422 protein-coding genes, 7 tRNA genes, 1 other RNA gene, 4 pseudogenes and 2 riboswitches (1 of these 436 cut by a window edge) are annotated in these 461,373 nt (G+C 63.7%); of the genes and pseudogenes, 157 read left to right on the top strand and 277 right to left on the bottom strand.

Annotated features, from left to right (window positions below; translation table 11 throughout):
* The 12 genes in view from HMI59_RS11105 to HMI59_RS11050 are tightly spaced (at most 42 nt apart) and all read left to right on the top strand, a layout consistent with a single transcriptional unit that may run on beyond the window.
* On the top strand, window positions 1-1,486 hold the 3' portion of the coding sequence (locus HMI59_RS11105) for a sugar transferase (protein WP_166184301.1). Its footprint begins 188 nt before the window's first position; the window shows 1,486 of its 1,674 coding nt (coding positions 189-1,674); its start codon lies off the left edge, out of view; the stop codon is at window positions 1,484-1,486.
* 42 nt (window positions 1,487-1,528) lie between these two features.
* The gene (locus HMI59_RS11100) at window positions 1,529-2,638 is read left to right on the top strand and encodes a Gfo/Idh/MocA family protein (RefSeq protein ID WP_031215933.1); all 1,110 of its coding nucleotides are present in this window, start codon (window positions 1,529-1,531) and stop codon (window positions 2,636-2,638) included.
* The gene (locus tag HMI59_RS11095; RefSeq protein WP_193591349.1) at window positions 2,635-3,654 is read left to right on the top strand and encodes an NAD-dependent epimerase/dehydratase family protein; all 1,020 of its coding nucleotides are present in this window, start codon (window positions 2,635-2,637) and stop codon (window positions 3,652-3,654) included. Before HMI59_RS11100 ends, HMI59_RS11095 begins: the two co-directional genes overlap by 4 nt.
* Window positions 3,651-4,823 (top strand): DegT/DnrJ/EryC1/StrS aminotransferase family protein, encoded by a 1,173-nt coding sequence (locus tag HMI59_RS11090; protein ID WP_193591348.1) that lies wholly within the window; start codon window positions 3,651-3,653, stop codon window positions 4,821-4,823. The genes HMI59_RS11095 and HMI59_RS11090 overlap by 4 nt, the downstream gene beginning before the upstream one ends.
* Complete coding sequence (locus HMI59_RS11085; protein ID WP_021470469.1) at window positions 4,820-5,482, top strand: acetyltransferase; 663 nt, start codon at window positions 4,820-4,822, stop codon at window positions 5,480-5,482. Before HMI59_RS11090 ends, HMI59_RS11085 begins: the two co-directional genes overlap by 4 nt.
* The gene (locus HMI59_RS11080) at window positions 5,479-6,945 is read left to right on the top strand and encodes an oligosaccharide flippase family protein (RefSeq protein ID WP_227471351.1); all 1,467 of its coding nucleotides are present in this window, start codon (window positions 5,479-5,481) and stop codon (window positions 6,943-6,945) included. Before HMI59_RS11085 ends, HMI59_RS11080 begins: the two co-directional genes overlap by 4 nt.
* Window positions 6,942-8,252: a glycosyltransferase family 4 protein gene (locus HMI59_RS11075; protein WP_193591347.1), complete on the top strand. Its 1,311-nt coding sequence runs from the start codon at window positions 6,942-6,944 to the stop codon at window positions 8,250-8,252. Before HMI59_RS11080 ends, HMI59_RS11075 begins: the two co-directional genes overlap by 4 nt.
* A complete protein-coding gene (locus HMI59_RS11070) occupies window positions 8,249-9,415 on the top strand; it encodes a glycosyltransferase (protein ID WP_193591346.1) in 1,167 nt (388 codons plus the stop codon). Before HMI59_RS11075 ends, HMI59_RS11070 begins: the two co-directional genes overlap by 4 nt.
* Window positions 9,412-10,191: a hypothetical protein gene (locus tag HMI59_RS11065; RefSeq protein ID WP_193591345.1), complete on the top strand. Its 780-nt coding sequence runs from the start codon at window positions 9,412-9,414 to the stop codon at window positions 10,189-10,191. The genes HMI59_RS11070 and HMI59_RS11065 overlap by 4 nt, the downstream gene beginning before the upstream one ends.
* Window positions 10,192-10,193: 2 nt before the next feature.
* A complete protein-coding gene (locus HMI59_RS11060) occupies window positions 10,194-10,913 on the top strand; it encodes a hypothetical protein (protein WP_193591344.1) in 720 nt (239 codons plus the stop codon).
* Window positions 10,894-12,243, top strand: coding sequence for an O-antigen ligase (locus HMI59_RS11055; RefSeq protein ID WP_227471350.1), 1,350 nt, complete (start codon window positions 10,894-10,896; stop codon window positions 12,241-12,243). Before HMI59_RS11060 ends, HMI59_RS11055 begins: the two co-directional genes overlap by 20 nt.
* A complete protein-coding gene (locus HMI59_RS11050; RefSeq protein WP_193591343.1) occupies window positions 12,240-13,571 on the top strand; it encodes a hypothetical protein in 1,332 nt (443 codons plus the stop codon). The genes HMI59_RS11055 and HMI59_RS11050 overlap by 4 nt, the downstream gene beginning before the upstream one ends.
* Here the strand turns inward: HMI59_RS11050 and HMI59_RS11045 are convergent, their stop codons facing one another.
* Complete coding sequence (locus HMI59_RS11045; RefSeq protein ID WP_227471349.1) at window positions 13,572-16,319, bottom strand: WecB/TagA/CpsF family glycosyltransferase; 2,748 nt, start codon at window positions 16,317-16,319, stop codon at window positions 13,572-13,574.
* On the opposite strand from HMI59_RS11045, the gene HMI59_RS11040 reads away from it, so the two are divergent.
* The gene (locus HMI59_RS11040; RefSeq protein ID WP_193591342.1) at window positions 16,294-16,455 is read left to right on the top strand and encodes a hypothetical protein; all 162 of its coding nucleotides are present in this window, start codon (window positions 16,294-16,296) and stop codon (window positions 16,453-16,455) included. The genes HMI59_RS11045 and HMI59_RS11040 overlap by 26 nt on opposite strands.
* Before the next feature lie 67 nt (window positions 16,456-16,522).
* Here the strand turns inward: HMI59_RS11040 and HMI59_RS11035 are convergent, their stop codons facing one another.
* Together HMI59_RS11035 and rfbB are read right to left on the bottom strand one after the other, a co-directional pair.
* Window positions 16,523-17,944 (bottom strand): bifunctional dTDP-4-dehydrorhamnose 3,5-epimerase family protein/NAD(P)-dependent oxidoreductase, encoded by a 1,422-nt coding sequence (locus tag HMI59_RS11035; RefSeq protein WP_193591341.1) that lies wholly within the window; start codon window positions 17,942-17,944, stop codon window positions 16,523-16,525.
* A gap of 4 nt (window positions 17,945-17,948) precedes the next feature.
* Window positions 17,949-18,947, bottom strand: a complete 999-nt coding sequence (gene rfbB, locus HMI59_RS11030) for a dTDP-glucose 4,6-dehydratase (RefSeq protein ID WP_193591340.1) — start codon at window positions 18,945-18,947, stop codon at window positions 17,949-17,951.
* Window positions 18,948-19,000: 53 nt separating this feature from the next.
* Here rfbB and rfbA point away from each other — a divergent pair, with 53 nt between their 5' ends.
* Window positions 19,001-19,867, top strand: a complete 867-nt coding sequence (gene rfbA / locus HMI59_RS11025) for a glucose-1-phosphate thymidylyltransferase RfbA (protein ID WP_193591339.1) — start codon at window positions 19,001-19,003, stop codon at window positions 19,865-19,867.
* On the opposite strand, the gene HMI59_RS11020 is transcribed toward rfbA, so the two are convergent.
* On the bottom strand, window positions 19,864-20,790 hold the full coding sequence (locus tag HMI59_RS11020; RefSeq protein WP_021470482.1) for an aldo/keto reductase: 927 nt from the start codon (window positions 20,788-20,790) through the stop codon (window positions 19,864-19,866). The genes rfbA and HMI59_RS11020 overlap by 4 nt on opposite strands.
* A gap of 51 nt (window positions 20,791-20,841) precedes the next feature.
* Here HMI59_RS11020 and HMI59_RS11015 point away from each other — a divergent pair, with 51 nt between their 5' ends.
* A complete protein-coding gene (locus HMI59_RS11015; protein WP_193591338.1) occupies window positions 20,842-21,675 on the top strand; it encodes an undecaprenyl-diphosphate phosphatase in 834 nt (277 codons plus the stop codon).
* A gap of 15 nt (window positions 21,676-21,690) precedes the next feature.
* Window positions 21,691-22,974: a cysteine--1-D-myo-inosityl 2-amino-2-deoxy-alpha-D-glucopyranoside ligase gene (gene mshC / locus HMI59_RS11010; protein ID WP_193591337.1), complete on the top strand. Its 1,284-nt coding sequence runs from the start codon at window positions 21,691-21,693 to the stop codon at window positions 22,972-22,974.
* A gap of 69 nt (window positions 22,975-23,043) precedes the next feature.
* Here the strand turns inward: mshC and HMI59_RS11005 are convergent, their stop codons facing one another.
* On the bottom strand, window positions 23,044-23,949 hold the full coding sequence (locus tag HMI59_RS11005) for a PAC2 family protein (protein ID WP_193591336.1): 906 nt from the start codon (window positions 23,947-23,949) through the stop codon (window positions 23,044-23,046).
* A gap of 123 nt (window positions 23,950-24,072) precedes the next feature.
* Between HMI59_RS11005 and HMI59_RS11000 the strand changes: the two genes are divergently transcribed.
* The 18 genes from HMI59_RS11000 to HMI59_RS10920 all read left to right on the top strand — a co-directional run bounded on the left by HMI59_RS11000 (window position 24,073) and on the right by HMI59_RS10920 (window position 44,790).
* The gene (locus tag HMI59_RS11000; protein WP_193591335.1) at window positions 24,073-24,813 is read left to right on the top strand and encodes an HAD family phosphatase; all 741 of its coding nucleotides are present in this window, start codon (window positions 24,073-24,075) and stop codon (window positions 24,811-24,813) included.
* The gene (locus tag HMI59_RS10995) at window positions 24,810-25,976 is read left to right on the top strand and encodes a site-2 protease family protein (RefSeq protein ID WP_193591334.1); all 1,167 of its coding nucleotides are present in this window, start codon (window positions 24,810-24,812) and stop codon (window positions 25,974-25,976) included. The genes HMI59_RS11000 and HMI59_RS10995 overlap by 4 nt, the downstream gene beginning before the upstream one ends.
* Window positions 25,977-26,087: 111 nt before the next feature.
* On the top strand, window positions 26,088-27,134 hold the full coding sequence (locus HMI59_RS10990; RefSeq protein ID WP_021470488.1) for a tRNA (adenine-N1)-methyltransferase: 1,047 nt from the start codon (window positions 26,088-26,090) through the stop codon (window positions 27,132-27,134).
* Window positions 27,135-27,231: 97 nt separating this feature from the next.
* Entirely contained in the window at window positions 27,232-29,040 is a 1,809-nt protein-coding gene (arc, locus tag HMI59_RS10985; RefSeq protein ID WP_166184329.1) for a proteasome ATPase, read from the top strand.
* Between the two features lie 50 nt (window positions 29,041-29,090).
* Window positions 29,091-30,707 carry a depupylase/deamidase Dop gene (gene dop / locus HMI59_RS10980; protein WP_193593735.1) on the top strand — a complete coding sequence of 539 codons (1,617 nt, stop codon included), beginning with the start codon at window positions 29,091-29,093 and terminating at the stop codon, window positions 30,705-30,707.
* A gap of 115 nt (window positions 30,708-30,822) precedes the next feature.
* Window positions 30,823-31,026, top strand: coding sequence for a ubiquitin-like protein Pup (locus tag HMI59_RS10975; RefSeq protein ID WP_062096884.1), 204 nt, complete (start codon window positions 30,823-30,825; stop codon window positions 31,024-31,026).
* A gap of 76 nt (window positions 31,027-31,102) precedes the next feature.
* Window positions 31,103-31,912 carry a proteasome subunit beta gene (gene prcB, locus HMI59_RS10970; protein ID WP_193591333.1) on the top strand — a complete coding sequence of 270 codons (810 nt, stop codon included), beginning with the start codon at window positions 31,103-31,105 and terminating at the stop codon, window positions 31,910-31,912.
* A 1-nt stretch (window position 31,913) separates the two neighbouring features.
* Window positions 31,914-32,621 carry a proteasome subunit alpha gene (prcA, locus tag HMI59_RS10965; RefSeq protein WP_021470493.1) on the top strand — a complete coding sequence of 236 codons (708 nt, stop codon included), beginning with the start codon at window positions 31,914-31,916 and terminating at the stop codon, window positions 32,619-32,621.
* Window position 32,622: 1 nt separating this feature from the next.
* A complete protein-coding gene (gene pafA, locus HMI59_RS10960) occupies window positions 32,623-33,987 on the top strand; it encodes a Pup--protein ligase (protein WP_021470494.1) in 1,365 nt (454 codons plus the stop codon).
* A gap of 136 nt (window positions 33,988-34,123) precedes the next feature.
* A complete protein-coding gene (locus HMI59_RS10955; protein WP_193591332.1) occupies window positions 34,124-35,050 on the top strand; it encodes an FKBP-type peptidyl-prolyl cis-trans isomerase in 927 nt (308 codons plus the stop codon).
* Window positions 35,051-35,135: 85 nt separating this feature from the next.
* The gene (locus HMI59_RS10950; protein WP_021470496.1) at window positions 35,136-35,531 is read left to right on the top strand and encodes an FKBP-type peptidyl-prolyl cis-trans isomerase; all 396 of its coding nucleotides are present in this window, start codon (window positions 35,136-35,138) and stop codon (window positions 35,529-35,531) included.
* A 93-nt stretch (window positions 35,532-35,624) separates the two neighbouring features.
* On the top strand, window positions 35,625-37,646 hold the full coding sequence (locus tag HMI59_RS10945) for a YafY family protein (RefSeq protein ID WP_166184336.1): 2,022 nt from the start codon (window positions 35,625-35,627) through the stop codon (window positions 37,644-37,646).
* A 9-nt stretch (window positions 37,647-37,655) separates the two neighbouring features.
* The gene (locus HMI59_RS25670; protein WP_166184338.1) at window positions 37,656-38,018 is read left to right on the top strand and encodes a hypothetical protein; all 363 of its coding nucleotides are present in this window, start codon (window positions 37,656-37,658) and stop codon (window positions 38,016-38,018) included.
* 36 nt (window positions 38,019-38,054) lie between these two features.
* Window positions 38,055-38,324 (top strand): Sec-independent protein translocase subunit TatA, encoded by a 270-nt coding sequence (gene tatA, locus HMI59_RS10940; protein WP_021470499.1) that lies wholly within the window; start codon window positions 38,055-38,057, stop codon window positions 38,322-38,324.
* 6 nt (window positions 38,325-38,330) lie between these two features.
* Window positions 38,331-39,167, top strand: a complete 837-nt coding sequence (tatC, locus tag HMI59_RS10935; protein WP_043426327.1) for a twin-arginine translocase subunit TatC — start codon at window positions 38,331-38,333, stop codon at window positions 39,165-39,167.
* Window positions 39,168-39,191: 24 nt separating this feature from the next.
* Window positions 39,192-42,152 carry an RNA helicase gene (locus tag HMI59_RS10930; protein ID WP_193591331.1) on the top strand — a complete coding sequence of 987 codons (2,961 nt, stop codon included), beginning with the start codon at window positions 39,192-39,194 and terminating at the stop codon, window positions 42,150-42,152.
* Window positions 42,153-42,237: 85 nt separating this feature from the next.
* The gene (locus tag HMI59_RS10925) at window positions 42,238-43,887 is read left to right on the top strand and encodes an amidohydrolase (RefSeq protein ID WP_193591330.1); all 1,650 of its coding nucleotides are present in this window, start codon (window positions 42,238-42,240) and stop codon (window positions 43,885-43,887) included.
* A gap of 159 nt (window positions 43,888-44,046) precedes the next feature.
* The gene (locus HMI59_RS10920) at window positions 44,047-44,790 is read left to right on the top strand and encodes a polyprenol monophosphomannose synthase (protein ID WP_021470503.1); all 744 of its coding nucleotides are present in this window, start codon (window positions 44,047-44,049) and stop codon (window positions 44,788-44,790) included.
* 78 nt (window positions 44,791-44,868) lie between these two features.
* Here HMI59_RS10920 and HMI59_RS10915 read toward each other — a convergent pair whose 3' ends face one another.
* The 4 genes from HMI59_RS10915 to HMI59_RS10900 form a co-directional block, all read right to left on the bottom strand.
* Window positions 44,869-45,216, bottom strand: a complete 348-nt coding sequence (locus HMI59_RS10915; protein WP_021470504.1) for an RNA polymerase-binding protein RbpA — start codon at window positions 45,214-45,216, stop codon at window positions 44,869-44,871.
* Window positions 45,217-45,467: 251 nt separating this feature from the next.
* On the bottom strand, window positions 45,468-46,439 hold the full coding sequence (locus HMI59_RS10910) for an SPFH domain-containing protein (protein ID WP_166184343.1): 972 nt from the start codon (window positions 46,437-46,439) through the stop codon (window positions 45,468-45,470).
* An 82-nt stretch (window positions 46,440-46,521) separates the two neighbouring features.
* A complete protein-coding gene (locus HMI59_RS10905; protein WP_031215946.1) occupies window positions 46,522-46,983 on the bottom strand; it encodes an NfeD family protein in 462 nt (153 codons plus the stop codon).
* Window positions 46,984-47,063: 80 nt separating this feature from the next.
* Window positions 47,064-47,918, bottom strand: coding sequence for a methyltransferase domain-containing protein (locus HMI59_RS10900; protein ID WP_193591329.1), 855 nt, complete (start codon window positions 47,916-47,918; stop codon window positions 47,064-47,066).
* A gap of 68 nt (window positions 47,919-47,986) precedes the next feature.
* On the opposite strand from HMI59_RS10900, the gene HMI59_RS10895 reads away from it, so the two are divergent.
* Window positions 47,987-50,038 (top strand): S9 family peptidase, encoded by a 2,052-nt coding sequence (locus HMI59_RS10895; RefSeq protein WP_193591328.1) that lies wholly within the window; start codon window positions 47,987-47,989, stop codon window positions 50,036-50,038.
* Here HMI59_RS10895 and HMI59_RS10890 read toward each other — a convergent pair.
* On the bottom strand, window positions 50,035-50,757 hold the full coding sequence (locus tag HMI59_RS10890) for a peptide deformylase (protein WP_193591327.1): 723 nt from the start codon (window positions 50,755-50,757) through the stop codon (window positions 50,035-50,037). The two genes, HMI59_RS10895 and HMI59_RS10890, sit on opposite strands and share 4 nt — an antisense overlap.
* A gap of 38 nt (window positions 50,758-50,795) precedes the next feature.
* Between HMI59_RS10890 and HMI59_RS10885 the strand changes: the two genes are divergently transcribed.
* Window positions 50,796-51,209: a nuclear transport factor 2 family protein gene (locus tag HMI59_RS10885; RefSeq protein ID WP_166184351.1), complete on the top strand. Its 414-nt coding sequence runs from the start codon at window positions 50,796-50,798 to the stop codon at window positions 51,207-51,209.
* 45 nt (window positions 51,210-51,254) lie between these two features.
* Here the strand turns inward: HMI59_RS10885 and HMI59_RS10880 are convergent, their stop codons facing one another.
* The 3 genes from HMI59_RS10880 to HMI59_RS10870 are packed head-to-tail and all read right to left on the bottom strand — an operon-like array spanning window position 51,255 to window position 54,234.
* Window positions 51,255-52,394, bottom strand: a complete 1,140-nt coding sequence (locus HMI59_RS10880; RefSeq protein WP_193591326.1) for an NAD(P)/FAD-dependent oxidoreductase — start codon at window positions 52,392-52,394, stop codon at window positions 51,255-51,257.
* Window positions 52,391-53,101, bottom strand: a complete 711-nt coding sequence (locus HMI59_RS10875) for a class I SAM-dependent methyltransferase (protein ID WP_193591325.1) — start codon at window positions 53,099-53,101, stop codon at window positions 52,391-52,393. The genes HMI59_RS10880 and HMI59_RS10875 overlap by 4 nt, the downstream gene beginning before the upstream one ends.
* On the bottom strand, window positions 53,098-54,234 hold the full coding sequence (locus tag HMI59_RS10870) for a type III polyketide synthase (RefSeq protein WP_193591324.1): 1,137 nt from the start codon (window positions 54,232-54,234) through the stop codon (window positions 53,098-53,100). The genes HMI59_RS10875 and HMI59_RS10870 overlap by 4 nt, the downstream gene beginning before the upstream one ends.
* A gap of 215 nt (window positions 54,235-54,449) precedes the next feature.
* On the opposite strand from HMI59_RS10870, the gene HMI59_RS10865 reads away from it, so the two are divergent.
* Window positions 54,450-56,843 carry an excinuclease ABC subunit UvrA gene (locus tag HMI59_RS10865; protein WP_193591323.1) on the top strand — a complete coding sequence of 798 codons (2,394 nt, stop codon included), beginning with the start codon at window positions 54,450-54,452 and terminating at the stop codon, window positions 56,841-56,843.
* Between the two features lie 75 nt (window positions 56,844-56,918).
* Here the strand turns inward: HMI59_RS10865 and HMI59_RS10860 are convergent, their stop codons facing one another.
* A complete protein-coding gene (locus HMI59_RS10860; protein ID WP_166184359.1) occupies window positions 56,919-57,896 on the bottom strand; it encodes an aldo/keto reductase in 978 nt (325 codons plus the stop codon).
* Window positions 57,897-58,373: 477 nt separating this feature from the next.
* Between HMI59_RS10860 and HMI59_RS10855 the strand changes: the two genes are divergently transcribed.
* Genes HMI59_RS10855 through HMI59_RS10840 form a run of 4 tightly spaced genes read left to right on the top strand, consistent with a single transcriptional unit; the run spans window position 58,374 to window position 61,587 of the window.
* The gene (locus tag HMI59_RS10855; RefSeq protein ID WP_193591322.1) at window positions 58,374-59,480 is read left to right on the top strand and encodes a site-specific integrase; all 1,107 of its coding nucleotides are present in this window, start codon (window positions 58,374-58,376) and stop codon (window positions 59,478-59,480) included.
* Window positions 59,474-59,812 (top strand): helix-turn-helix transcriptional regulator, encoded by a 339-nt coding sequence (locus HMI59_RS10850; protein ID WP_227471348.1) that lies wholly within the window; start codon window positions 59,474-59,476, stop codon window positions 59,810-59,812. Before HMI59_RS10855 ends, HMI59_RS10850 begins: the two co-directional genes overlap by 7 nt.
* Complete coding sequence (locus tag HMI59_RS10845; protein WP_193591321.1) at window positions 59,802-61,364, top strand: recombinase XerD; 1,563 nt, start codon at window positions 59,802-59,804, stop codon at window positions 61,362-61,364. Before HMI59_RS10850 ends, HMI59_RS10845 begins: the two co-directional genes overlap by 11 nt.
* Window positions 61,357-61,587 carry a hypothetical protein gene (locus HMI59_RS10840; protein ID WP_193591320.1) on the top strand — a complete coding sequence of 77 codons (231 nt, stop codon included), beginning with the start codon at window positions 61,357-61,359 and terminating at the stop codon, window positions 61,585-61,587. The genes HMI59_RS10845 and HMI59_RS10840 overlap by 8 nt, the downstream gene beginning before the upstream one ends.
* 79 nt (window positions 61,588-61,666) lie before the next feature.
* Here HMI59_RS10840 and HMI59_RS25665 read toward each other — a convergent pair whose 3' ends face one another.
* Together HMI59_RS25665 and HMI59_RS26075 are read right to left on the bottom strand one after the other, a co-directional pair.
* Entirely contained in the window at window positions 61,667-61,942 is a 276-nt protein-coding gene (locus HMI59_RS25665) for a hypothetical protein (RefSeq protein ID WP_227471658.1), read from the bottom strand.
* Between the two features lie 90 nt (window positions 61,943-62,032).
* Window positions 62,033-62,275, bottom strand: a pseudogene (locus HMI59_RS26075) (DUF4304 domain-containing protein); the annotation flags it as partial.
* On the opposite strand from HMI59_RS26075, the gene HMI59_RS10830 reads away from it, so the two are divergent.
* Together HMI59_RS10830 and HMI59_RS10825 are read left to right on the top strand one after the other, a co-directional pair.
* Window positions 62,267-62,761: a hypothetical protein gene (locus tag HMI59_RS10830; RefSeq protein ID WP_193591318.1), complete on the top strand. Its 495-nt coding sequence runs from the start codon at window positions 62,267-62,269 to the stop codon at window positions 62,759-62,761. The pseudogene HMI59_RS26075 and the gene HMI59_RS10830 sit on opposite strands and share 9 nt — an antisense overlap.
* A 330-nt stretch (window positions 62,762-63,091) precedes the next feature.
* Window positions 63,092-63,289 carry a hypothetical protein gene (locus HMI59_RS10825; protein WP_031215957.1) on the top strand — a complete coding sequence of 66 codons (198 nt, stop codon included), beginning with the start codon at window positions 63,092-63,094 and terminating at the stop codon, window positions 63,287-63,289.
* Between the two features lie 72 nt (window positions 63,290-63,361).
* Here HMI59_RS10825 and HMI59_RS10820 read toward each other — a convergent pair whose 3' ends face one another.
* Window positions 63,362-63,685 carry a primase-like DNA-binding domain-containing protein gene (locus tag HMI59_RS10820; RefSeq protein WP_166184366.1) on the bottom strand — a complete coding sequence of 108 codons (324 nt, stop codon included), beginning with the start codon at window positions 63,683-63,685 and terminating at the stop codon, window positions 63,362-63,364.
* 200 nt (window positions 63,686-63,885) lie between these two features.
* Between HMI59_RS10820 and HMI59_RS10815 the strand changes: the two genes are divergently transcribed.
* A complete protein-coding gene (locus HMI59_RS10815; RefSeq protein WP_166184368.1) occupies window positions 63,886-64,716 on the top strand; it encodes a hypothetical protein in 831 nt (276 codons plus the stop codon).
* A 7-nt stretch (window positions 64,717-64,723) separates the two neighbouring features.
* Here the strand turns inward: HMI59_RS10815 and HMI59_RS10810 are convergent, their stop codons facing one another.
* A complete protein-coding gene (locus HMI59_RS10810) occupies window positions 64,724-65,149 on the bottom strand; it encodes a VOC family protein (protein ID WP_021470538.1) in 426 nt (141 codons plus the stop codon).
* Window positions 65,150-65,365: 216 nt separating this feature from the next.
* Between HMI59_RS10810 and HMI59_RS10805 the strand changes: the two genes are divergently transcribed.
* Window positions 65,366-65,755 carry a DUF3054 domain-containing protein gene (locus HMI59_RS10805; RefSeq protein WP_166184370.1) on the top strand — a complete coding sequence of 130 codons (390 nt, stop codon included), beginning with the start codon at window positions 65,366-65,368 and terminating at the stop codon, window positions 65,753-65,755.
* A 71-nt stretch (window positions 65,756-65,826) separates the two neighbouring features.
* Window positions 65,827-66,105 carry an Lrp/AsnC family transcriptional regulator gene (locus HMI59_RS10800; RefSeq protein ID WP_018777675.1) on the top strand — a complete coding sequence of 93 codons (279 nt, stop codon included), beginning with the start codon at window positions 65,827-65,829 and terminating at the stop codon, window positions 66,103-66,105.
* Window positions 66,106-66,111: 6 nt separating this feature from the next.
* Here the strand turns inward: HMI59_RS10800 and trpD are convergent, their stop codons facing one another.
* Window positions 66,112-67,176: an anthranilate phosphoribosyltransferase gene (gene trpD, locus HMI59_RS10795; RefSeq protein ID WP_166184372.1), complete on the bottom strand. Its 1,065-nt coding sequence runs from the start codon at window positions 67,174-67,176 to the stop codon at window positions 66,112-66,114.
* A gap of 148 nt (window positions 67,177-67,324) precedes the next feature.
* On the opposite strand from trpD, the gene HMI59_RS10790 reads away from it, so the two are divergent.
* The 4 genes from HMI59_RS10790 (at window position 67,325) to HMI59_RS10775 (ending at window position 71,659) form a co-directional block, all read left to right on the top strand.
* The gene (locus tag HMI59_RS10790; RefSeq protein ID WP_079941267.1) at window positions 67,325-67,963 is read left to right on the top strand and encodes a heme-copper oxidase subunit III; all 639 of its coding nucleotides are present in this window, start codon (window positions 67,325-67,327) and stop codon (window positions 67,961-67,963) included.
* 87 nt (window positions 67,964-68,050) lie between these two features.
* Window positions 68,051-68,839 carry a c-type cytochrome gene (locus HMI59_RS10785; RefSeq protein WP_166184373.1) on the top strand — a complete coding sequence of 263 codons (789 nt, stop codon included), beginning with the start codon at window positions 68,051-68,053 and terminating at the stop codon, window positions 68,837-68,839.
* A gap of 98 nt (window positions 68,840-68,937) precedes the next feature.
* On the top strand, window positions 68,938-70,008 hold the full coding sequence (locus HMI59_RS10780) for a ubiquinol-cytochrome c reductase iron-sulfur subunit (protein WP_193591317.1): 1,071 nt from the start codon (window positions 68,938-68,940) through the stop codon (window positions 70,006-70,008).
* Complete coding sequence (locus HMI59_RS10775) at window positions 69,986-71,659, top strand: ubiquinol-cytochrome c reductase cytochrome b subunit (RefSeq protein WP_021470544.1); 1,674 nt, start codon at window positions 69,986-69,988, stop codon at window positions 71,657-71,659. Before HMI59_RS10780 ends, HMI59_RS10775 begins: the two co-directional genes overlap by 23 nt.
* A gap of 86 nt (window positions 71,660-71,745) precedes the next feature.
* Here the strand turns inward: HMI59_RS10775 and HMI59_RS10770 are convergent, their stop codons facing one another.
* Complete coding sequence (locus HMI59_RS10770; RefSeq protein ID WP_166184375.1) at window positions 71,746-72,534, bottom strand: GntR family transcriptional regulator; 789 nt, start codon at window positions 72,532-72,534, stop codon at window positions 71,746-71,748.
* A gap of 174 nt (window positions 72,535-72,708) precedes the next feature.
* Between HMI59_RS10770 and HMI59_RS10765 the strand changes: the two genes are divergently transcribed.
* Complete coding sequence (locus HMI59_RS10765) at window positions 72,709-72,993, top strand: HPr family phosphocarrier protein (RefSeq protein ID WP_166184377.1); 285 nt, start codon at window positions 72,709-72,711, stop codon at window positions 72,991-72,993.
* 103 nt (window positions 72,994-73,096) lie between these two features.
* On the opposite strand, the gene HMI59_RS10760 is transcribed toward HMI59_RS10765, so the two are convergent.
* The 5 genes from HMI59_RS10760 to HMI59_RS10740 all read right to left on the bottom strand — a co-directional run bounded on the left by HMI59_RS10760 (window position 73,097) and on the right by HMI59_RS10740 (window position 78,337).
* Entirely contained in the window at window positions 73,097-73,498 is a 402-nt protein-coding gene (locus tag HMI59_RS10760; RefSeq protein ID WP_021470547.1) for a cytochrome c oxidase subunit 4, read from the bottom strand.
* A complete protein-coding gene (ctaD, locus tag HMI59_RS10755) occupies window positions 73,495-75,216 on the bottom strand; it encodes a cytochrome c oxidase subunit I (protein WP_021470548.1) in 1,722 nt (573 codons plus the stop codon). Before ctaD ends, HMI59_RS10760 begins: the two co-directional genes overlap by 4 nt.
* 9 nt (window positions 75,217-75,225) lie before the next feature.
* Window positions 75,226-76,098, bottom strand: coding sequence for a cytochrome c oxidase subunit II (gene coxB / locus HMI59_RS10750; protein ID WP_021470549.1), 873 nt, complete (start codon window positions 76,096-76,098; stop codon window positions 75,226-75,228).
* Between the two features lie 185 nt (window positions 76,099-76,283).
* Window positions 76,284-76,673 (bottom strand): iron-sulfur cluster assembly accessory protein, encoded by a 390-nt coding sequence (locus tag HMI59_RS10745; RefSeq protein ID WP_021470550.1) that lies wholly within the window; start codon window positions 76,671-76,673, stop codon window positions 76,284-76,286.
* 200 nt (window positions 76,674-76,873) lie between these two features.
* Window positions 76,874-78,337: a dipeptidase gene (locus HMI59_RS10740; protein WP_193593613.1), complete on the bottom strand. Its 1,464-nt coding sequence runs from the start codon at window positions 78,335-78,337 to the stop codon at window positions 76,874-76,876.
* 73 nt (window positions 78,338-78,410) lie between these two features.
* Between HMI59_RS10740 and HMI59_RS10735 the strand changes: the two genes are divergently transcribed.
* A complete protein-coding gene (locus HMI59_RS10735) occupies window positions 78,411-79,004 on the top strand; it encodes a DUF3043 domain-containing protein (RefSeq protein WP_021470552.1) in 594 nt (197 codons plus the stop codon).
* A gap of 111 nt (window positions 79,005-79,115) precedes the next feature.
* On the opposite strand, the gene HMI59_RS10730 is transcribed toward HMI59_RS10735, so the two are convergent.
* A complete protein-coding gene (locus HMI59_RS10730; protein WP_193593612.1) occupies window positions 79,116-80,195 on the bottom strand; it encodes a quinone-dependent dihydroorotate dehydrogenase in 1,080 nt (359 codons plus the stop codon).
* 66 nt (window positions 80,196-80,261) lie between these two features.
* Here HMI59_RS10730 and HMI59_RS10725 point away from each other — a divergent pair, with 66 nt between their 5' ends.
* The 3 genes from HMI59_RS10725 to HMI59_RS10715 are packed head-to-tail and all read left to right on the top strand — an operon-like array spanning window position 80,262 to window position 84,034.
* Complete coding sequence (locus HMI59_RS10725) at window positions 80,262-81,938, top strand: FAD-binding dehydrogenase (RefSeq protein WP_193593611.1); 1,677 nt, start codon at window positions 80,262-80,264, stop codon at window positions 81,936-81,938.
* 9 nt (window positions 81,939-81,947) lie between these two features.
* The gene (locus HMI59_RS10720) at window positions 81,948-82,964 is read left to right on the top strand and encodes an alpha/beta hydrolase (RefSeq protein WP_193593610.1); all 1,017 of its coding nucleotides are present in this window, start codon (window positions 81,948-81,950) and stop codon (window positions 82,962-82,964) included.
* Window positions 82,961-84,034, top strand: coding sequence for an alpha/beta hydrolase (locus HMI59_RS10715; RefSeq protein WP_166184386.1), 1,074 nt, complete (start codon window positions 82,961-82,963; stop codon window positions 84,032-84,034). Before HMI59_RS10720 ends, HMI59_RS10715 begins: the two co-directional genes overlap by 4 nt.
* A 61-nt stretch (window positions 84,035-84,095) precedes the next feature.
* Here HMI59_RS10715 and HMI59_RS10710 read toward each other — a convergent pair whose 3' ends face one another.
* The 3 genes from HMI59_RS10710 to leuA all read right to left on the bottom strand — a co-directional run bounded on the left by HMI59_RS10710 (window position 84,096) and on the right by leuA (window position 87,500).
* Window positions 84,096-84,917: an isoprenyl transferase gene (locus HMI59_RS10710; protein ID WP_166184388.1), complete on the bottom strand. Its 822-nt coding sequence runs from the start codon at window positions 84,915-84,917 to the stop codon at window positions 84,096-84,098.
* A gap of 2 nt (window positions 84,918-84,919) precedes the next feature.
* Window positions 84,920-85,675 carry a DNA repair protein RecO gene (gene recO / locus HMI59_RS10705; RefSeq protein WP_193593609.1) on the bottom strand — a complete coding sequence of 252 codons (756 nt, stop codon included), beginning with the start codon at window positions 85,673-85,675 and terminating at the stop codon, window positions 84,920-84,922.
* An 85-nt stretch (window positions 85,676-85,760) separates the two neighbouring features.
* A complete protein-coding gene (gene leuA, locus HMI59_RS10700) occupies window positions 85,761-87,500 on the bottom strand; it encodes a 2-isopropylmalate synthase (protein WP_021470559.1) in 1,740 nt (579 codons plus the stop codon).
* A gap of 252 nt (window positions 87,501-87,752) precedes the next feature.
* On the opposite strand from leuA, the gene HMI59_RS10695 reads away from it, so the two are divergent.
* Entirely contained in the window at window positions 87,753-89,705 is a 1,953-nt protein-coding gene (locus HMI59_RS10695; protein WP_305082397.1) for a M13 family metallopeptidase, read from the top strand.
* 66 nt (window positions 89,706-89,771) lie between these two features.
* On the opposite strand, the gene HMI59_RS10690 is transcribed toward HMI59_RS10695, so the two are convergent.
* The 5 genes from HMI59_RS10690 to HMI59_RS10670 all read right to left on the bottom strand — a co-directional run bounded on the left by HMI59_RS10690 (window position 89,772) and on the right by HMI59_RS10670 (window position 95,261).
* Window positions 89,772-91,235 carry an LCP family protein gene (locus HMI59_RS10690; RefSeq protein WP_227471609.1) on the bottom strand — a complete coding sequence of 488 codons (1,464 nt, stop codon included), beginning with the start codon at window positions 91,233-91,235 and terminating at the stop codon, window positions 89,772-89,774.
* Window positions 91,236-91,431: 196 nt separating this feature from the next.
* Window positions 91,432-92,394 (bottom strand): GTPase Era, encoded by a 963-nt coding sequence (era, locus tag HMI59_RS10685; RefSeq protein ID WP_021470562.1) that lies wholly within the window; start codon window positions 92,392-92,394, stop codon window positions 91,432-91,434.
* Window positions 92,378-93,709, bottom strand: a complete 1,332-nt coding sequence (locus tag HMI59_RS10680) for a hemolysin family protein (protein WP_193593606.1) — start codon at window positions 93,707-93,709, stop codon at window positions 92,378-92,380. The genes era and HMI59_RS10680 overlap by 17 nt, the downstream gene beginning before the upstream one ends.
* Window positions 93,706-94,179 carry an rRNA maturation RNase YbeY gene (ybeY, locus tag HMI59_RS10675; protein WP_193593605.1) on the bottom strand — a complete coding sequence of 158 codons (474 nt, stop codon included), beginning with the start codon at window positions 94,177-94,179 and terminating at the stop codon, window positions 93,706-93,708. The genes HMI59_RS10680 and ybeY overlap by 4 nt, the downstream gene beginning before the upstream one ends.
* Window positions 94,176-95,261 carry a PhoH family protein gene (locus tag HMI59_RS10670; RefSeq protein ID WP_021470565.1) on the bottom strand — a complete coding sequence of 362 codons (1,086 nt, stop codon included), beginning with the start codon at window positions 95,259-95,261 and terminating at the stop codon, window positions 94,176-94,178. Before HMI59_RS10670 ends, ybeY begins: the two co-directional genes overlap by 4 nt.
* A 424-nt stretch (window positions 95,262-95,685) precedes the next feature.
* On the opposite strand from HMI59_RS10670, the gene HMI59_RS10665 reads away from it, so the two are divergent.
* Window positions 95,686-96,555 (top strand): GerMN domain-containing protein, encoded by an 870-nt coding sequence (locus HMI59_RS10665; RefSeq protein WP_193593604.1) that lies wholly within the window; start codon window positions 95,686-95,688, stop codon window positions 96,553-96,555.
* A gap of 36 nt (window positions 96,556-96,591) precedes the next feature.
* Here HMI59_RS10665 and HMI59_RS10660 read toward each other — a convergent pair whose 3' ends face one another.
* The 3 genes from HMI59_RS10660 to hrcA are packed head-to-tail and all read right to left on the bottom strand — an operon-like array spanning window position 96,592 to window position 99,555.
* On the bottom strand, window positions 96,592-97,368 hold the full coding sequence (locus tag HMI59_RS10660; protein WP_193593603.1) for a 16S rRNA (uracil(1498)-N(3))-methyltransferase: 777 nt from the start codon (window positions 97,366-97,368) through the stop codon (window positions 96,592-96,594).
* 2 nt (window positions 97,369-97,370) lie between these two features.
* The gene (gene dnaJ, locus HMI59_RS10655; protein WP_021470568.1) at window positions 97,371-98,498 is read right to left on the bottom strand and encodes a molecular chaperone DnaJ; all 1,128 of its coding nucleotides are present in this window, start codon (window positions 98,496-98,498) and stop codon (window positions 97,371-97,373) included.
* Window positions 98,499-98,547: 49 nt separating this feature from the next.
* On the bottom strand, window positions 98,548-99,555 hold the full coding sequence (hrcA, locus tag HMI59_RS10650; protein WP_193593602.1) for a heat-inducible transcriptional repressor HrcA: 1,008 nt from the start codon (window positions 99,553-99,555) through the stop codon (window positions 98,548-98,550).
* Between the two features lie 216 nt (window positions 99,556-99,771).
* Between hrcA and HMI59_RS10645 the strand changes: the two genes are divergently transcribed.
* The gene (locus HMI59_RS10645) at window positions 99,772-100,623 is read left to right on the top strand and encodes a DUF3097 domain-containing protein (RefSeq protein WP_193593733.1); all 852 of its coding nucleotides are present in this window, start codon (window positions 99,772-99,774) and stop codon (window positions 100,621-100,623) included.
* Between the two features lie 113 nt (window positions 100,624-100,736).
* Entirely contained in the window at window positions 100,737-101,150 is a 414-nt protein-coding gene (locus HMI59_RS10640; protein ID WP_021470571.1) for a DUF4870 domain-containing protein, read from the top strand.
* A 41-nt stretch (window positions 101,151-101,191) separates the two neighbouring features.
* On the opposite strand, the gene hemW is transcribed toward HMI59_RS10640, so the two are convergent.
* Entirely contained in the window at window positions 101,192-102,421 is a 1,230-nt protein-coding gene (hemW, locus tag HMI59_RS10635) for a radical SAM family heme chaperone HemW (RefSeq protein ID WP_193593601.1), read from the bottom strand.
* The gene (gene lepA, locus HMI59_RS10630; RefSeq protein WP_043426564.1) at window positions 102,422-104,275 is read right to left on the bottom strand and encodes a translation elongation factor 4; all 1,854 of its coding nucleotides are present in this window, start codon (window positions 104,273-104,275) and stop codon (window positions 102,422-102,424) included. It lies immediately after the preceding gene.
* 174 nt (window positions 104,276-104,449) lie between these two features.
* Between lepA and HMI59_RS10625 the strand changes: the two genes are divergently transcribed.
* Window positions 104,450-104,998: a type II toxin-antitoxin system PemK/MazF family toxin gene (locus tag HMI59_RS10625; protein ID WP_193593600.1), complete on the top strand. Its 549-nt coding sequence runs from the start codon at window positions 104,450-104,452 to the stop codon at window positions 104,996-104,998.
* A 167-nt stretch (window positions 104,999-105,165) separates the two neighbouring features.
* Window positions 105,166-105,426, top strand: coding sequence for a 30S ribosomal protein S20 (rpsT, locus tag HMI59_RS10620; RefSeq protein ID WP_021470575.1), 261 nt, complete (start codon window positions 105,166-105,168; stop codon window positions 105,424-105,426).
* A 105-nt stretch (window positions 105,427-105,531) separates the two neighbouring features.
* Here the strand turns inward: rpsT and holA are convergent, their stop codons facing one another.
* The 8 genes from holA to HMI59_RS10580 form a co-directional block, all read right to left on the bottom strand.
* On the bottom strand, window positions 105,532-106,566 hold the full coding sequence (holA, locus tag HMI59_RS10615) for a DNA polymerase III subunit delta (RefSeq protein WP_166184402.1): 1,035 nt from the start codon (window positions 106,564-106,566) through the stop codon (window positions 105,532-105,534).
* Complete coding sequence (locus HMI59_RS10610) at window positions 106,467-108,275, bottom strand: ComEC/Rec2 family competence protein (RefSeq protein ID WP_193593599.1); 1,809 nt, start codon at window positions 108,273-108,275, stop codon at window positions 106,467-106,469. Before HMI59_RS10610 ends, holA begins: the two co-directional genes overlap by 100 nt.
* Entirely contained in the window at window positions 108,268-109,146 is an 879-nt protein-coding gene (locus HMI59_RS10605; protein WP_193593598.1) for a ComEA family DNA-binding protein, read from the bottom strand. The genes HMI59_RS10610 and HMI59_RS10605 overlap by 8 nt, the downstream gene beginning before the upstream one ends.
* 64 nt (window positions 109,147-109,210) lie before the next feature.
* The gene (locus HMI59_RS10600; RefSeq protein ID WP_031215966.1) at window positions 109,211-110,194 is read right to left on the bottom strand and encodes a DegV family protein; all 984 of its coding nucleotides are present in this window, start codon (window positions 110,192-110,194) and stop codon (window positions 109,211-109,213) included.
* Between the two features lie 77 nt (window positions 110,195-110,271).
* Window positions 110,272-112,800 (bottom strand): leucine--tRNA ligase, encoded by a 2,529-nt coding sequence (gene leuS, locus HMI59_RS10595; protein WP_193593597.1) that lies wholly within the window; start codon window positions 112,798-112,800, stop codon window positions 110,272-110,274.
* Window positions 112,801-113,114: 314 nt separating this feature from the next.
* Window positions 113,115-114,629 (bottom strand): glycerol kinase GlpK, encoded by a 1,515-nt coding sequence (gene glpK, locus HMI59_RS10590; protein WP_021470581.1) that lies wholly within the window; start codon window positions 114,627-114,629, stop codon window positions 113,115-113,117.
* Window positions 114,630-114,691: 62 nt separating this feature from the next.
* Window positions 114,692-115,444 carry an MIP/aquaporin family protein gene (locus HMI59_RS10585; RefSeq protein ID WP_193593596.1) on the bottom strand — a complete coding sequence of 251 codons (753 nt, stop codon included), beginning with the start codon at window positions 115,442-115,444 and terminating at the stop codon, window positions 114,692-114,694.
* 92 nt (window positions 115,445-115,536) lie between these two features.
* A complete protein-coding gene (locus HMI59_RS10580; RefSeq protein ID WP_193593595.1) occupies window positions 115,537-117,324 on the bottom strand; it encodes a glycerol-3-phosphate dehydrogenase/oxidase in 1,788 nt (595 codons plus the stop codon).
* A 120-nt stretch (window positions 117,325-117,444) separates the two neighbouring features.
* On the opposite strand from HMI59_RS10580, the gene HMI59_RS10575 reads away from it, so the two are divergent.
* The 5 genes from HMI59_RS10575 to map are packed head-to-tail and all read left to right on the top strand — an operon-like array spanning window position 117,445 to window position 122,163.
* The gene (locus HMI59_RS10575) at window positions 117,445-118,431 is read left to right on the top strand and encodes a sugar-binding transcriptional regulator (protein ID WP_193593594.1); all 987 of its coding nucleotides are present in this window, start codon (window positions 117,445-117,447) and stop codon (window positions 118,429-118,431) included.
* 10 nt (window positions 118,432-118,441) lie between these two features.
* Complete coding sequence (locus HMI59_RS10570; RefSeq protein WP_193593593.1) at window positions 118,442-119,323, top strand: aldo/keto reductase; 882 nt, start codon at window positions 118,442-118,444, stop codon at window positions 119,321-119,323.
* A 10-nt stretch (window positions 119,324-119,333) separates the two neighbouring features.
* The gene (locus HMI59_RS10565; RefSeq protein WP_193593592.1) at window positions 119,334-120,278 is read left to right on the top strand and encodes an alpha/beta fold hydrolase; all 945 of its coding nucleotides are present in this window, start codon (window positions 119,334-119,336) and stop codon (window positions 120,276-120,278) included.
* Complete coding sequence (locus HMI59_RS10560) at window positions 120,275-121,384, top strand: glycosyltransferase family 1 protein (protein WP_166184446.1); 1,110 nt, start codon at window positions 120,275-120,277, stop codon at window positions 121,382-121,384. The genes HMI59_RS10565 and HMI59_RS10560 overlap by 4 nt, the downstream gene beginning before the upstream one ends.
* Complete coding sequence (gene map, locus HMI59_RS10555; RefSeq protein ID WP_166184449.1) at window positions 121,381-122,163, top strand: type I methionyl aminopeptidase; 783 nt, start codon at window positions 121,381-121,383, stop codon at window positions 122,161-122,163. Before HMI59_RS10560 ends, map begins: the two co-directional genes overlap by 4 nt.
* 4 nt (window positions 122,164-122,167) lie before the next feature.
* Here map and HMI59_RS10550 read toward each other — a convergent pair whose 3' ends face one another.
* From HMI59_RS10550 to pyrR, 13 genes are all read right to left on the bottom strand, one after another.
* The gene (locus tag HMI59_RS10550; RefSeq protein WP_193593591.1) at window positions 122,168-124,321 is read right to left on the bottom strand and encodes a primosomal protein N'; all 2,154 of its coding nucleotides are present in this window, start codon (window positions 124,319-124,321) and stop codon (window positions 122,168-122,170) included.
* A gap of 169 nt (window positions 124,322-124,490) precedes the next feature.
* Complete coding sequence (gene metK / locus HMI59_RS10545) at window positions 124,491-125,720, bottom strand: methionine adenosyltransferase (RefSeq protein ID WP_021470590.1); 1,230 nt, start codon at window positions 125,718-125,720, stop codon at window positions 124,491-124,493.
* Between the two features lie 87 nt (window positions 125,721-125,807).
* Complete coding sequence (gene coaBC, locus HMI59_RS10540; RefSeq protein WP_193593590.1) at window positions 125,808-127,061, bottom strand: bifunctional phosphopantothenoylcysteine decarboxylase/phosphopantothenate--cysteine ligase CoaBC; 1,254 nt, start codon at window positions 127,059-127,061, stop codon at window positions 125,808-125,810.
* A gap of 30 nt (window positions 127,062-127,091) precedes the next feature.
* Window positions 127,092-127,352 carry a DNA-directed RNA polymerase subunit omega gene (rpoZ, locus tag HMI59_RS10535; protein WP_011774945.1) on the bottom strand — a complete coding sequence of 87 codons (261 nt, stop codon included), beginning with the start codon at window positions 127,350-127,352 and terminating at the stop codon, window positions 127,092-127,094.
* 39 nt (window positions 127,353-127,391) lie between these two features.
* A complete protein-coding gene (gmk, locus tag HMI59_RS10530; protein WP_021470592.1) occupies window positions 127,392-127,964 on the bottom strand; it encodes a guanylate kinase in 573 nt (190 codons plus the stop codon).
* A gap of 19 nt (window positions 127,965-127,983) precedes the next feature.
* Window positions 127,984-128,310 (bottom strand): integration host factor, actinobacterial type, encoded by a 327-nt coding sequence (gene mihF / locus HMI59_RS10525; RefSeq protein WP_021470593.1) that lies wholly within the window; start codon window positions 128,308-128,310, stop codon window positions 127,984-127,986.
* Window positions 128,311-128,380: 70 nt separating this feature from the next.
* Window positions 128,381-129,214: an orotidine-5'-phosphate decarboxylase gene (gene pyrF, locus HMI59_RS10520; protein WP_193593589.1), complete on the bottom strand. Its 834-nt coding sequence runs from the start codon at window positions 129,212-129,214 to the stop codon at window positions 128,381-128,383.
* On the bottom strand, window positions 129,207-132,515 hold the full coding sequence (carB, locus tag HMI59_RS10515; protein WP_193593588.1) for a carbamoyl-phosphate synthase large subunit: 3,309 nt from the start codon (window positions 132,513-132,515) through the stop codon (window positions 129,207-129,209). The genes pyrF and carB overlap by 8 nt, the downstream gene beginning before the upstream one ends.
* On the bottom strand, window positions 132,515-133,762 hold the full coding sequence (gene carA / locus HMI59_RS10510; RefSeq protein ID WP_031215971.1) for a glutamine-hydrolyzing carbamoyl-phosphate synthase small subunit: 1,248 nt from the start codon (window positions 133,760-133,762) through the stop codon (window positions 132,515-132,517). The genes carB and carA overlap by 1 nt, the downstream gene beginning before the upstream one ends.
* Window positions 133,743-134,264: a hypothetical protein gene (locus HMI59_RS10505; RefSeq protein ID WP_021470597.1), complete on the bottom strand. Its 522-nt coding sequence runs from the start codon at window positions 134,262-134,264 to the stop codon at window positions 133,743-133,745. Before HMI59_RS10505 ends, carA begins: the two co-directional genes overlap by 20 nt.
* Window positions 134,264-135,619 (bottom strand): dihydroorotase, encoded by a 1,356-nt coding sequence (locus tag HMI59_RS10500; RefSeq protein WP_193593587.1) that lies wholly within the window; start codon window positions 135,617-135,619, stop codon window positions 134,264-134,266. The genes HMI59_RS10505 and HMI59_RS10500 overlap by 1 nt, the downstream gene beginning before the upstream one ends.
* Entirely contained in the window at window positions 135,619-136,629 is a 1,011-nt protein-coding gene (locus HMI59_RS10495) for an aspartate carbamoyltransferase catalytic subunit (protein WP_193593586.1), read from the bottom strand. The genes HMI59_RS10500 and HMI59_RS10495 overlap by 1 nt, the downstream gene beginning before the upstream one ends.
* Window positions 136,626-137,210: a bifunctional pyr operon transcriptional regulator/uracil phosphoribosyltransferase PyrR gene (pyrR, locus tag HMI59_RS10490; protein ID WP_193593585.1), complete on the bottom strand. Its 585-nt coding sequence runs from the start codon at window positions 137,208-137,210 to the stop codon at window positions 136,626-136,628. Before pyrR ends, HMI59_RS10495 begins: the two co-directional genes overlap by 4 nt.
* Window positions 137,211-137,364: 154 nt before the next feature.
* Here pyrR and HMI59_RS10485 point away from each other — a divergent pair, with 154 nt between their 5' ends.
* Window positions 137,365-138,618 carry a PrsW family intramembrane metalloprotease gene (locus HMI59_RS10485; protein ID WP_193593584.1) on the top strand — a complete coding sequence of 418 codons (1,254 nt, stop codon included), beginning with the start codon at window positions 137,365-137,367 and terminating at the stop codon, window positions 138,616-138,618.
* Between the two features lie 83 nt (window positions 138,619-138,701).
* Here HMI59_RS10485 and nusB read toward each other — a convergent pair whose 3' ends face one another.
* The 14 genes from nusB to HMI59_RS10415 form a co-directional block, all read right to left on the bottom strand.
* Window positions 138,702-139,112, bottom strand: coding sequence for a transcription antitermination factor NusB (gene nusB / locus HMI59_RS10480; protein ID WP_021470602.1), 411 nt, complete (start codon window positions 139,110-139,112; stop codon window positions 138,702-138,704).
* Window positions 139,112-139,675: an elongation factor P gene (gene efp, locus HMI59_RS10475; protein ID WP_021470603.1), complete on the bottom strand. Its 564-nt coding sequence runs from the start codon at window positions 139,673-139,675 to the stop codon at window positions 139,112-139,114. The genes nusB and efp overlap by 1 nt, the downstream gene beginning before the upstream one ends.
* 164 nt (window positions 139,676-139,839) lie before the next feature.
* Window positions 139,840-140,361 (bottom strand): lipopolysaccharide assembly protein LapB, encoded by a 522-nt coding sequence (locus tag HMI59_RS10470; protein ID WP_021470604.1) that lies wholly within the window; start codon window positions 140,359-140,361, stop codon window positions 139,840-139,842.
* A complete protein-coding gene (gene aroB, locus HMI59_RS10465) occupies window positions 140,358-141,449 on the bottom strand; it encodes a 3-dehydroquinate synthase (protein WP_193593583.1) in 1,092 nt (363 codons plus the stop codon). Before aroB ends, HMI59_RS10470 begins: the two co-directional genes overlap by 4 nt.
* The gene (locus HMI59_RS10460; protein WP_225740021.1) at window positions 141,446-141,955 is read right to left on the bottom strand and encodes a shikimate kinase; all 510 of its coding nucleotides are present in this window, start codon (window positions 141,953-141,955) and stop codon (window positions 141,446-141,448) included. Before HMI59_RS10460 ends, aroB begins: the two co-directional genes overlap by 4 nt.
* 56 nt (window positions 141,956-142,011) lie before the next feature.
* Window positions 142,012-143,211: a chorismate synthase gene (gene aroC, locus HMI59_RS10455; protein WP_193593582.1), complete on the bottom strand. Its 1,200-nt coding sequence runs from the start codon at window positions 143,209-143,211 to the stop codon at window positions 142,012-142,014.
* A gap of 26 nt (window positions 143,212-143,237) precedes the next feature.
* Entirely contained in the window at window positions 143,238-144,092 is an 855-nt protein-coding gene (locus HMI59_RS10450; protein WP_166184548.1) for a shikimate dehydrogenase, read from the bottom strand.
* Window positions 144,089-145,843 carry an endolytic transglycosylase MltG gene (gene mltG, locus HMI59_RS10445; RefSeq protein ID WP_193593581.1) on the bottom strand — a complete coding sequence of 585 codons (1,755 nt, stop codon included), beginning with the start codon at window positions 145,841-145,843 and terminating at the stop codon, window positions 144,089-144,091. Before mltG ends, HMI59_RS10450 begins: the two co-directional genes overlap by 4 nt.
* Window positions 145,840-146,430 carry a Holliday junction resolvase RuvX gene (ruvX, locus tag HMI59_RS10440; protein WP_166184487.1) on the bottom strand — a complete coding sequence of 197 codons (591 nt, stop codon included), beginning with the start codon at window positions 146,428-146,430 and terminating at the stop codon, window positions 145,840-145,842. Before ruvX ends, mltG begins: the two co-directional genes overlap by 4 nt.
* Before the next feature lie 2 nt (window positions 146,431-146,432).
* On the bottom strand, window positions 146,433-149,111 hold the full coding sequence (alaS, locus tag HMI59_RS10435) for an alanine--tRNA ligase (RefSeq protein WP_166184488.1): 2,679 nt from the start codon (window positions 149,109-149,111) through the stop codon (window positions 146,433-146,435).
* Between the two features lie 113 nt (window positions 149,112-149,224).
* On the bottom strand, window positions 149,225-149,437 hold the full coding sequence (locus tag HMI59_RS10430) for a hypothetical protein (protein WP_166184551.1): 213 nt from the start codon (window positions 149,435-149,437) through the stop codon (window positions 149,225-149,227).
* Between the two features lie 67 nt (window positions 149,438-149,504).
* Window positions 149,505-149,879 (bottom strand): DUF948 domain-containing protein, encoded by a 375-nt coding sequence (locus HMI59_RS10425; RefSeq protein WP_166184491.1) that lies wholly within the window; start codon window positions 149,877-149,879, stop codon window positions 149,505-149,507.
* A gap of 173 nt (window positions 149,880-150,052) precedes the next feature.
* On the bottom strand, window positions 150,053-150,673 hold the full coding sequence (rpsD, locus tag HMI59_RS10420; RefSeq protein WP_021470614.1) for a 30S ribosomal protein S4: 621 nt from the start codon (window positions 150,671-150,673) through the stop codon (window positions 150,053-150,055).
* 213 nt (window positions 150,674-150,886) lie between these two features.
* Window positions 150,887-152,380: a replication-associated recombination protein A gene (locus tag HMI59_RS10415; protein WP_193593580.1), complete on the bottom strand. Its 1,494-nt coding sequence runs from the start codon at window positions 152,378-152,380 to the stop codon at window positions 150,887-150,889.
* 42 nt (window positions 152,381-152,422) lie between these two features.
* Between HMI59_RS10415 and HMI59_RS10410 the strand changes: the two genes are divergently transcribed.
* Window positions 152,423-153,103: an acVLRF1 family peptidyl-tRNA hydrolase gene (locus HMI59_RS10410; protein WP_227471608.1), complete on the top strand. Its 681-nt coding sequence runs from the start codon at window positions 152,423-152,425 to the stop codon at window positions 153,101-153,103.
* A 5-nt stretch (window positions 153,104-153,108) separates the two neighbouring features.
* Here HMI59_RS10410 and HMI59_RS10405 read toward each other — a convergent pair whose 3' ends face one another.
* The 3 genes from HMI59_RS10405 to hisS all read right to left on the bottom strand — a co-directional run bounded on the left by HMI59_RS10405 (window position 153,109) and on the right by hisS (window position 157,306).
* Window positions 153,109-153,939: a GNAT family N-acetyltransferase gene (locus HMI59_RS10405; RefSeq protein WP_193593579.1), complete on the bottom strand. Its 831-nt coding sequence runs from the start codon at window positions 153,937-153,939 to the stop codon at window positions 153,109-153,111.
* A gap of 134 nt (window positions 153,940-154,073) precedes the next feature.
* A complete protein-coding gene (gene aspS / locus HMI59_RS10400; protein WP_166184503.1) occupies window positions 154,074-155,855 on the bottom strand; it encodes an aspartate--tRNA ligase in 1,782 nt (593 codons plus the stop codon).
* Window positions 155,856-155,959: 104 nt separating this feature from the next.
* Window positions 155,960-157,306 (bottom strand): histidine--tRNA ligase, encoded by a 1,347-nt coding sequence (hisS, locus tag HMI59_RS10395; RefSeq protein ID WP_166184506.1) that lies wholly within the window; start codon window positions 157,304-157,306, stop codon window positions 155,960-155,962.
* A gap of 206 nt (window positions 157,307-157,512) precedes the next feature.
* Here hisS and HMI59_RS10390 point away from each other — a divergent pair, with 206 nt between their 5' ends.
* From HMI59_RS10390 to HMI59_RS10380, 3 genes are all read left to right on the top strand, one after another.
* A complete protein-coding gene (locus HMI59_RS10390) occupies window positions 157,513-158,307 on the top strand; it encodes a peptidylprolyl isomerase (RefSeq protein ID WP_179014204.1) in 795 nt (264 codons plus the stop codon).
* Window positions 158,308-158,373: 66 nt separating this feature from the next.
* A complete protein-coding gene (locus HMI59_RS10385) occupies window positions 158,374-159,864 on the top strand; it encodes a DUF349 domain-containing protein (protein ID WP_179014207.1) in 1,491 nt (496 codons plus the stop codon).
* Window positions 159,865-159,960: 96 nt separating this feature from the next.
* On the top strand, window positions 159,961-160,560 hold the full coding sequence (locus HMI59_RS10380; protein ID WP_193593578.1) for a hypothetical protein: 600 nt from the start codon (window positions 159,961-159,963) through the stop codon (window positions 160,558-160,560).
* Here HMI59_RS10380 and HMI59_RS10375 read toward each other — a convergent pair.
* From HMI59_RS10375 to pdxT, 9 genes are all read right to left on the bottom strand, one after another.
* Window positions 160,557-162,947, bottom strand: a complete 2,391-nt coding sequence (locus tag HMI59_RS10375; protein ID WP_031215976.1) for a bifunctional (p)ppGpp synthetase/guanosine-3',5'-bis(diphosphate) 3'-pyrophosphohydrolase — start codon at window positions 162,945-162,947, stop codon at window positions 160,557-160,559. The genes HMI59_RS10380 and HMI59_RS10375 overlap by 4 nt on opposite strands.
* 157 nt (window positions 162,948-163,104) lie before the next feature.
* Window positions 163,105-164,094, bottom strand: a complete 990-nt coding sequence (secF, locus tag HMI59_RS10370; RefSeq protein WP_021470624.1) for a protein translocase subunit SecF — start codon at window positions 164,092-164,094, stop codon at window positions 163,105-163,107.
* Window positions 164,094-165,863, bottom strand: coding sequence for a protein translocase subunit SecD (gene secD, locus HMI59_RS10365; protein ID WP_193593577.1), 1,770 nt, complete (start codon window positions 165,861-165,863; stop codon window positions 164,094-164,096). The genes secF and secD overlap by 1 nt, the downstream gene beginning before the upstream one ends.
* A 114-nt stretch (window positions 165,864-165,977) precedes the next feature.
* Window positions 165,978-166,361, bottom strand: a complete 384-nt coding sequence (gene yajC, locus HMI59_RS10360) for a preprotein translocase subunit YajC (protein WP_021470626.1) — start codon at window positions 166,359-166,361, stop codon at window positions 165,978-165,980.
* A 103-nt stretch (window positions 166,362-166,464) separates the two neighbouring features.
* Entirely contained in the window at window positions 166,465-167,541 is a 1,077-nt protein-coding gene (gene ruvB / locus HMI59_RS10355) for a Holliday junction branch migration DNA helicase RuvB (RefSeq protein ID WP_021470627.1), read from the bottom strand.
* Window positions 167,534-168,178: a Holliday junction branch migration protein RuvA gene (ruvA, locus tag HMI59_RS10350; RefSeq protein WP_021470628.1), complete on the bottom strand. Its 645-nt coding sequence runs from the start codon at window positions 168,176-168,178 to the stop codon at window positions 167,534-167,536. Before ruvA ends, ruvB begins: the two co-directional genes overlap by 8 nt.
* Before the next feature lie 61 nt (window positions 168,179-168,239).
* A complete protein-coding gene (gene ruvC / locus HMI59_RS10345) occupies window positions 168,240-168,815 on the bottom strand; it encodes a crossover junction endodeoxyribonuclease RuvC (protein ID WP_166187258.1) in 576 nt (191 codons plus the stop codon).
* Between the two features lie 64 nt (window positions 168,816-168,879).
* Complete coding sequence (locus HMI59_RS10340; protein ID WP_166187260.1) at window positions 168,880-169,635, bottom strand: YebC/PmpR family DNA-binding transcriptional regulator; 756 nt, start codon at window positions 169,633-169,635, stop codon at window positions 168,880-168,882.
* A gap of 3 nt (window positions 169,636-169,638) precedes the next feature.
* Entirely contained in the window at window positions 169,639-170,340 is a 702-nt protein-coding gene (gene pdxT / locus HMI59_RS10335) for a pyridoxal 5'-phosphate synthase glutaminase subunit PdxT (protein WP_193593576.1), read from the bottom strand.
* An 80-nt stretch (window positions 170,341-170,420) separates the two neighbouring features.
* Here pdxT and HMI59_RS10330 point away from each other — a divergent pair, with 80 nt between their 5' ends.
* Entirely contained in the window at window positions 170,421-171,740 is a 1,320-nt protein-coding gene (locus HMI59_RS10330; protein ID WP_062096939.1) for a Mur ligase family protein, read from the top strand.
* Complete coding sequence (locus HMI59_RS10325) at window positions 171,737-172,468, top strand: type 1 glutamine amidotransferase (protein ID WP_193593575.1); 732 nt, start codon at window positions 171,737-171,739, stop codon at window positions 172,466-172,468. The genes HMI59_RS10330 and HMI59_RS10325 overlap by 4 nt, the downstream gene beginning before the upstream one ends.
* A 16-nt stretch (window positions 172,469-172,484) precedes the next feature.
* Here HMI59_RS10325 and HMI59_RS10320 read toward each other — a convergent pair whose 3' ends face one another.
* Window positions 172,485-173,732, bottom strand: a complete 1,248-nt coding sequence (locus tag HMI59_RS10320; RefSeq protein WP_193593574.1) for a CapA family protein — start codon at window positions 173,730-173,732, stop codon at window positions 172,485-172,487.
* An 83-nt stretch (window positions 173,733-173,815) separates the two neighbouring features.
* Between HMI59_RS10320 and HMI59_RS10315 the strand changes: the two genes are divergently transcribed.
* Window positions 173,816-175,834 (top strand): M3 family metallopeptidase, encoded by a 2,019-nt coding sequence (locus HMI59_RS10315; protein ID WP_193593573.1) that lies wholly within the window; start codon window positions 173,816-173,818, stop codon window positions 175,832-175,834.
* 70 nt (window positions 175,835-175,904) lie between these two features.
* On the opposite strand, the gene pdxS is transcribed toward HMI59_RS10315, so the two are convergent.
* The 7 genes from pdxS to HMI59_RS10280 all read right to left on the bottom strand — a co-directional run bounded on the left by pdxS (window position 175,905) and on the right by HMI59_RS10280 (window position 185,485).
* Entirely contained in the window at window positions 175,905-176,831 is a 927-nt protein-coding gene (gene pdxS, locus HMI59_RS10310) for a pyridoxal 5'-phosphate synthase lyase subunit PdxS (RefSeq protein WP_031215979.1), read from the bottom strand.
* A 211-nt stretch (window positions 176,832-177,042) separates the two neighbouring features.
* Window positions 177,043-177,669, bottom strand: coding sequence for a phosphatidylinositol phosphate synthase (gene pgsA, locus HMI59_RS10305; RefSeq protein WP_021470637.1), 627 nt, complete (start codon window positions 177,667-177,669; stop codon window positions 177,043-177,045).
* Between the two features lie 4 nt (window positions 177,670-177,673).
* Entirely contained in the window at window positions 177,674-178,252 is a 579-nt protein-coding gene (locus tag HMI59_RS10300) for an HIT domain-containing protein (protein ID WP_166187269.1), read from the bottom strand.
* 19 nt (window positions 178,253-178,271) lie between these two features.
* Window positions 178,272-180,281, bottom strand: a complete 2,010-nt coding sequence (gene thrS, locus HMI59_RS10295) for a threonine--tRNA ligase (protein WP_193593572.1) — start codon at window positions 180,279-180,281, stop codon at window positions 178,272-178,274.
* 131 nt (window positions 180,282-180,412) lie between these two features.
* Entirely contained in the window at window positions 180,413-183,940 is a 3,528-nt protein-coding gene (locus tag HMI59_RS10290; protein WP_166187273.1) for a DNA polymerase III subunit alpha, read from the bottom strand.
* Window positions 183,941-183,943: 3 nt separating this feature from the next.
* Window positions 183,944-184,312, bottom strand: a complete 369-nt coding sequence (locus HMI59_RS10285; RefSeq protein ID WP_193593571.1) for a DUF6504 family protein — start codon at window positions 184,310-184,312, stop codon at window positions 183,944-183,946.
* Window positions 184,313-184,405: 93 nt separating this feature from the next.
* Window positions 184,406-185,485, bottom strand: coding sequence for an FAD-dependent monooxygenase (locus HMI59_RS10280; protein WP_370583581.1), 1,080 nt, complete (start codon window positions 185,483-185,485; stop codon window positions 184,406-184,408).
* Between the two features lie 58 nt (window positions 185,486-185,543).
* Between HMI59_RS10280 and HMI59_RS10275 the strand changes: the two genes are divergently transcribed.
* Together HMI59_RS10275 and HMI59_RS10270 are read left to right on the top strand one after the other, a co-directional pair.
* Window positions 185,544-186,083, top strand: coding sequence for a TetR/AcrR family transcriptional regulator (locus tag HMI59_RS10275; RefSeq protein WP_193593570.1), 540 nt, complete (start codon window positions 185,544-185,546; stop codon window positions 186,081-186,083).
* A gap of 46 nt (window positions 186,084-186,129) precedes the next feature.
* On the top strand, window positions 186,130-186,528 hold the full coding sequence (locus HMI59_RS10270) for a hypothetical protein (protein ID WP_193593569.1): 399 nt from the start codon (window positions 186,130-186,132) through the stop codon (window positions 186,526-186,528).
* Between the two features lie 11 nt (window positions 186,529-186,539).
* On the opposite strand, the gene HMI59_RS10265 is transcribed toward HMI59_RS10270, so the two are convergent.
* Window positions 186,540-187,286, bottom strand: a complete 747-nt coding sequence (locus tag HMI59_RS10265) for an SOS response-associated peptidase (protein WP_255527676.1) — start codon at window positions 187,284-187,286, stop codon at window positions 186,540-186,542.
* A 182-nt stretch (window positions 187,287-187,468) separates the two neighbouring features.
* Between HMI59_RS10265 and HMI59_RS10260 the strand changes: the two genes are divergently transcribed.
* From HMI59_RS10260 to HMI59_RS10250, 3 genes are all read left to right on the top strand, one after another.
* Window positions 187,469-187,726 (top strand): mycoredoxin, encoded by a 258-nt coding sequence (locus HMI59_RS10260; protein ID WP_193593567.1) that lies wholly within the window; start codon window positions 187,469-187,471, stop codon window positions 187,724-187,726.
* Window positions 187,727-187,894: 168 nt separating this feature from the next.
* Window positions 187,895-188,980 (top strand): S-(hydroxymethyl)mycothiol dehydrogenase, encoded by a 1,086-nt coding sequence (locus HMI59_RS10255; RefSeq protein WP_193593566.1) that lies wholly within the window; start codon window positions 187,895-187,897, stop codon window positions 188,978-188,980.
* Window positions 188,977-189,648, top strand: coding sequence for an MBL fold metallo-hydrolase (locus HMI59_RS10250; protein ID WP_193593565.1), 672 nt, complete (start codon window positions 188,977-188,979; stop codon window positions 189,646-189,648). The genes HMI59_RS10255 and HMI59_RS10250 overlap by 4 nt, the downstream gene beginning before the upstream one ends.
* 6 nt (window positions 189,649-189,654) lie before the next feature.
* Here the strand turns inward: HMI59_RS10250 and HMI59_RS10245 are convergent, their stop codons facing one another.
* The 3 genes from HMI59_RS10245 to HMI59_RS10235 form a co-directional block, all read right to left on the bottom strand.
* Window positions 189,655-191,982, bottom strand: a complete 2,328-nt coding sequence (locus HMI59_RS10245; RefSeq protein ID WP_193593564.1) for an FdhF/YdeP family oxidoreductase — start codon at window positions 191,980-191,982, stop codon at window positions 189,655-189,657.
* 61 nt (window positions 191,983-192,043) lie between these two features.
* A complete protein-coding gene (locus HMI59_RS10240; protein WP_193593563.1) occupies window positions 192,044-192,802 on the bottom strand; it encodes a lipoate--protein ligase family protein in 759 nt (252 codons plus the stop codon).
* Window positions 192,802-193,605 (bottom strand): thioesterase family protein, encoded by an 804-nt coding sequence (locus HMI59_RS10235; protein WP_193593562.1) that lies wholly within the window; start codon window positions 193,603-193,605, stop codon window positions 192,802-192,804. Before HMI59_RS10235 ends, HMI59_RS10240 begins: the two co-directional genes overlap by 1 nt.
* A gap of 132 nt (window positions 193,606-193,737) precedes the next feature.
* On the opposite strand from HMI59_RS10235, the gene HMI59_RS10230 reads away from it, so the two are divergent.
* On the top strand, window positions 193,738-194,724 hold the full coding sequence (locus tag HMI59_RS10230) for a hypothetical protein (protein WP_166187292.1): 987 nt from the start codon (window positions 193,738-193,740) through the stop codon (window positions 194,722-194,724).
* Here the strand turns inward: HMI59_RS10230 and HMI59_RS10225 are convergent.
* Window positions 194,721-196,232 (bottom strand): FAD-dependent oxidoreductase, encoded by a 1,512-nt coding sequence (locus HMI59_RS10225; RefSeq protein WP_193593561.1) that lies wholly within the window; start codon window positions 196,230-196,232, stop codon window positions 194,721-194,723. The two genes, HMI59_RS10230 and HMI59_RS10225, sit on opposite strands and share 4 nt — an antisense overlap.
* Before the next feature lie 102 nt (window positions 196,233-196,334).
* The gene (locus tag HMI59_RS10220) at window positions 196,335-196,826 is read right to left on the bottom strand and encodes a DNA alkylation repair protein (RefSeq protein ID WP_193593560.1); all 492 of its coding nucleotides are present in this window, start codon (window positions 196,824-196,826) and stop codon (window positions 196,335-196,337) included.
* 60 nt (window positions 196,827-196,886) lie between these two features.
* On the opposite strand from HMI59_RS10220, the gene HMI59_RS10215 reads away from it, so the two are divergent.
* On the top strand, window positions 196,887-197,978 hold the full coding sequence (locus HMI59_RS10215; protein WP_193593559.1) for a YhcG family protein: 1,092 nt from the start codon (window positions 196,887-196,889) through the stop codon (window positions 197,976-197,978).
* A 40-nt stretch (window positions 197,979-198,018) separates the two neighbouring features.
* On the opposite strand, the gene HMI59_RS10210 is transcribed toward HMI59_RS10215, so the two are convergent.
* Window positions 198,019-198,513, bottom strand: a complete 495-nt coding sequence (locus HMI59_RS10210) for a hypothetical protein (RefSeq protein WP_193593558.1) — start codon at window positions 198,511-198,513, stop codon at window positions 198,019-198,021.
* A gap of 75 nt (window positions 198,514-198,588) precedes the next feature.
* On the opposite strand from HMI59_RS10210, the gene HMI59_RS10205 reads away from it, so the two are divergent.
* Window positions 198,589-199,926, top strand: a complete 1,338-nt coding sequence (locus HMI59_RS10205) for an HNH endonuclease signature motif containing protein (RefSeq protein WP_193593557.1) — start codon at window positions 198,589-198,591, stop codon at window positions 199,924-199,926.
* Here the strand turns inward: HMI59_RS10205 and HMI59_RS10200 are convergent.
* From HMI59_RS10200 to nrdH, 6 genes are all read right to left on the bottom strand, one after another.
* Window positions 199,895-200,236: a YciI family protein gene (locus tag HMI59_RS10200; protein WP_071416549.1), complete on the bottom strand. Its 342-nt coding sequence runs from the start codon at window positions 200,234-200,236 to the stop codon at window positions 199,895-199,897. The two genes, HMI59_RS10205 and HMI59_RS10200, sit on opposite strands and share 32 nt — an antisense overlap.
* Window positions 200,237-200,289: 53 nt before the next feature.
* Window positions 200,290-201,624 carry a hypothetical protein gene (locus HMI59_RS10195; RefSeq protein ID WP_193593556.1) on the bottom strand — a complete coding sequence of 445 codons (1,335 nt, stop codon included), beginning with the start codon at window positions 201,622-201,624 and terminating at the stop codon, window positions 200,290-200,292.
* Between the two features lie 665 nt (window positions 201,625-202,289).
* The gene (gene nrdF, locus HMI59_RS10190; protein WP_071416546.1) at window positions 202,290-203,264 is read right to left on the bottom strand and encodes a class 1b ribonucleoside-diphosphate reductase subunit beta; all 975 of its coding nucleotides are present in this window, start codon (window positions 203,262-203,264) and stop codon (window positions 202,290-202,292) included.
* A 639-nt stretch (window positions 203,265-203,903) separates the two neighbouring features.
* Window positions 203,904-206,045, bottom strand: coding sequence for a class 1b ribonucleoside-diphosphate reductase subunit alpha (gene nrdE, locus HMI59_RS10185; protein WP_255527675.1), 2,142 nt, complete (start codon window positions 206,043-206,045; stop codon window positions 203,904-203,906).
* Window positions 206,046-206,056: 11 nt separating this feature from the next.
* The gene (gene nrdI, locus HMI59_RS10180; RefSeq protein WP_021470661.1) at window positions 206,057-206,527 is read right to left on the bottom strand and encodes a class Ib ribonucleoside-diphosphate reductase assembly flavoprotein NrdI; all 471 of its coding nucleotides are present in this window, start codon (window positions 206,525-206,527) and stop codon (window positions 206,057-206,059) included.
* Between the two features lie 61 nt (window positions 206,528-206,588).
* Window positions 206,589-206,834 (bottom strand): glutaredoxin-like protein NrdH, encoded by a 246-nt coding sequence (gene nrdH / locus HMI59_RS10175; protein WP_031215987.1) that lies wholly within the window; start codon window positions 206,832-206,834, stop codon window positions 206,589-206,591.
* A 393-nt stretch (window positions 206,835-207,227) separates the two neighbouring features.
* Here nrdH and HMI59_RS10170 point away from each other — a divergent pair, with 393 nt between their 5' ends.
* Together HMI59_RS10170 and HMI59_RS10165 are read left to right on the top strand one after the other, a co-directional pair.
* The gene (locus tag HMI59_RS10170; protein WP_071416545.1) at window positions 207,228-208,193 is read left to right on the top strand and encodes a LysR family transcriptional regulator; all 966 of its coding nucleotides are present in this window, start codon (window positions 207,228-207,230) and stop codon (window positions 208,191-208,193) included.
* Between the two features lie 52 nt (window positions 208,194-208,245).
* Window positions 208,246-208,749: a DUF2004 domain-containing protein gene (locus HMI59_RS10165; RefSeq protein WP_021470664.1), complete on the top strand. Its 504-nt coding sequence runs from the start codon at window positions 208,246-208,248 to the stop codon at window positions 208,747-208,749.
* Window positions 208,750-208,772: 23 nt separating this feature from the next.
* Here HMI59_RS10165 and HMI59_RS10160 read toward each other — a convergent pair whose 3' ends face one another.
* From HMI59_RS10160 to HMI59_RS10130, 7 genes are all read right to left on the bottom strand, one after another.
* Window positions 208,773-209,762 (bottom strand): methylenetetrahydrofolate reductase, encoded by a 990-nt coding sequence (locus HMI59_RS10160; RefSeq protein WP_193593555.1) that lies wholly within the window; start codon window positions 209,760-209,762, stop codon window positions 208,773-208,775.
* 353 nt (window positions 209,763-210,115) lie between these two features.
* Entirely contained in the window at window positions 210,116-210,853 is a 738-nt protein-coding gene (locus tag HMI59_RS10155; RefSeq protein WP_193593554.1) for a hypothetical protein, read from the bottom strand.
* Complete coding sequence (locus HMI59_RS10150) at window positions 210,850-211,788, bottom strand: VWA domain-containing protein (RefSeq protein WP_227471607.1); 939 nt, start codon at window positions 211,786-211,788, stop codon at window positions 210,850-210,852. The genes HMI59_RS10155 and HMI59_RS10150 overlap by 4 nt, the downstream gene beginning before the upstream one ends.
* On the bottom strand, window positions 211,785-212,786 hold the full coding sequence (locus HMI59_RS10145; RefSeq protein ID WP_193593552.1) for a VWA domain-containing protein: 1,002 nt from the start codon (window positions 212,784-212,786) through the stop codon (window positions 211,785-211,787). The genes HMI59_RS10150 and HMI59_RS10145 overlap by 4 nt, the downstream gene beginning before the upstream one ends.
* On the bottom strand, window positions 212,777-213,232 hold the full coding sequence (locus HMI59_RS10140; protein WP_071416540.1) for a hypothetical protein: 456 nt from the start codon (window positions 213,230-213,232) through the stop codon (window positions 212,777-212,779). Before HMI59_RS10140 ends, HMI59_RS10145 begins: the two co-directional genes overlap by 10 nt.
* Complete coding sequence (locus HMI59_RS10135) at window positions 213,222-214,118, bottom strand: DUF58 domain-containing protein (RefSeq protein WP_193593551.1); 897 nt, start codon at window positions 214,116-214,118, stop codon at window positions 213,222-213,224. The genes HMI59_RS10140 and HMI59_RS10135 overlap by 11 nt, the downstream gene beginning before the upstream one ends.
* An 11-nt stretch (window positions 214,119-214,129) precedes the next feature.
* The gene (locus HMI59_RS10130; RefSeq protein ID WP_193593550.1) at window positions 214,130-215,137 is read right to left on the bottom strand and encodes a MoxR family ATPase; all 1,008 of its coding nucleotides are present in this window, start codon (window positions 215,135-215,137) and stop codon (window positions 214,130-214,132) included.
* Between the two features lie 151 nt (window positions 215,138-215,288).
* Between HMI59_RS10130 and HMI59_RS10125 the strand changes: the two genes are divergently transcribed.
* Window positions 215,289-215,492: a hypothetical protein gene (locus tag HMI59_RS10125; RefSeq protein ID WP_370583580.1), complete on the top strand. Its 204-nt coding sequence runs from the start codon at window positions 215,289-215,291 to the stop codon at window positions 215,490-215,492.
* 22 nt (window positions 215,493-215,514) lie between these two features.
* Here HMI59_RS10125 and HMI59_RS10120 read toward each other — a convergent pair whose 3' ends face one another.
* Entirely contained in the window at window positions 215,515-216,765 is a 1,251-nt protein-coding gene (locus HMI59_RS10120) for an ROK family transcriptional regulator (protein ID WP_227471606.1), read from the bottom strand.
* Window positions 216,766-216,945: 180 nt separating this feature from the next.
* Window positions 216,946-218,124, bottom strand: a complete 1,179-nt coding sequence (locus tag HMI59_RS10115; protein ID WP_227471605.1) for a class I SAM-dependent methyltransferase — start codon at window positions 218,122-218,124, stop codon at window positions 216,946-216,948.
* 193 nt (window positions 218,125-218,317) lie between these two features.
* On the opposite strand from HMI59_RS10115, the gene HMI59_RS10110 reads away from it, so the two are divergent.
* Window positions 218,318-218,695 carry a cupin domain-containing protein gene (locus HMI59_RS10110; protein WP_031215993.1) on the top strand — a complete coding sequence of 126 codons (378 nt, stop codon included), beginning with the start codon at window positions 218,318-218,320 and terminating at the stop codon, window positions 218,693-218,695.
* 69 nt (window positions 218,696-218,764) lie between these two features.
* Here HMI59_RS10110 and HMI59_RS10105 read toward each other — a convergent pair.
* Window positions 218,765-218,837 (bottom strand) — tRNA-Ala (locus HMI59_RS10105).
* Between the two features lie 216 nt (window positions 218,838-219,053).
* Between HMI59_RS10105 and HMI59_RS10100 the strand changes: the two genes are divergently transcribed.
* Window positions 219,054-219,638, top strand: a complete 585-nt coding sequence (locus HMI59_RS10100; protein ID WP_227471604.1) for a hypothetical protein — start codon at window positions 219,054-219,056, stop codon at window positions 219,636-219,638.
* 66 nt (window positions 219,639-219,704) lie between these two features.
* Here HMI59_RS10100 and HMI59_RS10095 read toward each other — a convergent pair.
* The 12 genes from HMI59_RS10095 to HMI59_RS10040 all read right to left on the bottom strand — a co-directional run bounded on the left by HMI59_RS10095 (window position 219,705) and on the right by HMI59_RS10040 (window position 233,203).
* Window positions 219,705-219,780: transfer RNA gene (locus HMI59_RS10095), tRNA-Ala, on the bottom strand.
* 113 nt (window positions 219,781-219,893) lie between these two features.
* Window positions 219,894-220,301, bottom strand: coding sequence for a ribosome silencing factor (rsfS, locus tag HMI59_RS10090; RefSeq protein ID WP_062096976.1), 408 nt, complete (start codon window positions 220,299-220,301; stop codon window positions 219,894-219,896).
* 60 nt (window positions 220,302-220,361) lie between these two features.
* The gene (locus tag HMI59_RS10085; RefSeq protein ID WP_193593549.1) at window positions 220,362-221,798 is read right to left on the bottom strand and encodes a hypothetical protein; all 1,437 of its coding nucleotides are present in this window, start codon (window positions 221,796-221,798) and stop codon (window positions 220,362-220,364) included.
* A 7-nt stretch (window positions 221,799-221,805) separates the two neighbouring features.
* Complete coding sequence (nadD, locus tag HMI59_RS10080) at window positions 221,806-222,429, bottom strand: nicotinate-nucleotide adenylyltransferase (RefSeq protein ID WP_205679774.1); 624 nt, start codon at window positions 222,427-222,429, stop codon at window positions 221,806-221,808.
* Window positions 222,430-222,484: 55 nt separating this feature from the next.
* Window positions 222,485-222,721, bottom strand: a complete 237-nt coding sequence (locus tag HMI59_RS10075; protein ID WP_021470679.1) for a hypothetical protein — start codon at window positions 222,719-222,721, stop codon at window positions 222,485-222,487.
* 82 nt (window positions 222,722-222,803) lie between these two features.
* Window positions 222,804-224,168: a glutamate-5-semialdehyde dehydrogenase gene (locus tag HMI59_RS10070; protein WP_193593548.1), complete on the bottom strand. Its 1,365-nt coding sequence runs from the start codon at window positions 224,166-224,168 to the stop codon at window positions 222,804-222,806.
* Window positions 224,165-225,343 carry a glutamate 5-kinase gene (proB, locus tag HMI59_RS10065; RefSeq protein WP_166185378.1) on the bottom strand — a complete coding sequence of 393 codons (1,179 nt, stop codon included), beginning with the start codon at window positions 225,341-225,343 and terminating at the stop codon, window positions 224,165-224,167. Before proB ends, HMI59_RS10070 begins: the two co-directional genes overlap by 4 nt.
* Complete coding sequence (gene obgE / locus HMI59_RS10060; RefSeq protein WP_021470682.1) at window positions 225,333-226,919, bottom strand: GTPase ObgE; 1,587 nt, start codon at window positions 226,917-226,919, stop codon at window positions 225,333-225,335. The genes proB and obgE overlap by 11 nt, the downstream gene beginning before the upstream one ends.
* Window positions 226,920-227,052: 133 nt before the next feature.
* Entirely contained in the window at window positions 227,053-227,316 is a 264-nt protein-coding gene (rpmA, locus tag HMI59_RS10055; RefSeq protein WP_021470683.1) for a 50S ribosomal protein L27, read from the bottom strand.
* A gap of 58 nt (window positions 227,317-227,374) precedes the next feature.
* Complete coding sequence (gene rplU, locus HMI59_RS10050; RefSeq protein ID WP_021470684.1) at window positions 227,375-227,683, bottom strand: 50S ribosomal protein L21; 309 nt, start codon at window positions 227,681-227,683, stop codon at window positions 227,375-227,377.
* A gap of 343 nt (window positions 227,684-228,026) precedes the next feature.
* The gene (thiD, locus tag HMI59_RS10045) at window positions 228,027-229,547 is read right to left on the bottom strand and encodes a bifunctional hydroxymethylpyrimidine kinase/phosphomethylpyrimidine kinase (protein WP_193593547.1); all 1,521 of its coding nucleotides are present in this window, start codon (window positions 229,545-229,547) and stop codon (window positions 228,027-228,029) included.
* A riboswitch (TPP riboswitch) is annotated at window positions 229,538-229,636 on the bottom strand. (Overlaps the previous gene by 10 nt.)
* A 150-nt stretch (window positions 229,637-229,786) precedes the next feature.
* Window positions 229,787-233,203, bottom strand: a complete 3,417-nt coding sequence (locus HMI59_RS10040; protein WP_193593546.1) for a ribonuclease E/G — start codon at window positions 233,201-233,203, stop codon at window positions 229,787-229,789.
* Window positions 233,204-233,679: 476 nt separating this feature from the next.
* Between HMI59_RS10040 and HMI59_RS10035 the strand changes: the two genes are divergently transcribed.
* A complete protein-coding gene (locus tag HMI59_RS10035) occupies window positions 233,680-234,351 on the top strand; it encodes a vitamin K epoxide reductase family protein (RefSeq protein WP_021470687.1) in 672 nt (223 codons plus the stop codon).
* A 93-nt stretch (window positions 234,352-234,444) separates the two neighbouring features.
* Here the strand turns inward: HMI59_RS10035 and ndk are convergent, their stop codons facing one another.
* From ndk to ileS, 4 genes are read right to left on the bottom strand one after another with little or no spacing between them, the layout of a single operon-like run.
* Window positions 234,445-234,861 (bottom strand): nucleoside-diphosphate kinase, encoded by a 417-nt coding sequence (gene ndk, locus HMI59_RS10030; protein ID WP_021470688.1) that lies wholly within the window; start codon window positions 234,859-234,861, stop codon window positions 234,445-234,447.
* Between the two features lie 41 nt (window positions 234,862-234,902).
* Window positions 234,903-235,355, bottom strand: a complete 453-nt coding sequence (locus HMI59_RS10025; protein WP_166185388.1) for a DUF4233 domain-containing protein — start codon at window positions 235,353-235,355, stop codon at window positions 234,903-234,905.
* 2 nt (window positions 235,356-235,357) lie between these two features.
* A complete protein-coding gene (locus HMI59_RS10020; protein ID WP_166185391.1) occupies window positions 235,358-236,719 on the bottom strand; it encodes a folylpolyglutamate synthase/dihydrofolate synthase family protein in 1,362 nt (453 codons plus the stop codon).
* A 3-nt stretch (window positions 236,720-236,722) separates the two neighbouring features.
* Window positions 236,723-240,022, bottom strand: a complete 3,300-nt coding sequence (gene ileS / locus HMI59_RS10015) for an isoleucine--tRNA ligase (protein ID WP_193593545.1) — start codon at window positions 240,020-240,022, stop codon at window positions 236,723-236,725.
* A gap of 327 nt (window positions 240,023-240,349) precedes the next feature.
* Here ileS and HMI59_RS10010 point away from each other — a divergent pair, with 327 nt between their 5' ends.
* Window positions 240,350-241,375 carry an endonuclease/exonuclease/phosphatase family protein gene (locus HMI59_RS10010; RefSeq protein ID WP_193593544.1) on the top strand — a complete coding sequence of 342 codons (1,026 nt, stop codon included), beginning with the start codon at window positions 240,350-240,352 and terminating at the stop codon, window positions 241,373-241,375.
* 15 nt (window positions 241,376-241,390) lie between these two features.
* Here the strand turns inward: HMI59_RS10010 and HMI59_RS10005 are convergent, their stop codons facing one another.
* On the bottom strand, window positions 241,391-242,158 hold the full coding sequence (locus HMI59_RS10005; protein ID WP_021470694.1) for an SDR family oxidoreductase: 768 nt from the start codon (window positions 242,156-242,158) through the stop codon (window positions 241,391-241,393).
* 73 nt (window positions 242,159-242,231) lie between these two features.
* On the opposite strand from HMI59_RS10005, the gene valS reads away from it, so the two are divergent.
* Together valS and HMI59_RS09995 are read left to right on the top strand one after the other, a co-directional pair.
* Complete coding sequence (valS, locus tag HMI59_RS10000; protein ID WP_193593543.1) at window positions 242,232-244,853, top strand: valine--tRNA ligase; 2,622 nt, start codon at window positions 242,232-242,234, stop codon at window positions 244,851-244,853.
* A 395-nt stretch (window positions 244,854-245,248) separates the two neighbouring features.
* Complete coding sequence (locus HMI59_RS09995; RefSeq protein ID WP_193593542.1) at window positions 245,249-246,124, top strand: Fpg/Nei family DNA glycosylase; 876 nt, start codon at window positions 245,249-245,251, stop codon at window positions 246,122-246,124.
* A 24-nt stretch (window positions 246,125-246,148) separates the two neighbouring features.
* On the opposite strand, the gene HMI59_RS09990 is transcribed toward HMI59_RS09995, so the two are convergent.
* From HMI59_RS09990 to HMI59_RS09965, 6 genes are all read right to left on the bottom strand, one after another.
* On the bottom strand, window positions 246,149-246,778 hold the full coding sequence (locus tag HMI59_RS09990) for a DsbA family protein (RefSeq protein WP_021470697.1): 630 nt from the start codon (window positions 246,776-246,778) through the stop codon (window positions 246,149-246,151).
* An 82-nt stretch (window positions 246,779-246,860) separates the two neighbouring features.
* Window positions 246,861-248,150, bottom strand: a complete 1,290-nt coding sequence (clpX, locus tag HMI59_RS09985; protein ID WP_021470698.1) for an ATP-dependent Clp protease ATP-binding subunit ClpX — start codon at window positions 248,148-248,150, stop codon at window positions 246,861-246,863.
* 182 nt (window positions 248,151-248,332) lie between these two features.
* Window positions 248,333-248,992 carry an ATP-dependent Clp protease proteolytic subunit gene (locus HMI59_RS09980; RefSeq protein WP_021470699.1) on the bottom strand — a complete coding sequence of 220 codons (660 nt, stop codon included), beginning with the start codon at window positions 248,990-248,992 and terminating at the stop codon, window positions 248,333-248,335.
* A 36-nt stretch (window positions 248,993-249,028) separates the two neighbouring features.
* Window positions 249,029-249,643 carry an ATP-dependent Clp protease proteolytic subunit gene (locus tag HMI59_RS09975; protein ID WP_021470700.1) on the bottom strand — a complete coding sequence of 205 codons (615 nt, stop codon included), beginning with the start codon at window positions 249,641-249,643 and terminating at the stop codon, window positions 249,029-249,031.
* A 220-nt stretch (window positions 249,644-249,863) separates the two neighbouring features.
* Window positions 249,864-251,240 (bottom strand): trigger factor, encoded by a 1,377-nt coding sequence (tig, locus tag HMI59_RS09970; protein ID WP_021470701.1) that lies wholly within the window; start codon window positions 251,238-251,240, stop codon window positions 249,864-249,866.
* 71 nt (window positions 251,241-251,311) lie between these two features.
* Window positions 251,312-251,386, bottom strand: a tRNA-Pro gene (locus tag HMI59_RS09965).
* Between the two features lie 126 nt (window positions 251,387-251,512).
* On the opposite strand from HMI59_RS09965, the gene HMI59_RS09960 reads away from it, so the two are divergent.
* Window positions 251,513-251,586: transfer RNA gene (locus HMI59_RS09960), tRNA-Gly, on the top strand.
* 88 nt (window positions 251,587-251,674) lie between these two features.
* Here the strand turns inward: HMI59_RS09960 and HMI59_RS09955 are convergent.
* From HMI59_RS09955 to HMI59_RS09945, 3 genes are all read right to left on the bottom strand, one after another.
* Window positions 251,675-252,562, bottom strand: coding sequence for an Fpg/Nei family DNA glycosylase (locus tag HMI59_RS09955; protein ID WP_193593541.1), 888 nt, complete (start codon window positions 252,560-252,562; stop codon window positions 251,675-251,677).
* Window positions 252,562-253,044, bottom strand: a complete 483-nt coding sequence (locus HMI59_RS09950; protein ID WP_166185410.1) for a ribose-5-phosphate isomerase — start codon at window positions 253,042-253,044, stop codon at window positions 252,562-252,564. Before HMI59_RS09950 ends, HMI59_RS09955 begins: the two co-directional genes overlap by 1 nt.
* A 103-nt stretch (window positions 253,045-253,147) precedes the next feature.
* A complete protein-coding gene (locus HMI59_RS09945) occupies window positions 253,148-254,143 on the bottom strand; it encodes a hypothetical protein (protein ID WP_193593540.1) in 996 nt (331 codons plus the stop codon).
* 154 nt (window positions 254,144-254,297) lie between these two features.
* Between HMI59_RS09945 and pepN the strand changes: the two genes are divergently transcribed.
* Together pepN and HMI59_RS09935 are read left to right on the top strand one after the other, a co-directional pair.
* On the top strand, window positions 254,298-256,859 hold the full coding sequence (gene pepN / locus HMI59_RS09940; RefSeq protein WP_193593539.1) for an aminopeptidase N: 2,562 nt from the start codon (window positions 254,298-254,300) through the stop codon (window positions 256,857-256,859).
* A gap of 48 nt (window positions 256,860-256,907) precedes the next feature.
* A complete protein-coding gene (locus HMI59_RS09935; RefSeq protein WP_193593538.1) occupies window positions 256,908-257,387 on the top strand; it encodes an OsmC family protein in 480 nt (159 codons plus the stop codon).
* Here the strand turns inward: HMI59_RS09935 and HMI59_RS09930 are convergent.
* Complete coding sequence (locus HMI59_RS09930; RefSeq protein ID WP_193593537.1) at window positions 257,384-258,391, bottom strand: NAD-dependent epimerase/dehydratase family protein; 1,008 nt, start codon at window positions 258,389-258,391, stop codon at window positions 257,384-257,386. The two genes, HMI59_RS09935 and HMI59_RS09930, sit on opposite strands and share 4 nt — an antisense overlap.
* 121 nt (window positions 258,392-258,512) lie before the next feature.
* On the opposite strand from HMI59_RS09930, the gene HMI59_RS09925 reads away from it, so the two are divergent.
* Both HMI59_RS09925 and HMI59_RS09920 read left to right on the top strand, forming a co-directional pair.
* Window positions 258,513-259,190, top strand: a complete 678-nt coding sequence (locus HMI59_RS09925) for a mechanosensitive ion channel family protein (protein ID WP_079941275.1) — start codon at window positions 258,513-258,515, stop codon at window positions 259,188-259,190.
* Window positions 259,191-259,242: 52 nt separating this feature from the next.
* Complete coding sequence (locus tag HMI59_RS09920; protein WP_082038915.1) at window positions 259,243-259,656, top strand: globin; 414 nt, start codon at window positions 259,243-259,245, stop codon at window positions 259,654-259,656.
* Window positions 259,657-259,698: 42 nt separating this feature from the next.
* On the opposite strand, the gene HMI59_RS09915 is transcribed toward HMI59_RS09920, so the two are convergent.
* On the bottom strand, window positions 259,699-260,370 hold the full coding sequence (locus HMI59_RS09915; RefSeq protein ID WP_166185423.1) for a hypothetical protein: 672 nt from the start codon (window positions 260,368-260,370) through the stop codon (window positions 259,699-259,701).
* Window positions 260,371-260,433: 63 nt separating this feature from the next.
* Between HMI59_RS09915 and HMI59_RS09910 the strand changes: the two genes are divergently transcribed.
* Window positions 260,434-261,339 (top strand): acyl-CoA thioesterase II, encoded by a 906-nt coding sequence (locus HMI59_RS09910; protein ID WP_193593536.1) that lies wholly within the window; start codon window positions 260,434-260,436, stop codon window positions 261,337-261,339.
* Between the two features lie 99 nt (window positions 261,340-261,438).
* On the opposite strand, the gene ettA is transcribed toward HMI59_RS09910, so the two are convergent.
* From ettA to HMI59_RS09895, 3 genes are all read right to left on the bottom strand, one after another.
* Window positions 261,439-263,121 (bottom strand): energy-dependent translational throttle protein EttA, encoded by a 1,683-nt coding sequence (gene ettA / locus HMI59_RS09905; RefSeq protein ID WP_031215996.1) that lies wholly within the window; start codon window positions 263,119-263,121, stop codon window positions 261,439-261,441.
* 76 nt (window positions 263,122-263,197) lie between these two features.
* The gene (locus HMI59_RS25655) at window positions 263,198-263,707 is read right to left on the bottom strand and encodes a hypothetical protein (protein ID WP_227471603.1); all 510 of its coding nucleotides are present in this window, start codon (window positions 263,705-263,707) and stop codon (window positions 263,198-263,200) included.
* A 66-nt stretch (window positions 263,708-263,773) separates the two neighbouring features.
* A tRNA-Arg gene (locus tag HMI59_RS09895) sits at window positions 263,774-263,849 on the bottom strand.
* 312 nt (window positions 263,850-264,161) lie between these two features.
* Here HMI59_RS09895 and HMI59_RS09890 point away from each other — a divergent pair.
* Together HMI59_RS09890 and HMI59_RS09885 are read left to right on the top strand one after the other, a co-directional pair.
* Window positions 264,162-264,632, top strand: coding sequence for a single-stranded DNA-binding protein (locus HMI59_RS09890; protein ID WP_227471627.1), 471 nt, complete (start codon window positions 264,162-264,164; stop codon window positions 264,630-264,632).
* Window positions 264,633-264,739: 107 nt separating this feature from the next.
* The gene (locus tag HMI59_RS09885) at window positions 264,740-265,426 is read left to right on the top strand and encodes a DNA alkylation repair protein (RefSeq protein WP_193593535.1); all 687 of its coding nucleotides are present in this window, start codon (window positions 264,740-264,742) and stop codon (window positions 265,424-265,426) included.
* 52 nt (window positions 265,427-265,478) lie between these two features.
* Here the strand turns inward: HMI59_RS09885 and mptB are convergent, their stop codons facing one another.
* A complete protein-coding gene (mptB, locus tag HMI59_RS09880) occupies window positions 265,479-267,035 on the bottom strand; it encodes a polyprenol phosphomannose-dependent alpha 1,6 mannosyltransferase MptB (protein WP_193593534.1) in 1,557 nt (518 codons plus the stop codon).
* 147 nt (window positions 267,036-267,182) lie between these two features.
* Between mptB and orn the strand changes: the two genes are divergently transcribed.
* The 4 genes from orn to HMI59_RS09860 all read left to right on the top strand — a co-directional run bounded on the left by orn (window position 267,183) and on the right by HMI59_RS09860 (window position 269,569).
* Entirely contained in the window at window positions 267,183-267,818 is a 636-nt protein-coding gene (gene orn / locus HMI59_RS09875) for an oligoribonuclease (RefSeq protein ID WP_079941272.1), read from the top strand.
* Between the two features lie 131 nt (window positions 267,819-267,949).
* A tRNA-His gene (locus HMI59_RS09870) sits at window positions 267,950-268,025 on the top strand.
* A 132-nt stretch (window positions 268,026-268,157) separates the two neighbouring features.
* A complete protein-coding gene (gene def, locus HMI59_RS09865) occupies window positions 268,158-268,730 on the top strand; it encodes a peptide deformylase (RefSeq protein ID WP_021470718.1) in 573 nt (190 codons plus the stop codon).
* 2 nt (window positions 268,731-268,732) lie between these two features.
* Window positions 268,733-269,569 (top strand): acyltransferase domain-containing protein, encoded by an 837-nt coding sequence (locus tag HMI59_RS09860; protein WP_193593533.1) that lies wholly within the window; start codon window positions 268,733-268,735, stop codon window positions 269,567-269,569.
* Window positions 269,570-269,597: 28 nt separating this feature from the next.
* Here the strand turns inward: HMI59_RS09860 and HMI59_RS09855 are convergent, their stop codons facing one another.
* From HMI59_RS09855 to rnpB, 4 genes are all read right to left on the bottom strand, one after another.
* Complete coding sequence (locus HMI59_RS09855; RefSeq protein WP_193593532.1) at window positions 269,598-270,398, bottom strand: HNH endonuclease family protein; 801 nt, start codon at window positions 270,396-270,398, stop codon at window positions 269,598-269,600.
* A 130-nt stretch (window positions 270,399-270,528) separates the two neighbouring features.
* Window positions 270,529-270,738 (bottom strand): hypothetical protein, encoded by a 210-nt coding sequence (locus HMI59_RS09850; RefSeq protein WP_062097005.1) that lies wholly within the window; start codon window positions 270,736-270,738, stop codon window positions 270,529-270,531.
* A gap of 72 nt (window positions 270,739-270,810) precedes the next feature.
* Window positions 270,811-272,298: a glyceraldehyde-3-phosphate dehydrogenase gene (locus HMI59_RS09845; RefSeq protein ID WP_193593531.1), complete on the bottom strand. Its 1,488-nt coding sequence runs from the start codon at window positions 272,296-272,298 to the stop codon at window positions 270,811-270,813.
* Window positions 272,299-272,612: 314 nt separating this feature from the next.
* An RNA gene (gene rnpB, locus HMI59_RS09840) (RNase P RNA component class A) lies at window positions 272,613-272,999 on the bottom strand.
* Between the two features lie 57 nt (window positions 273,000-273,056).
* Here rnpB and HMI59_RS09835 point away from each other — a divergent pair.
* Window positions 273,057-273,821, top strand: coding sequence for a YaaA family protein (locus HMI59_RS09835; protein ID WP_166185446.1), 765 nt, complete (start codon window positions 273,057-273,059; stop codon window positions 273,819-273,821).
* Between the two features lie 4 nt (window positions 273,822-273,825).
* Here the strand turns inward: HMI59_RS09835 and HMI59_RS09830 are convergent, their stop codons facing one another.
* Together HMI59_RS09830 and HMI59_RS09825 are read right to left on the bottom strand one after the other, a co-directional pair.
* Window positions 273,826-274,563, bottom strand: a complete 738-nt coding sequence (locus tag HMI59_RS09830; RefSeq protein WP_062097007.1) for a zinc ribbon domain-containing protein — start codon at window positions 274,561-274,563, stop codon at window positions 273,826-273,828.
* Window positions 274,564-274,618: 55 nt separating this feature from the next.
* Entirely contained in the window at window positions 274,619-275,530 is a 912-nt protein-coding gene (locus HMI59_RS09825) for a Nif3-like dinuclear metal center hexameric protein (protein WP_193593530.1), read from the bottom strand.
* A gap of 135 nt (window positions 275,531-275,665) precedes the next feature.
* Here HMI59_RS09825 and msrA point away from each other — a divergent pair, with 135 nt between their 5' ends.
* The 3 genes from msrA (at window position 275,666) to epsC (ending at window position 277,819) form a co-directional block, all read left to right on the top strand.
* Window positions 275,666-276,190, top strand: coding sequence for a peptide-methionine (S)-S-oxide reductase MsrA (msrA, locus tag HMI59_RS09820; RefSeq protein WP_021470726.1), 525 nt, complete (start codon window positions 275,666-275,668; stop codon window positions 276,188-276,190).
* A gap of 67 nt (window positions 276,191-276,257) precedes the next feature.
* Window positions 276,258-277,193, top strand: coding sequence for a cysteine synthase A (cysK, locus tag HMI59_RS09815; protein ID WP_021470727.1), 936 nt, complete (start codon window positions 276,258-276,260; stop codon window positions 277,191-277,193).
* 41 nt (window positions 277,194-277,234) lie between these two features.
* Window positions 277,235-277,819: a serine O-acetyltransferase EpsC gene (gene epsC / locus HMI59_RS09810; RefSeq protein ID WP_021470728.1), complete on the top strand. Its 585-nt coding sequence runs from the start codon at window positions 277,235-277,237 to the stop codon at window positions 277,817-277,819.
* Between the two features lie 166 nt (window positions 277,820-277,985).
* Here the strand turns inward: epsC and gndA are convergent, their stop codons facing one another.
* Window positions 277,986-279,422: an NADP-dependent phosphogluconate dehydrogenase gene (gene gndA, locus HMI59_RS09805; protein ID WP_021470729.1), complete on the bottom strand. Its 1,437-nt coding sequence runs from the start codon at window positions 279,420-279,422 to the stop codon at window positions 277,986-277,988.
* A gap of 248 nt (window positions 279,423-279,670) precedes the next feature.
* On the opposite strand from gndA, the gene HMI59_RS09800 reads away from it, so the two are divergent.
* The gene (locus HMI59_RS09800; RefSeq protein ID WP_193593529.1) at window positions 279,671-280,399 is read left to right on the top strand and encodes a FadR/GntR family transcriptional regulator; all 729 of its coding nucleotides are present in this window, start codon (window positions 279,671-279,673) and stop codon (window positions 280,397-280,399) included.
* Here the strand turns inward: HMI59_RS09800 and HMI59_RS09795 are convergent.
* The 3 genes from HMI59_RS09795 to HMI59_RS09785 form a co-directional block, all read right to left on the bottom strand.
* The gene (locus HMI59_RS09795; protein ID WP_193593528.1) at window positions 280,396-281,445 is read right to left on the bottom strand and encodes an L-idonate 5-dehydrogenase; all 1,050 of its coding nucleotides are present in this window, start codon (window positions 281,443-281,445) and stop codon (window positions 280,396-280,398) included. The genes HMI59_RS09800 and HMI59_RS09795 overlap by 4 nt on opposite strands.
* The gene (locus HMI59_RS09790) at window positions 281,445-282,215 is read right to left on the bottom strand and encodes an SDR family oxidoreductase (RefSeq protein WP_193593527.1); all 771 of its coding nucleotides are present in this window, start codon (window positions 282,213-282,215) and stop codon (window positions 281,445-281,447) included. The genes HMI59_RS09795 and HMI59_RS09790 overlap by 1 nt, the downstream gene beginning before the upstream one ends.
* A gap of 100 nt (window positions 282,216-282,315) precedes the next feature.
* Window positions 282,316-283,242, bottom strand: coding sequence for an NAD(P)-dependent oxidoreductase (locus HMI59_RS09785; RefSeq protein WP_193593526.1), 927 nt, complete (start codon window positions 283,240-283,242; stop codon window positions 282,316-282,318).
* 67 nt (window positions 283,243-283,309) lie between these two features.
* Between HMI59_RS09785 and HMI59_RS09780 the strand changes: the two genes are divergently transcribed.
* Entirely contained in the window at window positions 283,310-284,377 is a 1,068-nt protein-coding gene (locus HMI59_RS09780; protein WP_166185464.1) for a D-2-hydroxyacid dehydrogenase, read from the top strand.
* A 294-nt stretch (window positions 284,378-284,671) separates the two neighbouring features.
* Here HMI59_RS09780 and HMI59_RS09775 read toward each other — a convergent pair whose 3' ends face one another.
* The 7 genes from HMI59_RS09775 to HMI59_RS09745 all read right to left on the bottom strand — a co-directional run bounded on the left by HMI59_RS09775 (window position 284,672) and on the right by HMI59_RS09745 (window position 289,623).
* The gene (locus HMI59_RS09775) at window positions 284,672-286,030 is read right to left on the bottom strand and encodes an MFS transporter (protein WP_043427679.1); all 1,359 of its coding nucleotides are present in this window, start codon (window positions 286,028-286,030) and stop codon (window positions 284,672-284,674) included.
* A gap of 142 nt (window positions 286,031-286,172) precedes the next feature.
* Complete coding sequence (locus HMI59_RS09770; protein ID WP_021470736.1) at window positions 286,173-286,967, bottom strand: IclR family transcriptional regulator; 795 nt, start codon at window positions 286,965-286,967, stop codon at window positions 286,173-286,175.
* 252 nt (window positions 286,968-287,219) lie between these two features.
* The gene (locus tag HMI59_RS09765) at window positions 287,220-287,510 is read right to left on the bottom strand and encodes a hypothetical protein (protein WP_193593525.1); all 291 of its coding nucleotides are present in this window, start codon (window positions 287,508-287,510) and stop codon (window positions 287,220-287,222) included.
* A gap of 93 nt (window positions 287,511-287,603) precedes the next feature.
* Window positions 287,604-287,679: transfer RNA gene (locus tag HMI59_RS09760), tRNA-Val, on the bottom strand.
* Between the two features lie 54 nt (window positions 287,680-287,733).
* Entirely contained in the window at window positions 287,734-288,663 is a 930-nt protein-coding gene (locus HMI59_RS09755; protein ID WP_193593729.1) for an NAD-dependent protein deacetylase, read from the bottom strand.
* 49 nt (window positions 288,664-288,712) lie between these two features.
* Window positions 288,713-289,207 carry a peroxiredoxin gene (locus tag HMI59_RS09750; RefSeq protein ID WP_179014297.1) on the bottom strand — a complete coding sequence of 165 codons (495 nt, stop codon included), beginning with the start codon at window positions 289,205-289,207 and terminating at the stop codon, window positions 288,713-288,715.
* Window positions 289,204-289,623 (bottom strand): DUF3052 domain-containing protein, encoded by a 420-nt coding sequence (locus tag HMI59_RS09745; protein WP_021474829.1) that lies wholly within the window; start codon window positions 289,621-289,623, stop codon window positions 289,204-289,206. The genes HMI59_RS09750 and HMI59_RS09745 overlap by 4 nt, the downstream gene beginning before the upstream one ends.
* A gap of 383 nt (window positions 289,624-290,006) precedes the next feature.
* On the opposite strand from HMI59_RS09745, the gene aceE reads away from it, so the two are divergent.
* The 6 genes from aceE to HMI59_RS09715 all read left to right on the top strand — a co-directional run bounded on the left by aceE (window position 290,007) and on the right by HMI59_RS09715 (window position 298,029).
* Entirely contained in the window at window positions 290,007-292,784 is a 2,778-nt protein-coding gene (gene aceE / locus HMI59_RS09740) for a pyruvate dehydrogenase (acetyl-transferring), homodimeric type (protein ID WP_193593728.1), read from the top strand.
* 202 nt (window positions 292,785-292,986) lie between these two features.
* Complete coding sequence (locus HMI59_RS09735; protein ID WP_193593524.1) at window positions 292,987-294,231, top strand: CdaR family transcriptional regulator; 1,245 nt, start codon at window positions 292,987-292,989, stop codon at window positions 294,229-294,231.
* Window positions 294,232-294,319: 88 nt separating this feature from the next.
* Complete coding sequence (locus tag HMI59_RS09730; protein ID WP_021474395.1) at window positions 294,320-295,249, top strand: ACP S-malonyltransferase; 930 nt, start codon at window positions 294,320-294,322, stop codon at window positions 295,247-295,249.
* Window positions 295,246-296,307: a beta-ketoacyl-ACP synthase III gene (locus HMI59_RS09725; protein WP_193593523.1), complete on the top strand. Its 1,062-nt coding sequence runs from the start codon at window positions 295,246-295,248 to the stop codon at window positions 296,305-296,307. Before HMI59_RS09730 ends, HMI59_RS09725 begins: the two co-directional genes overlap by 4 nt.
* A gap of 107 nt (window positions 296,308-296,414) precedes the next feature.
* The gene (locus HMI59_RS09720; RefSeq protein WP_011692310.1) at window positions 296,415-296,660 is read left to right on the top strand and encodes an acyl carrier protein; all 246 of its coding nucleotides are present in this window, start codon (window positions 296,415-296,417) and stop codon (window positions 296,658-296,660) included.
* Window positions 296,661-296,793: 133 nt separating this feature from the next.
* Window positions 296,794-298,029 carry a beta-ketoacyl synthase gene (locus HMI59_RS09715; RefSeq protein WP_062097025.1) on the top strand — a complete coding sequence of 412 codons (1,236 nt, stop codon included), beginning with the start codon at window positions 296,794-296,796 and terminating at the stop codon, window positions 298,027-298,029.
* Window positions 298,030-298,128: 99 nt separating this feature from the next.
* Here HMI59_RS09715 and HMI59_RS09710 read toward each other — a convergent pair whose 3' ends face one another.
* The 17 genes from HMI59_RS09710 to HMI59_RS09630 form a co-directional block, all read right to left on the bottom strand.
* Entirely contained in the window at window positions 298,129-298,632 is a 504-nt protein-coding gene (locus HMI59_RS09710) for a DUF3145 domain-containing protein (protein ID WP_193593522.1), read from the bottom strand.
* Between the two features lie 290 nt (window positions 298,633-298,922).
* Window positions 298,923-299,849 (bottom strand): tyrosine recombinase XerC, encoded by a 927-nt coding sequence (locus HMI59_RS09705; RefSeq protein ID WP_193593521.1) that lies wholly within the window; start codon window positions 299,847-299,849, stop codon window positions 298,923-298,925.
* Between the two features lie 62 nt (window positions 299,850-299,911).
* Window positions 299,912-301,141: a DNA-processing protein DprA gene (gene dprA / locus HMI59_RS09700; protein WP_166185490.1), complete on the bottom strand. Its 1,230-nt coding sequence runs from the start codon at window positions 301,139-301,141 to the stop codon at window positions 299,912-299,914.
* Window positions 301,138-302,679, bottom strand: coding sequence for a YifB family Mg chelatase-like AAA ATPase (locus tag HMI59_RS09695; RefSeq protein WP_193593520.1), 1,542 nt, complete (start codon window positions 302,677-302,679; stop codon window positions 301,138-301,140). Before HMI59_RS09695 ends, dprA begins: the two co-directional genes overlap by 4 nt.
* Entirely contained in the window at window positions 302,679-303,044 is a 366-nt protein-coding gene (locus tag HMI59_RS09690) for a YraN family protein (RefSeq protein ID WP_170828544.1), read from the bottom strand. The genes HMI59_RS09695 and HMI59_RS09690 overlap by 1 nt, the downstream gene beginning before the upstream one ends.
* 107 nt (window positions 303,045-303,151) lie before the next feature.
* The gene (locus HMI59_RS09685; protein WP_021470793.1) at window positions 303,152-303,487 is read right to left on the bottom strand and encodes a DUF2469 domain-containing protein; all 336 of its coding nucleotides are present in this window, start codon (window positions 303,485-303,487) and stop codon (window positions 303,152-303,154) included.
* Window positions 303,488-303,554: 67 nt separating this feature from the next.
* Window positions 303,555-304,325: a ribonuclease HII gene (locus HMI59_RS09680; RefSeq protein ID WP_193593519.1), complete on the bottom strand. Its 771-nt coding sequence runs from the start codon at window positions 304,323-304,325 to the stop codon at window positions 303,555-303,557.
* Complete coding sequence (gene lepB, locus HMI59_RS09675; protein WP_193593518.1) at window positions 304,326-305,162, bottom strand: signal peptidase I; 837 nt, start codon at window positions 305,160-305,162, stop codon at window positions 304,326-304,328.
* On the bottom strand, window positions 305,163-305,837 hold the full coding sequence (gene lepB / locus HMI59_RS09670; protein WP_166183138.1) for a signal peptidase I: 675 nt from the start codon (window positions 305,835-305,837) through the stop codon (window positions 305,163-305,165).
* 82 nt (window positions 305,838-305,919) lie between these two features.
* Window positions 305,920-306,273 (bottom strand): 50S ribosomal protein L19, encoded by a 354-nt coding sequence (rplS, locus tag HMI59_RS09665; protein ID WP_014922079.1) that lies wholly within the window; start codon window positions 306,271-306,273, stop codon window positions 305,920-305,922.
* Between the two features lie 250 nt (window positions 306,274-306,523).
* Complete coding sequence (gene trmD / locus HMI59_RS09660; RefSeq protein ID WP_166183140.1) at window positions 306,524-307,327, bottom strand: tRNA (guanosine(37)-N1)-methyltransferase TrmD; 804 nt, start codon at window positions 307,325-307,327, stop codon at window positions 306,524-306,526.
* A complete protein-coding gene (rimM, locus tag HMI59_RS09655; RefSeq protein ID WP_193593517.1) occupies window positions 307,324-307,863 on the bottom strand; it encodes a ribosome maturation factor RimM in 540 nt (179 codons plus the stop codon). The genes trmD and rimM overlap by 4 nt, the downstream gene beginning before the upstream one ends.
* A 127-nt stretch (window positions 307,864-307,990) precedes the next feature.
* Window positions 307,991-308,233, bottom strand: coding sequence for an RNA-binding protein (locus HMI59_RS09650; protein ID WP_021470799.1), 243 nt, complete (start codon window positions 308,231-308,233; stop codon window positions 307,991-307,993).
* Window position 308,234: 1 nt separating this feature from the next.
* Window positions 308,235-308,645 (bottom strand): 30S ribosomal protein S16, encoded by a 411-nt coding sequence (rpsP, locus tag HMI59_RS09645; protein ID WP_031216024.1) that lies wholly within the window; start codon window positions 308,643-308,645, stop codon window positions 308,235-308,237.
* A gap of 190 nt (window positions 308,646-308,835) precedes the next feature.
* On the bottom strand, window positions 308,836-309,276 hold the full coding sequence (locus HMI59_RS09640) for a hypothetical protein (protein ID WP_166183141.1): 441 nt from the start codon (window positions 309,274-309,276) through the stop codon (window positions 308,836-308,838).
* Between the two features lie 120 nt (window positions 309,277-309,396).
* Window positions 309,397-310,269 (bottom strand): VOC family protein, encoded by an 873-nt coding sequence (locus HMI59_RS09635; RefSeq protein WP_193593516.1) that lies wholly within the window; start codon window positions 310,267-310,269, stop codon window positions 309,397-309,399.
* A 77-nt stretch (window positions 310,270-310,346) separates the two neighbouring features.
* Window positions 310,347-311,429, bottom strand: a complete 1,083-nt coding sequence (locus HMI59_RS09630) for an amidohydrolase family protein (RefSeq protein WP_193593515.1) — start codon at window positions 311,427-311,429, stop codon at window positions 310,347-310,349.
* 84 nt (window positions 311,430-311,513) lie between these two features.
* A riboswitch (TPP riboswitch) is annotated at window positions 311,514-311,622 on the top strand.
* Between HMI59_RS09630 and thiC the strand changes: the two genes are divergently transcribed.
* Window positions 311,617-313,449, top strand: coding sequence for a phosphomethylpyrimidine synthase ThiC (thiC, locus tag HMI59_RS09625; protein WP_193593514.1), 1,833 nt, complete (start codon window positions 311,617-311,619; stop codon window positions 313,447-313,449). (Overlaps the previous riboswitch by 6 nt.)
* Here the strand turns inward: thiC and HMI59_RS09620 are convergent.
* Both HMI59_RS09620 and ffh read right to left on the bottom strand, forming a co-directional pair.
* On the bottom strand, window positions 313,436-314,158 hold the full coding sequence (locus HMI59_RS09620; RefSeq protein ID WP_193593513.1) for an alpha/beta fold hydrolase: 723 nt from the start codon (window positions 314,156-314,158) through the stop codon (window positions 313,436-313,438). The two genes, thiC and HMI59_RS09620, sit on opposite strands and share 14 nt — an antisense overlap.
* Window positions 314,159-314,246: 88 nt before the next feature.
* Window positions 314,247-315,824 (bottom strand): signal recognition particle protein, encoded by a 1,578-nt coding sequence (gene ffh / locus HMI59_RS09615; protein WP_021470806.1) that lies wholly within the window; start codon window positions 315,822-315,824, stop codon window positions 314,247-314,249.
* 168 nt (window positions 315,825-315,992) lie between these two features.
* On the opposite strand from ffh, the gene HMI59_RS09610 reads away from it, so the two are divergent.
* Complete coding sequence (locus tag HMI59_RS09610; RefSeq protein WP_071416513.1) at window positions 315,993-317,411, top strand: glucose-6-phosphate dehydrogenase; 1,419 nt, start codon at window positions 315,993-315,995, stop codon at window positions 317,409-317,411.
* 106 nt (window positions 317,412-317,517) lie between these two features.
* Here HMI59_RS09610 and HMI59_RS09605 read toward each other — a convergent pair whose 3' ends face one another.
* The gene (locus tag HMI59_RS09605) at window positions 317,518-317,856 is read right to left on the bottom strand and encodes a P-II family nitrogen regulator (protein WP_017199639.1); all 339 of its coding nucleotides are present in this window, start codon (window positions 317,854-317,856) and stop codon (window positions 317,518-317,520) included.
* On the bottom strand, window positions 317,853-319,190 hold the full coding sequence (locus tag HMI59_RS09600; RefSeq protein ID WP_071416512.1) for an ammonium transporter: 1,338 nt from the start codon (window positions 319,188-319,190) through the stop codon (window positions 317,853-317,855). Before HMI59_RS09600 ends, HMI59_RS09605 begins: the two co-directional genes overlap by 4 nt.
* 247 nt (window positions 319,191-319,437) lie before the next feature.
* Here HMI59_RS09600 and HMI59_RS09595 point away from each other — a divergent pair, with 247 nt between their 5' ends.
* Entirely contained in the window at window positions 319,438-320,658 is a 1,221-nt protein-coding gene (locus HMI59_RS09595) for an MFS transporter (protein ID WP_071416511.1), read from the top strand.
* A gap of 60 nt (window positions 320,659-320,718) precedes the next feature.
* Here HMI59_RS09595 and ftsY read toward each other — a convergent pair whose 3' ends face one another.
* Both ftsY and smc read right to left on the bottom strand, forming a co-directional pair.
* Complete coding sequence (gene ftsY / locus HMI59_RS09590) at window positions 320,719-321,918, bottom strand: signal recognition particle-docking protein FtsY (RefSeq protein WP_166183153.1); 1,200 nt, start codon at window positions 321,916-321,918, stop codon at window positions 320,719-320,721.
* Window positions 321,919-321,938: 20 nt separating this feature from the next.
* A complete protein-coding gene (smc, locus tag HMI59_RS09585; RefSeq protein ID WP_193593512.1) occupies window positions 321,939-325,526 on the bottom strand; it encodes a chromosome segregation protein SMC in 3,588 nt (1,195 codons plus the stop codon).
* A gap of 350 nt (window positions 325,527-325,876) precedes the next feature.
* On the opposite strand from smc, the gene HMI59_RS09580 reads away from it, so the two are divergent.
* A complete protein-coding gene (locus tag HMI59_RS09580; protein ID WP_193593511.1) occupies window positions 325,877-330,748 on the top strand; it encodes a DUF4082 domain-containing protein in 4,872 nt (1,623 codons plus the stop codon).
* Between the two features lie 9 nt (window positions 330,749-330,757).
* Here HMI59_RS09580 and HMI59_RS09575 read toward each other — a convergent pair whose 3' ends face one another.
* From HMI59_RS09575 to HMI59_RS09505, 15 genes and pseudogenes are all read right to left on the bottom strand, one after another.
* The gene (locus HMI59_RS09575; protein WP_193593510.1) at window positions 330,758-331,786 is read right to left on the bottom strand and encodes a PD40 domain-containing protein; all 1,029 of its coding nucleotides are present in this window, start codon (window positions 331,784-331,786) and stop codon (window positions 330,758-330,760) included.
* Window positions 331,783-333,060, bottom strand: coding sequence for an MFS transporter (locus tag HMI59_RS09570; protein ID WP_193593509.1), 1,278 nt, complete (start codon window positions 333,058-333,060; stop codon window positions 331,783-331,785). The genes HMI59_RS09575 and HMI59_RS09570 overlap by 4 nt, the downstream gene beginning before the upstream one ends.
* An 8-nt stretch (window positions 333,061-333,068) precedes the next feature.
* Window positions 333,069-333,761: a hypothetical protein gene (locus HMI59_RS09565; protein ID WP_193593508.1), complete on the bottom strand. Its 693-nt coding sequence runs from the start codon at window positions 333,759-333,761 to the stop codon at window positions 333,069-333,071.
* A complete protein-coding gene (locus tag HMI59_RS09560; protein WP_166183161.1) occupies window positions 333,758-334,207 on the bottom strand; it encodes a phage holin family protein in 450 nt (149 codons plus the stop codon). Before HMI59_RS09560 ends, HMI59_RS09565 begins: the two co-directional genes overlap by 4 nt.
* Window positions 334,208-334,266: 59 nt before the next feature.
* A pseudogene (locus HMI59_RS25650) lies at window positions 334,267-334,431 on the bottom strand (DNA-formamidopyrimidine glycosylase); the annotation flags it as partial.
* Window positions 334,432-334,622: 191 nt separating this feature from the next.
* The gene (locus HMI59_RS09555; protein ID WP_193593507.1) at window positions 334,623-334,964 is read right to left on the bottom strand and encodes a hypothetical protein; all 342 of its coding nucleotides are present in this window, start codon (window positions 334,962-334,964) and stop codon (window positions 334,623-334,625) included.
* A gap of 589 nt (window positions 334,965-335,553) precedes the next feature.
* On the bottom strand, window positions 335,554-335,871 hold the full coding sequence (locus HMI59_RS09545; protein WP_193593505.1) for a hypothetical protein: 318 nt from the start codon (window positions 335,869-335,871) through the stop codon (window positions 335,554-335,556).
* A 61-nt stretch (window positions 335,872-335,932) separates the two neighbouring features.
* The gene (locus tag HMI59_RS09540) at window positions 335,933-336,175 is read right to left on the bottom strand and encodes a hypothetical protein (protein WP_193593504.1); all 243 of its coding nucleotides are present in this window, start codon (window positions 336,173-336,175) and stop codon (window positions 335,933-335,935) included.
* A gap of 764 nt (window positions 336,176-336,939) precedes the next feature.
* A complete protein-coding gene (locus HMI59_RS09535) occupies window positions 336,940-337,374 on the bottom strand; it encodes a PAS domain-containing protein (RefSeq protein ID WP_193593503.1) in 435 nt (144 codons plus the stop codon).
* Between the two features lie 435 nt (window positions 337,375-337,809).
* Entirely contained in the window at window positions 337,810-338,334 is a 525-nt protein-coding gene (locus HMI59_RS09530) for a helix-turn-helix domain-containing protein (protein ID WP_227471601.1), read from the bottom strand.
* A gap of 247 nt (window positions 338,335-338,581) precedes the next feature.
* Window positions 338,582-339,019, bottom strand: a complete 438-nt coding sequence (locus HMI59_RS09525; protein WP_227471600.1) for a RidA family protein — start codon at window positions 339,017-339,019, stop codon at window positions 338,582-338,584.
* A 428-nt stretch (window positions 339,020-339,447) separates the two neighbouring features.
* Window positions 339,448-339,804 (bottom strand): helix-turn-helix domain-containing protein, encoded by a 357-nt coding sequence (locus HMI59_RS09520; RefSeq protein ID WP_193593501.1) that lies wholly within the window; start codon window positions 339,802-339,804, stop codon window positions 339,448-339,450.
* A gap of 192 nt (window positions 339,805-339,996) precedes the next feature.
* Window positions 339,997-340,776 (bottom strand): MBL fold metallo-hydrolase, encoded by a 780-nt coding sequence (locus HMI59_RS09515; RefSeq protein WP_193593500.1) that lies wholly within the window; start codon window positions 340,774-340,776, stop codon window positions 339,997-339,999.
* A 32-nt stretch (window positions 340,777-340,808) separates the two neighbouring features.
* Complete coding sequence (locus HMI59_RS09510; protein ID WP_193593499.1) at window positions 340,809-341,231, bottom strand: PAS domain S-box protein; 423 nt, start codon at window positions 341,229-341,231, stop codon at window positions 340,809-340,811.
* 148 nt (window positions 341,232-341,379) lie between these two features.
* Window positions 341,380-341,907: an Lrp/AsnC family transcriptional regulator gene (locus tag HMI59_RS09505; RefSeq protein ID WP_227471599.1), complete on the bottom strand. Its 528-nt coding sequence runs from the start codon at window positions 341,905-341,907 to the stop codon at window positions 341,380-341,382.
* A gap of 92 nt (window positions 341,908-341,999) precedes the next feature.
* Between HMI59_RS09505 and ald the strand changes: the two genes are divergently transcribed.
* The 3 genes from ald (at window position 342,000) to HMI59_RS09490 (ending at window position 344,512) form a co-directional block, all read left to right on the top strand.
* Complete coding sequence (gene ald / locus HMI59_RS09500; protein WP_193593498.1) at window positions 342,000-343,115, top strand: alanine dehydrogenase; 1,116 nt, start codon at window positions 342,000-342,002, stop codon at window positions 343,113-343,115.
* 68 nt (window positions 343,116-343,183) lie between these two features.
* A complete protein-coding gene (locus HMI59_RS09495) occupies window positions 343,184-343,441 on the top strand; it encodes a hypothetical protein (protein WP_193593497.1) in 258 nt (85 codons plus the stop codon).
* 576 nt (window positions 343,442-344,017) lie between these two features.
* Window positions 344,018-344,512: an HtaA domain-containing protein gene (locus HMI59_RS09490; RefSeq protein WP_227471598.1), complete on the top strand. Its 495-nt coding sequence runs from the start codon at window positions 344,018-344,020 to the stop codon at window positions 344,510-344,512.
* A gap of 216 nt (window positions 344,513-344,728) precedes the next feature.
* Here HMI59_RS09490 and HMI59_RS09485 read toward each other — a convergent pair whose 3' ends face one another.
* The 10 genes from HMI59_RS09485 to HMI59_RS09440 form a co-directional block, all read right to left on the bottom strand.
* On the bottom strand, window positions 344,729-345,493 hold the full coding sequence (locus tag HMI59_RS09485) for a type 1 glutamine amidotransferase (RefSeq protein WP_193593496.1): 765 nt from the start codon (window positions 345,491-345,493) through the stop codon (window positions 344,729-344,731).
* A gap of 148 nt (window positions 345,494-345,641) precedes the next feature.
* Entirely contained in the window at window positions 345,642-347,426 is a 1,785-nt protein-coding gene (locus HMI59_RS09480; RefSeq protein ID WP_193593495.1) for a GAF domain-containing protein, read from the bottom strand.
* 4 nt (window positions 347,427-347,430) lie between these two features.
* Complete coding sequence (locus tag HMI59_RS09475; protein WP_227471597.1) at window positions 347,431-348,591, bottom strand: NAD(P)/FAD-dependent oxidoreductase; 1,161 nt, start codon at window positions 348,589-348,591, stop codon at window positions 347,431-347,433.
* Window positions 348,588-348,824, bottom strand: a complete 237-nt coding sequence (locus tag HMI59_RS09470; RefSeq protein WP_193593723.1) for a ferredoxin — start codon at window positions 348,822-348,824, stop codon at window positions 348,588-348,590. Before HMI59_RS09470 ends, HMI59_RS09475 begins: the two co-directional genes overlap by 4 nt.
* A 5-nt stretch (window positions 348,825-348,829) precedes the next feature.
* Window positions 348,830-350,023, bottom strand: a complete 1,194-nt coding sequence (locus tag HMI59_RS09465; protein ID WP_193593494.1) for a cytochrome P450 — start codon at window positions 350,021-350,023, stop codon at window positions 348,830-348,832.
* Window positions 350,020-350,760, bottom strand: a complete 741-nt coding sequence (locus HMI59_RS09460; protein ID WP_193593493.1) for a gamma-glutamyl-gamma-aminobutyrate hydrolase family protein — start codon at window positions 350,758-350,760, stop codon at window positions 350,020-350,022. The genes HMI59_RS09465 and HMI59_RS09460 overlap by 4 nt, the downstream gene beginning before the upstream one ends.
* Window position 350,761: 1 nt before the next feature.
* Window positions 350,762-351,535, bottom strand: coding sequence for an SDR family NAD(P)-dependent oxidoreductase (locus tag HMI59_RS09455; RefSeq protein WP_193593492.1), 774 nt, complete (start codon window positions 351,533-351,535; stop codon window positions 350,762-350,764).
* A gap of 66 nt (window positions 351,536-351,601) precedes the next feature.
* Window positions 351,602-353,047 carry a glutamine synthetase family protein gene (locus HMI59_RS09450; RefSeq protein ID WP_227471596.1) on the bottom strand — a complete coding sequence of 482 codons (1,446 nt, stop codon included), beginning with the start codon at window positions 353,045-353,047 and terminating at the stop codon, window positions 351,602-351,604.
* 224 nt (window positions 353,048-353,271) lie between these two features.
* On the bottom strand, window positions 353,272-354,978 hold the full coding sequence (locus HMI59_RS09445; protein ID WP_193593491.1) for a sulfite reductase flavoprotein subunit alpha: 1,707 nt from the start codon (window positions 354,976-354,978) through the stop codon (window positions 353,272-353,274).
* Window positions 354,968-356,341, bottom strand: coding sequence for an aldehyde dehydrogenase (locus HMI59_RS09440; RefSeq protein ID WP_193593490.1), 1,374 nt, complete (start codon window positions 356,339-356,341; stop codon window positions 354,968-354,970). Before HMI59_RS09440 ends, HMI59_RS09445 begins: the two co-directional genes overlap by 11 nt.
* Before the next feature lie 383 nt (window positions 356,342-356,724).
* Here HMI59_RS09440 and HMI59_RS09435 point away from each other — a divergent pair, with 383 nt between their 5' ends.
* The 5 genes from HMI59_RS09435 to HMI59_RS09415 all read left to right on the top strand — a co-directional run bounded on the left by HMI59_RS09435 (window position 356,725) and on the right by HMI59_RS09415 (window position 364,138).
* Window positions 356,725-358,239: an APC family permease gene (locus HMI59_RS09435; protein WP_193593489.1), complete on the top strand. Its 1,515-nt coding sequence runs from the start codon at window positions 356,725-356,727 to the stop codon at window positions 358,237-358,239.
* Between the two features lie 134 nt (window positions 358,240-358,373).
* Entirely contained in the window at window positions 358,374-359,747 is a 1,374-nt protein-coding gene (locus HMI59_RS09430) for an aspartate aminotransferase family protein (protein WP_193593488.1), read from the top strand.
* A 157-nt stretch (window positions 359,748-359,904) separates the two neighbouring features.
* Entirely contained in the window at window positions 359,905-361,020 is a 1,116-nt protein-coding gene (locus HMI59_RS09425; RefSeq protein WP_227471595.1) for a Zn-dependent alcohol dehydrogenase, read from the top strand.
* 207 nt (window positions 361,021-361,227) lie between these two features.
* Window positions 361,228-362,721 (top strand): aldehyde dehydrogenase, encoded by a 1,494-nt coding sequence (locus HMI59_RS09420; RefSeq protein WP_193593487.1) that lies wholly within the window; start codon window positions 361,228-361,230, stop codon window positions 362,719-362,721.
* A 145-nt stretch (window positions 362,722-362,866) separates the two neighbouring features.
* Window positions 362,867-364,138, top strand: coding sequence for a M20 family metallopeptidase (locus tag HMI59_RS09415; RefSeq protein ID WP_193593486.1), 1,272 nt, complete (start codon window positions 362,867-362,869; stop codon window positions 364,136-364,138).
* Window positions 364,139-365,924: 1,786 nt separating this feature from the next.
* Here HMI59_RS09415 and HMI59_RS09410 read toward each other — a convergent pair.
* From HMI59_RS09410 to HMI59_RS09380, 7 genes and pseudogenes are all read right to left on the bottom strand, one after another.
* On the bottom strand, window positions 365,925-366,245 hold the full coding sequence (locus tag HMI59_RS09410; protein ID WP_193593485.1) for a type II toxin-antitoxin system PemK/MazF family toxin: 321 nt from the start codon (window positions 366,243-366,245) through the stop codon (window positions 365,925-365,927).
* Window positions 366,242-366,544: a hypothetical protein gene (locus tag HMI59_RS09405; protein ID WP_193593484.1), complete on the bottom strand. Its 303-nt coding sequence runs from the start codon at window positions 366,542-366,544 to the stop codon at window positions 366,242-366,244. Before HMI59_RS09405 ends, HMI59_RS09410 begins: the two co-directional genes overlap by 4 nt.
* An 878-nt stretch (window positions 366,545-367,422) precedes the next feature.
* A pseudogene (locus HMI59_RS09400) lies at window positions 367,423-367,557 on the bottom strand (zinc finger domain-containing protein); the annotation flags it as partial.
* 287 nt (window positions 367,558-367,844) lie between these two features.
* Entirely contained in the window at window positions 367,845-368,054 is a 210-nt protein-coding gene (locus tag HMI59_RS09395) for a helix-turn-helix domain-containing protein (protein ID WP_193593483.1), read from the bottom strand.
* 2 nt (window positions 368,055-368,056) lie between these two features.
* Window positions 368,057-371,173 (bottom strand): type I restriction endonuclease subunit R, encoded by a 3,117-nt coding sequence (locus HMI59_RS09390; protein WP_193593482.1) that lies wholly within the window; start codon window positions 371,171-371,173, stop codon window positions 368,057-368,059.
* Window positions 371,170-372,336, bottom strand: coding sequence for a hypothetical protein (locus HMI59_RS09385; protein ID WP_227471594.1), 1,167 nt, complete (start codon window positions 372,334-372,336; stop codon window positions 371,170-371,172). Before HMI59_RS09385 ends, HMI59_RS09390 begins: the two co-directional genes overlap by 4 nt.
* A gap of 47 nt (window positions 372,337-372,383) precedes the next feature.
* A complete protein-coding gene (locus tag HMI59_RS09380; RefSeq protein ID WP_193593481.1) occupies window positions 372,384-374,330 on the bottom strand; it encodes a class I SAM-dependent DNA methyltransferase in 1,947 nt (648 codons plus the stop codon).
* 434 nt (window positions 374,331-374,764) lie between these two features.
* Between HMI59_RS09380 and HMI59_RS09375 the strand changes: the two genes are divergently transcribed.
* On the top strand, window positions 374,765-376,231 hold the full coding sequence (locus HMI59_RS09375; RefSeq protein ID WP_193593480.1) for a recombinase family protein: 1,467 nt from the start codon (window positions 374,765-374,767) through the stop codon (window positions 376,229-376,231).
* Window positions 376,232-376,299: 68 nt separating this feature from the next.
* A complete protein-coding gene (locus HMI59_RS09370; RefSeq protein ID WP_193593479.1) occupies window positions 376,300-377,013 on the top strand; it encodes a hypothetical protein in 714 nt (237 codons plus the stop codon).
* Window positions 377,014-377,053: 40 nt separating this feature from the next.
* Here the strand turns inward: HMI59_RS09370 and HMI59_RS09365 are convergent, their stop codons facing one another.
* Window positions 377,054-377,233 carry a hypothetical protein gene (locus tag HMI59_RS09365; RefSeq protein WP_193593478.1) on the bottom strand — a complete coding sequence of 60 codons (180 nt, stop codon included), beginning with the start codon at window positions 377,231-377,233 and terminating at the stop codon, window positions 377,054-377,056.
* 9 nt (window positions 377,234-377,242) lie between these two features.
* Entirely contained in the window at window positions 377,243-378,091 is an 849-nt protein-coding gene (locus tag HMI59_RS09360) for a hypothetical protein (protein WP_193593477.1), read from the bottom strand.
* Between the two features lie 216 nt (window positions 378,092-378,307).
* On the opposite strand from HMI59_RS09360, the gene HMI59_RS09355 reads away from it, so the two are divergent.
* Entirely contained in the window at window positions 378,308-379,480 is a 1,173-nt protein-coding gene (locus HMI59_RS09355) for a hypothetical protein (RefSeq protein WP_193593476.1), read from the top strand.
* Here the strand turns inward: HMI59_RS09355 and HMI59_RS09350 are convergent.
* Window positions 379,461-379,952: a helix-turn-helix domain-containing protein gene (locus HMI59_RS09350; protein WP_193593475.1), complete on the bottom strand. Its 492-nt coding sequence runs from the start codon at window positions 379,950-379,952 to the stop codon at window positions 379,461-379,463. The two genes, HMI59_RS09355 and HMI59_RS09350, sit on opposite strands and share 20 nt — an antisense overlap.
* Before the next feature lie 442 nt (window positions 379,953-380,394).
* Here HMI59_RS09350 and HMI59_RS09345 point away from each other — a divergent pair, with 442 nt between their 5' ends.
* The 14 genes from HMI59_RS09345 to HMI59_RS09280 all read left to right on the top strand — a co-directional run bounded on the left by HMI59_RS09345 (window position 380,395) and on the right by HMI59_RS09280 (window position 395,835).
* Complete coding sequence (locus HMI59_RS09345; RefSeq protein ID WP_193593474.1) at window positions 380,395-380,778, top strand: hypothetical protein; 384 nt, start codon at window positions 380,395-380,397, stop codon at window positions 380,776-380,778.
* Window positions 380,779-380,950: 172 nt separating this feature from the next.
* The gene (locus HMI59_RS09340) at window positions 380,951-382,252 is read left to right on the top strand and encodes a hypothetical protein (RefSeq protein ID WP_193593473.1); all 1,302 of its coding nucleotides are present in this window, start codon (window positions 380,951-380,953) and stop codon (window positions 382,250-382,252) included.
* Between the two features lie 58 nt (window positions 382,253-382,310).
* Entirely contained in the window at window positions 382,311-384,602 is a 2,292-nt protein-coding gene (locus tag HMI59_RS09335) for a phage tail tip lysozyme (protein WP_193593472.1), read from the top strand.
* 164 nt (window positions 384,603-384,766) lie between these two features.
* Entirely contained in the window at window positions 384,767-385,729 is a 963-nt protein-coding gene (locus tag HMI59_RS09330; RefSeq protein ID WP_193593471.1) for a hypothetical protein, read from the top strand.
* Window positions 385,729-386,451, top strand: a complete 723-nt coding sequence (locus HMI59_RS09325) for a hypothetical protein (protein ID WP_193593470.1) — start codon at window positions 385,729-385,731, stop codon at window positions 386,449-386,451. The genes HMI59_RS09330 and HMI59_RS09325 overlap by 1 nt, the downstream gene beginning before the upstream one ends.
* Before the next feature lie 73 nt (window positions 386,452-386,524).
* Window positions 386,525-387,331: a hypothetical protein gene (locus HMI59_RS09320; RefSeq protein WP_193593469.1), complete on the top strand. Its 807-nt coding sequence runs from the start codon at window positions 386,525-386,527 to the stop codon at window positions 387,329-387,331.
* The gene (locus HMI59_RS09315) at window positions 387,328-388,059 is read left to right on the top strand and encodes a hypothetical protein (RefSeq protein WP_193593468.1); all 732 of its coding nucleotides are present in this window, start codon (window positions 387,328-387,330) and stop codon (window positions 388,057-388,059) included. The genes HMI59_RS09320 and HMI59_RS09315 overlap by 4 nt, the downstream gene beginning before the upstream one ends.
* Window positions 388,060-388,112: 53 nt before the next feature.
* The gene (locus tag HMI59_RS09310) at window positions 388,113-388,649 is read left to right on the top strand and encodes a hypothetical protein (RefSeq protein ID WP_193593467.1); all 537 of its coding nucleotides are present in this window, start codon (window positions 388,113-388,115) and stop codon (window positions 388,647-388,649) included.
* Complete coding sequence (locus HMI59_RS09305) at window positions 388,649-389,665, top strand: hypothetical protein (RefSeq protein ID WP_193593466.1); 1,017 nt, start codon at window positions 388,649-388,651, stop codon at window positions 389,663-389,665. Before HMI59_RS09310 ends, HMI59_RS09305 begins: the two co-directional genes overlap by 1 nt.
* A gap of 94 nt (window positions 389,666-389,759) precedes the next feature.
* Window positions 389,760-392,036 carry a relaxase MobL gene (gene mobL, locus HMI59_RS09300; protein WP_193593465.1) on the top strand — a complete coding sequence of 759 codons (2,277 nt, stop codon included), beginning with the start codon at window positions 389,760-389,762 and terminating at the stop codon, window positions 392,034-392,036.
* Between the two features lie 159 nt (window positions 392,037-392,195).
* On the top strand, window positions 392,196-392,735 hold the full coding sequence (locus HMI59_RS09295) for a hypothetical protein (protein ID WP_193593464.1): 540 nt from the start codon (window positions 392,196-392,198) through the stop codon (window positions 392,733-392,735).
* Window positions 392,736-393,089: 354 nt separating this feature from the next.
* Window positions 393,090-393,617, top strand: a complete 528-nt coding sequence (locus HMI59_RS09290; RefSeq protein WP_193593463.1) for a hypothetical protein — start codon at window positions 393,090-393,092, stop codon at window positions 393,615-393,617.
* A gap of 25 nt (window positions 393,618-393,642) precedes the next feature.
* Window positions 393,643-393,915 carry a hypothetical protein gene (locus HMI59_RS09285; RefSeq protein ID WP_193593462.1) on the top strand — a complete coding sequence of 91 codons (273 nt, stop codon included), beginning with the start codon at window positions 393,643-393,645 and terminating at the stop codon, window positions 393,913-393,915.
* Window positions 393,916-394,068: 153 nt separating this feature from the next.
* Window positions 394,069-395,835, top strand: coding sequence for an AAA family ATPase (locus HMI59_RS09280; RefSeq protein WP_193593461.1), 1,767 nt, complete (start codon window positions 394,069-394,071; stop codon window positions 395,833-395,835).
* Window positions 395,836-395,917: 82 nt separating this feature from the next.
* Here the strand turns inward: HMI59_RS09280 and HMI59_RS09275 are convergent, their stop codons facing one another.
* On the bottom strand, window positions 395,918-397,723 hold the full coding sequence (locus HMI59_RS09275) for a DUF3883 domain-containing protein (protein WP_193593460.1): 1,806 nt from the start codon (window positions 397,721-397,723) through the stop codon (window positions 395,918-395,920).
* Entirely contained in the window at window positions 397,720-398,610 is an 891-nt protein-coding gene (locus HMI59_RS09270; RefSeq protein ID WP_193593459.1) for a hypothetical protein, read from the bottom strand. Before HMI59_RS09270 ends, HMI59_RS09275 begins: the two co-directional genes overlap by 4 nt.
* 365 nt (window positions 398,611-398,975) lie before the next feature.
* Here HMI59_RS09270 and HMI59_RS09265 point away from each other — a divergent pair, with 365 nt between their 5' ends.
* The 7 genes from HMI59_RS09265 to HMI59_RS09240 all read left to right on the top strand — a co-directional run bounded on the left by HMI59_RS09265 (window position 398,976) and on the right by HMI59_RS09240 (window position 413,689).
* Window positions 398,976-401,108: a hypothetical protein gene (locus HMI59_RS09265; RefSeq protein WP_193593458.1), complete on the top strand. Its 2,133-nt coding sequence runs from the start codon at window positions 398,976-398,978 to the stop codon at window positions 401,106-401,108.
* A 126-nt stretch (window positions 401,109-401,234) separates the two neighbouring features.
* Complete coding sequence (locus HMI59_RS09260; RefSeq protein WP_193593457.1) at window positions 401,235-405,329, top strand: type IV secretory system conjugative DNA transfer family protein; 4,095 nt, start codon at window positions 401,235-401,237, stop codon at window positions 405,327-405,329.
* 166 nt (window positions 405,330-405,495) lie between these two features.
* Window positions 405,496-409,566, top strand: coding sequence for a hypothetical protein (locus HMI59_RS09255; protein ID WP_227471593.1), 4,071 nt, complete (start codon window positions 405,496-405,498; stop codon window positions 409,564-409,566).
* Between the two features lie 93 nt (window positions 409,567-409,659).
* The gene (locus HMI59_RS25645; protein ID WP_227471592.1) at window positions 409,660-411,057 is read left to right on the top strand and encodes a hypothetical protein; all 1,398 of its coding nucleotides are present in this window, start codon (window positions 409,660-409,662) and stop codon (window positions 411,055-411,057) included.
* Between the two features lies 1 nt (window position 411,058).
* A complete protein-coding gene (locus tag HMI59_RS09250; RefSeq protein ID WP_193593456.1) occupies window positions 411,059-412,813 on the top strand; it encodes a hypothetical protein in 1,755 nt (584 codons plus the stop codon).
* 30 nt (window positions 412,814-412,843) lie between these two features.
* Window positions 412,844-413,209 (top strand): hypothetical protein, encoded by a 366-nt coding sequence (locus HMI59_RS09245; protein WP_193593455.1) that lies wholly within the window; start codon window positions 412,844-412,846, stop codon window positions 413,207-413,209.
* A 108-nt stretch (window positions 413,210-413,317) separates the two neighbouring features.
* Window positions 413,318-413,689, top strand: a complete 372-nt coding sequence (locus tag HMI59_RS09240) for an HU family DNA-binding protein (RefSeq protein WP_193593454.1) — start codon at window positions 413,318-413,320, stop codon at window positions 413,687-413,689.
* A 250-nt stretch (window positions 413,690-413,939) separates the two neighbouring features.
* On the opposite strand, the gene HMI59_RS09235 is transcribed toward HMI59_RS09240, so the two are convergent.
* A complete protein-coding gene (locus tag HMI59_RS09235; protein ID WP_193593453.1) occupies window positions 413,940-414,245 on the bottom strand; it encodes a hypothetical protein in 306 nt (101 codons plus the stop codon).
* Window positions 414,246-414,353: 108 nt separating this feature from the next.
* Between HMI59_RS09235 and HMI59_RS09230 the strand changes: the two genes are divergently transcribed.
* Both HMI59_RS09230 and HMI59_RS09225 read left to right on the top strand, forming a co-directional pair.
* Complete coding sequence (locus HMI59_RS09230; RefSeq protein WP_227471591.1) at window positions 414,354-415,400, top strand: ATP-dependent DNA ligase; 1,047 nt, start codon at window positions 414,354-414,356, stop codon at window positions 415,398-415,400.
* A 78-nt stretch (window positions 415,401-415,478) separates the two neighbouring features.
* A complete protein-coding gene (locus HMI59_RS09225) occupies window positions 415,479-416,006 on the top strand; it encodes a hypothetical protein (RefSeq protein WP_193593452.1) in 528 nt (175 codons plus the stop codon).
* A gap of 71 nt (window positions 416,007-416,077) precedes the next feature.
* On the opposite strand, the gene HMI59_RS09220 is transcribed toward HMI59_RS09225, so the two are convergent.
* The 17 genes from HMI59_RS09220 to HMI59_RS09140 form a co-directional block, all read right to left on the bottom strand.
* Window positions 416,078-416,335 carry a hypothetical protein gene (locus HMI59_RS09220; protein WP_193593451.1) on the bottom strand — a complete coding sequence of 86 codons (258 nt, stop codon included), beginning with the start codon at window positions 416,333-416,335 and terminating at the stop codon, window positions 416,078-416,080.
* Entirely contained in the window at window positions 416,332-416,673 is a 342-nt protein-coding gene (locus tag HMI59_RS09215) for a hypothetical protein (protein ID WP_193593450.1), read from the bottom strand. Before HMI59_RS09215 ends, HMI59_RS09220 begins: the two co-directional genes overlap by 4 nt.
* 54 nt (window positions 416,674-416,727) lie before the next feature.
* Window positions 416,728-417,105: a hypothetical protein gene (locus tag HMI59_RS09210; protein ID WP_193593449.1), complete on the bottom strand. Its 378-nt coding sequence runs from the start codon at window positions 417,103-417,105 to the stop codon at window positions 416,728-416,730.
* Between the two features lie 119 nt (window positions 417,106-417,224).
* Window positions 417,225-417,596, bottom strand: coding sequence for a hypothetical protein (locus HMI59_RS09205; RefSeq protein ID WP_193593448.1), 372 nt, complete (start codon window positions 417,594-417,596; stop codon window positions 417,225-417,227).
* Between the two features lie 156 nt (window positions 417,597-417,752).
* A complete protein-coding gene (locus HMI59_RS09200) occupies window positions 417,753-418,253 on the bottom strand; it encodes a hypothetical protein (RefSeq protein ID WP_193593447.1) in 501 nt (166 codons plus the stop codon).
* Window positions 418,254-418,281: 28 nt separating this feature from the next.
* The gene (locus tag HMI59_RS09195) at window positions 418,282-418,566 is read right to left on the bottom strand and encodes a hypothetical protein (RefSeq protein ID WP_193593446.1); all 285 of its coding nucleotides are present in this window, start codon (window positions 418,564-418,566) and stop codon (window positions 418,282-418,284) included.
* Window positions 418,563-418,826, bottom strand: a complete 264-nt coding sequence (locus tag HMI59_RS09190; protein WP_193593445.1) for a hypothetical protein — start codon at window positions 418,824-418,826, stop codon at window positions 418,563-418,565. Before HMI59_RS09190 ends, HMI59_RS09195 begins: the two co-directional genes overlap by 4 nt.
* A 2-nt stretch (window positions 418,827-418,828) precedes the next feature.
* Complete coding sequence (locus HMI59_RS09185) at window positions 418,829-419,530, bottom strand: hypothetical protein (RefSeq protein ID WP_193593444.1); 702 nt, start codon at window positions 419,528-419,530, stop codon at window positions 418,829-418,831.
* Between the two features lie 130 nt (window positions 419,531-419,660).
* Window positions 419,661-420,602, bottom strand: a complete 942-nt coding sequence (locus HMI59_RS09180; RefSeq protein WP_193593443.1) for a hypothetical protein — start codon at window positions 420,600-420,602, stop codon at window positions 419,661-419,663.
* A gap of 62 nt (window positions 420,603-420,664) precedes the next feature.
* Window positions 420,665-421,285, bottom strand: coding sequence for a hypothetical protein (locus tag HMI59_RS09175; RefSeq protein WP_193593442.1), 621 nt, complete (start codon window positions 421,283-421,285; stop codon window positions 420,665-420,667).
* Between the two features lie 107 nt (window positions 421,286-421,392).
* The gene (locus HMI59_RS09170) at window positions 421,393-424,182 is read right to left on the bottom strand and encodes an AAA family ATPase (RefSeq protein ID WP_193593441.1); all 2,790 of its coding nucleotides are present in this window, start codon (window positions 424,180-424,182) and stop codon (window positions 421,393-421,395) included.
* A 327-nt stretch (window positions 424,183-424,509) separates the two neighbouring features.
* Window positions 424,510-424,719 (bottom strand): hypothetical protein, encoded by a 210-nt coding sequence (locus HMI59_RS09165; RefSeq protein ID WP_193593440.1) that lies wholly within the window; start codon window positions 424,717-424,719, stop codon window positions 424,510-424,512.
* A 107-nt stretch (window positions 424,720-424,826) separates the two neighbouring features.
* Window positions 424,827-426,761, bottom strand: a complete 1,935-nt coding sequence (locus HMI59_RS09160) for an AAA family ATPase (RefSeq protein WP_193593439.1) — start codon at window positions 426,759-426,761, stop codon at window positions 424,827-424,829.
* 147 nt (window positions 426,762-426,908) lie between these two features.
* Window positions 426,909-428,600: a hypothetical protein gene (locus HMI59_RS09155; protein ID WP_193593438.1), complete on the bottom strand. Its 1,692-nt coding sequence runs from the start codon at window positions 428,598-428,600 to the stop codon at window positions 426,909-426,911.
* 103 nt (window positions 428,601-428,703) lie between these two features.
* Window positions 428,704-429,948, bottom strand: coding sequence for an AAA family ATPase (locus HMI59_RS09150; protein WP_193593437.1), 1,245 nt, complete (start codon window positions 429,946-429,948; stop codon window positions 428,704-428,706).
* A 219-nt stretch (window positions 429,949-430,167) separates the two neighbouring features.
* Window positions 430,168-431,247 carry a hypothetical protein gene (locus tag HMI59_RS09145; protein ID WP_227471590.1) on the bottom strand — a complete coding sequence of 360 codons (1,080 nt, stop codon included), beginning with the start codon at window positions 431,245-431,247 and terminating at the stop codon, window positions 430,168-430,170.
* 88 nt (window positions 431,248-431,335) lie between these two features.
* Entirely contained in the window at window positions 431,336-432,292 is a 957-nt protein-coding gene (locus HMI59_RS09140) for a hypothetical protein (protein ID WP_193593436.1), read from the bottom strand.
* A 170-nt stretch (window positions 432,293-432,462) separates the two neighbouring features.
* Between HMI59_RS09140 and HMI59_RS09135 the strand changes: the two genes are divergently transcribed.
* Window positions 432,463-433,020 (top strand): LysM peptidoglycan-binding domain-containing protein, encoded by a 558-nt coding sequence (locus tag HMI59_RS09135; RefSeq protein WP_227471589.1) that lies wholly within the window; start codon window positions 432,463-432,465, stop codon window positions 433,018-433,020.
* Window positions 433,021-433,091: 71 nt separating this feature from the next.
* On the opposite strand, the gene HMI59_RS09130 is transcribed toward HMI59_RS09135, so the two are convergent.
* From HMI59_RS09130 to HMI59_RS09100, 7 genes are all read right to left on the bottom strand, one after another.
* Window positions 433,092-433,433 carry a hypothetical protein gene (locus HMI59_RS09130; RefSeq protein WP_193593435.1) on the bottom strand — a complete coding sequence of 114 codons (342 nt, stop codon included), beginning with the start codon at window positions 433,431-433,433 and terminating at the stop codon, window positions 433,092-433,094.
* Window positions 433,426-433,722: a hypothetical protein gene (locus HMI59_RS09125; RefSeq protein ID WP_193593434.1), complete on the bottom strand. Its 297-nt coding sequence runs from the start codon at window positions 433,720-433,722 to the stop codon at window positions 433,426-433,428. The genes HMI59_RS09130 and HMI59_RS09125 overlap by 8 nt, the downstream gene beginning before the upstream one ends.
* 216 nt (window positions 433,723-433,938) lie before the next feature.
* The gene (locus tag HMI59_RS09120) at window positions 433,939-434,466 is read right to left on the bottom strand and encodes a hypothetical protein (protein ID WP_193593433.1); all 528 of its coding nucleotides are present in this window, start codon (window positions 434,464-434,466) and stop codon (window positions 433,939-433,941) included.
* 168 nt (window positions 434,467-434,634) lie between these two features.
* Window positions 434,635-435,042: a hypothetical protein gene (locus HMI59_RS09115; RefSeq protein ID WP_193593432.1), complete on the bottom strand. Its 408-nt coding sequence runs from the start codon at window positions 435,040-435,042 to the stop codon at window positions 434,635-434,637.
* Window positions 435,043-435,182: 140 nt separating this feature from the next.
* Window positions 435,183-435,821, bottom strand: a complete 639-nt coding sequence (locus HMI59_RS09110) for a hypothetical protein (RefSeq protein ID WP_193593431.1) — start codon at window positions 435,819-435,821, stop codon at window positions 435,183-435,185.
* Window positions 435,818-436,939, bottom strand: a complete 1,122-nt coding sequence (locus HMI59_RS09105; RefSeq protein WP_193593430.1) for a hypothetical protein — start codon at window positions 436,937-436,939, stop codon at window positions 435,818-435,820. The genes HMI59_RS09110 and HMI59_RS09105 overlap by 4 nt, the downstream gene beginning before the upstream one ends.
* On the bottom strand, window positions 436,939-437,496 hold the full coding sequence (locus tag HMI59_RS09100; RefSeq protein WP_193593429.1) for a hypothetical protein: 558 nt from the start codon (window positions 437,494-437,496) through the stop codon (window positions 436,939-436,941). The genes HMI59_RS09105 and HMI59_RS09100 overlap by 1 nt, the downstream gene beginning before the upstream one ends.
* 126 nt (window positions 437,497-437,622) lie before the next feature.
* On the opposite strand from HMI59_RS09100, the gene HMI59_RS09095 reads away from it, so the two are divergent.
* Window positions 437,623-438,312, top strand: coding sequence for an SDR family NAD(P)-dependent oxidoreductase (locus HMI59_RS09095; protein WP_193593428.1), 690 nt, complete (start codon window positions 437,623-437,625; stop codon window positions 438,310-438,312).
* Window positions 438,313-438,314: 2 nt separating this feature from the next.
* On the top strand, window positions 438,315-439,400 hold the full coding sequence (locus tag HMI59_RS09090; protein WP_193593427.1) for a hypothetical protein: 1,086 nt from the start codon (window positions 438,315-438,317) through the stop codon (window positions 439,398-439,400).
* On the opposite strand, the gene HMI59_RS09085 is transcribed toward HMI59_RS09090, so the two are convergent.
* The 26 genes and pseudogenes from HMI59_RS09085 to HMI59_RS08960 form a co-directional block, all read right to left on the bottom strand.
* Window positions 439,397-440,086 (bottom strand): bifunctional 2-polyprenyl-6-hydroxyphenol methylase/3-demethylubiquinol 3-O-methyltransferase UbiG, encoded by a 690-nt coding sequence (locus HMI59_RS09085; protein ID WP_193593426.1) that lies wholly within the window; start codon window positions 440,084-440,086, stop codon window positions 439,397-439,399. The genes HMI59_RS09090 and HMI59_RS09085 overlap by 4 nt on opposite strands.
* A 162-nt stretch (window positions 440,087-440,248) precedes the next feature.
* Complete coding sequence (locus HMI59_RS09080; RefSeq protein ID WP_193593425.1) at window positions 440,249-440,596, bottom strand: hypothetical protein; 348 nt, start codon at window positions 440,594-440,596, stop codon at window positions 440,249-440,251.
* 28 nt (window positions 440,597-440,624) lie between these two features.
* Window positions 440,625-440,957: a hypothetical protein gene (locus tag HMI59_RS09075; protein WP_193593424.1), complete on the bottom strand. Its 333-nt coding sequence runs from the start codon at window positions 440,955-440,957 to the stop codon at window positions 440,625-440,627.
* Between the two features lie 3 nt (window positions 440,958-440,960).
* Window positions 440,961-442,250, bottom strand: coding sequence for a replication-associated recombination protein A (locus HMI59_RS09070; protein ID WP_193593423.1), 1,290 nt, complete (start codon window positions 442,248-442,250; stop codon window positions 440,961-440,963).
* Between the two features lie 3 nt (window positions 442,251-442,253).
* Entirely contained in the window at window positions 442,254-442,706 is a 453-nt protein-coding gene (locus HMI59_RS09065) for a hypothetical protein (RefSeq protein WP_193593422.1), read from the bottom strand.
* Window positions 442,707-442,735: 29 nt separating this feature from the next.
* Entirely contained in the window at window positions 442,736-443,050 is a 315-nt protein-coding gene (locus HMI59_RS09060) for a hypothetical protein (RefSeq protein ID WP_193593421.1), read from the bottom strand.
* A 215-nt stretch (window positions 443,051-443,265) separates the two neighbouring features.
* Window positions 443,266-443,463 (bottom strand): annotated as a pseudogene (locus tag HMI59_RS25640) (WhiB family transcriptional regulator); the annotation flags it as partial.
* A gap of 216 nt (window positions 443,464-443,679) precedes the next feature.
* Window positions 443,680-444,129 (bottom strand): hypothetical protein, encoded by a 450-nt coding sequence (locus tag HMI59_RS09050; RefSeq protein ID WP_193593419.1) that lies wholly within the window; start codon window positions 444,127-444,129, stop codon window positions 443,680-443,682.
* A complete protein-coding gene (locus HMI59_RS09045) occupies window positions 444,129-444,470 on the bottom strand; it encodes a glutaredoxin family protein (protein WP_193593418.1) in 342 nt (113 codons plus the stop codon). Before HMI59_RS09045 ends, HMI59_RS09050 begins: the two co-directional genes overlap by 1 nt.
* 149 nt (window positions 444,471-444,619) lie before the next feature.
* Window positions 444,620-444,895, bottom strand: coding sequence for a hypothetical protein (locus tag HMI59_RS09040; RefSeq protein ID WP_193593417.1), 276 nt, complete (start codon window positions 444,893-444,895; stop codon window positions 444,620-444,622).
* 51 nt (window positions 444,896-444,946) lie between these two features.
* Window positions 444,947-445,141, bottom strand: a complete 195-nt coding sequence (locus tag HMI59_RS09035; RefSeq protein WP_193593416.1) for a hypothetical protein — start codon at window positions 445,139-445,141, stop codon at window positions 444,947-444,949.
* A complete protein-coding gene (locus HMI59_RS09030) occupies window positions 445,138-445,449 on the bottom strand; it encodes a hypothetical protein (protein ID WP_193593415.1) in 312 nt (103 codons plus the stop codon). The genes HMI59_RS09035 and HMI59_RS09030 overlap by 4 nt, the downstream gene beginning before the upstream one ends.
* A gap of 100 nt (window positions 445,450-445,549) precedes the next feature.
* Window positions 445,550-446,068, bottom strand: a complete 519-nt coding sequence (locus HMI59_RS09025) for a hypothetical protein (protein WP_069695034.1) — start codon at window positions 446,066-446,068, stop codon at window positions 445,550-445,552.
* Between the two features lie 89 nt (window positions 446,069-446,157).
* Entirely contained in the window at window positions 446,158-446,457 is a 300-nt protein-coding gene (locus HMI59_RS09020; RefSeq protein ID WP_069695035.1) for a hypothetical protein, read from the bottom strand.
* Window positions 446,454-446,627 carry a hypothetical protein gene (locus tag HMI59_RS09015; RefSeq protein ID WP_193593414.1) on the bottom strand — a complete coding sequence of 58 codons (174 nt, stop codon included), beginning with the start codon at window positions 446,625-446,627 and terminating at the stop codon, window positions 446,454-446,456. Before HMI59_RS09015 ends, HMI59_RS09020 begins: the two co-directional genes overlap by 4 nt.
* A 148-nt stretch (window positions 446,628-446,775) precedes the next feature.
* Window positions 446,776-448,644, bottom strand: coding sequence for a DEAD/DEAH box helicase (locus tag HMI59_RS09010; protein WP_193593413.1), 1,869 nt, complete (start codon window positions 448,642-448,644; stop codon window positions 446,776-446,778).
* 39 nt (window positions 448,645-448,683) lie between these two features.
* On the bottom strand, window positions 448,684-449,412 hold the full coding sequence (locus HMI59_RS09005) for a hypothetical protein (protein ID WP_193593412.1): 729 nt from the start codon (window positions 449,410-449,412) through the stop codon (window positions 448,684-448,686).
* Between the two features lie 98 nt (window positions 449,413-449,510).
* Entirely contained in the window at window positions 449,511-449,930 is a 420-nt protein-coding gene (locus HMI59_RS09000) for a dATP/dGTP diphosphohydrolase domain-containing protein (RefSeq protein ID WP_193593411.1), read from the bottom strand.
* The gene (locus HMI59_RS08995) at window positions 449,927-450,256 is read right to left on the bottom strand and encodes a VRR-NUC domain-containing protein (protein WP_193593410.1); all 330 of its coding nucleotides are present in this window, start codon (window positions 450,254-450,256) and stop codon (window positions 449,927-449,929) included. The genes HMI59_RS09000 and HMI59_RS08995 overlap by 4 nt, the downstream gene beginning before the upstream one ends.
* Before the next feature lie 6 nt (window positions 450,257-450,262).
* Window positions 450,263-450,712 (bottom strand): hypothetical protein, encoded by a 450-nt coding sequence (locus tag HMI59_RS08990; RefSeq protein ID WP_193593409.1) that lies wholly within the window; start codon window positions 450,710-450,712, stop codon window positions 450,263-450,265.
* 166 nt (window positions 450,713-450,878) lie between these two features.
* Complete coding sequence (locus HMI59_RS08985) at window positions 450,879-454,103, bottom strand: hypothetical protein (protein ID WP_193593408.1); 3,225 nt, start codon at window positions 454,101-454,103, stop codon at window positions 450,879-450,881.
* Window positions 454,104-454,173: 70 nt separating this feature from the next.
* On the bottom strand, window positions 454,174-454,407 hold the full coding sequence (locus tag HMI59_RS08980; protein ID WP_193593407.1) for a hypothetical protein: 234 nt from the start codon (window positions 454,405-454,407) through the stop codon (window positions 454,174-454,176).
* Between the two features lie 7 nt (window positions 454,408-454,414).
* Window positions 454,415-456,343: a phage/plasmid primase, P4 family gene (locus HMI59_RS08975; RefSeq protein WP_227471588.1), complete on the bottom strand. Its 1,929-nt coding sequence runs from the start codon at window positions 456,341-456,343 to the stop codon at window positions 454,415-454,417.
* Between the two features lie 1,109 nt (window positions 456,344-457,452).
* A complete protein-coding gene (locus HMI59_RS08970) occupies window positions 457,453-457,863 on the bottom strand; it encodes a hypothetical protein (protein WP_193593406.1) in 411 nt (136 codons plus the stop codon).
* 146 nt (window positions 457,864-458,009) lie between these two features.
* The gene (locus HMI59_RS08965; RefSeq protein WP_193593405.1) at window positions 458,010-458,858 is read right to left on the bottom strand and encodes a CPBP family intramembrane glutamic endopeptidase; all 849 of its coding nucleotides are present in this window, start codon (window positions 458,856-458,858) and stop codon (window positions 458,010-458,012) included.
* A gap of 19 nt (window positions 458,859-458,877) precedes the next feature.
* Window positions 458,878-460,803, bottom strand: a complete 1,926-nt coding sequence (locus HMI59_RS08960; RefSeq protein ID WP_193593404.1) for a DHH family phosphoesterase — start codon at window positions 460,801-460,803, stop codon at window positions 458,878-458,880.
* A 207-nt stretch (window positions 460,804-461,010) separates the two neighbouring features.
* On the opposite strand from HMI59_RS08960, the gene HMI59_RS08955 reads away from it, so the two are divergent.
* Window positions 461,011-461,346, top strand: coding sequence for an Lsr2 family protein (locus HMI59_RS08955; RefSeq protein ID WP_193593403.1), 336 nt, complete (start codon window positions 461,011-461,013; stop codon window positions 461,344-461,346).
* Window positions 461,347-461,373 lie beyond the last annotated feature (27 nt).

Genomic DNA, 461,373 nt, shown 5'->3' with positions numbered 1-461,373 from the left:
GGATGTCACCCCGGACCTCGTCCCGCCAGTCACCCACCGGATGACCATAGCTCCACCCCGTGACCGTGGTTCGTGGACCCGGATGCTGGTCAACACCCTTCGCTTCGCCGACAGCACGCTGGTATCCGCAGCGGTCTTTGCCGGTTACCTCATCAACACCGACCGACTCGCTCTCACCGCTGCAAGCCAGGGAAGCACCCGTCAAACTGTCCTGGCCCTGGTGATTGCCTTGGCGTGGATAGGGGCCCTTGAGGCCTACCGCACCCGGGACCCCAAGGTGCTGGGAATCGGTGCCGAAGAGTACAAACGCGTCATCTCCGCGAGCCTCAGGGTCTTCGGTTTCCTGGCCGTGGCGGCACTGGTGCTCAGAATCGAATCCGCGAGCACGTTCGTACTCGTTTCCCTGCCCCTGGGCGTCACCATGCTGTCGTTGAGCCGGTGGGCGTTCCGGCGCTGGCTGGGACGCCAAAAAGCGAGGGGCCTTTGCCTGTCCCGCGCCGTCGTCGTCGGCGAACCGGAGGACGTGCGCTACGTCATCAAGCAAATCAACCGCAGGGCCTGTGCGCCCTATGACATTGTTGGCGCGTGCCTTCCGGGAGCGCGTCGCGGGGCATCGCTGGTAGTGGACGCAGTGCGGGTGCCGGTCCTTTCCTCCATCTATGGCGTCGCGCACACCGTCCACCAGACCGGGGCAAATGCGGTCATCGTGGCCGGGCCGGTGCCGGGCGGAAACCAGTTCATCCGGGAACTTGGCTGGCGGCTCGAAGAAGATGCCGCCGAACTGGTCCTCGCGGCCACCCTGACCAACGTGGCCGGCCCAAGGATCCACTGGCGCCCGGTGGAAGGCCTGCCGCTGATGCACGTGGATATCCCGCACTATTCGGGGGGCAAGCACACCCTGAAGCGGCTCATGGATATTTGCATCGCCACGATGGCGCTCCTGGCGCTGGCACCGTTGCTTCTGGTCCTGGCGATGATCGTGAAAGCGGACAGCGCCGGCCCCGTGCTGTTCCGGCAGGAGCGGATCGGCAAGCGCGGCACAACCTTCAAGATGCTCAAGTTCCGTTCCATGGTGGTCAATGCCGAGGAACGGCTGGCTGAGCTCACGGCGCAGGACGAAGGGGCCGGGGTGCTGTTCAAACTCCGGAACGACCCCCGCATCACCAAGTGCGGGCGGTGGATGCGCAAGTACTCCCTGGATGAATTGCCGCAGTTCTGGAACGTCCTCACCGGTTCCATGAGCCTCGTAGGCCCGCGCCCGCCCCTGCTCCGCGAAGTGGACGGCTACGAACAACACACCCACCGCAGGCTGCTGATCAAGCCCGGCATCACAGGCTTATGGCAAATCAACGGCCGGTCCGACCTCCCCTGGGAAGAGGCGGTCCGGCTGGACCTCTACTACGTGGAGAACTGGTCCATCGCGGGCGACCTGATCATCATGTGGCGGACCTTCCGGGCGATGATGCGACCGTCCGGGGCCTACTGACACCCCCCTATCCGAGTCACCATCACAGAATCCGAGTGGAAAATGAGCATGAGAACCATTCCCTCAGGCCACCTGAACGGCCGCGCCCTGCTGCCCAAACTGCGGATCGCCGTCGTCGGAGCGGGCTACTGGGGACCCAATCTGGCCCGGAACCTCAAAGCCAGCCCCGACTGGGAACTCGTGGCGATCTGCGACCTGGACGTCGACCGGGGCCTGCGGCTGGCCGAGACGGTCGGCGGCGTGGCCGTCGTCGAGTCCCTGGATGAACTGCTGGACACTTACAACCTCGACGCCGTTGCCGTGGCAACACCGGCGCACACGCATCACGGCGTAGTGATGACGGCGCTGCGTGCGGGAAAGCATGTCCTGGTGGAGAAACCGCTCGCTGACAGCCGCAGCAAGGGCCTGGAAATGGTGGAAGAAGCCAGATCCCGCGGACTGGTGCTCATGGCAGACCACACGTACTGCTTCACCCCTGCGGTCCTGAAGATCCAGGAGCTCGTCTCCAGCGGGGCCTTGGGGGACATCCTCTACGTGGACTCCGTACGGATCAATTTGGGCCTGGTGCAACCTGATGTGAACGTATTTTGGGACCTGGCCCCGCATGATCTCTCCATCCTGGACTTTGTCCTGCCCGGCGGACTGCACCCCACGGAAATATCGGCCCACGGCGCAGACCCCCTCGGAACCGGCAGGGACTGCGTGGGACACCTGACCTTCGGCCTACCCAACGATGCGATGGTGCACATCCACGTGAACTGGCTCAGCCCCACCAAGATCCGCCAGATGATCATCGGCGGCTCCAAGCGGACACTGGTATGGGACGACCTGAACCCGCAGCAGCGGATCAGCGTTTACGATCGCGGGGTCAGCCTGGAACACCAGCCCCGCTCCACCGCGGACAAGAAGGCGAGCGCCATCTCCTACCGGCTGGGAGACACCTGGTCCCCGGCGCTGCAGGAACGTGAACCGCTCACCCAAGTGGTCGCTGAACTTGCCGCGTCCATCCGCAACCGGACAACACCACGCACCAGCGGCGAATCGGGGCTCAGGGTGCTGTCCGTGCTCGAAGCGGTAACCCGCAGCCTCGGCACCGACGGTCAGTCCGCCGTCGTGGCAGGTAACGACGCTTCCTTGCAGGTTTCCCAATGAATGCCCTGCTCGGCGCTACGGCGCTGGTGACCGGGGGAGCCGGGACCATCGGCTCCACCTTGGTGGACCAGTTGCTCGACGCCGGCGCTGCGCACGTGGACGTCCTCGACAACCTGGTTCGCGGGCGCCGGGCAAACCTTGACGACGCACTCGCCTCGGGCCGGGTCAGGCTGGTCGAGGGGGACCTGCGTGACCGGGATTTGGTGCACGATTTGACCAAGAATAAGGACGTGGTCTTCCATCAGGCCGCCATCCGCATCACCCAGTGCGCAGAGGAACCCCGGCTTGCGCTCGAAGTCCTGGTGGACGGCAGCTTCAACGTCTTCGAAGCCGCTGCCGAGCACAACGTGGGAAAGCTCATCGCCGCCTCAAGCGCCTCCGTGTACGGGATGGCCGAGGAATTCCCCACCCCCGAAAGGCACCACCACCACAACAACGACACCTTTTACGGAGCGGCGAAGTCCTTCAACGAAGGGATGGCACGCAGCTTCCGGGCGATGTCCGGCCTGGATTACGTGTTGTTGCGCTACTTCAACGTCTACGGACCCAGGATGGACGTCCACGGCCTGTACACCGAGGTGCTGGTCCGTTGGATGGAACGGATTGTTGACGGTATGCCGCCGCTCATCTTCGGCAGCGGTCAACAGACCATGGATTTCATCCACACGGCCGACGTAGCGCGGGCAAACGTCCTGGCAGCGGCGAGTGACGTCACCGAAGGGGTCTACAACGTGGCCAGCGGGACAGAAACGAGCCTGGCCGAACTGGCCCGGACGTTGCTGCGGGTCATGGAGTCGCCCCTTCATGTGGAGCACGGCCCCGAACGGGCGGTCAACGGCGTGGTCCGCCGGTTGGCAGATGTCACGACGGCGCGCCGGGACCTGGGTTTCGAGGCCGCAGTCGGGTTGGAGGACGGGCTGCGTTCCCTCGTCCAATGGTGGCGGCCCCTGCGGGAAGAGATCGCCGCGGCCCGGCACGTTGCCCGCCCCGACGCCGCACAGGCGGTGGCCCCATGACCACTTCCGGTATTGAGGCGGCGGTGGCACGCATCGATGTGATGAAACCGTGGCTCGGCGAAGAAGAAGCCCGGGCCGTCGCGGAAGTCATCGCCTCCGGATGGGTGGCACAGGGTCCCAAGGTGCGGGAGTTCGAAGAAGCGTTCGCCGGGGAACAGCATGTTGCGTGCGCGGTTGCCGTCTCAAGCTGCACTTCGGCGCTGCATCTTGCGCTCGCCGTAGCCGGGGTGGGACCGGGCCAGGACGTGGTGGTTCCCTCCTTCTCCTTCATCGCCACGGCCAACGCGCCGACGTACGTGGGCGCGCGTCCGGTGTTCGCCGACGTCGACCGCGTGACCGGTTGCGTGACGGCCGGGACAGTCGCCGCCGCCCTGACCCCTGAAACCCGGGCGGTCATCGCCGTGGACCAAGGCGGCGTTCCGGTGGACCTGGACCCCATCCGGGCGTTGTGCGACCCGCTGGGTATCACGGTGATCGAGGATGCGGCCTGCGCCATCGGCTCCCGGTACCGCGGGAGGCCGGTGGGGGCCGGTGCGGAGCTGGCTGCGTGGTCGTTCCATCCCCGCAAGATCCTGACCACGGGGGAAGGTGGCATGCTCTCCACCCCGAACGAAGAACTCGCCGGCCGGGCGCGGCGGCTGCGGGAACATGCCATGAGCGTCTCCGCGGCTGAACGGCACGCGAGCCTGCTCGCACCCGCGGAGGAATACCTCGAGATCGGTTACAACTACCGCATGACCGACCTCCAGGCCGCCGTCGGGCTGGTCCAGCTGGGGCGCCTGCACGCTGCGGTAGCCCGCCGTCGTCATCTTGCGGCGAACTACGCCGACGCGTTTGCCGACGTTGAGGGACTGAGGCTGGTGGGCGACCCCGGTTACGGCACCGGCAACTACCAGTCATGCTGGCTGGAGGTCGGTGACGCCTTCCCGCTGGGCCGCGATGACCTGATGGCGCACCTGGCAGGTGACGGGATCTCAGCCCGCCGCGGCATCATGGCCGCCCACCGGCAGCCCGCCTACTCCGCCCGGGACACCGGCAGCGCCACCCTGGACGCCACGGAATGGCTGACCGACCACACGCTGATCCTCCCGCTCTACCACCAGCTGACCCTGGGCGACCAGTTGCGGGTTATCGATTCCATTCTCAGGGCAGCGGGGCGGGGACGATGAGCGAGCTCCTCCTCATCGCCGCGAGCGGTCTGGCCCGCGAAGTGCTGGCGATGGTGCGCAGCAGTGGCCCGTTCGACATCATCGGCATCCTCGACGACGACGAGGACAAACTCGGGCGCGTGGTGGACGGCGCCCATGTGCTGGGACCGATCCGTGACGCTTTGAAGTTCCCGCATGCCAAACTCCTCGTCTGCATAGGCTCCGGAACCGGCCGCGAAAGCGTGGTGATGCGCCTGCGCGCCCTCGGATTGTCCGAAGACCGGTACGCCACGGCGATCGATACCTCGGTCCACGTTCCTGAAGGCTGCAAAATCGGGCACGGAAGCATCATCCTGGCCCACGTCACCATGACGGCGTCGGTGACCCTGGGAAACCATGTCGTGGCAATGCCCGGAGTGACTTTCACGCACGACGACGTGGTGGGCGACTTCGCCACCTTCGCCGCCGGCGTGTCACTTGGCGGGAATGTCCGCATCGGACGCGGAGCGTACATCGGGATGAACGCCAGTGTCCGCGAGCGCCGGTCCGTCGGTGCGGGGGCGACGATCGGCATGGGCGCCGCCGTCCTCAGTGATGTTCCCGACGAGGAGACCTGGGCCGGCGTGCCGGCACGGGTGATCCGGAGAGGCAACTTTCCGGCGCTGGAGGGGATCTTGTGACCCTTTCCAAGCAGTCCGCGACGCGGGGCCGGCCCACGCCATCAAAGGCGTTCGGGCTTGGTGTCATCAACGCGTTCGTGACCCGCTTGGGAACCATCGGCATTGGCATCGCCCTTGCCCGTTTGCTGGGTCCTGCTGAGTTCGGCACGTATGCGGTGGCCTTCGTGGCACTTATTGCCGTGTTGAGCTTCAACGAACTGGGCGTCAGCCTTGCCATAGTCCGTTGGCCCGGGGATCCGAAGGCCATCGCTGCAACGGTCACCACCATTTCCACGGGATGCAGTGTCATCCTTTTTGCCGCTACTTACTTTGCTGCACCGTACTTTGCCTCGGCAATGGGGAACCCCGCCGCCACTGACGTTGTGCGTGTCATGGCCGCCTGCATCGTCCTCAACGGCCTGGTGGCCACCCCTGCTGCCTTGCTGCAACGGTATTTCCGGCAAGGCCAACGCATGGCCGTGGACCAGGTCAACGTGTGGCTGGGGGCAGGGGTATCCCTTGCCTTGGTGATCGCCGGCATGGGCGCAATGAGCCTCGCCGTGGGGCGCGTGGCGGCAAGCGTCGTGTCGGGGATCCTGTTCGTGGCCTTCTCCCCGTTGCCTTTCCGTTTCGGGTTTTCCGCGAAATCAGCCAAGGAACTCCTCCTGTTCGGGCTGCCCCTGGCAGGTGCCAGCCTGGTGGCTTTCGGGGTGGGCTACGTGGACCAGTTCGTGGCCGGCAACATGCTCGGTTCGGTGACCCTGGGCCTGTACGTCATGGCGTTCAACATGGCGGGCTGGCCGGCGGCCCTCCTGTCGCAGCCCCTGCGCAGTGTCGCTCCGGCCACGTTCGCCAGGCTGCAGGACAGACCGGAGGACATGCGTGCCGCGTTGCTGTCCCTGCTGGGCGTCCTTTCGGCCGTGCTGCTTCCGGTCTGCGCGGTCATGATGGGATGCTCCGTGGCCCTGGTGACCTCCGTGTACGGGGATGCCTGGGCGCCGGCGGGCCTGGCCCTGGTGTGGTTGGCTCCGCTGGCTGCGCTGCGGATCATCCATGAACTGCTCTATGACTACTTGGTGGTCCTTGGTCTTTCGATGTCCATCTTCAACGTGCAGGCGGCAGCCCTGGTGGCCTTGATTCCAGCCCTCATCGCGGGCGCTGCATGGGGAGGAATGCCCGGGCTTGCCGCTGCACCCTTCGCGGTTGCCGTGGCGGTGACCACCCCGATGTACCTGCGCACCCTGCGGCGGGCAGGGGTGCGGACCAAGGACATGGCCGGACGCCTGGCACTTCCAGTGGGGGCCGCGGTCGTGACCGGAGCGGGGTCCTTCCTTGCCGCGCAGGAACTGCGCTCGCCGGTTGTGGCGGTCCTCGCCGGATCCGGAATCGGCTTGGTTGCGATCGTCGCCACCCTGGCCTTCAAGCGCGCCGAGCTGCGGGACGTGCGCCGTTGGGGCAGGGGACGTGAGGAGGCAATGGCATGAGGATCCTGATCTACCCCCACGACCTTGGGCTGGGCGGCAGCCAGCTTAACGCGATCGAACTTGGTGCCGCCGTTCAGGCTTTGGGACACGACGTGGTGCTGTTTGGCCAGCCGGGGGCTTTGGTGCGGCACGCGACGGAACTCGGCCTGGACTACGTGGAGGCGCCCCTGCCGGGCAAGCGTCCTTCTCCCCGTGTTGTCCGTGCCCTGGCAAAGACCGTCCGCGAGCGCAGGATCGAAGTGCTCCACGGTTACGAGTGGCCGCCCGCTTTGGAATGCCTGGCCGCCGCCAGGGTCATCCCGGGCACGACGGCCATGTGCACGGTCATGTCCATGGCGGTGGCGCCGTTCATTCCGTACACAATGCCCTTGGTGGTCGGCACGGAACAGATCCGCCAGGTGGAGACCGACGCCGGACGCCGCCGTGTGGCGCTCATGGAACCGCCGGTTGACACCTCCGTCAACAGTGTGGCAACAGTCAGTGCGGCAACTGTCAGTGCGGCAACAGTCAGTTCGGCAACTGTCAGCGGCGGCACCTTCCGCAGCCACTGGGGGTTGGGCGATGACGCTTTGGCCGTCGTGTGCGTTACGCGCTTGGCTCAGGAGCTGAAGCTGGAAGGAATACTGGCAGCGATGGAGTCTGTACGGGCTCTTTCCCGGGAGTGGCCCGTCCGGCTCATTATTGCGGGCTCGGGGCCGGCTGCCGAGACAGTGCACCACCTTGCCCGCCGCATCAACGACGACGCGGGCCGCCGCCTTGTGATCCTCACCGGTGAACTGGCCGATCCCCGCCCCGCGTACGCCGCCGCCGATGTGGTGTTGGGCATGGGGGGTTCGGCGCTGCGGGGGCTGGCGTTTGGAAAGCCGCTGGTAGTGCAGGGGGAGCAGGGCTTCTGGGAGCTCCTCACCCCGGAGACATTGCCGACGTTCCTCTGGCAAGGCTGGTATGGCTCGGGTCCGGGCACCACCGGGGAAGGCATTCCGGCCCTTACGGCTGTTCTGGCCCGCCTTTTCGACGACCCGGGCCTGCGACGGGCGTTGGGGTCGCTTGGGCGGAGTGTGGTTGAGGACAGGTTCTCCTTGAGCGGCGCCGCCGAACGCCAAGTGGAGTTGTACGGGCAGTTCACCGCCTCCCGCCCCGGGGCAGCCGAGGCCGTACGTGCGGAGGCGGTCGCTTTTGCACGGTACTGCTCCTACGTCGCCGGCAGGCGCTGGCAACGACTGACGGGCCGGGCCGCCACGGACGACTTCAATGCCCGGCCCGTCGCTGCCGCGCACATACCCGTTCCGGCGGTGTCCAGGCCATGACCGGGGCCATCATGTACATCTCCGGCGCCCGATGGGACGGCATCCCGGGAACGGACCGGCTGCTGGCAGAGGCGCTGGCTGAAGCCTCGCCCGTCCTGTGGGTTGACCAGCCTGTCTCGATAGCGCGGCATGCCGATGTCCGCCGCAGAACCCTGGCGAGCATCCGTGGCCGCACCGAATTGGTTCAGCCAGGACTCCGACGCCTGCGCTTACCCGCTTTGCCCGGTTTCAGCCGCCCGTTCATACGACGCAGCACCGAAGCAATCAGCCGTTGCTCCCTGCGGGCTCTGGCCTGGGACCACAACGGCCGCGTCAAAGGAGTCATCAACGCATCGCCCCTGGTCGTGTTTCCCCGCGAAATCCACGCACCAAGGGTCCTTCACGTAACGGACGACTGGCTGGGGTCCGCCACACTCCTCGGACTGGCGCCAGCGCATGTGGAACGCGTCCTGAGGGAGAACCTCGCCTTGGCCGACATCGTCACCGCCGTCTCTCCAGGTTTGGCGCACAAAATTCAGGCATTTTCCGGCCGGCAAGTGAATTTGCTTCCCAACGGCTGCAGGACACCCAAGGCACTGAAACACAGGGAAACGATGCCCGTCGCGGCCCTGGTAGGCCAGCTGAATGAGCGGTTGGACGCCCGCATACTCGAAGAACTCGGCGAATCGGGTCTTCCGCTGGTTGTATTAGGTCCCCGTACCGAAAAAGAAGCAGCGACCCGTCGCGCCATGGACCGCTTCCTATCCCGGCCAACCATCCAATGGCTCGGCCCGGTCGGTCCTGACGAAGTCAGTCATCTGCTCTCAACAGCCTGCGTTGGACTGACGCCTTATGCCGAATCCGAATTCAACGTCTCCAGCTTCCCCCTGAAGACCCTTGAATACTTGTCGTTCGGACTTCCCGTCGTCGCGACAGACCTGCCGGCCGCAAGGTGGCTAGGTAATCCGTACGTTTGCATCGCAGGTTCGCCAACAGAATTCGTCAACGGTGTCAGGGATGCCCTGCAGACTCCGCCTGCCCACCAGCAGCGGCTGCGCATCCAGTCAACAGCCCGATCCCACACCTGGTGTGTCCGGGCTGAACAGATGCTTGCCCTCATCGAGGGCCGGCAAACCACGGAACCGGGCACTTCGAGCGGTCCACATCAAGTTGGGAGCAGATGATGCAATTTCGTACCGTTCTAGCGAGCGTCGCGCGGCGGTGGTATGTCGTGGTTGCAGGCCTGCTGGTGACCGCCATGCTCTGCGTTGCCGTGCAAATGAACGCCCCGGACAAGTTCAAAGCCCAAGCCAGCCTGGTGCTGATGCCATCCAGCCAAAGCATCGGGGAAGCCGGAAACCCATACCTCTACCTTGGCGGCATGAGCGAAGCCCTGGACATCCTTATTCGGAAGCTATCCTCCCAGCCGGTCAAGGAGCGGGTCACGGCGAACTTCGGAACCGCCACCTACACCGTGGAACCAGACCGAGGTACCAACGGAGCCATCCTTGTCATCACCGCCAACGCAGACACGCCGGAACTCACCATGTCCTTTCTGAAAGCTGTCATGGACGAGGCCCCGCGCTCTCTCAACGAGATGCAAGAAGCACTCAACGTAGCTGCGCCGGCAAGGATCACCACCATGAGCCTCCTCGTGGACCGGCAAGCCACGCCAGAGGTGAAAGCCCGCACGCAGTTGGTCCTGATATCCGGCGCAGGAGGCGCAGCACTGACACTCCTCGTAGCAGTCCTCCTTGACGGACTGCTCCTCACCAGGAAACGCCGCAAGCAGGAGGTCCCAACAGACGAATCCACGCAGCCCAACGGTGCGGTGATCTTGGAGGCAATCAACATCGACGATGTCCTCAAAGGGACCACCGTCAGCACCACCGCCAAACAGCCAGCCGACGATGCCCGTAAGACCGACGGGGTCATGCCCCTGCCCTCCGGACCAAGCTAGCCATGACAGCGGCCACATTTCTGGGGATCCTCCTACGCCGTTGGTATTTGGTCGCCTTGGGCCTCGTCCTCGGAATAGCAGCACTAGGAGCCATCCGATCGTCCGAACCGGTCTTCTGGACCGAAGCTGACGTCACATTCCTTGCCCCGGAACGGGAACCGGCCTACTGGATCTCAGGCGGCAGCGCCATGACCCTGGTGGAGTTCGCAGACATGGTCAAACGACGCGTTAACCAGGACCAACAGGCCGTGGACCTTTCCCTGACAAATGGCACCCTCTACGGGGCCGGCGTCCAAAATGGTTTCTCCGTGACGCTGCCCAACAACGGAGGGCAATGGAATAAGACGTTTACACAACCGGTCCTGAAGGTCCAGGTAGTGGACTCCAGCGCCGAAGCAGTCAACAACGTACTGAACGACCTCCTGGATCGGATCAACAACGCCACCAAGGATCTCCAAGCCGAACAATCGGTAAAGGGAGACCTCATCACAACACAAACAACACCGTCGAAGTCCGAGGTCGTCTTCGGCGGCGGCACACCGGTCACCCGGCTCAAGGGGGCAGTGGTGTTGGAGGGCTTGTGCCTGGCCTTAACCAGTGTCGCTACCGTCTACGTGGACAGGCTGCTGCTGCGCCGCCGGGCGAGCCGGCACGCCAAGCATTCCGCCGGCCCCACGACTAAGAGCCGCCAGGAGATGTCCCATGACCTATCGCGCGCCTGAGACCATGACCCTCCCGGCCGCTCTCCCGGAACGAACGGAACGGCGCGACGTTTCCAGGTTCGTCATCGCTTACCTGCTGCTCACCTGCGCCTTCCCTTCGAACCTGACCATTTCCGCGTTGGGGTCGGTCGGCAAGCCCTCCACACTCTGTGGACTCCTGGCGCTCGCATGGTGGCTGCTTTACCAACTTCAGCGAACCAACCCCACCCGGGCCGGACGACAAATGGTCCGCACCGCCATGGCCGTCTTCCTCGGAGTGGCGCTCGCAAGCTATGCACTGGCTATGTTGCATGGTGTGCCGGCGCCGGAGACCAGTCCCGCTGACAGTGGCTTGATTCGCCTGGCTGGCTGGGCAGGCATCTTCCTCCTCGTCAATGACGGCATCGCCAGTCAGCAGACCCTGACAAAAGTACTGCGCGCTCTGGTCTGGGTGGGCAGCGGAACAGCCCTCCTCGGCCTTCTGCAGTTCGCCACAGGGTCATCGCTGGTGGACTGGATCAGCCTCCCGGGATTCAGCGCAGCCACGGAATTGACCGGAGTGCAGTCCAGGGGCGGATTCATCCGCGCCGCAGGCCTGGCCAGCCACCCGCTTGAGTACGGGGTGGTCCTCGTGACCACCCTTCCGGTCGCCATCTCACTCGCGGTCACTGACCGTGCCCGAAGCTGGCTTTTGCGCTGGCTCCCTCCGGCAGTCATCTCCTTCGCCGCAGTCATGTCGGTGTCCCGGTCGGCACTGGCTTCGTTTGCCGTAGCGGTCGCGGCACTGATCCCCGCCTGGCCCAAGAAGCTCCGCCGCGGTGCCATGGTCCTGGCCGTGGTCCTTGCCGCGGCCATGTACGTCCTTACCCCCGGGATGCTCGGAACCCTGCGCGGCTTGTTCACCGTGGGCACCGCAGACCCCAGCATCAGCTCCCGGACCAGTGCCTACACCACAGCATTTGGCATGTTGGCCAACAACCCTGTGATCGGACGGGGTTTCGGCACCTTCCTTCCGGATTACGTGATCGTGGACAACCAGTACCTCGGCATCCTCGTGGAGCTGGGATTCCTCGGCCTCTTCTCCTTCCTTGCCCTGATCGCTTGCGCACTCATCGCCGCTTGGCGGGCCCGGAGGCTGGCCGCCACTCCTGGTCCGCAGCAAACCGCCCAGGCTGTGCTGGCCTCCATAGCAGCCATCGCCGTAACGTACGCCTTCTTTGATGCGTTGTCCTTCACGATGTCGGCCAACCTGTTGTTCGTCATGCTGGGCATAGCCGGGGCTCAGTGGCGGCTGGCGCGAATGCCGCAAAGCATCCCGCCAACCACAAACCACACCGCCGACCGGGCATGAAGAAGAATGCAGCGGCAGCCCTCGGCGCTCTGGCGTTGCTGGGATTCCTGGGCGCAGTTGCTGTGAGCGATGCCGTGCCCATCTCTTTCCATGGCAACCAATCCGGCGAAACAGCCCAGCCACTGTTCACACCCAGCCACCCCGCCGGAACAACATTGCGCACCATCGACGGCGGAGCAGCGTTCTACGCCCAGTTCGCCAATCCGCTCCCCGTCAGTGAGGACTACTTCCCTGTGGGTGTTTGGTTCGAAAGCGCCCTCGAGAAGGATTACGTCGCAAAGGACGCCGCCGCCGGCCTGAACGTCTACGTGGTTCTCACGCCCGATTCGGATCTGGAACTTGTCCGAAACTCTCATATGTACGCCATACCGACCTTCCCGGCCGCCCGTGCATCAGGTTTCGCCCTGGGGGATGAGGTGGACATGTGGGCCGGAGGAGGAGATGCCATATGGACCGGAAAGTACCCGGGCGAGGGGCCTATCTGCGAGCCCGAACAGGCCAAGTGCGGCCACACCGTTCAACGTCGCCTCAATGCCGAAGCTCCTTCCGGAGTCATGAAGTATGCCAACTACGGCAAGGGCGTCACCTTTTGGCTGGGTGACGACCAAGCACGCAGCTTCATCAACGACTACCAAGACGTCGCATCAGCAGACAACTACTGGTTCACCGACCCCAACATCTGTGCGAAATCAGAAGGCGGAGCCCTCAACGGCCACCTCCGGGACCTCACCGAGGAAGAATGCCGCCTGGCCGCAAACTACGGATGGACGGTTGAACGTGTTCGCGAGCTGGCCGGCAAGGACTCACCAGTGTGGGCTTTCGTCGAAGTTGGACACCCATTTGAAGACGCCCCCTCGGCCGGAACCATCACCGGACCGCAAATACGTGCAGCCGTCTGGAGCAGCCTCATCCACGGCGCTCGCGGCATCGTGTACTTCAACCACAGCTTCGGCGGCACGTGCGTCACCCAACACGTCCTGCGCGACTGCCCGGGTGACGCCCGCCCGGCGGTGACCGCCGTGAACAGACAAATCAAGGAGCTCGCGCCCGTGTTCAATGCCCCCTTCCTTGATGGAGCGGTTACCAGCACCGGTCCCGTTGACCATGCCACCAAGCTCCACGACGGCAAGCTGTATATCCTCAGCGCCGCCAACAAGCACGCCGGCGGACAGGCCGAATTCCACACCTCCTGCGGCGGCAGCTCCGCCGTCGTTATCGATGAAAACCGGACGCTCTCCGTCACTGACGGCAAATTCACCGACACCTTTGCCGACGGCAACGCCGTCCACCTCTACCGCATCGAAGGCGGCGGAAGCTGCGGCTTCTAGCTAACGGCTGGTTTCGTCCCGCTCCCAAGCCACGGGCGGGCGGCCGGAGAAGAAAGCACGACGCCGGCCGGCACCGGCAAACGCCGCGTACACCACAGCATCAAGAACGCTGACAGGCCCCCGCACCGAGGCCGCCAACTGCCGCAACGTCCGGCGCATGGAAGCATCTCCGTCGTGTGCGTCCTGCTCAGCATTGCCCCGGTAAGTGCGCCGCAGAACCGCCATCAATCCGTCCACGGAGCGCGGCGTCCTCACCACCACAGGGTCTGTCCCCACCACAGCCTTCTCTTCAGGCAAAAACAACCGGTCAACGTAGTAGTCGTCACCGGTCAATGGGGGAAACTTTCCCAGACGCGCGTGCCCCGCCTCACTCAACGCATACGCCCCCGCGCCCCACATCGCCTCCGAATTTCCCCGGATCCTCAGCCGGGCCCGGTAGTAGGCCCGGACGGGCAAGGAGGCTCCCGCGGTGTCATATCGAAACGCAGGACGGGCAGCCAACAACCCCTCCCCGCCCAAAGCCGCGAAAACGGCAGCCACAGCCTCCGCACTTACCTCGATATCCGCATCCAGGTACAACCGGGGCCAACCCTGCACGACTTCATCGGCAGCATTCAAAGCCGCCGTTTTCGATGCCTGGCCAACGCGCAGCACCCGGACACCGGCAAATCGGGCCGCGATCTCCTCGGTCCCATCGGTACAGCCGTTGCAGGCGACAACAACCTCCACAGTGCCCCACCTCAAAACCCCGCGAAGAGACTCCAACGTACGCCCAATCACAGCGGCCTCGTTATGGGCCGGGATGACCACCGCGCCAGTGGCGGGCACGTGGTGAACACTGTCACCGGTGGTCGCATGGGGCAGGGAAGACCAACGGCGCCGGTTCAACAGCGCCAGCATCGCCTCACGGTGACCAGGCAAGCCCAGACGCGCCACTTCGCCGGCCACTACAGCCGCACGGAACAGCCCCGCTTTCCCGGCACCCACATGCTTCTGCACATAACGAACCCGATTGACCGCCATCAACGCCGCCAACTGCGCGGACGTACCCGACCCACCCCGTTCATGCCACATCCGGGCAGCGGGTTCGAACCAGATCGAAAAGCCGGCTCCACGAACACGATGGCAATAATCCGTTTCCTCCGAATACAGGAAAAACTGTTCATCCCAAGCACCCACAAGCCGAGCCGCACGCGCGTCGATCAGCAACGCAGCACCGGTAGCCCACTCAACGCAGTGTGCATACTTATAGCTCTCCGGTTCATAGTCCATTTCCGACAACCAGCCAGGCCGGCCGGCAAAATGGCTGCCGCAGACAGCGTCGCCCAGGGCCCGCAGGAGGGCGGGCTCGCGCCTGAGGGAGGGATAGACGCTGCCGTCATCATCCAACAGGACTGGCACCACCACGCCGGCACCGCATGCTTCCATGCGGCGGCGCAGTGCATGGACCGATCCCCGCTCCACCCGCAGGTCGGGGTTCAACACAAGGTACGAATCCGCCGGTCCGGCTTCCCGCAGGGCTGCATTGATACCGCCGGCGTAGCCCAGGTTTCCACCTGTCCCGTGGGCGATCACGTCCGGGAAAGCCGCCAATGCCGCCATCGTCCTGCCGTCCGGTGAATTGTCAGCTACAACCACTTTCATCGACTGGTCGGCGGTCTCGGCCCTGAGGCTGGTGATCAGTGGACCGACGTCGTCCGCGTTGTTGTAGGTCACCGCGATGACGGCAACGTCCGCGAATTCGCCCGCAGGCACAAATGAACCCGCGCTATGACTGACGGCGGCACTCTCATGCGGCGCACCGCTGAACGGTCGGTGGTCCAACGCGCCTGTTGTGCCGCTGTCCCGCCGAAGCCTCCAGTAGGCTTCCGGACCGTCAACAAGGTAGCGGCGGGCGAGCCTGCGGGGTTCCAACATCAGCCGCCACGCCCACTCCATGCCGTGGCCACTGACCCACGCAGGGGCGCGCTTGATATGACCGGCAAGGAAGTCCACCACTGCGCCAAAAGCGAGCAGGACTTTGGCCCCCGTCAGTGCACCGTACTGATGGATCCATAATTCCTGGCGTGGTTTGCCCAACCCGACCACCAGGATGTCGACCGAACTACCGGCAATCTCCATGGCAAGTTGGCGGGATGCCTCGTCGTTTGTGACAACCTCCCTGTCCGGCGCCCACCATCCGGCCACCGTCAGCCCGGGCCGCTCCACTGCGAACCGCTCCTTGATCATGCGGTGTGCTTGCTCCGAGCCGCCCAGGAACCCGACCCGCAACCTCCGACGTTCCGCTTCTTCAAGAATCGGTTCCACGAGGTCGCTGCCGGCCAGTCGTGGCCAGGGGATTCCGGTGAGGCGGAGGGCTTCGCTGGCCAGGGGAGAACCGTCGATGAGGGTCAGCCACTCCACGCCAGGAGATTCCAGAGTGCCGGACCACCTGCCGCCGACTCCAAAATGGCGGATGTGATCAAGGTTTGCTGAGCAGACTCCCAATGCGGGTACACCGGCCGATGCAGCCCTCGCGGCTATGGCTTCCAAGGCCGAGGCAGCATCCAAGAGATCGACGCGAACGCCGCCGAGGTTCACCGCGTTACGGAACCTGTCCGTGGCAGGCGCGGGGGAGTGATCCGGGCTCTTGGACGGGGCGGTGGGCGCCTTGCCCGACCGGACCCGGGGGCCCGGGACTGACCTGCGGTGCCGTGACACCAACACATGGAACAGGGCTGCGATGGAAAAGATGCGCGGCAGCAGCATTATCGGCTCTCCAGACTCGGGGTTCGCGCAAGCGCGCCAACTCAAGGCACAAACAATGACCGGCGATCCCGGGCTGCTGCACCGCCTTGGATCGCCGTGGGCGGCCGATGCCACCCTGACCAACTTGTTTATTTGAGTTGTCTCCCGGCCCCGTCTGTTCGAGGTTGCCGTAGGGATACTTTAGGCCCAATAGGCCCCGGCCGCTAGGGCACGCGGGACTCCTTGAAGTTGGAAACGTACCCGGCAAGCCGTGATTCCATGGGCGCCGGAACAAATCCGGAAGCCTCGATCTTTGACAGAGCCAAGGTGCTGTTGCGCGGGCGGGGCGCCGTGCCGGGTTTGGAATACTGCTCAGTGCTCACAGGCACCACCATGTCCGGGTCCGAACCGCACAGCCGGTACACCTCACGGGCAACCCCAGCCCATGATTTCGGTTCCCCTCCACCGCTGAGGTTGTACGTGCCGTAGGGGGCGCCCGACGCCAGCAGATGCTTGATGCCGGCAGCAATATCGGCCGCGAATGTCAGCCGTCCCCGCTGGTCGTCCACCACCGAGGGCCGCACGCCCCGTTCAGCCAGTTGTGCCATCGTCCGCACGAAATTAGGACCGTCGCCAACCACCCAGCTGCTTCGCACAATGTAGTGCTTCGGAACGGCTACCACGGCTGTGTCACCGGCAGCCTTGCTTTGCCCGTACACGCCCAGCGGGCTCGGTGGCTCATCCTCGGTATGGACCTCCGCCGAGCCGTCAAAAACGTAGTCGCTGGAGACGTGGACCAAAGTCAGGGAATGTTCGACGGCGGTTCTCGCCAGGCGGGATACGGCGCCTGCGTTGACCCTCCACGCAGCGATCCGTCCCGCCGCTGTCTCCGCCGCGTCGACGCCAGTGAAGGCCGTGGCGTTGATGATGGTGGAATACTTGCGCCAGGGAATGCTCCGGTAGGCGTCTTCGTCAGTTACATCGAATTCATCCCGGGTGGCGAAGTCGACGTAATCGACGTCGGCGAAAGCCTCCAGGAGTGCCCTGCCCAACTGCCCGTTGGCCCCTGGAACCAGGATTCGGCGGGGTTTCACCGGGACCACGGATTCAAGGCGGGGATGATTTTTGTCCTGCTCGGACAGGGTGGCTTGGTTCAATGGCAGCGGCCAAGGTACAGCGGCGTGGGGGTCCGCCAGATTCAGGAAGGTGTATTCATCCTGGGCGCCGGCGCTCCAATGGTCGTTGACAAGGTAGGTGTACGCAGTGTTGTCCTCGAGGGTCTGGAACGCATTTCCGACGCCCCTGGGCACGAACACCGCGTCTCCGGGCGTCATCTCGCAGTGAAACACTGCCCCGAAGGAAGGCCCCTCCCGCAGGTCCACCCATGCCCCGAATATCTTTCCGGATGCCAGGGAGATGAACTTGTCCCACGGCTCGGCATGGATTCCCCGGGTGGTTCCGCGGCGGGCGTTGAAAGAAATGTTGTTCTGGACGGGACCGAAATCCGGGAGGCCGAGGGCGCCCATGCTGCTCCGGTTCCAGTTCTCCTTGAACCACCCCCGCTGATCGCCGTGCACGGGCAGCCCGAAGACCAGCAGGCCCGGGATCGGTGTGGTCCGGGAGGTCACTGACGCTGCTGCTGCCATGGCCTCAGTGGCCCTGTCCTGCGTACTTGAGCTCCGTTTCGGCCTTTTTTGGCCGCCACCATGCCTCGTTCTCCCGGTACCAGCGCACGGTGGCAGCCAGCCCGGCGTCGAAGTCACCGTAGCGCGGCGTCCACCCCAATTCCCTTCGCAGCTTGCCCGAGTCGATGGCATAACGGAGGTCATGCCCCGGGCGGTCCGTTACCAGGTCATAGGCATCGGGGGACTGGCCCACCTGAACCAGCAGCTTCTCCACGACGGAACGGTTGGACAGCTCACCGTCCGCTCCGATCAGGTACGTCTCACCGATCCTGCCCCGTTCGAGGATGGCCGCCACTGCCGAGGAATGGTCCTCCACATGGATCCAGTCCCGCACATTCCGGCCTTCCCCGTACAGCCGGGGCCGGATGCCGTCCAGGAGGTTGGTGATTTGGCGCGGAATGAACTTCTCCACGTGCTGATACGGTCCGTAATTGTTTGAGCAGTTGCTGATGGTCGCCCGCAACCCAAACGACCTGACCCAGGCCCTGACCAGCAGGTCCGATCCCGCCTTGGTGGCCGAGTACGGACTCGTGGGCCGGTACACGGACTCCTCCGTGAACCGGGCGGGATCATCCAGGGCGAGGTCGCCATAGACCTCGTCGGTGGAAATGTGGTGAAACCGCGTTCCGTATTTGCGGGCCGCCTCGATAAGGGTGAAAGTGCCCACGAGGTTCGTGTCCACGAACGGCCGCGGCTCCTCCAGTGAATTGTCGTTGTGCGATTCGGCCGCGAAGTGCACTACGGCATCCACTTGCCCCGTCAGCTTTTCCACCAGGGCCGCATCGCAGATATCGCCTTTGACAAACTCGAACCTCTCCGGCGGTAAACCCGCCAGTGACGCGCGGTTGCCTGCATAGGTCAATTTGTCCAGGACGGTGACATGAAGGCTGCTGTGGCCCATGATGTAGTGAACAAAGTTGCATCCGATGAACCCGGCCCCGCCGGTGACAAGGAGTCTCTGCATGGCGATAGCGTAGCCGCGCACGCCGCGCCACGGCAGGGGAGAGGACAACAAGTATGCGAGGAATTATCCTGGCCGGTGGAACAGGTTCACGGCTTCACCCCATAACGCTCGGAATCAGCAAACAATTGGTTCCCGTCTTTGATAAGCCGATGATTTATTACCCTTTATGCACCCTCATGTTGGCCGGCATCCGGGACATTCTGGTGATCACCACTCCCACGGACGCCGACCAATTCCAGAAGCTGCTGGGCGACGGTTCCCAGTTCGGCATCTCGCTCAGCTACGCGCAGCAGCCGACGCCTGATGGCCTGGCCCAGGCTTTCGTCCTTGGCGAAGATCACATTGCCGGAGGCAAAGTGGCGCTGGTCCTCGGCGACAACATCTTCAACGGCCCCGGCATGGGCGCCCAACTGCGCCACTACAGCGACGTCGACGGCGGAGCAGTCTTTGGTTATTGGGTCAAGGACCCCAGCGCCTACGGCGTTGTGGAGTTCGACGACGATGGCCTCGCCATTTCCATCGAGGAGAAACCAGCCGAGCCTAAGAGCAATTACGCAGTTCCGGGCCTGTACTTTTACGACAACGACGTCGTTGCCATGGCAAAAGAGCTGCAACCGTCCGCGCGGGGTGAATTGGAAATTACCGATATCAACCGCCAATACATGAAGCTGGGAAAACTACATGTGCAGAAATTCCCCCGCGGCACGGCATGGCTGGATACAGGAACCTTCAGTGACCTAAACGACGCGTCGAACTACGTCCGCACCACCGAGAACAGGCAGGGCCTGAAGATCGGCGCACCCGAGGAAGTGGCGTGGAGGATGGGCTACCTCGACGACGACGGTCTTCGCCAGCAAGCAGCGAAGCTCGCCAAAAGCGGCTACGGGAGCTACCTGCTGGACATCCTGGACCGTCGCTAGGAAACGTCTTCCAAAGCCCGGGATATCTCGGCAGGCAGGACGGCGAGCTGAGCGTCCAGAAGCTCCTTGAGGTGGACCGCGTTCCGGGGTCCAACAATTGCCGTGGAGACCCCCGGACGGGACAGCAGCCAGCTCAATGACACATCCAAGGGTGAGCGCCCCAGTCCGCGGGCCGCCATGGCAACAGCTTCCACCACCCGTGATCCCCGCGGCTCCAGGTACGGTTCAACGTAGGCTGTGAGGCGCCCTTGCGCGGCCCGGGAATCGGCTGGAATCTGGCCGCGGTACTTTCCGCTGAGGACGCCGCGACCCAGAGGTGCCCAGGCCATGAGCCCAAGGCCGGCGTCTTCGATCGCGGGAATCAGCTCTTCTTCGGGCTTGCGCTGGAGGAGGGAGTACTCGGACTGGTTGGCCACCAGCGTGAAGCCGGCCACCGCTGCGGCCTTTGCTGTCTGCCACCCGTTGTAATTGGAGATACCTACGTAACGGGCACGGCCCGTCCGTTGCGCCAGTTCCAACGCGGACAGCGTTTCGTCGAGCGGCACGTTCGGATCCCACTCGTGCGCAAACCAGATGTCGATGTAATCGGTACCGAGCCTGGCAAGGCTCGCGTCGAGGGCAGCCAGCATGGCCCCCCGGGAGGCATTGATGCTGCGCCTGGAGTCGGACAGGGATACCCCTGCCTTGGTGGAAATCACCACCTCGGATCGCGCAACAACTACGCCGAGCATGGAACCAAGCAACGCTTCGGCCTGCCCCTGCGCATAGGAAGCAGCCGTGTCGATCGTTGTGCCGCCGGCATCCACAAAAGCATGAAGCAGTTCGGAGGCATCCTGCTCATCAGTTTCCTGTGCCCAGGACATCGTTCCGAGGGACAATGACGACACCCGGAACCCACTGTTTCCGACATAACGCTGCTGCATGCTGATAGCTTACGGGGAGTTCCCATACTTCATGACGTAGGGTCTATTCACGTGAACTGGATAGAAGCAGCCTTGCTGGGCCTGGTGCAGGGCCTCACCGAATTCCTCCCGATCTCCTCGAGCGCCCACCTGCGCATTGTCGGCTCGTTCCTGCCGAATGCCGCCGACCCCGGAGCTGCCTTTACGGCCATCACGCAGCTGGGCACGGAGACAGCGGTGATCGTGTACTTCTGGCGGGACATCGTCAGGATCATTGGAGCCTGGTTCGGCTCACTGACCGGGAAAGTAGCCAGGAACAATCCCGATGCCCGCATGGGCTGGCTGGTCATTCTCGGCAGCCTTCCCATCATTGTCCTCGGCCTCCTCTTCCAGGACCAGATCGAGTCGGTGTTCCGCAGCATGTGGATTGTGGCCACCATGCTGATCGTCTTTGGCATGATCCTCGCCGTGGCCGACGCGATCGGCCGCCAGGAACGCGACCTCACCCAACTGACGTACAAGCACGGCATCCTGTACGGATTTGCCCAGGCCATGGCCCTGATCCCGGGAGTATCCCGCTCCGGCGGCACCATTACTGCCGGCCTGCTCATGGGCTACACCCGTGAGGCAGCCGCCCGCTATTCCTTTTTGCTGGCCATTCCGGCAGTCTTCGGCAGCGGGCTCTACCAGCTGTACAAGACCGTTTCCAATGACGGCATCGCCGGGCCCTACGGACTTGGCGAGACTGCCTTGGCCACCGTCATCGCGTTCGTGGTGGGTTACGTCATCATCGGATGGTTCCTCAAGTTCGTTTCCACGCGAAGCTACCGGCTGTTCGTCTGGTACCGGATCCTGCTGGGCCTGGCCCTGTATGTCCTGCTCGGTTTCGGTGTGATCAGCGCCTAGCACTAAGGTTGAGTCGTGAAATCGTGGATCTCCCGCCCTGTTCCCGGGCTGCCCGGCAGCCTTCCGCCCCTGCGCCTGTTCGACACCGCTTTGGGCCGCGTCGTTGACATTGCGCCGCAGCCGGAACAGTCCATGTATGTGTGCGGCATTACGCCGTACGACGCCACGCACATGGGGCACGCTGCGAGCTACGTAGCTTTTGATCTCCTCAACCGGGCATGGCGGGATGCCGGATCCAAGGTTTCCTACGTCCAGAACGTGACGGACATCGACGATCCCCTTTTGGAGCGCGCCAACACCACCCACGTGGACTGGCGTGAACTGGCAGCCAGCCAGATCGAGCTGTTCCACACGGACATGGATGCGCTCAATGTCCTGGCTCCGGATCACTACATCGGCGCCGTCGAGGCCATCCCGGACATCGTTCCCGCCATCGAGAAACTCATTGCCGACGGAGTCGCCTACCGCGTCCACGGAACCGACGGGGAGCCCGACGGCGATGTCTACTATGACGTCGAGGCGGCAGGAAAGCACTCCTCGGCGACGGACGCCTGGACACTGGGCGCTGTTTCCGGCCTCGGCGAGGCCGAGATGATGGAACTCTTCGCCGAACGCGGCGGGGATCCTGCCCGGCCCGGTAAGAGGCAGGCCCTGGACCCGCTCCTGTGGCGTGTTGCCAGGGAGGGCGAACCGAGCTGGCCCGGAGCAAGCCTGGGCGACGGGCGCCCCGGGTGGCACATCGAATGTACCGTGATCGCACAGAAGTATTTGCCTGCCCCGTTCACGGTTCAGGGCGGTGGCTCTGACCTCGTCTTCCCCCACCACGAGATGGGGGCGGGACATGCTTACTCACTGGCCGGAGTTCCTTTGGCCCACCACTACGCCCATGCCGGCATGGTGGGGCTTGACGGCGAGAAGATGAGCAAATCCAAGGGCAACCTGGTGCTGGTCTCAAAGCTGCGGGCCGCGGGGGAGGAGCCGGCTGCCATCAGGCTGGCCATCCTGGCCCACCACTACCGCTCCGACTGGTCCTGGACCGATGACGGCTTCGCGGCGGCGAAGGACCGGCTGGCCACGTGGCGCAAAGCTGTAACCCGGGCGGCTGCCGGTTCGGCCGCGCCGCTCATCGCCGCCATGCGCACCGAGCTGGCGGAGGACCTCAACGCCCCCGGCGCCCTCGCCGCCGTCGACCGTTGGGCGGCAGAATCGCTCCGCAGCGAAACCGGCAGTGCCGCATCTTCGGCCGATGGCGCCTTGGTGAGCGATGCCGTTAACGCCTTGCTCGGCGTCGAACTCTAGGCCTCTGCTGAAACGAACGGCCCCGGCGTCCACCAGACGCCGGGGCCGTTCGTTCGTGCAGCTACGGCGTCAGGGCCGGTCCTTGCCCCGCCGCTTGAGGTAGCGCTCAAATTCCCTGGCAATCGACTCGCCGGAGGCTTCCGGGAGGTCTGCTGTGTCCTTTGCTTCCTCAAGCTGCCGGACATAGGCCGCGATTTCCGGGTCTTCGGTTGCGAGCTCGTCTACGCCCCGTTCCCAGGCCTCCGATTCCTCGGCCAGCGCCTGGCTGTCCACCGGAACCTGGAGCAGGTCCTCGATCTTGTGAAGGATGGCCAGCTGCGCCTTAGGGGACGGCGGCTGGGCGACGTAGTGCGGAACTGCTGCCCACAAAGAAACGGTCGGCAGCCCGGCGAGCATGGCAAACTCCGCCAGGACTCCAACGATCCCTACCGGGCCTTCGTACTGCGATGCCTCCAGATTCAGGCGTTCGCGCAGTGAGTCGTCCTCGGTCGTAGTGCTCACGGGGATGGGCCGGCTGTGGGGCACATCGGCCAGGAGGGCGCCCACCAGGATTACTGCATCCACATTGAGGGCTTCGGCGTGGACCAGCAGCTCGGTGGTGTAGGCCCGCCAACGGTAGGACGGTTCCGTGCCGAGGACAAAAACCACGTCCACGTTGCTGTCCGGGACCGCCGCCTTATAGATACGGGTGGACGGCCATTTCACCTTCCGCGCACCCGATGATGTGCGGCGAACGGTGGGGCGGGTGAACTGGAAATCGTAATACTCCTCGGCATCTACGGTTCCAACCTTCTTGCCGTCCCACAATTTGTTCAGGTAGTGCAAAGCATCACTGGCAGCTTCTCCGGCGTCATTCCAGCCTTCGAACGCAGCGATCATTACAGTGACGCGCTGGCCCTCCGCAGGTTCCTTGAGGAAGCGCTCAACCTCAGCAGCACCATCGTGTCCATCCGGGTTCCCGTCCACACTGTTCATCCACTCACCCTACGTCCAAGACCCTCGCCGATGCATGGCATTTACGCGGGCGCGTGTCCCGGATTCGCGGACAGCAAAATGACCCGGCAAGGGCGGGCCCAGGTTCCACGTAGACTTGAACCCATGCATTCTTCACCCAGCCAGCCCTCCCTGAAAGCCGTGCTCTGGGATATGGATGGCACGCTCGTGGATACGGAGCCCTACTGGATTTCCGCGGAACGGGCGCTGGTTGAAGCGCATGGCGGAACCTGGTCCCACCAGCAGGCCATGCAGCTCGTGGGCCAATCCCTCCTCCATTCCGCAGGGATCCTGCAGGCGGCAGGCGTGCGCATGGAAGCCCGCCACATCATCGACACGTTGAGCAGCGAGGTCATCGCCCAGGTCCGGAACCAAGTGCCGTGGCGTCCCGGCGCCCGGGAGTTGCTGGATGACCTGCACGGCGCCGGAGTCCGGTGCGCGCTCGTCACCATGTCTGAAGGACCCTTGGCGTCAGTAGTGGTTGAGAGCCTGGCCAAGCCCTACTTCGAGTTCCTGGTCACGGGAGACACCGTCACCAACGGCAAACCCCATCCGGAGGCCTACCTCACGGCCGTCGATCGACTCCGGCTCGACGATCCTTCCCTGGGGATCGAGCACTGCGTGGCGCTGGAAGACTCTGTTCCCGGCGCCACCGCGGCCATGGCTTCGGGCGTCATCACCGTGGGAGTTCCGCACCAGGTCCCGTTGCCAGATGATGCCCGCATGATTCTGTGGGAAACGCTGAGCGGACGGACGTCAGCCGATCTGGCGCAATTGGTGACCGACCGTCATCTTCAGTCCGCCCCGACCCCCGCCGGAAACACGCTCGAAGGGGCCTATAAGTGAGCAGTCCCTCCGCGCCCCATCACCACGCTGCCCCCAAGAAGGACGGCATCCCCCTGGGGAAAATTGCCGGGATCCCCGTTTACCTTGCCTACTCCTGGTTCCTGATCGCGGCTTTCACGGTGATCGTCTACGGACCTGCCGTCCTGATCCAGTTTCCAGGCTTGGGCATCGGCGCCTACTTCGTGGCGTTCGGATATGCCCTGCTTCTGGCCGTTTCGGTACTGGTCCATGAACTTGCCCACGCACTGAGCGCAAAAGCCTTCAAGTGGCCCACCGACAGGATCGTGCTCAACCTCTGGGGCGGGCACACGCAGTTCCAGAACTTCACCTCATCTCCCGGCCGTGCCGTGGTGGTGGCCATGGCGGGCCCGGCCTCGAACTTCATCCTGGCCGGGGCACTGGCGCCTTTTGTCTTTGGCGGGGTTTTTGAGGGGGTCATCGAGATGCTGGCAAACATCCTCATGTGGGCCAACTTCCTGATAGGCATCTTCAACGTCCTTCCCGGCACCCCCCTGGACGGCGGCAGGCTGGTGGAGTCCGCCGTCTGGAAGGCCACCGGAAGCCAGGAGAAAGGCGCAATCGCCGCAGGATGGTCCGGTCGCGCCATTGCCGTGGCACTGTTCATCTGGTTCATCGCGCTGCCGTTCTTCAGCGGTTCGCGGCTGGATCTGAACCTGACGCTGATCACGGTCCTCGTTTGCGGATTCCTCTGGGTAGGCGCTTCCAGCTCCATCCAGCACGGTAAACTCCGCAGCCGCCTCTACCTCGTCAGTGCCGCCGGCCTGGCCGATCCCGCCGTCGGAATTCCGAACACCGCCACAGTCGCCGATGCCTTGGCCTTGGCCCCCGGCGGAACTCCCGCCGTCGTCATTTGCGGCCCGGACGGCAAGCCCCAGGGCGTCCTCAATCCCGGAGCCGCAGCCGCGGTGCCACCCCAGGTCCTTTCGACGACGCCGGTCACCGCCGTTGCACACCCGCTGGCCGCCGGTGCGTACGTCCCTGAGTGGTCCAAGGGCCAGGAGCTCATCCAGTACCTGGCCAAGCTCGACGGCGGTGAGTACGCGGTGGTGGACCACAACGGATATGTCACCGGCCTGCTCCGGCAAGAAGCAGTAGTGACGGCTATAACAGGTAAGGAAGCCCGCCGGAGCGGGCGCGCCTGACACTCTTGCCGGTAGAGTTACCTGCCGGCCCGCAATAAGAACAAACAGATTTTTAGCGTCCATGGGCAGCAAGCCATTGCAGTCCAGCCGCACAGGAGCGAGGAAAACCAGATGAGCAGCGAAACCGCCGCCACGGAGACAAGCGCAGCCACGGGCGCTGCCCAGCCAACCGGGGCAGCCCGCCGTCGGGGACCTTTCCGGGTGGGGGAACGCGTCCAGCTCACTGATGAGCGTGGACGCATGAACACCATCACCCTGGAAGTCGGCGGCGCCTTCCACACCCACCGCGGGTTCCTGAACCACGACGAGATCATCGGCAAGGTTGATGGTTCCGTTGTCAGCAACAACATCGGCCAGCAGTACCAGACCCTGCGTCCGCTGCTTTCGGACTTCGTCCTGTCCATGCCCCGCGGCGCTGCAGTGGTCTACCCGAAAGACGCCGGCCAGATCGTCACCATGGCCGATATCTTCCCCGGCGCCCGGGTAGTGGAAGCCGGTGTCGGCTCCGGCGCGCTGTCCATCTCGCTGCTTCGGGCAATCGGCGACGGCGGCTACCTCCACTCGTTCGAACGACGCGAGGAATTCGCGGACATCGCGCGCGGAAACGTGGAGACCATCTTCGGCGGACCGCACCCTGCCTGGCAGATCTCCCTCGGGGATTTCCAGGAGGAAGTGGTCAAGGCCGAGGCACCCGGTTCCGTCGACCGCGTGGTGCTGGACATGCTCGCGCCCTGGGAATGCCTCGACGCGGTCGCCACGGTCCTTGCCCCGGGCGGGGTGTGGATCAACTACGTTGCCACCGTCACCCAGCTTTCGCGCACTGCCGAAGCCATCAGGGCCGATGGCCGTTTCACTGAACCGGATGCGTGGGAATCCATGGTCCGCGGCTGGCACCTCGAAGGCCTGGCTGTCCGACCGGACCACCGCATGGTTGCCCACACGGGGTTCCTTCTGGTGACCCGCCGCCTGGCCGACGGCGTGACCGGAATTTCGGTCAAGCGCCGCCCGTCCAAGACGGAATTCAGCGAAGAGGACCTCAACGCGTGGACACCGGGTGCCGTGGGGGAGCGCTCGGTCTCCGACAAGAAGCTTCGTCGGGCCGCAAGGGACGCCATCGCCGGAACCAACGTCCAGGATGATCCACCGGTCACAAACTGACAAAGGTCACAATAGGGTCCGCATTCCGGATGTCACACAGCCCCCTGAGCTTTTCGGGACTATGGTCTTGTTAAGCGCAGGAAGGGGCTGATGAATCGTGGATACGTCGAACAACGACATTGGACGGCCGACGCCGGAAGAAGCGAATGCCGCAGCGGAAGAGGCTGCCCGCCAAAGGCGGGGCGCCATCCAACCGCCGGACCCTTCCAGTGAATTGACTGTGGCTGAGCGGCAGATCAACATCCTGAGGGACAAACTCCGCCACATCGACCGCCAGCTCGCAGCCGCCACCCAGAACAACAGCAAACTGGTCAACATGCTGGAAACAGCCAAGGCTGAGATCCTCCGGCTGAAGGGTGCCCTCGAGCAGGAAGGCCAACCGCCGTACAGCTTCGGCACCGTTGTCCAGATCAATCCCCGCCGCCAGCCGACGGCAGGAAATTCCGGCCAGGCAGCCACCGAAGAGTCAGTGGACATCTTTAACGCCGGCCGGAAGATGCGGGTTGGCATCAGCCCGTTGGTTAACGTCAACCAGCTCGCAGTCGGGCAGGAAGTCCTCCTCAACGAGGCACTCCTGGTTGTTGCGGCGCTCGGCTATGAACGCGCCGGCGAACTGGTAACGCTCAAGGAGCTTCTGGGCAAGGACCGTGCCCTGGTGGTCGGCCGCGCTGACGAGGAACGCGTTGTCCGTCTCTCGGGTGCCCTCCAAAACGTCCACCTGAAGGTGGGCGACGCGCTGTCGCTGGATTCACGGACCGGCTACGCCTTGGAAAAGGTGCCCCGCGCCGAGGTTGAAAACCTCGTGCTGGAGGAAGTCCCGGACATCACCTACCAGGACATCGGCGGCCTCGGTCCGCAGATCGAACAAATCCGCGACGCCGTTGAACTGCCGTTCCTGCATCCCGATCTCTACCGGGAGCACGGCCTCAAGGCACCCAAGGGAATCCTCCTTTACGGTCCTCCGGGTTGCGGCAAGACGCTCATCGCCAAGGCCGTGGCCAATTCCCTGGCTGCCCGGGCTGCTGAGCGGGCAGGCAACACCGACCTCAAGAGCTACTTCCTGAACATCAAGGGGCCGGAGCTCCTGGACAAGTACGTCGGCGAGACCGAGCGGCACATCCGCCTGATCTTCGCCCGGGCCCGCGAGAAAGCTTCGGACGGCAGCCCCGTCGTGGTGTTCTTCGACGAGATGGATTCGCTGTTCCGCACCCGCGGCACCGGTGTCTCTTCCGACGTCGAGACCACCATCGTCCCGCAGCTGCTCAGCGAGATCGACGGCGTGGAACGGCTCGACAACGTCATCGTGATCGGTGCTTCAAACCGCGAGGACATGATCGACCCCGCCATCCTGCGGCCGGGCCGCCTGGACGTGAAGGTAAAGATCCAGCGGCCCGACGCTGAGGCGGCGGCGGATATCTTCGGCAAGTACATCACCACCGACCTGCCGTTCCATGCCCAGGACCTCGCCGAGTACGGCGGAGATATCCAGGCCACGGTGGATGCGATGATCCAGCGGACCGTGGAGGCGATGTACTCCACGGAGAAGTCGAACGAATACCTCGAGGTCACCTATGCCAACGGTGATACGGAGATGCTGTATTTCAAGGACTTCAATTCCGGGGCAGTCGTGCAAAACGTGGTTGACCGCGCCAAGAAGTACGCCATCAAGGACCTCCTCACCAACCACCAAAAGGGCCTGCGGATCGACCACCTGCTCAAGGCGGTAGTGGATGAGTTCCGCGAACACGAGGACATGCCCAACACCACCAATCCGGACGACTGGGCCCGGATCTCGGGCAAGAAGGGTGAACGCATCACGTACATCCGCACCATCGTCCAGGGCAAGGCCGGCCAGGAACCCGGCAAGTCAATTGAAACTACGGCGAATACGGGCCAATACCTGTGACCTCACGAGACGACAACCTGCCCCAGGAGAAGCTGCCTGCAGGCGGGGCAATGCGCGTCATGGGTTCGGAGACGGAGTATGGGATCCATGCTCCGTCTGCGCCCGGCGCCAACGCCACCATGATGTCTGCCCGGATTATCCAGGCGTACGCGACCGTCACGCGGCAGCGTGCTGCCGGGGGAGCGGAGACGCGCTGGGATTACACCGACGAGGAACCCCTCCACGACGCCCGGGGCTGGACCTTGGAACGTTCGGCCGCGGATCCGAGCCAGCTCACCGACCAGCCGCCGGTGCTCGACGCCGAGGCCGTCGCCTTGGCGTACGGGCGCCAGGAACTGGAGCTTGACGGAGCGGACGAGTCCGGCTCCCTCCTAATGAACATGGTGCTCGGCAACGGCGCCAGGCTGTACGTAGACCACGCCCACCCCGAGTACTCCAGCCCCGAAGTCACCAACCCGCGCGATGCCGTGACCTGGGACGCAGCAGGGGACCTGGTTGCCTTGGCCACGGTGCGCAAGGTTGCCGCAGATACCAACCTGCCGCCGATTAACCTCTACAAGAACAACACAGACAACAAGGCCGTGTCCTATGGCTCGCACGAGAACTACCTCATGCCGCGATCGGTTCCGTTTGGGGACATCATCCGCGGGCTGACTCCGTTCTTCATCTCGCGGCAAGTGGTCTGCGGGGCGGGCCGCGTGGGCCTGGGGCAGGATAGCTCCACCCCCGGCTACCAGATCAGCCAAAGGGCGGACTTCTTCGAGGCTGAGGTGGGCCTTGAGACGACCATCCGCAGGCCGATCATCAACACCCGGGACGAACCGCACGCCACGGCGGACAAGTACCGCCGCCTCCACGTCATCATCGGCGACGCCAACCTCAGCCAGCTGTCGAACTTCCTTAAGTTCGGCACCACTGCCATGGTGCTGAGCCTCATCGAGGCCGGCCAGGCGCCCAGGATCGAGGTCCACGAGCCGGTTCACGCCCTGCAGGCGATCAGCCACGACACGAGCCTCACCGCCACCGTACGGCTCATGGACGGCCGTCACATGACAGCCCTGGACCTGCAGTGGATGTACTTCGAGGCGGCGGCGAAGCTCGCCCAGGAAACCGGCGTCGCGGACGCCGTCAGCGGTGACGGCCACACCCATGAGGTGCTGGAGCGCTGGGAGTCCACGCTCACGGCGCTGGGCACGGACCCGGCCTCGGCAACGTCCGTGGAATGGGTGGCCAAGAAGTCGCTCCTGGAGGGCTACCGCAGCCGCGACGGTCTGGAGTGGGATGACGCCCGGCTGGGCCTCGTGGACCTGCAGTGGTCAGATATCCGGCCGGAGAAAGGCCTCTATTACCGGCTGCTTTCCAGGAACCGCATGCTGCGGATAGTCGACGACGCCGATGTCACCAGGGCGGTCAGCGAACCGCCGGTGGACACCCGTGCGTACTTCCGCGGCAAATGCGTTTCCAGCTTTGGCAAGGACGTCGTGGGAGCCAGCTGGGACTCGGTTATTTTCGATGTCCCGGGACTGGGGAAACTGCAGCGCGTGCCCACCAGGGAGCCATTGCGCGGTACGCAGGCGCTCACGGAACCACTGTTCCGGAAGCACCAGGAAGCCGGCCCGTTCCTTGCCGAGTTGCTTGGCCGGAAACCTGCGGCGCCCCGAGACTAACCAACAGCAGTCACCTGCGGAAACAGCCCGGCCGAAGCCGGGCGGAGCAGCCCATCGCGTGGCAATATGGCAGTAGGAAGTCCGCATCCCGTGGACGGACAGTAGGGAGAAAGAAATGGCAGGTCAGGAGCAGCAGCAACCCCAGGCGCGGGAAACTGAGACTGAAGTCGACGTCCCGGAGGCACCTCCCGCCGCTCCTGAGGCCCAGGCCTCGGAAGCAACACAAGGCGTGGACGATCTCCTCGACGAAATCGATGGCGTCCTGGAATCCAACGCCGAGGAATTCGTGAGGGCTTTCGTCCAAAAGGGCGGCCAGTAACGAACCACCACAGGATGTACTGCCCGGCCGGCGCGAGGCCGCCGGGCATCGGAATGCGAGTCGAAGGAGTGCAGCAATGCAGGACCCATCAATCGGCCCCCTGGCCAAGCAGGCAACGTCTTCATTCACAGAGCATCTCCAACGCTCGCGTCCCGAACTCCTTCCGTTCAACCAAACACTTCCCGCCGGCGCAGCTCCGGCTGCACCGCACGCCACCACCATTGTGGCCATGACCTATGCCGGCGGCGTGCTGATGGCCGGCGACCGGCGGGCCACCATGGGCAATGTCATCGCGAGCCGGCACATTGAGAAGGTCTTTCCCGCAGACCAGTACTCCGTGCTGGGCATAGCCGGCACCGCAGGCCTCGCGATCGATATCACCCGGCTGTTCCAAGTCGAGCTGGAGCATTACGAGAAGATCGAAGGCACGCTCCTCAGCCTGGTGGGCAAAGCCAACCGATTGGGGGCCATGATCCGGGGCAACCTGCCCATGGCGATGCAGGGGATGGCCGTCATACCGCTCTTTGCCGGATTCGACCACGGATCCGCCACCGGCAGGCTCTTCTCCTACGACCTGACGGGTGGCCGGTATGAAGAGTACGAGCACCACTCGGTCGGCTCGGGGTCCATTTTTGCCCGGGGTGCCCTGAAAAAGCTGTGGCGGCCGAACCTTAGCGAGGACGAAGCCGTGGCTGTCGCCGTCGAATCCCTCTACGACGCCGCCGACGACGACTCCGCAACCGGGGGACCGGACCCCGTCAGGCAGCTGTGGCCGGTGGTGTACGCCGTGAACCGCGCCGGTCACAGGAGGATTCCGGAACGGGAACTCGCTGCGATTTCGGCGGCCATTGTCGAATCACGCGCTATCGCCGGACGGGAGGCCTGAGATGACACAGCAGTTCTATGTCTCACCAGAGCAGCTGATGAAGGACCGCGCGGACTTTGCGCGGAAGGGCATCGCCCGCGGCCGCTCGGTCATCGTCATCAGCTGCGCGGACGGGATCGCCTTGGTGGCTGAGAACCCCTCTCCTTCGCTGCATAAAATCGGCGAGATTTACGACAAAATAGCGTTCGCTGCCGTTGGGAAGTACAACGAATTCGAGAGCCTGCGGCAGGCAGGGGTCCGCTACGCCGACGTGCGCGGCTATTCCTACGACCGCGAGGACGTCACCGCCCGGGGCCTGGCCAGCGTCTACGCCCAGAGCCTCGGCGCCGTCTTCACTGCCGAACAGAAACCCTTCGAGGTGGAACTGGCTGTGGCAGAGGTTGGCCCCCGGCAGGAGCTGGACCACTTGTACAGGCTCACCTTCGACGGCTCGATTGCCGACGAAAACGGCTTTGTGGTGATGGGCGGTGTCGCGGACCAGATTTCGGATGTCGTCAAGGACACCTGGGATGCCGGCCTGGACTTTCCAGGCGCGCTGCGACTGGCCCTGCGGGCCCTCGCCGCGGACAAGGACGTGGATGCCCTGCCACCGACGGCCGTCGAGGCCGCCGTCCTGGAGCGCGCATCCGAAAGCAGCCGCGGAACACGCCGGGCTTTCCGACGCCTGCTCCCCGAGGATCTTGCCCAGTTGCTCGTTGAGGAGGCCTGAAATGGACAAGCGGATATTCGGCATCGAAACTGAGTTCGGAATCTCATATTCGAGCCCTGATTCCAGGCCCTTGGCGCCGGAAGAGGTAGCAAGGTACCTCTTCCGCAAAGTAGTCAGCTGGGGCAGGTCTTCCAACGTCTTCCTGACCAACGGTTCACGGCTGTACCTGGACGTCGGCTCGCATCCCGAATACGCCACAGCCGAGTGCGACGATCTTGCTCAGTTGATTGCCCATGACCGCGCCGGGGAACTCATCCTGGACGACCTCGTGGACGAGGCCCAGGCGCGCCTGGCCGCCGAAGGTTTCAACGGAACCGTGTACCTGTTCAAGAACAACACGGACTCGGCAGGAAACTCCTACGGCAGCCACGAGAACTACCTCATACCGCGGCGCGGTGAGTTCTCCCGGTTGGCCGAGATCCTGATTCCCTTTCTGGTGACGCGGCAACTGATCGCCGGCGCGGGCAAAGTGCTTAAGACCCCGCACGGGGCCACCTTCGCCTTCTCCCAGCGGGCGGACCACATTTGGGAAGGCGTCTCCTCGGCCACCACAAGGTCCCGCCCCATCATCAATACCCGTGATGAGCCTCACGCGGACGCCGAGTTCTACCGCCGTCTGCACGTCATCGTGGGCGATTCGAACATGTCGGAGACGTCCGCACTGCTCAAAGTGGGCACAGTGGACCTGATCCTCCGCATGATTGAGGCGGGCGTCATCATGCGCGACATGCGCATGGAAAACCCCATCCGGAGCATCCGCGAAATTTCCCATGACCTCAGCGGCAGGGCGCTGGTCCGCCTGGCCAACGGCAGGCAGCTCTCAGCACTGGACATCCAGAGGGAGTACCTGGCCAAGGTCACAGAGTTTGTTGCAGCCAACGGGGCCCACAATCCACACGTGCCGTTGATCATCGATCTTTGGACGAGGACGCTCGACGCGATCGAGAGCGGGAACAGCAGCAGCATCGACACCGAAGTTGACTGGGCCATCAAGAAGAAACTCATGGAAGGCTATATGAAGCGCCATGACATTGGCCTGGATTCGCCGAGGATTGCCCAACTCGACCTCACCTACCACGACATCTCGCGGCAGCGGGGCCTGTTCTTCCTCCTCCAGTCACGGGGAGCGGCACGGCGCTTGGTCACGGAGACCGAGGTCAAGGATGCCGTGGACGCTCCGCCGCAGTCGACGCGGGCCAAGTTGCGGGGAGACTTTGTCCGGCGGGCGCAGGAACTGGGCCGCGACTACACCGTGGACTGGGTCCATCTCAAGCTCAATGACCGGGCGCACCAGACCATTCTCTGCAAGGATCCGTTCCGCAGCGTGGATGAGAGGGTCGACGCCCTCCTTGACTCTATGAGCTGACTCCCAGCTTCGGCGGTTACTCTGGATGTTGGTCTCTTTCCAAGAGGCACCTGATTGGATGCGGCACGGCAATGTCCGTTGCTCGAATATCCGTCCGCTGCTCCAATATCCATTGTCCCGACGAAAGTGTCTTTTTGTGCGACGACTCCTAGCCATACTCCTTCCTGTCCTGCTGCTGCTGACCGCGTGCGGAGGCGGGGATGCCCCCGAATCAGAGCCCACGAGCAAGTCCACGGGAGACATCTCCAAACTGTCCTCCCTGAAGGTAACCGACAACGGTGACGACAAGGCCCCGGGGCTTGATTTCACCAAGCCCCTGGCTGTCTCCGAACCCACCGTGAAGGTTGTGGACGAAGGCGACGGGGAAACGATCAAGGCCGGCCAGACCGCCGAACTGGCGTACATCGCCGTCGACGGTACCGATGGCAAGACCATTGAGGATACTTACCCTTCCGGCCCCCAGCCGATCGAGCTGGGCGAGGACCTGAAGGCAGGCAACGAGGCCATCTACAACGCTATTGTCGGTGCCAAGGTCGGCTCGCACGTTGCATTCGCGGCTCCCGGCAACGCCTCCGCCAGCGGACAAACGGGCACCCAGATCGTCGTGTTCAAACTGCTTGGTGCCAAGGAGACCCCCAAGGCCCTTGAGAAGCCTGAAGGCGAAACCGTGACCCCGCCCGCAGGCCTGCCCACGGTCAAGGAGAACGAGCAGGGCATTCCGGAAATCTCCGTGGCGGGCGTCGCCGCTCCCAAGGAACTCGTCTCGCAGGACCTGATCAAGGGCAATGGCCCCGTGGTGAAGGAAAGCGACACCCTGACCGTCAACTACGTGGGTGTCACCTTGAAGGACGGCACCAAGTTCGATTCCAGCTATGATCGCGGCAAGCCCACCAGCTTCCCGTTGACGGGCGTCATCAAGGGTTGGACGCAGGGCCTCGCCGGCAAGACCGTTGGCTCCCGGGTCCTCCTCGTCATCCCGCAGGATCTTGCTTATGGCGCCGAAGGCCAAGGCGAGGCCAAGGGCGACCTCGTTTTCGTCGTCGACATCCTGGGCGTCAAGTAACAGCCACTGAAGAGCCTGCCGGGCACTTCACCGGACACCTGGCTTAGGCTTGAACCTGACACCCCACACATTCAGAGGAGCAACCATGTCATTTGGACAGCGCGATTACGACCGCACCAAGCCGGAGATTGAGTTCCCGGAAGGCGATGTACCCACCGAGCTGCGCATCACCGACCTCATTGAGGGCACCGGCGCCGAGGCGAAGGCCGGCGACACCGTGTCTACCCACTACGTAGGCGTTGCTTGGTCGACGGGCGAAGAATTCGACGCTTCCTGGGGCCGCGGCGCTCCGCTGGACTTCCGCGTTGGCGTGGGCCAGGTTATCCAGGGCTGGGACCAGGGCCTGCTCGGCATGAAGGTCGGCGGCCGCCGCCGTTTGGAGATTCCCTCCGAGCTGGCTTACGGCTCCCGCGGCGCCGGTGGAGCCATCAAGCCCAACGAGGCCCTCATCTTTGTTGTTGACCTCGTAGCAGTCCGCTAGGCGCTGCTTCCTCCTAGGGCGCGTCACCTCCGGCTCAACCGGCGGTGACGCGCCCTTGCGGTTTTAAGCCGCGACTTTAGTAACGTAGCAACCGTGTCCGCATCCCGTACTGAACGCCTCCTGAACCTGCTCCTGGCCCTGCTCAATACCAAGGTGGGGTTGAGCCGCGCCGTCCTGAGGGAGAAGGTGTACCGGGGTGCCGCAGACAATGACGCAGCCTTCGGCCGCATGTTCGAACGTGACAAGGTGGACCTCAAGCAGTTCGGTTTCGAGATCGAGACCCTGATGGACACCGGATTCGGCAATGACGATCCCGCCTCCACCCGGTACCGGATCGGCAAGGACTCCAACAGGCTCCCCGACGTGCACCTGACACCTGCGGAGGGAACGGTCCTCCTCCTCGCGGCCCAGCTCTGGGAGAGGGCGGCACTGGGCAAGGCGGCCGCAGATGCCGTGCGGAAGCTCCAGGCGGCAGGAGGCTTTAGCGAAGCGGAACTCCCTGCGGGCGTACAGCCGCGGATCAAGCCCGCGGGACAGGCCTTCGACGACGTCGTTGCCGCCATGCATGGCAGGCACCCCATCCGCTTCGGCTACCTGGCAGGAAGCACGAACAAGGAAGAAACCCGCGACGTCGAACCGTGGGGACTCGGCAGCAGGTTCGGCCAGTGGTACCTCGTGGGGTTCGACCTGGGCCGCGGAGCCAAGCGGTTCTACCGGCTCTCCAGGATGACCACGGCGGTCACCGTGCTCACCAACCATTCCTTTGACCCGCCGGCTGGCTTTGATGCCCGGGCCGAATTAGATTCCCTGCGCGAACTTCCCCTGCGGACGGCCACGCTCGACGTCACGCCCGGCCGGGTCCTCGCCCTGCGCCAGCGCGCCACGGCCGTCACCGAGGGCGCAGGCACCGGACGGGACCTGTTGTCGGTGCCCTTCCGCGACCCGGAACAATTCGCCGAGGAACTCGCCTCCTACGGCCCCCACGTGGCAGTGAGGGAGCCAGCAGACCTGCGCACCGCCGTCGTGCGTCGGCTGGAAGCAGCAGCAGCCTTCAACGCCGCCCCTCCGGTTCCGGTGTCCTTCCCGGACGCTGCGCCCGCCACACGGGCCCGCAAGAGGACATCCGAGGACCAACTGGCCAGGATGCTGCAGCTCGTTCCTTTCCTGGTCCACCACCAGGGACTGCATATCCAGGAGGTGGCGGACCACTTCGGGATCACGCGGAAGGCCCTCATCGACGACCTGAAGATCCTCATCTGTTCGGGACTTCCTGAGGGGTACCCCGACGACTTGTTGGACATCCAGTGGGAGAACGACCACGTCTACATCACCGAACACCTGGACTTGAGCCGCCCGGTCCGTTTCAGCGAGGAAGAAGCAGCAGCGCTGCTGACCGGCCTCGCCATGTTGGGCGACCTCCCTGCGCTGGCGGGACTGCCGGACGGTGACGCCGGAAGCGCCTTGGAATCGGTGACCATCAAGCTTGCCGGCGCAGCCGGGGACGCGGCGAGGCTGGCCGGTTCGGTGGCCGGGGCGTCCGTGGCCCCGCAGCAATCCCAGGCATTTGCCGCCATTTCGCAGGCCTTGCGGGACGGAAGCCAACTGCGCTTGAGGTATCTGTCCCCGCAACGCGACGAGGTCAGCGAACGCGATGTGGACCCACTGAGACTCTTTTCCATGGACAACACGTGGTATTTCGAGGCGTATTGCCACAGCAAGTCCGGGATCCGGAACTTCCGGCTGGATCGGATTGAATCGCTCGAGCCCAACGGCCGGCCTGTTTCAATGGCAAGCACACCGGAGACCGACGTCCCGGCCAGGCTTTTTACTCCGGGCGACGACGACGCGGTGGTGGTGCTCCAGCTGACCCGCCAGGGAGCGGGCCTGGCCGATGACTACTACGCCGAACGCACGGCACCAATGCCCGACGGCGGTTTGCTCGCCGAGGTCAGGTTCGGCAGCACGGACTGGTTGCCCATGTTCGTGGCCCAGCATGGGGGATCGGCACGGATCATCGATCCCCTGCAGCTCAGGGACGAGGCCCAGGCCTGGCTTCTGGCGGCCCTAAGGCAGTACAGCGGTCCGTCGTCGGTGCAATCCCAGGAAGCTGGCTAGAATACTCAGATGCCTTGGTGGTTTTGGATCCTTTTATGGATTGCTCTGATAGCACTGTCCCTGCTGCTTCATCTGACGTTGGGGTACCGCTTGTTCCGGAAGTTCATGGCCACCGTCCGCGAATTGGGGGAGGCCGGAAGGCGCTTCGGTACGCTGCCGAAAACAACGGAAAGCAACACTTTGGTGTCGGCAGCGGAAGCGACCGGGGAACGGCCTGCACCGGGGTCCGCGGTTTTTGCCTCCCCGGAACAGATGCGTCATGATTACGTGACGGCCAAGGCCGCCCGGCGGGAACTTCGCCGCCTCAAGCGCGTCCAGCGCAAAGCCGATCGTGGGCAACCCCAGTCCTTGCACGACATAGAATTCAGATAGACGTAGGATGTATCCAAAAGGAAAGGACCTCCACACATGAGGCTTGAAGGCTGGCATCTCATCATCATCATCGTCTTGGCCCTGGTGCTTTTTGCCGCGCCCAAGCTGCCCTCCATGGCACGCAGCATCGGACAGTCGATGCGCATTTTCAAGTCCGAGGTCCGGGAGATGAAGAAGGACGGTGCATCCGAAACAAAGGACACCCAGGCTTCTTCCGACGCCGTCGAAGGCAGGGTTGTGGACCACCCGGACGCAAAGGCTAAGAACAACGGCGAAACGGACGTTCCGCCCTCCAACCGCGTCTAAAGAGAAGTGGTACAGACGAAGGGGCGCAAAGCCAATCCCGAAGCCAGGATGGCGCTGCTTGACCATTTGAAAGAGCTTAAGAACCGGCTCTTCAAGGCAGCCATTGGCGTCATTCTGGGCACTGTGGTGGGCTTCATCATCTACCAGCCCCTCCTCGAGGCCCTGATCAAGCCCATCAAGGACCTCAACGAGAAAGAGGGCCGCGCGGCCACCCTCAACTTCGACGGCGTGGCAAGCTCCTTTGACCTCATGGTCCAGGTGTCGGTGTTCCTCGGCGTGCTCGTTTCGAGCCCGGTCTGGATCTATCAACTATGGGCATTCATCGTTCCGGGCCTGCACAAGAAGGAACGGAACCTGGCGTTGTCCTTCGTGGCAGCGGCCGTTCCGCTGTTCATTGGCGGCGTGTTGCTGGCATGGCTGGTCTTGCCGAATGCGGTACGCGTCCTCACGGATTTCACCCCGTCCGGTGCCTCGAACTTCATCAGCGCCGAAATCTATTTGGCCTTCGTCCTGCGGCTGCTGCTCGCCTTCGGAATCGCTTTCCTTGTCCCCGTGGTCCTGGTCGGCCTGAACCTTGCGGGAATCGTCAAAGGCAAGCAACTGGTCAAAAGCTGGCGCATCACGATCTTCCTGGTGTGCCTGTTCGCAGCCATGGCCGCGCCCGGAGCCGACGCCATGAGCATGTTCTACCTCGCAGCTCCCATGCTTCTTCTCTTCTTTGCAGCCATCGGGGTCTGCCTGTGGAACGACCGCCGGCGTGAACGCCGGGCCATTAAGCGTGCTGCTGAGACGGAAGCCACGGCAGATATTGCCACCCCGGCGACCGATCTGGAGAATCTGTAGACACCGGGCTACTAGGCTTGAGGCATGTCCTCGATTTCCGGCCCACCATCGCCATCGGACCGCTACCGTGCGGCCGCCAACCGGACAGCGGAAGCCAAGACCTACCTGGGCTCCTTCGCACGCACCCTCGACTTTGAACTGGATGACTTCCAGCGCGAGGCGTGCCGTTCCCTCCAGGAAGGGCGGGGAGTCCTGGTCGCGGCTCCCACCGGTGCGGGTAAAACGATCGTCGGCGAGTTTGCCATCTACTTGGCGCTCCAGCGTGGGCTCAAGGCGTTCTACACCACGCCCATCAAGGCACTGAGCAACCAGAAGTTCACCGAACTGAGCGCCAAGTATGGAGCACCCAACGTCGGGTTGCTCACGGGCGATACCACCATCAACGGTGATGCTCCCGTGGTGGTCATGACCACCGAAGTCCTGCGGAACATGCTGTACGCCGATTCCGAAACCCTGGGCGACTTGGGCTTCGTAGTCATGGACGAGGTCCACTACTTGGCTGACCGTTTCCGCGGAGCCGTGTGGGAAGAAGTAATCATCCACCTTCCAAGCGAGGTCCAGGTGGCTTCCTTGAGCGCCACGGTCTCCAATGCCGAAGAGTTCGGGGCCTGGCTGGACACGGTGCGCGGCGATACCGACGTCATCGTGTCCGAGCACCGTCCCGTGCCGTTGTGGCAGCACGTGATGGTGGGACGCGAAATTGTGGACCTCTTCGCTGGGGACACCACCTTCGACGAGATTGCTCCGGCCCTTCCGGATACGGAAGTTCCCGATCTTGGCGAAGCGGAGGAAACCTCGGCGTCGGAATCGAGGGCCGTCTCCGGGAAGTCGGCCAAGCGTGCTGTGGAAGCCACCGTCCGCCACGCCGTGACCGGGCCTGAGTTCGAGGTCAATCCGGACCTCCTTGCCATGGCCCGTTCCGAGAGCCGGATGAATGTGAACGCCCGCTACTCGCACGGCGGGAGGAGCCGCCGTCGCCAGGACCGGCAGCGTGAGGAACGGCAGACCGCACAGCGCAGCCCTGTCCGCCGGGCCAGCAGGCCCCAGGTCATTGACAGCCTGAACCGCCAGGGTCTCCTGCCCGCCATCACTTTCATTTTTTCGCGGGCCGGCTGTGACGCCGCCGTGGCCCAGTGTGCTGCCTCCGGGCTCTGGCTGACCACTGAACGTGAGCAGCAGATCATTGCCCAGCGCGTTGACGAAGCCAGCCACGAAATCCCCGCCGACGACCTCGATGTCCTGGGCTTCTGGGGTTGGCGGGACGGCCTCATCCGGGGTTTCGCCGCACATCACGCCGGCATGCTGCCCACCTTCAAGGAAGTGGTGGAAAAGCTCTTCTCGGACGGCCTTGTCAAAGCTGTCTTCGCGACGGAGACCCTGGCGCTGGGGGTTAACATGCCCGCGCGCTGTGTTGTGTTGGAGAAGCTGGAGAAGTTCAACGGCGAAGCACACGTCAACATCACGGCGGGGGAGTACACCCAGCTCACAGGCCGCGCCGGACGCCGCGGGATCGACGTGGAGGGCCACGCGGTGGTCCTTTGGCAACCAGGCACCGATCCCGCAGCGGTGGCCGGTCTCGCGTCGCGGCGTACCTATCCGCTGAACTCCAGCTTCCGGCCCACCTACAACATGAGCATCAACCTCATCGCCCAGTTCGGCCGGGTCCGTGCACGCGAAATTCTTGAATCGTCCTTCGCGCAGTTCCAGGCCGATCGCTCGGTGGTGGGGCTGGCCCGCCAGGTCCGCGGGCGGGAAGAGTCCCTGGCCGGCTACGCGAAAGCCATGGAGTGCCATCTGGGCGACTTCAGCGAATACTCGAAGCTTCGCCGCGAACTGAGCGATGCCGAGCAGCACGCGGCCCGCGACCACCAGCGCGCGCGACGTTCCAGGGTGTCCGATTCCCTGACGCGTCTCATTCCGGGGGACGTCATCAGCGTCTCCGGTGGCAGGCTGGCAGGTTACGCCGTCGTCCTTGAAGTAGACCCCAACGCCCGCGAACCGCGTCCGTCGGTCCTGACCGCGGACAATCAACTGCGGCGGCTCGGCGTCCATGACATCGACGCGCCGGTGTCTGCCGTGACGCGCATCCGGATCCCCAAGTCGTTCAACGCCAAGGTTCCCAAGTCGCGCCGCGACCTGGCCGCCTCCATGCGGAACGCGGTCAACGGCGACTCTTCGCGGCAGCGGCGCAACAGCCGGCACGAAGACTTTGGCCTGGGTTCGCGCGCACAGGACCAGGAACGGAAGATCGCGGAAATCCGGCGTGCCCTCAGGGCGCATCCGTGCCACGGGTGCAGCGACCGTGAGGACCATGCCAGGTGGTCCGAGCGCTGGTGGAAACTCCGGAAGGAAACCGACGGACTGGTACGCCAGATCCAAGGCAGGACCAACACCATCGCCAAGACTTTCGACCGCGTGTGCGACGTCCTGTCGACCTACGGTTACCTGGACACGCACGACGACGGCCGGGTCACCATCAGTGCCGACGGCCAACGCCTCCGCCGGATTTACGGCGAGAAGGACCTGCTCATTTCGCAATCGATCCGGCAGGGTGCCATCAACGACCTCGATGCCGCCGAGCTCGCGTCCCTGGCCAGCACCCTTGTCTACCAGGCCAAGCGTGAAGACCGCGGCCTGCGGCCCAGGATGCCGTCCGTTTCGCTGGAAACAGCAGTAGACATCGTCATCCGCGAATGGTCCAGGCTCGAAGATACGGAGGAACAAAACCGGCTGCCATTGACCGCTGAGCCCGAGCTGGGCCTCATGTGGCCGATGTACAAGTGGGCCAAGGGGCGCCACCTCCAGGAGGTCCTCAGCGGGACCGACCTCGCAGCCGGGGACTTTGTCCGGTGGGCAAAGCAGGTAGTGGACCTGCTGGACCAGTTGGCAAAGATTCCGCAGCTCGACTCCCGGCTCGCACGCATTTGCCGCGAGTCCATAGACCTGGTCCGCCGCGGGGTAGTGGCGTACTCGACTGTTGCCTGAGACAACCCGAAACGCCTGCCATCACGGAACACACCCTGCAGTGCCAGAACACTCTGCAATGCCAGAACAGCAAGGAGCTTAGCGAATGAACCAGCTTGGCGTGCCCGCCGGCAACACACCCGACCGCAAGGTCACCCTGTACCGCAACGGCTCCATCTACACGGCGGCCGACCCCTTTGCCACCGCCATGGTGGTGGATGGAGACACGGTTGCCTGGGTTGGTTCAGAGCAGGCCGCGACGTCCATCGCCGATGCAAACATGGAGATCATAGACCTCCACGGAGCGCTGCTCGCCCCGGGATTCGTGGACTCGCATGTGCACTTGACCGAGACGGGAATTGCGCTCGAAGGGCTCGCGCTCGATTCGGTGCGCTCAGCGCGGGAACTCCTGGATGCGGTCGCTGCGGCCCCCGGGACCGACCCGGTTCTGGGACATGGCTGGGATGAGTCAACCTGGGGAGACCGGACCCTGCCTACCCTCGAGGAACTGGACAGGGCATCGGGTGGCAGGTCCGTTTACTTGTCCCGGATCGATGTGCACTCAGCATTGGTGTCCTCTTCCCTCGCAGAGGCGGCAGGACTGCGCGGACTCGACGGTTTCCAAGGCACTGCACACGTCCTGCGGACGGCCCACGCAGCTGCAAGGATCCACGCGCGGACATTCGATGACGGCACCCGCCGGACCTACCAGGAAAAGGCCCTGGCAGAGGCCGCGAAGAACGGCTACGTCGCGCTGGCGGAGATGGCCGCACCCCATATCTGCGGCCCGGAAGACCTTCGGCTTGCAGCGTCATGGAACGCCTCCGGCGTACATCCCCTTGTTCTGCCGTACTGGGGTGAGCTGGCCACCTCAGCTGATGAGGGGCGGCAGATCCTGGACAGCCTGGGCACCGAGGTGCTTGGCCTCGCCGGGGACTTGAACATGGACGGCTCCCTTGGTTCGCGGACCGCGGCTTTGAGCGCTGACTACTCCGACGCCGAAGGCAACAGCGGAAACCTCTACCATTCCGTGGAAGAAGCCGCCCAACACCTTGCCGCTTGCTCAATGTTGGGAATCCAAGGCGGATTCCATGTCATTGGTGATGCCGGACTGGCCGCCGTGCTGGATGCCTTGGATGCAGCCGCGTCAGAGGTCGGCGAACAGCGCGTCAGGGCAGCCGGCCACCGCCTGGAACACGTGGAACTCGCAGATGCGGCCGCCATTGAACGCCTCGCCAAGCACTCCGTTACCGTCAGCGTTCAGCCTGGCTTCGATGCCGCATGGGGCAAGCACGGCGGGCTGTACGAACAGCGGCTGGGTGAACGCAGCCGGGCAATGAACCCCTTCGCCTCCTTCTATGCCAACGGGGTACCCATTACCTTCGGCAGCGACAGCCCGGTAACCCCGCTCCGCCCGTGGTCAAGCATCCGCGCCTGCCTGGAACACAGCAACCCGGAACAGCGGATCTCGGCCAGGGCAGCCTTCCTGGGGCATACCCGCGCGGGCTGGCGTGCCACCAAGCACCGGAATCCGCTCATGGGGCAACTGGTCCCGGGCGCCCCCGCGAGCTTCGCGGTATGGGAGGTGGAGGAGCTCATGGTTCAGGTAGCGGACACCCGTGTGCAGTCATGGAGCACCGATCCGAGGGCGCGTACTCCCTTGCTTCCGGCACTGGATACGGGCACCGATCCTGTGTGTCTCCAGACGGTGCGGGAAGGCCGGGAACTCTTTGCCCACGAGTCCCTTCGTGCCTGATTGCCCGTAACCTGGTTCAGTTCCCTGTGCCTTGATGTGCGCGGCGCCACAAAGGCAGGGAGCTTCAGAACCGTCACCCTATAATGGAGAGTTGCGCCAGAACGCCAGCACCTACGCTGGTCCGGCACACCGACCGCTCCATCAAGGAAAGGCCTCTTCTTGCGTGTCCTGACGATCATCCCTACCTACAACGAGCTGGAATCGCTCCCGAAGACACTGGGCCGCCTGCGTGCAGCAGTTCCGGAATCCGACGTCCTCGTGGTGGACGACAACAGCCCGGACGGAACGGGGCAACTCGCGGACGGCATCGCCGCCGAGGACAGCCAGGTCCATGTCCTGCACCGCAAGGGCAAGGAAGGCTTGGGTGCTGCCTACATCGCCGGTTTCAAGTGGGGCCTCGCGGCTGGTTATGACGTCTTGGTGGAAATGGATGCCGACGGTTCCCATAAGCCTGAGCAGTTGCCGTTGCTGTTGGATGCTGTCAAGGACGGCGCCGACCTCGCCATGGGTTCACGGTGGGTTCCCGGCGGCAGCGTCGTCAACTGGCCGCTGTACCGGCAGGCGATTTCGCGGATCGGCAGCACCTACGCCCGACTCATGCTCGGAGTGAAGATCAAGGACGTGACCGGGGGCTACCGGGCCTTCCGCCGGACCACCTTGGAGGCACTGAAGCTGGATGAAGTCGAGTCGGTCGGCTATGGCTTCCAGGTTGACCTTGCGTGGCGTGTGGCCAAGCTGGGCCTGCGCATTGAGGAGCGCCCCATTACGTTCGTTGAGCGTGAATTGGGCGCCTCGAAGATGAGTGGAAACATCGTGGTGGAGGCCATGATCAACGTCACCAAGTGGGGCCTCGCTGCCCGCTGGGCGAAACTCACCGGAAAGAAAGCCGGCGTCACCAAGTAGGCGGAAGTTTCTGATACCAAAAAGTCCGGGTCCGGTTCCGAAAGGAACCAGACCCGGACTTTTCGCTGTGGGCTTCGGTTACGCCGAACGACGCTCGCCGCGACGTTCGCGGAGGATGTTCAAACGATCCTCAAGAATCTGCTCCAGCTCAGGAAGGCTGCGGCGTTCCAGCAACATGTCCCAGTGGGTACGCACGGCTTTCTCGTTCGCATCGACAGGACGTTCGCCGTCCACCAGCAACGCTTCCTTGCCGGTCTTGGAAACCCAAACAGGGGGAATCTCGGCCTCGGCGGAGAAAGTCACGAAGACCTGCTCGCCGTCCTCGCAACGGTACTCGACCCGCTGGCGCGGTGCCGGTTCTACACCGGATTCGGTTTCCATGCTTTGGGCGCCAAGACGCATGCCCCGCAAGCTGCGATCGCTCATGATTACTCCCTCTGTCTGTTCGCAGGGCCATCAACCCCGCGCTAGCCGCAGGCCGGCACATCGTTCGCCTGCGGACTACTTCTGCACACCTTGCATCACATATTGCAACGCCTGGCCAAGCTTTTATGTTCCATCCGCGCTGAACAGCCGGACAAATATCTCATTATACGCCGCGCAGGGCATCGGCCCGAACACAGCGCAGCAAAAAGGGAGCAGCCGGCGCTTGACCGGCTGCTCCCTTTGTTCAGTTGCTACTCGGCAGGCCGTCCCTGCTCAGCAGTTTCCGGCTGGCTGGACGCACCCGAACCGCCGAAGAGCCCCTGGACGGGGGAGTCTCCGTTGGCCCCACCCAGTGCGCCTCCGATGCCCTTAAGGGCCTCGCCCACTTCGCTGGGAATGATCCACAGTTTGTTGGACGTACCCTCTGCCAGCTTCGGGAGGGTCTGTAGGTACTGGTAGGCCAGGAGTTTCTGGTCCGGGTTTCCCTTGTGAATGGCATCAAAGACCTTCTGGATGGCTTGGGCTTCACCGTCGGCGCGCAGGATAGCCGCTTTGGCGTCACCTTCGGCCGCAAGGATTGCTGCCTGCCGTTGACCCTCGGCTGTCAGGATCTGGGACTGCTTGGTGCCTTCCGCAGTGAGGATCGCGGCGCGGCGGTCACGTTCGGCCCGCATCTGCTTCTCCATCGAATCCTGGATGGAGTGGGGCGGATCGATGGCCTTCAGCTCAACCCGCGAGACCCGGATGCCCCAGCGGCCCGTGGCTTCGTCCAGTACTCCGCGGAGTTGGCCGTTGATCTGGTCGCGGGAAGTCAGGGCTTCTTCGAGGTTAAGCCCGCCCACGACGTTACGGAGCGTTGTGGTGGTGAGCTGTTCCACGGCCTGGATGTAGTTGGCGATCTCGTACGTGGCAGCCCGAGGGTCCGTCACCTGGAAATAGACCACGGTGTCGATGGAGACCACGAGGTTGTCTTCGGTGATGACCGGCTGCGGCGGGAAGGAGACCACTTGTTCGCGGAGGTCGAGCAGCGGCAGGAGCCGGTCGACAAAAGGAATCAGGATGGTGAGTCCCGGGTTGAGCGTCCGCTGGTACTTGCCGAGCCTTTCAACGACGCCGGCGCGCGCTTGCGGGATGATCCTCACCGAACGGACCAACACGATGATGACAAAAATAACGAGAACAATCAGCACAATTGCTGCCGCTGTTCCTCCCAGGCCGTCCATACATCTCCTTCATTCCCCAATTGAGTGGTTTGGTGCGGCGACGAGGGGCAGGCAACGGCCGCCCGTCGGCAAAAGTGCGTAGTCAGTGCGGGCTGTCTCCGGCAGTGGAGGCCACTACCGCCGTCGCGCCGTCGATCTTGGTCACCTGAACTGTGGCGCCGGCGTCGAGCGTTCCCGAAGTGCTGCGGGCAGTCCACACGTCGCCCCCGATCTTGACCAAACCGCTGGTTCCGTTGACGGCTTCGATGACGACGGCGGACTGTCCAATAAGGCGGTCAATGTTTGTCCGTTGTTCTGCGGGCCCTTTACGGAGGTGCTTCAGCGCAACGGGGCGGACGAAGGCGATCATCAGCAGGGAAACGACGCTGAAAATAACGATCTGCAGCCAGAAATCGGCACCGGCGAAGTCGGCGATCAGGCCGGCAAGCGCTCCGCCGCCCAGCATGATGAAGAAGAGGTCGAGGGTGAGCATTTCCACCACTGCGAAAGCGAGGAAGACGGTGAGCCATAATGCCCACCAGTTCTCGCCGAGCCATTCGAACATCGGTTCCCCCTTGGTCCCGGACTCCGGAGACGGAATCAATCGCGCTGTTATTCCATCCTAGCCCGAGGCGGAGGCCCACGTCAGGACGGCATGTCGCCCAATGTGAAGACTCTGATGCTGAACTTCGCGGTGGTGGATACCGGTCCGCCTGCGAGTGCTTGTTCGGCAAGCTCCACGGGGTCGCGGTGGTGTCCCGCGGGCCCCATGAACGCAAGGTCTGCCAACGCACCGGGGTCCAAAGTGAGCGGTATGTCCAGGTCCTCGGAATGTTCCAGGCTGAAGTGACCGCCGAGCGAGCCGGCGAGCCGTTCCTCTTTGTCCTGCTGGATGGAAAGCATGCCCGTACGCCCGGCAGCTTCGGCGAGGTGCCCCTGCCGCGGGGTGACAATGACCAGGCGTCCTCCCGGGCGGAGGATGCGGGCGAATTCGGCAGCATTGCGTGGAGCAAAGACCACGAGGATGACGTCCACGGAAGCGTCAGCCACGGGAAGCGGCCGCCAAATGTCCCAGACGATGTTGGCAACCTGCGGATTCACCCGGGCAGCACGCCTGAGGGCGAATTTGGAGATGTCCAAGCCAATGGCGTCCACTGACCGTTTCTGAAGGACGGCATGCAGGTAATGGCCGGTACCGGTCCCGGCATCGAGCACCAGCGCGTCGGGGCGATCGAGGAACTGTGCTGCAAGGTCGGCCACGGCGTTGGAAAGTGGCGCATAGTGCCCGCCGTCAAGGAAGCGCTGCCGGGCCGAAACCATGTCCGCAGTGTCGGCTTCGAACACAGTGCCCTTGCCGGTCAGGAGGTTGAAGTAACCCTGCTTGGCGGCGTCGAAAGCGTGGCCGGAGGCGCAGAGCAAACCCCGTACCTGCCCAACGCCGGTTTGGAAGCCCGCCCCGCACACAGGGCAACGAAGCACAGCGATGGCATCCTCAAGCATGGGTTCAATCCTACGGGGACGGAGTGTCCGGCCCGCGCCTGTGACGGGGGACGGCTAGGCTCACCAACGTGAAACCCGAACAGCTGCCCTTGGTGAACTCCGTCTCCGCCCCTGCGATCCACCCGGACGGGTCAAGGGCCGTGGTGTCAGTCAGCAGGCCCGATTTCGACGGCGACGCGTACGTTGGACAGTTGTGGACGGTTCCGCTGGACACCACAAAACACCCGCGACGCATTACGCGGGGATTCCATGACACGGCGCCCGCTTTCTCTCCGGACGGCCTCGTCCTGGCGTTCCTTCGGCGCGAACCGGACGGCAAACCACAGCTCTTCGTCGTGGAGTCGGCCGGCGGTGAACCGCAGCGCATCACCGACGTTCACTCCGGCGTCGAAAGTTTCACCTGGGCGCCGGATTCACACAGGGTGGTTTACACCGCCCGGGTCCCGGAGGCGGGACGCTACGGAACGGTCGACGGCGTCACCTCCGGACGTGAGGACGCGCGGCTTATCCGCGCCAAGCAATACAGGCTCAACGGCATCGGGTACCTTGCCGACCATCGGAAGCACTTGTTCCTGGTGGAAGTGCCGGAACTTGGGGGTGAGCCTGCAGTCCAACCGACAGGGCGCGCTGCCCGTGAGTTGGCGCCGGGAACGTTCACCGGCATTCCCTATTCCAAGCAGCTCACCTTCGGGGACGCCGACCACGATTCACCGTGCTTTTCGGCCCACGGCGAGTCCATCTATTTCGTCGCATCATTGCACGAAGGGCGCGACGACGATCTGGTCCGCTCCATTTATCGCCTGAACGCCGCGGGAGGGGAGCCGCAGCCGGTATTGCCGGCAGACGTCACCAAACGGACTGTCACGGCGATCAAGCCTTCGATGAACGGTCAATGGATCTTCTTCACCGCGCAGGACCTGGGCGAAACGGGCCTGGATTTCGTAGCCCGCAACTCAGTCCTGTACGTCATGCCGACCGACGGGGGAGAGGCACGTGCGCTTACGGACACGGAATTTCTGGATGTTTCCGGCCCGCTGGAGCAGGGAGGCGCAGAGAGCGTCCTGGTCCTGAACACGGCGCTCGGATCCGTCGAATTACTCAGGGTCCCGGCCGACGGCCCCATCGAACCCCTCGTACACGGGGCGAGGGTAGTGCTTGGCGCAACAATGGCCGCCAACGGAGAAATCGCCCTCACGTTCACGGATGCGTCTACCGCTGGAGACGTGGCATCCCTGGAACGGGACGAGTTGCGTCTCCTGACAGACTTCTCGGCGGAACTGCGCAACAACTCCCGGCTGTCCGAGCCCCTGGAAGTGGAGGCAACCTCGGCTGACGGTTATCCCGTGCAAGGCTGGGTGGTCCTCCCTGACGGGCCGGGACCCCATCCCGTACTGCTGAACATTCACGGCGGACCCTTCGCCCAGTACACAGGCGCATTCTTCGACGAGGCCCAGGTGTATGCGGCCGCCGGTTACGCGGTAGCGATGTGCAACCCCCGAGGCTCCGCAGGCTGCGGCCAGACGCACGGACGAGCCATCCGCGCGCACATGGGCAGCTTGGACATGCAGGACGTCCTGGCCTTCGTGGACGCAGCAACGAAGGAATTTCCGGCCTTGGATGCCGAACGCCTGGGCATCATGGGCGGATCCTACGGCGGTTACCTCACGGCATGGACCATCGCGCACGACCACCGCTTCAAGGGCGCGATCGTGGAGCGCGGTTTTCTGGACCCAGTAAGCTTCACCGGTTCGGCGGACATCGGTTGGTACTTCAGCCAGGAGTACCTGGGCACCTCAGAAGAACAGTTGATTGCCCAAAGCCCCATGGCGGTGGTCGGGACTGTGAGAACTCCCGTCATGGTCATCCACAGCGAAAACGACCTCCGCTGCCCGCTGGAACAGGGCCAGCGGTATTTCGCCAAACTTCAGGCCCAGGGGGTTGATACGGAACTCCTGGTCTTCCCCGGCGAGGACCACGAGCTCTCGCGGTCCGGAACGCCGCACCACCGCAGGCAACGGTTTGACCACATCCTCGCGTGGTGGGCGCGGTACCTTCCTACCCCGAAGAACCGTCCTTCTCCGGAAAGCGACCCGGACCGCCACACCGCCTCTGACCGCTAAGACCCTGACCGCTGGGCCGACGGAGCAGGGGTTCCGTTGTCCTGGTCCGGCAGGAACCCCAAAGTATGCCTGGCTTCATCGATTCCCGGCTGCGCCCAACGCGCAGAGTGCTCGGCGTTACTGGATAGCGAACGCAACTCTGCCCGATCAAGGTACAACGTTCCGTCCAGATGGTCCGTTTCATGCTGGGCGATCCTGGCCTGCCAGCCGGAGAGCAGTTGTCGGTTCGGCTGCCCTTCCGGTGTCAGGTACGTGAATTCGATCTGCTTGTGCCTGGAGACGACGGCTTGGTACCCGCTGACGGACAAACACCCTTCATAGAAGGAAGCCGTCTCCGTCCCCACGGGCCGATAGCGGGGGTTCAGTACAGCAAGGAACTCGAGCGGCTCCCTGTCCCGGGCAGCCGACGACGCCGGGTCGATGGTGTATTGGTCCTCCAGGACAGCCACCCTCAGGGGAATACCGAGTTGCGGCGCAGCAAGGCCAACACCGGGTGCAGCGTGCATGACCTCACGCATCCTGGCTATGAAAGCTCCAAGTTCGGCGGCGTCGAGCTGGCCATCGAAGGGAGCTGCCAGCTGCCGGAGAACGGGGTGGCCGGCCTGGACGATTGGAGGCATGGCCTCAGCGTCCAGAATGCGGCGGACGGCGTCCCTGATCCGGACAGGAGTGAAATCAGTGGCAGGGGCTGTTGCACCCGAATCGGAAAGATGGGTCATGGGTCGAGCATACGGGCACGTGGGATAGGCTCGTGACGATGAGCAGCGATACCAACCCTTTGGATGTAGTACTGGGCTTCGTTCGGACAGTCGAAGCAGGCGGTGGCTCCGCCGACATCGAGCCGTTTCTCACCGAGGACTTCACCTTGACGGAGTGGCCTCACGCCTTATCCAAGAACGGTTCCACTCGAACGCTGCAGGAGACTTTGTCCGGGGCCGACGACAGTAAATCCATTGTCTCCGACCAACGCTTCGAGGTTGTGCGCAGCACCACTGAGGGAAACCGCGTGGTGCTGGAAATGAACTGGTCCGCTACTCTGTTGCTCGACTTGCCGCACTGGGATGCCGGTGAAAGGATCCGTGCGCGGAGCACCGCAGTGTTCGAACTGCGCGATGGACGCATCGCCAGCCAGGACACCTACGACTGCTACTACACGCAGCCGGAGCAGTAACGGAACGCGACCGACGTAGGTCAAACACCCGGGCACGGCCTGTCGCTACCGCATGGTGAAGCGGCGCTCCACAAGTTCGGTGACAGGACCCAGCTGCAAGGCGCGGGCAAAAGCCGCATTCCTGGCAGCCATGACGGCCGGCGGCAGCGGCCTTCCCAAAGCCATGTTCAGTCCGGCTTGGCGCGAGGCCCTTATCGCGGCACGACGCCGGTCCTTCTCAACGAGCCGGAGCCTGCCTCCTACATCCTGGCCAGCCATGGACGCGTCCATGAGAGGCACCACAGCGGCTGCATCCAGCCATCCCAGGTTCATCCCCTGGCCGCCGATCGGGCTGATCTCATGCGCCGCGTCGCCCAGGAGGACAATACGGCCGTGCACCATGCGGGGAGCCAGGCGCGCCCGCACGTCAAAGGCACTGAGCATGCTGTTGGAACTTTCATCCGGGAACACGCCCGTCCTGGCCCCCACCAGCGTTGCCAGGCCATCCGCCGTCGGGGTGTTGGCCGGGGACCCCAGACGCACCACCCATCGGCGGACGCCGCCGGGCAGGGGAAAGGATTCGACGATGCCGTCGGGCTCCAGGTACAGGACTGCTGCGGGGCCGTGTCCCGTATCATCCGCGAAATCGCCCATCAGGTAGCTGTCCGGATAACCCTTTGAATGAAGGCACGGCAGCAGCCGCTCACGGAAGTACGAGTGGGCACCATCGGCTGCCACCACAAGGCGTGCCCGCATTTCCACAGCGCCTTCCGGCGACTCCGCAACAACGGTGACTCCACCGCCGTCGTCCGTGGCGTCCACCACCCTTGCCCCACGCACGACGGCGGCCGGGTCCAGTGCGGCGACCGCTTCTTCCAGGGTCCGCTCCGTTACGGGCTGCGGAACGGCCAGGATGAAGGGAAAATCGGGATCACTGCGGAAGGGCAGCTCGGCAACGCGTTTGCCCCTGCTGTACGCCAGGCCTGTATCGATCCGGACCCCCTCGGCAAGCAGGGAGTCCGCAATCCCGGCCCGATCCAGTGCCCGCAAGGCCGGCGGATGGATCCCTATGGCCCGGGAACGGTTGCTCCTGCCGGCGCGTCGTTCAAGGATCCGCACGGACCGGCCGCGCTGAAGGAGCAGCAAGCCCGTGAACAACCCAACGGGGCCGGCGCCAACCACCACCACATCAGGCCCGGCCGTCACAGTGGTTCATCCCGTCGATACACAAGGAAGTGGTGCCAGGGCCCGTTGCCTTCCACTGTCCACCGGGCCGGCGCTGCGTTCCGCAATTCCGGGGCTGTGTAGCTCCGGGCGATGGAGATCAGCCCGTCGCCGCAGATAAAGGAGCCCAGGCCCAGAGGCCAGAAGCCGGCGGCGAACAGCGCATAGGAGAGGTTGCTGCGCTTGAGGTCATTGTGCAGGACGATGCCGGAGGACAGCGCTTCGGAATCACGGAGCATGCCGGCCAGTTGCTCCGGATTCAGGTGATGAAGCACGTGGTTGGACAGGACGACGTCGAATGCCAGCCCTTCGGCCACCAGTTCGGAGGTATGGGTACGCCGGTAGCTGACGCCCTTCACGGCAGGAGCCCGGACTGCGAAACCGTATGCCCGTTCGTCCGGGTCTATGCCGGTCACCTGCAATTCAAAGCCGTCCTTCGCGGCCCAACGGGCCAGGCTGCGGGCAACATCTCCACCACCGCAACCCACGTCAAGCACCGTGGCCGAACCGCGTGTTTCCAGGATCGGCCGCAGCCGCTCCTGGTAAGTCCGGCGCCAGCCCGAGAGCAGGTAGTTCACCACCGGAAACCGGGCATAGCTTCGGTTGAGCCTTTGCAGGTCGCAGTCAGGGCGGTCCATGTCCTCGACGGCGTGGGGGTCCCTTTCCCGCAGCGGCCCCCAAGGGCTCACAGGTCGGGGGAGACCAGCGTAAAGAGCCCCGTCTCCACGGTGAGGCCCGGGCCGAATGCCATGGAGCATATGCGTTCTTCCCGTTCGGCGGCGCGGCGGTTGAGCATGTGCTTGAGCACGAAGAGGACTGTGGCGCTGCTCATATTGCCGTATTCGCGCAAGGTTTCGCGGGCAGGCACGAGCTGCTCGGGAGTCAATTCAAGCTTGGATTCCACCTTGTCCAAAATGCTGCGGCCGCCGGGGTGGATGGCCCAGTGCGTGATGTCCCGGTAGGGCTTCTCCCGGAGGCCGGGTTCCTTGACCAGCAGCGGTTCGAGAGCTCCGGTGATGTGCTCCTCGATGATGTGCGGAACGTAAGTGCCGAGGACCATTTCGAATCCTTCATCCCCGATGTTCCAGGCCATGGCTTCTTCGCCTACAGGCGTGAGGACGGTTTCAAAGTGGTCCAGCCTGATGACCGGTTCCGGGCCTTCGGGCTCCCGTGCGGTGACGATCGTTGCCGCCGCTCCGTCTCCGAAGATCGCAGAACCCATGATTGTGTCCGGATCGTTGGAAGTCCTGACATGCAGTGAACAAAGTTCAGCGCAGATGACCAGGACCACCGCTTCCGGGTCCGAGAGGCAGAACTGCCTGGCGGCGCGCAGGGCAGGGAAGGCGGCGTAGCATCCCATGAATCCCAGGTGGTAGCGCTGGACAGAAGGCTGAAGTCCCAGGGCGCGGACCACTTTGTAGTCGGGGCCCGGGTTGAAGAAGCCCGTGCAGGAAACTGTGATGACGTGGGTGATGTCCTCCAACCCGAGCCCTGGCGCACCGGCGACGGCTGCCTTCCCGGCCTCGATGAACAGCTTGGTCGCTTCGGTCGCAAAGATCTCGTTCCGCACCTTGGTGCTGGGGCTGAGGACACGGTTGCTGGCGGGATCGAAAAACTTCGGATTCTCCGGATGCGCGTCAAGGCTCAGTTCCGCTACGGCGGTGTACCGGGTGTCAATGGCAGCTGAGTCGAAACAGGTGGAGACCAAACGCGACCCGAGCCGCGTGAGGCCCGGTTGAGCTGCGAAAACGTCGCGGGCTTGGGACTGGACGAGGATAGTTGGCGGAACTGCGGTTTCCAGGGACCTCATGTATACCGGCATGCTTCATTCTTAGCGAGGATCGTCGGGAAGACAATGGCGCATCTCCGCCTGCTCCTTCATGGGCAGCTCCACCGCGGCCCATTACTCTGGAACTATCGTTGCCGCTACGGCGCCAACGAACGAGAATCGGACGTAGCCGCCAGGGCCGTCCGGCACGGGGACAGGTGACGCCGACGGGGGACTGTTGGGCAGCGCCGCCTACAGATGGAGAAACCATGAGCATAGCCGCGGGCACGGACACGGAACCGCAAACGCCGCACGTCGCTGACAGCCACGACCTCATCCGGGTGCAAGGTGCGAGGGAAAACAACCTGAAGGACATCAGCCTGGAGATCCCAAAGCGACGGCTGACGGTGTTCACGGGAGTTTCGGGGTCCGGCAAGAGTTCGCTCGTGTTCGGCACTATTGCGGCCGAATCGCAGCGCATGATCAACGAGACTTACAGCGCCTTCGTGCAAGGGTTCATGCCTTCCCTGTCGCGTCCGGACGTGGATGTCCTGGAAGGGCTGACGACGGCGATCATCGTGGACCAGGAGCGGATGGGATCCAATCCCAGGTCCACGGTGGGGACGGCCACCGACGCCAATGCCATGCTTCGAATCCTGTTCAGCCGCCTGGGCGAGCCGCACATCGGATCGCCCAATGCGTACTCGTTCAATGTCCCTACAGTCAAAGCCAGCGGGGCAATCACTGTGGACCGCGGGGAGGGCAAGACCAAAACCGAGAAGGCTACCTTCAACCGTTTGGGCGGCATGTGCTCCCGCTGCGAAGGCATGGGCTCGGTCAGCGACTTCGACCTGACGGCACTCTATGACGCAACAAAGTCGCTCAGCGAAGGCGCCCTCACGGTCCCCGGCTACAGCATGGACGGCTGGTACGGGCGCATCTTCAGCGGAACCGGTTACTTCAATATGGACAAGCCGATCGCCAAGTTCACCAAGAAGGAGCTGCACGACCTCCTTTACCGCGAGCCCACCAAAGTGAAGGTTGAGGGCATCAACCTCACCTATGAGGGACTCATCCCCAAGATCCAGAAGTCGATGCTGTCCAAGGACGTCGACGCGCTGCAACCCCATGTCCGCGCCTTCGTTGAACGGGCTATTACCTTCACTACCTGCCCCGAATGTGAAGGGACGCGCCTCAGCGCGGAGGCACGTTCGTCCAAGATCCAGGGCAAGAGCATTGCCGATGTCTGCAAAATGCAGATCAGCGACCTGGCCCAGTGGATCCGCGGGCTTGAAGAGCCGTCCGTGGCGCCCCTGCTGAAAGGGCTGCAGCATCTGATGGATTCTTTCACCGGGATCGGTCTTGGCTACCTGTCCCTTGACCGGCCAGCCGGCACATTGTCCGGGGGAGAAGCCCAACGGACCAAAATGATCAGGCACCTCGGTTCATCATTGACCGATGTCACGTATGTCTTTGACGAACCAACCATTGGGCTGCATCCGCACGATATTGAGCGAATGAATCAGTTGTTGCTCCAGTTGCGGGACAAGGGCAACACGGTCCTGGTGGTTGAGCACAAACCTGAAACCATTGCGATCGCTGACCATGTGGTGGACCTCGGTCCCGGCGCCGGAACCGGCGGAGGCATGGTGTGCTTCGAGGGTGATCTGGCTGGCCTGCGGGGGAGTGACACCATCACGGGGCGCCATCTCGACGACCGCGCGCCCATTAAGGCGGATCTCCGGTCAGCTACCGGCCAGCTCGAGGTCCGGGGAGCATCGACGAATAACCTGCAGAACGTCGACGTCGATATTCCTCTGGGCGTCCTGTGCGTCCTCACGGGCGTTGCCGGTTCCGGCAAGAGTTCACTGATCCACGGTTCAGTGGCCAAGCGTGACGGCGTGATAGTTATCGACCAGGGCGCCATCCGCGGTTCACGGCGCAGCAACCCCGCAACCTACACAGGGCTGCTGGAACCGATCCGAAAAGCTTTCGCCAAAGCCAACGGCGTGAAACCAGCCTTGTTCAGTTCCAATTCGGAAGGCGCCTGCCCCACCTGCAACGGTGCGGGTGTCATCTACACCGACCTCGGCGTCATGGCGACGGTGGAATCCACGTGCGAAGAGTGCGAAGGCAAACGCTTCCTGGCATCGGTTCTGGAGTTCACGCTGGGCGGCCGCAATATTGCAGAAGTGCTTGCAATGTCTGTCGAGCAGGCGGAGAAGTTTTTCTCCGAAGGCGATGCACGCACGCCTGCTGCGCATAAGATCCTCGATCGGCTTGCCGACGTCGGGCTCGGTTACCTCACGCTGGGCCAGCCTCTGACAACGCTCTCCGGCGGCGAACGCCAGCGGCTGAAGCTGGCCACCCAGATGGCCGAGAAGGGCGAAATCTACATCCTGGACGAGCCCACCACAGGCCTGCACCTGGCCGACGTCCAGAACCTTCTGGGCATGCTGGACCGGTTGGTGGATTCCGGCAAGTCGGTCATCGTCATCGAGCACCACCAGGCAGTTATGGCCCATGCGGACTGGATCATCGACTTGGGCCCCGGGGCAGGGCACGACGGCGGACGCATAGTCTTCGCCGGCACGCCGGCTGAGCTGGTGTCGGGCAAGGATACGCTGACGGGCAAACACCTCGCAGCCTACGTAGGGGCCTGACAACGGCAGCACCATGGGATGCCGTTGGTTGCGCCGGGGACCCGAATCAGGATGTTCGGGCCCCCGGGCCGGCCGCTAGAAACCTTCGACGGCGTGAGGCACGTAATTCTCTTCCAGCCTGCGCATTTCGTCATCGCTCAGTTCAAGATCGACTCCGCGAACAGCATCCTCGAGATGGTTCGGCTTGGTGGCACCGATGATGGGGGAGGAGACCCCCGGACGATGCAGGAGCCACGCCAACGCAACCTGGGAGCGGCTCGCCCCACGTTCCTCGGCGATGGCACCTACCTGGTCGGCTATCTTGCGATCCTCCGACTCAAACTGCTGGTAGAGGACCTGGGCAAGCGGATCGGACTTGATGCGTTCGCTGCCGACATCCCAAGGGCGCGCAAGCTTCCCGCGTGCAAGTGGGCTCCACGGAAGCAGTCCAACGCCTTGGTCCACACAGAACGGGTGCAGTTCGCGTTCGTCTTCGCGGGTCAACAAGTTGTACTGGGACTGCATGGAGATGAACTGCGTCCACCCGTTGAGCTTGGCCGTGTACTGGAGCTTGGCAAACTGCCACGCCCACATTGACGAGGCTCCGATATAGCGCGCTTTGCCCGATTTCACTACATCGTGCAAGGCCTCAAGGGTTTCTTCAATTGGCACGGCCGGATCGAACCGGTGAATTTGGTAGAGGTCCACATAATCGGTGCCGAGCCGCCTCAGGCTGGCATCGATCTGCTCCATGATGTGCCCGCGGGACAGTCCGCCGCCGTTCGGGCCGGGACGCATGGTTCCATGGACCTTGGTGGCAACGACGACTTCCTCGCGTTTGGCGAAGTCTTTCAGTGCCCGACCCAGGATTTCTTCACTGCTGCCAATCGAATAGATGTTGGCCGTGTCGAAGGTCGTGATGCCGAGCTCAAGGGCATTTTTGATGAAGCTGCGGCTTTCTTCTTCCGGCAACGTCCACCCATGGTTGCCACGGTCAGCATCGCCGTAGCTCATGCAGCCGAGGGTCACGGCGGAGACTTCGAGTCCGCTGGTGCCAATTTTCCTGTACTTCAAATGACGTTCACCTCTGGTTGAATGCCGGTTCGTGGGACGTTGGTGGCCGTTGCATCCGGCAAGTCCGAGCCTCGCGGTGCGGGACCACGCTGCCCCCATTCAACCCGAGGATCCCTGCAAACCCGGGAACGCAGGCCCGGGTGTTTGCTATATCTCTCGGACCCCTTCTGCCCACCCTGTTTAAACGCCGATAATCTACATTATGTAAAGTAATAGTCTGCGTATCTCATCAGATGAATCAATACGTCCGATCCCCTGTCCCTGCCTGGGCCTGCCGCATCGGCCCGTAGTTCCGCGGAATCTGGGCGCTCAGTTGGCCTTGAACGGAGATTCTTCTGGTGGCCTGGCGTGATGCTTTGCGCGTGGATGACGACACAAGAAGCGCCTCTGACCTGCTGTTTTGCCTTGATGATGCATTTGATGAATCATTGATTCAAGTTTTGAGCATGTTTTCTCGGGCGATTTTGGAGGCGAATAATGGCGGTCGATGGTTCCGGGCGTGTGCTGCAGCTGAGTGCTGTTCGCCTGTTGCATCCAGAGGAGCAGACGCTCGAGGACATGTTCACCGGGTGGCGCAACCAGCAGCTCTCCAGGAACCTGCAGTTCGACACGATCGATAAGGGCATCGCCTGCGTCAAGAGGTTCGTGAACCATGTGAACGAGTTTCCGTGGAACTGGGGGCCGGAGCATGTCGAGGAGTATTTCGGTGACCTGCGCTCGATCTACCAGTTGAAGCAGTCCACTATCCGCGGTTACCAGTCCTCCCTTCGCCGGTTCTGCTCCTACGTCTCCAATCCCGACTACGGCTGGGACCGAGTCTGCGAGGAACGTTTCGGCACCCACCCGTCCCAGGTTTTCTTCGACTGGAACACCGCATCCCACACCCAGGAGTACGAAGGCCGGCCCTCGAAGAGGCCGTTCACCAGGGCTGAGCTGCAACGGCTGTTTGACCACGCGGATGACCAGGTTGAACTCATCGCGGCCTCCGGCAAGAAGGGCTGGCAAGCAGCCTACAGAGACTCCGTGATGCTGAAAGTCACGTACTCCTACGGACTCCGGTTCAACGAGCTCCGCCACCTGCAAACGGTCGATTTCGCGACCAACCCGCAAGCACGAAGGTTCGGGAAAACAGGAATCTGCAAAGTCCGTTTCGGCAAGTCCCTCAAAGGCTCCCCCTACAAATCCCGCAGCGTCCTGACCGTGTTCGACTGGACCTCCGGCATCATCGACGACTGGCTCGCCAACGGCCGCGGAACCCTCGACACCCTCGACCTGTTTCCCAGTGAGCGGGGCGGGGTGATCTGCGAATCGACCCTGCTGCGCCGCCTGCGGCGCTACCTGAAAGAACTGGGCATGCCCATGGACGGCCTGGACCTTCACTCGCTCAGACGCTCCTATGCGACGCACCTGCTCGAGGATGGGTGGGATTCTAGATTCGTGCAATATCAAATGGGCCACGAACACGCCTCCACCACCGGGATCTACCAATTCGTCAGCGACGACTTCCGCAACACCGCCCTCCGGGCAGCCCTGGACGGCACCATGAACGACGTCCTCGGCACGCAGATGCGAGGCCAATGGTGAAACGCGAAGTCGAATACAGATGGCGGCTCGCCGAGCTCATGGCAGCACGGGGACTGCACAACACCACCGACCTCATCCCCCTGCTCGCCGAACGCGGCATCACCTTGTCACGACCCCAGGTCTATCGACTGGTCAACCAGAAACCCGAACGCGTCGCCTTACAAGTCATCGCAGCGATCTGCGACATCTTCTCCTGCGGACCCGAGGACCTCATCACCGTCACAGCCGCGGACATCCGCGCCCGCAAAACAGGCACCAACTCCCCCAACGTCGTCGACCTGAACCGCACCGTCCGCCCACGCCGGGCCCGCATCATCAACGATGACAACTGACCAACCCACGGGCCTGACTGCCCGCAACACCACCCGCGGCAGGCCACGCACCACCGGCACCGCCACCTGCGCCCGCTGCAGCCGCAGCGCCGGACGAACACGCGCCACCTGGCCCGAAGGAAAAATCTGCGGCCCCTGCTTCACCACTGCAACACGCACCCACGGGACCTGCCCCGACTGCGGCCAACACCGGCTCCTGCCCGGCCCACCCGAACCCAACGGCGGCCCACGATGCGCACCCTGCGCCGGAATCACCCACGACTTCCACTGCACCCGCTGCAACCACGAAGGCGAGTTCTACCGAACGGGCATCTGCGCCCGCTGCGCCCTCCGCGACGACCTCACCCAACTACTCCCCACAAACCCCACTGAACCTTCAACAGCAACCCGGCTCATCGAGGTCCTCTGCCAAGCCCAGCGCCCCGAAAGCATCATCACCTGGAAACGCTCCGCCACAGTCCAAGCCCTCCTGAGATCACTCGCCAACGGGACAACACCCCTGACCCACGAAGGCCTCGATACCTACGCCAAAACCGCCGAACGAGCAACAAACCACCTACGCGCCCTGCTCGTCCACCACGAACTGCTCCCCTACCAAGACCCCTACGTGGCCCGGTTCGAAACCTGGATCAAAGCCAAACTCGACCCCCTGCCCGAGGAGGTCGCCAAACCAGTCGAGCACTTCGCGACCTGGCACCACCTCCGACGCATCCGGACCACCACAACACCGGAAAAGAACGCCCGCGGCCCGGTGCACTCGGCCAAACAAGAGATCACCGAAACCACCAAATTCCTCCTCTGGCTCTGGGAAACGCACCAACGAACAGCAGCGACCTGCACCCAGCAAGACATCGACGCCTGGCTCGCCGCCGGACCCACGACCAGAAAACAGATCCGCACGTTCATCATCTTCATCAAGAACACCGGCACCAACCACCGCGTCAACATGGGCTACTACACCGCGAAAACACGACCCACAATCACCCAGGACCAGCGCCTCGCCTGGCTGCGGGAACTCCTCACCGGCACCAGCGAATCCCTGCCCTACCGCGTCGCCGGCGCCCTCTTGCTTCTCTACGCCCAACCGCTCGTGAAAGTCGCCCAACTCCGGACCGACGCCATAGAGACCAACTACACCACCGGCAACATGAGAATCAGCTTGGGCCTGCACCCAGTGCCCGTCCCAACACCCGTAGCAGACCTCATCCAACAGCACCTGGCAGACCGGCCCAACCTCAGAACCGGATCAAACACCCAAAGCCCCTGGCTCTTCCCAGGCACCCGCGCAGGTCAACACCTTCACCCCAATACCATCATGGACAGGCTACGCAGCCTCGGCATCGACCTGCGCGGGGCACGAAACACCGCCCTCGATGAACTCCTCACCATCACACCACCACCGCTGGTCGCCGACGCACTCGGCTACAGCCACCAAGTAGCCTTCATTCACGCCGACAACGCCGGCGACGCATGGACCCGCTACGTCAACCGGCGGACAAACCACACTCCAGAAAAGCTGAAAGACACCAAACGAAAGGACCAGAATGGGTAAGCGTAAACCGGCCGCGTGGGGCATCGTCGTGCGCCTGGACACGGGCGAGACGTTCTATTACTACCTGCATCCCGACCGGCCCGGCGACGAATGGACCCCCAGAGAAAACCAGGCACTACGGTTCAACTCCGAAGAAGAAGCCCAATCCCGATGCCGCACCTTCGTGACAAACAGGAAAGCAAAGGAATACTACGTCGTGCCGCTGCCCCTGCTGAGGGTCTAGGCCTCTGGCACCACGGCTCTCGCCGATAATCGGATTGTGGACGACCACGATTTCTGGTTGCCATGAATCCCGCCGTGTCCTAGCGCTGGGGCAGCTCATATCCTCGGCGGCTAAGTTCTTCCCGCACGGGAACGAAAGCGAACTGGGGCTTGGCAGAAAGCAGCGGAACCAGATCGACCACAGACGGGGTACTGTCCATAAAGTCTGCGACCGGGTTGATGACAACCTCAGTGAGCTGTTTGAGGAACGAATCCTCGGGGATCCGGCTACCCATTTCAGCGTCGAGCAGGATGGTTCCCGGAAGGTCCCGTGCAACCAAGCCATCAGGTCGAGCAAAATCGATCGTCGGAATCACGTCTGTTTCTTCGGCTCGAAGGCTCAGAAGGCAGAAATTTTCTGAACGGAACTCCCCACTAGGGACCGATGAGTCCCAACCCAGGTTCAGATAGAAGTCTCCGCTCCCCCACCGGGACTTTTGAAGATTAACCACCTGATACTCACCGGCCGACGTCGTCCGGAACCAGTTCCGACCCCGCTTACGGAAACCACGCAACTTGAAAGCGCCAGCGAAGGCCGACTCGACCAATTTCGTTCTATCCACACGGGATATTCTCCAGCATGGAGACGTCCGCACTGACGAATGTATCGACGCAGTCGTGCCCTCTGCGAAACTCGTCCTATGACGCATAGAAACGATCTCCGCGTGCTTGCCATCCGGGAAGCCCTTTACGAGGAAATTGTGGGCGCCGACGTGTTGATTGCAACAGCTCTAAACGCTCTGTTGGATGGCGTAGATTCTCCATCGCTGCCGCTCCTAGCTGGCCTTACGCGACGGGAGGAAGGCGACGCGCATGATCTATTCAACGCAGTCGTAAACGAGTTGAACATTGCGCCGCCGACGCCCGCGAAGACGACGCCCGAACGCTGGAACTTGGTCAGATGGCTGTGCCAGGCGCTGGTAGACGGGGAACTAAAGCCCGAGTATGCGGGTCGCCTCATCTGGTGGGAAGGATGGGACGAACTCGGATATCCCGAATCACTCAGACCACTCGTCGGCCAAGTGAGCGAGTGGGACGATTGGACACCATCTTGGACCATTGACCGACACCAAATAGGTCAGCTGATTGTCGACGAAGCAAAGAAGCTCCTCGACGGGCCCTGGCCACCGAAGTAGCCGAACGGTTCACCTCACAACGAGGAATACGTCCACATCCAATCCGCAGGGACGCCACTAAAGCATTTAAGAATTCCCAAAAGACTCCCCTTGACGCCTCGCCGGCACCACGGTCTTTGACATGCAACCCCGGCACTGGAATAGTGAGCAGTTCGCCCTTGCAGACCGGCGATTCTATAGATATGGCCGGAGGCCTCTGCAATGAACGACACTTCCATACACGATTTCCTAACGCACAGCACTGTCAAGACTTCGACGGATGACGGCCTGGACCTTACAGCCCTTTACGGCCTGTACGTGAGTTGGAGTCTCACAAACGGACACCAGCCGATGGACAATGGCGCATTCGTGACGGCGCTCAGGCACTACGGCCTGGAGCATGACGACAACCGCGGAAGCGTCCGCTTCTACCCGGGAATCACGATGCTGGATCCTTCCGCCACGCTTGCGACCCCGGAGAATCCACTCAAGATCGACCTCACGACTGGTGATTCCGTCGCGGATAAGCCGGACGCACTACCCGTCTGATAACGAAAAACAGGTGTGGCCCGATCTGAAAAGATCGGGCCACACCTGTTTTTGCTCTTTGTCGCACGTTTGTCAGGCGACGGCGTTCGGAACCTCCAGGAATTCAGGGGCTCCGATGGAACGCATGGGAGCCGAGCCCGAAAGCACGTAGTCGCGCGCCGCCGGCCCCACCATCCTCAGACCAACCAAAACCCAGTTTCCCTCGTATCGGCCCCAGTGCAGATGGTGCCTGCGGAGCATGGACCCAAAGGTCCGTTCAGGTATCCGTTCCAGGTTTTCCAGCCGACACCAACTGATGTATAGGCCGTAAAGGGTATCGAGGTCCAAGCCCTCTTCAGTATCTTCTTCCACGACCAGGCATTCCTGGAGGAAGCGTGCGAAATTGTCAGTGGCCATGATGGCCTCCAATGGGTAAACAAGGCATGTAACGCCGGGCTGCATCGGCGAAGGAGCCTATAGGCCCACGCTACGCATGCAGGACCCTCTCCACAAGGGGTTCGGTTTGCGCTCCCCCGCTGCCTTCCAGGACGTGCGCCGCTCCTACGGGACGGACGGCCATACTTTCCACGCGCCGTCGGGACTAAAATTATGCAGTAATGACCCGCGCCCCAGTCCACGTTGTACGGATCGCGATCGCCGCGACCCTCTTGGCTGGCTGCACCCCTGGCGTTGGAATTCAAGACTCCTCCCCCAGCGTGGTTGCCGCGCCGGCGACTTCGGCAGCGGGAACGTCCCCGGAAGCTTCTGCTACTGCAGTTTCCACCGCTTCTCCCCCGCAACCGCCCGCTCCGGAAGCACCGGCACCAGCTCCCCAACCCTTCGTGTTGAACCTCTACGAGGAAGGTGACTTCGTCCCGCAGTACACGTTCGACTGGTGCGTCGCAGCGAGCATCCAAATGGCGTACAACCTTACCCGACCCAACAGTTCGGGCACGTGGGCAGGTCGCGAGCAGCAGAACGAGCTGTGGGACATGGCGCGTGCACGCTCCTCCAACGCCTTCAACGGTGCCAACCCCCTTGGGTGGGCCCAGGTACTGAATGAGGTTGGCGTGGGCCCTTACGAGGTGGTCAGCATCGCCGACTACAACGAGGCACTTCGTACCGCGGCCAACGCCTTGGCAGCAACCGGCCGTCCCGTTGGACTTGTGATGTGGAGCGGACGGCACGCATGGGTCATGAGCGGCTTCCAATCAGTTGGCGACCCCCGAATCCACCCCCGCTTCGAGGTGACCGGAGTTAACGTCCTGGATCCCCTGTATCCCTACGGCAGCGGCCAATGGGGGCCGTCTCCGGCCCCCAATACACTCCAGAGCCCCGATGAATTGGCCAGACAGTTCGTAGTGCGCGAACCAAGGAGGTGGAGCAGCGCACTGCCAACGGGATACATGCTGGTACTTCCGGTTGCGACCGGAGACGGCGTCCGCTGAACAGCAGTTATTGCTGTTGCGCACCGGCGATGTTTACCAGCCAGGCGATCCCGAACTTGTCCACGCACATCCCGAAGGTGTCACCCCACGGCGCGCTTTCAAGCGGCATGGTGACCGTACCGCCGTCGACGAGTTTGTCCCAGTAGCCCCGAAGTTCCGCTTCGTCCGCGGAGTCGCCGCTGAGCGAAACCGAAATATTGTTGCCGGGGTTGTACTCCATGCCGTTGGGCGTATCTGACGCCATCAAAGTAAGGCCGTGGGGTGACACCAGCATGGCGTGCATCACCTTGTCTGCTTCCTCGGGGTCCTGGCTGGCCTGATAATCGCCAAACGTGCTGATGTTCAGCTCTCCCCCAAAAACGGACTCATAGAAAGTAATCGCGTCGCGGGCATTGTCGCGAAAGGAAAGGTAAGGGTTGAGGCGGGAAGTCATGGGTGAATACTCCTCAGGTTGTGGATGGTGCGCGCGTCACCGTGCGGATATGGTAACAGCGCTACCAACGGCCTGTCCCCTGATTTCGCAGGCGCCGTGGTAAGCCTTTCGGCGCCCGTTGCAGGGTCAGGACGGTCGTCCCCGCGGACAAAGATCCACAGGACTTTCGCTTCACCGGCTTCACCCATTGCGTCGTCCCCGGATATTGTCGGAGTCATGCCCTCCCCAAAAAGATCTTGGATTCCGGCTGCCGCCGGCGACTTGCTGCTCATCCTTGCTTTCGCCGCAATCGGACGCGACGCCCACAGCCGTGGGGATATCATCACCGGGGTCTTCTTGACTGCCTGGCCCTTCCTGGTGGGAGCCGCGACGGGATGGTTGGCCGGGCGCGCATGGCGAAAACCGTTTGCGCTCTGGCCGTCGGGAATTGTCATCTGGGCCGGAGCCCTGCTTGTAGGCATGTTGCTGAGGGCCCTTACCGGGCAAGTGGTGGTGCTGCCGTTCTTCATTGTCGCGTTTGCCGCACTGGCCGCCCTGCTGCTCGGATTCCGCCTGGTGGTCGGCATCGCAGTACGCCTCTACGCCCGCGGCCGTCGACCAGCCTGATCGGCCATTTGGCACAGCTCATGCACTAGGCTTGTTTGCGTCCGCACTGACGACTTCCGGAAGGGCTTCACGTGATCACCGCCTTTGTCCTGATCAAGACCGACGCTTCACGCATTCCGGAGACAGCCGAACAGATTTCGGCGATCCAAGGCATCAGCGAGGTCTACTCGGTCACAGGAGAATGGGACCTGATCGCAGTCGCACGCGTGAGCAAACACGAGGACCTGGCCGATGTCATTGCCGACCGGTTGTCGAAAGTCCCTTCAGTGGTCCACACCACCACGCACATCGCATTCCGGGCCTACTCCCAGCACGACCTCGACGCCGCGTTTGCCCTGGGGTTCGAATAGCCGGCCCTAGGCCTGATCTTGGCTGAGTGAAGTCCACTTGGAAAGGACTGCCGCAGCTTTGCCGGAATCCACCGATTCGGCTGCGCGCTCGAAGGCTGCCCGCATGCGATCCACCAAAGGGCCCTCGGCCGTAAGATCAGCAGCAACCAACCCTGCTGCAGCGTTCAACAGCACGGCATCCCGGATTGGACCGGTCTTTCCGTTGAGTATCTCCCGCACGACAACGGCGTTGGCCGCAGCGTCTCCGCCCCGTAGGTCGGCCACTGTGGATGCAGTTACGCCAAGATCCGCGGGTGAAAATACTTGTTCATGCACTTCTCCCCCACGGATCTCCCAGACGGTGGAAGGCCCCGTGGGAGTGAGTTCGTCCAGGCCATCGTCACCACGGAACACGAGCCCGCGGCTGCCGCGTCGAGCCAGCACACCCGCCACCAGAGGTGCCATCCTGGCATTTGCGACCCCCACGGCCGAGGCCTGCACATGCGCCGGGTTGGTCATGGGACCCAGGAAGTTGAAGGCGGTGGGCACTGCGAGCTCGCGGCGGGGCACGGCCGTGTGCCGGAAGGATGGATGAAATACCTGCGCGAAGCAAAACGTGATTCCGGCTTCCTCAGCGTTGCGGGCCACCCGTTCGATCGGGAGGTCCAGACGCACGCCAAGGGCTTCCAGGACATCGGCTGAACCCGACGTCGATGACGCAGCACGGTTACCGTGCTTTACTACCTTCGCGCCCGCCCCGGCAGCAACGAGCGCGGCCATCGTGGAGATATTGACGGTATTCAGGCGGTCGCCACCCGTACCGACGATGTCCAGCTTCTCCCCCGAAATCTCGATGGGGTTGGCATTGCGGATCATGGCCTCCACAAGCCCGGCCAGTTCTTCCACGGTTTCGCCCTTGGCGCGCAGGGCCACCAGGAAGCCTGCAATCTGCGCTGGCGTCGCATCGCCGGCCATGATCGTGTTCATCGCCCACTCGGTGTTATCCGCAGCCAGGTCGTCGCCGTTGATCAGTGCAGAGATGAGCCCTGGCCAGGTGTTACTGGCTACAGGTGCCGATGCCGGAGAAGTCACCCACTGATGCTATCGACCGAGCCACGCCGATGACCAATGTGAACGAGGCCGGGAACTTTTCCGCGCGATTTCGCGTCTTTGTAGAAAAAGTCTCCCGATTCGGTGGTTTGCATTGGGAAGTCTGGACTTTTACAGACATAATGTCCTTGTGACATCTGCGACCCATGCCCCCAGTACCCCGGCGCACCCGACGCTGAACCGCCCCAACTTGGTTTCTGTAGGAACCGTAGTTTGGCTGTCCAGTGAGTTGATGTTCTTCGCCGGCCTCTTTGCCATGTACTTCACTCTGCGCTCCACGTCTGGACTGATGTGGGCGGAGGAGACGGCCAAGCTCAACTTTCCGTTTGCGCTCGTCAACACCATCGTCCTTGTGGCAAGTTCCTTTACTTGCCAGATGGGTGTGTTTGCTGCCGAGCGGCTCGAACCCCGCCGGACGGGTGGACCACTGCAGTTCACCCGCTGGGGCATGAGCGAATGGTTCATCCTCACATTCGTCATGGGCGCCTTCTTCGTTGCCGGCCAGACGACCGAGTACGCAATGCTCGTCTCCGAGCACGTTTCCTTGTCGTCCAACGCTTACGGCTCCGCCTTCTACATGACCACCGGCTTCCACGGCCTCCACGTCATCGGCGGCCTCATCGCCTTCCTCTTCATCATTGGCCGCGCTTTCGCCGCCAAGAAGTTCGGACACTTCGAAGCGACGTCGGCGATCGTCACCTCTTACTACTGGCACTTCGTTGACGTTGTGTGGATCGGCCTCTTCCTGGTCATCTACGTCCTCAAGTAGCCCGGCTTTGACTCTTTTTCTACAAGAGGCAGAATTTCAAGAAGCGGCTCACGGAGCCGACGCAGGATCGAATAAAGGAACCACCACGTGAAGGCACTCTCGCAGAAGCGACGTCACCCACTGGCAGCCATTGCGCTGCTGTTGATGGGCCTCCTCCTCACTGGTGGGCTTTACGCCATTGCCACATCCGTCAACCAGGCCAAGGCCGACACCACGAGCTTCAGCGCCAGTGACGTAGAAGAAGGCGGCAAACTCTTTGCTGCCAACTGCGCCACCTGCCACGGCATGGGTGCAAGCGGAACCCAGGACGGCCCCTCGCTGGTCGGCGTGGGCGCTGCAGCAGTTGACTTCCAGGTTGGCACCGGCCGTATGCCCATGCAGATGAATGGCCCGCAGGCTCAGAAGAAGCCCGTTCAGTTCAATGACGAGCAGACCAAGCAGCTCTCCGCCTATGTCGCTTCGCTCGGCGCAGGCCCGGCCATTCCGGAGGAGCACCTCCTGGATGAACAGGGTGACGCAGCCAAGGGTGGCGAACTCTTCCGCGTCAACTGTGCAATGTGTCACAACGCAGCAGCAGCAGGCGGCGCGCTGACCCGCGGCAAGTTCGCTCCCGGTCTTGCCGATGTCACAGGCAAGCACATCTACGAGGCAATGGCCACGGGTCCGCAGAACATGCCCGTGTTCAACGACTCCAACGTCACCCCCGAAGACAAGCGCGACATCATCACCTTCCTGAAGACGATCGAAGCCAACGGCTCCCCGGGTGGCGCGGAGCTTGGCTCCCTGGGCCCCGTAGCTGAAGGCCTGTTCGTATGGGTTGCCGGCCTGGGCGTCATCATCGCCTTCACCATCTGGCTGACGTCCCGCACGTCCTAGTCCTCACGGACATAAAACTTCTGCTGCACGGTCAGCAGTTTGGAACTGAAAATTAACTCGGCTCAGACCGAGACAACGAGAGAAGGATGAGGCGAATTATGGGCAACCATAGTGACGGCAGTCCGAACCACTCGGGCACCGTAGCTACGGCTGGTCAGAATGAGGTGGAGAAGTTCCAGGATCCTGGTCTTCCTCCGCATCGTTTGCGCCTGGCTGACACGGACCCGGTAGCCGCGAAGCGCGCCGAGCGTCAGGTAGCCATTCTGTTTGGCATTTCCGTCATCGGAACGCTGGTCTTCCTGGTGGCGTACTTCGCCATCGATCTGGGCGATGACACGAGCATCGCAACGATTCGTACGCAGAACCTGCTTCTGGGTCTGGGAACGGCCTTTGCAATGCTGGGCATCGGCACCGGCATCGTGCACTGGGCCAAAGCCCTGATGCCCGATCACGAAGTCTCGGAAGAGCGCCACGCAATTCGGACCGAGGATGACCGCCAGGCCGCGGTCCGGATCGTCGACGACATCGTCGAGGAAACCGGAATCAAGCGCCGCCCGCTGATCCGCAACACCCTCCTGGGTGCTGTGGCCCTTGCTCCCCTGCCGGCCCTGGCCATCTTCGGCGACCTGGGTCCCCGCCCCGACTACAAGCTCGCACACACCATGTGGGCCCCCGAGGGCGGCAAGCTCAAGCGACTGACCCGCGACCCCGACGGAACCCCGATCAAGGCATCGGATGTCACCATCGGTTCCGCGTTCCACGTGATTCCGGAAGGCCTGAACGAACTCCACGAGGGCAAGCTGAACGAGAAGGCCAAGGCCGTCGTCCTCCTGATGCGCCTCGATCCGAACTCGCTCAACCCGTCACCGGGCCGTGAAAACTGGGGTTACAACGGAATCGTTGCCTACTCCAAGATCTGCACCCACGTTGGTTGCCCCGTTGCTCTCTACGAGCAGCAGACGCACCACCTTCTGTGCCCGTGCCACCAGTCCACATTCGACCTCACGCAGGAATGCAAGGTCATCTTTGGACCGGCAAGCCGTCCGCTTCCCCAGCTGCCGATCGCAGTTGACGCAGAGGGCTACCTCGTCGCCACCAGCGACTTCAAAGAACCTGTAGGACCGAGTTACTGGGAGCGTGACGAGCATGAGCGCCTCATCAACAGCTGAAGCCCCCTTCGTAGCGAAGACCAAGGTAGGACGCTTTACTGACTTTGTTGACCAGCGTGTAGGCGGCTCCGGCATCCTGCGTGAATTTGGCCGCAAGGTCTTTCCGGACCACTGGTCATTCATGTTCGGTGAGGTGGCGCTGTACTCCTTCGTCATCCTGCTGCTTTCCGGAACGTTCCTGACGTTCTTCTTCGACCCCTCCATGGCTGAGACCCACTACCAGGGTTCCTACACGCCGCTGTACAACGTCGAAATGTCCGTCGCATACAACTCCTCCCTGAACATCTCATTCGATGTCCGCGGTGGTTTGTTCATGCGCCAGGTGCACCACTGGGCTGCCCTCCTTTTCGTGGCGTCCCTGGGTGTACACATGCTGCGCGTTTTCTTCACGGGCGCTTTCCGCAAGCCGCGTGAAATGAACTGGGTTGTGGGCGGTGTCCTGTTGATCCTTGCGATGGCAGCAGGCTTCACCGGCTACTCCCTCCCCGATGATCTCCTCTCCGGCAACGGCCTCCGCATCATCGACGGCGTCATCAAGTCCATCCCGGTCATCGGAACGTACATCTCCTTCTTCCTTTTCGGTGGAGAGTTCCCGGGCACGGCAATCATCGGCCGTCTTTACGTGCTCCACATCCTGCTGGTGCCTGCGCTCATCCTCCTGATGATCGTCATCCACCTCTTCATGGTTGTTGTTCACAAGCACACGCAGTACCCCGGCCCCGGCCGTAATGACGGCAACGTCGTCGGCTATCCCCTTGGTCCGGTCTACGCTGCCAAGGCCGGTGGATTCTTCTTCATCGTCTTCGGTGTCGTTGCCCTGATGGCAGCCGCGTTCACTATCAACCCGATCTGGAACTACGGTCCCTACGACCCTTCACCGGTGTCTGCCGGTACCCAGCCTGACTGGTACATCGGATTTGTTGACGGCGCACTCCGACTTATGCCGGGTGTCATCAATGACTTCCACTTCGAGTACGTCATCTTCGGCCACACGCTGACGCTGAACGTCCTGCTGCCGGCCCTGGTACCGGCCGGTATCATCTTCACCGTTCTGTTCATGTACCCGTGGATCGAACGTTGGATCACCAAGGACGATCGTGAGCACCACGTACTCGACCGCCCCCGGAACGCCCCGACCCGTACCGCAATCGGCGTAGCAGGCTTCACCTGGTACTGCGTGATGTGGGCTGCTGCAGGCTCCGACCTCATCGCCACCCACTTCCACGTCTCGCTGAACGATGTCACCTACTGGCTGCGTGCCCTGTTCTTCATCGGACCGGTCATCGCGTTCATCGTGACGAAGCGCATTGCCTTGGCTCTGCAGCGCAAGGATCGCGAAATCGCACTCCACGGCCGCGAGACCGGACGTATCGTGCGACTCCCCCACGGCGAGTTCATCGAAGTGCATGCACCTCTCGACGAATACAAGCGCTACAAGCTCGTTGGCTTCGAGTCCCCTGCACCGATTCCGGCTCAGCCCAACGAGCACGGTGTGGTAACCCGCAAGGAAAAGCGCCGCGCGGCTCTTTCCAAGTGGTTCTTCGAGGACCGCGTTGCCCCGGCGACTCCGGCCGAGCTCGAGGCGGCCCACGCACATGGCCACCACGAGGCCATCGAAGCAGGCGAAGACCAGAAGAGCCTGAGCCACTAGTCAAGGTTCAAAGACAGTAAAAGCGGGCCCGATCCAATGGATCGGGCCCGCTTTTTGCATGCTCGGCCTCATCAGCATCCGAGGCGTTATTGGACGCGATACCCGGAAGAGTAATTCCTGGTTGGACGCACGCCGGGGCGCTGCAATGGTACCCAGAGCTTGTACCGGTCGGCCCGGTAATAGGACACGGAGTAGTCCACCATGGCCCGTGCCACAAACGCGTGGCGCTGGATTTTGAGGAGCGGCGCACCGACGTCGACATTGAGCAGCCTGGCAGTCGACGGTGACGCAGCGGTGGCCTCGATCATGTCCTCGCCCCACTCCATAACGAGCCCGTACCGCTCGCTGAGAACATTGTAGAGCGACGTTGGTGGTGCCTCGTCAAGGAGGCCAGGCACACGGTGGGCGGGTATGAAGTTCTCATCCACGCTCATGGGCTCGTTGTCAGCAAGAAGCAAGCGCCGAAAGCGCACAAGGGGCGTTCCTTCGTCCAACTGGAGCTCCCTCGCCAGGAAGGCACTGGCGCCAATCTGTTCGAAACTCAGAACCTTGGCTGCCGGCACCATGCCACGGCGCTGCATTTCCTCGCTGTACGAGGTGAGCTTCACCTGCAGGTCCAGCTTGGGCTTCTTGACGAAGGTGCCAAGGCCAACCACCCGCTCCAGCACTTCCTCGCCGACCAGCGCATCGATGGCCTGCCGCACAGTCATTCGAGCCAGGCCAAACCTGAGAGACAGATCCCGCTCGGAAGGAAGCGACGAACCGGGAGGACACGACTCTCCGATGAAGGCCCTGAGGATCTCCCTCAGCTGGATGTAGATGGGCGTACTGCTGGTCCGGTCTATTTCACCGACGATTTTGGCCGCCTCAGGCATGTCCCGTCCCCAAGTTTGTTTGGCTCATAGAACAAGGGTAGATCAACGGCAGCACGGTCTAGACCACTACGGCTATAGGAATGGGCGGAGGACCGAAGACGCGGTTACCCTAGGAATGATCCGTTCCCATCCCGCTCTCCAACAGACCAGCCGGGACCCATTTTAGGAGCAGGCTTGCCCCAGCAGCATTCCTTCGTCGCAGCCGAGATCGGGCTCCACGCCCGAGCAGCTGCCGTCTTTGTCCGGGCCGTCAACGAAACCGGCCTGCCTGTCACCATCCGCAAACCCGACGGCCTCCCCGTCGACGCCCGCTCCCTCCTGCAGGTCATGACCGAGGACTTTGCCCACGGCTGCCAGGTGGTCCTGGAAGTGGACCAGGACGAGCTCTCAGGCCATGAATCCTCTCAGGACCTATCCGAGGCTCTGGAGAGGTTGTCAGCCGTCCTGGAGGCCTCCTAGGGCTGCTGGCCCACAGCCACCAAGACCCGCGGGCCTCGCCATCTGGTTAAACAACAAAGGTCCCCACCATCCATGGTGGGGACCTTTGCTGTTGGAAATTGACCTAGTGTGCGTGGTCGCCGCGGCTGTACTCGAAGACCCAACCAATAAGGGCCACGATGGCCAGGCCACCGGCAACGTAAGTCACCCAGAAACCGATAGCCAAGCCGAGGAATCCGCCTGCGCATGCAAGGCCGAGGACCAGCGGCCACCAGCTCCACGGGCTGAAGTGCCCCTGCTCGCCGGCACCCTCGTGGATCTCAGCGTCCGGACGGTCTTCCGGGCGCATGCCGATCCTGCGGCCTGTGAAGCCGAGGTAAGCACCGATCATGCCTGCAAGACCACCCACGAGGAGGATGCCCAGGATACCGACCCATTCGGACCATTCCGTCAGGAATCCGTAAATGATGGTCACGGGGATGAAGAAGAATACTCCTGCTCCGAAGAGCCACGATTCAATTTTCACTTACGCACGTCCTTCTGGTCAGCGTTGCCGAGAATTACGGCTGCCGGGTCCGGAGCCTGGGCAGTGTGGACCTGTGCCAGTTCGGGGTGGTGCAGGTCCAGAGCCGGGCGCTCGGAGCGGATGCGGGGCAGGGAGGTGAAGTTGTGACGGGGCGGCGGGCAGGAAGTTGCCCATTCCAGCGAAGCGCCGAAGCCCCACGGATCGTCAACCTCAACCTTCTTGTTGCTCCGCCACGTGATGTAGACGTTCCAGAAGAACGGCAGGAGTGACGCACCAAGAACGAAGGACGAGATCGTGGAGAACTGGTTCATCCAGGTGAAGTTGTCCTGCGGCATGTAGTCGGCGTAACGGCGGGGCATGCCTTCAACACCGAGCCAGTGCTGGATGAGGAAGGTGCCGTGGAAGCCAAGGAACAGCAGCCAGAAGTGGATCTTGCCCAGGCGTTCGTTGAGCATCTTTCCAGTCCACTTGGGCCACCAGAAGTAGAAGCCGGCGAACATTGCGAACACCACGGTGCCGAACACGACGTAGTGGAAGTGCGCCACCACGAAGTAGGAGTCCGAAACGTGGAAGTCCAGCGGCGGGGAGGCCAGGATGATGCCCGTGAGGCCACCGAAGAGGAAGGTCACCAGGAACCCGATGCTCCAGAGCATCGGAGTTTCGAACGTGATGGAACCTTGCCAGAGCGTACCGATCCAGTTGAAGAACTTCACGCCGGTGGGTACCGCAATCAGCATCGTCATGAAGGCAAAGAACGGCAGCAGGACCGAACCGGTGACGTACATGTGGTGGGCCCACACCGTTACCGACAATGCGGCAATGGCGATGGTCGCGTACACAAGGCCCTTGTAGCCAAAGATCGGCTTACGGCTGAAGACAGGGAAGATCTCAGAGACGATGCCGAAGAACGGCAGGGCGATGATGTACACCTCGGGGTGTCCGAAGAACCAGAACAGGTGCTGCCAGAGGACAGCGCCACCGTTCTCGGGGTCGAAGATGTGTGCGCCAAAGCGACGGTCAGCACCGAGGGCGAACAGTGCAGCTGCCAGCGGCGGGAATGCCATCAGAACCAGGATTGCCGTCACCAGGGTGTTCCACGTGAAGATCGGCATACGCCACATGGTCATGCCGGGGGCACGCATGCAGATGATGGTGGTGATGAAGTTGACCGCACCAAGGATGGTACCGAAGCCTGACAGTGCGAGGCCGAAGACCCACAGGTCACCGCCCACGCCGGGGCTGAAGGTTGTATTCGACAACGGAGCGTAGGCGAACCAACCGAAGGATGCAGCACCCTGCGGGGTGATGAAGCCGGACACCGCGATGGTGGAACCGAACAGGAAGAACCAGAAAGCCAGGGCGTTCAGTCGCGGGAACGCGACGTCGGGGGCACCGATCTGGAGCGGCATGATGACGTTGGCGAAGCCGGCGAACAGCGGCGTTGCAAACATCAGGAGCATTACCGTGCCATGCATGGTGAACATCTGGTTGTACTGTTCCTTGGTCTGCAGGATCTGCATACCGGGTTCGAACAGTTCAGCACGGATCAGCAGCGCCATGACGCCACCGAGGCAGAAGAACACGAACGAGGCGATCAGGTACATGTACCCGATGGTCTTGTGGTCCGTGGAGGTAATCCAGTTGACGACGATTCGCCCCTTGGATTTAGGAACAACGGGAGTCTCAAGGACCCCGGCGGATTGAGTGTACGTAGCCACTTCGCTCCCTTACTTGGTTGCGTTCAGGTTCGGGTTGCGGTCATATTCCGCACCGAGCAGGCCAGTGTTGCCTTCCTGGCGGAGCTGGTCCATGTGAGCCTTGAACTCAGACTCGGACACAACCTTGACGCGGAAAAGCATTTCGGAGTGGTACTCACCGCAGAGTTCAGCACACTTGCCGTCGAAGGTGCCTTCCTTGGTGGGCGTGAACCGGATGTAGTTGGTCTTACCCGGGATCATGTCGCGCTTCTGAAGGAAGGCGGGGACCCAGAAAGAGTGGATGACATCGCGGGAGTTGAGCTCCAGATCAACGGACTTGTTGACCGGCAAGTACAGGGTGGGGAGCAGTTCCTTGTTGACTTCATTGCCAGTAAGGTGCGCCTGCACGCCGGCTTCGTGAACGTCTTCGGTGATGACCTGGCCCTGCTTGTAGTTGAAGTCCCAAGCCCACTGCTTGCCACGGACATCAACAACGACGTCTGCAGGCTGCGAACGGTCATCGATCGCACGCTGGTCCTGGTCGGTGAAGTAGAAGAACACCAGCACCATGAACAGCGGGATGGTCAAGTAGAAGACCTCGAGCGGCAGGTTGTAGCTGAGCTGCTTCGGGAAACCGGTGGTGCCCTTACGGCGGCGGTAGGCAATGATGCACCAGACCAACAGGCCCCACGTGATAATACCGACTGCCAAGGCGGCGATCCATGAGTTGACCCAGAGGTCCATGATCCGGTCAGTGTGGTTGGTGGTGCCGCGCTCTGTAGGCAGCCAACCCTTCTCTACCTCTGGTGAACATCCGGTCAAAACCAACGCGCCGGCTAGTGCCAAGCCAGTGATCGATGTGATCTTTATGCGTCGGCTGCCGGTTCGGTTCTGCGAACTCACAGACGGCCCTTCCTCTTGTTGCTGTCTCCCGGCAGGCCGAAGGCCCTCCGGGCACACTAAAAAGTTTTACTACCCGATGTAGAGCTTACCGCTATGAAGCGGTTTTCGCGCACATGTCGGCGCCGTGGCTCCGAACGCGATGAAACGCGACCGGGACGGCGCCGACATGAGGCTGCTAGCTCGGATCAGTGGAACGAATCGCCGCAGGCGCACGAGCCGCCGGCGTTGGGGTTGTCGATGGTGAACCCCTGCTTCGAAATGGTGTCTTCGAAGTCGATGCTCGCTCCGCTGAGGTAAGGAACGCTCATCTTGTCTACTACCACCTCGACGCCGTCGTAGTCACGGACGGCATCGCCATCAAGCAGACGCTCGTCGAAGTAGAGCTGGTAGATCAGACCGGAGCAGCCACCGGGCTGGACTGCAACACGAAGCCGCAGATCGGTGCGCCCTTCCTGCTCGAGGAGGCTGCGGACCTTGCCTGCTGCGACCTCGGTCAGGTTGACCTCGTGCGTGGGAAGCTCATCGCTCGGGGCGAGCTCGGCTCCAGTGCTGTTTTCGTTGGTTGCAGTGCTCATTGGCCTACCTTCTTATAACGCGCTTGGCAGCGGCGCCGGGGACGCAGCCTGCCCTTACCCAATTACGTACGGGTTATAGCTCCATGCTACGTCGCGCGGACGCATAGCTATAACTCCCTGACGTAACCGCGCCATGCACGGACTTGTTCCCGGCGGCCCCCTCTGGGCGTCCGCCGGGCTTCGCCGGACAAACGTTGCGGCTAGGACCCCAGGCCTTCGACATTCAGGCGTGCAAGCATCAGGGCCTCGGCCAGCACTGCGTGGCGGAAATCCTCAATATGGAGGGACTCATTGGCGCTGTGGGCCCGCGAATCGGGGTCCTCCACGCCTGTCACCAGGATCTGCACCTCGGGATATACCTCCAGCAAGTCGGCGATGAAGGGAATGGACCCGCCAATGCCCATCTCCACGGGCTTGACACCCCACGACTCACCCAGCGCCCACAGGGCTACCTGTGCGGCAGCAGAGCCTGTATCCGTTGAGAAGGCATTGCCCCGCTCCCCCGGGGTGAAAGTGACCTTGGCACCGAAGGGAGCATTGGCTTCAAGGTGGGCCTTCAAAGCCTCCATGGCATCGTCGGGGTCCTGGCCCGGTGCGAGCCGCATACTGAATTTGGCCCGGGCTGCCGGGATGAGGGTGTTGGAGGCCACATCCACAGCCGGAACATCCATGCCAATGATGGAGAGCGCGGGTTTCGTCCACAGACGGGAAGCCAGGGTCCCGCTGCCGGCGAGCCGAACGCCGTCGAGCACTGAAGCGTCAGCCCGGTAGTCCTCTTCGGTGAGGTCCACTTTGACGTCGTCCTTGGCTACAAGTCCGGCAACGGCCACAGTGCCGTCGTCGTCATGGAGGGTGGCAATAAGCCTGGCAAGAAGGGTTGGCGCGTCCAGGACGGGACCGCCGAACATTCCCGAGTGCACGGCGTGCTCCAGGACCCGCACTTCGAAGGTACCGTCTACGAGGCCGCGGAGGCTGGTGGTCAGTGCCGGGACGCCCACTTTCCAGTTGCTGGAGTCTGCAACCACAATCACATCGGCACGCAGGAGTTCGCGGTGTTCTTCCAGGAACGTCCGGAAGGTGGGCGAACCGGCTTCTTCCTCTCCTTCGAAGAAGAAGGTCACGCCCAGGCCGAACTCATCGCCGAGGACCTTTACTGCAGCTGCATACGCAGCCAAATGGGCCATGATGCCGGCCTTGTCATCCGCCGCTCCCCTGCCGTAAAGGCGTCCGTCACGCTCCTCAGCTACAAACGGTTCCGAATTCCACAGTGCGCGGTCTCCCGGCGGCTGGACATCGTGGTGCGCGTACAGCAGGATGGTGGGCTTGCCGTCCCGGGCTTCGCGACGGGCGACGACGGCGGGACCCCCGTTGGTGCCATCGGCCTTGGCCGACCGCAGGATGCGGACGTCCTGCATACCCGCAGTGCGGACCATGGCCGCAACTGCCTCTGCGCTCCGGTCCAGTTCGGCGGGATCGAAGCTGGCCCAGGCAATTCCGGGGATCGCTACGAGTTCCTTGAGTGATGAGATTGTTGCGTCAAAGGCGGCGTTGACGGCCTCGGACAATGCGTGGCCGTCCACTCCGTCAACTGCCGGGGAAGCGACCCCGGTGTGGCCTGCGTTCCCTTGCTGGTTCTGCGGGATCTCCGCGTGTGCTGAATTCATGCCCCTCACCTTACCGCCGGGGCATTGCGGCCAACGTAACCTGCGCCACCTGCCCGCGCTGTATTCTTGAGTGGTGTTCGGACGCAAAAAGGAAGAGCCCAGCGCTCAATCAGTAGTAGACCAGGCCCACGCCGCCTCCACGGAGCCGGTTGTCGGAAAGGGCGCCCCTACGCCCAAGCGGAAAGTCCAGGAGGCCGCCCGCAAGCGCCCTCTGGTACCCACCGACCGCAAGGCTTCCAAGGAAGCCGAGCGTGTGGCGATTCAGGACCAGCGCCAAAAGATGCGCCAGGCATTGGACACCGGCGACGAGAAGTACCTGCCGCTGCGGGACAAGGGACCGCAGAAGCGCTTTGTCCGGGACTACGTCGATGCCCGCTTCACGCTGGGCGAGTACCTGATGTTCGGTGCCCTGCTGTTCGTAGTGGTCTCCCTGGTGGTGCCGACCAACAGTGCGCAGATCACCTATGTCCTGGTGGGCTTCTGGATCATGTTCCTGGCCGTGTTCGTTGACGTCTTTATTCTTTCCCGCCAACTCCGCAAGCGCCTGATGGCCAAGTTCGGAGAGGTGGAGCGTGGCAGTGTCTGGTATGGGTGCATGCGCGCACTCCAGTTCCGCAAACTGCGCCTGCCCAAACCGCAGGTCAAGCGCGGACAGTACCCTTCCTAGCGGACCGCCATTAAGACGTGGCCCCGGACCCTGGCAATCAGCCAATGGTCCGGGGCCTTTTCCTTGCCCTGAATTGCTTGCTCTGAATTGCTTGCCTAGAAGCCGCCGGTCCTAGTGGGAGGCCCGCTTGCGGAGCTTTGCGAGATCCCTGTTGATACGGGCAGCCCAGAACGGTCCTTCGTAAAGGAAAGCTGTGTAACCCTGGACCAGCGTCGCTCCGGCGTCAAGACGTTCCTGCACGTCGTTTGCCGTCTGCACGCCGCCGACGGCAATGAGGACAAGCTGGTCCCCCACCGCCTTTTTCAAGCGCCGCAAGACCTCAAGGGACCGCTGCTTCAGCGGGGCTCCGGATAGACCGCCGGAGCCAAGTGCCGCGACCTTTTCCGGATCACTGACCAGGCCTTCCCGCCCGATGGTGGTGTTGGTGGCGATGATGCCGTCAAGCTTCAGGTCAAGCGCCAGCCGTGCGACGTCGTCGATGTCTTCATCACTGAGGTCTGGAGCGATCTTGACCAACAGCGGAACGTGCCTGCCGGCGGCCTCGTCCGCGGCATCGCCGACGGCCCTGAGCAAAGGACGCAGGGTCTCCACGTTCTGGAGCAACCGCAGGCCCGGCGTATTGGGCGAGCTGACATTGACCACCAGGTAATCCACGGCTGGTGCGAGGCTGCGTGCACTAATCAAGTAGTCCTCGGTAGCGTCGTCCAGTTCCACCACCTTGGTCTTGCCGATGTTGACCCCGATCACCGGCCGGACGCCTGCGTGTACGCGCTGCAGGGCTGCCCGCGCGGACTTGAGCCTGGGGGCCACGGCGGCGGCACCGTCGTTGTTGAAGCCCATCCGGTTGATGACCGCTTTGTCCTCAATCAAACGGAATAGCCGCGGCTTCTCGTTTCCCGGCTGGGCCTGCCCCGTGATGGTGCCCACCTCGACGTGTCCGAACCCAAGCTCGGCGAGAGCCTCAATGCCATGGCCCTCTTTGTCGAAACCTGCAGCGAGGCCGAAGGGCGAGGGAAACGTCAGACCCAGCGCCTCAGTGCGGAGGGAGGGATCCGGAGCAGTCAGCTTGGCCAGGATCCGCCCTGCTCCGGTACGGTGCGCCGTCCGGATGGCAGTGAAGCCGATCTTGTGTGCTTTCTCGGCATCCATCCAGGAGAAGGCGAGCTTGAAGAAGGTGGGGTAAACACGCATGTTCCTAGTTTTCCGGTTTCCGCACTGCTCGCCAAACCCATGACCTGCCGGGGCTAGCATGTAGCCATGCCGGTACAGGGAAGCAGCGCACACCAGAATGGGCGGTTCACCGCTGACGTGGTGGTGGTCGGCGCCGGCCTTTCGGGGCTCGTGGCCGCCGCTACCGCCTATGCCGCAGGTAAACGGGTGGCAATTTTCGACCAGGAGCCCGCCGCTTCGCTGGGCGGCCAGGCACCCTGGTCCTTTGGCGGACTCTTTCTGGTCGACACGCCGGAACAACGCCGCCTCGGCGTACGGGACAGTACCGAACTCGCCCTCGGCCACTGGATGGCGTCAGCCGCCTTCGACCGGCCCGAAGATGCCATGGCCCGCCAGTGGGCAGCCGCCTATGTGGACTTCGCCTCCGCTGAAAAACGCTCATGGCTCCGGAGCCTGGGCGTCGGCTTCTTTCCGCTCGTCCAGTGGGCTGAACGTGGCGGGTACGGGCCACAAGGGCATGGAAACTCCGTTCCGAGGTTCCATGTCGCGTGGGGTACCGGACCCGCCGTCGTCGAGCCTTTCGCGGCCAAGGTGCGTGAAGGCGTGGAAAAGGGCAGGGTGTCACTTAACTTCCGGCATCGGGCTACGGCCCTCCTGACGTCGTCGGGCAGCGTCATCGGAGTCTGCGGTGACGTTTTGGAACCTACGACGGCGGTCCGCGGCCAGCGTTCGACGCGTACCGTCGTCGGGCACTTCGAGGCCGAGGCGGGCGCGACCGTGGTGACCACCGGAGGCATAGGCGGCAATCACGAGGCCGTCCGTCGGCAGTGGCCGGGCACCCCGCCGAGGGAAATGCTCAGTGGCGTGGCTGCCTCCGTTGACGGGGAGTTCCTGGATGTCGTACAGCGCGTTGGCGCTTCGCTGATCAACGGCGACCGGATGTGGCACTACCCCGAAGGCATTCACAACTACGATCCCGTCTGGCCAAAGCATGGCATCCGTATCCTTCCCGGTCCTTCATCCCTATGGTTGGACGCCTGCGGAAGGCAACTGCCCGCTCCGCTGTTCCCGGGTTTCGATTCCCAAGGGGCATTACGGCATATCGTGTCCACGGGACACGGGTACTCGTGGTTCGTCTTGAACCGGACCATCGCGCTCAAGGAGCTGGCCCTCTCAGGCTCGGAGCAAAACCCCGACCTGACGGGCAAGGACGTCAGGCTGCTGCTGACGCGTTTGAAGCCCCGGGGCGATACGCCTATTGAGCGCTTCCTCGAGCGCGGTGCAGACTTTGTCCAGGCCGCGTCCGTAGCTGAATTGGCCGGACGGATGAACGACTTGACGGGCTCCGGCCTCATCAATGCCGACTCTCTTGGCCGGATGGTGCTGGCAAGAGACCGGCAGGTGGAAAGCGGCCTGGGCAAAGACCCGCAGCTGGCCGCCATTCACGCCGCCCGCAGATTCTCCGTGGACAGGCTCATGAGGGTGGCTCCCCCACACCGCCTGGCGGACCCCGCGCACGGTCCGCTCATTGCCGTCCGCCTCTCGGTCGTTACCCGGAAGAGCCTCGGCGGACTCCAAACGGATCTTCGCTCACGGGTGCTCAATGACGGGGGCCAGGCGATCGACGGTCTTTACGCAGCAGGCGAAGCCGCCGGCTTCGGCGGAGGCGGAATACATGGCTACCGCGCCTTGGAAGGAACGTTCCTCGGCGGCTGCCTGTTCAGTGGCCGGGCTGCCGCGCGGGACGCAGCCCTGAGTGTCTAAGCTGAAGCCATGGAATGGGCTACAGACATCCTCGGCGCGGACTTCCAGTCCTGCACCATAGAAACATCCGGTGCCGACGGCACCATGCGTCGCGCCACCGTGGTTCGATACCGCCCGGACTCCCTCGCGGCAGGAACCGGGAAACCGCGCACCGTGCACGGCGCAGTGCTCTTCCTGCACGGCTGGAGCGACTACTTCTTCAACAAGGACCTCGCCAGGTTCTGGGCCCGCCTGGGTTACGAGTTCTACGCGCTCGACATGCACAATCACGGACGCAACCTGGACGAAGCGACCACCGGCGGCTATGTCGCCGACCTTGCGGACTATGATGCCGAGATCACCATGGCCTTGGACATCATCAGGGCGGACCACACCGGCTCGGAACAGCCTGGCATTGCCCTGATGGGCCACTCCACCGGGGGCCTTGTCGCTGCCCTCTGGGCCAGCCGCCACCCCGGCAGCGTCCAGTATCTGATCCTTAACAGCCCCTGGCTGGAAATGCACGGGAACAGGTTTGGACGGCGGGCCGCCCAGGCCATGGTGGCTCCATTGGCCCGGTTCCGCCCCGAGATGGTCCTCAGGCTTCCCGAACGGGGCTTCTACTTCCGGAGTATCAGCATTACCGCTGAAGGAGAGTGGCCGCTGGACGAACGGTACCGGCCACCGTTTGCGTTCCCTGTCCGGGCTGGTTGGCTGCGGGCAGTCCTCGCCGGTCATGCGAAGGTTGACCGCGGGTTGGAACTGGATATTCCCGTGTTGGTGCTGACATCGGCTGCCAGCGCGAACGGCATGGTTTGGCAGGAGTCCATGCGCCGTTCGGACGCAGTGCTCGATGTGGACGTCATTGCGGCCAGGGTCATGGCGCTGGGCCGAAGCGTGACCTTGGAAAGAGTAGAAGGCGGGCTGCATGACGTGTTTCTTTCTGCCCCCAAAGTACGGGAAGACGCATACGCCAGGCTGGCACGCTGGATCCACGGATACATGGAAACCGGCCCGTTGGGAACTCAGGAGAAGGGAGACACATGACTACCACGGGGGAAGCCGTTGCGACGTGGCAGCCGGACTTTTTGGGCTACGGATACGAACGCCTCGATCTTCCTTTGACACCGGACGAGGAGGGCGAGGTCAAAGCCACGCTCGTCCGGCATCATCCTGCGCCCGCATCCCCGGCCCCGCACGGCCTCCTCGACTATTTGTCCTCATTCGCCAAGCGTCGCCGCCGCCACGTTCCTGCCGACCCGTCCGGAGCACCACGGGCCGTGCTTTATCTGCACGGCTGGGCGGACTATTTCCTGCAGACTGAGCTCGCCGAGTACCTCACCGCTTCCGGCTTCCACTTCTATGCAGTGGACCTCCGCAAGTTCGGGCGCAGCCTTCTACCCGGGCAGACTCCTGGATACACAGCTGACCTTGCCGTCTACGACGAAGACCTGGACGTTGCGTTGGCCGCCATTGAACGCGACATAGCCGAGCGCACCGGAGACACGGCGCCGCCAACCATCCATGTGTTGGCCCACAGCCTGGGCGGCCTCATAGCTTCCCTGTGGGCGGACCGTAATCCCGGACGGATCGGCACATTGGTGCTGAACTCCCCGTGGCTGGAACTACAGGGCAGCAGCCTGGTCCGCAGCGTGGCCGTGCATCTCATCGAGCCTTTTGCACGCACTGACCCTAAGCGCCCCTTCCGGTTTCCGGACATGCCCGCCTATTGGGAAAGCGTCAGCAGCGAAGCCCACGGTGAGTGGTCGCTCGATCCCGTGTGGCGGCCACGAACGTCGTTCCCCATCCGCGCCGGCTGGACCAAGGCAGTCCTGGCGGGCCACAGCGCTGTTGAACGCAAGCTCAACATCGACTCACCCGTCCTGGTGCTGCTGTCCGGACGAACCAGGATCCAGGCCGAGTGGACAGCAGACCTCATGCGGGCGGACGCGGTGATCGATGTTGAAGAGACGGCCAGACGCGCGTTGGGGCTGGGCCGTCGAACCGCCGTCTTCCGGTACCCGGGTGCGTTGCATGACGTGTTCCTCTCCCGCAGGAGCGTGCGGGAACAGGCCTACCGGGACGTAGCGGTGTGGCTTCAGTCCTACCCCTATTGAGGCCCGGTGGCGTTAGGGCCCGACGGCGACATGATGACTCCGCGGAAGAAGCACGCCTGCGCTATTTAGCCGCAGGTGCCGCGTCCACCGCTCCCCCGTAGCGCCGGTCGCGCTTGGCATAGATTTCGACGGCGTCCCACAGCGTGCGCCGGTCAACATCGGGCCAAAGGGTATCCATGAAGACAAACTCGGCATAAGCGGACTGCCACAAGAGGAAGTTCGAAAGGCGCTGCTCACCTGAACTGCGCAGGAAGAGGTCCACATCCGGGAGATCGGGTTCATCCAAGTACTTCTGGATGGTCCGCTCATTCACGGATCCCGGCTTGAGCACGCCGGACGCGACATCGTGTGCGATGGCCGAGACGGCGTCCGCGATTTCCGCGCGGCCACCGTAATTAACACACATGGTCAACGTGCAGGTGTCATTGGCGCGGGTGTACTCCTCGGCCTCTTCAAGCTCCCGGATCACCGAGCCCCACAGCTTGGGCCGGCGACCCGCCCAGCGGATCCGCACACCCCACTCGTCCAGTTGGTTCCGCTGCCGGCGCAGCACGTCCTTGTTAAAACCCATGAGGAAGCGAACTTCCTCCGGTGACCTCCGCCAGTTCTCCGTCGAAAAAGCGTAGACACTCACATACTTGATTCCGAGCTCGATGGCTCCGGCCATGACATCCAGCAGGGCCGGCTCGCCGGCTTTGTGTCCTTCGATGCGGGGCAGGCCCCGCTGGTTGGCCCACCGGCCGTTGCCGTCCATGACGATCGCCACGTGCTGTGGGATGAGTTCCCGGGGGATGTCGGGAGGGAGCGCGCCGGAAGGATGCTTGTACGGGGGAACCACAGGCGCGGTCCGTGCTGCAATCCTGCTTTTCTTTCCAAGTGCCACTGTCAGCTTCGCTCCACGTGTTTGAGGGATTTAACGGCACGCTCCAGATGCCATTGCAGGTAACTGGCCACCAACCCGGCGGCCTCCCGGCGATGCCGCAGATCCGATTCATCGGCAATAGCCCAGTCTCCGGTCAGGAGGGCCGCCAGCAATACCACCGTCTCCGGTGCCGGCGCCGGCGAACCCGGCGGACGACAGTCTCCGCACACCATGCCGCCCAAAGGGGCCGAGAAAGCCGTGTGCGGGCCGGGCCTGCCGCAGCGGGAGCAATCGGTAAAGCTCGGCGCCCATCCGCCCGTGGCCAGGGCCCGCAAAAGATATGAATCCAGGATCAATTCCGGCGGATGATCCGATCGGCTCAACGCCGCCAGGGCGCCCACCAGCAGGTTGTATTGGGCCGTGCCGGACTCAGCGTCGGCGTCGGTCAGTTTTTCCGCGGTCTCCGTCATGGCTGCCGCCACGGTAAAGCGGCTGTAGTCGGCGGCAATACTGCTTCCGTAAGCGCCCTTCGCCACTGCCTGGGTCACGATGTCCAGGGTCCGGCCGGAGACCAGTTGCAGGTCTGCCACCATGAACGGTTCCAAGCGGGCGCCGAACCGGCTGCTTGTCCTGCGGACGCCCTTGGCAACGGCACGGACTTGTCCGTGGTGTTTGGTCAGCAAGGTGATGATGCGATCAGCCTCACCGAGCTTATGGGTGCGGAGCACCACGGCATCGTCCCGGTAGGAACGGGCTGCGAACGAGGACTGATTGGCCACACCCTATCTTCGCACCGACACGGCTGCGGGGAGACCACCGGGCCGTGCAGCGGATGTATTTCCCATCACTGCACGGCCCCGGAGCCTAGGCCTGGGCGTCCCGGACGGCCCTGTTGACTGCCGAAATCAAGGCCTTCAGGGATGACGTGGTGGTGCTGGGATCGATACCGACGCCCCACAGAACCCGATCCCCCACGGCGCATTCAACATAAGCTGCGGCACTGGCGCTGCCGCCCTCGGACAGTGCGTGTTCGCTGTAGTCCAGGACGCGCACGTCAACGCCGTCCTGGTGCAGGATGTCCAGCAAAGCCGCGATCGGACCGTTGCCGTGCCCGGTGCGGCGGACCTCGGCGCCTTCAATGCGGAGGTTCGCAGTCATGGTCATGGCGCCGGACTCGTCTGTCTCCGTGCTGACGCTGCCCAGGGAATAACGGCCCCACTGCGCCTGCTCCTCTTCCGAGGGCAGGTATTCGTCCTGGAAAATCTGCCAGAGCTGGGCTCCGCTGACTTCTCCGCCCACAGCATCCGTCCGGCGTTGGATGACGCCGGAGAATTCGATCTGTGCCCGGCGCGGCAGGTCGAGGTTGTGCTCATTTTTCAGCAGGTAGGCCACGCCTCCCTTGCCCGACTGGGAGTTGACCCTGATGACGGCTTCGTAGCTGCGGCCCAGGTCCTTGGGATCGATGGGCAGGTACGGCACCTGCCACGTGAAGTCACTGACGGGCACACCGGCTGCCGCGGCGTCCTTCTCCAGCGCCTCGAAGCCCTTCTTGATGGCGTCCTGGTGCGACCCGGAGAAGGCCGTGAACACGAGGTCTCCACCGTAGGGAGAACGCTCCGGCACGGGCAGCTGGTTGCAGTACTCCACCGTCCGGCGGACCTCATCGATGTCCGAGAAATCGATCATGGGATCGACTCCTTGGACGAACATGTTCAGGCCCAGGGTCACCAGGTCCACGTTGCCGGTCCGCTCACCGTTGCCAAAGAGGCAACCCTCAATCCGGTCTGCTCCGGCCAGGTAACCGAGTTCCGCCGCAGCTACGCCGGTGCCGCGGTCGTTGTGCGGGTGCAGGGAGATAATGATGCCCTCGCGCGGGTGGAGGTTCCTGTCCATCCATTCAATGGAGTCCGCGTAGACGTTGGGTGTGGCCATCTCCACCGTCGCGGGCAGGTTAATGATGACCTGCTTGTCGGAGGATGCCTCAAAGACATCGGCGACGGCGTTGCACACACGCGCGGCGTACTCGAGTTCGGTTCCGGTGAAGGACTCCGGCGAATACTCGTAAGTGATGTGGGTATCGGTGAGGGTTTCCTCATACTTCTTGCACAACCGCGCGCCCTGGAGGGCGATGTCCAGGATTCCGTCCTCATCCTGGTTGAAGACCACCCTGCGCTGCAGGACCGACGTCGAGTTGTAGAGGTGGACGATCGCTTGCTTTGCGCCTACCAAAGACTCATACGTGCGTTCGATCAGGTGTTCGCGTGCCTGGGTCAGGACCTGGATGGTGACGTCATCCGGGATATGGCCGCCCTCGATCAGCTGACGGACAAAATCGAAGTCTGTCTGCGAAGCTGACGGGAAACCGACCTCGATCTCCTTGAAGCCCATCTTCACCAGCAGCTGGAACATCTTCAGCTTGCGTGCGGGGCTCATGGGATCGATCAGCGCCTGGTTGCCGTCACGGAGGTCTACTGCACACCAACGCGGGGCCTTGGTGATGACCTTGTCCGGCCACGTGCGGTCGGGAACCTCAACCTTGATTTGGTCCTGGAACGGAATGTAGCGGTGGACGGGCATTCCGGACGGCTTTTGTGCATTACGCATGACGTGTGGCCTTTTCTTTCTGTAAGAACTAAGTGAAAGCTTAGCCGGGCACAACGAAACTCCGCGGCGAGGATGGCCCAGCTTTCAGTTAGCTTTCAGGCCTCGCCGCGGCAGCTAAGAAGAAGCATTTCCGCACGCACATGATCACAGTAACACGGTGCGTATGATGACATTGCAACACCCAATGCAACGTCCACTATGCAGACGCTGCGCGGTGCAACGCCGGCAGCAGCGTCCCTTCAAGGAGCCACAGTGCCACAGTCGGGGATCACTCTTTCCAACATCGACCGCAACGTCCGGCCTCAGGACGACCTCTACCAGTTCGTCAACGGAGCCTGGCTGAACAGCACTACCATTCCGGACGACCGGCCCTTGGAAGGTACTTTCACGTCCTTGCGCGATGAAGCCGAGTTGGCAGTCAAAGCAATCATCGAGGAAGCCGCGGCCAAAGGCGCCGGGGCTAGCGGCGTTGAACAAAAAATCGGCGGGCTCTACGCCAGCTTCATGGACGAAGCGGCAGCCGAAGCCAAAGGACTTGACCCTCTCAGGGACCGGCTTGAAGAGGTGCGTGGAGTTACATCTGTGCAGGAGTTGATGCGGCTCATCGGACGCTTGTTCCGCGCGGACGTCTCCGGACTGTTCGGGATCTATCCGGCACCCGACGCCGGCAACCCGGAGCGGGTCCTGCTCTACATCGCCCAAGGCGGACTCGGGCTCCCCGACGAATCGTATTACCGCGAAGAAAAGTTCGCTCCGATCGTCAGCGCCTACAACGCCTACATCGCCAAGCTCTTCGGTTTGGCGGGCATTCCGGACGCCGGCGCTGCTGCGGACCGGATCGTGGCGCTGGAAAAGGCCATCGCATCACACCACTGGGACAACGTCACGTTGCGAGATCCCCAGAAGACCTACAACTTGAAGACCGCCGAAGAAGCTGCGGGCCTGCTGCCGCTGCTGGATGACTGGTTCGAAGCTGCCCGCATCGACACGGCCAAGCGCAGCGAAATCGTGGTCAGCACCCCGGACTTCTTCACCGGCGCTGCGGCTTTGCTGGAGTCCGAAGACCTCAGCACGTGGAAGGAATGGTTGACGCTGCGTGTGCTTTCCTCCGCAGCGCCCTACCTTTCAGCAGACTTCGTTGACACCAACTTCGACTTCTACGGGACCACGTTGAGCGGTACGCCCCAAAACAAGGAGCGCTGGAAGCGCGGCGTGGCCGTCGTGGAAGCCGCGCTCGGCGAGGCTGTAGGCCAGATCTACGTGGAGCGCCACTTCCCGGCGGGCCACAAAGCGCGGATGCAGACCCTCGTAGCAAACCTCATCGAGGCCTACCGGCAAAGCATCACCTCGTTGGAGTGGATGGGTGAGGCTACCAAGGCTGAAGCCCTCAAGAAGCTGGATGCTTTCCGTCCCAAGATCGGTTTTCCGGAAAAGTGGATCGACTACTCTTCGGTCGAGATCGATCCCAACGACCTCCTCGGCAACGTGGAGCGTGCACATGACGCCGACGTCGAGCGGCACCTTGACGAGGTGGGCAAGCCCGTCGACCTGGACAAGTGGCTCATGACCCCCCAGACCGTCAACGCCTATTACCACCCCATGCTGAACGAGATCGTCTTCCCGGCAGCCATCCTGCAGCCTCCCTTCTTCAACGCCGAGGCCGACGATGCCGTCAACTACGGCGGCATCGGCGCCGTCATCGGTCACGAAATAGGCCATGGTTTCGACGACCAGGGCTCTCAGTTCGACGGCAGCGGGGCGCTGCGCAACTGGTGGACCGAAGAGGACCGCGCAGCATTCGAGACCCGCACGGCCAAGCTCGTGGCGCAGTACGACGCGCTCTCCCCCTATGCCGCGCCCGGCCACACAGTGAACGGCAAGCTGACCCTCGGCGAGAACATCGGCGACCTTGGAGGTCTGACAATCGCGTACAAGGCGTATCAGCTGAGCTTGGACGGGGCGGAGCCGGAGGTCATCGATGGCTTTACAGGCCAGCAGCGGTTCTTTATGTCCTGGGCAGCGGGCTGGCGCCAGGTCATCAGGGCCGAGGAAGCGATCCGCAGGCTCGCCACGGACCCCCACTCCCCCAACGAATTCCGTACCAACGCCATTGCCCGTAACCTCGACGCTTTCCACGAGGCATTCGCAGTGACGGAACAGGACAGGATGTGGATGGACCCGGCCGAGCGGGTCAGCATCTGGTAATCACGTCCAGAAAAAATCGGCCGGGCCCTCGTGGGCCCGGCCGTTTTTGTTGGCGAAAGAATTTGCCTATTGGGTGATGTACAGCGGGTTGACCTGCTGGCAGACCGCATCGCTGGCCGTCTGGTTGACGACGTCGTCGGGGACCGAGGCCGCGCCATAGGCGGTTCCCGTGCCAAAGTCCGTGCCGATGTACAGCTGGACTCCGGTCACGCCCGGCGCCTGCTGGACCTGCGTGGCCGGGATCCCGAACAAAGTAGCGACATCGGTGGCGACGTCAGCGAATTCCGGACCGTAATAGACCACGGTCTGATCAACTGGGTTGGCCAGGTAAGAGACGGACTGGGCAAAACCGTTGCTGGTCAGGACTCCGAGGATCTCCTGCGCCCTTGTGCCGATCCCGCTGCCGTTGGCGACAGCTACGGGCTGCAGCGCCTTGTCGTACGCGGGTGGGGCAGGAGGTGCACTGGTGGGAGCGGCCGTCGGGTCACCGGGCGCAGGCGTGGCGGTGGCCCCTGGATTCGTCAGGTCCAGATCGGCGCGCAGCGCTGCAAACAGCTGCGACGCCTGCGGCTCCACCAATTCAAGCCTGTTCGGGTCGATAGCAGCGGCCTGGGTGGGCACCGAAACGAAAGCCACCTTGGAAACGTCGATGTCCTTGAGCCTCCCGCCGATGGTCAGGAGGGTAGGCACGGATGCCAGACCCTCATCAACGGTCAGGTTCTGCGTCACAACGTCCGCAATCTGGAGAAGGCGCTGGGGGTTGCCAAGGGTTCCCTCGTCCTTCAGCTTGCGGGTCAGGGAGGAAAGGAACGCCTGCTGGCCCTTGATACGGCCCAGGTCTCCACCGTCTCCAAAAGCGTGGCGGGTTCGGAGGAATGCCAGCGCCTGCTCGCCCTCCACCTGGGAATTACCCTTGGCCAGCCGCAGGCCGGAGTCGGGGTCGAAGACCGGATCGCTGACGCAGACATCCACCCCGCCGATCGCCTTGGAAAGTTCCTTCACGGCATTGAAATCCGCCATCATGAAGTGGTCCACGGTGAGGCCCGTGAGTTTGTTGATGGTGTCCACTGCACAGCCGATGCCGGCTTCGGCCATGGCTTCGTTGATCATGACGCCACTGCGCGCCGGAAACGTCTGGTTGGTGGTGCGATCAGTGCATTGCGGCACGTCCACCAGCAGGTCGCGGGGGAAACTCATGACGCTGACCCGCTTGTTGTCGGCCGAAATGTCCAGCAGCATCATCACGTCGGAGTGGCCGTACCCTGTTGAGTCCTCGGATGAGCCGTATTGGGAGTTCTTGCCATCGCGGGTATCCGAGCCGAGGATCAGGATCTGCAGCCGGTCCGATTTGTCGTCGACCACGGCCTCCCCGGTGTCCCGGGAATCCCCTGCGCTTAAGGGCGCTTTAGTGATGTTGTTCTGCAACCGGATGAACCAGAAAGCGGCGAAGGCAACTCCGGCGACGAGGGCCACTGAGACGACACCCGTGACAATCTTCAACCACAGCGGCAGCCCTTTGGGCGCGTTCATGTGGCGGGGAGTCCCTTCGGGGTCTCCCCCGTGACGCGCCTCACCGGGTGCAGCGGTGCCGGTGCCCTGGGGCCGGGCTTCACGACGTCGCACTATTCGGTTACCTTTCCTCAAACGCTCGAATTCCCGCAATCATAATGGCCGATTCTGGGAAGTTCCTTATCCTGCCTTCGGCCACGCCGACGCGGGCACAGGCTCAGAAGCCGAGCTTCACCAGCTGTTTCGGATCACGCTGCCAGTCCTTGGCCACCTTGACGTGCAGATCGAGGTAGATCCTGGTGCCCAGCAAGGTTTCGATCCCCTTGCGCGCATTGGTTCCGACCTCCCGCAGGCGGCTGCCGCCCTTGCCGATGATGATGGCCTTCTGGGACGGCCTTTCCACGTAAAGATTGACCCTGACATCGAGGAGGGGGTTCTCTTCGGTCCGCCCTTCGCGGGGAACAATCTCTTCCACCACCACTGCCAGTGAGTGGGGCAGTTCATCCCGGACCCCCTCCAGCGCGGCCTCGCGGATAAGTTCGGCGATCATGACCGCTTCAGGTTCGTCCGTGAGTTCGCCGTCCGGGTACAACGGAGGCGACGGCGGCATGTGGCTGATCAGGACGTCGGCAACAGTGGTGACCTGGAAACCGTCAGCTGCCGATACGGGAACGATGTCCGCCCAGCCCTGCTCTCCCAGCACCTCGCGGCCGAGTGCATCGACCGCCATCAGTTGCTCAGTGAGGGCCTTGCGGTCCACGAGGTCGGTTTTGGTGACGATCGCGACGATCGGTTTGCGTCCGACGGCGGCCAGCTGCGCGGCGATGTATTTGTCACCGGGGCCGATTTTCTCGTTGGCGGGGAGGCAGAACCCGATCGCGTCCACCTCGGCGAGGGTGTCGGCCACGAGCTCGTTGAGGCGTTTGCCGAGCAGGGTCCTGGGGCGGTGCAGTCCCGGGGTGTCCACGAGGATCAACTGTGCGTCTTCCCGGTGGACGATACCGCGGATGGTGTGGCGCGTGGTCTGTGGTTTGGCGGAGGTGATCGCGACCTTCTGCCCCACCAAGGCGTTCGTCAGGGTCGATTTGCCGGCGTTGGGCCTGCCAACAAGGACGGAAAATCCTGCGTGGAAGCCGCCGAAGGCATCCTCGGCGTCGCGGTTCTTACTTTGCTTGCTCACGTGGAACTCCCTGTTGCGTTGTATCTGACTCGTCAAGAAGGTCTTCAAGGTCAGTTTCTTCTTTTGGCATCGCCGCCGCAATGATGTGGCTTACCCGGTTTCGCCGACCCTCAAGCCTATCGGCGCGCAGCGAGACGCCGTCCACTTCCACGGAACTTCCCACAATAGGGACTTGTCCGAGGGCCTTGGCCAGCAGGCCGCCCACCGTATCGACCTCGTCATCGTCAAGGTCGATGTCGAACAGTTCGCCAAGATCGTCAATGCTCATCCGGGCGCTCACCCGGTATGTTCCATCGCCCAGGTCAACCGCCTCTTCCGCGGCTGCATCGTACTCGTCCACGATTTCCCCGACGATTTCTTCAATGAGGTCCTCCAGGGTGACAAGCCCGGCCGTCCCTCCGTACTCGTCGATGACGATCGCGACGTGCGTCGATTCTTTCTGCAGCTCCTTGAGCAGGTCGCTGACAAGCTTGGACTCGGGAACGTAGCGGACCTCGCGCGACAAGGAGTCGACGTCGTGCGGCTGCAGTCCGGGCTCCCGCCGGTGCAGTGCGGCCGCCACGTCCTTGAGGTAGAGGATCCCCTTGATCTGGTCCGTGTTCTCGCCGATAACCGGGATACGGGAGTACCCGGAGCGCAGGAACAGGGCCATTGCTTCTTCCAGGCTGGAACCCGTGGTGATGCTGACGATGTCCGTTCTGGGAACCATGACGGAACGCACCAAAGTGTCACCGAATTCGAAGACCGACTGAATCAGTTCAGCCTCATTGTCTTCGATCATGTCCGACTCGGCAGCACGGTCAACAAACTCACGGAACTCTTCCTCGCTGACGAACGCGTCACCGCCTGCGGGCGCCCCGGGAGCAACGGCACTTCCCAAGGACACCAGCCAGGCGGGAACGGGACCGAGCACCCAGCAGAGAAACCGAATGAGCGGAGCAGTGAAGCGGACGACGGGACCCGACTGCGCCCGGCCCAGTTGCCGTGGCGAAACACCCACCAGCACAAAGCCGATGACGGCCATGATGCCGGTGGCTGCCAGCCCGGCAAGCCATACGTTGTCCAAGAGGCTGTGAAGCACGACGGCGACTGCAACCGCGGCTGCCATCTCGAACCAGACGCGCCAAAAACGGAGCGCCCGCATATGGGCAACCGGATTCTTCAGAATGCTCGCCAGGGCTTTGCCCTTGCTGCGGAGCACCGATTGTTCAGCTTCGTGCCTGGGCAGGAAGTTGAAGGCAGCCTCCGCTGCAGTCAGCAGGGCGACGAAACTGAGAAAAACCAGCGCCATGCCGACCAGGATGAGCGAGGTCACTGCATGGTCTCCATGGGGGCATCCTTGCCCAGGAATTCAGACAGCAGTTCACGCTGCAAACCGAACATCTCTTCTTTTTCCTCGGGCTCGTCGTGGTCGAAGCCCAGCAGGTGGAGGATGCCGTGCGTCGTGAGCAGCAACATCTCATCCTGGGTGGCGTGGCCTGCATTGCGGGCCTGCACCTCAGCCACCTGCGGGCAGATGGCGATATCCCCAAGCATGCCCTGCGGCGTGGGCTTGTCCGGAGTCCCCGGCGTCAGCTCATCCATCGGAACCGAGAGGACATCGGTTGCTCCGGGCTCGTCCATGAGTTCGATGTGCAGCTTTTCCATGGCACCTTCATCCACCAAAAGGATGGACAGTTCGGCCTGCGGGTGGATATACAGGCGTTCGAAGATGAACCGGGACAGTGTTACCAGCTGTTCCTCGTCCACCTCCACGCCGGACTCGTTGTTGACTTCAATGCTCATTTGCGTTCTCCACGTTTGTGTTGTGCGCCGGCCGCCGCTGCGGGCCGGTGGGCGTCATCCCACTTGCTGTACGCGGAAACGATGTCTGCCACAAGGCGGTGCCGGACGACGTCGCCGGCCTCAAGGATCGAGAAATTGACGTCGTCGATCCCCGTGAGGATTTCCCGGACAATGCGCAGTCCGGAGGTGGCACCGAACGGCAAATCGATCTGGGTCACATCGCCGGTGACAACCATCTTCGAGCCGAACCCAAGCCTGGTGAGGAACATCTTCATCTGCTCGGGCGTGGTGTTTTGTGCCTCGTCCAAAATGATGAAGGCATCGTTCAGGGTGCGGCCACGCATGTAGGCGAGCGGGGCAACTTCAATGGTCCCCGCCGCCATGAGCCGCGGAATCGATTCAGGGTCCATCATGTCGTGCAAGGCGTCATACAACGGCCGAAGATAGGGATCGATCTTGTCACTCAGGGTTCCGGGCAGGAAGCCAAGCCGCTCCCCCGCTTCCACCGCCGGCCGGGTCAGGATGATCCTGCTGACTTCCTTGTTCTGGAGCGCTTGCACGGCTTTCGCCATTGCCAAATACGTCTTGCCGGTGCCGGCAGGACCGATGCCGAAAATCACCGTGTTCCCGTCGATGGCGTCAACATAGTTCTTCTGGTTCAGGGTCTTGGGCCGGATGGTCCTGCCCCTGCTGGAAAGGATGTTGTGCGTCAGCACGTCCACGGGGTTCTGCACGGACTGGGACCGCAGGAGGGAAACCAGCTGCTGCAGCACATCCGGAGTGACCACTGTTCCTTTGGCCACCAGCCCCCGGACTTCCTCCAGGAGCCGCATGATCCGCGGAATGACAGTCGAAGGCCCGGACATGGACAGTTCGTTGCCACGAACGTGGAAATTGACGTCGGGAAACTGATCCTCGATGTAGCGCAAGGCCTCGTCATGGCTGCCCAGCGAGTGAATCATTTGATCGGAGTTGTCGAACGTGACGATTTCCGTGCGCGTGCCCGGTAGCGTGTGCGGGAACTCGGTGGCCGCGGCGTTTCCGTTTCCGGTCCGCAACCGCCCATTCAGGGACTCACTCATAGTGCTGGCCGTACGGCCTGATCTCCTCCGGTTGGTTCAGTCATTATCCATATGTCCGTGGTGCGCCCATCCTCACGGATGCCCGCCTGCGGGAATGCCTCCAATCCTACGCCAGCAGACCGCAGCCCGGCCCCTTTCCGTGGGGGCTTTCACAGCATCGAATCAAGGCCGTTACGAATTTGTCTCAACTCGGCATCGGGCCGATATCAATCCTGTTGCAGTTGCTCCGCTACCCCCAAAAGCCGGCAGGACGCCGTCGTACATGTGCCAAGCTGACAAAGCAGGAAGAAACAGGAACAACACTGTACGCACTACCGGCCGCCCGGAAACGTCGGCCGCGAGGCAAGGAACCCCCATCACCAAGCCGGCAAACAACCAGCAAGGCGCGCAGCGGCGGAGAAAATCCGCAGTAGCGGCGCCTGCGATGCTTGCTGTCCTATTGCTGACGGGCTGCATAGCCAACGGCGGCAACACCCCTGCCACCTCGGGGCCTCCCATCAGCGTCCAGGACGCTCCCGCGAGCAATGCCCCCCTTGAGACAACCCAGGCTTCGACCAAAATTCCCGTCTATTGGATCGGGCGCAGCAAGGACAACGTCTACCTGTACCGAGAGTTCAGGGACATCTCCGGCGATGAGAACCCGGTGACCACGGCGCTTCGGATCATGATGGCGCAGAAGCCCTTGGACCACGACTTCTTCACGCCATGGCAGGATCCCGGAAGCCTGGCCACTTCCATCTCCGGCAAGAACGTCATCACAGTGGACATCTCCCGGGATGCGTTCAACGCCAACCTCGACGCCGGGATGGCCCAAAGAGCCGTACAGCAGCTGGTCTACACGGCGTCGGCGGCGGCGTCCTCCTCGGGCCTGATCAACTCGGGCCAGCAGATCCAGGTAGTCATCCTGGTGGACGGGCACACGGACTTCATGGCGTTCGGGCAGGTGAAGCTGGGCCAGCCCATGGCACGTGATGCATCACTGGTGGCGCCGCTGTGGATCATCGATCCTCAGGAAGATGCCTCGGTGCCCGCGGGTGCGGTGAAGTTCAACGGGCGCAGCACCGACAGTTCAAAGCCCGTGAACTGGCAGATCCTCCAGGACAACGGCTCCGGAACGCGGATCAGCAAGCTTACCGGCCAGGCGAAGCCAACCGGAGATCCCGGACAATACGGGGTGTTCTCTTTCGGGGCCACGCTGAAGCCCGGCAAGTATGAACTCCGGGTTGTCCAGGTGGATGAATCAGGCCGCGCAGACGAGACCACCTTGGACACCCGTCTCTTCAAGGTCGAGTAAGACGTGGCCCGGGTGGTTGGGCCGGTCCGCCGCCCGCTAGCGCCAGCGGCCCAGGATATCGCTCAACAGAACGACGGCGGCCGGTCCGGCCGTTGACGATCGCAAGACGTGGTGGCCCAAAAGCGCCGTCACCGCGCCGGCATCGCTGAGCCTGGTCACCTCACGGGGAGCCATCCCACCCTCTGGACCGACGATCAGGAGGACTTCCCCCGCGGCGTCCGGGCCGCTGTCCGCGAGGATCCCGGCCTCCTCAATCACCGAACGCAGGGAGTTCTTGGCATCCTCGTGGAGGATCACCGCCAGGTCCGCCGCGGCTGCCGCTTTGGCCAAGGCTGTTGTGTCCACCAGGTTCCTGACCTCAGGAATCCAGGCCCGGCGTGCTTGTTTCGCTGCTGCGGTCACTACGGACTGCCACTTTGCGTGCGCTTTCGCGGCGCGATCGCCCTTCCACCGCACAATGGAGCGCTCCGCCTGCCAGGGGATCACAGCATCAATGCCGAGCTCGGTAGCCGTTTCGATGGCGAGTTCGTCGCGGTCTCCTTTGGCCAGCGCCTGCACGAGCACCAACCGGACAGCGGGACGTTCCTCAAAGGCTACTTCTTCCGCAACCACGGACAGCAAGCCTTGCCCTGCCTCGGAGACCCTACCCGTCAGCCTGGCGCCCGCACCATCGGAAATATCCACCGGTTCGCCTGCGGACAGACGCTTCACTGTCACGGCGTGCCGCGCCTCCGGGCCCTCCAGGACAAAGACGGACCCGGACACCAATCCGTCAAGGCTGCCGGTGGGGGCGAAGAATACGGGGTTGCTCACCGCTACAGGTTACCGAGCTTGTCCCGCAGCTTTGCGAACATCCCGCCGCTGGCAACGAGCTTCCCGTCCGTGAACTGTTCTCCGCGGAGTTTGGCGAGTTGACGGAGCAGGTCTTCCTGGGCGGCGTCCAGCTTGGTTGGCGTCTCCACGTGCAGGTGCACTTTGAGGTCGCCGCGGCCGTAACCGCGAAGATGCGTCACGCCGAGCCCGCGCAGGGTGATGATCTCGCCGGACTGCGTACCGGCCTTCACATCGATCTCCTGCGGACCGTCGAAGGTCTCCAGGGTCAACTCCGTGCCCAGGGCGGCTGCAGTCATGGGTACACTTAGCGTGGCGTGGAGATCGTCCCCTTCGCGGATATAGGTGGAATCGCTGTTGACGCGGATCTCCACGTACAGGTCGCCTGCCGGACCACCGGCGGGGCCTGCCTCGCCCTGGCCGGACAGCTGGATACGGGTCCCCGTGGCCACACCGGCGGGTACTTTGATGGTGAGGGACCGGCGGCTGCGGATCCTGCCCTGGCCACTGCACTCGTTGCAGGGATCCTTGATGATGGTGCCGAATCCTTCACAGGATCCGCAGGGCGCGGTGGTCATGACCTGGCCCAGAATGGAGCGCACAGCGCGCTGGACCTGGCCACTGCCGCCACAAATGTCACAACGTTCGGGGTGGGTACCCGGACGGCAGCAGCTGCCGTCACAGGTGGGGCACACAACAGCCGTGTCCACTTCGAGCTTCTTGTTGACGCCGAACACGGCGTCCTTGAGATCAATGCGCACGCTGATGAGGGCGTCCTGGCCACGACGCACGCGGGACGCGGGACCTCCGTGACCCCCGCCCCCGCCGAAGAAGGTGTCGAAAATGTCCTGGAAGGCAAAGCCTTGCCCGGAATAGCCGCCGCCGAATCCGTTGTCCGTTCCGTTTTCATTGCCCGTGGCGTCGTACACCCTGCGTTTTTGCGGGTCTGACAGGACTTCGTAAGCGTGGGTCACGGCCTTGAAGCGTTCGGCGACATCCTCCCCCGGATTCACATCCGGGTGGAGCTTGCGCGCCAACTTGCGGTACGCCTTTTTGATCTCTTCCCCGGTGGCTTCCGGCGAGACTCCCAAAACGTCATAGTGGCTGCTCAAAGTCGGTATCTCTTCCTTGTTGTACTGCGGTCTTTGGTGACGGCCGGTTTCAGCCGCCGAGAATTCGGGAAAGGTAGCGCGCTACGGCGCGGACTGCCGCCATGGTGGTGGGGTAGTCCATACGGGTGGGACCGAGGATTCCAACCTTGGCGCCGGAACCGTAGCCGGTAGCCACCACGGAGGCCTCGGCCAGGCCGTCGTAGGGATTTTCCCGGCCGATGCTCACCGTCACGCCGCGCGGATCATCCCCCATGTCCGACAACAACCGGAGCATGACAACTTGTTCCTCAAGGGCCTCCAGCACGGGTCCTATGCTCAGGGGGAAGTCCACGTTGGAACGGGCGAGGTTGGCCGTGCCGGCCATCAGGATCCGCTCTTCCTTGCTGGTATCGCTGAGGGCCTGGAGTCCGTTGGCCAGCATCTGGGCGAGTCCCCGCAGCTCCGGCGGGCACAACGCCACCACGGACGGCAAGACCTGTGGAAGGAGGTCCATCTGCGTGCCTGCGATGCTGCCCAGGAAGCGTGAACGCAGCGCCATGAGGGCCTCGTTGGCAACGTCGGCACCGGCATCGATGACCTTCTGCCCAACGCTTCCAGTGTCGGCAATCAGCACCACGAGCACTTGCTTTGGCCCGAGGAGAACAAACTCCACATGGCGCACCACGGCGCGCTTGGAGTGCGGATACTGCACGACGGCGACCTGGTTGGTCAGCTGCGACAGGAGCCTGACGGTCCGCTCAAGGATGTCGTCAATATCATCCGGACCCTCAAGCAGGGAGTGGATGGCACGACGCTCAGCGGCCGACAGGGGCTTAACCTGGGAGATCCGGTCCACGAACAGGCGGTAGCCCTTGTCCGTCGGAATACGGCCGGCGCTGGTGTGTGGTGCTGCGATCAGCCCCTCTTCTTCAAGCACCGCCATGTCGTTGCGGATGGTCGCACTGGATACGCCCAGGTGGTGGCGTTCTACCAGGGCCTTGGAACCAACAGGCTCCCGCGAATGTACGTAGTCCTCAACAATGGCACGCAGAACTTCGAGTTTGCGTGGCTCACTCATTCCAACACCTCCTGACAGACCATCCGGCCCATGCACTGATGCACGAGGGACCTTCAGCTGACCCTTTTGCTTAGCACTCGACATGCCCAAGTGCTAACAAGTCTAGTATGGGCCACCGCGTTGCTAGCATTGAAACCGCCCGCGCAGACATCCATGGCAGGCCCGGCGGCGACTGCGGCCCGGCAGCCGTCCAAGCCCGAAGAGTTAGGTCATTCCTTGGCTTATGACACCTGGGGTCCACAGGACCTGACCGCTCCTGCCCAACGCCGGCTACCGGAGGTACCCGTGCAACGCGGGATGGTGCTGGAGGATGCCCAATCCGGTTGGGTGGGTGCGGTCACCCGCGTGGAAAAGTCCGGCGGGATGCACATCGTAGCCCTCGAAGACCGGCGCGGAAAAACCAAGTCCTTCCAGCTGGGCTTCGGCTTCCTGCTGGAAGGTCAGCCCATCCGGCTCCTGCCTCCCGCGCCCAAGGCACCCGCCACTGCAGCCTCCCCCACACGGACAGCCTCGGGTTCCGTGCGCGTCAGTGGCCAACGCGCCCAGGTGGCCAAAGCGAGCCGTATCTGGGTGGAGGGCAAGCACGATGCGGAACTCGTGGAAAAAGTATGGGGTGACGACCTCCGCGTGGAGGGCATCGTCGTCGAGCCCCTGCACGGGGTGGATGACCTCAAAGCCGCGATAGCAGCCTTCAACCCCGGCCCGGGGCGCAAGCTGGGAATCCTCGTGGACCACCTCGTAGCCGGCTCCAAGGAATCGCGGATCGCCGCCGAAGCGATGACTTTGCCGGGCGCTGCCGGTAACGTCCTGATCGTGGGACACCCCTACGTGGATGTCTGGCAGGCGATCCGGCCCAAGGTCCTTGGCATCGCCCAATGGCCCGATGTTCCCCGCGGTACGGACTGGAAGACGGGGATCCTGCGCGCTTTTGGCTGGCCGCACGAGACTGCAGAGGACATCGGACTCGGCTGGCAGCGCCTTTTGGGCGCGGTCCGCACCTACGCCGACCTTGAAGCATCCCTCCTGGGCCGCGTGGAGGAAGTCATCGACTTCCTCACCGCGGCCTGACTCCAGCGCTGGGCGTCCGACGGCGGCGGGCGGCGGGTTGGTCCCGGAACAGCCCCGGACCCTATATTCTGGGACAGCAACACCGCAGCATTTTTAAAGCAAAGGGAACCAACGTGTCAGAGAACGCCCCAGAAGAACCGGGCAGGGCCGCAGGTCAGCCCCAGTACCATGGCGCGCCTGCAAACGCACTCCCTCTCACAGCCAGCGAAGACCGCCAGTGGGCAACCCTGGCGCACTTCGGTGGAATCCTCGGGTGCCTGCCCTCGCTGCTGATCTACTTGATTTTCCGCGACAGGGGTCCCTTTACAGCGCAGGAATCCAAGGAAGCGCTCAACTTCACGCTGCCGCCCACCATTGCAGCGGCCGTAGCGAACATCCTCGTGCTGCTACCGGTTGTAGGGAACATCTTTGCCGTCATCGCCACGGCAATCTGGGTGGCACTCACGTGCTTCTCCGTCTCCGCCGGCATCCGCGTGAACCACGGCCAGCCGCACCGCTACCGCTTCAACCTTCGCTGGATCAAGTAGCGGCGACGCCGATCTTTCCGCAGGGCCGATCTTTCCGGAGGTCAGTCCGGCAGGATGCGCCGCACTACCGCATCGGCCAACAAGCGTCCCTTAAGGGTCAGCACCAAGCGACCTTGGAAGGCCGCAGCAGGTTCGGCCAGGCCATCGGCTATCAAACCCGCCACAGCACGCCTGCCGTCCTTGTCCAAGCCATCTATGGCCAGGCCTGACACAAGCCGCGCCTCCAGCATGATCCGCTCCACATCCCGTGTTCCGGCGTCGAGCGTTTCCCTGCCCGCAGCCGGAGATTCGCCGGCCACCAGGCGGGAAGCATAGGCAGCGGGGTGCTTGACGTTCCACCACCGGACGCCACCCACATGGGAATGCGCTCCGGGGCCGATACCCCACCAGTCGTCGCCGCGCCAATATGCCAGGTTGTGGCGGCAGGCCTGCTCAGGTGTCCTGGCCCAGTTGCTGACCTCATACCAGCCCAGGCCGGCTTGCGAGATCAGCTGGTCGGCAAGTTCATACTTGGCCGCGTGGTCGTCGTCGTCGATGCCGGGCACCTCGCCACGGCGGATCTGGGCGGCAAGCTTGGTCCCCTCCTCCACGATCAAGGCGTAGGCGCTGATGTGGTCGGGCTCGTAGGAGAGCGCGGTCTCCAACGACGCCCGCCAGTCGGCCATGGACTCCCCCGGCGTCCCGTAAATCAGGTCCAGGCTGACGGCCAGCCCTGCTTCCCGGGCCCACTGAACAACTTGGGGGACACGGCTGGGCGTGTGGGTCCGGTCCAGTACCTTGAGGACGTGCGGGACTGCCGACTGCATGCCAAAGGAGACACGGGTGAAGCCGGCGTCCTTGAGGACCTGCAGCGACTCACGGGTTACCGAATCCGGGTTGGCCTCCGTGGTGACCTCAGCGCCGTCTTCCAGTCCCCAATGCCCCACTGCGGTCCGCAGTATCTCCGCGAGGTCTTCGGCCGGCAGCAGCGTGGGCGTGCCACCGCCAAAGAAAACGGTACTCATGGGACGCCGCGGCAGGCCTGAATCCTCAAGCACTTTTGCGGCGAAGTCGACCTCCGACGCTGCGGTACCTGAGTAGGCAGCTTGTGAGGCTCCCCCGCCCAGCTCAGTGGCGGTGTAGGTGTTGAAATCGCAGTAGCCGCACCGCACCGCGCAGAACGGTATGTGGACGTACAAGCCGAACTTCCGGCGCCCGACGTCGGCGAGCACCTGCGACGGCAGCAAGCCGTCAGCAGGTGCCGGGTCGCCCAAAGGCAGGACGCTTGGCATTTACTTCTTTGCCTTGTCCTTCGACTCGTCAGTGGTGAGGGCAGCGATGAAGGCTTCCTGCGGCACCTCGACGCGACCCACCATCTTCATGCGCTTCTTGCCTTCCTTCTGCTTTTCCAGCAGTTTGCGCTTACGGGTGATGTCACCGCCGTAGCACTTGGCAAGAACGTCCTTGCGGATGGCCCGGATGCTCTCGCGGGCGATGATGCGGGAGCCAATGGCAGCCTGGATGGGCACCTCGAACTGCTGCCGGGGAATGAGCTCGCGGAGCTTCCCGGTCATCATCACACCATAGGAATAGGCCTTGTCGCGGTGCGTGATGGCACTGAACGCGTCCACTTGTTCACCTTGAAGCAGGATGTCGACCTTGACGAGGTCGGCCACTTGCTCGCCGTCGGCCTTCCAGTCCAGCGAGGCGTACCCGCGCGTCTTGGACTTCAGGAGATCGAAGAAGTCGAACACGATCTCGGCCAGCGGGATCCAGTAACGGAGTTCGACACGGTCCTCGGACAGGTAGTCCATGCCCTTCATCTGGCCGCGGCGGCTCTGGCACAGCTCCATGATGGCGCCGACGAACTCGTTGGGCGCCAGGACGGTAGCGGAGACCATCGGTTCGCGGACCTCGGCGATCTTGCCTGTGGGGTACTCGCTGGGGTTGGTGACATGGACAACCCGCTTGTCTTCCAAGGTGACCTCGTACTCCACGTTGGGAGCAGTAGAGATGAGGTCGAGGTTGTACTCGCGTTCCAAACGCTCGCGGGTGATCTCGAGGTGCAGCAAACCGAGGAAGCCGACGCGGAAACCGAAGCCCAGCGCAGCTGACGTTTCAGGCTCGTAGACCAGGGCGGCGTCATTGAGCATGAGCTTTTCCAAGGCGTCGCGGAGTACCGGGTAGTCCGTGCCGTCCAAGGGGTAGAGGCCGGAGAAGACCATCGGCTTCGCATCGGCGTACCCGCTGAGCGATTCCGAGGCCGGTTTGGCCTGGTTGGTGACAGTATCGCCAACCTTGGACTGGCGGACATCCTTCACGCCGGTGATGAGGTATCCCACCTCGCCTACGCCCAGGCCCTTCGACGGGGTGGGCTCAGGAGAGCTCACGCCGATTTCGAGGAGTTCGTGGGTTGCACGGGTCGACATCATCTGGATGCGTTCGCGGGGGTGGAGCTTGCCATCCACCACGCGAACATAGGTGACCACGCCACGGTACGTGTCATAGACCGAGTCAAAGATCATGGCACGCGCGGGGGCGTCCGGATTGCCAACAGGTGCCGGAAGGTCGCGGACGATCTTGTCCAGCAGAGCCTCGACGCCTACGCCCGTCTTGCCGGAAACCTTGAGGACATCTTCCGGATCTCCACCGATGAGGTTGGCAAGCTCAGCCGCGTACTTCTCCGGTTGCGCAGCGGGGAGGTCGATCTTGTTCAGCACCGGAATGATGGTGAGGTTGTTCTCCATAGCCAGGTAGAGGTTGGCCAGGGTCTGGGCTTCGATGCCTTGGGCAGCGTCAACCAGCAGCACTGCTCCCTCGCAGGCTGCCAGGGAGCGGGATACCTCATACGTGAAGTCCACGTGGCCCGGGGTGTCGATCATGTTCAGGGCATAGGCCGTGCCGTCAACCTCCCAGGGCATGCGGACGGCCTGTGACTTGATGGTGATGCCGCGCTCACGCTCGATGTCCATGCGGTCCAGATACTGGGCTTTCATGTCGCGCTGTTGAACGACGCCGGTGTACTGCAGCATGCGGTCGGCCAAGGTGGACTTACCGTGGTCGATATGGGCAATGATGCAGAAGTTCCGGATGATGGCCGGATCTGTTGCGGCGGGCACCGGTGCGGTGCGGGCCATGGGAGACACGCAGGGTCCTAACTGTCGGCATTCAAGCGGCAGTTCCGCAAGCCGGGCAGGGGCCAGCTGAGGAGATACCGCACATCTGATCCTCCAGTGTCCCATGAACCAGCCGTTCCCCGTACATCAGGGCAGGGCGGGGCCATCACCATCCGGCGGGGATGGGGACGGTAGCTTGGTCCTATGGCTCTGGACTTACGACCACTCGGCAAAGCACTCCTGCGATCCCTGAGGGCATTGGGTGGTACCCCAAGCAGGACGGCGACTCCTCCCCGTCCCCGGCCAGGCGGGTCCCGGCAAGCAACCCGGCCCTCCGGCGTCGTGCCTAAGACCGGGACCTACCCCGGCGACTACCGCGGAAGCGTTCGCGCCAGCTACTCCCCCAAGCCTGACGGCAAGCCTGATCCGGGGGAGATCGTGTGGAGTTGGGTCCCCTATGAGGAAGACCACTCCCGCGGCAAGGACCGCCCGGTTCTCCTGGTGGGGCGTGACGGCCAATGGCTCCTCGGACTCATGCTGACTTCCAAGGACCATGACAACGGAGCGCGCGCCGACGATTACGTCGATGTCGGCACGGGTCCGTGGGACCGTCAAGGCCGGCCCAGCGAGGTCAAGCTGGACAGGGTCATCCGACTGGATCCGAACGCCATCCGACGCGAAGGGGCGGTGCTCGGCCGGCAGGCTTTCCAGGAAGTCATCAGGGCCCTGGCGGACTCATCCCTGCGGCGTTGAGCGGTAATTCCTGCCACGACGGTCTTTCTGCTATCCTTTATAGCTGTGTGTCCGTGCAGGTCGACGGCCATACATGGTTGGCTGCCATAGGCATCCCCACGCCGCTCAGTCGATGGCCAACCTGACAACCCTCTAGACCATTTCCGCATTAAAAAGAGAGTTCATACGTGGCTAATATCAAGTCCCAGAAGAAGCGCATCCTCACCAACGAGAAGGCTCGCCTGCGTAACAACGCCGTCAAGTCCGAGCTGAAGACGGCCATCCGCGCCGTCAACACCGCCGTTGCGTCTGCTGACAAGGATGCTGCTGCAACTGCACTTGTTGCTGCCAGCCGTAAGCTGGATAAGGCTGTCAGCAAGGGCGTTATTCACAAGAACAACGCTGCAAACCGCAAGTCGGCGATCTCCAAGAAGGTCAACGCACTCTAAGGTTTTTCTAGTTCGACTGAGCTGAACAGGAGGCCGGCACCCCAGGGTGCCGGCCTCCTGGCTTTAAGCGCCATCGTGGGCCCCTGAGTGCCGGCCCACTTTCTGCTACCGCCGTTGGGCGGACGTCGCAATCACTGTCACGGCGTGCTCCACGGCATAAACGGGATCGCGGGAGAGGCCCTTTACCTGGGCATCTGCTTCGGCGATGACCTGGATGGAACGAATCAGCCCCTCGGGAGTCCAGCGGCGGACATCCCGCTGCGCCTGCTCCACCAACCAAGGCTGCATTCCGAGATTCTTGGCAATGGACGCCGAAGACCCCCTGGCGCCCGCGACCTTGGCAAGTGTCCGCAGCTTCGCCGCCAGCGCTGCCACCAAGGGAACCGGGTCCACGCCGGTGGACAACGCGTGACGGAGGGTGGAGAGGGCCAGTGGTCCGTTCCCACTCATAGCCGCGTCTGCAACCTTGAAGGCCGTGGCCTCCACCCGGCCCCCGTAATAGCGATCCACCGTCTCAGCGGTGACGGCCGTGGTGGCGTCAGCGATCAATTGGCTGCATGCCGCGGCAAGCTCGGAGAGGTTGGCTCCCACGGCGTTGACCAATGCCTGGACCGCGTCACCCTGGATCCTCCGCCCGGACGCCTTGAACTCTGCAACCACGAAGGACGTCTTGTCCGCGTCCTTCTTCAGGGGCTGGCAATCGACGACCGGCCAGCCCCCCGCCTTCACGGCATCCAGGAGCTTCTTCCCCCGGACTCCGCCGGCATGGCGAAGGACCAGGACCACATCATCTTCCGGCTGTGCAAGGTACTTGATGGCATCGGCCAGGAAAGCGTCGTTCATGGATTCCAGGCCCTCCACCTCCACCAACTTCCCCTCGCCAAAAAGCGACGGAGCGACAGTCATGGCCAAGGAACCGGCCTCATAGGAAGCCGCATTGAGTTTGGTGAGCTCAACATCCGGGGTGGCCGAACGCACTTCGGCGCGGATACGGTCCATGGCACGAATTCCCAAGTACTCCTCGGGCCCTGTGACGAGGACTACCGGGGCGGGCGACGCGTCACGCCAGCCGACGCTATTCGCCGCAGCGCCCTTGGCCCGGGCCTCGCTCTTGGTCCGGGAATTTTGGGCAGCAGCCACTGGGGGTTCCTTCCGGAGGGATGTTTGCAGGATTCAAGTCTGCCATGTTTGCTCCGGCGCTTCCTATGGAACGTGATGGAACCGCCAGGGCGGGCACCATTGCGCACCTCCCGATCCTGCAGACTCCGCACAAGGCGTTGATGAAGACCAAGCACACCCACCATGACGCCGGTCGGATGAAGCGCAGCCCACGTCCCCAAGAGGGTAAGAGCCGACAAGAGCACCATGGCACTGACGCCCACCGGGCCGTCTGCCCATGGCAGACCGGAACCGGGCAGGCCGGCAAAGTACCGGGCTGTTGCCGCTACGGCGGCCACGGCGTTCCCGGCTACGAAGAAGAGGACGGGCGCCAGCCCCGGAACCAGTGCTGAAACAGGGACGGCCAACGTCCCGAGGATGGTCACTGGCGCCACGAAAATTCCGGCCACAACATTTGCCGCGAGGGCGTACGGCGACAGCTGCGGTTGAACGAGGACGATCACGGGCCCACACGCCAGCTGGGCGGACAACGGAACGGACACTCCCGCCGCCAGCCACCGGGGCACCCAAGGGGGAAACCACGACGTCAGGCGCCGGGCCAGCAACACGATGCCCAAGGTGGCAAGGACGGACAGAAGAAATCCGAAGCTGACCGCCAGGCCCGGGCTGATCAAGAGAAGGGCGGTGGTCGCGAGGCAAAGGAACGACAATGACCTCCCACGTTGGCCCGTCGTGAGGGCCACCAGGCCCACGAAGCCCATCACTGACGCCCGCAGAACACTCGGATCAGGTCCCACCAGGAGGACAAATGCCGCCAGGCCCAGAACAGCGGCTATGGCTGCCAGAGGCCGTGACAGCCGCAGCGAACGGGCAAGCAGGATAAAGCCGGCCAAAATCAATGAGCAATTGGAACCGCTTACAGCCGTTAAATGTGTCATCCCGCAGGTTTCCATCGCTGCTTTCAGGCTCGCGGGCAGGGTACTGGTGTCCCCGACCACCATTCCCGGCAGCAGCCCCGCCGGGTCCGGTTCCAGCAACTCCGCGGCGGACTGGCTGAACCGTTCCCTTGCCCGGGCTGCCGACTCCTTGGGATCAAACGCCGTACCCACCTGAGTGGGCCCGGTGGATGCTGACAGCGTGGCAGCATCGGGCTCTCCGGGCCTTGGCTCCTTGGGAATCCCCGTTGTCCTGACGGATTGACCCGGCCTGACATCTTTCCACGCATCATTCCCCAGGACCGTAAGTGTGGCGGTTCCGCTGACTTTGCTGCCGTGCGCTGTGAGGTTCTCAAGTTCAGCCTGCACCATCCAACGCCCCTCGCCGCTGCCACCCGGCGCAGGAACAGGCGCCGGAATCCCGGCCACCCGTACTTGGATGACCACAGGGCTCCCCTCGCTGACGGCAGCAGCCAACGGCCCGGATTCACGCTTTGCCGCGTCCACCGTGCAGTGGAGGGCAACCGCAGCACCAAGGAGGCAAGCAACCGCGAGGGTGACGGGGAGCGACCGGCCCCGGCCGGCTTGCTTCCCGCGCATTCCCCCGGCCTTCCTGCGAACCGGACCTGCCAGCAACAACGCAGCAGCCCCTGCCGACAGCAAGGCCGTGAGGGCGGCCCCCGATTCCCGCAGGAAGGTGGTCCCGGCCAGCGCGGTCGCCCAGACCACGATGACAGCCGGAACCAGGCGAACGTCGAGGCGCCCGTCATCGCCGTGGTCGCTACTCTCAGCCACCTTGCACCGTCACAAGGGGCCGCAGTGACTCCATCAGCTTGGGACCAATACCGTCCACGGCGTCCAGGTCATCAACGGACAGGAACGGTCCGTGGTCTTTCCGCCACGCGACGATCCGTTGCGCCATGACCGGCCCAACGCGCGGAAGGGTGGAGAGTCCTTCCACCGACGCCGTGTTGACGTTGATCTTGCCACCTGACGCGCCGGAACCGTCGCTGCCGGAGCCGTCGCTGTTGGAACCGCCGCCGCCGGAAGCACTACCGGACCCCACCGCAGATTCGGGGATGTGGGACACGGCCCCTGCCACCGGTACCGTAATTTTCGCGCCGTCGGCAACCAGCTCCGCAAGGTTCAGAGCGTCCGTGGCAGCCTCGGGCGTGGCTCCCCCTGCCGCCGCCAGGGCTTCGAACACCCGGCTTCCCTCAGGCAAGGACACGACTCCTGGCCTGTTGACGGCTCCGGCGACATGCACGGTGACCTTGGGGCCCCCACCCGCGGGCGCCGTGGTGGGCGCAGCGTTTTCATCTGCCACGGGCTGTCCGGCGCCGTCCGTGATGCTTCCAGCTGATTCAAGGGGCGTGCTGGTGGTCCGTTCTGCCGAGGCCTGCCACATCAGCACGACGAGCAACATCAGGCAGGCGCCGGCAACCAGGAGCGCCACCCGCCGCGAGGTGCGGAACCGTATCCGGGACGGGGGGGCCGACTCTTCTCCGGGGCCCTCCGAGTCAGGCTCCGCAAAGGTCAACAGGGCCTCGCCGCGCGCACCCGGCGGGGCCTCGTCGCTGGTTCCCGGCCCGACGTGCCGGGAGAGCCGGTGCCGGAATGCCTCGGCTGCAGCGTCCGTGGACGCGTCCCTTTTCCGGCGTGGCATACAGCAAGCCTAGGGTCGGCTCAGCACTCCCCTGCCGGGCGTATCAGGCTATGTGGAAAACCCATCAGTTGCCGGGCGTACTGCTCTCTCCCACAATGACGGCCAGGACCCCCAGGCCGGCGTGTGCCGCGAGGACAGCCGGCAGGGAACTGATCTGCGCGGGCGGGCATTCGGGGCATCTTTCGGCAAGCCGCGCCGCCAAGGACTCCGCTTCCCCGGGGTTTCCGAAGTGATGCACCGCCAACCTGGCCTGACCGGTCGGTCGTGTGGCAATATCCGCGGCCACGATTTCCTCGAGCCGGGCTACAGCCCGGACCGCGGACCTCACCTTTTCCAGCGGAACGATCCTGCCGTCGTCGACCGCCAGGATCGGTTTGATGGAGAAGACCGTCCCCAGCAGGGACGCCGCGGCCCCAATGCGGCCGCCACGCCGCAGTTGTTCGAGGCTGGGAACGTAGAAATAGACCCGTGTGCGCTCCAGGCGCCGTTCAGCGAACGCGCGCACCTCCTCGGCCGACTGACCGGCAGCGGCAGCAACAACGGCACTTTGCACTCCCATGCCCTGTGCCATGCCGACGGTCCGGGAGTCCAGCACCTCGACGGGGATGTCCACCCGTTCGGCCGCAAGCCGGGCGGCGTCTACCGTGCCGGAGAGTTCGGCGGAGATGTGCACCGACACCACGGCTTCAAAGCCACGTCGCTTGGCGGCCGCATAGGCTTGCTCAAACTGGCCGGGCGAAGGCCGGGATGTTTTCACCGGGGATCCGGAGGCGAGGGCGACCGCGAGGGTCTGCATGATGTCGTCCTCACCCTCACCGTAGATCTCCTCCCCCACCATCACCGGCATGGGGACCACGGCGAGGCGGCCATCGGCGGCAAACGCGGAAACCCAGTCCGCCGGCAGTGCCGCCGCGGAATCAGTCACCACTGCTGTGCGCACGACGGCGGCACCCGGGTCTTGCGCGACCGGCACAGGCACAGTAGGCAGCCGCAGGCGGGAGAGGCGCTCTTTCAGCCACATCCAGGCGGGCGGTTCTCGATCCGGCACCCGGACCTCCTTTTAACGGTGCGCGGCCGCCGGCAATCGGAGCCGGCGGCCGCAATGTCCAAAAACCTGAACGATTGTCAGGCCGGAACGATGTTCACCAGTTTAGGCGCCCTGACGATGACCGTGCGGATGCCACGGCCGTCCATTGCACGCTGGACGTTTTCAGAAGCCAACGCCAACTCCCGGAGTTCATCCTCGGAGATGTCCGGAGAAACTTCGAGGCGGTCGCGTACCTTGCCCTGGACCTGCACCACGGCAGTCACGGTTTCCTGGACGAGGAGCGCATCGTCATGCTTGGGCCATCCGGCGTTGGCTACCGAGGCGGGGTGCCCGAGGGCGCTCCACAGGTCCTCTGCCGTGTACGGGGCAAAGAGGCTCAGGATCACTGCCACCGCTTCCACGGCTTCGCGGACAGCGGGGTCGGCTCCGCCTGCGCCGGAGTCGATGGTCTTCCGGGTGGCGTTGACCAACTCCATGAGGCGGGCCACCACAACGTTGAATTTGTTGTTGTCCAGCAGCTCGGCAGCGTCAGCGATGGTCTTGTGCGTGACAGTGCGCAGGGCCCGGTCACCGGTGGCGGGATCCGTTCCGGGCTCGCTGGTGACGTCCTGGCCAAGGCGCCAGGCGCGTGCCAGGAACTTGCCCGAGCCGGACGGTGAAACGTCAGCCCAGTCGACGTCGTCTTCCGGTGGGGAGGCGAACACCATGGTGAGCCGGACGGCGTCCACGCCGAACTTGTCCAGCTGTTCGCCCAGGTCCACGCCGTTGCCGAGGGACTTGCTCATGGCTTTGCCGCCGTTGAGCACCTGGCCCTGGTTGAGCAAGGCGCTGAATGGCTCGTTGGTTTCAATCAGGCCCATGTCCTTGATGACCTTGGTGAAGAAGCGGGCGTAGAGCAGGTGCAGGATCGCGTGCTCCACGCCGCCCACATACTGACCGACGGGCATCCAGTCGTTGATCTTTGCGGGATCGAACGGACCTTCGGTGTAATCCGGAGACACGAAACGCAGGAAGTACCACGAGGAATCGACGAACGTGTCCATGGTGTCCGTATCCCGCTGGGCTGCGCGGCCGCAGTTGGGGCATTCGACGTTGACCCATTCGACGGCGGCGGCCAAGGGCGAGGTGCCCTTCGGCGCCAGTGCCTCGCCGCGGAGATCCGAAGGCAGGGTGACGGGAAGCTGATCGTCCGGAACGGGCACCTCGCCGCACTCACCGCAATGGATGATCGGGATGGGCGTGCCCCAGAAACGCTGGCGGCTCAACAGCCAGTCACGCAGGCGGAAGTTGACGAATTTCTCGCCGGTACCCAGTTTCTCCAGGACCTCGATGGCCGCGGGAATTGCTTCGGCCTTGCTGAGGCCGTCAAGGTCGCCGGAGTTCTTCAGCGTCCCCTCGCCGGCCGTCGCGATGCCGGTTTCGGCGGGATCGTCCTCGCCGGTGTCCAGGACTGCGCGCACCGGCAGGTTGAAGGCCTTGGCGAAGTCGAGGTCGCGCTGGTCGTGGGCAGGGACGGCCATGATGGCACCGGTGCCGTAATCCGCCAGGACGTAGTCGGCGGCCCACACGGGAAGCTTTTCGCCGTTCAGCGGGTTGATCGCGTAACGGCCCGTGAACACGCCGGTCTTTTCGCGCTCGGTGGACTGGCGTTCGATTTCCGAGAGCGCCTTGACTTTCTCACGGTAAGCCATGAGTTCGTCGTGCTGCTCAGGGGTGACCAGGTCCAGGGCGAGGTGGGCGTCTGCAGCCACAACGAAGAACGTTGCCCCGTACAGGGTGTCCGGGCGGGTGGTGAAGACCGTGACTTCGCGTTCCGGGCGGCTGTCCGCAGCCTCAATGACGAAGCGGACGTGTGCGCCTTCGGAACGTCCGATCCAGTTACGCTGCATCGCCAGGACGCGCTCGGGCCAGTGGCCTTGGAGCTGGTCCATGTCCTCGAGCAGGCGGTCGGCGTAGTCGGTGATCTTGAAGTACCACTGGTTCAGCGACTTCTTGGTCACGGCGGTACCGCAGCGCTCACAGGCTCCGTTGACAACCTGTTCGTTCGCCAGGACGGTCAGGTCCTTCGGGCACCAGTTGACCGGCGAGTCCTTGCGGTAGGCCAGTCCACGCTCGTAGAAACGCTTGAACAGCCATTGCGTCCAGCGGTAGTACTCAGGATCGGAGGTGTGCAGGCGACGCGACCAGTCCGCGGAGATGGCGTACCTCTTGAAGGACGCGGCCTGGGTGTCGATGTTGGCGTAGGTCCACTCACTGGGGTGGGCGTTGCGCTTGATCGCGGCGTTTTCCGCCGGCAGCCCGAAGGAGTCCCAGCCGATGGGGTGCAGGACGTCGAAGCCCTTTTGACGCAGGTAGCGGGCAACAACATCACCCATCGCAAACGCCTCAGCATGCCCCATGTGAAGGTCACCGGAAGGGTACGGGAACATGTCCAGCACATAGCGGCGTTCCTTGGAGCCGTCATCGGCCGGAGTAAACACCTTGAGGTCTTCCCAGACCTGCGGCCACTTGGCTTCCATCGCAGCGAAGCTGTAGACGCCCTCTTCAGGCGCCGCGGCTGCGGCTGTCTGTGCTGTTCCGGTCTCTGTCTCCGGCTGAACGCTCACTGCTGCCCTCTTCTGTTCTTGATGGCGGAATAGTCCCCTGCTGCTGTTACTCGCACCGGGACCAAAATGCCCCGGACACACAAAAGCCCCTCAGCAAAGGAGGGGCGGCCGCTCGGCTGGTAACTGCCGGGCGGCTAACTAAGCAGAAGGTTCGCACGCATACACATACCTTACCGCACCTTTAAAATCCCCCAGTCGCCACGAGCGGCTTTGAGTGCAGACAGGTGAGTTGATGACGGCCGCGCCTCGCCCGGGTGTGGTGGGCACCGCGAAGCGGGCGGGGCAGGCGCGGCCGTCATCAACGACAGGTCTGACTACTTAACGTCCTCGTCGACCCAATCCATGGACTTGGTGACTGCCTTCTTCCACAGCCGCAACTGCCTCTCCTGCTCAGCCTTGTCCATCTGCGGTTCCCAGCGCTTGTCCTCGCCCCAGTTGGCACTGAGCTCGCCGAGGTCGTTCCAGAAACCGACTGCCAGGCCGGCGGCGTAGGCAGCACCCAGGGCCGTAGTCTCGATGACCTTCGGCCGTACCACGGGGACACCGAGGATATCCGCCTGGAACTGCATCAGGGCATCGTTGGCGACCATGCCGCCGTCGACCTTCAGCTCGGTGAGCGGTACGCCCGAGTCTGCGTTGACGGCGTCCAGCACCTCGCGGGTCTGGAAAGCCGTAGCCTCCAGCGCGGCACGGGCGATGTGGCCCTTGTTGGCGTAACGGGTCAGGCCCACGATGGCACCCCGGGCATCAGCACGCCAGTACGGCGCGAAGAGGCCCGAGAACGCAGGAACAATGTAGACGCCGCCGTTGTCCTCCACAGCGGCGGCCAGTTCCTCGACCTGCGGTGCGGAGCTGATCATGCCGAGGTTGTCGCGCAGCCACTGGATCAGCGAACCGGTCACTGCAATGGAACCTTCCAACGCATAGTGCGGCTTCTGGTCGCCAAGCTTGTAACCGAGCGTGGTGAGCAGCCCGTTCTTGGAGTGGACGATTTCCTCACCCGTGTTGAAGATGAGGAAGCAACCGGTGCCGTAGGTATTCTTCGCCTCGCCGGCCTGGAACGCCGCCTGGCCGAAGGTGGCCGCCTGCTGGTCACCGAGGATGCCGGCCACGGGAGTTTCGCGAAGCAACTGCGACGTGTGGACGTGGCCGTAGACCTCGGAGGAGGACTTGATGGCCGGCATCATGGATGCCGGAACGCCGAAGATATCCAGGATTTCCTGGTCCCATTGCAGCGTTTCGAGGTCCATGAAAAGCGTGCGTGAAGCGTTGGTGACGTCCGTGACGTGCACGCCGCCGTCGGTGCCGCCGGTCAGGTTCCACAGGACCCATGCGTCCGTGTTGCCGAACAGCAGGTCGCCGGCCTCCGCGCGTTCGCGGGCTCCGTCGACGTTGTCCAGGATCCATTTGATCTTGGTGCCGGAGAAGTACGTTGCCAGGGGCAGGCCGACTTTCTGTTTGAAGCGGTCTCCCCCGCCGTCCTTGGCGAGCTCGTCCACGATCGGCTGCGTGCGGGTGTCCTGCCAGACGATGGCGTTGTAGACGGGCTCACCAGTGTTCTTGTCCCAGACGACCGCGGTTTCGCGCTGGTTGGTGATGCCCACGGCCGCGATGTCGTGTCGGGTCAGGTTCGCCTTGGACAGGGCCGAGCCGATGACCTCGCGGGTGTTGTTCCAGATTTCAGCCGCGTCATGCTCCACCCAGCCGGCCTGCGGGAAAATCTGCTCGTGTTCCATCTGCCCGGACGACACGATGCTGCCGGAGTGGTCGAAGACGATGGCGCGGGTGCTGGTGGTGCCCTGGTCAATGGCGATGACGTATTGGTTCATGGTGACGTCCTTGTCTTGGTTCTTGTTTGATAGGGAGTTCTAGCCTTGTGTGGAACGGATTGTTAGCCGGCGATCGCGGGCATGATGTCGGGGACCCAGAGCGCCACGAGCCCTGCCAGCCCGCCACCAACCAGCGGCCCGACGACGGGAATCCACGAATACGCCCAGTCGCTGGAGCCCTTGCCCTTGATCGGAAGGATTGCGTGCGCGATGCGGGGTCCAAGGTCACGGGCCGGGTTGATGGCGTAGCCCGTGGGACCACCGAGTGATACACCGATACCGACGACCAAAAGCGCTACGGCCAACGGCCCCAGGCCGGACGGGGTACCGCCAAAGGTCAGGATGACGAAGACGAGGACGAACGTGCCGATGATCTCAGTGATCAGGTTCCACGGGGTGGAGCGGATAGCCGGCCCGGTGGAGAAGGTGCCCAGCTTGTTGGCAGCCAGCGGTTCGGCATCGAAGTGCTGCTTGTAGGCCAGCCAGCACACGACAGCGCCGAGGAAGGCGCCCAGCAGTTCGCCGCCGAAGTAGGTCAGCGTGGAACCGAAGGTCACAGCGACGTCGGGCGCGTATTCGCCCTTCCCATTGACCAGCAGGCCGAGGGTGACTGCAGGGTTCAGGTGCGCGCCGGACTTTGCAGCCACGAAGACGCCCGCGAAGACCGCAATACCCCAGCCCCACGTCACCATCAAGAATCCAGCGTTGTTGCCCTTGGTGCCTTTGAGTGCAACGTTGGCCACGACGCCGCAACCCAGAAGGGTCAGCATCATGGTTCCGAATACTTCGGAAAGGAAAACAATTCCAAGAGACATCTTTGACTCCTCATTTTTCTGTTGTCAGCCTCCTCGCGGGTTGAAGAGGCTGTTGGAACGGCACCGTCGCCGGTGCCGTTCCGATGGTGGGTTTAGTCCACCAAGCTGTGTACGTTGACCCTGTGGTAACGCTGCAGGACCTCCTGTGCATGGCGTACTTCGCTTTGTTGGGCCGCTTCATCCCATCCCATGGGACCGGCCAGCACCGCGGCGAGCTCATTGAGCAGCTCACCCGTGACCAGCCCCCGGAACGCCAGGGAAGTACGTCGGATGAGCACATCCACCAAGTGGCCAACCTGTTCGTTCTGTGCCATGAATTCGAGTTCGCGGACGCTCAGCTCCCGGGTTGAACGCAGCGGAGCGTCATTTCCGGCCTTGAGGTAGGCGATGACGTCCTCGGCACGGGTGCCGTAGCGGGTCAGCAGGCCTTCCACCCGGCCGGCGTCGAGCCCGGGTCCCATGTGCTTCTTGATCCACTCCTGCTCGCCTTCGGCCGTTGCCGGATAGCCGGCGCCACCGCCGATGGGGAGCTTCGCCGTCGAGACTTTGCGTGCCTGTCCCAGTTCGCGGAGGACGTCGTTGGTCATGTGTTCGGCCAGCGCGCGGAAGGTAGTCCACTTGCCGCCAACCAGGCTGAGTACGACGGCGGCCTTGCCGCCTGGCGTGGCCGCTGCGGCATCGCCGGTGCGGACGCTCCGTTCGATCCTGTAGTCCCTGGACACGAAGCCGGGCTGCGTTTCATCGTGCCGCGGTAGTGGCCGCACCCCCGAGAAGCTGTAGACGATGTGGTCGCGGTTCACGGAAATGGTCGGGAACACATGCCCCACCAGGTCGAAGAAGTAGTCCACCTCCGCGTCGGTGCATACTGCGTCTTCGCCCATGTCCGCGTCAACGTCGGTGGTGCCTACCAGGACGCGGTCGCCCATGGGGTAGATCAGGACAATGCGGCCGTCGGTGTGCTCAAAGAAGATTTCCCGGCCGTTGCAGGCTTCCAGGAGCTCAGGATGGTCCAGGACGATGTGCGATCCCTTGGTACCGCCCATGAAACGGCTGGCAGCACCCATGGCCTGGTTGGTGAGGTCCACCCATGCGCCGGTCGTGTTGACGATGACGTCAGCCTGGAAATCGAACTCTTCGCCGGAGAGCTCATCCCGGAGCCTGGCGCCGTGTGGGCCCATGCCTGCAAGCGAGACGTAGTTGCTGGCCCTCGCTGTTCCGCCCTGCTGTTTGCCGGAGGAAAGGCCGGCCTTTTCGCCGTCCTGCAGCACGTCAAGGGTAAGGCGCTCGGGATTGTGGACCGATGCGTCAAAGTAGGTGGCCGAGTACTTGATGTCCTGGCGGAGCCGCGGCAGCTCAGCCAGCGCCTTGTCACGCCCGAGGAACTGGTGGCGCGGTACGGTGCCGCCGTCACGGGAGAAGAAGTCGTACATGGTCAAGCCGAGCTTGATGAGGAAAGCACCGCGCTCCTTCGGCTTGCCCTGCTTGTGGGTGAGGAAGCGGACAGGTGCAGCCAGGATTCCGGAGAACGTGCTGAAGATGGGGATGGTGGTCTGCAAAGGCTTGACGTAGTGCGGCGCGATGCGAAGCAACCGGTTCCGCTCCACGACAGATTCCTTGACCAACCGGAACTCACCGTTCTCGAGGTAGCGGATCCCGCCATGGATCATGTGCGACGAGGCGCCGCTGGCGCCCTGGCAGTAGTCGCCACGCTCCACGAGGGCCACATCCACGCCTTGGAGTGCCAGATCACGGAAAGTCCCGACGCCGTTGATCCCACCACCGATGATGAGGACCTGCGCTGACGGCCGTTCCTGCAAGGCCGCCGCAGATCCACGTCGCTGTGTTCCAACTGACTGGCCGGAATTCCTGTTGTGTCCCAAAACTGCTCCCTTGGGCTTGGCTTGTGCGCAACTTTTTGTCACGGCACCTGTCACCACTAATCTGGCGAAGGTGGAAAATGGAGTCAAGCTATTTGCACAAACGTGCAGCAAGGAAATGAGATGGGACGATCACGTCACTCGGATGCGCTTCGGGCCGCACAAATGTATTACTTGCAGGACCTGACCATGGACGCCATTGCCCGGGAGCTGAGAACCTCGCGGTCCACGGTCTCGAGGCTGCTGTCATCGGCACGCGAAACCGGGCTGGTACAGGTGCAGATCCGCAGCCCGTTCGATACGGCGCCGGAGTTGGAAGGCCAGATCCGGGACCGGTTCGGCGTCGATGTCCATGTGGTTCCCGTGCTGGACACGCTGAACGAAGCCGAAACCCTTGACCGGGTGGCAATGCAGGCCGCCAGGACGATCGGGCCGTTGGTGGATTCGAACGCGATCATCGGGGTGGCATGGGGTGCCACCCTCAGTGCGGTCAGCCGGCACTTGACCCGGAAAGTCACCCACGACAGCATCGTGGTCCAGTTGAACGGTGCGGGAAACATGCAGACCACCGGCATCACCTATGCCAGCGACATCATGCGCCGTTTCGGCAATGCCTACGGGGCGCGGGTGGAGCAGTTTCCGGTTCCTGCCTTCTTCGACCACGCCGCCACCAAGACGGCCATGTGGAATGAACGCAGCGTCCAACGCATCCTGGACCTGCAGGCGAGGATGAGCATTGCCATCTTCGGCGTGGGATCCGTGGATTCGGATTATCCCAGTCACGTGTATGCCGGCGGCTACCTCGACGAACAAGACCTTGCTGAACTGGCTGCTGATGACGTCGTTGGCGACGTGGCCACTGTCTTCTTCCGGAGCGATGGCTCCTCGGACGGCATCACCCTGAACGAGCGGTCAACAGGTCCTACCCACGACCAGCTTCGCCAAGTGCGTCGCCGGATCTGCGTGGTGTCCGGAGCTTCCAAGATCAACGGCCTCCAAGGCGCATTGGCCGCGGGCCTGGCCACGGACCTGATCCTTGACGAAGCCTCGGCCCGCCGCCTGGTCAGCTTTACCGGCCAGCCAGCGGGTATTCCTGCCGGTAATAGGTAGAGTCGTTGTCATGAGAATCCCGGCGCGGCAGAGCTTGAACAACGGCGTGATGATGGACTCCGTGGGATACGGGTTGTATAAAGTTCCCCCGAAGGACGCCGAGTCCCTGGTCAGCACCGCACTGGCGGAAGGCTACCGTCGCTTCGACACCGCGGCCATGTACGGCAACGAAGTAGGCGTCGGACGCGCGATCGGCGGGGCCATCGGCGATGCCAACGAGGCGAACGTCGGGACAGGTGGTTCCGGTGAGGCGGTTCATGCCCTGGCCCGGGAGGACGTCTTTGTTACCACCAAGGTGTGGAACGATGACCAGGGATATGACGCCACCCTGCGCGCCTTCGACACCTCCATCGCCAATCTGGGCCTTGACTACGTGGATCTCTACCTCATCCACTGGCCCTGCGCCCGCCGCGGTCTTTTCACTGAGACCTACAAGGCGCTCGAGACCCTTTACCGCGAAGGAAAAGTCCGGGCAATCGGCGTTTCGAACTTCCAGCCGGAGCACCTGGCACGGCTGATGGAATCAGCGGAGGTCGTTCCTGCGGTTAATCAGATCGAGCTTCACCCGTGGTTGCAGCAGGCCAGGCTCCGCACCCTGCATGAACAGCTGGGAATCCGCACCGAGGCCTGGAGCCCCCTCGGCCGTGGACAGGTCCTGGCCGACCCGGCCATTGCAGAGCTGGCCGACAAGCACCGGCGCACCCCGGCGCAGGTCATCATCCGGTGGCACCTCCAGCTGGGTAACCTGGTGATCCCCAAGGCAAGTTCGGCCGGGCGCATCAAGGAGAACTTTGCAGTTTTCGATTTCGAGTTGGACCAGGACGACATGGACGGCATGGCCGCCCTCGAAAGACATCACCGGACAGGCTCGCATCCGGACACCGTGAACTAGGAACGACTGAATGGAAAATGTGGACACCGCGCACACCCCTGAAGGTGCACAGGCCCCGGTCGAATTCTTCAGCAAGTCCCTGCCGGGACGGACCTCTGCCGCAACCATCGACGTCGATGGAAGCAACGTAGCGTACTGGACCTATGAGCCTTTGGAGGCGAAGGAGAACGCGAGGACAATCCTTGTCATCCACGGCTTCCGCGGGGACCATCACGGACTCCTGCGGGTGGCGGACCAACTTCCCGATATGAGGCTGATCATGCCGGACCTGCCGGCATTCGGCAGCTCGGAGCCCGTTGTTGGCGATGAACACTCCGTAGCGCGCTATGGGATGTTCATCAAGCACTTCATGGAGGCCCTCGGGCTGGGCCCGGACACCGTCCTCCTTGGCCACTCCTTCGGATCCATCGTGGCCAGCCACTTCGCAGCCAACCACCCGGGCGCCGTCAACCCGCTCATCCTGGTCAACCCCATAGCTTCGCCGGCACTGGAGGGTCCCAAAGGCTTGATGACCAAGCTGGCAGTCTTCTACTACTGGGCTGCTGCACGCCTGCCCAAGGCTCCGGGACTCGCCCTCCTCCGCAACCGGGTGGTGGTGCGTGTCATGAGCGTGACCATGGCAAAGACGAAGGACAAACAGCTCCGCCGCTTCATCCACGGCCAGCACGACGCATACTTCAGTGCCTTCGCCAACAGGGAGAGCCTCCTGGAGTCATTCAAAGCATCGGTCTCCGGGACAGTCGGGGACGTCGCAGAGCGGCTCAACCTGCCGGTCCTCCTGATCGCCGGTGAGAAAGACGAGATCGCCACGCTGCCGGACCAATACAAACTGATGGCGCTCCTGCCGGATGCGAGGCTGGAAGTGATTCCCGGCGTCGGGCATCTTATCCACTACGAAACCCCCGCCCCGGCCGCCGCCGCCATCCGCGACTTCCTGAAGGACAATCCCGCGTGAAAATCGTTTTTGATGCCCGCTTCACCAGGACAGAGCACCATGACGGCATCAGCCGGTACGGCTCCAGCCTGATCGCCGCGGTCTCCAAAATCGCCGATGTCACCATGCTCATCAGCGACCAGCGGCAACTCGCACTGCTTCCCGATGTTCCCTACGTCATGATCAACAGCCCGCTGTCCCCCATGGAGCTGTTCGTGGCGGGCAAGGTCAATCCCTTGGGCGCGGACGTCGTGGTGTGCCCCATGCAGACCATGGGCACGTGGGGCAGGCGGTACGGCTTGATCCTGACGCTGCATGACCTGATCTACTACGAACACCCCGCTCCCCCGGGGTTCCTTCCCGCACCCGTGCGTCTGCTGTGGCGTCTCTACCACAAGGCGTTCTGGCCGCAGCGGATGCTGTTGAACCGCGCGGACGTCGTGGCGACCATCAGCCGCACCACCGAAGCGCTGATGGCAAAGTACCGGCTGACCAACAGGCCGGTCCGCATCGTGGCCAACGCCCCGCAGGGCGGCCAAACACCCCGGAATCCGGCGGACGGCGCTGACAAATCGCTCGTGTACATGGGCTCGTTCATGCCGTACAAGAACGTGGAAACGATGATCCGCGGCATGGCCGGCCTGCCGGACTACACCCTGCATTTGTTGAGCCGCATTACCCCCGGACGCCGGGCCGAACTGGAGGCCCTGATACCGGACGGCGCCAAAGTGGAATTCCACAACGGGGTCACCGACGACGAATACGAGGATCTACTGAGGCGGTCCACGGCCCTCATCAGCCTGTCCCGGGCCGAAGGGTACGGGCTTCCCTTGGTGGAGGCGATGGCTGTGGGTACTCCGGTGATTGCCAGTGACATCCCGATTTTCCGTGAAGTGGGCGCCGACGCCGTGAGCTTCGTCCATCCGGAATCACCGTCGGAATTCGCGGCCGCCGTAACCGCTTTGGACGAGCCCGGAGCTTGGCAGCGGCGCTCACTCAGGTCCGTGGAACGTGCCGCCGACTTTGACTGGGACGCCTCTGCACGCCAGCTTCTGGCTGCAGCCGAAGAAGCCATTGCCCTGCGCTCCCGCAAACGCCGCACCTCCCCCAGGAAGGACGCCCGATGATCGAGATCCTGAGCCCCGCAGAAGTTGCCAAAGCCAGGGTAACCGGCGCCTTGGTGGCCGATATCCTCTACACCCTGAAGAGCCGGACCACGGTCGGCACCAACTTGCTGGACATCGACCGCTGGACCAAGGAGATGATCCTCAAGGCCGGCGCCGAATCGTGTTACGTCGACTACGCGCCCTCCTTTGGACGGGGTCCCTTTGGGCATTACATCTGCACGGGTGTCAACGATGCTGTGCTCCACGGCCTCCCCCACGATTACCAACTGGCGGACGGTGACCTGCTGACCCTGGACCTGGCCGTGCTGAAAAACGGAGTAGCCGCCGACTCCGCCATCAGTTTCGTGGTGGGCGAATCAGCTCCCCCGTCAGGGGTTGCCATGATTGAGGCCACCGAACGGGCACTCAGTGCCGGCATAGCTGCGGCGGTCCCCGGCGCCCGCATCGGAGACATTTCCCATGCCATAGGTTCGGTCCTGGGTGCTGCCGGTTACCCTGTCAACGTGGAGTTCGGCGGGCACGGTATCGGTTCCACCATGCACCAGGACCCGCACGTTCCCAACACCGGCAGGCCCGGGCGCGGTTACGAACTCAGGCCGGGACTGCTGCTCGCCCTGGAGCCCTGGGTCATGGAAGACACCGCCAAGCTGGTCACGGACGCAGACGGCTGGACGCTCCGGAGTGCTACCGGGTGCCTGACCGCCCACAGCGAACACACCATTGCCATCACGGATTCGGGTGCCGAGATACTGACGCTCCCCACGGGCACGCTGCTGTAGGCAATCAGAGAACGTCCACGCCGTCCCAACGCAGTTGGACCGGACCGGCCACCCGCTTGGCCGCGTTGGCCGCCTTCACGGCCCGCATGGCCTGGGTGGCGTTGGCGGCCTCGGCGTACGGAATGAAGTACAGCGTACGGACGTTCCTGTCCTCCGCTGCAGGGCCGTCCTCCCCTGCAGGGCCGTCCTCCCCTGCGGGGCCGGCGGGGCGGCTCCCGGACATCGCCAAGGGAGCCGGGCCTACACTCCGCAGCTTTGGCTGGCCGGACTGGCCGAGGAACGCGTCCAAAGCATCGGAAAAGTGCCCGACGTCGGCCCGGGGACCCGTGACGGAAGCCACCCGGACCGCTGGCGGGAGCTGCAGTTCCTTCCGGAGTTCCAGTTCCCGCGAGGCGTAGCCGGGAGCATCCCACCGCACCAACGCTCCAGTAGCTGTGGTGTCGTCCGCCGTGACAATCACGAGGCCGCCCTCGCGGGCCGGCCTGACCAACGCTGCGGCGTTGAACCAACGGCGCACAGTGTCTTCACCGGCACGCAGGTTCTCGCGGCGAAGCAGGGAGTTTCCGTCCAGCAGCAAACAGGCGGCGTAACCGCCGTCGGCCACTGGTTCGGCACCAACCGTGGCAACCACCAGTGCAGGAGCGTCCGGCACGCCGGCCTTGACGTGCTCCCCCGACGAGGTGACCACAGCATGTCCGGGGAATGCCCTGCCCAGTTCCTCGGCGGTCCTGATGACCCCGGTGGCGCCACGCCGCAGCCGGGTCCCCGTGCAATGGCTGCATCGCCACTGGGGCGCTGGAGTGGAACACCACCGGCAAGCCGGCATCGCTGACCCGCCTGCCATGGCAAGGGGTCCCTGACAGGCATTGCACCTGGCAGGCTCACGGCATGTTTCGCACACCAGTGACGGTGCGTACCCGGCCCGTGCCACCTGGACCAGGACCGGGCCCCGTTCCAGGCCCGCTTTGGCGGCACGCCAAGCAGCACCGGGCAAACGTGCAATACGTGCGAGCGGATCCCGTTCCTGTTCGAAGCTGTCCGCGGTGTTCACGACCCTGGGCACGGTTGACCGGATGACAGTGCGCGGGGCCTCGACGGCCACCGCCCAGCGCAGGTCCACCAGCCGTTGGAGTTCCGTGCTGCGCGTGTGCGAAGCGAGCAGGCAAGCGGCGCCCTCCTGCTCGCTGCGCAGAAGCAGGACTTCCCGGGTATGGGCGTAAGGGGCGCGCTGATCAATGTGGAGGTCGTCCCCGTCATCCCAGCAGACCACAAGGCCCAAGTTCGCCACCGGCGCATAGGCAGCGGAGCGGGTTCCAACGGCAACCCCCGCTTCACCCCGCAGCAGCCGCAGGAAATTACGGTAGCGCGGTGTCTGGCCGTCGTCGGCTGTCAGCCGGGCAACATCACCCTCAGGCAAGACAGCGGCAAGGGCAGCTTCCACCCGGTCCAGGTCCCGGCGGTCGGGCACCACCACGACTGCGCCCCGGCCTGAGCTGCGGACCGCGGCGACGGCCGCGGCCAGCATGGCGGGCCAACCGTGCCGGCCGTATCCCTGCAGCGCTGTCAGGACGGCTTTGGGCGCACCGCCCCCGGCCAGGTGGTGGAGGAAGGCAGGGCCGTTGCTGTACGCGTTCCACTCCGGCCCGGCCCCAACGCCGGGCCCAACATAGGGCCCAACGCCAGATGCGGAGACAGGCTCAGGCGAGGTGCCCGCCTGGGCTTCTTTCTCCACCTTTGCCACCCGTGGCGGAATGGCCGTGCGGAGTACATCACTCAAAGTTCCGGCGTATCGTGCGGCCACCGCGGCGGCCAAGGCGTGGACGGCCGGCGTCAGCACGGGCACCGGCGACACCACCTTGTGCAGGGTGCTGAGCTCCTGCCCGGCCTCGGAGGTTTGGCGTCGCTCCGTGATGTATCCGCTGAGTTCCTGCCCGTTGAACTTCACCTTCACCCGCACGCCGGGGAGGGCCGCGCCTTCAAGTTCAGCAGGCACGCTGTAGTCGAAAGGCCGGTCCAAATGCGGGAGCGGAGATTTGAGCACTACGCGGGCAACGGGATCCGCTGCTGCCAGCGGCGGCCCCTTCACGGGGGCCTTCGCAGGGAAACCCTGCAACAACGAAGGTTGCACCAAGGCAGGCCGGGAATCATGCTCCGCCATGCACTTCACCTCCTTCTCGGAACGCCATCACAGAGTGGACACTGGCTTTGAGCCCCGCCTGAACGCAGGATGCCCGCAGCGGGATCAACCCGCCACGGGCATCTCTGGCTCAAGCCAATCATGAGCCACTGACATTATGTGGACCTGGCGGCACGTGCGCGGCCGGGTGTCAGGCGTTGAAGAATTCCTTGAGGTCGGCCACGCGGTCGAGGCGTTCCCACGTGAAGTCCGGCTCTTCCCTGCCGAAGTGGCCATGTGCGGCCGTCTTGGCATAGATGGGCCGCTTGAGGTCGAGGGCATCGATGATGGCCCGGGGACGGAGGTCGAAGATTTCGTCGATTGCCTCCGCAATCCTGGCCGGATCAACGGTTTCCGTTCCAAACGTCTCAACGTACGTACCCACCGGGCGGGCCTGGCCGATCGCGTAGGCGATTTGGATCTCTGCCCGCTTGGCGAGGCCGGCCGCCACGACGTTCTTCGCTACCCAGCGCATCGCGTAGGCTGCCGAGCGGTCCACCTTGGACGGGTCCTTGCCGGAGAACGCGCCGCCGCCGTGGCGGGCGAATCCGCCGTAGGTGTCCACAATGATCTTGCGGCCGGTCAGGCCGGCATCTCCCACGGGTCCGCCGATAACAAAGGCTCCCGCGGGGTTGAGGATGTTGGTGGCCCGGGAAAGGTCCAGGTTGGAGGCTGCAAGCACAGGTTCGATCACGTGGCTGGCAAGGTCCGCACGCAACTGGTCCAGTCCTGTTTCCTCGGCGTGCTGGCTGGAGATGACCACGGTTTCGACCGAAACCGGCCGGTCGCCGTCGTACCCTACCGTCACCTGCGTCTTGCCGTCGGGCCGCAAGTACGCAAGTTCGCCGCTTTTCCGGACCTCGGTGAGGCGTTCGGACAGGCGGTGCGCAAGCCAGATGGGCGTGGGCATGTAGGACGCAGTTTCATCACTGGCGTAGCCGAACATGATCCCCTGGTCACCGGCGCCCTGGAGGTCGTAATCATCTTCCTGCCGCCCCTCCCGGGCTTCCAGAGAGTTGAAAACGCCACCCGCGATGTCATTGGACTGCTGGCCGATGGAAACGGACACACCGCACCGGGCACCATCGAAGCCGTTGGCCGAGGAATCGTAGCCGATGCCAAGGATGGTCTCGCGGACAATCTGGGGAATTTCCACGTAGGCGTCGGTGGTAACCTCGCCGGCCACATGCACCAGTCCGGTGGTAGCCATGGTCTCCACTGCCACCCGGGATTCGGGATCGGCGGCCAGCAGCGCGTCAAGGATGGCGTCACTGATTTGGTCGCAGATTTTGTCCGGGTGCCCTTCAGTGACCGACTCTGAGGTGAAGAGCCGGAGCTTGGACGGGTGGCCATGCGTTTGGTGGTGCAGCGGTAAAGTCACTCGACTACCTTACTGGGTTGCGGGACGACGGCATTTGCCGTGTGTCCCTTTGCTAAGAATTTCACAGCAGGGCTCGCCTGCAGGGAGCTATGGTGCGGGGAAGGCCGCGGACAGTTCGACGGCGGCACGGTCCACGACGGCGGCGGCGACGTCGGCCTTCGAGCCGGACGCCGTTTGCGGTTCGGCACCATGTCCGGAAAGGATGACCACGGAGTTGTCATCCTGGCCGAATACCTTGCCAACGCCCACGTGGTTGACCACCAGAAGGTCACACCCTTTTCGCTTCAGCTTGGCGGTGGCATGTTGCAGCACATCGCCATGGGCGTCGCCTGTTTCGGCGGCAAATCCGATGATCAGCTGCTGCCGGTCCGCGGCATTGCGGGCTTCTACGAGCTCCTGCAAAATGTCGGGGTTCCGGACCAGGCGCACGACCGGCGCTTCTTCGCCGTCGACCTTCTTGATTTTGGTGTCCGAGACATCCGCCGGCCGGAAGTCCGCTACCGCGGCAGCCATAATAACGACGTCGGAGTCCACTGCCGATTTCAGGGCTGCCTCACGCAGCTCCAGGGCGGACTCAACGCGGACCAGCTCGACGCCGGTCGGAGGTTCGATGTCCATGTGGGCCGCGAGGAACCGGACGGTTGCACCTGCTGCCAGGGCTGCCGAGGCCAAGGCAGCTCCCTGCTTGCCCGAGGACCGGTTGCCCAGGAAGCGGACAGGATCCAGCGCTTCCCGTGTGCCGCCTGCGGAGATGGTCACCACTTTACCGGCCAACGGGCCAGGGCCGGCGCCGTCCGCCGGACCAACGGCTGAAACGCTTCCCGCCAACGCGATCGCGGCCTCGAAAATGACGTCGGGCTCAGGCAGGCGCCCGGGGCCGGAATCGGCGCCGGTGAGGCGGCCGACTGCGGGATCCAGTACTGTCACCCCGCGGCTTCGCAGCGTCGCCACGTTGGACTGGGTGGCCGCGTGCTGCCACATTTCCGTATGCATCGCCGGGGCAAACAGGACCGGACCGTGCGCCATGAGCAGCGTGTTGGTCAGGAGGTCGCCGGCTTGGCCCGTTGCTGCCTTCGCCAGGAGGTCCGCAGTGGCGGGGGCAATCACAATGAGGTCTGCCTCATGGCCCAACCGCACATGGTTGACCTTCTCGACGTCGTCGAAAACGCTGTTGCTCACAGGGTTGCCGGACAACGCTTCCCACGTCGCGACACCTACGAACCGCAGGGCGGACTCGGTGGGAATGACCGTGACTTGATGACCGGCTTCAGTAAAAAGCCGGAGGAGCGATGCAACCTTGTAGGCTGCGATCCCTCCCCCGACTCCGAGGACTATGCGCACGTGACCTCCGTCAACAGGCAGTCTGCTTCTTTATTCCGTGGGCTCGATGGGGGTCGAAACCAGGAGGCCTTCGTTGATCTCGCGCAGGGCGATGGAAAGCGACTTCTCGTTCAGCTTGGTGTCGACCAGCGGACCGACGTACTCGAACAGCCCCTCGTGCAGCTGGGCGTAGTAGGCGTTGATCTGGCGGGCACGCTTGGCGCCGAAGATGACCAGGCCGTACTTGGAATCGGCAGCCTCAAGCAGCGAATCGATCGGCGGGTTGATGATGCCTTCAAGGTTCGTGGACACGAAATCTCCAAATTCTAGCGGGCCGACAAGTGCAAGCGCTTAGCGCTCGTGCGGGGTAAGCCCCATGAGTGAAACAAGCTCGTCCGCTGCCCGGCGAACGTCGTCATTAATGACGGTGTGGTCAAACTCCGGTTCAGCAGCAAGTTCCAGTTTAGCGGTTTCCAGCCTGCGCTGCTGTTCCTCGGCCGTTTCAGTGCCCCGGCCCACAAGCCGGCGCACCATTTCGTCCCACGTCGGGGGCGCCAGGAAGACGAACTTTGCCTCCGGCACAGCCTCCTTGACCTGGCGGGCGCCCTGGAGATCGATCTCCAACAGCACCGACCTGCCCTCGGCGATGGCGGCATCCACGGTACTGCGAAGGGTCCCGTACCGGTTCCGTCCGTGCACCACGGCCCATTCCAGGAACTCCCCCGCGGCCACCAGGGATTCAAACTCCTCGGCCGTCTTGAAGAAGTAGTGGACGCCGTCCTTCTCCCCCGGCCGTGGAGCACGGGTGGTGGCTGAAACAGACAGCCACACCTCTGGATAGTTGTCCCTGATGTAGGTGGATACGGTTCCCTTGCCCACGGCAGTGGGTCCTGCAAGGACAGTCAGTCCAGGTTTCGTGCTCACGGATTCCTTCGAAAGATGCTTAGACGCTTTGCTGGGTCTGAATAAAATCTACCAGCGCGCGGGCCTGGTGGATTCCCAGCCCCCTGATCCTCCGTGATCCGGCAATCCCGATCTCAGCCATGATGGCCGCGGCACGGACCGGCCCGATGCCGGGAAGGGCTTCAAGGAGTTCGACCACCCGCATGCGTGCGATCGCCTCGTCGGTTGTCCCCGAGGAGATGAGCTCGGCGATGCTGACTTCACCCCGCTTGAGCCGCTCCTTGGCTGCCGCCCGGGTGGCCCGCGCTTTGGCAGCCTTCTCCAAGGCGTCGGAACGCTCTTGTGGTGTCAGCTCTTTTAGGGCCATGGCCAAACTCCCGTCAAGTCGGAATTGTGACACCGATCACGCGGCTGATGCTGAACCTACCTGCAGGGGGTCAGCCGCGCAAGCCACCCAGGGTTTCCCGTGTGGCTGCCTGCAGCGCGGCAATGTCCGGACCCGCCGCCAGGATGCCACGGCTGGACGTTGCCAAGACCATCGGGTAGGCCTGTCCAAAGGTCTCCCGCAGATCGGCCGGAGTGGCCCCCTGGGCCCCGAGCCCCGGGGCGAGGATCGGTCCACGCACCGGGCCCAGGTCTATGTCCAAATCGCCAAGGGCCGAACCTATGGTGGCGCCGACAACCAACCCCACCGAGCCCAAGGGCCCTTCGTAACGATGGTTCTCCGCAGCAGCTGCAGCCACGATGCGGCGGGCCACCGAATCTCCGCCGCCGACGTGCTGGACGCTCCGGCCCTCAGGGTTGGACGTCAGCGCCAGGACAAAGACTCCCCTGCCGTGTTCGGCAGCGAGGTCCAAGGCCGGACGCAGGGACTCAAAACCGAGGTACGGGCTCAGCGTCACCGAGTCGGCGGCCAGGGAAGATCCGTCACGAAGCCAGGCATCGGCGTAGGCCGCCATGGTGGATCCGATATCCCCGCGCTTGGCATCGGCGATGCTGAGCACGCGTGCTTCGGCTGCTGCGGCCAGGGTCCGCTCCAGGACGGCCATGCCGGCCGACCCGTGGCGCTCATAGAGCGCCACTTGGGGCTTGACCGCGGCAGCGAGGGAAGCCACCGCCTCCACCACGGTGAGCGAGAAACGCTCCAGTCCTGCGGCGTCGTCGTTCAGTCCCCAGGAGCCCAGCAACTGCGGGTGCGGATCGATGCCGACGCACAGCGGCCCCCGGGCTTCCATGGCCGCAGAAAGCCGGGAGCCGAACGACTCAGGCATGTGCGGCTTCCAAAGAGGCCGTCAGGTTGGCGGCGTGCTCCTGCAGGCTGGTCACGGACCACTCGTAGGTACGGAGTGCTTCGATGGCCTGCACGGCGGCGTTGAACTCCGCCACCGTGGTGATGCACGGGATGCCAATGGACGTCGCTGCCGCACGGAGTTCGTAGCCGTCGCTGCGGGCTTCGCCGCCGGACGGGGTGTTGAACACCATGTCGATTTCGCCCGCGATGACGAGGTCCGCGATGGTGCCTTCGCCCTCTGCGCTGCTTCCCTCGGCCACCTTGCGGACCGGCGTCGCCTGGATGCCGTTGCGGCGCAGGACGTCCGCGGTGCCGCCGGTGGAGACGATTTCGAAGCCGAGGTCAGAGAGCCGCTTGACGCCCATGATCACCGAGCGCTTATCGCGGTTGGCTACCGACACGAAGATCTTGCCTTCGGTGGGAAGGGCGTTGTTGGCACCGGACTGGCTCTTCGCGAACGCGGTATCGAAGTGCTTGTCGATGCCCATGACTTCACCGGTCGAGCGCATTTCAGGGCCGAGCAGCGAGTCCACGACCTTGCCCTCGGGCGTACGGAAGCGGCTGAAGGGCAGCACGGCTTCCTTCACGGCTACCGGAGCATCCAGGGGCAGGGTGGAGCCATCGCCGGTTTCCGGCAGCATCTTGTAGGCGCTGCGGAGCTGGTTGATGGTCACGCCGGTGCCGATCAGCGCGGCAGCCTTGGCCATCTGCACGCCCGTTGCCTTGGAGACGAACGGGACGGTGCGGGAGGCACGCGGGTTGGCTTCCAGGACGTACAGGACGTCGGAGGCCAGGGCGAACTGGATGTTGATGAGGCCGCGCACGCCGACGCCCTCGGCGATGGCGCGGGTAGCGGTCCGGACCCGCTCGATCACGTTGTTGCCCAGGGTGATCGGAGGCAGGACACAAGCGGAGTCACCGGAGTGGATACCGGCTTCTTCGATGTGCTCCATGATGCCGCCAAGGTACATGTCCGTTCCGTCGAAGAGCGCGTCCACGTCAATTTCGACGGCGTCCTCCAGGAAGCGGTCGATCAGCACGGGGTGGTCCGTGGTGATCTCCGTGGCGTTAGCGATGTAGCGGGAGAGGTTGGCCTCGTCGTAGACGATCTCCATGCCGCGGCCGCCCAGGACGTAGGACGGACGGACCAGCACCGGGTAGCCGATCTCGTCGGCGATCTTCTTGGCGTCCTCGAAGGAAACGGCGGTGCCGTTCTTGGGGGAGGTCAGGCCGGCTTCGTCCAGGACGCGGGCGAAGGCACCGCGGTGCTCGGCAAGGTCAATCGCTTCCGGGGAAGTGCCCAGGATCGGCACGCCCGCGTCAGCAAGCTGCTGGGCAAGCTTCAGCGGGGTCTGGCCACCCAACTGGACAAAGACGCCCATGACGCCGCCGGTGCGTTCCTCGGCCGCGATGACTTCCAGCACGTCCTCGAGGGTCAGGGGTTCGAAGTAGAGGCGGGTGGAGATGTCATAGTCGGTGGAGACCGTCTCCGGGTTGCAGTTGACCATCACGGTCTCGTAGCCGGCCTTGCGCAGTGCCATGGAGGCGTGGACGCAGGAGTAGTCGAACTCGATGCCCTGGCCGATGCGGTTGGGCCCGGAACCGAGAATGATCACCGAGGGCTTGGCGTGCAGGCCCACTTCATCTTCCTCGTCATATGCCGAGTAGTGGTACGGCGTGTAGGCTGCGAATTCGGCTGCACAGGTGTCCACGGTCTTGTAGACGGGACGGATGCCCAGTGCCTGGCGGACGCCGCGGACGACGGCCTCGGAGTTGTGCGTCAGGGCACCGATCTGCTCATCGGAAAAACCGTGGCGCTTAGCGTTGCGGAGCATGTCCTCGCTGAGGACACCGGCCTTGCGGATCCCGTGCGCGGTCTCGTTGAGCAGCTGCAGCTGGTCAAGGAACCAGGGGTCGATCTTGGTGGCTTCGTAGAGTTCCTCCACGGTGGCACCCCCGAGGAGCGCCCGCTGCACCTGGTACAGGCGTTCGGTGGTGGGACGCTTGGCCTTCTCAATGAGTTCGGCGACATCGTATTCGGGCACGGAGCTGAAGTCCAGCTGCGAACCCTTCTGTTCCAAGGAACGCAGGGCTTTCTGCAGGGCTTCTGTGAAGTTGCGGCCCATGGCCATGGCCTCGCCCACGGACTTCATGGTGGTGGTCAGCGTGTTGTCGGCTGCCGGGAACTTCTCGAAAGCGAAACGCGGAACCTTGACGACGACGTAGTCCAGCGTCGGCTCGAACGACGCCGGGGTCTTCTGCGTGATGTCGTTGGGAATTTCGTCCAGCGTGTAGCCGAGGGAAAGCTTGGTGGCGATCTTGGCGATGGCAAAGCCGGTGGCCTTCGATGCCAAAGCCGAGGAACGCGACACGCGCGGGTTCATCTCGATGACGACGACGCGTCCGGTATCCGGGTTGATGGCGAACTGGATGTTGCAGCCACCCGTGTCCACGCCCACCTCACGGATCACGGCAATGGCGACGTCCCGCAGCTTCTGGTACTCGCGGTCCGTCAGAGTGAGGGCCGGGGCCACCGTGATGGAATCGCCGGTGTGGACGCCCACGGGATCGAAGTTCTCGATGGAGCAGACAACAACGACGTTGTCGTTCTTGTCCCGCATCATCTCGAGCTCGTATTCCTTCCAGCCAAGGATGCTCTCCTCGAGCAGCACCTCGGTGGTGGGGCTGTACTGCAGGCCCTGACCGACGATCCGGCGGAGGTCGTCCTCGTTGTACGCCAGACCGGAACCCAGGCCGCCCATGGTGAAGGACGGACGGACAACCATCGGGTAGCCGAGGTCCTCGGCGGCTTTGAAGGCCTCGTCCATGGTGTGGATGATGTGGCTGCGGGCGGACTCGGCGCCGCAGCGCTCAACAACGCCCTTGAACTTCTCGCGGTCTTCGCCGAGCTCGATCGCGGCGATGTTCGCACCGATCAACTCCACGTTGTACTTCTCCAGTACACCGTTCTTATCCAAGGCGATGGCCGTGTTCAGGGCCGTCTGTCCACCAAGGGTGGGCAGGACGGCGTCGGGACGCTCCTTGGCAATGATCTTTTCGACCACCTCGGGAGTGATCGGCTCCACGTAGGTGGCATCGGCGAACTCGGGGTCCGTCATGATGGTGGCCGGGTTGGAGTTGACCAGGATGACCCGCAGCCCCTCGTCCTTCAGGACGCGCAGGGCCTGGGTACCGGAGTAATCGAACTCGGCCGCCTGGCCGATGACGATCGGCCCGGAACCGATGACAAGGACGCTCTTGAGATCTGTACGCTTGGGCATTACTTGTTGTCCTCAGTCTTGTTTTGGTTCTTGGTTGCGGTGGCGCCGCCGGCTTTCGTTTCAGCCATGAGGTCGATGAAGCGGTCGAAGAGGTACGCGGCATCGTGCGGCCCTGCGGCCGCTTCGGGGTGGTACTGGACCGAGAAAGCAGGGATGTCGAGGCAGGCAAGTCCTTCGACGACGTCGTCGTTCAGCGAGACGTGGCTGACTTCCACCCGGCCGTAGCGCTCTTCGGGTGCCACGGTGGCGCCGTTCAGGGGCGCATCAACAGCGAAGCCGTGGTTCTGAGAGGTGATTTCCACCTTGCCCGTGCGACGGTCCATCACCGGCTGGTTGATGCCGCGGTGGCCGTACCGCAGCTTGTAGGTTCCGAACCCAAGGGCGCGGCCCAGGATCTGGTTTCCGAAGCAGATGCCGAAGTACGGCAGCTTCTCGTCCAGGACGGAGCGCAGCAACTTGACCTGGTGATCGGCAGTGGCGGGGTCCCCGGGGCCGTTGGACATGAAGAAACCGTCGGGGTTGAGGGCGTTGACGTCCTCAAGCGTGGCGGTTGCCGGCAGGACATGCACCCGCACGCCGCGCTCGGCGAACCGGACGGGGGTCATCGCCTTGATACCGAGGTCGACGGCGGCGATGGAGAACCGCGGTTCGCCTTCCCAACCGTGGTCCTTGGGGTCCACCACGTAGGCTTCGTCGATGCTGACCTCTTCGGCAAGCGCGGAGCCTTCCATGGGGGCGCTTGCCAGCACGGTATCCAGCAGTTCCTTGTCGGACGCGTTGGCGGCTTCGCCGGAAAAGATCCCGGCGCGCATGGTCTTGTGCTCGCGGAGATGCCGGGTGATCGCACGGGTGTCAACGCCCTGGATGCCGACGATACCTTGGGCGACGAGTTCTTCGTCGAGGCTCCGCTCGGACCGCCAGTTGGACGGGCGTCGTGCGGCGTCGCGGACGACGTAGCCCTCAACCCAAATCTTGCGCGATTCGGCGTCCTCGCCGTTGACGCCGGTGTTCCCGATGTGCGGCGCAGTCTGCACCACGAGCTGGCGGGCGTAGGAGGGATCGGTGATGGTCTCCTGGTAACCGGTCATGCCGGTGGCGAAGACCGCTTCGCCGAGCGCGGTGCCCTGGGCGCCGTAGCTCCGGCCGCGGAAAATACGGCCGTCTTCCAGCACCAATACGGCTGCTGAGGGGGTTGGTGAGGTGGCTGCGTTACTGTCCGTCACTTTATTACTTTCCACTATCGGCATCTGCCTGAGGGGCTGCGGAGGTCAATTCTTGAATGGCTTGGCGGAGGCGGTCCTGGTCGGCGGAGTTCCTCGACCTGAATCCTGTGTCCAGTTCACGGCTGCCCAGTTTCCAGCTGATGACAAGGAGCCCGTCCTTTTCGACGAACTTCCCTGCCATCCCGGAGGCGGAGCGGCTGTCAGTCAGGGCTTCCCGCGGAATGAACACCGGGGCTGCTCCGGGGCGGTCGAACAACACGCCTTCGGCGTGAACGCTCAGTTCCGCGTTGGTCCGGATTCCAAGGCCTTGGACAGCGATGCGGTCCAGCCAGTCACCGGCCGTGGTGGTGCTGACGTACTGGCCGTCGGCCACCACTGTGGCCGGCGTCAGTTGCCGTGGCACTTCCGGAAGGCGTTCGACGTCGGATTGTCGTCGGAGGCGGTTCCGCCACCCCAGGCCGATCATGGCCAGGGCGACGGCGATCAAGCCTGCGGTGACGAGCGCCGAGAGCAGTTGTGTGTCCACTAGGCGCCGCTGACTGCCCCGGTGGAATCCGGGGCCGGAACGGTTTCGGTGTAGCGGTACGGGGTGTTGAGCCTGCCGTTGAGGACGGTCGGGTGTCCTTTGAAGAAGGTTGCCACCACGGAACCGGGCAGTTCCCTGCCCTTGAACGGTGAATTGCGGCCCATGGTTGCCATCTTATGGGGATCAACGGTCCAGCGCGCAGCCGGGTCCACCAGGATGACGTTTGCCGGCTCCCCGGCCTCCAACGGACGGCCCTGGTCCGCCACCCTGCCAATGCGGGCCGGAGTGAAGGATGTGACCCTGGCAAAATCCGCCCACGTCATGAGGCCGGTTTCGATCATGGTCTCCTGGACCACGGACAGCGCGGTTTCCAGCCCGGTCATGCCCATGGCGGCCTGGGCCCACTCGCATTCCTTGTGCTCGCTGGGGTGCGGTGCGTGATCGGTGCCCACCACATCAATGGTCCCGTCGGCAAGGCCCTCCCGGAGTGCCTGCACATCCGCGTCCGTGCGCAGCGGCGGGTTCACCTTGTAGACGGGGTCGTAGCTGCGGACCAGTTCATCGGTCAGGATCAAGTGGTGCGGGGTGACCTCGGCAGTGACATTGATGCCGCGGGCCTTGGCCCAGCGCACGATTTCAATGCTTCCCGCAGTGGAGACGTGGCAAATGTGCAGGCGGGAACCGACGTGCTGGGTCAGCAGTACATCGCGGGCAATGATGCTTTCCTCGGCTACCGCCGGCCAGCCGGCCAGCCCGAGGACAGCCGAAACGGCGCCTTCGTTCATTTGCGCGCCGGCGGTCAGGCGGGGTTCCTGCGCGTGCTGGGCCACCACGCCGTCGAACGCTTTGACGTATTCCAGCGCGCGGCGCATCAGGACGGGATCATGCACGCAGATCCCGTCATCAGAGAACATGCGCACCTGGGCGCGGGAGTCGGCCATGGCACCGAGTTCGGCGAGTTGCTCCCCGGCGAGTCCCACCGTCACTGCGCCGACAGGCCGTACGTCCACCCAGCCCGATGCCCTTCCCAGGCTGTGGACCTGCTCCACCACACCGGCGGTGTCGGCCACCGGATTGCTGTTCGCCATGGCGTGGACGGCCGTGAAGCCACCCAACGCGGCCGCACGGGTACCGGTTTCGACGGTCTCCGCATCTTCCCGGCCCGGTTCGCGAAGGTGGGTGTGGACATCAACCATGCCGGGCAGCGCGACCAGGCCTGCGGCGTCGATGACTGTGGCATCCCCGGCAGCAAGTCCGTTGCCCCGGGCCGCGATGACGCCGTCCCGGATCAGGAGGTCCTCGGCTGCACCGCCCAGGATGGCGGCTCCGCGGATCAAATACGTGTTCGCGGCCATCAGTTGTTCTCCTTGGTGGGCTGGTTGCTTACGGGGGCGGTCGCTTCACGGGAATCCCCCGAAAGCAACAAGTACAGGGCGGCCATGCGGACCGATACGCCGTTCCGGACCTGGGCGAGCACGGTGGAACGGGGTGAATCCGCCGCGGCGGACGAGATTTCCAGGCCGCGGTTCATGGGACCGGGGTGCATGATGATGGTGTCGTTCATGCCGAGGTCGTCCAGCGTCCGCAGGCGGGCGTCGTCGAAGCCCCAACGGCGGGAATATTCACGGGTGGACGGGAAGAAGGACGCGTTCATCCTCTCCCCCTGGACCCTGAGCATCATCATCGCGTCGACACCTGCTTCAAGGGTCTCGTCCAGGTTGTAGCTGACCTTGCAGGGCCACTGTTCGACGCCGACCGGCAGCAGCGTGGGAGGTGCCACGAGGGTGACCTCCGCGCCGAGGGTTCGCAGGAGCCACACATTTGAACGCGCCACGCGGGAGTGCAGGACATCTCCGGCGATCGCGACGCGCATGCCCTTGAGGTCGGCGCCGGTGGATGCGACGCCCTTGATGCGCGACCAATGGCGGCGCATGGTGAAGGCGTCCAGCAGGGCCTGCGTGGGGTGTTCATGGGTGCCGTCACCGGCATTGACCACCGCGGCATCGATCCAGTCGGTGGCAGCCAGGCGGTGCGGCGCTCCGGAAGCCCAGTGCCGGATGACCACGGCGTCTGCACCCATGGCGGCCAAGGTCTGGGCGGTGTCCTTGAGGGACTCACCTTTGGAAACCGAGGAGCCCTTTGCCGCGAAGTTGATGACGTCGGCGGAGAGCCGCTTCGCCGCTGCTTCGAAGGAGATGCGGGTGCGGGTGGAATCTTCGAAGAAGAGGTTCACCACCGTCCTGCCGCGCAATGCGGGCAGCTTCTTGACCTCGCGCTCACCGACGGCAGACATTTCCTCGGCCGTGTCAAGTATCCGGATCGCGTCGAAGCCGCTGAGGTTTTCCGTTGAGAGGAGATGCTTCACTTGCCTGCCTCGATGACTACCTCGTTGACCGGAGTTTCGTTCACGGAGTCGGTCTCTTCAAGATGTACGCGGACCTTCTCCGAGGACGATGTAGGAAGGTTCTTTCCCACGTGGTCTGCACGGATGGGGAGTTCACGGTGCCCCCTGTCCACCAGGACAGCCAACCGGACGATGCGGGGGCGCCCGAGGTCCACCAAGGCGTCCAAAGCTGCGCGGATGGTCCGACCTGAGTAGAGGACGTCGTCAATGAGGACAACAACTTTGTTATCGATCCCGGACAGCGGCAGGCGTGTATGGTGCGGGGGTCGGGTGGGCTGGTGCGAGAGGTCGTCGCGGAACATAGTGACATCCAGTTGGCCCACTATTGTTTCGGCGTTGACGGCAGGATCAGCGGCGGCAATCTTATGGGCCAGCCGGACAGCCAGGGGATAACCACGGCTTGGGATACCCAGCAGGACCAGGTCCTGGGATCCCTTGTTGGCTTCAAGGATCTCGTGGGCGATACGAGTGAGCGCACGATCGATATCCGCCTGGTTGAGGACAACCCTGGACGGAACCTGCGCTGAAGTAGCTTCAGTCATCGCTCGTCTCCCCTTTCCCCGCCTCACAGGACGGAATTAAAAAAGGAATATTTGCCTTCCAAAACTATCACAGCCACAGCGCCGGCCACCTGCCACGTCAGCGGCCGTGGGTGAGTTTAAGGTCACACCGCAGGCGTGGCATAGGCTCGGACCCATGAGCAGCAACCAACCAGGCCGCCATGATGGACAGCGGCCCTACCCCCGGCCGTTTCTGGAGCCCGGGGCCAACCCCACATGGATCGGCCACATCCAGCCCGGCAACTACCAGCCCGCTCCCGGCAACCCCGCACCGTTGGGAAACCAATCATGGGCAGTCGCGCCCCAAGGCATGCCGCGCCGTTCAGCCGGTTTGCTGCCACTGCTCCTTGTCGGCGGCATCCTGGCCTTCGGCAGCCTTCTCCTGGTTGTTCCGTTCCTCCTGGGCAACACCGGGTTGGCGGGCTTCATCATAGGCTTCATCGCATCGCTGGTTCCGCTGTCCATAGTCCTGCTGACGGTCCGGTGGATCGACCGCTGGGAGCCGGAACCCAAACGGCTTCTGTGGTTTGCCTTCACGTGGGGAGCGGCTGTCTCCATTGCGGCGACGCTCCTGATCCAACCACTATTTGCCCTCGCGGCGCCCACCACCAGCGAGGACGCCTACAGCTACTTCATGGCCACCGTGCAGGCACCGATCGTCGAGGAGTTCAGTAAGTCGCTGGGACTCCTCCTGTTGATATTCGCCGCCCGGAAATACTTCGACGGACCCGTTGACGGCGTCGTGTTCGCTTTCACCATCGCCGCGGGTTTCGCGTTCACCGAGAACATCCTCTATTTCGGACGGGAGATCGCTTCTTCGTCCGACCCCGGGACCGACCTTGTCCGGATCTTCATCCTCCGCGGCGTGATGTCTCCTTTTGCGCACGCAATATTCACGGGAACCACCGGCTTGATCATGGGTTTCGCGGCGAGGAAGTGGCACTCGGGGTACGCGGTTCTGGCGTTCTTTGTGGGCCTGTTGCCTGCGATGTTCCTGCATAACCGCTGGAACAGCATGGGCCAGGGATTCCTGGTTGAATACTTCGTGGTCCAGGTCCCCATCTTCCTGGTAGCCGTGCTTGGAATAGTCTTCCTTCGCATGGCCGAGGGAAAACTGACCCGTCAACGGTTGCTGGAATATGCCCGCGCCGGGTGGTTCACCCCGGCGGAGGTGGACATGCTGGCTACACCCCGGGGCAGGCGCCAGGCCCTTGGCTGGGCATCCTCACGCGGCCGGGCCGCTCAGATGCGGGCGTTTATCAAGGCGGCGACGTCCCTCGCCTTCACCCGCCAGCGCATCCTCAGCGGCAGGGACGTCCACGTCCACCAACACGATGAACTTGAACAGCTGCGCCGGATACCCGGGCTACGGTCAGCGGTGCTCATGTAAGCGTTCATAAACGCAGAATGCCCCTTGGAGTCCGGACTGGCCGGATTCCAAGGGGCACCAAGTATGCAGAAATAAATCGGTTCCTACGCCAACAGCGACGGCTTGAGCTTCTGCAAGCGGCCCAGCAAACCGTTGATGAAGGCCGGGGACTCGTCCGTGGACATGGTCTTCGCCAGGGCTACGGCCTCGCTCACAGCGACCCCATCGGGAACGTCGTCGTTGTAAAGAAGTTCCCACGTACCAATGCGGAGGATGATGCGATCCACCGCCGGCATGCGTTCAAGAGTCCAGCCCTGCGCATAGGTTTGCAGGAACTCGTCGATGGTGGGCTGCATGGAGACAACCCCCTCCACGATTTCCACCGTGTACGGATTCACAACAAGGTCAGTCTTCTCCCGACGCGCCTTGAGCGCATCAAAAGCTGAAACCGAGCGCTGCTCAGCCTCAAAAAGTACTTCAAGTGCCCTGTTACGGGCCTTACCGCGGGCACTCACTAGTCGTTGACCCTGCCCAGGTAGCTGCCATCACGGGTATCAACCTTGACCTTGGTGCCCTGCTCGACGAACAGCGGAACCTGGATCTCGTAACCGGTCTCCACAGTTGCAGGCTTGGTGCCTGCGGAGGAACGGTCACCCTGGAGACCCGGCTCGGTGTAGGTGATCTCCAGTACGACGCTCGGCGGAAGCTCGATGTAGAGCGGGGTGCCTTCGTGGATGGCGATGTTGACCATCTGGTTCTCAAGCATGAAGTTGGTGGCGTCACCGACTGTCGCGCCCGAAACGTGGATTTGGTCGTAATCGCTGGTGTCCATGAAGACGAAGTCTTCGCCGTCCTGGTACAGGTACTGGTAGTCGCGCCGGTCGACAGTTGCGGTTTCGATCTTGAGGCCGGCGTTGAACGTCTTGTCCACTACCTTGCCGGACATAACATTCCGCATCTTGGTTCGAACGAAGGCGCCGCCCTTGCCCGGCTTGACGTGCTGGAACTCAATGACGTTCCAGAGCTGGCCTTCGAGCTTCAGTACGGTTCCGTTCTTGATGTCGTTTGTGGTTGCCACTCGTATCCTCTGGTTAATTTCACTGGTCCTGGCTGATGTCCAGCTTCCAGCCGTATGCCAAGCCGGCACGCCACATTGGCCGGCCAGCGCGTATTTATCAAAAATCCATGAACCATTCTACCGGCAAACGGAAGGCGGCACGCGCGGGGTGTCCACCACGATGCTTAGGAAGCGAGTTCCAGGACGTTGCGCGCCCGTTGCAGGGCCACTGCCGAGGAGTAGATCAAGGCCGCGTCGGCGGACATTGCCACGCGGAGGTCGAGGGCCTTTGCGAAGGCTTCGGACGCGGCAAGAGCATTGCCGCTGACGAAGTACGCGCGCCCAAGGTACTGATGGACGACGGCCTCTTTTGAGCTGCCCTGCACTTCATGAAGCAACTGCTTGTACAGCTGGATGGCCCGGTCCATGCGGTTGGTGGCACGGTGGACCTCTGCCTCGAAAATTCGGAGACGGAACGACTCGGGATTCTTGTACCGGGCTTCTGCCAACAATTCGGCTGCTTCCTTGGGCTGGTTGTCCAGGAGCAAAGCCATGATGCGGTCCGCGGGGTCCACCGAGGCAGCCAGCGCCGTCTCCAGCGCATCCTCATTGACAACCACCGGCAACAATGTGTCCGGATTCATCCGTACCCCGGGGAATCCGGCAGTAGGCCAATCGCTGATGCCTTCAGCCAAAGTGGCGGTCATGATGCGATCTCCTGGTAGGCGGCGAAGAGCAGCGAGGTGTCCGGAACATCGAGGATGCCGGGCTTGGCGATGCCATCAAGGACAACGAAGCGGAGGAGGTCGCCGCGGGACTTCTTATCCCGGCGCATTCCGTCCAGGAGACCCTGCCAGCGGTCCCTGCGGTAGGTGATCGGCAGGCCAAGACTTTCCAGGATGGTGCGGTGGCGGTCGGCGTCGGCGTCTGAAAGCCGGCCAACGCTGCGCGACAGCTCTGCCGCGAACATCATGCCGACCGACACAGCTGCGCCGTGCCTCCAGGAGTACCGTTCCACAAGCTCGATCGCGTGGCCCAGGGTGTGGCCGTAGTTGAGGATCTCCCGGAGTCCGGATTCCTTCAGGTCCTGCGACACCACGTTGGCTTTGACCGCAATGGCACGCTCAATCAGCTCACGGACCACCTCGGATCCGGGATCAGTGACGGCGTCCGTGTTTTTCTCAAGGAGGTCAAGGATGGCGGGATCGGCAATGAACCCGCACTTGATGACCTCGGCCATGCCGGAAACAAGTTCGTTCTTAGGGAGGGTCTGGAGCGTATCCAGGTCAGCCAGGACGGCGGCAGGCGGGTGGAAGGAGCCCACGAGGTTCTTGCCTTCGGCGGTGTTGATTCCGGTCTTGCCGCCAACGGCTGCATCGACCATGCCCAACAGCGAGGTCGGCATGTGGATGACTTTGACACCCCGCAACCACGTAGCCGCTACGAAACCGGCGAGGTCCGTTACGGCTCCGCCGCCAACAGCCACGATCGCGTCGGAACGGGTGAAGTCGTTTTGTCCCAGCACCTGCCAGCAGAAGGCGGCAACCTGGATGTGCTTTCCTTCTTCGGCGTCGGGGATTTCGGCCGTCAGGGCGGTGAAACCGGCAGCCTCAAGTTCGTCCCGGACAGTGTCGCCGGTCAGCCGGAGGGCACGGGGGTGGATCACCAGGACCCGGCGAACCCGCTCCCCCAGCTTTTCGGGCAGCGTTTCCAACAGCCCGCGGCCCACCACGACGTCGTAGTTCTCCGACGCGGATTCTCCCGAGACCTTGATGACAGTTGCTTCGTTGCTCACTTCTCAGCTTCCTTTTCCAGGGCTGCGTGCTCGCGCAGCCGCTCCTCCAGCCGGAGGGCGATTTCCGCTACGGATCCGGAACGAACATCCATGACGATATCTGCCAGGCGCTCATAGACGGGCTGCCTCGCGGCAAACAACGCTTCCCAACGGGACATTGCATCGCCTTGCAGCAGTGGCCTTGCCGTATTCCTGGCAATCCGGTCCGCAACTGTGGCAGCGTCACATTCCAGGTAAATAACAGTGCATTCTTCGAGCAACTGCTGAGTCCCGGAATCCAGGACGGCGCCACCACCCAAGGATATGACGGTTTGGCGCTGTTTGGCGGCTTCTATGGCCTTTGCCACAGTCCGGGCTTCGATTTCGCGGAAGGCATGCTCTCCCCGACCCGCGAAAATATCGGCAATGCTGCCATGGGCAGCAACCACCACCGCGTCGGTATCCACGTACGGTATGTCCAGCTGCTGCGCCAACTGCTGGCCGATGGCTGACTTCCCTACCGCCATTGGTCCGATGAGGACAAGTGGGCGCGCAAAAGTGCCGCCCGCCATGACGGGAGCCACTAGCGTCCGACCGAGTCCAAGGTTGCCGGGATGCTGTTCAGGTAGCCCTGGAGGTTGCGCGTGGTTTCCGCCACCGAGTCACCACCGAACTTTTCCATGACGGCTTCCGCGAGCACAAGGGCCACCATTGCTTCGGCTACGACGCCTGCAGCAGGCACGGCACAGACGTCAGAACGCTGGTGATGCGCCTTGGCCGGCTCGCCGGTGCTCACGTCGATGGTGCGCAGGGCACGAGGAACAGTCGCAATGGGCTTCATGGCCGCACGGACACGGAGTACCTCGCCGATGCTCATGCCACCTTCGATGCCACCTGCACGGTTCGTCCGCCTGACAATCTTGCCGTCCTCATCCTTGACGATCTCGTCGTGCGCGGCGGAGCCCCGCCGGGCAGCGGTGAGGAAACCATCGCCCACTTCGACGCCCTTGATGGCCTGGATACCCATCAGGGCGGCAGCTAACCGGGAATCGAGGCGGCGGTCCCAATGGACGTAGCTGCCCAACCCCGGCGGAAGTCCGTAGGCCAGTACTTCGACGACACCGCCAAGGGTCTCGCCTTCCTTATGGGCTGCGTCCACCTCGGCCACCATGGCGTCGGACGTCTCACGATCAAAGCAACGCAACGGATCCGCATCCAAAGCAATGACATTGGACGGCGACGGCAACGGACGGCCTTCAGGAACAGACACACTGGCGATGGAAACTGTGTGGCTGACCAGTTCAATTCCCAGTTGCTTCAGGAACTGGGCGGCGACGGTTCCAAGGGCTACGCGCGTGGCCGTTTCCCGGGCACTGGCTCGTTCCAGGACGGGACGGGCCTCATCGAATCCGTACTTCTGCATGCCGGTGAAGTCAGCATGCCCCGGACGGGGACGGGTCAGGGGCGCATTGCGTGCCTGGTCCGCCAGAAGCCCGGCGTCCACGGGGTCGGCCGACATGATCTGTTCCCATTTGGGCCATTCGGTATTGCCGACCTGGATGGCCACCGGACCGCCCTGGGTGATGCCGTGGCGGACACCGCCGACGATCGTTACTTCATCCTGCTCGAACTTCATGCGGGCACCGCGGCCGTAGCCAAGCCGACGGCGGGCCAAGGCATCACGGATCTGCCCGCTGGTGAGCTCAACACCGGCCGGCACGCCTTCAACAATTCCGATCAGAGCCGGACCGTGGGATTCACCGGCTGTCAACCAACGCAACATATAACCAATCCTGCCATGTAAGGCCTCTAGAAGACTCGTCGGGGAAGTCCGACTGAGTCGCACATCACATCTATGACGGCGCTATCCACCGTGCAGCCGCTGAAAAGCCGGATCTGCTCTGCCGCTTGGTACATCAGCATCTCCAGGCCCGGGACCACAACTCCCCCATGCCGGTGCCATTGCTCTGCCAGCCGGCTGGGCCAGGGGTCGTAGGCCACATCCAGCAATACCCCTCCCGAGGTACCGGGCAGGGCGCCGAGTTCATCCGCCAGGGCATCCGCCGCCCGCGGCGGGAAGGTGGAAATCACCAGGTCCGAACCGGCTATGGCGGTTGCCGCCTGGACCAGCGGCCTGACGGACAAGCCGATTCCGACGGCGGCAGCAGCGGCTTCGGCGTCGCCGGCCCGGGAGACATCGCGGACAAAGACGTCAACGTGGTCGGCCCCCAACCCTCGGAGTGCCGCAATCGCGGCTGCAGAGGTTCCACCGCCGCCCAGCACCGCGCCATGGGGGCTCGTCGCGACGCCGGCGTACCTGACCGCCTCCACGATCCCCGCAACGTCCGTGTTGTACCCGACCCGCCGGACCGAACCGCCGTCGTTCTCGAAAGCAACGGTGTTGAGGACGCCCAAGTGGGCTGCCGCTCCCCTGACCTCGTCAACTTCCCTGACCATTGCGGTCTTCAACGGCATGGTGACCGAAAGGCCGCACCATGACTCGTCCGCCCGGACCGATTCCATGAATGCCGGAAGCATGTCCGCCGTCAGGTCTATTGCGGTGTAACCGATGTCCACGCCCAGCTTTGCGTAGGCCGCGGTATGCATCGCCGGGGATTTTGAATGTGAGATCGGGTGCCCGAGGACTGCTGCCCGGCGGCTCACACGCACCGACCCGCGTTGGCCGCACACCATGCGTTGTACTGCTCAACGTAGGTGTTGTGCTCGGCCAGCGTCTTGGAGAACTTGGTCTCCTTGGTGTCCAGGTTGATGGTTACCCAGTAGAGGTAATCGTTGGGCGTGGGTTTGGCGGCCGCGTCGATGGCAGTCTTGCCCGGCGAACCGATCGGCCCGGCGGGCAGGCCCGTATTCGCATAGGTGTTGTACGTGTTGGACTTGTCCGCCTTCTCTTCCTCGGTGAGGTGGAAGGACTTCTTGCCCAGCCCATAAGTCACCGTGGCGTCCGACTGGATGAGGCCGTTCGTTTCCGTGTTATTGGGCTTCAGGCGGTTATAGATGGCGCCGGCGACGTTACCGTAGTCCGCCTGGCCACCCTCGGCCTGGACGATGCTGGCGATCGTCACAACGTCGTACTGCTTGGCGGGATCGGTGATTCCCTGGGCCTTGAGCTCATCCAACGTGGCCGTGACCAGCGTCTGGATGATGTCCTTGCCGGAGGTTCCCAAGGGGAAACGGTATTCACCGGGGGCCAGGAAGCCTTCAAGGTTCTTCGCCTTGGCAGGGAGCCCGAACTGGCTGGGCGCCTGGTTGAAACCGTTCAGCTGCTGAAGGGGAATTCCGGAGCCCTTGGAAATGGCCTCGAGGGACTCGTTGATACGCAGGCCCGCGCTCAAAGCAAAGTAGATGACTTTGGAGGCGTCCTTATTGGACAGGACCGCCACGGCGTCGGAATTCTTCATTTCGGTGCGGAAAGTGAACTCGCCCGGCGACAATTCGCCGCCTTCGCTGAGGAACGCTTTCACGAACGTATCCGGGTCGGCAACCACCTTGTTCGCAGCGAGTTCCGCGGCCACCTGTTTGGGGCCGGCTCCCTCGGGAACGGTGATGGTGACGGAGCCGGTGCCCGGTCCAGGGTAGTCCGTCACCTTGTCCATACCCAGAAGCGGCTTGAGGAACTGCGCACCCACCACAATGGCGGTGACGAAGACAGCCAGCGTGATCAACAGAGCCAGAACCCGACGGCGGCGGCGGGCCTTGCGGGCAGCGGCCTTGGAAACGGGGGTTTCCACCGTGGTGATGAGCTCATGCGCGTGGTCATCATGGGCGTGCGCGTCATGATGGTCGTCGTGGTGCTCTGCGTACCCGTGGTGGTCATCATGGGGATGCCCGTCATGCACGTCGTGCCCGTCATGTCCCGCGAAGGCATGGGCGTCAGCGTCGTGGTGGGCAGCGGCGTCGTGGTGGGCTGCATCGTCGTGGTGGGCAGCATCCGCATGGTGGTCCGCGCCATCGTGGGCTGCGCCATCCTGATGCACAGGACCATCGTGCCCAGTGCGGTCCTGGCCCGGGGCTGCTTCGGGAACCGCCGGAAGGCTCGTAGTGGCCGCACCATGGGCCTGGGACTCGTCGTGCGCCTCGGGCTCGCGCTCCGGGGCTGCTGGAGCGACCTTAGGTGCGGCTGCCGGGGCGGGAGGCACCACTGGCTCGCGCTGGGGCGCCGGCGCCGCCTGGACATCCCGTCGTACAGCTGCGGCATTGGGGACCGCAGGTACAGGACGGGGAAGTTCCGGCTCATCCGCTGCCGGGGCACCGGCCGCTCCTGGAGTCGCTTCCGGAACGGGTACGACGTTTTGGTTCTGCGTGGCGAGGAATCGCTCGCGTGCCCGCAGTTCTTTGCGGGTCAGCGGCATACTGCCGCCACCGGTGCTGGAGGGGTCGTTATTGACCGGGCTCACAGTTGCAGTCCCCTCGTAGAAGAATCAGGTTGGCTGCCTGAGGAGGCCGGCAGTGTTGGGGCACCGCCTGATGCATCGGACTGCGACGGCGCCTGCACGCGGCGGCCAACGTCCGTTCCTCTGGCTTTTTGCATGTCGATCGCGTGCTGCAGTATTCCAGCAGCAGCAACCTGATCAACCACTTTACGGTGGTTCTTGCTGCTCATGCCAGCTTCATGCAGGTTGCGGTGCGCCGTCACGGTGGTCAAGCGCTCGTCGACCAGGTTGACCGGCACCCCCACACCCGCCTGGACCAACGCGTCCGCGAGCAGTTCGGCGTACTCCACAGCCATCTGGGCGGAGCCGCGCTCCTCGCCCTTCATGGTCCGTGGCAGGCCCACGAAAACCTGGACTGCCCCCTGCTCGATGACATGATTCACCAGGACCCGGACGTCCGAGTTCTTCTTGAGGTCACGGCTGAGGGTCTTGAGCGGGGAGGCAAGGATTCCATCGGGATCGCACACGGCGACCCCAACCCTGACGGTGCCGACGTCCACCCCCAGCTTGGTGCCGCGGGGATAGACGCCGGCATCGGTAGTGGAACTCACAATCAGCGCTTGGCTATCGCGTCAAACACGGCTGCAAGGGCATCGGAGACCTTTGCAGCGTCGGTGCCGCCGCCTTGGGCAACGTCGTCCTTGCCGCCGCCGCCGCCGCCGAGGATCCCGGCGGCGAGGCGAACCAGCGCACCGGCTTTGACACCGGCTTCGCGGGCTGCCTCATTAGTGGCAACGAGGATGATGGGACGATCGTTGCTCACGCCGGCCACGGCTACCGTTGAGGCTTCCGAACCCAGGCGGTTGCGAAGGTCGAGGGCCAGGTTGCGGAGGTCATCCGCGCCGCCGACCTGGCCGGCGTCGTGGGCAACCACGCGTACGCCTGCGGCGTCGCGCGCCGAACCCACCAAGTTGGCCGCTGCGGCCGCCAGCTGTTCCTTGCGGAGCCGGTCGAGTTCCTTCTCGGTCGCCTTCAACTTGTTCAGGGTGCCGGCGATACGGTCGGCCAGTTGTCCGGACGGTACCTTCAGCAGCTCGGTGAGCTCGGTGACGAGGGCGCGTTCGGCAGCCAGGTGCCGGAAGGCATCCAAGCCCACGAACGCCTCAACGCGGCGGTTTCCGGAACCGACAGACTGCTCGCCCAAGAGCGAGAGGCTGCCGATCAACGAGGTGTTGGAGACGTGGGTGCCACCGCACAACTCGCGCGACCACGCGCCGTCGATCTCCACAACCCTGACTTCGCTGCCGTAGTTTTCGCCGAACAGCGCCATGGCGCCCAGCGCTTTTGCTTCGGCAAGGCCCATGACCTTGGTGTCAACGCGGAAGTTATTGCGGATTGCGATATTGGAAACTTCTTCAATCTCCGAGCGCGTGGCAGCGCTCAGCCCTTCGCCCCAGGCGAAGTCGAAACGGAGGTAGCCGGCCTTGTTGAACGAGCCGCGCTGGGTTGCTTCCGGCCCCAGGATCTGGTGCAGGGCGGCGTGCACAATGTGCGTTCCAGTGTGTGCCTGCTCAGCGGCGTGGCGGCGTTCACGGTCGACGGCGGCACGAACCACGGCGTCGCCGGCAATTTCACCTTCACGAACAATCGCCTTATGGACGCTCAGTCCCTTGACGGGACGCTGGACATCGAGGACCTCGACGACGAAGCCGTCGCCGGTGATCAGGCCGGTATCCGCTGCCTGCCCGCCGGCCTCGGCGTAGAACGGCGTTTCGTTGAGGACCAGCTCGATCTCGTCGCCGGTGGAGGCATGGGCAACCCGCTGGCCGCCGCTGACGATGCCCCGGACCTTCGACTCACCTTCCAGTTCTTCGTACCCGGTGAAGACGGTTTCACCTTCACCCAGCATTTCCTGGTAAGCGCTGAGGTCGGCGTGGCCGCCCTTCTTGCCTTTGGCATCTGCCTGGGCACGCTGGCGCTGTTCGAGCATGAGGGCGCGGAATCCGGCCTCATCAACCTTCAGGCCCGCTTCCTCGGCCATCTCCAAGGTCAGGTCGATCGGGAAGCCGTACGTGTCATGGAGGGTGAAGGCTTCGGCACCGGACAGCGGAACGCCGGCAGCCTTGGATTCCGCTACGGCATCTTCCAGCCGTGCGGTGCCTGAGGCGATGGTGCGGAGGAATGCCTTTTCTTCGGCGTAGGCGATGCGGCTGATCCGGGCGAAGTCCGTCTCGACCACCGGATAGACGCCCTTCATGGCATCGCGGGAGACCGGGAGCAAGTCCGGGAGGCAGGCGGTCTCCACGCCCAGCAGGCGCATGGCCCGGACCGCGCGGCGGATCAAACGGCGAAGAACGTAGCCACGGCCTTCATTCGAGGGGGCAACTCCGTCGGCAATGAGCATCAGCGCAGAACGGATGTGGTCGGCAACTACACGCATACGGACGTCGTCGGTGTGGTGCGGATCTTCATCGGTTTCGGCGGACGTGTATTCCTTGCCGGAGAGTTCGGCGGCCTTGTCGATCACGGGACGGACCTGATCGGTCTCATACATGTTTTCGACGCCCTGGAGGATCATCGCAAGACGCTCCATGCCCAGGCCGGTGTCAATGTTCTTGTTGGGAAGTTCGCCAACGATGTCGAAGTCCACCTTGGAGCGGACGTTCTCGATCTGGTACTGCATGAACACGAGGTTCCAGATCTCGATGTAACGGTTTTCGTCGGCAATAGGGCCGCCCTCGACACCGTAATCCGGGCCACGGTCGTAATAGATTTCGGAGCAGGGACCTGCAGGACCGGGCTGACCGGTGTGCCAGTAGTTATCCGACTTGCCCATCTTCTGGATGCGCTCGGCGGGGATTGCCGTGTTCTTGAGCCACAGCTCCTTGGCTTCGTCGTCTTCCTCGTAGACGGTCACCCAGAGGCGTTCGGCCGGAAGTCCGTAGCCGCCGTCGTCGACGCTCTTGGTGAGCAGCTCGAAAGCGAACTTGATGGCGTCTTCCTTGAAGTAGTCGCCGAAGGAGAAGTTGCCGCACATCTGGAAGAACGTGCCGTGGCGGGCGGTCTTGCCGACTTCCTCGATGTCGCCGGTGCGGATGCACTTCTGGACACTCGTTGCCCGGCTGTAGGGCGGCTCTTCGCGCGCGGTGAGGTAAGGGATGAACGGCACCATTCCGGCCACAGTGAAGAGAAGTGACGGGTCGCTGGAAACGAGCGACGCGGAGGGAACGGCTGTGTGACCCTTGCTGACAAAAAAGTCCACCCAGCGCTTGGTGATCTCCTGCGACTTCATTGGCTGATTACTTACCCTTCTCAATTCACTGCACATGTTGTGCGCGGTTCCGGCCGGTGCCGTTCCGCAGCTATCCATTCTGCCCTGTTGCGGGCCCGGGTGCGAACCTGCCGCTACCGCCTGCCGGTGTCCGGGGCGTCGATCCCCAGGGCCGACCTCAGGTCCGCCTCGCGTTCATGCATTCCGGCACGGACAGCATCGGCGAAATCGAACAAACCATCGGCCAGGCGTCCGACAGCGCGGTTCAGCCCGTCAGGACCGATGTTCGCCTGCGCTTCGGTGACCTTCCGGAAGGCAATGACACCGATGGCAACGCCGATTCCCATCCAAACAATTCTCTTCACGACGTGTCTCCTTTAAGTATTCAGGCTGCAGTCAAGCGGCACTGCGGATTCAGCGGCTGCGCCGGCCGGAGGACGTTGAGCGCTTGGACGCGAGAGCAGAGCGCACACCATAGCTGAAAGCGGCTACCTTGATCAGCGGAGAACCCACGGTGGCCGCAACCAGCGAGGACAACGCAGAGATGTTCGCGGAGGCGTCCGAGACGTTCGACGCGATGCCATCGACCTTTTTCAGCTGCTGATTGGTGGTGGAAACGGTCGCAGTCACCTCGTCCATGAGGGGCGTCGCGCCGTCGCTGATGGAGCGGATGGAGGTACGGACTTCGTCAAAGACGCCGCCCAACTTCAGGATAGGCACTGCCAGCAACAGAACCAGGAGGGCAAAAACTCCTGCTGCAATCAGGCCGGCGATGTCGCCACCAGACATAGAACTCATCTCCTAGGATCGTTGCACTGCCTCAACCCGCCTTCCCGGCGGCCAAGGCCTCCCCCAGTACATTACAGACAAAGGAAGCTTCGCCTCACCTGCAAAGCACGGGGTTTCAAAGACAAAGAAGCCCGCGGCTTGGCCACGGGCTTCTTTGGATACGCTGCTGAAATTTAGCGTGCGTAGAATTCGACGACGAGCTGCTCTTCGCAGATCACGGGGACCTCAGAGCGCTTCGGGCGGCGAACCAGGCGTGCCTGCAGGGCGTCGATCTTGACGTCCAGGTACGGCGGGGTGGTGGCCAGGACGTGGGCACCGGCAGCTGCTGCCTGGAACGGAGCCATGACCTCGGAGCGGCTGTGGACGTGGATGAGCTGGCCTTCGCCGACGCGGAAGGACGGGCGGTCAACGCGGACGCCGTCAACCAGGATGTGGCGGTGCACAACCAGCTGGCGGGCCTGTGCGATGGTGCGGGCGAAACCTGCACGGAGCACGAGGGCGTCGAGGCGCATTTCCAGCAGCTCAACGAGGTTTTCACCGGTCAGGCCCTTGGTGCGGCGTGCTTCTTCGAAGGCACGGGTCATCTGGGCTTCGCGGATGCCGTACTGGGCGCGCAGGCGCTGCTTTTCGCGCAGACGAACGGCGTAGTCGGAATCCTGCTTCTTGCGGGCACGGCCATGCTCACCGGGGCCGTACGGGCGGCGCTCCATGTACTTGGCGGCCTTGGGGGTCAGAGCGATGCCGAGTGCACGCGAAAGGCGTGCGGTACGGCGAGCACGAGTGTTGTTAGCCACTTGTGTCCTTCCAAATTACTGCGGTGTGTTGGTGTTACTGGCCTCCATCAGGGAGAGCATCGGCCAACCGCTGCCACTTGCTACTGGCCCACGGCACAGCACCATCGAAGAAATCTTCAGGGATTTGTGCGTCGGGTCATGCCAGACAAAGAAATATCCTACCACGCAGCGCCTACCCCGCAGGAACCGGGAGCCGACGCCGGGCCTTGGAGGTTATTGCCCCCGCACTATCCGGCGCAAACGTTCCAGCCTCGCGGCGATATCCCGCTCGGCACCATTGGCCGTGGGCTGGTAGTAATCCTTGCCGATGAGGTCGTCCGGCAGGTACTGCTGCGTTGCCACGCCGTGCGGCTCATCATGGGCGTACTTGTAGCTTTTGCCATGGCCGAGTTGCTTGGCGCCCGGGTAGTGGGCATCCCGCAAATGCATGGGGATGCTTCCACCGTATCCTGCCCGGACATCGGCGATGGCCTTGTTGATGCCCATATACGCCGCATTGGATTTGGGCGCGGTCGCCAGGTGGACCACCGCTTCGGCCAGGATGATCCGGCCCTCCGGCATGCCGATCAACTGAACCGCCTGGGCTGCTGCCACGGCCGTCTGCAGCGCGGTGGGATCCGCCATGCCGATGTCTTCCGCTGCCGAGATCACAATGCGGCGCGCCACGAAGCGCGGGTCCTCCCCCGCTTCGAGCATGCGGGCCAGATAGTGCAGCGAAGCATCGACGTCCGAGCCCCGGATGGACTTAATGAATGCGCTGGCCACGTCATAGTGCTGGTCACCGGCGCGGTCATAACGGACCGCTGCGGCGTCTAGGGCCCGCTCCGTGTGGCGCAGTTCAACCAGCACGGGAGCATCCGGTGCGCCGTCGCCGGCGAGGCCGGGTTCGCCGTCGCCGGCGAGGCCGGGTTCGCCGTCGTCGGTGGCGGGCATCTCAGGCCCGACGGCGTCAGCGTCACCGAACGCTACTCCCGCGGCCGCCTCCAAAGCGGTCAGGGCCCTGCGGGCGTCGCCGCCGGACAGACGGACCAAATGCTCCAGGGCTTCTTCGCTGAGTTCCACGCGGCCTGCAAGTCCGCGGGCGTCCGCGACTGCACGCTGCAGCAAACCTGAAATGTCGTCATCCGTCAGGGGTTTCAGGGTCAGAAGGAGCGACCGGGAGAGCAGCGGCGAGACAACGGAAAATGACGGGTTCTCCGTAGTAGCGGCCACGAGGACTACCCAGCGGTTCTCGACGCCGGGCAACAAAGCATCCTGCTGCGCTTTGTTGAACCGGTGGATTTCGTCAAGGAACAGGACGGTCGTCTTCTTGTAGAGGTCCCTTGCGGTCAAAGCCTCGTCCATCACCCGCCGGACGTCCTTGACGCCGGCAGTGATCGCGGACAGCTCAACGAATTTCCGTCCGGGCCCCCTGGCGATCACGTGCGCCAAGGTGGTCTTACCTGTTCCGGGAGGTCCCCACAAGATGACCGAACTGGGGCCGGCAGGACCTGAGGCCTCGGCTCCGGCCGCCAACTGCCGCAGCGGCGATCCGTGACCCAGCAGATGTTGCTGGCCCACGACGTCGTCCAAGGTCCGCGGCCGCATCCGCACGGCAAGGGGGCTACGCTGCGAAGCCATCCAGCCGGCGTCAGTGAGAGGTCCCGCGGCGGCGGAGTCCTCTGACTCGTCATCACTGGCAGCGCCGGAACCAAAGAGATCTTCCACATGGATAGGCTACTCATAGTTCCAATAAAGGAGACATTTCGCGTGGAGCCCCAAACCCCCGGCCCGCAACGCAGGGATTCCCAAACCACCTTCCGCACCGCCCTGGTACCCGCATCCCGACTCCACGGTTGGGTGGAACGCTTTTCCGCCAGCCACGGCCAGGTGGAGGAGGATTTCGACGACGACGGCCTCCTTCTGCGCGCAGCCGACGGAGCCGGGGCGTTGCTCAAGGCCCCGTGGCCGGTGGACGGCCGCCCGGGCCGCGGCGCCACGGACCTCGATCGGCTGGCGGCTTTGGCCAGCCAGGAACGCGGGCTCGGGATAGTGCTGATCCGGCGGGGCGGTTTCGCCGTCGCCGCAGCATCGGGGTCACGGATCCTCGCGTCAAAAAGCGGTAACCGCTATGTGCAGTCACGCACGTCTGCCGGCGGACAGTCCCAGCAACGCTTTGCGCGTCGCCGGTCCAACCAGGCAGATGCCCTGGTGGAAGCGGCAGCAGCCCACGTCGGCGCGATCTTCGCAGCCCACCGCATCGAATACATCGTCCCGGGGGGTGACAAGACCCTGGTGGACCAGGTCCTGAACCAAGGGCCGGCCAAGCCATTCGCCGCCAGGGCGCGCCTTGCCCTGCTGGACGTGCAGGAACCCAAGACCGCGGCTCTGGCGAAGGCGGCCACCGATGCCTGCTCGATCCGGATCACCGTTACTGATCCCCCGCGTTAGCCCACTCAGCAACCGCCGGGGGCGCGCCGCAAGGGTGCCTGACGGTAAAGATAGCTGCCTTGCCGGAGAAAGCCCGCCGTTTCGTAGAGGCGCCGGGCGCCTGCGTTTGCCGACGTCACCAGGAGCCAAAACCCGTCCAGGCCCAGCCTGGTCCCCTCCTCGAGCAAAGCGGCAAGCACTAGGGAGCCAAAACCTTGCCTGCGCCGGCCCGCCGCCGTGGCCATGCAGTAGATACCGCCCCGGCCGCCAACCAAGGCAAGGCGTCCGACGGCGGCCGGGTTGCCGTCGTCGTCCCTCGCCAAAGCGTAAAGGGACGGGCAACCGGTAAGGATTTCCCGGGCAACGGCGAGTTCCCGTTCCCCGCCCCGGCCATCCACGGCCCACCAGAGCCGAAGCCAATCCTCCGTCGGTTCCGCGGACAACTCCACGCCGGGCTGGGCCGGACTTAGCTGCACCGGACTTTGCCGTACCGGACTTTGCTGCACCGGGGCCCAGGGCTCCGTACCCCGGACCATGATCAGCGTTTCCGATTGCCGCGTAAACCGCTGCGTATCCAGAACGTCGTGAAGGACTTCGCTGCGGGCGTCGTCGAAGGTTTGGAGGATCAGCGGGAGCTTCCGCCGCCGGTACCAGTCGGCGGCGCTGCGGAGCGCCTCCGCGACCTCCCCGGCATGGGTGACTGCACCGCGGGGCCACACGGAGTTGGCCCGCTGGGTCACCCCTTCCGAAGCCCGCAGGACCCATGGCCCTGCTTCGGCATGTTCCACGGCAGGCCACGCCGCATCCATGAGTGCTTCCAGGGACTCCTGGTCGATTGGCTCTCCGGCCTCGAACATGGTGGCGCGCTCTTCCTGGTTACGGTCGTCCTGGTTACTGTCTGCCTTGTGACGGTCCGCCTGGTGAGGGTGGCGGAAACGCCGCAGGCCCCCTGCACGTGACAGGGGGCCTGCGGAGTCGTCCGGGCCTTTGCTTACTCGGACTTGGAAGCGGGCTTGGCTTCAGGCTTGAAGTCCACGCCGGCTTCCTTGCGCTGCTGCGCGGTGATCGGTGCCGGAGCCGCCGTCAAGGGGTCGAAACCGTTGCCGGTCTTGGGGAAAGCGATGACGTCGCGGATCGACTCCACGCCGGCCAGCAAGGCCACAACGCGGTCCCAGCCGAAGGCGATCCCACCGTGCGGAGGTGCTCCGAACTTGAAGCCTTCCAGCAGGAAGCCGAACTTGGTTTCAGCGTCTTCCTTGTCCAGTCCCATGAGCTGGAAGACCCTCTCCTGGACTTCACGCTCGTGGATACGGATGGAACCGCCGCCGATCTCGTTGCCGTTGCACACGATGTCGTAGGCGTAGGACAAGGCCGACTCGGGGTCCTTGTCGAAGGTCTCCATGAACTCCGGCTTCGGCGAGGTAAAGGCGTGGTGGACCGCAGTCCACTGGCCGGCGCCCACGGCTACGTCACCGGAGGCGACGGCGGCCGCGGCCGGCTCGAACATCGGAGCGTCCACAATCCACACGAAAGCCCAATCGTTCGGATCGATCAGGCCGGTGCGGTGACCGATCTCCACGCGCGCGGCACCCAGCAGGGACCGGGAAGCGCCCTTCTCGCCGGCAGCGAAGAAGATGCAGTCGCCGGGCTTGGCACCGACGGCGTCCGCCAGTCCGGCGCGTTCCTGCTCCGTGAGGTTCTTGGCGACGGGACCTGCAAGCTCACCGTCCTCCTTGTACAGGACGTAGGCCAGTCCCTTGGCTCCGCGCTGCTTGGCCCATTCCTGCCAGGCGTCAAGGGCACGGCGGGCCTGGGAAGCACCGCCGGGCATGACCACGGCGCCAACGTAAGGGGCCTTGAACACGCCGAAGTTGGTGTCCTTGAAGAACTCGGTCAGCTCCGTCAGCTCCAGGCCGAATCGAAGGTCCGGCTTGTCGGAGCCGTACTTGGCCATGGCGTCCAGGTAGGTCATGCGGCGGATGGGCGTGGGAACCTCGACGTCGATCAGCTGCCACAGCGACTTAACGATCGCTTCGCCCAAGGCAATGATGTCGTCCTGGTCGACGAAGCTGGCTTCGATGTCCAGCTGCGTGAACTCAGGCTGACGGTCGGCGCGGAAATCTTCATCGCGGTAGCAACGCGCGATCTGGTAGTACTTCTCGAAACCGCCGACCTGGAGGAGCTGCTTGAACAGCTGCGGGGACTGCGGCAGCGCGTACCAGGATCCGGGAGCCAGGCGTGCCGGCACCACGAAGTCGCGCGCACCTTCAGGCGTCGAACGCGTCAAGGTGGGCGTTTCGATTTCAACGTAGCCCTGTTCGTGAAGGATCCCGCGGGCCACGCGGTTGGCCTCGGAACGCAGCCGCAGGTTGCGGGCGGGACCGGGACGGCGGAGGTCCAGGTAACGGTGCTTCAGGCGGGCTTCTTCACCGACCTCCACGTGCTCGTCAATCTGGAACGGCAAGGGATCGGAGGTGTTAAGAATCACCACCTTGTCGGCGATGACTTCGATCTCTCCCGTGGCCAGCGCAGGGTTCTCATTGCCCTCCGGACGTTTGCTGACGGTACCGGTCACCTGCAGGACGTATTCGTTCCGGAGCCCGTGGAACACTTCTTCCTCGCGGACAACCACCTGGGCCACGCCGGACGCGTCACGGAGGTCGACGAATGCAACACCACCGTGATCACGGCGGCGGCCCACCCAGCCGGCCAGGGTAACGGTTTGTCCAATGTGCTCGGAACGAAGTGATCCGAGGTCATGTGTGCGCAGCACAGCATTCCTTTCGCATGAATTTTTGATGGATGTCCGCAAAGACAATCCCGTCCGAGTTTACCCGCCCCCGGCAGCGCTGCTCCCTGAGGGACGTCAAGGGGAAATCAGGCGGTAACCACCCGAACGTACAAATCCTCTTCCGACGGCGTCCAGGTCGCGGGGTCCGCGTCCACCTGCTCGCCTGAACGGATGTCCTTGACCTGGTGCTTGCCGTCGTCGTCGGTGAACCACACAAAGGGAATACTGCGGCGGTCGGCAAACTTGATTTGCTTCCCGAACTTCTCTGCCTTGGCAGCCACCTCAGTGGCGATGCCGCGGCTGCGCAGCTGGGCTGCCACATCCTGGGCAGCAGACCAGCTGTCATCGTGGTTCAGGGCCACGAGGACTGCCGTGGGCACCGACCGCGAGGCCGTGGCCAGCTCCTGGCTCAGGATCCGGGAGACGAGGCGGGTAACACCAATGGAAAGTCCGACGCCGGGGAACTTCCGGTTGCCTTTGCTGGCGAGGGCGTCGTACCGGCCGCCAGAGCAGATGGAGCCCAACTGCTCGTGTCCTACAAGGACCGTCTCCACTACCGTTCCGGTGTAGTAATCCAGTCCGCGGGCAATACTGAGGTCCGCCACGACCTTCCCGGGTGCACGCTGGATAGCCGCTTCGATCACCTGCTCCAGCTCATTGAGCCCCTCATCGAGCAGCTCATCCTTGACGCCCAACGCGCGCACCTGCTCGACGAACGAGGTGTCCTCGGTCCGGATGGTGGCGAGTTGCAGGGCAAGGCCGGCTTGTTCGTCCGTGGCGCCGAGCTCGCTCTTGAGCAGCCCGGCCACTTTCTCGGCCCCGATTTTCTCGAGCTTGTCGATGCTTCGCAGGACACCGGCAGTATCCGTCAACCCGATGCCGCGGTAGAAGCCTTCGGCCAGCTTCCGGTTGTTGATCCGCAGGCGGAAATCCGGGATGGGCAGGGCGCTCAGCGCCTCTGCGATCACCAGTGCGATTTCGACGTCGTAACGGAACGGCAGCTCGCCGTCTCCCACGACGTCGATGTCGGCCTGGGTGAACTCACGGGCACGGCCTTCCTGCGGCCGTTCCCCCCGCCAGACTTTTTGGATCTGGTAACGGCGGAACGGGAACGCCAGGTAGCCGGCGTTCTCCACCACGTAGCGCGCAAAGGGAACGGTCAGGTCAAAGTGCAGCGCCAAGGCGTTCGGATCAGTCTTGCCTGTTTTTGCAGTCTCTTCGTCGTCGTCCTGCAGGCGGCTCAGGCCGTAGACTTCCTTGTCGATCTCTCCCTTGCGCAGCAGCTGCCCCACCGTCTCCACCGCACGGGTCTCAATGGAGGAGAACCCGTGCAGTTCGAAGGTCTTGCGCAGCGTATCGAGCACATGCAACTCCACCAACCGTTCCTGGGGAAGCCACTCGGGGAATCCGGACAGGGAGGCGGTACGTGCCATGGTGGAAGAGTCTCCTCGAAGAAGGCTGACCGCGGGAAGCCCGCGCCACTGCAATTAAGATGCATTCAGCGTTTATTGGGCAGGAGTCCGGACGGTCATGCATAAACTATGTGCGGCAGCCAGTTTATGCTCTCCCCGCGCGCAGTTCTAATGCAGCACGCCCGGGTGCATGACTGCCGTTGACGTGGACACCATCAGGAGGACTCTTGGCAACAAGATCGCGGGACGACCGCGAAGCCCGGCGACGCATCCGGCAAATGGAGGCCAAGCGTGCCCTGCGGCAGCAACAGACCAAACGGCGCAGGCGGGACAACATTGTGGCGGTGGGCGCCGGAGCCTCGGCTTTGGTCCTGGCGGCCGTGCTCCAATTAACGGTCTTCAATTCCAACCCCACCGAGGCAGAATACGCCGCGGCCCAGGCCGGACTCAGTTCGCCGTCCGCGTCACCGCAGGCATCCAACAGCGCCGACGTTCCGGCTGCGGACACTGCTGCGGGCAAGACCTTCACAGGCGAGCTTGCCCTGAACGGCGGCGTACTTGGTGTCCGGATTGACGGAACAACCGCCCCGCAGGCCGCGGCCGTCATCAAATCCCTGAGCGACTCGGGCTACTACGACGGCACCTTCTGCCACCGGCTGACAACCTCCGAAACCTTCGGCCTGCTGCAATGCGGCGCCAAGTCGGAAGACGGAGCGGACGACGCAAACTACAGATGGGGTCCGCTGGAAAACACCCCGTCAAACAACACGTATCCTGCCGGAACCATTGCTGTAGCCCGGACCGGCAACAACGCCTACGGGAACGGGCACCAGTTCTTCATCGTCTACAAGGACACAACCATCCCGGCAGACTCGGCCGGGGGCTACACGGTGGTCGGCCAGGTCACCAGTGGCCTGGATGTCGTGTCCAAGATCGCCGCGGCGGGGCTGAAGGCAGACGCCACCAACAACGACGGCGCCCCTGTGGCACCTGTCACGATAGACTCGTTTTCACTGAAGTAACCAACTCCGGGCCCCGGCCTGGGGTGCATTACCTGAGCAGTCCCTCCAAGCGAAAGACTTTTAGCGGTGACAGACAGTCAGAAATCCGACGAAACAGCAGCAGTAAGCAACCAGGAAGCCGTTGAGGCTGCCGAGCCAAAGGCCGGCGAAACCGCCACCCCGGAGGCGGCACCCGCCGTCGAACCTTCCCCGGCAGCTGAACAGCCTGCTGCGCCCCGTCCGGCCCCGTCCCCCGCGGCTTTCGCTGCCCGCCCCAAGGCGCCCGCCGCCGTCGTGCCCGCCGCTCCTGCGGTTTCCGCGGCGTCCTTGGCTGAAGCGGCCAAATGGGGGCGCGCGGAAGGGGACGGCCACGTCTTTCTGACGCTGGACGGCGAGGAAATTCCCGTAGGCCAGTACCCGGGCGTCAGCCCCGACGAGGCCTTGGGCTACTTCGCCAGGAAGTTCGACGACGTCATTGCCCAGGTAGTCCTGCTGGAACACCGGGTGGCATCAAAGGCCCCGGCCACGGACATGCAGAAAACCGTCACGCACCTGCGTGAGCAGCTGGCCGAACGCAACATGGTTGGTGACATCCGCTCCGCCGAGGCCCGTTTGGACACCCTCTCAGCGCAGATCGTTGAACTCGAACAGTCTGAGAAGGCCGCCCACGAGGCAGTGCGGGCCAACGAGCTCGCTGCACGCGAGGCGATTGTTGCAGAGGCCGAAGCGATTGCGGGGCAGGATCCGGCCCAGATCCAATGGAAGACCTCCAGCGCACGCATGAACGAGTTGTTCGAGTCGTGGAAGACCGCACAAAAGAGCGGCGTCCGGCTCGGCCGTAGCAATGAGGATGCGCTCTGGAAGCGGTTCCGTTCCGCGCGCACGGTCTTCGACCGTCACCGTCGGGCCTACTTCTCCCAGCTGGACAGCAACAACTCCGCCGCCAAGGCCGCGAAGGAGGCCTTGATTGCCGAGGCCGAAGCGCTGTCTTCCTCGACTGACTGGGGCTATGCCGCAGGCGAGTACCGCCGGCTCATGGACCAGTGGAAGGCGACGCCACGGGCAAGCCGTAAGGACGACGACGCTCTCTGGGCCCGTTTCCGCGCTGCGCAGGATGTCTTCTTCAGCAACCGGCAGGCCGCCAACGAGCAAATCGACCAGGAGTACACCGCCAACCTCGCCGTCAAGGAACAGCTGGTGGCCGAGGCCCAGGCCCTCCTTCCCATCAATGACCTCAACCTGGCCAAGAAGGCGCTCCAGTCCATCCGTGACCGATGGGAGGAAGCCGGCAAGGTTCCGCGCGCCGACATGGGCCGCATCGAAGCCGGACTCCGCAAGGTTGAAGATGCCGTGCGTGAAGCCGAAGAGGAAAAGTGGCGCCGCAGCAATCCTGAAACGAAGGCCCGCACCAACAGCGCCCTGACCCAGCTGGAGTCGGCCATCGCCAACCTGAAGGACGATCTGGAGAAGGCAGAAAAAGCCGGAGACCAGCGCCGCATCAAGGAAGCGCGGGAAGCACTTGAAGCCCGTCAGTCCTGGCTGGACCAGATCCAGCGGTCCGCGAGCGACCTCGCGTAGGCAGGCTTACCGCGTGCCTGCAGGCCCCGGTTTGGTTATCCACATAACTGAACCGGGGCCTGTGCGCATTTAAGGGCTGCGGGAAATGATCAGAGCATGCATTCCTTCGATCCCGCCACGCACCTGCAGGAGCCCGCCCTCCAGGAGTTGTACTCCCCCAGCCGGATATTCACGTGGCCGGAGCTTCAAAGCATGGCACTGGACGGGATCCTTCGCCCGCTCTACGGAAAGAGTTACGCAGCACCTGGAGTGGCAACAACCCCGAGGCTGCGCGCACGTGCGGCGGCCCTCACAGTTCCCGCCAGGATGCGCACCAAGGTCGTGGCGGGGCGCCTGACAGCAGCCTGGATCTACGGTTGCGCGGCTCCTCCGGAGCGGCTGTCACTCCTGGTCGACGCAAAGCACCGTGTCTCAAGTCTCCGCGGCGCCCGGGACTGCAGCCTCCACGAAGTCAAGCTGGGTCAAATGGATGTGGTGAGCCTCGGCGGCATGCTTGTCAGCAGTCCCTTGCGGACGGCAGCGGACATCGCACTGCATATCGAGGAAGAACGGGCACTGCCGGCCTTATTCTCACTGCTGGCACGTCCGGACCTGGGCGTACGCCTGCGGCTTCTCACACTGGCCGTCGAGGCCGCACCGCGCGTTCCCCACAAGAAACGGGCCTTGACGACACTCGCCGCGCTGGGTGAACGCTAGGTGCGGCGACGGTTGCCGGTAGTTCTGTACACGTCGAACACACCGTCAATGCGACGAACAGCGCTCAGGACATGGTGGAGATACTTCGGATCTCCCATCTCGAAGGCAAACTTCGAGATGGCTACCCTGTCGCTGGACGTATGCACCGAAGCAGCCAGGATGTTCACGTGGTTTTCCGAAAGTACACGGGTGACGTCGGAGAGGAGCGACTTCCGGTCCAATGCCTCGACCTGGATCTCCACGAGGAACACGCTCGACTGCGTTGGCGCCCACTCGACCTCGACGATCCTGTCCGGCTGGTCCCGGAGCCCGGAAACGTTGGTGCAGTCCGTCCGGTGGACAGAGACTCCCGAACCACGCGTCACGAAGCCAAGGATCGGATCCGGCGGCACCGGAGTGCAACACCGGGCGAGTTTCACCCAGACATCCCCGACTCCACGCACGATCACACCTGAATCGGAGAACTTGGACTTGGCCACCTGGGTGGGGATGCTGACCTCGTCAAGGTCCTCGTCCGGCGTCTCTTGACCGCCCAGGTGCTCGACGAGCTTCTCCATGACCGACTGCGCGGACGTGTGTCCATCGCCCACCCCCGCGTAGAGCCCGGAGATGTCGACGTAATGGAACTCCTCGGCAACAGCAGAGAGGGCATCGTGGGTCATCAAACGCTGCAACGGAAGGTTCTGCTTCCGCATTGCCCGGGTCAGCATGTCCTTGCCGCGGTCAATTGCTTCCTCGCGGCGTTCCTTGGTGAACCATTGGCGGATCTTGTTGCGGGCACGGGCCGATTTGACGAAGTGTTGCCAGTCCTGGCTGGGACCTGCACCTTCGGCCTTGGAAGTAAAGATCTCCACCCAGTCGCCGTGGTTCAGCTCGCTGTTGAGCGGAACCAGCTTGCCGTTGACGCGGGCGCCGATCGTCCGGTGACCAACCTCCGTGTGCACGGCGTAGGCGAAGTCAACCGGGGTAGAGCCTGCGGGCAGAGCCATGACTTCACCCTTCGGAGTGAAGACGAACACCTCACGGGCGTTGATCTCATAACGCAGGGAGTCAAGGAACTCACCAGGATCCGAGGTTTCCTGCTGCCAGTCGACCAGCGACCTCAGCCAACCCATGTCTCCGTCCCGGGGGCTGCCGGGGCCGACAGCGGTACGGTTGGGCTGGTCCTTGTACTTCCAGTGCGCGGCCACACCGTATTCGGCCCTTCGGTGCATCTCGTGCGTACGGATCTGGATCTCCACCGGTTTGCCGCCCGGACCGATCACCGTCGTGTGGAGGGACTGGTACATGTTGAACTTCGGCATGGCGATGTAGTCCTTGAAACGCCCGGGCAAGGGGTTCCACCGCGAATGCAGTGTGCCCAGCGCGGCGTAACAGTCACGGACCGAATCAACCAGGACGCGCACGCCCATGAGGTCGTTGATGTCGTCGAAGTCTTTGTCCCGGACGATCATCTTCTGGTAGATCGAGTAGTAGTGCTTGGGACGGCCGGTAATCGTGGCCTTGATGCGCGCCGTCCGAAGGTCGTCGGCGATCTGGTTCCGGATGACGCTGAGGCTCTTCTCCCGCTCGGGGGTCCGGTCCCCCACCATACGGACGATTTCCTCGTACACCTTGGGATACAGGGCTGCAAAGGAGAGATCCTCGAGTTCCCACTTGATGGTGTTCATACCAAGGCGGTGCGCCAGCGGGGCAAAGATTTCCAGGGTCTCCCGAGCCTTGCGGGAGGAAGATTCCGCAGAGACGAAACGCCACGTCCTGGCGTTATGCAGCCGGTCCGCGAGCTTGATCATGAGGACCCGGATGTCCTTTGCCATGGCCACGACCATTTTGCGGACGGTCTCGGACTGGGCAGCCTCACCGAAGCTGACCTTGTCCAGCTTGGTCACCCCGTCCACGAGCATGGCCACTTCGGGCCCGAAGTCACGGGTCAGGTCTGCCAGCGTGTACGGCGTATCCTCCACGGTGTCGTGGAGCAGCGCCGCAGCCAAGGTGGTGCCGGTCATGCCCAGTTCGGCCAGGATCGTGGCGACGGCGACGGGATGGGTGATGTAGGGGTCGCCGCTCTTGCGCTTCTGCCCCTGGTGGCTTTGCTCGGCCACTGCGAAGGCGCGCTGGATGAGGTCGAAATCCTCTTTGGGATTGTTGGCCCTGACAGTGCGAAGGAGCGGCTCCAGGATGGGCGAATACGGGGCTACCCCCCGTCCGGTAAGCCGGGCAAGCCGCGAACGGGTCCTTTCCCGCCGTCCGGGGAAGGTCGGACGCGCCCCCGGGGCGTCAACCGGCACAGCAGCAGACCGCCCAGCCACGCTTGTTGCTGGAACCGCCACACCGCTGTGACCGTCTTCTCCGCCCGCCGGTGGTGCCGACGTCGCACGCTCTTCCACAGAAGTACCCCTCACGACCGATTTAATTCTTCCAGTCTATTCCCGCCAACGAATGCTTCCCTAACCGCGACGCACATGACGCGAACAGCGGCAAGTCAAAGAGCCGGCCCCTGCATCCTGGCAGGGGCCGGCTCTTTCCGATGTTCAAGCGCCTTCGTCAGGCAGCGGCTTCAGCCCTCCGGTGGGCCACCTTCTTCGCCTGCTTCACGAGTTCCGGTTCGCCCTGGCGGAGCCAGGCGTACAGCGGAGCGGCAATGAAGATAGTGGCTGCCGTACCGATGAGGATCCCGACGAAAAGCGCCAGGGACAGGTCGCGGAGGGTTCCGGCCCCCAGGAGTCCGGCACCAATGAAGAGGATCGCTGCCACGGGGAGGACAGCAACCATCATGGTGTTGATCGAGCGCACCAAGGTCTGGTTGACTGCGAGGTTCACCTCTTCGCCGAACGTCCGGCGGGTGGAAGTGGAAATGTCCGAGGTGTTCTCCCGGATCTTGTCGAAGACCACCACGGTGTCGTACAGCGAATAGCTAAGGACCGTCAGGAAGCCGATGATGGCCGACGGGGTTACTTCAAAATCACTCAGGGCGTACACACCCGCCGTGACGAACATCGTCACCAGCATGCCCACCAGGGCGGACAGGGACATCTTCCACGTCCTGAAGTACAGCGCCATGAGGACAGCAGCCAGGCCGACGAACACCACCAGGCCGATCAATGCCTGCCGGGTCACGTCCTGGCCCCACGTGGGGCCGACGAAGTTGGATGTCACTTCGTTGTCGGTAACCCCGTAGGCGCTGGTGAGGCCTTCCTTGATGCGGTTGGTCTCATCATCGGTCAACTGGTCCGTCTGGATCCGCATGGTGTTGCCGGCAACGTTGGCAACGCGCGGCACGGCACCGGGAACGACGTCGTGGACCGCTTTCTCTCCAAGTCCGGCATCCGTGGTGGAAACATTGGACACCGTGAACTCAGAACCGCCGCGGAACTCGATGCCCAGGTTGAAGCCGCCCTTGAGCACCGGGATGAGGATGGACAACGCCACTGCCACGGCAGCGATGATGAACCAGATCTTCTTCGAGTCCACAAAATTGTAGGACCGCTTGCCCGTGTAGAGCTCATAGCCGAAGGTCGCGAAGCTGGTAGTCATTACTTCTCCTCGCTGGTGGCGTTGGATGACTTGTTGCCGTTGGACGAGCCGGTGAGCTGCCCCTTCTCGGCAAGGCGTCGTTCGGCGATGGTCATGCGCCGTTCGGCTTCCGCCACGGCACCGGCGTTGCGGGGCCTGACGTTGGCGGGCTTCTCCTCAGGTGTCCGGATCCGGCCGGCACCCCGGTACAACGGCACCGCACCCAGGCGGTCAGGAGACAGTCCGGAGAAGCGGTGGCCTTCTCCGAAGAACTTGGTGCGGGCCAGGACCTGCAGCATGGGGTGGGTGAACATGAACACGACGATGAGGTCGGCCACAGCGGTCAGGCCCAGCGTGAAGGCAAAGCCACGGACGTTACCGACGGCGACGAAGTACAGCACCACGGCTGCAAGGAGGTTGACTGCCTTGGAGGCCAGAACGGTCCGCTTGGCGCGCTTCCAGCCGTTCTCGACGGCGGACACCAGGCCCCTGCCTTCGCGCAGCTCGTCACGGATACGTTCGAAGTACACGATGAAGGAGTCCGCAGTCTGGCCAATGGCCACAATGAGGCCCGCGACACCGGCCAGCGACAGGCGGTAGTTTTCGGTCCAGCCGAGGATGGCGATCGCGAGATAGGTCAGCGCGCCGGCGACAACGAGGGAAGCGATGGTGACGAACCCGAGTGCGCGGTACTGGAAGAGCGAGTAGACCACCACGAGCACGAGGCCGATGATGCCGGCCAAGAGACCCAGGCGCAGCTGGTCGCCACCCAGGGTGGCGGAAATCTGTTCCTGTGACTGGATCTCAAAGGAGATCGGAAGCGCGCCGTAGCGGAGCTGCTCGGAAAGTGCCTTGGCGGATGCTTGCGTGAAGTTGCCCGTGATCTGCGGCTTGCCGTCAGTGATGACCGCCAGTGCCCGGGGGGCGGAAATGACCTGGTCGTCCAGGACGATGGCGAACTGCGCCTTGGGATCGTTGCCGCCCTGTGCCAGGGAGGCGTTGTAGAACTGGTTAAGCCGTTCGGTAACCTTCTTGAACTTCTCCGTAGCGTCACCGTTGAACTCGATGTTGACACCCCAGGAGTTGGTGACGGAACCCTGGGCTCCCTGGACCTGGGAGAAGGAAGAATCCGCAATGTCCTGGCCCTTGACCTCTACGGGACCGAGGATGTACTTGATGGCGGGGGTCTTGTCCGTAGCAAGTTCGCATGTGACCAACGGCTTGGCCGGGTCGGAACGCTCGCGCTTCTCCGCAGCCGGATTGACGCAATCCAGAGCCTCGAATTCCTTTTGGACTTCCGGGGTGATCCAGTTGGTGTCGCTGGCGTTCGTCGGCTCGGCCGTGGGCTTGTTCAGCTGGTCATCCGGAGTGCGGGACTCGGCAGGAATTGCCGCCGGGTCAGCCGCGGCAATCACGGGGCGGAAGTTCATGTCCGCCGACGCCTGGATGAGGTCGCGGGTTTCCTTCGACGGTGTTCCCGGAAGGCTGACCACGACGTTGCGGCCGGACTGCGTGCTGATCTCGGCTTCTGCCACGCCGGAACCATCAACGCGCTGGCGGATGATCGCCACGGCCTGGTTGAGCTGTTCTTCGTTGATCTCGCTGGAGCCCTCGACGCGTGGCGCCAGGATCATCTGGGTTCCGCCCTCAAGGTCCAGCGCAAGCTTGGGAGCCCACGTGGCGTTGCCGGTGATGACACCCCCGGCCAGAACTGCGGTTAGTACGACGAATATTGCTCCAAGCCAAGTCAGCACTCTGCGCGCTGAATTCCTAGGGCCGGTCCGTGCCATTATCGATCTTCCTGTTATCGCCGGACAGCCGCCGGCCGACGCCGGTGGGCGTCCGCCGGCGGCTCTCCGCTGCCGTAGAAGTTATCTTGCGCGGTGGTACCGCGGCTGACAGTGCTAGTTGTCCTTCTTGTCCTCTTTGTTGAGGCGCGCAATGGTTTCCTCGGGAGTTTCCGGAGCCGCCGGGGCCTCCGTGCCGGTTACGGTGAGCGAGGACGCGTCATCCGGAACAACCGGGGTTTCCTCTGCCGGCTGGTCGATGACCTTGGTTACTGCCTGGCGGTGCACCGTGGCTTCGTTGCCCGGGGAAAGCTCCAAAACGACCTTGTTCTCGGCCTCGTCGATGGAGACAATGCGGCCGAAAAGGCCAAAGCTGGTCATGACGTCAACGCCCGGAGCAAACTTCGACTGCATTTCAGCCTGCTGCTGCTGGGTCTTCTTGTTGCGGCGGAACATCATGAAGACAAAGAGTCCCAGCATGACGAAGAGCAATATGGTCATTGGATCCACAGGGAAGTTCCGTTCTGTACTTACGTTTGCGTTCACGGCAGCGTCCTGTGCCGAGCGTCATACCAGTCTAGTGGGAAATTCCGGGTGCGGCGTGTTAACCGATGCTGTCTACGCTCTCAGCGTGGTTTTCATCCTCTTCGAACAGGGGAAAGGCTTCCTGGCCAAACACCCCGGCAGGGACGGCATACCCCAGGTGGGTCCAGGCTGACGCCATGGCGATCCGGCCCCGCGGGGTGCGTCCCATCAGGCCTTCACGGACCAGGTACGGCTCTGCAACGGTCTCCACCGTCTCCGGCTCTTCGCCGACGGCGATGGCCAGCGTGGAAAGACCCACCGGGCCGCCGTTGAACTTGGTGATCAGGGCCTCCAGGACAGCGCGGTCCAGACGGTCGAGCCCACGGGCGTCTACCTCGTACATATCCAGGGCTGCGGCGGCTGACCGCGCGTCGATCTGCTCAATGCCGTGTACCAGCGCCCAGTCGCGGACACGGCGAAGCAAGCGGTTGGCGATACGCGGCGTGCCACGTGAACGGCCCGCAATCTCCGTAAAGCCGGCCGAATTGACCTTCAGGTCCAACAGGCCTGCGGAACGGCGGAGGACGAGTTCAAGTTCTTCGACCGAATAGAACTCCAAGTGGCCCGTGAAGCCGAAGCGGTCCCTCAGGGGCCCGGGAAGGAGCCCGGCACGGGTTGTGGCACCAACCAAGGTGAACGGCGGGAGCTCCAGTGGAATGGCGGTGGCTCCGGCGCCCTTGCCCACCACGATGTCCACGCGGAAGTCTTCCATGGCCATGTACAGCATTTCTTCGGCGGGCCGGGACATGCGGTGGATTTCGTCCAGGAACAGGACTTCGCCCTCCGATAAGGAGGAGAGAATGGCAGCCAAATCCCCGGCGTGCTGGATGGCCGGGCCACTGCTGATCCGCAGGGGGGCATTCATCTCGGCAGCGATGATCATGGCAAGGGTGGTCTTGCCGAGTCCCGGAGGCCCTGACAAAAGAACGTGGTCGGCGCTCCGATCACGCATGCGTGAGGCTTCCAGGACCAGCGAAAGCTGCTTCCGGACCCTGTGCTGGCCCACGAAGTCGTGAAGGTTTTTGGGCCGGAGGGCGGCCTCGATGACACGCTCTTCCGGTTCCTCGCCCCCGGCGACCAGGGATTGCTCAGCCACGGCTGCCTACGCGGTTGCCCGCACGGGCCCCGTCCTGGCCCAGCCAGCGAAGGGTCGCGCGAAGGATCTGGGCAACATTGCCCGAGTCCACGAGCTCGGGTGAGTCGGCCATGGCTTTGTCGATGCTGCCCGTAGCGTCTTTTTCCGACCATCCCAGGCTGGTCATGGCCGCAACTACCTGCGGCTTCCACTCAGCGGTTACCTGCGCGGCAGGGGCGCTGGCGGTGCCTGTGCCATGGGGAACCAACTTGCCCGCCAACTCCAGGACAATCCGGCCGGCGACCTTCGGCCCGATGCCCGGGACCTTGGTGAACGCCTTGCCGTCTCCGGTGTGCGCGGCCACTCGGATGGCCTCCGGCTCATGGACGGCAAGGACGGCCAACGCCAGCCGCGGCCCTACTCCGCTGACGCTGAGAAGGACATCGAAGACCTCACGTTCGTCGTCATCGGCGAAGCCAAACAGCGTCAGCGAATCCTCACGGACGATCATGGACGTAAAGAGCTTGGCTTCATCGCCGGGCTTCAGGTGGCTCAGCGTCTGTGGTGTGGCGTAGACGCTCATGCCTGCACCGTTGAGGTCGATCACTGCCGTCGACAACCCAACGTGGGCAACCGTGCCACGAAGAAAACTGATCAAGACCGGGCTCCTGTAACTATCCGAACATATCTACGAATACCCTAGCAAGCGCAGCCGGCATTCAGCGCGCGCGCCGCGCCTTCGCTTCAGCTTCTGCCCACGCTTTCTGCGCCGGAGTCAGGGCAGAGCTGCCCTTTGCACCGGGAGCTACCGTCCCGTTTCCCGCCCGCCAGGCGTGGGTGAGTGCCAAGGCAAGGGCGTCGGCGGCATCCGCTGGCTTGGGCGGGGCGTCGAGGCGAAGGATCTTGGTGACCAGCTTGGTGACGGCGTCCTTGTTGGCACTTCCGCTGCCCGTGACCGCCGCCTTGACTTCGGATGGCGTGTGCAGTGCCACCGGTATGTCCCGCCGGGCGGCAGCGGCAATCACCACTCCCGACGCCTGCGCCACGCCCATGACGGTACTGACGTTCATTTGGGAGAAGACGCGCTCCACGGCCACCACATCGGGTTGATGAAGGTCCAGCCAGTCATCGATTGCCTGGGCGATGACCAGCAGGCGCCTGTCAAGGGTGAGTTCCGCAGACGTACCCACGACGCCGACAGCCACCATGGTTGCGCGGCGGTTCCGTTCGATATCCACGACGCCGATCCCGCAACGGGTAAGGCCCGGATCGACTCCCAATACGCGAAGAGTCAAATCCGGGCCTTTCTCAGTGAATGTAACGCCTCAGCGGATGTGAGGCTGCCGGCGTGAAGAGCTGTTACTCGGCGTCGAGGGCTGCTTGGACCTCGTCGCTGAAGTCGGCGTTGCTGTAGACGTTCTGGACATCGTCCAGGTCTTCCAACGCGTCCACCAGCTTCATGAACTTCTTGGCACCATCGACGTCGAGGTCCACCTGCATGGACGGCACAAACTCTGCCTCATCCGACTCGTACTCGATTCCGGCTTCCTTCAGGGCATCACGAATGGCCTGAAGGTCCGAAGGCTCGGAGTGGATTTCCCAGTTGTCGCCGCTGTCCTTGACCTCTTCGGCGCCGGCGTCGAGGACAGCCATAAGGATGTCGTCCTCGGACAATCCATTCTTGGGCAGGACCACGACACCCTTGCGGGTGAACAGGTAGCTCACGGATCCGGGATCGGCAATGGTGCCGCCGTTGCGCGAAATCGCCAAACGGACCTCGGAGGCTGCACGGTTCTTGTTGTCCGTCAAACATTCGATGAGCAACGCCGAACCCTGCGGACCGCGGGCTTCGTACATGATCTCGGTGTAGTCCACCACTTCACCGGTGAGGCCGGCGCCGCGCTTGATGGCGCGGTCGATGTTGTCGTTGGGCACGGAGGTCTTCTTGGCCTTCGTGACTGCCAGTTCCAGGCCAGGGTTGCCGGCGAGGTCCGGACCACCCATGCGGGCGGCAACTTCGATGTTCTTGATCAGTTTGGCGAACGACTTTGCACGGCGGGCGTCAATGACGGCTTTCTTGTGCTTGGTGGTCGCCCATTTGGAGTGGCCTGACATGCTTTATGCTTCTCCTCTGATCATTCGAATAAAGAGTTCATGCACACGCTTCTCCCCTGTTACCTCCGGATGGAAGGAAGTGGCCAGCAAACGGCCGGAGCGCACTGCAACAATTCTAGCCATCCCGTGCAGGGTGGCCGTGTGGCTGGCGTGGTCGGGATCCACCTGGGCCAGGATCTCAACGTCCGGACCAACGCGTTCCACCCACGGTCCGCGGATGAATACCGCGTGCACCGGCTCCACGCCTGACTCTCCGGCACTGAAATCCAGGCCCTTGAAGTCCAGGTCCGTCTCAAAGGATTCCCGTTGGCGCCCAAAGGCGTTGCGGCGGACCGTAATGTCCAGCCCACCGAAGGTCTGCTGGGGGTTTCCGGCCAGGTCCGTAGCGGGGTCCGCGATGTCGTTGGCGAGCAGGATCATGCCTGCACACGAACCGTAGACGGGAAGTCCGTCGGCGATCCGTTGGCGCAAGGGACCAGCAACGTCGAATATCCTGGCGAGCTTGTCGATTGCCGTTGACTCGCCGCCCGGGATGATCAGGCCGTCGATGTCATCGAGTTCCCCGGCCCTGCGGATCCCGACACCGGTGGCGCCTGCAGCTTCCACGGCGTGGATGTGCTCGCGGAAGTCGCCTTGGAGCGCCAGCACGCCGATCCGGAGTCCGGCACCAACGCGCGACGAAGCGTCGGAAAGGGTTTTGGTCATTGGACCATCATAGTGTCCGCAGACCCCACGGGCCGCAACGGGACAAGGCTCCATGCCGCAACTGGGATATATTACAGAGCATGTTTTCCTTCAGCGTCCCCCTCGGCAAGCTGGTCCGCGGCCTGTCCCGGCTCCGCGGCGGAGGCTCGGCATTTCCCGGCCTCGTAGTGGAAAAAATCGACCCCGGCTTCATGGAACGGACCCTGGCTTCCCTGCCCCATGGGGTGGCCGTTGTCAGTGGGACGAACGGCAAGACAACCACCACCAAAATGGTGGTGGAACTGCTCGAAAGCCAAGGCCTGAAGGTGTTCACCAACCGCAGCGGCAGCAACTTCACCCGCGGCGTGGCTGCGTCCCTGTTGGGGGATGTGGACTGGCGCGGAAAACTCGACGCCGACGTGGCGGTGCTGGAATTGGATGAGGCGCACGCCGTGCACTTCGTCAACAAGGTCTCGCCGCGCTTCAGCCTGCTGCTGAATGTGTTGCGTGACCAACTGGACAGGTTCGGCGAAATCGACAAGACCGCCCGCCTCCTGGAACACATCGCCATGAAGACCACGGACACCGTGGTGTTGAACCGGGAAGATCCGCGGGTAGCCCGGATTGCCGGGAGCGTGCAGGGACTCGGGTCCGTCCACCATGCCGCGGTCCGCTACTTCGGCCTGGACGAGTCGCTGCGGAGTACTTTCCCCAACGATGACGAAATGCGCACGGCTACCGGAACCGCTTCCCCCGGCACCACCCCCGCAGGCGAGCTGCCTGCGGCGCCGGAGGCCGACGTCGTACTGCGCCGCGTAGGTGCCCGCGACGCCGACTTTGAGTTCGACGGCGAAACGGTGACCACCCCCATGAAGCTCCGTGGCGTCTATAACATCTTCAATGCTGCTGCAGCGTTGTCGCTGGCCCGCGCAATCCTGGGAACCGGCGCTGTGGACACCCCCAAACTGGTGAAGGCCCTGGGTGAAGTGGCACCTGCCTTCGGCCGCGGTGAGAGCCTCACCGTTGACGGCCAGCCGCTGGAACTGGTGCTGGTGAAGAACCCCAGCGGTTTCCGGCTGGGCCTGAAGTCATTCCCGGCGGGCGGGTACGCAACCATGATCGCCATCAACGACAACTACGCGGACGGCAGGGATATGTCGTGGCTGTGGGACGTTGAATTCGAATCGCTGCGCGAAGACGGCGTGGAAGTCCTCACGGGCGTCCGCGCCTACGACATGGCGCTTCGCCTCCAGTACGACGAGGTACCCTTCGGCGCCGTCGAAACTGACATCACGGCTGCGCTGCGCAAGTTCATTGATGGGTCCCGCGGCAAGCCCAAGAGGATCTTCTGCACCTACACGGCCATGCTCGCCATCCGCCGCGAACTGGCCAAAATCACCATTGTTGAGGTGGTCTCATGACATCGGAATCAAAAGGAACCCTTCGGGTCCTCCAGCTCTATCCGAAGGACATGAACATCTACGGGGACTGGGGCAACGCACTGGTTCTCCAACAAAGAATCAAGTGGCACGGCTATACCCCGGAACTTCTTGAATACAACGTCGGCGACGAGTTCCCCGACGACGTGGACCTCATTGTGGGCGGAGGCGGCCAGGACAGCGGCCAGGTAGTCATCCAGGAGGATCTTCAGGGCCGGGCCGCACAATTGCGCTCCATGGCCGAGGACGGCGCACCCATGCTGGTCATTTGCGGGCTTTACCAGTTGTTCGGCAAATTCTTCAAGACCAGCGCCGGTCCCGTCATTCCGGGAATCGGCATCCTTGACGTCGAGACCCAGGGCACCGATGAACGCCTGATCGGCAACGTGACCCTGAAGTCCCCCGAATTCGGCGAAATCCTTGGGTACGAGAACCACAGCGGGCAGACCACCCTGGGACCCGGCGTCGAACCTCTTGGCACGGTGACCAAGGGCGCCGGCAACAACAGCAAGGACGGCCACGAGGGGGCGCGCTACCGGAACGTGGTGGCCAGCTACCTCCACGGCTCGCTGCTGCCCAAGAACCCTGCCATCGCCGACTTCCTGATCAAGACCGCCGCGGAACGCAAGTTCGGTGAGTTTGTTCCGGGAAAGCCCGACGACGGATACGCCCGCCTCGCCCGCGAACACGCTGCCCGCCGCCCGCGGTAAGGCGCTACTTCTCCTGCTACTTCTCCTGGGTGACCAGCAGCTCGCGGGCTCCCGCGGCCGCTGCACCCATGGACTCGACGACCGTCCGGGTCCGTAGCCGGGTTTCGGCGTCGGCAGCCGGTGACGCACAGACACCCTGGGGCGCATCACTGGCCACGGAGCACCAGCGGTAGGGGTCGCGGACGATCACCGAGGGCGCCCAGGCAAGATCGGATGCGGTCCACTGACCGGCCTCGTTCTGGCTGAACTGGGCGCGTACCAGCAGTCCTTCATTGTTGACCACGTACCACGGTGACAACTCAGTGACGCCATTGCCCAGGCCATAGACAATCCAGGTGCCTTTGTAATTCTCGATCGGCAGCACGGAATGGGTGTGGTGGCCGTAGATCATGGTGAACTGCCCGCTGTCCACCAGCGCATGGGCAGTCTCCTGCTGCTGCGCGTTCGGCTCACTGGCGTATTCGTCTCCTGCGTGCATGACGCCCAGCACAATATCCGCTCCCGAGGCGCGCGCCTGTTTGGCCTTCGCAATCATCACGGCCGGGTCAAGCTCGTCGACCAGCCACGGATACTCCGGGATCTGGCCGTTGTGGCCATAGGTGCCCTCGATGACGGCCACGGTGGCCGCAGGCGTCTTGAGCAGCAGGATTTCTTTTGAGGCCGCCTCGGTACGGTAGGAGCCTGTGTGCTTCAGGCCGGCCGCATCCAGGGCATCCAAGGTCCGCAAGAGACCTTCTGTTCCGCGGTCGATGGTGTGGTTGCTTGCTGTCGTGCAGGCTTGGTATCCCACGTCTTTCGAGGCCGCGATGATCTGCGGCGGCACGTTGAACGACGGGTAAGCGGAGAACGGACCCTCAGGGGTGGCCACCGGAGTTTCCTGATGGCAGATCGCAAGATCGCTGGCACTGATGTAGCGGCGCTGGCCCTCCAGGAGCGGGACGAAGTTGTAACCGGGCTGTCCTGCCGCGGCCGCATCAGCGCGCGCCTGTTGCCAGAGCTGGGTGTGAACCAGCATGTCTCCGGTGACCGTGACGGACGTGCAGCGAAGCGTGGGGCACGCCGGCCCTTTGCCGGGAGTCGGGGTCGGGGTGGGCGTCGGCGTGGGTGTGACCGTTTCCGGCGCTGCCGCAGTACTGCTTGATTGATCGGGCTGTTCAGCGAGCACGCCGCAGGAGTTCAGCGACAGCGACAAGGCGGCGGCAATCGCCAGCACGGCCGCCGGCTTCGCCAGTGAGCGGACCCGGAAAAAGGTGATGTTCCCCATAGGGCCAATCCTATGGGCGCGCCCCGCGAAGAAGGGTGCGTGCCACCCTTGAGGACGTGCTTGTTAAGTGAAAGAGTCACTTCATGACCAATCCCCTGCTGACTCCCAGCGAGCTGCCCTTCGGGCTTCCACCCTTCGCGGACATCTCCCCCGAATACTATGCAGAAGCGATCGACGCCGGGCTCGCTGCGCAGCTGCAGGAAATCACGGCGATTACGGGCAACTCCGAACCCCCGACCTTCGAAAACACTGCCGCTGCCATGGAACGCTCAGGACAGCTCCTGGCGCGCGCTGCCGCGGCCTTCTTTACGCTGGTCTCGGCCGATGCCTCCGAGGAAATCCGGGAGATCGAGACTGATGTGTCCCCCAAGCTGGCTGAACACCAGGATGCCATCTACTTGAACAGCGGCCTCTACGAACGTTTCCTCGCTATCGACACTTCTTCGCTGGATGCCGCCTCCGCGCGCTTGGTGGAGGAGTACTTGAAAGAGTTCAGGCAGTCCGGCATCCAACTGGACCAAGCCAGCCAAGACCGGCTCCGTGCCATCAACGCCGAACTCTCCAGGCTGGGCACCGACTATGGGCAGCGCGTCAAAGAAGGAATGAAAGCGGCCGCCGTCCTGGTCGAGGACCCTGCCGGTTTGGCGGGCCTTTCCACCGAGGACATCGCAACTGCCGCCGAGGCCGCGAAGGAGGCAGGAGCGGACGGCAAGTACCTGCTCGGCCTCATCCAGCCCAGCAACCAACCCGTGCTGGCTTCGCTTGAGGATCGTGAGGTCCGCCGCCGGCTTTACGAGGCTTCCGTTTCCCGTGGAATCGAAGCCGGGCCCCTGGATGTGCGGGACCTCATTGAGCGCACCGTCCGCCTCAGGGCGGAGAAAGCGAGCCTCCTGGGATTCCCGAATTTCGCGGAGCTGATAGTGGACAGGCAGACCGCCCCGGACTTGGCAGCAGTACAAGGCATGCTCACCAAGCTCGCCCCTGCGGCGATGCGGAATGCACACGCCGAAGCCCGGGCCTTGGCCGAAGTAGCCGGACACAGCCTGGAACCTTGGGATTGGGCATACTATTCGGCCCGGGTACGCAAGGAAAGGTTCCAGGTGGACGAGCAAGCACTGCGCCCCTACTTCTCCCTGGAATCAGTGCTTGTGAACGGAGCTTTTCATGCCGCCACGCAGCTCTACGGGGTTACGTTCCACCAACGGTCCGACCTTCAGGGCTACCACCCCGACGTCCGGGTGTGGGAAGTCCGGGACGGGGACGGCAGCAGCCTCGGTCTCTTCCTGGGCGACTACTTCAGCAGGGAGACCAAGCGGGGCGGAGCGTGGATGAACTCCCTCGTGGACCAGTCCCACCTTTTGGGAACCCGGGCGGTAGTCATCAATAACCTCAACATCAGCAAACCGGCGCCCGGCGAACCTGCGCTGCTGACCCTGGACGAGGTCCGCACAGTGTTCCACGAGTTCGGGCACGCGCTGCACGGCTTATTCTCCGACGTGGCCTTCCCACGGTTCTCCGGGACATCAGTACCGCGGGACTTCGTCGAGTACCCTTCCCAGGTCAATGAGATGTGGCTCATGTGGCCGGAAGTGCTGGCAAACTATGCCCGGCATCATGTCACGGACCAGCCACTGCCCGGGGAAACAGTGGAGAAACTCGAGGCATCGCTCCTCTGGGGTGAGGGTTTTGCCACCACGGAATACCTCGGCGCCGCGCTGTTGGACATGGCGTGGCACGCATTGGGGGCAGAAGAAATCCCCGAAGACATCATGGATTTCGAAAGCCGGTCCCTCGTGGACTCCGGGATCGCCCATCCGCTGATCCCGCCCCGCTACCGCAGCGGCTACTTCCAGCACATTTTCGCGGGCGCAGGCTATGCAGCGGGGTACTACTCCTACATCTGGAGTGAAGTCCTGGACGCGGACACCGTCGAGTGGTTCAAGGACAACGGCGGGCTGACCCGGGCAAACGGTGACCACTTCCGTCAGGAGCTGCTCTCCCGCGGCAACAGCCGCGACCCCCTCGAGTCCTTCCGGATTTTCCGTGGACGCGACGCCAGGATTGAACCACTGCTAAAACGCCGCGGCCTCGACGAGGCTTGAGCCTGGAGGCTTAAAACAACGACGCCGGCTGGTCACCGTTAAGGTGGCCAGCCGACGTCGTCGGGGTGCTTTACCAGCCGCGTTCGGCCAGGCGGTGGGGTTCGGGGATTTCGTCGACGTTGATGCCGACCATCGCCTCGCCGAGGCCGCGGGAGACCTTCGCGATCACGTCCGGGTCATCGTGGAACGTGGTTGCCTTGACGACGGCGGCGGCACGCTGGGCCGGGTTGCCGGACTTGAAGATACCGGAACCGACGAACACACCGTCAGCGCCGAGCTGCATCATCATCGCAGCATCAGCCGGAGTCGCGATACCGCCGGCGGTGAACAGCACCACCGGAAGCTTGCCCGTGGCAGCAACTTCCTTGACCAGCTCGTACGGGGCCTGCAGTTCCTTCGCCGCAACGTACAGTTCATCCTCAGGCAGGGAAGAGAGCTTCGCGATCTCCGCGCGGATCTTGCGCATGTGCCCGGTGGCGTTGGAAACATCCCCCGTGCCGGCCTCGCCCTTGGAACGGATCATCGCCGCACCCTCATTGATCCGGCGCAGCGCCTCACCCAGATTGGTGGCACCGCACACGAACGGGACGGTGAAGTTCCACTTATCGATGTGGTTGATGTAATCGGCCGGGGTCAGGACCTCGGACTCGTCAATGTAATCCACGCCCAACGACTGCAGGACCTGCGCTTCGACGAAGTGGCCGATGCGGGCCTTGGCCATCACGGGGATGGACACCGCGGCAATGATCTGATCGATCATGTCCGGATCGGACATACGGGACACGCCGCCCTGGGCGCGGATATCAGCAGGAACACGCTCAAGGGCCATCACGGCGACGGCGCCGGCGTCCTCGGCAATACGGGCCTGCTCGACGTTAACGACGTCCATGATGACGCCGCCCTTGAGCATCTCAGCCATACCCCGCTTAACGCGGTTGCTGCCCGTGACGCTGTTCGCGGACGAACCGGCTTCGTTGCTTACATCTGGTGTAGACACAAAAACCCCTATGGGTAGATAAACGACCTTCTGACCGGCAGCACACAGCAGAGGACCGCAATCAGCGCACACCGGGTTTTCAGGTCAAGGTGACCAAGTACTAGTAATACTAGTCGCACCATGCAGGCGCGCAGTACTTGTATTACCCGGCAGGATCGCCTTAATGGGGCTTCAGCAGGACAGCTGCACAAAAGTCGCAGGCAAGGTCTGGTCAGATGCCAGTTCCCTTGGTGTCGGCCAGCGCTTGCCTGTGAACTGCGGCCATCCTCTGGACGATGGTGATGACGCTCGCAATGGCAAGCAGGACCAAGGTGGCGAAGAGAACCACCTGCGGCAGACCCAGTCCCGTCAAACCGGTGACCAGGAGGACCGAAGCCAACCTTTCAGCCCGCTCTGCGATGCCCACGCTGGCGCTGTACCCGAGCGACTCGGCCTTGGCCCTGACGTAGGAAACCACCATTCCCAGCACAAGGCAGATGACCGCGGCGAAGCCGATGGCGGGATCGCCGCCACCTGTGAAGAACCAGATGGTGATGCCGGCGAAGATCGCGCCGTCGGCCAGCCGGTCGAGGCTGGAGTCCAGGAAGTTGCCCCATCCACCGCTCCTGCCGTGAAGCCGCGCCATGATCCCGTCCACGACGTCGGAGAAGGCAAAGATTGCGATCATCAGCGACCCCCACCACAGATGCCCCAGGGGATAGAGGACCAGGCCGCCGAAGATGACGCCTGCGGTGCCGACAATTGTCACGGCGTCGGGCGATACGCCCATCTTGAGGAGCCAACGGGCGAAGGGGGTGAAGAGTGATGTGAAGAAACCGCGCGCATGCCTATTGAGCATTCGACTACCCTGGCCAGGCTTCGGCCACGAGCTTGCGGACTTCATCGAGAGTCTGCGTGATGGCCTTGGTTTGGGCAATGATCGGGAAGAAGTTCCCGTCGCCGCCCCATCGCGGAACCACGTGCTGGTGCAAGTGCGCGGCAATGCCGGCCCCGCCGGTCACGCCCTGGTTCATGCCCAGGTTGAATCCGCTCGGGTTGGAAACCTTCCGCAGTACACGCATTGCCGTCTGGGTAAGCTCTGCGAACTCCGCTGTTTCTTCAACAGTGATGTCCGTGTAGTCAGGCACGTGACGATAGGGGCAGACCAGCAAGTGCCCCGGATTATAGGGAAAAAGGTTGAGCACGACGTAGCACGTCTTGCCCCTGTAGACGATGAGCGATTCCTCATCCGAACGCGTTGGACCAACACAGAATGGGCAGTCGTCCTTGTTCTTGAACTGGTCCTGCCCACCCTTGATGTAGGCCATGCGGTGCGGAGTCCACAGGCGCTGGAAAGCGTCCGGGACGCCGGCGAGCCCAAACTCGTCGGTTACGTCTGAGTCGCCGGGGTACCCGGCTTCCGCGCCTGTGTTCTCCTGCACCGTATCTACATCCGTTCCGTTAGCTCTCGCGGTTCTTCACGGCGTCGACAATCCTGCGGACGGCCTCAGCCACCGGCACGCCGTTGTCCTGGCTGCCGTCACGGAAGCGGAAGGACACGGCGCCGGCCTCGGCGTCCTCGCCACCTGCGATGAGGACAAAGGGAATTTTGTCCTTGCTGGCCGTACGGATTTTCTTCGGGAAGCGATCCGACGAGATATCAACCTCTGCCCGGATGCCGGCAGCCTTCAACTGGTCAACGACGTCGAACATGTAGTCGTTGAAAGCTTCGGCTACGGGAATACCAACTACCTGGACCGGAGCCAGCCACGCCGGGAAAGCGCCGGCGTAGTGTTCCGTGAGCACGCCCATGAAGCGTTCAACCGAGCCGAACAGTGCCCGGTGGATCATCACTGGACGCTGGCGGGTACCGTCGGCGGCCTGGTACTCGAGTTCGAACCGCTCGGGGAGGTTGAAGTCCAACTGGATGGTGGACATCTGCCAGGTACGTCCCAAGGCGTCCTTGGCCTGGACGGAGATCTTGGGGCCGTAGAAAGCTGCTCCCCCGGGATCCGGCACCAGTTCCAGACCTGAGGCTGCGGCAACCTCTGCAAGGGTCCGGGTTGCTTCTTCCCAGGTGGCGTCGTCTCCGACGAACTTTTCCTCGTTCTTGGTGGAAAGTTCCAGGTAGAAGTCGTCAAGGCCGTAGTCCTTGAGGAGGCCCAGGACGAAGTTCAGGGTGGTGGTGAGTTCGTCCTTCATCTGCTCGCGGGTGCAGTAGATGTGGGCGTCGTCCTGTGTCATGCCACGGACGCGGGTCAAGCCGTGCACGACACCGGATTTCTCGTACCGGTACACGGAGCCGAACTCGAACAGCCGCAGCGGCAGTTCCCGGTAGGACCGGCCGCGGGAACGGAAGATCAGGTTGTGCATGGGGCAGTTCATCGGCTTCAGGTAGTAGTCCTGGGCCGGTTTGCGGACTGTTCCATCCTCATTGAGTTCGGCATCCACCTGCATGGCCGGGAACATGCCGTCCTTGTACCAGTCCAGGTGACCGGATACTTCGTAGAGGCGTCCCTTGGTGATGTGCGGGGTGTAGACGAACTCATAGCCGGACTCCACGTGCCGCTGGCGCGAGTAATCCTCCATGGCCTTGCGGATGATTCCGCCCTTCGGGTGGAAAACGGGCAGGCCGGAGCCGAGCTCGTCCGGGAAGGAGAAAAGATCCAGTTCCACGCCAAGCTTGCGGTGGTCGCGGCGCTCGGCCTCGGCAATACGTTCCTGGTATGCCTTCAGCGCGTCCTTGGTGGGCCACGCCGTTCCGTAAATGCGCTGGAGCTGCTGGTTGTTCTGGTTTCCCAGCCAGTAAGCGGAAGAGGAACGGGTCAGCGCGAAAGCGTTTGAGATCAGCTTGGTGTTGGGAAGGTGCGGACCGCGGCAGAGATCGCACCAGACGGTATCGCCGCTCTTGCGGTCCACGTTGTCGTAAATGGTGATGTCGCCTGCGCCGACCTCGACGTTGACGCCTTCGGCGGAGTCGCCGGCGTCGTTCTTTTTTCCGAGCAGTTCAAGCTTGTAGGGCTCGTTGGCCATGGCTTGGCGGGCTTCTTCTTCGGTGACCACGCGGCGGACGAACTTCTGGTTCTGGTTGATGATCTTTTGCATCATCTTTTCCAGCTGGCGCAGGTCTTCCGGAGTGAACGGTTCAGCGACGTCGAAGTCGAAGTAGAAACCGTCGGTGATGTAGGGGCCGATGCCGAGCTTGGCATCGGGCCGCAACTGCTGCACAGCCTGGGCCATGACGTGGGCGGTGGAGTGGCGGAGGACATTGAGGCCATCAGGGGACTCGATGGTGACGCCCTCGACGCTGGCGCCGTCCGTGAGGGGCTGGTCAAGGTCCTTGAGCACACCGTCAACACGGGCTACAACAACATCGCGGCGCTCGAAGAAGAGTTCCGCGCCTGTAGTCCCCTCCGTCACCTTGGTCTCTTCGCCATCGACGATGAGGGTGATCTGCTGGGCATCTGACACGGGTGTCTCCTATTCATAGTGAAGGCTTCATAGCTTGTGGCGTACGGGGACCACAGCCAGCCATCGTCAATCGTATCGGTTCCCGTCGAGGGCGGCCAAAGCAGCACGCCGGTCCCGGAACCAACTGCCGCTCAGCTTCCAAGACCCGTGATGGCAAGGTTTCGACTGATGCCGTCAAGCGGCGCGGGCAGGAATCTTTCCCGTGGATCAACGACGCCGGAACCTGGCTTTTCGGGGAACGGCAGGGTTTCGGGGTTGCTCAGGTCCCAGGCTTTGGTGGCGCTGAGGCTGATCCCCTTGGGTCCCGTCCTTCGTGTAGTTCCGCGGATCAGCAACAACCTGGTACCGAACAGGAGGGGTCCTGACTCTTCCTGAGCCTCATGGAAGAAGACGCTGTCAATGCAACCTGTGCCGTCATCAATACTGATGAACACCACACGCCTTCCTCCCCGCATGGGTGGCGTTTGGGTTGCGACCCGGACCCCGGCCACCAGGACTTCCGTACCGTTCCGCAGCCCCAGGAGCTTGTCCGCCGTGGTTACTCCCAGTTTGTCCAACAAAGGCCTGTGGCTCTCCATCAAGTGCTCGCTGACGTCCACTGCCATCAGGTCCAATTCAGCGCGGACATTGTCCACCATTGTTGGTGCAGGCAAAGCCGCCGGCAGGTTCCGGAGCTCCACATCACCCAGGGGAAGAGCCAACTGCCCGTCGATGACCTCGGGCTTTTTGGCGGGGGAACTTTGCAGGGCCTGCAGATGCTGCACCAGATCGGCCCGGTTGGCCCGGCTCCCCGAATCTTTATGGAGGTGGTCGAAGGCACCCAATTGGGCCAGCCTCTTGATGTTGGGCTTGCTGATCCTGGCCCGCGTCCGGAGATCCGCTAACGAATCGAAGGGCTGGCCGGCCACGATCCGCTTCAGCTCTGCACCGGACAGGCCGTAGATTCCGGTCAGGCTCAAGCGGATCCCCAGCTTGCCGGCCTGGGGACCTTCCTGGATTCGTTCAACGCGATACTCGGTCTGGCTCCTGTTGATGTCCAAGGGAAGGATGGGAATGCCGAGTCTCCTGGCCTCTGAAACCAACAGCCGTTTCGGATACATCCCGGGATCGTGTTCCCACAGGCCGGCAAGGAAGGCTTCCGGATGGTGGGCTTTCAGCCACGCTGATTGGTAGGTGGGTACCGCAAAAGCGGCTCCATGCGCCTTGCAGAACCCAAAACTTCCGAAGGCTTTCAGCGTCCCCCAGACTTTGTCCACTACGTCCGGGGAATACTTTTTGATGGCTTCCTTCCGGAAATAGGCTTCAACTCCGGGTTCCCGGGCCTCATCCCCCAACGCCCGGCGGAACTCGTCAGCCATGGCCAGTCCGCATCCCGTCATGACGTCGAAGGTCTTCAGGATTTGCTCATGGAAGACCGTCACGCCGTGGGTTTCCTCAAGAACCGGCTTCAAATCAGGATGCGGGTAGGACTCGGGGGCAAAGCCGTGCCGGTGTTCAAGGAAGGGCCGGACCATATCCGATTTCATTGGCCCGGGCCTGAACAATGAGATATCGATGATGAGGTCGTTGAATTCCCGGGGTGCCATCTTTCCGATGAGTTCGCGTTGCCCCGGAGACTCGATCTGGAAGCAGCCCAGAGTATGGGTGCTCCGGATCAATTCGAAGGTTGCCTCATCATCGAAAGGTACGGCGTTGAGGTCGATTCTGCCGTCGCTGGAAATGTAGTCCGGACCTTCACCCCCAGGTCCTGTTTGATGGCCGCCGGCGGCAACGACTTCCGCCTTTCCGGGATGGATCCTGATGACTTCGCGCACTGCAAACGCCATGGCGCTTTGCATCCGGACACCCAGGACATCCAGCTTCAGCATGCCCATGGGGTCCATGTCGTGTTTATCGAACTGGCTCATCGGCAGACCGAGTCCGCTCGGCTGAACGGGTGTCCTGTCCAGCAGTCCGGCGTCTCCCAGGATCACGCCGCAGGGATGCATGGAGATGTGCCGGGGCAGGCGGTCCAAACGCTCGGTGAGGTCCACCAGCAAGTCCAGCTGTTGGTTCGTGTCCAAGGAGCCGTGGTCCCTGCCGGCCTCGATCCGTTGTGCAAACTGGCGCAATTCCGGCTTTTCAACCAATGCTTCCCTGAATTTTCGGGCCGAAAATCTCCACAGCTGTTTGGCGATTTCCCCGACTTCGCCTTCATCCATTCCCAAGGCCATCCCGGCATCCCGGACGGCTCCACGGGCACGGTATCCGTTCTGCATGCTCATCAGGGTCACCCGTTCGGCACCAAAACGGTCGAAGATCTTGCGGTAGACGTTATGGCGTTCGGCGCTTTCCACGTCTATGTCAATGTCCGGCAGGGTGGACCGATGGCCTGAGAGGAAGCGCTCGAAAATGAGGTCGTGACGGAGCGGATCCACCTGGCTGATGTCAATGAGGTAGTTAACCAGGCTTGATGCTCCTGAACCGCGCGCTGCCACGCGAACTCCCATGTCCAGGATCATCTTTGAAACTTCGGCGACAGTGAGGAAGTAGGAGGCAAAGCCCAACGTGGCGATGATCCTGAGCTCGTGCTCCAACCGCGAGCGCATCTTTTCATGGGCCTTGCCGGTGATTCCCGGGTAGCGTCGGCCGATTCCTGCTTCACAGCGTCTGGCCAGTTCGATCATGGGGTCTTGGTCTATGCCAATGATGGAGGCTTCGGGCACCACCGGTTTCTTCCAGCCCATGTCCTGCACCGGATCGATCCTGCATTTGTCTGCGAGCGCCTCGGTGTTGGCAAGGAGCTTGGCCAGTTCGGCGCTTCCTTGCCCTGCGGAGGACATGATTTCCTTGCCGAGTTTCATCATGTCCCCGGCGGGTTTGAGCCATCCCTGCCCTGTTGGTTGAAGCTGGGGTGCCGGTTGAAGCCGGGGTGCTTCGAATAGTTCGGGAAGTGATTTCAGGGTTCGGGCGGAGTCCAGGACATCTGCCGTTGCTGCGCCGTCGAGTGCGCAGTAGCGGACGGCGTTGGTGAGGATGGCGGGGATGTTGTATTCGAGGGCGAGTTTGAGCATGCGGACGGCGTGGGAGGTGCTGAGGGGTTCTCCCGGGGGGCTGAGGTGGGAGACGGTTTCGGCGACGATGGTGCCTTGGGGCATGGTGTCTATCCATTGTTTGAAGAGGGTCCGGGGGCGCAGGTATTTCCTGCCGCCCATGGCTTTGCCAACGTCCGAATCGGGGCCTATCAGGACTGTGAGGACAGGCTTGAGTGTTTGAGGGTCCAGTGTCCTTGAGGCGAGTTCTGCCCTGGTGACTGCCACGGGGACTGTTCCTCCGGCTTTTCCGGAGGTCCGGGAATGGGCATCGGAGATGAGGCGGCAGAGGGCACGGTAGCCGGCGCCTTGGTTGTGGCCGTGGGCGAGTACTACCACCCTGCCGGCTGTTTGGGTTCGGTGGTCGCCGTCATCATCGAGGATGGCGAGGTCGACGCCGACGATGGGGTCGATGCCTGCATCCATGCATGCTTTGAGGTGTTTGATGGTTCCGTAGAGGCCGTCGCGGTCAGTGCAGGCGAGGGCGGTGGCGCCGTAGGCGGCTGCTGCTTGGGCAAGTTCCTCGGGCCAGGAGACGCCGTAGTGGGCGCTGAAGGCTGTTGAGACGTGGAGGTGGGTGAAGCTCAAGGGTCAGGCCGCTTCCTCGGGTTCCGCTGCACTGCTTGGTCCGGCGTCGTGGATGCGGATGACCCGCCACCGGCCGCTTCCGAGGTGGCGGACGAGGTCGAGGGTGATGTTTTTTCCGGTGTCTTCGGTTTGCCTGCCGGGGTGGGTCCCCGTGTGTGGGGCCGGCACCAGTTGGACGCGCCAGATTTCGTGGTCCACGAGCCCGGCTCCTGTGCCTAGTGGCGCCCGGGTCTCTTCGAGCCACCATTGGCGTCTTTCATACCAGCGGGAGGGTTCTGCACAGACCTGGTAGTCGCGGCCTTGCCATCTGACGTCCTGTGGTTGGCCATCTTCGGTGCAGATGACGTTTACGGACTCGTTGAACAGTCCCATGTGCACGCTCCTTACACCGCAAGACAGATAACCGTTATTCGAAAGTATGTTCGAATAATAGTTAGTTTACGACGCCGGAACGGCAAAACCTACTCAGGGGTTGGCACCTTCTTCGGCCTTGTGGCGACTCGTCGTCCTGCGCTTTTGAGCAAGAGGTCCCGCAGCGGATGCATGGTTTCTGCGAGCGCCACCCTTCCCATCAGCGATGATGCGATCCGAAGTTGTTGGGTGGGCAGTACTCGTTGCTTGTTGTAGGCCGCAAGCGACTCGTTGCTTGTTGTAGGCCGCAAGCGCTTGTTTGCTGGGCAGTTCGTTGAGGAGCCTTCCCAGGGTGACTGCGTCGACCAGGGCTTCGCAGGCTCCCCTGCCAAGGTTGGGCGTCATGGCGTGGGCGGCATCCCCCAGCAGCACGATGCCGTCCTTGGCGTAGCGGGCCATCGGCGGGGTTGTCCAGATTCTTTGGGCGAGGGATGTTTCGGGGGTTGCCTGTCCAAGGACGTGCTGCACCGCCGGCGAATGGTGTTGGAAGATGTGCCTGGTCAATGCCAGGGCTTCTTCCACGTCAACCTGGTCAGGCCCGAGGCCGGACCGGAAGGAGGCGTACCAGTTGGTCCCCGATCCCGTGGGGGCGAGCCCGAAGAGCGTGCCGCTCCCCCAGTATTCTCCGACGTCGGACGGTGACGGATGGGAGGGGATGACACCCCTGACGGCCAGGAATGGCGTGGGACGTGCTTGGGTGCGGCTTCCCCAGGCTGTCCGGCGAATGATGCCGTGGACTCCGTCGGCGCCCACCAGCAGCGCGCCGTTGTTCGGCAGCTCTGCCACTTTTCCGGTGATTCGGGTGACCGATGGCGGAACAGCGGAGTCAAGCATGCGGAGCAGGCCGGGCCGTGAAATCCCCATGAGCACGTTGCCTTGCATGGAGAGCATGGGATGGCCCGAGGGGTCGCGGAGGGCGCCTGAAGCCAGCCGGGCTCCTGCCGCTTTCAGCATTTCCAGCAACCCGAGTTCCGCCAAAGCCGCTTGGGCGCCGGACCACATGGCCAAGGTTGTTCCCACGCCGGGCAGTTCGGGCCGTTGCTCGTGGATGGTGACGTCGAACCGTCCGGGATCAAGCCGGGCCGCGAGCGCCAAACCGGCAATTCCACCCCCAATGATGTCCACTTTTTCCATGGCCACACTCTACTACTACATTTGTAGTAAAACCATGGTTCAAGGCTAGACTTCCTCCATGCCGGACCGACGCACCGAAATAGCCGACGCCGCCGTGGCAATCGTCGCGGCCAAGGGCCTCAAGGGCCTCACCCACAGGGCGGTTGACGCCCAAGCGGGCCTCGCCGTCGGAACAACGTCCAACTATTTCCGCAGCCGCGCCGCTTTGGTGGCTGCCGCCGTCGATCATGTGGAAGCGCGCGACGCCCGGCTCCTGCGGGGTCAAGGAATGGAAGGGCTCCCGACGACGGTGCCGGAGTTGGCAGACCAACTCGCCGGCGCGGTCCTTGCGCTTGCCGGTGAACACGCCGAGTTGACCCGGGCAAGGTTCGCTTTTGCCCTGGACCGTCCCGAGGTCGTCTCCGCCGGTCACGAACGCATGGTTTCCAGCCTGGAGCGCCTGCTTCAGGCGATGGGACTGCACGATGCGAGATCCCGGGCGGAAGCTGTTGCCGATTACAGTGACGGCTTGGCATTGCATCTGCTGACTGCCCGGCACGGACAGGAAATGGAGCGTTCAACCGTGGCGGACAACGTCCGGCGCCTTCTGGAAGGATGACCTGCAAGGGGTGGACGCAAGCCGGTCCGCAGAGCAACATGGTGGCATGAGCACCCAAGACGCACTCCTGAAGCAGGTCAGTATCACCGCCACGGACCAAAACCTGGTGGCGCGTTTCGAACTGGATGGCAACGTCCCTGATTCCGGCGCCTACGTCGTGGGACTGGTAGCCGCCAACGAAGACTACTCCAATCAGCGAAGGCTGGGCATCGAGTTCATGAATGGTGAGGCGATCTCGTTCTTCTCCTTCAACCACGCCCTGAGCGCGGAGGAAAACTATGACATCAAAGGTGTGGAACATTCGGGAAACGTGATTACCGGAAGCTTTCCGGCCTCCGCCATCCAAGGCCTTCCCAAAGGGCATGTGATGACTGCCTTCAGCGAAGCCGACGGGCGTGACTTCCAGTCCGGCGTCCCCGTCAAGGAAGAGTTCCAAGAATCCTAAAAGGGCAGTACTTAGAAAAGCGCTTGGACCGGTTCGATAAGTTCCGGTGAGTTGTTACGGACATTTCCGACGGCGGCACCCACCGCATCCAGCGTCCAGTCCGCTGCGGCATCATGGGCGCGGGAGCGGACCATCCGGACGAGTTCTTCGGCGTCTTTTTCCTTGGGATCCAACCAGGCTTCCATTGTGTCTTTGCTCATGGGCAACGGGACCCGGTCATGAAGTGCCGTCAATTCATCGAAAACAGAAGCACTGCGCCGCGTTCGCGCTGATTCCGCCGTCGGGGTGTCTGCGGTGATGATCGACATCGACAGCAGCCACCGCGCGGGATCGTCTTCGGGCAGCGACTGATCCCGCCACCACTCATACAGGCCGGCGAACACCACGCCGCCACCGTTTCCGGGGTGGACATAGTAGGGCTGCTTGTTCTTGCCCTCACCTTTCTTCCATTCGTAGTAGCCATCGGCAGGCACAGCGCAACGCCTGGCAACCGCAGCCTTGCGGAATGACGGTTTCTCTAGGAGGGTCTCGCTGCGGGCGTTGATCAGGCGGGCGCCGCCCTTGGCATCCTTCGCCCACGACGGCACCAAGCCCCACTTCGCCACATGCAGCTGACGCTTGACGGACTCCTCCACCACGCGTTCCAGAACAATCGGGACCGTGTCCGTCGGAGCAACGTTCCATGACTTTTCGAGGGCGACTTCCTTCTCCAGTTCGGCGTCGAACTCGGCCAGAAGGTCACCCACGGCACGGGCCATGACATAACGTCCACACATGCCACTCAGTCTGCCTTGTCCACGCCCCGCACACCAGCACCGCGGCCGGAGCTGCCCCGTCCGTAACCGGCGTTCGCACGGAGCAGGGAATTATTCGCCGTCGCGTTACCGTTGATACCAACGAACCAACCAGCGTGAAAACGAACAATACCTAGGAGAGCTCTGTGGATTTCACCCCCGACTCCGGCACCGTCACCATGTTCTCGACCACTTGGTGCGGATACTGCAACCGCCTGAAGAAGCAGCTTGACGCAAAGGGCATCGGCTACACCGAGATCAACATCGAGGAAGTCGAAGGCACCGCCGAACTCGTCGAGCAGCTCAACGGAGGCAACCGCACCGTCCCCACCGTTCTCTTCCCTGACGGCACTGCCGCCACCAACCCTTCCGCTGCCGAAGTCGAGAACCGCCTCGCGGCCTAAAGCCCGCCAGTCGTTGGCCGCGTAGGACCACGCAACAGGCCCGCCACGGAACAATCCCTTCCCTGTCTGCCACGTGTGATAGACAGAATGGGAATCCGTAGCGGGCCTTGCTGCATTAACGTGCCGCATGGGACAGGCCCGCGCTCCGCCAGTCCGAAGGGAACGTTCATGGTCCACGCAGTCAAAGGCGTCGTCGTACGCTCAAAAGGGGCGCCCGCAACCCTCGAAACCGTCCTGGTCCCCGAACCCGGGCCCGGAGAAGCCCTGGTGGACATCCTGACCAGCGGCGTCTGCCACACAGACCTGCACTACAAGCTCGGCGGCATCAGCGACGATTTCCCGTTCCTGCTCGGCCACGAAGCAACCGGCGTAGTCAGCGCCGTCGGCCCCGACGTCACCGACGTAGCACCCGGTGACCGCGTCGTCCTGAACTGGCGGGCCGTTTGCGGCAACTGCCGGGCCTGCAAGCGCGGCGAGCCCCAGTACTGCTACAACACGCACAATGCCACGCAGAAGATGACCCTCGAGGACGGCACGGAACTCTCTCCCGCCCTGGGCATCGGCGCTTTCATCGAAAAGACCCTCGTGGCCGCGGGCCAGTGCACGAAAGTAGACCCCGACGCCGATCCCGCCGCCGTCGGACTGCTCGGCTGCGGCGTCATGGCCGGCTTGGGCGCGGCACTGAACACCGGCGGCGTCAAGCGCGGCGACTCGGTGGCCGTCATCGGTTGCGGTGGTGTTGGCGTTGCCGCCATCGCCGGAGCCGCGCTTGCAGGGGCCACAACAATCATCGCCGTGGACATCGACCCCAAGAAGCTCGAACGCGCCAAGGACCTCGGCGCAACCCACACCGTGGATTCATCGGCAGGGGACCCCGTGGAAGAAATCCGCGCCCTGACCGGCGGCTTCGGCGCGGACGTCGTCATTGACGCCGTCGGACGCCCCGAAACCTACAAGCAGGCCTTCTACGCCCGCGACCTCGCCGGAACAGTCGTCCTGGTAGGCGTTCCCACCCCGGAGATGAAGCTCGAACTTCCGTTGCTGGACGTCTTCGGCAGGGGCGGATCCCTCAAGTCCTCCTGGTACGGGGACTGCCTGCCCTCCCGCGACTTCCCTATGCTGGTGGACCTCTACAAGCAAGGCAAGCTCGATCTCGACGCCTTCGTCACCGAACGCATCACCATCAACCAGGTGGAAGAGGCCTTCGACAAGATGCACGAGGGCGCCGTCCTGCGATCGGTGGTGGAACTGTGACGTCCGGAAGCAACGTCAGGATCGACCGCGTCGTCACCTCAGGAACTTTCTCCCTGGACGGGGGAACCTGGGAGGTGGATAACAACGTCTGGATCATTGGCAACGACACCGAGTGCCTCGTCATCGATCCGGCCCACAACCCCGCCGAAATCGCAGAGGCCGTCCATGGCCGGAAGGTCACCGCGATCCTCCTGACCCACGGCCACGACGACCACATCCGCTACGCCGGAGAATTCCGCGACCTGGTCAAGGCACCCGTCCACCTGCACCGGGACGACTGGATGCTGTGGCACGCGGTCTTCCCCGACCACGACCCTGACAAGGCGATCGAGGACGGTGAGGAGTTCACTGTTGCCGGTGCCACCCTGAAGGCGCTCCACACTCCGGGCCATTCCCCCGGATCGGTGTCGTTCCTCCTCCCGGGCCACGGAAAACCGGCCGAACCAGGAGCAAGCGTCAACACCGTTTTCAGCGGAGACACCCTCTTCCAAGGTGGTCCCGGCGCTACCGGACGGTCCTACAGCGATTTCCCCACCATCATCGAATCCATCCGGACACGGCTCCTCTCCCTGCCTGAGGACACCGTGGTTCTGACCGGCCACGGCGAGTCCACCAGCATCGGCGCCGAAAAGCCGCACCTGGACGAATGGATCGCACGGGGTCACTAGCCCCCATCACGTCCGGAGGCCGGCTGCTGCCCCAAACACCGGGGCGGCAGCCGGCTCCAGCCGGATAATCACCGACTTGGAGGCCGGGGTGTTGCTGCCCTCGGCCGTCGACTCCAAGGGCACAAGCACGTTGGCCTCGGGGTAGTAGGCCGTCGCGCAACCCCTGGCACTGGGGTACGCCACCAAACGCAACCCGCGCAGCACACGGTCAACGCCGTCGTCGGCTTCGCTGTGAACGTCAACGTACGCGCCATCCGCGAAACCCAACTCCGCCAAATCCCCGGGATTGACCATCAACACCATGCGCCCCTTCTTGATGCCCCGGTACCTGTCATTCATGGTGTAGGTGGTGGTGTTGAACTGGTCATGGGCACGGACCGTTTGCAGCATCAGCCGCCCCTGGGGCACCGTGATGGTTTCCAAGGCGTTCACCGTGAACATCGCCTTGCCTGTGGCGGTGGGAAAGGTCCGGCTGTCCCGCGGCCCATGCGGAAGGACAAACCCGTCCACCGCGCGGATCCTCGTGTTGAAGTTTTCGAAGCCGGGCACAACGTGGGAAATGTGTTCCCTGACGGAGTCGTAGTCCCGCCGCATGCCGGCCCAATCCACCGGCACTTTGCCGCCCAAAACCGCCTCGGCCATCCTGGTGACGATCGCAACTTCGGACAGGACCTGTTCCCCGATCGGCGCCAGCCGGCCCGCGGAACGATGGACTGCGCACACCGTGTCCTCGACCGTGACGAACTGCTCCACTCCGCCCTGTACATCGATCTCCGTACGCCCCAAGGCCGGGAGAATCAGGGCCTGCTCCCCCGTCACAGCGTGGGAACGGTTCAGCTTGGTGGAAATCTGCACTGACAGCCGCGTCTTCCGCACGGCGTCCTCGGCTACCTCGGTGTCCGAGATCGCGTGGACCAGGTTCCCGCCCAAAGCCACCAGCACCTTGATGCTGCCATCCCGCATGCCTTTGATGCTGTCCACCGAATCCACCCCGGGTTTCCGTGGCGGTTCGAATCCGAATTCCTCCCCGAGCGCGTCCAGGAACCAGGCAGGTATTTTTTCCCAGATGCCCATGGTCCTGTCACCCTGGACGTTGCTGTGACCGCGGATGGGTGAAGGACCGGCTCCGGGCTTACCGATGTTACCGCGCAGCAGCAGGAGGTTGATGATTTCCTTAATGGTCGCAACGGCCTTTTTGTGCTGCGTCAGACCCATGGCCCACGTGATGATCACCCGCTCAGCCCGGATGTATCTCTGTGCCAACTCGTCGATCTCTGCGCTCGTCAGCCCTGTGGCAACCAGGACGTCCTCTTCCCGCAATGCAGCCATCTGGGCGGCGAAACCCACAAAACCGCTGCAGTGACGGTCAATGAAAGCGCGGTCGAGCACCGTTCCGGGTGCCGCCCGTTCAGCATCCAGGACGCGCTTGGAAACGGCCTGCAACAACGCCATGTCACCGGCAAGCCGGATTTGCAGGAACTGGTCGGCCAAATCCGTCCCCTTGCCCATGAGCCCCAAGGGCTTCTGCGGGTTCCGGAAGTTGATCAAGCCTGCTTCGGGCAAAGGATTGACCGCAACAATCGCCGCACCCGCATGCTTTGCCTCCTCCAGCGCGGTCAACATGCGCGGATGGCAGGTCCCCGGATTCTGGCCCATGATGATGATCAGGTCCGATTTCGCGAAGTCCGTGTAGGTGATGGCTGACTTGCCCACGCCGATGGTCTCCCCCATGGCCACGCCGGTGGATTCGTGGCACATGTTGGAACAGTCCGGAAGGTTATTCGTCCCAAAAGCGCGGACAAAGAGCTGGTACAAGAACGCAGCTTCGTTACTGGTCCTGCCACTCGTATAAAAGGTGGCTTGGTCCGGATGATCCAGGCCGTTGAGCTCCCGGGCAATGACCTTGAAAGCTTCGTCCCAGGAGACTGGAACATAATGGTCCGAGCCGGCCGCCTTGAAAACCGGCTCAACCAGCCTGCCCTGCTGGCCCAGCCAATACTCAGACCGTGTCTCCAAGGAAGCCAAGGAATTCTCTCCCCAGAACGAAGAAGGAATCCTCAGGGGTTCGGCCTCCCAGCCGATGGCTTTGGCCCCGTTTTCGCAAAACTCGGCGGCTTTCCGTTCCGGCGGATCGGGCCAGGCGCAGCTCATGCAATCAAAGCCGTCCTTCTGGTTCACCGCGGTCAAGGTCTTCCAGGCCCGGGCGGGTCCCATCCCGGCCAGAGCATGGGGCAACGTTTCGCTGAGGCTGGGCAATCCTGCCGCCGAGCGTTTGGGCCGCCCGACCGTCAGTTCAGCGTCGGTGTCCTGAAGTGGGTGCTTCTTCCGTGCCATCGTTCCACCGGAGTTTCAGTCTTGGCGATGTTACGTTTTCAATCTATGCCTGTGCCGTCGTTCAGGCGAGCAATGCGCGGAAGTCGCCGTCGACGATGTGCCCGTAACTTTGGTAAGCCTCGACCACTGCGTCCTCAACTGTCTTGACGTCAAGGCCGGGGAGGAGATCGTTCGCAGCACCCGCCGTCGCCGGGTCCCACTCAAGGCCCAAGGCCGCATAGCTGGCCGTAAGGACCTCACGGATGGGCGCGGAATCCTCCACAACGATCACGGAACTGAACAACCATCCGCCTGAAACCACGCGCTGCGCCGTGCCGATGAGCTTGATGCGGTGCTCCGGCCAATCCAGTGATTGTCCATGGACGCTGAACTCGCCGGGACAGTACTCGCCCGCGATTTCGCCGACGGCGGCATGGACGCCAACCCTGCGCAACGCGCCGGCCAACAGCTCACCGAACTGCGAGAACCGCGCCTTCGCCTGAACGATCGCGTCCGGGTGCGGCTCAATATGGTCAATGACGAGCGTGCCTTGATGATAGGCGGCCGCCCGCCCGCCGGCCTTCCGGACCAGAGGCTCGAAGCCCAACCGCCGGCAGGCATCTGCTGCCGCTTCGAATCCCGGGAGGTTTGCATCCCGCTGGCCGAACGCCACCGTGGGGAGTGGCCGATAGAGCCTCAGCGACGGACCCAGACGGCCGCTCCGGGTGCGCTGCAGGAGTTCGAGCGCGAAGTCGAGGTCCTCGGCCGCACCCAGAGACTCCGGCTGCCGGTAAACAGTAAGACGAGGCTGCTGCGGCGTTGAGGGGTCCTGCTCAGTCATCAGCTCTTCCTCAGCGTCAGGATCTGCTCTGCCCTGCCAAAGGGGCCCGAGTGGTCGTGCAGGACCGAGGAAGTCAGGCCGATTCCGTCAGAGCCGAAGGACACCCTGTTATCCAAGCCAAGCCATTCACCGGCCGGTTCCCGGTACATATGGATCTGAAGGTCCACGTTGGGGAAAATGTAGCTGTCCTTGCCCGGAGGCACGCGTGCAGCGATGCCGTTGGCTGTGTCCACCAGGCCCATCAGGCGGGCAACGTCGGAGCTGTCCTCCCTGTCCGTCAACGGATGGGCCGTCCGGATCCAGACCCTGCCCGAACCCGGCCGGTGTCCTTCGGCAATGCGCATTTCCAGGGAGCTGATGTACCCGCCGGGCCAGACGCTGGCTCCATCCCAAGGCTTGCATTCATCCGGCGCAGGCATCGGTTCGTCTTCGACGGCGGCTATGGCGCTGGTGTCGCTGGTGATGATCCGCCATGCTGTGGCCCTGATAGCCACCCGGCCGGCAGCCGTCAGCTCTGCCTGGACCAACTCGATGGTCCGCCCCGGGCGCAGGGTTGAGGTAGTGACTTCGAAAGTACCTCCCGGGATCAGGCCCAGGATTTCGTAGCTCATGCGGGCCATTCGGACGTCGTCGCGCGGTTCGTGCCTCAGGAGGGCATCGGCCATGATGCCGGACGCGGGTGCCATGTGCTGTTCGTGCGGGTTCCAGGCGCCCTGCGCGTGGATCGTTGAACGGTACAGGCCGTTGCCCAGCGATTCGTAGTAGAAATCCCCCTGCGCCAGTTCCGGTAATGCAGTAGACAAGCCGAGCCTTTCGCCAATATCGCATGTGAACTCAGACCACTGTATCCGCTGATTGGCCCTGTATCTGCCGCTTGGAGTCCGCACTCGGGTCATAACCGCGGTGCGGGAGTTCGGGGCTCCTAGGATGAAGGCATGGACCTTCGTGATGCCGCCCAGGAGCTGTACGCCGTGGTGCCCCGCGACTTCACCGCCCGCCGTTCGGAACTGGTCCGCGAAGCCAAGGACGCAGGCGACAAGGAGCTTGCCAAGGACATCGGAAAGCTGGGCAAACCGGCCGCCGGCGCGTGGGCGATCAACGCCTTGGCCGTTCACAAGCCCGAGGTGATTGACGGCGTCGTACGCTTTGGAGCTTCCCTGCGGGCCGCGCAGGAGGACGGCGACGCGGACGCATTCCGGCAACTGGGCCTGCAGCGTCAGGGCGAGCTGACGGGCGCCGTGCACGATGCCAGGGACCTGGCAGCGGAGCTGGGTTTCCCGCTGAGTGCGGCGGCAGCTGCCGACGTCGAACGGACGTTCCGGGCGGCGATGGCCGACGCCGGTGCTGCCGCCGCCGTTGCCACAGGGCGGCTGGTCCGGGGGCTAAGCGGCAGTGGATTCGAAGAAGTTGACCTGGACGGTGCCGTGGCAGGCGGGGAGTTCAAACCCGAGCCGACGTCCCCACCCAAGAGCCATGCCAAACCCGGGGCCCAGTCCCAACCAGAGGGCCAGTCCCAACCCAAGGACCTGTCCAAACCCAAGAGCCAGCACGAGCCCAAAACGAAAGAGAAGAAACCCGGGGAAGAAGCCACCTCCTTGGCTGAGCGTCGTGCTGCCAAGAAGAAGGCAGCCCTCGAGGAAGCCCAGGCGGAATTCGACGCCGCAGAGTCCGAAGCCAAGGAAGCTGACGAGGCGGCGACACAAGCGTGGAACGCGGTCAAGGAGATCGAGCGCAGGCGCAAGGCCGTGCAAGCGGACATCGAGGAGTGCAAGAAGCGCCTTGCTTCCCTGGAGGCCGAACTCATTGGGATCACGAGGGACGCCGAAGCGGCCGAGTCCGACAAGAAGCGCGCGGTACGGGCCGCTACCCAACAGCGACGCGCCGCGGACCAGGCCCGGCGGCGCGTCGAACGGTTGGGTTAGCCCTGCTTCTTGCCCACGGTTTTCTGCAGGTTGTGGGTCGCCGGACCTTCAAGGTACGTCCCGTCCGGCGTGAACCTTGAGCCGTGCAGGGGGCAGTCCCAGGACTTTTCGGCGTCGTTCCACGTCAGCAGGCCGCCCAAGTGGGCGCAACTGGCAGAAACCCTGCACACCTTGCCGTCTACTGTGGAGACCGCTGCAGGCTCACCTTTGTACAGGCCGACGACGCCGCTCCCCTCCGGCGGCCGGGTTTCGTCCGTGATCTCCGGGTTGCTCCGCACCTTTGCCTTGTCCTCCACCATGCGTTTGGCTATCCCGGCATTGAGCCGGACCGCCTGGGCCGCACCCTGCGGGGACGTCACCCGGTGGTGGATGACAGTGGCCCAATCCGACTGGCCGCCCAGGATGTCCTGGGTGATGGACAACGCGGCGGCCACCCCGTTGCTCATGCCCCATTTGTTGTAGCCCGTGCCGAAGAAGATCCGGCCATGGCCCCTGGGCAGCTTGCCGAAGAAGGGCATCAAGTTGGTGGCCTGGTAGTCCTGCGCAGACCAGGTGTGCGTTACCTCGGCTCCCGGGTAGTTTTCCCTGGCCCAGCCCAGCAACGCATCCAGGTGTGCTTGGGGAGACTTCGCCCGGCCTGCCGGATGTCCGTACCCGCCAACCAGCAGCAACTCATCGCCCTCGGGTGTTGGGTAGGTCCGTTGGGAGCGGGTGGGCGGATCCATGGAGAGGTACATCCCGGTGGGAATCGTCGCGTCTCCCGGTAAGCGCAGGGCCGCCGCGTAGGAGCGGTTGGGCTCAAGTTTGGCGAAGTACAGGCCGCGGTCCAGGATCGGAGTTCCCGTGGCCACCACCACCGTGTCCGCTGTGAAAGTGCCTTTCCGGGTGGTCACGTCCATGGGCTGGCCGGAACCAACGTTCTGGACCTGGACGCCTTCGACAATCAGGCCCCCGTGCCCGCGGATGTCGTTGGCCAGCGCCTCGAGGACGTCCATGGGATTGATCTGGGCCTGGTCTTCGAGTTCCAGAGCCTCCACTACGGGGAACGGCAGGCCGGCATCCTTGCTGAAATGGACATCCAAACCGGCGTCCCGCGAAACCGCGGCCTCCTTGCGGAGCCGTTGGCCGCCGTCGTCACTGGTTGCGAAAGTCACCGCCGTCCGGGTCTGGAAGGGGACGCCCTGCTGCTCCATGTACTGTGTCAGCCAGGCCTGGCCGGTCCGATTTGCTTCGACGTAGGCCTGGACCACCTTCAGTGAGTACTGGTTTCTCAGGGCAGACAGGGCACCGCCTTGGAGGAGGCTCAGTTTTCCGGTCGTATTACCGGTGGTGACGGCACCCAGCGTCCGGGCTTCGAAGACCACCACCTTCTGCCCGGACCTGGAGAGCAGGAGCGCGGCCACCAGACCGGTGAGGCCGGCTCCCGCCACTATCGTGTCGAAGTGCTTGTCCTCGGGAAGATCATCAGAACGGAATGCGGAAACACGGTCCAACCAGAGTGACTTCATCGAACAACCTGCCCCTTCAATTCACAAAAAAATTGCCTTTGGCATGCGTTGTTGGAAACGCTAGGCGTGTCCTCATCGCTTATCAAGGGGGCGGGTCGCTTATCAGGGAGTGCGGCAGTCCGCCACCACCGCGACCGCCCTCCTCAGTGCCGGGTCCGGATCGGCAGCCCATCGCGCGAGGACCCGCTCGGCACGGAGGCGGTTCTGTCCATCAAGGCGCTGAACCAGGGGCCACACGACGTGCCGGGCCAACGGATCCGTCAATTCCTGGCTGCCGGCGTTCCGGAAGAAGCCTTCCAGGCGGGTCAGGTCCGTGTTGTCCAGCAGCGGCGCCTTCGACTGCAGCAGAACCACCGCCGCAAGCCTCCGCTCAAAGACGGGCTCAGCCCAGAGTTCCGAGCTCAGCGCCGTGATCTGGTCATGGTCCAGGTTTTTGTAGCGTTTGAGTGCGTCCCGAACGGTTCCGCGGACAGCACCGACGGAGGCCCCGTAGACCTTTAAGCCCGGACCTACCCGCTCGCGGATCGCGAAGGCCTTCTCCCACGAGGACTCGCGCTGCAGGGTGTAGTCGATGAATTCACCGGCATCACTCACACGCCTATTCTGTCAGTGCCTCCGCCTAGCGTGGTTCCACCAGCCACCGACAGGAGAATCATGCCCTCGCAGGAGCTTGCCGAAACCGAAGCATCCTTCCCGGGAGTACCCCCGGCCTCGTCCATGCCCAGCTGGTACCCGGTTCTGTTTCAGACGGTTGCCAAGGAGGTGCACGTTGGGCGGACACGCGCGGCCGCGGCCGCCAACAGTGAACTGCTGCAGTCCTATTGGAGCATCGGGCGGCAACTTGCCGAGCGGGAAACTGAGCAAGGGTGGGGCGCCAAGGTCGTTACACGGTTGTCGGCAGATATCCGTACTCGCTTTCCCGAGGCCAAAGGCTTCTCCCCCAGGAACCTGCGGTACATGAAGAGCTTCGCCCAGGCCTGGCCGGACTTCCCGATGTTGCAAGCGCCGCTTGCAACATTGCCCTGGTACCATCAGATCGCCCTGTTGGAAAAGCTCGACGACGGCGCCACGCGGCTTTGGTACGCGGCGGCAGCTGCCCAACACGGTTGGTCGCGCAACGTCCTGGTCCACCAGATCCAAACGCGCTTGCACGAGCGCTCGGGCCAAGCCATCACCAACTTCGCGTCCACCATGGTTCCTGCTGATTCGGACCTCGCACAGCAGGCCACAAAAGATCCGTACGTCTTTGACTTCCTGGCCATGACGGACAGGCATTCGGAGCGGGAGCTGGAGCTGCAATTGGTGAAGCACGTTGAAAAGTTCCTGCTGGAGCTGGGGCAGGGTTTCGCATTTGTGGGCGAACAGGTCAGGCTGGAGATCAACGGGGACGAGTTCTTCGCCGACCTGCTCTTCTACCATCTCAAGCTGCGCTGCTACATGGTTATTGAGCTCAAAGCCGTGAAGTTCGAACCCGGTTTCCTTGGTCAATTGGGCATGTACATGGCAGCCGTTGATGACCTGATGGCACACCCGGACGACAAACCCACCATTGGCCTGCTGTTGTGCAAGGAAAAGAACAGCGTGGTGGCCGAGTACGCGTTGCGGGGCTTCAACACCCCCATCGGCATTGCTGAATGGCGCACTTCCCTGGCCGACTCCTTGCCGGACGAGATCGTCTCCAGCCTGCCGAGCATCGAAACCTTGGAGGCTGAGTTGGCCAGCGAGGCAGAACGCTTGGGTGGCTAGGTGCTGGGTGGCTAGGGGGCTGGCGTCCGGGCTCAGACGATCAGCCGCCCGGAGGCTGGCTGACCTGGCTGAAGTCCGGTGGTGCGACCAGCCACAGACTGCCTTTGATGCAGTCCTTCTCCGTCCAATTGTCACGTGGCGCATTGACGTGCCCGCCGCCGAGCTCAAACTCGGAGCCTGAACGGACCACAGGATGCTTGTCCGCGTCGACGACTTCGAAGGCTTTGCCGTCTCCCTGCGCGGAATAGCCCTGGGGCCACACCATCGTGTACACATCCGACTCAATACCCCCGGGATGCGCGTAGACGCAACCGTTCGCATCCACGCTCAATGTGCCCGTGAAACCCGCGTCCATGGCGCTGTCCTGGGGTGCATCTACCGTCACCAAGCGCAGCTTGGGCTGCAATGAAGCTGATACCAGGGAGGGCTCGGAGGACGGCGAGGGCCCCGCGGTCGGAGCCGAGCAGGCACCCAGCACAGTTCCGATTGATACCGCAAATCCCACAATGACCGGCCCCGCCCAGCGCGCTTTCATGGTGGGACTCTACCCGCCCCTCGACCTCTCAGCTATCGATCCAAAAATGTCAGTGCCTCGTGGCATCGTAAAGATATGAGCGAAGGCCGGGAGTTGGTAACCACACCACCGGCCCTTGTGCTGTCCGATTTTAAGGACTCTCTCAGCGCCGGCACCATCAGCAAAGACCTCATAGATCAGCTTCGTGTTCTGGAGGATATGAAGTCGGCCATCTCGGCGTTGCAGGCCAGAGTCGCGGTGGCGTTCGATCTTGCCCAGCGGCAGGAACAGGCCGACGCCGGAGTCCCAGCCACCGAACAAGGCCGCAGCACCGCTGCCCAGGTGGCCCTCGCCCGCCGTGAATCACCCAACAAAGGCTCACGGCTCCTCGGCCTGGCGAAAGCCCTTGTCACTGAAATGCCTCGCACCCTCGCCGCCCTTCAAACCGGCAAACTCAACGAATGGCGCGCCACGCTCCTCGTCAAGGAAACTGCCTGCCTCTCCGCCGAGGACCGCTGCGCCGTGGACGAAGAACTCGCCGCGGACACTGGCACGTTCGACGGCGCCGGTGACAAAACCATCATCAGCACCGCCAGGGCAGCTGCCTACCGCCGCGACCCCCGCTCCATCACCCAACGCGCCGCCCACGCCGCCACCGAACGCAATGTCAGCCTCCGGCCGGCCCCGGACACCATGACCTACCTCACCGCGCTGCTGCCAGTCGCTCAAGGAGTTGCCGCCTACAAGGCCCTGACCCAAGCCGCCGCCACAGCCCGCAGTAACGGAGACACCCGTACCAGAGGGCAAGTCATGGCTGACACCCTCACCGAACAACTTACGGGCACACGGCACGGCTACACCGGCATCGACCTGCATCTGATCATGACCGACCGCACCCTGCTCCAAGGCGACTCCACCCCTGCTCGTCTCACCGGCTACGGCACTGTCCCCGCCGAATGGGCCAAGAACTTGCTCACCACCGAAAGAAGACCCACCGACCAAACCTCCGGCGGAGGGACAAGCAACCCGGGTCCCGAATTCAACATCTGGCTCCGGCGTCTCTACACCGCACCCGCGACCGGCGAACTCCTGGCCATGGACTCACGGGCCAGATTCTTTCCCGCAGGCATGCGACGCTTTATCGACACCCGCGACCACCTCTGCGCCACCCCCTACTGCGACGCGCCGATCCGACATTACGACCACATCGTTCCCTGGGCCTCAGGCGGCAAAACCACCCTCAGCAACGCCGCAGGACTCTGCGAGAACTGCAATCACACCAAACAAAGCCCCGGTTGGACCACTAAGCCCATCCCGGGCGCCAGACACACCCTTCAAGTCACCACACCTACCGGCCACAACTACCACTCAACCGCCCCACCGCCACCGGGACACGAGGGCGTCAGCTCGCGGGATCGTACTGGAATTCCCTGAGTTCCTGGGGGCAGCGGCATGCCACAGCGATCTTTGCCGCCCACTCAATGGCGTCTTCGCGCGACGGCAACTCCAGCACGGTGTATCCGCCGTTAGGGACCGTGTGCCCAGGATAGGTGCCCGGCTCCACCATGCCGTCGCCCGAGACCCGCACGGGTGCAACGTCTTCATTGATCCCGCCGCCGAAGACGTAGACTCCTGCTTCTTTGGCTTCCTCAATGACTGCGCGGGCAGCATCAGCGACGGCTTGGAACTCCCCTTCCGGAATCATCATGGCTTCGCCGGGGAATGAGATCAGGTACTTGGTCATGCTGGCTTCCGTCGGTTGGGCGCTGAAGTAAATAAACAGCTTCTGGCGAGACTCTAGTATTTCTCTTCGCTTCCTTGACTGCGCTGGCGCAGAACCCGCCCCGAAAGGCCGTTGGTCAGCTGGTCCGAAAACAATTTTGCGCGGTCCAGAGTCTCATTGCCCATACGCCGAGCAGCGTCGATGCTCTCGGCTCCAGCGTCAAGAGCTCTATCCTTCGCCGTCTTTGCCCGACCGACCGTTTCCACGCCCATCCGACGCACAGCGGTCGCGCCTTCGGCGCCGGTTTCAAGGGCCCTGTCCCTAAGCTCGGTCGCCGCCTCCGTCCATCGCTTGGCTTCCCAATCCCGATGCACTTCTTTCAGGCCAAGAGTCCCGTTGAAGTCGGTGACTCCCGCTGCAAGCTGATTACTGGAGAAAACAACCGCTCGACTTGCAGCAGGGTGCAATAACACTTTGGAATTTGCCGTCTGAGCCGCTGTTGCCATTCTCGCCAGCAGGCGCTCTGAGCACTGCGATATCAGCTTCAGGCGCTGTTCACGGGCAGCTTTCAAGCCGAGTCGATGCTCGTCGAGTTCCTCCGGAGAAGTGTCCAGCACCCGATCGAGCTCAAGCAGGGCGAGGGCATCTTGAAGTTGGAAGCACCGTGCCAGAACGGCCAGCCACTCCCTCGCCTTGGGCTCGATTTCATCCAGCGTGTCGGCCAGGTCGCCGAGCCTGCCCTTGACCCCGACTTTATCTGCGAGCGCATCCAGCTGACGAAGCGCATATCCTTGGGTGCTCTTAAGCGTTGCTGAAGTGGCTTGGACTTTCGACCATGTCGTCTCCGAGACCCGACCCACATTTTCCCGTATGGTCAGCGCCTCTTCGATTTCCAAGTCCACGCCGATCATGGCAGCGAACACAGCGTCTTTCTGTGCCCGAAGCAGATCATCGACCTTCTCATCGATCGCCGCTAAGTAGTCGCTGATCTCATCCATAGCTTGTTGCATTGCAATCTGGGACATGATGCCAGCAGCGCCAGAAAGCACTGCGGGATTGGTGATCATCGCTCCGGGCACTTTCGCGAACTGGACTATCCCCTTGATTTGACCGCCCTTTGCCTGCACAACACCTAAGCCAAGGCCGGTCGCTTTGCTTTTCATCAAGCCATACTTCTTGACGAGCTCGGCAGATTCCTTGGTCATCTTGACCCAACGGCCGGAATTAGCTGCAAGTTCTGAACTGGCTTGAAGTACACCAGCTGCAGCACCCAAAGCGGTACCGAGGCGCTGAAGTCCGAGTTCCCTGGACTCAAGGCCCTCAGAGCTAAGGAACGTCTCGACGGCAGCCGGCTCGCCCAGCACAGCTAAGCCATCTCCATCACTGATCAGTTGAATCTCGCCATCCATGGGTCTCTCCAAGGCTTCAGTAGTTCTACTTAGTGCTGAAAGAGCCGAGGCTCCTCTGCTGTGCCGTCTTCAGTGTCCCGCATGATGATGCAAGACATTGCCCGCCACGCTGCACCGCTCCGCTGCAGCGTGGCGAGGGAAACATGCCTTAGTCGGGATTTGGATCCGTGCGGCTTCCCTCAGCGGCGGATCGGAGATCATCACCGTTGCAGGGCCGGGGCGATTGTCGGCGAAGAGACTCATGCCTGCTTTCCTCCGGGGCCTTGATCGCGCGCAGCCATCCGCAGCAGAGTCAGACTCATCGCAAAGGGCCCTTTAGTGGTCAAGAGCGTCGTAGTGGTGCTGGTTAGAGTCCTCGTCGGTGCCATAGCCGTAGTGGGCTTATCGAATCTGACTGAAATCAGCCCGTCCAATCTCAACGGAACGATCGAAGCCAGCCGGCCCTGATGAAGTCGATCAAAGATATCAACCAAACCCATGCCGCAGCGGACAACATTAAAGCGGACGATAACGTCCCAGGCCTTCCTTCCGTTATTGCAGGACTTCGCACGAACGAAACGACCCCGCATGCCGTGCATGCGGGGTCGTTTTCTGCCCAAGCGGTAGCCCAGTTTGTTCGGGAAAGTTTTAGTGGTTTTCCATAAGTAGCTCCCGACTGACAGCCCTTAGAACTCCCAGTCCTCATCCTCAGTGTTGACAGCTTTGCCAATAACGTAGGAGGAGCCCGAGCCGGAGAAGAAGTCGTGGTTCTCATCGGCATTCGGGGAAAGTGCCGACAGGATGGCCGGGTTCACGTCGGTGACGGAGGCCGGGAACATGGCCTCGTAGCCGAGGTTCATGAGGGCCTTGTTGGCGTTGTAGTGCAGGAACTTCTTGACGTCCTCGGCCAGGCCGACGCCGTCATAGAGGTCGTGCGTGTACTGGACTTCGTTTTCGTACAGCTCGAAGAGAAGCTCGAACGTGTAGTCCTTGATTTCCTGCTTGCGGGCCTCGGAAACCTTCTCCAGACCCTTCTGGAACTTGTAGCCGATGTAATAACCGTGCACGGCCTCGTCACGAATGATGAGGCGGATGAGGTCGGCCGTGTTCGTGAGCTTGGCGCGCGAGGACCAATACATGGGCAGGTAGAAGCCCGAGTAGAAGAGGAAGCTTTCCAGCAGCGTGGAGGCCACCTTGCGCTTGAGGGGATCGTCGCCCTGGTAGTAGTCCATGACGATCTGCGCCTTCTTCTGCAGGTTCTCGTTCTCGAGCGACCAGCGGAAAGCGTCGTCAATCTCCTTGGTGGAGCACAACGTGGAGAAGATGGACGAGTACGACTTCGCGTGCACCGACTCCATGAAAGCGATGTTGGTGTACACAGCTTCTTCGTGCGGGGTCAGCGCATCCGGAATCAGGGAGACAGCGCCCACGGTGCCCTGGATGGTGTCCAGCAGGGTCAGGCCCGTGAAGACGCGCATGGTCAGCTGCTGCTCTTCCGGAGTCAGCGTGTGCCAGGACTGGACGTCGTTGGACAGCGGCACCTTCTCCGGCAGCCAGAAGTTGTTGACCAGGCGGTTCCAGACTTCCACGTCTTTCTCGTCCTGGATCTTGTTCCAGTTGATGGCCTCGACGTGCGTCAGCAGCTTGACCTTCTCGGTCATGTGTTTCCCTTCACCGATGGTTTGCGCGCTAGAGCAGAGCGGCTTCTAGCTCCCAATCCTAGCTGCACAAGCCCTCATTTGTAGCTCTTATAGGTACGTAAGTGGGCGTGTTCACACGAGCGCGCATTCCGTGCCGCACACACGCAAACACGACTATGAGCGGACTCGTGAAAGCGAGTCCGCTCATAGTCGTGAGGAACCAGAAACCCTTCGGATTCCTGTGCGCTACTTCGACTCTTTGACCGTAGTCAACGGGTGCGACTTGCCATACTTCGGCGTCACATAGCGACCGGTCTTGGCGCTGCGGTAAGAACCCTTCGCCATTAGCATTACCTCCTCCCTGTCGAGTCGTGATTTAGCACACTTGGCGCCCTAGAGCGGGCGGACAGTGATGCGGATGGTACGGCGGATCGTAGTACGTACTCGCGCCAATGCCATCACCTCCTTAGGCGGTATGCCCGGACGGAGGGTCGTCGACAGACGACCAAAAACTCCTGTAGACTCGACAGTCCAACTTGCTATTGGAACCGTCTCGAATCCGGGACTTTCTTGAGGGGCCGTGTTAGCCGCACGGCCCCTCAATTCTTTTAAGCGTCAAGTTCGGTGTCTTAGCTTCGCGCTACTTAGTTGAATATTCAACTAAAGCATGCACGAAACGCAGCCCTCCACCTCAGTCCCTTCCAGCGCGAGCTGGCGGAGACGGATGTAGTAGAGGGTTTTGATGCCCTTGCGCCATGCGTAGATCTGCGCCTTGTTGATGTCACGCGTGGTGGCGGTGTCCTTGAAGAACAGCGTCAGGGACAGGCCCTGGTCCACGTGCTGCGTGGCAGCGGCGTATGTGTCGATGATCTTCTCGTAGCCGATCTCGTACGCATCCTGGTAGTACTCCAGGTTGTCGTTGGTCAGGTACGGAGCCGGGTAGTAAACGCGGCCGATCTTGCCTTCCTTGCGGATTTCGATCTTGGCGGCCACCGGGTGGATGGAGGACGTGGAGTTGTTGATGTAGCTGATGGAACCGGTAGGCGGAACTGCCTGGAGGTTCTGGTTGTAGATGCCGTGCTCCATGACCGAGGCCTTGAGCTCGCGCCAGTCGTCCTGGGTGGGGATGTGGTGGCCGGCGAAGAGTTCGCGGACGCGCTCGGTAGCCGGAACCCATTCCTGCTCCGTGTACTTGTCGAAGAATTCACCGGAAGCGTACTTGGACTTCTCGAAGCCGCCGAACGTCTGGCCGGTCTCGATGGCCAGCTTGTTGGAAGCACGGAGGGCGTGGAACAGCACCGTGTAGAAGTAGATGTTGGTGAAATCCAGGCCCTCTTCGGAGCCGTAGTGGACCCGCTCGCGGGCAAGGTAACCGTGCAGGTTCATCTGGCCGAGGCCGATCGCGTGGCTCTGTGCATTGCCCTGGGCGATGGACGGCACGGAGTTGATGTAGGACATGTCGGACACGGCACTCAGTGCACGGATGGAGGTCTCGATGGAGAGGCCGAAGTCCGGGGAATCCATGGTCTTGGCGATGTTCATGGAACCGAGGTTGCAGGAAATGTCCTTGCCAACAGTCTCGTAGCTGAGGTCCTCGCCGTAGATGGACGGGGTGGAAACCTGCAGGATCTCGGAGCAGAGGTTGCTCATGGTGATCCTGCCGTCGATCGGGTTGGCCCGGTTCACGGTGTCTTCGAACATGATGTACGGGTAGCCGGACTCGAACTGGATCTCCGCGAGGGTCTGGAAGAACTCGCGGGCGTTGATCTTGGACTTCTTGATCCGGGAATCGTCCACCATCTCGTAGTACTTCTCCGTGACGGAGATATCGGAGAAGGGCACGCCGTAAACGCGCTCGACGTCGTACGGGGAGAAGAGGTACATGTCCTCGTTCTTCTTCGCGAGCTCGAACGTGATGTCCGGAATCACGACACCCAAGGACAGGGTCTTGATACGGATCTTCTCATCCGCGTTCTCGCGCTTGGTGTCCAGGAAGCGGTAGATGTCCGGGTGGTGCGCGTGCAGGTACACAGCACCGGCACCCTGACGGGCACCGAGCTGGTTAGCGTAGGAGAAGCTGTCTTCGAGGAGCTTCATCACGGGGATGACGCCGGAGGACTGGTTCTCGATCTGCTTGATCGGGGCACCGTGCTCACGGATGTTGGTCAGGGACAGCGCAACACCGCCGCCACGCTTGGAAAGCTGCAATGCGGAGTTGATGCCACGGGCAATCGACTCCATGTTGTCCTCGATGCGCAGGAGGAAGCAGGAGACGAGCTCGCCGCGCTGGGCCTTGCCGGCGTTAAGGAATGTGGGGGTGGCCGGCTGGAAGCGGCCGTCGATGATCTCGTCCACCAGGCGCGTGGCGAGCTCTTCGTTGCCCCGGCCGAGGTGCAGGGCAACCATGCAGACGCGGTCTTCATAGCGCTCAAGGAAGCGCTTGCCGTCGAAAGTCTTCAACGTGTAGGACGTGTAGAACTTGAAGGCGCCAAGGAAGGTCTCGAAGCGGAACTTCTTCTTGTAGGCGCGGTTGAAGAGGTCACGGATGAAGTTCATCGTGTACTGGTCGAGGGTTTCACGCTCGTAGTACTGGTTCTTCACCAGGTAATCGAGCTTCTCTTCCAGGTCGTGGAAGAACACGGTGTTGTTGTTCACGTGCTGCAGGAAGTACTGGTGCGCGGCTTCGCGGTCGGCTTCGAACTGGATCTCTCCGTTCGGGCCGTACAGGTTCAACATGGCGTTGAGCTCGTGGTAGCCCAAGCCCTTATAAGCCTCGGGCAGTGGCTTCTTGGCCGATTCCACGGCGCTTCCGGCTACATCTGTTTCTGCGACAGTCGTGTCCAAAACTTTTCCAATCCGTCGTTGACACGGATGACGTCTTCCGGCGTCCCCATGAGTTCAAACCTGTAAAGATGCGGCACCTTGCATTTGGCGGCGACGATGTCCCCGGCTGCGCAATAGTTGTCCGCGAAGTTGGTGTTCCCCGCACCGATAACACCGCGGATCAGTTCCCTGTTCCGCGGGTTGTTCAAAAACCTGATGACCTGCTTGGGCACAGACCCCTCGCCGTTGGTACCGCCATACGTGGGCAGCACCAGGACAAAAGGTTCAAGGGCTTCGAGCGGGGCGTCCTGGGCGTAGAGGGGAATGCGCGCCGCATCCCTGCCCAGCTTTTGAACAAAGCGTTTGGTGTTTTCCGAAGTGGAGGAGAAGTAGATGAGGTGACTCCTCGTGGTGACAGCTTCCGTCGCTTTGCGTACGGTTGCCGCTGCCAGCGGTGCCATGGGAGTCACCTCGACTACATAGGAATTCTTAGTGTGTTGCAGTGGTGTAGGTCCAAGACCTTTAGGCCACGGAAGAGGAAACGGACTGGGCCAGTTCCTCGATCTTGTCCGGGCGGAATCCGGACCAGTGGTCCTGTTCGGTGACCACGACCGGAGCCTGCATGTAACCCAGTGCCTTCAGGCGTTCCAGGGCCTCTGCATCCTGTGAGATATCGACGCTCTGGTAGGCGATACCCTTCTTGTCGAGCGCACGGTACGTCGCGTTGCACTGAACACAGGCCGGCTTCGTGTAAACCGTAACGGTCATGATCACTGTCCCCTTAGTTAAAGTCTGTTGCTTGGGCTGGCTTCCTGCTCAATCCGTAAATCGATACTACATGTAGTGCATGCACCCCACCGGGACCCCAAGATGATGTATTACAAGTATGTCATTCAATCCACCGGTAGTCCACAGGCAGAGGCCCTCAAAATGTCCGGGATTCCGCCGAAGTGAGAGATGAAATCCACAAGCTGTGGAGTACTTAGCCACATTTAATCTCCAGCGTGTCGCCGCCACACGGCGTGTCGTGACACTTTGAAAACTGTGGTCCGGGCAACAGCAAGCTTTGCTGTCGGTAGACATCGGGAGTACGGTGTCCGAGGTGCCCACAGGCGTGCACTCCCCAGCAAAGCCGGGGCAGAACGAGCAAAAGGACAGCTGATGGTCAACCTTCTCCATCTCCGAACGCTTTTGGAGGTCACCCGGCTGGGTTCGTTCGCGGCAGCAGCAGCACAGCTCGGCTACACAGCCTCCGCCGTGTCCCAGCAGATGGCGGCGCTGGAACGGGACACGGGAGTTGAGCTCTTTCAGCGGTCAGCCCGCAGCGTAGTGCCGACGGAAGCCGCACTGACCATGACCCGCCATGCTTCCAAGGTCCTGACCGACGTCGAAGCCTTGATGGCTGCCGCATCCCGGACCAACGACTCCCCCGCCCAGGAACTGCGGCTCGGCATTTTTCCCAGTCTGGCCACCTACGTCCTGCCCGACATCCTCCGCAACGAACGTTGGAACGGCCTGGGCATCGAACTCAAAGTCTCAGTAGCCGAACCCGCCCAAACAATTCAGGGTCTCAGGAGCGGCGGCGAGCTGGACGTGGCTTTGGTCTATCAAGTGGGCCAGTCCGGCCTGGCCTGGCCGCATTCGCTGGAACGCCAATGGATCGGCGACGACGACTTCCGCGTAGTCCTTCCGGCCTCGTGGAAAATCCGCGAGGACGCCGACATCGAAGCCGCGCACCTTTCCGATATGCCGTGGATCGTGCACCACCCCGGAACAAGTGACGCGCTGGTGATTGAGCGCCTGTTCGCAAGCTGCAACCTGCACCCGCGCGTGGTGGCCTACAGTGACGACTTCCACGCCAGCCTCGAAATGACCGCTGCCGGACTTGGCGCGTCGCTGGTTCCGGAACTGGCGCTGCGCAACCGGCCGTCCGGCGTCGTGGTCCTCGACGTCCCGGACATCCGGCTGGCCCGTAACGTTTTCGCTTTGCTGATCAATGAAAAGCGGACGGCGCAAGTGCAACTCTTCACCCAGCTCCTCGCCGATACTCTTCGCGGGACCACCGGCAGGAGCGGGTTGGCGCCGTTGAAATCCGCACCGGCCAAGGCTTCCCCGCGTCGTCGGTGAAATATCCACAAGTTGCTGGAACCCTCTGCTTGATCGGGGTTAGATTGATCACATGGGCAAGGTAGCGAGCAAATATTTTGGGGAGATAGAGCTCAACCACGGGCGGGACCACTGCTTTGAGGCCAAACATGACCTGAGTGGCGCTCCGCTTCGGCTGGACTTGAATGTCACGGCGCACGACCATTTCGACGAGGCCGCGCTGCGCAAAATGGACTACCGCCTGAGGTTCCTGCCGGAACTGGTGGACCAGGTCCGGGAAATGATCGCCGAGGAACTCGACCAGGACGGAACCAACCCCCAGCAGTTCCTCCACTTCCACTGCTCCCAGCTCAAGGAAGAGCAGTTGGAGTCCGTCTTCGGCGTGCGCGACAAGTCCCAGCTCACCAACGACGTTTTCCTCAAAGCCCTGAAACTGGGCCATGTGGCTATCTATCCGGGTCAACCCGAGCGCTATTTCGTGCTTGATTTCACGCTGGGCTCGCACTTCACGGATGAAGTGCTGGTAGTGGCCGCGGATGAGGACGGCGTGGTGGATGACGAGATTCTTTGGGAATAAAACTGCTCACCGCGAAGGGTGTGTCAGATAGCGAATTCCTCGTGGCGGACCGGCTCAGGGGTGCGTGACACCGGCTGAGTACGGAACGTCGGCCTCGCTGGGCGTGGCAAGGCAAGCTTGTCCAGGACGTCCAGCGCGTGGGCGTGCTCGTTGAAGGTGTACAGGTGAATGCCGGGCGCACCAGCGTCCAGTGCCGCATTGGCAAGGTCCACCGTGGCGGCCACACCAATCCGGCGTTGCTCGGCTTCGGTGTCCGCCGCGGCCAAGCGGTCCATCAAGTGCGCTGAAGGGTCGACGCCGGCCAGCTCACCAAGGCGCTTCAAGCGCCTGAGGCTCGTGAAGGGCATGACCCCGGGAATGATGGGAATGGTTACCCCTGCCCGCCGTGCCCTGCTCACCAGGTTCGAGTACTCGTGTGCTTGGAAAAACACCTGGGTGATGGCAAAGTCCGCGCCGGAACGCTGCTTGGCCAGGAGTACTTCAACATCATGTTCAACGCTGGGCGACTCGGGATGTTTGGCGGGGTAGGCAGCAACCCCCACGGCGATCTTTCCCGCACAGAGCAACGCGGTGCGGCGCTGCTCAACGCGGCGGATGAGCTCAATGAGGTCTTGCGCGTACCTGAGCGAACCGCTGGGCGGAGGCGTGCCGTCCTGCGGCAGGTCCCCCCGCAAAGCGAGGATTCCGCGAACGCCGTGGTCAAGAAGTTCGGCAACAATGTCGGCCAGCTCGGCCGGGGTGTTGCCCACGCAGGTCAAGTGCGCCAACGGCCGGAGCGTGGTTTCAAGCAGCAGCCGGTTGATCAGGTCGACGGCGGTGTCCCGGTTGGAACCGCTGGCACCGTAGGTCACCGAAACGTAGTCGGGATCGGTGGCTTCCAGTTCGCGGATGGTGGTCCACAGGGTTTCTGCGGCCTTCGGGGAACGCGGCGGGAAAAGTTCGTAGGACAGTGCCACGGGAGCGGTTGCTGCGGAAAGGTTTGAATGAGTGTCGGTAAGGCTTGGTGGCGACATTTGCGTCCTCGGCTGTTCGTCATCGAACGTCTACCCATGGACCACACGGGCCGTCGGAAGATGATCGGTGAATTGAGTTTGGGATACACGAAAAGGGCCCCAGCAGGCCGCAGCCGCGACTGTTACTCCTGGAGTGAATCTTTCCGTGTGCAAATGTCAGGCCCACATGGGGGCACCCACACCCTCCTCACCACCCTTGCGGGGCGGATCCAAAGGAGGATCGCTGACACGTTACCGAGGTAACTTGATGACGACTCTAGGACGGCAGCCCCCTCTCTTCAACTCGGGCGCCGAATTAAGACGCACTTTTACGCCTTACCGTGGATACTTCGTGAACTATATTCGCCGAAGGGTCACCAAGGCCTGTCCACACCCGGATTGTCGGGACCGTTGAGGTACCTGTCCCGGTCCTGGCCCTCCTGTCGCTCACGCTGTGCCTGCTCAGCGGACTCCTGCAGCTTCCGAAGCTGCTCCTGTTGCGGAGGAGCCGGCGACTGCCCGGGCGGAGGAGACGCAGCCGCCTCCGATGCGCCGCTGCCCGCTTTCTTGCGCACCAGTCGCGCTTCGGCCGAATCCAAAGCGTCGCCCTCACCGTCGGCGTTGGCCGGTCCCTCATGGCGGCACGCCGGAGGAGACTCCTGCACTACCGCCAGCGCTTCAGCGAAAAGCGCCCCGGCATCCGGCGTCTGCGCTTCGGCTGCCGCATCTCCCAACTTCTCAATGCTCAAGGCAAGGTTCACCCGGACCTTGCACTCATCAATTCCGGGATCCGCGGACAGTGCGGACGCAAAGTCCTTCCTCGCCGCAGCGAAGTCACCAGCCATGGCATGTGCGTCACCGGATGCGACATACGCCTTATGCGGTTCGAGCACGTTGGCGTAAAGCAACCACCCGGAAGTCCTGCCCAGGCTCTCCTCCTGTCGGGCGGCAAATGCATCGGATGCGCTTCCGCCCAGCACACCCACGCTCAGAAGCTTGGCGGCCACGGCGAGCGCCGCAACGGCCGGTACAGCGGACCACAGCGCGAGCCGCCTCTTCCGCCGTCGGGCATTGTGGCGGCTTCCTTCACGGGTGCCGGCGTCACGGGTCATTGTGTCCTCCCCGGGCGTAGGCTCCGCAGGGCGGCGGCGTGCCGCATGGGTTCGTGAAGGAGGAGCAGGAATGCCCCGAAGGCCATCAGCCAGTACAGCTCCGCCCTGCCCGGGCCGTCTTCCGTTGTGCCTGCGAGCGCTCCCGGCTCTGCTTTGGTGAGCAATTCACCGGTACCTTCGTCCCCGCTGCGGTGCGCGTAGGGCAGGTTGAGCTGCTCGGCGATGTTCCTGAGGGCGCCTTCGTCCAGCCGGGAAACGCCGTCGACGTCTTTCATGCGCCCGCCCTGGGCGGTGCCGTAACCGAGTACCGCTCCCCCGTTGATGCCGGCGGCGTCTACGGGCAGCCGTTCAGGGGGCGTGGCGGACGTGTTTTCGCCGTCGCCGGCGTAGAAGACCAGGGCGGGCCTTCCGGGTTGTTGCATCTGTGCGGCGGCCAGTCTGTCCTTGAGCAGCCTGCCTGCGCTGGTGATGCTGCTGCCCGCAGCAAATCGGGGCGCTTGGGGTTGCAGGGTGGCCATGGCGGTTTGGAGTGCGGTGGTATCCCGGCTGAGTGGCATTCGGACGGTTGCCTGGTTGTTGAAGGTGATGAGGCAGAACCTGGCTCCGGCCAGTTCCTTGGCGATGCTTGCCACGTCCTGTTTGGCACCGGCCAGCCGGGTTTCGCTGCCGTGGTAGTCCTCGGCGGCCATGCTGGTGCTTGTGTCCACCAGGATGAATACGTCCAGGTCGGCGGCCGCCGTGGTGCCTCCTGCCCCGGCCCACCCCGGGCGGAGAGCAGCAAGGAGCAGGAGTACGACGGCGGCGGTGCGGGTGATGGTGGAGCGCACCTGTTGCTTGGGTTGCTTACCGGACAGCACCAGCCAGGTACCGAATGCGAGGACGAGGAGCACCGCGGCTGCGAGGTAGGGCCATGGAACGATGGGGGCAAAGGTCATAGCCCGTGCCTCCATCCCAGCACCAGCAGGCCTACGCCGGCGAGCGCTGCAATGCCGAGGGGCCAGGCGGGGCTGTCCGTGATGACGGATACGGGCGCCGCGCGGTAGCTTGTGGCGTCGGTTTCCTGGACCTTGGTAACGATGCCGGGCACGGCCTCCGGGCTGTCCAGGGTGTAGTAGCCGCCGCCGGTGGATTGGGCTGCTGCCCTGAGCCGGGCACCGGGTTGATCGGCGTCGTCACCGTAGTCGAAATCGCCGGGGTTGATGGCGTGGACTTTGATGTTTTTTTGCTGCGCGAGGGCGGCTGCCTCCTCGAGGGTGAAGATGGGGTTCCCGGAGAGGAAGTTATCGGTCGCCAGGACCACTGACCGGGAACGCTGTGCTTCGCCTGTCCGGGAGCTGGTGCGGGGGTCGGCTTCAGCGTCGGGGAAGCTTTGGACGCACGAGGCCAGCCCGTCACCTATCAATGATGAGCCACCCCTGTTCCACGTGCCGTCAAAGAAGGCTCCGGCTCCGCTGTCCAAGGCTTTGCGGGCTTCGCCCAGTTGTTCAACGGCGTAGTCGTAGTCGTCGGTCAATGGAAAGAGCTGGACGCTGCTGCTGTCGAAAATGACCATGCCGATGCGCTCGCCGTCGAACTCTTCCGCGAGCCGCTGGAAGACTCCGACCAACGCGGCATCCGTGCTGGTCATGGATCCGGAGACATCGAGGCACAGCACAATGTCGCGGTTCCGCACTTCGGGTTGGTCGGTGGTCCGCTGTATTGGCCTGGCAGCGGCGGTCACTGCGCCGGCAAGGAAGATGGCGCTCAGTACCAGCGCACTGGTGAGTGCGCGCCGGTGGTGGCGCTGTGCCCGCTGGTATTCGGGCAGGGCGGTGAGTCGGTCCGTGTGCGCAACGGGCCGGTCCTTTTCGGCGCGCCGGCGCCGGTGCAGCAGCCAGGCCACTGCCGCGGCAACTGCGGCCAGCGGCAGCATCCACCAGAATGTCAGTTCCATTCCAGCACCGCCCGGCGTGCTGCGTCCGCGGATTCACGGATGGACGCACTGGTTGTTGGTGCGAACTCCGCCGGGTAGATGCCTGCAACCGCCCTGGTGAAGGGCGCGAGGCCGCCGCCTTCCAGTTCGGCAAGCGTCATGTGCGTGGCCGGTTGCTTCGTGACCGCTGATGCGAAATCGCGCACAAGGAAGCTCAGCCTCTGGTGGGCGTCGCGCTCACCGAGGGTTCCGGCGTCGACGTCGGCTGCCACGGCGTCTATGGCCGCAAGGCACGATGCCCGCAGCCCCTCCACATCGGGAGGCGCCGCTGCGGTTACGGCCCTGCGTGGGGAGGGCAGGAACAGCCAGGCGTACCACGCGGCCACCACCACCAGCAGCACCACACCCAGCCACAACCAGACGTCCTGGTAGAGGAGCGGCCCGTAGAAACCGGAGTCATCCTGCATGTCTCCCCCTTCCGGCCTTATGGCGTTCCAACAGTGAGAAGACAGCAGCAAGGACTTCCCCGCTGCTGCCCGCTTGCTCCTCGGCAATTCCAAGACGTCGGAAGACCTCCCGGCGCTCCTCCTCCCGCCGGAGCATGGCAGCGGCGTAGGCGGCCCTGACCTCCGGTTTCGCGGCGAGGCCGGCGGGGATGGTGGACCCCTCCTCCACATCCCTGCTCGTGGCGGCGGGCCCCTCGACGGCAAGCACAGCGTCCTTGACGGTGAACCACAGAACCTCATGCCGCGCCGCCAGCCGTCGGAGGAGGTCCTGGGCACGCGCATCGGGCATGAACTCATCAGCCACCCCCACAATGAGCAGGCGCCCCTTCAAGTACCTCAGTGCGTAGTCGAGCTGTTGTGCCATGGCGCTCGCAGGGGCGTCCGGGGTCACGGCATCGTGCACCCGGCGGAGGAGGCGTTCCAGCTGGTCTTCGCCGCTCTTGGGCGGCACGTAGTGCGTGCCTTCCAATGAGCCGTGCAGCAGGCCGACGTCGTCACCGTGACGCACCGCGAGGTATCCCAGCACGCCGGCCGCATCCACCACGATGTCCCGTTTGGTTTCGCCCGAGGCGGCCTCGGCTGCCATGGCCCGGCCTGTGTCCACCAGCAGCAGGACCGAATGCCGGCGCACGGCCGTGTACCGCTTGACCAGCGGTGATCCGTGCCGGACAGTTGCCTTCCAGTCGATATCCCGGATTTCGTCTCCCGGGACGTAGGATCGCAGGTCATCGAAGTCGAGGCTTCGGCCCTTGAACACGGAGCCGTATTCTCCGTCCAGGAGGGTCATGGTCTTGCGGTGGGCGAAGATGAACATCTTCGACTTCACGCGTTGAAGCAGGCTCGGCACCTTGTTGCCCGCTAAGGAGTCTGCACAGCAGCGAGAACGGCGTCGATGACCGTCTCAACGGAGACTGCCTCCACAACCGCGTCGAAGCCCAGGACAATGCGGTGGCGAAGGATCCGGTGCGCCAATTGCTTGACGTCCTCGGGAATGACGTGGTCACGTCCCTTGAGCAGGGCCAGCGCCCTTGCGGCCTGGCTGAAGGCAATGCTTGCCCGGGGGCTCGCGCCGAACTCAACCAGCCGGGCCAGCCTGGGTTCAAGGTATTGGGAAGCGTTGCGTGTGACGTACGCCAACCCGACGATGTAGCGGACGATCGCGGGGTCGATGTAGACGCGGCCCACCAGCGTCTGGAGCTGAACCACCGAGTCAAGGGACGCAGCGGCCGGAGGTTTGCCTGCGGGGTCGAACACGCCGGCGTCTATCCGCCGGATAATTTCGGCTTCTTCAGCCGGGGAGGGATAGTCCAGGACATCCTTGAGCATGAAGCGGTCCATCTGGGCTTCGGGCAGCCTGTAGGTCCCCTCCTGTTCGATCGGGTTCTGGGTGGCCAGTACCAGGAAGGGCTGCGGAAGGGGGTAGGACTGGCCGCCGATGGACGTCTGCCGTTCCTGCATGGCCTCCAACATGGCACTCTGGGTTTTGGCGCTTGAGCGGTTGATTTCGTCGAGCAACACAATATTGGCGTGCACCGGACCGAGCTGCGTGATGAAGGTTCCCTTGGCGGCATCAAAGATCTGGGTCCCGGCGATGTCGCTCGGCAGGAGGTCGGGGGTGCACTGGATCCTTCGGAAATCGGCGCTGACGGCGTCCGCCAAGGCCTGCGCTGCGGTGGTCTTGGCCAGCCCCGGGAAACTTTCCAGGAGTACATGGCCGCCCGTCATGAGTCCGATCAGGAGGGTCTCACGGAGCCGTTCCTGGCCCACTACCTTGGCGTCGAAGCTGCGGCTTATGCTGCCCGCGAGTTGCTGTGCCCGGGCCATTTCCGGTGCTTCGATTCCGGCCATGGCTGTGTTCTGAAGCACGCGTGGTCCCCTCATTGGCATTCAATGTCCGTACCGGTCCCGGCGTAACGCCACGGGTCCCGATATTTGGCCACTCTATCCAAGCCGCCGCCTCGAATGCTTGCAATGGGGACCCCTCCCCATGCGGACGCCGGAGGTCTATCCTTTTGCCATGCATCAGCTACCAGCCGCTTACCAGAGGTACCTCGACAGCCAGAACCAGCACGTCATTGATGCCGTACGTCCCGTGTTGCTGCAGTCAGCCGCCGACCAACGGCACGGGGTCCGCATCACGTACAACCACGGCCCAACCGGGCACCAGGCCCATTTGGACGAGTCCATCCCCTACGGCGAAATCGTCGAGGACATCGACTAGTTTCCTGACGCTGCGGTGGGCATCAGCCTTCCAGCAACAGCCTCTGCGCCCTCGGGGCCAGCGTGTGCTCGAGGACCAGGCACGCCGCTCCAATGGCGCCCACGTCCTCACCCACGCCCGAGCCCACCACGTCAATGCCATGGATCATCCGGGCAGCGCTGTTCTCGGTAATAAGGGCAGGGACACGGTCCAGGAAGTACTTGGACATCCTCCCCCAGAAAGGTCCGCCGAAAACCACACGCTCGACATCGAGGGTATTGGTCACCACGGAAACGGCCCTGGCCACCAGCACCGCCGACTTCTCCAGGATGGCCACAGCCCGCTCATCGCCGGCATCGGCTTTGTCGCACAACATTGCATGGCGTTCCTGAACGGCCGGAGCGTCCGCGCCCTCAGCGTGCCCATCCAACACACCCTGCGCTTCAGCCTCCGCCACCAGCACCTGCGGGATGCAGGAGGACTTCACGCAACCACGGAGTCCGCAGTCACACTCAGGACCATCGGGATCCACGATGATGTGGCCTATTTCTCCGGCGTTTCCGGACGTGCCGCGGACAACTTCGTCGTTGAGCACCAGCCCGCAACCAATGCCGGTTCCCATGTACATAAACACGAAACTGCCGGCGCCACTGACCCCGCCCGCCCAGGTCTCCGCCACCGCGGCGCTGGTGACATCCTTGTCCACGAGGGTTTCCAGGCCTGTGGCTTCAGCGAGGGCTTCGCGGATGCTTACCCTGTCCCAGCGGGTCAACAACGGCGGTTCCACCACGGAGCCTTCATTGAGATCGATCGGGCCAGGAACGGCTACGCCCAAGCCGGCGATCTTGGACTCATCCACCCCGGACTCATCGATGAGGCCCCTGATTTGCTCCGCGATCCCGGTAATCACCAGGGCCGGGTCGCCGCCGGGGGTGGCCATCCGGGAATGCCGGACAACATCGCCCAAAAGATCCAGCACAACGAACGTGATGACCGCGGGGTCCAAGTGGACTCCCACGGCATACATGCCGGAAGGATTCAGCCGCAGGATGGTCCTGGGCTTGCCCGGACCGGAGCCTTCCTTGCCGGCTTCGACAATGAGTTCCTGGTCCAGCAGGCGCCGCGAAATGTTGGAGATCGTCTGCGGGGAAAGGCCCACGACCTTGGCCAGTTCCACGCGGCTGAGCCCGCCCGGGGAGCGTCGGATTGCTTCAAGGATGACCGTCAGGTTGAAGTCACCCATGCGGGGTAGGTTCGTTCCGCGCCTCGGTGCCGGCGTCCGGGTCTCAGTCACGGATTCCCCTTGTCTAGAGAAACAACTCATTGATGTTGACGTTTGTCAGAATCGTACGTCAGCCCCCTTCAGAGGGATATGCACGCCTTGAACTGAATGGGAAACGGGGTACGACGACATTGAATTCTATGTGACGTCCCCCGCACTCCTGTGTTTCATGACACCGCCGGGCGCGGCGCACTACCCCTTCACGCTGCGGGTCACCGTGAACTTGGGATTGCGGCCCACCACCACCGTGTCCCCGATCAACCGCTCCAAGGCCGCGCGGTAGTGCAGATGGGAGTTATAGACGGTCCACAGCTCCCCACCGGGGGCGAGAACCCGTGCGGCGGCCTCGAACATCTTCAACGCCGCACCGGCGTGGACGCTCGTTCCAAGGTGGAAAGGCGGATTAAGGAGGATGAGGTCGGCACTGGCCGGTTCGAAGATGGACATGGCATCGTCATGGATGACCGTAACCTGGCCGCCGACGGCGTTCGCCTCAACGGTTCCCCGCGCCGAGGCCACTGCTGCGGCCGACTGGTCCGTAGCCCGCACGCGGGCCACCGGGTGCTTCCGGGCGTACATCGTGGCAAGGATCCCGGTTCCGCAGCCCAGGTCCACCACCCTCGCCGCTTCCGGCATTTTGTCCAGGAACGTCAAGAGGTACCGCGTGCCGATGTCCAGCCGCGCTCCGGAGAACGCAGCACCATGGGCGCAAACGTCTATGCCAAGTTCGGGGAGGTGCTGCGTCACGGGATACGGCGCAGGTCCTGCCGGGGGTTTAGGGTCCGTAGCCAAGAGCACCCGCGACTTCCGGCGCGCCAATTGGGGCTGGACACTGGAGAAGTACTTCTCCAGCACAGCGTTCATCGACAGGGACATGTGCTTGACCCTTCCGCCTGCGAGCAAGACCGCATCTTTGGCTGCATGGCGCGCAACGGCGTCGACGATTTCCTCCAGCTCACCCAGCGACTTCGGCAACTGCAGAAGTACCAGGCCGACCCCGGCGAACAGTTCGGGAACAAGCTCGAAGGTCTCGTAGCGGCCTTCCAGTCCGGCCGCAGCGGCGTTGCGTTCCAGGGCCACCCTGCCCGTGTACAGGTCCTGATGGACTTTGACGTGCCCGACGCCGGGTCCCGCCACTGTGCCGAGAGTCGCCACTGCATCAAGAGTCTCCACTGCACCCAGGGTCAGGGCCCCGTAGCGGTCGCCAATGACGGCAACGTCAATCCCCTCGGCCACGAACTCAGCAGCGTGATCCAACAACAGCCTGTCAGTAGCGTCATACGCCAAGAGGTTGGGCGCTTCCACATCCGGAAACCTGCCAAGGCTGCTGAACAGTGCCTCGAGGTCGGCCACAGCCACGTCCTTACCCACTTTCCTTCATGATTGGTCCTGCACATGTTGACCAGGAAATTCCTGCGCCATGCCCCTCGACTTCGACGCCGGGCGGGAGGATGGTTGGTTCTGCAACCGACTATCGCCCAGCACTGGGCACTGGTCCCGGCCAGCCCGCGAGCCCGGCACCGGGTCCATCACCAAAACGGCTCCCCTCCCCTGCGAGCAAGCCATGAGTGTCAATGTTGTCACGCAACTCCAAGTGAAATCCCACAACTCGCCCGACGAATCACGCCGGCCTGACAAGACTACGGTGGACGTCGTTACTGTTGGCGACTACACAGTCGGAAGATACACGTTCGAGCCGGGGTGGACCTGGGCCGAATGCATCAAACCCGTGGTGGGGACCGACACCTGCCAAATGAGCCACGTTGGGTATTGCGTCTCCGGGGCGCTGGACGTCGAAACTACCGACGGCGGGAAAATCAGTATCTCCGCCGGTGATTCCTACACCATTCCCCCAGGCCACAACGCCCGGGTGGTAGGCGACCAGCCGTTCCAAGGCATCGAGTTCCTCAGCGCAGCCGACTTCGCCCGCCCCTCGGAGTGACGAACCGTCCTGTGTATCCGGCACGAACGAAAAAGGCTCCGCTCAAATGAGCGGAGCCTTCGTCCGAAGTGGAGCTGAGGGGACTCGAACCCCTGACCCCCTGCATGCCATGCAGGTGCGCTACCAGCTGCGCCACAGCCCCGGACTGATCGCCTCTTGGAAGTTCCCTTCCTGCCGAAGCAACTCGTCAATACTACATACAAGTTCCGCAGATGCGAAATCAGCGAATTTCGACAGAAGGACCAACAGCCAGCGCCATGGACGCTCGACGGTTGCGTCACGATCGGCCTGTTCCGACACAGCTATTGGGGTACCTCGTGGGTATCCGGCTTGCCTGCACAGAAGAAAGCACAATAGCTTGCCCGTTACCGACGAACAACTCAACAAAGACATCCTTGGAGCTGCCGATCAGGACACTGCCTTGAAGGTGACGCTCTGCACTTTTTTGTGGCTTGACTCGGTCTTAGTGGGTCACTTTGTCGATTGGGGACCGGACCTTTATCACATTGGCCTTGCCGGGCACGTCGTTGCCCTCACCCTTGCCTTCGGTGCCATTCTGGTCGTGGATTGGCTCGGGTTGCTATGGCTCCTAGGCAAGGTCCGGATCCATGAACCCAGCAAGCTGGAGGCTCTGGCAAAGCCACTAATCTGGGGCGGGATGACCCTGCTCCTGCTCACCGGAGCACTGATCCGTCCGGACCTCGGTAACCCGGTCACCTGCCTCAAACTGATATGTGTTCTGGCTCTGATGTTGAACGGACTGGCTATCGGTCCAACTATGCATCGTCTGGGCACCATGCCGGCGCGAACGCGCTTTGCAAACCTCGGCCGCCGGATTCGTCTGCGGCTGCTGGTTTTAGTCACGGTATCCCAGGCCTGCTGGTGGACAGCGGTGCTTGCCGGTCTCACGACCACGACCATCCGCCGCTGGTCCGGAACCTAAGATCCAGCGGGAAAAAACAAAGATCCTCCCTACCCCGGACTCAGTCGGCGGTAGGGAGGATCTTGTTGGTGGAGCTGAGGGGACTCGAACCCCTGACCCCCTGCATGCCATGCAGGTGCGCTACCAGCTGCGCCACAGCCCCATATTCGCGTTGTTCGGTTTCAGGCCTTTCAGCTCTTCCGGCCGAAGCAACTCAAATATCTTAGAACAGCGTTTTCGGTAATTCCAAATCGGGCATATTCCGAGGTGAAAGCGTTAGCTGAGCTCGGACTCGTCGCCCGATGCAGCCTTAGCCGATGCGTCGTCGCCGAGTTCGAGGTCAACCACAGGGCAATCCTTCCAGAGTCGCTCCAAAGCGTAGAACACGCGGTCTTCGGCATGCTGGACGTGGATGACGATGTCCGCGTAGTCGAGCAGCACCCAACGGCCTTCGGAACGGCCCTCGCGGCGCACCGGGCGGAGATCCTGCTTCAGCAGTTCCTCTTCGATGCCGTCAACGATCGCATTGACCTGGCGTTCCGTGGGCGCGGAAGCGATCAGGAAGATATCGGTCAGTGCCAGGCGCTCACTGACGTCCAGGGCAACGATGTCCTCGGCCAGCTTCTCGGCCGCGGCGCGCGCAGCGTGGCGGGCGAGGGTAATGGATTGTTCGTGTGCAGACAAAGGTACTCCTTGTTGTGGCCGGACGGCCGCTATTTGTGGCAAACGCCGTTGTCAGCGGGTCTAGCCGCTGGTGATCATGATGATGCCGACGATCAGGGCAATGAGCCCAGCCGCCAGGACGCCGTACTGCAACAACCTGTTGCGCTGCGCACGGGCCAAACCTGCGGTGCCGGCATCGAGGGGGTCAAGCCCATAGGCCGTGCTCGCGGACACTGGCGCCCGCTCGGCGTCCTGCCCGGATTCGACGACGGAAGTACGCTTTCGGGCGTTCCGCGCCACAGCCTCCGCGCGGGCCAGTACACCTGCACGGCCCCGGGGATTCCGGGCGGGCCCCTGCTTGGTTTCGGTCGTCGGGTTGGGAGAGGTCACGAGCGGCACGAAAGTGGTACTCGGCCGCTTCATCACCGGACGTTCCACTCCCGGAACCTTCACGAATTCCAAAGGGGTGACCATGGCCAGGTTGTTCGCCGTCGACGGCCCGGAATCGAGGGTCGGAGACTTTGCCGCAGATTGCTTAGCCGCGGTAGCTTTGCCCTGGTCCCCGGATTTCTCCTGCCGTGCCTGTTCAGCCAGCTTCTGCTTGGCGGCGGCACGCTTATTGAGGACGGCTGCCCGCTCCGCCAAAGCGATCTGCTGCGCCAGAACCTCAGGATCCACGGCAAGGGGGTCCTGTTCGGCGATGTGCTCCAGTTTGGACGTCTGGTTCTGCACCTGCGCGGCAATCAACTCGCGGACGGCGAGGGCCTGTTCGACCGACATGTCCGCCTCGGCCGGCGACGTGTATGCGGCATCGGCGCGGTCACCACCGGGGCTGGGCTTTCCGGACGCCGGAGCGGATCCGGGCTTTTCAGGCGCTGGCTTTCCAAGGCCTGGCTTTTCCTGGGCCGGCGTCGCAGTTCCCGACGTGGCAGCGCCCGGCTTGGCCGGGGCGCCAGGGGCCGATATGCCCTTCACGCCTTCCTTGGCTACGCCTGCGGACGTGGAACCCGCGGCCGGAACAATGGGGTTGGCCGACGTCGCCATCTCGGCCTGCAGCTGCTGCAGGCGAAGCTGCCTACGCGTGGGCGGACCACCGCCGGAAAGCTGTTCTTCCTTGTCAGCGAGTTCCTTGATGGCGCGCAACGCTGCACGGTCGCGGGCGCGGATCTGCGAGGAACGTTCGGCCGCGGCCGACGAGACGGCATCAACCGGGGCATCGGCAGCGCGACGATTCCGTGCGACACCTGCCGGGCGGTTGGCCTGTTGCTGCTGGGCGGACTTCGCTTCAGCTGGCTGGGCCTGGGCAGGACTGGCTTCGGCAGGCTTGGCTTGGGCAGGCTTCGCTTGAGCGGGCTGGGCTGGTGCCGGCTTTGCCTGAGCCTGCTGCTTGGCTTCAGCCGACGCAGCGGACCCGGCGTCGTCAGTTCCGACAGCCGGCGCCGAAGCTTGCGCCTGCTCTTCCCGGGCACGTCGAAGTTCGCGCCTGCTGCGGATGGGTCGCTGTTCCTGGCTGCTCATTAAAAACTCATTCAGTACGTGCTTGGTCGTCTGATCCGGTCAGTGCTGGTGCCAACTCTGCTGCGTCCGGGTGCGGTGCGTACAACCCGTACTTGGCGATGTACTGTACAACCCCGTCAGGTACCAGGTACCAGACCGGGTTGCCCTCGTTCACGCGGTTTCGGCAATCGGTGGACGAGATGGCCATGGCAGGTACCTCAAGGAGGCTGACATCCTCATCCCGTCCAAGGTTGTGCAACTCGTGCCCCGGCCTGGTGACGCCCACGAAGTGCGCCAGGGACCACAGTTCGTCCACATCTTTCCAGGACAGGATCTGCGCCAGTGCGTCCGCGCCGGTGATGAAGAACAGGTCGGCATCGGGGCGCTGATCGCGGAGGTCGCGGAGGGTGTCAATGGTGTACGTCGGACCGGGCCGGTCAACGTCCACCCGGCTCACCGTGAAGCGGGGATTGGATGCCGTGGCGATCACCGTCATCAAGTACCTGTGCTCAGGCTTGCTGACCTCTTTGTTCGACTTCTGCCACGGTTGTCCCGTAGGCACGAACACGACTTCGTCCAAAGCGAACTTGGCCGCAACCTCACTGGCAGCCACAAGGTGGCCGTGATGGATGGGATCAAACGTTCCACCCATCACGCCCAAGCGGAGCCTGCGCTCCGAATCCCCGCGCGGTGTTGCAGCGATGATGTTAGTGGCCTGCGTGGTGGGTGTGCTTGTTGGGGTGCTGGCGGTGCGGGTCCGCGTGCTCCTCGACGGCCTCGTGGCGGTTACCGAGGTTGGTGTAGGAAAGAGTCACAAACATGAGGACAAGCAGGATGGCGAACATCACGATCCCGAAGACCCACGGCTCGGCCCAGAGCGGAGCGGGCTCGTGGCCGCCTTCAGTTTGGGCGGCAATGGACGTGGCGATCTGCTGAAACAGCATCTTCTCCCCTAGTTGGTTCTCAAGAAATGACGACGGCGGGCGTTCCCGCCGTTCCGGACTTCTGTTCTATGTTACAGCGTTGCTAGCTGCGGACCTGGCCCTCGCCTTGGACGATCCACTTGGTGGTGGTCAGTTCCGTCAGGCCCATGGGTCCGCGGGCGTGCAGCTTCTGGGTGGAAATGCCTACCTCGGCACCAAGGCCGAGTTCCCCGCCGTCGGTGAACCGCGTGGACGCGTTGACGATCACTGCAGCAGAATCCACTTCCGCAATGAACTTCTCGGCATTGGCGAGGTTATTGGTGAGGATGGCCTCAGTGTGCCCCGTAGTCCAGGTACGGATGTGCTTGACCGCTTCGTCCAGGGAGTCCACCATGGCAACGGCCAGGTCCAGATCCATGTATTCGGTAGCCCAGTCCTCGTCGTCCGCAGGCACCGTTTCGACGTCGGGACCCAAGGCAGCAGCAATGCGTTCGTCAACGTGAAGCCTGACGCCGGCTGACCGCAGCGCCTTTGCGACGGCGGGGAGCACAGTGGCGCCCGAGTGAACCAAAAGCGTTTCCACCGTGTTGCAGACGCTGGGCCGCTGGGTCTTGGCGTTCAGCAGGATTTCCACCGCCATCTTTTCCGAGGCGGATTCGTCGATGAAGATATGGACGTTCCCTTCACCCGTCTCAATGACAGGCACGGAAGAGTTGGTCACCACGGTCTGGATGAGGTCACGCCCACCGCGCGGGATGAGCACATCCACCTTGCCACGGGCACGCATCAGGACGTTGGCGCCTTCGCGGCCGAACTGGTCCACGGTTTGGACAGCATCCGCCGGAAGCCCTACGGAATCCAGGGCTTCACGCAAGATGCGCACAAGCGCCTCGTTGGTATGGGCAGCGGCCGAGCCACCGCGGAGGATCACGGCGTTGCCGCTCTTGAGGGCCAGTCCGGCAATGTCCACGGTGACGTTCGGGCGGGCCTCGTAGATTGCGGCCACAACCCCCATGGGTACGTTCACCTGGCGCAGGCGCAAACCGTTGGGCAGGGTCTGGCCGCGGACCACGTTGCCCACGGGATCAGGGAGGCCTGCGAGGTTCTCCAAAGCCGCAACGAGTCCCTCAATGCGGGCAGGCGTCAGGGTAAGCCTGTCAAGGAGGGCAGCGGAGGTGCCGTTGGCCTTGCCTGCGGCCACGTCTTTGGCGTTGGCCTCCAGGACCTGCTTCTGCTGCTCCAGCAAGGATGCTCCGATGGCACGGAGCGCGCGGTCCTTCCAGGCCCGGTTGGCTTGGCTCATGCGGCGGGCAGCCTTGCGGGACCGGTCGGCGATCGCGTAGACCGCGCTTTGGACATCTTCGGGCGTAACCGGGACAGCGCCTGCCACGGGGCTTGCCGGCGTCTGGCCGGAAGCACCGGAAACGTCGGAAGTCACAAGGGCATCGGGGGTCAGCGCTTCAGTCATGCTCCAAGTTTAGATGAGCGGGGCGCGCGTACGAGCACCAAGTCATCAACATGAACAACTTCACGGTCATAGCCGCGGCCCAAGGCCTGGCCCAGCTCCTGCGTGGTGCGCCCGAGCATGCGGGGAAGCTCCTCGGAGGAATAGTTGACCAGGCCACGGGCGACGACTGTTCCGTCCAGGCCCACCATCTCCACGGGGTCGCCGGCTTCGAATTCGCCCGTGATGTTCGAAATGCCCGCGGGCAGGAGTGACCTGTGCCTGTCTCGCACGGCCTTCACTGCGCCGTCGTCGAGCACCAGGCGTCCCCGGACAGTGGCAAGGTGGGCCAGCCACAAAAGCCGGACCGGCTTGCGGTTGCCGTTCACAGCGAACCAGGTTCCAACGTCCTCGCCCGCGAGGGCGGCTGCGGCGTTGGCGGTGGACGTCACCAAGGCATGGATTCCGGAGCTTGCGGCGATGGAGGCAGCCTCAACCTTGGTCATCATCCCGCCGGTACCCACTCCGGCTTTGCCGGCCTTGCCGATGGTGATGCCTTCCAGGTCCTGCGCTCCGCGCACCAAGGAAATGCGCTTCGCACCGTGGGCGGGCGGCCCGTCATAGACGGCGTCGACGTCGGAAAGGAGCACCAGGGCATCGGCGCGCACCAAGTGGGCCACCAGGGCCGCAAGGCGGTCGTTGTCACCGAAGCGGATTTCGTGCGTTGCGACGGTGTCGTTCTCATTGACCACCGGAACGACTCCGAGGTTCAGCAGCCTGTTCAGGGCGCGGAAAGCATTGGTGTGCTGGGTCCGGCGCATCAGGTCGTCTGCGGTGAGAAGGACTTGGCTGACGGTGACTCCGTGGGCGTTGAACGCCTGCGTGTACCGCGCCATCAACAGCCCCTGCCCAACACTGGCCGCTGCCTGCTGGGTGGCCAGGTCCTTGGGACGCTTGGCCAGGCCCAGGGGCGCCAACCCCGCCGCGATGGCACCGGAGGAAACCAGGATGATCTCGGCACCGGCATTGCGCTTCACTGCCAGGGCATTCACCAAAGCCGTCAGCGACTTCTCGGAAATACCGCCCTTGATGCTGGTCAGCGACGAGGAACCCACCTTGACGACGATGCGCTTGGCTTCGGCAAGCTCGCGGCGCTGGTGGAGGCCTGCTTCCGGTGCTTCGAAAGTGCTAGTCGTCATCACCGTTGTCCAGGTTGCTTTCCTTGACGGTTTGGGCACGACGGCGGCTGGCGGATTCCGTCCAGATGCCCGCCTTGCGCTCGGCTTCCAGTTCGGCGCGCGCGGCAGCCTTGGCCTCGCGGCGCTCAAGCTGCTCCTCGCGCTTCTGGGCACGGGTGGGACGATCGCCGATGTCGGCGATGCGGATGTCCGTGCCGCGCGGAGTGGCAAGGAGTTCGGCACCGGCCATCATGGTGGGTTCCCAGTCGAAGACGACGCCGTCGTCTTCGCCGATCACCACGGTGTCTCCGGGCTTGGCCCCGACCTTGAAGAGTTCGGTTTCCACGCCCAGCTTGGCAAGGCGGTCGGCGAGGTAGCCGATAGCTTCCTCGTTGGTGAAATCAGTCTGCTTGACCCAGCGCACGGGCTTTTCACCCAGGACACGGAAGAGCGGCTCGAGGTTCTTCTCTTCGCGGCGGATCCGGAAACCGGCCTCGTTGACGGCGCGCGGCCGCAGGACCTGCGGGGCAACCTTGGGCGGTGCAGCCTTGACGGCGTCACGGGCAGCCTTGACGATCTCGGCCATGGCGAAGCTGAGCGGGCGCAGGCCTTCGCGGCTGGTGGCCGATACTTCGAACACGCGGTAGCCGCGGGCTTCGAGGTCCGGCCTGACGAATTCGGCCATGTCCTTGCCGTCCGGCAGGTCCACCTTGTTGAGCACCACCAGCTTGGGGCGTTCGTTCAGGGGAACCACTTCCCCGTCCACTCCCGCGTAGCTCATGTCAACGGCGTACTTCTCAAGTTCCGCTTCAATGATGGCGAGGTCGGACAGCGGGTCCCGGTCCGATTCGAGCGTTCCGCAGTCCAGCACGTGCACCAGCGCCGCGCAACGCTCGACGTGGCGGAGGAAGTTGTGGCCGAGGCCGCGGCCCTCGCTGGCGCCTTCGATAAGCCCGGGCACGTCCGCGATGGTGAAACGCACGTCGCCGGCCTGGACCACGCCCAGGTTAGGCACCAACGTGGTGAAGGGGTAGTCGGCAATCTTGGGCCGGGCTGCCGACATCGCGGCAATCAGGCTTGATTTTCCGGCGGAAGGGAAACCGACCAGGGCGATGTCGGCAATGGACTTCAGCTCCAGGACGATGTCGCTGGATTCTCCCTCGATTCCCAGGAGGGCGAACCCCGGAGCGCGGCGCTTTTGCGAGGAGAGTGCTGCATTGCCCAGTCCCCCGATGCCACCGGCAGCTGCAACGAACTCGGTTCCTTCTCCGACCAGGTCTGCCAGGACCTTTCCGTCCTTGGTCTTGACCACCGTGCCGTCAGGAACGGGAAGAACCAGTGTTTCCCCGTTCTTGCCGTCACGCCAATCACCCATGCCAGGGCCGCCGTTGGTGGCGTGGCGGTGCGGGGCATGGTGGTAATCAAGGAGCGTGGTGGTCTGGCTCGAGACACGGAGGATGACGTCGCCGCCATTGCCCCCGTTGCCGCCGTCGGGCCCGCCCAGCGGCTTGAACTTCTCGCGCTTGACGGAGACACAGCCATGGCCGCCGGTACCGCCGGATACGTGCAGGACTACCCGGTCTACAAAGCTCGCCACGTGAATCTCCTCTATTGCTGTCAACAGCGCGAACGCCTTGCCCAGTGCGCCTGGCGCCCTGAACGATTGTAATGCGGTTAAAAGAACAGTGGAGCGGACCTGTTGGCCCGCTCCACCGGTTCAGAAAGTGTTGTTACTCTGCGGCAGCAGCAGCAACGATGTTCACCACGCGACGGCCACGGCGAGTACCGAACTCAACCGCACCGGCTTCGAGGGCGAATAGGGTGTCGTCGCCACCGCGACCGACGCCTGCACCGGGGTGGAAGTGGGTGCCACGCTGGCGAACGATGATTTCGCCTGCGGAAACTACCTGGCCACCGAAACGCTTGACGCCGAGGCGCTGTGCGTTGGAGTCACGACCGTTGCGAGTGGAGCTCGCGCCTTTTTTGTGTGCCATGTGAAATGCCTGCCTCTAAATTTCTGGGGAAACTGAAATCTGAACTACGTAACGGACGTTACGCGATGCTCGTGATCTTGATCTTGGTCAGTTCCTGACGGTGACCCTGGCGCTTCTTGTAGCCGGTCTTGTTCTTGAACTTCTGGATGACAATCTTGGGACCGCGGAGGTCTTCCAGGATCTCAGCCGTGACCTTCACCTTGGCCAGGTCCGCAGCAGCGGAGGTGACCTTGTCGCCGTCAACCAGGAGCAAGGCGGGCAGCTCAAGCGTGCTGCCGGCTCCACCGGGGACGCGGTTCAGAGTTACGTAGTCTCCAACGGAAACCTTTTCTTGGCGGCCGCCTGCGCGGACAATCGCGTACACCACTTGGGTACTCACTTCTCTCGACGTTTCTTACTAAATTTGCGTGCGGAACCCCGAACCGGAATCAGGCCTGGTTCACGCTGTGCCTCAACGCCGTGGACTTCAGATCGAAGCCCGCGAGTCATCCCATGAACAATTCCAAGGGGCATAACCCAAGTGTTGGCGTAAGCACCGAAGATCAAGATTACGCTAGTTTGACCTTCAGCTGCAAATGAGGCCGGGTCCGGAAGCCACCACGTGACGCTTGTCACCAGTAGGAACGGACGTTCCCGGCACCGTGCCCATACAGCTTACAGCCTCTACGTGGCCTTGCCGTTGATTTCCCGTCCGACGCGCGGCGTCCGTGTTACGAATACAGTCTTGGGGCATCAAAGAACGCGGTCTCGTAGCGGCAGGACTGGACGAAGGCTTCCTTCATGGCACCCCGCTCACGGCCGGATGCCGCAGCTGCTGCGGCATCCGTGAGAGCAATCGCCTTCCTCGTCGCCTCCGCAAAATCCTCGTCCGCATAGGTCCTCAGCCAATCCGCGTAGGGATGGTTCTCCGGGGAACCGGCCTGGACGAAGTTGGCGTGCAGTTGCTGCCCCACTTCCGCATACAGCCAGTAGCAGGGCAGGACCGCAGCAAGCAGGACGCCGTAGCTTCCCGAAGCAGATGACGCCATCAGATGGTCCACATAGGCCTTGGTGACTGGGCCGCTCTGCGTCGTCGCTTCACGGCCGCTCAGCCAGTTCCGGTGCAATTCGGATTCCACGTCAAGGCACTGTTGGGAACCCCGGGCCCAGAACAGCTGCTCTTCTTCCGTCGGAGCGAGGGCACCCGCCCGGGCAAGCACCCTGGAATACCCGTTGAGGTAAAGGGCGTCCTGGGCCAAGTAGTAGCTGAACTCGGACTCCGGCAACTCCCCGGACCCCAAGTCCCGTATGAAGGCAAGCCCGTGGATTGCTTCCAGCTCCACGGCGGCTTCCTTCCACAGGAGAGCAGCGAAGGCTCCGGGCCGGGATGTTTCCCCGAGGTGGTGGAAATGGTGGATCGGACCGCTCCCCTGGCCCACTTCAAGGTCGTCAGCCCTTATCAGCGCCTCGCGCAACCAGGGCTTGACTTCGCGCAGGGACGCCTCCCAATCTCCTGTTCTGGCTTGGACAGTGGCCAGGGCCGAGGACAACGAGCAGCCGGTGCCGTGGCTGTTCCGTGTCTGAACACGCGGGCCCCCGACTTCGATCACGTCCTGACGCAGCAAACCGCTGGTGTTGATGAGCGCATCCGGACAATGCGCCCCCGGCAAGTGGCCTCCCTTGACCAGCACAGTATTGCCGCACTCCCCGGCCAACCGTTTGCCCTGGTCCAGCGCCGCAGGCCAGTCCTGCGCTTCGGGCTCCCCCAGCAGCATGGCCAGTTCCGGAAGGTTGGGTGTGATGAGGTCCGCCATCGGCAGAAGGTCACGCAAGGCTGCCTCGGCTGATTCCCGCAGCAGCCGGTCACCGCTGGTGGCCACCATCACCGGGTCCAGGACCACGACGGCGGAACGTACCTTGGCAAGCCAGGTCCGGACCTCGTTGATGACGGCGGCATCACCGAGCATCCCGATCTTCACGGAGTCGATAGCGACGTCGCTGCTGACGGTTTCCAACTGCTGGCGGAGGAATTCCACCGGCGGTACATGCACACCGCTGACGCCCCGCGTGTTCTGGGCCGTCAACGCGGTGATGGCGGCCATACCGTAGCCGCCGTGCGCAGCAATGCTTTTAAGGTCCGCTTGGATACCCGCCCCGCCGGAGGGGTCCGAACCAGCAATGCTCAACACCCTCGGATGTGTACGGATGACCGCTGGCAACGGATAAACAGCAGAAGACGACATTGAAGTCATGGAGACATCCCTTCGCCGGTGCTAACCGGACAGGTTCAACGGGTCTGGATCTCAGCCCGGCCCTATGCCCGGCACCCCGTGTCAGTGTCCTAGCCTAGCCCGGAAGCCCCTCACGCCGGGAACCCCGGCGGCTAACGGCCTGGATATGACCCCAGTGGGCGATGATGACCCGTTGCACGACGAAGGCCGCACAGCATGCGCTGCGCGGCCTTCGTTCCACCTGTGTCTTCAGTACCTGTTTACAGCTCCGAAGCCGGAACACCCACCCCAAGGATGATCGGCTCCGATGCTGCAGTTGGCTTCTTTGCCGGCTCAACCGGCGCCTTCGCTTCGTGCGAGGTCCCGCCACCTGTGGCGGCCCGAACGTCGTGGTGCTCAACGTTGGTCTCGTTGGCGGCGCCCTGGGCCCTGCTGGCACTGCGGTTCCGCCTGCCGCGCCGGCCACGGGCGCCGGACCGGGACTCCACGGGTTCAGTACCAGCGGACGTGGCTGCCAAGACGTCGGCGCTCACGGGTGCGTCAGCAGATTCAACGTTCCCGGGCGCGTCCTTCCCGGACCCGGCAACCCCAGACCCGGCAACCTCAGACCCGGGGACAACCTCAGGTGTGCCACCCAAGTGCGAGAAGGCCTCAGCCAGCAGATCCAGGCTCATGGCAGGCTTCTTGGCAGGTTCGTCGTGATGCTCCACGAAGGGCAGAGCCACTTCCTCTCCGCCGAAGCGCAGTACCGGAGCCGGACGGCCCTCCCTGGCCGCAGTTTCTGCCGGGGTGGAGCCCTGAGTCTGCCCGCCCTGCGCAGGGGCCTGGGCGGCCTCCCCGTGGGCAGGAGCCGACTGCGCAGGAGTCTTCCGGGCAGGGTCCGCCTGGGCGGGACCCGGCTGGCCTGCTTCCGCCTTGCCGGCGGCGCGGGCTGCTTCCTCGGCGCGGTGCACCTCGTCATCATGCAGGTGTGCAGCGTGCGCAGCAGCGGCTATCGTCGCCAATGCGGCCCGGGTAGCCTCTGCCTTGGCTTTCTGGGCGGGGTCCACGGACTCAGCCGGAGCGGGTGCCGCCGGGGCAGCGGCCAGCTGGACCGGCGTCGTAACTTCCGGTGCCTGGTTGCCACCCTTGCCGCGGCGACGCTTACGCTCACTGCGCTGGGACGGCTGCTGGGCTTCGGTGTGGGACCGGTGCTGCTCGGCAGCCACCACGTTGGCGCGGCGGTGCTCCACGGGCTCGTCGTGCGTCACCACGCCGCGGCCGGCACAGTGCTCGCATTGCTCACCGAAGACCTCCAGCAAGCCTGTGCCCATGCGCTTGCGCGTCATCTGGACGAGGCCCAGGGACGTCACCTCCGCCACCTGGTGCTTGGTGCGGTCGCGGCCAAGGCACTCCACCAGCCGGCGCAGCACCAAGTCCCTGTTGGACTCCAGGACCATATCGATGAAGTCGATGACGATGATGCCGCCGATGTCACGGAGGCGGAGCTGACGGACTACCTCTTCGGCCGCTTCCAGGTTGTTCTTGGTGACGGTCTCTTCCAAGTTGCCGCCGCTGCCGGTGAACTTGCCGGTGTTGACGTCCACCACAGTCATGGCCTCGGTACGGTCGATCACCAAAGAGCCGCCGGACGGCAGGAAGACCTTGCGTTCCAGAGCCTTGTGGATTTGTTCGTCAATGCGCCAGGCAGCAAAGATGTCCTGGTCCTTGGTCCACTTTTCCAAGCGACCCACCAGGTCAGGTGCAACGTACGTAACGTAGGCCTCAATGGTGTCCCAGGCTTCGTCGCCGGAAACAATCAGCTTGGAGAAGTCTTCGTTGAAGACGTCCCGAACCACCTTGATGGTGAGGTCCGGTTCGCCGTACAGCAGTTCCGGGGCAAGGACCTTGGTTGAGGATGCCTGGCTCTCGATGCCTTCCCACTGCGCCCGGAGGCGGTTGATGTCGTGGGTCAGTTCCTCTTCCGACGCGCCTTCGGCGGCCGTGCGGACAATCACGCCGGCATTCTCCGGCAAACGGTCCTTGAGGATCCGCTTGAGGCGGTTCCGTTCCACATCGGGCAGTTTCCGGGAGATTCCGGTCATGGAACCGCCCGGAACATAGACGAGGTAGCGGCCCGGCAGGGAGATCTGGCTGGTCAGGCGCGCACCCTTGTGACCCACGGGGTCCTTGGTGACCTGCACCAGGACCGAGTCTCCGGACTTGAGCGCGTTCTCGATCCGGCGCGGTTGGCCCTCAAGGTTCACCGCGTCCCAGTTCACCTCGCCGGCATAGAGCACCGCATTGCGGCCGCGTCCAATGTCGACGAACGCTGCCTCCATGGACGGCAGGACGTTCTGTACTTTGCCCAGGTAGACGTTTCCGATGAGGGAGTCCTGCTGGGTCTTGGAAACAAAGTGTTCAGCCAGCACGCCGTCTTCCAGGACGCCGATCTGGATTCTGTCATCGCGCTGGCGGACGATCATCTGGCGGTCGACGGACTCACGACGCGCCAGGAACTCGGCCTCGGTGATGACCTGGCGGCGGCGACCGGTTTCGCGCGATTCGCGGCGTCGCTGCTTCTTGGCTTCGAGCCTGGTTGAACCCTTGACGCTCGCCACCCGGTTGGAGGCAGCGGTCTCGGTGATGGGGCGGGGCGCCCGTACCCGGGTGACCGTGTTGGGCGGATCGTCATCCGATCCGCCGGTCAGTTCAAGGTCCTGGTCCCCCCGACGCCGCCGACGGCGACGACGCGAAGTGACGCCCTCTTCCAACGCCTCCGCAGCGGGAGCTTCGTCGTCTTCGGTTTCGCTGCTGCCTTCGGCATCGTTGTCATCGCGTTCGTTGCCGCGGCGTCCGCGGCGTCCCCGGCTGCGGCGACGGCGACGGCTGCCGGCATCCTCCGACTCAGCTTCACCACTGGCCTCAGTCTCATCGTCGGTCTCGGCGTCTTTTTCTTCGGCCGGGCGGACAACAGCGCTGAGGTCGGGCGCCTGGAAGATCATGGAGGTGATGGAGACCGGCTCAAGGAACAAGGAGGACGAACCGGCAGCGTCCGTTTCAGCCTGCTCCTCCGCTGCTTCGGCCGGAACTTCCTGACTGGTTTCTGCGATGGGCTCTGCATCCGCGGCACCGGCTGTGGCTTCGGCTTCGGCGCTATCGGCCTGCGGAGCTTCAACCTTTGCTTTTGCAGTACGACGACGGCGGACCGGCTTTTCCGGTGCAGCCTCGGCTTGCGCTTCTGCGGGCTCAGCGGCGGTTGCTGCTGCGTCTGCGGCCTCAGCGGCAGACTCTGCCGGTTCTGTTGCCACTGCCGGTTCTGTGGTTTCTGCCGATTCTGTGGCCACTGCCGGTTCTGTGGTCTCTACCTGCGCATCCGGCGCAGGGGTCCCATCGAAGCCGGGAAGGGGCTCAGCAGGCTCAACCTTCTTGCGGGCACGGCTTCGACGTGCCGGAGCCTGCACAGCTGGTTCTTCAGGAGCCGGTGCGCCGGCAGCGGCATCGGGGGCCTGGACAGCCGCAGCGGCATCGGCAGCTTCTTCGGCGGGCACCGGCTCTGCCGCACTGTCGGCAGCTGCCTTGGCGGCAGTCTTGCGGGGCGCGCGGGCGGTCCTGGCGCGGGTGGTTTTCTTGGGCGCCTCCGCTGCTTCCGCGGGTTCCGCCCCATCATTTACGGCTACAACCTGGTCATTATCCATATGTGGCAACACTCCTGCCCCGGAAGCGCCGCCACATCCGGCACCCAATGGGGCAAATATTGTCAAAACCCGCAGGCGTTGACAGAAGTCAGTAGTATGCCTTCCGGTTCGCACCATCCTTGGGGTGCGGCAGCCCTGGAAGGCCAGTGCCTTGGTTCTAAAACCCGTTGTTCAGCTGCCACAACCAGGTGCCGTCCATTGTCATGGCGGGCCTGTAGCGGATCAGTCGATCCGTGCAGGCCCTGCTCATGCTGGCGGTCTTGGGAACAAGTCACCGGACCGGATGACGAATGTGGATCGGCTTCCGGCCATGTCCATTCTCTCACACCCCCGCACATTCACGGGGTAGGAACCGTGTCGCCTACCGGTTGTGGAAGGGAAAGCTGGGCGCAGGGTTCAGCATGCGGCGTTAGAATCCTCCAAAGAACCCATCCCGGCCAGACCGGGGCCACCCGTTGGAAGAGGATGCATCCGCGATGCCAAGCACTGCCAGGGGAAACCTGGACCACCACGCCCCGCCCCCTGCTGCCGGACCCGCACCGCACAGGGATACGCTGCCCGCAGCCGTAAGGGACAAGCCGTTTGCCTGGCTGCTCCTGGTGACAGGCGTCGTCGGTTGGCTGGCCTCGGGGGCGTTGGTGCTGGAAAAGCTCCAGGTGCTCCAGGACCCCAACCACGTCACTGCATGCGACGTAAATCCATGGGTCTCCTGCGGAACAGTGATGAAGACGTGGCAAAGTTCCCTCTTCGGATTCCCGAACATGTTCATTGGCATCGTCGCCTTCGCCGTGATCATCACCACGGCCATGGGAATCCTTGCCGGTGCCAGGTTTTCCCGGGGTTACTGGCTGGGCCTGCAGGCTGGAGTGACGCTCGGTTTCGCGTTCGTGGTCTGGTTGTGGTCGCAGGCTTTGTACGCGATCAACGTCCTGTGCCCGTTCTGCATGGTGGTCTGGGCAGCCATGATTCCCATGTTTGTGTGGGTCACCATCCGCAACATCAGCCACGGGGTCATTAAGGCGCCTGCCAGGCTGACCAAGGTGCTGGGCGATTCGGGGTGGATCATCGTGGCACTGCTTTATGTGGCAGTCATTGCGACGATCTTCTTCGCGTTCCTCCATGTTTTCGCCGGAACGTCCGGCTACTAAGCACTTTCTCAAACACCGCGAGATGACAGTTAAGGCCAATGTTCGTGATGAACATTGGCCTTAACTGTCATTTCGCTGAAGGTGCGCCAGGTTTTACTCGAACCAGATCTTGATCTCGCGCTCGGCGGACTCCACCGAGTCGGAGCCGTGGACCAGGTTCTGCTGGACAGCCAGTCCCCAGTCACGGCCGAAGTCGCCGCGGATGGTTCCGGGCGCCGCCGTCGTCGGGTCCGTGGTTCCCGCCAGCGAGCGGAAGCCTTCAATAACGCGGTGGCCTTCGAAGACAGCTGCCACAACCGGCCCGCTCAGCATGAACTCAACCAGCGGCTCGTAGAACGGCTTGCCGACGTGCTCCTCGTAGTGCTGCTCCAGGAGCTCCCGGGTCGCGTTGACCTTCTTCAGCTCCGCCAAGGTGTATCCCTTGGCCTCGATCCGGGCGAGGATGGTTCCGCTCAGGTTGCGGGCGACGCCGTCGGGCTTGACCAGGACGAGGGTCCGTTCAATGCTCACAGTTGCTCCAATGTGGTTTCTTGGTGGGTTTCCCTGCCAGTTTACGGGGTTGGGGCGCCGGGCTCGTCACGGTGCGCAGCATCCCACTCGGCCTGTTCACGGTCGCGCTGGGCAACCTCCCGGTCAATCCGGATACCCGTCCGGATGCCGTACCACCAGCAGATGGCGAAGAGGATGCCCACAATGAACATCGTCGGTTCGGCCAGGCCCGTAAGGATGAGGACTATCTGCAGTCCCCAGCCCAGCCCGATGCCCCACGGTTTGGAGAGCACTGCGCAGGTGAGGACCAGCACGATGCTCAGGGCGATGCCAACGCTGAGGATGATCGCGGGAGGAACCTCTCCCCGCTTCAGCCCGAAGACCACCAGCGTGCCGAAGAAGGCGACGAAGGCCTCCAGCAACAGCACGGTGGAACCGAACATCACTTTGGTGGAACGACGCTTCTTGGGCATGCCGGGACGCCACTCGCGTTGCGCCTTGGTCAGCTTGACCATGGTCAGGCACCGGCCTTTCCGAGGAGGATACGGGCCTCGGCAACCAAGGTGATGGAGCCTGTCACGAGGACTCCCCCGGCAAGGTCGTCATTGGATTCCGAACGCTCCACCGCCCATTCGAGGGCGTCGTCGAGCTTCTCCGCAATGTGGACGTTCTCCTCGCCAAAACCGAGGTCGACGGCGATGTCCGCCAGTTCCGCCGCGGGAATCGCCCGGGGAGAGTTGGACTGCGTAAAGCAGAACTCCTCAGCCAGGCCGCCCAATTGTTCCTGGAGCGTCTTGAGGATTTCCTCGGCGTCCTTCTCCTGGAGGATGCCGACCACCACCACGAGCTTGCTGAAACTGAAGGCCTCATGGATGGCCTCGGCAGAGACCTTGATGCCATCGGGGTTGTGGGCAGCGTCCACCACGATCGTCGGCGCGGTCCGCACTACCTCCAGGCGGCCCGGGGAGGTGACGTTGCCGAACGCTTCGCGGAGGACATCTGCGTTCAGCTCCTTCTCTCCCCCGCCGAAGAAGGCCTCCAGCGCGGCAACCGCAACCGCGGCGTTCTCCGCCTGGTGGGCACCGTGCAGGGGAAGCAGCAGCTCCTCATACCGTCCAGCCAGTCCCTGAATTGTCAGCACCTGCCCGCCAACGGCCACGCTGCGGGATTCCACGCCGAATTCGACGCCCTCGAAACGGAACGGAACGTCCACTTCACGGGCCTTATCCAGGAGCACTTGGGCGGCATCCACGGGTTGTGCGGCACTGACCAGGAAGCCGCCGGGCTTGATGATTCCGGCTTTCTCGTAGGCGATGTCCTCCGTGGTATCGCCGAGGAGGTCCGTGTGGTCCAGGGATATGGGCGTGATCACGGATACTTGGCCGTCGCCGACGTTGGTGGCATCGGTGATGCCGCCAAGGCCCACTTCGAAGACCGCAACATCCACCGGCTCATCGGCAAAGATCGCGAAGCCCAGGATGGTGACACACTCGAAATAGGTCAGGCGCGGCTGGCCCTCGGCGACGAGTTCGTTGTCCACGATCTCCAGGTAGGGCCGGATCTCGTCCCAAATCCTGACGAAGGTCTCGTCGGAGACGGGTTCGCCATTGATGCTGATGCGTTCGGTCACCTTGGAAAGGTGCGGGCTGGTGTATCGGCCGGTGCTGAGCCCGTGGGCGCGCAGTCCCGCCTCGATCATCCGGGCAGTAGAGGTCTTGCCGTTGGTTCCCGTGATGTGGATGATCGGAAAGGCCTTGTTCGGCTCGCCCAGGACCTCCATGGCACGGAACAGCGGAGCAAGGCGGGGTTCCATCTTGTTCTCCGGTGCGCGGCCGAGCAGTTCCGCATAGACGCTTTCGACCGAGAATTCGTCAGTCATGGATCAGGCCCCTGCCTTGGTTACTGTGACCCGCGGCTCGTCGGCGCCGGACACCAGCACCTCAAGCTCCAGGGTCAAGGTTTCAGTCTTGACGAGCCCGGCATTGGCCTGCAGCGCGTCAACCACATCCTGCTGCGCCTCCACCGTGGTCTTGATGCGGTCGCTCACGTTCAATCCGGCGTCCTTGCGCGCCTGCTGAATGGCACGGACCATGTCACGTGCCAGGCCTTCGGCGGCAAGCTCGGGTGTGACCTCGGTGTTGAGCACCACGAAACCGCCGCTCGGTAGAACGGCAGCTGCGGCAGCTCCGCCGTCGGGCGTTTCAGCCACGACGGTTTCGAGCGTGTACTCCTGGGGCTCCAGCTCGAGTCCGCCTGCCACCACCACGCCGGCATCGTTGACCGACCAATCGCCCGACTTGGAGCCCTTGATGGCCTGCTGGACGTTTTTGCCCAGGCGCGGACCGGCCGCACGGGCGTTGACCACCAGCTTCTGCTGGATGCCGAACTCTTCGGGCGAAGCCGCAGCGGTGTCCAGCAAGCGCACGGAGCGAAGGTTGAGTTCATCGGCGACGACGGCGGCGAAGCCTTCCAGCGCGTCAGCACCGGGTGCCACGACCGTCAGTTCCTGGAGCGGCAAGCGGACGCGCAGGTTCGCTGCCTTACGCAGGCTGGACCCGGTGGAGCAGATTTGCTGCACGCGGTCCATGGCCTCCACGAGCTCCGGGTTTGCCGGGAACAGTGCAGCATCGGGCCAGTCGGCCAGGTGCACGGAACGGCCGCCGGTGAGGCCGCGCCAGATCTCCTCGGTGACCAGCGGGAGCAGCGAGGCTGCCACCCGGCACACCGCTTCCAGGGCAGTGTAGAGGGTATCGAACGCGTCAACGTTCTCGTCGAAGAAACGCTGGCGGCTGCGCCGGACGTACCAGTTGGTGAGCATGTCCAGGTAGCTGCGCAGCTCATCGCAAGCACCGGAGATGTCGTAGGTGTCCAGGCTTTCGGTGACGTTGCGGACGAGGTCGCCGGTGTTGGCCAGGAGGTATTGGTCAAGGGTGTCGGAGTATCCGTCGTAACGCAGCTTGGCATCGTAGCCCGAACCGCCATTGGCAGCGTTCGTGTACAGCGTGAAGAAGCTGTACACATTCCACAGCGGCAGGATGACCTGGCGGACGCCGTCGCGGATGCCCTGCTCGGTGACGATCAGGTTTCCGCCGCGAAGGATGGGGCTGGACATGAGGAACCAACGCATGGCATCGGAGCCGTCGCGGTCCAGGACCTCGGAAACGTCAGGGTAGTTGCGCAGGCTCTTGGACATCTTCTGTCCGTCCGAGCCCAACACGATGCCGTGGCTGATGACGTTGCGGAAGGCCGGGCGGTCGAACAACGCCGTGGACAGGATGTGGAGCATGTAGAACCAGCCACGGGTCTGGCCGATGTACTCCACGATGAAGTCAGCGGGGTTGTGGGTGTTGAACCACTCCTCGTTCTGGAACGGGTAGTGCACCTGGCCGTAGGGCATGGAACCGGAATCGAACCACACGTCCAGCACGTCTTCCACGCGGCGCATGGTGGACTTGCCCGTGGGATCGTCCGGGTTGGGGCGGGTCAGTTCATCGATGAACGGCCGGTGGAGGTCCACCTGGCCTTCGTTGTTGACGGGAAGGCGGCCGAAGTCGGCCTCCAGTTCAGCCAGCGAGCCGTACACGTCCGTGCGGGGGTACTCGGGGTCGTCCGACTGCCACACGGGGATGGGCGAACCCCAGTAGCGGTTGCGGCTGATGGACCAGTCGCGGGCGTTCTCGAGCCACTTGCCGAACTGGCCGTCCTTGACGTTGCCCGGGATCCAGTTGATGTCCTGGTTCAGTTCGGACATGCGGTCCTTGAACTTGGTGACTTCCACGTACCAGGAAGAAACGGCGCGGTAGATCAGCGGGTTCCGGCAGCGCCAGCAGTGCGGGTAGCTGTGCTCGTAGCTCGCTTGGCGGACCAGGCGGCCATCGGCGCGCAGAACCTGGGTGATGGGCTTGTTGGCTTCGAAGACCTGCAGGCCAACGATGTCCGCGAGCTCTCCGTGGGCGAACAAGGGCAGGAACTTGGCGCCCTCGTCAACGGAGAGGACAACCGGGATGCCGGCCTCTTCACACACCTTCTGGTCATCCTCGCCGTAGGCCGGAGCCTGGTGGACGATGCCTGTACCGTCCGTCGTGGTGACGTACTCAGCAACGAGGATGCGCCAGGCGTTCTGCGTACCGTACTTTTCGGCGTCGGCGAAGTCGTTCCACAACGGCTCGTACTCGAGGCCCTCCAACTGGGAGCCTTTGTACGTAGCGGTGACGGCGGCAGTCGCGGCAGCAGCGTCGTCGTACCCCAAATCCTTGGCGTAGGACGCCACAAGGTCAGCTGCCAGCAGGAAGCTACCCGTGACCGGCGCTTCGGCAGCAGCGGCCTTGATGCCGTTCGGGCCGGCAGGCAGGACTGCGTAGGAGATGTCGGGTCCGACGGCGAGCGCCAGATTGGTGGGAAGCGTCCAGGGCGTGGTGGTCCAGGCGAGCGCCTGGACACCTGCGAGCGCCTGCGAGACCTCGGACTCCCCCGCCTTGATGGGGAACGTGACCGTGACGGTCTGGTCCTGGCGGTTCTTGTAGACGTCGTCGTCCATGCGCAGCTCATGGTTGGAGAGCGGGGTTTCGTCTTTCCAGCAGTACGGGAGGACGCGATAGCCGTTGTAGGTCAGGCCTTTTTCGTGGAGTTGCTTGAAGGCCCAGAGCACGGACTCCATGTATTCGACGTTGAGCGTCTTGTAATCGTTGTCGAAGTCCACCCAGCGGGCCTGGCGGGTGACGTAGGCCTTCCATTCGTTGGCGTACTTCATCACGGATGCCCGGCAGGCGTCGTTGAATTTGTCGATGCCCATGGCTTCGATCTGGGTCTTGTCCGTCATGCCCAGTTGCTTCATGGCTTCGAGCTCGGCGGGGAGTCCGTGGGTGTCCCAGCCGAAGCGGCGTTCGACGCGCTTTCCGCGCTGGGTCTGGTAGCGGCCTACGAGGTCCTTGGCGTAGCCGGTGAGGAGGTGGCCGTAGTGGGGCAGGCCGTTGGCGAAGGGCGGGCCGTCGTAGAAGACGAATTCGTTGCTGCCGGCTGTCCCGCCGGGAAGGTCGGCTTCGCGTTGGTCGATGCTTGCCTGGAAGGTGCCGTCCTGGTCCCAGTATTTGAGGATGCGCTCTTCGATTTCCGGGAATTTCACGGAGGCGGACACGCCTTGCGTGCCGGAAGGCGATGCTGAGGCCTTGGGGTAGTGGGTCATCTCATATCCTGGTGATAGCTGGTTGACTGTCAGGATGCGAGGACGGCTCCCATGCTGCTTTTTCGACAGCGCAGGTACCGCGGTACCACCTCACTTACCGGAAATGATTCCCGGCCGCTCATTACTGCTGTGACGGGCTTACCCGTCCGGTTCTACTGGGCACTGTTTGCTGTGGGCTTGCAGTGCCGTTCTTCCGGAAGCTCACCGGTGATGGCCGGGTCAAAGCTGATTCCATTAGTCTAGCGGCAGCGAAGCCCCGTGCTCCACTTGAAGGTTCATCCCTTGGGAGGGCCGTGTTTGCCGGAGTTGCTGCATAGACTCGACCGCATGACTGAAGCTGCTGCCCTGCCGGTTGTCCGTTCCCGGCGGCCGGGGGCGCCGCGTGTTTGGACGGTATTGGCGCTGCTGTTGGTGTTGCCAGTGGTGGTTCTGTCGGTTTTCCGTGCTGTCCCGGCAGAGTGGCCTTTGCTGGTTGTTCAGTTGGTGGCGTTCACGCCGTGGCTTGTGGTGCCGGCGGGGCTGGCGCTGATGCTTGCTGTGGCCGGCCGGCGGGCTTGGGCGGTGCTCACGGCGGCAGTTGTGCTGGCGGTTCACTTGTTCTGGCTGTTTCCGTTGGACTACGGCCGTCCGGAACCCCTTCCGGAGGGACGGCAGGCGGTTCCGGTGACGGTCATGACGCTCAACTCGGAATTCGGCCAGGCTGATGCGGATGAGGTGGTTCGCCTGGTCCGGGAGAAATCCGTCCAGGTGCTGGCAGTGCAGGAGTTCTCGCAAGCCTTGCAGGACCGGCTTGAGCAGGCCGGGCTGCCCAAGACTTTGCCGCACTTGGTCAGCGATCCAACCGACGACGCCGCCGGAAACGCCGTGTACTCGGTGTTTCCCCTTGAGTACGCCGGCCGCTTGCCGGACTCACCCTTCCACATGCCAGTGGTGAGGGTAGACGCGCGCCTGGACGGACTCAGCGCGGCTTTCACCCTCACCAGTGTCCATACCCTGCCGCCTGTGGACGAACGGCTGGCACAGTGGCGAAGCGACCTCGAGTCGGCTGCCTGGCAAGCCGGAGCTGCGGGCCGGCAGGTTTTCATGGGTGACTTCAACGCCACGTACGATCACCGGGAATTCCGCGACTTCCTGGCTTCCGGACGTGACGGGTCAACCTTGGTGGATGCGGGTGTGGTGTCGTGGGGCCGTCTTTCCCCCACGTGGCCCATGGAAGGCCCGGCCCTGCCCGGCATTGTCCTGGACCACGTGGTCACTACTCCACAGATCAGCAGCACCGGCTACGCAGTGCACAGGGTTGAGGGGACGGATCACGCTGCCCTTGTGGCTACGCTGCAGGTCCCTGCCCGGTAACGCAGCCCGGCTCAGCTAGTTCTCTTTACGGATGAGCTTGTGGTTGGCGGCCTGGGCCACGGGGCGGACAGTGATGTGGTCAAGGTTGATGTGGTGGGGCAGGGATACCGCGTACTTCACGACGTCCGCTACGTCCGCCGCCGTCAACGGCTTCTCCACTCCGGCGTAGACCTTGGCCGCCGCGTCCTTGTCCCCCAGGCGGTTCAAGGCGAATTCCTCGGTCTGGACCAGGCCGGGCGCTACTTCGATGACCCGGACGTTGTTCGCCACTTCTTCAAGCCGCAAAGCATTGGTCATGGCGTGTTGGGCGAACTTGGCTGCGTTGTAGCCGGCGCCGCCTTCGTAGGCCGAAAGCCCCGCGGTGGACGTCAGGTTGAGGACAGTGCCCTCGCCCGTGGCCCGGAGCATGGGCAGAAAGGCCCTGGTGATCTTCATGGTTCCCAGCACGTTGACCTGGTACATCCATTCCCAGTCCTCTGTGCTGGCGTTGGCAATGGTGTCGGCCCCGCGGGCGCCCCCGGCGATGTTGATGAGCGTGCCTGCTCCCCCGGTGTCAGCCACGGCGGCAAGGAGGGCCGCGACGTCGTCGTCACTGGTGACATCGGCAGCGAACGGCACTGCCCCTGTTTCGGCGGCCAGCGCCTCGAGGCGTTCGGCGCGGCGGGCCACGGCGAAGACCTTCCAGCCATCGGCGGCGAGGGTCCGCACCGTGGCCTCCCCGATGCCCGTGCTGGCGCCCGTTACTACTGCGGTTTTGTTCTGCGTCTGTGCTGCCGAAGTCATGGGACCACCCTACAGAGCGATCCCGCCGCAGCCGAAGGCAAACTGTAACGGCGGACCATGAAACAATTGAGCCATGGCTGAATCAACGCAGGGTACAGACACGCCCGCCACCGCCCCGATCAACGTTCCCGACAAGCCGGCCCTTGAAGGCCTGGAGGCTGCCTTGACGCAGCGCTGGCTCACGGAAGGAACCTACAAGTTCAACCCGGACACCACCCGGGAGCAGGTCTACTCGATCGACACTCCCCCGCCCACCGCATCCGGCTCGCTGCACGTGGGACACATGTTCTCCTTCACCCAGACGGACGTCCAGGCCCGCTACATGCGCATGACGGGCAAGAACGTCTTCTACCCCATGGGCTGGGATGACAACGGCCTGCCTACGGAGCGCCGCGTCCAGAACTACTACGGTGTGCGTTGCGATCCCGCCATCCCCTACAACGCCGATTACCGGCCGCCTGCCCAGCCGGCCAAGAACCAGCGCGATTTCGACGTCGTTTCCCGCCAAAACTTCATCGAACTGTGCGAGGAACTCGCCGTCGAGGACGAGAAAGTCTTCGAGAACCTTTTCCAGACCCTTGGCTTGTCGGTTGACTGGAACCTGACCTACCGGACCATCGACGACACCTCCCGCGCCGTATCCCAGCGTGCCTTCCTCGCGAACCTCGCCGCCGGTGACGCCTACATGGCAGAAGCCCCTACGCTGTGGGATGTCACCTTCCGCACGGCTGTGGCCCAGGCCGAGCTCGAGGACCGGGAAGTCCCGGGCGCCTATTACCGTTACCCCTTCTTCACCGAGGACGGGGACAAGATCTTCATCGAGACCACCCGTCCCGAACTCCTGGCCGCCTGCGCCGCGCTGGTGGCGAACCCCGACGACGAGCGCTACCAGCCCTACTTCGGCAAGACGGTCACGTCTCCGCTGTTCGACGTCGAGCTCGAAGTCAAGGCCCACCCCCTCGCCAAGGCTGACAAGGGCTCGGGCATCGCCATGGTCTGCACCTTCGGCGACCTCACCGACGTCACATGGTGGCGCGAGCTGCAGCTGCCCACCCGGGCCATCATGGGCCGCGACGGCCGCATCATTGCCGAAACCCCCGAGTGGATCACCACCGAGGCAGGCAAGGAAGCCTACGCCGCAATTGCCGGCAAGACGGCGTTCTCCGCGAAGGAAGCCGTCGTGGAACTCCTGAAGGCCGCGGACCTCCTGGACGGCGAGCCCAAGAAGATCACCCACCCCGTGAACTTCTTCGAAAAGGGCGACAAACCCCTTGAGGTCGTCACCTCACGCCAGTGGTACATCCGCAACGGCGGACGCGACGAGGACCGCCGTGAACGCCTGATCGCCCGCGGCCAGGAAATCAACTTCCACCCGTCCTTCATGCGTTCCCGGTACGAGAACTGGATTGCCGGCTTGAACGGCGACTGGCTGGTCTCGCGCCAGCGGTTCTTCGGCGTGCCCATCCCTGTGTGGTACCCGCTGGATGCCCAGGGCAACCCGGACTATGACAACCCGGTCCTGCCCTCCGACGACATCCTTCCCGTGGATCCTGCTGCCGACGCCGCCCCGGGTTACGACGAGTCGCAGCGCGACCAGCCGGGCGGCTTCACCGGTGACGCGGACGTCCTGGATACCTGGGCCACTTCTTCGCTCACCCCGCAGATCGTTGGCGGCTGGAGCCGGGACGAGGACCTTTTCTCCAAGGTCTACCCGTTCGACCTCCGCCCCCAGGGCCACGACATCATCCGTACCTGGCTCTTCTCCTCCGCTGTCCGGGCCGATGCCCTGCAGAAGAGCGCACCGTGGAAGCACGCGGCCATTTCCGGGTGGATCCTGGACCCGGACCGGAAGAAGATGTCCAAATCCAAGGGCAACGTGGTGGTACCCACCGATGTGCTCAACGAATATGGCTCCGACGCCGTGCGCTACTGGGCCGCTTCCGCAAAGCTCGGCGCGGACACCGCCTACGAGATCGCCCAGATGAAGATCGGGCGCCGCCTGGCCATCAAGCTGCTCAACGCCTCCAAATTCGTCCTCAATTTGGGGGCGACCGAGAACTCCGTGGTCTCCTCCGATCTCTCGGTCCTGACCAACCCCTTGGACCGGGCGCTGCTGGCGCAGCTCGCCGACGTGGTGGCCCAGTCCACCAAGGCGTTCGACAACTACGACTACGCCCGCGCCCTCCAGATCACCGAATCGTTCTTCTGGCAGTTCACGGACGACTACGTCGAGCTCATCAAGGACCGTGCGTACGGAGCGGCCGGCGACGCCGAGCAGGCCTCCGTTTTGGCGGCCCTGGCAACCACGCTCGATTCCCTCCTGCGCCTCTTCGCCCCGTTCCTGCCGTTCGCCACCGAAGAGGTGTGGAGCTGGTGGCGGACCGGTTCGGTTCACCGCGCAGCCTGGCCGGCAGCCTTGGAAATCGCCGACGGCGACACCACCATGCTGGGCACGGTCGGCTTGGCGCTCAGCGGCATCCGCAAGGCCAAGTCCGAGGCCAAGGTCAAGCAGCGCACCGAGGTGCTTTCAGCCTCGATCACGGCCAACGAGATGCTCATTGCACAGCTGAAGGCCGGTTTGGGCGACTTGAAGGCCGCCGCCAACGCCCAGGAGATCAGCCTCCAGTCGGGTGAAGGCGACCTGGCTGTCAGCGACGTTGTCCTGGCCCAGCCGGAAGAGGCGCCGGCCACGTAAACAGGCAACGGCCTCGTAGCCGGTTGCAGCCCAGCAGTTTTCGGGCAAAGGGGAAGCCCCATCAGCGTTTTGCCGTTGGTGGGGCTTCGACTTTTCGGCTGTCCGGTGACGGCTTGACAGTCTGGCGGAATCCTTGGAATTTCAGGTCGTCCTACCACGTCACTGGTAGCTTGTTTCCAACTTTGCCAAAGGCTGCGTTGGTCGCAATCACTGAATCTTCGGTTTCCGTGTCCAGCTTCTTTCGAAGTTGGTAAGAACTATTGTTATCCCGCGTTTGGGCTTGCGCAAGGTCTTTGCGGGAACTACAGAATTGTAGTTTCCGGGCACGTCTACCAGCAGGTTTCCGGACACATTTTCCAGACTCCTTTCCAATGGGGATATGGCAGAGTTATGCCATGCCGGAACTGCCCGAAGTGCACGGCCTGTGCACCTACCTGGACACCCAACTTCGCGGAGCCGAACTGACGGGCGTGCGCATCAACTCCATTGCCGCGCTCAAGACTGCGGATCCTCCGTATTACGCCCTTGAAGGCCGCACGATCGAAGGCGTGCAACGGTTCGGCAAATTCGTGTGCTTCGACGCCGGCGGAATGTTCTTCGTGTTCCATTTGGCCAAGGCCGGATGGGTCCGTTACACGGAGCACCCGTCATCTGCAGCCCTGCGCATGGGCAAGAGCAACATTGCTGCGCGCTTGCTGTTCCACCGGTCAGCAGATGACACCCACATCGGGTTGGACCTGACGGAGGCCGGAACCAAGAAGAGCCTCGCAATATACGTGGTCCGTGATCCGCAGGACGTTCCAGGCATCGCCAGTCTGGGGCCTGAACCGCTCAGCCCGGATTTCGACGTCGACGCCCTGGCGGCGATCGTCCGGTCCAGTTCCCAGCAAATCAAGGGCCTGCTGCGCAGCCAAAGTGTCATTGCGGGAATAGGCAATGCTTACAGCGACGAGATCCTGCACGCCGCGAAGATCTCACCTTTCGCCATCGCCAAGTCCTTGGACGAGGAGCACATTTCCAGGCTCTACGACGCCATGCAGGAGGTCCTGGTGAGTGCGGTGACCGCTGCCTCCGGCAAGCCGTCGAGCGAATTGAAGGACACCAAGCGAAGCAACTTCCGGGTTCATGCCAGGACCGGCCAGCCCTGCCCCGTGTGCGGGGACGCAGTAAGGGAGGTGTCCTTCGCGGACACCTCCCTGCAGTATTGCGCTACCTGCCAAACCAACGGCAAGATCCTTGCTGACAGGAGGACCTCACGGTTCCTGAAGTAGCCGGGGTGGCTGGTCAACCGTGAGCTAGTTGAATTCAGGGCTTTCAGTGCGGCTCCGCTTGAGCTCGAAGAAATGCGGGAAACCAGCCAAGGCCACCGTGGCGTCCCAGAGCTTGCCCGCATCTTCGCCGCGGGGAATCCGGGTCAGTACCGGGCCGAAGAATGCCGTCCCGTTGAAGGCAACCACAGGCGTTCCCACGTCCTGGCCCACCAGTGATATCCCGGCCTCGTGGCTGGCCCGCAGTTGGGCATCGTATTCGTCGGAATCGGCAAAGCGGGCCAGTTCCGCCGGTAGGCCCACTTCTGCCAGGGCTTTACGGATCACGGACGGGCGGTCCTTGTTGCCCTCATGGTGGATCTCTTCGCCCATGGCGTCGTAGAGGGGCTTGACGTATTCACTGCCATGGAGTTCCTGCGCAGCGATGATCACCCGCACAGGACCCCAGCTCTGATCCATCAGCGCCCGGTAGTCTTCCGGCAGATCGCGGCCTTCGTTCAGCACGGAGAGGCTCATGACGTGCCATTCGGTCTCGATGCCGCGGACCTGTTCAACCTCGCCGATCCAGCGTGAGGTGATCCAAGCGAAAGGGCATGCGGGGTCGAACCAGAAGTCGGCTTTGTTGACTGCTTGATCTGTCGATGTCTTTTCAGGCACAAGAAACTCCTCGGAAGGGTGAAAACGGCACGCGGAAACGTGAGATGCGGAGGATCAACCTCCTGTGGGCTGCAACCGGCGCTTACGCCGACTTATTCCGGCGCTTGGCCACGACGTCGTGCGCGATCATGGTCGGCTGCGCCTTCTTGGCCACGACATCGGCGGTGATGACCACCGTGGCGATGTCGTCCCGGCTGGGTAGATCGAACATGACGGGAAGCAGGACTTCTTCCATGATGGCCCGCAGTCCGCGGGCTCCCGTCCCGCGCTCCAGCGCCTGGTCCGCAATCGCATCCAGGGCGTCGTCGTCGAACTGCAGCTCCACACCGTCGAGCTGGAACATCTTTTGGTACTGCTTGACCAAGGCGTTCTTGGGCGTGGACAGAATCTGGATCAATGCCGGCCTGTCCAGGTTGGACACCGTGGTGATAACGGGAAGGCGACCAATGAACTCAGGGATGAGGCCGAACTTCAGCAGGTCCTCAGGCATGACTTCCCCGTAGGAGTCCACGTTGTCCCGGACTTCGTTAAGCTGGGCGCCGAAACCTATGCCTTTGCGGCCCGACCGCGAACCGATGATGTCCTCCAGCCCGGCAAAAGCACCGGCCACGATGAAAAGGACGTTCGTGGTGTCGATCTGGATGAATTCCTGATGCGGATGCTTGCGGCCACCCTGGGGCGGTACCGAGGCCACGGTGCCCTCAAGGATCTTCAGCAGTGCCTGCTGCACGCCCTCGCCGGACACATCGCGGGTAATCGAAGGGTTCTCGCTCTTGCGGGAGATTTTGTCGATCTCGTCGATGTAAATGATTCCCTGCTCAGCCTTCTTGACGTCGTAATCCGCGGCCTGGATGAGCTTGAGCAGGATGTTCTCGACGTCCTCGCCAACATACCCGGCTTCGGTCAGGGCTGTGGCGTCGGCGACGGCAAAGGGGACATTAAGGCGGCGGGCCAGGGTCTGGGCCAGGTACGTCTTGCCGCAGCCCGTGGGGCCGATGAGCAGGATGTTGGACTTGGCGATCTCCACGTCCTCGTGGTGGGCGCCGTCGCCAAGGCTGCCGCTCTTGGGGGCGTGGCCTGCCTGGATCCGCTTGTAATGGTTGTAGACAGCCACGGCAAGGGAACGCTTGGCCGGCTCCTGGCCAATGACGTACTCCTGGAGGAAATCGAAGATCTCCCGGGGCTTGGGAAGTTCGAAGCTGCCCAGATCCGATACTTCCGCCAGCTCTTCTTCAATGATTTCGTTGCAGAGCTCGATGCACTCGTCGCAGATGTACACGCCGGGCCCGGCAATCAGCTTCCGAACCTGCTTTTGGCTCTTTCCGCAGAAAGAACACTTCAGCAGATCCGTGCTCTCGCCAATCCGAGCCATGTGGGAATCCCTTCGTTGCATGCGGGTGATGCGGCTCCGCGCCGTACTCAAGTGTGCGGCCTTGCCGCGGTCGGCACCACCGTGACTTCTTCCACTCTAGGTCACAAAGTGCCGCTTGGGTGGAAACAGAACGCCGGTGCGGTCCATATTTCGCGAACCGCACCGGCGTCGATTTCCGTGTGCTACCGGGCGATAGCCTGGGGCTTGATCTTCCGGGAATCCAGGACCTGGTCAATCAGGCCGTAGGCCCGGGCTTCCTCGGCGGTAAGGATCTTGTCCCGCTCGATGTCGTTGTTGACCTGCTCGGAGGTCCGACCGGAGTGCTGGGCCAGGGTGTCTTCCAGCCAGGTACGCATACGCATGACCTCCGCTGCCTGGATTTCCAGGTCGGATGCCTGGCCGCCCTGGCCACCTGAGAGCGCCGGCTGGTGGATCAGCACGCGGGCGTTCGGGAGGGCCAGCCTCTTGCCCGGCGTGCCAGCCGCCAGCAACACAGCTGCGGCACTGGCAGCCTGGCCAAGGCAGACCGTCTGGATCTCCGGCCGGATGTACTGCATGGTGTCGTAGATAGCCGTCATGGCCGTGAACGAACCGCCGGGCGAGTTGATGTACAGCGTGATGTCGCGGTCCGGGTCGGTGGACTCGAGGACCAGCAACTGGGCCATGATGTCATCGGCCGATGCGTCATCAACCTGCACGCCGAGGAAGATGATCCGGTCCTCGAAGAGCTTGGTGTACGGGTCCTGGCGCTTGAAGCCGTAGGGCGTGCGCTCTTCGAACTGGGGCAGGACGTAGCGGCTGGTAGGAAGATTGCCGGCAGACCATCCGAAGTTGTAGTTCATGTCAATTGCTCCTGGTTTCAGTGGTTCTAATGCCGGCTAGTTGTTGTTGGAGTCCGACTGGTTTGCCGTTCCGCCGCCTCCGGCCACGGAACCGGCGTGTGCCGAGATCTTGTCGAAGAAGCCGTATTCCAGCGCCTCGGTGGCCGTGAACCACTTGTCGCGGTCGTTGTCCTTGAGGATGGTTTCGACAGTCTGTCCCGTCTGCTCCGCGGTCAGTTCGGCCATGACCTTCTTCATGTGGAGAATCAGCTCAGCCTGGATCTTGATGTCCGATGCCGTGCCGCCGATTCCGCCGGAAGGCTGGTGCATGAGGATGCGGGCGTTGGGGGTGGCGTAGCGCTTGCCCTTGGTGCCCGAGGAAAGCAGGAACTGGCCCATGGACGCGGCAAGGCCTGTTGCGACCGTGACGACGTCGTTCGGGATGAACTGCATGGTGTCGTAGATGGCCATGCCGGCGGTCACCGAGCCACCCGGGGAGTTGATGTAAAGGTAGATGTCCTTCTCCGGGTCTTCTGCCGAGAGGAGGAGAAGCTGTGAGCAGATGGCGTTGGCGTTCTCATCGCGGACCTCGGAGCCGAGCCAGATGATGCGCTCTTTCAGCAGGCGGTTGTAGATGTAGTTGTCCTGGGCCGCGGGATCGACAGTTGCCATCCGGGGAGCCTCTGATTGCTGTGACATAAGTACTTACCTCTCGCTGGTGCCAGTGACCTCACTGAACTTCACTACATTGGACACTAACCGCTTTGGCCGGCGTTTTGTTCGCCGGAATCGCACTGTTCGCTGACGGCGCACGGGAGGGCCCGGGCCTTGTGTTCTGCCCTTAAAGCGAACCGGCCCCGGATCCAAGGATCCGGGGCCGGTTGAAGCCGTACTAGAACTTCACTGCTGCGGGGTCGTCGCTGGAGACGGTCTCTGCTTCAGCCTCGGCCTCTGCAGTTTCTTCAGCGGCAACTTCACCGGCAGGGCGCACGAAGTCGGTCAGGTCAACCTTGTTGCCTTCGGAGTCCACAACCTCGGCCTGGCCCAGCACTACTGCCAGTGCCTTGCGGCGGCGAACCTCGGACACCATCATGGGGACCTGGCCGCTCTGATCGATGATCTGGGCGAACTGGTTCGGGTCCATGCCGTACTGGCTGGCGGTGGTGACGATGTAGTCGATCAGCTCGTTCTGGCTGACGTTGACTTCTTCCTTGTCCGCAATGGCGTCGAGGATGACCTCGTTCTGGAAGGCGCGCTCAGTGTTTGCCTTCACCTCAGCGCGGTGCTCCTCGGTGTCGTGGTCGCCTTCGCCGTGGGAGTTTTCCTGGGTGAAGTGGGCCTCGACCTGCTCCTCGACGACGGATGCCGGGACGGGAACCTCAACGAGCTCGACGAGCTTGTCCAGGACCTTGTCGCGGGCTTCCACGCCCTGGCCAACAACCTTGGACTCAGCGGCCTGCTTGGCGAGGTCTTCGCGGAGTTCAGCCAGGGTGTCGAATTCGGATGCCAGCTGTGCGAAGTCATCGTTTGCCTCGGGAAGCTCGCGCTCCTTGACGGCCTTGACTACTACCTTGACCTGGGCGGCTTCGCCGGCGTGCTCGCCACCAACGAGGGTGGTGTCGAAGATCGCTTCCTCGTCGGCGGAGAGACCGGAAACAGCCTCGTCCAGGCCTTCGAGCATGGTGGCGGAACCAACCTGGTAGGACAGGCCGGAAGCGGAATCGATCTCTTCGCCGTCAATCGAGGCGGTGATGTCGATGGTGAGGAAGTCATCGTTCTGCGCCGGGCGCTCAACGGACTTGAGGGTGCCGAAGCGGCCACGGAGTTCATCCAGGGCCTTGTCAACGTCAGCGTCGGAGGACTCGGCTGCAGCAACCTCTACCTTGATGCCGGCGTAGTCGGGCAGTTCGATCTCGGGACGGACGTCAACCTCGACCTGGAACTTGAGTTCGCCGTCGGTTGCGGACGGATCCGGGACCTCGGTGATTTCGACCTCGGGACGGCTCAGCGGGCGCACTCCGGTTTCCTGGACAGCAGCCTGGTACCAGCCATTGAGGCCGTCGTTGATAGCCGTCTCCAGAACGTAGCCGCGGCCGACGCGCTGGTCGATGAGCTTGGAAGGAACCTTGCCCTTGCGGAATCCGGGCACCTGGATCTGCGAAGCAACGGTCTTGTACGCGGCATCGATGCTCGGCTTCAGTTCCTCAAAGGGAACCTCAACATTGAGCTTGACCCGCGTTGCGGTGAGGTTCTCGACAGCGCTCTTCACAGTCTAAGTACTCCTGAATTGGTGGGTATGGGGTTCTGCCGCACTCAAGGAAAAGAATGCGAAACACAGAGTCGGGGTGACAGGATTTGAACCTGCGACTTCCTGCTCCCAAAGCAGGCGCTCTAGCCAAGCTGAGCTACACCCCGAATGCACAGGACAGTCTACGGGCAAGAGCGCCGCGAATGCACATTTGACAGCGCCGCCCGAATTAGGTTTAGTTATATCCGGCTTGAACAGCCAACCGGAAGAAGCCCTGAACAGGGAATCCTTCTGGGGACGTAGCTTAATGGTAAAGCCTCAGTCTTCCAAACTGATTACGCGGGTTCGATTCCCGTCGTCCCCTCCATGGAAGAACGCCTCCGATCCCAGGATCGGAGGCCTTCTTGCGTTGTGCCGGACCATCGTTCCCGGAGGCTCAGGCCCGGCGGCGAAGCTCAGACCTGGCAGCCCGGGCACCAATAGAGTTTGCGGGCTCCTATTTCCGCCACGCCCACGATTGTCCCGCACGCGCGGCAGGGCAATCCGTGCCGCTTATAGACAAAGTGGGCGTCGGCGTCGGACACCATGGGTGCACCTTCGGTCCACAGAGCCGGGGGCGTCGTCACAATCCTGCCGTCGCGGACGCCGTCGGACATGGTGGACACGGCATCGTCCCAGAGGTGGCCGGCAGTTTCGACATCCACGGCCGCTCCGGGCGTCCAGGGATCCACTGCCTGCCGGAAAAGGACTTCCGCGCGGTAGATGTTTCCGACTCCCGCGAGGACGGACTGGTCCATCATCAGGAGCGCGACGGCGGTCTTCCGCTTGCGCAGCCGGCGGATGAACTCATCGCGGTCCCCCGGAAGGTTACGGAGGGGATCCGGCCCCAGGCGGTCAAGTACCTTGGCCGCCTCATCGGACGTCACTACGGCGCAGGTGGTCGCCCCTCGGAGATCGGCCCAGCCATGGTCCGACACGAGGCGGACGCGCACGGCCCCTACCGGTTCCGGCGGCCCGGAGTATTCCGCGTCCTCACCGGCAGGCCCGGATTCACGCTCACCAATCCTGCGCGGTGCTCCGATGCTCGAAGCACCCGTAAAGGAACTGTCCCCGCCGAAGCTCCACGCACCGTATAAGCCCAGGTGGACGTGGAGGTAGAGCCCGTGGTCGAAGGCCAGGAACAGCTGCTTTCCGTGGGCGAGCGCCTCCACCGGCACGTGTCCGTCCAACAGCGCGGCGCCTTCGGTGAAGCGTCCCTGCGGACTGCTGACATGAAGGCGCCGGCCGACGAAGACATCCTGGAACTGGCGGGCCAGCCGGTGGATGGAATGACCTTCAGGCACTACTCGACGATCTCGCCCGTGGTCTCGTACACGGCGATCTTTCCAATGCGGCGGACATGGCGCTCGTCATTGCTGAACGGTTCCTGCAGGAACGCTTCGATGATTTCGGTGGCTTCGTCGACGCTGTGCTGCCGGCCGCCTACAGCCACGACGTTCGCGTCGTTGTGCTCACGAGCAAGCTTGGCGGTGGAGAGGTTCCATGCCAAGGCCGCGCGGACTCCCTTGACCTTGTTGGCGGCAATCTGTTCGCCGTTGCCCGATCCGCCCAGCACGATGCCCAGCGCATGGACTCCGGCTGCCTGGTCGGCAACGACGGCCTCCCCGGCATTGATGCAGAACGACGGGTAGTCGTCCAGGGCGTCATATTCCCTGGGCCCGTGGTCCACAACCTCATAGCCCTTGGCCGTGAGGTAGCTGACCAGGTGTGCGCTGAGTTCCATGCCTGCGTGGTCCGTAGCGATGTGGACGCGGGGAGTAGTCACTGTAGTCCGTTCTTTGTGGAGCGCCGGTAAGCCGCTGGGCAGGTGCACAGCCCGGGCCAGGCGCGGCGGGGAGGGATGCTTACCTAGATTACCGTGACCGGCTTCATTGGGGCTGCCCGTCGTCATGGGCCCGGGCAGCGGCCCGGTTGAGGATTCCGGCCAACGTATCAGCTGCTGCCGCCGTTCCGGCGCTCAGGGCCACCCGGCCGCCGTTGAGTTTCCTGACGACGACGGCGGGCCCGCTGCTCACCAGCATCGCGGTCGCGTCGTCATGGTGCCGAAGGCCCCAGCCGCCGTAGTCGGCAGCTTTGACGTCGGCGGGTGCCGCTGCGGCAATATCGACGGCGGGAACGCTCAGCACCGGGACGAGTCCGCCGGCCAGCACCCGAAGTCCTCCCCTGTCCGCACGGACACGGGCGAAAAGGAAGCCCGCACCCAGCAGCGCCACGGCGGCCACCAGGGCTCCGAGCCAGGGCAGCGCCACGGCAATCAGGGCTGCCGGGAACAGGGCAGAAACGATGATCATGATGAACACTGAACTGCGGGCGTGGACCCAGATCCGGAGGGTGTCCCGGGTCAGGTCCGGATCGGCAAGCAGCATCCGTTCGGTTTCCAGGGCTTGGTCGTCCTCAGGGGTCCAGCGGGCATCGGGCTTGAAGGCGAACATCATGACGACGCCCAGGGCCAGGGCCGCGCCGGTTCCCATGGCCAGGACGATCGGGTCCACATGGGACAATCTGGCCTCCCCGACCCCCGACTGACCGACCAGCCCGGCAGCGAGAACCGTGGTGACAAAAAGGCTGACCATGAGTCCCAGCCCCATCATGACCCTGCGCATGACAACAGGCCGGGAGAGCGGAACAGCCTGCGTGAAGGCGAGCCAACCGAACAAGGTGATCATGGCTGCGCCGCCGGCCACATAGGCGCCGAACGGCGCAAAGGCACTTCCGCCGTCGGCATTCCACATGACAGCTACCGGGTCAGGAAGGCTGGTCCGCAACATCTGGGCGCAAACAATGAACCCGATGGCCAGAAGAAGCGGAAAAAACAGCGCAAACCGCAAGGCGCGGGTGTCAAGAGTGTCGCGGAACGTTCCCATGCTTCCAAACTACTCCGGAGCTGGGACCCACAGGGAGTGCAGTCCGCGACACCGTACGGGCATCCCTTGCGATCGCAGCAGAGAATGAAAGAATGACTTCACACCAGCGGCGGGAGAACCGACCGGCCGCCCAGTCCAACTTCCGGAGGCACATTTGCCAGGCCTTAATCTCACGCGCGGGGAAGCCGCGAGCCGCGCTGAACTCCTCAAAGTCGAGTCGTACAACGTCACCCTGGACGTGACCAAGGGACCGGCCGTTTTCGGCTCCACCACCACAGTCCGTTTCTCGGCCCGCGCCGGAGCCTCGACCTTCATCGATGCCATTACCCAAACCGTTCACAGCGTCACCCTGAACGGCACGGAACTTGACCCCGCGGTCGTTTCCGACGGCGTCAGGATCCAGCTCCCCGACCTCGCCGAAGACAACGAACTCGTCATTGTTGCCGATGCTCCCTACATGAACACCGGCGAGGGCCTGCACCGCTTCGTGGACCCCGTGGACGGGGAGGTATACCTCTATACGCAGTTTGAAGTACCCGACTCCCGGCGCATGTTCGCCGTCTTTGAACAGCCCGACCTGAAGGCAAGCTTCACTTTCACCGTGACGGCTCCGTCACACTGGGACGTGGTCTCCAACTCCCCCACGCCTGCCCCGGAACCCATTGAGGCCGGGGACGACGGCGGTGCGCGCTCAGTGTGGAAGTTCGCCCCCACCCCCCGGCTCTCGTCGTACGTCACCGCACTGATCGCCGGCCCGTACCAATCCGTACGCTCGGAAGTGACAAGTTCGGACGGCCGGGTGGTCCCGCTGGGAGTATTCGCCCGGAAGTCCCTCATGCAGTACCTCGACGCCGACAACATCTTCGAGCTGACCCGGCAGGGCTTCGAATTCTTCGAGGCGCAGTTCGGCTGCCCGTACCCGTTCGAAAAGTACGATCAGCTCTTCGTGCCGGAGTTCAACGCCGGTGCCATGGAAAACGCCGGTGCCGTGACCATCCTGGAAGGCTATGTCTTCCGCGGCAAGGTCACCGGCGCCCAAGTGGAGCGTCGTGCCATCACCGTCCTGCACGAGCTGGCCCATATGTGGTTCGGGGACCTCGTCACCATGCGCTGGTGGAATGACCTCTGGTTGAACGAGTCCTTTGCCGAATACATGTCCCACCTCGCAGCGGTGGAGAACACTGAATTCGACCACGCGTGGACCACGTTCGCCTCCGTGGAGAAGTCCTGGGCTTACCGCCAGGACCAACTGCCCACAACGCACCCCATCTTCGCGGACATCAACAGCCTCCAGGACGTGGAGGTCAACTTCGACGGCATCACCTACGCCAAAGGCGCTTCAGTGCTGCGCCAGCTGGTGGCCTGGGTGGGCCCGGAACAGTTCATGGCCGGGGTCCGGACCTACTTTGCCAAGCATGCCTGGGGCAACACGGAGCTTTCGGACCTCATGCAGGAGCTCGAAGCCGCCAGCGGCCGTGACTTGGACCAGTGGGGCGGGTTGTGGCTTGAGACTGCGGGCGTGAACACGCTCGCCCCCGAGGTCACCGTTGACGAAAACGGCGTCATCACCGGATTTGCCATTCTTCAGACCGCCATCGCCGAACAGCCCACCATCCGCCCGCACCGCCTGGCGGTGGGCTTCTACGACGTCGTCGACGGCAAGCTTGAGCGCGTCCACCGCGAAGAGCTCGACGTCGACGGCCCCCGCACGGACGTCCCCGCCCTGGTAGGCAAGACGCGGCCCGACCTTGTCCTCCTTAACGACGACGACCTCGCCTACGCCAAGGTAAGGCTTGACCCGGCGTCGCTCGCCACCGCGAAGGCCCACCTGAAGGACTTCACCTCAAGCCTTCCCCGCACCTTGGTGTGGGGTTCGGCGTGGGATGCGGCCCGCGACGGCGAGACTCCCGCCCGCGGCTACGTGGACCTGATCCTGGCCAACATCGCCCACGAGACGGACTCGTCGGTGATCCTCGTCCAGCTCCGCCAATTGGCAACGACCCTCACCTACTACGTGGCCGCAGAGCACAAGGAGGAAACGGCAGTCAGGGCCGCCGACCGATTGTGGGAGCTCGCTTCCAGCGTGGAGGCCGGATCCGATGCCCAGTTGCAGTTCGTGAAGTCCTACGCCCAGATCTCACGCAGCGACTCCCAACTGGACCGGATCCAGGCGCTCCTCGACGGCACGTCAACCCTGGAAGGCCTGACTGTGGACCAGGACATGCGGTGGGAACTGCTCACCGCGCTGGTAGTCGGCGGCCGCCACGGGCAGGACCGGATCGAGGAGGAACTCGAGCGGGACAACACCTCCAACGGCCACAACGCAGCCGCCCTCGCCAAGGCTGCGATCCCCACGGCGGAGGCCAAGGAAGCTGCATGGGAGTCGATCGTGGTCAAGGCCGAGCTCTCCAATGCACTCCAGTCCTCAGCCGTTGCCGGCTTCACCCGTGTTCCGGACACCGCGTTGCTGGAACCGTTCGCGGAGAAGTACTTCCAGGCAGTACCTGGAATCGTGAAGGAACGGACCCATGCGCTGGCCCAGCAAATCGTGGTAGGCCTCTACCCCGCCCAGCTGACCACCCAGGCCACCATCGACCGGACGGACGAGTTCCTGGCGGCATTGCCGGAAGACAGCGCGGCACTCAGGCGCATGATGCTGGAGAACCGCGACGCCGTGGCACGCGCCCTGCGCGCCCGGGCCGCCGACGTCGACTAGCCTTGGCCTCCTCCCATGCGGACAGTCTGCGCTGGCTAGACTGTCCGCATGGGCCTGAATGAACACCATTACGCGCTGACCGTCCGCTGGACCGGAAACCGCGGTGACGGCACGGCAGGCTACCGGGCCTACTCCCGGGACCACGACGTCGTTATTCCCGGACTACCGACGTTGAAGGGGTCAGCCGATCCCACGTTCCACGGTGACCGGACACGCTACAACCCTGAGCAACTGCTGCTGGCAGCCTTGGCCCAGTGCCACATGTTGTCCTTCCTGCACGTCGCGGTCAAGCACGGTGTGGTGGTCACCGGATACGAGGACAATGCCGAGGGGCTCATGAAGCTCAACTGGGACGGCAGCGGGCAATTCGAGTCGGTAACCCTCAAGCCCCGCGTCACCATCGCCGATGCCGTTGATGAAAGCCTCATGTCGCAGCTTCACCACGAAGCCAACCAAGTCTGCTTCATCGCGCGCAGCGTCAATTTCCCCGTGCTCCACGAACCAACCACGACGACGGCAGCGGCCTAAGCGGGCGGCCCGCCGCTGCGGTCCCTCCAGAGCTCCAGCAGCCTTCGTTCCGTCAGGCGGCTCAGGCCCGCCTTGCGTTCACGCTCCAAGCCCCTGCTGCGTTCGTCCTCGAGGGTGTCCTTGAGCGTTTCCTGCCAAGGCCGCAGCGCAAGGCCTGCCGCGACGGCGGCTGCGTCGCTCCGGGTCTGGAACCCTTCGTGCCTTGGCGGCAACCACAAGGGAAGCGAGTCCGGGCCGGCCCAGTAGTCGATCCCCTGCTGCACCAGCCAGTCTTCGCTGACGGGGACAACTTCTTCCGTAGCCCCGGACGCACTCCGTGACGCAGCAATATACCCCGCATAGGGAACCACTTCCCCCACAACGTTGAAGGTTCCCGACAGTCCCCGGGCCGCACCGTAAAGAACCCAGGCTGCAACGTCCCTGACGTCGACGATCTGGGTCGGTGAGTCCGGTATGTCCGGAACCAGGACGGGGCCCGCCTTCGCGGCAAACCGGGCGGGCCAATAACCGTACCTGTCCGAAGCATCCCCTGGACCTCCGATCAGGCCGGGCCTGAGAATGTGGGCCTTCTCCCCTGCTGCCCGGCGCGTCATCTCCTCGATGGCTGACTTTGACTCGCCGTACGTCTCCGGCGTTCCGTGTTCTCCTTCCGGCAGGGGTTGGAGCAACCCGGCGTCCTCTGCTGCGCCGGGAACCGACGGATCGGCATAGACGGAGCAGCTCGAAACGAACGTCCAATGCCCCGCCCGGCCGGCCAGGGCGTCAAGGGCTGCCTTCGCGAAGACCGGATCCCGGGCCACCTCCACGACCTCATCCCAATGACCGTCGAGGTCCGTGAAGGCCGCCGCGCCAGCGGCGCGATCCGCACGGACCCACGTGGCGCCGTCGGGCACTGCCGCGGAAGTACCGCGCGCCAGGCAGGTGACCTCATGCCCGGCGGCGAGGGCTTGCCGGGTGATTTCAGCGGACAGGAAAGCCGTACCACCCAGGACGAGGATTCGCATGCGGCCACGCTACGGCGCGATCACGCAACGGCGCTAGGGTTAATGGTGGACAGAGTGTTCACCCCAGGGAGAACACGGGCCGACGACAAGGAGCCAATACACCTTGACCTTCATCTCTTGGATGGAAACCCTCACGATCGAACCGGAAAAAATCGACGTTGTCTCAATCCTCATCACCGTAGGCGTGGGCCTGCTGGTATGGACCGTGGCACGCTTCATCATCCTACGCATCACCCGAAGGGTCGCCTCCGGCAGTTCGCTCTTCAAGAAACCGCACTTCAAATGGGTGCAGCCTGCCATCCGGGCACTGGACCACGAGCGCCGCTCGCAGCGGGCCCAAACCATCGGTTCGCTGCTGACCAGCCTGGTGAGCGTGATCGTGGTGGTGATCGTCATCATCTACGTCCTGAAGTACATGAACGTCGACGTCGCACCCCTGCTGACCAGTGTGGGCATCCTGGGTGTGGCCATCGGCTTTGGTGCCCAGCAGCTCATCCGGGACTTCCTCGCCGGCATCTTCATCACCATCGAAGACCAATACGGCATTGGCGACGTGATCGTCACCAGCGAAGTCATTGGCACGGTGGAGTCCGTCGGCCTGCGGATCACCCGCGTCCGGGCGGAGGACGGCGCCATCTGGTACCTCCGCAACGGCGAGATCCTCCGGGTAGGCAACCGCTCCCAAGGAGACTACGTACCCATCGACACACCTTCGCCGGACAACGACGGAGAAACCAAAGTGAGCGCCGGAGCCCCCGCAGGCACGGCCGCAAAGCCTGAGGAGAAGTCAAGTGAATGATGCCAATTCCAGGCAACCGGGCGCACCGCAGGCCGGCCCGCGACGCCAGTTGATGCAAAACGATCCCTTCAGCCAGCCTGCCTACACTGACAGCTTCTACGCGGCAGTCGGCGGGCATGACACCTTCGTGAAGCTGATCGACGTCTTCTATGACGGTGTGGCCGGGGATCCCCTGCTGCGGCCGATGTACCCCGAAGAGGACCTCGGGCCCGCCAAGCGGCGCTTCCTCATGTTCCTTGAGCAGTACTGGGGCGGCCCCACCACCTACAGCGAGGAACGCGGCCATCCGCGGCTGAGGATGCGGCACATGCCCTTCCGGGTAACGCCGGAAGCGAAGGACCGCTGGCTGTTCCACATGCGCACGGCCGTGGACTCGCTGGGCCTGTCACCCCTGCACGAGGGAACCCTGTGGGACTACATGGAGCGAGCAGCGTTGACCATGGTCAACAGTCCGTCCGCACAGTAGTTCTTCGGTTCTTCCGTTCTTCGGTTCTTCGGTTCGTCGCTGCTAGTTCCGGAAGCCGAGGCCGGCGGCCGTCCTCACCAGAACGTGTCCGCGCGATCCGCTCAGCCGGAACCAGCGGCCGTTGCGGAATACCTGCTGCTCTCCGCCGGCAAGGAAGCCCAAAGCAAAAGCGGCAAAGGCCGCACCTGCCGGGAGCTCTTCACGCCCCGGCAGGGGCCGGCTCCAGACGGCGGCACGGGCACTGTTGACCACGGCAGCGCCTGCCACTGCGGGCACGGCCTCTGCCACCTCGGCGATACCGGCTTCGGCTGCGGACTTAAGTTCGACGTCGGCCATCGCGCCCAAGGCTTCCCAACCGGAGCGCGGAGCCCCGACGCCGGCCCACGACTCCGACACTGTGGACGGCGGGATGGGAAGCTCAACGTCCCCGGCACGCGAGCGGGCCAGCCGATCCAGGACGGAGGCAAGCGTCACGGTGGCGTCCGCCTGGGCTTCCTCGGCGAGGGCCATTGTCCGCAACCCGAGGATGGTGGGGGTGGATTCACCCAGGATCCGCGGCCTGAGGACGCACACATAGGCGGCCAGAACCTGGCCGGCAGCCTGCAGGCGGATGGCGCCGTCATCGATGGTTTTGGCGCGTGTCACGTAGGTCCGCAGGTCGCTGAGATCGTGGGGGTCGGCGAAACGGAAGGACTGGGTCAAGACGTCTGTCACAGCATCGACTCTACCGGCATGTCTTCGGTTGAGAGGGGTTGGGGCGCCGTCTAGAGTCGAACCATGACTGACACGAAGGCCAACCCGGACGCGGAGGCACCCGCAGAAGACCCCATGGAAGTGCTGATCGGCCTGCTGGACCTGGGCGACTTCGACGGGGCGCGGACCAACGAGGACATCTTCCTGGGCCCGTCCCAAAGGCAGCCCAGGCACCGCGTCTTCGGCGGACAGGTCCTGGCACAGTCCATGATGGCCGGCATGCGCACGGTTGACGCAGACCGTGTTGCCCACTCGATGCACGGCTACTTCCTTCGTCCCGGGGACGCCAACAAGCCCATCACCTTTGGAGTCGAGCGGTTGCGCGACGGGCGTTCCTTCTCTGCGCGGCGGGTCCATGCTTACCAGGACGGTGTGCCGATCCTGTCCATGATTGCCTCGTTCCAGGTTGCGGACGAAGGGTTGGATCACCAGACGGCCATGCCGGAAGGCATCCCGGATCCCGAGTCATTGCCCAGCACAGCGGATTTGCTGTCCTCCTTCGACCACCCGTTGGCACGGCACATGTCCTCGGAGCGGCCGTTCGACGTCCGGCACGTCGATCCCGCACTCTACGTCACCGCGCCAACCCGGCACGTGGCAACGAATGCCGTGTGGATGAAAACAATGGGCCCCCTCCCTGACGATCCCAACCTGCACCGTGCTGCCTTGGCGTACGCCAGCGACTACACCTTGCTGGAACCCATCCTGCGCAAGCACGGCCTCGCGTGGATGACTCCGGGCATGAGCGTGGCCAGCCTGGATCACGCGATGTGGTGGCACCGACCCGTGCGGGTGGATGAATGGATGCTCTATGTGCAGGAATCACCCAGTGCACAAGGGGCCCGGGGCTTGGCCACGGGGCGGATCTTCAACCGGGAAGGACTGCACGTCGCCACAGTCGCGCAGGAAGGCATGGTCCGGATTCCCTGACCAACGACAAATGGCCGTCCCTTTCGGGGCGGCCATTCGTCGATATTACGCTTAGTCGTTTTTGCGGTTAGTCGCGATTGCGATTAATCGCGATTGCGCTTAATCGCGGGTCAGGCGTCGGTGCGTGACGCGGTGCGGTTTTGCCGCGTCAGGACCGAGCCGTTCCACCTTGTTTTCCTCGTAGGACTCGAAGTTACCCTCGAACCAGTACCACTTGGAGGGGTTCTCGTCATCGCCTTCGTAGGCCAGGATGTGGGTTGCCACCCGGTCCAGGAACCAGCGGTCGTGCGAGACCACAACAGCACAGCCAGGGAAGTCCAGAAGTGCGTTCTCAAGGCTGCTCAGGGTTTCGACGTCGAGGTCGTTGGTGGGCTCGTCGAGGAGCAGGAGGTTTCCGCCCTGCTTCAGCGTCAATGCCAGGTTGAGACGGTTACGCTCACCACCCGAGAGGACGCCGGCCTTCTTCTGCTGGTCCGGGCCCTTGAATCCGAAAGCGGAAACGTAGGCACGCGAAGGCATCTCGACCTGGCCGACCTGGATGTGGTCCAGGCCGTCGGAAACGACCTCCCACAGGGTCTTGTTGGGGTCAATGCCGCCACGGGACTGGTCCACGTAGGAGATCTTGACGGAATCGCCGATCTTCAGCTCGCCGCCGTCGAGGGACTCCATTCCGACGATGGTCTTGAACAGGGTGGACTTACCCACGCCATTCGGGCCGATGACGCCGACGATGCCGTTGCGGGGCAGCGAGAAGGACAGATCCTCGATGAGGACGCGATCGTCGAAGCCCTTCTTGAGGTTCTTGGCCTCGATCACCAAATTGCCCAGGCGGGGTCCCGGCGGGATCTGGATTTCCTCGAAGTCCAGCTTCCGGGTGCGCTCGGCTTCCGCAGCCATTTCCTCATAGCGGGCCAGACGGGCCTTGGACTTGGTCTGGCGGCCCTTGGCGTTGGACCGGACCCACTCAAGCTCTTCCGTGAGGCGCTTGGCCAGCTTGGCGTCCTTCTTGCCCTGGACTTCCAAACGGGCTTTCTTCTTCTCCAGGTAGGTGGAGTAGTTGCCTTCGTACGGGTACAGGTGGCCGCGGTCGACTTCAGCGATCCACTCGGCTACGTGGTCCAGGAAGTAGCGGTCGTGGGTGACGGCCAGGACTGCGCCCGGGTACGAGGACAGGTGCTGCTCAAGCCACAGGACACTTTCGGCGTCGAGGTGGTTGGTGGGCTCGTCAAGGAGCAGGAGGTCCGGCTTCTGCAGCAGGAGCTTGCACAACGCCACGCGGCGACGCTCACCACCGGAAAGCACGGTCACATCCGCGTCCGCCGGCGGGCACCGGAGCGCGTCCATAGCCTGCTCCAGCTGGGAATCGATGTCCCACGCGTCAGCGGCGTCAATGGCTTCCTGCAGCTTGCCCATTTCCTCAAGGAGGGTGTCGTAATCAGCGTCAGGGTTGGCCATCTCTTCCGAGATCTGGTTGAAGCGCTGGATCTTGCCGTAGATCTCGCCAACGCCTTCCTGGACGTTCCCAAGGACCGTCTTTTCCTCGTTCAGCGGCGGTTCCTGCAGGAGGATGCCCACGGTGTAGCCGGGGCTCAGGCGGGCCTCGCCGTTGGAGGGGGTGTCCAGTCCGGCCATGATCTTCAGGATGGTGGACTTGCCAGCACCGTTAGGGCCCACGACACCAATCTTGGCACCGGGGAAGAACGACATGCTGACATCGTCCAGAATAAGTTTGTCGCCAACGGCCTTTCGGGCCTTGGTCATCGTGTAAATGAATTCCGCCATGCCGTTAAATCTAGTGGCTAGGCGGCTAGAACTCACATTTGGACGTGGAACTCACATTCCGGCGGTGGACTGGCGCCTACCGGACGTCACCAACAAAGCATTTCCCGCTGGCGAGGACTGGAAGCACCGTCATCACCACCCCGCCGTCGCGGATTTGCCCCACGACGCAGCTGCCTCCGGCCAAGGCGGCAGCTTCCATTGCGTCGACATCGAGCCCGGTGGGCGTCCGGCTCACTGATACCTCCACGTTGCTTGCCGGTATGCCGGCAGCAACCAGGGCGCTCCGAACCGCTTCCCGTTCCGGTTTGGACGTCGTGGCGACTATTTTCTTGAGCGTGGCTTCGACAGTCTTTGTTGCAGCGGAAACTTCCGGCGCGAGCGTAGGCCCGGGGGATGCTGTCCCGGATATGGCCGGCGGCTCGGACCCGGTGGGCTCCGGTGCGGTCTGAGTGTTCTGTGCAGGCGGCGTGCAGGAGGCAAGTGCCATGGCCGCTGCGACGCACGCCAACACCATGACGCTGCGGCGTCTTTGGGTCTTCAGGCGCTCAGGAGTATTCCTGCCCGGCGTTGTCCCGCTCCGTGTCATCAATTCCCCCACTCATTGCGCACTGACAGCAATCCCCCGGAACCCCTGTGGAGTTCCGGGGGTAACTGGCGCCCCAGGAGGGAATCGAACCCCCGACCGGCGGATTAGAAGGCCGCTGCTCTATCCCCTGAGCTACTGGGGCATACCGGCTGCCACGCAGGCTGAAGCTGCTGGCGCCACAAAGAGTTTACAGTGCATTCCTCCCGGCCCCTGCCAAGACACCCGCCACCAACGGTCCACTGCTCCTCAACATGCTGCCCCCGCTCCGGTTATGCACATAGCGCCAAAAGGGCATCGACCCTTCCGCGTGGCTGGTTGAAGCTGAAAAAGCCGGACAGGCAGCTTCCTACGTCAAAAGGATCACCATGAACGACATCCTCACCCTCCGCGGCTTCGTAGCCTCTGAGGTCAGAACCTCCACCACGGCCCGGGGAACTCCACAGCTTCCTTCCGGCTGGGAACAACAGAGCGGCGGTACGACAGGGCCAGCAACACATGGGTGGACGGCAATACCAACTGGTACACCGTGCAATCGTTCCGCTACCTGGCAGCGCATGTGGGCTGCAGCGTGAAGAAGGGCCAGCGGGTGATCGTGCTCGGAAGGCTGCGGCTCAGGCAGTGGGAGCATGAGGGCAAGGTGTACCACGTTGCCGAGGTGGATGCCGAGGCGGTGGGGCACGATCTCATGTGGGGCTCAGCCAACTTCACACGCATGAACGGCACCTCAGCGCCGGCGGAGTCAGTTGCGCTCCAGCCTCAGGACGCGGCTGAGGCTCCTGCACCTCCGGCCTCCGAGGTGGAGTGGGAATCAACTCCCGAGTCCGCGGCTCCGCCGGAAGATGACGACGTTGTGGTGAACGTTGAGACCGGCGAGGGCATGTCAGTGAACCCGCGGACAGGAGAGCTCGTGGATGCCACCGCCTGAGAGCTGCGAGTTCCGGGGCACGGGCGATGTACCGCAATGGCGGCCGCCCTCCCCGGAACGGTGACCGTTCCCGCCATAGAGTTACCGCCCCGCCCTAGAGTTGAGGCATGGACAACAGCGACCTTCCCAGGGCTATTCGTTCCACCCTTCGTTCTTCGGCCGACGCCGAACGCGGGCGCGGTGCACAGGCCTATATGAAGTCCGACATGCCGTCCTTGGGAGTCCGCGTCCCCGAGGTCCGACGGATCGTCAAGGAAGCCATCAAGCAGTTCCCGCCGCGTTCGGCGGAGGACCTTCGCGAGGCCGTCCTGGACTTGTGGCGGAAGGCGGAAGTGCGCGAGGAACGTTATGCGGCCATCGATCTGACCGGCATCCGCATGGTCAGGGACGATCCCGGCATGCTGCCTGTCTACGAAGAAATCATCCGGACAGGAGCCTGGTGGGACTTTGTCGATGGTGTGGCCCACCGCCTCGGGACCTTGCTCCTCAAACACCCGGAGACCATGACGCCGACCCTTCTCCAGTGGTCCAAAGACAGCGACATGTGGATCCGAAGGGCCTCCATCACCGCCCAGCTGGGATCCAAGGCAGCCACGGACACCTCCCTGCTGGCCGCGGTAATCCGTCCCAACATGGACGACAAGGAGTTCTTCATCCGCAAAGCCATCGGCTGGGCGCTGCGCGAATACAGCAAGACGGATCCAGGCTGGGTCAAAGCTTTCGCCGAGGAGAATGCATCCCGGCTCAGTCCCCTGTCCGCGCGGGAGGCTTTGCGCTTGCTGTCCACGCCATAGCCCCGGGAGACGCGGTCGGCCCTTAAATAATGGGGCGGGTCCCTGGCTCGTCTTAGATAATGGGGCGGGTCCCGGGCTCGTCGCGTTTCCGGAAGAGGGTCTTCGTCTTGGGGTCAACGAAAATCAGGTACACGGCGAAGAGCAAAGCGATGATGGCCGCGGCGTTCCTGGCCAAGGTGAGGGCAAGCCCAAGATCTTCACTCTGCAGGTACGGGAAGACGTCGAGTTGATCGGAGATGGCATAGACCATGAAGAAGGAGACCACGAAGTAGAGCGCCTTGACCTGCCAGTCATTGCGGATTCCGGTCACCGCGAAAAGCGGTATCAGCCACACCACGTACCAGGACTGGATCATGGGTGCCAACAGGACGATCGCCGCGAAAGCAAGGGTCAACCGGCGCATGAGGCGGTCGTGCTCACCCCGGAAGACGAGCCATGCCACCGCGGCCAGCATGAGTACCTTGCCGGCGTCGTACACCCACTTGGCCATGCCCCAGCCGTCTAGCCCGAACACGTTCGAAATGGAAGCAACCACCAGTCCGATCAGGCCAACGGGTGCATACCAAATCCAAACACTGCCCGGTGCCGAGAGGCCCTTGATCCACCCGAAGCCGAAGCCATTGACCAGGCTCATGGCATAGAGCAACCCGAACGTCAGCGCAGCAGTCAGGAACCAGAAAAGGAACTTCCGCGGCCAGGAAGCGCCCTTACCGGCCCAGAGGAGGCCAATAAAGGGAAGGAAGACCACAGTGATGGGCTTGACCGAGATGGAAAGCGCCACCAGCACGATGCCGAGCACTACCCGGCGCGTGGCGCAGTAGTAAAGGCCTGCCAGGGCCAGACCGATCATCAGCGAATCGTTGTGGACGCTGGCAATGAAGTTGGTGAGGAACAGCGGGTTGGCGGCCGTCAACCACAGCGCACGGTGGGGGTTGACGCCGTGAAGTTCCGCCAGCTTTGGTACGTAGATAATGCAGAGGATTACTCCAACCACTGCCACCAGGCGGAACAGCATGATGCACGCTTCAGGCTGGACGTTGGTCACCCACACCACGAACTGTTCGATCCACAGGAAGAGCTGACCGTAGGGAACGGGTGCCTCGGTCCACATCTTGTCTGCGCCCAACTGGAAGTAGTTGGGAAGGGCGGAAATCCCGTTCTCGTAGGGGTTCATCCCCTCGACCATCAGCCGGCCTTGGCCGATGTAGGCGTAAACGTCCCTGCTGAACAACGGGACAGTGAACATCATTGGCAGTCCCCAGGCAACCACGGCCTGAAGGGTGGCTTTCCGGGCTTCCAGGCCCCACACGCGGACCCTCTGGCCCAACCGGAGCCATGCCCTCACCAGAAGCATGCCGCCCACGGCGAGGAGCACGATCGACAGTCCGACGCCGACGCCCTCGGTCCGCATCCAAATGAAAAGGGGCAGGCGGCGGAGTTCGGAAACCGGAGCAAGCCAGCCAACCCCGAGCGAACCAACAACCAGGAACATGGAACCGATGAAACCGGCGATCAGCGGGGACTTGGCGTTGTCCACTTCCCCGGTGGCCGCATCTTGCGTCGGCGCAATTTTCCCTGCCTTCGAGGCGGCGGGTACGGGCACCGTCATGTGGTTTGCATCCAATCGTTTGCCCGGCATGTTTCGGGACGAAGTTTCGAGTCTCAAGGGCAGGTCACAGCGGGAAAAAGTCACCGCCATGTCCAAAAAATCGTACCATCGGAGCACTTGGATCAGCCTGAACGATAGGCTAGGCGCGTGCCTATTACTAATGAACGCATCGTCTGGATCGACTGCGAAATGACCGGCCTGGACCTCGTGAACGACGCCCTCATCGAGGTCGCCGCCCTCGTCACTGATTCCGAGCTCAACATCCTCGGGGACGGCGTGGACGTGGTCATCAAACCCGACGACGCCGCTTTGGAGCAGATGAACGACTTCGTCCGCGACATGCACACCCGTTCCAAGCTCCTGGACGAACTGCCGCACGGCAAGACGATGGCCGAAGCCGAAGCCCTGGTGCTCGAGTACATCGAAAAATGGGTTCCGGATCCCCGCAAGGCGCCGCTGGGCGGAAACTCCGTCGGCACGGACCGCATGTTCCTCGCACGGGACATGCCCAACGTCATTGAGCACCTGCACTACCGCGTGATCGATGTCAGCACCATCAAGGAACTCTCCCGCCGCTGGTTCCCCCGCGCCTACTTCCAAGCACCTGCCAAGCACGGCGGACACCGGGCCCTGGGAGACATCAAGGACTCCATTGATGAACTCCGGTACTACCGCCAGGCTGTCTTCGTTCCGGCACCAGGCCCGGACACCGCCACCGCGCAACGCATTTCCAAGGAGACAACCGCTTCCGCCGAGACCCTCACCGGCTCCATCGGAGTGTGATCTGCGCCATTTTTAAAGGTTTTTTCGGCGAAACCGGCAAAAGTGGACTTTGAACCCGAAAACAGCAGGTAAGCTATTTGTCGTTGCCTTCACGGAAAGCCGGTCAAACGGTCCAATCCACGAGGCACATGGTGGGCGTAGCTCAGTTGGCAGAGCGCCTGGTTGTGGTCCAGGAGGTCGCGGGTTCAACCCCCGTCGCTCACCCCACCGAGATTGGCTGGAAAGCCGGTTTCCATGAAGGCCGCACCGGTTATCCGGTGCGGCCTTCATTTTGTTTGGGACCGGCCGGCTCCAGCGGTCCGGTCGAAGGCGTCCAGCGACTGACAAGGAAGAACTGACATGACGGTCCTGCCGATCACCATCTGGGGCGAACCTGTCCTGCATCGCCGGGCCAGCGAAGTGGAAACCTTCGACGACGAGCTCCGCACCTTGATCGCCGACATGTTCGAGACCAACGAGGCCGCCAATGGGGTTGGCCTGGCAGCGCCGCAGGTGGGCGTCGGGAAGCGGATCTTTGTCTTCAAGTACGCCAACGATGACGACGCCCCGGATGAAGGCGTGGTGGTCAACCCGGTCCTGACACTCTCAAAAGTGTCCGGCGCCCTCCCCGATCCCGACGAACATGTGGAAGGTTGCCTGTCCTTTCCCGGCGAGCACTATCCCTTGCAGCGGGCCGACTGGGCACGGGTCCAAGGCTTCGATGGCCACGGCAAGCCGCTTGATTTCGTGGCGACGGGCTGGTTCGCCCGGGTAATTCAGCATGAGTACGATCACTTGGATGGCAAGCTGTACGTCAACAGGCTGGTGGACCGTTATGCCAGGAAAGCCATGAAGCAGGCCAAGAAGAACGGCTGGGGTGTCCCGGGCCTGACCTGGATGCCCGGCGTGGATCCGGATCCGTTCGGACACTGACCGTGGACGCCGCACACCTCACAGGACTCCTCGAACACCTGGACATCAGGGATGAGGACGCGCTTGAGTGTGCCGGATTGCTCGCGTCAAAACCTTCACCGGGAGTCAGCGACGCCATCACCGCCATGGAACATAGGCTTGGGACATTCCCTTCGGAGGGCATTCCAAGCGCAGGCCAGAGCGAAGCAGAGTGGATCGAGGCTTTCCTCCGCTTCGCACCGACCGTTCACGAATACCACCTCGGCCTGGGCATCAACGCAGGGACGTCCTGGGCGTCCTTGGCGGACCTCGGTTTGCAACTGCGCGTCAACCGGCGCGTCCACGGCCGGTTCGGGCTGGACACCTGGGGCTGGATGACGCTGCATATGGCAGGCAATATGTTCCGCCTGGGACGGTTGCAGTTCCACCTTGTCCGCAGCAATGGCAGCGAATCCCCAACATCGTCCACTGCGGCTTCCGGATGGGAACTGGGCGTGCACATTCCCGAAGACGGGAGCCTCTCCCCCGGGGTAGTCGATCAGGCCTTTGCTGAAGCCCGTACCTTCTTCGCCCAGCACTTCCCTGACAAACCGGTGACTGAGGCCACCTGCGATTCATGGATGCTGGACCCCTATCTCGCGGAGCACCTTCCCGCGGGCAACATTGCCTCGTTTGCCCGGCGTTTCACGGTGAGCCACTGCACCGATGCCCCCGCCGACGCCGTGTATTTCACGTTCCGGCAACGTGGCCTTGAGGGCCTGGAGGCCCTGCCGCGGAAGACTTCCCTGCAGCGTGTGGTCCTGGAAAGAATCGACGACGGCGGAAGCTGGCAGCTCGGCCACGGCCGGCTGGCCCTTTAGCCCGCCCGGACGGCCGGCAGCGAAGCCGTCATCTGGGCTGACTCACCGTTTGCTGATCCGGACAGGAACCGAGCACCCGCTTCATGGCGTCCTTCTCCGCCTGGGTGACCCACAGCCGATACGCTGCTTTGACCGAGATCTGGCGCGCTACGTAGTGGCACCGGAAGTTCTTGTTGGGCGGAAGCCAGGTTGCGGCGTCACCGGCCCCCTTCTTGACGTTTTGCGGGCCGTCGGCGGCGATGAGGTTCAGGGGATCGTTGGCCAGCAGTTGCCGTTGTCCTGCGGAGAGCTGCTTGGCGCCTTTCTGCCACGCGTCAGCCAATGCCACCACATGGTCGATCTGCAGGGCGGCACTGGTTTTAGGTCCGCGCCGAAACGCCATCTCTACCCCGGTGTAGGGCTCTTGAAGGTGCCCTGCCGTCACCTTGCATGGTGATCCAGCGCTGAACTCCACGGCGCTCAAATCCCTGCGGAGCACATCGTTGCGGGTATCGCACCCGTTCCGGTCAACGTCCAGCCATGCCTGCCCAAAGGCTGCCCGATCGTAGTCGTTGGCTGTCCCGCGGCCTTTGACCTCCAACTGTTCAAGCGCTGCAACCGCGCTCCGGGCCGGTACGCGTGCCGCTCCCGGGAGGGGTTTCATCCAGTCCGGATTGAAGACCGGGGCGGCACTGGGTCCAGTGTTCCAGGGCCCCGCGGCTTCGAACTGCCCTGCTGTGAAGAACCACCCGAGGCCTGCCGCGAGAGCCGCGGACGCCGCTGCGAGAATGGCCCAGGCCAGGCGGTTCCGGCGGCGAGCCCGCGTGTAGGCAGGCCAAGTGCGGCTCAAGGAGGCTCCATCCGGTTGGTGACGTATTGCCCTTTGAGACTAGGACAAAGCACCGACATCGGAGCCTGTATCCACAGTGTGCAGGAGAAGTCACACGGTGGAGCAAGCCATGGGGTGGTTGTCGCCGTGGCTACTGTTCGCGCATGACGCGCCGCAGGTCGTCGGCGGCAACTTCCAGGAGAGTCCGCAATTGTGCAACGCGTTCATCGGAGACGTCCCCGGCGGCGTTGGCCTTGACTGCCTGGTCCAGGAGTTTCTGTGCCTGCTTGTGGTTTGCCTTCGCGACATCCAGCGCGTGTTCCAGCGTGGTTTCGTGTTCCAGCGTCGATTCGTTTTCCATGCACCCATTGTGGGCAGGTTTCCCGGCCGATTCCAGTGATCCGGCCGGGAAACCCGGTCTAAGTACCGATGCTTAGGCGTTGGCTGCCTCAAGCACCGCAATGGGAGCGACCACGTCACGCGCAGGGAACGACGGCGGGTTGACCCCTGCCATCTCTTCCATCACGCGTACCACCTGGCAGGAGTACCCGAATTCGTTGTCGTACCAGACGTAAAGAACGAGGTTCTTGTCGGTGGAGATGGTGGCAAGCCCGTCAACGATGCCCGCACGACGGGAACCAACGAAGTCCGTGGAAACGACGTCCGGGGAGTCGATGTAGTCGATCTGCTTCCGCAGCTGGGAGTGCAGGGACATCTCGCGGAGGTAGTCGTTGACCTCGTCGCGGGTGGTGCTCGTGGCGAGGTTGAGGTTCAGGATAGCCATGGACACGTCCGGGGTAGGAACGCGGATGGCGTTGCCCGTCAGCTTGCCCTGCAACTCCGGGAGGGCCTTGGCAACGGCCTTGGCAGCACCCGTTTCCGTGATGACCATGTTGAGCGCGGCGGAACGTCCGCGGCGGTCGCCCTTGTGGAAGTTGTCGATCAGGTTCTGGTCGTTGGTGAAGGAGTGCACGGTCTCAACGTGGCCGTGGACGATGCCGAATTTGTCGTTGATGGCCTTCAGGACCGGAGTGATGGCGTTGGTGGTGCAGGAAGCTGCGGTGACGATCTTGTCTTCGTCGGTGATGTCGCCCTGGTTGATGCCGTGCACGATGTTCTTCAGGTTGCCCTTGCCCGGAGCAGTCAGGAGCACGCGGGCCACGCCCTTGCTCTGCAGGTGCTGGGCCAGTCCCTCGGCGTCGCGCCAGCGGCCGGTGTTGTCCACTACCAGGGCATCCTTGATGCCGTAGGCCGTGTAGTCCACCGTGGCGGGGTTGTCCGAGTAGATGACCTGGATCTGGACACCGTTGGCGGTGATCGTGTTGGCTTCCTCGTCCACGCGGATCGTGCCCTCGAAGGAACCGTGGACCGAGTCGCGGCGCAACAGGCTGGCACGCTTGACGAGGTCGTTGTCCGCGCCCTTGCGGACCACGATGGCGCGCAGGCGCAGGCCGTGGCCACCACCGGCCTTCTCGATCAGGATGCGGGCCAGGAGGCGGCCGATGCGGCCGAAACCGTAGAGTACGACGTCGGTGCTGGTGCGGTTGTCAGCGCCGCGCTTGCCGACGATGTCCGCCAGTTCGGTACGGAGGAAAGCGTCCAGGGACGCACCTTCACCTTCGGCACGGTATTTCTCGGTGAGGCGTGCGATGTCGATTGCTGCCGCGCCGAGCTCCAGCTCAGCCAGTGCATTCAGCAGCGGTGCAGTCTCTTCCAGCTGCAGCTCGGTGTTGCTCATCCGACGCGCGAAGCGGTGGGCCTTCAGGATGTTCATGGTGGACTTGTTGATCAGGCTACGGCCGTGGATGCTGGTGACCACGTTGTTTTCCCGGTACAGCCGGCCGATCACCGGAATCATGGCTTCGGCGAGGGCCTCCCGGCCCATCCACTTATCAAGACAAGAATCTGACGTCTGGCTCACAGAACTACCTTCCTTGGGTCAACCACATACGTCCTCGTATGCAGATGGCGTCGGCCGCCCGGAGTAGTCCTGCGGCACATGCGCCGCAGGCTTCGGTCCACCCGCAGCGCCTTGAACGAGAGCAAAGAAAATCCGCCGGCTGCGAACGCAGACCAGCGGCAGAACCTCTACGTTCGCTAACCATTCTAGGGCGCCACAGGCGCCACTTCCTCGCCGAGGGGCGTGAAATCACTCACAGCGGCGTCACATTCGGACAGCAGGGCAGGCCCAACCGAAAAGGGGCAGCCACCGCTGCAGGAATTGCAGGGGGAGAGTGGATGGGTTGGCCGATACGCCGGGTTCTGTCATCCCCTGCCGTTGCCGGCAAAGGAGTGGCGGCCATCCATCTACGAACGCCGTTGCCGACGCCCTCCAGCAGCCTACCCGGACACTCGGGCGAGCAGCCCTCGAACGTGTCCTGTCTGGCCTTGCTCCGGGTGGGGTTTACCTAGCCTCCCCGGTCACCCGGGGAGCTGGTGGTCTCTTACACCACCGTTTCACCCTTACCTGCGCTTGGTGCGGGGCACCAGGACGCGGGCGGTCTGTTCTCTGTGGCACTGGCCTGCGGGTTACCCCGAGTGGGCGTTACCCACCACCCTGCTCTGCGGAGCCCGGACGTTCCTCGAGCCACTTGCGTGGCGCGCGACCGCCTGGCCAACCCATCCGTCCTTCAGTCTACCGGCGTCAGGCGCCCGCCCTGTCACAGGTAATATCGACGGGTGCTGATTCTCCTGCCGCCTTCCGAAGGCAAGACCCCCGCTGCCAAAGGCCCTGCCATTGATTGGGAGGCGTTGAGCTTCCCGGAACTGAACCCTTACCGGGCCAAGGTGCTGGACGCATTGGGGACGGTCAGCGCCCACGAGGACGCACTCGCCTTACTGGGCGTCGGCGCCTCCTTGCGGGACGACGTCGAACGCAATACCCGGCTGCACGCCGAACCGGCGGCGCCCGCCCACCAGGTCTATGCGGGCGTGCTGTATGACGCATTGGGCTTTGGCACCATGACGCCGACCCAGCGACGGAAGGCAACGGAGTCCATCCTGGTGGTCTCCGCCCTGTGGGGCGCGATTGGCTTTGGCGACCATGTGCCCGCCTACCGGCTGTCCATGGGAACCGCACTGCCCGACGTCGGACGCCTCGCCTCCTACTGGAAACCCCAACTGACGGCCGCCCTCGCCGCCCGCACCGAGGGGGAACTGCTGGTGGACTGCCGCTCCAGCACCTACGCGGCTGCCTGGGCTCCCCCGCCGGCGCAGACCGTCTCTGTCAACGTGTTTACGGAGGCCAACGGCAAGAGGACCGTGGTAAGCCACTTCGCCAAGCACACGCGCGGCGAACTGGCCAGGCACCTGCTGACACGTCGCGGAAAAACACCGGCCACACCTGTTCAGCTCCTGAAAGCCACCAACGAGGCCTGGACCGCCGAACTTGTTGAGGGCACTGCACGCAAACCGCACGCGCTCAACATCATTCTGAGGGGCTAGTCGGCTAGTTCCACTCCGCGGACCGGACCAGGATGCATCCCGAATCCGGGCAGAAGACGATCTCGTCCTCGGCGGCTGCTTTCACTTCTGCGAGGTCGCCGGGGCTGAGTGTCATGCCGGACCCCTCGGACTTGCCGTGGAAGAGCCGGGCCGCACCTACGCCGCGCTTGGCAATGGTCTTTTCGTAGATCGCGAGCATGGTGGGGTCCAGGGTCTCCGCAAAAGCTGCCCGTTGTCCGCGGACAACCGCCTCTTCCGCGGCAACCTCCGCGATGGCCTCATCAAGCTCGGCCCTGATGGCACCAAAAGATCCTTGGATGTCGTCCACGATCGCCTGTTGCGCTGCCTGCCGTTCCCGCAGTCCGTCCAGGCGTTCAAGGATCTCCAGCTCGATGTCTTCAAGGTCCGAGCGGCGCTTGTTGAGGGAGGCGATATCGTTCTGCAACGCAACCAAGTCCTTGGAAAGTCCTGTTCCGCTGTTGAGCCGGGCCTCGTCCCGGTCAATCCGTGAAACCACCTGCTCCACGTCAGCTTCCGCGCGGCGCAGCTCCGCTTCGGCGTCGTGCACGGCCAGCTTGGCCGCACCGAGTTCGCCGTTGGCCACGGTGAGGGCATCAGTCAGGTCCACGATCCGGGGATCCGTCTCCAGGACCTTCCGGCGTCCGGCCAGCGACTTCAGCTTGGCGTCTAGTCCCTGCAGATCAAGCAATTTCAGTTGTTCTGCCGGTGCTGCTTTCGCCACGCTTACCTCCGCTGGTCTGTGTTTTCCCTACGGTTTGCCCGTATGTTCCTAGACTCTAGTCCCCGCCGGGAGTCAGGATGAAGTCCCAGGGATCGCTGTTGGTGCTGCTGACGCGGATCTCGACGTCGAAGCCCTGGTCCATGAGCACGTTGCCAAGCGCTTCGGCCGCGACGGGAAGCCACAGCCATTCGCTGGCGAAGTGCGAGACGTCAATGAGGTAAGGCCTGCCGTTCACCGCACCTTCGCGGGCTTCAGAGGCAGGGTGGTGGCGCATGTCCGCGGTCACGTAGACATCGGCGTGGTTGGCGCGGACGGCGTCGAGCAGGCTGTCACCTGCCCCGCCGCAGACGGCAACCCTGCGCACCAAGCCGTCCTTGTCCCCTGCCACGCGCACACCGCCGGCCACCGCCGGCAGCATCCCGAAAACCCTGGCGGCGAAGTCGCCGAGTGTCATGAGCTCGGGGAGGTCGCCTACCCGGCCGATCCCTTCCTCCGGCAAGCCGTTGGCCGCGGTGGCCAATGGCGTAACGTTGTCCAGCCCCATGGCATCGGCAAGGACGTCAGAGACTCCCCCTACCGCCGAGTCCCCGTTGGTGTGCACGGTGAGCAGTCCCGTTCCGGCTTCAATGAGGCGGTGCACGGCCAGGCCCTTGGCCGAGGTGGCAGCCACGGAGTTCACCCCTTTGAGCAACAGCGGGTGATGGGTTATGAGGAGTTCGGCGCCCCATTCGATCGCTTCATCAATGACATCCAGGGTGGGGTCAACAGCGAAGAGGACTTTGGTGACCGGAACATCGGGGCGGCCAACAACCAGCCCCACCTCGTCCCAGTCCTCCGCGAGGGATTCGGGCCAGAGTTCCTCCACTGCCAGCAGGACCTGGCCCAGGGTCGGTTCCCCGTTCGCGTCGATCGTGCCGGCTTCATCGCCGGTGTCCCCGTTGGAAAGGGCGGTGTCTACTGCTTCCATACTCTTATTCTTACCTACGCAGCCGGATCGGTCAGGGTCCGGCCACGCGCCAAAGTGCAGGAGGCTGCTCGATTCCGTCACCGTCCCGTAAGGTGTTGCGGGAATCATCACGCCCTGCGAGCCATTGAAGAGATCATGAAAACTTTCGTACTTGGCGGCGGCTGCTTCTGGTGCCTTGATGCCGTTTACCAAAAGACCCGCGGTGTCAGCTCGGTTGTCTCCGGCTATACAGGCGGCCATCTGCCCGATCCCGACTACTACGAGGTGTGCTCCGGAACCACCGGGCATGCCGAGGTGGTGGCGGTGACCTTTGACGAAGCCTCGGTTCCGGAAGAGGTCATCCTGGACATGTTCTTCGCCCTGCACGACCCCACCACGTTGAACCGCCAGGGCTACGACGTGGGCACGCAGTACCGCTCCTCGATGTTCTACACCACCACAGAGGAGAAGATCCTTTTCGAGGAAGCCATTGAGCGCGCCCAGGCATTGTGGTCGAATCCGATTGTTACGGAAGTGACCAGGCTGGGTCATTTCTACGATGCAGAAGATATCCACCAGAACTACTACGCAAAATTCCCGAACCAGGGCTACTGCCAGGTGATTATTAACCCGAAGCTGGCCAAGGCCAGGAAATATTACTCCGCATGGCTAATTGCTTAGCGGGGTTTCCGCCCCGCTGGTTAGGCTGACCTCAGCAATCCCTCTTCAGAGATAGGCATACATTTTCATGGCAAGGATCTACGACGACGTCACCCAGTTGGTCGGACGCACCCCGCTTGTCCGGTTGAACCGCCTTACCGAAGGACTTGACGCCACTGTTGCGGTCAAGCTGGAGTTCTACAACCCGGCCAACAGCGTCAAAGACCGCATCGGCGTGGCCATCATCGACGCCGCCGAGAAGTCCGGTGCCCTGAAGCCCGGCGGCACCATCGTCGAAGGAACCTCCGGAAACACGGGCATCGCCCTTGCTTTGGTGGGCGCAGCCCGCGGCTACAAGGTCATCCTCACCATGCCGGAGACCATGTCCACGGAACGCCGTGTCATGCTCCGCGCCTACGGCGCCGAAATCGTCCTCACCCCGGGTTCCGAAGGCATGCGCGGTGCGGTGGAGAAGGCCCAGGAAATCGTAGCCAACACCGAGAACTCCATTTGGGCACGCCAGTTCGCCAACGAGGCCAACCCCCAGGTGCACCGTGACACCACGGCCGAGGAAGTCTGGGCAGATACCGACGGCGAAGTGGACATCTTCGTTGCCGGCGTCGGCACCGGCGGAACCATCACCGGCGTCGGACAGGTCCTGAAGGAACGCAAGCCCGGCGTACAGATCGTGGCCGTCGAACCCAAGGACTCCCCCATCCTGAACGGCGGCGCCCCGGGCCCGCACAAGATCCAGGGCCTTGGAGCGAACTTCGTTCCCGAAATCCTGGACACCAACGTCTACGACGAGGTGCTCGACGCCACGCTCGAAGATTCCGTCCGCGTTGCCCGCGAACTCGGTGCCCGCGAAGGCATCCTGGGCGGCATCTCCTCCGGCGCGATCGTGTGGGGCGCACTGGAACTGGCCAAGCGCCCCGAAAACGCCGGCAAGCTGATTGTGGCTGTGGTCTGCGACTTCGGCGAACGTTACATCTCCACCGTGCTGTTTGACGATATCCGCGGCTGATCCTTCGCCCGCACCCAACCCGTTCCTGTAGAAAGGTCTTTGTGAGTTTCTTCGCAAGGCTTAAGGAAGACCTCGACGCCGCCCGGTCCCACGACCCGGCGGCTCGAGGTTCTTTTGAGAACTTTTTCGCCTACTCCGGCCTGCACGCCATTTGGGCCCACCGGCTGACGCACAAGCTGTGGCAGAATCCGGCCCTCCGTTTTCCTGCCCGGCTGATATCACAGCTGGCCCGGTTCATGACCGGCATCGAGATCCATCCCGGTGCCACGATCGGGCGCCGTTTCTTCATTGACCACGGCATGGGCGTGGTGATCGGAGAGACCTCGGAGATCGGTGACGACGTCATGATCTACCACGGGGTGACGTTGGGCGGCCGTTCACTGGCCAAGGTCAAGCGGCACCCGACCATCGGTGACCGGGTCACCATCGGCGCCGGGGCAAAGGTGCTGGGTCCCATCACGATCGGTGCGGACAGCGCCATCGGCGCCAACGCCGTGGTGGTGAAGAACGCTCCCCCGGAGTCCATCATCACCGGCATCCCCGCCACATGGCGGCACAGGGATGCAAGGTCGGAGACCAAGCCGGCGGTGGACCCCGCCGAGTACTACATCGAATACCGGATCTAGCAAGCACGGTCCGGAAGACTCCCGGCGCCCCGGGATCCCTCGCCCCACGGCAGGGATCCCGGGGCGTTTGCGCCTTCAAGGCCCGGGGGATCGATGCGTCCTGGGACGGCAAAGGCCGGTTCCTCCCGGTGTGTGCGGGAGGGACCGGCCTTTGCGGTGATCGTGGTTAGTGGGTGTCCACTGCCGAGATTTCGGACTTGTCCTCGCCCCACAGCGTGTGGAACGTGCCCTCGGCGTCGACGCGGCCGTAGGTGTGGGCACCGAAGAGGTCGCGCTGGCCCTGGATCAGGGCAGCGGCCACGCGCTTGCGGCGCAGACCGTCGTAGTAGGCCAGGGATGAGGAGAAGACCGGTACCGGGATACCCAGCTGAACAGCGGTGGCCACAACGCGGCGCCATGCCGGCAGTGCCTCGGCGATGGCCTTTGTGAAAGCCGGCGCGAAGAGCAGGTTCGCGGGCTTTTCCTCGGCGGCGTAGGCGTTGGTGATGTCCTTGAGCAGTTCAGCGCGGATGATGCAGCCTGCGCGCCACAGCGAGGCGATCTCGTCCAGCTTCAGGTCCCAACCGTATTCCTTGGCCGCAGAGGTCAGCATGTCCAGGCCCTGGGCGTAGGAAACCAGCTTGGAAGCGTACAGCGCCTGACGGACATCCTCGACGAACGTCTCGGGGATTTCGACGGCGGCTTCTGCCCCTTCCAGCAGCTCCTGGCCCAGCTTGCGCTGCTCAGCCTGCGAGGACAGTGCGCGGGCGAAGACGGACTCGGCGATGCCGGATACCGGCGAGCCCAGCTCGAGTGCGGAGATAACCGTCCAGCGGCCGGTGCCCTTCTGGCCTGCGGCGTCAACCACAACATCCACGAAAGGCTTGCCGGTCTTGGCGTCCACGTGGCCAAGGACCTCGGCGGAGATTTCAATCAGGAAGGAGGACAAATCGCCCTTGTTCCATTCAGCGAAGATTTTGGCCTGTTCGGCCGGTTCGATGCCTGCACCAGAGCGCAGGAGATCGAAGGCTTCGCCGATGACCTGCATGTCGGCGTATTCGATGCCGTTGTGGACCATCTTGACGAAGTGGCCTGCACCGTCGGTGCCGATCCAGGCGCAGCACGGTTCGCCGTCGACCTTGGCGGAGATCTTTTCCAGCAGCGGGCCGAGCGCGTCGTAGGACTCGCGGGAACCGCCGGGCATGATGGACGGGCCATTGAGCGCGCCTTCTTCGCCGCCGGAGACACCGACGCCCACAAAGTGGAGGTCCTTCTTGGCCAGCGCGGCTTCCCGGCGGCGGGTGTCCTCGTAGTGCGAGTTACCGGCGTCGATGATGATGTCGCCGGCTTCGAGCAGCGGCTCAAGCTGTTCGATGACGTTGTCCACGGGGGCACCGGCCTTGACCATGATCAGGACACGGCGCGGCTTCTCCAGCGAGTCGACAAGCTCCTGCAGCGTTTCCGTGCGGATGAAATCGCCCTCTGACCCGTGCTTTTCAAGGAGTGCGTCGGTCTTCTCCACGGAACGGTTGTGGAGTGCCACGGTGAAGCCGTTGCGGGCAAGGTTGCGGGCAAGGTTGGCGCCCATCACCGCGAGGCCGGTGACACCGATGTGTGCTGACATCAAAACTCCAATTCGATCGTGCATAGTCCTGCAGGCAGCAGGAAGCGATTTCGTTAACAGGGGCTGTAATAAACCATACGTATTAAATTCGCGGGCCGGTAGCCTGGCTCACGTTGTGGGACAGCGCCGCGTCATAAAACAGTCTAGGATGACGCGGCTTTCCGGCGCGGGCGGCACGAACGTGCCGAACAGGGCCGAAGCAGGCGGCCTGCCTTCCGGGCGGAGTGTGCGCCACTATGCTTACCACTATGTCAACCAGCCTCCACCACCGCGCCGTCGAGCATCTGGGAACCCGGATCGTGGGTGGCACCCTCCCCACAGGCCACGTCATGCTGGCCGAGCACTTGGAAGAAGAGCTGAATGTCTCCCGCTCCGTCGTGCGCGAAGCAGTCCGGGTGCTCCAATCGCTGGGACTGGTGGAAACCATCAAGCGGGTGGGCATCAGGGTCCTGCCTGCCCACCGCTGGAACCCCTTCGATCCCCTGGTGATCCGCTGGCGGCTGGCCGGTGAAGCCCGCGGCGCCCAGTTGCGGTCGCTGGCTGAGCTGCGCTCCGCCGTCGAGCCCGTAGCTGCCGAACTGGCCGCCGGCAACGCACCGGACGCCCTGCGTCAAGAGCTCATGGACATCTCCCTTGCCCTGCGGGAAGCGGGCGACGCCGGGGACACAGCCCGCTTCCTGGAACTGGACATCCGGTTCCACGCCTTGGTGCTGTCCGGCTCAGGCAACGAGATGTTCGCCAACTTGATCGGCCAGGTTACTGAAACATTGACCGGGCGGACCGTTCACGGCCTGATGCCTGAGCACCCGCAGCAACAGGCCCTGCAATGGCACATCGATGTTGCCGAGGCGATCCACGCAGGAGACGGCCCCCGGGCCCGGGAGGCCTCTGATCAGATCATGCGTCACACCATTGCGGAGCTGGCCCCCATCTGGGAGAGCCAGCCCCGCGTCTTCGTTCCCGTCGCCAGGACCTAATCCCGGAAGTTCAGCAGTACCTTCCCGGATTCTGCTGAGTTCTTTGCCACCTCAAACGCTTCGAGGCCGTGGTTGAGATCGAATTCGTGCGTAACCACGGGGTCCACGGCCAGCGAGCCGTCGGCCAATGCCGTAATGACCTCGTCGATCTCGTCGTTGAAGCGGAAGGAACCAAGCAGTTCCAGTTCCCGGGTAATGGCCAACGAAATGAAGACCGGCTGGGGACCTGAGGGCAGCAAGCCCACCATCACCACCTTGCCTCCCCTGGTAGCCCCCTTGATGGCCGACGCCAGCCCGAAGTGGCTGCCCGAGGACTCAATGACGATGTCGGCGTCGACGGCGGCAATGGCCTCGGCGTCGTCGCCCTTCAGAACCGCATCCGCGCCTACCGCGCGTGCAATCTCCAGAGGCTTGTCATGCATGTCGACGGCGACGATCCGCGACGCGCCGTTGCGCTTCAGCACCGCAACAGCCAAGGCGCCGATCGGCCCGCTGCCGATCACCAGGGCAGTCTTCCCGGCAACATCCCCGGCGCGCGCTACGGCGTGCCAGGCGACGCTCGCCGGTTCCACGAGGGCGGCTGTCCGGAGGTCCAGGTTTTCCGGCAAGGCCCGCAGCATCCTGGAAGGAAGGTTCGAGTAGCGGCTGAAGGCGCCGTCAGTGTGCGGGTACCGCGCAGCACTGCCCAGGTAGGTGCAGCCAGGAGAAAGGTTCGGCCGGTCCTCCGGATACCGGACGTCACCCGGGGCGGGAGTGGCAGGGTGGACAGCCACCGGCGTGCCGGCTTCCGGACCACTGCCGTCCGCCGCCTGCTGGAGGACGACCCCGACGATTTCGTGGCCAAGGACCATTGGTTCCTTGAGGATGGACTCACCGGCTGCGCCATGGAGCCAGTAGTGCAGGTCCGATCCGCAGATTCCCCCGTAGGCGATCTCAACAATCGCCTCGTCGGGTGCGGGGCGGGTCAGCGGAAGGTCTTCGATGCGCAGGTCGCCCTTGCCGTGGGCCACCACAGCGGGTCCGGATGCTGGAAGCATGATGCCCATCAGACCACCACCGTCATTCCGCCGTCGACGAAGATCGTCTGGCCGTTGACGAAGTTGGAGGCCTGCGACGCCAGCCACACAGTGGGTCCGGCGAGGTCAGCCACCGTGCCCCAGCGGTTGGCGGGCGTCCTGCCCAGGATCCACGAATTGAAGTCCTGGTCGTCAACCAGGTTCTGGGTCATTTCCGTGTGGATGTATCCCGGTGCAATGCCGTTGATTTGCAGCCCGGAAGCTGCCCATTCCGCGGTCATGGCGCGGGTCAGGTTCCGCAAGCCGCCTTTGGCCGCAACATAGGGCGCGATGGTGGGGCGGGCGAGGTCGGTCTGCACCGAGCAGATGTTGATGATCTTGCCGCTGCCCCTGGGGATCATGTGCCGGGCGGCTTCACGGCCCACCAGGAAGGCACTGGTGAGGTCGGTGGTGATCACGCGTTCCCAGTCCTTGACGTCAAGGTCGAGCATGGGAACCCGGTGCTGGATGCCGGCATTGTTGACCAGGATGTCCAGTGGGCCGACGTTCTCCTCGACCCAGTCCACGCCCTCAGCGGCGGAGGCAGCGTCGGTGACATCGAAAGCCCGGCTTTGGACCCGCCCTTCGGGGTAATCGGCGGCCATTGCCTGCTGCGCAGCCTGAAGCCGCTCGCTGTTGATTCCATTCAGCACCACCGTCGCCCCGGCGTCGGCAAGGCCCCGGGCGAGGGCGTTGCCGATCCCCCGGCTTGAACCGGTGACCAGCGCAACGCGGCCGGTCAGATCGAATAGTCCACTCATGGTTATGTTGATTTCCTTCGTGTTCGGATCCGGCAAGGGCTTGTTCATGCCGGTCGGATGGGGTTTGTTAGCTGGCGGCTGGTGACCCGGCGGGCGGTGATCAGGCGGGCGGTGACCAGGCGGGAATGGCGCCCAGGTTGGCGATGGTTTGCCGAACAACGGCCAGGTCCTGGTCACCCAGCCCTTGGCGCTTCAGTTCGGCGTAAAGCTCAGTGGCGGCCGTCGCGATAGGGACGGCGGTCCCGGCTGCCCGGGCGCTGTCCAGGACGAAGCCGAGGTCCTTGTGCATGAACTTGGCAGGACCCGTGGGGTGATAGTCCTTGGCTGCGAGGCGGGGTCCAACGACCTCCAGGACACGGCTTCCCGCCAAGCCGCCGGACAGGACGTCAAACAGGGCTTCCACATCCATGCCCGAGTGCTCGGCGAGTTCCGCCGCCTCGGCGAGTGCCGCCGTCGTACTTCCCACGATCAACTGGTTGCACGCCTTGGCGAGCGACCCGGATCCCAGTCCGCCCATGCGCCGGACCGTGGAACCCATGGTCGAAAAAAGCGGGTGAAGCCGCTCGAAGTCCGCCTCCGATGCGCCCACCATGATGGCGAGTGTCCCCTGCTGCGCGCCCACCGTGCCGCCGCTGACCGGTGCATCCACCACAACGGCGTTCCCGGCACTGGCCTCGGCCACGGTGTCACCGAACCGTCGGACTTCGGTCGGGGAGACACTGCTCATGATGACGACGGCGGTACCTGCCGCCGGGGGCACGGCCCGCCACGCGGACAGCAGGCCAGCGGCTGCGTCCTCAATGAAGGGCAGGTCAGGCAACATGAACACGATGACCGGCTCATCCCGCAGATCGGCGACGCTGGCCGCGCGCTTAATGGCCGGAACCGCGTCGAAGGCGCCTTCGGACCTGTTCCATCCCGTCACGTCCCAGCCGCCCGCAGCCAGGTTCGCGGCCATCGGAGCCCCCATCAGGCCCAGGCCTATGAAGCCTGCGCGCCTGCCGGGAGCCGATCCGGTGCTGTTCATGGGTTCGCCCTCACTTCTTCGTGGTCATATCGGAGAAATCTGTTCAATATCCTAGCCGTCATTCAGTATGATGAACACTATGACGACTGATGAACTTACCATCGCGATCGCTGTACCCCTCGAAGCTGAGTATGTAGAGCAGATCCGTGCTGTTGACCCTTCCGTGACCGTCCTCTACGAGCCGGACCTGCTGCCCCCCGAGCGTTTCCCGGCCGACCACGCCGGCGACCCCCGCTTCGAGCGCACCCCTGAGCAGGAAGAGCGCTACTGGTCGATGCTGAACAAAGCCCAGGTTCTGTACGGCTTCCCGAACGAGAGCCCGGCGGGCCTGGCCAGGATCGCCGAAAGCAACCCCCGCCTGCAATGGATCCACGCCATGGCTGCGGGAGCAGGCGGCGCCGTCAAGGCATCGGGCCTCGACACCGAAACCCTCCGGAAGTTTCACGTCACCACCTCAGCCGGAGTGCACGCGCTCCCCCTCGCTGAATTCTCCGCCTTCGGCATCCTGAACGGGTTCAAGCGCAGTGCCGAGCTGGCCCAGGACCAGGCTGCCAAGGTGTGGCCTGAGCTGCGGACCCCCACCAGGCTTGCCAATGGCTCCAAGGTTGTCATTGCAGGCCTCGGCGAGATCGGCATGGAGACGGCACGGATCGCACGGGCCCTTGGCATGAAGGTCAGCGGCACCAAGCGCAACGTCGAAGCCATTGAAGGAATCGACGAGGTCACCACCAACGACGGACTCGCCGGCCTGGTTGCCGACGCCGACGCCGTGGTCAACACCCTGCCCGGCACCCCCTACACGGAGAAGCTTTTCAGCACCGGGATCTTCTCCGCAATGAAGCCCGGGACAGTGTTCGTCAACGTTGGGCGCGGCACGGTAGTGGACGAGGACGCGCTGCTCGAAGCCCTCAACAACGGGCAGGTCTCCTATGCTTGCCTCGACGTTTTTGCTGTTGAGCCGCTCCCCCAGGACAGCCCGCTCTGGAGCCACCCCAAGGTGCTGGTTTCGCCGCACACCTCAGCACTCAGCGCTGCCGAGAACCGCCTCATTGCAGAACGCTTCTGCAGCAACCTCCGCAAGTTCATCGACGGGGAAGATCTCCCGCACCTCGTGGATCCGGTGCACTTCTACTAAACCCGCGCCACCAACAAAGGCTCCAACCCCCGGACTGAACCGGCCGCCGGGGGTTGGGGCCTTTTGCTGTGTGGCCCACCCGCGGCGGGTTCGCGGGAATCCTGCGGTCACCCAGGGAAACTTCGCGCCGCACGGCAGCTTTCCGGCGAACACGTGGGCCCGCGAACGCCAGCTTTCCCGCGAACGCGTGCTTTCCCGCGAACGCGTGGGCCGACTCACGTCGCCGGAAAGCAGTGGCACACGCGAAAGGGCGGCTTCGCCGTGCGAAGCCGCCCTTTCAGGGGTTTACAGCGCCTACTTGGCATCCTCCGTGCTGACGAGGTCGCGTCCCACCGTCTCCGGAGTGAAGAAGGTAGTGACAAAGGAGATGAGCGCCAGGACAAGCGAGTAGATGGCAAGGACCAGCCACGAATGGTTGGTTGCCGCCAGCAATACTGCTCCAAGCAGAGGGGCGATACCGCCGGCGATGACTGCGGAAATTTCCCGGCTCATGGCCACGCCGGTAAACCGGTACTGCGAACCAAAGAGCTCAGGAAGCAAGGGGCACTGCGGGCCGAGCATGGACTGTACGCCGATCGCGATGCCCACTGCCATGACGATCCATACCAACGTGACGTTGCCCAGGGTGACCAGGTAGAAGGCCGGGACAGCAATGATCGCCTGGAAGAGGGCACCGTAACGGTAGACCGGAACACGGCCGAACCTGTCGGACAAAGCACCGAAGGTAACCACCAGGATGGCTGCGAAACCTGCGGCAATCAGCAGGCCGACGGGGCCAATGGAGTTATTGCCCGCGAAAACACCGGCCGGCATGCTCATGAACGACACCAGCAGGGCCGAGTAGATGGACGAGTTGCCGTTTTCTCCCATACGGAGCCCGATGCCCACCAGGACGTTCTTCTTGGAATGCTTCCACAGCGCACCGATGGGGTTCTTGACGACGTTCTTGTGCTTCTCAAGTTCCTGGAAAGCCGGAGTTTCCTTGAGCTTCAGGCGAATGAAGACCGCAACGATGATCAGGATGAAACTGGCCAGGAAGGGAACGCGCCACAGCCAGCCTTGAAGGACCGAGGTGTCCGCCATGGCAATCAGGGCAAACGTACCGGCGCCCAGGAGCGTGCCGAGCTGGATACCCACGAAAGGCAGGGATGCGAAGAACCCACGACGGCGGCGCGGGGCCACTTCCGAGATCAGCGTCGTTGCGCCGGCCTGCTCCGCGCCGGCACCGAGGCCTTGGATGATCCGGAGGGTCACCAGCAGAACTGCGCCCAGCATGCCCGCCTGTTCGAACGTGGGGAGCAATCCGATGGCGAAGCTGGCGGTGCCCATCAAGGCGATGGTCAGGATCAGTACCATCTTCCGGCCGAACCGGTCACCGATGAAACCGAAGATCAGCCCGCCGAAGGGACGCGCCGCGAATCCGACGCCGTACGTCGCGAAGGACGCGATGAGGGCGCCGTCCGGCCCCAGAGGAGCAAAGAACAACGGCCCGAAGATCAAGGCCGAAGCCAAGCCGTAGATGTAGAAGTCGTAGTACTCCAGAGCGGAGCCTACGGAACTGGCCAGCGTTGCCCTTCGAAGCTGGTCCGGTTCTACAACCGCGTCGTCAGCCTCCGCTGCGAGCTTTGCATTGGTTTGAGTAATCACAAGCACTCCCTCAACATCACGCGAGGCCCCCGTTGGCCCGGCGAGATAGTGATGGCTTCAACCGCCAAGGTCACTATACTGAACAGCGTACAGCGAGTTGAATCACATGCCAATATTGAAATCAGATTTATTTGCAGGTCTGAGCTAGTCAGCCCATAGGGTTGCCCAGGGATCGGGCCAATTCCTTCAGCTCTTTGACCATGAGCGCGCCCTGCTCTTCGGAATAAGTGGCCTTCAGTGCTGTCACCGACAGTCCAAGGCTGGGTCCATGGGCGCCGTGAGTAGGCACCGGCACGGCCAGGCAAACGACGCCGACGGTCGACTCCTCGTCCTCGAAGGCGAAGCCTTGCTTCCGTATGGTCGCAATCTGGGCCTTTAGCTCCTCGGCCGTCCTGAGGGAATTTGCCGTCATGACCGGCAGTGCCATGCCGTCCGGGAACATGGCCTCAATGTCGTGGTCGTGGAGTTGGGCAATCAGCGCCTTGCCCACGCCGCACAGGGACACGGGCATTTTGTCGCCGATGTTGGATGTCAGCCGGACAGCGGGGTGGCCCTCATAGCGGGCCAGATAGATGACGTGGTCACCGTCGAGCATGGCGATGCGCACGGTCTCCCCGGAGAGGGTGGGCGCTTGCTCGCAGTACTTGTAGAACTCCTGGACCTCATCAAGACGGCTCAGATACGCAGCGCCGAGTTCAACGAGCTTGCGCCCCAACGCGAAATCGGCTCCTTGGCGGGTGATAAGCCGCGCCTCTTCCAGGGCAAGCAGCAGATTCGAGGTGGAAGATTTGGGAATCCCCAGCTCCCTGGCGAGGTCACTCAGGGTCAGTCTCCCCGAAGGGGACCCGGCGAGGGCGTCCAGCACTGCGGCAGCCCGGGTCACGGCCGGAGCCGGCGACGATGCTCCCAACCCTTCTGAACGGGCGGTTCGGGAATCAGCCATGATTCTCCTTCGTCGTTGGATCCTGCTGTTCAGTCTGCTGAACAGATCCCATCATAGTGGGTTTTGGAGAGTGAGAACCTACGATTTCCGTCCCGGCGGTTCCGGCAAAAGACACAGAACTGCCCATTGCCGTGATTGCTTTCCATTCATCCGGAGTTCGCTGTATATTCTTTTTCGAGCTCTCCACCGCGGCATCCCCCAATAGTCGCGGTGGAGAGCTCAGCCATTTCCAGGGAAACAGCGGGTCCTGCCTTAGGCGACAGCGTGCATTTCTTCCCTGATGCACCACCCTCCGCCGGCGCCGTCGCGCACGAGTTCCCATGTGGCCAGGGCCGAACCCGGGTTGCTACCGAGGCGGACCTGGACCTGGCACACTTCAATGTCCACCCTGCCCTGCCCGCGAGGCATGCGCTTGGTGGTCTCCCACCAGGCCACCCGTTCAAACCAGCGAACGGGCTCGACCGCTATCTGCCATTCCCTGGCTCCCCGCACCACCGACTCGGGGGTGCCGTCAGCTGTGTTACGTATATAGACGTGCTCCATACTGAGGACACTAGGGGCAGGTACTGACAGGATTGCTGCCGGCAAAAACAAACCCCCGGCTTCTTCCAATGGGAAGATGCCGGGGGTTTTATGTGGTGGGTCCTACCGGGATCGAACCGATGACATCCACGGTGTAAACGTGGCGCTCTACCAGCTGAGCTAAAGACCCTTGCTTGGTTCCGTACGTTCAGCACGTCAACCAACGAACAACGACTCTACATGATCATCCGGCAGAATGACCAATCGAACGTTCCGCTTGATCCAGATCGGGCAAATGCCCCGCCAAATAGCTCAACGCTCCGCTGACGCCCAGGTCCAGCTTCAGCGTTGCGAACTCATCGCCCCGGGTGATGCCCCTGTTGATAATGACCACCGGCTTGCCCGCCTTGGCAGCATGGCGGACGAACCTCAGCCCGCTCATGACGGTTAGAGACGATCCGGCCACCAAAAGGGCGCCGGCGTCGTCAACCATGCCATAAGCCCGCTGAACACGATCTTTCGGGACGTTTTCACCGAAATAGACAAAGTCAGGTTTGAGGGTTGCCCCGCAGACGGGACAGACGGCCACCACAAAGGACGTGATGAGTTCCGGATCTTCCACGGTCGCATCCGCATCAGGAGCCATCTCCACCACGCCGGCCTCGACGGCCTTCTGGACGAAGCCCGGGTTCAACTCCTCGAGGATGGCGGCGAGCAACTTCCTGGAAAAGGTGTGGCCCTGCTCCAGGCAGATGACCTGGTCGAAGCGTCCATGGAGGTCCACCACGTTGACACTGCCTGCGTCTTCGTGGAGCCTGTCGACGTTCTGCGTGATGAGTCCGCTCAGGAGGCCCCGCTGTTCCATGGCTGCCACGGCGGCATGGCCCACGTTCGGATTGGCGCGGCGCAGATGCGACCATCCGATGTGGTTGCGGGCCCAGTACCGCCGGCGGTTTGCCGCGCTGCGGATGAACTCCTGGTAGGTCATGGGCTTTCTTGGCGCCGATCCCGGTCCCCTGTAATCAGGTATTCCGGAATCCGTACTGAGGCCTGCGCCGGTGAGGACAGCCAGTCGCTTGCCTGCCAGGACCCCATGCGCTTCTTGCAGCCCGGCAACCTCGGCTGGTTCCAAAGCTTCCATGGGTGCGGGGTCCTGGCTGGCGAAGCCTGTCATGCCCACGCCGGGCGTCACGTTGCTCACAGCCGGCCCGGGAGGTGCACTGCTACTGCTCCGCCAAGGCAGACAGCGCGGCACGGTATTCTCCGAGGTCGCGTGCTTGCCCCCGGGGGTTGACTACCACGTAGCGGACGATGCCATCTGCATCGATGATGAACGTTCCCCGAAGAGCCATGCCGCTGTCTTCGTCGAAAACGCCATACTGGCGGGCTACTTCCCCGTGGGGCCAGAAGTCCGCCAGAAGATCAAACCCGTAGCCCTCTTTTTCGGCGTAGGCGCGCAAGGAAAACTTACTGTCCACGGAGATGGCGAGCACTGCAGCGTCAGCGTCGTCAAAGGCCCCGATATTGTCCCGGAGCTCACAGAGTTCACCGGTGCAGATTCCTGAGAAAGCAAAGGGATAGAAAACCAGGACCACGTTCCGGCCCCTGAAGTCCGACAACCGGATGGGCTCGCCGTATTGGTTGGACAACTCGAAGTCCGGCGCCGGTTCCCCGGCCGCAGGTACGGTCGCCGGGAGGGATTCGCGTACTTCCGTCACTTGTTCTTCTTTGCCACGAGCCGGGTGGCACTCCAGTCCTTGGAAACTCCGGCCGAGGTTGTCAGGTGGAGCCCGGACGTGGGCGCTGCATCCTGGATATCGGCCGGGGAGACGTAATTGGGACGGCCGGACTTGGGCGTCAGGACCCAAACCACTCCGCCCTCCTTCAAAGTGGTGAGCGAGTCCATCAGGGCATCCACCAGGTCACCGTCGCCGTCGCGCCACCAGAAAATCACGGCATCGACGACGTCATGATCGTCTTCATCCAAGAGTTCTGATCCGGTGAAATCCTCGATATCGTCACGCAAGTCGAAGTCGACGTCGTCGTCATAGCCGCGTTCCTGAATCAGATCCCCATCTTTGAAACCCAATCTTTCCGCCACATTTACCGATGTGGCGGCGTCGGCCTCGCTCACGTTTCCTCCTTTTGAAGTGACTTCCATTACTAAAGCCAACACCCTTTGGGCGCCCGCTTCAAGCCGTCGCAGCTGCGGGCGGCCACTTTCCACCTTACTCCGAGGGCTTTTGCCCGCGCGGAAACACCGTGTATCCGGCCATGCCACACGTCCGGGTGTGACATACAACGCCTGTGAACGGGTGCGGCTACGCATACCAGCGCCGCGAAAGCTAGAGTGGCCATGAGCGCTTTGGCTGCAGGGCGACCGCCCCGAAGAAATCCTCTATGGACAGCCATTCGCTCACAAGACCTGCCCGGCGCATCCGACCGGGCTGTTGAAACCGAGATGTCGCACACGACGCGTTCATGACGGGCAGTTACCCTGCCGGACCTGAGGCGCCGATGGATGCGCCTAAAGGAAGGTTGGACGTGGCTGCAGGAGAAGAGACCTCACACATCCTCAGCGGGTTGACTGCCCAGCTGCCTGATCGTGATCCGGAAGAGACTGCGGAGTGGATTGAGTCCCTTGATGCGTTGATCGCTGAGCAGGGTACTGAGCGTGCGCAGTTCATTATGCGTTCGTTGCTCCAGCGTGCCGGTGCCCGGAGCGTGGGTGTTCCGATGGTGACCACTACTGATTACGTGAACACGATTCCGGTGGATCAGGAGGCCGAGTTCCCGGGTAATGAGGAGTTCGAGCGCCGGTACCGGGCGTATATGCGGTGGAACGCGGCGGTGATGGTTCACCGGGCGCAGCGCTCTGATATCGGGGTGGGCGGGCATATTTCCACGTACGCGGGCGCGGCGACGTTGTATGAGGTGGGTTTCAATCACTTCTTCCGCGGCAAGGACCATCCTTCGGGCGGGGACCAGGTGTTTTTCCAGGGCCACGCGTCCCCGGGCATGTACGCGCGTGCGTTCATGGAAGGGCGGTTGAGCGAGGAGGATCTGGACGGGTTCCGGCAGGAGAAGTCCAAGGAAGGCCATGCCCTGTCTTCCTACCCGCACCCGCGCCTGATGCCGGGGTTCTGGGAATTCCCGACCGTGTCGATGGGTATCGGCCCGATGAACGCGATCTACCAGGCCCAGTCCAACCGGTACCTGCATAACCGCGGGATCAAGGACACCTCGGACCAGCAGGTCTGGGCGTTCCTTGGTGACGGTGAAATGGACGAGCCCGAATCGCGGGGTTTGCTGCAGCTGGCAGCGAACGAGAACCTGGACAACCTGAACTTCGTGATCAACTGCAACCTCCAGCGCCTGGACGGGCCGGTACGCGGCAACGGCAAGATCATGCAGGAACTCGAAGCGTTCTTCCGCGGCGCGGGCTGGAACGTGATCAAGGTCGTCTGGGGCCGGGAATGGGACTCCCTCCTGGAAGCGGACCACGACGGTGCGCTGGTCAAACTCATGAACGAAACCGCCGACGGGGACTACCAGACCTACAAGGCCGAATCCGGCGGGTTCGTCCGCGAACACTTCTTCGGCCGCACCCCGCAGACCAAGGACATGGTCGCGGACCTGAGCGATGAACAGATCTGGAACCTCAAACGCGGCGGCCATGACTACCGCAAGGTCTACGCCGCGTACAAGGCAGCGACCGAGTTCAAGGGCAAACCCACCGTCATCCTGGCCAAAACCGTCAAGGGCTACGGCCTGGGACCGCACTTCGAGGGCCGCAACGCGACCCACCAAATGAAGAAACTGACCATGGAAGACCTCAAAGCCTTCCGTGACCACCTGCGCATCCCGATCAGCGATGAACAACTCGACGCGGACCTCTACCGGCCCCCGTACTACCACCCCGGCATGGACGCCCCGGAAATCCAGTACCTCATGGAACGCCGCAAAGCACTGGGCGGATTCCTGCCCGAACGCCGCCCCGGCCACACCCCCGTGACCCTGCCCGAAGCCAAATCCTACGACATCGCCAAACGCGGATCCGGGAAACAACAAGCCGCGACCACCATGGCCTTCGTGCGCCTGCTCAAAGACCTCATGCGCGATAAGAACTTCGGCCACCGCCTCGTCCCGGTCGTCCCGGACGAATCCCGCACCTTCGGCATGGACGCGTTCTTCCCGACCGCGAAAATCTACAACCCCAAAGGCCAGAACTACCTCTCCGTGGACCGCGACCTCGTCCTGGCCTACAAAGAATCCCCCGCCGGACAACTGATCCACCCCGGCATCAACGAAGCCGGAGCCGTCGCAGCATTCACCGCCGCCGGAACCTCCTACGCCACCCACGGCGAACCCCTGGTCCCGATCTACGTCTTCTACTCCATGTTCGGCTTCCAACGCACCGGCGACTCCTTCTGGGCCGCAGCAGACCAAATGACCCGCGGCTTCATCATCGGCGCCACCGCAGGACGAACCACCCTCACCGGCGAAGGACTCCAACACGCCGACGGACACTCCCCCCTGCTCGCCTCCACCAACCCCGCCGTCCGCACCTACGACCCCGCCTACGGCTACGAAATCGGCCACATCATCCGCCACGGACTCGAACAAATGTACGGCGAGGACAGCACGGATAAAAACGTCATGTACTACCTCACCGTCTACAACGAGCCCATCACCCAACCGGCCGAACCCGCCGACCTGGACATCAACGGACTCCTCAAAGGCATCTACCAACTCGCCCCCGCACCCGAAGGGGACCCGAACCGGCCCACCGCACAAATCCTCGCCTCCGGCGTCTCCGTGCCCTGGGCCCTGGAAGCCGCCCGCATCCTCAACGAGGACTGGGGCGTCGCCGCGGCCGTCTGGTCAGTAACCTCCTGGAACGAACTCCGACGCGACGGACTCGCCGCCGAAGAACACGCCTTCCTCAACCCCGGCCAGGAAACACCCACCCCCTTCATCACCAAACAACTCCACGGCCACAACGGACCCGTCATCGCCGTGTCCGACTACATGAAAGCCATCCCCGACCAAATCCGCCAATACATCCCCAACGACTTCGCCTCCCTCGGAGCAGACGGCTTCGGCTTCTCCGACACCCGCCAAGCCGCCCGCCGCTACTTCAAAAACGACACCCACTCCATCGTCACCAAAACCCTGCAACTTCTCGCCGCCAAGGGCGAAGTCGCAGAAGACGCCACGGAGAAGGCCATCGCGAAGTACCGGCTGCTTGACGTCAACGCCGGCACCACCGGGGGCGCAGGCGGGGAGGCCTGACCTTTCGCCAAGGCCCAGGCCAGTCCCCCGGCTGGCCAAGCCCGGCAACAATCCGCACGGCGGCTTCCACCGGAAGGTGGGGGCCGCCGTCGGGCTTTAAGCACGCCGTTTGCAGCGCCACGCGGTGACGTGAGCCGCACCATGCGAAGTTGTAGCCTTCGCACAAATGGAGCTTGGTCTTGATGCACCGTATGCTCATTCCATGGCCGAGCCCACCAAGACCACTACCAAGCGCAAAGCAGCCCCGCCGGCGGTGTCCCCGGAGAAGGCCGAGACCTTGCGCCAGCTCCGCGCAAACGTGGGACAACTGTCCACCACCACCATGCGACAGCTGGAGAAATCACTGCCCTGGTACAGCCGGTTGAGCTCGGACGAACGCTCCGCGCTGGGACTTGTTGCGCAAAACGGCATCGCGGCTTTTGTGACCTGGTATGAGCGGCCGAGTTCCCCGTCCTGGATCCTGACCGACGTCTTCGGCAATGCGCCTACCGAACTGACTCGCTCCATCAGCCTGCAGAAAGCGCTGCAGCTGATCCGGATAGTGGTGGAGGTAGTGGAGGACCAGGTTCCGGTCATCGCACCGGAGTCCGACCAGCCTTCCCTGCGCGAAGCAGTGCTGAGGTACTCCCGCGAGGTGGCTTTCGCTGCAGCCGACGTGTATGCCCGCGCGGCCGAATCCCGCGGTTCGTGGGATACCCGGCTGGAAGCGCTGATCGTGGACGCCATCCTCCGCGGCGAGAACACGGACGCCCTGCGCTCCAGAATCGCGGCGCTGGGCTGGAAAGCCCAGGAGAGGTTCACGGTGATGGTGGGCAATTCCCCTTCAGAACCGAGCGCCAGCTATGTCAGCGAACTCCGCCGCACGGCCGGACGTTTCGCGGAGGACGCCTTGGTGGGAATCCAGGGCGACCGTTTGATCCTCATTCTCGGCGGAGTCCAGGACCGGGACACCGCCTATGTAAAACTGAGCGAACTCTTTGCCCCCGGCGCGGTGGTGTACGGCCCCGAGGCCAGCTCCCTGCTCGAGGCCAGCAGTTCCGCCCAGGCCGCCTTCGCGGGACTGACCGCGGCCCGTGCATGGCCGTCCGCTCCCCGGCCGGTAGCCGCCGACGACCTGCTGCCTGAACGTGTTGTCTCCGGAGATGACGCAGCGCGAAGGTCCTTGATCAAGAACATCTACCGCCCCCTGCTGGCCGCCTCGAACGGGCTGGTTGAAACCCTGGGCACCTACCTTGAGCTGGGACATTCGCTGGAAGCCACGGCGCGCGAATTGTTCGTCCATGCCAACACGGTGCGCTACCGTTTGAAGCGTGTTTGCGACGTGACGGGCTGGGATCCCCTGCTGCCGAGGGAAGCCTTCGTGCTCCAAACCGCCTTGGTGGTGGGGCGCCTTTCAGCCCAACCGAAGGCCGCTGCCGACCGTCACGCATCGCGTTCACAGAACTGAACCGTTGTAGACTTCCTACAAACTGACCCAGTGAGCTTGGTGTACCGAAACACCAGTGGATCACGTGGCAATTTGGAAAGCTGGATACGTGCTTGCAATCGTCTGCCCTGGACAGGGCTCCCAGACCCCAGGTTTTCTGGCCCCTTGGCTGGAACTCCCCTCCGTCGAAGGCCAATTGGCCAAGCTGAGCGAGATCGCAGGCATCGACCTCAAGGCCCACGGCACCACCTCTGATGAAGAAACCATCAAGGACACTGCCGTGGCGCAGCCGCTGATTGTGGCCGCGGGCCTCGTCGCCGCCAAATCCTTGTTCGACGTTGAACTCAATACCCTTCCCGTGATTCTTGCGGGGCACTCGGTAGGTGAAATCACCGCTTCCGCACTTGCGGGCGTCCTTACGGACGAGGAAGCCATGACATTCGTGCGCGAACGCGCCAACAGCATGGCAGCCGCTGCGGCCGTCACTCCCACGGGCATGAGTGCCGTGGTGGGCGGGGACCCGGCTGACGTCCTCGCAGCCATCGAGGCTTCCGGCGCTACTCCGGCCAACGTCAACGGCGCAGGCCAGACCGTGGCTGCCGGCACCTTCGAGCAGTTGAAGGCCCTTGCGGACAACCCGCCTGCCAAGGCCCGCGTCATCCCGCTCAAGGTCGCCGGCGCTTTCCATACCTCCCACATGGCTCCGGCCGTGGATGCACTTGAGGCACTCAAGCCCTCGCTTTCGCCCCAGGACCCTACGGTTCCCCTGCTGTCCAACTACGACGGCAAGGAAGTGAAGGCGGGTTCCGCCGTCGTCGACAGCCTGATCGCCCAGGTCTCCCGGCCGGTCCGTTGGGACCTCTGCATGGAGAACCTGGTTGAGCGCGGTGTTACCGGCGTCATCGAACTGGCCCCCGCGGGAACCCTCGCCGGCCTCGCAAAGCGCGGCATGCCCGGCGTCAAGACCGTAGCAGTCAAGACGCCCGAGGACCTGTCTGCCGCCCTTGCCCTGTTTGCCGAACTGGAGGGAGAAGCATGAGCACGCCCGTATTGAAGAAGGCTCCGGTTCACGAAAACAGCCGTATCCTCGGGATCGGTGCCTACCGGCCCGACGTCATCGTCACCAATGACGACGTCTGCCAGTGGATTGATTCTTCGGACGAATGGATCCGCCAGCGCACCGGCATCATCACCCGCCATCGCGCCGCTGCCGATGTCAGCGTGATCGACATGGCCGAGGGGGCCGCCCGCGACGCCCTCCAGCAGGCAGGCATTGAGGCATCCCAGTTGGGCGCCGTCATCGTCTCCACGGTCACCCACCCGTACGCAACGCCGTCGGCGGCTGCTGCACTCACCGACCGTTTAGGCGCGACGCCGGCACCTGCCTTTGACATCTCCGCCGCCTGCGCGGGTTATTGCTACGGGGTTGCCCAGGCGGATGCGCTGGTGCGGTCCGGAGCCGCAGACTACGTCTTGGTGGTTGGTGCCGAGAAACTTTCGGACGTCATCGACAACCACGAACGCACCATCTCGTTCCTCCTCGGTGACGGCGCCGGCGCCGTGGTGGTGGGACCTTCGGACACTCCGGGTATTGGCCCGTCTGTCTGGGGATCGGACGGCAGCAAGTGGAACGCCATCGGCATGACCCACTCGCTGGACGAAGTCAGGAAGCTGGGCGAATCAGCCCGCCACTCGGACGAGACAGACGATCCCGCCATCCTCTCCGCCACCCAGGACGTGTGGCCCACCCTGCGCCAGGACGGCCAGACCGTCTTCCGCTGGGCAGTCTGGGAAATGGCGAAGGTAGCCCAGCAGGCGCTGGATGCCGCCGGCATCGAAGCAAGCGACCTGGCTGCTTTTGTCCCCCATCAGGCGAACATGCGCATCATCGACGAGATGGTCAAGAAGCTGCAGCTGCCCGAGTCGGTGGTCGTTGCACGTGACATCGCCCAGGCAGGCAACACGTCCGCGGCCTCCATCCCCTTGGCCACCCACCGGCTCCTTCAGGAGAACCCGGGCCTGAGCGGAGGCCTGGCGTTGCAGATCGGTTTCGGCGCCGGCTTGGTCTTCGGCGCCCAAGTGATCGTGCTGCCGTAACCGGAGCCGTGTCTCCAGCCAACTGAATACGCAGTCAAAATCCAAACCGTAATCGCGGTTTGCCCCCTTTCCGGCAGCAGCCGGCACAACAAGAAAAGGAGCCAATCATGGCTAGCAACGAAGAAATCCTGGCCGGCCTGGCTGAAATCGTCAACGAAGAGACCGGCCTTGCCACCGAAGCCGTGGAACTGGACAAGTCCTTCACCGAAGACCTGGACATCGACTCCATCTCCATGATGACCATCGTGGTCAACGCCGAAGAGAAGTTCGGCGTCCGCATCCCGGATGAAGAGGTCAAGAACCTCAAGACCGTGGGCGACGCCGTCAGCTTCATCGCAAACGCACAGGCCTAGTCCTGGCACCAGCTGTGCCGGGCCGGGGTTGCTGATCCTGCGCCCGGCACAGCCGCATTACCGCCCAAAGATTTTTTCTGCCGCCCCTGCATGAACTGCAGGCGGGACGGCACATCCGACAGAGAGTGATCGCATGGCACGCAAAGTAGTCATAACCGGTCTGGGGGCCACCACTCCCATCGGCGGCGATGTTCCCACAATGTGGCAGAACGCGCTGAAAGGGGTCTCAGGAGCCCACACCCTCGAAGACGAGTGGGTTTCCAAGTACGACCTCCCCGTGCACTTTGCTGCCAGGTGCTCGACACCCGCACTGGACGTCCTGACGCGCGTTGAAGCCAAGCGCATGGACCCCTCGACCCAGTTCGGCGTCATCGCCGCGCGCGAGGCCTGGGCAGACGCAGGAATCGAAGGAATTGACCACGACCGCCTTGCAGTGGCCTTCGCCACCGGCATCGGCGGCGTCTGGACGCTTCTGGACGCCTGGGACACCCTCAAGGAAAAGGGACCCCGCAGGGTCCTGCCCATGACCGTTCCCATGCTGATGCCGAACGGCGTTGCCGCCGCAGTGAGCCTCGACCTGGGGGCCCGCGCCGGAGCCCACACGCCCGTCTCGGCCTGCGCCTCCGGCACGGAAGCACTCCACCTTGGCTTGGAGCTGATCCGTTCGGGCAAGGCCGATGTGGTCATGTGCGGCGGTGCCGAAGCGGCTATCCACCCGATGCCGTTGGCTGCCTTCTCCTCCATGCAAGCCCTTTCCCGTCGTAACGATGAGCCGGAGCGCGCCTCCAGGCCCTACGACATCGACCGCGACGGCTTTGTGATGGGTGAAGGCGCCGGAGCATTGGTGCTTGAAGCCGAAGAGCACGCGATCGCCCGTGGCGCACGCATCTACGCCGAGTTGGCCGGAACGTCGGTCACGGCAGACGCCTACCACATCACGGCTCCGGACCCTGAGGGCCTCGGTGCTACCCGTGCGCTGAAAGCAGCCATGTTCGACGGCCGCATCCAGGCCGAGGACGTGGTTCACGTCAACGCCCACGCCACATCCACTCCTGTGGGCGACAAGCCGGAGTACACGGCGCTCCGCGCTGCCCTGGGTACCCACGTGGACAACGTCGCTGTTTCGGCCACGAAGTCCCAGATGGGCCACCTCCTGGGTGCATCCGGCGCCGTCGAAGCTGTCCTCACGGTCCTGGCTGTCTACGAACGCAAGGCACCGGTAACCATCAACCTTGAGAACCAGGATCCGGAAATCCCCCTTGACGTCGTGACGTCGGTGCGGGACCTCCCTGCCGGGGACATCGTGGCCTTGAGCAACTCCTTCGGATTCGGCGGACACAACGCAGTCATCGCGGTCCGTAACGTCTAAAGCGGGTCCTTGAACCGGACGCGCAAAACCAGCAGGGCCCCCACCGCATATGGTGGGGGCCCTGCTGGTTGCTATGGGAACGTTGGAGGCTTGAGGTAGTCAGCCCACCTGGTGCAGCCAGCGAACAGGTGCGCCTTCGCCGGCGTGGCGGAACGGTTCGAGCTCTTCGTCCCACGCTTCGCCGAGGGCAAGGGAAAGCTCATGATAGACCGCCGAAGGATCGCCGGCACCGGACTCGTAGGCGTAACGAATGCGGTCTTCGCTGACCATGACGTTGCCGTGGACATCCGTGACGGCGTGGAAGATTCCGAGTTCGGGCGTGTGGGACCATCGGGCACCGTCCACCCCGGGACTCGGCTCCTCGGTCACTTCGTACCGCAGGTGTGCCCAGCCCCTGAGCGCAGAGGCCAGTTGGGCACCCGTGCCCGGCTGGCCAACCCACGACAATTCGGCCCGGAACATTCCGGGCGCAGCTGGTTGCGGGGTCCACTCAAGATCGGTTCGCTTATCCACGACCGATCCAATGGCCCATTCCACGTGCGGGCACAAGGCAGTCGGAGCCGAGTGCACGAACAGGACACCGCGGGTTGTTGCAACAGACATTCCATCCTCCATAGCTGTAGGTACGTCTTCCCCAACGACCTCTGCATGGACGACATCACTGACCTATGCCGTGAACCCTGCGGGATATTCAGTTATTTGGAGACGACCCAATCCCGATGGGCGCCGCTATTACGAACCAGTCTTCCACAATGGAATCGCTTTGCTCGATTGTGGCACACGAGTTCGTTGTGGCAAACGAGGAACCCTCAACTTGAAATTGAAGGTTCCGCAGTGGTGCTTTCATTTTGCCGTACACGTCACTTTTCCGCCAGTGCAACATTTGCCGGGCGCTAGGCCCTCGGGTGCGCTTGCCGGTAACTGTTGCGCAGTCTTTCCACGGAGACATGTGTGTAGATCTGGGTAGTGGCAAGGCTGCTGTGGCCGAGGATCTCCTGCACTGCCCTGAGATCGGCACCGCCGTCCAGCAAATGGGTGGCCGCGCTGTGGCGCAGGGCGTGCGGACCGGTCGCGGCGGTGTCGCCGAGGGCTTCGAGAAGAGTGCCCACGACGCTCCTGACTTGCCGCGGGTCCACGCGCTTGCCGCGCTGCCCCAGGAATAGCGCGGGACCGCTCAGGGAGACAACCAGGGCCGGGCGTCCGCGTCGCAACCAGTCGTCCAGGGCAACGGCAGCGGGGACCCCGAAAGGAACCGTGCGTTCCTTGTTGCCTTTGCCCAGCACGCGCAAGGTCCGCCGGTCAGGGTCTACATCGTCCACGTCCAGGCCGGTCAGCTCACCCACACGGATGCCAGTGGCGTAAAGCAACTCCACCATGGCACGGTTCCTCAGCGATAGCGGGTCCCCCTCCGCGGCGGCGGCATCGAGTTCATCGACCACCCTGCTGATTTGCCGCTGATGAAGGACCCCGGGCAATGACTTGCTGCGTTTTGGAGCCTGCAAGCGCAGGGCGGGATCACTCTGGATCAGTTCTTCGCGAAGAGCCCACTTCGTGAAGGACCTGGCAGTCGCGGCCCGGCGGGCCAAGGTGGACCGCGCCATGCCCGATTCGCTTTGCGCACCCAGCCAACGGCGGAGCGTTCCAAGGTCCACCGAGCGAAGATCAGTGGTCCCCTCCTGTGCCGCGAAGCCAAGAAGGCTCTCAACATCCGACATGTAGGCCCGTACCGTGTGGGCCGACCTGGCCCGCTCCGCTTCCAGATAACGCCTGAAGCCCTCGGCCGCTCTTCCAAACTCCGGGGGCAGTGATTGTCCATCCACCTTTCCACTTTGCCACTGTCCGGTGCGGGATCGCTGCAGGACATGGCACTAGCCTCTGACCATCAAGCGTTCCCGCTCCGTTTCCACGCACCCCTTTCCGAGGACGCGAGCCCAAGAAGTCCCAAGCGCCCCAAACCCGCCCGAACTGCATCGGGGCTCAGCCCTGCCACGGTGGCAAGCTTGTCCACGGAGCTGGCTGAGCGCAGTGGCAGCGCATCCAAAAGGATAAGGTCCTCAAGTGACAGCCCGTCCTGCGGCTCCGCCGGAGCCTCTTTGTCGGCAGCCATCCATTCGCCGCTCCTGCCGGACAGTTCGGCAACCTCTCCCACGTCGGTGACGCACACCGCTCCGCCGTCCCTCAGGAGCCTGTGGCATCCGGCGGAGTTGGCACTATGGATGGAACCGGGAACGGTGGCGACGATCCTTCCGATGGATTCGGCATGATGGGCGGTGTTCAGGGCCCCCGAACGCCATCTGGCCTCGACCACGACCGTCACGGAAGCCAATGCTGCGATCAGGCGGTTGCGCTGGAGAAACCTGTATCTGGTGGGGGCTGAACCGGGTGGCACCTCAGCGATCAGCGCTCCCTGATGGGTGACAGCCCGCAGCAGATCTTCGTTGCCCGCCGGATAGAAGCGGTCCACTCCCCCGGCCATCACGGCAATGGTCGGCATGTCGGAGGCGCCGCCGCTCAAAGCACCCCGATGCGCATGGGCGTCGATGCCGTAGGCACCACCTGAAACCACCGAGTAGCCGCGCTGGGCCAGACCATGGGCGAAGTCCCCGGCCACAGAAGCACCGTAGCTGGTGCTGTCACGGGAACCCACCACAGCAATGATCCGCCGGGGCGAAGGAATCGGGCACTCGGGGCCGCGCCACCACAGGCACAACGGTTCCTGAAGTCCCAGGTCCGCCAGCTGTCCAGGCCACAGTTCGTCTCCGGGAATGACCAATCGCCCGCCCAGTCTCCTCATTGTCGCAAGGTCACGCTCGGGCGCCAGATCACGGACGCGGGGTGCCCAGCGTCGTTGGCTTGTGGCCATGCCAGTCCACGTTGGGGTGGTGCCATCCTGCGAGAGGAGTGCCGTAATTTCCCGCTCCACTGAGGCACCTGCTGAGAGCTCTCCGGTAGCGATGCCAAGAGCATCAAGGGCGCCTACAGCCTTCACCAGCGCCAGCCCGACGATGTCCTGCGGTTCCATCAAACGCGACAGCGCCGCCCTGGCGATGCGCTCCTTCTCCTGCATGGTCAGTTCCCCCAACTCCGTTGCTCCCTTCGATGTTCCGTTCATGGCATCGCGTTCGCTTGGCGCAAGCCCAGGGCTTGCCCGACGTGGTCCGGTGCCGGCGCATCCGCGTGGTCCAAGTCGGCCAAAGTCCATGCCAAACGGAGCACGCGGTCATACCCCCGGGCCGTCAGGATCCCCCGTTCCAGCGCCGTGTCGAGAATCCTGGTGGTCCCTGGCTGAAGCCGCAGTCCGCCGCGCAGCACACGCCCCGGCACCTGCGCGTTGGTCTCGAAGCCGTACTCCCGGAGCCGGTCCACCTGGCGCTGCCTGGCCGCCATGACCCGGAGGGCCACATCGGATGTGCTCTCCTCGGTACCGCTGTGCCCGAAATCGGCCAGCGAGACACGGTCCACCTGCAACTGGATGTCCACCCGGTCCAACAGGGGGCCGGACATCCGGCCGAAGTACCTCCTGCGCATCAACGGGGTGCATGTGCAGTCTTTGCCCTTGCCGGAAGCATTGCCACAGGGACAGGGGTTGGCCGCCAAGACCAGCTGAAACCGCGCGGGATAGGCAGCTGTCCCGGCGGAGCGATGAATGACGAGGTCCCCGTTCTCCAACGGTTGGCGAAGGGCATCGAGGACCCTGCGTTCAAACTCGGGTGTTTCGTCAAGGAACAGCACGCCCCTGTGTGCCCGCGAGGCCGCCCCGGGGCGGGGCAGGCCCGATCCGCCGCCGATGATCGCGGCTGCTGTAGCGCTGTGGTGTGGACTCTCGAAGGGCGGCCGCCGAATCAACGTCACGGGGGAAGACCGCACAGCCGCAAGGGAATGGATTGCCGTCACTTCCATGGCAGCTGTGTCCCCAAGGTCCGGAAGAAGGCCCGGGAGACGTTCTGCGAGCATTGTCTTGCCGGCCCCCGGAGGTCCGGTCAGCAGCATGTGGTGACCACCGGCCGCTGCGACCTCCAATGCCTGCCGCGCTTCGGATTGGCCGGATACGTCGCTCAGGTCGGGCGGCAGGGCTTGCGTGCAGCCGTCCCCCTCAGCTGCGTCCTCCGCTGGTGGGTCAAAGTCCAAAGCCAGCTCTTTGGGATCTGCGCCAAAATCGTAGGCCAGCCGCGCGAGCGTGGTGTACCCGCGGACGTGCGCGCCCGACACCAATCTGGCCTCTGCTGCGTTTGCTTCGGCCACCACAATGTCCGGGTAGCCCGCATTCACCGCAGCCATGACGGCGGGCAGGATACCCCTCACGGGCCTCAGCCTGCCGTCCAAGCCCAGTTCGGCGATGAACACCGTGCCGCTGGTTGACCTGACGTCCTCGGCAGCCTGGAATGCCGCCATGGCAATAGCAAGATCAAACCCCGAACCCCGCTTAGGCAGCGATGCGGGGATCAGGTTGGCGGTGATCTTCCGCCTGCTCAAGGGAATCCCGGAGTTCCTGGCAGCAGACCGGATCCGTTCCTTGGCCTCATTCAACGCAGCGTCCGGAAGACCCAGGATCACAAAGGCGGGGAGCGTTTGGCCGATATCGGCTTCGACCTCCACGATGTAGCCGTTCAGCCCCACGAGGGCTACTCCGTAGCTGCGCCCGACAGCCATCAGCACACATCCCGGAGGTGTTCGACGTGCGGTGACCCCACGCCGTCGTGGATAACGCCCACGACGTCCACGCGGCGGCGCGACGGGTTCACGCCGCGTTCCCTGCACCATGAGGATGTCAGCCGATGAAGCCGGGCCAGTTTCTCCGGACCCACTGCTTCAAAGGGATGGCCGAAGGCCACATTTCGCCTGGTCTTCACCTCGGCGATGACCAGGGTGTCGCCGTCAAGGGCGACGATGTCTATTTCGCCTTCTCCGCACCGCCAATTGCGATCGACAACCTGCATTCCCTGGCCTTCAAGAAATGCAGCGGCCACGCTTTCGCCTTCGCGGCCAAGAACGTCCTTTGCTCGCATGAGCACCACCTCCGCCACCAAGCCTTCCGGCTGGCGGCCGCTGAGGGCAGCTCATGATGCGTCTATGTGGACAATCCATCCACACGGGACACTGTGGAGGAAAAGTGGAGCCGGAGCTAGTTGCCGAGATCCCCCAGGTCGCCATCCTTGGGCAGCGCCAGGTCCTCGTTGCGGGGTAGTTCCTCCACATTCACGTCCTTGAACGTGATCACGCGGACGTTCTTGACGAAGCGCGCCGAACGGTAGACGTCCCAAACCCAGGCATCCTGGAGGGTCAGGTCGAAGTAGACTTCACCATCGGCGCTCCGGGCCTGCAGGTCCACGTGATTGGCCAGGTAGAAACGCCGTTCCGTTTCAACCACGTAGCTGAACAGCCCGACCACATCCCGGTACTCGCGGTAGAGCTGCAGCTCCATGTCGGTTTCGTAGTTCTCAAGGTCTTCGGCGCTCATAGTTCCATCTTGCACCATTGGCCGGATCCAGAGAGCCAGGAGCGTCGGGCCGGCACTCCGCGGCTCGTCAGGAGACCTCCGGGCCCGTCAGATGCCAGCTTGTCCGGTGGTACGCGCTTGGGCCCTGGGTCCGGATAACCTCACGGTGCGCGGGAGTGGCGTAGCCCTTGTTTTCATTCCATCCGTACGCCGGAACCTCGGCGTGCAAATCAACCATGATGCGGTCCCTGGCGACTTTGGCCAAGACACTGGCTGCGGCCACGCTCAAGCAGCTCATGTCCGCCTTGATACGGGTGTAGACCGGAGCCTCACAGCCGGGCCCCTCCGGTGCCGCATCGAACAGCGAAGCCTGCACTTCAGGAGAAAGCCAATTGTGGCTGCCATCCAACAACACCACATCCGGAGTGACGCCTCCGGCGAGGATTTCGCACCATGCCCGCGTGCCGGCAAGGCGAAGGGCGGCGATGATCCCGATCGCGTCGATTTCCTGCGAGGATGCGTGCCCCACCGCGCTGGCAACAGCCCACTCCCTGACCAAGGGCTCCAACCTGTCCCTGTCCTCGGGCTTGAGGAGTTTGCTGTCCCGGACATCGGCCAGCAGCGGATGATCCTCAAGGTTCACCACGGCAATTCCCACACTCACCGGACCTGCCAGCGCACCCCGGCCTACCTCGTCAACGCCGGCGAGGAGCCGGGCACCGGAGGCCAGGAAGGTGCGTTCGACGTCCAGAGTGGGAAATTGCACAACCTGCTTCGCCTTGGCCTTCAGGCCGCCCTTGGGTTTCGCCTTTGCCTTGGCCGGGGCCGTGCCTTTGGTTCGGTTTGGTGCCGTTGCCATCTACTTACCTGTTGTGCCGGCGGGTACATTCTTGAAAACGTCGGAGTGGCTGTCCAGGACGCTCCACCTGCTGATGGGCCACGCGATGACTTCCGCTTTGCCCTCCACATCCTCAATATTGATGAAGCCACCGTTAGCCTCCTGATGCAAGCGTGAGTCCGCCGAGTGGTTCCTGTTATCCCCCATCACCCAGACCTTGCCCTCGGGAACAACCACATCGAAGGTGTCCGGGGTGGGCACCTCTGCGGGATTGATATAGGTCTCGTCCAAGGGAACGCCGTTGATGCTCACCCGTCCCCCGGCGTCGCAGCACGTCACATGGTCTCCGGGCAGTCCAATAACACGCTTGACCAGGTGTTGTTCGCTGTCATCGGCCATGAGGCCAACGAACTCAAGGGTGTCCCCGACCCAGTCCATGGGGCCCGCCGGCTTCTTCTCGATCGGCGTCAACCACCCCTGGGAGTCCTTGAAGACCACCACGTCCCCGCGGGCCACGTCGAAGGGCCCCGGTACGAGCAGGTTGATGAAGATCCGGTCGTTGACGTCCAAGGTAGCTTCCATCGACTCGGACGGAATCCAGAACGCACGGAACAGGAAAGTCTTCAGGAGGAAGGACAGCACCAGCGCGATGGCCACCACCGTGACGATTTCCTTGAGCCACACAATTGCCACGTTCTGCGTGCGTTTGCCTGCCCGTGCGTTACGCGAAGCCCGGGTATCGTCGGCACCTGCGGTACCCGTTTCCCGTTCAGTGGCACCTTCGGTGCCGGGGGTTCCATCCAAGAGCCGAGCGTCGTCGTCGTGCCTCTCGGGATTTTCTGGAACTCTGTCCGGCATTTAGTGTCCGTTCTTTGTCGGGGTGGCCTGCGGGTAGCGAGGCATCTCTGCAAATCTATCAAGTGGCCAGATAATCCGGACCGGCTTACCGATAACCCGGTCGATCGGAACCATACCGCCACCTGGCGCCCCCAGCAGCGCCCGGGAATCGGCGGAACGGGAGCGGTGGTCGCCCATCAGCCACAAGCGCCCCTCGGGCACAACGACGTCGAACTTTTGCTTACTTGGCTCGTCGCCCGGAAAGAGGTAGGGCTCCTCAACGGCCTGGCCGTTGACCGTCACGCGTCCGGCGTCGTCGCAGCACTGCACGTGGTCACCGGGAATACCCAGGACCCGCTTCACGTAGGTGGTATCGCTGCCTACCAGGCCGAACCACTGCCCGGCGGCGTTGACGGCGTCCACCAAGGGACCCTTTCCGCTGCTGAGCGGGGCAAAGGAACCGCGGCCGTCGAAAACCACGACGTCGCCCCTGGCAATGGGCTTATCCCCGAAGGCCGTCCGTGACACAAGGATCCTGTCGCCTGTTTCCAAGAGCGGTTCCATGGATTCGGACGGGATGTAATAGACATCGATCCACAGCGAGCGGACCAGGCCACTGATGGCCACGGCGAGCACCAGCGCCAGCAACGCAAAACGCCAGCCCTGTTTCCGGGGCTGGCGTTCTGCTGTGTCCATGACTCGTATCCTGTGTTGCGTTGCGGATTGCTCCGGAACCCTCCGGGCACGAATCCTGGACCCGTTGCGTAAGTTGGTGGACTTACTTGGCGAAGTCGCGCTTTTCCTTGATCTTCGCAGCCTTACCGCGCAGTGCGCGCATGTAGTAAAGCTTGGCGCGGCGGACGTCACCCTTGGTGACGACCTCGATCTTGTCGATGATCGGGGAGTGTACCGGGAAGGTACGCTCTACGCCGACACCGAAGGAAACCTTGCGTACGGTGAAGGTTTCGCGAACGCCGTCACCCTGGCGGCCCAGGACGAAGCCCTGGAATACCTGGACACGGGAGTTCTTGCCTTCGATGATGTTGACGTGAACCTTGAGGGTGTCGCCCGCGCGGAACTCCGGAACATCGTTACGCAGCGAGGCTGCATCTACGCTATCGAGGATATGCATTAATCCACTCCTGGTGAACGCCACAGGTCATTCACTTTGGGTCACGGCGGACAAGCCCGGGGCATTGAGGCCCACGGAAATTTCCGCCGAAGATTCTTTATGAACGGTGCCGCCGCTGATTGGCGCCACCGTTTGTCCGACTGTTGGCTGAACTCCCCCTGTGGCAGGTGGCAGCCCAGTAGACACAAGGGTTAATTCTGCCATAAGCGGCACCAACGGGCCAATCACGCCGGTCAGCGCCCGACGGCGGTCAGGACCTTTCGTCCGCGACGGCACCAGGGCGGGGGCTCAGGCGCCCGTCAACGACGTCGTAGCCCAGGTCAGCCAGTGCGGTTCGGTCCGCGCGGCTCAGTCCGGAGGCGTCAAAACCGGCAAGGAGGTCCGGCCTGCGTTCCGCTGTGCGGCGGAACTGCTGGTGCTTGCGCCACTGTGCGATCTTGCCGTGGTTGCCGCTGAGGAGGACGTCCGGCACGTCATGCTCCCGCCAGGATGAAGGCTTGGTGTAGACCGGGTACTCCAGCAGCCCATCGGAGTGGGACTCCTCAATCAGGGACTCCGGGTTGCCCACGACACCGGGCAACAAACGGCCGATTGCTTCCACCATCGCAAGCACCGCCACTTCGCCACCGTTCAGGACGTAGTCCCCCAGGCTGACCGGGCGTACCGTGAAATGCTCATGCGCCCAGTCGATAACCCGCTCATCAATGCCTTCGTAGCGGCCGCACGCGAAAACGAGGTGCTCCTCCTCGGCGAGCTCGTAGGCGAGGGCCTGGTTGAAACGCTCTCCGGCCGGGGATGGCACAATCAGGACCGGCCTCTTCTGTGCGTCCGGGGCCACGGACTCCAGCGCCCGGGCCCACGGCTCGGGCTTCATGACCATGCCCGCACCGCCGCCGTAAGGGGTGTCGTCCACTGTCCGGTGCTTGTCAGAGGTGAAAGTCCGGAGGTCGTGGACATTCAGTTCCAGGATCCCGTCCTGGCGGGCCTTGCCGATGAGCGAGAGTTCCAGGGGCGCGAGGTACTCCGGGAAGATACTGACGACGTCGATCCTCATTCAGCGGACCCCTCGGCGGGTTCGGCGTCGTCGTTGATCTCGAAGAGCCCTGCGGGCGGAGTGATGAGGATGTAGCCAGCCTCGATGTTGACTTCGGGGACGATCTCGTCCACGAACGGAATGAGGATTTCCTTGCCGTCTCCGGTTTCGACCACGAGCAGGTCCTGTGCCGGCATCGTGTTGAGCGCCGCCACCTTCCCCACTACCTGGGAGCCGACCCTGGCCTGGAGGCCCAGCAGTTCGTGCTCATACCAGCCTTCGTCGTCATCCTCATCAAGGTCTTCGGTTACGATGAAGAGCTTGGCTCCGCGGATCAGTTCCGCGGCGTTGCGGTCTGCCACTTCTTCGAAACCGAGCAAGAGGATGTCCTTGTTCCAACGGGCGCTGCGGACGGTCAACGGTCCGGAGGAGGCGGGCTCCACTACGAACTCTGTTCCGGCGACGAACCGCTCAGCGGGAGCGTCGGTCAGTACCTGGACCGTGACCTCGCCGCGGATGCCGTGGGGTTTGCCGATCCGGGCCACCTGGAGCTGCATGGGTTCCTCTGAATTCTGGTTTCATCCGCGGGCCGTGGCCGCGGGGGTGTTTGGTTGATAAAGCAATCCGGCCCCTCCACCATATTCGGTGGAGGGGCCGGACCAAAGGCAAATAATGCTGAGCGCGTTACCGGCGGCGGTCGGTGTCGACGACGTCAACCCTGACCTGATCGCCACCGGCCAAAGCCGCAACCACCGTGCGCAGTGCGCGTGCGGTGCGTCCTTGGCGACCGATTACCCGGCCGAGATCGTCCTGGTGAACACGCACCTCGAGGGATTCCCCGCGGCGGTTGTTCTTGGCACTGACCTTGACATCGTCCGGACTGTCAACAATCCCACGGACCAGGTGTTCGAGCGCTTCTGCCAGCAACTTACTCAGCCTCGGTGGTCTCTGCTTCAGCCTCGACGGCTTCTTCCTTCTTGGCCTTCTTGGTGATGGCTTCCGGAATGATGACGGAACCCTTCTCCGGAGCCACGAAAGCTTCCTTCGGAGCCTTGGTCTTCAGGGTGCCTTCCTGGCCAGGCAGGCCCTTGAACTTCTGCCAGTCACCGGTGATCTTGAGGATCGCGGCAACCTGCTCGGTCGGCTGGGCGCCAACGGACAGCCAGTACTGGGCACGCTCGGAAGCGACCTCGATGTACGACGGCTCTTCGGTGGGGTGGTACTTGCCGATTTCTTCGATGGCACGGCCGTCGCGCTTGGCGCGGGCATCCATGACGACAATGCGGTAGTACGGTGCGCGCATCTTACCGAAGCGCTTAAGGCGAATCTTTACGGCCACTTTTGTGGTCACTCCTGTTTCTGAAACGAGGGTGAACCCGACGTTCTGCACCCGTGGGGCGGGCCATACTAGGGGGTTCGAAGGACAAGATACGAGCACGGAGAGAGGGGCCGCACCGATCAAGTACCTGTCTATTGTGCCAGATAACAGGAGTATTTACGACTTCGCCCCGCGCACTTGCTTGCGAAGTTTAGGAAATTGACCACACGTACAGGCCGGCGCGGTCGATTTTTTCGACATCGCTGGCAAGTGCAGCCAACTGCTGGACGTACCCGCGGGATTCCGCAGCGCCGAACGGCATGTCCTCCTGGGCAGCCCAGGCCTCTGCGACGTCGTCCAGCACGTTGCCGTCGCCTTCGCTCTGGTAGGTCAGCAGCTCGGCGAGGGCCCGCACCATTGCTTCCGGAACGCCGAGCAGCGAATCGCTGGTGACGTCCACCAGGGCGAGTTCATAATCAGCGCCGGAGGCGTGCACTGCCTGCCCTGCAAGATCACCGAGCTGCTCCACCTCAAAATCGGTGATGCCTTCGATGCGCACAGCAGAACCGGCCACATCGGCGCCGCGTTCGAGTGCAGCTGCCCGCTTGAGGGCTTCATCGTGGGTGGCTACAAAGATTTCGGCAAAGCCCATGGAACGTACTCATTTCCTTCGTGCTGACATGCCCCGCCCAACCGCGGGAGGCTGCGCAGGACATGGAACCGGCGCCGCCATCGCCTAGCCTAATGCAGCCACCCGCCGGCGGATGCCGCCTCAGCGGACGGCAACCCGCAGCTGGTTGCGCCACGGATCCTCGAATCGAAGCTCAAGGCCGGTGTGGTGGCTTTGCAGGCCGGCCACGCGGAGACGGTCGGCGAGCGCTGCGACGTCATCATTCGACGGGACTTCGATGAGCACTTCACCCAGGCCCAGAGTGTCCTTGCGCGGGCCCGCTCCCCTACTGTTCCAGACGTTCATGGCCATGTGATGGTGGTAGCCGCCCGCCGAGACGAACAGCGCCTGGCCATGCCACCCCGCGGTCTTTTCAAAGCCAAGGGTGTCAACGTAGAACTTCTGCGCTGTGGCAACATCGCCCACCTGGAGGTGGACGTGCCCGATCCCGGCTGCGGCCCCCTGCTGCCCCACGATGGCGGCCTCGCTCAGGTGTTGCTGGAGATACGCCTGCGGAGGCAGCGCCACGTTGTCCATGACCACGTTCTTGCCGTCCCATTGCCAGACGTTCCTCGGCTTGTCGTAGTACAACTCGATGCCGTTGCCTTCGGGGTCGGTGAAGTAAAAGGCTTCGCTCACCAAGTGGTCGGCACTGCCAACGAACGCGCGGGGTTCGTACTGCGCGGCCGTGGCAATGGTGGCGGCGAGGGACGCTTGGTCCTCGAACAGGACCGCGGTGTGGAACAGCCCCGCTTCCCCGCGCCCGGGCAGCTGCAAGCCCGCTGCGGGAGCCAGATGGACTACCGGCTTCCCCAGGCGGCCCAGGTATAGGCCGCCGTCCTGCTCCGCTATGACCTGCAGGCCGAGGGCGCGCTGGTAATAGTCGCTCATCACCTTCATGTCGCCGACCCTGAGCATGACAGTGCCCATGGTGAGTTCGGCTGGCAGGAGGTCCTGGGTGGATGGCGTGGTCATGTGATGCTCCCGGTAGTTCGGCGGCCGCCTTTCGGCACGTTCTACCTTACTAAATTACTTGAAGCTTCAATTTATTCCTAACGAACTAGGGTGCCCCGCAGAACCACGTGGAAAAGTTCACGCACGGTAGCCAGGGCGCAGCGGGGATCCTCCCTGCAAAGCACGACGTCGGCACTCGCCCCTTCGCTGACGCCCTCGGCTCCGAGCCACCTCCGGGCGCCCCACGCAGCAGCCTCGAGGACCGCTGAAGGCGGCAGGCCGGCGTCGTGCAGTTCCTGCATCTCGTCGGCTATGCGCCCATGCTTGATGACGCTCCCGGCATCAGTGCCGGCATAGATGGAAACACCGGCCTCATAGGCCTCGAGGACCCGTTCGCGCCGGCGCTCCCACAATGCGGTCATGTGCTGCGCGTAGTCGGGAAACTTGGGCCCGGCCTGGGCCGCGATATCGGGGAACGTGGCAATGTTGACCAGGGTGGGAACGATCGGGACACCCTGTTCCACAAGCCGCGGGATGTGCCGCGGCAGGAGCCCGGTGGCATGTTCGATGCAGTCGATGCCGGCATCGAGCATGTCATCCAAGGTTTCTTCCGCGAAGCAATGCGCGGTTACCCGTGCGCCCTCGTCGTGGGCTGCAGCGATGGCGTCCTTGACCACCGCCGCAGGAAAAGAAGGCGCCAGGTCTCCTACGCCGCGGTCGATCCAGTCGCCAACCAGCTTGACCCAACCGTCGCCGTCGCGCGCTTCCTTTCGCACAGTCTCCACCAACTGTTCCGGCTCCACTTCGTGGCCGAGGCCACGCAGGTAGCGCCGGCTCCTCGCAATGTGCCGCCCCGCCCGGATCAGCCTGGGCAGGTCCGTACGCTGCTGGACCCACCTCGTATTGGCCGGGGAGCCGGCATCCCGGACCAGCAGCGTCCCTGCGGACAAGTCCGTACGGGCCTGTTCCAGGGTGGTGGCCTCATCCACCGCCCCGCCGGCTCCCAGGCCGATGTGGCAATGGGCATCAACGAATCCAGGCAGGACCCAGCCCTCCAGCACGGTATCCGGGGCAGCTTCCGGACGGCTGAAGGTCAGGCGGCCGTCCACGGACCACAGGCCCCGGCGTTCCTCATGCGCGGAAACCAGCACCGGACCGCTGAATTCAATGATGTTCGGCATGGCAGAAGCTTAGTGCCGGCGGCCACAGTCCGGATCCGGACCGCATATGACTGGGAGCACCCGCCGCAGCTGTGGTAGCTTCGTCCCTGACCACACGGGAGCCCCTGCAGGGGCTGAGAAAAGGACTGAAGCAGTCTGCGACCGTTGAACCTGTCCGGGTAATGCCGGCGAAGGAAGTGAGTAATCCTTGAGCACCACAGAAACACAGCACAGCCCTGCCCAAAACCTGACAGCTCCCGGTGGGGACGCCGTCACGCAGTCGCTGAAATCCCACTCGCTTGCCTGGGTGGAGGACCCCGGCCACGGCATCCGCGTCCCGGTGACCGAGATTGCCTTGGAGCCCTCCCCCAACGGGAAGGCCAACGATCCGCTGAGGGTGTACCGCACGGCAGGGCCGGGCAGCGATCCCGTCGTCGGGCTTGAACCCTTCAGGGCCGCATGGATCCAGGCGCGCGGCGATACGGAAAGCTACACGGGCCGGGAACGCAACCTGCTCGACGACGGCAAGTCAGCCGTGCGCCGCGGTGCGGCTTCAGCTGAATGGAAGGGAGCGCAGCCCGTGCCCCGCCGCGCCGTCGATGGCGAAAGGGTCACCCAGATGCACTATGCCCGGCGGGGCATGGTCACCCCGGAAATGCGCTTCGTGGCCTTGCGGGAGAACTGCGACGTTGAACTGGTCCGCAGCGAGGTGGCCGCCGGCCGCGCCATCATCCCCAGCAACATCAACCACCCCGAGTCCGAGCCCATGATCATCGGCAAGGCATTCCTGGTGAAGATCAACGCCAACATCGGGAACTCAGCCGTGACGAGCTCGATCGCCGAGGAAGTGGACAAGCTGCAGTGGGCCACCCAGTGGGGAGCGGACACCGTCATGGACCTCTCCACAGGCGATGACATCCACACCACCCGTGAATGGATCATCCGGAACTCCCCCGTTCCCATCGGCACCGTCCCCATCTACCAAGCCCTGGAGAAGGTCAACGGCGAGGCGAACAAGCTCACGTGGGAAATATTCCGGGACACCGTGATCGAACAATGCGAACAGGGTGTGGACTATATGACCATCCACGCCGGCGTCCTGCTCCGGTACGTGCCGCTGACGGCCAACCGGATGACCGGAATTGTTTCCCGCGGCGGCTCCATCATGGCCGGCTGGTGCCTTGCCCACCACCAGGAAAACTTCCTCTACACGCATTTCGACGAACTGTGCGAAATCTTCGCGAAGTACGACGTTGCCTTCTCGCTCGGAGATGGACTGCGGCCCGGCGCCACCGCAGACGCCAATGATGCCGCACAATTCGCGGAACTGGATACCCTGGCGGAGCTGACGGAGCGGGCCTGGAAGTACGACGTCCAGGTCATGGTCGAAGGCCCGGGCCACATTCCGTTCCACTTGGTGCGTGAAAACGTGGAACGGCAACAGCGGTTGTGCAAGGGCGCGCCGTTCTACACCCTGGGCCCGTTGGTCACTGACGTCGCGCCGGGCTACGACCACATCACCTCGGCCATCGGTGCTACGGAAATAGCCCGGTACGGCACAGCGATGCTTTGCTACGTGACCCCCAAGGAACATCTGGGGCTGCCGAACAAGGACGACGTCAAAACCGGAGTCATCACCTACAAGATTGCAGCCCACGCCGCAGACCTGGCCAAGGGCCACCCCGGCGCGCACGAACGCGACGACGCGCTGTCCAAAGCGCGGTTCGAGTTCAGGTGGAGGGACCAGTTCGCACTCTCACTGGACCCGGTGACCGCGGAGTCCTTCCACGATGAGACGCTTCCCGCTGAACCCGCCAAGACCGCGCACTTCTGTTCCATGTGCGGGCCGAAATTCTGCTCCATGCGCATCAGCCAGGACATCCGGGATGAATACGGTTCCGCCGAGGCCCAGGCGGCCATAGCGGAGATGTACAACGGAATGCGCGAAAAGAGCGAGGAGTTCCTGGCAACCGGAGGCAAGGTCTACCTGCCCGAACTCCAGATGCCGGCCCGCGGTGACCAGCGACTCACGACGCCCTGACCGACATACCCCGCCCGACGTCGGCAATGAAGGACCGGATGAACCGGTCGCCGTCGGCGGAGTCCTGGGGACGGTGCCCTCCAGCAGCTACGCGGTGGAGGGCACCGGTATCCCTCAAATACCCGGCAATTTCCTCGTACAACGGCTCCCAGCCGCCGGTCAGCACCAGCGTGGGAACACCGGGCACAATGTGCAGGGGCGCTTCCCACGGCGGGGCCTGCAACCTCAAACGCCGGGCTGAGCGCCGCGCTTCCGGTGTCTGCAGGCCGCCCGCCTCCGCAGCGTAGGCCCGCCGGAAATACTCACGCTCATAGTCGGCGTCGCCGAGTTGGCTACGGACATCGAACAAGGGCTGCATCAGGGCGCGGTGCGACGCCGTAGCGGGAAGTTCGGCCGTCAAGGACAAGCACGCCGGTTCCACCAAGGACAACGAAAACACCAGGTCCGGGCGCTCCACCGCGGCGAGCATGGCGGAAATGGCACCCTGTTCGTTGGCAACCACGTGTCCCCCGCCCGAGTCGGCCAGCGCGTCAACAAGGATGGCCACATCCGCGGAAATGTCCGGCTCAAGGGGCTCGGCCACGGGATCGAAACCGTGCCGCCTCAGGAAAAGGCAGTCATACCGCAGGGCAAGGCCATGCTGTTTTGGCCAGGCCGCAGCGCCGAAACTGCCCAGGCCGTGGACAAAAACCACGCGCTGTTTGTGCATTGGACCAGCCTATGCGAGGGCTGCGACATCACGGGAGGACGACGGCGCATGCCGGGCTGACCGGAGGCCGGTCAGCCTTGCCTGCGCTCTATTTACCCAGGAACTTGTCGAAGCCCTTGGGCAGGTTCAACGAGGACGGATCGAAGTCAGCGGCGCCCTGGCCGAACGCTGCACCCTTGGGGGCAGCCGCGGCAGCTGCGCGCTTGGCCTCTGCCTCGCGCAACTCCTGCGCAGCCTTGGCGGGGTTGCCCGAACGCGCCTTCTTCTTGGGGGCGTTCTTGCCTCCCTTGCGGCCGCCGCCGGGTCCACCCAGCCCGGGCATTCCCGGCATACCGGGCATGCCGCCGCCCTGCGCCATCTTCTTCATCATCTTCTGAGCCTGGGCGAACCGCTCCAGCAGGCCATTGACCTCGGAGACGTGGACGCCGGAGCCTTTGGCGATACGGGCACGGCGGGAACCGTTGATGATCTTGGGAGCCACGCGCTCATGCGGGGTCATGGACCGGACAATCGCCTCAACGCGGTCAATTTCCCGTTCGTCGAAGTTCTCCAACTGCTGCCGGATGTTTTGCGCACCCGGCATCATCATGAGCATCTTCTTCATGGAGCCCATGTTGCGGATCTGCTGCATCTGGGCAAGGAAGTCGTCCAGCGTGAAGTCTTCCTGGTCGGCGAACTTCTTCGCCATCCGGGCAGCTTCTTCCTTGTCCCAGGCCTTCTCAGCCTGTTCGATCAAGGTCAGGACATCGCCCATGTCCAGGATGCGCGAGGCCATGCGGTCCGGGTGGAACAACTCGAAATCGTCGAGCCCTTCACCCGTGGAAGCGAACATGACCGGTTTGCCCGTCACGGACGCTACGGACAGCGCGGCACCACCGCGGGCGTCGCCGTCGAGCTTGGACAGGACGATGCCGGTGAAGTTGACGCCTTCATCGAAGGCCATTGCCGTATTCACGGCGTCCTGGCCGATCATGGCGTCAATGACGAAGAGGACTTCGTTCGGGATGATGGCCTGGCGGATGCGCCGCGCCTGGTCCATCATTTCGGCGTCGACGCCGAGGCGGCCGGCGGTATCAACGATCACGACGTCGTGAAGCTTCTGGCGGGCTTCCTCCACGCCGGCCTTGGCCACGGCCACGGGATCGCCTGCCGGGTGTTCAAGTTCAGAGGTGGCACCCGGGTGCGGAGCAAACACCGGAACGCCTGCGCGCTGGCCCACCACCTGAAGCTGGGTGACGGCGTTGGGCCGCTGCAGGTCACAGGCAACGAGCATGGGGCTGTGGCCTTGGGACTTAAGCCACTTGGACAGCTTGCCCGCGAGGGTCGTCTTACCCGCACCCTGAAGGCCGGCCAGCATGATGATGGTGGGGCCGGTCTTGGCCAGCCTGATGCGCCGCGTTTCACCGCCGAGGATCTCCACGAGTTCCTCGTTGACGATCTTCACGATCTGCTGGCTCGGGTTCAGCGCCCCGGACACTTCGGCGCCGAGCGCACGCTCGCGGATCCGCGACGTGAACTCACGGACCACGGGAACCGCGACGTCGGCATCCAGCAGGGCGCGGCGTATCTCCCGGACTGTGGCGTCGACATCGGCCTCCGACAGGCGGCCCTTGCCACGGAGGTTCTTGAAGGTTGCTGTCAACCGGTCAGAGAGTGAATTGAACACGCGCCGTGCACTTCTTTCGATGGTCTGCGAATGGCGGCCTTGCGGCTCACCGGAGTCTTTGACGTTCCTGCCCCAACAATGTGTCTCAACCCTAATAAATCAGCGTCAACTAGGGGACTCGACTATCTAGGGTACCAAGTCGCGCCCGCAAGATGGCATGCTGGCACAGTGACCAGCAAAACAACTGTGAAAACGTTGCTCATTCTCGGCGCTTCAGGCGACCTCACCGGCCGCCTGCTCCTTCCGGGACTTGCCGGACTCCTTGCGACAGGCAGGGTTGGCGGGCTTCGACTGGTCGGGGCCGGGTCCGATCCTTGGACCGCGCGGCAGTGGAAGGAACGGGTGGACACATCCTTCGCTGCGGCAGCCGGCGCCGCGGAAAGCGCAGGCCGGTCAGTGCTGGATTCGGTGGCCGCAACCACGGAATACCATCAGGTCGACGTCACGGCGGACGGCAGGCTCGCCGACTTGCTGGCGCGACTGGAAGGGCCGGTTGCCATCTACTTCGCCCTCCCCCCGGAAGTCAGCCAGAAAGCCTGTGCCCTCCTGCGCCGTGACCAGCTTCCGGCCGGAACCCGGCTGGTGCTGGAGAAGCCTTTCGGCGCGGGGCTGGATTCGGCCCGGGAACTGAACAAGGTACTTGCCGCGCTGGTCCCGGAAGACCACATCCACCGCGTGGACCACTTCCTCGGCAAGGCCACGGTGTTGAACATCCTCGGACTGCGTTTCGCCAACCGGTTCCTGGAACCTGTGTGGGACCGCGACCACATCGAAAAAGTCGAGATCATCTTCGACGAAGACCTGGCTTTGGAAGGCCGTGCCCGCTATTACGACCATGCCGGCGCCCTCAAGGACATGATCCAAAGCCACCTGCTCCACATCATGGCCTTCCTGGCCATCGACGCCCCCGCCTCCATCGACGAACGTGATCTCCGTGACGCCGTGGCCGCGGTCCTGCGTGCCAGCAGCATCAAGGCCCCGTTCCAGGATTCGACCCGCCGGGCCCGCTATACAGCCGGGAAGCTCGGCGAGCGCACCATTCCCGACTACGCGGCCGAGCCGGGCGTGGACCCCGCCAGGAACACCGAAACCCTCGCCCAGGTCACGGTGGAGATCGACAACTGGCGCTGGAAGGGTGTCCCGTTCATCCTGCGCTCCGGCAAGGCGATGGGCCACAAACGGAAGGAAGCCGTGGTGACTTTCCGTCCCGTGCCGCATTTGCCGGTCGGGTTTTCCGGCGTCGACTCCCCCAACCACCTTCGGATCGGTTTCGGTCCCGACGTTCTGCAGCTCGACGTCGACGTCAACGGCCCGGGCGACGTGTTCACCCTGGACCGGGCGAGCTTGATCACCGAGCTCAACGCTGCCGGCATGCTGCCTTACGGCGAAGTCCTGGAGGGCATCCTTACCGGCGATCCGCTCCTCTCCGTCCGCGGCGACACCGCGGAGGACTGCTGGCGGATCATGGAACCCGTGCTCCGCGCCTGGGCGCAGGATGCGGTCCCGTTGGAGGAGTACGACGCCGGCAGCCAGGGGCCGGCAGCATGGGGCACCAGCGGCGGGCGCAGCGACAGCCACGGTGGCTGACTGTTTCGGGACGGCTGACTGTTAACGGCCAAGCGGGCCGGGTACCTTTTCGGTACCCGGCCCGCTGTTCGTTTCCCGGATCAACAGCCGGGGTCCGGATGTCCGCCTAAATGGCCGCCGCGCCGCGCTCCCCGGTCCTGACGCGGACCGCTTCGTAGACGTCCACGGTCCAGACTTTCCCGTCACCGGCCCGGCCGGTGTTGGAGCTTGCAATGAGGACATCCAGGATGTCGTCCGCTTGTTCGTCGGTGGCAAGAACCTCGATGCGGATCTTGGGCAGCAGGTCCACGTTGTACTCAGCACCGCGGTACACCTCCGTGTACCCCCGCTGCCGGCCGTAGCCGCTGGCCGCGCTGACCGTCAACCCCTGGACGCCGTACGCTTCCAGGCCTTCCCGGACTGCTTCAAGCTTCTCCGGACGGACGATCGCTGTAATGAGTTTCATGCCTGGACACTCTCCTTGCCTTCGGCTGCGGTGGCTTTGGTTTCCACTGCGGCGTCGTTCTTGCCGGTCATCACGTCGTGCAGCGGCTGGAAGCTTCCACCGTGGCCGCCTACACCGAACTCGTAGGCCGTCTCGGCGTGGAGGCTGAGGTCAACGCCGACGTTCTCCTGCTCAGTGGAGACCCGGAAGCCCATGGTCTTATGGATGGCCAGGGCGATGATCGCCGTCATGATGGCGGAGAAAGCGATGGCGATGCCGGCCGCTGCGAGCTGCGCCCACATCTGGGCCATGCCGCCACCGTAGAAGAGGCCGCCGCCCACGCCGTCCACCGGCTTTGCGATGAAGCCCAGTGCTACGGTTCCGATGATGCCGGAGACCAGGTGTACTCCCACCACGTCCAGGGAGTCGTCGAAGCCCCAGCGGAACTTCAGGCCTACGGCGAGGGCGGATGCGATACCGGCGACCAAGCCCAGGCCCAGGGCGCCGATGGGATCGACGTTGGCGCAAGCCGGGGTGATGGCAACGAGGCCTGCCACGACGCCCGATGCAGCGCCGAGGGACGTCGGGTGGCCGTCGCGGATGCGTTCGGTGATGAGCCAGCCGATCATTGCTGCGGCCGGAGCTGCGAGGGTGTTGACCCAGATGAGGCCGCCCTGCTCAGCGGTGGTTGCTGCGCCGCCGTTGAACCCGAACCAGCCGAACCACAGGATGGCTGCACCGAGCATCACGAAGGGAATGTTGTGCGGGCGGTGGTTGGGGTCCTTGCCGAAGCCGCGGCGGTTGCCGATGATCAGCACCAGGACGAGTGCGGCCACGCCGGCGTTGATGTGCACTACCGTTCCGCCGGCGAAGTCGATGGCCGGGCCGAGCGCCTTGCCGATGGCACCCTCCGGACCGAACAGGCCGCCGCCCCACACCATGTAGGCCAAGGGGCAGTAGACCAGCGTGACCCATACGGGAACGAAGAGGCTCCAGGCGCCGAACTTGGCACGGTCGGCGATCGCGCCGCTGATCAGGGCCACCGTGATGATGGCGAACGTGGCTGCGAAGCCTACCTTGATGTAACCGTCAGGAGTGGCGTCCACTCCAGCCAGTCCAAATGATGCGAACGGGTTCCCCACGATCTCCATGAAGCCCTCGCCGGAGCTCATGGATGCCCCCCACAGCACCCATACAACGCCCACGATGCCGATGGAGATGAAACTCATCATCATCATGTTCAGGGCGGCCTTGGCCCGTGTCATACCACCGTAGAAGAATGCCAATCCCGGTGTCATGAACAGCACAAGCGCTGCCGCCACCATGACCCATACGTGACCTGCGGTAAGTTCCATGGTGCACGTCCTCTCTTGCTAGTACTGCGGTTCGTCCGCTGTCCTGACGCCTTTTGCGTCCTGCAATAAAGTTTTGTGCCGCAGTGTTTCACCTGCGCGGGATTTAGATTGCGGGCCTGTTACATCAACCTCCCCAACGTAAATGATGCATAACCTCGTTGTTACGGATATGTTTCATGCGTCACACAGGCCCGGGACGAGTACCGCGCCCACGCAAAAACCTTCGACCCTGACAGGACCACCCCGGATGCCACAGTCGCCCCGATCCACCCAGCCACCAAGGATCAGGCAGCAGAGGGAGCCGCTTCCCCGCGACGTGAAGGTCATGCTGGCCGCCGCCTTCCTCATCGCCCTGGGTTTCGGGCTGGTGGCCCCGGTACTGCCGCAATTTGCCACGACCTTCGACGTCGGCGCGACGGCTGCCGCAGTGATCGTCAGTATCTTCGCCTTCATGCGCCTCGTCTTCGCCCCGGCAGGCGGGCAGCTGATCGTCCGCTTCGGGGAGCGAAGTGTCTATGTGAGCGGGCTGTTGATTGTTGCCGCGTCGACTGCGGCGTGCGCTTTCGCGCAAAACTACTGGCAGTTGTTGATCTTCCGCGGCCTGGGCGGAGCGGGTTCGGTGATGTTCACCGTCGCCGCCATGGGCCTGCTGATCCGGCTGGCGCCGCCGGAGCGAAGGGGCCAGGTTTCGGGAGCCTACGCTTCGGCTTTCCTGATCGGCAGCGTCCTTGGCCCTGTGGTGGGCGGACTCCTGGCCGGTTTCGGCCTTCGCGTGCCGTTCCTGGTGTACGCCGCGGCCCTGCTGCTCGCCGCCGTCGTTGTGCGGACGATGCTGAGCGGCACGAACCAGTTGGGTGAGGAGGCACGGCACGCGCCTGCCATGACGCTGAAGGAGGCACTCGCCGATTCGGCCTACCGGGCGGCCGTCTTCTCAAGTTTCGGCAACGGCTGGGTCACCTTCGGTGTGCGCATGGCCACCATCCCGTTGTTTGCCACGGCCGTCCTGCAGTCACGTCCGGAAACGGCGGCGTGGGCGCTTGCTGTGTTCGCCATGGGTAACGCACTCGCTTTGACGTTCTCCGGCCGGCTTTCGGACGCCTGGGGACGGAAGCCGCTGCTCATCCCGGGATTGGTCATCACGGGTGCCGCTACGGGGCTCATCGGCGTGACCGGTGACCTGGTGTGGTTCCTCGTTGCCTCCGCGGTGGCGGGTTTCGGCTCCGGCTTGCTGGGCCCGGCGCAGCAGGCCGCCGTCGCCGATGTGATTGGCCGGGGCCGCTCCGGCGGCCGTGTCCTGGCAGTGTTCCAGATGGCGGCCGATACCGGAGCCATCATCGGGCCGGTGGTTGCCGGGCTCCTGGCGGACCAGTTGGGCTACGGCTGGGCTTTTGGAATCACCGGCGGGGTGCTCCTGGTGACCGCGGCAGCGTGGCTTCCCGCCCGCGAACCTGCCGTTAAACAAAACTGACTGGCAACAGGGGTTGCTCTGAACGCTCAGAACAACCCCTATTGCCAGTCAGTTGAAGAACTAGTTCAGCAGTGCGTCCACGAACCCCTCGGCTTCGAAAGGCGCGAGGTCATCGGGCCCTTCGCCCAGGCCGATGAGCTTGACCGGCACGCCCAGCGTCTTCTGGATGGCAACCACGATGCCGCCCTTGGCGGTGCCATCGAGCTTGGTCAGGACGATGCCGGAGATGTTGACCACCTCGGCAAAGACCCGGGCCTGGTTCAGCCCGTTCTGGCCGGTGGTGGCATCCAGCACCAGCAGGACCTCGTCCACTTCGGCCAGCTTTTCGATGACGCGCTTGACCTTGCCAAGCTCGTCCATGAGGCCGGTCTTGTTCTGCAGGCGGCCTGCGGTATCCACCATGACAACATCGACTTCCTGGTCGATGCCGGCCTTGACTGCCTCGTAGGCAACCGAAGCGGGGTCCGCGCCGTCGATGTCCGACTTCACCGTGGGCACGCCCACGCGCTGGCCCCACGTGGCGAGCTGTTCGGCCGCTGCCGCACGGAAGGTGTCCGCTGCTCCCAGCAGGACGTCCTTGTCTTCAGCCACCAGGACACGCGCCAACTTGCCCACGGTGGTGGTCTTGCCGACGCCGTTGACACCAACCACCAGCACGACGGCGGGACGGTCACCTTGGCGGGCGACGTTCAAGGAACGGTCCATGGACGGGTCAACGAGCTTGATGAGTTCTTCCCGGAGCATGGCTTTGACATGCTCCGGATCGCGGGTTCCCAGGACCTTGACGCGCTCGCGCAGGGACTCCACGAGTTCCATGGTCGGTTCTGTTCCGAGGTCTGCCAGGAGAAGGGTCTCCTCCACCTCGTCCCACACGTTCTCGTCGATCTTGTCACCCGAAAGCAGGGCCAGCAGGCCCTTGCCCAGGATGTTGTTGGACTTGACCAGGCGTGCGCGAAGACGGGTAAGGCGGCCCTCCACGGGTGCCGGGGTCTCCACGGCAATGGTTTCCAGCCCGGCGGCATCGTCCGGGACCAAGGTCTCTTCGAGGGAGCCGTCACGGCCGGGCGCGGGGGCGGGCTCCGGCCGGTCCTCCACCAAGGTTCCGCCGCTTGCTGCCGGCGACTGGAGGGGGTCGTTGGCGTCGCGGGTCCCAGGGTATTTGGAGCCGGACTTACGGGCCTTGAGCAGGACCGGGACCAGTCCGCCAATCACCACGAGCGCAGCGACAATGGACAGGATTATGGGTAGGAAATCGTTCACTCCCCTACCTTCTCACACAGCTAGGCCCCGTCCCCGAGGCGTTGGCTGATGACCGTGGACACACCGTCCCCGCGCATTGTTACCCCGTACAGGGCATCGGCCACTTCCATGGTCCGTTTCTGGTGCGTAATGACGATCAGCTGGCTGGACTCACGCAATTCCTCGAAGATCGTGATGAGGCGGCCAAGGTTGGTGTCGTCCAACGCGGCTTCCACCTCGTCCATGACGTAGAAGGGCGAAGGCCGCGCCTTGAAAATCGCGACGAGCAACGCCACTGCGGTGAGCGACCGCTCGCCGCCTGACAAGAGGGAGAGCCTCTTGATCTTCTTGCCGGCAGGCCTCGCCTCGACCTCGATCCCTGTGGTCAGCATGTCGTCCGGATCGGTCAGGACCAAGCGACCCTCGCCGCCCGGGAAGAGGCGTGCGAAGACGTGGTCGAACTGGGCGGAGGTGTCGGCGAAGGCCTCAGTGAACACCTGCTGGACGCGGTTGTCGACTTCCTTGATGATGTCCAGCAAGTCCTTCCGGCTGGCTTTGAGGTCTTCCAGCTGGGAGCTGAGGAACTGGTGCCGTTCCTCCAAGGCCGCGAATTCTTCCAAGGCCAAAGGGTTGACTTTGCCCAGCGAAGCGAGGTCCCGTTCAGCCTTTTTCAGCCTCTTCTCCTGCTCGGCACGGACAAACGGAACACCCTGGACAAGGGGTTGCCCGTCCTCGTCAACGGGCGCCCTGAGCTCCGCCCACTTGTCCGTTTTTCCAGTACTTGCAGTTGCAGGCACCGGAACCGGCTGGTCCGGACCGTACTCCGCCACCAACTGCCCTGCGGACATCCCGAGTTCGTCGATTGACCTGGCTTCAAGCGCCTCAATACGCAGCCGCTGCTGCGCACGGGCCAGCTCGTCCTTGTGCACCGAATCGGTCAGCTCCGCCAATTCCTTGGCACGTTCCTCGTTGACGGAACGGACGTGGGCAAGTTCCTTGTCGAGCTTTTCGCGGATTTCCTCGGCCAGGTCCCGTTCGCCCGCAGCGAGCTCCACGGAGATGTCCAGGAACCGGAGCGTGTGCGTGGCTCCCGTCTGGACGGCCGCTGCCCTGGCTGCCTGGGCACGGCGCCTTTGCGCTCGGCGTGCGGCCTCCTCCCGGGCCCGGCGTTCGGTTGCTGCGGCCCTTTCCAGCGAGGCGGCCCGGTTGCCCACGGCGCCGAGCTGTTCCTCTGCCGTCCTGAGCGCCAGCCGTGCTTCCATTTCCTTGGCCCGTGCGGTGCGGGCCTGTTCGGCAAGTTCGTCCCGGAGATCGGTGGATGGTTCCTCGTCGGGGGCTTCCTGGGCTGCTTCCAGGCGCTCGGTGGCCACGTCCAGATCCATGGTGGCATCGGCGATGTTTGTCTCGGCGTTGGCCAGCGTGGCCGCAAGCCTTTCGCTTTCCCCGACGGCGCCACGCAGGACGGAGTTCAGGTGTCCCAACCGTTCGGCCACCGCCGCCAGCCGGGCATCGGATTCATGCAGCTTCTCCAGCGCAGCGTCTGCCCGGTCCCGGGCTTCAACCTGCCGCGCCTTCGCAGCTGCCAAGCGGAAACGGTTGCGCTCCAAACCGGCGGTAACGTCCTGGAGTCTGGCAACGGCGTCGTCGACGGCGGCCTGGACCTCAATCAACGACGGTACGGTCGCTGAGCCGCCGTGCGCGGCCAAGGATGTCAAAATATCGCCTGACCTGGTGACCGCCCTCAGCCCGGGGCGCTCAACGATCAGTTCCGCCGCTGCTGCCAGGTCCTCGACGACGACGGCCCCGGCCAGGAGGGCAAGCGCACTTTGGGCCGGCGCTTCAGTGGCTTTGACGACGTCATGTACCCAACGGCAGCCCTGCGGCAACGCGCCGTCGTTGGCGGTCTCCGGCCCGTCACTGCCGGCCAGAAGCAGGACGGCACGTCCGGCGTCGTCGGCCCTGAGGGTGCTGAACGCGGCCAGGGCTGCCGCGGTATCGGCGGCGACCAAGGCATCGGATGCCTCTCCCAAGGCTGCGGAGACCGCTGTTTCGTAGCCGGGTTCGATGGCGAGCATCCCGGCCAAAGGCCCGAGGATGCCTGTAACGTCCCCACCGAGCAGCCTCTGCGAACCGTCCTTGCGGTTGAGGCCCAGCTGCAGTGCGTCGCGTCTGGCAACCAGCGCGTCGCGTTCCCGCAGGGCGTCGCGCTCGGCGGCCTTGAGTTCTTCGATCTCGGCGGTGACTGCATCGAGGACCTGGTTGGCTTCCTCGTAATCGGCGTCGAGGCTTTCCTCGCCGTCCTCGACTCCGGCAACCTGGGATTCGAGCGCGGCGAACTCGCTGTGTGCGGAACGGCGCCGCTCATCGGCCGCTGCGAGCGATTCCCGGATACGTCCGCGTTCGGCTTCGGCAGCATCCACCCGCGAACGGGCCGCGGCCACTTTCCCGGCGAGCCGGGCCAAGCTTTCCCGGCGGTCTGCCGCCGCCCGCAGCATGGCGGTCAATCGCTTGTCCTCGGCGGCTGCGAGCGCCTCCGCGCTGTCCTTGGCCACGGTAGCTTCCAGGAGTGCCGCCTGCTTGGCGAGGACATCGTGTTCCAAGGCTGCTTGCTCCTGACGCACCTTGGCCGCTTGGCGTTCAAGTTGTTCAGGGTCGCGGCCGGAGTCCGGCAAGGCTTCCGAGGCCCCCAGGAGACGCCGACGCTCACCCGCCAGCGAGGCCAGGGAACGGAGCCGTTCCCGGTTCGCCGAGAGTTGGTACCAGCGATCGCGTGCGGCGTTGAGGCGCGGCGTTGCTTCAGCGGCGCGCTGTTCCAGCTCTGCCTGCCGCTGCCGCCCGTGCCCGAGTTCCGCTTCAACCACCTGACGGCGTTCCTTGAGGGCTGCTTCATCGGCCACGTCCTGCTCCAGGCTGCTGGTGAGCTGCACCAGGTCGTCGGCCAAGAGCCTTGCTTTGGCATCGCGGACGTCGAATTGGACCGTTTGGGCGCGGCGGGCGATTTCCGCCTGTTTGCCCAGGGGCGTCAGTTGGCGGCGGATCTCGGCGGTCAAGTCTCCCAGCCGCGAAAGGTTGGCCTGCATCGCCTCCAGCTTGCGGACTGTCTTTTCCTTGCGCCGCCGGTGTTTGAGGATGCCGGCAGCTTCTTCGATGAAGCCCCGGCGGTCCTCCGGAGTCGCGTGCAGCACGCGGTCCAGTTGGCCCTGGCCGACGATGACGTGCATCTCCCGGCCAAGTCCCGAATCGGACAGCAACTCCTGGATATCCAGCAAGCGGCACGGCGCACCGTTGATGGCGTACTCGGAGCCGCCAGTGCGGAACAGGGTGCGCGAAATGGTGACTTCGCTGTATTCGATGGGAAGCGCGTTGTCGGTGTTGTCGATGGTGAGCGACACGTGTGCCCTGCCCAGGGGCGGCCTGCCGGACGTGCCGGCGAAGATGACGTCTTCCATTTTGCCGCCACGCAGGGTCTTGGCCCCTTGTTCGCCCATGACCCACGCCAGGGCGTCGACGACGTTGGACTTGCCGGAGCCGTTGGGCCCCACCACCGCAGTGACTCCCGGCACGAAGTCGAACGTCGTGGCCGACGCAAACGACTTGAACCCGCGGACGGTCAAACTCTTCAAATGCAAGGTGGTTGGTTCTCCTGGATGGCCCCGGTGGCGGTATCCCACTAAATCTACTGCGGATTTGTTGAAAACCCGGGATCCATGGCGGGAAAGCCTTGCGGGCACCCGCCCGCATCCCTACACTCCTGCCTAGGGTTACCTGGCGCATGCGTTCCGGTGATCCGGCCGGATCCCCGGTTTGCCGGGGTCCGCCGGGTCGCGGTCCGAAATTCGGAATACATGGGCATGGTGGCTGTGGCTGTGATGGTTTTCAACTGAAGATCTGGTTTTACCCTGGCTGGGGAGCGGTGAGCAGGGACCGGGCATGTGCGCGGACCTTTGTTTAGCAATCGGCGTACCACCCAGGAGTTCTGATGCCCGGTCCTTCCGCTACCCGGCCACCACGGTTCTTCAAAGGTTTCTTTGTACCCCTGGTCGTTGCAATGGTTGCGTCCTTGCTGCCCTTGACGGCACCTGCCGCCTTCGCAGCGGGCCCGTGCGACCCCGTGGTGAATCCCGTGGTGTGCGAGAACTCAAAACCGGGCAGCCCGCCGTCGGAATGGGACATCGACGGCGCCGGCGATGACAGTATCCAAGGCTTCTCCACGGCCATGAGTGTCAACGCCGGCCAATCAATCCAATTCAAAGTCGATACCTCGGCATCCAACTACACGATCGCCATTTACCGCAGCGGCTGGTACGGCGGAAACGGGGCACGCAAGATTGCCACCGTGACACCCTCGGCCTTCCGGCAGAACCAACCGGCATGCCGCACCGACCTGGCCACTGAACTCTATGACTGCGGCACCTGGGCGGTATCGGCAACGTGGCAGGTCCCGGCAACGGCGGTGTCCGGCGTCTACTTTGCTTTGCTGACCCGGCCGGATACCGGCGGGCAAAGCCACATCACGTTCGTGGTGCGCAATGACGGCAACCGGTCAAGCGTGCTCTTCCAGACGTCGGATACGACGTGGCAGGCCTACAACACCTACGGGGGCGCGGACTTCTATCAAGGTGCCGTCAACGGGCGTGCCTACAAGATCAGCTATAACCGCCCCATGGCCAGCCGAAGCGGACCGGACGGCCGCGATTTCTACTTCGCCAACGAGTACCCCATGGTCCGGTTCCTCGAACAGAACGGCTATGACGTCAGCTACATCAGCGGACTGGATACGGACACCCGCGGCGCCGAACTGCTCAACCATAAGGTGTTCCTGTCCGTAGGGCACGACGAGTACTGGTCCGGAAACCAGCGCACCAATGTCACGGCAGCACGGGATGCGGGGGTGAACCTCCAGTTCCTTTCCGGCAATGAGATGTACTGGCGGACCCGGTTCGAGCCTTCGAGCGTGGACGGTACGCCGGGCCGGACGCTGACCAGTTACAAGGAAACGTGGTCCAACGCCAAGATCGATCCCAGCACCCAGTGGACGGGCACCTGGCGGGATCCGCGGTTCGCGTCCCAGGCAAACGGCGGAGGCCTGCCCGAAAACGGCCTCACGGGAACCCTCTACATGTCCAACTACACGGACCTCCCCGTGACAGTTTCCGCCGAAGAGGGCAAGACCCGGCTCTGGCGCAATACTTCCCTGGCATCGATGTCGGCAGGCACCTCCGCTGCGTTGGCGCCCCACACGATCGGCTACGAATCGAACGAGGACCTGGACAACGGGTTCCGGCCGGCCGGGCTCATCCGTTTGTCCACAACCACCGGCAGCGTCAGCCAATACCTGCAGGACTTCGGGAACACGGTGGCGCCGGGCACCACCAAGCACAGCATCACCCTGTACAAGGCGGCGAGCGGTGCATTGGTTTTCTCCGCCGGCAGCGTGCAGTGGACATGGGGCCTTGACCAGGAACACGACGGAAACGGCGCCCCTGCCGATATCCGGATGCGGCAGGCGCAGGTGAACCTGCTTGCCGACATGGGTGCCCAACCGGCAACCCTGGCATCCGGCCTGGTGGCGACCACCGCCAGCGGCGACAAAACAGGCCCCACCACCACCATCAATGCCCCTGCCAACAATGCTGCCGTGGCCCACGGAAGCAACGTCACCGTCAGCGGAACCGCAACGGACGCGGGCGGGGTGGTTGCCGGCGTCGAGGTTTCAACCGACGGTGGCACGTCCTGGCACCCTGCCACCGGCAAGGCGAACTGGACGTACAGCTATGTGCAGAAGGGCCTGGCGACTGCCACCATCCAAGTGCGGGCAGTGGACGACAGCGCGAACATCGGCGCGGTGGCCACGCGCAACCTGACGGTAAACGGCCCGTACACGGTCTTCGGCCAGGCGGTTCCACCGGTGGTTGACTCCGGCGACGGCGGCGCGTACGAGATGGGCCTGCGTTTCACGCCGTCCGTGGACGGCTTCATCACCGGTGCGCGCTTCTACAAGAGCACCGCGAACACGGGAACCCACATTGGTTCCCTCTGGAACTCCGCAGGCACCCGCCTTGCCACCGCAACGTTCGCCAATGAAACCGCTTCGGGCTGGCAGAGCGTCCTCTTCAGCCAACCCGTGCCCGTGGCGGCCGGGCAAAAGTACACGGTCTCCTACTGGGCACCGCGAGGCCATTACGCCACCAAGGACTTCCAATGGGCGTATTCGGGCTTCAACGACGCGCCCATGAAGGTTGCCGGCGGGTTCGGCGCGGAACCGGCCGGTGTCTACAGCACGTCCCAGGGCTTCCCAACAGCCAGCTTCAACGGTGGAAACTACTTCGTGGATGCCATCTTCAGCACCACGGACAATTCGCCCCTGACTGTCAACGGGCAGACCCCCATCCCGTCATCGTCCAGTGTTTCGGTCGCAACCACCGTGAGCGGAGTCTTCTCCAAGCCCGTCACGGCGGCCAGCGTGCAACTGACGCTTCGTTCGGCGGCTGGTCCGGTGGCCGGTACCACCACCTATGACGCCGTCACGCGGAAGGCTACGTTCACCCCGTCATCCCAGCTGGCCTTCAGCACCCAGTACACGGCAACCCTGGCCGGCACCGATGCCGTGGGCGGCCAAGTCGCCTCCGGCGGTACCTGGACATTCACCACGGCCGCAACCGCCCCCGCTCCCGGCGCCTGCCCGTGCAGTTTCTATGACGACAGCGTCACTCCCGGGATCGCGGAAATCCAGGACGGCGTACCGCTGACACTCGGTGTGCGCTTCACGAGCGTTTCAGCCGGCACTGTCAACGGCGTCCGGTTCTACAAGTCGGCCGGCAACACGGGAACGCACACCGGCTCCCTGTACACGGCATCCGGTCAGTTGCTGGCAACAGTCACGTTTGCCAATGAGAGCAGCGCAGGGTGGCAAACTGCGATGTTCAGCCAACCGGAGCAAATGGCTGCCAATACCGAATACATCGCTGCCTACAAATCCACCACCGGAGCGTACTCGGCAACCAGCAACGGATTTGGACAGGGCCTCAGCGTCGGGCCGCTGCGGACAGGCCCGGACGCAGGGGCTTACTCCTACAGCTCCGACTTCCCCGGTTCGCGGTCGACGGCCAGCTACCTGGTGGACGTCGTGGTCATGGTCGCCGCTCCGGCATTCACCGTCGGCAGCCAGTCACCGGCAAGCGGCGCCTCCAGCGTTCCATTGACGACGACTGTTAGTGGCGTGCTGTCCCAGGCAGCAGTGGCGTCCAGCGTCAAACTGGCGCTTAAGACCGCCAGTGGCACCGTCGTCGCGGGAACCAGCGCCTACGTTGACGCAACACGCAAGGTCACGTTCACTCCGTCCGCTCCACTGGCCGAAGGCACAAGCTACACGGCCACAGTGACCGCAACGGCGGTATCCGGCACTCCCATCACCGGCAACACCTGGACTTTCACCACAGTCCCGCCGGCCAGGACGCCCGGAGTGTGTCCCTGCACCCTTTACCAGGACACCGTGACCCCCGGCACGATGGAAGTGGATGACGCCGTTCCGTTGACCCTGGGTGTGCGCTTCAGCAGTGACACGGCCGGGCAGGTAACCGGCGTCCGGTTCTACAAGTCCAGTGGTAACACCGGCACGCACACGGGCTCGCTCTACACGGCTGCGGGCCAACTGCTGGCCACAGTTACCTTCGCCAACGAGTCCACCAGCGGCTGGCAAACGGCAACGTTCAGCCAACCCGTCAGCATCCAGGCGGACACCGAGTACATTGCCGCCTACAAGGTGCCCGCCGGCAAGTACTCCTACACGAGCGGAGGCTTCGGTCCCGAAGGCTTTACCAGCGGTCCCCTGCGCGTTGACGCCGACTCCGGCATGTATACCTACAGCGGTGACTTCCCGGGCACCCGCTCCACGGCAAGTTACCTCGTGGACCTGCTGTTCCAGCAGCCTGCGCAACCCCTGAGCATCACCGCGCAGGTGCCCGCGCCGGGAGCCACGTCGATACCCACGGACGTGTTGCCATCGCTGACCTTCTCCACTGCCATCAACCCGGGCGCTACCTTCACACTGTCGGCCAACGGAAGCCCGGTGGCGGGGTCGGCGGCGTTGTCCGCTGACGCCCGGGTCATCACCTTCACACCGGCCTCCGCACTGCCGGCCAGCACAGTCATCACGGCAAACGTTTCCGGCGTGGCCAACCAGCAGGGGCAGACCTTGCCGACCACCACATGGCAATTCACGACCGCGAGCGCCTCCGCCCAGCAGAGCACCATCTTCGGATCCCTCGTTCCGCAGGTGCTTGCGGCACCGGAAACCAAGTCCGTCGAACTAGGAACTGCCTTCACCGTTTCGCAGGCTGGAACCGTAACGGGCATCCGCTTCTACAAGGGCACCGGCAACACCGGCACCCACGTAGGTTCACTGTGGAACTCCGCAGGCACCAGGCTGGCCCAGGTGACGTTCACCAATGAGACCGCAACGGGCTGGCAGACCGCTACATTGTCAGCCCCGGTGGCACTGGCTACCGGCCAGACATACGTGGTGTCCTACCGCGCACCCAATGGCCGCTACTCCTACACCCAGGGCTTCTTCAACACCACCTGGACAAGCGGTGTCTTCACGGCCTCGGGCCCCAACAACGGCCTCTACCGTTACGGCAGCGGAGGCGTGATGCCAGCCAATTCATGGAATGCCACCAACTACTTCGTGGACGTGGTCTACTCGACAGCTACGGAGGCACAAGCCCAGGCCCAGACGGCTACGGCGACGCCAACTCCAACGGCTACCTCAACAGCCACACCCACACCGACACCCACGCCGACAGCAACGCAGTCAGGCGGCCTGCTGTGCGGTCTTCTGACGCTCTGCTGAGCCTCGCTGTCAGCGGACGACGCTCGGTGACCAGGCGTGGGCGATGAACAACTCCGGTTGTGCCGCGGGTTCGATGTCCAGCTGCCAAATGTTGCTGTCGCCCTCAACAGCCTGGTCAGGCAGGCCGTACAGCAACGTATCCTCGTCCAGCCATTCGATCTGATCGTCAACGCTCCGCTTTTCCGACAGGATCGTTTCCGCCCCGGAAGCGAGGTCCAAAACGGCGACCTTCCAATGCGTTCCCAGCGCACCGCCGTCGTTCTTCTTGAACGCAATCCGGGTACCGTCGGGCGAGATGGACGGGCACTCCACGTTGTCATGCACCGCAGTGAGCGTCCTGCCGGAGAGGCTGCCCTTGACCAGCCACAGACGACCCGACGACGCGGCCGTGGCGTAGAAGGAATCCTCCTGGCCGGGGACGAACGTCACGCCCCAGATGTTCCTGTCTGCAGCCACCAAGCGCTCGCCGTTGACCATGAGGGCAAAGTCTTCGAGGTTTCCCAGGTTGCTGGTTCCACGGCTGATTTCCGTTGCGGTGGAGAACCCGGAGGTTGAGTAGGAGTGCCCGGTCACGAACACTGTGGTGGCGATCAGGGAGCCATCGGCACTGATGCGTGTCCGGCTGGGAATGCCGGGCAGGGCCCACGATCTTTGCTGCTGCCAGTTCCGGTCCAGGACCGTGGCCTCAAACGCCGTGACCAGTCCCCTGTTCGCTTTCAGGCACACCACTTCGGCTGACGTTCCGTAGACCCTGTCGCACGCTTGTTCGCTGACGGCACGTTCACCTTTCGGATCGGCGAGGGGTACCGTTGCCGCGTTGCCATAACCCTGACCGGCCGCGGTGTTGCGGAAGAGAACGAAGGGAGCCTGCGGCAAGGGTTGTCCCGCAGTCACCCCCACGGAAGGGGCAGCCGTGCGGCTTTGCTCAAATCTTTGGTAGGCGCCGACGGCGTAAACCCCCGCCGCCGTCAGCATGAGGGCGGTAACAGCCAGCAGGATGCCCCATCGAAGCTTTGCGCCAGCCATCCTTCCGCTCATGCGCCGGCCCGCCCGGGCCGGGCTCCCGGAAGGATGAAGATCACTGCCACCACAACGCAGGCCAGCAGGATGCCGGCGATCGTGACGGCAGTTGATGCCCCCACGGCGTACCACAGCACACCGAACCCTGCCGAAGCCGCCATCCGGCTCAAAGCCACGACCGTCTGGGCCGCGGCAATGCCGGTGGCAAGCTTTCCCTCCGGCGTCAGTTGGCTCGCCAACGCGGCCAGCACCCCGTCGGTTGCCGCATAGAACGCACCGAGCAGGAGCAGGCACGTCACCGTTGCCCAGAGACCACCAAGCGGAGCCGCAGCCAGGAAGTAGCAGGCCAGGAGTGCCACGTGCCCCGCGATGAAGACCGGCACCCTGCCTAAACGGTCAGCGAGGCGGCCCAAGGGGACGGCCATCACCAGGAAGGCGACATTGGTTCCCACGAACAGCAACGGAAACCACTGGACGGCGAACGAGTCCCGGTCCTGGAGCACCAGGTAGATAAAGCCGTCACCGATGGTCACCAGCCCCAGGAGTCCCGCAGCTACAAGGAGCTTCCCCAACCCCGGTTCCTTGAAGTGGCGCCAGGAAAAGGCAAGAAGTCTTTGGCCCTTCGGTGCATACTTCGCGCTCCGTGCGCGGAGGTCGGGAACCACCAATCCCAGGACGGCCACGCCGATCACGGCAAACGCCAAAGACACCACAAAGACTGTGCTGAAGCCATTGGGGATGACCAGCAGAATCAGGAAAGCAATCAGAGGCCCGGCCGCTGCACCGATGTTGTCCAGCATCCGGTGCATACCGAAGGACCGCGCCAGATGCTCCGGTTGCGCTGACACCGTGATCAGCGCATCCCGGGGCGCCGTCCGGATTCCCTTGCCGATCCGATCCCCCGTGACGATCGCCGCTACGGCCCAGAAGCCCCCGGCGAAAAGGAATCCGATCCTTGCCAGCATGGACAGTCCGTAACCGGCCAGGGCGATCCGTTTGGGATGGCCGCTGCGGTCGGACGCCCAGCCTGCGGCGATCCGGACAATGGCACTCGCGCCCTGGTTGATGGCATCGATGAAGCCGAAGGCTATGGTTGACAAACCGAGGAAGGCCGTGACGTACAAAGGCAGGATGGCCGTGACCGCCTCGGAGGAGATATCCGTGACCATGCTGACGATTCCAAGCCACACGATGACCGGGGACAAACGAAACGGCACCTTCGACAGTGCCGTCTGCTCGCTGGGAGACTTTCCGCGCTTACCGCCGCTTCGGTCCGAAAGCGAAATGTACATGCCTACCCCTACTCCGTGTCCGAGTGCAGACTGCCCAGCAGTTGGAAGCGCGAGTTTCCGGTTCCGGTGGTGGCCACGGAGACCGTAATCGTGTCGGTGCCGCGGACGAACCGGGCAGCCGTCGCGCCGTCCGGGGCAGGTGCTTCTTCGGACCAGAAACCATGGGGAACCAACGAAGCCCGGAAATCCTCGATCACGGCTTGTTGCGGCTTGCCCACCACCCCGTCGGCAGTCACCTGCAGGACATCTCCTGAACCCGAAACACTCGTGGACCCGATCGTGGTGCCTTCCGGCAACGTCAGGACGTTGCTCGGCCACCCGTCCACGACGGCGCCTGTCGCGTTTCCAGGATCCGGCAGTTTCCCCTTGAGCAGGGGCGCGGCAGCTGATGGTTCCGGCAGGCCCGTAGGGGTCACCGTCACCGGCGGCAGGACTTCAAGGGGTTTGGCACCCGGGGACGCACCGCCGTTGCCGTCGCCGCCGGCGGAAGGGCCCGACGTCGGACTTCCGGAGGATTGCGGGCCGGCGCCTGCTTCCCCGCTTCCGGTGGGCGAGGAACCCGCCGCAGAGGGGCTTGCAGGGCTGGAGTTTTGGGCTGTCGTTTGGGCCGGACGCACTGCCAGTTGGTCAAAGACCACCGCGATGACCGCGATCAGCACGGCAAGGGCCAGGCCCGCGATGACCAGCCGCCGGGCATTCATGGCTTCCCCGGGTTGGCTGAGCCGCCAAGGAGCTGGTGCGCCCTGGCTTCAAGACCGTCGTCAACGAAGTCGTAGATGAAGGACGCGAGCCAGATGACGATCGTGGCGGCAATCCAGCCGAACAGGCTTGTGATGGCGAACCCTTGCGAGAAGAGGCTGGTCAGGATCAGGACGGCCAGCGTGGCCAGCAAGCTTGCGCCCAGGGTGGACACCTTGGTCATCAGCCAGGTTCTGCGCTCCTGCCCGCCGGCCTGCTGTCGCTGGTCCCACCTCCTGCGCAGCAGCCCGGCAACCAACGGTTTCACCAGAAGGGTGGCGGCCGTGAACACCACGACGGCCCAGAGGAACCCGGACCCCAACCGGACCCCGGGTAGCACCGACGCCACCCACAAGGTGATGGCGTTGAAAACAAGTGCGATGGCGATTTTGACCGCCAAGCTTTTCATGGGGACAGTAAACCATCGAGCCCGCCAATCCGGAACAGTTTTCCCCTGTGAAAAACCGGTTACCAGCGACCGTTGCGAGGCCGGGGCTGGCAGATGGGACACGTATAGGAAGAACGGTTCATGAACTGTTCGCGTTTGATGATCCCGTGAAGGCCCGCTGCCTCGCAGCGGCTGCATGGTTCCCCGGCCCGGCCGTACGCATTCAGCGAGCGGGCGAAGTATCCGCCCTATTTACGTTTGTGACATTCACGAATGATCAGTCGAGTCGTCAGTCGACTGGCGATGCAATGGGGAGTCGACTCGCACTCGTAGACCGACTACGCCTGGCACGCTGAAGACCAGCCTATCTATCCTCGACGTACCCGTCTCTGACTGCGCTTGAGAGGATCACCCGAGAAGAACCTGCTGGGCTTCTCTAGGCCGGGACGTCATCTGACCTGGAGCTTACCTGCTTCGCTTCACGTTCCAGGAGGTGCTCTAGGAAGACGTCACGGATCGCGATCTTCTGCTCGACCGTGAGCGGCGGTGCCGAAGCGCGGATCTTCCGGACATGATCCTCTTGGGCCGTCCGTCCGAACGCGTCGTCCAGATCGGCGACTCGGATCAGGGTCTTGAGGACCGGGCGTCCGTCGCGGCCGCTCACCTTCCCTGTGCACGCTGGCAGACTCCCCTGCCTAATGTGTCGCCAAATGGTCTTGGTGCTGCAGCTGTGGCGCTCCGCCGCCGCGGCGACGTCGAGCCATTCGTCGTCCGACATCGAACCTCCTCCAGATCTGATGAGCGCCTTAGGACACGACTCGGATGACGTTACGGCCCATCGTCATTGACTATTCGGCATCCTCTCATCCGTCACCGACTCGACCCATTGCGTCGAATTCGGCACGCATCGGCCCACACCGCTTCTCGCCCGCCAGAGATGCAACACCGAAATCCTGAAGAAGGGCCATCACATGGCACCAATGACAACTGCTGTATCCAATCCTCAAAATACTGGCGCACGGAGTGCGCCCGTTGTATTCAGCCCCTACGACGGCCGTAGCCCCGTACAGTTCGACAAGCATGGTCTTCCCTACACCCGGTGGAGTGCGAATAAGGCCGTGAAAGGTCGTACTGCGATTCCTGCAGTACCAGGAGAAACGGTGCCGTCACCACATGAACACTAGGGCACGTATCTCAGAGCCGACCACGAGTGTGAGCCCGCTGATCAGGGCTCGCCTGGTTCAGTTGACGTCCGCGCGACGCATGCCGGGCCCCGGAATATCCAGGGGTTTCTCGCCAGCTCGTTCTGCATGACGAAAAGAAAGAACCCCGGCAGCCTGGGCTGTCGGGGTTCCGTTGGAGGCCTGTCAGGAGCCGCTGATCTTCCCTGCCGCGATGAGCTGCTGGGCGCGATGCTGCTGCTCATCGTCGCCAAAGCGCGCCACCGCCGTCATCAGGTCCATGCCGTCCTCAAGTCCGCCATAGATGTCCTCCAGCCGCTCGTGCGAGCCGCCGAGCAGGCTGATACCGCCCAGCGCGTTGATCTGTTCGAGCTGCAGGTAGGCGCGGTACACGAGGTCGACGTGCACGCCGTCGTCGGCTGTGAAGGGGTTGGGTACGTAGTCAGCGTCAGGCGTAAGGCCATCCGTGTCGAGGCCCAACTGGGCCAGCTCGTTCTTGTTCATGGATGCTTCTCCTTGCTTTTGGGACTGTCACTCGGCTGTGACGACTCTCTGTCTGAGACCGTCAGGATGCCCCCGGCCGGGCTCCGCCTGGCTGGAACGCCTGCGGCCCGACCACGATGATCAGGTTGCTTTGGACGTCACTTACCTGGCGTACCAGGACGTCATCGACGCCTTTCAGCATACCGATGGGTGAACCAGCAAGCGTGGCACGCAGAAAGTGAATGAGCAGTTGCGCAAGGGCCTGCCGGAAGGGCTTGAAAAGCTTGCCCGGCTGGGCAGGACGCTGTGGCCCGGATGGGCTCACGTGCCGGCGTTCTACAAGCGTGGAGACGCATCGAACGGTCCTGTCGAAGCGATCAGCCGTCCTCTCTAGCACCTACGCGGTATCGGTCTGGGCTGCGGCCGCAGGCCGCGGGATGGTCCTCCTCTCGAAGGGCGGCGCACTATGTGTCAACCTCACTGCCCCTCGCATTCACCCAGCGGAGCCTGCGTGCCCGGGTGAACCATCTACGCGGCACCGGATAGAGCGCCAATCAAAAAGAGCTAGGATCTCGCACGCCTGCGCCGCAACGGACTCATCACACGCCGGCCACACACCAACGCCCTTACCAACGAGGGCCTACACCTCGCCCTGGTTTACACCAAGGTCCACAGCCCTGCGACCCCTCTTGGCAGCCGACAAGATCCCGGCACCGGCACCACTGCCCCAAGCCTTGGCAACCATCGACCGTCACGTCAACGGCAACATCGAAGTTCAGACCCCAAGGAACGCTAGGCGCGCAGCCAGGCCAGCGCCGCCGGGGCGGAGCTGGCGTCCTTGCCCTCGGCGATCCTCCGAGCTGGGCGACCAGCTGCGCTCCGGCGGCGCGGCTCTGCTCGCGGTAGCGAACGCCGGGCCATTGTCTGGCAGGCGGTTGTGCCTACGAATGTGGACGTATTGAAGAGCCGCCCACGGAGTATTGCTTTGCTCTCCCTCCAAGACCCACACACCCGCAATGCTGATTCCTGTCGGCGGTGCCGGTCCAGTGTGGAAGGGCAAACCGACACTTGGCAAGTGTTTGTCATGCCCTACTTTGCCAGAACCTGCGCGGTTACATCCTCGGCTCCGTGGAGGATGCAGGTTATGGTTCCGTCCGTGTCGAAAACCGGCGCGTTGAGAGGCTGCCAATATCGCTCTTCGTAGGAGCCGTCAGAGAGTTCGATGTCATACCTCTGGATGGGAAGAATATCGGTTTCCCGGGTTGCGAGAACGCGTTCAATGGACTCGCGGAGAACGGTGGTGCCGTTAGCTGCCGGGTCCTCAGGGTTGTCGGGGAAGACGAGTAGGATATCGCGGCCCAGAATAGCGTCACGATGCTTACCGGTGGCGGCAAGAAAGCTGTCAGTCGCAGCTAGGACTCGCCTTTGCGGATCAACTACTATGAACTGGTTCGGAAGGCTTTCGAACATCTGTCGAAAGTCCGGTTCGTCCCAGCTGTCAGCGTGGTTATTTGCGTCGGTCATACGGCACCTCTCTTTGGTGTTCTTTGCACGCAGCCATGCTTAGGCCATGCAGCGTGCTCAATTTGGGCAACCATGGATCACCGAGGCGGGTACTAATGCTGTACCGGCCAACTACGTTGCGGTGCGGTTGCCCCCGGGCCATCCGACTCGCGTACCTGCGAGTACGTCTTGCCTGTGTTCGGGACCCGATATCTTCTCGTGTGATGCGCTCCGATCACCACGGCTCGCTACGGTTCAGCAATTACCGTGAGATTCACTGGATGTTCCTGGGAGCAAATACATGATTCTGGCCCGAATTCCCCCACTCGAATCCACTCGTAGGACGTCTCCGAGGAATACGGGAACTGCGGGTCAGTTCCATCTTTAAACAATCCCGGCCTGGACCCTGCCTTTCGGATACCTTAGGCGCGTGCCCCGGGCCCTCAGCTGTGGACACTAGCGGCCGACTGCAGGCACAAGGACCCAGATAACGTCCGCCCTCTGATCTTCATCAGGGTTTCGGTATGAGTGCGGCTCCCGGCCGGCAAACGTGATGGCCTGGCCTGCCGTCAGATTCACCTTCCTGTTCGAAAATAGGATTTCGACTTTTCCGCTAAGAACGTAGGCTGTCTGCGTGTCGCAGAACATGGGGTACAGATCCTCACCAGCCGATGCCCCGGGCTCAAGTTCGGTGTGGGTGACTGTAACGCTCTTCGTTGTGCTGGGCGTCAAGAGACTGTGGTTGATCCCCTGTCGTGATGACGTTCCCACCACAATCTGTCCCTTGGAAACTATCTCGGTAACCTCTTCGGACAGTACGTCCGAGGCCTCAATCCTGAGCGTGTGGCAAAGGACCATGAGTGTGGAAACCGTCGGCGAAACAGCGTCACGTTCAAGACGGGACAGGTACCCCTTTGACAACCCGGCTGCATCAGCAACCTGTTGCATGGTCAGGCCCTGAGCTATGCGAACTGCCTTCAACCGCGGTCCAATGGAGAATGACTCACTGGCGCCGTCAACGGCAATTGATCGCGTGTTCAATGTGAACCTTTCATCTGTGGCCTGACGTCAGCTTTTCGTCACCAAGCCTATGCCGGGCTTCGTTCAAAGGAGCTGATTGACCCGGCTTCGCATTGGCTGGCTCCCCGCCGTCGAACTGTCCGAAAACAACAAATTCTAACAAGGTGATTTCGGTGTTCCATCATGCACGGGCTGACTGCTTGGTTCCTCAGCTGTCGGGCTCCGACTTCAGCTCTCCCAAGGCCGCGACGGCGTCGATCTCAATCAGGGCTTGGGAATTCGGGAGCGCACTGACAGCCACGCAGGAACGTGCCGGCAAGACTGAATCGAAGTACGATCCGTATACGCGGTTCATATCTGGAAAGTCTTCAATGCTCCGCAAGTACACCGTGGACTTGAGGACGTTCTGGAGGCTGGCTCCGGCGGCCTCGAGAATGGCGGATAGGTTGGCAATGACCTGATGCGTCTGGGCCTTGACATCGCCGGGGCTGGCGACCTGCCCCGTCAGTGGATCGATGGGCAGTTGGCCGCTGACGTAGAGAATGCCTCCATGGTATGTGCCCTGCGAGTAAGGACCTGCCGCCTGGGGCGCGTCTACGGTCGACAACCGATTGATGACTTCTATGGTTTTGGTCGTGGCATTCATGCATTCCTCCTGTGTTGGAGTGGGATTCATCGGTGAATTAGTGGGACGGGTACTTTGCGAACGGGAAGGGGGGCGGTGGACCAGGCCTTAGGCGCTTCGGGTCCTGCAGCAGAATCAGACACAACCATGGGTCTCAAAGCTTTCTGTGGAAGGGGGCAGCCGGGCCAGAGCGGCCCGATGTGATAGGAACCACAATAGCTCACGCCGACCGAGTACACGGTCGGGTTATCGAATCGTTACATTCGGTGCCTTGAAAGCTTGATTTTGCTTGAGTCCCGCTACCGACCGAGTACACGGTCCGTTGTGGTACGCTGTGATTCAACGCACAGGCAGAAATTCGCTGCCCTTCCCTGAGCAGGTACTTTGACGAAGGAGTCCTCCTATGACCGTTCATGCCGCTGAATTCCCGCACCGGGCCGTGCCCGGCCTTAGGAAGCCCAGAGGCCGAGCGACTCCAAGGTCTGCCGCAGCCCGTAGCCGACCGGCGTCAGTCTGTAGCGCCGTGAGCCACGGGGACCGGTTTCATCGTTGCGTATGACAAGCTCGAGTTGGACCAGCCGCTTGAGCCGCTGGGAGAGCAGCGTCCGGGAGAGATCAGGCAGCGCCCGGGACATATCATTGAACCCCCTTTCACCGCCGAGCAGTTCACGCACGATCAACAGGGACCAGCGATCGCCCAGCAGCCGCAGCCCTTGCGATATGGACCAGTAGTCGGCACTCAGGCTTCCTGCTGCGTTTGCCAGTTCGTCGTGTTCCCGGGTGAATTGCTCTGCAATGGTCGTCATCGTCCCTGGGCTCCAAGCGGTCGGTGAGTTGTGCTGCCGCCATTCTTCCCGACTCATTGGGGGGTTGTATGTGCGCCGCGCACATAACTCAATCCCACGTAGTCCATGGCCGGCCTTTACTGGCTCCGCCTTTAAACGCAGAATCGAAGGTTGGCAGCTAAGCGTCCAACCTTCGATTCCGGAGTCCGGTTGCTAGAGCCGGATGTCGGCAGACTCTCCGGGCTTCAGGGCGATGAGGAGGTCGTTAAGACCAGCGTCAGCGAAAAGCTTGCTGATCTGATCTGCATTTTGACTGAAATGTTCCCATGAGTCTTCGTGCACAGGAACGACCTTCTTGACCCCCATGATCTTGGCCGCTTCGAGGGCGCGGTCATTGCTGAGGGTGATGTACGCGCCGTCTGCAATCACGTCGAATTTGGCACCGCCAACGAAGAGCACGGCGATATCAATGGCTGGAAAACGGTCGGCGATTTCGCGCACAATGTCCAGTTCGGAGTTGTCGCCGCTGATGTATACGGTCGGCATGCCCTCTGCCTCGAGGACGAATCCAATAACGGGCCCGAGTGCGTCCCACACGCCCTCCGGGCCATGATGCGCCGGCACTGCCGTGATCTTCATCTGCCGTCCATCGGGAAGTGCAACGGTATGAGTCTCGTAGTCGCTGATCCCGAGGACATTGGGGCCGAAATTCTCCGCGGCCTCCGTCGTTGTGAGGGCAAGTGGCACCATTGTCAGGAAACCCCGGCCCGCTACGTCCAGATTGTCGATGTGCTCGTGGGAGGCGAGAGCCAGGTCAACCTGGCCAAGTTCCTCGGGGGTGGCGCTGGGGCCGAGCTTCTTGGTGACGGGCCCGGCGATCGGGTGGTGGTAGACCTGGGGAGAATCGAAGGTAGGGTCAGTGATCATCCGGTAGCCGGCGATCTCCAGGAGCAGGGTGGGCCCTCCAATGAGGGTTACTTTGACGTCGTCCATGATTTTCAGTCCTTATCGGGGCAGGGCGGGGTTCAGCTTTTGCTTATCATTTGAGCCGTGATGTCTTCCGCCCCGTGCAGGACGTAGACGAGCTTGCCCTCACCGTCGAAAGCCGGAGCGTTCAGAGGCTGGAACCAGCGGGGCTCGAAAACCCCGTCTGAGTTCTCGATGTCGTAGCGAACAGGCGGAAGAATGTCGATCTTGCCCGTCTCCACGACACGCTCGATGGAGCTGCGCAGTATCTCTGTGCCTTTGGCGTCGGGGTTGTCCGGGTTGTCCGGAAACGCATCAAGAATGTCCTTACCGACGATTCCCTCACGACTCTTTCCCGTAGATGCAAGGAACGAGTCAGTGGCGGCGACGATCGTTCTGTCGGGGGTCACGATGATGTATTGGCTCGGAAGACTTTCGAAGATTTTCTGAAAGTCGGGGTTACGTGCATCTGAGGATGGCACTTCGACTCCTTTCCCTGATGAGCGACTTTTTCGCGTCTCGTAATGCCATTGCAGCAGGTGGGGCCGTCCCCCACTAGTGCAAGACTTGGACCGGAACTGCCCATAGCCCTCCCGGTCTGGGCAGCTGGTGGGGTTTGTTTTAGGCAACCTAGAGTCCGAACGCGGTTCCGTGGCCGTGTTCAAACACGAGGTTGGTCTGGGTGCCTGCGACCGCGGGATTCGATGACAGATGGTCCAGTACGAATTGACGGATGTGCTCGGTGTTCTTGGCCGTGATGTGGATCAGGAAATCGTCTGCACCTCCAAGTACGAAGAATTGTTTGATTTCGGGCAGGTCCCGCAACTCGTTCCCGAAGGCGTTCATCAGATGCCGGGCGCCAGGCCTAAGCCGCACGCTAACCAGGGCCTGCAGGGGCAGGCCCATCGCTTCGGGGGCGACTTCGACGGTGAACCGCTTGATCACCCCCGACTCTTTGAGCGCCTTGAGGCGGGCGAGACATGTTGACGGCGCAAGCCCGAGAGCTTCCGATAACGACTGATTGGTGCGCCTTGAATTATTGGACAGCAGGCCCAGAAGCTTCTGGTCGACTTCGTCCAAACTCACCTCTTGCAGTTTCTGCGGGTCCGACACCTTGTAACGCTCCTCACAATGCAGAGATTGACCGGTTACATCCATTCTGCCGCAGATCCTGCGCCGAAAGCGCAACTTTCTGCACTTTCTGTCATTCTTTTGCCCACAAGCATTGATCCCCTCAGAAGGCATGAAACATGATCATCTCCGTCCCCAAGGAAATCAAGAACAACGAGTTCCGCGTCGCCATCACGGCCGCCGGCGTGCACGAATTCAAAGCAAACGGCCACGACGTGCTCGTGGAAACCGGCGCCGGCGCTGGTTCCGGCATCAGCGATCAGGAGTACGCACTCGCCGGAGCCGAGATCGTTCAGACTGCAGACGAGGCCTGGGCCCGGGCCGATATGGTGATGAAGGTCAAGGAACCCGTCGCATCCGAATACCGCCACTTCCGCGACGGCCTGCTCCTCTTCACCTACCTTCACCTCGCGGCGGAGCCCGCACTGACACAGGCGCTTGTCGACGCCGGTGTCACGGCTATCGCCTACGAAACCGTCCAGGAAGGCCGGGCCCTGCCGCTGCTCGCACCGATGTCCGAGGTGGCGGGGCGGCTGTCCGTCCAGGTCGGTGCGACCTCGCTGATGGCGCCGGCCGGCGGCAAGGGTGTGCTGCTTGGCGGCGTTCCCGGCGTCCGTCCCGCCAAGGTTGTGGTCCTTGGTGCAGGCGTCGCCGGCACCAACGCCGCGGCTATGGCGCTGGGCCTTGGCGCCGACGTCACCATCCTGGACATCAACATCAACCGGCTGCGTGAGCTGGACGCCCAGTACCAGGGGCGCCTGAAGACCGTTGCGTCCAACTCATATGAGATCGAAAAGTCAGTAATCGACGCAGATCTCGTCATCGGCTCCGTCCTTATCCCCGGCGCCAAGGCCCCCAAGCTGGTGACCAACGAACTCGTGGCCCGGATGAAGCCCGGCTCGGTGCTCGTGGACATTGCCGTGGACCAGGGCGGCTGCTTCGAGGACACCCGTCCCACCACGCACCAGGAACCCACCTACAAGGTCCACGACACCATCTTCTACTGCGTGGCCAACATGCCCGGCGCCGTTCCGAACACGTCGACGTACGCGTTGACCAACGTCACGCTTCGTTATGCGGTGGCCTTGGCCAACCACGGCGTCAAGGGCGCTTTCGACCGGCTCCCGGCTTTGGCTGGCGGTCTGAACGTGGCGGCTGGCAGGGTCACTCACAAGTCTGTCAGTGATGCCCACGGGCACGCCCTCGCAGACTGGCAGGACCTCGTAACTGTTTAGTAGGACAGTCGGCCGTGTCTGCCCGATGGAGGGCAGGCACGGCCCGCTTCACAGGAAGGGCACGTCGCATGGCATTTCACCTGCAACCCAAATGGCAGCCGCTGATTGGCCAGCTGGTCATCGTTAAACTTTATGATGCGGAGATCCGCCGTGGAGTTGTCGATGCAGTCACCGATGATGATCAAATCCTGTGGCTCGACAGTGACGGCGCCGAGCCCCGCCGCCTTTTTCATCGGTCAGACGGTTTCAACGTGTGGATCGACTACAAGTGGGAAACGGACAGGCCCAGCCTTAGCGCTGACTTCCAGCCTGCGGCTGCACCATGAGTGGCGGCCAGCCCAGCACGCCTGAACGCGTACATCATCAGGAACGGGTTCATAGTGATTCTGAAGTGGCAGGGGCCATCATCCGGCTCCGTTCCCAGCGAGTCCATGGCGAACCCTCAGGTGTTCTTGTCACCTGGCACAGCCCCTGGTCATACACCCTTGAACTCTGCCACCAGATTCCTCCCGGACTCGTCTACGAGTGCCTCGCCCGCTAAGCAATTGAACATCCCAGTCCAATTCAGAACCGGTCTCACTGGTCGCGCCCCTCAGCGCCCCTCCCCGGGGATTCCTCTCACCTGCCGGGTGACCGCGGCCCCGGTTGCCCGTGGCGCCGTCAATGCCCGTCCGGCAGACTCTCGATATCAAAAGACGGGTCGTCTCACGGAGTCCACCATCCACATGGATGGGCACCAGGCACACGGCCGATACGAACACTGTGCCCACAGTACATGTCGATCATCTGAACCGGCGTGAAGATGGTCGAGTATGAACAGCCGGTAAGCCGCTCCCGTTCCTGGTGTACGGGAGCGGGAGCACCACCGGCCGTGCGCAATCTGGCAACGATGAAGGAACCTGATGTCCGAACTTACTGTTGAAAGAGCAGATCTCGGCATGGCCTGGGCGGTGAAAGACAGCTTTGTCCGGTATGTGCAGTCCATGCGCGATGGCCGCATACTCCTGCGCGAGGGTGCCGCCGTGACCAATACCCGACAGTTCTATTTCCCGTTCAGAAGCCTGGACCAGTCCGACGGGGAGAATTTTGTGCTCCAGTTCGGCGGGGAGGTCCGATTCCTCGCCCATCATGGACTCATGTCGGTCTCCATTAGTTGCCCGAAGATCGAAGTGCGGCCCGACGGGGCATACCTGTCCATCGAGCAGGGAGATGAAACCGTGCACGTTGCCGAACTCAGGCTGCCGTCGGTGTCGGTGGAAGACGGCGTCAGCACGTGGGCGGATATCCAGGTGGCACTAACCGGCCCGGGCGCAGCTGTCTTCGCAGACAGCTACTCAGCCGGAGAAATGCTGGCACCGCTGACCATGAGAGCGCCATCGCTCGTGAAAATGCCGTAAGGCCGTTCCGGAAGAAACCTGTGGGCACACTCTGGGTGCCAGGTTACGCCTTAAAAGACGGTGCCTTCCCGGGATCCCATATACCAGGTGCACTCAAGCGCTATGGCGGCCGCGAACGACGTGCCGTAGGCTGACTTGCGACCCCGGCAGGAATCGAAGCGCCGGCTGGTCCGTTACCCGTCCATGCTGCGCCCACGGCGTCGCCGCAGATGTTGGTTACTGCGAAGCCACTGTTGCAGTTGTTCGGATCAGGTGGGCAAAGCGTCGCGCCATTGCTTCGGTATGCTCCCTCACGATCCGATCCTGATTCTCGAACGCCTGCATTCCACTGCTTGCCCGCTCCATTGACACCTTGTCATTCTCGTTAACCAGAGACAACCACCGGCGGTAGACCGCCGGTGACAGCTCCGGGTGAAACTGAACGCCCCAGGACACCTCGCCTACCCGGAAAGCCTGATGCGGATACTGCGCCGTCATCCCAAGCCAGACAGCCGAAGGTGGTAGTTGGTCGATCATGTCCCCGTGCATGGCCCCGGCGAAGAAAGGGCCCGGCAAACCGGCCATCAGGGGATCTTCCGCAGCCTCGGCCCGTAACGCTACCTCTACAACTCCCGCTTCAAGGCCTTGGTCGCCCCTGGTCACGGTTCCCCCGAACGTCTGTGCCATCAGCTGGGCTCCGAGGCAGATCCCGAGCGTGGGCTTCCCCTGGCTGGCCGCGGCTGCCATAAGGCTCCGGATGTCGGCTAGCCAGTGATAGACATGGTCGTCCAAGGAGCTCATGTCTCCGCCCAGAACCACCAGGGCGTCCTCCTTGAATGATTCCGGGATCACCTCGTCCTTGAAAGGCTGGACCGTTCTCGTTCCTATCCCCTCGTCGTGCAGCCACGTACCGAGGCGGTCGATCGGACAGTAGGGATCCGGCTGGATGACGAGGGCCCGCAGTGTGCCGGCCCCTCGGGGCAGATCTGGCTGAGAGGTCATGCTCGATTTCCTTATCGGGCGGTCGGGGTTACCAATACTTCAACGTAGCGAACAGCATCGCGGTGACCGCAGTGCCAATTGCACATTGAGATCCAAATGTGTGTGCGTGCCGGCGGCCCGGACGTTTTTGCTCCGGCGGCGGTTGCTTTCACTGAAGAACCGCGCGGTGGCCCTCTCTCATTGCCAGTCGCGCAGCAATACCGGTGGGGAGCCAGTCCCCTGCTTCTTCGAATGAATGACCGATGAGCTGTTCCACTCGTTGGAGGCGTTGCCGGAGTGTATTGCGGTGAATGTGCAGTTTGGACACGGTATCGGCAATGGATCCCTTGTTGGATAGGAGCATGGCGACCGTTTCGGCCAGCTGAGTTCCATTTTCCGCGTCGTAGAGCATAAGGGACCTGAGTTCAGCGAGCAGGTCTCTGATCTCTTCAGACATCCCTTCGCCAACAAGGGGCAGTTCTTGCAGATGTTCTATGTCGCTGAACGAGGTAACCCGTCGCCCGGACGTCCTGGCTACCAATTCTGTCCAGGCCAGTGCGGTCTCGGCGTCTGAAAGTGCAGGCTGCAGAGAGGCGACGTCGCGCGCCAGTGGCCCGATGCCGGCGAAAGCGGAGACGCCGCGGTGTTCGTCGAGCTCCGAAAGAGTTGTCTCCAGCTTTATCTTGATTTCTTCTCCTGAACCGGAGGGAGTATCGATAAAGAGCAGGCTAAGGGGCCCCTCAGTGAAGACCAGGGAGCGGGCGCCCGCCAATTCCTGGAGGTAGGGGGCGATGCGCCGGGATACAGCATCAGAGTCGAATTTCAGCCGTTTCACCCGAACCAGGACAGGGAGGGTTCGGCCCTTGGACCAGCCTGACTCCTCGAGAATGCGGGCGAATGTACTCGTGCCGACGCTTCGCAGCAGGCGTGAAGCGTGGGATGAACCTACCGATTCCAGTTCTACCGCCTCAAATAGAGCGGCCAGCTGAGAGCAAATGGCGCTGAGCCGGTCAAGTTCCCTGGTGGAATAGCGGCGCGGGCGGTAGCAGGTCACGATGCCCCGGGTACTCGTCAGACCGAAGGAGACAGATATCCGCTCGTGCCCCGCGAAGTTGGATTCAATGAATTCGGACGTTGCTGTCCGTGAATGAGTGGTCCGGACAATGCTTCCGCTTCGCTCGCCCTTGTCCATTGCAATGGCGGTGGGCGGCGATGTGGCGGGACCGCGGCCAAAGTATTCGATGACGCAGCCGTCGGAGCTCATGTGCTTGAGGATCGACTGGGCGGCCACTTGAGCGCACTGCAGGACGGAGGTGGCCGAGTTGATCGGGAAATCGACGAGGAAGTGCGCTGCTGCGGATTGGCGCCGCAAGTCATCAACAGTCTCAGCCTGCAGCAGGCCGCTGGCAAGCAGTATGCCCACCTCGTCCGCGATGAGCTTTGACTCCCATGTGTAGGCCTCCTCGGCATATGACCAGAGGCTGAACACACCCAGGAGCGTCCCGGTCGGAGCCACAATCGGGACTACCAGCATCGAATTGAAATCTTCTTCCTGCAGTTCGCTGATGCTGACGAACCGCGGATCCTGCTGAATATCTTTGTTAAGGACAACCGACTGCCGGGTAAGCCCTACCCAGCCGGTTACCCCCTCGCCGAGGCGAAGGGTAACCCTTCCAACTTGCTGGCTTTGCACTCCAGCCGTGCCTGCACGCATGACCAGGACCTGTTCCTGTTCATCCCACAGATAGACGAAAACCCCTGCTGAGTTTGTTGCCCTGGCTACCAGATCCACTGCCCTTTGAGCAAGCGCGAGCGGATCGGATCCTTCCATCATTAGCTGCGTGAGCTCGGACAGGGTATCTGCCCGGAGCTCTGCTATTTGGAGTTTCTGGCGATAGTCAGCGGGCAGGACCTCGTTCGGTTGCGAGGCCGCGGGCTCAGCAGGGGTATTCATCTTTTCAGCTTAGAAGGCTCATGCCCATGGACGCCCGGCTGAACTGCCTTGGCGCGTTGACGCCAATCCAGGCGGCCTCTTCCTCCGCCGATCCGACCCGGTACAGGGCGGCGTTGCGTTCCTCTGCGGCGTACACCTGGACAATTTCGCCCGCCGGCGGAAGCATGCCGTGTACCTGGACCTTTCGACCAAACTGTTCCGTCCATCCGTACGGGGCCTGTTCCAGTTCGGTGGATTCGAAGCCGGCGAAGTATTCAGCCAGGGCTGCGCCATGCCGTTGGGCCTGGGTCCAACTCTCGAACCGCCGATAGGTTCCGTCCTCGGCTTGCCGTGCCGAAACGTCTCCGATAGCGAAGATCCCGTCAGCGATTTCGCCGGTGCTCAGCAGGGCCTTCCCATCGGCAGTGCAACGGACTCCGTTGGAGAGGTCGAGCGCGCTGTAGGTGAGCCACTCCGTGTTGGGCCGGGCGCCGACAGCACTGATGACCAGGTCGGCCTGCAGGTCAAGGCCGCTGACGCTGACCGTCCAGTGGGCATCCGCCTTCTGGATGGATTCCACCGCAACTCCAAAGTGAGTCACAACACCGGCCTGGTGCATCCATGCCTTCGCCTCTTCCCCCAAGTGTCCCGAAAAGAAGCGCTGCATGGGTTGCGGAGCCAAATCCACTACCGTGACGGCAAGCCCGCGCTGGGCCAGCGTGGACGCCAGTTCCGCACCGATGGTTCCGGCGCCGATAATGATGGCACTGGCAGCCCCTGCATCCACTGCGGTGCGCAGGGCCAGGGCATCCTCGGCGGTTCTAAGGCTGAGAACGCCCGCCGGCTCATTCGGCAACCTGATCGAACCGGCGCCTGTTGCGATGACGACCGCGTCAGCCGCTACCTCTCCGAGCTTGTCCAGCAGGACCGTCCGCTTGTCGGTGAGCAGCCCGATCGCCTTTGCGTTGAGGACCGGCGTAGCCTCCGGCCACCACTCGGCCGCCTCCACGGGACCAGTGCCAAGAAGAAACTGCTTGGACAGCGGCGGCCGGTCGTAGGGCGCGTTCGGGTCTGAATCTATGACGATAAATTCGCCGGCAAAGCCCAGCTCACGACTGCGTTCGATCAGCATCGCCGATGCAACCGAAGCCCCAACGATCGCTACCCGCTCCGGCAGATGTGTCACGACGCCGAGACCTCTGAGGCCTTTTCGCCGGCCTCGTTCGTTTCCCGTTCCAGGATTGCCCGTTCAGGACAGTTCCGGATGGCCTTGCGGACGTTGGGCTCGTCGCCGCTGTTTTCACGGCCGGGAATGACGTGGGCGTAGCCTTCCTCGTCAATCTCGAACGTTTCAGGTGCCAGGGCCCAGCACCGGGCGTGGCCTTGGCAACGCCCTCCGTCAACCCAAAGTTCTCCCATGGTGATCAAGCTCCAATCTTGAGGGTCAGCGGGCCGACACCGTGCCACGGTTCGTCGTCATTCGCCCGTTCAAAGTGAGGGACAGCCTTCAGGAATTCCTCCATGGCAATAACCATTTCGGCGCGGCCAAGGTTCGATCCAAGGCACCGGTGGATACCTCCGCCGAAGGCCAGGTGGCGATTGTCTTCACGGTCAATCTTGATTTCATTCGGTTCTTCGTAGACCTCCGGGTCACGGTTCCCCGCACCGAAGACCAGCACGACGCGTTCGCCGGCCTTGATCTCCTGGCCCCGGACAACAGTATCGGCCTTGGCCGTGCGGGCCATGGCCTGGACGGGAGAAAGCGTCCGCAGGAACTCCTCGGCAGCTGTGGGGATCAGGTCCGGGTCCTCACGCAACTGCTGCTGGGCCTGCTGGTTGCCGGCAAGATACCAAAGGGCAGAACGAATCGCCCAGGCGGTCGTATCCAATCCGGCCAGGAAGAGCAGGTAGCAGTACGACAGCAGCTCTTCACGCGTGAGCTTCCGTCCCTTCACTTCGGCTTTCAAAAGCTGGCTGATCAGGTCATTGGTGGCTTCCGCTTCCGGTCCGGCCTTTTCCCGTTCGTCCAGAAGGCGGTCGAAGTAGTCGTTCAGCTCGCGTCCGGCCGCGTATGCAGTTTCCGGATGTGCGGTGCGCTCATAGATGATCTCATCGATCCACCGGTCGAAAATCGGCCAATCCTGCTCCGGATATCCGGCCAGCCGGCTAAAGATGATCGTCGGCATCGGGCGGGCGAGCTTGGCCGAAACGTCGACGACGTCGCCTGCCTCGAGGACTTCCTGGCACAGCTGCCTGGCGGTCTCCCGCATTCCCGGGCCCAGCTTTGAAACATTCATGGGAGTGAACATCGGTAGCAGGATCTTGCGGAAGTCAGCGTGGGTCGGCGGATCGATGTCGATCGGAATGAGGGGGACATCGGTGCCAAAGGCGGGAAGGAGCATTGAGGGGCCGACGGCGAATGTGTCCGGATCCTGCTCTGCATTGAAGATGTCTTCGCTCTTGGTGATGTACCAAAAGCCTCCATACTTGTCGCTGTGACCGACAGGACCGTTGGCGAGCATGTCCTGGTAGTCGTCGAAAATGTTGTCGAGGGCCCGTCCGTGGAAGTCAAAGTCTGACTTGTTGTGGCTGAGCCCGTGCTCGGTTTCTGTGCTCATGAGTATTGCTCCTGAAGTAGTTGCTCTGACTGTGCGTGCGCCGCGGCCTTCTCCACGAGATCCACGAAGAGAGCCTTCTGGGCTTCGTCATAATCGACCATGTGTTCGGGATGCCACTGCACCCCGACCAGGCTGGCATCATCGGCTTCGATTGCCTCGATGACGTCCCCTTCCCGTCCCACTATGCGGAGGCCCTTGCCGAGCCTTCCCAGGCCCTGGTGGTGGTAGCTGTTCACCGGGATGCTCAGGCTTTTGGCGATCCGGGCAAGTTCGGAATCAGGTTCCAGTTGCACCCTGTGCCATGGTTCGTGTGAAGGGTTGTCCTGCCAGTGCCCTCTGTCCGGGCTTACTTCCTGGACAAGGGTTCCGCCGCGAATGACGTTGACAAGCTGCATCCCCCGGCATGTCGCCAGGACGGGTATGCCACGCAGCATGGCCTCGTTGTAAAGCTCGATTTCGAAATCGTCCCTGATATCGCACACGTCGTAGACCGTGTCGATCGGGTCCTCGCCATACAGCCGGGGGCTGATGTCGCCGCCGCCGGTCAGGATGAGCCCGTCGAATCCCTCAAGCGCCCCATCGGGGATTGTTGCCGTTGACGGAAGAATGGCAGGACGGCCGCCCGCGGCAAGGACGCCGTTGGCGTAGGCCATGTTCTGGACCGTTGAAGGCATCGGGCCAAAGGCGGTATCGACAGTTTGCCGAGCCGCTGAAATGGCAATAAGGGGCGTCCTCATGTCAGTAAACCAGCCAACCACCGTCGACGTGGATGGTGGTACCGGTCACCCAGCTGGCCTCGTCGCTGGCCAGGAACGCGACTGCGTTGGCAACGTCGGACGGGCGGCCGATACGACCAAGCGGCGTACGGTCGAGGAGGAATTTCACGGCCTCCTGGTTCTCCAGCACGGACTTGGTGAACGGGGTTTCGATAAACCCCGGGGCAACAGCATTGACGCGGATCTTGGAAGACGCGGTTTCGATGGCCAAGGCCTTGGTGAACATCAGGAGCGCACCCTTGGAAGCGTTGTAGTGCACCTGGGGGTGCCCGCTGCTGGCGATGACGATGTGGGCCTCAACTGAGGTGATGTTGACAATGGCGCTGGTTGAATCGTCGCCTCGGGCGGCGGCGCCCTTCTCCAGCAGCGGACGTGCAGCCTGGCTGACGAGGAACGGGCCTGTGGAGTTCACGGCGAAGACCTGGTCCCATTCTGCAACGCCGAGGTCATCGAAGTTGCTGCCCTTGACGATGCCTGCGTTGTTGACGAGGGTGTCGAGCCGGCCGAACTTGGTGTCGATCTCGGCCATGCCGCTACGGACCGAGGCTTCATCGGCGACGTCCATAACAACAGGAACCATCTCCGGGTGCTGGCCAATCAGGCGCTCGAGCGCGGCCTCGTCACGGTCGAGGGCTACGACGGTGGCGCCCTCCTTGAGCAGCTTTTCTGCGATGGCAAGGCCATTTCCGGACGCGGCTCCGGTGACTGCAGCGATCTTTCCGGGGTGAGTAGTCATTGGGTGTTTCTTCTTTCTTGGTAAGGAAAATGGTGGATTGAACGCTTCTCAGCGCTGCACTGGGCGCTAGATTCGTTCCAGGTAACGTGTGATTTCGAAGTCGGTGACACTGGTCTGGAGCTTGCGGAGCTCCCAGCGCCTCGTCTGGACGTAGTGGGTCACGAAGGTTTCACCGAAGTACTCCTTGGCGACCTCGCTTTTCTCGAACTGTTCGATGGCCTGGTCAAGTGTTCCGGGCAGCTGCTTCACCTGGTGACCTTCTTCCAGGGCGTAGGCGTTGCCTTCGACGCGATCGGGAGCTGTCATTCTTGTGTCCACGCCGTGCAGGCCGGCGGCGATGCTTGCTGCGATTACCAGGTAAGGGTTGGCGTCAGCGCCCGGTACCCGGTTTTCGATGCGTGCAGCACTGCCCTTTGACGGGATCGACCTGATGGCGACCGTACGGTTGTCCAGCCCCCAAGTGGCGCTTGATCCGGCCCACTGCCCGCCTTCGGTCCGCTTATAGGAGTTGATGGTGGGCAGGTAGATGGCCGTCAACTCTGGTGCCGTCTCGACGACGCCTGCCAGGTAGTTGTACCCGATGGCGCTCAGCTCGCCGGGCTCTTCGGCATTGGCGAAGGCTGATTTGCCGGACTCCGGATCCCAAAGGCTCTGGTGCATGTGCCCGGAAGATCCGGCCCATTCGGGATTGATCTTGGCCATGAACGATGCCGTGTAGCCGGCCTCAGCCGCCACTTCTTTGACAGTGGCCTTTAGCCGGAGGGCGTTGTCCGCTGCTGCCAGAGCATCGGAATAGTGGATGTTCATCTCGAACTGGCCCGGTCCGTTTTCGCTGTTGCTGGCCTCGATGAAAATACCCTGTTCGGACAGGCGGCGCCGGATCTCACCGATCAGGAACTCCGTGCCTGTGTCCCTGACAAGGCTGTAGGTGTGGCTGCCAGCAGTAATGGGAGTCAGATCGCGCCAGCCTTGGGCGGCAAGCTCCGTCGGAGTGCCTTTGAACAGGTAGAACTCGAACTCGTAGGCGCAGACCGGTGAGTAGCCGAGGTCTTCGGCCTTCTTGACAACCCGCTTGAGAATGCTTCGGGGGCAGATTGCCGCTGGCTCGCCCGACATCTCATAGGCGTCGCAAATGACGGAAGCTACGCCGGGTTCTCCGGGAACGACCTTCAGCGTGCTGAGATCCGGGAGTAGGGTCACGTCTGGATAGCCAGAGTCCCAGCCCGTGTAGCTGAGATCCGAAATGATCTCGTCCTGAATGTCCCAGCCGAAGATGATGTTGCAGATATTCGTTCCGCGCTCAGCGACGCTTTCGAGGAAGTACCGGGCGGGGATGCGCTTACCGCGCCAGACACCGTCCAGGTCCACCACGCCTACTTTGAATGTTTTGATGTCGTTTTCGGAGACGAATTTTTGCAGTTCGTCGTGGGCTGACGCCGTGGCAGTTTCTTCCTGCATGTCAATAGCCTCGAGTTCTTGGAGGTCCTCCGGGACCTGTGTGATCGGATTCACTGTGTACCTCTTTATCCTCATTGATATTGGTTACTAAAGACACTAAATGGGTGGTGTGCTTGGCGTATGTGCAACGTGCACATCATGATTGCCGGCTACATGCATGCGGTAAGCCGGCTCACACTCGAAGGGCCCTCGAGCCACAGAGGCCCATGACTTTTTCGTGCTCCTGCCCGGTTCCGAGGGCACGAAAGTCTTCTCGGAACCGGGCAGGGCGAGGTGACCTAGTAGACGTCCTTGACGTAACGTCCTTCGCCCTTCATGGACTGCAGGTAATCCTGCGCCTTATCAAGGGTCATCGCGCCGTGGCTGCTGAGCACCGCCAGCAACGCTTCGTCGATGTCAGGTGCTATCTGTTTTCCGCCGCAGACGTAGACAGAGGCGCCGCCCGACAGCCACGCGAAGATCTCTTCACCTTCTTCGCGGATCCGGTCCTGGACGTAGACCTTGCCCTGTTGATCCCGAGAGAAAGCCAGGCTGAGCCGATCCAGCACGCCGGTGCCCTGCAGTTCTTCCATTTCCGTCTGGTAGAGCCAGGAAGGCCTTTCGTGGCGGTCTCCAAAAAACAGCCAGTTCCGTCCCCGGGCCTGTGAGACTTCACGTTCACGGAGGAAGCCACGGAACGGGGCAACTCCGACACCGGGACCGATCATAATCACGTCAGCTGAGCTGTCGGGGGGCAGGTGGAACTCGTGCGCCGGAAGCGGGAACACTTTCATGGCTGTCCTGGTCTGCGCGGCGGACTGGAGGAAACCGCTGCACGCACCCGTATGACGGCGGCCGGCAGTCTCGTATCCCACGGAGGAGACCGTCAGGTGGACGCGGTCCCCGTCAGCGAGAGGGCTGGATGCGATGGAGTACGACCGGTGCTGCAGAGGCCTCAGCATAGAGAGGAACTCTTGGGGGTCGACGTCCTTTGAACGGGTTTCCTGCAGCACGTCCAGCATGTCCCGTCCCCACAGCCAGTCCTCCAGCGCGTTCCGGTCACCGGACTCAACCAGGCTCCGCACAGGATGGTCCGTCGCAAGATTTTCGACAAGCCAGGCCACAATGCCCAGATGGGGCAGCCGAAGCTCATAATCGTCCTGAAGCGACTCGCGTACGGTCTTGCCGTCATCGCCGAACACCTCGCTGCCCTCGAGGCCAAGGAACGCGAGCAGGTCTTCCACGAGCTCGATGGAGTTGGCCGGAATCACAGCAAGGGAGTCCCCTGGCCGGTAGTTGCGGCTGTCACCGCTGACCTCAAGCTCATAATGCCATACCTCTTTTTCGGACCCCGGCGCGCTCAGGAGGCGGGCCTCGACGACCGTGGCGGTATCAGGTTCCCGTCGTGTGCTCTTGGGCTGCTCGGCGGCCCTTGTGCCCTGGACAGTGGAGCCTTCCGGGTTCGTCCCTGGCTTCCTCGGAGCAACAGTCTTGAAGGTCTCAAGCATGCCCTTGATCCACTTGCCCGACGTCAGATCATAGTCAACGTCGCAGTCGATGCGGTCGAGGATCCTTTTGCCACCGAGCTCGCCAAGGCGCTCGTCAAGGTCGACGCCGGCCTTGCAGAAGTCTTCGTACATCGAGTCGCCAATGGCGAGGACCGCGAAGGGAACATCCTTGAACAGGTCAGAATCGGCGCTTTGGAGCTGATCCCAAAACGGTTGCGCGTTGTCCGGCATGTGGCCGTTGTCGTGGGTGGCGGTAACGATCAGGACGCGTTCCTTGCGTGCCGCATCGTCCGGGCTCAGCATGTCCAGGCTCATGAGCTCCGCTGAATACCCCTGGGCATTTGCCTTGTCCACGATGTTGGACGCAAGGAATTCCGCGTTCCCGGTCTGGCTGCCGTAGAGGACGCTGAGGGTCTGCACAGCGGTGTCTGTTTCGCTGGAAATTTCGGAAGAGGTGCCGTGGTCGGTGCGGACCAGTTCCCCTGTGTCAGTTGTCACGATCGGTCCTTACAAAGACGGTTTTGAGTTCGGTGTAGGCCTCGATGGCTGCCTGGCCCAGTCCGCGGCCGATGCCGGACTGCTTGAAGCCGCCGAAGGGCGTTTGCATCCGGATTGAAGAGTTGGAGTTGACTGAGAGCGCGCCGGATTCCACTCCCCGTGCGGTCCTGAGTGCCTGGCCGATATCGTTGGTCCAGATTGAGCCGCTAAGCCCGTAGATGGAGCTGTTTGCCAGGGCGATGGCTTCTTCTTCGGTGTCAAAGGGAATGACCGAGGCGATGGGGCCGAAGATCTCGTCAGTTGCCACCCTGCTCTTGGGGTCCGGCGCAATGACAATCCGGGGTGCCATCCAGAAACCGGGACCCTCCGGTGCTTCGCCGGCTGTGACAACGTTCAGTCCGTCACCGAGGAAGCTCGATACGGATTCGCGGTGGCCGGCCGATACCAGGGGGCCGAGGTTTGTTGTGGCGTCGAGCGGGTTACCGATCTTCAGGGCCCGGGTTGATTCGATGAACCCTTCAACGAACTCGTCGAAGACTCCCCGCTGTACGAGAAAGCGGCTGCGGGCGCAGCAGTCTTGCCCGGTGTTGTCGAAGACTGACATGGGAGCCGCCTGAATGCACTTCGCAAGGTCAACGTCGTTATAGACGATGCTGGCGGACTTGCCGCCCAGCTCGAGTGTTACTCGCTTCATCGTCTTGGACGCGGCCTGGATAATCGACCGGCCGGTTTCGGTGGAACCGGTGAAACTGACCTTGTTAACGCCGGGGTGTTCGGCAAGGGCGTTACCGACGCGTGCCCCGGATCCGGTAATAACCTGGAGCGCGTCGCCTACGACGCCCAGTTCGTTCACGATTTGGCCGAGACGGACAGTGGACAGCGGGGTAAGGGCCGCCGGCTTGACGATGACAGCGTTGCCGCAGGCGAGGGCGGGTGCAATACCCCACGACGCAATTGGAAGGGGGAAGTTCCACGGGGAGATTACGGCTACAACGCCCATGGGCTCGCGGAAGGTCATGCTGATGCCACCGTCCACGGGGATGGTGTCGCCGAGGATCTTGTCGATAATGCCCGCGTAGTACTTGAAGCATTCGGCTACTCCGAGCACTTCCTGACGGGCGGCGGCCAGCGGTTTGCCGACGTCGGTCGATTCGAGCAAAGCCAGCTCATCGCTGTGCGCGATGACAGCGTCTGCGATGGCCCAGAGGGCATCACGGCGTTCGGCGATAGGCTTTCGCGCCCAGATGCTCTGCGCCTTCCGGGCACGTTCGACAGCGGCGTCGACTTCGGCCAGGTCGTGCGAGGGGACCTCACCGATGAGTTCTTCTGTGGCGGGATTGTAGACGGAAATAGTGCTGCTCATACTCGAGTGCTCCTTCAGGAGAGTGGTCTTCGTCGGAAGATTCCTAGTCCGTTTGGGAAGTCTGGGAAGCTCCGTTGTTACCGAGCATGCCCGCGCACCCGGTCCATGAGCGAGTGCGACGGGCACCACATCAATGAGCGCCATGTGCAAACTGCACACTGAAGCGATCGGGCGCGGAAACTGTGCATTGCGACCATGAACGGTGGCGACAGTGTGCAGGGCTGACACAGGCACGGGCAGCACCGGACTTTAGGCTGTAACGCAGTTCACACGCTTGTGCGGCAAGGGGGCCGCCAAAGCTGAGTTCCGCGACGCCTGATTCGGTTCCGTTTTATCGAAGGCGTCGTGAAGATCATCGAACTTCGAACGTCCTGGAGGGACGAATGGCAACTAACGATGTTAAATTTGAGCCCGTGGATGCGGGACCCAACGGAATCTTGAGTCCGGACAAGCTACTTGGCCGCGGGCTCGGCGTCGGGTCGATCGTGTTCATGGTCGTGGCCGGTGCCGCACCGATGACAGCTGTCGTCGCCGGCTGGCCCGTGGTGGTCTCTGCTTCCGAAGGCACGGGCGGCCCACTGTTTTTCCTGATTGCTACGGCGATCCTGTTCCTGTTCGCCGTGGGCTTCACACGGATGACACCCTACGTGAAGAACGCAGGGGCCTTTTACTCGTACATTCAGACGGGCCTCGGCCGTGGCATGGGGCTTGGTGCATCAACCTTCGCACTCGGCACGTACCTGCTCCTGTTTCTCGCACTGTGTTCCTACCTGGGATCGGCGGCCCAGACCACTGTCCACGACCTGGGTGGTCCGGATCTTCCCTGGTGGCTGTGCAGCCTTGTGCTGATGGCAACGTGCGGTGCCCTTGCGTACCGGGATGTCGAGCTCTCCGCCAAGGTCCTGGGCGTGGTCCTGGTCATCGAAACTGTCGTTCTGTTGACAGTGAATATCGGCGTCGTCGTGCATGGTGGTGCCGAGGGGTTGAGTGCTGACTCGCTGTCTCCCGCACGTTTGGGGGAAGGTGTGCCCCCGTTGGGTGTCATGTTTGCCTTCTTCTCGTTCATCGGCTTTGAGGCGACCGCGGTTTTCCGCAATGAGGCGCGTGACCCCGATCGGACAATACCGCGCGCAACGTACATTGCCGTTCTCGGCGTCGGCATCTTCTACACCTTCACCGCATGGGCCATGCAGGCCGGCGTCGGTGACAGCCACATCGTCGAACTGGCAACAGACGATCCCACCAGTATCGTGGTCGGTCTGGCTGCCAAGTACGTTTCGCCTGTCCTTGCCACTCTCCTTCAGGTCTTCCTGATCAGCAGCCTCTTCGCGTGCATTCTGACGTTCCAGAATGTCCTCACGCGCTACCTGTTTACCCTGGGATCCCAGGGCGTGCTGCCGTCAGGGCTTGGCACCGTCCATCCTCGCCACCGGGCTCCCTCGAAGGCCTCCTTGACTGTGTCGATTGTGGCAATTGCCCTGCTTGGAGTCGAGGCGCTCATCGGGCTTGACCCGGTGACGGAGGCCTACACCTGGTTCTCCGGATCTGCGACGCTCGGTGTGGTGGTTCTGATGGCCCTGACCTCATTCTCGGTGCTCGTGTTCTTCCGGAGAAAGGCAAAGGGAAAGCTTTGGGCCACGCTGTTCGCGCCGGCACTTGCAGTGATCGGTCTCGCGGTGATTGTCTTCCTGGTCGTGCAGAACTTCGGCCTTCTTGTCGGCGGCGACCTCGCGGCAGGCATCCTGCTGTCGGTGATGGGAGCCCTGTTTGTCGGCGGTTTGGTGACCGCCCTGGTAATGCGTTCAAGCCGGCCCGCTGCCTACGCCGCGCTGGTCCCTGCGATGTCAGACCAGGAGCACGAACCCGCTGAAAGCCGGAACGGCGCAGCCGCGGAATAAGCGCGGCACATCCCTCCTCCGGTGCCCGGGTCGTGGTCACGAACGACCACACGGGCACCGGAGGCACTGCCGTCGTATCCGTCTTGTCGTGGCAGTGCCAAAGAAGCCAAACCTTAAAGGAGTTTTCCAGTTCCATGAGCGCTCTGTTGAAGCAGACCCTTGACAAGACGTACCCGGTGGTCACGCATGGCCAGGGAGTCTACCTGTACGACTCAGCCGGTCGGCAGTATTTGGACGGCTGCAGTGGCGCCATGACTGCAAACATAGGCCATGGGGTTGAAGAAGTCGCCGAGGCCATGAAGCATCAGGCCGGCCGTGTGGCTTTCACATATCGGACCCAGTTCACCAATTTGCCCGCCGAGGACCTGGCGCGTCGGCTCACCGCTATGGCTCCCGGCGATCTTGACTGGGCGTTCTTCGTAAACAGCGGCTCGGAGGCGTCCGAATTCGCCATTCGGTCAGCCGTCAGCTACTGGCGCGAAAGGGGCGCCCCGGGCAAAGTCAAAGTCCTCGGCCGGAACATCAGCTATCACGGCATGACTATGGGAGCGCTCTCGATGTCCGGGCACGCAGCACGCCGCCCCGACTACGGGCCGTTGTTGCATGCGTTCCCCTTCGCCCCGCCAGCCTATGCATATCGCTTCGCTCAGCCGGGCGAGAACGAAGAGGACTACGCGCTGCGGGCTGCGAGAGCCTTTGAAGAAGCCATTCGGAACGAGGACCCCGGCACGGTGGCAGCAGTGATCGTGGAACCGATTGTCGGAGCCGCAGGCGGGGTCCTGACGCCTCCGGCCGGCTACTTCTCCCAGCTGCGCGAAATCTGCGACCGGTTGAATGTGCTGCTGATCATTGATGAGGTCATCACGGGCATCGGGCGCACGGGCGATTGGTTCGCGAGTTCCTACGAGAACGTCGTGCCGGACATTCTCCTTATGGGCAAAGGATTGAGTGCCGGTTATTCCCCCGTAGCCGGCGTCCTGCTGCGAAGCCACATCGTCGAGGCGCTCAGGGAGGGCAGCGGTGTCGCTCCGTTCGGGCACACCTTTTCGGGGAATCCCCTCGGCGCAGCCACCTGCCTGGCGGTCCTGGACTTCATGGAACGCCGGAACGTCCTCGCGAACGTCCGGCAACGGGGGAAGCAGCTTGAAGAAGGTCTGCTCTCCCTGGCAACCCGGTACCGTTGCCTGGCCGACGTCCGCGGCCGGGGCCTGCTGTGGGGCTTCGAGTTCGTTATGGACCAGGAAAGCAAGCAGGCACCTGATCCTACGCTCGGAGCGGCCAACACATTCGTGCAGGAATGCCTCGTCCAGGGGCTCATCGTCTATCCGGCCGGCATCGCCCCTCTGAACAACGCCGTGATCCTGTCCCCGCCCTTGGTGATCAACGAAGAGGAGACACAGGTACTGCTGGCGAAACTGGAGAAAGCCCTCGGCGCCATGGAACGCCACATTGAGCGCTGGGCAGGTGTGGGTGACAACCGGCAAGTCCGAGTTGGAAGCGGCAGCTGACCCTGATCCCGGCAGGTCCACAGCGGAGCTGACGCTGGTCACCTTGCACATAGCGGTCGTAAAGGCTGTTCCCTCCACACACTTTTGAAACTCCACCAAGGCCGAAGATGGGGGAAGCGACCCATCTGCTAGCACCTTAACCATCAAGGAAAGCCAAGTGACTACACCGATTCTTGCCGCCGTGCTGGAAAAGCCCGGATCCCCTCTCCAGATCCGCGAACTGCTGCTGGACGATCCGGAGGACCATGAGGTTCTCATCCGGACCGAGCGCGTGGGACTGTGCCATAGCGATCTGCACTACCTGAAGGGGTCGCTGGATATCTCTCTGCCGGCTGTCCTCGGGCATGAAGTCGCAGGCATTGTCGAGCGTGTTGGCTCTGCGGTCACAAGAATTAAGACCGGTGACCGGGTCGTGGCAACGGTCACCCCCTCCTGTGGAGCCTGCCGTAACTGCATCAGCGGGCGCCCGACTCAGTGCGAACGGGTCGATTCAATGCGTGAGCGGGCTCGCCCCAGGCTCCTCTCACCTAATGGATCAAGCGTTGAGTCGCTCGGCGGTATCGGCGCATTTGCAGAAGCCTTCCTGGTGAAAGAGGCATCCGTTGCAGTGGTCGGCTCGGACCTGCCTCCCAAGGTGGCGTGTCTTCTCGGTTGCTGCATCAGCACGGGAGTCGGCGCGGTTATTCACGGCGCACGGGTGGGGCCAGAAGATACTGTTGCCGTCATCGGTTGCGGCGGTGTGGGGATAGCGGCCATTCAAGGTGCCAGGTTGGCGGGCGCGAGACGAATCGTTGCCATTGATGCCGTGCCGACGAAGCTGGAGCTCGCCCGCCGTTTCGGTGCCACGGACGCTGTTGTCTCATCACCCGACCCCACAGAAACGCTCAGTCACGTCCGGTCACTTCTTCCCCAGGGTGTAAGCCATGCAATCGAAGCGGTAGGCCGCAGCCAGACAGCGGAACTCGCCTTCTCGCTCCTGAGCCCAAACGGAACCGCCACCATCCTCGGTCTCATGCCCACAGGGTCCGAACTGCGCATCCCCGCAGATGCACTCGTCTACGGTGACCGACACCTGCAAGGCGCCTACATGGGCGCGAACAGGTTCCTCAGCGACGTCGACATGTTCACGGACCACTACCTGAACAATCGACTGGATCTCGATGCAATGGTCACTAAGCAACTGCCCTTCGAACGCATCAACGAGGGATTCGAAGCGATGGCGGAAGCATCAACGATCCGCGTGGTGCTGAACATGACCGACAGGCAATCGTAATCCGGACACCTCTGTAGATCGTCCCCACAGCGGCCTGTTACGGCGATGGCATCTGATTCTGCGCCACGGCCAGGGCGGAACGAAAGCGGCGCGACGTGGCGCTGCAAATCCTCCTACACATGAACAACCAAACGTCAGGGCCCAGCCTTTGCCAACACTGGCCATGGACGACAAAGACAACGAACGAAACCAGAGGAGCCACCTTAGATGACTGCTGAAGGACTAGCACAACTGACAGAGATTGCCCCCGACCTCGTCGAGCAACGCTCCTTTGTTGATGGCGCGTGGGTGCAGCTCGAGGAAAGCGGCCGCTACCTCACCAACCCCAATACCGGCGAACCCCGACAGCCGATGCGCAAGACCGCAAAGAATGATGTCGAGCGCGCACTCGCCGCAGCAGCGACACTGCACGGGTCCGGAAAACTTGAAGACATCAAACTCCTCGACCGTCTTGAGCTCCTGACAAAGGTAGCCGCGTCCCTCGATGCCAAGAGCGAAGAAATCGCCTTGCAGGACAGCATCAACACCGGAGTCCCTATCCGGACCACCCGCCTGATTGCTGGCGCACTCGGAGACAGAATCCGCGGAACTATCAGTGAAGCGGAGCAGCTTGGTGAATCGGAGACCCTTGACCATGACAGGTCTGTGGTTATCCTGCGCAAGCCACTTGGCCCCGCCCTCATCGTCGGCCCCTGGAATGCCCCAACCTTCACCGTAGTCGGCAAAGTGGCGGCAGCCATCGCGGCAGGTTGCCCGGTGATTCTCAAACCCTCCGAGAATGCCCCCGGCGGTTGCCAGCTCTTCGCCGAGTCGATCGTGGCTGCCATGACCGAGCTTGATTACCCGAGCTCCGCGTTTCAGCTGGTTCATGGAAATTCGGAGACAGGGTCACTGCTGACATCAGACCCCAGGATCGAGGCTCTTTCGTTCACAGGCGGCGATTCCGCAGGCCGCACAGTCGCGCAGGCCGCCGCATCCAATCTGGCGGTGATGCAGATGGAGCTCGGATCCAACAATCCCGTGATCATTCTGGATGATGCCGATGTCAGCTCTGCGGCTCGGTCCATTGTGCAGGGCATGACCCGTCTCAACGGCCAGTGGTGCGAGGCGCCCGGCAAGGTCCTGGTTGACGAGTCCATTCACGACCGTTTCGTTGAAGCCATGAAGTCCGAACTCAGTAAACTTCGGGTCGGAAACGCCCTGGATGAATCGACGCAAGTGGGTCCCCTGGCATTCCAGCGGCAGCGCGATGGCTTGAAGACCTCAGTGAACCGGCTCCTAGAACTGGGGGGCAAGCTCATCACTGGCGGCGAGCTGCCGGATCTTGACGGCTGGTTCATGGCGCCGGGGATGATCGTCGGATGTGCCGCCGAGGCCGCCTCCGAAGAGCTTTTCGGGCCGCTCGTAACGGTACATGCCGTACATACGGTTGAGGAGGCGCTTAGCCATGCCAACGGCCTCGCAACCGGCCTGGACGCCTACGTTTTCGGCGGCAACGAAGCAAGGGCCATCGAAGTGGGATCCCGTATTCGTGCCGGTGAAATCCGCATCAACGGCACCTTCATGAGCGACCTCGCCGGAAATTCACGCCAGAGCTTTTGGGGCACCAGCGGTATCGGTGGTCACGGTCCGCAGTACGGCGTCCGCTTCTTCACCGGCGACCGCGTGATCGGCGTGGACAGGACCGATCTTCCGCTCTAAGGGTCATATCCGACCGCAACATGAAGCCACGCCCCGCGGCGCTTGAGACAAATTTTCCGGGAGAACGTGACTCACGGTCACGAAGAGCGTCCCCGCGTACGTCAGGATGGCGCAGCGGGGCGGCCAACACGAGAAAGTCCTTCAAATGACAGATACGACAACAACAGACGCGGTGCCGATTTCAGCGCTGAGCTTCCTTGAGGGTGCCTCGGCGGCGAACCCGTCCTTTGGAAGTGACTTGGTTGATTTCCGCAGGGAAATGCACGCAGAACCTGAAGTCGGCCTGTATCTGCCCCGTACCCAGGCACGCGTCCTGGACGCAATCAAGGGACTCGACCTCGAAGTAACGGTCGGACAAGCCGCTTCCTCCGTGGTTGCGGTACTACGAGGCGGAGCCACTCGCACCCCGCCCGGGAGCCGCCCCACCGTGCTGCTCCGGGGTGACATGGACGCATTACCCGTGGCAGAAAAGACGGGATTGCCCTTTGCTTCGACCAATGGAGCGATGCATGCCTGCGGCCATGACCTGCATACAGCGGGCCTGGTTGGTGCCGCGCGTTTGCTTTCGTCCGTACGTGACAGCCTGACCGGCGACGTCATATTCATGTTCCAGCCGGGGGAAGAGGGACATGACGGGGCCCGCATCATGTTGGAAGAAGGTGTTCTTAGCGCGGCTGGCAGACGCCCGGATGCTGCCTACGCCCTCCATGTCGTCTCGGACATGCCGTCAGGTGTGTTCACCACCCGCGCTGGCGCCTACATGGCAGCCTTCGGGGATCTCTCCGTAAAGGTTATCGGGCGTGGCGGGCATGGCTCCCGACCCTTCCAGGCCCTGGACCCCATACAGGTAGCTGCTGAAATGCTTGGTGCCCTACAGACATATGTCACCAAGCGCTTCAACGTTTTTGATCCCGTAGTCCTGTCCGTGGGCCAATTCCATGGCGGTTCAGCCTCTAATGTCATACCTGACTCGGCGGAATTCTCGGCCAGCGTCAGGTCCTTCAGCCCAGGTGTTGAAGCGCGGCTCGCCCAGGAGCTGCCGGACCTTATTCGGCAACTGGCGACCGCGCATCAATTGACGGCTGAGGCAGCGTTCACTCCGATAATGCCGGCGACCACCAATCACGACACCGACGCCGAACTTTGGAGCAGGACTGCACGCACATTCTTTGGTGAGCACCGGTTCGTACCGAGCCCCAACCCCAGGACAGGCTCTGACGATTTCTCGCGCGTCCTCGTTGAGGTCCCCGGAGCGTACGGTCACCTCGGAGCCGGGTCTCCGGATGTCGACCCCGCAGAGTGGGCTCCCATGCACTCGCCCAGGGCAACGTTTGATGACAGCATCCTGGTCGACCAGGCACAATTCATGGCGGGCGTGGCACTTGGAAAGCTCCAGGAGCTGGAGGTTTTGGGGTAGCGGCGGGCGCAGCTTGATCGTTTCCCGGAACATCCTCCGCCTCCACTTGAAGCACTGCGCGTGGCAGCACTGGCGTAGGAGCTCCGAATGGACGGCACCCCAATCACTCAAGCTGACGCAACCCCAACCTGACGTCAGGCACGTACTCACAACGAGTGAGAACGGGGATCGACTCCTCGCGTCCTGACCATGGATCGAGAAACTCGTGGAACGAAATCCGGGCACTTCTCGTTCGTGGCCAAGCGGCAGCGCAGCATGTTCGTTCGGGTTGGAACGGCTTCGCCAGAAGTGGCCAACGTCAACTGTAGGTTGGAGCGTACATGAGGCGGTCACTTTGGTTGTCGTCTCACGACACCTTCTGCGGAGGCGGGCAGACGCCCGCCAGTGAAATGGAGGCGAAGGGTTTCCTTGCTGATGCCGAACTCGCAGTCCAGGCACCCTTCCCGTCGCCGTCGGCAGCCTTGGCTGAACCTCCCGGCCTGACGGTCGAGAGTGCCTTTTTGCGTCCGCGATAGACACCATGACAGGGGCCAGGACGATCCCTTACCACTCCTGCCGAGCTGAAGCCGGCGGCTACGCGTTCCGCCGGCCCCGTTTCCCAAGGCTGGAGCAGCTGCTACAGCCAACCATGGTCCTGGCCCGGTTCGGCTGAGCTCTGATCATCGCGGCCAGTCATCGCGTGAACGTGGCCGAGGGTAGGCTTCGACAGCCCTTGGCTCACAAGGGGCGAGCGGAGATGAGTGTGGAACATTGTGGGGAGCAGTGGTGTGCAGAGTGCACATATGCCTTGCATGGCACGTATTTAGCCTTAAATCAAGCGACAAACATGGTGGCGTCTCGGAACAAGGAAGTGATGGAGATGATGTCACGAAGACTAGCTCGATCCCGCTATGAGCTGTATGTCGGGCAGGATGGGCACCCTCAAAACGCGAGGAAACTTCTCGGTGAGTCTTGGGAGCACTTGGACTCGGATCTCCTCCCAGAGTGGAACGGGGATCGGTCGGTGCCCGATGCCAGTATCAGAACCCACACGATCAATTGCTCGAACGCCAACGAGCGTCCCTTCTGAAACTCGATGCCGAGGGCCACCAAGACCAGTGTTGCTACCACGCTCTTGCTGATCTAAAACAGTCGCAATGGGATCCATGGTGTCGCTCATGATCAGTCCTCCAAGTAAGGTAGCGCCCGGTCGCCGGGACGTTTTTGTGAGTCTGTTCAACAGCCCGTCCCGGCCGACCAGACCGCCCCTGCCCCTGGTCCCAACAACGGGCCACGATAGTTCGTCGGTCTCCGGGTCGGTCTCCGATACGAGCAACCGCCGGCGGGGCCGACATGCTCCGCCGGGCCGCCGTTTTAGCCCAAAGCAAGGGCTCCGGGAGTGGCGTGAGCCGCATCCAGTTTGACGGCAGGTCAATCAGGGTGCCTCACACACACAGTTAAGGTCAGGGACCCGGAGGCGCGGGAATGAGCATGTGAGACTCCGCAGGCTGGCCCGTTTGGTGAGCTCTGAGCTCATCAGCACGTGGGGCCGACAACTCCTGATCAGAAGGTGAGCGAACACCACTGGCCTCGTGATAGAGCCGATCACTCTCCGAACGCTCCGGCATTGACCCCGCGGACGACCCCGATAAGCTCGGTCGTCAGCGGTGCTCTCTACGTCGACAACTACCAAGCTGTAGTGGCTGAATCCACACTGTGCGAAGTATGCCCACGCGCCGCGGAAGGCTTCACGAGAATCTCTGCGACCTACTCCAAGGGTTGAGGCCGTTGCACGATAGCGGCTTGATCAGAGCATTCCCAGTGCGGCCAGGAGCCCTTGATTCACCAGGGTCATCGTCTGCGGGGAGAAGGATGAGACCACACCGAGGACTTCATCGTCGTAGATGTTCTCGATGTCATCGCAGACCACGTACCCGGCCATGGCCTCCGTCTCGCTGAGCTTGACGATCGACGGGATAGCTGGTTTGTCGGACGTCGTCAGACGGGCCGCCAGAACCGAGCCCAGCTGGGCGTTGCGTCTGTTGTTAGAGACGACAACAAAGAGCTTGGGCTCATCCAACCCCACGTCAGCTCGAACGACCTGCCCCCGCAGATACGTGGGGCTCATCCTTCGTCGGCCCAATGCGGACGGCGACGACGGGAGACGCTCTTGCGCTCGACCGGATTCTGCTCCCGGGCAATGGCGGCATAACCATCAGCCTCGATCTGTTCGCGGACGGAACGCACTCCGGCTTCCCACACGGCATGCATCACAGCGGCCTCACTGCTGGATTCCACCAGCTGCTCACCGACGAGTTCCCCGAGTGCCGAACGATGAGCTGGGGACGTCTTCAGGAGCTCCAGGTCCTTGAGATCCTGGGTCGTAAGTGAGAGGTTCTTCCGAGTCGGACGTTCGAGCGTAGCCATGCATCAATAATTGCATCACCCTGCGAATCACGCAATGAAGCAGAAGATGGCTTCATCCGGCGATGGGCTCGGCGACCAGTCCGGCCCGACAAATCGGCAGCCGATACTCGCGCCCTTCCCGGACGACAACCTAGGTCCATGACACCCACCAGACAGCCCCGACCGTTGCCCCCGTGATGCAACAACGTGATGCACTAGGGCATGGAATCTGTGTCACGCGATGTTCAAACGAAGGACTCCCTGGCACGAAAAATGCCTAGATCACGGGCGAGAGGGGTCCCGTCTACTGCGATCTCGGGCCCCATCAATGACGTGGCACCAACGGCAGGCCGCATAACGTGTGCGCTGGAGCGCTGGCACGTCGAGGCGAGCGGCCGCTACGAAGATCGGGGTCCGCAAGCTGCCCGTCTCCCGGTCGATGGGCAAGCTGGCGCAGGTAAAGACGGCTCTGTCCGGCGGAATGTTTCGCGATCTCCATCACCCTCAGAGCCCACCAGGCCGAGCAGGCAGAAACCCAGTTGCTCAGCGGGGACCATAAGTACCGAGAAGCAGATCGCAGCAACACCGGGACCCAGTAAGGATATCTTCGAGATCGCTCTGGAACCGCATCCCGTGCGCTTGGCCAGAGGATTGCCGGAGAGCGGGAACTCGAGGTAGACGCCCAAACCGAGCCTCGCTGCCTCGGCTGCCTGGCCCGACTCACCTCGCGCCGAACCCAAGAACCGGCAATCTTACGTTTCAACAGATGGACAACGCGGTTCAAGCAACCCCAGTTAGGATTCCCGAGCGACTATACATTCACGTACAGTGCCTCGAGAGACGACCCCGTTCTGAGAAGATTCGTCCACTCAAGGATTGAATGAACACGTTCGTCCGGACTACCGTTTCCGCTGGCAGACCGGGCAAAAATGGCTCGATCGGTTCATGAATTTTTCCCGTACGATCGGCGTTCCGCAGCGCTTGCAAGGGTGCCCGGCGAGCCGATAGACATTTAGGCTTCGATCAAAATAACCCAACTACACACGTTTGTGACATTCATTCACACGTCAGTCGAATCGTCAGTCGAATCGTCAGTCGACTCGTCACGCGATCACAATTCGACTCACTCCTGGGCGGCCCTGTCCCGATGAGCCTTCGCTTCGCCTCACGCTCCAGAAGGTGGTCGAGGAAGACCTTGCGGATGGCTATCTTCTGCTCGTTAGTCAGCGCCACGGTCTTCCCTCCCTCATTAGTCGAGACGACCATACTGAGGACCACTGACACAAGATGCGCGGAGACAAACTGAAGGGGATCCGCATGATTAGCCGTCGCTCCTGAGCTCGAGCTTCAGGCCCAGCGCCTGCGCGACCTTCGCGATGGTCGCGGTCGACACGTCGTGGTTCGTCTCGACGCGCGCTATGGTCGGGCGTGACAGCCCGGACTTCTCCCCGAGCTCCGCCTGCGACCACCCCTGCTTCTTCCGGGCCTCGCGGATGACGTCGCCGAAGCCTTGCTGCTCCGCCTCGCCCATGCTCATTCCGCTGCCGGGTCGGAGCCCGCGTCTGCGTCGGGGCGGTGCTGGGCATGGAGCGCGTCCGCCGCGATGTCGGCGATCTGCCCTATGAAGGCCGGATCCGTCATGTACGACTGGATCTCCTTCGACTCGTTGACTGTCTTCAGCACCGCGAGCCCTACGGCACCGCTGAAGCCCTCGGATGCCTTGAGCTGGGCGACGGTGTTGTTCTTCGCCATCGCCACGGCCTCCTCGTTGGCGTCAAGGAAACCCCAGAAGGTCGTGATGAAGCCGGAGACGCTCTCAGGACTCACATCGACGCCTTTGGCCTTGAACATCTCGTTGACCTTGTCGATGGCCTCGTCCAGGGGACCCTTCTTCGGGGTGGCGCTGCCGCCGTACTCGCCGTCGAAGATCGGGAGCTTGATGCCATCCTGGCTGCCTTCGCTGAGAGAGTGATCCTCCTCGATGGCGGACGGGACGAGCTTGACGCCTGAGAGCTGCACGCCCTCGAGGAAGCTGTCGTCCCGGTCGTCGCCGTCAGCGTGGAGGTTGCGTCCCAGCAGGGTCGCGAGGATGGCGCGGCGGTGCAGCTCCGGGTCCTGGTAGTCGACGATCTGGCTGAGGAACTGCCAGGCGTTGCGGTAGCCGAGGACGTCGGCGCGGAACGACTGCAGCACCTCCTTCTGCTTCTTGTCCTTCGAGAGCACGGCTTGACGCCACTGGCCGCTCCAGCGGTTCTTGATCGGGGCCAGCACCTTGGCGATCGCCTCGCCGCCGGCCTCAGTCAGGAACGCGTCGGCGACGGCGTCCATCTCCTCGTGGGTGTAGAGCCCTGCCGTGTCGAGCCGCTCGCCGAGTGTGATCAGGGCGTTCGGGTCCACGTCACCGTCGACGTGCGCGTCGGAGTAGTAGAGCTTGAAGTCGGCTTGGACGCTCGCCGGTGTGTTCCGGAAGTCGACGACCATCGGCGCGGTTTTGCCAGGGTAGATCCGGTTCAGCCGCGAGAGGGTCTGCACGGTCGCGACGCCGGAGAGCTTCTTGTCGACGTACATGCCCATCAGGCGCGGCTCGTCGAAGCCAGTCTGGAACTTGTTCGCGACGATGAGGACGCGGTAGACGCCCTGCTCCCGGAACGCCCGGCTGACGTCGCTGACGCCATTCACCGACACCTCTGTGACGCTCTCGCCGTCCTCGTCGGTTAGCGAGCCCGAGAACGCGGCGAGCGTGTGAAGGTCGTACCCTTTCTCGGCGATGTACGCGTCCATCTTCCGGGACCAGCTCAGCGCTTCCATGCGTGAGCTGGTCACGACCATGGCGCGCGCCTGGCCGCCAAGGAGCGGTTGCACGTTGCGTCGGAAGTGCTCGACCACGACCCGGACCTTCTGTGCGATGGCGGTCGGGTGGAACCTTGCGTAACGGACGATGCTCGAGACCGCCTCGCCGGTGTTGACCTGGACCTCGCTCTCCGACTCTTTGCCCTTGAGGGTCTTCTTTACCCGGAGGAACATGTCGTAGGTCGAGTAGTTGGTGAGGACGTCGAGGATGAAGCCTTCCTCGATCGCCTGCGCCATCGTGTACGTGTCGAAGGCCTCCCAGCGCTCTCCGACCTGGGTACCGAACAGACGCAGGGTCTTCCCCTTCGGCGTCGCGGTCAGAGCGACGAAGGTGATGTTGGCCGAGGCCGCGATGGCAGAATCCTTCGCCGCCATGAGATCCTCAGCGCTGATCTCCTCGTCCGGGTCGAGGTCGACGTCGACGAGGAGCTCCTTGAGCTGATTGGCCGCGGAGCCTGACTGCGATGAGTGCGCTTCGTCGGCAACGACGGCCCAGCGCCTTCCGCGCAGTTCTTCGGTGTCCTCGATGAGCTTCATGACCTCAGGAAAGGTCTGCAGGGTGCACGTGATGATGTGGTCGCCCTCGATGAGAGCCTTCTTGAGCTGCGGAGACTTCGCCCCGGACTTCTCGCCCACGGCGACGACGAGGCCCGTGCTCGACTGCACCAGGTTCATGTCGTCGCGGATGTTCTCGTCGAGGACGGTGCGGTCGGTGACGACGATGACCGAGTCGAATGTCGACTTCGAGTCGGCGCTCATGTGGCGGATCAGTCGGTGGCTGAGCCAGGCGATGGTCTTTGTCTTGCCCGAGCCGGCCGAGTGCCAGATCAAGTAGCGCTTGCCCGGGCCGTTCGCCTCGACGTCGGCGACCACGCGCTCGACCGCCCGCAGCTGGTGGAACCGCGGGAAGACCAGTCGGCCGTCGTCCTTGTTGCCGGACTTGCCCGGCTCGAAGAGCGCAAAGTCCTTGAGGATGCGCATGAAGGTCGGACGAGCAAGGATTTCGCGCCACAGGTAGTTGGTCGATGAGCCCGTGCTCGACGAGGGAGGGTTGCCCTCGTGCCCTTCGTTGCCCTGGTTGAAGGGCAGGAAGATGGTGTCCCCGCCCTGCAGCTTGGTCGTCATGTAGACGAGGTCGTTGGACACCGCGAAGTGCACGAGAGCGCGGCCGGGAGCGAGGAGCGGGCGGTTCCTGCCGGGCTTGCGGTCTTCCTTGTACTGGCGGATCGCGTGGTTGACGGTCTGCGTGTTGTCGGTCTTGAGCTCAAGAGTGACGACCGGCAGGCCGTTGGCGAGGAGCACGACGTCAATGCTCTCGTTGGTCTTTGTGTCGAAGCGTACCTGGCGAAGGATGCGCAGCCGGACCGAGTCTGCCGCCTCGACGACCTCGGTCAGGTTCGGGTTCGCTGGCGGGAAGGCCAGCATCGGCCCGAACTTCGCGGCGGGACGGCCGATCTGAGCATAGGAGAAGCCCTTGCGCAGCACGCCAAGCAGGCCGCCGACGGGGTGACCAGTCGTCGGGTCCATGCGCGTCGTTTTGGCGAGCTCTTTGGTGATGTGTTCGAGGATCTTCCGCTCAGCGGTGGCCTGCTGCTCGCCGACCAGATCCTCGGGGACGGCCTTCTCGTACTCGTCCGGATACTGGGTGCTAAGCCAATTCAGCACGTCGGCGGGCAGCATCGCCAGGCCTACGTCCCAGCCGATCGGCTTTCCGTCGTCCTCGTACAGCCAGCCACGGTCGGCCAGCTCGGAGCAGAGATTCGTCTCGAACTCGCGCTCCATAAGTTGCGCGTGGCTCACGCGATTTCCTTCCGTCCGGTTACAACGTCGAGCAAGAAGGTAGACGAGTGCTCCACGAGGAGGTCTCGAAGTCTGGCGATCTTCCCCAACATCTCGTCGATGCGACCAGTGACGTCGTCGAGATGACCTGCAATGCGCCTCTGCTCGTCCATGGGAGGCAGGGGCAGGGGCATCATGTCCAGCGCGATCTTCGTGACCCGCTGGGCATTTGGGCGGACGCCTGTGCCGATGGCCCCGAAGTAGTCCACGTAGCGAGGGCTCCGGAGCAGATGGTGTACGTAGCGGGGGTAGAAGCGGGGCGAAATCCAGAACGCCTTATAGTCAGGGCTGATATAGCCGGTGAGTGACGACACCCCTAGTCCGCCGTGGTTGAGCCACATCATATTGGCGGCAAGTTGGCTAGGCCTCACAACCCGATAGTTTGCAACGTCCTGCGACGCCTGCTGACCATCGGTTCGAGAGTTCAGCTCGACTCCTCGGTACTCAGAGATCGAGAGCAGAGGTCCTGGCGGATCGTCGCCGTTCCGCTCGGTGCTCTCGGTGAAGTCGTAGCCGAACTTCGTGCGGTCCCAGTGCTCAGGCATGCCGGACAACGGGGACTTTGCGTCCTCGTGCCGGCGCGAGTCATCTTCGGCGAGGCCGAACAGGGCAGCAGTATCGATCGCCCGTGCTCGCAGCGAGTCGGTGAGTTCATCGAGCTTCGCAACCATAGCGTCGACCTCGTCGAGCTTGGCCGCGAGGCGGCGTTGGACATCCAGCGGCGGAAGGGGGACCCGAATGCGCGACATCCGCGTGAAGTTCGTCGACCACAGGTCATCGACAATTCCGGTGCCCCAGCGGAAGAATTCGTCCTGAAACGCGATGCTGCGGAACAGGTGGTGGCCGTACTCGGGGATCAGGAGGTCTGGCCTCGGAGTCATGACGGAGTATACGACCGAGACGCTCCCGTCCTGGCGCGCCAGCCCAGACGCCCCGCGCCTGTCGGATCGCGAGTTAATGACCAAGTCGCCGGTTCGAACAAGCTTCCGATCGCCTTCCGTCTGCGACTTGGCGACGCCGGCAAGCTGGGGCGTGACACCCAGCTTGCCGACCGACAGTGGTGGGTACGCGGTCTCGTCGACCTTCTCGTTCCGCTCGACGACGATAGACCCGATGGGAGCCATAACGAAGGCGGAACTCTCGAGCAGCGACTGGTGAACCGCCCGAACTGTCACTGATCGCTCACCAGCTTGAACATGTCGGCGAGTTCGCCCATGAGGCTCTGCACCTCGGCGTCAATCTCGTCTAACGGTCGCGGGGCGCGGGGCGTGTAAAAGATCCGCGTGAACGGAATCTCATTGCCGTGCTTCGCTTTGCTCTCGTCCCACTGGACATCAGGAGAGAATGGGACCACCTCGCGTGCCATGTGCTCATCCAGATCCTCGCTCAGCGGCACGCGTTCCGTCATCTTCCACCCGCTCGATGTGACGGCATTTCCCTTCCGATCGATGGCGGGCGGCGCTGAGTCATCAGGCACTGCCATCGCCTTCATTACAGCGTCCACCAGGCCCAGCGGGGCCTTCAGCCCGGCTGCTTTCGCTGCCTTCGGGAAGGCTTTTGGCAGGTCGTTCCAGTTCGTACCGTCGAGCGATTCGAGCACGGCCGTGTGGTCTTCCGTGAAGTCTTTGCGCTCGCGAAGGCCCTCAACGACATCGTCGCTGAATCGCGCGGCGAAGTGAGCCTGCTTGTAGACGGGGACGTCTCGGAATCTGAAGTCGTCCGGAGTGAGCACGCGGGAGATCTCAGGATCCGCTTGCTCGAAAGCCTTGTACGCCTCGAGCACCGGATCCCGGTCCGCTGGGCTCATCTCGCGGCGCTTCTCGCCCATCGGCCTGCGCAGCAGAGTCCACTGGTCTGATCCGTCAATCAGCTGGATCTTGCCTTCGCGTTCCGGGTCCTTGTTTGTATCGAGGATCCACACATAGGTCGGGATACCGGTCCCGTAAAACATGCCGGGCGGCAGGGCAACGATGGCGTCGATCAGGTCCTCTTCAAGGAGCCACTCACGGATGGCCGTCGGCCCCTTGTCTCCGTTGAAGAGCGGAGCCGCGTTCGAGACTACTGCTGCACGTCCTCCCTGACCGTTCTTGCCGGCCGGGCTGAGCTTTGACGCACAGTGCGCCAGAAACAGCATCTGTCCGTCACTGATGCTCGGGAGGCCGTGGCTGAACCGAGATCCCAGCTTCTTAGCCTGCTCCCGCACGGACTTCTCCTCGACCTCCCAGTCCATGCCGAAAGGTGGGTTCGAGAGCACGTAGTCGAAGGTCTGCCCCTCGTAGAGGTCCTCGAGGAGAGTGTTGCCATGCTTGATCGCGTCGGGGCGGCCACCCTGGACGAGGAGATCCGCCTTGCCGAGGGCGAAGGCAGAGGCCATGAGCTCCTGACCGTAGAGCGTGACGTCGACCTTCTCGTTGGTGCGCTTCAGGGCCTCCTGCGCGATCAGCAACATGCCGCCGGAGCCGGCCGTCGGGTCGTAGACCGAGCGCGCGGCGTGGTCAGCCGCGATCATGTCATCGTCGCCGCCGACTAGCACGTCGACCATGAGCCGAATCGCGTCACGCGGCGTGTAGAAGTTACCAGCTGCCTTACCTTTTTTATTGAAGGCCCGGTACATGACGTCCTCGAAGACGTCACCCATGCCTGTATTGCTGAGGCTGGTTGGGCTGAGGTCGAGCGTGGAGAAGTGCTTGACGACGGCGTGCAGGCGGTTGGCGTCGGCTAGTACTTTCGCGCGCCGATTGAAGTCGAATGATACCCAGATATCGGCAATGTTGTGGGAGAACCCGTCGATGTAACTTTTGAGAGATTTGTCCACGTTGTCGTCTACAGATGCGATCGTCGCCAAGTCCAGCGGGGACACGTTGTAGAAACCCAAGCCGAACCTGTCCTTGACCGCGATGTCGATCAGGTGCTGGGGCATGCCCGCCAACGAGTCGACATACTTTATGACGTCCTCTTTGCTGTCGGCGAGCATGCACTCCAGACGGCGGAGCACCGTGAACGGAAGGATGTAGTCACCGTAGTCCTCCTCGTCGACGATGTTGCGCAGGTACTTGTCAGCGGTGTCCCAGACGATCCGCGCGGTCGTTTTCCTGGATGCCTCTGCCGACTCGGCCATACGTGCTTGCTCCTGCTTGTTCGCGATAGTTCCTGTATCAAGGACTTTACACGGTCTCGTGTATCAGTAACGTGACATCCCGCCTCGTGTCTGAGGCGAGGCAATCGCACGGAAGTAGGTACGCGCCACGTCTACGCGACCATCGCTGTGCCGAGCGGCGCACTCGCCGGGACGCCGGCCACGGTGGCTGCCGCGGTGCCGGACCGAAGGACCGCCAGGGCTTGCCCCTTCTGGTCCGCGGCTACAAGACCGGTTTCACGCTGAGCACGACGACCTAGAGACAGGCACGAGTTCGGTCCGGTGGTTCGTGCGTCGCGCCGGGCGATAGGAACCCACCCAAGCATGGCATGCGGCTGACCGCTCTTGCAGCTTGGGCACGAGCATCACCGCGCGGTTCATACGTTTATTGCATTGATCCAGTTAGGCTCAGATACGTGACCCTTGCTGCTGTGTACCTCCGCGTCTCCAAGTCCGACGACGACTCGGACGAGTCGCTGACCCTGGAGACGCAGCGACGACGCATCCGCGCCTTCTGTGAAGCGCGCGACTGGGAGTACGGCCCGGAGTACATCGACGATGGCATCTCAGCGACGAAGGCCCGCGACGCGACGACACGCTGGGCCTCGATGCTCCAGGACCTGCGCGCGGGGAAGTTCGACGTCGTCGTGGCCCGTGACCTCGACCGGCTTCTGCGCACCCTGCAGGACCTCGTCAAGCTGATCGACCTCAAAGCGAAGGTCGCGACCGTCGACGGCGACATCGACCTGACGACCGCCGATGGAGAGTTCAGGGCGACCATGCTCGCCGCGGTGGCAAGGTTCGAGATCCGGCGCAAGTCTGAGCGAGCCATCCACGCTAACGAGACAAGGCGTCGTCGCGGGATCCCCATCGGCCGCGTGCGGATCCTTGGCTACGACGACGATGGGGTGACTCAGATCGACGACGAGGCGGCGGCTGTCAAGAAGGCGTTTGAGGACTACCTCAACGGCACGGGCATGGCTCAGATCGCCCGCGACCTCAATGCGCAAGGCTTCACGACGAGCCGAGGCCGGCCTTGGGGCACCCACAACCTGCGCTCGATGTTCGGCAATACCCGATACAAGGGGATCATCTCGAAGTGGGAGTCTGACGACAAGAAGCGGGCAGCAGGCGCGAGGATGTCCGACAAGTCCTATGCGGGCGACTTCGATCCCATCGTCACGGCGGACGTCTGGGACAGTGTCCAGCTGCTGCTCAACGACCCGCTTCGCGAGCGGGACTGGGGGACCGACCCGAAGTACCTGCTCAGCGGAATCGCCCGATGCGGGCGCTGCGACGACGACACGCGCCTGTTCACGCAGTATTACCAGCGCTCGGCGTACACGGGGAAGGACGGCGTGTACAGGGAGTTCGAGCCGAAGAGGCTGTACGCCTGCCTCAAGCACAAGCATCTGTCGCGGACGGCGCAGCCCGTCGACGACTTCGTCGAGGAGCAGGTGCTGTGGCGTCTGAGCCAGCCGGACGCCATCGCGCTGTTCGACATCGCCGAGGACAAGTCGATCGATCGAGACAAGCTGCAGGACGAGCTCGATGAGCTGCGGAAGAAGTACAGCGGGCTCGCACGCCTCTTCACCGCGGGAATCCTCGACGAGGAGGGCGTCCGGGAGGAGTCGGGGCGCATCCGCGGCCTGATGCTCAAGATCGAGGGACAACTCGCTCCGCCTCCCAGCAACCCGGGGCGAGACCTGCTCCGCGGAGGGAACCTCATCGAGGAGTGGAAGGACCTGGAGCTCTCGCGCAAGCGCTTCATCCTGGAGAAGATCGCGACGGTCACGATTCTGCCCGCCCCGCCTGGGAGCGGTCGCTCGCGCGGCTTCGACTCCTCTCTCGTGGATATCGACTTCACTCCTCCGTCGACATAGAGGATTAGCCAAGGCCATCGCATAGGTCATTTGATAGATGAGTCGAATCGTGTACAGTCATCTATCAGATGACCATTCGATTCGACCCCCGGCAGACTGACCAGGCGGTCTTCGATCTTCCCGAGGGGGGACGTATGCGCCTGGACGTGATGACAGCGGCCGACAAGTACGGCTGCAACCACGAGACGCTTCGACGCCTGTTCAAGCAGGGCGGCATCGAGGGGCGATACGAGACGTACCCCGGGCGCAACGGATCCGTCCAGAAGAGGCTCACCTTCGACGAGGCCGATCTCGAGGCGGCCTTTGCAGGCCCGCTGGCGCACATCCGCGATCGCGCGAACCACACCGTCGACTTCGGCGATGCAGGCCGGCTCGACGTGCACGAGGCGGCTCAGCGGCAGAACTGCAGCGAAGCCCGGATTCGCCAGTCGTTCAAGCGTGGCGACCTGCGAGGCGAATACGCGATGCTCCCAGGCCGCGGAGGACGTCTGGTGAGGAAGCTCACCTTCGACGAGACAGCCCTGGACGAGTGCTTCGGCAGGGAGATGACGGCCCAGGCCAGGCATGAGGCGCATGTGGCGAAGATCCGGGCGACGGCGGTGCCGCTTACCGATGAGCAGAAGAGCGCGATCGCCTCGGTCTTCATCGACCACCTGCGGGAGAAGCGTGCAGCCGAGCGGGCGGCGGCCTACGGCGCGGCTGACGCCGTCGACGAATCGGAGGAGTTCGACGAGGACGACGAGGACCAGGTCCAGCGCGTTGGCCTTATTGCGGCCTCATGATGCCTCCCGACGACGAGGCTCCTTCAGCTGGTGTTTCCGCTCACACCTCGTCGAACGGCAGAACGATCTTCTTTTCGCCAGGATCGACGGGGCTCCCCGGAATCATGTCGGACACCTGCCGGGGATGGTCCTGGTACAGCGCGTCGGAGGCAGCCTGGTCGTAGACCTCGCCGGCCGCCTTCTCGTCAACGTCGAACACCTGACCCCAGTCGAATCCCATGGGTCGATCCTAACTTCGCTGCTCGTACTCGACGAGGATCGCGGCGACGCGTGCCGTCAGCTCGTCGGCCCTGGCGTAGACCTCCTCGCGCTCCGCGTCGGTGAACTCGCGCACGGGCGCGCGGGGTTCGGGCTCGGGGGTTGGCATCGGGCCTGGCCCGTCCAGCAGCGCGTCGATCGCTCGGACGACGACCGACATCGACGACGGATGCAGGGATGAGTATGGGTCCATCCAGCCCCACCGGTCGATCGCGGGCAGCACCCCGACGCAGGTGAGCCAGTCCGGGCTGGGGTCGGGCAGCTCGTGCCGGTGACCCGCCATCTGGTCGTCGCGGCGGTGGGCCAGCGACCTCAGGCCGGTGCGCGACCAGCCGCTGTTGGTGCCAATGACCTCCAGCCACGACCACACGGCGCAGGCAGGGCAGGACGCCGGGTCTTCGGCCACGCCGATGCGCGGACGCAGTCTCTGGACGTCCTCGGGCCGCAGCTGTCGGATCTCGGAGCGCGTCAGCCCCAGGCCGCCGTGCGACGCCGGAGCGATGAGCACCGCGACGAAGAGCATGCGCCGCAGGCGCAGCCTCAGCTGCCAGTCCGTCCCCCGGTCGCGCACGAGCACGTCACCTCGGGCGAGCAGCCGGCGCAGCGACGAGGGGTCGCGGCTGTGAATGGTCGGCCAGGCCGTGGCTGCAGACGACTCCCCGGCGGGGGCTGCCGCCCTGCGCAGCCGATCCAGCACTGCCTTCGACGGACCGGATTGCAGGGCGAAGGCCTGAAGCGAGGCGTCGTCGATCCGGTCCTCCGGCACGCGGGCCACGGCGCACCAGTCAGACCAGAGCTCAGGCAGCGCTGCGGTTGTCATCTTCCCGATTGTCCTCCCCTGGCCTGCGCCGGACCAGGGCGCGACGCCGGTCCGGCCATCACCTGCTCACGCGACGCCGGGCGTGCTCCACGCCCTGATAAGCGCAGTTACCAGAGACCCGACTCGAAGCAACCCCGTCAATCGCGCCAATGGGGAATCGCCACTGAAAGACCATTGCGACTTGGATTATCCGGTCAGTGAGTCGAGACTGGAGTCATGGCAGCACAGGTGAGGCTTGCAGCACTGAACGCCCCGACGGTTCCGCCTGAACCGGAGGTGGACGACGAGCTGCGCGAGCTCGAAGAAATTTCGCGTTCCCTGGAGGGACACACGCTGTCTGCTGCCACCCGGCGCGCCTACGCCACGGCGTGGCGTGCCTTTGAGGACTTCTGTACCGGCCACGGACTGGAGGCACTGCCGGCGCATCCGGAAACCGTCCGCTGGTACGTTGCCTGGATGTCCACGCAGCTCGATGACGACGGTGTGCCCCGGTTCTCCGTGGCGACCATCCGCCAGCGCCTGGCCGGCATCGGCGAGAGGCATCTGCGCGGAGGCCTCCTGGATCCCACGGCCCACCGCGGCGTGGTGGATCTCGTGCGCGGGCTGGCCAAACTGCGGGCAACCAGGCCGCGGCGAAAGCGCCCGCTGCTGCTGGATGACGTGGTCCGGATCATCGCGGCGATGGAGCACGACACATATCCGGGAGGCGTGTCGGCCACCAGGGACGCGGTGGCGCTGTGGCTGGGCTTCGCCGGGGCCCTGCGCAGGAGCGAGGCGGCGGCCCTGACGCTGGACCGGCTCGAGCTGCACGTGGTCGATGGTGTCCACGTTCATGTAGGGGCCTCGAAAGCCGACCCGGAGAACGCGCTGCCGGACGTGGTTGTGCTGCCGTTCGGGAGCTCGCCGGCATCCTGTCCCCCGTGTGCGGTGCACCGTTGGGTCGTGCTGCTCGGGCTCGCCCGGCAGGACGACGCGCGCACACGGCGTCGCGGGATCATGCAGCAGCTGTTCTCGTACGGTCTCGAGGAGCACGTCTGCGGGGCCGCCGGCTCCACGGCGCTTATCAGCAGCGCCGATCTGGCCTCGGACGCGCCCCTGCTCCGGGCAACGTACCGCAACAGGAAGGACGCCCGGATCCATGCACGGGCGGTGACCGGCGACGCGCTGCACACGATGCTGCTCTCGCGCATGGTCGAGGCGGGGATGAACCCTGCTGCCTACGGCTTCCACTCGCTGCGGGCCGGGCACGTCACCCAGGCGCGGCGCAACGGTGCGAGCACGGAGGAGATCATGCGCGCCGGCCGGTGGAGCCGGGCAGCGACGGTAGACGTCTACGACCGCGAGTTCAATCCTGCGGCACGCAACAGCGTCATGCGTCTGGGGTTGTAGACCCCTCGATGCCGGGGGAAACCCGGTGCCCGCGCTGGTCGTCCTCCTCGACCGGGACGCGGGCGTCGATGCTTTCCAGGAGGCGGAAGTCGACGACACCTTTGAGTTGAGCGCCGCCGCCGAGCACTTGAATGGCCTTGGAGAGCCGCAGCACCTCCAGCCTGTTCTTCTCCCACTCGCGCTGGGCCGCTGCGAGGTCGGCGAGGTACTGCTGCAGCTGGGCCTCGCTCTCTGCCTCCGGATCCTCGGCGACCAGGATCGCCAGGGGGACGTCCAGGGCCTTGGAGGCGGCGACCGCCTCGTCCAGGCGGACGGCGCGGATTTGCTGCTCTATCCGGGTCACCGCCGAAGGGTCGACGTTCGTTCCGAGGATCTCGGCAATCCTGCGGGCCAGCTCAGCCTGGCTGATGCCCAGGCGCTCCCTCTCCTGTCGCAGTCGGCGGGCGAAGAGGTCTCCGGGCAAGGCGTTCATCTGGTTTGGGCTCCTGGTCAGGTACATGGGCGCGAAGGGCTCAGCAAGAAGCGTATGCCGAGCCGTGCCGGAGCCGCACACCGCGCGCCCCGTCATGTGAAATCTACACGTTCTTGAGCAGAACGTCAGTCCTCCCGCCAACACCTCGTTTGCGCTGGTCTTTGAGCACATTCCGGACTCGTGTCAGACTCGTCGCTGATACGACTATGACTGATGACCTGAATGATGTAGATTGGTCACTGAAGATGTGCACGTATACGAGTCCCTAGAGAGGGGTCTGCGGCATGATTGCAGGCATTTCGTCCCGCTCATCGGGGACTCACGTCGCATCAGGAGAGACCATTGATAGGGCGCTATGCTCTGTCTAGGCGAATCGGTTGTACCAGTCGCTTCGTGACTCATGTCATGCAAGCGACCATTCGATAGGCGAGAGGAAAGAACCATGACGAAGATTTCCGAGGCGGCACTCGAGCGGGTCGTCCTGCCCACCGCGGCCTGGGACCTGACGAGCTTCCTGGAGAACGCGAAGTCCCAGATCCAGCTCTGGGGCGGGCTGCTGCTCATGCTCCTGGGTGCGGTCGGACTGGTCTGGGGCGGCGTGCTCCTGATCAAGAAGCTGATGGCCACCCCGCAGTCCGCGGGTCAGCAGCAGGGCTGGGGCACCATCGCCCTGCTCATCCTGGTCGGCGGCGCGCTTGGCACCGGTGGGTGGTCGCTGATCAACACCATCGGCTCAGGCGGCCAGAAGACCCTCGAGGACCTCGGCGGCGGCTCTGTCCTCGTACAGACGGTCAGCCACGTACTGACCAGCGGCGTCCTGGGCTAAGCCCGACGCGGGAGGAATCAACGGCCGGGCATACAAAGCGTCGACGGACCGCACCGGGTCGGTTGAGGTCACCAGGCCTCGACCGGCCCGGTGCGTCGTTTCCGAGGTCGGACGACGGCGTTGACGACGAGCAAGACAGGCAGAGCAAGGAACAGGACGAACGGGAACGGACATGGGGATCAAGGACAAGGCGCTGGCCTTCGGCAAGCGGTTCAAGCTCGACTCGCACCACGCAATCGAGCGCTTCGGGGTGTTCTTCGGCATCTTCGCTGTGATGGGGCTGGTCGTGGTGGCCGGCTCGGGTGCCGCCGCCTTCAAGGCGGGCAGCGACGCGGTGTCGCACACCGCGCTTTACAACACCGAGTTCACCTCCTCGAAGACCCAGCTCAAGGGCACGGTCGACGGGGTCTACACCAATCACGCCGGCAACAGGGCACTGGTCATGATGCGCTTTCCCGCCAGCGCGGCGATCTCATACAACGCGGCGGACTACCAGGCCTTCCTGCTGGGCACCAACGACAAGCTGCAGACCGAGAAGGTCAGCACCAGCGGAATCAGGGGCACCTTCCACGTCTTCGGCTCGACCGGTTACGTCGGGGTCCTCCTGGACGCGGACCGGCCCTTCGACCGGCAGGTGCTCAACCTGACCGTCCGCGCGAACGCCGAGCTGACCTACGACGAGCGGCAGCAGAGCAAGGACGACCAGGTCGTGGGCGACTCGAGCTTCAAGAAGTACGACCAGTGGCGCGTGATCATCAACCCGGGTGCGTCTGGCACCACCGACATCCCCGCCCTGGACGCGGCCGGCTTCGACCCGGCCCGTGCCTACTACGACGTCGTGCTGAAGACCCAGGAGCAGCAGACGCGGGGCAAGCTCGACCAGAAGCTGCTCGCGATGCGCACGAGCCTGAAGCAGGTCGAGTCGTACACCTCCGACCTGGCGACCACCAAGGTTGATGGGCTCTTCCTCCGTCCGCCGGCCGTTCCGACGTCCGTGGCAGGTGATCAGGTGGCTGGTGCCTCGGCGGCCGAGGCCAAAGACGGGAAGGCGACGCTGGAGCTGAAGACGGGCCATGTCGTGCCCGGCGGATTCGACTTCAACTGGCGCGCGGGCAACGTCTATGACGGCTACCTCGACACGCTCGTGCCCGCCGGGAAGGGCTATGTGCAGTTCCTCGCCGACAAGCGTGCCGAGGGCAGCGACAGCACGAGCCAGCAGGTCTCGGACATGAAGTGGGTCCTCTCCGACGGCACCGACCTGAAGAAGGATTACCGGTCCTCCGACGTGACGATGCGCCCGCTCACGAACGTGATGAACAACCTCTCCCAGGCCTACCAGGACTACGGCAAGGCCAAGTCGGAGTACCAGTCCGGGCTCCTGCTCGAACTGCTCGGCCTGGACGTGAAGCTGCGCGATGTGCAGTCCAACAGCACTGCGAACTCGGCAGGGGACTTCCTGACCGTCTATCACTGAGCGCGCTCCACGGAGCGGGCAGTCACCACTCAGGCATCGAGCCGGAAAGGACAAGCTTATGGCCATCGACAAGCCGACGCGGCGGGATGACCCGGCCCGGCGCGCTGAATCGTCCCGCGGGGACCGCAGGTCCGCCGACGGGGGTGCGAAGGAGGAGTCCCAGCCCCCTCGTCGCGAGGGGTCCGGCGCACGCCGCTCCGGGCCCCGCACCGGAGCGGCCTCCGCTCCCTCCCCGTCCGGGGATGCAGCCAAGGGCCTGCAGAAGACCCCGGGGGCCTCCCCCGCACCGCAGCCCGTGGACCCGACGCCTGCGGGCCGCGGGTCGAAGCACCTGGGAGACGCACCGACCCCGGACACAGCGGCGGCCGCTGGCAAGGCCGCAGGTGCGGCCGACACAGCCAGCAAGACCAGCAAGGCTGCCAAGGCTGCGAAGAGCCTCGACGGTGTCGCAGCCGGGGCGGCCGGGGGAGCTGCCCGCAAGGCGGTCGAGGGTGACGGCAGCAGCGCGGTCCGCCGCGGTGCCGGCCGGTACGCGGGAGCGGCTGCTTCGGGAGCTGTCGCCGGCGCGCAGGCCGGAGCCGCCGCCGGCGGTGTCGGCGCGCTGCCCGGGGCAGCGGTCGGCACTGCCAAGAATGTGGGCCTGGAGACCGGCAAGGACGTTGTCGACGGTGCGTCCAAGGTCACCGGCGGAGGTCCGGACGCCGAGCCTGCCGACAAGCGGATCGGTGCCGGGGGCACCGGCTATGAGCGGACCTCACAGAAGGAGGAGGAAGGCCAGCTGCTGTCCAAGACCGCCAAGGGTGTCGCCGTCGGCGGCACCGCGGCGGCCGCTCCCCCGGCTGCGGGGCTTCTCATGGTCATGGCCTTCCTGAAGTGGCTCAAGACCATGTTCTTCGCGATGCTCGCGATGGCCGCCAACGCGGCCAGCATGATCTGGGGTTTCATCCTCGGGATCGCCAAGGCGGTCGGGCACACGATCGCCGCGCCGTTCATCGCACTGGGCGGGCTGGTCGGCAAGGCGGCAGGAGCCGTGTTCGGGGTCACCGTGACGGCCACCGTCGCCCCGGCGGCCACGGCCGCATCCGGGGTGGCTGCGAGCATTGCCGCGGTGGCTGTGCTCAGTACGGTCCTCACGGGTGTGCTCGACCAGGCCGGCCTCGATGGCGGCCGCGGCTCGACCATGACCAACTGCATCGTCAACGTCAGCCGTAACGGCCCCGGCGCTGACGTCCCGGCGAGTACCGAGGCGAACGCCCGGGCGGTCTACTCCGTGCTGAAGACCTGGGGTATGCCCGAGGAGAACATTGCGGGCATCCTGGGCAACTGGTCACAGGAGTCTGGCGTGGATCCCACCAGTGTGGAGGGCATCTACAACGAGCCCTACCAGATCGGCCCGCGCAAGCAGACCGCCTGGGACGGGAACTTCACCCACAGCCCCGGCCAGTCGCACGGCGGCATCGGTCTGGGCCAGTGGTCGAACGGGCGCACCACGATGCTCCTGGACTATGCCAAGTCCAAGAACCTGGACTGGTACACCATAAAGGCCCAGCTGGTATTCATGGTGGAGGGCGACAGCCCGGGGGACGTGGCTGTGTTCAAGGACATGATCAAGACCTCGCAGGGCTCTCCCTCTGCTGCTGCATTGCACTTCCATGAGAAGTGGGAGCGCTCGGCCGACAACGCCTCACAGCTGGAGGAGCGTAAGGCCGACGCTGAGATGTGGTTCGGCAAGATGAGCGGCTGGACCGTCGACACCTCGGTCGTGGGCGGGGTCCAGGACATTGTGGGCGGCATCGTCGACACGGTCGGCGGCGGGATCCGCTCCATCTTCGGCAACTGCGACAGCGACACTAAGGTGCGCCCGGGCAGCCTCGTCGACGGCGGCATGAACGAGGAGCAGGCCCGGCAGCTGATCGACCTGTACAACCAGGAAGGCGACAAGTTCCTGGACGACAAGTACGGCGCTGGCGGACCAGGCTCCTGCGGCGACAATCACGCGATGAACTGTGTGTCGTTCTCGACCTACTTCGTGAACAAGTACACCTCGTTCCAGCAGTACCCGGCGGGAAACGGCATCCAGACGGCGCACTCGATCGCGTCCATGTCCGGCAAGCAGGTCTCGAGCACGCCGACGGCGTATTCGGTGGGCTCCGGGCCGGGCTCAGGACCCGAGGGCCATACCCTCGTCGTGCTGGGGGTCCAGGGCGACAAGGTCATTCTCGGTGAGGCCGGCTACTGCGCGTTCATGGGCCGTGTACGCATCGACAGCGCGGAGCGGATGAAGTCGGAGGGATGGGTGTTCGCTGACGTTACGGACCTCATCACGACGGGCGGCAAGCTGCCGGCGTAGCCGGCGGAAGAAGGGCCGGTGTCCGGACGATCCGGGCATCGGCCCTTTCTGCGTCCTGATCCGTGCGAAGTGACCTGTCGAATGGGAAAGACTCGTTATTGAATGACCATTACCGATAGACTTGGGAGTCATATATGAGGGCAAAGCGAGAAAGGGCGGGCATCGTGACGAGTTCGGACGATGATGCGCGTGGCAGGGCCGGGGACACGGTCGAGGACGAGGACGGCACGAAGGACGGTGACGGCGCGCCGAAGAAACTGAAGGCCCCCGCCACCCGCAGGCGTGTCAGCGGGGTCGAACTCGAGGCCCGCTTCGAGGGCTGGCGCTCCGAGCGGCGCGGAGAGCGGCAGGCACGCACCCCGGAGGAGTCGGCGCGGCGGACGCGCCTGGTCTTGAGCGCCGCGATGGGCATGGCGCTCTTCGGGCTGGCGGCGGCCGCAGGAGTGAGCGGCAAGGGATTCGAGGCGGAACACGCAGCCAACGCCGACCGGATCTCCGCGCTCCAGGTCCAGGTCGAGGATGCCAGGAGCACTCCGGTCGCCTCTGATCTGCCCGGAAAGATGACGCGGTTGATGGAGGCAGCTGCAAAGGACGCCCAGAAGGTCGCGGAGGCCCAGCAGCGCTTCGCGCAGCTGCACCACGAGGCGGCGACACAGCCCAACGCGGGCAATGGTATGCCGAACGCGGCGACACTGCAGATCGCCGAGCACCGCCGGACGCTGGCACCCCTGTTCAGCCCGCGCTCGTTCCTGGCCGACGGGAAGGGGGCCTACTCCTGGACCTCTGTGACGCCGTTCGACCCGAGCACCCAGATCGACCCGCGGTTCCCCTGGTACGTGCGCTACGAGGGTTTGAAGGCTTCCTCGCCCGAGGCATACGCCTGGTCGGTCGAGTCGGTAATGCCGGACCTCACCACCCAGGACGCCACGGGTACCAGGCGCACGGCGCGGGTGATCTGGCTATGCCGGGACACCGCGGGTGGACAGGTGCTGGCGTGGGCGAACGCGGCCTACTCCTACGACGGGAAGGCCGGGACTTTCGCCGATCTCAAGGTCGTGGTGACTGCCGCCGGCGCGGAACACCAGCAGGACGGATCGACGACGGGCAACGGAAGCGGAGAGGGCTGATGATGCAGGAGCAGCAGATTGATGGCACGGACGAAACGGCAGCGCCGGGACCGGGCTTCATGCGGCGCAACGCCCTGGTGGCGGGGGTCGCGATACTGCTGGTTACTGCCGTGACGGTGACCGGCCTGACCCGTGGGTCCCAGCGCGGCGCACTGGATCAGCAGCAGCAGACGATCACGGGCCTTCAGGGTCAGCTTGCCTCGGTCGGGACCGCGAAGTCCGAGCAGGTCGAGCAGGATGTCCTGCAGTCGCTCGGCGTGAGCCAGAGCCGGATCCACGATGACACGCAGGTCGTGGACCGCCTGGTGAAGACGGCATTCACCTGGGAGTCCGGCCAGGCCTACGAGGCCGCTCGCCGGGACCTGAAAGAGCGCTACCACCTGTCCGAGGACGAGCAGTTCCTGAAGCAGTTCATGCCGCCGGCGCGCTTCAACGAAGATGCCTCGGGCAAGCGCTACTACTACATCGACACGCAAGGGCTGAACTCGGCGGTCAATGCCGAGGCGGACCTCGAGGTCGTGAAGGTCACCGCGGACGAGTACACGTATGCCGTGCAGGTCGAGGTGGCGGTTACCTCCGATGCGGTGTCCCAGAACAAGGTGGCACCGGACCGGGTCAAGTCTTACCGGACCGTGCTGGTGTACCTCACCGTCGACGCGCAAGGGAAGGTCTCTGGTCTGTCCGCCATTCCCGCTGGCGGTTCGACTCGTCATTCCAGATGATCCGACTCCCTTTCGACTCATCTTCTTGATAGAGTTGTACTGGTATTCGAGACGAAGAACGAGTTGAGGGGCAATGGCATCCACAAAGATCGGCGAGTCCCGTATGCAGGCTGATAAGCCTGTCCGCAAGACCCGCTTCGTGGTCGCGCCGGACGCCGGTGCGGCACCGGGCGACACCGACCCCACTGGGGACGGAAATGTCCCGGGTGCGCTGATGAGCCGCCGGGCGGCCATCGGCGGGGTGTGCATGGGGGCGGCCGCGCTGCTCTGCTTCCTGGTCGGCGCAGGTCTCTCTGGTGGCGAGGCCGCCGTCAGCCACGACAAGGCACAGCAGATCGTCTCCCTGCGCGAGCAGATCCGCACCGCCCAGGTGCGCACCGACGCCCTCCCGGAGGCCAAGGACGCTGACCGCGCCTTGGTCACGGCACAGGGAGCTGCGGAACAGATCGCCCGGTTGCAGAACGAGTACCGCTATCTGACACCCTCGGTGGCGGCCTCGGGCGGGACGCTGGACCAGGCTGCCGCCGAGCCGACGCGCCGGAACCTCACCCCGTACTTCGCCCCCGACGTCGGGCAGGCCACGCTCCAACCCTGGTACCTGCTGGCCTCCGACAAGGACGTCGCCGCGGGCAACGAGATTCCGATGAGCTTCGACTCCGGCTTCCAGTGGGTCGCCCAGCGCCCCTACTCGGTCGAGGTGGACGGCACGATCCGGGTCACCTGGTTGGCGGTGCAGACCCGCCCGGCGGCCGGGCAGACCCCGGCGGTACTGGCCTGGGCCCGGGCTGACTACGACATGACCCGCAAGAGCTTCTCCGGGGTCCAGACAGGAACGACGACCACGGGCGAGGCCCTGCGGCAGGAGGTGAAGGCACCGTGATCGAGGACGTGAAGGACTGGGTGCGCGCAAGGGCCGGGAAGGTCCTTGTCTGCAGCACCGGAACGCTGCTGGCGCTGTCGCTGCTCTCCCTGGCCCCGGCAGTGCTGGCCGACGGTTCGGCCGACCCCGACGCCAAGGCCGACCAGCTCATCGTCGAGCTCCAGGGCAAGCAGGAGGACGCGCAGGCGGCACTTGAGACCAAGCACTCCCGGTTCCTGGCTGCCCTGCCGGGGATGGATGCCGAGCGGGCCGACCGGGACCGGGCCGCAGCGCGCTCGGTGCTGCTGAGCCTGACGGATTCCTCGGCCGCCTCGCGGACCGTCAAGGAGACGCAGGCCGCCCTCGACGCCCGGTATGGGTTTCTCGGGACCTCGTCCCGGACCCTCACCGAGTTCATCCCGGAGTGGATAGCAGCGACCGGTGCCGGACAGGGCGCGGGGACGGCGTACCAGCTGGCCGACTTCGACGTCGACGCTGTCGCGGTGAAGGGCCTGGACTACTCCTACATCGGAGTGGCGCACCTGGACCCGGTCTCCGCCGAGGGCAAGGTCACGGCCAAAAGTGAGTACGTGGTCTTCACCTTCGCCACCGGACAGGACGGCACGGTCGCCTCGTTCGAGGCGTATCGGGCCTCGGGCCGGACGCGGGACCAGCTTGCCGCGCAGAGGCCACCTGCCGATGCTTCACCGGCCGAGACCGCCAGCCCCGGACCCAGCCACAGCGGCTGAGCCGGCGGGACACCCGCACAGACACGACACGACAACAACGAAGGACGAGACGAATGACGATCCAGACTTTGGACAAGACCGGCAGCGCGACCGAGCACGAAGCCCGGGTGGAGGCTGCCACTGCGGTCCCCGTCGAGAAGGCCCCGGCCAAGCCGAAGGCCGGGCGTGGCCCTTCGAAGCTGGCCGGCGCGCTGCGCCGCCTGGCCCCCGGGAAGGGCTCCGGCGGATCGCCGGTGCTGATCCGGGCGGTGTTCTTCCGCTCAGTCGTGCTCATCGCCGACTACGTGCTGGCCTCGATGACTGCGATGGTCGTGATCCCGATGCTCGGCGCGTGGCTGCACCGGCAGTCGGGCGCAGCCAGCGGCGACCTGACCATGGCCGGGACCGTCGCGATGTGGATTGCTCCGCTGCTGTTTGTGGTCCTGTTGCTGGCCGCCGCGGAGATCGCCGCTATGCGCGGGATGTGGCGCTGGTCCACCCGCCGGATCCAGGCTGTGCACGATGCCCGCACCCCGGCGCTGCCCCCGGCCACCGCCGCCCCCAGGACCACCCGCCCGAGCAAGAAGACCAACCGGAAGAGGAGCAACTGATGCGCACTGCTGGACTGATGATGAATGATGTGTGGGCCGACCGGGCGCTGCGGGAGCGTGGCGTGCAGGCGCACCGCTATGACGGCCTCGATGGCCAGATCGGGGTACTGGTCGACTCTGTCGAGCTCAAGCACCGCGGCAAGGAGGAGAACTACCGGCCTTACCTGCATGTCGTGGGCGAGCTGCGCTCGATCACTCCCGCCGAGCCGCTGCCGTACGGGATCACCCAGGTGACCTACTCGCACGGCCAGGGCGAGAAGGTCGACGCCTTCTACGAGTTCGACGACGAGCAGCTGGTCGAACTGGCGGCCAAGGGCTACTTCAGCCCTTCGTTCACCGTGCCCGACCAGCTCACGGGGATCGAGTGGGAGCTGCCCGCCAGGGTGGATGCCCTTGTGCTCACCCCGTCCGGGGACCAGGCCGATGCCCCCGTGGTCTTCATGAACGTGCACCGCATCGCCGATCTCGAGATCGACCTGGCCTCCACTGAGTACGACCTGGCGGCCTACTTCGCTGACCGCTCCAAGGATGGTCATGGTCCGGTCGAGTCCGTCGTCGACCAGCGGGGCCTGCGGGCCCGCTCCGACGCGATCAACTCGCTGTTCAGCGAGGACGAGCTCGACTTGGCCGCGCAGGTGGAGAACCTCCAGCGGCCCGAGGAGCAGCAGCCGGCTGCCGAGGGCGTCACCGCGCAGTTACTGGTGGTCGAGGCTGAGATCGCCGCGGAGCGCGAGCGGTATCAGGCTGAGCTGGAGCGCACTGAGGGCACGCCCGAGCACCTGTACCACCAGCGTGTGGCCCCGGCCCTGCACCTCGACGGACCGGACGATGCTCCCGCCCCTGCGGACGCGGAGCCGGATGCCGGCGCGACCCACGATCTGGACTTTGGCCTGGATGAGGAGGCCACCGGGCAGGAGGTGCCCGCGCCGACGCTCGAGGAGCGCAAGCGCGAGGCCTCCCGCCGCGCCGCCGACCTCGACTTCGGCGAGGACGACGGGCACGGCCTGGGCCACTGAGGCCGAGGCGGGCAGAGCAGTCAGGACGGGCCCCGGTCGCTGGAGGACAGCGGCCGGGGTTCTGTGCATTCACACGACGGAGGGATGAGGCGGGATGGGCCTGAAGCAGTCAGTGGTCATCGTCAACGAGTTCAGCGTGCCGCTGCCCGGCGGCAAGGGGTCCCGGGGCGGCACTCCCGGCGACTACGTCACCCGGTACATGGCGCGGGAGCAGGCGACTGAGTCGCTCGCGCCGATCCAGCGGCTGCGCACGGACGACTTCATCCTGCGCTACATGGCCCGCGAGAGCGCGGTCGAGCGCGCCGGGACGAGCAGGGTCGAGGCCAAGACGACAATGCGCCAGGCCCAGGGCGATGGCGGCGTGGCCTTCGGCTACGGCTCGGTGTCGCTCTCGGACGAGCAGCTGCGGGCTGCGTCCCGGGACATCCAGAAACACTTCGAGAGCGGCAAGACGGTGTTGAAGACCGTGCTCTCCTTCGACGAGGAGTACCTGAAACGGCACCGCATCGTCGGCGAGGACTTTCACTGTGAAGGCCGCGGGGACTACCGCGGCCACATCGACCAGATGAAGCTGCGGATGGCGATCATGCACGGGCTGGAGCGGATGAGCTCGGGCACGAGCGGTTTCGACGACCTGCGCTACGTCGGCGTCATCCAGGTCGACACCGAGCACGTCCACTGCCACCTGGCGATGGTCGACGCCGGACACGGCCACCTGGCCAAGGACGGTACCCAGCGGGGCAAGCTTCTGGACCGGCACAAGTCCCGGTTGCGGCGCGGCGTGGACGCCTGGCTGGACGAGAAGCAGGCCGTCGCGCACCTGTCCAGCGCCGTCGGTTACGAGCGCAGGAACGTGACGACCTTCATCAAGCGCTGGGCACACGAGCGCATGCGCTCAGAGGCCCTCCCCCAGTTCCTGCTGGCCTGCCTGCCCGCCGACCGCTCGCTGTGGCGCGCCGGAACCAACGATCTGCGGATGCGCAAAGCCAACCGTTTGGTCTCCGAGCTGGTGGCCGAGCAGCTGCAGCGGCCGGGCTCTCCGCTGCCGGCGGCGATGGAGAGGGTCGTGGAGTACGCCAACCAACGCCGCGAGGCCGAGGGCCTGACCACCGACGCGTGGCAGCGTCTGGTCGACACGGGTCGCAACCAGATCACCGAGCGGGCGGTCAACGGCGTCTACCAGATGCTGCGCGCCCTGCCCGAGGAGGAGCTGCGGGTGCGCACGCCGATGCTCGAGGTGATGGGCATGGACTACGCCGAGATGGCCGCACTGGCCGCAGAGCGCCAGCAGCAGCACGGCAGCTCGGAGTACGACGTCGTCTCCTTCGGCTTCCGGCTGCGCAGCTATGCCTCCCGCCTGCAGCATCACAAGTCCAAGGCCAGCGCCTACCGCGACCTGGCCCAGCAGTGGGAGCGTGCTGAGAAGGCCGAGGTGGCCGTGGAGGACTCCCGGCCTCTCTACGACTTCTACCGCTACGAACAGGACTGGCACCGGCGGGTGATGAGCAAGTACCAGCACTTTCTGCCGTTTGTCGGCGACGCCAGCCAGTGGTACGCACAGCAGCAGGAGGTCGCCGCGTACGGCCAGCGCCTGCTCTCGCTGATGGCGCTGCGCCGGGACGCCTCGCTGCAGCGGATGAAGGACGCCGACCAGGCCGAGGAGATGGGCCGCGAGATCTACGGCCAGCCCGGCGGACGGCACCTGACCGCAGGCAAGGCCGGACGGGCGGTACTGGACGCGCGCATCGAGACGATGAAGCAGGTCTACGACGAACGGCTCCAGGAGCTGCGCACCGACCTGGCCGACTCGGGGCTGGTGCTCGTCGCCGGTCCTGCTGACCAGCGCAGCGCCGTCGCCGGCGGGGATCCGGAGGTCTCCACCCAGCTGTCGATCGAGACCGGGACGTTGCACCCCTTCGACGAGGTCAAGGCACTGGACCTGCATCACCTGGGCTACGACTTCGTGGCCGACGTCGAGATCGGCGAGCGGGCCCGGCGGGAGCTCACCGCTGCCGCGGCCGAACGCCGCCGGCTGCTGCTGGCGGCCATGGAGTACCTCGACCAGTCGGGCCAGTCCGAGGCGATCGCCGACCTCCCGGTCGACGACATCGCCGCGATGACCCGGGTCTCGCGGGAACTGGTTCCGGTGGAGGACGGCTCCACGCGGCCGGTTCTGCGTTCGAGGATCGCGGCGCTGCGCGAAGAGCAGGAACAGGCGGCCCGGATGCGCCGGTCGAAGGCCTCCTCGCTCGACGCCGGCCTGGTGGTGCGTGTCCAGCAGCGGGTTGACGCGGCGGTGGCTGGTGCCGGTCTACTCCCCCGTCCCGAGCAGGAGCCGGCAGGGCGGTCCGACGGCATCCAGCACGAGTAGTGACACGAGTGGAAAGATCATTCGAATGGTTGCGTAATGCTCTATAAGAGTATTAGTGTATAGAGCAGTTCGGCAGGCACTTCGGGGCTTTGCTCGGACGACGTGAATGATCAAGGCCGTTCTGCCGAGTGGCGGACGGAACGACGAAAGGACGAGATCATGGCACTTCTCAAGGGCAAGGGCGCAATGACCGGGGTCAACCTCATCGCCAAGGTCTATGACAATGGCGCGACCAAGGACGGCAAGTCGCACTACGCCGACATCCAGGTCGACGCCCGCGACTCGCGCGGACCGGAACAGAGCAACCTGCACCTGAAGTCCGAGCGCGTGAAGGGCCCGGACGGCAAGGAGCGCTTCGCCAACACCGCCCCCTACTCGGTGGGCCAGCTGGAGGAGATCATCAAGGCCGCGGGCCCGAATACGGAGCCGCTGCTCAACAAGGACGGCGAGAAGGTCGGCACCGTCTACGGATTCAAGGGCAACGTGATGCCGGCCTCGCGCGGCACCGGTCTGGTGGTCAACTCCAAGTCCGTGGAGGCCAGCGACTTCAAGGTCGACGCCAAGACCCTGGACAACCAGTTCGCCTCCATGAAGGCGGCCAAGGAGGCCCAGGCGGCTGCGAAGCAGAGCCAGGCCGGTCCGGAGCAGATCGCCCAGGCCGAGCAGGTCGCCGAGGCCGAGGCCCCCGCGGTCGGCTGACACCGATTCACGGCTCAGCAGAACTCATTGAAAGGCCCCCGGAGAGATCTCTCCGGGGGCCTTTCGCATAGAGAGGAATGAATCATCATGGAAGATTTCAGCAAAGGTTCTCAGGCCCGGCCGGAGCACGGCCAGCGCCCGACGTCGTACACGCCCGAGCAGCTGGCGGCGATCCGCGGGGCGGCCCCCGATACCGGAGAGCAGCGCGGACCGAGCTCGCAGGCGGGCCTCGGCGCGGTGCGGGGTCCCCGGTACAGCGTGCCCTCCTCCCCCGCTCCCGGCCAGCCGGGCTCGAGGTTCAACCCCAACGTGGTCGAGCGGCGGCCGCGCCCGCAGGCTGAGCCGGCACCGGGGATGATCACCTCAGCGGAGGTCCCGAAGCCGGAATTGTCTCGGCAGGAGCAGCCCCAGGCGAAGCAGGCCAGTGCCGGCGGCACGGTTCAGGGTCCGGTGAAGGTCCCGCTCACCCAGCGGGTCGCCGGGTCGAAGGTCGGACAGGCCGTGCAGTCCGAGGGCCTCCGCGAGGGAGCCAGGCGGCTCGGCACCGAGGCCATGCGGGCTGCCGCGGCCCACGCCCAGCGCGCCCAGCAGTCCGGTGCATCGACCAGGGGCGTCGCCATCAGCGCCACCAAGGGAGCTGCCGTGGGTGCAGCCCGCGGGCTGCACACCGAGCTGGCCGGACATGGCGGACAGAAGGCCCCCCAGGGCTCCGCTGCCGGGGCGGATCTGGTCGGGCGGATGGGCGCGGTTGTCGGCCGTGGTGCTCAGGAGCAGCTGCCGGGCACCACGCAGCAGGGACGGACGCCGCTCAGCGAGACGTACGACTACCAGTTCGAGGGCCAGGGCGGGGCCGAGGGCACCGAGCAGCAGCGCGGGGCTTGAGTCAGGTAGGCAGGAGAAGAAGGCTATGGCGACGAACGATCCCAGCCCACTGAGCGGCACGAGCCTGCTGGAGCTGGGCCTGGATGAGATCACGGCCCCGGACGAGGGCAAGGACACGTGGGCGGAGGCCGGGCGCACCCTGGTCGACCGCGTGAGTGCCTCGATGCGTCAGCAGCGCGAGGCGAACGAGCGGGAACGGCGTGACCGGGAGTCCAGCAGGCCGCTGAGCGAGCGGTACGACTACCAGTTTGAGCAGGATGGGGCTTCGCCCCAGGAGGACCGCCAGCACGGGTCGTGACAGCGCCCCTGCGGAGTGAATGGTCAGGAGGCCCCCGGATATGAGTCCGGGGGCCTTTCGCTGTCCTATCACAGTCAATCCGAATGATGCCATGATAGACTTTCGACTGATCTATCAGATGAATTCAAGTCTTGGCGAGAGGTCTTCCACGGCATGTTCCATGAAGTGCACCTGAACGAGGGCTATCCGCTCCTGTCGAAGCTGTCGGATCCGCTCAAGAGGGCCGAGCGCGAGATCGTCGGCCGCGAGCACGAGAAGCTCCAGCTGCTGGCCTCGATGAGCAGGCCGGAGCTGTGCAACGCCCTGCTCCTGGCAGAGGCAGGTACGGGTAAGACCGCTCTCGTCCAGGCTACGATGGCCGCTGACGCCGAGCGGCTCTACCTCGAGGTCGATCCGTCCCGGATGATCTCCGAGGCCGGCGATTCGGACCGCATGGCCGCCATGCTCAAAGGGTTCTTCGACGAGGCCGAGCACTTCGTGGCGGACGAGAAGCATCAGTTGGTCCTGTTCATCGACGAGTTCCACCAGATCATCCAGCTTTCCGACGCTGCGGTTGAGGCGATCAAGCCGGTACTGGCGGCCTCCGGGGCACGCGGCATCCGAATCATCGCCGCGACGACCTATGACGAGTTCCACAGGCACATTGCGCCGAATCAGCCGCTGGTTGAACGGTTGCAGCGCATCAACCTGACGCCGCCGGACCAGGAGACGACGATCCGGATTCTGCAGGGCATGGCCGAGCATTACGACGTCGCCGACCAGTTCTACGACGACCACATCTACCGGCAGATCTATGAGTACACCGAGCGCTACATGCCGGCGAGCTCGCAGCCGCGCAAATCGATCCTGGTGCTGGACAGCATGGTCGGCTGGCACCGCCTCACCAAGCGGGCGCTGGACCGCGATCTGCTCTCGGACGTGCTCCAGGAGTCCCTGGGCGTCAATGTTGCCTTCAAGGTCGACGGCGCGAAGATCAAAGAGCAGCTGGACTCGAAGGTGTTCAGCCAGGACCTGGCCACGCGTGCGGTCGCGCGGCGGCTGCAGCTGTCGGTCGCGGACCTGAACGACAAGGGCCGTCCGGAGGCCTCGCTGCTGTTCACGGGGTCGACAGGCGTGGGTAAGACCGAGCTCGCCAAGCAGCTGGCACGGCTGCTCTTCGGTGACGACCAGCGCCACCTGATCCGCTTCGACATGTCCGAGTACGCTCAGGACTCCTCGATGGACCTGTTCCGCTCCGAGCTGACGAAGCGGGTCTGGGACCTCTCGCACGCCGTGCTGCTGTTCGACGAGGTCGAGAAGGCCTCGGCGATGGTCACCCGCCTGCTGCTGCAGGTGCTCGACGACGGCCGGCTCTCCGACGACAACAACCGCGAGGTCAGCTTCCTGAACACCTACATCGTCATGACGACGAACGCAGGCTCGGAGATTTACAAGACCATCGCGCAGTACGCGGCCGACGACACGGGCTCGGGCGAGCAGCTGCTGAAGTACGACAAGCTCATCCGCCGCTCGATCACCGAGACCTCGGCGGATAACCGCTTCCCGCCAGAGCTGCTGGGTCGTATCGACGCCATCGTCCCGTTCCAGCCGCTCTCTGAGGACACGCAGCGCAAGATCGTGCGCAACAAGCTGCGCCGCATGGTGCAGGAGGTCCTCATCAAGCACAACGTGCGGGTGGACATCGACCAGAGGGTCCTGCAGTACCTCATCGACGACAAGGGAGACACTGACTCCAATGCCGGCGGTGCCCGGGGTGCGGTGGCGAAGATGACCGACGAGGTCACCACCGGAGTGGCGACGTTCATCAACGAGCATCCCTCTGAGCGGCGGATCAGGATCGACGTCGTCGGCGAGATGGCGAGCGATCACAAGGACATGCTCACCTCCGATGCATTCATCGAGGTGAGCGCCGTGCGCTGACACGGCCTTGGAGCCGCTCTTCGGGCTGCCGGACCTGCCTCTTTTCACTCACGATCTATCAAGAACGTCCTGAAAGAGACCCTTAGTGGACGATTTCAGCGAAACTGCTCCAGTCGGTGTACTCCCATTCCCAGCGGCGACAGACACGCTCCCTCGGCACCATGTCGCGAAGCGGATCGAGTAGCGCGAGTTGTGCTGATGGTCCGTCACCGATGACAAGCGCCAGAAGATAGCGAGAGGACACGCCGACCATCACGGCCATCTCATTGTTGGTCAGTGCGAAGCGTGCGTCCTTGCCTTCGACCTTCTTGACCTCGATGTGAACGTCTGCGCCGTCTGGGTTGGTACCAGCCAGGTCATACCCGACGTTCCGGCGACTGACATCCTGGAGACTCCAGCCACGGGCGTTGAGATGCTCCAGCGCGGCTACCTCGGCGGCACGCCATCGGGCGAGCGCCCCGCCGAAGCCCTCCTCAGGTGAGGGGCGCTTCGTGCTGTTTGCCCCGGTGGAGGTGGCCGGGTCGCTGGACTTCGATGGGGCAGAGGCCTGCCCGGCAAACAGCTGTTCCCTGACAGTCAGCGGACGCCCCTCAGTACGCGCCAAGTCGACAAGATGCTTTGTGAGAGCGGCTCGCGTCTCGCCGCTCACTGCGTGCGGTTCGACCTTCTCGGCGATTTCCCTAGCACGCAAGGTAGGTGCACCGAAGATGGTGCGTAGCGCTCGAGCCTGGGACGACGCATCGCGGCTGTAGATCGACGGGGGCGCGCCGTGAGGAAAGATCCGGGGCACGTCAGAAGGCTCGAGTGGGACCTCGGAGAACGCAAAGGACCACTTGATGGCCGCGAATGCTGTCTTAATGGCGTTGAGCAGCATGCTGGCCGGAGTAGATTCACCAGCCATGAGTACCGTACGCAGGTCTTCGCCGGACAGGATTAGTGACCAGAGCCGATCGCAGACTGGGCTCGTGGGGTCTGAAAGGATCTGGGCGAGAAGCCTTCCGATTGTTGCTATCACTGCACGCGTACTGTCGTCTCCCGACACAGCGTGAGTTCGCGAAGGGTCGGTGAGAAGGTGTCCCGAAGCCACGATTGGCAGTGCAAGTTCATCTTCTAGCGGGAGAAAACAACACAGCCGGCCACGACGCCCGGTAATCGACTCGGCATGGGGGTTCAACGGGACCAGGAGAACAGTGTCGCCCTCCGCGGAGCGCTCGAACTCGGCGAGGCGTCCGTCGACCTCGAGTGCCACATGGTTGGTGGAGCCGACGCAGCGTATTCGCTGCTCACCGCCTGGGCGACGGATAGTGAGGTCGGTGACGTTGCGCAGGAACAGCATCGCGACTGGATCGAGCGCAAGTTGCTCACGTTGTGCGGGGATAAGTTTCAGCGTGAACTGCGCGCCCGCCTCGGGCCTCGCTTCCACCACAGAGGCGGGGACGCGGAGCAGCGGCACAGACTCGGCTGGCGCATTGAGCGCTGACGCCGCGGCTTCACGGTCGAAGATGAGAGTGACGCCGTCGGACGTGACACTTACGACTTCTGAGAGCGCCGCGACCGATTTGAAGCCGATGCCTCGATAGCCGATTGCGCCGTCGCCCCGCTTCTTGCTCGAAGTGGCACTACGGCACAGCGCCTCGATGTCGGCCTCGTTGAATGCACGTCCATTGTTCCCCCACGTCAGGCGTGTTGGATCGCTCATGTCGACAATGACAGCAGTAGAACCCGCGTCGTCCGAGTTCTGGAGGAGTTCGTACAACACTCTCGTGCGGTAGGTCTCAGCCAGGAGCGCCTCGATCCGTGCCATCTCATGGAACAGCCCAGGTGCCAAGGCATGTTCCTGAATCAGCTGGTCGCGCAAGGCTCTTGCTGCACCAACGAGGGCGTTCACGACGGATCCTGGATGCGAATCACGATACGCGCAGGATCGCCTGCAAAGTCATCGAGGTCGAAGGCGACGACTTGGATGAAGGAGGGGTAGCGCCTGGGGACCGCACCGCCAGTGCCGACTGTAACCCACCTGTAGTTCGAGGTCTCCCGCTGGTCCAGAAGGAAGCCCGAGGCATCAAAGACGTTAACGAACACGTCGGGAGCCTGGACAACGAAATCTTCCTGCTCGTCCAGTTCGTCATACGGATCGCCGTAGAATTCCTCAGAGTCTTTGAATGCTGCAAAAAGGACTTCCGCACTGCCGAGCGGATGGATGGCCCGCACCGAAACTTCGAGTTTCTTGCTATCTCGCAGTCGTGCTGAGTATTCCTTCACGTCGATCTTGACCCCTCGCGAGGTCGTGTAATCGACGATTTCGCAAGGCATGTCACGCCACTCGAAGGATGGCTTGGAGTGCCACCCGTCAATCTCTTCCCAGTCGACGCCCCCGACCCACACATAAAGGTCTCTGGGATCGCCCATGCCCTTGCCCTCCCAGGGTTCCATGGAGGCAGAAACCATCTTGGGAGCGCGGACCTCCTTCTTCTTCAGAGAGAGGATCATCTCCTGATAGGACATGAGCGCCCCACGAGATCGTGACCGCAACTGCCACACGATCGGGGACAGGTACTCGCCCTCAGAGAGGTTCGAGGCGTCGTAGCGGACCTGCCAGTCGTCAGGATGGAAGCGGACTTCCGCCGATGCTGCGACTTGGTAGAGCACGTCGCTTCGCCTGTACTCCTTCATGACAAGGCGTGCCTGGAAGTTGAAGATCTCCCAGCCGAGCACCGAGAGACCGATCTCGTCGATCTCAACATCCAGCGGAGTGATCTGCTTGTTTTCCCCCATTGCTTGCCCCTCTACGTCTTCTCTGGTTTGGCGAAACTCGAACACACCGAGCCGAATGCACCGGAAAAAGAGCGCGGTCTCTGCTGATGCTGGCCCGCCGCCAGTGTAGCCGCAGTCACTCGCCGATGAACTCTGCCCCGACATACCCCCATACAGCCCCCAGTTTCCCGTGGAGTGCGTGCCGGCTATTTCCTACGGGGTGATGGGCGGACGCGCCCGAACAAGGTGACCAGATACGGAGCGCAGATCTCGGCCAACAACGAGCTGAAGGTGGGCGAGCCGTGGGGCTCAGCGGAATGTCTATCGAGCTTGAGTCTCAGTTAGTCGGCAATCTATCGACTCACCATTGTTGCCCCTATGGACTGATGAGAGATAGGATACTCATAAATCAGGCGAACTGCGTTTCATCATCGAAGGGATCGGCACCAATGGGCATTCTGGGCACGGCTGCGGGAAGCCGGAACAAGGATCGGAAGAAGAAGCCTGACGAGCTGCTGTCGTCCGTGGTCAGGGAGACGGCGATCCCCGCCGCAGTCGAACTGCTGCGGTCGAACGCGAAGTTCGTCTTCCCCAGCGGCACGGCGTGGGTCATGCTCGTGCTGGCCGCCGAGTCCATCGACGGGCTGAGCAAGCGGCACGGCCGCGACGAGGCGAAGGGCTCGCTCATCGAGCTCATTGACTCCGACCAGATCAAGACCGTCGCCACGGCAGAGATGCTGGGTGAAGAGGTTTTCGGCATCATTCCTAACACCGAGACGCTTGCGCGCATGGAGGAGTACTCGCTCCTGGCTGGCGCGGAGTATTCCTGGGCCGTCGTCTGGCAGAAGCCCAGCGGCGAACTGCTGGTGGACCTGGTGGCCGAGGCTACGTTCAAGCAGGCCCAGGAGGTCGCTTCCGGCGCGCTCAGCCTCGAGGAGGCTGTCGGAGCGCAGGCCTGGCGCGAGCACAGCGGCGTCACCACCGACGAGCCCGGGACCCTTCCCGCGGCGGACGCGGACGCTGTTGCCGCCGTGGACACCGCAGACGAGGGTGACCCGATCTTCGACTCGATCCCCGGCGGGGACGAGGGTGCCGGCGACGAGCCTGTCTTCGACGCTGCTGGCGATGAGCCCGTGTTCGACGACGAAGCCGTCGACTTCGGAGACGAGGACGCGGCCCCGGTTGCGGTGGAGCCGGAGCCCGGCTTCGACGGCCCGACCGGCTTCGAGGAGTTCGACGAGGAATCCGGTCCCGTGACCGCCGGCGATACGGCGTACGCCCCGTCCGGGGAGGAAGCCGTGCTGCTGGAGAACCAGGAGCAGGTGCGCGAGGTCATCGCCCGCCGCTTCCTCTCCGAGGACCTGGACCTCGACGTCCGCCTGGACGAGTTCAATGCGACCTTCGCCATCGGCGCGCCGGTCGTGCAGATCGAGGTCCCGCAGGGTGCGACCGAATGGCTCGGCGACCAGGTCGCCCAGCTCAACCGGCAGGCCAACGCCGACCTTGCCCAGCTGCGGTGGGCGCACGAGGACGAACTGCGCACGCTGTACGTGAACCTCATGTCGGCCCACGTCGAGCAGGTCATCCGGGACGTGGCCACCGACCGCGAGGGCTCGCGCTACAAGGCGCTCAAGGACGGCACTGAGGCGGCACACCGCGAGCGGGAGTCCGAGAAGGAACAGCGGATCCGGACCCGCAAGGCCGAGATCGTCCAGGACTACGAGGCCCAGGCGAAGAAGCTCGCCGAGCAGGCCGCCCTCCAGGCGGAGATCCAGTACAAGGAGCGCAACCGCTCCCGCATGGAGCGCGAGCAGGCCGACGCCGTCGCCGAGATCGAGCGGGTGCTCGAGAACTCCTACTCGCACGACCGCCAGGAGATCCTGCGCGTGCGCCGCTCCGACGCCGCCCTGAAGATGCAGGTCGGCACTACGCGGATTTTCGAGGTCCTGGCCGAGAAGCAGAAGGCCTACCTCGAGGCCGAGGAGCAGCGTCTGGGGCAGTGGAAGGCCGAGATCCAGCGGATCGTCGACGACAACCGCAAGGCGGACATCGCCCAGGCCGAGGCTCTGGCCGAGCACCAGCGCACCACCGACGAGATCGGCGTCATGCGCCGCGAGCAGGAGGCGCTGCTGGAGTCAATCCGCAACGAGCACGCCGACCGCATCCGCCGGATGGAGGATGAGCTCGACCGCAACCGCAAGGACGCGATCACCCAGATGCAGGCCCGCGAGGCGGAATGGCAGCACAGCCTGTCCCTCGAGAAGGAGAAGACCGACTCGGCCACACAGCGCAACACGGACCTGCTGCAGCAGATGGAGGTCGTCGAGGACTCGGTCAAGCGCCGCTACGAGGCGCGGCTGGAGGAGATGGCGGCCGACAAGGAGTCCTACGCCAGCGAGCTGGCCCGGGCTTCGGAGATCCAGAGCCGCTACAACAAGATGCTCATCGCCCTGATCGTCGCGCTGCCCATGCTCGGCGGCCTCGCCGGCTTCATCGGCGGGGCGGCCATGGGCGGCTGATCCGACTCGGAGATCGACGGGGGCCTGACGGCGCATGGGGCACGCACCCCGTGCGCCGTCAGCGTCTTCCGGGATTACAACAGGCGCAGGACACACAGACACACGCGGAAACAGGCAGGGAGAACCATGTCAGGCAGCAAGCGCAGGGCGGCACGGCCCAAGGCCAGCGGCTGGGAGAAGATCTCGGCGCGTCGGCCGGAGGAGACGCTGACGAACCGGGACGTCTATGAAGACCAGCAGCTGGACCGCGGCGAGCGGCTGAGCAAGAAGTCGAACACCCCCGGCCTCGTGCTCGCCGGCGTCGCTGGCCTGCTGGTCGCGATCGTGGCGTGGGTGCTGTACTCCGTCATCGCAACGGCAGTGCTCACGCTCGGGGCGACGATGGGCGGTGGGCTGGGCGGAAACAGTAGCGGAAAGCCGGACTCGTTCTACGTTGAGGACACCACGACAGGCCAGGGCGGGGCCCCGATGACGTGCTACCGCGCCGTCAACGAGAAGGGTCACCCCGAGATCGGCTCGAAATGCTACCCGGATCTCAAGGACGTCCCGGTGCCCGCGTGGTGGACCCAAGAAGGCAGCGCCGCCCAGGACGCCCCGAAGGCTGACCAGGGGGCCACGCCCACGGCGACAAGCGTCAGCGCGCAGCTGGGGTCCGTCACCGGGTTCAAGCTCTTCCTGACGCTGGGATCGGGCGCGCTGGTCATGATCGTGATCTCCATCTGGACCGGACGCCAGGTCGCCAAGCACAACGCGACGGTCGACCACACGGACATCAACGACCACCGCAACGACCAGCACATCGCGCTGCCGGAGGAGGTCCAGCAGAACTACGACTGGTTCCCGGACGCCGGCGCGCACTCGGGGGTGCAGGTCAGCTCGATGATCAGTCACATGATGCTCAGCAAAAAGGGGCTGGGCACGGTCGAGGTCTCCCGGCGCGCAGAGTCCGACGTGATCGACCAGGACGGCAATATCGTCTACTACAAGGGTGAGGTCTTGGACGGCGACGACGGCGAGCCGCTGGTCGAGACCCTGCCGCTGATCGACGAGGAGTTCGGCGAGGCGCTCTTCGACGCCTCGGGCCTGCCCCGGGACAAGCGGCTGCGCCGGAAGTACGACGCCACGGTGATCCCGTACAACCCGCCGACCGAGGAGAGCCGGCGCAAGGCCAAAGAGGCGAAGGACCCTGGCAAGCTTCAGGGCGCGAACCGTGACAAGCTCGGGCCTTACCGCACGGTGTCGGACCTGATCACCGACGACTGGGAGTTTCCGGCGTACGAAGTCCAGCGTCCCGCCGGTGCCTACATCGTCGACACTGCTCCCGTGAACACGATGGTGCTGGCCATCACCCGCGCGGGCAAGGGCCAGACCTACATCGAGCCGATGATCGACATGTGGTCGCGGGAGAAGAAGCCCTCGAACATGGTCATCAACGACCCCAAGGGCGAGCTGCTCGTCAAGAACTACATCCCACTGGTCACGCGCGGCTTCGAGCCGGTGCAGTTCAACCTGATCAACGCGATGAAGACCGACATCTACAACCCGCTGGGCATGGCCGCCGACGCCGCCCGCGAGGGCGACTCAACCAAGTGCGCGCTCTACATCGAGAACATCGGCGAGGTCTTCTTCCCGCTGGACGGCGGTGAGGACCCGGTCTGGCCGAACGCGGCGAACAACGCCTTCAAACGGGCCGCCTACGGTCTTATTGACTACTACCTCGAGGAGGAGCGTGAGCTGCGCGAGTACGCAGCAGCCACCGGAATGGACCCGGCCACGCTGGAGCAGCGGCTGGACGACATGTGGGGAAAGGTCACGCTGTACAACTGCTACCAGCTCTTCGTGCAGCTGACCTCGAAGAAGTGGAAGAACCCCGCGGCCGAGCTGGAGAAGCGCATCAAGAACGGCGAGTTCGAGGAGGACGAGGAGGCGCTGGCCGAGGAGCAGGCCAAGGTCGCCGAGAAGGACTTCCTGTGGGAGAGCAAGGCTGAGCAGGACCTGCTCACGCTCTACTTCAACGCCACCCAGGCCCTGCCGCGCAACTCGATGCGCACGCTCGTCGGCAACGCCCATAACGCCCTGGTCGCCATGGCCGGTGCGGAGAAGATGATGTCCTCGGTCTACGGCATCGCGATCACGGGCATGAGCTTCTTCACCGACCCGACGATCTCGACCCTGACCTCGGGCAAGCCGAGCCAGAACACTGACCTGGCGGGCCTGTCCTTCCCCCGGCGGCTGGGCGTGCGGTTCTCGCCGAACTTCATGAAGCGCGACCACCTGCTCGGGCAGATGGCGAGCTGGTCGGCGTACGCCGACCCGATGTTCACCCGGAATCTTGGCAAGGACTTCGAGCACTCGGAAATCGTCGGCCGCGTGGGCTGGGCGCGCTACAACTTCAAGGGAATCTTCCCCGGCGACGAGGCCTGGCTGAAGCTGGAGCTGAAGAACCCGCAGAGCGGCATGCTTGTGCGCAGTTTCTACTTCCACTTCCGCAAGAGCTACCAGCTCTCCCTCAACGGCCGGCACTTCGTGGTCGAGCCGGTCACAGGCAAGAAGATCGTGAAGAACGGCGTGCTGCGCGAGCTGCGGCCGGTGCGCGAGGGCGGCCCCCGTGACGGGAAGATCCTCTCGTTCCAGCCCGGCGATACGACCTTCCCGAGCCGCAAGCTGGACTTCTCCGGCGGCGGGCACCCCGAGGAGGTCGAGGTCCGGGCGCGCGCGATCACGCAGACGATGGCGCGGTACTCGGAGTCGCCCAAGGCGGTCTTTCTCGTCACTCCCCCGCACCTGATGAAGTACGCCAAGCTGATCCTAATCCTGGTCAAGCAGCTGGTGGACGTCTCGTTTGACCAGTCGTACATGACCAAGTCGAACCAGAAGCCGCTCTACCGCACCCGGTTCATGCTCGACGAGCTCGGCAACCTGCAGTCCGACGGCAACGGCATCGCCGGCTTGGAGACCATGCTCTCCATCGGCCTCGGCCAGGAGCAGCAGTTCACGCTCATCCTGCAGACTTTGCAGCAGCTGCGCGACGTCTACGGCGAGTCGGTCGACAAGATTGTGCAGGGAAACACGAGCAACATCGTCTTCCTCAAGTCGACCGACGACTCGATGATCGAGACGCTGGAGAAGATGAGCGGCAAGACCCACCGTACCCACGCCAGCTCGAAGCAGATCACGCAGAACCTGGACAAGGTGGTCGGCGGGAAGACGGACGGAGCGATTTCGCGCACCTGGTCGACGGAGGAGGAGCCGCTGATCAAGTACAACGACTTCGCCTTCCTCTCGCCGCGCAACTCCATCGTGCTGCGCGCCGGTGACGCGCCGGTCTGGAACCGCAATGAGACGATCCTGCCGATGTCATTTAAGCTGCTCGGCAACACGATCACCCATCCGGGGCACGAGTACTCGCTGCAGACGATCCCCACGCTCAGCTCCGCGATGGAGTTCGACGTGCGCATGAACCAGCCGGACTTCGTCAAGATGCTCGACAAGCGCATGGCCCAGGCGGTCAGGGCGGCCGACGCGAAGACCCTTTACCAGGAGACGTACGACTACAAGGACATCGACATCGAACGCCTCGACCCGGACGTCTACTCGGACGAGGTCATGGAGGTCATCACGCGCATGGTTTTCACCGATGAGAGTGGCGATCCCAACGCCCCGGTGGTCGTGGATCCGGACGACTACGAAGCCATGATGCTGGGCAACGACGAGGAGTTCCTGGAGGACGTGGAGGTGGCCGCGACCGTGGCTGCCCACCAGGCGACGCAGAAGGACCACAAGCGCCTGGTCTACGCCGAGGGCACCGTCAGCAAGGAGATGCTGATCAATCTCGACGGCTCGGCGAAGGTCAAGGCTCTGGACCTTGAGATTGGTGAGGCGTACAAGACCGCGCTGGTGGAGATGCAGCGGGACCGCGAGCACTTCTCAGTCGGCGGGGACGGCGAGCTGCGCAGCGCCGACGGGTCGAAGACCTACATCAGCCAGGTCCGCTCCGATGCCTACACCGACGCCGCCCGCAGGATCAACGGCCAGATCAGCGACGAGGGCACGCGCGTGTTCGCCGAGCAGGACGTGACCGAGGAGGATCTCCGGTCGCTGGCCACGGTCAAGGTGCACGCGGCCTTTTACACGTACCTAGCCTCGCTGCCCAGCTGGGAGGTCCTGGCCGACGGCGCTTTCGACCGGGCCATGGCCGTCGAGATGAAGTCCCGGGGGTAGTGCCGGCGGGTCTATTCGCTCCGTGCCGGGACAGTCGATGCAATTCGACTGTCCCGGCATTCGTCTTTTGGCTCGTTTCCGACTCGTCTATCGCGTTCATTCGACTCATGACTGTATGATCTATACATAGTTATGTCCCCGAGCGTCCACAGGAGGCTGAGTAGCAATGAAGAAGGCACACGGACTGAGGCGGTACTTTTATGAGTACGTCTTCTACAAGGCAGTTGAGCAGGCCCGGGAGCAGAGCGGAGAGATCATTCCGATCTCCCAGGCGAAGGCCATCCGCGCACGGGTCGACCAGATCCTCAGCCAGCGCGGAACCGCCCTGGCTGATCCCGGACTCGGCGTCACCGCGTGTCTGACTGCGATCGACACGGCCTTCTCCGAGCGCGTCCCGGACTACGAGCCGCAGTTCGGCGACCACTCCCCCGCCAACGAGCGCTACCAGACGTTGCAGCGCGAGTTCACCCGTGCCACGGGCGTCGGAGCGGAGGTCGACCCGCGTTCGGCGCGGCTGCCGATCAGCCCTTACGACCCGGCCTGGTCCGAGCGTGCGACGGTGAAGCGCGCAGGTACCGAACTGCTGTACATCCCCGATGAGACGATCGTGAAGAACGCCGGCGGCGAGGTGGAGTCCTTGTCTGAGCCGCGCCGTGGAAACATGACACTCTGGCGGCTCGATGAGGACGGTAAGCCCTATGAGGCCGGCCGTGCCATGACCAACGACGACGCCGCAGGCCTCACGGCGCTCATGGACAAGATGAGCCGCCAGGAGTACGACCAGGTCCGCGAGTGGGTCATCGACGGCGGACGCGACCCGCAGACCGGCCGCGTTGACCGCAACCGTTTCATGTCCCAGCGGGCGGTGGCGCGCTCGGCGGCGCTGCTCGAGGAGCTGAAATCCCAGGGCGTGGCCTACGAGGTCCTGCGTGACCGTGAGCCCGGGCAGATCAAGGCCCGGATCTCCGGGACCGGCATGGAGATCCGTCTCACTGACACGCGCCAGGAGGAGTACGCCGGGGCGCGCATCTACGACAACGGAACGGTGCTGCGCTACAGCACAAATCACCGGGTGCCCGGCGGCATGGCCGTTCCCGCCCCGACTTCCGAGGACGCCGTGCGGCTGCTGCGTTTCGCCCAAGGCCTACCCATCGAACGCGAAGACCTTCCCGGCACGGTGGTCGGCGTCGTCGGCTCCAGCCACCCCGAGCACGGCCGCGGCCGCTCCCTCATCGACGTGCCGGACAGCTATCACGTCGACCGCGAGAGCATGTTCGTCGTCGCGGACTACGTCGTCCCGGGTGAGAGCGCCCCGCGGCCCGGGTCCAAGGTCATGCTGCGCCGGGATGCCAAGAACCGCTCCCTGCCGACCTTCTTCGTGGACGCAGAGCCGGCCGAGGCCTACGGTCGCGAGGCCGTGGAGACCGCGCAGGAGAACCTGCGCGCCGCCCTGGGCGTCGAGGAGCTGATCCTGCGCGCGGAGTCTGAGCTGCAGCGCACCGAGGGCGCGCTCGACGAGATCGAGCCCCCGGAGTATGCCTCTGACCCCGAGGTCGCGGCGATTCAGCGCTCTTACTGGGACGTGCTCACCGGAGCGCGCAGCGAGCTGCTGCGTCCGGGCGGGACGGAGGAGATGTACCAGGAGCGCCTGGAGGAGATCGGCGAGCTGCGGGCCGGTGAGCTTCCGGACCTGGGCAACCTCGTCTATGGCGGCACGGCCGCCGACAAGGTCCGTGCGCACGCTGATGACGTTCCGTTCGAGCTGGTCGGCACCTGGGATGCCGAGCCGCACCTGATCGACGGCGAGTGGCTCGACCAGCGCTTCGACCCCGCCCGCGTCGCCAAGTACATGACCAGTCCGACCGGCCAGTGGTCGAACCTGGACAACCTCGCCTCGGCCCTGCGCCGCTGCGGGGTGCCTCCCACCGAGCTCATGGGTACCAGCTTCCAGGCGACCCGCTTCAAGGACCGGATCGTCTCCTTCCAAGCGGCTACCGCCGTCCCCATCGCCGAGCACCCCTCCGAGTTCATGCGCCGGATCGGTCAGACCGTCCGGGAGAGCATCGAGCGCAACGCCGCGACGCCGGGTGAGATCCTGGTCGACGCGCAGGGCGTCATCAGCTGGACCGCCGAAAAGCTGCGTCGTGACGGCAAGGCTACTCCTGTCTCCGGTGAGATCGGCCAGGTCTTCGATGTCGGCAGCTACGGGGAGATCGTCACGCGCTTCGCCAGTGGCGAGAACGCGCTGATCGTCCCCGGCTACGAGGCACGGATCAAGGCCCAGACCCCGGGCGAGGCTCCCAAGTCGGTCGAGGAGCGTACGGTGCTTCGCGGCTACGAACAGCTGATGCACGAGCGCATCCAGTACCAGCTTGCCGGTGACCTCGTCTCCGGCCGTAGCCGGACCGGCGAGCCGGCCTCGCTGAACGCGGTGTACTCCCAGCTCTACGGCACCAAGCACCCGGTTGACTTCATCGAACGGGCCACGACGTATGAGGTCGACCCTGCCACCGGCAAGACCACAGCACGACTGGACGAGTGGACGGCCTCGATCCTCGAGACCGAGGCCAAGCGCGTGCGCTACTCCAACGAGATCAAGCAGGGCTCGACGATCTACGCCGAGTACCGCGCCGAACGCGATCGCACCGACCCGGCCGACGACAACGTTTTCGACGCCTGGCGGCTCACCGGTGGACGGAACATGACGGTGCTCACGGGAACCGACCGTAACCATGTGACGGCTCCCGGCGGCTTCTTCGATCCGGTGATGACCGGCGGTGCAACCAACCAGGGCATCGTGCGCTACCTCACTGAGGATGCCGCCGTGCGCCCCGACGGCACAATTGAGCCGGGTGACCAGGAAACCGTGACCGGCTCCCGCGCCCCGCTGATGAGCCGGCCGGAGCTGGAGACGCTGCGCTACGACCCGTTCGACCGTCAGCAGATGACGGCCTCGACGATCATGCAGTCTTCCGAGGTGACGAAGCCGACCGGCACCGCTCTGATGACCTTCGGCGGCTGGACGGCCGATGACCCGATCGTGGTGTCGACGGAGTTCACCGAGCGGCATCGGATCCGCGGGGCCGGTGGCCAGCTGCGTGACCTTGTCGTGGGCGACAAGATCAGCGATCTGCACGGCAACAAGGGTGTCGTCTCTTTGGTGGTCGATCGCCACATGAACCCGGACGAGGTACGTGCCCAGGGCCTGGAGCAGGAGGTGGCCTGGTTCAGGGAGAACCCGGGCATCGACGTGGTGATGAGCCCGTTCTCGCTGATCTCCCGCCGCAACGCCGGATCGGCGCGCGAGCTGATGGGCGGTTCCGTGGGCGACATCCGCCGCCCGGCCGTCCAGGGCCCAGAGGCCGGGCCGGTCGACGGAGGGTTGGGCGAGATGCGGTTCGTGGTCACCCACATGGCTGTCGACGAGAAGACCAAGATCTACGACGACGAACAGGTGCGCGCTGGCAAGGGGCGCAAGGCCTCCTCGCAGCTGGCCTGGGCGCTGCAGTCCCAGGACTGCCCGGCGATCATGCGCGAGTTCTACGGCCACAACTCCGGTGCCGAGTCGAACCTGCGCGAGTTTCTGCTGGTGGCGGGACTGGACATGGAGGCCGACGGCACCCTGCGCGTCGTGGGCCAGGCCGAGAGTGTCGACGAGCGGCCTGAGCGCCGTCTGATCCCGATGCCGGAGCTGATGCGCACGCAGCCGCGCAGCGAGGGGGCGACGCCGGGGCTGAACACCACGTCCATGCGCAAGTCCTTCGGCGACCTGATCGGCGATCGCGGCGGCGACATGGAAATCCCCTTTCCGCTGACCTATCCGACGGGTCAGCTGACCGAGACGGTCAGTGCGACTTCGTGGAAGGTGCCGGTGCTCTCTTCGCACCTGCGCAGCGGCCAGGAGTTCGACGACGGCACGTCGGTCACGCACGACTACACGCGCAGCTACCAGGACGTCTTCGTCGAAGCCTGCCGCTACCGGTACATGGCCGAGCAGCTGGACGACCACGGACTGTCGCCGGACAAGCGCGCCGAGGTGCGCCGGGGCATGAGCGAGTCTGTCTCGCGGGCCCAGCGTGCCTTCGAGGCGGTCACCACGGACGTGCAGAACCGGGTGCTGACTGGCAAGAACAACATCTTCAAGACCGGGCTGATGAGCTCTCGCCTGTCGGACTCGGCCACTATGGTCTGGACTGCCGACCCGCGGCTGGACATCGATCAGATCGCTCTGAGCTAGGTCAAGGCCGAGCAGCTGGGCCTGGCCGAAGGCGACCACGCGCTGGTCTGGCGTGACCCGGTCCTGCGCGACGCCGGCGTGCGCTACATGCGCGTGGCGATCGACGACCGGCTCACCGGCGCGGCGATCAACCCGGTGATGGACCAGTGCTTCGACGGCGACTTCGACGGTGACGCGGTCGCCGTCGTGAGGCTGCACAGCGAGGCCGCCAAGGCCGAGGCGATGGCCAGGCTTTCGGTCGGAGCGAACCTTCTGGACACTGGCGTGGTGAAGGCCGACGGCTCGCACCCGCTGGCCATGCAGGTCTCGCTGGACACCCAGGTGGCGCTGTCCAAGAGTCCGGAGCTGGCGGAGAGCCTTGAGAGTGCCGTCAAGGAGGCGAACCGCCTCCGGTTCGTCAGCGACCCGCACGAGGTGGCCGCCGGCCACGAGGTCCTCGTCGAGGAGCTCAGCGATCTCTATCGCTCGGCCCAGCGCGGCGAGTTCGGCTCGGCGCTGACCTTCAGCAGCCGCGAGGCGCACCTGCAGAGCGTGCGCGAAGTCTGCGTCGAGACCGGGGCGAAGGGCAGCGAGAAGAAGCTCGGGGATTACGCCCGCAACCTCGGCGACGAGCAGGGCACGCCGGGCATCACGCAGGAGGACCAGGAGGCCTCCATGTTCGCCACGGCGATCAAGGCCCACGGTACTGGCCTGGGCGGCTCGTTCTCCCAGCGCGCGGTGCGAGCCCTTCGCGGCGCTGACCTGAAGGCGGTACTGGAGGTGACTTATCCGGTGACCCAGTCGATCCTGCAGGCTAAGCACGACGCTGCTGAAGCCCGCCACAAGTACGAGATGCTGCAGGGCCCCGGGCGCGATCTGTGGCGCGGCCGCAAGCTTGAGCACACCGGTCCCGGCCAGTGGCGTCCCGAGTTCGCCGACGGCGAGGCGATCCAGGCGACGGCCGAGGAGTGGGAGGCCCTGTTCGTCGAGTTCTATGAGGCCAAGGACGGGTTCAACGTCTCGGTCAATCCGGACTGCGTCGCCCGTGTGGCCCGTGCGCTGGAGGACCCCAAGACCGGGCTCGTGCGCAACCTCGAGCAGGACCCGTCCCTGGCGGGCACCGTGATGGACCGCATGGCCTACGGCGGGGACTTCGAGGCGCTGGTGCAGGCTGCGAAGAACCGTGAGAGCGTCTTCGACAGCGAGAAGAACGAGCAGTTCGCCTCGGCGGGCACCCGCCGTGCGCGGGCCGCGGGGAACCGCCAGCTCGACGCCTTCGAGGCGTACGGCCTCGACGGGCTGGATGGCCTGGAGGCCGATGAGGTCTCCGTGGACTCCTCGGTCGTCAAGCGTGACGTGCTCGCGCAGACCGGGGACGGGGCCGCCAGGGCACGCGGTGCCAGCCGGCGCTCGGCGCACGCCGTCGGCGTGGGAGGCCGTCGCCCGGCTTGGACGCCAAACTACGAGACCGGGCAGCAGCAGAGTGATGATGACTATGGACTGGGAGGCTGACATGACACAGGACACGGAGCGGGAAATGGGTCCGGGCGGCAGGGGTCGGGGGCGCAAGGCGCTGCCGGTTGACCCCTTGGGCCACGTCCATCCCGTGTACGGGATGGACGGCGAGGAGGAGGACATCATCGACGCGGAGATTGTCGACGAGCCGGACACGCAGGCCGGACACGACACCTCACGGGGGCAGCGCGAGCGGCTGCGCGACCGTGCCCGCGGCTTCTTCGGGGCCACGACACGGGAGTGGACCGAGGAGCGGGAGCGCCAGCGTACACGCGACCAGGAGCGCGTTGCGGCCGACGATGACGGCCTCGACGACCGGGAGCGGCTGCTGAAGCTCCGGGCGGAAACGCGGCTGGCGGGCGAGGCGTACATGCAGACGCTGCGCGATTCGAGGCTGCTCGTGCCCGGCTTCAATGACGGTGAACGCGCCAAGGAGTTCGACGCGATGCACGCGGTCTACATGCAGATGATGATGCAGGGTTGCCTGCGCCCGCTCACCCGCGGCGTGAATCCGAACTCGGTCATCCAGGCCGCCGGCATGATGATGGCAATGCGGATGCTCGCTCCTGACTTTAGGAAGGAGATGGACTCCTACCTGCAGCCCTTCAAGGACAAGGTCCAGGACCGGATCGACGCGAAGACCCGGCACATCGGCGAGAGGGCCGAGCGCCAGGCGGCCCTGGTCGGAGATCTGTTCGGGGGCGCGCCGGAGGCGCAGGAGGCCGCCGGCGACGACGGCGGGAGGCAGGCCGGGAAGTCGGGCGGACGGTGGGCCACCAGCAGGGACGACTTCCTTTCCCGGCGCTGGCGTACCCGTCTGGAGGACCTGGAGCGCCGTGAGCGGGGCAACCGTGAGCTGTTCACCCCCGAGTCCGCGGCCATGACCGAGGTCGCGCTGATGGAAAACGCCTTCTGGAAGATGCGCGACCCCGAGCAGGACAGCAAGCAGATCAACGCCAGCTACAAGGCCCTGCGCAAGCGCCTGCGCCAGCAGATGGAGGACGACGGGCTCGACCGCGCCGAGGTGGTCAAGCGGGCCCGGACCATCATCGGCGAGCGGATGGAGTCCGAGCCGGAGTTGCGCCTGATGTTCAATGGCGTCGCGCATGGCCGCATCGTCAAGGCCCCGCCGCACGAGGCCCGCCTCGCGGGCACCGACAGGGTACGCGAGGTCTGGACCGGGGAGTTCGACGACCACCTGGGCCGGCGGATCCCCGACGAGGGTATGTTCACGCTGCGCCTACCGATGGAGCCGGACGAGCACCAGGTGCAGCTGTCGGAAACCATGAAGGCGGCGATGCTGGACGGCGTCCAGCGTGGCGACGGAAAGGCCCTCGGCGGCAGCGTCATGGGCTACATGATCGGTTTCGCGGCTAAGAAGCAGGGCCTGGACACCCGCGGGCTGCCCGAGGACCTCCAGGATCGTCTCGACCAGTCCGAGAGCATGCTCGCGTGCATGGAGATCGACGGCCTCTCCGACGAGGAGCAGCAGCGCGTCTACTCGAACGCCTACGTGGATGCCGTCGAGGAGTTGAACAAGGAAGACCCGGACTTTGAGCACGAGCTCAAGCTGGCCCTCGGCGAGGACTGGCAGGACCGGATGCGGGCCGCGGTCGACGATCCGGCTACTTTCCTGGCGGCGCAGCGCACGCGGCCCCAGCCCTTCCGACAGGGGCCCGGCCCCTCGGCCCGGCCGGGGCCGGAGGGCCAGTGGAGCCGCGACCACGGGGCCGAGGACTACCAGCCGGCATAGTCCGGAAACGAACGAGAAGGAGACAGGACCATGAGCGACGACCAGCAGGTAGAGCAGCAGGAGCGGTACGGTTCCCGGCTCGCCCAGATGTTCGGGTACGTCACGCCCGAGGACCGCGGCCGCTGGGAGCAGCAGCGTTCGCAGAACAAGAAGAACGTCAACGCAACCAAGCAGGGGGCGAAGTCCTCGGTGAGCTCGATGATGGAGTTCGGCGATAAGAACATCAACGCCAAGCTCAACGCGGCCCACCGAATCGCCGACCAGCAGCGGTTCGACGAGTCCCACGACAAGATCGTCAGCACACGGCGCGATCCGAAGACCCGGTCGATTATTGAGTCAGTTGACTACGAGTACAAGGACGACCGCCAGTCCATTGAGCCGGATTTCGAGCTTTAGTTGAATGGATACCGACAGGCCTGTGGATCGCTTTTCGACAGGCCTGTCGGATAAACTGGTTTCAAGCAGGAAGCGGACGACGAGGGACGATAGGACAAAGGTGTGGGCATGAAGACGACGGTTCATCCGCGGATCAGCAAGCGCGGATTCATCTCGAAGGTGGCTGGCCGCAGCGGACAGCCGATCAGGGTGGTGAGTCAGGTGTACGAGTCGCTCATCGCGGAGCTGACCGACGCCGTGCGCCGTGGAGACACCGTCGTGCTCACCGGCTTTGGCCGCTTCGCCCGGCAGACGCACAAAGGCCACAAGGTCCGGTTCGGCAAGAAGGACGTGGATGACTATTCGGTGCTGAAGTTCTCCGCGTCACGCAGCATCAATCGACGGCTTGATCCGGACGCTGACCTGGGTGGCCCGGAGACCTTGAGGCTGATCGACGAGTTTGACGAGGCTGAGGAGGGGCTTGCCCGGGTGGCGGGATAGACGAGGGACAGCTGCTGACAGAAAAAAATAAGAACCCCGGCGATGCGGAAGCATCACCGGGGTTCTTATGTGTGTAAGGGGCTGCAGGTGCCAGGACCGGTCCCTGTGCACGGCGCATCGTCAGGGGTCGCTTATTACGCCAGAAGGTCCTCGGAAGCCCCTCCCCGGTAAAGGCCAGTAGTCACACAACCTTGATGGCGGCCTTTCGCCGTCGTTTGGCACTTGCGGTCCGGGCCGCTTTGGCAATGCTCTAGGCAGCCGATTCGACAGTTCCGTTGGCAGGATGTACAAGGACACCGTGTGTGCCGGTAATGCTTTCACCTGTACGGGCGCTGGCATGCACGCAGTACCTGCGCTGGTTGTGGACGGTATAGGTGACTTCCAGCTCGAGCTCGACATCCCAGATGTGGTGCTGGTCCCGCAGAGCTTTCCTTGTCGCCGCCAGGAACATCAGGGCCCCGGCATCCTCAATCTGCTGGGACGTGGGCTCCTTGTAGCGCCGGCCACCGGCAGTCCCGATAGACCCGGCGGCGTTTGGAACAGCTTCAGTGGACATGACGGCCTCGTTTCGAATGTGGTTGGTTTCCCCTGGTCAAAAAGGACCCGGTCGCAGCTTCGCTGTGACTCCTGATGCCGCGTGCTGTATCCCGCGGAGGAAGGAACCTTGTTCCGGCGCTTGCTTCCTTGGGCATACGCTGTGCTCATCATGTTCGACGGTCTACCGGCGGCTTTGCATCCTCCCGTTGCCCTTGCTTTGGCCAAGGCCGTGGAGTCGATTCCACGCGGCGACACACTGCCCGGCGGCTCAGCTTTCGAGATGAAGTTCGACGGTTTTCGCGCAGTATGTCTGGTCGGTTCGGATGGCGCGTGGCTCTACAGCAGACAGGGCAAGGATTTGAGCCGGTACTTTCCGGACGTGCTGGCTTCCGTGCGTGAGCAGATTCCAGCAGGCTGTGTTGTCGACGGTGAAGTGGTGGTGTGGTCCGAAGGACGTCTGGATTTCGAAGCGTTGCAGCTGCGCCTGGTGAGCTCCCGGGCAGCGCTCCCGGAGCTCCTGCGGAAAAGCCCTGCCTCGCTGATCGCCTTCGATGTCCTGGCAGTGGCCGGGCAGGATACCCGCGGGCTTCAATTCCGGGACCGCCGGGCTCTGCTGGAGGAACTGGCCCGCGGGTGGGTTCCACCACTGCATCTGTCACCGGTGACCAGGGACCGGGCGGTGGCGGAGACCTGGTTCAAAGAAATGCCGGCGGCCACGGGTGTGGAAGGAATTTTGGTCAAAGGTGAGACCCAAATTTATGAGCCAAGGCGTATTTGGCTGAAGGTCAAGAGCAGAAACGTCGTGGACGTGGTTCTTGCGGCGGTCATAGGTCCCATGGCGCAGCCGCGGGCCGCGGTGGTGGGTTTGCCGGTTGATGGACAGCTCCGCATCGTTGGCCGGTCAGCTGCCTTGGCAGCCCGTGCCGCCAGGGATCTGTCCAGGCATCTTCGACCACCACGGGGGAAGCACCCGTGGCCGGAGGAAATCAGCGAACGGGTGCTGGACCGCTTCACCAAGGAGGGTGGCACCACTCGCCTGACTTTGGTGGAGCCGTTGGTGGTTGAGGTCTCGGCCGACGTTGCCTGGTCGGGTCAGGCGTTTCGGCACTCGGTTCGACTTGTTCGGGTACGACCCGAGCTGAACCCAGCTGAAATCCGCTTTCCGAATCGGTGACACCAGTGATGACGACTTTCGACCAGGATCACTAGGGATGAGGCCCGATGTGGGCGGGCCGTATGTGACCATACAGGGATGGAATTAGTGAACGTCATACCGTCCCTGATTACCGGCTTGATCACTGGCCTGATCGCCTTGGGAGGTGTGGTTTACACACAGCGTCAGGCCGCAGCACGGGAAGCAGAGAAGTGGGCTCGGGATCAGTCGCAATCAGCTGCAGACCATGAGCGCCAACGCAGGTTGTGGGCAAAAGACCACAGATACAAGGCTCACTTGAGTTTCATTGCTGAGTACCGACGGCTTCAGCACTGGATGGCCATTTACACAAGGGTGGGCATCCCCGGAACTGAAACCCCTCAACCTGACTGGACTAAAGACCTTATTACGAAGCTCATGGACGTCGAACTGTTCGCTAGTGCTGAGGCAGCGGTAGCAGCCCGCCGTCTTGCGGGCGCTACAACAAAGCTCCGAGAAGGCACTGTTGGCGCGATGATGGAAGCCGATGAGGCATTTTTAGAGTATAGGAAGCTTGTTCAACGCGATCTTGATCTCGATGAAACAGAGCTTCCGAGCTGGCGGGATGAGATTCAAACGTCAAACTGAGGAGTAGGGCGCTTGAGGAGTTATTGTCTCCGGGCTGCGCACCTCGCGGGCTTCGTCAGCTCCACACACAGTCAATTGTCGGCGATCGCGAAGATTAGGACGATGATGACGATCGGGATGATCAGCACCCCCGCGCCGGCAGCGAGGTGCTCCCAGCTGAACGGCGAGTTGAGGAAGGCGATGAAGCCATCCCAGAGGCTACGGACGGAGCCCACGGCCCAGGCGAAGAAGCCGGTAGCCCAGGCGATAACGCCGGTGGTCGAGACTCCGCTGAGCACGCACAGCCTCACGATCGTTCTGGTGTTCCTGAGCATGGCCAGTCCCCTCATTTCCGGTCCTCGAACAGCAGGTAGTAGAGCCCGATGTGCGGGATGACGAGCACGGCGAAGGCCATCCAGGCCCGTTTCGGGTCCTCGACCACCCACGTGATCCCGTCTTTGACGGGTTCGGCGTAAGCGAGCACCGGCGCGAGAACATCGGTGCGGAAGACCATATGGAAGATGCCGTAGGCCATTGCCAAGGCGATCGCCAGGGCAAGGCTCCGGCGGATTGTCAGCTGCACCCGTGTGCTCATCCCCCGGCGTGGTTCCTCGACGGTCGGAGCCCCGGACTGGTGGTCCGTGTCGTAGTCGTGCATTACCTCATCCCGTCGCCATCGAATCATCATTCGCGCCCATTCTATGAGAAACGTCGAATGACGAACAGAAACGAGGCCGAATGGTCAGTCTAACTCGAGGTCTGCACCGACGGGTGCGGGTGTGTCGAGCCCCCTGCCCGCCTGCGGCGTATGGTTCTTCTCCGCGGATGCGCGGCGCTGGGCGGCGAGCTGTTCGAGGGTGACTCCGACAGGCCGGCCGAGGCGCTGTCCGGCAATGCGGTAGACCTCGCTGTCGCGGCGTGCACCGACGGCGACGATCTCGCGCCGGGTGATGCCGCCTGGCGGGTCGGGCCGGAGGTCGCGCGAGACGATCCGCAGCGGCGGCTTCTCATAGGGGTCGGCTCCAACATAAGTCGTGTCGCAGTCGGAGAGGTCGGCGAAGCGGGAGTCGTAGTCCAGTGGCTTGGTCGGGTGGCGGCGACCGTTGAGCCGGTGGAGCATGACGGGTGGCCTCCAACAGCGCTTCGTCCCGGCTGTGCGGGTTCTTCAGGGCACGCTGGTTGAGCCGCTCGATGTCCTGGCGGGCCCCGGCGCTGAGGAGGACCTTGACCCGCAGCCCCTCAGTCATCGTCGAGCACCTTGCGGATCATGGACCGGGCCGGCTCGCCCAGTTCGTCGCCGAGCTCCTCGAGGGTCACACCGGGCTCCTCCGAGACATCGGAGGCACGGATGCGGCGGGAGAGCTCGGCCTGGAAGGCGCTCTCGTCGGCGTGGACCCGCCTGAGCAGGTCGACGAAGTCCGCGAATGGGATCACGGCGGCCTCGGGGACGTTGCCGTCGCCGAAGATCAGGGGCTCGGCGTCCCCTGCACGGAAGCGCTCGAGCAGCGTGCCCAGGTCGGCGGCGGTGATTTTTTGGGTCGGGGCGACGTTCACGGAGAATTTCGGCAGGGAGCCCTCGCGCGGGGTCCGGGGGGTCTTGTCGTCAGTCATGGTTCCAGTCTATTCGTGGTCGAATGGGGTGCCAGTGCCTCATATCCCACCATTCCTGATGGACAATGAGTCATTGCGGAATGGCGTAGCGGGGCAGTTGAAGAGAAGCAGCCCGCGCCCTGCGGCCCATTACGGGTCGAGGGCGCGGGCCGCGCATCAGAACTCGCCCGAACCGGGTTGGACGTCGAACACCGGCACGCCGAGGGCCTGCCAGGCGCGGATCACCCTGGGCCGGTCGTCCAGCGCGAGCAGGACGTCCCACCGCCCGCGGATGAAGGCCTCGTAAATCTCGGTCTTCACGATGTCGTCCGGCCGCCGGTCGCCCTGACCACGCATGAACAGCGGGCAGCGGGCGGTCCACTCCCCCACGTGTTCGATGAGCCAGGCATAGGTTGCGCGGCCGACGTCCCAACTGTTGTCGTCCAGGACCGGCCTACCGGAGCAGAACACGATCTCGAGCCCGGCGGCATGCAGGGCACGCACGGTCTCGATCACCGGCGGGTTGGGCAGGTCCCAGGGGACGAGCCGGTAGTCGTGGTGTCCCCTGATGAACCGTCCGTCGGGCAGAGCGTGCGTGGCGACCGTTCCGTCGATGTCGACGACCACAGCTGTGGGAAGGACTGTAGCCGTGGGAGAGGCTGTGTCGGTTTGTGTCATGGCAGGCCTCTCCTTCCGGCAGGCAGGGTCATTCAGCGGACGCGCGCACCGCCTCGATCTCGAGTGGGGTGACCGTCCCGAAGGGGCCGGCCGCATGCTGTGCGCCGTGCGGGACTGCCAGCAGGTCGGGACCATCGGGCATGACGCCGGACTCTCCGCATATGGGACACGTCCATGTCCAGGTGACAGGCGCGTGCACAACGCGTTTGTCGATGATCACCCAGCCGAACCGGTCAACCCAGTCCTCGCGGCCGAGAGGCTGGCAGAGATCGGCGTCGAAGAGGGCATCGGGCACTGGTGTCCGGCTGCTCATCGCACTTCTTCTTCGGCCGGTGCGGGACCGGGCTGGGCCACCCAGTACTCCCCGAGGGGCTGGATGGTCCCGTCCTCATGGCCATGGCAGGTCAGTTCGAGAGAGCCGGTCCATTCGTGGGGACCCTGGATGATCGCGGTGCCGGCCGGCACCTGCAGCGGAGCGTGGTCGTGGCCGTGATAGTCGCGACAGGCCGATTCGTCGTCGTTCGCGAGCTTGAGGGCGCAGCACGCGCAAAGGATGAAAACACCGCTGGCCAAGGTCAGTCCCCGCCTTCCTGGTTGTCGTACTGGCTGACATAGCCGATGAGAAAGTAGTCATCGACCGGATCGAAGCCGTGCTGCTCCGTGAACTCCGCGTGGTAGTCGGCAGGGTCCCGGTCTCCCGGGTGCGGCCGGACGGAGCCGATCGCGTTGGCGATCCACTCCAGTTCGTCGGCACCGGACCACTCCGGCTTGGTGCCGAGGCCGAGGGCAATGGCGTCGACGATGTCGGTGTCGGTCACAGGTCCGGGGTTGCCGTTGGTCCGGGACAGCGGCCTGCGGCAGCCGGGGATGAAGCCCATGGCAAGCAGGACGGTCACCGGCAGGTGGTGGGCGTGCCAGATCGCGTCGGCGGCGTCGGTGGGGGAATCGCCCGAGGAGAGTCCGCCGGAGAGGTACAGCCGGTAGCCGGCGACCTCGATGGTGTCCGTCTCGCTGGAGTCCAGCGCCTCTTCGAGCTCGTCGATGACCCTGCGGCCGACGCGTTTGATGACCTCCGGGGTCGGCTCGCCGTCGGCGTCCAGGTGCACGTCGGGGTCGAAGTCCTCGACCAGCTCCTCGAGCTGGGACTCAGGGTCGTCGAACCGGAACGATTCAGGGTCCGCCGTCTCCTCGACCATCAGGCGGCCGCGCTCGAAGTCGATCGGCTTGGTGCGGTCGGCCGGGACGGCGATGGCCGCGGTGAGCATGTCGGCGCTCATGGGTTCTCCTTGGGTCGGGATGTGGGTGGGTGTGGGCTGCGCAGTCAGACGCGGTCATGCACAAACAAGAGGAGTCGGCTTCACGACCGGGCCTTTTTGGGGTGCATGTGGGTGCGGTGACGCCGTCGGCTCAGGCGGCGGATTGCTGTGTCTTCTCGGCGGCATGCCCGCGGTAGAGGCGCACGGCCAGGTCGATGCAGTAGCAGGTGAACAGGAAGTGGACGTCCCAGTCGCGCAGGTCCCACTCCCAGGTGTCGGAGCCGACGGTGTCCTCGTGCTCAGCCAGCCATTTGTGGGCCTCCGACTCGTTGTCGGCGTGCCAGCGGGCGTCTTCAATGATTTCCATGCGCCGCTCGGCAGGGGAATGTCGTGGGACCTCGATGTCGGCGAGCTCCATCCAGTTGTGTTCCTCTGTGAGCCGGTCGAACTTCTCGTCGGGGATGCCGTCGGTACTCCAGAGGGCAGCACGCGCGGCAGCGGCCGCGTTCCGGCGCTCGTGGTTCAGCACGGTGTCGCTGGCCGCGAGGTGTTCCTGGGCGGTCCAGTGGGCCTCGAAGAGCGCCAACTGTGCGTCCCCGTCAAGGCCGCGCAGTTCGTGCAGGCGCGTCAGCAGCGCCAACTGCTGACCGTGGAACTCCTCAGCCTCGGTTCCGAGCTCCTCGCTTTCTTCGAGGTGCTCCCGCACCAGCTGGATGAAGAGATCCGGGTCGTAATGTTTTACTTCGCGGGAGCGGCCGCCGCAGAGCTTCTCGGCCCAGTAGCGGAAGTCGATGCTGGGCGCACCGTCGGAGTAATAGCCCTCTGTCTTGCCGGCCGACGCGAAGAACCCGATCATGTCTGGTTCCCGGGTGAACATGTAGCCGTCGGCGATGTCGCCGCTGGTGGCCAGGTGGCCGGGCCAGGTGGTGATGTCCCAGGACCACATGCGGGTGCCTGGGGCCCGGATCCTGAAGTGGCGGTAGAGATCCTCGTCGTGCAGAACGATGAGTACGTGCTCCCTGGTCTGGGCGAGAAAGTCGGCGTACGTACGGGCGTACGGGTTCTCGGGCTTGGTGGTGTCAGGTGCGGACATGGCGGGTCTCTTCCGGGTCTGCTGGTCAGGGTTGTGGTCGGGGCCGTTCGCCCGGGCGAGGCTCAGAGGATCGGCAGTGGCCGGCCGGAGGGCTTGTAGTGGCCGTCGGCGTCGTCGAGCACGGCCTCGGTGAGGAGCACAGTGGCAGGCATGAGGAACGCACCCACGAGCGCGGCGAGGCGCTGCTCGTCGGCCAGCACCCGCTCGGGGATGCTGCCGCGGGTGCTGAAGAATATGTCGGCACGCTCGATGAGGCTGGCCCGGCGGGCCTCCCTGGAGGTGAAGTGCTCCGCGACGGTTTGTCCGGGGCCGTACTCAGTGATCACCGAATAGAGCTCGGCGGGAGCCTCGGTCTTCTTGCGGGTCGTGCTCACGTAGACCTGGACGCCCCATCGGCGGCAAAGCTTGGCGATGGCGTTGACCACGCTGTCCGGGGCGCTCTCCCACTGCCCGGAGCTGGACTGGTACAGCTCGTGCACTTCGTTCGCGGCGGAGGCGTCGATTGCGCCCGGGACGACGTCCGAGGCGGTCAGCAGCTGCGCGCACATGCGCAGCCGGAACGCTGGCGAGGGGTAGTGGTCGTGGAAGACGATCCGGTCGTCGTGGCAGATGACCAGGTCGTAGGCACTGTCGGGGCCCGGCACGAGCTCCTCTGAGCCGGCCTGGATTCCAGTGGCGGTCATGGCGTGCTCCTTCGAAGCTGGATTGACTGTGTGTGTGGGATGGGAAGCGGGAGGCGCGGGCGCTCCGACCTCTCATGGAGGTGGAGCGCCCGCGCCGGTGCCGTCGGTCAGACGGCTTCTGCGATCTGCTGCTGGTCGCCGGCGGTACCAGCGTCCTCGTCGTCGACCAGAAGGGTCGGGTCGATGCCCGCAGCGCGCTGCGCGTTCTTCTCGTCACGCTCGGTGAGGGCGTTGACGATCTGCTCGTAGCTGCTCTGGATCGGCGGGTTCTTCGCCGTGCCGTAGGAGAGCACGTACTGGCTCTTCATGGCGCGCGTGAACGCAACGTAGAACATCCGCTTGGTGTCCTGGGTCATCTTCGCGTCCTCCTTGTAGAGGACGACGACGTTGTCGAACTCGAGGCCCTTGGCACCGTGGATCGTCGAGACGACGAGATCGGCCTTGGACTCGAGGTTCTTCCGCTTGCGCTCCTGGTTCTTCTGCTTGTTCACGTTCAGCTTCTGCTGGTTGCGCGTGATCTCGAAGGACAGGAGGTTGTCGCGGAGCCGGTCGAAGAACACGTTCGCAGGCAGGCTGCCCTGGTTGCACAGGGCCACCCAGCCGTTGATCGCGGCGCTGTTCTCGACCCACCATTCGGAGATGGTGCGCAGGATTGCCTTCTCGACGTTGACGTTTCCGGCATTCTTCGTCAGCTTGCCCATGTTGTCCTTGATCCCCTGGGAGACCACGAACGAGGCGTTGGCCGGCTGCACCTGCAGGACGTCGTTCCAGAAGAACTTGATGTACTTCGAGAAGATGTCCGTGGCGTAGACGCGGTCGCTGACGAGCGAGGCCACGTGCTTGTTCGGGTAGGCCTTCTCAAGCACTTCCTGGATCAGCGCCACTTCACGGCGGGCGTAGGCCAGGAAGGCCACCTGCTCGCCGCGGTCCAGGCAGGCCTGAACGTACTCCGGGATCACCGTGTTGCGCACGATCGGCTGCAGGTCGTTGGCGATGAAGCCGGTCAGGCGCGCCACCTCGTGGTAGTTGAGGGTGACCTTCTCCTTGAAGGAGTCGGCCGTGGGCACCGCCAGCGAGTTGGCCTGCAGCTGGATGTTGGCGAACTGGTTGGTCTCCAGGCCGCCAAGCACGACGTTCGCGAAGTCGAGAATCTCCTGGTTGCTCCGGTAGTTTGTCGTGAGCCGGAAGGTCGCGAAGACCCCCGAGCCCTCCAGCGTGTTGAGCGCCCTCGGGTTGGCCGAGCGGAACTCGTACAGCGTCTGGCTGGCGTCGCCGACGATGAACAGCGACTGGGCGTGCTTGGTGATGTACTTCAGCACGTAGATGAACTCGAAGACCGAGTTGTCCTGGACCTCGTCGATGATCAGGTACTTGCTCTGCACGTGGGCAGGCTCGGACATGTCGTCGATCTTCTGATAGCAGATGATGATCTGCAGCTCCAGTGAGGTCTGTTCGATGCGGTCGAGCAGCGCGATCACCTCGTCGAAGTGGTTCTCGACAAAGGTGTTCAGGGCCGTGAACGCACCGGTCTTGTTCTGGTCGACCTCGAGCAGGCGGTGTCGGAACGTCGCCGCGAACTGGCTGTTCGGGTAGAAGATGTCGATCGAATTGATGATCGTGTCGATAGCCGAGACCTTGTGGGTCGGGTGGTTCATCGAGTAGATGTCGATGATCATCTTGGCGATCGTCATCGAGCCGACGTTCGGGTTCTTCTCCGTGATGTTGTCGGCCGCGGCGTTGGTGAACGACAGGACGGTGATGTCGCTGGCGGGCACCCCGCAGGTCTCGAGGTACTTGATGCGCTCGAGGATCACGGTCGACTTGCCTGTGCCCGCGCCGGCCTGCGTCATCACGAGCGGCTCGTGCGTGCTGAGCGCGTCGAGTTGCTGCTTGGACAGGTGCGGCGGAAACACCGGGGCCGTGGCCGGCTGGGGCGGCGTGATGAGCTGGTCCTTCATGCGCTCCAGGTGGTCGAGGGTGTGGTTCATCAGCAGGCTGAGGTTCTGCTTGGACAGCTTCGCCGCGATCGGCGCAGAGAACGTGGTGTCCAGCTGCTGGTGGATCCGGCGGTAGGCCTCCAGCGGGACGTTGTAGTTCTCCAGGTAGCGCAGCTGCACCGCTAGCATGTTCAGCTGCTCCTCGGTGGGGCTGGCCGGCATGTCCTGCACGTACTGGCAGACGGTGTCCGAGATGGCCTCGGAGTCCCAGATCCGGGCCAGGCGCGTGATGCGCTCGTAGATCGGGTACTCGTCCATCCAGTCGGCGAGCTTGTCGAGGTTGGTTGCACTCAACCCTGCGGCCGAGAGCACATCCTCGATGACGTCGCGGGCATTCTCTGCGGGGCTGGTGTCCCACTGCAGGAACACCGCCGCGTCGTGGTTGCCGTAGCCGACGGAGCGGGACACCGACACGGCGCGCTCCGGTTCGGCCACACCCTGCTTGAGGAGGTAGATCTCCAGGCGGTACTGGATCACCAGGTCGCGGCGGATCTTGTCACCGGCCTTGTCCTCGTACACGGTCAGAGCCTGTGGGGTCATGTCGAAGTGCACGTCCCAGGAGTTGCCCGGCGTCGGGATGTCCAGCGCGAAGCGGTCGTCGACGTGCGGCACCGGGAGCGTGAACGACCCGCCCGAGAGCAACGAACGGCGCGTGATCGGGGCCAGCGGCACCAGCGCGGTGGTGATGTCGTGGTGGGTCGAGCTCTGCTTGACCTCGATGTCGCGGTCCACCGCGTAGGCGGTGTTGGTCGCAGTGTTGATCGGCCGCAGACTCTCGTTGAGCAGGCCGGTCTTTTTGCCGGACCCGGTCAGGCGTGAGGAGAAGAACTTCGGGTCTACGGCCTTCTGGGCAGCGACGGCGGCTGCGGAAAGGTCGATGTCGTCAAGCAGGATAGGCATGGTGTCGTCTTTCTTCGAACGAATCAGTAGGCAGGTCGAGAGGGCGTTTCGAATTGGAGCGGCATAGACCATTCTTATAGCAGGTGAATGATCAGTCGAATGCTCGTAGACGAGCTCTTGGGTCACGGGCGCGGGCATGAGAGCGGGAGGGCTCGCCTCTGGCGACGAGCCCTCCCGCGCTCCTCTCAACCCACCCGTCAGGGGCCGTGAGGCCCCTGAATCCGGGAGCGGCGGCGTCAGCCGCGCGGACCCGGACACCGCGCGCTACCCAGGCGCGCGGACGTCAATCGCAGGCTCACCTCCTGGGCTGGCCTGTAGGAAGCACCTTCAGTCGGCGTCCCAGGGATTGGCCTTGCTGACGGACCCCGAGGGGCCCACCTCGACAAGGCCGAGCATGAGGGCGAGATCGCGGCAGTCGGCCGCGTCCGCGGAGTTGGCGGCCACCAGCAGCCGTGCGTCATCGCAGATCTGCTCGCTCTTGTCTCCGGGCCGTGCCGGATGGAGGGTGGCGGCGGTGTCATTGGTCGTGATGGTCATGGCAGTGACGTCCTTACTTCCTGTGGTGGAACGCGGTGCGCGCACGCACGAGCGCCCCCACCCCGGGTATCCGGGACAGGGGCGCTCGAACGCAGTGTGGTGCCAGGTCAGTCGACGGCCAGCGTCTCTGGCTCGTCGGAGAGGGCGGCTGCGGGCGGGATGAACGCAGCCGATGCAGCCTGGGCGGCGAGCAGCCGGTCCTCGACCCACACGCGCACGGCCTTGCCGGCCGGACGCGCACCCTGGGAGTCGACGTAGGTTTCCTCGGCCACGGCACGCAGCTCAGCGTCGGGGATCGACGTGGGCAGCGTCTGGCCCAGGCGGGGCCTGGCGTCCAGGATCCGTTCGCGCTGGCGGGTGTATTCCGCCGCGAGGATCTCCCGGTAGGCCTGCTCGTCGACCGGGTTGAAGCCCACGACGAGCGAGAACCGCCCGAGCAGCTCTGCGTCGAAGAACTGAGCCAGCTCCTTGGTCAGGGACCGGTGTGAGACCGCCGGCGGGGCCGAGCCGAAGCCGACCGGCTTGCGGTTCAGGGCTTCCCGCGCAGCGTTGGTCGTGCAGATCACCAGCGCCTTGGAGAAGTCCAGCACCTTGCCGTGGGCGTTGCGGATGTAGCCCTCGTCGAAGGCCGAGAGGAACAGTCGTTGCACGGCCTTGTCCGCCTTCTCGAACTCGTCGAGCAGGATCACCCGGTGGGGGTTGGACTCGAGTGTGTCGAACGGCAGCTCGCGGTTGGAGTCCGAGCCGACGTAGCCGGGAGGTGCCCCGACGATTTTCGCGGTGTCTGAGGGAGTGTGGAACTCCGTCATGTTCAGGATGATCGGCTCGGTGCCGGTCATCTGCTCCGCAATGATCTTCGCGGTCTCGGTCTTGCCCACGCCCGAGGCCCCGGCGAGCATCCAGGTCATCGGGGTCGACGTCGGGAACAGATCCAGCTCCTCGCGGGCCAGGCGGTCCACGAGCTTCTCGAGCACGTCGTCCTGGCCGCGCAGGCGGCCCAGCAGGGTCGCCCGGAGGGTTGCGACGTCGAACTCCGGGCGCTGGGCGTTTCCGGTCATCAGACGCTTGGCCACATCCAGGACGCGCTTGGCGGTCAGCGGCACCTGCGGGATCGACCGCAGGGTGTTCACGAGTGCCGTGTCCCCGGCAGCCTCGGCCTGGACGATGAGTTTCTTCTGCTCCAGCACACGGTCGGCCATCGCCCGGTCCAGCAACGTGATGGCGCTGTCGGGGCGGTGCTGCCCGGCACGGGAGTTCTCCTCCGCGATCCGGACGGTCTCGGCCAGGACGTCGTCGGAGACCGCGATCTGGTGGCGGTAGTGCGCCACCAGGCCCGGACGGACACTGCCGAGCACCGTGAGGGTCTGCTCGACGGTCAGTTCGTCGACGATGAGCGGGGTGAAGCGCCGCGCGAAGGCAGGGTCGTCGTCGAAGGCCCGGAACTCGGTGGAGGTAGTGGCACCGATGACGCGCATGTCGCCGCGGGCCAGGGCAGGCTTGAGCACCTGCGAGACCTTTCGCAGCACCGAGTCGGTGTGGGAGGTGGATCCACCGGTGATCTGGTGGATCTCGTCCATGAACAGGATGACCTTGTTCTTGGGGTCCGAGGCGAAGTCGATGACGGCCTGGACCTTCTCCTCCAGCTGCCCGACGATGCCGGAGCCGGCGACGAGGTTGGTGATGGGCAGCTCGTAGACGGTGAAGCCCTTGAGCTGGTCGGGGATGAGGGTGTCGCCCAGGGCGATCCGGCGGGCGATGTCCTCGACGATCCGGGTCTTACCAACGCCGGCAGAGCCCTTCAGGAGCACATTCGGCTTGTTCCGGCTGATCAGGACGGAGAGGACCTGCTCGATGAGCGCGTCGCGGAACATCGTCGGGTCGGCGTTCTTGAACTTCTCGTTGTAGTCGACGAGGAGCTCCTTGACGGCGTCGTCGGACTGGCCGCCCTGGCTGGGGATGCCGCCCATGGGCGGGAAGCTCGGAGGCGTGCCGCCGCTGTTCGTGTCGTCGTCGGAGCCCGACGTGAAGTTGTTGAGGCCCATCGTGGGTCCCTCCTTCGGTGGGGTTCGCCGGGCGGCGCGCTGGGTGGGCGCGCCGGGGTACCCGGCAGGGTTACGGGTAGGTCTGAGGAAGGAGGAGACGCCGGCCGGTTCGGCCGGTCGGCGTCTCCCCTGTGGCCGGGAGCAGGATCAGAGGACCATGCCCAGCAGCTTCTGCCGGATGCTCGGGTCGATGTGCTGCATGCCGTTCGCGTACGTCTCGGCGGAGCGGACCATGTACTTCCAGTCCATAGCCGAGCACGGGGCGTAGTAGAGGTTCGGCGGGTGATCCTCGCGCCTCGAAGGCGTGGACCACTCGAAGTCGGTGATCATCAGCGACAGACGGCGCTTTCGCACCTGGGAGGCGTTGATGTAGTCCCAGACCTGCTTGAACTCGGTGCCGCCGGTGACCTTGGGCACCTTCCGGAACTCCTGCCAGATCTGCCGCGTCGACTTGTTCTCGACCTTCAGCAGCGTCTCCTGGGAGAGCATGTGGCTGAAGGAGTTGAAGTACAGGTTGACGTTGAGCTTCTTGGCAATCCGAATGAGCATCAGCACTGCCTCCTGGTAGTTCTCCTCGGAGATCGACCCGGAGGTGTCGATGAAGACGTGCAGGTCGGGCATGTACTGCACCGACGTGATCCGGCCCGGCTTGTTGAAGTCGTCCGGGTTGCGGCGGTTGGCCTTGAGGAAGGTCGTCTTCATCGTTCGGTAGACGTTCTGGGACTTGTTGACCTTGCCCATGCGCTTAAGCACCCGGGTGATGTCCTTGAACAGGTCCAGCTTCGTGGGCGGGGCCTTGCGGAACTTCACCTGGGCCGAGCGCGAGCCCGGCTGTCCCGGCTGCTGCCGTGCGCCCATGGCAGCGGCTCTGGCAGCTGCTCGCGGGAGCGAGGTCAGCTTGGACAGCGCGGCGTTGGAGACGACTTTCACGGGCGAGGCAAGGGACAGGTTGATGAGGTTCCACTCCCCCGTCACCTTCGCGGCGGTGGCGCGGGCGTGGGCCTCGACGTTGACCAGGACCAGCGATCGCGGGCAGAACAGCTCCCCGACGGTAAACGGCATGATGCCGGTGTCGAGGGCAGCCGCGCCTGTTGAGGCGGCCTTGCGCTGCTGGTCGACGTAGGTCATCAGCATGCGGATAACCAGCCGGGCGAAGGAGAACTCGTCGTTGCCGTCGGAGTCGTCCTTGCGCAGCAGCAGCGATTCGGTCAGCCCCTTGAGCGAGAGGTTCGCGAAGTCGTTCAGCAGCCGGAGGGTGTCCGCCGGCATCGCGTTCGCGCCGGCCATCGTCTGCACCTGCTGGTTCAGCCAGATCTTGAAGCCGTCGAATGCGGCAGAGGACTGGAACCAGAACCCGAGGGTATTCGGGTGGTAGGTGTAGGCGACGGAGGCGAAGAAGGCGCTCTCGTTGGCGGAGCCTGCGAGCAGGCCCTTGGCCGCGGGGATGACATCGTTCTGGGCTGAGTAAAGGACCCGGGCTGAAGGCGCGGGCCACTTGTTTTGCTGCCCGGCCTGGACAGCGAACAGTTCGCCCACCGGCAGGGGCGTGCCCTGGTCATAGCTGACCATGGTCTGCCCGAGCAGCTCCTTGGCGTTCTTCTCGGCGGCCGGGTCCATCGCCTCGCCGAGGCAGCGCATGACGATGTCCAGGATGTCGCCGGTGATGTCGTGGCCCGAGCCGTCGACGATGCTCGCCGGAGCGCTGGGGTTCAGCGGCTCCAACAGCGGGTCGACCAGGACCTTCTGGATGGCCGGCATGGGGTCGTAGTCGCCCGTGCACGAGATCGTGTGCAGGGCGTCGAGCACCGCCGGCTTCTGGTTCGTGACGGTGATCGTCATCGTGGTCTCCTAATGCGGTCTGAGGCGACGGGTGTCGTGGGATGGCGGGGGACGCTCCGGAACGGAGCCGGTGGCGTCCCCCGCCGCCCGGTGCCGGGTCGGCTCAGAGGAAGGCCGACAGGGACGGCTTGACCGCGGCCACGATCGGCGAGTCGACCTCGAGGAAGGCCTCCAGGTTCTGCCGGTCGAACTGCCCGGTGGTCACCAGCTCGAACAGGGTGCGCGTGTGCTCCGGCTCAATCTGGACGGCGGCCTGCGCCAGCTGCTCGATGAGGCGCGAGTTGTCCTCCTTCTCCTTCATCGCGTAGAGCAGCGAGCCGGAGACCTCGTTCTGGGTCAGGCCCGAGATCTGCGCGGCGAGGTCGGTGACCGTGCCCGCGGACTTGAGGGTCGCGTAGCAGTTCGGCTTGGGCACGTTGACGCGGTTGTGTGCCGGGCCTCCCGAGTTCGATGCGAGGTCTTCGGCGATGACCGCCACGAGCTGGGTGGTGAACATGGTGTCACCGGTGAAGGCCTCGATTGCCTCGTTGAGCAGTGAGGTCTCGCGGCTGCCGATCTGGACCGGGGTCGCCAGGTGGCTTGCCAGCTCCTGGCGGTCGACGCGGTTCAGCCACCGCGAGAGGTGGTCGATGGTGCGCGGCGTGGTGAGCTGGTTCATCTCTTCGCCGCCGTCGAACAGCTCGGCCATGGTGACGTTGCCGTCGTCATCGTCGTCATCGCGGCCGTCGGCCACGATGGCGTTCGGTGTCGACTTCTGGAAGATGAGGGCGGGGTACTGGGTAAGAACCTTCTTCACCCATGGGTTCAGCGCGTCGCCGAGGACGGACATGAGGGTCGTCGCATCGGGCTCGACGTGGAAGATCGCGAAGCGCGAGAGCGAGGCCTCGTCGAGAGTCGTGACGTTGCCCTTGTCGTTGCCTGCCACGATGATGCGGACGTTCTCCGGCAGTTCGATGTGGCCCATGCGGCGCAGGGTCACCAGAGTGAGTGCGCCGGAGGTCACGTCGGAGGTCGTGCGGTTGATCTCGTCGAGGAAGAGGATCGGCCACTCGCGCGGGTTCTCCAGCGCGTAGTCGATGCACTCCTGGATGACCTGGTGCGGGTAGAAGACTTGTTTGTAGGACTGTGTCCCGTCGCTCTTCTCGTAGGGTACGAGGCGCGCGCCGGTCAGGTCGGCCTTGTCGGCGAGCTGGTTGCAGGGCAGGACGAAGGCTTTGGTGCCCATCGAGTAGGCGAGGGCCTCGACGAAGGAGGACTTGCCGATGCCGGGCTCGCCCATGAGCGCGGGCGTGGCCCCGACCTCGAGGGACTGCTGGATCAGAGTCGTCAGGGTGTCGTTGAACTTCATGGGAATGTCTTTCTGGTCGTGGGTGAGCTGTGAGCAGGTGAGACGGGAGACGGACCCACGGCAGGGCTGAGCGCCGTACGGGACATGTCGGAAGCAGGGCCACAAGGCCCGGTGACGGGGGCGGTCGGGCTCAGAAGCCCACCGCCTCCCCATCCCCGATCGGGCTCCGCCCGATCCAGTCTTTGTTCCACCGCCAAACCGATGGGTAACCCCGAAGGTTCACCCCGCCTCGGCGGAGGCCTCCCGTGCCGCTACGAGAGCAGCAGCACGGTCCAGCAGGAACGGCCTGCCGTTGCGCATCTGGGCGTGCTTAGGCCGAGACTCGATCACTGCCAGCGAGGTCTTGTACAGCAGCCAGGCTTCGTCCCCGGAGGAGAACTGCGCGCCGAAGGACCGGTAGGTGCGCAACGGCAGCTGCATGCCGGTGTAGAGGACACCCAGGACGGAGAACTCCCAGCGGGAGCGGTCGTTGTCGAAGTCCTCGGGCGTCTTCAGCCGGTCGCGGGAGCCGGCGAGTGTCTGCTCGACGATGGCCTCGGCGTACGGGATGTCGGGCATCTCGCCGTCGGTGCCGACGGCGGTCGAGGGGATGCTGATGCTCGGCTTGGCCTTAGCGGCCAGGTCCGAGTACAGGTCCTCCACGGAGGAAAACCGGTCGGAGGCGGGCTGCGCCGCAACGTGCTCGATGATGCGCCGCGGCACCGGGCTACGGGTGAACGTGCACCAATGGTCCAGGAGGATCTCGTACCAGCCGTGCTCCTCGCGCAGGACGCGCTTGTCAGCGGCGATCGGGAAGTCGTGGAGGTTGGCAGGCAGCGGGGCGACCAGGTGGAAGCCCCGGCCCGACATCGACAGCTCCAAGTACAGGATTCCGGGCAGGCGCAGGATGTCTGCGGCCACGTCCGGCGGGCAACCGGGCTCGACGTCGATCACGATCAGACCGTCGGAGGGGGCTTGCAGGTAGAAGGCAGCGTTCGCGGCGTTCGGCAGTGTGTCGGCCAGCTGGTCGAGGGTGAGCAGGCAGGTCGCGTCCAGGGCGAATGCTCCGCGCAGGGGGCCTGCGTGGCGGCAGCCCGGATTGCAGCCGTCGAGCAGGTGCCGCACATCGATCGGTGCCTTGCGGCCGGAGTCCTCGTCGTCGAGCTCGCCGAGCCGGCCGGAGATGGTCCAGCGGCAGGCGGTCGCCAGGGCGCGGATCGCGGGGTTGTTATAGAAGCTGGGGAAGATCGCGCGGGGATCGGCGGCGGTCACATCAATGCCTTCTTGTCGGGAGCGGATGAAAACAGGGCCGGGTTGCACCCCCGCCCTGAAAGACGAGACCCCCGTACGGCTGGATGCCTGCACGGGGGTCTCGTCTGGGGGTTCGGCCGGTCGGATCGGCCGTGGATCAGCCCTGGTAGGTGATTCCGGCCTGCTGGGCATCACCGGAGCCGCCCCACGGGCCCTGGCCGGCGGGAGCACCCACGGCCGAACCCGCGTCCTTCAACTCGGCGTTCTCACGCTCGAGGCGGGCGAGCTTCTGCTCGGGCGTCTCCTGCTGCGGCTGCACCGCGGGGACCGGGGCGGGAACCGGAGTCGCGGCAGGGGCCGCCTGCGGGGCCACCGCCACCGGCGCGGCGGCGACCTGTGCGTGTGCCTGTGCGGGGACCGCTGCCGGGACCGCGGCCGCAACGGCGGGCTGCGGGGCCGGGAAGGACAGACCGTCCTCGACCTCGGTGCCGACCGGCTCCTCGCCGTTGCCGACGGCGGAGTCCGTGCCCGGCTGGGCCTGGACAGCACGCGGCGGGGCGTTGAAGACGATGCCGCGCGCCGCGAGCTCGCCGGTGGCGACGCCGCCGGCGTTGTAGTAGCGCGGGGCCTCATGCACGATCACCTGGTCGAGGGACAGGCCGCGGTTGGCGAAGTTCTTCGGCTTGTAGACGCGCAGCACGAGCGTCACGTCCAGGCCTTGTGCCAGTTCCTGACCGGAGGTGTCCTGGTCGTACGTGCCGTCGCCCTTCTCGGACGGGATCGCGATGATCGGCAGGTTCGTGCCCTTGGAATCGATCGAGTAGTTCGCGCCCGTGTCCGGGTTCTTCTTCGAGGTGTAGCGGCGCTCGGAGACGAACTGTTCCTCGACCGTAGGGTTCGCCGGGTCGGCGAACTGCACCTCGGCCTCGGTGATCGTCGCCGTGGTGTGCGGCTTGCCCACGGGGCTCATGCCGTTCTGGACCTTGCGCTGGTCGCTGGCGGCGAGGGCGGCACCCTCGATGAGGCTGGTCAGCCGGGCGAAGGCGAGCTTGCCGCGGATGAAGACGCTGGTGCCTTCGGTGAGCTGGTTGGCGGAGATGGAGTAGTTGGCCATGGTGGTGGGTTCCTTCTGTTGAGTGATTCGGTGGTTCGTGGCACCTGTCGGACTGGTCTATGCCTCGTCTATCCCTTCTCCTATTCTATCAAGATGCACTGGACTACGAGTAGAATGTGCATAAGGACTCGAATGGTCGCAAATGGTGAGCTGGATAGAGAGGGACAGGGATGACGGATACGATGCACAGGCCCGAGGAGAAGGTCACTGATGCGGCTCCCCCGGCCCGGGTGGCGGTGCAGCGGCGGGACCGGCTTGGGCCCCTGGGCTATGGCAGTGGACCGGTACTGGCGGCCGGGATCATGGCCGGCGGCGCGTTGCTGTTTGCCGGCTGGGGCGCGACGCAGCTCCTCACTGCTGACCGGAGCCCGGCGAGCGATGCGGTGGCAGCTCCCCAGCACGATGAGGGCACCGTGACGGTGACCCTGCCGGACCGGGACCGCAACGGGGTCCCGGACGCCTTCGAGGCCAAGGCCGGTAACGGCAGCTCTACGGACGGCCAGGGTTCGGGCACCTCGGCGTCGGGCAAGGGCGACGAGGACAAGCCGGCACAGGTACCCGAGCCGAAGCTTCCGCCGCGGGTGTACGTAATCCAGTGGGGTGACACCCTCACGGAGATCTCGGCGGAGACCGGAGTGCCGATCGGGGCCCTGGTCGAGAAGAACGGGATCCAGGACCCGAATCTCATCTACGCCGGAGCCTCGCTGCTCATCCCGCCCACAGAGTGAGAGTCGACGATGGAGCCCGGACGACGCTGATGTTCAGCGCCGTCCGGGCTCCTGCTGTGTCCGGGGGACAGTCAGCCGGCGGGCCGTGTGAGCTGCTGCTGCAACGACCGCAGCCGCTCCAGTTCTGCCCGCATGCAGGAGACATCCTCGGGCTCGTAGTCCTGGGGATAGTCGAGCTTGTAATCGCCGAGCAGCTCGATCTTCGTGTCGACGAGTCCCTTCAGGTCAAATCCGTCGACAATTGCCTGAGCGAACTGGAGAAGGCCTTTCTCGTAGGGCACGCCGGTACCCAATGCCCAGCAGAGGGCTTCGAAGCAACTTTCTTCGTCTTCTACTGCGATACCGTGAGCACTGATGACGCTATTGGCGGCTTCTTCGGCGGCATCCTTGATGGCTGCGCTTGCATCAGTCATCGCCTTCGCTCCCTTCTTCCTGCTGCACGTTGCGGGCGGGCGTCTGGATGTCGAGCCAGGTCTGCATGGCCTCGAGGGCGGTGGAGACTTTATCCTGCTCATCGAGCTTGATAAGGGTTGTCCACCCGAATTGCGTGAGTGTTTCGACGGTGAATTCGCCGCGGTTGAGCTCGAGAACCCGGTACAGTCCAGATCCGGCGACTTCGTAGATGGTCAGACCGGATCGATGGGTTTCATGCAGACGCTGGTATTTGACCGGCAGCTGCGATGCGCGAAGAACGACGGTCATGGGCTAACTCCTGCGGGTCGAGAATCTTGAGGACAGATGGTACGGTAACGGTGGCCGCGCCGCGCACCGCGCGGCTGCGACCACCACGGAACGACCCCCGGGACCGGCGTGAGCCGGTCCACGGTCTTTCCACCGGTTCCCCCGGACGCAAAAGACCCCGCCTCGGCCAAAGCCAGGCGGGGTCGTTCGAGCGCCGGAAGAAGTGCTGCGCCGCGCTCAAGCGGCGTCAGTGTCGGCCTCACCGGGATCCTCGACAGCGTCGTGCTTGTCAAACAGGAAGCCCCGGGCCTGACCGCTGGCCATCATGTCTCCGAGGTGCGCCAGGAGCACCGCGCGCTGCGTGGTCCGGCGGTCCTCCAGCGGGTCGTAGTCGCGCAGGGCATCCAGGTTGACCACCCAGCCGTTCTCGCGTTCGACGGCTTCCTCAAGTTCGGAGCCAGCGGCGACGGCCATACCGGTGAAGTCGTGGTCGAACTCGGGTGTGACGTCGAGCCGCTGCGTCGGGTCGTCGATGTAAAGCGTGTCGCCTCGCAGCAGGCCGCCGGAGCGGTCGAAGGCGGTGAGAAAGACGCGGTCGGCGCGGGAGGTGTTCTCGACATGCACGGCGGCCACCGCGTCGTCGGCGAGAAAGTCCGTCTGGCTCAGACGGGCACAGGTGCGTGAGCGAGCTTCGTAGCACCACATGATCGACCGGGCCTCGTCGAATCCGCGGAACTCGTCGGAGGGGGGCTGCATATCGACCATCTGATGCTCCTTCACGGGCGTGATCACCTTAGTCCGGCGGGACATCACAATGTACGGAATCGCCGGGCTGTGGTTCCATCCTGCCACACCAGTGGAAAAGATTCCACTCAAATACCAAAAGCCGGCACGAGGAAGACGTCGGCAGGGCGATGGGACCCCGCCCGGGGATCAGCCTTGAGTAGAGTCAGGGCTCTTCGGCGGGTCGTCGAGCTGCTCGCTCTTGCGCGCCAGCTCCACAATCGCCCGGATGCTGGCCAGTGCGCCGTCGCTGAGCCCGTGCACGCGCAGGGCGATGGTGCGCTCCTGCGGGGTCAGCTCCTGCTCGGTGGCGCTGTCTGGCTCGTCCTCCTCCAGGAAGTAGGACAGAGGGACGTCGAAGGCGTCGGCCAGGGCTCTGAGGTGCTGCAGGCGGGGATTGTGGGCCTCCCCCTTGCGCAGTTGCTGCAGGTAGCTGAGCGACATCGAGGAGATGCCGCGCTGCTCCATTCTCTGGACGATTTCCTGCAGGGTGACGGGGCGACCGTGTGGTCCCGCCGTCTCCGCGAACAAGCGTTCTAGTCGCTGGGCGATGGTCACGGAGCTGGATCCTCCTCGAGATTTCAGACATGAAGTCATCGAGGCGAACGGTGCACGCGACGACACCTTCATACTAGTGGAAGATCTTCCAATGCGGTGGCATCGGCAGATTTCCGGTTGAACTGGAGCAGCGGGCAGTCCTAGCCGGCGGCGGGCATGTACGCACTGGCTCCCAACATCACGGCGGCCGCCAAGCCAGATCCGAGCGCGAGCTCGAGGTGTGTGTGATGCTTCAGCTTCAGCCGGGCGAAGGCAACCACGGGCAGCAGGGTTGGGAGGGCGAGCAGCCACCAAGGCGAGAGCAGCATCGCCGCGAGGACGATGAGGGAGGTGAAGCAGAACGCGTGCATGGAGACTTTTGGTCCCAGGAGGGTCACTCCCCCGGCAAGGACGAGCCCGGCGACCATCGTCGGCAGGATCCACAGCAGCGGGCGCGGTGCGTCCAGCAGCACCGCCGTTGCCATGCCTCCAAGTACAGACGCCACGCAGACCAGGAATACCCACCAGCGCTGATCGCGCCGGGTGACGTGTCGGTCGGTGAGCTGCTCGCGCCGCACGGCGACATGGATGGTTGCTGTCGGGATCACTGCGCAGAAAGAGCCGATCAGGATGCCCCATCCGAGACCAACCCATGTATGCGGGTGGCCTGTGACGCCGCAGAGGACGCAGATGAGGAACACGGTCACAGCGGGCGCGAACAGGTCACTAAGGATCCGGGCGGCCCGGGTCGCAGGATCGCCGGTCGCGGGGATGCGGATTTTCGTTCCGTTGCCAGTCATCGCCCGTCCGTCCCATTCATGGCACTCATCGCTACACGGATCTCGTAGAGGCTCTGCACAGAGGCAGCCAGAGTTTCGTCGTCTTTCAGCTTGAGCGTGCGGAGCCGGCTCAGGGCGAGTGTGAACCACCCGAGGCTGGGAACGGCGTTCTCGCCGCTGAGATGGCGCACCAGCCCCGCCGACAGGTGCGGATCCTCGGGGTGCAGCCTGTGCAGGGGTTCCAGCGCGGGGTCGTGGTCCTCGCGGATGAGTCTGAGCGCGTCGTGGGTTTCGATGGTGAGCCTTGAGAGCGTCATCAGCTGATCAAACCCCTGCCGGTCTTCGGGCGGAAGCTTTACGTTGGGGTGAAGAGTGGTGGTCGTTCGCCACAGAGGTACGACGACCTCGTGCGCGAGGCGGAGCGCGAGCCTCACCTGCGTTTCTATGCTGATGCGGCGGATGACCCCTGTTGCGAGTCCCATGAAGAAGAAGCTGACAACGGTGACGAGGAGCTGTGTCCTCAGTTCAGTTCCGCCGACGACCGGACTGCCAAAGAGGTCCAGGAGTGATGAGCCGATGAACAGGGCAGATCCGATGGCCCCGGTAAAGACGAATGCAACCGGAAGGCGGGCGGAGAAGGGTTGGTTCTTCTGCGTCATGGTCTGCCAGCACCCGACGGCAACCACAGCAGTTGCCGCAGCGAATGCGCTCAGGTACAGGAAGTTGTAGGAGATCAGGGCCCAGGCCTGACCTTGGACCAGGGCAGCGTCGATGTCGATTCGGTCGTAGATGGTGCCGTCGTCATGAACGGGGATGAACCACACCAGCGCGGTCTCCCCCAGGGCAATGAGTCCGGCGAAGAAGTAGACGCACCGGGTTGCGCGCCGCGATAGCGGAGTTGCCCGGAAGGTGACAATGAGCAGAACCACGGCGACCTGGGCGGTTAAGATGGCCAGGCGCTTGAGGAGGTCGACGGCCGGTCCGTCGATGGGAGGCTCCATGCCGCGGCAGACCGTGGCGATGAAGAGCGCGACGCAGGTGACCCTGAGAAGGTTGACCCGGCGTCGGCGTCCCTGGTACAGGGCGGAGACGATGATGATCAGGCCCATGGTGATACCGACAATGATGATCTCAGTCATCAGATCTCACCGTCTTCGTTTGATCCGGACAGGAAGGCGAGCACCTCGCTCTGCTCCTCGGATGTCCGCCGCCGACGGTGCAGGGCCTCCATCAGTTGCATGCCGGTTGTCTCGGCGCGCTTTTCCACGGGGTTGTCGAACATGCTGCGCAAGTGCGTGCAGTCGGTGTCGGCACGGACGTCGCCGTGCAGGATGTGGGCGTACTCGTGAAGGATCGTCTGCTCCTTGTTGAGGGGCGGGAGTTCGGGGTCGTAGAAGACGTGAGCTACTCGTCCGATTACAGTGGTGAGGCCGCTGACCTCGTGGTGGCGCATTTCGTCAGGGATGGGCCTGATCACGATCTCGAGGCCGCAAGCTGAGGCGATGGCTTTCCCGAGCGCTTCGAGGCTCAACTCGTCAGGCCAGTCGAAGATGTTGATCTGAGCGGGCTTTGAGGTGCAGCTGGTGGCACCGCCCTTGGCAGCGCTCTTGCGCATCAGCCGGGCGAACAGGGGGCGACGGGGTTGGCCGTGCCGAGGCGTGTCGGCGGTAGCAGTGTATCGAAAGAAGGCAGGCATCAGCGTTCCTCTATATAGAGAGAAGAGCGGACACCGCCTGTCGTTTGCCAACGCAGGGGTACAAGTCCAGTAAAGTTCCTTGTCACAAGTTTACAACCCCGGGAGGGTCAGAAAAAAATGAGCGACATGGGGAGAACTGCCCTGGTGATCGGTGCAACCCGCGGGATCGGGGCGGCTACGGCTCGAGGCCTGCTCTCCGCCGGCTACCGGACGGCGGGTACGCATCGTGCTGGGGGGACCGTGCCCGAGGGTGTGCTTCCTGTTGAAATGGATGTCCGTGACGGAGAATCGATCGCCTCCGGCGTGAAGGCTGCGGCCGCGGAGTTGGGCGGACTGGACGTCCTTGTGGTGGCGGCAGGAATCACGCGGGACAAGCTGCTCATGCGTATGAGTGAAGAAGACCTGAGCGAGGTGATGCAGGTCAACGCAATCGGTCCGATGCTGGCCTGCAAAGCGGCCCTGGCTCCGATGATGCGGCAGCGGCGCGGCTCAATCGTTCTCGTATCGTCGATGTCGGTCAAGTACGGCGTTGTCGGTCAGTGCAACTACACTGCATCCAAAGGGGCACTGGAAGCGTTTGCACGATCGATGGCCCGGGAGTACGCGGCTCGGAACATTCGGGTGAACGTTGTCGCTCCCGGGGCAACGGATACGGACATGATGGCTGATGTTGCTGAGGAGGCACGGATGGCAATGCTGGAAGGAATCCCGCTGGGTCGTTTGGGGACGGCAGAGGAGATCGCTTCGGCAATCATCCACACCGCGGAGAATACCTACATGTCGGGGGCCACTGTGCCGGTCTCAGGCGGTATCTGATCATGCAGGTCCAGCTGGATGCAGGATCCTGGGGCCTTTTCTGCGGAAGCGACGGCAAGCAACTCGTTCTGGTGGACGACAAGCCCTGTGGGCCGGTCAGTGCCCGTAAGCCCATGCGTGCAATTCCCCGGCGTCTTCTTCTTGATGAGAACCGCATCGCCCAGGCGATGAATAGCGGCAGCGTAATTTCCGAGACGGTCTTCCACGCCGACGAGCAGTGGTCAGTTGAGGTGCGGCCCGTCTTCTCGCCGCGTACGTCCACCGTGATCGGCGTCCTCGCCGGCGTGGCCAAATCGGCTGATCCTCTGCCTGAACCGCCGCTGGTCGGTGGATGGGAATGGGAGATCGAGCGTGACGCCGACGGGCAGCCCACGCTGCGCCGGCGCACGTACTGGGACCGGAACCTCTTTCGTATCTATGATGTCGACACAAGCGTGGCCCAGCAGCGCAATGGTTATTGGGAAGCCGGAGAATGGGCGAGCGAGCTCATCGATCAGTCCGACCGGATGCGGGTGAACAGTCTCATCCGCGACGGCATCCAGGACGGGCTGATGGGTGTAACCGGCAAGGTCCGGTGCCTGACCTACAACATCGTCACCGGCTACGGCACGGCCTCACAAGATCGTCGTCACATGCGCCTGGTTGGCGTGATTCCGCCGATCGAGCCGGACCATGACAAGATCTATCTGCAGGGCTTCAGCTACGAGGCCCCGGAGACTTTCCATGACATGGCCTTCGAGCAAGACGCCAATGCAGGGCGCGTCGACGACGTGCTACGTGGAGTGATGGCTCTGGCCAAGGAACCGATGGCCGTTGTCGACGCTGCGACACTGGATGTTCTGATGACGTCCCCGTCTTGGCGTCGGGAAGACTTCGGGCACGTCGGTGGCCTTGGTGAATTCGCCATTGACGCGTCAGGTGAGCTGCAGAGGTTCATAGCGGCTGCGGCGAGTGATACTGCTCGGTCCCAATCGATGGGGCTGGCACTTCGCCGGGTCGACGGTTCCGTGCAGAATGTGCGCATCACCGCCACCGGAGTCAGATCCGGGGTTGAAGGGCGGGATGCGGTCATCAGGCTCGACTTTTAGCCGAGTCCCCCTGCCCCGCCGTTTCGCAACGGCTCCCGGGCGCTGAAGACCGCCACGGTACCGACGACGTCGACGCTCACTTGGCGGAAGCTGCGCCGCAGCTCAGCCTCAAGTCCAGCAGCATCGTCTTCACGGTTGTGAAAGATACCCATGCGGTTGTACAGGGCCATGAAGCCCCGGCCGATGAGGTTGTGGTTCACACCGCGGCCCAGGATGGTGCTGCCGAACAGGACCCCGTCATCAGCGAGCCGCTCCCCCAGGTATTCGAACGCTGCACCCTTGTCTTCCCAGGATCCGGGAACGCAGTGGAAGACGTAGTTCGCCGCGATGGACTTGAATTGGCCGAGTGCCTCGGGGATCGGTTCGAGGACGTTCCCGGTGACGCCTCTGGTACTTACGTTGCCGTGGGCGAGTCTGGAAGCGGCGTGCTCCAAGGTGTTCTCGTTGAGATCCATGAGTGTGATCTCAGCTGACTTGGGGAGATCGGCCTTGGCGAGGTACCAACCGGTGCCGGGGCCGACGTCGAGATGACGGAGGCCGATGCACCGGTTGTACTGGTCCAGCATGAGATTGCTGGGGCATCGCCAGGCCAGCGAATTGGAGAACTTCACGACGAGCAGGTCGTAGAAGCCCAGCACCGGCTTGCTGTAGATGCCTGCGCCGCGGCGCACTTCCTGGTCGTTCATGTGATCGGTGCCTATCGTTCGAGGTCGGCGCGGTGAGGGTGCGCAGGGTGGTTTCAAGAAGGAATGATGACGGCAATGTAGCGGTCACCAGCCCATCTGGTAACTCCGACATTGCATCCTAGTGGAAGAAGTTCCACTGGTGAAGTCGAGCCGGGAGTGGCGTCAGCCGAAGACCAGCTCGCCGTAGCAGGCCATCTGCAGGATGATGTCGAGGTCCTGGACGCAACCGAATCCCAGCTGTTCGGACTCGATGGCAGCAGCGCAGCAGAGGTGGTACCCCTTCTGCTTGGCCTCGTGGTAGGCCTCCTTGATCCGGGTGGCCGACAGCTCGTGGTCCTTCGTCTGGGATTCGTCGTCCGATTCGGGATCGTTCAGTGTGACGCGCACGCGCGAGCCGTCCTTTGTCAGTTCGGTGCCGTGGTACCAGGATAGTGCGCCGCCGAAGTAGAACTCGTCGACGTCTTGCAGGATGGAGGCGGCAGACTGGGTGAAGATGCCGGTGTTGGCCATGGTTCTATTCCTTCGCGGTGAGGTGCGATCAGGGCAGGATGATCTCGCGGGATGCGAGATCGGAGAGTGTCAGCTGGTCCGGCACCCTGGCATCGATGCAGTCTTCTTCGCAGAGGTTCTCGATCAACGGGTGTTCGTCCAGGGCGCGGCGGGCAGCGTCCGGTGTGGCGAAGACGATGGCAGCGTCGGGGTGGTGTTCCCGATCAAGAAGCACGAAGCCCATTTGATGCTGTTCGCCGCGCCTGATTCTCTGGTAGTCCAGCACGAAACTAAGCTGCAGCTCGACGAGCTCGACGTCGAAATCGATGCCGAGATCCTCTGCGAGAGCTTGTTCGAATGATCGTTCGGGCTTCTCTGGCATGGGTCATTCCTTCTCGGTCATGGTTGTGATGGAGGCGAGTCTGTTGATGACCGTCTGCTCGAAGCCGTTGGCAGTGGGCCGGTAGTACTGCGTGCCAAGGACGGCATCGGGCATGTACTGCTGCCCGACGACTCCGTGCTTGAAGTTGTGCGGGTAGAGGTAGCCTTCTCCGTGGCCGAGCGCCTTGGCTCCCGGGTAGTGCGCGTCGCGCAAATGCCGCGGCACTTCGCCGGTGCGTCCGGATCGGGCATCGGCCAGTGCCGCGTCGATGGCGCGGTAGACAGCATTCGACTTTGGTGCCGTGGCAATGGCGACAGTTGCTTGAGCAAGGTTGATCCGTGCCTCGGGCATGCCGATCAGCTGCACAGCCTGCGCAGCTGCCATCGCGACGCCCAGCACCGAGGGGTCGGCCATGCCGACGTCCTCAGAGGCGTGTACCACCAAGCGCCGTGCGATGAACCGCGGGTCTTCCCCGGCTTCGATCATCCTGGCCAGCCAGTGCAACGCCGCATCCGGGTCACTGCCCCGCATGCTCTTGATGAAGGCGCTGACGACGTCGTAGTGTTGGTCGCCGTCGCGGTCGTAGCGCTGCAGCGCGGAGCCGGTGACCTGCTCCAGTACGTCGCGGTCGATGATGCTCTTACCGGCGGCCTGCGCCGTGGCGACGGCGGTCTCCAGCCGGCTCAGCGCCTGGCGGACGTCGCCGCTGGACAGCTCGGCGATGATCTGCAGCGCCGAGTCAGTGAACCCGATGCCGGTGGCCGAGAGGATATGGTCTTCCTCCAGGGCGCGCGAGAGCAGGTTCACGATCTCACGGTCCTCCACGGGCCGCAGGACCAGCAGAATTGAGCGCGAGACCAGTGCCGAGTTGACCGAGAAGCTCGGGTTCTCGGTGGTCGCGCCAATAAGCGAGATGACCCCTGTCTCCACAGCGGGCAGCAGGACATCCTGTTGCGCCTTGGAGAAGCGGTGGATCTCGTCGATGAACACAAGCGTCTGGATGTCATCGTTGTCGAGGGTCTTCTGGGCTGCGGCGAGCGTTTTGCGTACATCGGCCACGCCGGCGCTGGTCGCAGAGAGCTCGACGAAGCGGCGGCTGGTCTGCCGGGCGATCACCGAGGCGATGGTGGTCTTGCCGACGCCGGGCGGACCCCAGAGCAGGACAGAGGTCGCACCCTCGCCCCGGGCGAGTAGCTCGAGCGGCGAGCCGGGAAAGACCAGGTGCTCCTGGCCCACGACTTGGCCGAGGGAGGTGGGCCGCATGCGGGCGGCCAGGGGTTGGGTGGCACTCATGGTCTACTCCTTCTTCGGTTCGAGGCTGGCGATCTCGGCCTCGAGCCGGGCTTCTTCGCTCTGTGCCGCGGCGGTGCGCTCCCTTGCCTCGGCGAGCCGGGCACGGGCCTCTCGCAGCGCCTGCGCGTCCGACATGACCTCCACGGCGTGAATTGCTTCGAGCACCGGCGCGGCTGCGTATGAGGGCACCCGGACGCCGATCTGCATGTAGAAGTCGTCACCGTCAGATGCGTGACCGACGCTGGGCGGCCGGCCGAACGCTGTGGTGCACTCCTCGTTCTTGCGCGTGTGGATCCGGACGACAAAGACCTGGGCGGCGGTCACGCTGCAGTCTGAAACGGCAGCCTGGATGGCCCGGAGCACCGGCTCGACGAGCTGGGCGTCGGTGCGCTGCTCCGGATCGACGGTTGGCAGAAGTCCGGGGTCGAGGTGGGTGTCTTCAATGCGGGGGTGCATGGTTGCTCCTTTTGCGGCGGGGGTGGCCATCAGCTCTGAATGCGCGTGAACGGGCCGGAGTTGTGGACGAACAAGGCGATGATCGGCGCGTACCGCGCGTCGCGGTGTACGCCGCCGGCGTCGGTCCAGCCGCCTTGGGCGTCGAGCGCCCACCGGTCGCCCGTTGCGTCGAGGTACTCTCCCGGCTCGGTCGGGAGCCGATACTGCTTCATCAGCCGGCGGAGCATGCGGTCAATGGCGGCGCGTTTCCTGGCCGGCATGGGCGCGCCCGTAGTCCGGTCGGGCGGATAGGCGTCCCCGGGCAGCAGATTCCGCTGCCTGAAGCGGCGCGGGAACAGTGGCATGGCGGTCCTTTCAATTGACGGTGCTGCGCTCAGGCGGAGACGGCGTCCTTCTGCTCCTTGTGCCGGGCGAGCACTCGGTAGACGGTGCGGTCGGTGACTTCGGCCATGTCGGCGATGGTCCGGGGGTCGATCCCCCTGCCGGCCATCGCGACGATGAGGGTGTCGCGTTCCTGCTTTTGCGCCTGAGCGGCGCTACGGTGTGCCACCGGTGAAGTCTTGATAAGGCGGTCGCGTTCGGCGGTGCTGAGTCCGCCCCAGATGCCGAAGCGCTCGTCGGCACTCAACGCGTAATCCAGGCACTGTGCGCGCACCCTGCACTGGGCACAGACCTTTTTGGCGTCGGTGGTGTTGCCGCCCTTCTCCGGGAAGAACGCGTCGGGGTCTGTTTCTGCACACAGGGCATCCCTGCGCCACTTCTTGTCGGGGTCCTCGCCGCTCATGACGTGGCGGCCGGGAGTTGGGTGTTCTGCTGTGCGTGCACCGTCGCTCCTCCTCGAAGTTGTCGTGCGTAGTGTCGGTACTTCGTTCTGGGGGTATGCGGGCACAGAGCCCCGGAGGACCATTCCTCCGGGGCTCTGTGCACGAGGCTTTCCATCCTCTGTTCCGGTGCGGTCCCGCCACCCGTGCCGTCAACGGTGGACGAAGGCGGCGATGAGCTCGAGGTGTTCGCCGCTGTCGGGGTCGATGAGGGTCCCGGCGGATCCGATGTCGGCCAGCGGCTGCTCGTGCGTCTTGCCTGCCGCGTCCCGGTCGACGAGCGTCACGCCGGACAGGTCCACGGCCGCGGTGCTTACCGGGGAGGATCCGGAGACCTCGAACGCCGGCCGGATCGCCTCGATGAGCGCGACGAGGTGCTGTACCTCTGCTTTCCGTTCGAGCAGCGTCTTGCGCTGGAGTGCGCGCTGCTCGAACCGGGCCACGTGCGCGTCACAGCAGGTGTCGGTCTTGTCGGGCTCGTCCTTGGGATAGGACAGCAGGTAGTGGTCCGTCTCAACGGATTTGTCGACGAGCGTGTCGAGCAGGATGTCGGCCTGCCGGGCGGTGATGCTGAGGTCGAGGCGCTGCTGCACCGCTGCCATCAGGATGCAGCCTTCCGGTCTTCCGGGATGACGCCCTTGGTGCACAGCCGGACGAGGGCGGTGAGCATGTCCGGGCGGTGCCCGCCCCAGTGGACGGTGCGGCCGGAGGCCAGCTTGACGACGATCACGGGTGCCTGGGCGTATCCGAGGACCTCGGTGATGTGGCGGTGGCTTTCATCACCCTGCTCGATGTCGATTTTGGTGTACTGCATCGCGGGCTGCTGCCGATCGAACAGACGCTTGGCCTTGTCGCAGTTGGGGCACTCTGCCGGCCCGTAGATGGTGATACTCGGCGCGGTATGGGCGGTCCTGGGCAGATCGGCGATCGTGGTGGGGGTCATGGGACTTGGTTTCCTTCTCTCCCCGGCGGGGGTGTTGTGATGTCGGGGTTTTCAGCGCTCAGCCGCCGGACTCCGGCTCGCACAGCGCTGGCTGGGCAGCACTCTGACGGCGAGCAGACGCAGGCTTGTTTGCCGGTTGCTGGCCCGGGTCATGACTGGTCCTCTGGGTCGTCCGCCTCCGGGCCGATGAACCATTCGGCCTCGGTGTCCTCGTCCCAGGGCTGTTGTGTGATCACGTAGCCGACGCGGTTGACGTAATGCCAACCGCTGAGTGCGTAGAGGTCGCCGTCGGCGTCGACCACGGTCCAGAGGTACCGGGAGGCACGGTCCAGGCCCTGGTCGGTAGGCCGGACGGTGTCGCCGGTCACGGGATCAGGGACGACATCGAAAGCTTCGTCGAACTGGTCTTCGGTCATCTGCCGCATGTCAGCTCCGATTCCCGCGAATCGCGGCTGATCTGCCCGGGTGTGGTGTCTTCATCTCTGGTCTCCTCGGTTCTGGTCGCGGATCGCCTGGCGCTCCTTCTCGCGCCGGGTGCCTTTGCGGGGCTTCGGGGTGTGGCGTTGGGTGGCGCTGGACTTGCGGAGTTCCCGCATCCAGTGCGCCTGTTCGGGATTCGCCCACGGCCGGAAGCCTTCGGTCAAGGAGTGTTGCCTGCGCTTTTGGGTCATGGGTTCTTCTCCTCGGCCACGCCGGCGATGTGCCTGGCGCAGGCGGCCGCCCAGCTGTGGGCGTCGGTGGTCTGCGCGTCGGCCACCGCCTTCGCGGCGCGGTCGGCGTCGATGGGCAGCCGGTGCCTGATGAGCAGTGCCAGGGTGACGTCGAACATCACTGCGCGCTCGTGGGCGTTCAAGTCCGACGGCTCGGAACGCTCTTGTCGGCTTTCGTGCCGGGCACGGTCCGCCCGTGAAGCGAGCAAGGCCTGCTCGATCTCGGGGACGAGTTCTTCTGCGGTGGTCGTGGTGGTCTGCGGCGTCATGCGGTTCTTTCCGCCGGGCGCGTGGCCCGGGATCGAGGGGCCCGTCGCGCCGCCGTCCCACAGGGGTCGGCCGCGACGGGGCTGCGGTCGTTGGTCTGGGTCAGTCCTTGGAACCGTCGCGGGACCGGAGGTACTCCCGCAGGGTTGGCGCATCGGTCCCAGGGAGCGAGATCAGGTCGAGGACCCCGTACAGGTCTCCGTTGCCAATCAGCCCGTCTTCGTGGGCGACAACGGCTTGCGCCAGACGTACCAGCAGCGCCTTCATCTTCTCGGCGCGCTCCTCGTCGGCCGTCCGCAGGCGCTTGATGTCGATGAGCCGCTTTTCGCAGAGGCTCTTGAGGTAGAGCGCGCCCTTGCGCCATTCGAGGAAGCCGATCAGCTCCGCTCTGTGCTCCAGCGGTGACAACCGCCAGATCTCGGCATCGTCCTGGCGGAATGAGAGCTGCTGGTCGATGCTGGACGCGGTGGTCTTCAGCCAGTGCTCGGCCTGGCTGACGCCGGCCGGCGTGGTGGTCACTTCAGCCCAGACGGTGTCGTCGCGCAGGCAGCTGCGCATCACGGCGTCGAGCGGGTCCTGCAGGCGTGGAGATGCGGGGCGGGCAGTGGTCGTCATGGTCATGGCGGATGTCCTCGTCGGTCGTGTCGTTGATGGTCTACGGAGCGTTGGCCCCGGCAGCGCGCCCGTGGCGCGGGTTGTGCAATCAGGCCTCAGTCCCTGGTGCCGAAGCGCAGGTCGGGCCAGATGGGCTCGACCGAGACGCCCAGCAGCTTGATACGGGGGTCGCGGTCCTTGGCGCGTTTCCAGGCGCGGCGAACGGCCGCGGCCTTGTTGCGGGCCTTCTTCTGGTCGTCGAACGGCCCAATCAGGCGCGAATAGGTTTGGGGCCTGCCGGACTTCAGGCTCTCGGCCTGCATCATCACCACGACGCCGTAGCCGTTGGCCTCTTCGGCCACCAGGTCCTCCCAGGAGTCGTAGGCGCGTTCGGTCTGCGTGCTGTACGCCTTCATGGCGAGACCTCCTGGTCGTCGTGACGGATGTCGATGGGCCGCTCCCAAAGCGGCATTCCGTCCTCGCCGGCCTCGGCCGAGAACTCGAGGCGGACTTTCGGCTGGCCTATGTGTGCGCCTAAGTCCGACCAGCCCGCAGGCGGGAGCCGGTAGATGGTCCGCTCAGCCATGGGATTTCGCTCCTGTTCGTTGTGGTGTCGTGGCAATGAGGTGGGGCGGGCCGAGGCCTGCCCCACCGACATCACTGCCCCGGCACCCGGGTCGGCCCTGCCGACCCCATGCTGCACCTCCGGCCTCCGCGGCGTCGGAATGGGTTGGTCAGACCCGTTCGGAGACCCACAGGTCGTTGAGGTCGTCCTGGATCTCCTCCTCGAGGGCGACAAGGATCGCCTCCTCGCCGGACACAGCCGAGATGAGGTCGTCCTGGACCTGCTGCTTCTCCGCCAGGACTCCGGGCATCCGCTCGTCCTGGGTGCCCTTGGTGATGATCCGGTGGATCACCACGGGCTTGGTCTGCCCCGTGCGGTAGAGACGGCCGTTGGTCTGTAGGTAGTGCTCGAGCGAGAACGGCAGCGTGTACCAGATCATCGTCGAGCCGCCGTCCTGCAGGTTCAGGCCGTGGCCGGCCGCGGCGGGGTGCAGCAGCATCACCTGGATCTGCTTGGCGTTCCACCGGCGGACCATCTCCCGCGAGCCGTCAAAGACCTGCGCGTCGATGCCCGCCTTCTTGAAGCGCGCCATCAGCTGCTCCAGGTCAGAGCGGAAGTGGTACGCGACCAGCACGGGGTCTCCCCCGCTGTTGCGCACCAGGTACTCGGCCATTTCGAGCTTCTTGTCGTGGATAACCTCGTACTGACCCTTGGTCGCCGGGTCCTCCGGGTCGGCTGTGTAGAGCGTCCCCGAGGCGAACTGCATCAATTTGCTGGTGAGGACCGCCTGGTTCTCGGCGACGATCGACTCAACGCTCTGGGTGAGCTTGCCGTCCTCGTCCTGGTAGGTCTTCACGACGTCGAGCACGAGGTCGCGCCTGAACTCCTTGTAGGCCTGCATGAGGTCCGGCGGGAGGGTGACGTTGGCGTCCTGGATCGTCAGGCCCGGCAGGTTGAGGTTGGTGTTCTGCGCGCTCATCACCAGGTGCCTGATGGCCTCATGGATCTCGGCCTCGGCGTTCGGCGTCGGGATCCACTTCGCCGGGGTGGTGGTGCCGGGCACCATCTTCGGGATGAACCACCGGTTGCGGAACTCCGTGATGGTCCGGCCCAGGGCCTCGCCCTGGTCGAGCAGGTAGATCTGGCTCCACAGGTCGTGCAGCCCGTTCGGGCTCGGCGTGCCGGTCAGCTCGATGAGCCGCGTGATGGCCGGGCGGACCGCCTTCAAGGCCTTGAACCGGGCGCTGCTGTGGGACTTGAAGCCCTGCGACTCGTCGATGATCACCGTTTGGAACGGCCAGATGAGGGTGTCCTGTCCGTTAATGGACTGGATCGGCATCTGGTCGACCAGGCCGTACCGGCACTGTGCGCAGCCGTCGCCGCCGCAGCTGCGACAGTCGTGGCTCTCGCGCTCCAGCGCGCCGCGGGTGACGAGCTCGCTGATCGCCTCCTTGATCGCTGTCTTGGTGGGAGCCCTGGTTCCAGGCTGCCCGGCGGCCAGCTGCAGGAAGTGTCCGACCAGCTGTTCCTGGGCCATCGGCCCGATCGTCTCGATGAGCCCGCGCAGCCGCACGGCCTCGGGTGAGATCCCGGCGGCGATGGCATCGCCGGCGGGGTCGCCGGTCAGCTGGAGCAGACGCGCACCCTGGGAGGGCTGGGTCAGCAATTCCTGGTTGACGAAGTACATCGTCGGCGGGTCGGAGAAGACCTCCCGGAAGCGTTCCAGGCGCTTCTCCTTGGGCAGCTTCCGGTCGTTCTCGTTGACGATGAGCGACTTGGTTCGGATCGGGAATCCCCATTTATCGATCTCGTCGAGCCAGGTCGAGCGTGCGATCGCGATCGGTGCGACGACGAGGATGTGACCCATCGGCCGGACTGTCTGCAGGACACTGAGGGTCGAAAGTGTCTTCCCGGCTCCGACACCAAGCCAGGCTCCGGCGAAGGGACGGCTGACGAGGAAGTCGTGGATCTGCTGCTGGTAGGGCTTGAGCACGATGGGCCCGGGTGACGGCTGTGGTGGTGCGATGGTCGTGGTCATGGTGTGCGGCCTCCTCTCGTGGGTTGTCGATAGTCGGGATCAGGCATGGAATGCCTCGCGGATAAGGCCCAGGCGGACCTCGGCGTCATCGGCGCGGCGTGTTTGGGCGGCGAGCTCGGCCTCCAGCCCGACGATCCTGTGCTGCAGGGCGGTGACACGCGGGTCCTCGCCCAGCGCGGTGCGTATGCGCTCGAGCACCGCTTCGGCAGAGGCATTCCCGACGGCCGAATCGGGTAGGTGTGTCGCAAACGGCAGATCTTCCTTGGCCTCGGCGGTCATGTCGTCCTCTGCTTCCTGCCCGGGCTCGGGCGCGATCATCAGGTGTCCCCGGCGGCGGGTGGGCCGGGCCGTCGCAGGCTCCGGCTGGTCCTGTTCCGGTGCAGCGGGCTGTTCAGGCTCGTCGATGGGCACTGCCTGGAAGGTCGGCTCCCCGGCCCCGTCGAACGAGACCTCGATGAGCTGGTCCGCAGGCAGGCCCTCGGGCTGGGCGTCGAACCAGCGGGAGAAGGCGGTTGGGTGCTCGACGAAAGCCACCGCGACGGTGATCTGGCGTTTCCCGCGTGGCCCGCGGTCTGCGGCGGATGCTGCATGGTCGGCCCGGTGCCCGGCGAGCAGCCGCTTCATGTCGGCACGGGCGTTCTGCGCCGTGCGGTTGGGTGAGGTCATGTTGCGCGGCACCGAGACGGATCCGCCGGCGTTGTTGCGCAGGAGGGCGTGGCCCCGGGACGAGACACGCCCAACGCAGCCGGCCCGCATCGCTTCGAGCACGAGCTCCGTGGCCTCGCGATCGAAGGTGCCCAGGTCGGCCCGGGTGAGTTGGCGGAAGGCCGAGGTGGCCTGGCCGTTGCCCTTGGTGACGCGGCCGCTCATCCGCCGGCCTCCGGGGTCCCGGCGTCACCGCGGGCGATCACCGTCCGGGTGCTTTCCGCGGCCAGGAGGTTGAACACCACGGCAGCCGCGTGGTCCTCGTCGTCTTCGCCGCACATCCACTGCATGAAGTGGCGGAAGGCGCTGGCGCGGAACTCCTCCATCTCTGTGGCAGTGCTGGCCTGCTCCCAGTCGCGCGAGTCGTACTTGCGCGCTCCACGTTCCACGAGCGCGGCCGTCCTGGTGAGCAGCTGGTCCTGGTAGGGCACCTGAAGCGGTACGAGCAGGTCGAAGCGGGGCTGGCCTGTCTTCACCTCGCGCTGCATGCCGGAGGCGGTGACCCTGCGTGATCCCGAATCTTTTGTTTCGTAGTCGCGGGCGGCTGTCTCCGGGCCCGCGGCCGTGGCTGTTGCGGTCATGATGCTGCTTTCTGCGGGCTCTCGATCCGGCGGTAACCGAGCACGTGGGTGATGAAGGCGTCGACGGCCTGCTCGTCATCCACGACGTGGATTTCGGCACCGAAACGGCGCATCTTGGCGTGCATGACGCGCTGGCGCTTCTCGAGGTCTCCGCCGGGTCGTTTGACTTCGACGAAGACCGTGCCGGTGGGTGTGAGGACGATTCGGTCGGGGACGCCCCCGCGGGCCGGGGACACGAACTTCAGGCAGAACAGACCGTGCCGGCGGCACTGCGTGAGCAGGTACTGCTCGACGGCCTTCTCCCGCTGGTTCTTCTTCCTCGGCATGGGGGCTCAGTCCTCGTCGGTCGCGGCAGCGTCGGAAGCCTCGCCGTCAAGGAAGTGCCCGAAGCCGACGATGTCCTCGTCGTCGATGTAGGCAGCGATGGCATCCGGGTCGTGGACGAAGCTCGGGTCGTCAGGGTCGACTACGACCCAGCGTTTGGCCGCATTGCCGTAGTTGGAGAAGCCGTCGGTGTCGGCAACGGTCACCAGGCCCTGGTGGGCGAGTTCCTTGAGCCGGGTGCGGATGCCCGAGTCCGAGGAGCGCGGCACCTCGCCGAGGCTGGTGACGACGCGGTCGTGGTAAGCGGCGATGAGCTCGTCATGGGTGAGCGGTCCCTTGTCGCGGACGATGTCGAGCACGATGGGGCGGACGCGGGATGCGCCGAGCGCGGCCTTCACGGCGGCGGCGTAGGAGGTCTCCGGGTCAGTGGAGCGGACGGGGAGTGTTGACTGGGACATGATGGCCTCTCGTGGTCGTGTCGTAACGAGTCGCAATTGCCTTTCGTTCTCAATTATGACTCGAAATGAATGATCTATACGGCACCTTTTGCAATGGTGTGGCATAGAGCTGAACAAGGGGGCCGCGGCGTGCGCGGCCCCCTTGTGCGGGCTGTGGTGGATCGGCTCAGGCGGCCTCGTTCATCCAGTTCTTGGTGAACGTCTCCCCGAGCATCCGGACGTAGGTGTCCAGGTCCAGCGAGGCGATAAGCCGCTCGATCCGGTCGGCCGGCAGCTGGTGCAGGTCGTCGTTGACGACGACCATCGACCAGGTTGGGTCGATGGCGTTGATGCGCCGCACCACGATGTCCTGGTCGTCTGGGAGCACGGCGAGCCCGTCCGACGTGCCGGCCTCGGCGCGGGTGCGTGCCCAGCCGTGATGACGCAGCACCTCCAGCGCGATCGGGTCGCGCTTGGTGCGGCCGATGTCCTCTTCGCGGCGCTTGGCCTGGCTGGCCGCGGTGACCTTCCAGGCACCGGCGTTGAGCAGGCTCCGGGCGTTCTCGGTGCCCTGGCGGACGATGAACACCCGGTTGACCATCTGCAGCACTTGCGGGTCGCGGACGTTGGTCACGTGACCCTGCTCGCTGTACTTCACACCCACGGCGGGGTCGATGGGCGCAGCCGAGAAAGGGTAGGTGATCGAGCCGCGGGAGGCCGCGATGACGTTCTGGAACAACAGGAGCGACCGGATCGGGTCGTCCTCCAGGACCGCCTCCTCGATCACCTTCCGGCCCAGCATCAGGTCGAAGGGCTCCGCGATCGCTGACTCTCCCCTGCTCGCCACCGTCTGCAGGTAGCGGGCCAGGGCGAAGTCAATCACGGCCGGGTGGGCCAGCGACTTCGTCGGAGTCGGGCCCGCGTGGCAGGCAAGTGTGCCGCCACCGGCGGCGATGATCAGACTGTCTGCCACGGACCGCCCCGGTTCCGGGGCCTCCAGCTCGAGACGGTTGTTCGAGTCCTTGCTGATAAGAAACATCAGCTCGGGCTCGATGTCGACGCCAATCGCGGCCTGCTGCTCGGCGAGCACGCGGTTGTTGGTCGCTTCGTCGAATCCGTTCTCGCCGCCGACGACCGAGTAGAGGCCGTCGGTGTTGGTGGAGATGATCCGCGCCCCGGCCAGAGTCTGGGCCTGTCCGATCCGCCAGCTGAACAGCTGGCCAAGGATGCGCATCGAGATGATGCGGTTGTTCATCCGGATCGGGGTGCGGTGACTTGCGTCGCCTGCGCCCGAGGCCGAGTTGAGGATCAGCTTCGTGCCGTTGCGCAGCACGCCGAGCCCGGCGATCTGAGTTTTCAGCCGCGCAGCTTCCGGGCTGTTGCCCGGAAGCTGCGCCAGCTGCTTCTTCAGCACCTTGATCTCCTGGCCGTAGCGCTCCTTGTCGAAGAAGATCTTCGCGTAGCGGTCCTCGCCCAGCTCGGGGTTCCAGAACGCCCGCATGTTGCGCAGCAGGTTCGGGTAGTAACTGGTGAAGTCCTCATGGATCACCAGGCCGGCCGAGGTGCGTGCGAACTTCGGGTGCAGTTTATCGGAGCCGTCTTCCTTCGCGATGAACAGCTCCGGCTTCTTCTTGGCCGGCTCATCGCGGTAGGCGGCATTGGTGGCCGTGCTGTTGGCCAGAACCACCTTGCCTTCTAGGACACTGCCGTCGGGCAGCACGACGTTCAGCGCCTCCGCCTCGGGCCGCTGGGTGGTCAACAGGTCCGCCGGGTCAGGCACCTGGGCCTGGGCGCGGGCGAGCTGCCCGGCCTGGTCAGGGTCGTCCTTCTTCGGTTTGCGGTACTTGACCTTCTCCGGGTCCGAACCCAGCAGGACCAGCCGCTTGTCGACGAAGGTGCCGTCGGGCAGGCGGAGCATGGCGTGCTGACGCTTGGCCTCGGCCACGAAGTCCTTTGCGTCCGGGAAGGTCTGCGCTGCCCGAATGAGCATCATGGCCTGATCGTTGTGCTCGATCTTCTCGGCGTTGAACACTGACAGGTCGGCCTCGGCCCCATGGATGCCGCCGGTGGAGAACGTGGCGAAGCAGGACGACGGCGAGGCGTCCGCCCGGAAATACGGCACGTTGTTCGGGGTCTTGGGTACATCGCGCAAAGACCTCGCCGGAAGGCTGAACTTGTCGCGGTACTCCTCGGAGTCGTTGAAGTTCTGCCCCTCGATCGAGCGGTAGTACGCCACGACCTGCAGGAACTGCCGGTGGGCCTCACGCTGGGCGGCAGTCACATCGGGGTGGGTGGCCGGGTCGGGCGCGACGTTCTCCTCGAAGAAGCGCACGCACTCGTCGAGCACGTTGACCGGCTCGATTCCGCGTTCTTTGGCGACCTCGGGGTGCGGATACACGAAGGACACCGCCTCGATGTCATCCAGAGAGGCGTAGGGTGCGAGGATGCGGCCCACGAACTTTGCCGATGAAGAGTCGACTGCCAGCCGGTCCTTGCGCACCGCACCGTTCTTGGTGAAAACCGTTTCGGTGAACTGGGCGAGCAGAGCGGCCTTGAGATCGAAGTTGCTCGCGTACGCCGGGTGCCGGAACAGCTGGGCCAGGCCCAGGCAGTCCGAGACGTTGTAGGCCAGCAGCTCATAGAGGTCCTCGACCGCCTCGATGCTCGTGTCGTGGCTGAGCTTCTCGGACTCCTTGATCTGGCGTCCGAGCATTCCCAGCAAGCGCTTGAGGCTGACCTTGGACTGCATCTCGTTCAGCCGTGACACGTCGAGGTGGCGGCCCGAGTGCAGCATGGCGCGCCGGATCTTCGCAGCCGGCCCGTCCCAGCCGAGATACCCGGGCATGTACTCGATGTGCTTGTCCGAGAAGAGCTGGTCGTTGTGGTCGCGCAGGGCGCGGGCCGTGGTCGGCTGGAACGGCCGGCCGCTGCCTGGGGCCGGGAACGCCTCGTTGAGGTAGAGCGCGACCATGGTCGTGTCGTAATTCATCGAGTTGTAGCCGGCCAGGAACGGGTGCAACGCCGGGTCGTACTCGGGATCGGTGTCGCAGACCGGACGCAGCGCCGCGGGGTACCCGCCAGGGTCGGACCGGTCGCATACCTGATCGGCGTTCGAGAGGCCCATCAGCTCGGCGAGCCGGAGGCTGCCCCTTTCGCCGCCGAGGTTCCACAGCTGGACGCTGACCGCGGGGAGGCCGGGGTTGGAGCGGATTACGGTCTCGTAGAGGGCCTGGGGATCGAGCGCTGCGACCAGCGCCGGGTCGTCGGCCAGGAAGAAGATCTCCAGGTCGTGCACGGCGCGGCCCGGCCGCGGGGTGTAGGCGCACAGCGTGAAGACGTTCGACAGCGATTCGATGTCGTAGAACGTGAAAAGCGCGGTCTCAGCTGTGACGGGGGTGCGCTGGGTGGTCATGGGTCTGGCCTTTCGGTCGTCACCGGCCGTCACGGCCGGGGTATGCAGTTGTCGTCGGCAGGCGCTTGGCCTATGCAGTGTCGTGCGGAGAGCGGCGGCGCGGGGCGTCCATGCGGGTGGAGGCCTCAGCCACGAGCCGCCGCTTCTCCTCCGGGTCGGCACTGATCTGCGAGCGGACGATCAGGTTGGTGATCCGTTGCTCGCGCGCGACGTCGTTCAGTGCAGTGCACGTTCTGCCCTGTTGTCGGGCGAGGTCGGCCACCGCCCGGGCGAGCTCGGTGATGGCCCTGGCGATTGCGGGCATGGTCGGATCAGTCCTCTCCTGTGGTGTCCTCGTCGTCGGCGTCCGTCTGGGCGGCGGGGCCGGTGTGCCGGAGCAGGCCGCGGTAGTTGGCCTGCAGGACCGGCTGCGACTTCTTTTTCGGGTCCGAGCCGCTGTAGTGGGGATTCATCCACTTCTTGAGCTCGTATTCGGCGATGGTCGTCTCGGGGGTGACCATCATCTGGCCGGGGCGGATCTTCTTGTTCTTGTCCGGGCAGTGCCACAGCGGGTCGGGCCGCACGATCGCAACCAGGTCCGTGATGAACTGCTTGTTGCTCACCGGCGACCCCGAGGGCGAGACGTCTGCGAACCAGGCCTTGTAGAGGTCGTAGGCGAAGGTGAAAGGCACCAGGTCCCACACCAGCCGCTCGCGGAACTCTTCCCAGAAGGCGCGCACGGGGTCGTTGGCCTCCTTATACTCGGCCAGGACGACCTTGGTCGCCACCGGCTCGGAGAGCTGGTAGTAGTTGCCCGGGTCGGCCGCTCCGGCGCGGTTGAGCACGTACCAGAGGGCGTACTCCAGGACCTCGCGGCGCTGGAGGTAGTCGTCCTTGATGTACTTACGCTCCATGCCGGTGAAGCTCTTGTTGAACGGTACGAACAGCTGCCGGCGGTAGAAGCTTTCGGACTTGTCCTTCACGCGCGGGAACTCGTTGAGACACTGGACCATGAAGCCGAAGAACTGGTAGGCGATCGGCATCCGGTACTTCCGGTTGATCTGGATGACGTCGTTGGTGACGATCGCCTTCAGGTTGGCCGCTTTGTCGATGAAGGTGCCCACGTCGTTCTCGTCGACGATGATCGCGTTGGCGCGCACGAGCGGCTCGAGCGCGAAGTCCTTGCCGAAGTCGCTCAGCGGGATCGAGGTGTGCGAGCGTGGCCCGCACAGGTTGCGCATGAGCGAGCACAGCGTGCCCTTGCCGTTGTTGCCCTGTTCTGAATAGAACCAGGCAGTCTTGCCCCAGCTGACGTGCGGCCGGATGATCGCGCCGATGACCTCCCAGAGCAGCTCGGGGATACCCTCCTCGTCGGAGAGCTCGCGGATCCAGGACTCGATGTCCCAGACCGAGCCGTCGACAGGGTGGACGATCACCGGGTTGTCCGGGTCCTCGACATAGTCGATGTGGCACTTGGCCAGGAACACCAGTGCCGGGTCGAAGGGTACGAGCGACTTGGGTTCGAAGTGGAAGGCCTTGCCGCCCTCATGGATGTCCCGGGCCTCGCGGCCGTAGTGGAACGCGCCGTTGTTCACGGCGATGAGGTCTCTGTGGCTGCACTGGTGCCGGCGCGGGCTGTCCTCGCGGAGTACTGCCAGGACCTCGGCGAACTCCTTGAGTGTCAGCTGCGTGTTGTAACGGCGGGCCGTGGTGCGGATGTCGTCCTCGCTGGTGGTGTACGTGCCGCGGCCCGGGCCGGTGGCCTGGTACATAGCCAGCAGGTCGTACTCGCGGTCAGTGTCCTTGGCGCTGGGGGCGATGCGGATCACGTGGTGCAGGCTCAGTAGGATTTGTGCCACTTGCCAGTAGGTCAGGTGCCGGGCCAGGGGTAGCTTCTCGGCTGCCACCTTGGTCTTGCTGTTCTCGGCCTTGGAGACGCCGTTCACGATCGCTAGCAGCTGCTTCTCGAGCAGGCGCGGTGCCGGCGGGTCCGACGGGTCGATCAGCTGGAGGTAGACCTCGGTCGCGCGCGTGACTATTTCGTTTTGCGGGGCGATGTCGCCGCCGTCGGCGAAGTACGTCATGACCTCGGTGAAGGCGTCGGCGACAGGGTTGGTTGAGGGGGTGTCGAAGTCCTCGTCGAAGACGGGCGTTGGGTCGTCAGGAGTCGTCATGCTGCTGTCTTTCTCGATCGCGTCGAGTACCTGCCGGCAATGAGTGGGAAGCCGATTGGTCTCGTAATCGAATAGGAACGTGCTCACGACTCTATGCCATCCGAATGGTCTTTCGCAACGAGTCGACTGATAGTTGACTCATGGTCCAACAGAGGTCCCGGGTTGCACCCGGTCGGGGCTCGGAGGGGTCGCGCGCGAGGCCTGGAGGCCACAGCGACACGACGAGAGCGTGCGGTCTGGAATGAGAAACAGCGGTTCCGGGGGCGTATGCCCCACGGAGCCGCTGGCTTCTCGTGCTCGAGCACTCCCCCGCGGGCGGCGTGAGCCGCCCGACCATTTGGTCGGGGTTCGGGGAGTTCTTCCGACCGGCCGGCCGGGAACCTCCAGGGCTGGTATCCGGCTGCCACAGAGAGCCGGTATACCCCCTATGGGTACTGGAAGATGTACCACTTGAGGTGGTACACCTGTTTCCCCTGGTCAGGCGGGGATTTCAGGACTTCTCCAAACGGGGTGTACCACGTGGAGATTTGCACGTGGTACAGGCGTTTGCCCTGGTCAGACGGGCTTTATATACCCCCTGTACCACTTGTACCACTAAACAAAGAGTAGATATATGTGCGTGGGGATAAGAGCTCTTACCGGCTGGACGACCGGTCGGAAGGCGTCCTTCGCGCACATATGTAAACGCCCGGAATCTGGTGGTACTCGTGGTACATCGGCCGGAAACGCTGATCTACCAGGGAAAAGCGGCGTACCACGTCCGCTCGGGCACGTGGTACCCCTTCCCTGGCCAGGGTCGCCCGACAGGCCGTTTGAGCAGGCCAGCACTGGGATCGGGAGGTGTACCACGACACGTGGTACACCTCGGAGCTGCGTCCTCCCGCGTCGCCGGGCATCAGGTCCTGACGGCCCTGACGGGAGCGATCGCGATGGGCCTGACGTCCTGGCAGTCCGGGCTTTCGAGTGATTCGAGACAGATCTATGAATGGATGCTGGAATGCCGCGTCGATTGCATTGCACATGATGAATCGACACTGATAGAGTGGGCATTGGTGTTAGGGCCAGGAACCGTCACCAGGTGTTGTTGTCACAGGAACGTGAAAACAGAAAGGCCGGAGAGGCATCCCCGTGGGAAGGGAGCTCTCCGGCCTTTCTGCGCGTTCACGCTGGTGCGAGGCCCAGGGTGCGCCGGCCGCCTAGAAGACGGCCGCGCTGCGGCCTCGCCGGTATCCCGCATTGGGGGACTCGGGTATGTGGGCACGGACCCGGTGGCCGTCCTCGACGGCGTACAGGATCTCGTAGGTGATGGAGACGTTGCGGTTGCAGGGCATCGCACCCTGCCTCCGGCGCATCTCGAGCTTGCGGAAGCCGGCGACGGACTCGGCGCGTTCGAAGAAGCGGGCGAGCATCTCGCGGGCGCGTTCGTGCGCCTGCTCCGCCGTGCGGCCGCTGGTGCTCATGGTGAAGAAGTGCATGGACCCTCGATCGAAGGTCGGCCTCTCACCGGTGTCGAAGTCGCTGGCGAACCGCGCGCGGCGGACTTCGCTGCCGCTGGGGCGCACGAGCCGGCCTTGCGCGTCATACGCGCACTTGTTGACGACTGCCATTGTGGATCCTCCTCCTCTCAGGTCTGGCTGATGAAAATCCTTCAGCCAATCCCCCGGTGACCGGATCACCCCGGTCACCCGAGAGCAGGCCCTCCGGAGCGACCGTCGGCCCACGGCCGAGAGGTCGCCCCCGGAGGGCACCAACGTCAGTCCTGCACATTGAGCCCGGCCGCTATGCGGCCTGTGGCTCGCTTTCCCTGCCTTCTTCCCCGCCGGCCTCCCTGTCGTCTTGTGCAGGCCCGGGCGCGGGTGCCCATGCGGTACACCGCCAGGGCGCACGCGAGGAACGCCGCGGTCATCAGCAGCGCTGAGACGGGGTTCGCCAGTGCGCCCAGCAGTTGGGCGGGGACAAGGACGGCCGCGAGGTTGAAGGCCAGGTGGAGCAGCACACACGGCCACAGGACGCGGGTGCGTTCGTAGACCAGCGCCAGCAGCACCGCCAGGGGCAGCGTGGCAGCAAACTGGACGACGTTGGCGTGCAGCAGGCTGAAGCCCGCGGCGGTGACGAGCACGGCCGCGACGATGCCGACCCTGCGCCGCAGCAGCGGGTAAAGCAGGCCGCGGAAAAGCATCTCCTCGGCCACCGGCGCTGCCACCAGTGCGAGCAGGAGGGCCACGACGGGACCGGCGTCTGTCCTGGCTCGGGTCGATTCATCGAATCCCGCCGAGCCGCCCAGGGTATAGAGCCACAGGGCCAGGGACTGGCCGGCGAAGAACGCCAGAGCCAGGCACCCAAGCACCGTTCGGGTAAAGCGCGGTGTTCCTGACATCGGTCGGACCGTTGGCGTGTTGGCGAACCACCGGGGCCGGAAGAGCCTGGCAGCGCCGACGAGCAGCGCCACCAGCCCTCCGAGCACCGCCGTGCCCAGGACGGGCTCGCCGACCACGGAAACTACGGCAAGGCCAAGTCCCAGGTTGGCGGCGAGCACGCCGAGGGGCACGAGGACACACCACGCGATGGAGACGAGCCGGGACTTGATGGGTGGAGCGGGCATCCCCGCCTCCTTTCCGTGGTCAGACAGACGCGGGGATCTGCTCTTCGATGACGGCCTGGACGCGGGTCTCGCCGCGGAAGGTGTTTAGCTGCAGCTTCGCGATGAAACGCAGCGTTCCGACCTCGGTGCGGCTGGCCGACCGCGTCAGAGCCGAAATCTCCGGTTCCTTCTCCTCGGCGACGTTCCACCACAGGCAGGACAGCCCGGACCTGGTGACCAGCCGCAGGTGCTTCTTGCACAGGCGGCACACGCGGTAGCCGCGGGCGTTGGTCATCAGGTTGGCGTCGGTGCGCTCATGGCCGCAGTCAGTATCGGAGCCGATCCGGTCCACCCGCAGCCCGAGGGGCTCGACGGCGATTTCGACCACCGGTTCGACGAAGCCGTGGCCGAAGGGCCGCAGCGCTTCCACACGCCGGACGAAGCCGACCAGAGGCTCGAGGTCGTCCAGGCCAGCATCGCAGTCCCGGTCCGGGCCCAGGACCAGGTCGGCCCGGCGATCATCCTGGACGGCAGCCAGCAGGGCAACCTGTGTGGCCTCCCGCAAGGCTTCGACCAGACCGTCGAGCAGTTCCGCCCGGTCGACCTTGACGCCGCAGGCCTGCTGGTGGCCGATGGCGCGCATGCCGTCTTGGTGCTCGAGCGTGTCGATGATGCCGAACCACGACGGTGCCCGGCCGGAGCCGCCGACGTAGTCATCCGGCCCGGCGGGACGGTTGAGCACGACGACCGGGTGGCCGTGGCGCTCCATCAGCCGGTTGGCGAGCAGACCGTACATGCCCGGGTAGGCCTCGGAGAAGTAGACCCAGGGGGCCAGCGGCTGATCACCCTCCTCGAGCTCCTGGGTGTGGACCTCGACAAGCTCCTTGCGGCTCTCGTTGGTCGCGATGACCTGGTGTGCCGCCTCGAGCATCAAGTCCTGGTCAGGCGCGGTGAACACGCCGAAGCACGGTGCGAGCGGGTCGCCCGTGCGGCGCGGGGAGTTCATCGCCGGCGCGAGGTAGAACCCGTAGAAGCCCTCGTCGATGCTGTCGATGTCGCGGACCTTGCCTGCCTGGCCGAAGGCCTTCAGCAGGACCGCGAAGCCCTCGAAGGCCCGGACGAAGGCCGGGTGGTGCGGGTCTACGCGCAGCAGCTGCATCAGAGTCGACTGTCCGACGTCGATTGCCTCGGGGTCCGGGTCGAAGCCCCAAGGGGTCGGGACCGTGCGCGGTGCGGGCGCGTACAGCAGCCGTGCGATGGACAGCGAGTCGCGCACCAGCTGCCGGTTCTCGTACAGCACGGGCATGACGTCGGAGACGGTGCCCAGGCCGGCGAACAGGCGCAGCAGGCGGATCTCCCAGAGCTTCACCGGCCGGTGGACGCGGGCATAGGCCTCCAACACCTGGTAGAGCACGTGCGCGCCGCAGATGCCGGTGTTGGCGTAGGTCTCGTCCATCCGGCAGGGGTCGACGGTGACGTCGGCGCTCGAACCGGGTTCGAGTTCCTCGTGGTGGTCGGTGACCAGGGTCTTCCATCCCAGGGCCCGGGCGGCGGCGATCCCGCGGTGGGAGTTCACTCCCCCGTCGCAGGTCAGCAGGACCTTGGTGTCCGGCCACGTCGCGGCGATCTCTGCGATGTCTTCGGGCGTGAGGTCGTGGCCTCGGCGGTAGTCGGGCAGGTGCAGCTCGACGTCGAAGCCGAGCTCTGAGAGTCCGGCGTAGCCGAGCACACCGGAGGAGATCCCGTCCATGTCGAAGTCGGGGGCGATGGTGACCTTGTGGCCGGCGGCCCGGGCGTCTTCCAGGGCCTCGACCATCTCGGCCAGGCCCAGGAGCTCGTCGTGTTCAGCTGATTCGATCTCGCGGAGGTACTCGTCGGTCCAGCCGCGGCGCTGGCACATCAGGGCGAACAGGTCGACGCCGTCGTCCGTCAGTGGATGGTCGTCGACGGTCTGGAGAATGGTCATGGTGGGGGGCCTCTCGATCGTGTCGAATGGTCGGTTTACAGGGGTGGAGAAAGGCACTCGCTGGCAGTGTGATTTTAGCAGTGTGGCAGGTGGATTATGCTGGTATTGCAGTGTTTTCGGCCTATGATGAAGGCATTCGAAAGATCTGTCGTTCTGGCGTGCCCAAAGACTTCTCTAAGGTGGTTCGGATCGTCTACCATTCAAGACATGGCTATTCGAAATATTGTGGAGTCGGACATCAGTGGCAAGCCGGATGCTGCCACAGTCACCTTCGGACTGGGCGACACCTGGTTCGAGATAGACCTGACCGACGAAGAGCGCAAAGAGCTTGAGAAGAATCTCAAGGAATACATCAGTAAGGGTCGAAAGGCCACTAAGAAGGGCGAGAAGAAGCGACTCGTGCCCGAGACGACGCCCGAGGAACGCGAGGAGATCCGTAAGTGGGCGCGCGAGAACGGTCATGAAGTGCCCGAGTTTGGTCGCATTCCGAAAGCTGTCATGAAGGCCTACGACGAGGCACACGGCATCGAGCGGACTCTCTAGTCCACCTTTTCCGCAGTCTTTCGGGCC

This window comes from Paenarthrobacter sp. YJN-5, assembly GCF_015040095.1.
Classification (GTDB): Bacteria; Actinomycetota; Actinomycetes; order Actinomycetales; family Micrococcaceae; genus Arthrobacter; species Arthrobacter ureafaciens.
The sequence above is the reverse complement of the archived record's forward strand: the minus strand, read 5'-3'. Positions and strand labels throughout refer to the sequence as shown.

Coding starts and splice junctions, on each gene's coding strand:
- HMI59_RS11100 (WP_031215933.1), top strand. CDS start 1,529: ATGAGCATGAGAACCATTCCCTCAGGCCACCTGAACGGCCGCGCCCTG.
- HMI59_RS11095 (WP_193591349.1), top strand. CDS start 2,635: ATGAATGCCCTGCTCGGCGCTACGGCGCTGGTGACCGGGGGAGCCGGG.
- HMI59_RS11090 (WP_193591348.1), top strand. CDS start 3,651: ATGACCACTTCCGGTATTGAGGCGGCGGTGGCACGCATCGATGTGATG.
- HMI59_RS11085 (WP_021470469.1), top strand. CDS start 4,820: ATGAGCGAGCTCCTCCTCATCGCCGCGAGCGGTCTGGCCCGCGAAGTG.
- HMI59_RS11075 (WP_193591347.1), top strand. CDS start 6,942: ATGAGGATCCTGATCTACCCCCACGACCTTGGGCTGGGCGGCAGCCAG.
- HMI59_RS11070 (WP_193591346.1), top strand. CDS start 8,249: ATGACCGGGGCCATCATGTACATCTCCGGCGCCCGATGGGACGGCATC.
- HMI59_RS11065 (WP_193591345.1), top strand. CDS start 9,412: ATGATGCAATTTCGTACCGTTCTAGCGAGCGTCGCGCGGCGGTGGTAT.
- HMI59_RS11060 (WP_193591344.1), top strand. CDS start 10,194: ATGACAGCGGCCACATTTCTGGGGATCCTCCTACGCCGTTGGTATTTG.
- HMI59_RS11055 (WP_227471350.1), top strand. CDS start 10,894: ATGACCTATCGCGCGCCTGAGACCATGACCCTCCCGGCCGCTCTCCCG.
- HMI59_RS11050 (WP_193591343.1), top strand. CDS start 12,240: ATGAAGAAGAATGCAGCGGCAGCCCTCGGCGCTCTGGCGTTGCTGGGA.
- HMI59_RS11040 (WP_193591342.1), top strand. CDS start 16,294: ATGGAAAAGATGCGCGGCAGCAGCATTATCGGCTCTCCAGACTCGGGG.
- HMI59_RS11045 (WP_227471349.1), bottom strand. CDS start 16,319: ATGCTGCTGCCGCGCATCTTTTCCATCGCAGCCCTGTTCCATGTGTTG.
- HMI59_RS11035 (WP_193591341.1), bottom strand. CDS start 17,944: ATGGCAGCAGCAGCGTCAGTGACCTCCCGGACCACACCGATCCCGGGC.
- rfbB (WP_193591340.1), bottom strand. CDS start 18,947: ATGCAGAGACTCCTTGTCACCGGCGGGGCCGGGTTCATCGGATGCAAC.
- rfbA (WP_193591339.1), top strand. CDS start 19,001: ATGCGAGGAATTATCCTGGCCGGTGGAACAGGTTCACGGCTTCACCCC.
- HMI59_RS11020 (WP_021470482.1), bottom strand. CDS start 20,790: ATGCAGCAGCGTTATGTCGGAAACAGTGGGTTCCGGGTGTCGTCATTG.
- HMI59_RS11005 (WP_193591336.1), bottom strand. CDS start 23,949: ATGAACAGTGTGGACGGGAACCCGGATGGACACGATGGTGCTGCTGAG.
- HMI59_RS11000 (WP_193591335.1), top strand. CDS start 24,073: ATGCATTCTTCACCCAGCCAGCCCTCCCTGAAAGCCGTGCTCTGGGAT.
- HMI59_RS10990 (WP_021470488.1), top strand. CDS start 26,088: ATGAGCAGCGAAACCGCCGCCACGGAGACAAGCGCAGCCACGGGCGCT.
- dop (WP_193593735.1), top strand. CDS start 29,091: ATGCGCGTCATGGGTTCGGAGACGGAGTATGGGATCCATGCTCCGTCT.
- HMI59_RS10975 (WP_062096884.1), top strand. CDS start 30,823: ATGGCAGGTCAGGAGCAGCAGCAACCCCAGGCGCGGGAAACTGAGACT.
- prcB (WP_193591333.1), top strand. CDS start 31,103: ATGCAGGACCCATCAATCGGCCCCCTGGCCAAGCAGGCAACGTCTTCA.
- prcA (WP_021470493.1), top strand. CDS start 31,914: ATGACACAGCAGTTCTATGTCTCACCAGAGCAGCTGATGAAGGACCGC.
- pafA (WP_021470494.1), top strand. CDS start 32,623: ATGGACAAGCGGATATTCGGCATCGAAACTGAGTTCGGAATCTCATAT.
- HMI59_RS10950 (WP_021470496.1), top strand. CDS start 35,136: ATGTCATTTGGACAGCGCGATTACGACCGCACCAAGCCGGAGATTGAG.
- HMI59_RS25670 (WP_166184338.1), top strand. CDS start 37,656: ATGCCTTGGTGGTTTTGGATCCTTTTATGGATTGCTCTGATAGCACTG.
- tatA (WP_021470499.1), top strand. CDS start 38,055: ATGAGGCTTGAAGGCTGGCATCTCATCATCATCATCGTCTTGGCCCTG.
- HMI59_RS10930 (WP_193591331.1), top strand. CDS start 39,192: ATGTCCTCGATTTCCGGCCCACCATCGCCATCGGACCGCTACCGTGCG.
- HMI59_RS10925 (WP_193591330.1), top strand. CDS start 42,238: ATGAACCAGCTTGGCGTGCCCGCCGGCAACACACCCGACCGCAAGGTC.
- HMI59_RS10915 (WP_021470504.1), bottom strand. CDS start 45,216: ATGAGCGATCGCAGCTTGCGGGGCATGCGTCTTGGCGCCCAAAGCATG.
- HMI59_RS10910 (WP_166184343.1), bottom strand. CDS start 46,439: ATGGACGGCCTGGGAGGAACAGCGGCAGCAATTGTGCTGATTGTTCTC.
- HMI59_RS10905 (WP_031215946.1), bottom strand. CDS start 46,983: ATGTTCGAATGGCTCGGCGAGAACTGGTGGGCATTATGGCTCACCGTC.
- HMI59_RS10900 (WP_193591329.1), bottom strand. CDS start 47,918: ATGCTTGAGGATGCCATCGCTGTGCTTCGTTGCCCTGTGTGCGGGGCG.
- HMI59_RS10890 (WP_193591327.1), bottom strand. CDS start 50,757: ATGACCCATCTTTCCGATTCGGGTGCAACAGCCCCTGCCACTGATTTC.
- HMI59_RS10885 (WP_166184351.1), top strand. CDS start 50,796: ATGAGCAGCGATACCAACCCTTTGGATGTAGTACTGGGCTTCGTTCGG.
- HMI59_RS10870 (WP_193591324.1), bottom strand. CDS start 54,234: ATGCCGGTATACATGAGGTCCCTGGAAACCGCAGTTCCGCCAACTATC.
- HMI59_RS10865 (WP_193591323.1), top strand. CDS start 54,450: ATGAGCATAGCCGCGGGCACGGACACGGAACCGCAAACGCCGCACGTC.
- HMI59_RS10855 (WP_193591322.1), top strand. CDS start 58,374: ATGGCGGTCGATGGTTCCGGGCGTGTGCTGCAGCTGAGTGCTGTTCGC.
- HMI59_RS10850 (WP_227471348.1), top strand. CDS start 59,474: ATGGTGAAACGCGAAGTCGAATACAGATGGCGGCTCGCCGAGCTCATG.
- HMI59_RS10845 (WP_193591321.1), top strand. CDS start 59,802: ATGACAACTGACCAACCCACGGGCCTGACTGCCCGCAACACCACCCGC.
- HMI59_RS10840 (WP_193591320.1), top strand. CDS start 61,357: ATGGGTAAGCGTAAACCGGCCGCGTGGGGCATCGTCGTGCGCCTGGAC.
- HMI59_RS10830 (WP_193591318.1), top strand. CDS start 62,267: ATGACGCATAGAAACGATCTCCGCGTGCTTGCCATCCGGGAAGCCCTT.
- HMI59_RS10825 (WP_031215957.1), top strand. CDS start 63,092: ATGGACAATGGCGCATTCGTGACGGCGCTCAGGCACTACGGCCTGGAG.
- HMI59_RS10820 (WP_166184366.1), bottom strand. CDS start 63,685: ATGGCCACTGACAATTTCGCACGCTTCCTCCAGGAATGCCTGGTCGTG.
- HMI59_RS10815 (WP_166184368.1), top strand. CDS start 63,886: ATGACCCGCGCCCCAGTCCACGTTGTACGGATCGCGATCGCCGCGACC.
- HMI59_RS10810 (WP_021470538.1), bottom strand. CDS start 65,149: ATGACTTCCCGCCTCAACCCTTACCTTTCCTTTCGCGACAATGCCCGC.
- HMI59_RS10805 (WP_166184370.1), top strand. CDS start 65,366: ATGCCCTCCCCAAAAAGATCTTGGATTCCGGCTGCCGCCGGCGACTTG.
- HMI59_RS10780 (WP_193591317.1), top strand. CDS start 68,938: ATGGGCAACCATAGTGACGGCAGTCCGAACCACTCGGGCACCGTAGCT.
- HMI59_RS10775 (WP_021470544.1), top strand. CDS start 69,986: ATGAGCGCCTCATCAACAGCTGAAGCCCCCTTCGTAGCGAAGACCAAG.
- HMI59_RS10770 (WP_166184375.1), bottom strand. CDS start 72,534: ATGCCTGAGGCGGCCAAAATCGTCGGTGAAATAGACCGGACCAGCAGT.
- HMI59_RS10745 (WP_021470550.1), bottom strand. CDS start 76,673: ATGAGCACTGCAACCAACGAAAACAGCACTGGAGCCGAGCTCGCCCCG.
- HMI59_RS10740 (WP_193593613.1), bottom strand. CDS start 78,337: ATGAATTCAGCACACGCGGAGATCCCGCAGAACCAGCAAGGGAACGCA.
- HMI59_RS10730 (WP_193593612.1), bottom strand. CDS start 80,195: ATGCGTGTTTACCCCACCTTCTTCAAGCTCGCCTTCTCCTGGATGGAT.
- HMI59_RS10725 (WP_193593611.1), top strand. CDS start 80,262: ATGCCGGTACAGGGAAGCAGCGCACACCAGAATGGGCGGTTCACCGCT.
- HMI59_RS10720 (WP_193593610.1), top strand. CDS start 81,948: ATGGAATGGGCTACAGACATCCTCGGCGCGGACTTCCAGTCCTGCACC.
- HMI59_RS10715 (WP_166184386.1), top strand. CDS start 82,961: ATGACTACCACGGGGGAAGCCGTTGCGACGTGGCAGCCGGACTTTTTG.
- leuA (WP_021470559.1), bottom strand. CDS start 87,500: ATGCGTAATGCACAAAAGCCGTCCGGAATGCCCGTCCACCGCTACATT.
- HMI59_RS10690 (WP_227471609.1), bottom strand. CDS start 91,235: ATGAACGCGCCCAAAGGGCTGCCGCTGTGGTTGAAGATTGTCACGGGT.
- ybeY (WP_193593605.1), bottom strand. CDS start 94,179: ATGAGCATTGAAGTCAACAACGAGTCCGGCGTGGAGGTGGACGAGGAA.
- HMI59_RS10670 (WP_021470565.1), bottom strand. CDS start 95,261: ATGAGTGAGTCCCTGAATGGGCGGTTGCGGACCGGAAACGGAAACGCC.
- HMI59_RS10665 (WP_193593604.1), top strand. CDS start 95,686: ATGCTTGCTGTCCTATTGCTGACGGGCTGCATAGCCAACGGCGGCAAC.
- hrcA (WP_193593602.1), bottom strand. CDS start 99,555: ATGAGTGAGCCACGCAAACTCGAAGTTCTGCGTGCCATTGTTGAGGAC.
- hemW (WP_193593601.1), bottom strand. CDS start 102,421: ATGCCAAGCGTCCTGCCTTTGGGCGACCCGGCACCTGCTGACGGCTTG.
- HMI59_RS10625 (WP_193593600.1), top strand. CDS start 104,450: ATGGCTCTGGACTTACGACCACTCGGCAAAGCACTCCTGCGATCCCTG.
- HMI59_RS10605 (WP_193593598.1), bottom strand. CDS start 109,146: ATGCCACGCCGGAAAAGGGACGCGTCCACGGACGCTGCAGCCGAGGCA.
- glpK (WP_021470581.1), bottom strand. CDS start 114,629: ATGAACCAATACGTCATCGCCATTGACCAGGGCACCACCAGCACCCGC.
- HMI59_RS10585 (WP_193593596.1), bottom strand. CDS start 115,444: ATGTCTCTTGGAATTGTTTTCCTTTCCGAAGTATTCGGAACCATGATG.
- HMI59_RS10575 (WP_193593594.1), top strand. CDS start 117,445: ATGGGACGATCACGTCACTCGGATGCGCTTCGGGCCGCACAAATGTAT.
- HMI59_RS10570 (WP_193593593.1), top strand. CDS start 118,442: ATGAGAATCCCGGCGCGGCAGAGCTTGAACAACGGCGTGATGATGGAC.
- HMI59_RS10565 (WP_193593592.1), top strand. CDS start 119,334: ATGGAAAATGTGGACACCGCGCACACCCCTGAAGGTGCACAGGCCCCG.
- map (WP_166184449.1), top strand. CDS start 121,381: ATGATCGAGATCCTGAGCCCCGCAGAAGTTGCCAAAGCCAGGGTAACC.
- HMI59_RS10550 (WP_193593591.1), bottom strand. CDS start 124,321: ATGGCGGAGCATGATTCCCGGCCTGCCTTGGTGCAACCTTCGTTGTTG.
- mihF (WP_021470593.1), bottom strand. CDS start 128,310: ATGGCCCTAAAAGAGCTGACACCACAAGAGCGTTCCGACGCCTTGGAG.
- pyrF (WP_193593589.1), bottom strand. CDS start 129,214: ATGCCTGAGTCGTTCGGCTCCCGGCTTTCTGCGGCCATGGAAGCCCGG.
- carB (WP_193593588.1), bottom strand. CDS start 132,515: ATGCCCAAGCGTACAGATCTCAAGAGCGTCCTTGTCATCGGTTCCGGG.
- carA (WP_031215971.1), bottom strand. CDS start 133,762: ATGCCGATAGTGGAAAGTAATAAAGTGACGGACAGTAACGCAGCCACC.
- HMI59_RS10500 (WP_193593587.1), bottom strand. CDS start 135,619: ATGGCCGCGAACACGTATTTGATCCGCGGAGCCGCCATCCTGGGCGGT.
- pyrR (WP_193593585.1), bottom strand. CDS start 137,210: ATGACTGAAGCTACTTCAGCGCAGGTTCCGTCCAGGGTTGTCCTCAAC.
- HMI59_RS10485 (WP_193593584.1), top strand. CDS start 137,365: ATGAGCAGCAACCAACCAGGCCGCCATGATGGACAGCGGCCCTACCCC.
- HMI59_RS10470 (WP_021470604.1), bottom strand. CDS start 140,361: ATGACCGCCACTTTGGCTGAAGGCATCAGCGATTGGCCTACTGCCGGA.
- HMI59_RS10460 (WP_225740021.1), bottom strand. CDS start 141,955: ATGGCGGTAGGGAAGTCAGCCATCGGCCAGCAGTTGGCGCAGCAGCTG.
- aroC (WP_193593582.1), bottom strand. CDS start 143,211: ATGTTGCGTTGGTTGACAGCCGGTGAATCCCACGGTCCGGCTCTGATC.
- alaS (WP_166184488.1), bottom strand. CDS start 149,111: ATGAAGTCGCAGGAGATCACCAAGCGCTGGGTGGACTTTTTTGTCAGC.
- HMI59_RS10430 (WP_166184551.1), bottom strand. CDS start 149,437: ATGGGAATCGGCGTTGCCATCGGTGTCATTGCCTTCCGGAAGGTCACC.
- HMI59_RS10425 (WP_166184491.1), bottom strand. CDS start 149,879: ATGTCTGGTGGCGACATCGCCGGCCTGATTGCAGCAGGAGTTTTTGCC.
- HMI59_RS10405 (WP_193593579.1), bottom strand. CDS start 153,939: ATGTTCGAGGCCGGAGAGCCAATCGACCAGGAGTCCCTGGAAGCACTC.
- hisS (WP_166184506.1), bottom strand. CDS start 157,306: ATGGCACGTACCGCCTCCCTGTCCGGATTCCCCGAGTGGCTTCCCCAG.
- HMI59_RS10380 (WP_193593578.1), top strand. CDS start 159,961: ATGCATTCCTTCGATCCCGCCACGCACCTGCAGGAGCCCGCCCTCCAG.
- secF (WP_021470624.1), bottom strand. CDS start 164,094: ATGACTACCAGCTTCGCGACCTTCGGCTATGAGCTCTACACGGGCAAG.
- secD (WP_193593577.1), bottom strand. CDS start 165,863: ATGGCACGGACCGGCCCTAGGAATTCAGCGCGCAGAGTGCTGACTTGG.
- yajC (WP_021470626.1), bottom strand. CDS start 166,361: ATGACCATATTGCTCTTCGTCATGCTGGGACTCTTTGTCTTCATGATG.
- HMI59_RS10340 (WP_166187260.1), bottom strand. CDS start 169,635: ATGTCAGGCCACTCCAAATGGGCGACCACCAAGCACAAGAAAGCCGTC.
- pdxT (WP_193593576.1), bottom strand. CDS start 170,340: ATGACCAAAACCCTTTCCGACGCTTCGTCGCGCGTTGGTGCCGGACTC.
- HMI59_RS10330 (WP_062096939.1), top strand. CDS start 170,421: ATGTTTTCCTTCAGCGTCCCCCTCGGCAAGCTGGTCCGCGGCCTGTCC.
- HMI59_RS10325 (WP_193593575.1), top strand. CDS start 171,737: ATGACATCGGAATCAAAAGGAACCCTTCGGGTCCTCCAGCTCTATCCG.
- HMI59_RS10320 (WP_193593574.1), bottom strand. CDS start 173,732: ATGGGGAACATCACCTTTTTCCGGGTCCGCTCACTGGCGAAGCCGGCG.
- HMI59_RS10315 (WP_193593573.1), top strand. CDS start 173,816: ATGACCAATCCCCTGCTGACTCCCAGCGAGCTGCCCTTCGGGCTTCCA.
- pgsA (WP_021470637.1), bottom strand. CDS start 177,669: ATGCTCAATAGGCATGCGCGCGGTTTCTTCACATCACTCTTCACCCCC.
- HMI59_RS10285 (WP_193593571.1), bottom strand. CDS start 184,312: ATGGGACTGTTCAACGAGTCCGTAAACGTCATCTGCACCGAAGATGGC.
- HMI59_RS10280 (WP_370583581.1), bottom strand. CDS start 185,485: ATGGAAAAAGTGGACATCATTGGGGGTGGAATTGCCGGTTTGGCGCTC.
- HMI59_RS10275 (WP_193593570.1), top strand. CDS start 185,544: ATGCCGGACCGACGCACCGAAATAGCCGACGCCGCCGTGGCAATCGTC.
- HMI59_RS10270 (WP_193593569.1), top strand. CDS start 186,130: ATGAGCACCCAAGACGCACTCCTGAAGCAGGTCAGTATCACCGCCACG.
- HMI59_RS10265 (WP_255527676.1), bottom strand. CDS start 187,286: ATGGCCCGTGCCGTGGGTGACCTTCTGGCCGAGTTCGACGCCGAACTG.
- HMI59_RS10255 (WP_193593566.1), top strand. CDS start 187,895: ATGGTCCACGCAGTCAAAGGCGTCGTCGTACGCTCAAAAGGGGCGCCC.
- HMI59_RS10245 (WP_193593564.1), bottom strand. CDS start 191,982: ATGGCACGGAAGAAGCACCCACTTCAGGACACCGACGCTGAACTGACG.
- HMI59_RS10240 (WP_193593563.1), bottom strand. CDS start 192,802: ATGACTGAGCAGGACCCCTCAACGCCGCAGCAGCCTCGTCTTACTGTT.
- HMI59_RS10230 (WP_166187292.1), top strand. CDS start 193,738: ATGGACCTTCGTGATGCCGCCCAGGAGCTGTACGCCGTGGTGCCCCGC.
- HMI59_RS10225 (WP_193593561.1), bottom strand. CDS start 196,232: ATGAAGTCACTCTGGTTGGACCGTGTTTCCGCATTCCGTTCTGATGAT.
- HMI59_RS10215 (WP_193593559.1), top strand. CDS start 196,887: ATGCCCTCGCAGGAGCTTGCCGAAACCGAAGCATCCTTCCCGGGAGTA.
- HMI59_RS10210 (WP_193593558.1), bottom strand. CDS start 198,513: ATGAAAGCGCGCTGGGCGGGGCCGGTCATTGTGGGATTTGCGGTATCA.
- HMI59_RS10205 (WP_193593557.1), top strand. CDS start 198,589: ATGAGCGAAGGCCGGGAGTTGGTAACCACACCACCGGCCCTTGTGCTG.
- HMI59_RS10200 (WP_071416549.1), bottom strand. CDS start 200,236: ATGACCAAGTACCTGATCTCATTCCCCGGCGAAGCCATGATGATTCCG.
- HMI59_RS10195 (WP_193593556.1), bottom strand. CDS start 201,624: ATGGATGGCGAGATTCAACTGATCAGTGATGGAGATGGCTTAGCTGTG.
- nrdF (WP_071416546.1), bottom strand. CDS start 203,264: ATGACCGAGAAGGTCAAGCTGCTGACGCACGTCGAGGCCATCAACTGG.
- nrdI (WP_021470661.1), bottom strand. CDS start 206,527: ATGGCACCGCTGGCAGCGGCAACCGTACGCAAAGCGACGGAAGCTGTC.
- nrdH (WP_031215987.1), bottom strand. CDS start 206,834: ATGACCGTTACGGTTTACACGAAGCCGGCCTGTGTTCAGTGCAACGCG.
- HMI59_RS10170 (WP_071416545.1), top strand. CDS start 207,228: ATGGTCAACCTTCTCCATCTCCGAACGCTTTTGGAGGTCACCCGGCTG.
- HMI59_RS10165 (WP_021470664.1), top strand. CDS start 208,246: ATGGGCAAGGTAGCGAGCAAATATTTTGGGGAGATAGAGCTCAACCAC.
- HMI59_RS10160 (WP_193593555.1), bottom strand. CDS start 209,762: ATGTCGCCACCAAGCCTTACCGACACTCATTCAAACCTTTCCGCAGCA.
- HMI59_RS10155 (WP_193593554.1), bottom strand. CDS start 210,853: ATGACCCGTGACGCCGGCACCCGTGAAGGAAGCCGCCACAATGCCCGA.
- HMI59_RS10150 (WP_227471607.1), bottom strand. CDS start 211,788: ATGACCTTTGCCCCCATCGTTCCATGGCCCTACCTCGCAGCCGCGGTG.
- HMI59_RS10145 (WP_193593552.1), bottom strand. CDS start 212,786: ATGGAACTGACATTCTGGTGGATGCTGCCGCTGGCCGCAGTTGCCGCG.
- HMI59_RS10140 (WP_071416540.1), bottom strand. CDS start 213,232: ATGCAGGATGACTCCGGTTTCTACGGGCCGCTCCTCTACCAGGACGTC.
- HMI59_RS10125 (WP_370583580.1), top strand. CDS start 215,289: ATGCATCAGCTACCAGCCGCTTACCAGAGGTACCTCGACAGCCAGAAC.
- HMI59_RS10110 (WP_031215993.1), top strand. CDS start 218,318: ATGAGTGTCAATGTTGTCACGCAACTCCAAGTGAAATCCCACAACTCG.
- HMI59_RS10085 (WP_193593549.1), bottom strand. CDS start 221,798: ATGAGCAGCCAGGAACAGCGACCCATCCGCAGCAGGCGCGAACTTCGA.
- nadD (WP_205679774.1), bottom strand. CDS start 222,429: ATGGGTGGAACGTTTGATCCCATCCATCACGGCCACCTTGTGGCTGCC.
- HMI59_RS10075 (WP_021470679.1), bottom strand. CDS start 222,721: ATGCTGTTTCAGCAGATCGCCACGTCCATTGCCGCCCAAACTGAAGGC.
- HMI59_RS10070 (WP_193593548.1), bottom strand. CDS start 224,168: ATGACTGAAGCGCTGACCCCCGATGCCCTTGTGACTTCCGACGTTTCC.
- proB (WP_166185378.1), bottom strand. CDS start 225,343: ATGACGACTAGCACTTTCGAAGCACCGGAAGCAGGCCTCCACCAGCGC.
- rpmA (WP_021470683.1), bottom strand. CDS start 227,316: ATGGCACACAAAAAAGGCGCGAGCTCCACTCGCAACGGTCGTGACTCC.
- thiD (WP_193593547.1), bottom strand. CDS start 229,547: ATGACTTCAATGTCGTCTTCTGCTGTTTATCCGTTGCCAGCGGTCATC.
- HMI59_RS10040 (WP_193593546.1), bottom strand. CDS start 233,203: ATGGATAATGACCAGGTTGTAGCCGTAAATGATGGGGCGGAACCCGCG.
- HMI59_RS10035 (WP_021470687.1), top strand. CDS start 233,680: ATGCCAAGCACTGCCAGGGGAAACCTGGACCACCACGCCCCGCCCCCT.
- HMI59_RS10025 (WP_166185388.1), bottom strand. CDS start 235,355: ATGGTCAAGCTGACCAAGGCGCAACGCGAGTGGCGTCCCGGCATGCCC.
- HMI59_RS10020 (WP_166185391.1), bottom strand. CDS start 236,719: ATGACTGACGAATTCTCGGTCGAAAGCGTCTATGCGGAACTGCTCGGC.
- ileS (WP_193593545.1), bottom strand. CDS start 240,022: ATGACCCACTACCCCAAGGCCTCAGCATCGCCTTCCGGCACGCAAGGC.
- HMI59_RS10010 (WP_193593544.1), top strand. CDS start 240,350: ATGACTGAAGCTGCTGCCCTGCCGGTTGTCCGTTCCCGGCGGCCGGGG.
- HMI59_RS10005 (WP_021470694.1), bottom strand. CDS start 242,158: ATGACTTCGGCAGCACAGACGCAGAACAAAACCGCAGTAGTAACGGGC.
- valS (WP_193593543.1), top strand. CDS start 242,232: ATGGCTGAATCAACGCAGGGTACAGACACGCCCGCCACCGCCCCGATC.
- HMI59_RS09995 (WP_193593542.1), top strand. CDS start 245,249: ATGCCGGAACTGCCCGAAGTGCACGGCCTGTGCACCTACCTGGACACC.
- clpX (WP_021470698.1), bottom strand. CDS start 248,150: ATGGCTCGGATTGGCGAGAGCACGGATCTGCTGAAGTGTTCTTTCTGC.
- HMI59_RS09980 (WP_021470699.1), bottom strand. CDS start 248,992: ATGAACTACAACTTCGGATGGTCTGCCGGCAATCTTCCTACCAGCCGC.
- HMI59_RS09975 (WP_021470700.1), bottom strand. CDS start 249,643: ATGGCAACTGTCGATCCCGCGGCCCAGGACAACTACATCTACAACCGC.
- HMI59_RS09945 (WP_193593540.1), bottom strand. CDS start 254,143: ATGGGAACGTTCCGCGACACTCTTGACACCCGCGCCTTGCGGTTTGCG.
- HMI59_RS09935 (WP_193593538.1), top strand. CDS start 256,908: ATGGGCCTGAATGAACACCATTACGCGCTGACCGTCCGCTGGACCGGA.
- HMI59_RS09930 (WP_193593537.1), bottom strand. CDS start 258,391: ATGCGAATCCTCGTCCTGGGTGGTACGGCTTTCCTGTCCGCTGAAATC.
- HMI59_RS09925 (WP_079941275.1), top strand. CDS start 258,513: ATGGAAACCCTCACGATCGAACCGGAAAAAATCGACGTTGTCTCAATC.
- HMI59_RS09920 (WP_082038915.1), top strand. CDS start 259,243: ATGCAAAACGATCCCTTCAGCCAGCCTGCCTACACTGACAGCTTCTAC.
- HMI59_RS09910 (WP_193593536.1), top strand. CDS start 260,434: ATGACTGACACGAAGGCCAACCCGGACGCGGAGGCACCCGCAGAAGAC.
- ettA (WP_031215996.1), bottom strand. CDS start 263,121: ATGGCGGAATTCATTTACACGATGACCAAGGCCCGAAAGGCCGTTGGC.
- HMI59_RS25655 (WP_227471603.1), bottom strand. CDS start 263,707: ATGACACGGAGCGGGACAACGCCGGGCAGGAATACTCCTGAGCGCCTG.
- HMI59_RS09885 (WP_193593535.1), top strand. CDS start 264,740: ATGGACAACAGCGACCTTCCCAGGGCTATTCGTTCCACCCTTCGTTCT.
- mptB (WP_193593534.1), bottom strand. CDS start 267,035: ATGACGGTGCCCGTACCCGCCGCCTCGAAGGCAGGGAAAATTGCGCCG.
- def (WP_021470718.1), top strand. CDS start 268,158: ATGACGGTCCTGCCGATCACCATCTGGGGCGAACCTGTCCTGCATCGC.
- HMI59_RS09850 (WP_062097005.1), bottom strand. CDS start 270,738: ATGGAAAACGAATCGACGCTGGAACACGAAACCACGCTGGAACACGCG.
- HMI59_RS09825 (WP_193593530.1), bottom strand. CDS start 275,530: ATGGAAGCAGTAGACACCGCCCTTTCCAACGGGGACACCGGCGATGAA.
- msrA (WP_021470726.1), top strand. CDS start 275,666: ATGAAAACTTTCGTACTTGGCGGCGGCTGCTTCTGGTGCCTTGATGCC.
- cysK (WP_021470727.1), top strand. CDS start 276,258: ATGGCAAGGATCTACGACGACGTCACCCAGTTGGTCGGACGCACCCCG.
- gndA (WP_021470729.1), bottom strand. CDS start 279,422: ATGTCAGCACACATCGGTGTCACCGGCCTCGCGGTGATGGGCGCCAAC.
- HMI59_RS09800 (WP_193593529.1), top strand. CDS start 279,671: ATGTCAACCAGCCTCCACCACCGCGCCGTCGAGCATCTGGGAACCCGG.
- HMI59_RS09795 (WP_193593528.1), bottom strand. CDS start 281,445: ATGGGCATCATGCTTCCAGCATCCGGACCCGCTGTGGTGGCCCACGGC.
- HMI59_RS09790 (WP_193593527.1), bottom strand. CDS start 282,215: ATGAGTGGACTATTCGATCTGACCGGCCGCGTTGCGCTGGTCACCGGT.
- HMI59_RS09785 (WP_193593526.1), bottom strand. CDS start 283,242: ATGAACAGCACCGGATCGGCTCCCGGCAGGCGCGCAGGCTTCATAGGC.
- HMI59_RS09780 (WP_166185464.1), top strand. CDS start 283,310: ATGATGAACACTATGACGACTGATGAACTTACCATCGCGATCGCTGTA.
- HMI59_RS09770 (WP_021470736.1), bottom strand. CDS start 286,967: ATGGCTGATTCCCGAACCGCCCGTTCAGAAGGGTTGGGAGCATCGTCG.
- HMI59_RS09765 (WP_193593525.1), bottom strand. CDS start 287,510: ATGGAGCACGTCTATATACGTAACACAGCTGACGGCACCCCCGAGTCG.
- HMI59_RS09755 (WP_193593729.1), bottom strand. CDS start 288,663: ATGACAGGCTTCGCCAGCCAGGACCCCGCACCCATGGAAGCTTTGGAA.
- aceE (WP_193593728.1), top strand. CDS start 290,007: ATGGATGCGCCTAAAGGAAGGTTGGACGTGGCTGCAGGAGAAGAGACC.
- HMI59_RS09735 (WP_193593524.1), top strand. CDS start 292,987: ATGGCCGAGCCCACCAAGACCACTACCAAGCGCAAAGCAGCCCCGCCG.
- HMI59_RS09725 (WP_193593523.1), top strand. CDS start 295,246: ATGAGCACGCCCGTATTGAAGAAGGCTCCGGTTCACGAAAACAGCCGT.
- HMI59_RS09720 (WP_011692310.1), top strand. CDS start 296,415: ATGGCTAGCAACGAAGAAATCCTGGCCGGCCTGGCTGAAATCGTCAAC.
- HMI59_RS09715 (WP_062097025.1), top strand. CDS start 296,794: ATGGCACGCAAAGTAGTCATAACCGGTCTGGGGGCCACCACTCCCATC.
- HMI59_RS09710 (WP_193593522.1), bottom strand. CDS start 298,632: ATGTCTGTTGCAACAACCCGCGGTGTCCTGTTCGTGCACTCGGCTCCG.
- dprA (WP_166185490.1), bottom strand. CDS start 301,141: ATGAACGGAACATCGAAGGGAGCAACGGAGTTGGGGGAACTGACCATG.
- HMI59_RS09695 (WP_193593520.1), bottom strand. CDS start 302,679: ATGGCTGTCGGGCGCAGCTACGGAGTAGCCCTCGTGGGGCTGAACGGC.
- HMI59_RS09685 (WP_021470793.1), bottom strand. CDS start 303,487: ATGAGCGCCGAAGACCTTGAGAACTACGAAACCGACATGGAGCTGCAG.
- HMI59_RS09680 (WP_193593519.1), bottom strand. CDS start 304,325: ATGGCAACGGCACCAAACCGAACCAAAGGCACGGCCCCGGCCAAGGCA.
- lepB (WP_193593518.1), bottom strand. CDS start 305,162: ATGCCGGACAGAGTTCCAGAAAATCCCGAGAGGCACGACGACGACGCT.
- lepB (WP_166183138.1), bottom strand. CDS start 305,837: ATGGACACAGCAGAACGCCAGCCCCGGAAACAGGGCTGGCGTTTTGCG.
- rplS (WP_014922079.1), bottom strand. CDS start 306,273: ATGCATATCCTCGATAGCGTAGATGCAGCCTCGCTGCGTAACGATGTT.
- trmD (WP_166183140.1), bottom strand. CDS start 307,327: ATGAGGATCGACGTCGTCAGTATCTTCCCGGAGTACCTCGCGCCCCTG.
- rimM (WP_193593517.1), bottom strand. CDS start 307,863: ATGCAGCTCCAGGTGGCCCGGATCGGCAAACCCCACGGCATCCGCGGC.
- HMI59_RS09640 (WP_166183141.1), bottom strand. CDS start 309,276: ATGGGCTTTGCCGAAATCTTTGTAGCCACCCACGATGAAGCCCTCAAG.
- HMI59_RS09635 (WP_193593516.1), bottom strand. CDS start 310,269: ATGACCACGCCATCCACCCAGGACCTCCTGCCAGCCGAACTCACCATG.
- HMI59_RS09630 (WP_193593515.1), bottom strand. CDS start 311,429: ATGCCGAACATCATTGAATTCAGCGGTCCGGTGCTGGTTTCCGCGCAT.
- HMI59_RS09620 (WP_193593513.1), bottom strand. CDS start 314,158: ATGCACAAACAGCGCGTGGTTTTTGTCCACGGCCTGGGCAGTTTCGGC.
- HMI59_RS09605 (WP_017199639.1), bottom strand. CDS start 317,856: ATGAAACTCATTACAGCGATCGTCCGTCCGGAGAAGCTTGAAGCAGTC.
- HMI59_RS09600 (WP_071416512.1), bottom strand. CDS start 319,190: ATGGAACTTACCGCAGGTCACGTATGGGTCATGGTGGCGGCAGCGCTT.
- HMI59_RS09595 (WP_071416511.1), top strand. CDS start 319,438: ATGCCACAGTCGCCCCGATCCACCCAGCCACCAAGGATCAGGCAGCAG.
- HMI59_RS09580 (WP_193593511.1), top strand. CDS start 325,877: ATGCCCGGTCCTTCCGCTACCCGGCCACCACGGTTCTTCAAAGGTTTC.
- HMI59_RS09575 (WP_193593510.1), bottom strand. CDS start 331,786: ATGAGCGGAAGGATGGCTGGCGCAAAGCTTCGATGGGGCATCCTGCTG.
- HMI59_RS09570 (WP_193593509.1), bottom strand. CDS start 333,060: ATGTACATTTCGCTTTCGGACCGAAGCGGCGGTAAGCGCGGAAAGTCT.
- HMI59_RS09565 (WP_193593508.1), bottom strand. CDS start 333,761: ATGAATGCCCGGCGGCTGGTCATCGCGGGCCTGGCCCTTGCCGTGCTG.
- HMI59_RS09560 (WP_166183161.1), bottom strand. CDS start 334,207: ATGAAAAGCTTGGCGGTCAAAATCGCCATCGCACTTGTTTTCAACGCC.
- HMI59_RS09555 (WP_193593507.1), bottom strand. CDS start 334,964: ATGTCGGACGACGAATGGCTCGACGTCGCCGCGGCGGCGGAGCGCCAC.
- HMI59_RS09545 (WP_193593505.1), bottom strand. CDS start 335,871: ATGAACAAGAACGAGCTGGCCCAGTTGGGCCTCGACACGGATGGCCTT.
- HMI59_RS09535 (WP_193593503.1), bottom strand. CDS start 337,374: ATGACCGACGCAAATAACCACGCTGACAGCTGGGACGAACCGGACTTT.
- HMI59_RS09525 (WP_227471600.1), bottom strand. CDS start 339,019: ATGAATGCCACGACCAAAACCATAGAAGTCATCAATCGGTTGTCGACC.
- HMI59_RS09520 (WP_193593501.1), bottom strand. CDS start 339,804: ATGACGACCATTGCAGAGCAATTCACCCGGGAACACGACGAACTGGCA.
- HMI59_RS09515 (WP_193593500.1), bottom strand. CDS start 340,776: ATGGACGACGTCAAAGTAACCCTCATTGGAGGGCCCACCCTGCTCCTG.
- HMI59_RS09505 (WP_227471599.1), bottom strand. CDS start 341,907: ATGGATGTAACCGGTCAATCTCTGCATTGTGAGGAGCGTTACAAGGTG.
- ald (WP_193593498.1), top strand. CDS start 342,000: ATGATCATCTCCGTCCCCAAGGAAATCAAGAACAACGAGTTCCGCGTC.
- HMI59_RS09495 (WP_193593497.1), top strand. CDS start 343,184: ATGGCATTTCACCTGCAACCCAAATGGCAGCCGCTGATTGGCCAGCTG.
- HMI59_RS09490 (WP_227471598.1), top strand. CDS start 344,018: ATGTCCGAACTTACTGTTGAAAGAGCAGATCTCGGCATGGCCTGGGCG.
- HMI59_RS09485 (WP_193593496.1), bottom strand. CDS start 345,493: ATGACCTCTCAGCCAGATCTGCCCCGAGGGGCCGGCACACTGCGGGCC.
- HMI59_RS09480 (WP_193593495.1), bottom strand. CDS start 347,426: ATGAATACCCCTGCTGAGCCCGCGGCCTCGCAACCGAACGAGGTCCTG.
- HMI59_RS09470 (WP_193593723.1), bottom strand. CDS start 348,824: ATGGGAGAACTTTGGGTTGACGGAGGGCGTTGCCAAGGCCACGCCCGG.
- HMI59_RS09465 (WP_193593494.1), bottom strand. CDS start 350,023: ATGAGCACAGAAACCGAGCACGGGCTCAGCCACAACAAGTCAGACTTT.
- HMI59_RS09460 (WP_193593493.1), bottom strand. CDS start 350,760: ATGAGGACGCCCCTTATTGCCATTTCAGCGGCTCGGCAAACTGTCGAT.
- HMI59_RS09455 (WP_193593492.1), bottom strand. CDS start 351,535: ATGACTACTCACCCCGGAAAGATCGCTGCAGTCACCGGAGCCGCGTCC.
- HMI59_RS09440 (WP_193593490.1), bottom strand. CDS start 356,341: ATGAGCAGCACTATTTCCGTCTACAATCCCGCCACAGAAGAACTCATC.
- HMI59_RS09435 (WP_193593489.1), top strand. CDS start 356,725: ATGGCAACTAACGATGTTAAATTTGAGCCCGTGGATGCGGGACCCAAC.
- HMI59_RS09430 (WP_193593488.1), top strand. CDS start 358,374: ATGAGCGCTCTGTTGAAGCAGACCCTTGACAAGACGTACCCGGTGGTC.
- HMI59_RS09420 (WP_193593487.1), top strand. CDS start 361,228: ATGACTGCTGAAGGACTAGCACAACTGACAGAGATTGCCCCCGACCTC.
- HMI59_RS09415 (WP_193593486.1), top strand. CDS start 362,867: ATGACAGATACGACAACAACAGACGCGGTGCCGATTTCAGCGCTGAGC.
- HMI59_RS09410 (WP_193593485.1), bottom strand. CDS start 366,245: ATGAGCCCCACGTATCTGCGGGGGCAGGTCGTTCGAGCTGACGTGGGG.
- HMI59_RS09405 (WP_193593484.1), bottom strand. CDS start 366,544: ATGGCTACGCTCGAACGTCCGACTCGGAAGAACCTCTCACTTACGACC.
- HMI59_RS09395 (WP_193593483.1), bottom strand. CDS start 368,054: ATGGGCGAGGCGGAGCAGCAAGGCTTCGGCGACGTCATCCGCGAGGCC.
- HMI59_RS09385 (WP_227471594.1), bottom strand. CDS start 372,336: ATGGCTCCCATCGGGTCTATCGTCGTCGAGCGGAACGAGAAGGTCGAC.
- HMI59_RS09380 (WP_193593481.1), bottom strand. CDS start 374,330: ATGGCCGAGTCGGCAGAGGCATCCAGGAAAACGACCGCGCGGATCGTC.
- HMI59_RS09370 (WP_193593479.1), top strand. CDS start 376,300: ATGACCATTCGATTCGACCCCCGGCAGACTGACCAGGCGGTCTTCGAT.
- HMI59_RS09365 (WP_193593478.1), bottom strand. CDS start 377,233: ATGGGATTCGACTGGGGTCAGGTGTTCGACGTTGACGAGAAGGCGGCC.
- HMI59_RS09360 (WP_193593477.1), bottom strand. CDS start 378,091: ATGACAACCGCAGCGCTGCCTGAGCTCTGGTCTGACTGGTGCGCCGTG.
- HMI59_RS09355 (WP_193593476.1), top strand. CDS start 378,308: ATGGCAGCACAGGTGAGGCTTGCAGCACTGAACGCCCCGACGGTTCCG.
- HMI59_RS09350 (WP_193593475.1), bottom strand. CDS start 379,952: ATGAACGCCTTGCCCGGAGACCTCTTCGCCCGCCGACTGCGACAGGAG.
- HMI59_RS09345 (WP_193593474.1), top strand. CDS start 380,395: ATGACGAAGATTTCCGAGGCGGCACTCGAGCGGGTCGTCCTGCCCACC.
- HMI59_RS09340 (WP_193593473.1), top strand. CDS start 380,951: ATGGGGATCAAGGACAAGGCGCTGGCCTTCGGCAAGCGGTTCAAGCTC.
- HMI59_RS09335 (WP_193593472.1), top strand. CDS start 382,311: ATGGCCATCGACAAGCCGACGCGGCGGGATGACCCGGCCCGGCGCGCT.
- HMI59_RS09325 (WP_193593470.1), top strand. CDS start 385,729: ATGATGCAGGAGCAGCAGATTGATGGCACGGACGAAACGGCAGCGCCG.
- HMI59_RS09320 (WP_193593469.1), top strand. CDS start 386,525: ATGGCATCCACAAAGATCGGCGAGTCCCGTATGCAGGCTGATAAGCCT.
- HMI59_RS09310 (WP_193593467.1), top strand. CDS start 388,113: ATGACGATCCAGACTTTGGACAAGACCGGCAGCGCGACCGAGCACGAA.
- HMI59_RS09305 (WP_193593466.1), top strand. CDS start 388,649: ATGCGCACTGCTGGACTGATGATGAATGATGTGTGGGCCGACCGGGCG.
- mobL (WP_193593465.1), top strand. CDS start 389,760: ATGGGCCTGAAGCAGTCAGTGGTCATCGTCAACGAGTTCAGCGTGCCG.
- HMI59_RS09295 (WP_193593464.1), top strand. CDS start 392,196: ATGGCACTTCTCAAGGGCAAGGGCGCAATGACCGGGGTCAACCTCATC.
- HMI59_RS09290 (WP_193593463.1), top strand. CDS start 393,090: ATGATCACCTCAGCGGAGGTCCCGAAGCCGGAATTGTCTCGGCAGGAG.
- HMI59_RS09285 (WP_193593462.1), top strand. CDS start 393,643: ATGGCGACGAACGATCCCAGCCCACTGAGCGGCACGAGCCTGCTGGAG.
- HMI59_RS09280 (WP_193593461.1), top strand. CDS start 394,069: ATGTTCCATGAAGTGCACCTGAACGAGGGCTATCCGCTCCTGTCGAAG.
- HMI59_RS09270 (WP_193593459.1), bottom strand. CDS start 398,610: ATGGGGGAAAACAAGCAGATCACTCCGCTGGATGTTGAGATCGACGAG.
- HMI59_RS09265 (WP_193593458.1), top strand. CDS start 398,976: ATGAGAGATAGGATACTCATAAATCAGGCGAACTGCGTTTCATCATCG.
- HMI59_RS09260 (WP_193593457.1), top strand. CDS start 401,235: ATGTCAGGCAGCAAGCGCAGGGCGGCACGGCCCAAGGCCAGCGGCTGG.
- HMI59_RS09255 (WP_227471593.1), top strand. CDS start 405,496: ATGAAGAAGGCACACGGACTGAGGCGGTACTTTTATGAGTACGTCTTC.
- HMI59_RS09250 (WP_193593456.1), top strand. CDS start 411,059: ATGACACAGGACACGGAGCGGGAAATGGGTCCGGGCGGCAGGGGTCGG.
- HMI59_RS09245 (WP_193593455.1), top strand. CDS start 412,844: ATGAGCGACGACCAGCAGGTAGAGCAGCAGGAGCGGTACGGTTCCCGG.
- HMI59_RS09240 (WP_193593454.1), top strand. CDS start 413,318: ATGAAGACGACGGTTCATCCGCGGATCAGCAAGCGCGGATTCATCTCG.
- HMI59_RS09235 (WP_193593453.1), bottom strand. CDS start 414,245: ATGTCCACTGAAGCTGTTCCAAACGCCGCCGGGTCTATCGGGACTGCC.
- HMI59_RS09225 (WP_193593452.1), top strand. CDS start 415,479: ATGGAATTAGTGAACGTCATACCGTCCCTGATTACCGGCTTGATCACT.
- HMI59_RS09220 (WP_193593451.1), bottom strand. CDS start 416,335: ATGAGGGGACTGGCCATGCTCAGGAACACCAGAACGATCGTGAGGCTG.
- HMI59_RS09215 (WP_193593450.1), bottom strand. CDS start 416,673: ATGATGATTCGATGGCGACGGGATGAGGTAATGCACGACTACGACACG.
- HMI59_RS09210 (WP_193593449.1), bottom strand. CDS start 417,105: ATGCTCCACCGGCTCAACGGTCGCCGCCACCCGACCAAGCCACTGGAC.
- HMI59_RS09205 (WP_193593448.1), bottom strand. CDS start 417,596: ATGACTGACGACAAGACCCCCCGGACCCCGCGCGAGGGCTCCCTGCCG.
- HMI59_RS09200 (WP_193593447.1), bottom strand. CDS start 418,253: ATGACACAAACCGACACAGCCTCTCCCACGGCTACAGTCCTTCCCACA.
- HMI59_RS09195 (WP_193593446.1), bottom strand. CDS start 418,566: ATGAGCAGCCGGACACCAGTGCCCGATGCCCTCTTCGACGCCGATCTC.
- HMI59_RS09185 (WP_193593444.1), bottom strand. CDS start 419,530: ATGAGCGCCGACATGCTCACCGCGGCCATCGCCGTCCCGGCCGACCGC.
- HMI59_RS09180 (WP_193593443.1), bottom strand. CDS start 420,602: ATGTCCGCACCTGACACCACCAAGCCCGAGAACCCGTACGCCCGTACG.
- HMI59_RS09175 (WP_193593442.1), bottom strand. CDS start 421,285: ATGACCGCCACTGGAATCCAGGCCGGCTCAGAGGAGCTCGTGCCGGGC.
- HMI59_RS09170 (WP_193593441.1), bottom strand. CDS start 424,182: ATGCCTATCCTGCTTGACGACATCGACCTTTCCGCAGCCGCCGTCGCT.
- HMI59_RS09165 (WP_193593440.1), bottom strand. CDS start 424,719: ATGACCATCACGACCAATGACACCGCCGCCACCCTCCATCCGGCACGG.
- HMI59_RS09160 (WP_193593439.1), bottom strand. CDS start 426,761: ATGGGCCTCAACAACTTCACGTCGGGCTCCGACGACGACACGAACAGC.
- HMI59_RS09155 (WP_193593438.1), bottom strand. CDS start 428,600: ATGACGATCACCGTCACGAACCAGAAGCCGGCGGTGCTCGACGCCCTG.
- HMI59_RS09150 (WP_193593437.1), bottom strand. CDS start 429,948: ATGAAGTTCAACGACACCCTGACGACTCTGATCCAGCAGTCCCTCGAG.
- HMI59_RS09140 (WP_193593436.1), bottom strand. CDS start 432,292: ATGGCCAACTACTCCATCTCCGCCAACCAGCTCACCGAAGGCACCAGC.
- HMI59_RS09135 (WP_227471589.1), top strand. CDS start 432,463: ATGACGGATACGATGCACAGGCCCGAGGAGAAGGTCACTGATGCGGCT.
- HMI59_RS09130 (WP_193593435.1), bottom strand. CDS start 433,433: ATGACTGATGCAAGCGCAGCCATCAAGGATGCCGCCGAAGAAGCCGCC.
- HMI59_RS09125 (WP_193593434.1), bottom strand. CDS start 433,722: ATGACCGTCGTTCTTCGCGCATCGCAGCTGCCGGTCAAATACCAGCGT.
- HMI59_RS09120 (WP_193593433.1), bottom strand. CDS start 434,466: ATGGTCGATATGCAGCCCCCCTCCGACGAGTTCCGCGGATTCGACGAG.
- HMI59_RS09110 (WP_193593431.1), bottom strand. CDS start 435,821: ATGACTGGCAACGGAACGAAAATCCGCATCCCCGCGACCGGCGATCCT.
- HMI59_RS09105 (WP_193593430.1), bottom strand. CDS start 436,939: ATGACTGAGATCATCATTGTCGGTATCACCATGGGCCTGATCATCATC.
- HMI59_RS09100 (WP_193593429.1), bottom strand. CDS start 437,496: ATGCCTGCCTTCTTTCGATACACTGCTACCGCCGACACGCCTCGGCAC.
- HMI59_RS09095 (WP_193593428.1), top strand. CDS start 437,623: ATGGGGAGAACTGCCCTGGTGATCGGTGCAACCCGCGGGATCGGGGCG.
- HMI59_RS09090 (WP_193593427.1), top strand. CDS start 438,315: ATGCAGGTCCAGCTGGATGCAGGATCCTGGGGCCTTTTCTGCGGAAGC.
- HMI59_RS09085 (WP_193593426.1), bottom strand. CDS start 440,086: ATGAACGACCAGGAAGTGCGCCGCGGCGCAGGCATCTACAGCAAGCCG.
- HMI59_RS09080 (WP_193593425.1), bottom strand. CDS start 440,596: ATGGCCAACACCGGCATCTTCACCCAGTCTGCCGCCTCCATCCTGCAA.
- HMI59_RS09075 (WP_193593424.1), bottom strand. CDS start 440,957: ATGCCAGAGAAGCCCGAACGATCATTCGAACAAGCTCTCGCAGAGGAT.
- HMI59_RS09070 (WP_193593423.1), bottom strand. CDS start 442,250: ATGAGTGCCACCCAACCCCTGGCCGCCCGCATGCGGCCCACCTCCCTC.
- HMI59_RS09065 (WP_193593422.1), bottom strand. CDS start 442,706: ATGCACCCCCGCATTGAAGACACCCACCTCGACCCCGGACTTCTGCCA.
- HMI59_RS09060 (WP_193593421.1), bottom strand. CDS start 443,050: ATGCCACTGTTCCCGCGCCGCTTCAGGCAGCGGAATCTGCTGCCCGGG.
- HMI59_RS09050 (WP_193593419.1), bottom strand. CDS start 444,129: ATGGCAGCGGTGCAGCAGCGCCTCGACCTCAGCATCACCGCCCGGCAG.
- HMI59_RS09045 (WP_193593418.1), bottom strand. CDS start 444,470: ATGACCCCCACCACGATCGCCGATCTGCCCAGGACCGCCCATACCGCG.
- HMI59_RS09040 (WP_193593417.1), bottom strand. CDS start 444,895: ATGCGGCAGATGACCGAAGACCAGTTCGACGAAGCTTTCGATGTCGTC.
- HMI59_RS09035 (WP_193593416.1), bottom strand. CDS start 445,141: ATGACCCAAAAGCGCAGGCAACACTCCTTGACCGAAGGCTTCCGGCCG.
- HMI59_RS09030 (WP_193593415.1), bottom strand. CDS start 445,449: ATGACGCCGCAGACCACCACGACCACCGCAGAAGAACTCGTCCCCGAG.
- HMI59_RS09025 (WP_069695034.1), bottom strand. CDS start 446,068: ATGACCATGACGACCACTGCCCGCCCCGCATCTCCACGCCTGCAGGAC.
- HMI59_RS09020 (WP_069695035.1), bottom strand. CDS start 446,457: ATGAAGGCGTACAGCACGCAGACCGAACGCGCCTACGACTCCTGGGAG.
- HMI59_RS09015 (WP_193593414.1), bottom strand. CDS start 446,627: ATGGCTGAGCGGACCATCTACCGGCTCCCGCCTGCGGGCTGGTCGGAC.
- HMI59_RS09010 (WP_193593413.1), bottom strand. CDS start 448,644: ATGACCACGACCATCGCACCACCACAGCCGTCACCCGGGCCCATCGTG.
- HMI59_RS09000 (WP_193593411.1), bottom strand. CDS start 449,930: ATGACCGCAACAGCCACGGCCGCGGGCCCGGAGACAGCCGCCCGCGAC.
- HMI59_RS08995 (WP_193593410.1), bottom strand. CDS start 450,256: ATGCCGAGGAAGAAGAACCAGCGGGAGAAGGCCGTCGAGCAGTACCTG.
- HMI59_RS08990 (WP_193593409.1), bottom strand. CDS start 450,712: ATGTCCCAGTCAACACTCCCCGTCCGCTCCACTGACCCGGAGACCTCC.
- HMI59_RS08985 (WP_193593408.1), bottom strand. CDS start 454,103: ATGACCACCCAGCGCACCCCCGTCACAGCTGAGACCGCGCTTTTCACG.
- HMI59_RS08980 (WP_193593407.1), bottom strand. CDS start 454,407: ATGCCCGCAATCGCCAGGGCCATCACCGAGCTCGCCCGGGCGGTGGCC.
- HMI59_RS08970 (WP_193593406.1), bottom strand. CDS start 457,863: ATGGCAGTCGTCAACAAGTGCGCGTATGACGCGCAAGGCCGGCTCGTG.
- HMI59_RS08965 (WP_193593405.1), bottom strand. CDS start 458,858: ATGCCCGCTCCACCCATCAAGTCCCGGCTCGTCTCCATCGCGTGGTGT.
- HMI59_RS08960 (WP_193593404.1), bottom strand. CDS start 460,803: ATGACCATTCTCCAGACCGTCGACGACCATCCACTGACGGACGACGGC.
- HMI59_RS08955 (WP_193593403.1), top strand. CDS start 461,011: ATGGCTATTCGAAATATTGTGGAGTCGGACATCAGTGGCAAGCCGGAT.